This window comes from Woronichinia naegeliana WA131, from assembly GCA_025370055.1.
Classification (GTDB): domain Bacteria; phylum Cyanobacteriota; class Cyanobacteriia; order Cyanobacteriales; family Microcystaceae; genus Woronichinia; species Woronichinia naegeliana.
On the sequence record CP073041.1, the window covers coordinates 173015 to 634387 of the forward strand.

At 41.1% G+C, this 461373-nt stretch carries 412 protein-coding genes, 5 tRNA genes, 77 pseudogenes and 1 CRISPR repeat array (2 of these 495 only partly in view); of the genes and pseudogenes, 227 read left to right on the forward strand and 267 right to left on the reverse strand.

Annotated features, from left to right (window positions below; translation table 11 throughout):
- From KA717_00870 to KA717_00880, 3 genes and pseudogenes are all read left to right on the forward strand, one after another.
- Window positions 1–73 (forward strand): annotated as a pseudogene (locus tag KA717_00870) (IS5 family transposase); it begins 1265 nt to the left of the window's first position.
- A 243-nt stretch (window positions 74–316) separates the two neighbouring features.
- A pseudogene (locus tag KA717_00875) lies at window positions 317–910 on the forward strand (IS630 family transposase).
- A gap of 29 nt (window positions 911–939) precedes the next feature.
- Window positions 940–1470, forward strand: a complete 531-nt coding sequence (locus tag KA717_00880) for an IS1634 family transposase (protein UXE61579.1) — start codon at window positions 940–942, stop codon at window positions 1468–1470.
- A gap of 228 nt (window positions 1471–1698) precedes the next feature.
- Here KA717_00880 and KA717_00885 read toward each other — a convergent pair.
- A pseudogene (locus KA717_00885) lies at window positions 1699–2823 on the reverse strand (IS5 family transposase).
- Window positions 2824–2992: 169 nt separating this feature from the next.
- Window positions 2993–3205, reverse strand: a pseudogene (locus KA717_00890) (IS5/IS1182 family transposase).
- 128 nt (window positions 3206–3333) lie between these two features.
- Between KA717_00890 and KA717_00895 the strand changes: the two are divergent.
- Complete coding sequence (locus KA717_00895; protein UXE61580.1) at window positions 3334–3702, forward strand: transposase; 369 nt, start codon at window positions 3334–3336, stop codon at window positions 3700–3702.
- Between the two features lie 24 nt (window positions 3703–3726).
- Here the strand turns inward: KA717_00895 and KA717_00900 are convergent, their stop codons facing one another.
- The 3 genes from KA717_00900 to KA717_00910 all read right to left on the reverse strand — a co-directional run bounded on the left by KA717_00900 (window position 3727) and on the right by KA717_00910 (window position 4929).
- Entirely contained in the window at window positions 3727–4125 is a 399-nt protein-coding gene (locus KA717_00900; GenBank protein UXE61581.1) for an IS1 family transposase, read from the reverse strand.
- A gap of 74 nt (window positions 4126–4199) precedes the next feature.
- Window positions 4200–4328: an IS1-like element transposase gene (locus KA717_00905; GenBank protein UXE61582.1), complete on the reverse strand. Its 129-nt coding sequence runs from the start codon at window positions 4326–4328 to the stop codon at window positions 4200–4202.
- Window positions 4329–4734: 406 nt separating this feature from the next.
- On the reverse strand, window positions 4735–4929 hold the full coding sequence (locus tag KA717_00910; protein ID UXE61583.1) for a hypothetical protein: 195 nt from the start codon (window positions 4927–4929) through the stop codon (window positions 4735–4737).
- Window positions 4930–5023: 94 nt separating this feature from the next.
- Between KA717_00910 and KA717_00915 the strand changes: the two genes are divergently transcribed.
- The 4 genes from KA717_00915 (at window position 5024) to bioF (ending at window position 9753) form a co-directional block, all read left to right on the forward strand.
- The gene (locus KA717_00915) at window positions 5024–5296 is read left to right on the forward strand and encodes a hypothetical protein (GenBank protein ID UXE61584.1); all 273 of its coding nucleotides are present in this window, start codon (window positions 5024–5026) and stop codon (window positions 5294–5296) included.
- 7 nt (window positions 5297–5303) lie between these two features.
- Window positions 5304–5696 carry a PIN domain-containing protein gene (locus KA717_00920; protein UXE61585.1) on the forward strand — a complete coding sequence of 131 codons (393 nt, stop codon included), beginning with the start codon at window positions 5304–5306 and terminating at the stop codon, window positions 5694–5696.
- A gap of 112 nt (window positions 5697–5808) precedes the next feature.
- Window positions 5809–8427: an ATP-dependent chaperone ClpB gene (gene clpB, locus KA717_00925; protein ID UXE61586.1), complete on the forward strand. Its 2619-nt coding sequence runs from the start codon at window positions 5809–5811 to the stop codon at window positions 8425–8427.
- Between the two features lie 207 nt (window positions 8428–8634).
- On the forward strand, window positions 8635–9753 hold the full coding sequence (bioF, locus tag KA717_00930; protein UXE64514.1) for an 8-amino-7-oxononanoate synthase: 1119 nt from the start codon (window positions 8635–8637) through the stop codon (window positions 9751–9753).
- A 130-nt stretch (window positions 9754–9883) separates the two neighbouring features.
- Here bioF and KA717_00935 read toward each other — a convergent pair whose 3' ends face one another.
- Window positions 9884–11455 (reverse strand): sodium:proton antiporter, encoded by a 1572-nt coding sequence (locus KA717_00935; protein ID UXE61587.1) that lies wholly within the window; start codon window positions 11453–11455, stop codon window positions 9884–9886.
- A 73-nt stretch (window positions 11456–11528) separates the two neighbouring features.
- Here KA717_00935 and KA717_00940 point away from each other — a divergent pair, with 73 nt between their 5' ends.
- The 8 genes and pseudogenes from KA717_00940 (at window position 11529) to KA717_00975 (ending at window position 16178) form a co-directional block, all read left to right on the forward strand.
- Entirely contained in the window at window positions 11529–12131 is a 603-nt protein-coding gene (locus KA717_00940; GenBank protein UXE61588.1) for a DUF3038 domain-containing protein, read from the forward strand.
- Complete coding sequence (locus KA717_00945) at window positions 12115–13551, forward strand: DUF4335 domain-containing protein (protein UXE61589.1); 1437 nt, start codon at window positions 12115–12117, stop codon at window positions 13549–13551. The genes KA717_00940 and KA717_00945 overlap by 17 nt, the downstream gene beginning before the upstream one ends.
- Before the next feature lie 251 nt (window positions 13552–13802).
- Window positions 13803–14096 (forward strand): helix-turn-helix domain-containing protein, encoded by a 294-nt coding sequence (locus KA717_00950; protein UXE61590.1) that lies wholly within the window; start codon window positions 13803–13805, stop codon window positions 14094–14096.
- A 76-nt stretch (window positions 14097–14172) separates the two neighbouring features.
- Window positions 14173–14475 carry a helix-turn-helix domain-containing protein gene (locus KA717_00955; protein ID UXE61591.1) on the forward strand — a complete coding sequence of 101 codons (303 nt, stop codon included), beginning with the start codon at window positions 14173–14175 and terminating at the stop codon, window positions 14473–14475.
- Window positions 14472–14756, forward strand: a complete 285-nt coding sequence (locus tag KA717_00960; protein UXE61592.1) for a hypothetical protein — start codon at window positions 14472–14474, stop codon at window positions 14754–14756. Before KA717_00955 ends, KA717_00960 begins: the two co-directional genes overlap by 4 nt.
- A 102-nt stretch (window positions 14757–14858) precedes the next feature.
- Window positions 14859–15379, forward strand: a pseudogene (locus KA717_00965) (transposase).
- Between the two features lie 130 nt (window positions 15380–15509).
- Window positions 15510–15665: a hypothetical protein gene (locus KA717_00970; protein UXE61593.1), complete on the forward strand. Its 156-nt coding sequence runs from the start codon at window positions 15510–15512 to the stop codon at window positions 15663–15665.
- 129 nt (window positions 15666–15794) lie between these two features.
- A complete protein-coding gene (locus tag KA717_00975; GenBank protein ID UXE61594.1) occupies window positions 15795–16178 on the forward strand; it encodes a hypothetical protein in 384 nt (127 codons plus the stop codon).
- A gap of 155 nt (window positions 16179–16333) precedes the next feature.
- Here KA717_00975 and KA717_00980 read toward each other — a convergent pair.
- Window positions 16334–17671 (reverse strand): annotated as a pseudogene (locus tag KA717_00980) (IS5 family transposase).
- A 109-nt stretch (window positions 17672–17780) separates the two neighbouring features.
- Window positions 17781–19062: pseudogene (locus KA717_00985) on the reverse strand (ISKra4 family transposase).
- 139 nt (window positions 19063–19201) lie between these two features.
- On the opposite strand from KA717_00985, the gene KA717_00990 reads away from it, so the two are divergent.
- The 3 genes and pseudogenes from KA717_00990 (at window position 19202) to KA717_01000 (ending at window position 21635) form a co-directional block, all read left to right on the forward strand.
- The gene (locus tag KA717_00990) at window positions 19202–20029 is read left to right on the forward strand and encodes a hypothetical protein (GenBank protein ID UXE61595.1); all 828 of its coding nucleotides are present in this window, start codon (window positions 19202–19204) and stop codon (window positions 20027–20029) included.
- A 344-nt stretch (window positions 20030–20373) separates the two neighbouring features.
- Window positions 20374–21129 (forward strand): annotated as a pseudogene (locus KA717_00995) (transposase).
- A gap of 269 nt (window positions 21130–21398) precedes the next feature.
- Window positions 21399–21635: pseudogene (locus KA717_01000) on the forward strand (transposase).
- Window positions 21636–21876: 241 nt separating this feature from the next.
- On the opposite strand, the gene KA717_01005 reads toward KA717_01000, so the two are convergent.
- From KA717_01005 to KA717_01020, 4 genes are all read right to left on the reverse strand, one after another.
- Window positions 21877–22548 carry a hypothetical protein gene (locus KA717_01005; protein UXE61596.1) on the reverse strand — a complete coding sequence of 224 codons (672 nt, stop codon included), beginning with the start codon at window positions 22546–22548 and terminating at the stop codon, window positions 21877–21879.
- Between the two features lie 66 nt (window positions 22549–22614).
- Window positions 22615–22737, reverse strand: coding sequence for a XisI protein (locus tag KA717_01010; protein ID UXE61597.1), 123 nt, complete (start codon window positions 22735–22737; stop codon window positions 22615–22617).
- The gene (locus KA717_01015; protein UXE61598.1) at window positions 22725–22886 is read right to left on the reverse strand and encodes a hypothetical protein; all 162 of its coding nucleotides are present in this window, start codon (window positions 22884–22886) and stop codon (window positions 22725–22727) included. The genes KA717_01010 and KA717_01015 overlap by 13 nt, the downstream gene beginning before the upstream one ends.
- The gene (locus KA717_01020) at window positions 22876–23043 is read right to left on the reverse strand and encodes a hypothetical protein (protein ID UXE61599.1); all 168 of its coding nucleotides are present in this window, start codon (window positions 23041–23043) and stop codon (window positions 22876–22878) included. The genes KA717_01015 and KA717_01020 overlap by 11 nt, the downstream gene beginning before the upstream one ends.
- 124 nt (window positions 23044–23167) lie before the next feature.
- Between KA717_01020 and KA717_01025 the strand changes: the two are divergent.
- Window positions 23168–24449 (forward strand): annotated as a pseudogene (locus KA717_01025) (ISKra4 family transposase).
- Window positions 24450–24740: 291 nt separating this feature from the next.
- Here the strand turns inward: KA717_01025 and KA717_01030 are convergent.
- The 7 genes from KA717_01030 to KA717_01060 all read right to left on the reverse strand — a co-directional run bounded on the left by KA717_01030 (window position 24741) and on the right by KA717_01060 (window position 31180).
- Window positions 24741–24995, reverse strand: coding sequence for a hypothetical protein (locus KA717_01030; protein UXE61600.1), 255 nt, complete (start codon window positions 24993–24995; stop codon window positions 24741–24743).
- Between the two features lie 108 nt (window positions 24996–25103).
- A complete protein-coding gene (locus KA717_01035) occupies window positions 25104–25523 on the reverse strand; it encodes a PIN domain-containing protein (GenBank protein ID UXE61601.1) in 420 nt (139 codons plus the stop codon).
- Entirely contained in the window at window positions 25510–25752 is a 243-nt protein-coding gene (locus KA717_01040; protein UXE61602.1) for a CopG family transcriptional regulator, read from the reverse strand. Before KA717_01040 ends, KA717_01035 begins: the two co-directional genes overlap by 14 nt.
- Window positions 25753–26062: 310 nt before the next feature.
- Window positions 26063–26338 carry a type II toxin-antitoxin system RelE/ParE family toxin gene (locus tag KA717_01045; protein UXE61603.1) on the reverse strand — a complete coding sequence of 92 codons (276 nt, stop codon included), beginning with the start codon at window positions 26336–26338 and terminating at the stop codon, window positions 26063–26065.
- Window positions 26319–26714: a DUF433 domain-containing protein gene (locus tag KA717_01050; protein UXE61604.1), complete on the reverse strand. Its 396-nt coding sequence runs from the start codon at window positions 26712–26714 to the stop codon at window positions 26319–26321. Before KA717_01050 ends, KA717_01045 begins: the two co-directional genes overlap by 20 nt.
- A gap of 330 nt (window positions 26715–27044) precedes the next feature.
- Window positions 27045–28121: a caspase family protein gene (locus KA717_01055; protein UXE61605.1), complete on the reverse strand. Its 1077-nt coding sequence runs from the start codon at window positions 28119–28121 to the stop codon at window positions 27045–27047.
- A gap of 17 nt (window positions 28122–28138) precedes the next feature.
- Entirely contained in the window at window positions 28139–31180 is a 3042-nt protein-coding gene (locus KA717_01060; GenBank protein ID UXE61606.1) for a GAF domain-containing protein, read from the reverse strand.
- 107 nt (window positions 31181–31287) lie between these two features.
- On the opposite strand from KA717_01060, the pseudogene KA717_01065 reads away from it, so the two are divergent.
- Window positions 31288–32569, forward strand: a pseudogene (locus KA717_01065) (ISKra4 family transposase).
- A 528-nt stretch (window positions 32570–33097) separates the two neighbouring features.
- Here KA717_01065 and KA717_01070 read toward each other — a convergent pair.
- Window positions 33098–35179 (reverse strand): caspase family protein, encoded by a 2082-nt coding sequence (locus KA717_01070; protein ID UXE61607.1) that lies wholly within the window; start codon window positions 35177–35179, stop codon window positions 33098–33100.
- A 140-nt stretch (window positions 35180–35319) separates the two neighbouring features.
- On the reverse strand, window positions 35320–36054 hold the full coding sequence (locus tag KA717_01075) for a rhodanese-related sulfurtransferase (GenBank protein ID UXE61608.1): 735 nt from the start codon (window positions 36052–36054) through the stop codon (window positions 35320–35322).
- A gap of 92 nt (window positions 36055–36146) precedes the next feature.
- On the opposite strand from KA717_01075, the gene KA717_01080 reads away from it, so the two are divergent.
- A tRNA-Ala gene (locus tag KA717_01080) sits at window positions 36147–36219 on the forward strand.
- Window positions 36220–36504: 285 nt separating this feature from the next.
- Here KA717_01080 and KA717_01085 read toward each other — a convergent pair.
- Window positions 36505–37677: a transposase gene (locus KA717_01085; GenBank protein ID UXE61609.1), complete on the reverse strand. Its 1173-nt coding sequence runs from the start codon at window positions 37675–37677 to the stop codon at window positions 36505–36507.
- Between the two features lie 553 nt (window positions 37678–38230).
- On the opposite strand from KA717_01085, the gene KA717_01090 reads away from it, so the two are divergent.
- The 7 genes from KA717_01090 to KA717_01120 all read left to right on the forward strand — a co-directional run bounded on the left by KA717_01090 (window position 38231) and on the right by KA717_01120 (window position 44130).
- The gene (locus KA717_01090; GenBank protein ID UXE61610.1) at window positions 38231–38542 is read left to right on the forward strand and encodes a carbon dioxide-concentrating mechanism protein CcmK; all 312 of its coding nucleotides are present in this window, start codon (window positions 38231–38233) and stop codon (window positions 38540–38542) included.
- Window positions 38543–38639: 97 nt separating this feature from the next.
- Window positions 38640–38978: a BMC domain-containing protein gene (locus KA717_01095; protein ID UXE61611.1), complete on the forward strand. Its 339-nt coding sequence runs from the start codon at window positions 38640–38642 to the stop codon at window positions 38976–38978.
- Between the two features lie 17 nt (window positions 38979–38995).
- Window positions 38996–39301, forward strand: a complete 306-nt coding sequence (locus KA717_01100; protein ID UXE61612.1) for a EutN/CcmL family microcompartment protein — start codon at window positions 38996–38998, stop codon at window positions 39299–39301.
- Between the two features lie 32 nt (window positions 39302–39333).
- Complete coding sequence (locus tag KA717_01105; GenBank protein ID UXE61613.1) at window positions 39334–41325, forward strand: ribulose bisphosphate carboxylase small subunit; 1992 nt, start codon at window positions 39334–39336, stop codon at window positions 41323–41325.
- 7 nt (window positions 41326–41332) lie between these two features.
- Window positions 41333–41953 (forward strand): hypothetical protein, encoded by a 621-nt coding sequence (locus tag KA717_01110; protein ID UXE61614.1) that lies wholly within the window; start codon window positions 41333–41335, stop codon window positions 41951–41953.
- A 796-nt stretch (window positions 41954–42749) separates the two neighbouring features.
- Entirely contained in the window at window positions 42750–43286 is a 537-nt protein-coding gene (locus tag KA717_01115; GenBank protein UXE64515.1) for an LLM class flavin-dependent oxidoreductase, read from the forward strand.
- 61 nt (window positions 43287–43347) lie between these two features.
- Entirely contained in the window at window positions 43348–44130 is a 783-nt protein-coding gene (locus tag KA717_01120) for a PhnD/SsuA/transferrin family substrate-binding protein (GenBank protein UXE61615.1), read from the forward strand.
- Here KA717_01120 and KA717_01125 read toward each other — a convergent pair.
- Together KA717_01125 and KA717_01130 are read right to left on the reverse strand one after the other, a co-directional pair.
- The gene (locus KA717_01125; protein ID UXE61616.1) at window positions 44097–45407 is read right to left on the reverse strand and encodes a tetratricopeptide repeat protein; all 1311 of its coding nucleotides are present in this window, start codon (window positions 45405–45407) and stop codon (window positions 44097–44099) included. The two genes, KA717_01120 and KA717_01125, sit on opposite strands and share 34 nt — an antisense overlap.
- Before the next feature lie 619 nt (window positions 45408–46026).
- Window positions 46027–46194 carry a hypothetical protein gene (locus tag KA717_01130; GenBank protein UXE61617.1) on the reverse strand — a complete coding sequence of 56 codons (168 nt, stop codon included), beginning with the start codon at window positions 46192–46194 and terminating at the stop codon, window positions 46027–46029.
- Window positions 46195–46362: 168 nt separating this feature from the next.
- Here KA717_01130 and KA717_01135 point away from each other — a divergent pair, with 168 nt between their 5' ends.
- Both KA717_01135 and KA717_01140 read left to right on the forward strand, forming a co-directional pair.
- A complete protein-coding gene (locus KA717_01135) occupies window positions 46363–46557 on the forward strand; it encodes a transposase (protein UXE61618.1) in 195 nt (64 codons plus the stop codon).
- Between the two features lie 17 nt (window positions 46558–46574).
- Window positions 46575–47750 (forward strand): IS4 family transposase, encoded by a 1176-nt coding sequence (locus tag KA717_01140; protein UXE61619.1) that lies wholly within the window; start codon window positions 46575–46577, stop codon window positions 47748–47750.
- Here KA717_01140 and KA717_01145 read toward each other — a convergent pair.
- The 3 genes from KA717_01145 to KA717_01155 form a co-directional block, all read right to left on the reverse strand.
- The gene (locus tag KA717_01145) at window positions 47747–48781 is read right to left on the reverse strand and encodes a transposase (GenBank protein UXE61620.1); all 1035 of its coding nucleotides are present in this window, start codon (window positions 48779–48781) and stop codon (window positions 47747–47749) included. The genes KA717_01140 and KA717_01145 overlap by 4 nt on opposite strands.
- 129 nt (window positions 48782–48910) lie before the next feature.
- Entirely contained in the window at window positions 48911–49066 is a 156-nt protein-coding gene (locus KA717_01150) for a hypothetical protein (protein ID UXE61621.1), read from the reverse strand.
- A gap of 188 nt (window positions 49067–49254) precedes the next feature.
- Window positions 49255–49929, reverse strand: coding sequence for a cadmium resistance transporter (locus tag KA717_01155; GenBank protein ID UXE61622.1), 675 nt, complete (start codon window positions 49927–49929; stop codon window positions 49255–49257).
- Window positions 49930–50090: 161 nt separating this feature from the next.
- Between KA717_01155 and KA717_01160 the strand changes: the two genes are divergently transcribed.
- The 4 genes from KA717_01160 to KA717_01175 all read left to right on the forward strand — a co-directional run bounded on the left by KA717_01160 (window position 50091) and on the right by KA717_01175 (window position 56100).
- Window positions 50091–51245: an ISL3 family transposase gene (locus tag KA717_01160; GenBank protein ID UXE61623.1), complete on the forward strand. Its 1155-nt coding sequence runs from the start codon at window positions 50091–50093 to the stop codon at window positions 51243–51245.
- A 359-nt stretch (window positions 51246–51604) separates the two neighbouring features.
- Window positions 51605–52903: an aliphatic sulfonate ABC transporter substrate-binding protein gene (locus KA717_01165; protein ID UXE61624.1), complete on the forward strand. Its 1299-nt coding sequence runs from the start codon at window positions 51605–51607 to the stop codon at window positions 52901–52903.
- 382 nt (window positions 52904–53285) lie between these two features.
- A complete protein-coding gene (locus tag KA717_01170) occupies window positions 53286–54995 on the forward strand; it encodes a phospholipase D-like domain-containing protein (protein ID UXE61625.1) in 1710 nt (569 codons plus the stop codon).
- A 52-nt stretch (window positions 54996–55047) separates the two neighbouring features.
- Window positions 55048–56100, forward strand: a complete 1053-nt coding sequence (locus KA717_01175; protein ID UXE61626.1) for a DUF2278 family protein — start codon at window positions 55048–55050, stop codon at window positions 56098–56100.
- A gap of 131 nt (window positions 56101–56231) precedes the next feature.
- Here the strand turns inward: KA717_01175 and KA717_01180 are convergent, their stop codons facing one another.
- The gene (locus KA717_01180; GenBank protein UXE64516.1) at window positions 56232–56369 is read right to left on the reverse strand and encodes a type II toxin-antitoxin system HicA family toxin; all 138 of its coding nucleotides are present in this window, start codon (window positions 56367–56369) and stop codon (window positions 56232–56234) included.
- Window positions 56370–56928: 559 nt separating this feature from the next.
- Here KA717_01180 and KA717_01185 point away from each other — a divergent pair.
- Window positions 56929–57201: a hypothetical protein gene (locus KA717_01185; GenBank protein UXE61627.1), complete on the forward strand. Its 273-nt coding sequence runs from the start codon at window positions 56929–56931 to the stop codon at window positions 57199–57201.
- A 47-nt stretch (window positions 57202–57248) separates the two neighbouring features.
- Window positions 57249–57563: a clan AA aspartic protease gene (locus KA717_01190; protein ID UXE61628.1), complete on the forward strand. Its 315-nt coding sequence runs from the start codon at window positions 57249–57251 to the stop codon at window positions 57561–57563.
- A gap of 509 nt (window positions 57564–58072) precedes the next feature.
- On the opposite strand, the pseudogene KA717_01195 reads toward KA717_01190, so the two are convergent.
- From KA717_01195 to KA717_01235, 9 genes and pseudogenes are all read right to left on the reverse strand, one after another.
- Window positions 58073–59409, reverse strand: a pseudogene (locus KA717_01195) (IS5 family transposase).
- Window positions 59410–59521: 112 nt separating this feature from the next.
- Window positions 59522–60316: an IS110 family transposase gene (locus KA717_01200; protein ID UXE61629.1), complete on the reverse strand. Its 795-nt coding sequence runs from the start codon at window positions 60314–60316 to the stop codon at window positions 59522–59524.
- Between the two features lie 356 nt (window positions 60317–60672).
- Window positions 60673–60945, reverse strand: a complete 273-nt coding sequence (locus KA717_01205) for a DUF2442 domain-containing protein (protein UXE61630.1) — start codon at window positions 60943–60945, stop codon at window positions 60673–60675.
- A complete protein-coding gene (locus KA717_01210; GenBank protein UXE61631.1) occupies window positions 60926–61165 on the reverse strand; it encodes a DUF4160 domain-containing protein in 240 nt (79 codons plus the stop codon). Before KA717_01210 ends, KA717_01205 begins: the two co-directional genes overlap by 20 nt.
- Before the next feature lie 146 nt (window positions 61166–61311).
- Window positions 61312–62109, reverse strand: a complete 798-nt coding sequence (gene pstB / locus KA717_01215) for a phosphate ABC transporter ATP-binding protein PstB (protein ID UXE61632.1) — start codon at window positions 62107–62109, stop codon at window positions 61312–61314.
- A gap of 101 nt (window positions 62110–62210) precedes the next feature.
- Entirely contained in the window at window positions 62211–63104 is an 894-nt protein-coding gene (gene pstA, locus KA717_01220) for a phosphate ABC transporter permease PstA (protein UXE61633.1), read from the reverse strand.
- A 27-nt stretch (window positions 63105–63131) separates the two neighbouring features.
- A complete protein-coding gene (locus KA717_01225) occupies window positions 63132–63707 on the reverse strand; it encodes an ABC transporter permease subunit (protein UXE61634.1) in 576 nt (191 codons plus the stop codon).
- A gap of 222 nt (window positions 63708–63929) precedes the next feature.
- Entirely contained in the window at window positions 63930–64295 is a 366-nt protein-coding gene (locus KA717_01230) for a hypothetical protein (GenBank protein UXE61635.1), read from the reverse strand.
- 18 nt (window positions 64296–64313) lie between these two features.
- Complete coding sequence (locus tag KA717_01235) at window positions 64314–64703, reverse strand: hypothetical protein (GenBank protein UXE61636.1); 390 nt, start codon at window positions 64701–64703, stop codon at window positions 64314–64316.
- A gap of 155 nt (window positions 64704–64858) precedes the next feature.
- Here KA717_01235 and KA717_01240 point away from each other — a divergent pair.
- Window positions 64859–66184, forward strand: a pseudogene (locus KA717_01240) (IS4 family transposase).
- A 300-nt stretch (window positions 66185–66484) separates the two neighbouring features.
- Here the strand turns inward: KA717_01240 and KA717_01245 are convergent.
- From KA717_01245 to KA717_01255, 3 genes and pseudogenes are all read right to left on the reverse strand, one after another.
- A pseudogene (locus KA717_01245) lies at window positions 66485–67766 on the reverse strand (ISKra4 family transposase).
- 55 nt (window positions 67767–67821) lie between these two features.
- Window positions 67822–68163 carry a substrate-binding domain-containing protein gene (locus tag KA717_01250; protein UXE61637.1) on the reverse strand — a complete coding sequence of 114 codons (342 nt, stop codon included), beginning with the start codon at window positions 68161–68163 and terminating at the stop codon, window positions 67822–67824.
- Window positions 68164–68201: 38 nt separating this feature from the next.
- On the reverse strand, window positions 68202–69332 hold the full coding sequence (locus KA717_01255; GenBank protein ID UXE61638.1) for a sulfate ABC transporter substrate-binding protein: 1131 nt from the start codon (window positions 69330–69332) through the stop codon (window positions 68202–68204).
- 302 nt (window positions 69333–69634) lie between these two features.
- Here KA717_01255 and KA717_01260 point away from each other — a divergent pair, with 302 nt between their 5' ends.
- Window positions 69635–69970, forward strand: a complete 336-nt coding sequence (locus tag KA717_01260) for a hypothetical protein (GenBank protein UXE61639.1) — start codon at window positions 69635–69637, stop codon at window positions 69968–69970.
- Between the two features lie 15 nt (window positions 69971–69985).
- Here KA717_01260 and KA717_01265 read toward each other — a convergent pair.
- Window positions 69986–71267: pseudogene (locus KA717_01265) on the reverse strand (ISKra4 family transposase).
- 2 nt (window positions 71268–71269) lie between these two features.
- On the opposite strand from KA717_01265, the gene KA717_01270 reads away from it, so the two are divergent.
- The 4 genes and pseudogenes from KA717_01270 (at window position 71270) to KA717_01285 (ending at window position 74368) form a co-directional block, all read left to right on the forward strand.
- A complete protein-coding gene (locus KA717_01270) occupies window positions 71270–72016 on the forward strand; it encodes an aliphatic sulfonate ABC transporter substrate-binding protein (GenBank protein ID UXE64517.1) in 747 nt (248 codons plus the stop codon).
- 249 nt (window positions 72017–72265) lie between these two features.
- Window positions 72266–73323, forward strand: a protein-coding gene (locus KA717_01275) for an ISKra4 family transposase (protein ID UXE64518.1) whose coding sequence is annotated in 2 segments (ribosomal slippage) — window positions 72266–72422 and window positions 72422–73323 — 1059 coding nt in all. Because the reading frame shifts where the segments join, the coding sequence is not laid out codon by codon here.
- 180 nt (window positions 73324–73503) lie between these two features.
- Window positions 73504–73713, forward strand: a complete 210-nt coding sequence (locus KA717_01280; protein UXE61640.1) for a hypothetical protein — start codon at window positions 73504–73506, stop codon at window positions 73711–73713.
- A 457-nt stretch (window positions 73714–74170) separates the two neighbouring features.
- Window positions 74171–74368: pseudogene (locus KA717_01285) on the forward strand (hypothetical protein).
- 47 nt (window positions 74369–74415) lie between these two features.
- On the opposite strand, the gene KA717_01290 reads toward KA717_01285, so the two are convergent.
- Window positions 74416–75741 carry an IS4 family transposase gene (locus tag KA717_01290; protein ID UXE64519.1) on the reverse strand — a complete coding sequence of 442 codons (1326 nt, stop codon included), beginning with the start codon at window positions 75739–75741 and terminating at the stop codon, window positions 74416–74418.
- A gap of 301 nt (window positions 75742–76042) precedes the next feature.
- On the opposite strand from KA717_01290, the pseudogene KA717_01295 reads away from it, so the two are divergent.
- Window positions 76043–77384, forward strand: a pseudogene (locus KA717_01295) (IS5 family transposase).
- A 301-nt stretch (window positions 77385–77685) separates the two neighbouring features.
- On the opposite strand, the gene KA717_01300 reads toward KA717_01295, so the two are convergent.
- Window positions 77686–78777 (reverse strand): transposase, encoded by a 1092-nt coding sequence (locus tag KA717_01300; protein UXE61641.1) that lies wholly within the window; start codon window positions 78775–78777, stop codon window positions 77686–77688.
- Between the two features lie 590 nt (window positions 78778–79367).
- On the opposite strand from KA717_01300, the gene KA717_01305 reads away from it, so the two are divergent.
- The gene (locus KA717_01305) at window positions 79368–79586 is read left to right on the forward strand and encodes a hypothetical protein (protein UXE61642.1); all 219 of its coding nucleotides are present in this window, start codon (window positions 79368–79370) and stop codon (window positions 79584–79586) included.
- Complete coding sequence (locus KA717_01310; protein UXE61643.1) at window positions 79586–79966, forward strand: type II toxin-antitoxin system VapC family toxin; 381 nt, start codon at window positions 79586–79588, stop codon at window positions 79964–79966. The genes KA717_01305 and KA717_01310 overlap by 1 nt, the downstream gene beginning before the upstream one ends.
- Window positions 79967–80074: 108 nt before the next feature.
- On the opposite strand, the gene KA717_01315 is transcribed toward KA717_01310, so the two are convergent.
- From KA717_01315 to KA717_01355, 9 genes are all read right to left on the reverse strand, one after another.
- On the reverse strand, window positions 80075–80329 hold the full coding sequence (locus KA717_01315) for a BrnA antitoxin family protein (protein ID UXE61644.1): 255 nt from the start codon (window positions 80327–80329) through the stop codon (window positions 80075–80077).
- Window positions 80316–80603 (reverse strand): BrnT family toxin, encoded by a 288-nt coding sequence (locus KA717_01320; GenBank protein UXE61645.1) that lies wholly within the window; start codon window positions 80601–80603, stop codon window positions 80316–80318. Before KA717_01320 ends, KA717_01315 begins: the two co-directional genes overlap by 14 nt.
- Before the next feature lie 133 nt (window positions 80604–80736).
- Window positions 80737–81093, reverse strand: coding sequence for a type II toxin-antitoxin system PemK/MazF family toxin (locus tag KA717_01325; protein UXE64520.1), 357 nt, complete (start codon window positions 81091–81093; stop codon window positions 80737–80739).
- Window positions 81065–81304, reverse strand: coding sequence for a hypothetical protein (locus tag KA717_01330; protein UXE61646.1), 240 nt, complete (start codon window positions 81302–81304; stop codon window positions 81065–81067). Before KA717_01330 ends, KA717_01325 begins: the two co-directional genes overlap by 29 nt.
- Before the next feature lie 134 nt (window positions 81305–81438).
- The gene (locus KA717_01335) at window positions 81439–81639 is read right to left on the reverse strand and encodes a DUF2283 domain-containing protein (GenBank protein ID UXE61647.1); all 201 of its coding nucleotides are present in this window, start codon (window positions 81637–81639) and stop codon (window positions 81439–81441) included.
- 2 nt (window positions 81640–81641) lie between these two features.
- Window positions 81642–81890 (reverse strand): DUF4258 domain-containing protein, encoded by a 249-nt coding sequence (locus KA717_01340; GenBank protein ID UXE61648.1) that lies wholly within the window; start codon window positions 81888–81890, stop codon window positions 81642–81644.
- A 214-nt stretch (window positions 81891–82104) separates the two neighbouring features.
- Window positions 82105–82347: a DUF5615 family PIN-like protein gene (locus tag KA717_01345; protein ID UXE61649.1), complete on the reverse strand. Its 243-nt coding sequence runs from the start codon at window positions 82345–82347 to the stop codon at window positions 82105–82107.
- An 11-nt stretch (window positions 82348–82358) separates the two neighbouring features.
- Complete coding sequence (locus KA717_01350) at window positions 82359–82583, reverse strand: DUF433 domain-containing protein (protein ID UXE61650.1); 225 nt, start codon at window positions 82581–82583, stop codon at window positions 82359–82361.
- A 100-nt stretch (window positions 82584–82683) separates the two neighbouring features.
- Window positions 82684–83832 carry a hypothetical protein gene (locus KA717_01355; GenBank protein UXE61651.1) on the reverse strand — a complete coding sequence of 383 codons (1149 nt, stop codon included), beginning with the start codon at window positions 83830–83832 and terminating at the stop codon, window positions 82684–82686.
- Window positions 83833–84431: 599 nt separating this feature from the next.
- Here KA717_01355 and KA717_01360 point away from each other — a divergent pair.
- On the forward strand, window positions 84432–85613 hold the full coding sequence (locus KA717_01360) for an aspartate aminotransferase (GenBank protein ID UXE61652.1): 1182 nt from the start codon (window positions 84432–84434) through the stop codon (window positions 85611–85613).
- Window positions 85614–85668: 55 nt separating this feature from the next.
- Here KA717_01360 and leuC read toward each other — a convergent pair whose 3' ends face one another.
- A complete protein-coding gene (gene leuC / locus KA717_01365; protein UXE61653.1) occupies window positions 85669–87072 on the reverse strand; it encodes a 3-isopropylmalate dehydratase large subunit in 1404 nt (467 codons plus the stop codon).
- A gap of 702 nt (window positions 87073–87774) precedes the next feature.
- Here leuC and KA717_01370 point away from each other — a divergent pair.
- The gene (locus KA717_01370) at window positions 87775–87948 is read left to right on the forward strand and encodes a hypothetical protein (protein ID UXE61654.1); all 174 of its coding nucleotides are present in this window, start codon (window positions 87775–87777) and stop codon (window positions 87946–87948) included.
- Between the two features lie 95 nt (window positions 87949–88043).
- Here KA717_01370 and thrB read toward each other — a convergent pair whose 3' ends face one another.
- Window positions 88044–88970 carry a homoserine kinase gene (gene thrB / locus KA717_01375; protein UXE61655.1) on the reverse strand — a complete coding sequence of 309 codons (927 nt, stop codon included), beginning with the start codon at window positions 88968–88970 and terminating at the stop codon, window positions 88044–88046.
- Window positions 88971–89055: 85 nt separating this feature from the next.
- Window positions 89056–90999: a S9 family peptidase gene (locus KA717_01380; GenBank protein ID UXE61656.1), complete on the reverse strand. Its 1944-nt coding sequence runs from the start codon at window positions 90997–90999 to the stop codon at window positions 89056–89058.
- A 197-nt stretch (window positions 91000–91196) separates the two neighbouring features.
- On the opposite strand from KA717_01380, the gene KA717_01385 reads away from it, so the two are divergent.
- On the forward strand, window positions 91197–92324 hold the full coding sequence (locus KA717_01385) for an ISAs1 family transposase (GenBank protein ID UXE61657.1): 1128 nt from the start codon (window positions 91197–91199) through the stop codon (window positions 92322–92324).
- Window positions 92325–92340: 16 nt separating this feature from the next.
- The gene (locus KA717_01390; protein UXE61658.1) at window positions 92341–92745 is read left to right on the forward strand and encodes an ISAs1 family transposase; all 405 of its coding nucleotides are present in this window, start codon (window positions 92341–92343) and stop codon (window positions 92743–92745) included.
- A gap of 687 nt (window positions 92746–93432) precedes the next feature.
- On the opposite strand, the gene KA717_01395 is transcribed toward KA717_01390, so the two are convergent.
- From KA717_01395 to KA717_01425, 7 genes and pseudogenes are all read right to left on the reverse strand, one after another.
- Window positions 93433–94565, reverse strand: a protein-coding gene (locus KA717_01395) for an IS630 family transposase (protein ID UXE61659.1) whose coding sequence is annotated in 2 segments (ribosomal slippage) — window positions 93433–94145 and window positions 94145–94565 — 1134 coding nt in all. Because the reading frame shifts where the segments join, the coding sequence is not laid out codon by codon here.
- 67 nt (window positions 94566–94632) lie between these two features.
- Window positions 94633–94953, reverse strand: a complete 321-nt coding sequence (locus KA717_01400; GenBank protein ID UXE61660.1) for a hypothetical protein — start codon at window positions 94951–94953, stop codon at window positions 94633–94635.
- A 98-nt stretch (window positions 94954–95051) separates the two neighbouring features.
- Complete coding sequence (locus KA717_01405; GenBank protein UXE61661.1) at window positions 95052–95480, reverse strand: hypothetical protein; 429 nt, start codon at window positions 95478–95480, stop codon at window positions 95052–95054.
- 239 nt (window positions 95481–95719) lie between these two features.
- Window positions 95720–97057: pseudogene (locus KA717_01410) on the reverse strand (IS5 family transposase).
- A gap of 102 nt (window positions 97058–97159) precedes the next feature.
- Window positions 97160–97660, reverse strand: coding sequence for a hypothetical protein (locus KA717_01415; GenBank protein UXE61662.1), 501 nt, complete (start codon window positions 97658–97660; stop codon window positions 97160–97162).
- The gene (locus KA717_01420; GenBank protein UXE61663.1) at window positions 97626–98054 is read right to left on the reverse strand and encodes a hypothetical protein; all 429 of its coding nucleotides are present in this window, start codon (window positions 98052–98054) and stop codon (window positions 97626–97628) included. Before KA717_01420 ends, KA717_01415 begins: the two co-directional genes overlap by 35 nt.
- Window positions 98055–98060: 6 nt before the next feature.
- On the reverse strand, window positions 98061–98231 hold the full coding sequence (locus tag KA717_01425) for a hypothetical protein (protein ID UXE61664.1): 171 nt from the start codon (window positions 98229–98231) through the stop codon (window positions 98061–98063).
- 110 nt (window positions 98232–98341) lie between these two features.
- Here KA717_01425 and KA717_01430 point away from each other — a divergent pair.
- Window positions 98342–99623: pseudogene (locus tag KA717_01430) on the forward strand (ISKra4 family transposase).
- A gap of 15 nt (window positions 99624–99638) precedes the next feature.
- Here KA717_01430 and KA717_01435 read toward each other — a convergent pair.
- Complete coding sequence (locus KA717_01435) at window positions 99639–99812, reverse strand: hypothetical protein (GenBank protein UXE61665.1); 174 nt, start codon at window positions 99810–99812, stop codon at window positions 99639–99641.
- A gap of 78 nt (window positions 99813–99890) precedes the next feature.
- On the opposite strand from KA717_01435, the pseudogene KA717_01440 reads away from it, so the two are divergent.
- Window positions 99891–101172, forward strand: a pseudogene (locus KA717_01440) (ISKra4 family transposase).
- Here KA717_01440 and KA717_01445 read toward each other — a convergent pair.
- Window positions 101145–101633, reverse strand: coding sequence for a hypothetical protein (locus KA717_01445; GenBank protein UXE61666.1), 489 nt, complete (start codon window positions 101631–101633; stop codon window positions 101145–101147). The pseudogene KA717_01440 and the gene KA717_01445 overlap by 28 nt on opposite strands.
- A 223-nt stretch (window positions 101634–101856) precedes the next feature.
- The gene (locus tag KA717_01450) at window positions 101857–102210 is read right to left on the reverse strand and encodes a hypothetical protein (protein UXE61667.1); all 354 of its coding nucleotides are present in this window, start codon (window positions 102208–102210) and stop codon (window positions 101857–101859) included.
- Window positions 102211–102335: 125 nt separating this feature from the next.
- Between KA717_01450 and KA717_01455 the strand changes: the two genes are divergently transcribed.
- A complete protein-coding gene (locus tag KA717_01455) occupies window positions 102336–102617 on the forward strand; it encodes a hypothetical protein (protein ID UXE61668.1) in 282 nt (93 codons plus the stop codon).
- A gap of 143 nt (window positions 102618–102760) precedes the next feature.
- Here the strand turns inward: KA717_01455 and KA717_01460 are convergent, their stop codons facing one another.
- The 9 genes and pseudogenes from KA717_01460 to KA717_01500 all read right to left on the reverse strand — a co-directional run bounded on the left by KA717_01460 (window position 102761) and on the right by KA717_01500 (window position 110322).
- Window positions 102761–102997, reverse strand: coding sequence for a hypothetical protein (locus KA717_01460; GenBank protein ID UXE61669.1), 237 nt, complete (start codon window positions 102995–102997; stop codon window positions 102761–102763).
- Window positions 102987–103457, reverse strand: a pseudogene (locus tag KA717_01465) (IS1634 family transposase). Before KA717_01465 ends, KA717_01460 begins: the two are co-directional and overlap by 11 nt.
- A gap of 70 nt (window positions 103458–103527) precedes the next feature.
- Window positions 103528–104853 (reverse strand): IS4 family transposase, encoded by a 1326-nt coding sequence (locus KA717_01470; GenBank protein UXE64521.1) that lies wholly within the window; start codon window positions 104851–104853, stop codon window positions 103528–103530.
- Between the two features lie 70 nt (window positions 104854–104923).
- Window positions 104924–105511, reverse strand: coding sequence for an IS1634 family transposase (locus KA717_01475; protein ID UXE61670.1), 588 nt, complete (start codon window positions 105509–105511; stop codon window positions 104924–104926).
- 93 nt (window positions 105512–105604) lie between these two features.
- Window positions 105605–106090: a hypothetical protein gene (locus tag KA717_01480; GenBank protein ID UXE61671.1), complete on the reverse strand. Its 486-nt coding sequence runs from the start codon at window positions 106088–106090 to the stop codon at window positions 105605–105607.
- A 293-nt stretch (window positions 106091–106383) separates the two neighbouring features.
- A pseudogene (locus tag KA717_01485) lies at window positions 106384–107721 on the reverse strand (IS5 family transposase).
- Window positions 107722–107846: 125 nt separating this feature from the next.
- Window positions 107847–108823 (reverse strand): annotated as a pseudogene (locus KA717_01490) (IS5 family transposase).
- Between the two features lie 248 nt (window positions 108824–109071).
- On the reverse strand, window positions 109072–109572 hold the full coding sequence (locus KA717_01495) for a helix-turn-helix domain-containing protein (protein UXE61672.1): 501 nt from the start codon (window positions 109570–109572) through the stop codon (window positions 109072–109074).
- Between the two features lie 79 nt (window positions 109573–109651).
- A pseudogene (locus KA717_01500) lies at window positions 109652–110322 on the reverse strand (transposase).
- A 1007-nt stretch (window positions 110323–111329) separates the two neighbouring features.
- Between KA717_01500 and KA717_01505 the strand changes: the two are divergent.
- Both KA717_01505 and KA717_01510 read left to right on the forward strand, forming a co-directional pair.
- On the forward strand, window positions 111330–111842 hold the full coding sequence (locus KA717_01505) for a tetratricopeptide repeat protein (GenBank protein ID UXE61673.1): 513 nt from the start codon (window positions 111330–111332) through the stop codon (window positions 111840–111842).
- A 144-nt stretch (window positions 111843–111986) separates the two neighbouring features.
- Window positions 111987–113150, forward strand: a complete 1164-nt coding sequence (locus KA717_01510; protein UXE61674.1) for a GuaB3 family IMP dehydrogenase-related protein — start codon at window positions 111987–111989, stop codon at window positions 113148–113150.
- A gap of 216 nt (window positions 113151–113366) precedes the next feature.
- Here KA717_01510 and KA717_01515 read toward each other — a convergent pair whose 3' ends face one another.
- Complete coding sequence (locus KA717_01515) at window positions 113367–114368, reverse strand: DMT family transporter (GenBank protein UXE61675.1); 1002 nt, start codon at window positions 114366–114368, stop codon at window positions 113367–113369.
- Between the two features lie 616 nt (window positions 114369–114984).
- Here KA717_01515 and KA717_01520 point away from each other — a divergent pair.
- Entirely contained in the window at window positions 114985–115206 is a 222-nt protein-coding gene (locus tag KA717_01520; GenBank protein UXE64522.1) for a septal ring lytic transglycosylase RlpA family protein, read from the forward strand.
- Between the two features lie 15 nt (window positions 115207–115221).
- Here KA717_01520 and KA717_01525 read toward each other — a convergent pair whose 3' ends face one another.
- The 5 genes from KA717_01525 to KA717_01545 all read right to left on the reverse strand — a co-directional run bounded on the left by KA717_01525 (window position 115222) and on the right by KA717_01545 (window position 120460).
- Entirely contained in the window at window positions 115222–115404 is a 183-nt protein-coding gene (locus KA717_01525; protein UXE61676.1) for a hypothetical protein, read from the reverse strand.
- A gap of 84 nt (window positions 115405–115488) precedes the next feature.
- Complete coding sequence (locus tag KA717_01530; GenBank protein ID UXE61677.1) at window positions 115489–117351, reverse strand: S8 family peptidase; 1863 nt, start codon at window positions 117349–117351, stop codon at window positions 115489–115491.
- Window positions 117352–117740: 389 nt separating this feature from the next.
- The gene (locus KA717_01535) at window positions 117741–118703 is read right to left on the reverse strand and encodes a DUF362 domain-containing protein (GenBank protein UXE61678.1); all 963 of its coding nucleotides are present in this window, start codon (window positions 118701–118703) and stop codon (window positions 117741–117743) included.
- Between the two features lie 34 nt (window positions 118704–118737).
- Window positions 118738–119877 carry a GTP-binding protein gene (locus KA717_01540; protein ID UXE61679.1) on the reverse strand — a complete coding sequence of 380 codons (1140 nt, stop codon included), beginning with the start codon at window positions 119875–119877 and terminating at the stop codon, window positions 118738–118740.
- A gap of 133 nt (window positions 119878–120010) precedes the next feature.
- Window positions 120011–120460, reverse strand: a complete 450-nt coding sequence (locus KA717_01545; GenBank protein ID UXE61680.1) for a DUF3887 domain-containing protein — start codon at window positions 120458–120460, stop codon at window positions 120011–120013.
- A gap of 210 nt (window positions 120461–120670) precedes the next feature.
- On the opposite strand from KA717_01545, the gene KA717_01550 reads away from it, so the two are divergent.
- Entirely contained in the window at window positions 120671–121798 is a 1128-nt protein-coding gene (locus KA717_01550) for an ISAs1 family transposase (GenBank protein ID UXE61681.1), read from the forward strand.
- Here KA717_01550 and KA717_01555 read toward each other — a convergent pair.
- The gene (locus tag KA717_01555) at window positions 121771–122028 is read right to left on the reverse strand and encodes a hypothetical protein (protein ID UXE61682.1); all 258 of its coding nucleotides are present in this window, start codon (window positions 122026–122028) and stop codon (window positions 121771–121773) included. The genes KA717_01550 and KA717_01555 overlap by 28 nt on opposite strands.
- 125 nt (window positions 122029–122153) lie before the next feature.
- Window positions 122154–125138, reverse strand: a complete 2985-nt coding sequence (locus KA717_01560) for a response regulator (protein UXE61683.1) — start codon at window positions 125136–125138, stop codon at window positions 122154–122156.
- Window positions 125139–125652: 514 nt separating this feature from the next.
- On the opposite strand from KA717_01560, the gene KA717_01565 reads away from it, so the two are divergent.
- From KA717_01565 to KA717_01575, 3 genes are all read left to right on the forward strand, one after another.
- Window positions 125653–126933 (forward strand): ISKra4 family transposase, encoded by a 1281-nt coding sequence (locus KA717_01565; protein UXE64523.1) that lies wholly within the window; start codon window positions 125653–125655, stop codon window positions 126931–126933.
- Window positions 126934–127177: 244 nt separating this feature from the next.
- On the forward strand, window positions 127178–129292 hold the full coding sequence (locus KA717_01570) for an NACHT domain-containing NTPase (protein ID UXE61684.1): 2115 nt from the start codon (window positions 127178–127180) through the stop codon (window positions 129290–129292).
- Window positions 129293–129322: 30 nt separating this feature from the next.
- Entirely contained in the window at window positions 129323–129847 is a 525-nt protein-coding gene (locus KA717_01575) for a GNAT family N-acetyltransferase (GenBank protein UXE61685.1), read from the forward strand.
- On the opposite strand, the gene KA717_01580 is transcribed toward KA717_01575, so the two are convergent.
- Both KA717_01580 and map read right to left on the reverse strand, forming a co-directional pair.
- On the reverse strand, window positions 129844–130902 hold the full coding sequence (locus tag KA717_01580; protein UXE61686.1) for a hypothetical protein: 1059 nt from the start codon (window positions 130900–130902) through the stop codon (window positions 129844–129846). The two genes, KA717_01575 and KA717_01580, sit on opposite strands and share 4 nt — an antisense overlap.
- Window positions 130903–130921: 19 nt before the next feature.
- Entirely contained in the window at window positions 130922–131803 is an 882-nt protein-coding gene (map, locus tag KA717_01585) for a type I methionyl aminopeptidase (protein UXE61687.1), read from the reverse strand.
- A gap of 291 nt (window positions 131804–132094) precedes the next feature.
- On the opposite strand from map, the gene KA717_01590 reads away from it, so the two are divergent.
- Both KA717_01590 and KA717_01595 read left to right on the forward strand, forming a co-directional pair.
- Window positions 132095–132337 carry a DUF4327 family protein gene (locus KA717_01590; GenBank protein ID UXE61688.1) on the forward strand — a complete coding sequence of 81 codons (243 nt, stop codon included), beginning with the start codon at window positions 132095–132097 and terminating at the stop codon, window positions 132335–132337.
- A 236-nt stretch (window positions 132338–132573) separates the two neighbouring features.
- Window positions 132574–133890 carry a glycosyltransferase gene (locus tag KA717_01595; protein UXE61689.1) on the forward strand — a complete coding sequence of 439 codons (1317 nt, stop codon included), beginning with the start codon at window positions 132574–132576 and terminating at the stop codon, window positions 133888–133890.
- A gap of 55 nt (window positions 133891–133945) precedes the next feature.
- Here KA717_01595 and KA717_01600 read toward each other — a convergent pair whose 3' ends face one another.
- The 3 genes from KA717_01600 to KA717_01610 form a co-directional block, all read right to left on the reverse strand.
- Window positions 133946–134944, reverse strand: a complete 999-nt coding sequence (locus KA717_01600; GenBank protein ID UXE61690.1) for a glycosyltransferase family 2 protein — start codon at window positions 134942–134944, stop codon at window positions 133946–133948.
- A 416-nt stretch (window positions 134945–135360) separates the two neighbouring features.
- A complete protein-coding gene (lpdA, locus tag KA717_01605; protein ID UXE61691.1) occupies window positions 135361–136797 on the reverse strand; it encodes a dihydrolipoyl dehydrogenase in 1437 nt (478 codons plus the stop codon).
- A gap of 102 nt (window positions 136798–136899) precedes the next feature.
- On the reverse strand, window positions 136900–137115 hold the full coding sequence (locus KA717_01610; protein ID UXE61692.1) for a hypothetical protein: 216 nt from the start codon (window positions 137113–137115) through the stop codon (window positions 136900–136902).
- Window positions 137116–137288: 173 nt separating this feature from the next.
- On the opposite strand from KA717_01610, the pseudogene KA717_01615 reads away from it, so the two are divergent.
- A pseudogene (locus tag KA717_01615) lies at window positions 137289–138614 on the forward strand (IS4 family transposase).
- A 561-nt stretch (window positions 138615–139175) separates the two neighbouring features.
- Here KA717_01615 and KA717_01620 read toward each other — a convergent pair.
- Both KA717_01620 and KA717_01625 read right to left on the reverse strand, forming a co-directional pair.
- Window positions 139176–139580: a hypothetical protein gene (locus KA717_01620; GenBank protein ID UXE61693.1), complete on the reverse strand. Its 405-nt coding sequence runs from the start codon at window positions 139578–139580 to the stop codon at window positions 139176–139178.
- A 69-nt stretch (window positions 139581–139649) separates the two neighbouring features.
- Window positions 139650–140429, reverse strand: coding sequence for a hypothetical protein (locus KA717_01625; GenBank protein ID UXE61694.1), 780 nt, complete (start codon window positions 140427–140429; stop codon window positions 139650–139652).
- Window positions 140430–140579: 150 nt separating this feature from the next.
- Here KA717_01625 and KA717_01630 point away from each other — a divergent pair.
- The 7 genes and pseudogenes from KA717_01630 to KA717_01660 all read left to right on the forward strand — a co-directional run bounded on the left by KA717_01630 (window position 140580) and on the right by KA717_01660 (window position 146333).
- Window positions 140580–141014 (forward strand): annotated as a pseudogene (locus KA717_01630) (IS4 family transposase).
- Window positions 141015–141112: 98 nt separating this feature from the next.
- Window positions 141113–141751 (forward strand): annotated as a pseudogene (locus tag KA717_01635) (ISAs1 family transposase).
- 261 nt (window positions 141752–142012) lie between these two features.
- A complete protein-coding gene (locus KA717_01640) occupies window positions 142013–142207 on the forward strand; it encodes a transposase (protein ID UXE61695.1) in 195 nt (64 codons plus the stop codon).
- Between the two features lie 17 nt (window positions 142208–142224).
- Complete coding sequence (locus KA717_01645; protein ID UXE61696.1) at window positions 142225–143400, forward strand: IS4 family transposase; 1176 nt, start codon at window positions 142225–142227, stop codon at window positions 143398–143400.
- Window positions 143367–143852 (forward strand): ISAs1 family transposase, encoded by a 486-nt coding sequence (locus KA717_01650; GenBank protein UXE61697.1) that lies wholly within the window; start codon window positions 143367–143369, stop codon window positions 143850–143852. Before KA717_01645 ends, KA717_01650 begins: the two co-directional genes overlap by 34 nt.
- Window positions 143853–143894: 42 nt before the next feature.
- A pseudogene (locus tag KA717_01655) lies at window positions 143895–144506 on the forward strand (transposase).
- A gap of 216 nt (window positions 144507–144722) precedes the next feature.
- A complete protein-coding gene (locus tag KA717_01660; protein UXE61698.1) occupies window positions 144723–146333 on the forward strand; it encodes an IS1634 family transposase in 1611 nt (536 codons plus the stop codon).
- 1 nt (window position 146334) lies between these two features.
- On the opposite strand, the gene KA717_01665 is transcribed toward KA717_01660, so the two are convergent.
- The 4 genes and pseudogenes from KA717_01665 to KA717_01680 form a co-directional block, all read right to left on the reverse strand.
- Entirely contained in the window at window positions 146335–146805 is a 471-nt protein-coding gene (locus tag KA717_01665) for a hypothetical protein (GenBank protein ID UXE61699.1), read from the reverse strand.
- A gap of 93 nt (window positions 146806–146898) precedes the next feature.
- Window positions 146899–147084, reverse strand: a pseudogene (locus KA717_01670) (IS630 family transposase).
- Between the two features lie 177 nt (window positions 147085–147261).
- Window positions 147262–147942, reverse strand: a pseudogene (locus KA717_01675) (IS630 family transposase).
- 52 nt (window positions 147943–147994) lie between these two features.
- On the reverse strand, window positions 147995–148600 hold the full coding sequence (locus tag KA717_01680; protein ID UXE61700.1) for a hypothetical protein: 606 nt from the start codon (window positions 148598–148600) through the stop codon (window positions 147995–147997).
- 63 nt (window positions 148601–148663) lie between these two features.
- Between KA717_01680 and KA717_01685 the strand changes: the two genes are divergently transcribed.
- Window positions 148664–149743, forward strand: coding sequence for an IS1 family transposase (locus KA717_01685; protein UXE61701.1), 1080 nt, complete (start codon window positions 148664–148666; stop codon window positions 149741–149743).
- Here the strand turns inward: KA717_01685 and KA717_01690 are convergent.
- Together KA717_01690 and KA717_01695 are read right to left on the reverse strand one after the other, a co-directional pair.
- Window positions 149717–150358, reverse strand: coding sequence for a hypothetical protein (locus tag KA717_01690; GenBank protein UXE61702.1), 642 nt, complete (start codon window positions 150356–150358; stop codon window positions 149717–149719). The two genes, KA717_01685 and KA717_01690, sit on opposite strands and share 27 nt — an antisense overlap.
- A 128-nt stretch (window positions 150359–150486) precedes the next feature.
- Complete coding sequence (locus KA717_01695) at window positions 150487–150771, reverse strand: helix-turn-helix domain-containing protein (protein UXE61703.1); 285 nt, start codon at window positions 150769–150771, stop codon at window positions 150487–150489.
- A gap of 345 nt (window positions 150772–151116) precedes the next feature.
- Between KA717_01695 and KA717_01700 the strand changes: the two genes are divergently transcribed.
- From KA717_01700 to KA717_01715, 4 genes and pseudogenes are all read left to right on the forward strand, one after another.
- Window positions 151117–151653: a hypothetical protein gene (locus KA717_01700; GenBank protein ID UXE61704.1), complete on the forward strand. Its 537-nt coding sequence runs from the start codon at window positions 151117–151119 to the stop codon at window positions 151651–151653.
- Between the two features lie 72 nt (window positions 151654–151725).
- Complete coding sequence (locus tag KA717_01705; protein ID UXE61705.1) at window positions 151726–152916, forward strand: ISAs1 family transposase; 1191 nt, start codon at window positions 151726–151728, stop codon at window positions 152914–152916.
- 391 nt (window positions 152917–153307) lie between these two features.
- On the forward strand, window positions 153308–153757 hold the full coding sequence (locus KA717_01710) for a hypothetical protein (protein UXE61706.1): 450 nt from the start codon (window positions 153308–153310) through the stop codon (window positions 153755–153757).
- 102 nt (window positions 153758–153859) lie between these two features.
- Window positions 153860–154147, forward strand: a pseudogene (locus tag KA717_01715) (transposase).
- Window positions 154148–154201: 54 nt separating this feature from the next.
- Here the strand turns inward: KA717_01715 and KA717_01720 are convergent.
- Window positions 154202–155377: an IS4 family transposase gene (locus KA717_01720; GenBank protein ID UXE61707.1), complete on the reverse strand. Its 1176-nt coding sequence runs from the start codon at window positions 155375–155377 to the stop codon at window positions 154202–154204.
- A 17-nt stretch (window positions 155378–155394) separates the two neighbouring features.
- Window positions 155395–155589, reverse strand: coding sequence for a transposase (locus tag KA717_01725; GenBank protein UXE61708.1), 195 nt, complete (start codon window positions 155587–155589; stop codon window positions 155395–155397).
- Between the two features lie 202 nt (window positions 155590–155791).
- Between KA717_01725 and KA717_01730 the strand changes: the two are divergent.
- Both KA717_01730 and KA717_01735 read left to right on the forward strand, forming a co-directional pair.
- Window positions 155792–156808, forward strand: a pseudogene (locus KA717_01730) (IS5 family transposase).
- 275 nt (window positions 156809–157083) lie between these two features.
- Window positions 157084–157236: a hypothetical protein gene (locus tag KA717_01735; GenBank protein UXE61709.1), complete on the forward strand. Its 153-nt coding sequence runs from the start codon at window positions 157084–157086 to the stop codon at window positions 157234–157236.
- Window positions 157237–157268: 32 nt separating this feature from the next.
- Here the strand turns inward: KA717_01735 and KA717_01740 are convergent, their stop codons facing one another.
- Complete coding sequence (locus KA717_01740; GenBank protein ID UXE61710.1) at window positions 157269–157781, reverse strand: hypothetical protein; 513 nt, start codon at window positions 157779–157781, stop codon at window positions 157269–157271.
- 471 nt (window positions 157782–158252) lie between these two features.
- Between KA717_01740 and KA717_01745 the strand changes: the two are divergent.
- The 7 genes and pseudogenes from KA717_01745 to KA717_01775 all read left to right on the forward strand — a co-directional run bounded on the left by KA717_01745 (window position 158253) and on the right by KA717_01775 (window position 164207).
- Window positions 158253–158504: pseudogene (locus tag KA717_01745) on the forward strand (transposase family protein).
- Window positions 158505–158573: 69 nt separating this feature from the next.
- Window positions 158574–159855: pseudogene (locus KA717_01750) on the forward strand (ISKra4 family transposase).
- Between the two features lie 121 nt (window positions 159856–159976).
- Window positions 159977–160480: a helix-turn-helix domain-containing protein gene (locus tag KA717_01755; GenBank protein UXE61711.1), complete on the forward strand. Its 504-nt coding sequence runs from the start codon at window positions 159977–159979 to the stop codon at window positions 160478–160480.
- Window positions 160481–160550: 70 nt separating this feature from the next.
- The gene (locus KA717_01760; protein ID UXE64524.1) at window positions 160551–161876 is read left to right on the forward strand and encodes an IS4 family transposase; all 1326 of its coding nucleotides are present in this window, start codon (window positions 160551–160553) and stop codon (window positions 161874–161876) included.
- A gap of 79 nt (window positions 161877–161955) precedes the next feature.
- On the forward strand, window positions 161956–162240 hold the full coding sequence (locus KA717_01765; GenBank protein UXE61712.1) for a hypothetical protein: 285 nt from the start codon (window positions 161956–161958) through the stop codon (window positions 162238–162240).
- A gap of 102 nt (window positions 162241–162342) precedes the next feature.
- Window positions 162343–163680, forward strand: a pseudogene (locus KA717_01770) (IS5 family transposase).
- A gap of 290 nt (window positions 163681–163970) precedes the next feature.
- A pseudogene (locus KA717_01775) lies at window positions 163971–164207 on the forward strand (transposase).
- A gap of 1109 nt (window positions 164208–165316) precedes the next feature.
- On the opposite strand, the gene sppA reads toward KA717_01775, so the two are convergent.
- From sppA to panB, 4 genes are all read right to left on the reverse strand, one after another.
- Window positions 165317–167122, reverse strand: coding sequence for a signal peptide peptidase SppA (gene sppA, locus KA717_01780; GenBank protein UXE61713.1), 1806 nt, complete (start codon window positions 167120–167122; stop codon window positions 165317–165319).
- Window positions 167119–167652: a bifunctional pyr operon transcriptional regulator/uracil phosphoribosyltransferase PyrR gene (gene pyrR / locus KA717_01785; protein UXE61714.1), complete on the reverse strand. Its 534-nt coding sequence runs from the start codon at window positions 167650–167652 to the stop codon at window positions 167119–167121. The genes sppA and pyrR overlap by 4 nt, the downstream gene beginning before the upstream one ends.
- Window positions 167653–167732: 80 nt before the next feature.
- Complete coding sequence (locus KA717_01790) at window positions 167733–167993, reverse strand: MoaD/ThiS family protein (GenBank protein ID UXE61715.1); 261 nt, start codon at window positions 167991–167993, stop codon at window positions 167733–167735.
- Between the two features lie 8 nt (window positions 167994–168001).
- Window positions 168002–168778, reverse strand: a complete 777-nt coding sequence (gene panB / locus KA717_01795) for a 3-methyl-2-oxobutanoate hydroxymethyltransferase (GenBank protein ID UXE61716.1) — start codon at window positions 168776–168778, stop codon at window positions 168002–168004.
- A 150-nt stretch (window positions 168779–168928) separates the two neighbouring features.
- Between panB and KA717_01800 the strand changes: the two genes are divergently transcribed.
- Window positions 168929–168999, forward strand: a tRNA-Gly gene (locus tag KA717_01800).
- A gap of 100 nt (window positions 169000–169099) precedes the next feature.
- Here the strand turns inward: KA717_01800 and KA717_01805 are convergent.
- The 9 genes from KA717_01805 to KA717_01845 form a co-directional block, all read right to left on the reverse strand.
- Window positions 169100–169375, reverse strand: coding sequence for a hypothetical protein (locus tag KA717_01805; GenBank protein ID UXE61717.1), 276 nt, complete (start codon window positions 169373–169375; stop codon window positions 169100–169102).
- 149 nt (window positions 169376–169524) lie between these two features.
- Window positions 169525–170469 carry a F0F1 ATP synthase subunit gamma gene (locus KA717_01810; GenBank protein ID UXE61718.1) on the reverse strand — a complete coding sequence of 315 codons (945 nt, stop codon included), beginning with the start codon at window positions 170467–170469 and terminating at the stop codon, window positions 169525–169527.
- Between the two features lie 210 nt (window positions 170470–170679).
- The gene (gene atpA, locus KA717_01815; protein UXE61719.1) at window positions 170680–172188 is read right to left on the reverse strand and encodes a F0F1 ATP synthase subunit alpha; all 1509 of its coding nucleotides are present in this window, start codon (window positions 172186–172188) and stop codon (window positions 170680–170682) included.
- A 59-nt stretch (window positions 172189–172247) separates the two neighbouring features.
- Window positions 172248–172805 (reverse strand): F0F1 ATP synthase subunit delta, encoded by a 558-nt coding sequence (locus KA717_01820; protein UXE61720.1) that lies wholly within the window; start codon window positions 172803–172805, stop codon window positions 172248–172250.
- Window positions 172806–173345 (reverse strand): F0F1 ATP synthase subunit B, encoded by a 540-nt coding sequence (locus KA717_01825; protein UXE61721.1) that lies wholly within the window; start codon window positions 173343–173345, stop codon window positions 172806–172808.
- Window positions 173346–173381: 36 nt separating this feature from the next.
- The gene (locus KA717_01830) at window positions 173382–173813 is read right to left on the reverse strand and encodes a F0F1 ATP synthase subunit B' (protein ID UXE61722.1); all 432 of its coding nucleotides are present in this window, start codon (window positions 173811–173813) and stop codon (window positions 173382–173384) included.
- A gap of 211 nt (window positions 173814–174024) precedes the next feature.
- Window positions 174025–174270, reverse strand: a complete 246-nt coding sequence (gene atpE, locus KA717_01835) for an ATP synthase F0 subunit C (GenBank protein UXE61723.1) — start codon at window positions 174268–174270, stop codon at window positions 174025–174027.
- A 166-nt stretch (window positions 174271–174436) separates the two neighbouring features.
- Window positions 174437–175186 carry a F0F1 ATP synthase subunit A gene (locus KA717_01840; GenBank protein UXE61724.1) on the reverse strand — a complete coding sequence of 250 codons (750 nt, stop codon included), beginning with the start codon at window positions 175184–175186 and terminating at the stop codon, window positions 174437–174439.
- A 39-nt stretch (window positions 175187–175225) separates the two neighbouring features.
- Window positions 175226–175603, reverse strand: coding sequence for an ATP synthase subunit I (locus KA717_01845; protein UXE61725.1), 378 nt, complete (start codon window positions 175601–175603; stop codon window positions 175226–175228).
- A 311-nt stretch (window positions 175604–175914) separates the two neighbouring features.
- On the opposite strand from KA717_01845, the gene KA717_01850 reads away from it, so the two are divergent.
- The 4 genes from KA717_01850 (at window position 175915) to KA717_01865 (ending at window position 178788) form a co-directional block, all read left to right on the forward strand.
- Complete coding sequence (locus KA717_01850; protein ID UXE61726.1) at window positions 175915–176592, forward strand: hypothetical protein; 678 nt, start codon at window positions 175915–175917, stop codon at window positions 176590–176592.
- A 12-nt stretch (window positions 176593–176604) separates the two neighbouring features.
- Window positions 176605–177960 (forward strand): ISNCY family transposase, encoded by a 1356-nt coding sequence (locus KA717_01855; GenBank protein ID UXE61727.1) that lies wholly within the window; start codon window positions 176605–176607, stop codon window positions 177958–177960.
- Between the two features lie 295 nt (window positions 177961–178255).
- On the forward strand, window positions 178256–178537 hold the full coding sequence (locus KA717_01860) for a hypothetical protein (GenBank protein ID UXE61728.1): 282 nt from the start codon (window positions 178256–178258) through the stop codon (window positions 178535–178537).
- Window positions 178522–178788, forward strand: coding sequence for a hypothetical protein (locus tag KA717_01865; protein UXE61729.1), 267 nt, complete (start codon window positions 178522–178524; stop codon window positions 178786–178788). Before KA717_01860 ends, KA717_01865 begins: the two co-directional genes overlap by 16 nt.
- A 330-nt stretch (window positions 178789–179118) precedes the next feature.
- Here the strand turns inward: KA717_01865 and KA717_01870 are convergent.
- From KA717_01870 to KA717_01900, 7 genes and pseudogenes are all read right to left on the reverse strand, one after another.
- Window positions 179119–179514 (reverse strand): annotated as a pseudogene (locus KA717_01870) (transposase).
- Window positions 179515–180266: 752 nt separating this feature from the next.
- Window positions 180267–181548 (reverse strand): annotated as a pseudogene (locus KA717_01875) (ISKra4 family transposase).
- A 132-nt stretch (window positions 181549–181680) separates the two neighbouring features.
- Window positions 181681–182043, reverse strand: a pseudogene (locus KA717_01880) (transposase).
- A 183-nt stretch (window positions 182044–182226) separates the two neighbouring features.
- On the reverse strand, window positions 182227–183501 hold the full coding sequence (locus KA717_01885) for a hypothetical protein (GenBank protein UXE61730.1): 1275 nt from the start codon (window positions 183499–183501) through the stop codon (window positions 182227–182229).
- Window positions 183467–184849, reverse strand: coding sequence for an MATE family efflux transporter (locus KA717_01890; protein UXE61731.1), 1383 nt, complete (start codon window positions 184847–184849; stop codon window positions 183467–183469). Before KA717_01890 ends, KA717_01885 begins: the two co-directional genes overlap by 35 nt.
- Before the next feature lie 60 nt (window positions 184850–184909).
- Window positions 184910–185488: a Uma2 family endonuclease gene (locus KA717_01895; protein ID UXE61732.1), complete on the reverse strand. Its 579-nt coding sequence runs from the start codon at window positions 185486–185488 to the stop codon at window positions 184910–184912.
- A 10-nt stretch (window positions 185489–185498) separates the two neighbouring features.
- On the reverse strand, window positions 185499–185912 hold the full coding sequence (locus tag KA717_01900; GenBank protein ID UXE61733.1) for a hypothetical protein: 414 nt from the start codon (window positions 185910–185912) through the stop codon (window positions 185499–185501).
- 129 nt (window positions 185913–186041) lie between these two features.
- On the opposite strand from KA717_01900, the gene KA717_01905 reads away from it, so the two are divergent.
- Window positions 186042–187334 carry a cytosine deaminase gene (locus KA717_01905; GenBank protein UXE61734.1) on the forward strand — a complete coding sequence of 431 codons (1293 nt, stop codon included), beginning with the start codon at window positions 186042–186044 and terminating at the stop codon, window positions 187332–187334.
- A 63-nt stretch (window positions 187335–187397) separates the two neighbouring features.
- Here the strand turns inward: KA717_01905 and hisIE are convergent, their stop codons facing one another.
- Both hisIE and trxA read right to left on the reverse strand, forming a co-directional pair.
- Window positions 187398–188039 carry a bifunctional phosphoribosyl-AMP cyclohydrolase/phosphoribosyl-ATP diphosphatase HisIE gene (gene hisIE, locus KA717_01910; GenBank protein UXE61735.1) on the reverse strand — a complete coding sequence of 214 codons (642 nt, stop codon included), beginning with the start codon at window positions 188037–188039 and terminating at the stop codon, window positions 187398–187400.
- 172 nt (window positions 188040–188211) lie between these two features.
- Window positions 188212–188535, reverse strand: a complete 324-nt coding sequence (gene trxA, locus KA717_01915; protein ID UXE61736.1) for a thioredoxin — start codon at window positions 188533–188535, stop codon at window positions 188212–188214.
- A 355-nt stretch (window positions 188536–188890) separates the two neighbouring features.
- Between trxA and pcrA the strand changes: the two genes are divergently transcribed.
- A complete protein-coding gene (gene pcrA / locus KA717_01920; GenBank protein ID UXE61737.1) occupies window positions 188891–191257 on the forward strand; it encodes a DNA helicase PcrA in 2367 nt (788 codons plus the stop codon).
- Between the two features lie 63 nt (window positions 191258–191320).
- On the opposite strand, the gene KA717_01925 is transcribed toward pcrA, so the two are convergent.
- Window positions 191321–192235 (reverse strand): ISKra4 family transposase, encoded by a 915-nt coding sequence (locus tag KA717_01925; GenBank protein UXE61738.1) that lies wholly within the window; start codon window positions 192233–192235, stop codon window positions 191321–191323.
- A 300-nt stretch (window positions 192236–192535) separates the two neighbouring features.
- Window positions 192536–192712: pseudogene (locus tag KA717_01930) on the reverse strand (transposase family protein).
- 235 nt (window positions 192713–192947) lie between these two features.
- Here KA717_01930 and KA717_01935 point away from each other — a divergent pair.
- Both KA717_01935 and KA717_01940 read left to right on the forward strand, forming a co-directional pair.
- Window positions 192948–194411, forward strand: a complete 1464-nt coding sequence (locus KA717_01935) for an efflux RND transporter periplasmic adaptor subunit (protein ID UXE61739.1) — start codon at window positions 192948–192950, stop codon at window positions 194409–194411.
- A gap of 54 nt (window positions 194412–194465) precedes the next feature.
- On the forward strand, window positions 194466–195677 hold the full coding sequence (locus tag KA717_01940) for a CemA protein (protein ID UXE61740.1): 1212 nt from the start codon (window positions 194466–194468) through the stop codon (window positions 195675–195677).
- A gap of 96 nt (window positions 195678–195773) precedes the next feature.
- On the opposite strand, the gene KA717_01945 is transcribed toward KA717_01940, so the two are convergent.
- The 8 genes from KA717_01945 to KA717_01980 all read right to left on the reverse strand — a co-directional run bounded on the left by KA717_01945 (window position 195774) and on the right by KA717_01980 (window position 199853).
- Window positions 195774–196445 (reverse strand): DnaJ domain-containing protein, encoded by a 672-nt coding sequence (locus KA717_01945; protein UXE61741.1) that lies wholly within the window; start codon window positions 196443–196445, stop codon window positions 195774–195776.
- An 85-nt stretch (window positions 196446–196530) separates the two neighbouring features.
- Complete coding sequence (locus tag KA717_01950) at window positions 196531–197190, reverse strand: ParA family protein (GenBank protein UXE64525.1); 660 nt, start codon at window positions 197188–197190, stop codon at window positions 196531–196533.
- A 225-nt stretch (window positions 197191–197415) separates the two neighbouring features.
- Entirely contained in the window at window positions 197416–197751 is a 336-nt protein-coding gene (locus tag KA717_01955) for a hypothetical protein (protein UXE61742.1), read from the reverse strand.
- A gap of 334 nt (window positions 197752–198085) precedes the next feature.
- A complete protein-coding gene (locus KA717_01960; GenBank protein UXE61743.1) occupies window positions 198086–198463 on the reverse strand; it encodes a PIN domain-containing protein in 378 nt (125 codons plus the stop codon).
- Window positions 198450–198686: a type II toxin-antitoxin system Phd/YefM family antitoxin gene (locus KA717_01965; GenBank protein ID UXE61744.1), complete on the reverse strand. Its 237-nt coding sequence runs from the start codon at window positions 198684–198686 to the stop codon at window positions 198450–198452. Before KA717_01965 ends, KA717_01960 begins: the two co-directional genes overlap by 14 nt.
- Window positions 198687–198934: 248 nt before the next feature.
- Window positions 198935–199192: a type II toxin-antitoxin system ParD family antitoxin gene (locus tag KA717_01970; GenBank protein ID UXE61745.1), complete on the reverse strand. Its 258-nt coding sequence runs from the start codon at window positions 199190–199192 to the stop codon at window positions 198935–198937.
- A 182-nt stretch (window positions 199193–199374) separates the two neighbouring features.
- Window positions 199375–199617 (reverse strand): Txe/YoeB family addiction module toxin, encoded by a 243-nt coding sequence (locus tag KA717_01975; protein UXE61746.1) that lies wholly within the window; start codon window positions 199615–199617, stop codon window positions 199375–199377.
- Window positions 199618–199634: 17 nt separating this feature from the next.
- Complete coding sequence (locus tag KA717_01980) at window positions 199635–199853, reverse strand: hypothetical protein (GenBank protein ID UXE61747.1); 219 nt, start codon at window positions 199851–199853, stop codon at window positions 199635–199637.
- A 267-nt stretch (window positions 199854–200120) separates the two neighbouring features.
- Between KA717_01980 and KA717_01985 the strand changes: the two genes are divergently transcribed.
- Window positions 200121–200336: a hypothetical protein gene (locus KA717_01985; protein ID UXE61748.1), complete on the forward strand. Its 216-nt coding sequence runs from the start codon at window positions 200121–200123 to the stop codon at window positions 200334–200336.
- 109 nt (window positions 200337–200445) lie between these two features.
- On the opposite strand, the gene KA717_01990 is transcribed toward KA717_01985, so the two are convergent.
- Entirely contained in the window at window positions 200446–200880 is a 435-nt protein-coding gene (locus KA717_01990) for a hypothetical protein (protein ID UXE61749.1), read from the reverse strand.
- A 2-nt stretch (window positions 200881–200882) separates the two neighbouring features.
- The gene (locus KA717_01995) at window positions 200883–201110 is read right to left on the reverse strand and encodes a hypothetical protein (protein ID UXE61750.1); all 228 of its coding nucleotides are present in this window, start codon (window positions 201108–201110) and stop codon (window positions 200883–200885) included.
- Window positions 201111–201558: 448 nt separating this feature from the next.
- On the opposite strand from KA717_01995, the gene KA717_02000 reads away from it, so the two are divergent.
- On the forward strand, window positions 201559–202086 hold the full coding sequence (locus tag KA717_02000) for a hypothetical protein (GenBank protein ID UXE61751.1): 528 nt from the start codon (window positions 201559–201561) through the stop codon (window positions 202084–202086).
- A 15-nt stretch (window positions 202087–202101) separates the two neighbouring features.
- Here KA717_02000 and KA717_02005 read toward each other — a convergent pair.
- Window positions 202102–203383 (reverse strand): annotated as a pseudogene (locus KA717_02005) (ISKra4 family transposase).
- Between the two features lie 122 nt (window positions 203384–203505).
- On the opposite strand from KA717_02005, the gene KA717_02010 reads away from it, so the two are divergent.
- Both KA717_02010 and KA717_02015 read left to right on the forward strand, forming a co-directional pair.
- On the forward strand, window positions 203506–204432 hold the full coding sequence (locus tag KA717_02010; GenBank protein ID UXE61752.1) for a hypothetical protein: 927 nt from the start codon (window positions 203506–203508) through the stop codon (window positions 204430–204432).
- Between the two features lie 131 nt (window positions 204433–204563).
- Window positions 204564–204956: a hypothetical protein gene (locus tag KA717_02015; GenBank protein ID UXE61753.1), complete on the forward strand. Its 393-nt coding sequence runs from the start codon at window positions 204564–204566 to the stop codon at window positions 204954–204956.
- Between the two features lie 311 nt (window positions 204957–205267).
- On the opposite strand, the pseudogene KA717_02020 reads toward KA717_02015, so the two are convergent.
- Window positions 205268–206336 (reverse strand): annotated as a pseudogene (locus KA717_02020) (IS4 family transposase).
- 382 nt (window positions 206337–206718) lie between these two features.
- Here KA717_02020 and KA717_02025 point away from each other — a divergent pair.
- The 5 genes from KA717_02025 to KA717_02045 all read left to right on the forward strand — a co-directional run bounded on the left by KA717_02025 (window position 206719) and on the right by KA717_02045 (window position 214807).
- Window positions 206719–206907, forward strand: coding sequence for a hypothetical protein (locus KA717_02025; GenBank protein ID UXE61754.1), 189 nt, complete (start codon window positions 206719–206721; stop codon window positions 206905–206907).
- A 501-nt stretch (window positions 206908–207408) separates the two neighbouring features.
- Window positions 207409–208854: a hypothetical protein gene (locus tag KA717_02030; GenBank protein UXE61755.1), complete on the forward strand. Its 1446-nt coding sequence runs from the start codon at window positions 207409–207411 to the stop codon at window positions 208852–208854.
- An 83-nt stretch (window positions 208855–208937) separates the two neighbouring features.
- Window positions 208938–209423, forward strand: a complete 486-nt coding sequence (locus KA717_02035) for a hypothetical protein (protein ID UXE61756.1) — start codon at window positions 208938–208940, stop codon at window positions 209421–209423.
- A 209-nt stretch (window positions 209424–209632) separates the two neighbouring features.
- Window positions 209633–210958, forward strand: coding sequence for an IS4 family transposase (locus KA717_02040; protein ID UXE64526.1), 1326 nt, complete (start codon window positions 209633–209635; stop codon window positions 210956–210958).
- A 375-nt stretch (window positions 210959–211333) separates the two neighbouring features.
- Window positions 211334–214807, forward strand: coding sequence for a hypothetical protein (locus KA717_02045; GenBank protein ID UXE61757.1), 3474 nt, complete (start codon window positions 211334–211336; stop codon window positions 214805–214807).
- Between the two features lie 386 nt (window positions 214808–215193).
- Here KA717_02045 and KA717_02050 read toward each other — a convergent pair.
- Window positions 215194–216531 (reverse strand): annotated as a pseudogene (locus KA717_02050) (IS5 family transposase).
- 124 nt (window positions 216532–216655) lie between these two features.
- A pseudogene (locus tag KA717_02055) lies at window positions 216656–216859 on the reverse strand (IS5/IS1182 family transposase).
- A 568-nt stretch (window positions 216860–217427) separates the two neighbouring features.
- Here KA717_02055 and KA717_02060 point away from each other — a divergent pair.
- The 6 genes from KA717_02060 (at window position 217428) to KA717_02085 (ending at window position 219855) form a co-directional block, all read left to right on the forward strand.
- Window positions 217428–217616: a hypothetical protein gene (locus KA717_02060; protein ID UXE61758.1), complete on the forward strand. Its 189-nt coding sequence runs from the start codon at window positions 217428–217430 to the stop codon at window positions 217614–217616.
- A gap of 440 nt (window positions 217617–218056) precedes the next feature.
- The gene (locus KA717_02065) at window positions 218057–218374 is read left to right on the forward strand and encodes a hypothetical protein (protein ID UXE61759.1); all 318 of its coding nucleotides are present in this window, start codon (window positions 218057–218059) and stop codon (window positions 218372–218374) included.
- A 176-nt stretch (window positions 218375–218550) separates the two neighbouring features.
- On the forward strand, window positions 218551–218802 hold the full coding sequence (locus tag KA717_02070) for a type II toxin-antitoxin system HicA family toxin (GenBank protein ID UXE61760.1): 252 nt from the start codon (window positions 218551–218553) through the stop codon (window positions 218800–218802).
- Window positions 218802–219014, forward strand: a complete 213-nt coding sequence (locus KA717_02075) for a type II toxin-antitoxin system HicB family antitoxin (protein UXE61761.1) — start codon at window positions 218802–218804, stop codon at window positions 219012–219014. Before KA717_02070 ends, KA717_02075 begins: the two co-directional genes overlap by 1 nt.
- 339 nt (window positions 219015–219353) lie before the next feature.
- Complete coding sequence (locus tag KA717_02080) at window positions 219354–219557, forward strand: hypothetical protein (protein UXE61762.1); 204 nt, start codon at window positions 219354–219356, stop codon at window positions 219555–219557.
- On the forward strand, window positions 219532–219855 hold the full coding sequence (locus KA717_02085; protein ID UXE61763.1) for a type II toxin-antitoxin system PemK/MazF family toxin: 324 nt from the start codon (window positions 219532–219534) through the stop codon (window positions 219853–219855). The genes KA717_02080 and KA717_02085 overlap by 26 nt, the downstream gene beginning before the upstream one ends.
- Here KA717_02085 and KA717_02090 read toward each other — a convergent pair.
- Complete coding sequence (locus tag KA717_02090; GenBank protein ID UXE61764.1) at window positions 219852–220058, reverse strand: hypothetical protein; 207 nt, start codon at window positions 220056–220058, stop codon at window positions 219852–219854. The genes KA717_02085 and KA717_02090 overlap by 4 nt on opposite strands.
- 366 nt (window positions 220059–220424) lie before the next feature.
- On the opposite strand from KA717_02090, the gene KA717_02095 reads away from it, so the two are divergent.
- Window positions 220425–220667, forward strand: coding sequence for a hypothetical protein (locus KA717_02095; GenBank protein UXE61765.1), 243 nt, complete (start codon window positions 220425–220427; stop codon window positions 220665–220667).
- Window positions 220664–220882: a DUF2283 domain-containing protein gene (locus KA717_02100; protein ID UXE61766.1), complete on the forward strand. Its 219-nt coding sequence runs from the start codon at window positions 220664–220666 to the stop codon at window positions 220880–220882. Before KA717_02095 ends, KA717_02100 begins: the two co-directional genes overlap by 4 nt.
- 57 nt (window positions 220883–220939) lie before the next feature.
- On the opposite strand, the gene KA717_02105 is transcribed toward KA717_02100, so the two are convergent.
- On the reverse strand, window positions 220940–221200 hold the full coding sequence (locus tag KA717_02105) for a hypothetical protein (GenBank protein ID UXE61767.1): 261 nt from the start codon (window positions 221198–221200) through the stop codon (window positions 220940–220942).
- Between the two features lie 340 nt (window positions 221201–221540).
- Between KA717_02105 and KA717_02110 the strand changes: the two genes are divergently transcribed.
- From KA717_02110 to KA717_02140, 7 genes are all read left to right on the forward strand, one after another.
- Window positions 221541–221723, forward strand: a complete 183-nt coding sequence (locus tag KA717_02110; protein ID UXE61768.1) for a BrnT family toxin — start codon at window positions 221541–221543, stop codon at window positions 221721–221723.
- On the forward strand, window positions 221704–221943 hold the full coding sequence (locus tag KA717_02115) for a BrnA antitoxin family protein (protein UXE61769.1): 240 nt from the start codon (window positions 221704–221706) through the stop codon (window positions 221941–221943). Before KA717_02110 ends, KA717_02115 begins: the two co-directional genes overlap by 20 nt.
- A gap of 236 nt (window positions 221944–222179) precedes the next feature.
- On the forward strand, window positions 222180–222983 hold the full coding sequence (gene rpsB / locus KA717_02120) for a 30S ribosomal protein S2 (protein UXE64527.1): 804 nt from the start codon (window positions 222180–222182) through the stop codon (window positions 222981–222983).
- A gap of 94 nt (window positions 222984–223077) precedes the next feature.
- Entirely contained in the window at window positions 223078–223839 is a 762-nt protein-coding gene (gene tsf / locus KA717_02125) for a translation elongation factor Ts (GenBank protein ID UXE61770.1), read from the forward strand.
- A 129-nt stretch (window positions 223840–223968) separates the two neighbouring features.
- Window positions 223969–225147, forward strand: a complete 1179-nt coding sequence (locus KA717_02130; protein UXE61771.1) for a glycosyltransferase — start codon at window positions 223969–223971, stop codon at window positions 225145–225147.
- Between the two features lie 373 nt (window positions 225148–225520).
- Window positions 225521–225763, forward strand: coding sequence for a hypothetical protein (locus KA717_02135; GenBank protein ID UXE61772.1), 243 nt, complete (start codon window positions 225521–225523; stop codon window positions 225761–225763).
- Window positions 225751–226629: an ISKra4 family transposase gene (locus tag KA717_02140; GenBank protein ID UXE64528.1), complete on the forward strand. Its 879-nt coding sequence runs from the start codon at window positions 225751–225753 to the stop codon at window positions 226627–226629. Before KA717_02135 ends, KA717_02140 begins: the two co-directional genes overlap by 13 nt.
- 15 nt (window positions 226630–226644) lie before the next feature.
- Here the strand turns inward: KA717_02140 and KA717_02145 are convergent.
- Window positions 226645–227301, reverse strand: a pseudogene (locus KA717_02145) (transposase).
- A 143-nt stretch (window positions 227302–227444) separates the two neighbouring features.
- Between KA717_02145 and KA717_02150 the strand changes: the two are divergent.
- Window positions 227445–228143 (forward strand): annotated as a pseudogene (locus KA717_02150) (transposase).
- Window positions 228144–228194: 51 nt separating this feature from the next.
- On the opposite strand, the gene KA717_02155 reads toward KA717_02150, so the two are convergent.
- The 4 genes and pseudogenes from KA717_02155 to KA717_02170 all read right to left on the reverse strand — a co-directional run bounded on the left by KA717_02155 (window position 228195) and on the right by KA717_02170 (window position 231020).
- A complete protein-coding gene (locus KA717_02155) occupies window positions 228195–228671 on the reverse strand; it encodes a hypothetical protein (GenBank protein ID UXE61773.1) in 477 nt (158 codons plus the stop codon).
- 36 nt (window positions 228672–228707) lie between these two features.
- Window positions 228708–229989, reverse strand: a pseudogene (locus tag KA717_02160) (ISKra4 family transposase).
- Between the two features lie 59 nt (window positions 229990–230048).
- The gene (locus KA717_02165; protein ID UXE61774.1) at window positions 230049–230735 is read right to left on the reverse strand and encodes a transposase; all 687 of its coding nucleotides are present in this window, start codon (window positions 230733–230735) and stop codon (window positions 230049–230051) included.
- A 129-nt stretch (window positions 230736–230864) separates the two neighbouring features.
- Window positions 230865–231020 carry a hypothetical protein gene (locus KA717_02170; protein UXE61775.1) on the reverse strand — a complete coding sequence of 52 codons (156 nt, stop codon included), beginning with the start codon at window positions 231018–231020 and terminating at the stop codon, window positions 230865–230867.
- 130 nt (window positions 231021–231150) lie between these two features.
- On the opposite strand from KA717_02170, the pseudogene KA717_02175 reads away from it, so the two are divergent.
- The 3 genes and pseudogenes from KA717_02175 to KA717_02185 all read left to right on the forward strand — a co-directional run bounded on the left by KA717_02175 (window position 231151) and on the right by KA717_02185 (window position 235536).
- Window positions 231151–231807 (forward strand): annotated as a pseudogene (locus tag KA717_02175) (transposase).
- A gap of 293 nt (window positions 231808–232100) precedes the next feature.
- Window positions 232101–232967, forward strand: a complete 867-nt coding sequence (locus tag KA717_02180; protein UXE61776.1) for an IS1634 family transposase — start codon at window positions 232101–232103, stop codon at window positions 232965–232967.
- Window positions 232968–233052: 85 nt separating this feature from the next.
- Window positions 233053–235536 carry a phospholipid carrier-dependent glycosyltransferase gene (locus KA717_02185; protein UXE61777.1) on the forward strand — a complete coding sequence of 828 codons (2484 nt, stop codon included), beginning with the start codon at window positions 233053–233055 and terminating at the stop codon, window positions 235534–235536.
- 426 nt (window positions 235537–235962) lie between these two features.
- Here KA717_02185 and KA717_02190 read toward each other — a convergent pair whose 3' ends face one another.
- Window positions 235963–236841: an ISKra4 family transposase gene (locus KA717_02190; GenBank protein UXE64529.1), complete on the reverse strand. Its 879-nt coding sequence runs from the start codon at window positions 236839–236841 to the stop codon at window positions 235963–235965.
- Window positions 236829–237071 carry a hypothetical protein gene (locus KA717_02195; protein ID UXE61778.1) on the reverse strand — a complete coding sequence of 81 codons (243 nt, stop codon included), beginning with the start codon at window positions 237069–237071 and terminating at the stop codon, window positions 236829–236831. The genes KA717_02190 and KA717_02195 overlap by 13 nt, the downstream gene beginning before the upstream one ends.
- 29 nt (window positions 237072–237100) lie before the next feature.
- On the opposite strand from KA717_02195, the gene KA717_02200 reads away from it, so the two are divergent.
- The 3 genes and pseudogenes from KA717_02200 to KA717_02210 all read left to right on the forward strand — a co-directional run bounded on the left by KA717_02200 (window position 237101) and on the right by KA717_02210 (window position 239095).
- The gene (locus tag KA717_02200) at window positions 237101–237328 is read left to right on the forward strand and encodes a hypothetical protein (protein ID UXE61779.1); all 228 of its coding nucleotides are present in this window, start codon (window positions 237101–237103) and stop codon (window positions 237326–237328) included.
- Between the two features lie 182 nt (window positions 237329–237510).
- Window positions 237511–237810, forward strand: a pseudogene (locus KA717_02205) (ISKra4 family transposase).
- Window positions 237811–238037: 227 nt separating this feature from the next.
- Window positions 238038–239095 (forward strand): annotated as a pseudogene (locus KA717_02210) (ISKra4 family transposase).
- A 17-nt stretch (window positions 239096–239112) separates the two neighbouring features.
- Here the strand turns inward: KA717_02210 and KA717_02215 are convergent.
- The 3 genes and pseudogenes from KA717_02215 to KA717_02225 form a co-directional block, all read right to left on the reverse strand.
- Entirely contained in the window at window positions 239113–239646 is a 534-nt protein-coding gene (locus tag KA717_02215; protein ID UXE61780.1) for a DUF6444 domain-containing protein, read from the reverse strand.
- Between the two features lie 54 nt (window positions 239647–239700).
- Window positions 239701–240270 (reverse strand): annotated as a pseudogene (locus tag KA717_02220) (ISAs1 family transposase).
- A 312-nt stretch (window positions 240271–240582) separates the two neighbouring features.
- Window positions 240583–241920 (reverse strand): annotated as a pseudogene (locus KA717_02225) (IS5 family transposase).
- Window positions 241921–242052: 132 nt separating this feature from the next.
- Between KA717_02225 and KA717_02230 the strand changes: the two are divergent.
- Window positions 242053–242496: a helix-turn-helix domain-containing protein gene (locus KA717_02230; protein UXE61781.1), complete on the forward strand. Its 444-nt coding sequence runs from the start codon at window positions 242053–242055 to the stop codon at window positions 242494–242496.
- A gap of 17 nt (window positions 242497–242513) precedes the next feature.
- Window positions 242514–242894 carry a transposase gene (locus KA717_02235; GenBank protein ID UXE61782.1) on the forward strand — a complete coding sequence of 127 codons (381 nt, stop codon included), beginning with the start codon at window positions 242514–242516 and terminating at the stop codon, window positions 242892–242894.
- Window positions 242895–243089: 195 nt separating this feature from the next.
- Here KA717_02235 and KA717_02240 read toward each other — a convergent pair.
- A pseudogene (locus KA717_02240) lies at window positions 243090–243473 on the reverse strand (transposase).
- A gap of 213 nt (window positions 243474–243686) precedes the next feature.
- Window positions 243687–244664 (reverse strand): annotated as a pseudogene (locus tag KA717_02245) (IS5 family transposase).
- 122 nt (window positions 244665–244786) lie between these two features.
- Between KA717_02245 and KA717_02250 the strand changes: the two are divergent.
- Window positions 244787–245095, forward strand: a pseudogene (locus KA717_02250) (transposase).
- A gap of 9 nt (window positions 245096–245104) precedes the next feature.
- Here KA717_02250 and KA717_02255 read toward each other — a convergent pair.
- The 10 genes and pseudogenes from KA717_02255 to aspS all read right to left on the reverse strand — a co-directional run bounded on the left by KA717_02255 (window position 245105) and on the right by aspS (window position 255587).
- Window positions 245105–245350 (reverse strand): annotated as a pseudogene (locus KA717_02255) (transposase family protein).
- Between the two features lie 385 nt (window positions 245351–245735).
- Complete coding sequence (gene infB, locus KA717_02260; GenBank protein ID UXE61783.1) at window positions 245736–248801, reverse strand: translation initiation factor IF-2; 3066 nt, start codon at window positions 248799–248801, stop codon at window positions 245736–245738.
- On the reverse strand, window positions 248782–248922 hold the full coding sequence (locus tag KA717_02265) for a hypothetical protein (GenBank protein UXE61784.1): 141 nt from the start codon (window positions 248920–248922) through the stop codon (window positions 248782–248784). The genes infB and KA717_02265 overlap by 20 nt, the downstream gene beginning before the upstream one ends.
- 121 nt (window positions 248923–249043) lie before the next feature.
- Window positions 249044–249298, reverse strand: a complete 255-nt coding sequence (locus KA717_02270; protein ID UXE61785.1) for a YlxR family protein — start codon at window positions 249296–249298, stop codon at window positions 249044–249046.
- A gap of 21 nt (window positions 249299–249319) precedes the next feature.
- A complete protein-coding gene (gene nusA, locus KA717_02275) occupies window positions 249320–250597 on the reverse strand; it encodes a transcription termination factor NusA (GenBank protein UXE61786.1) in 1278 nt (425 codons plus the stop codon).
- Window positions 250598–250668: 71 nt separating this feature from the next.
- Window positions 250669–251124 carry a ribosome maturation factor RimP gene (gene rimP / locus KA717_02280; protein ID UXE61787.1) on the reverse strand — a complete coding sequence of 152 codons (456 nt, stop codon included), beginning with the start codon at window positions 251122–251124 and terminating at the stop codon, window positions 250669–250671.
- 233 nt (window positions 251125–251357) lie between these two features.
- On the reverse strand, window positions 251358–251798 hold the full coding sequence (locus KA717_02285; GenBank protein UXE61788.1) for a DUF29 domain-containing protein: 441 nt from the start codon (window positions 251796–251798) through the stop codon (window positions 251358–251360).
- Between the two features lie 70 nt (window positions 251799–251868).
- Entirely contained in the window at window positions 251869–252066 is a 198-nt protein-coding gene (locus KA717_02290) for a PCP reductase family protein (GenBank protein UXE61789.1), read from the reverse strand.
- Between the two features lie 33 nt (window positions 252067–252099).
- The gene (locus tag KA717_02295) at window positions 252100–253599 is read right to left on the reverse strand and encodes a hypothetical protein (GenBank protein ID UXE61790.1); all 1500 of its coding nucleotides are present in this window, start codon (window positions 253597–253599) and stop codon (window positions 252100–252102) included.
- Window positions 253600–253793: 194 nt separating this feature from the next.
- Window positions 253794–255587 (reverse strand): aspartate--tRNA ligase, encoded by a 1794-nt coding sequence (gene aspS / locus KA717_02300; GenBank protein UXE61791.1) that lies wholly within the window; start codon window positions 255585–255587, stop codon window positions 253794–253796.
- A gap of 794 nt (window positions 255588–256381) precedes the next feature.
- Here aspS and KA717_02305 point away from each other — a divergent pair.
- Window positions 256382–257122, forward strand: coding sequence for a hypothetical protein (locus KA717_02305; protein UXE61792.1), 741 nt, complete (start codon window positions 256382–256384; stop codon window positions 257120–257122).
- 80 nt (window positions 257123–257202) lie between these two features.
- Here KA717_02305 and KA717_02310 read toward each other — a convergent pair whose 3' ends face one another.
- From KA717_02310 to KA717_02320, 3 genes and pseudogenes are all read right to left on the reverse strand, one after another.
- Window positions 257203–261258 (reverse strand): PAS domain S-box protein, encoded by a 4056-nt coding sequence (locus tag KA717_02310; protein UXE61793.1) that lies wholly within the window; start codon window positions 261256–261258, stop codon window positions 257203–257205.
- A gap of 136 nt (window positions 261259–261394) precedes the next feature.
- Entirely contained in the window at window positions 261395–262132 is a 738-nt protein-coding gene (locus KA717_02315; protein UXE61794.1) for an ABC transporter ATP-binding protein, read from the reverse strand.
- Window positions 262133–262427: 295 nt separating this feature from the next.
- Window positions 262428–262943, reverse strand: a pseudogene (locus KA717_02320) (IS630 family transposase).
- Between the two features lie 170 nt (window positions 262944–263113).
- Between KA717_02320 and KA717_02325 the strand changes: the two are divergent.
- The 3 genes from KA717_02325 to KA717_02335 are packed head-to-tail and all read left to right on the forward strand — an operon-like array spanning window position 263114 to window position 266173.
- Entirely contained in the window at window positions 263114–264241 is a 1128-nt protein-coding gene (locus KA717_02325; protein UXE61795.1) for an ISAs1 family transposase, read from the forward strand.
- 33 nt (window positions 264242–264274) lie between these two features.
- The gene (locus KA717_02330) at window positions 264275–264871 is read left to right on the forward strand and encodes a hypothetical protein (GenBank protein ID UXE61796.1); all 597 of its coding nucleotides are present in this window, start codon (window positions 264275–264277) and stop codon (window positions 264869–264871) included.
- 57 nt (window positions 264872–264928) lie between these two features.
- Window positions 264929–266173 carry a VWA domain-containing protein gene (locus KA717_02335; protein UXE61797.1) on the forward strand — a complete coding sequence of 415 codons (1245 nt, stop codon included), beginning with the start codon at window positions 264929–264931 and terminating at the stop codon, window positions 266171–266173.
- Window positions 266174–266179: 6 nt separating this feature from the next.
- Here KA717_02335 and KA717_02340 read toward each other — a convergent pair whose 3' ends face one another.
- Window positions 266180–266659 (reverse strand): hypothetical protein, encoded by a 480-nt coding sequence (locus tag KA717_02340; protein ID UXE61798.1) that lies wholly within the window; start codon window positions 266657–266659, stop codon window positions 266180–266182.
- A gap of 59 nt (window positions 266660–266718) precedes the next feature.
- Complete coding sequence (gene thrC, locus KA717_02345; protein ID UXE61799.1) at window positions 266719–267846, reverse strand: threonine synthase; 1128 nt, start codon at window positions 267844–267846, stop codon at window positions 266719–266721.
- Between the two features lie 200 nt (window positions 267847–268046).
- On the opposite strand from thrC, the gene KA717_02350 reads away from it, so the two are divergent.
- Window positions 268047–269402, forward strand: coding sequence for an ISNCY family transposase (locus KA717_02350; protein UXE61800.1), 1356 nt, complete (start codon window positions 268047–268049; stop codon window positions 269400–269402).
- A 146-nt stretch (window positions 269403–269548) separates the two neighbouring features.
- On the opposite strand, the gene KA717_02355 is transcribed toward KA717_02350, so the two are convergent.
- The 3 genes from KA717_02355 to KA717_02365 form a co-directional block, all read right to left on the reverse strand.
- Window positions 269549–269806 (reverse strand): hypothetical protein, encoded by a 258-nt coding sequence (locus tag KA717_02355; protein UXE61801.1) that lies wholly within the window; start codon window positions 269804–269806, stop codon window positions 269549–269551.
- A gap of 52 nt (window positions 269807–269858) precedes the next feature.
- Complete coding sequence (locus KA717_02360; GenBank protein UXE64530.1) at window positions 269859–270023, reverse strand: BrnT family toxin; 165 nt, start codon at window positions 270021–270023, stop codon at window positions 269859–269861.
- 156 nt (window positions 270024–270179) lie between these two features.
- Window positions 270180–271808: an ABC transporter ATP-binding protein gene (locus tag KA717_02365; protein UXE61802.1), complete on the reverse strand. Its 1629-nt coding sequence runs from the start codon at window positions 271806–271808 to the stop codon at window positions 270180–270182.
- Between the two features lie 100 nt (window positions 271809–271908).
- On the opposite strand from KA717_02365, the gene KA717_02370 reads away from it, so the two are divergent.
- From KA717_02370 to KA717_02420, 11 genes and pseudogenes are all read left to right on the forward strand, one after another.
- Complete coding sequence (locus KA717_02370) at window positions 271909–272700, forward strand: MBL fold metallo-hydrolase (protein ID UXE61803.1); 792 nt, start codon at window positions 271909–271911, stop codon at window positions 272698–272700.
- A 91-nt stretch (window positions 272701–272791) separates the two neighbouring features.
- Window positions 272792–274309 carry a DUF1800 domain-containing protein gene (locus KA717_02375; protein ID UXE64531.1) on the forward strand — a complete coding sequence of 506 codons (1518 nt, stop codon included), beginning with the start codon at window positions 272792–272794 and terminating at the stop codon, window positions 274307–274309.
- 83 nt (window positions 274310–274392) lie between these two features.
- Complete coding sequence (locus tag KA717_02380) at window positions 274393–275619, forward strand: DUF1501 domain-containing protein (protein ID UXE61804.1); 1227 nt, start codon at window positions 274393–274395, stop codon at window positions 275617–275619.
- Between the two features lie 169 nt (window positions 275620–275788).
- Window positions 275789–276424: an alpha/beta hydrolase gene (locus KA717_02385; GenBank protein ID UXE61805.1), complete on the forward strand. Its 636-nt coding sequence runs from the start codon at window positions 275789–275791 to the stop codon at window positions 276422–276424.
- 215 nt (window positions 276425–276639) lie between these two features.
- Window positions 276640–278241 (forward strand): Re/Si-specific NAD(P)(+) transhydrogenase subunit alpha, encoded by a 1602-nt coding sequence (pntA, locus tag KA717_02390; protein UXE61806.1) that lies wholly within the window; start codon window positions 276640–276642, stop codon window positions 278239–278241.
- A 21-nt stretch (window positions 278242–278262) separates the two neighbouring features.
- Entirely contained in the window at window positions 278263–278793 is a 531-nt protein-coding gene (locus tag KA717_02395; protein ID UXE61807.1) for a hypothetical protein, read from the forward strand.
- A gap of 150 nt (window positions 278794–278943) precedes the next feature.
- Window positions 278944–280386: a Re/Si-specific NAD(P)(+) transhydrogenase subunit beta gene (pntB, locus tag KA717_02400; protein ID UXE61808.1), complete on the forward strand. Its 1443-nt coding sequence runs from the start codon at window positions 278944–278946 to the stop codon at window positions 280384–280386.
- Window positions 280387–280925: 539 nt separating this feature from the next.
- Entirely contained in the window at window positions 280926–282230 is a 1305-nt protein-coding gene (locus KA717_02405) for a DUF839 domain-containing protein (protein UXE61809.1), read from the forward strand.
- A gap of 59 nt (window positions 282231–282289) precedes the next feature.
- Window positions 282290–283571, forward strand: a pseudogene (locus KA717_02410) (ISKra4 family transposase).
- 69 nt (window positions 283572–283640) lie between these two features.
- Window positions 283641–284708: a DUF839 domain-containing protein gene (locus KA717_02415; protein UXE61810.1), complete on the forward strand. Its 1068-nt coding sequence runs from the start codon at window positions 283641–283643 to the stop codon at window positions 284706–284708.
- Window positions 284709–285033: 325 nt separating this feature from the next.
- Window positions 285034–285107, forward strand: a tRNA-Pro gene (locus tag KA717_02420).
- 125 nt (window positions 285108–285232) lie between these two features.
- On the opposite strand, the pseudogene KA717_02425 reads toward KA717_02420, so the two are convergent.
- Window positions 285233–285445, reverse strand: a pseudogene (locus tag KA717_02425) (IS4 family transposase).
- A 733-nt stretch (window positions 285446–286178) separates the two neighbouring features.
- Between KA717_02425 and KA717_02430 the strand changes: the two are divergent.
- Entirely contained in the window at window positions 286179–287243 is a 1065-nt protein-coding gene (locus KA717_02430) for a hypothetical protein (protein UXE61811.1), read from the forward strand.
- Between the two features lie 275 nt (window positions 287244–287518).
- Here KA717_02430 and KA717_02435 read toward each other — a convergent pair whose 3' ends face one another.
- From KA717_02435 to KA717_02450, 4 genes are all read right to left on the reverse strand, one after another.
- Window positions 287519–288694: an IS4 family transposase gene (locus KA717_02435; GenBank protein ID UXE61812.1), complete on the reverse strand. Its 1176-nt coding sequence runs from the start codon at window positions 288692–288694 to the stop codon at window positions 287519–287521.
- 17 nt (window positions 288695–288711) lie between these two features.
- Window positions 288712–288906 carry a transposase gene (locus KA717_02440; protein ID UXE61813.1) on the reverse strand — a complete coding sequence of 65 codons (195 nt, stop codon included), beginning with the start codon at window positions 288904–288906 and terminating at the stop codon, window positions 288712–288714.
- A 240-nt stretch (window positions 288907–289146) separates the two neighbouring features.
- Window positions 289147–289536, reverse strand: coding sequence for a transposase family protein (locus KA717_02445; protein UXE61814.1), 390 nt, complete (start codon window positions 289534–289536; stop codon window positions 289147–289149).
- Window positions 289537–289539: 3 nt separating this feature from the next.
- Window positions 289540–290712: a transposase gene (locus tag KA717_02450; protein ID UXE61815.1), complete on the reverse strand. Its 1173-nt coding sequence runs from the start codon at window positions 290710–290712 to the stop codon at window positions 289540–289542.
- Window positions 290713–291126: 414 nt separating this feature from the next.
- Between KA717_02450 and KA717_02455 the strand changes: the two genes are divergently transcribed.
- Window positions 291127–293709, forward strand: a complete 2583-nt coding sequence (locus KA717_02455) for a M4 family metallopeptidase (protein ID UXE61816.1) — start codon at window positions 291127–291129, stop codon at window positions 293707–293709.
- Window positions 293710–293807: 98 nt separating this feature from the next.
- Window positions 293808–294953, forward strand: a pseudogene (locus KA717_02460) (IS630 family transposase).
- A gap of 7 nt (window positions 294954–294960) precedes the next feature.
- Here KA717_02460 and KA717_02465 read toward each other — a convergent pair.
- Entirely contained in the window at window positions 294961–295134 is a 174-nt protein-coding gene (locus KA717_02465) for a hypothetical protein (GenBank protein ID UXE61817.1), read from the reverse strand.
- 155 nt (window positions 295135–295289) lie between these two features.
- On the opposite strand from KA717_02465, the gene KA717_02470 reads away from it, so the two are divergent.
- The 6 genes from KA717_02470 to KA717_02495 are packed head-to-tail and all read left to right on the forward strand — an operon-like array spanning window position 295290 to window position 299702.
- Window positions 295290–295646, forward strand: coding sequence for a type II toxin-antitoxin system RelE/ParE family toxin (locus KA717_02470; GenBank protein UXE61818.1), 357 nt, complete (start codon window positions 295290–295292; stop codon window positions 295644–295646).
- Window positions 295609–295902, forward strand: a complete 294-nt coding sequence (locus tag KA717_02475; GenBank protein ID UXE61819.1) for a hypothetical protein — start codon at window positions 295609–295611, stop codon at window positions 295900–295902. Before KA717_02470 ends, KA717_02475 begins: the two co-directional genes overlap by 38 nt.
- A gap of 26 nt (window positions 295903–295928) precedes the next feature.
- A complete protein-coding gene (locus tag KA717_02480) occupies window positions 295929–299024 on the forward strand; it encodes a tetratricopeptide repeat protein (protein ID UXE61820.1) in 3096 nt (1031 codons plus the stop codon).
- Window positions 299008–299214 carry a type II toxin-antitoxin system HicA family toxin gene (locus KA717_02485; GenBank protein UXE61821.1) on the forward strand — a complete coding sequence of 69 codons (207 nt, stop codon included), beginning with the start codon at window positions 299008–299010 and terminating at the stop codon, window positions 299212–299214. The genes KA717_02480 and KA717_02485 overlap by 17 nt, the downstream gene beginning before the upstream one ends.
- A gap of 2 nt (window positions 299215–299216) precedes the next feature.
- Window positions 299217–299441: a type II toxin-antitoxin system HicB family antitoxin gene (locus tag KA717_02490; GenBank protein UXE61822.1), complete on the forward strand. Its 225-nt coding sequence runs from the start codon at window positions 299217–299219 to the stop codon at window positions 299439–299441.
- 24 nt (window positions 299442–299465) lie between these two features.
- On the forward strand, window positions 299466–299702 hold the full coding sequence (locus tag KA717_02495) for a hypothetical protein (GenBank protein UXE61823.1): 237 nt from the start codon (window positions 299466–299468) through the stop codon (window positions 299700–299702).
- Between the two features lie 55 nt (window positions 299703–299757).
- Here KA717_02495 and KA717_02500 read toward each other — a convergent pair whose 3' ends face one another.
- The 3 genes from KA717_02500 to KA717_02510 form a co-directional block, all read right to left on the reverse strand.
- Window positions 299758–301131, reverse strand: a complete 1374-nt coding sequence (locus KA717_02500; protein UXE61824.1) for an anthranilate synthase component I — start codon at window positions 301129–301131, stop codon at window positions 299758–299760.
- 2 nt (window positions 301132–301133) lie between these two features.
- Window positions 301134–302009 carry a CbiQ family ECF transporter T component gene (locus KA717_02505; protein ID UXE61825.1) on the reverse strand — a complete coding sequence of 292 codons (876 nt, stop codon included), beginning with the start codon at window positions 302007–302009 and terminating at the stop codon, window positions 301134–301136.
- A gap of 174 nt (window positions 302010–302183) precedes the next feature.
- Window positions 302184–303323, reverse strand: coding sequence for a peptidylprolyl isomerase (locus KA717_02510; protein ID UXE61826.1), 1140 nt, complete (start codon window positions 303321–303323; stop codon window positions 302184–302186).
- Between the two features lie 113 nt (window positions 303324–303436).
- Here KA717_02510 and efp point away from each other — a divergent pair, with 113 nt between their 5' ends.
- From efp to KA717_02525, 3 genes are all read left to right on the forward strand, one after another.
- The gene (gene efp / locus KA717_02515; protein UXE61827.1) at window positions 303437–303994 is read left to right on the forward strand and encodes an elongation factor P; all 558 of its coding nucleotides are present in this window, start codon (window positions 303437–303439) and stop codon (window positions 303992–303994) included.
- A gap of 63 nt (window positions 303995–304057) precedes the next feature.
- Complete coding sequence (gene accB, locus KA717_02520; GenBank protein UXE61828.1) at window positions 304058–304549, forward strand: acetyl-CoA carboxylase biotin carboxyl carrier protein; 492 nt, start codon at window positions 304058–304060, stop codon at window positions 304547–304549.
- Between the two features lie 128 nt (window positions 304550–304677).
- Window positions 304678–305223, forward strand: a complete 546-nt coding sequence (locus KA717_02525) for a hypothetical protein (protein UXE61829.1) — start codon at window positions 304678–304680, stop codon at window positions 305221–305223.
- A 17-nt stretch (window positions 305224–305240) separates the two neighbouring features.
- Here the strand turns inward: KA717_02525 and csaB are convergent, their stop codons facing one another.
- Window positions 305241–306296: a polysaccharide pyruvyl transferase CsaB gene (csaB, locus tag KA717_02530; GenBank protein UXE64532.1), complete on the reverse strand. Its 1056-nt coding sequence runs from the start codon at window positions 306294–306296 to the stop codon at window positions 305241–305243.
- Window positions 306297–306368: 72 nt separating this feature from the next.
- Window positions 306369–307088, reverse strand: a complete 720-nt coding sequence (locus tag KA717_02535) for a peptidylprolyl isomerase (protein UXE61830.1) — start codon at window positions 307086–307088, stop codon at window positions 306369–306371.
- A gap of 185 nt (window positions 307089–307273) precedes the next feature.
- Between KA717_02535 and KA717_02540 the strand changes: the two genes are divergently transcribed.
- The gene (locus KA717_02540; GenBank protein UXE61831.1) at window positions 307274–307852 is read left to right on the forward strand and encodes an NUDIX hydrolase; all 579 of its coding nucleotides are present in this window, start codon (window positions 307274–307276) and stop codon (window positions 307850–307852) included.
- A gap of 18 nt (window positions 307853–307870) precedes the next feature.
- Here the strand turns inward: KA717_02540 and KA717_02545 are convergent, their stop codons facing one another.
- Entirely contained in the window at window positions 307871–308083 is a 213-nt protein-coding gene (locus KA717_02545; protein ID UXE61832.1) for a glycogen debranching protein, read from the reverse strand.
- Between the two features lie 902 nt (window positions 308084–308985).
- Window positions 308986–309246: a CRISPR direct-repeat array (repeat unit 39 nt; unit sequence TCCCTACCGATTGGGTTAAATCGGATTAGTTGGAAACAG).
- Between the two features lie 866 nt (window positions 309247–310112).
- Here KA717_02545 and KA717_02550 point away from each other — a divergent pair.
- Both KA717_02550 and KA717_02555 read left to right on the forward strand, forming a co-directional pair.
- Window positions 310113–310364, forward strand: a complete 252-nt coding sequence (locus KA717_02550; GenBank protein UXE61833.1) for an AbrB/MazE/SpoVT family DNA-binding domain-containing protein — start codon at window positions 310113–310115, stop codon at window positions 310362–310364.
- 14 nt (window positions 310365–310378) lie between these two features.
- The gene (locus KA717_02555; GenBank protein UXE61834.1) at window positions 310379–310729 is read left to right on the forward strand and encodes a type II toxin-antitoxin system PemK/MazF family toxin; all 351 of its coding nucleotides are present in this window, start codon (window positions 310379–310381) and stop codon (window positions 310727–310729) included.
- A gap of 298 nt (window positions 310730–311027) precedes the next feature.
- On the opposite strand, the gene KA717_02560 is transcribed toward KA717_02555, so the two are convergent.
- Window positions 311028–312353, reverse strand: coding sequence for an IS4 family transposase (locus tag KA717_02560; GenBank protein UXE64533.1), 1326 nt, complete (start codon window positions 312351–312353; stop codon window positions 311028–311030).
- A gap of 328 nt (window positions 312354–312681) precedes the next feature.
- On the reverse strand, window positions 312682–313887 hold the full coding sequence (locus KA717_02565) for a glutathione S-transferase family protein (protein UXE61835.1): 1206 nt from the start codon (window positions 313885–313887) through the stop codon (window positions 312682–312684).
- An 861-nt stretch (window positions 313888–314748) separates the two neighbouring features.
- Here KA717_02565 and KA717_02570 point away from each other — a divergent pair.
- The 4 genes from KA717_02570 (at window position 314749) to KA717_02585 (ending at window position 319185) form a co-directional block, all read left to right on the forward strand.
- Window positions 314749–315327 (forward strand): Uma2 family endonuclease, encoded by a 579-nt coding sequence (locus KA717_02570; protein UXE61836.1) that lies wholly within the window; start codon window positions 314749–314751, stop codon window positions 315325–315327.
- Window positions 315328–315492: 165 nt separating this feature from the next.
- Window positions 315493–317715: a dynamin family protein gene (locus KA717_02575; protein ID UXE61837.1), complete on the forward strand. Its 2223-nt coding sequence runs from the start codon at window positions 315493–315495 to the stop codon at window positions 317713–317715.
- Between the two features lie 108 nt (window positions 317716–317823).
- The gene (locus KA717_02580; GenBank protein ID UXE61838.1) at window positions 317824–318840 is read left to right on the forward strand and encodes a YjcZ-like family protein; all 1017 of its coding nucleotides are present in this window, start codon (window positions 317824–317826) and stop codon (window positions 318838–318840) included.
- A 12-nt stretch (window positions 318841–318852) separates the two neighbouring features.
- The gene (locus KA717_02585; GenBank protein ID UXE61839.1) at window positions 318853–319185 is read left to right on the forward strand and encodes a XisI protein; all 333 of its coding nucleotides are present in this window, start codon (window positions 318853–318855) and stop codon (window positions 319183–319185) included.
- A 26-nt stretch (window positions 319186–319211) separates the two neighbouring features.
- Here the strand turns inward: KA717_02585 and KA717_02590 are convergent, their stop codons facing one another.
- Window positions 319212–319553 carry a DUF86 domain-containing protein gene (locus tag KA717_02590; protein ID UXE61840.1) on the reverse strand — a complete coding sequence of 114 codons (342 nt, stop codon included), beginning with the start codon at window positions 319551–319553 and terminating at the stop codon, window positions 319212–319214.
- Window positions 319543–319833, reverse strand: a complete 291-nt coding sequence (locus KA717_02595; protein UXE61841.1) for a nucleotidyltransferase family protein — start codon at window positions 319831–319833, stop codon at window positions 319543–319545. Before KA717_02595 ends, KA717_02590 begins: the two co-directional genes overlap by 11 nt.
- Window positions 319834–319916: 83 nt before the next feature.
- Here KA717_02595 and KA717_02600 point away from each other — a divergent pair, with 83 nt between their 5' ends.
- On the forward strand, window positions 319917–320912 hold the full coding sequence (locus KA717_02600; protein UXE61842.1) for a patatin-like phospholipase family protein: 996 nt from the start codon (window positions 319917–319919) through the stop codon (window positions 320910–320912).
- Window positions 320913–320982: 70 nt separating this feature from the next.
- Here the strand turns inward: KA717_02600 and KA717_02605 are convergent, their stop codons facing one another.
- The 4 genes from KA717_02605 to KA717_02620 form a co-directional block, all read right to left on the reverse strand.
- Entirely contained in the window at window positions 320983–321237 is a 255-nt protein-coding gene (locus KA717_02605) for a type II toxin-antitoxin system HicB family antitoxin (GenBank protein UXE61843.1), read from the reverse strand.
- Window positions 321234–321488 (reverse strand): type II toxin-antitoxin system HicA family toxin, encoded by a 255-nt coding sequence (locus KA717_02610; GenBank protein UXE61844.1) that lies wholly within the window; start codon window positions 321486–321488, stop codon window positions 321234–321236. Before KA717_02610 ends, KA717_02605 begins: the two co-directional genes overlap by 4 nt.
- Before the next feature lie 147 nt (window positions 321489–321635).
- Window positions 321636–321890 (reverse strand): type II toxin-antitoxin system HicB family antitoxin, encoded by a 255-nt coding sequence (locus KA717_02615; protein ID UXE61845.1) that lies wholly within the window; start codon window positions 321888–321890, stop codon window positions 321636–321638.
- Between the two features lie 116 nt (window positions 321891–322006).
- Window positions 322007–323401, reverse strand: coding sequence for a HEPN domain-containing protein (locus tag KA717_02620; protein UXE61846.1), 1395 nt, complete (start codon window positions 323399–323401; stop codon window positions 322007–322009).
- A 587-nt stretch (window positions 323402–323988) separates the two neighbouring features.
- Between KA717_02620 and KA717_02625 the strand changes: the two genes are divergently transcribed.
- On the forward strand, window positions 323989–324315 hold the full coding sequence (locus KA717_02625; GenBank protein UXE61847.1) for a hypothetical protein: 327 nt from the start codon (window positions 323989–323991) through the stop codon (window positions 324313–324315).
- Window positions 324316–324662: 347 nt separating this feature from the next.
- Window positions 324663–325193, forward strand: a complete 531-nt coding sequence (locus tag KA717_02630; GenBank protein UXE61848.1) for a class I SAM-dependent methyltransferase — start codon at window positions 324663–324665, stop codon at window positions 325191–325193.
- Between the two features lie 385 nt (window positions 325194–325578).
- On the opposite strand, the gene KA717_02635 is transcribed toward KA717_02630, so the two are convergent.
- From KA717_02635 to KA717_02660, 6 genes are all read right to left on the reverse strand, one after another.
- Window positions 325579–325770 carry a DNA-binding protein gene (locus KA717_02635; GenBank protein ID UXE61849.1) on the reverse strand — a complete coding sequence of 64 codons (192 nt, stop codon included), beginning with the start codon at window positions 325768–325770 and terminating at the stop codon, window positions 325579–325581.
- A gap of 148 nt (window positions 325771–325918) precedes the next feature.
- Window positions 325919–328354, reverse strand: a complete 2436-nt coding sequence (locus KA717_02640) for a phosphoketolase family protein (protein ID UXE61850.1) — start codon at window positions 328352–328354, stop codon at window positions 325919–325921.
- Between the two features lie 322 nt (window positions 328355–328676).
- Window positions 328677–332717 (reverse strand): hypothetical protein, encoded by a 4041-nt coding sequence (locus tag KA717_02645; GenBank protein UXE61851.1) that lies wholly within the window; start codon window positions 332715–332717, stop codon window positions 328677–328679.
- A gap of 53 nt (window positions 332718–332770) precedes the next feature.
- Window positions 332771–334570 (reverse strand): SIR2 family protein, encoded by a 1800-nt coding sequence (locus KA717_02650; GenBank protein UXE61852.1) that lies wholly within the window; start codon window positions 334568–334570, stop codon window positions 332771–332773.
- Between the two features lie 54 nt (window positions 334571–334624).
- Complete coding sequence (locus KA717_02655) at window positions 334625–334924, reverse strand: hypothetical protein (protein ID UXE61853.1); 300 nt, start codon at window positions 334922–334924, stop codon at window positions 334625–334627.
- 339 nt (window positions 334925–335263) lie between these two features.
- Window positions 335264–336568, reverse strand: a complete 1305-nt coding sequence (locus KA717_02660; GenBank protein ID UXE61854.1) for a hypothetical protein — start codon at window positions 336566–336568, stop codon at window positions 335264–335266.
- A gap of 112 nt (window positions 336569–336680) precedes the next feature.
- On the opposite strand from KA717_02660, the gene KA717_02665 reads away from it, so the two are divergent.
- The gene (locus KA717_02665; protein ID UXE64534.1) at window positions 336681–338006 is read left to right on the forward strand and encodes an IS4 family transposase; all 1326 of its coding nucleotides are present in this window, start codon (window positions 336681–336683) and stop codon (window positions 338004–338006) included.
- On the opposite strand, the gene KA717_02670 is transcribed toward KA717_02665, so the two are convergent.
- Window positions 337973–339157: a transglycosylase domain-containing protein gene (locus KA717_02670; GenBank protein ID UXE61855.1), complete on the reverse strand. Its 1185-nt coding sequence runs from the start codon at window positions 339155–339157 to the stop codon at window positions 337973–337975. The two genes, KA717_02665 and KA717_02670, sit on opposite strands and share 34 nt — an antisense overlap.
- Window positions 339158–339266: 109 nt before the next feature.
- Here KA717_02670 and KA717_02675 point away from each other — a divergent pair, with 109 nt between their 5' ends.
- Window positions 339267–339719 carry a hypothetical protein gene (locus tag KA717_02675; protein ID UXE61856.1) on the forward strand — a complete coding sequence of 151 codons (453 nt, stop codon included), beginning with the start codon at window positions 339267–339269 and terminating at the stop codon, window positions 339717–339719.
- Here the strand turns inward: KA717_02675 and cbiE are convergent.
- The 4 genes from cbiE to KA717_02695 are packed head-to-tail and all read right to left on the reverse strand — an operon-like array spanning window position 339685 to window position 343213.
- Window positions 339685–341031, reverse strand: a complete 1347-nt coding sequence (gene cbiE, locus KA717_02680; GenBank protein ID UXE61857.1) for a precorrin-6y C5,15-methyltransferase (decarboxylating) subunit CbiE — start codon at window positions 341029–341031, stop codon at window positions 339685–339687. The genes KA717_02675 and cbiE overlap by 35 nt on opposite strands.
- 8 nt (window positions 341032–341039) lie before the next feature.
- The gene (locus KA717_02685; protein ID UXE61858.1) at window positions 341040–341747 is read right to left on the reverse strand and encodes a response regulator transcription factor; all 708 of its coding nucleotides are present in this window, start codon (window positions 341745–341747) and stop codon (window positions 341040–341042) included.
- On the reverse strand, window positions 341744–342625 hold the full coding sequence (locus tag KA717_02690) for a sugar kinase (protein UXE61859.1): 882 nt from the start codon (window positions 342623–342625) through the stop codon (window positions 341744–341746). Before KA717_02690 ends, KA717_02685 begins: the two co-directional genes overlap by 4 nt.
- 6 nt (window positions 342626–342631) lie before the next feature.
- Window positions 342632–343213 (reverse strand): thioredoxin family protein, encoded by a 582-nt coding sequence (locus KA717_02695; GenBank protein ID UXE61860.1) that lies wholly within the window; start codon window positions 343211–343213, stop codon window positions 342632–342634.
- 132 nt (window positions 343214–343345) lie between these two features.
- On the opposite strand from KA717_02695, the gene KA717_02700 reads away from it, so the two are divergent.
- Both KA717_02700 and KA717_02705 read left to right on the forward strand, forming a co-directional pair.
- Complete coding sequence (locus KA717_02700) at window positions 343346–343984, forward strand: histidine phosphatase family protein (GenBank protein UXE61861.1); 639 nt, start codon at window positions 343346–343348, stop codon at window positions 343982–343984.
- A gap of 49 nt (window positions 343985–344033) precedes the next feature.
- Window positions 344034–344678, forward strand: coding sequence for a histidine phosphatase family protein (locus KA717_02705; GenBank protein ID UXE61862.1), 645 nt, complete (start codon window positions 344034–344036; stop codon window positions 344676–344678).
- A gap of 13 nt (window positions 344679–344691) precedes the next feature.
- Here KA717_02705 and KA717_02710 read toward each other — a convergent pair whose 3' ends face one another.
- The 6 genes from KA717_02710 to KA717_02735 form a co-directional block, all read right to left on the reverse strand.
- The gene (locus KA717_02710) at window positions 344692–345339 is read right to left on the reverse strand and encodes a 1-acyl-sn-glycerol-3-phosphate acyltransferase (GenBank protein ID UXE61863.1); all 648 of its coding nucleotides are present in this window, start codon (window positions 345337–345339) and stop codon (window positions 344692–344694) included.
- A gap of 40 nt (window positions 345340–345379) precedes the next feature.
- Window positions 345380–346114 (reverse strand): DUF3747 domain-containing protein, encoded by a 735-nt coding sequence (locus tag KA717_02715; protein UXE64535.1) that lies wholly within the window; start codon window positions 346112–346114, stop codon window positions 345380–345382.
- A 214-nt stretch (window positions 346115–346328) separates the two neighbouring features.
- The gene (locus KA717_02720) at window positions 346329–347420 is read right to left on the reverse strand and encodes a hypothetical protein (protein UXE61864.1); all 1092 of its coding nucleotides are present in this window, start codon (window positions 347418–347420) and stop codon (window positions 346329–346331) included.
- 21 nt (window positions 347421–347441) lie between these two features.
- On the reverse strand, window positions 347442–348158 hold the full coding sequence (locus tag KA717_02725; protein UXE61865.1) for a 16S rRNA (uracil(1498)-N(3))-methyltransferase: 717 nt from the start codon (window positions 348156–348158) through the stop codon (window positions 347442–347444).
- A 189-nt stretch (window positions 348159–348347) separates the two neighbouring features.
- Complete coding sequence (locus KA717_02730; protein UXE61866.1) at window positions 348348–349130, reverse strand: hypothetical protein; 783 nt, start codon at window positions 349128–349130, stop codon at window positions 348348–348350.
- Window positions 349131–349204: 74 nt separating this feature from the next.
- On the reverse strand, window positions 349205–350152 hold the full coding sequence (locus KA717_02735; GenBank protein ID UXE61867.1) for a DNA adenine methylase: 948 nt from the start codon (window positions 350150–350152) through the stop codon (window positions 349205–349207).
- 552 nt (window positions 350153–350704) lie between these two features.
- Here KA717_02735 and prfC point away from each other — a divergent pair.
- The 6 genes from prfC (at window position 350705) to KA717_02765 (ending at window position 354008) form a co-directional block, all read left to right on the forward strand.
- Window positions 350705–352315 (forward strand): peptide chain release factor 3, encoded by a 1611-nt coding sequence (gene prfC, locus KA717_02740; GenBank protein UXE61868.1) that lies wholly within the window; start codon window positions 350705–350707, stop codon window positions 352313–352315.
- 23 nt (window positions 352316–352338) lie between these two features.
- On the forward strand, window positions 352339–352551 hold the full coding sequence (locus KA717_02745; GenBank protein UXE61869.1) for a 2-phospho-L-lactate guanylyltransferase: 213 nt from the start codon (window positions 352339–352341) through the stop codon (window positions 352549–352551).
- A complete protein-coding gene (locus KA717_02750; GenBank protein UXE61870.1) occupies window positions 352548–352814 on the forward strand; it encodes a type II toxin-antitoxin system HicA family toxin in 267 nt (88 codons plus the stop codon). The genes KA717_02745 and KA717_02750 overlap by 4 nt, the downstream gene beginning before the upstream one ends.
- A gap of 127 nt (window positions 352815–352941) precedes the next feature.
- Window positions 352942–353391, forward strand: coding sequence for a DUF29 domain-containing protein (locus KA717_02755; GenBank protein ID UXE61871.1), 450 nt, complete (start codon window positions 352942–352944; stop codon window positions 353389–353391).
- Between the two features lie 141 nt (window positions 353392–353532).
- A complete protein-coding gene (locus KA717_02760) occupies window positions 353533–353787 on the forward strand; it encodes a type II toxin-antitoxin system HicB family antitoxin (GenBank protein ID UXE61872.1) in 255 nt (84 codons plus the stop codon).
- A gap of 47 nt (window positions 353788–353834) precedes the next feature.
- A complete protein-coding gene (locus tag KA717_02765) occupies window positions 353835–354008 on the forward strand; it encodes a type II toxin-antitoxin system HicA family toxin (protein UXE61873.1) in 174 nt (57 codons plus the stop codon).
- A 147-nt stretch (window positions 354009–354155) separates the two neighbouring features.
- Here the strand turns inward: KA717_02765 and psbU are convergent, their stop codons facing one another.
- Window positions 354156–354506, reverse strand: a complete 351-nt coding sequence (gene psbU, locus KA717_02770) for a photosystem II complex extrinsic protein PsbU (protein UXE64536.1) — start codon at window positions 354504–354506, stop codon at window positions 354156–354158.
- A gap of 93 nt (window positions 354507–354599) precedes the next feature.
- On the opposite strand from psbU, the gene KA717_02775 reads away from it, so the two are divergent.
- A complete protein-coding gene (locus KA717_02775) occupies window positions 354600–355136 on the forward strand; it encodes a hypothetical protein (protein ID UXE61874.1) in 537 nt (178 codons plus the stop codon).
- Window positions 355137–355358: 222 nt separating this feature from the next.
- Here the strand turns inward: KA717_02775 and KA717_02780 are convergent, their stop codons facing one another.
- On the reverse strand, window positions 355359–355643 hold the full coding sequence (locus KA717_02780) for a DUF3288 family protein (protein UXE61875.1): 285 nt from the start codon (window positions 355641–355643) through the stop codon (window positions 355359–355361).
- Between the two features lie 75 nt (window positions 355644–355718).
- Between KA717_02780 and KA717_02785 the strand changes: the two genes are divergently transcribed.
- Window positions 355719–356603 (forward strand): alpha/beta fold hydrolase, encoded by an 885-nt coding sequence (locus KA717_02785; GenBank protein UXE61876.1) that lies wholly within the window; start codon window positions 355719–355721, stop codon window positions 356601–356603.
- On the opposite strand, the gene KA717_02790 is transcribed toward KA717_02785, so the two are convergent.
- Window positions 356600–357070, reverse strand: a complete 471-nt coding sequence (locus tag KA717_02790; GenBank protein UXE61877.1) for a CRR6 family NdhI maturation factor — start codon at window positions 357068–357070, stop codon at window positions 356600–356602. The two genes, KA717_02785 and KA717_02790, sit on opposite strands and share 4 nt — an antisense overlap.
- 55 nt (window positions 357071–357125) lie before the next feature.
- Entirely contained in the window at window positions 357126–357791 is a 666-nt protein-coding gene (locus KA717_02795) for a response regulator transcription factor (GenBank protein ID UXE61878.1), read from the reverse strand.
- A 254-nt stretch (window positions 357792–358045) separates the two neighbouring features.
- Between KA717_02795 and KA717_02800 the strand changes: the two genes are divergently transcribed.
- Window positions 358046–358624, forward strand: a complete 579-nt coding sequence (locus tag KA717_02800) for a Uma2 family endonuclease (GenBank protein ID UXE61879.1) — start codon at window positions 358046–358048, stop codon at window positions 358622–358624.
- Window positions 358625–358663: 39 nt separating this feature from the next.
- On the opposite strand, the gene KA717_02805 is transcribed toward KA717_02800, so the two are convergent.
- The 4 genes and pseudogenes from KA717_02805 to KA717_02820 form a co-directional block, all read right to left on the reverse strand.
- A complete protein-coding gene (locus tag KA717_02805) occupies window positions 358664–359839 on the reverse strand; it encodes a M20 family metallopeptidase (protein UXE61880.1) in 1176 nt (391 codons plus the stop codon).
- A 175-nt stretch (window positions 359840–360014) separates the two neighbouring features.
- Complete coding sequence (locus KA717_02810) at window positions 360015–360293, reverse strand: HNH endonuclease (protein UXE61881.1); 279 nt, start codon at window positions 360291–360293, stop codon at window positions 360015–360017.
- Between the two features lie 115 nt (window positions 360294–360408).
- Window positions 360409–360510: pseudogene (locus tag KA717_02815) on the reverse strand (IS5/IS1182 family transposase).
- Window positions 360511–360733: 223 nt separating this feature from the next.
- Window positions 360734–361048, reverse strand: a pseudogene (locus KA717_02820) (IS4 family transposase).
- Window positions 361049–361260: 212 nt separating this feature from the next.
- On the opposite strand from KA717_02820, the pseudogene KA717_02825 reads away from it, so the two are divergent.
- Window positions 361261–361890 (forward strand): annotated as a pseudogene (locus tag KA717_02825) (IS630 family transposase).
- A gap of 20 nt (window positions 361891–361910) precedes the next feature.
- On the opposite strand, the gene KA717_02830 reads toward KA717_02825, so the two are convergent.
- Window positions 361911–362183 (reverse strand): hypothetical protein, encoded by a 273-nt coding sequence (locus tag KA717_02830; protein UXE61882.1) that lies wholly within the window; start codon window positions 362181–362183, stop codon window positions 361911–361913.
- Window positions 362184–362992: 809 nt separating this feature from the next.
- Here KA717_02830 and ilvD point away from each other — a divergent pair.
- From ilvD to KA717_02875, 9 genes and pseudogenes are all read left to right on the forward strand, one after another.
- The gene (gene ilvD / locus KA717_02835; protein ID UXE61883.1) at window positions 362993–364678 is read left to right on the forward strand and encodes a dihydroxy-acid dehydratase; all 1686 of its coding nucleotides are present in this window, start codon (window positions 362993–362995) and stop codon (window positions 364676–364678) included.
- A 170-nt stretch (window positions 364679–364848) separates the two neighbouring features.
- Window positions 364849–365109 (forward strand): hypothetical protein, encoded by a 261-nt coding sequence (locus KA717_02840; GenBank protein ID UXE61884.1) that lies wholly within the window; start codon window positions 364849–364851, stop codon window positions 365107–365109.
- 186 nt (window positions 365110–365295) lie between these two features.
- Window positions 365296–365886, forward strand: a complete 591-nt coding sequence (locus KA717_02845; GenBank protein ID UXE61885.1) for an SIR2 family protein — start codon at window positions 365296–365298, stop codon at window positions 365884–365886.
- A gap of 237 nt (window positions 365887–366123) precedes the next feature.
- Window positions 366124–366270 (forward strand): annotated as a pseudogene (locus KA717_02850) (ISAs1 family transposase).
- A 61-nt stretch (window positions 366271–366331) separates the two neighbouring features.
- On the forward strand, window positions 366332–367546 hold the full coding sequence (locus KA717_02855) for a hypothetical protein (GenBank protein UXE61886.1): 1215 nt from the start codon (window positions 366332–366334) through the stop codon (window positions 367544–367546).
- A gap of 13 nt (window positions 367547–367559) precedes the next feature.
- Complete coding sequence (locus tag KA717_02860; GenBank protein UXE64537.1) at window positions 367560–368552, forward strand: pentapeptide repeat-containing protein; 993 nt, start codon at window positions 367560–367562, stop codon at window positions 368550–368552.
- 32 nt (window positions 368553–368584) lie between these two features.
- Window positions 368585–369025, forward strand: a complete 441-nt coding sequence (locus tag KA717_02865; GenBank protein ID UXE61887.1) for a hypothetical protein — start codon at window positions 368585–368587, stop codon at window positions 369023–369025.
- Window positions 369026–369116: 91 nt separating this feature from the next.
- Complete coding sequence (locus KA717_02870; GenBank protein ID UXE61888.1) at window positions 369117–369683, forward strand: Uma2 family endonuclease; 567 nt, start codon at window positions 369117–369119, stop codon at window positions 369681–369683.
- Between the two features lie 153 nt (window positions 369684–369836).
- The gene (locus KA717_02875) at window positions 369837–370247 is read left to right on the forward strand and encodes a hypothetical protein (protein ID UXE61889.1); all 411 of its coding nucleotides are present in this window, start codon (window positions 369837–369839) and stop codon (window positions 370245–370247) included.
- Here the strand turns inward: KA717_02875 and KA717_02880 are convergent, their stop codons facing one another.
- The 7 genes from KA717_02880 to KA717_02910 all read right to left on the reverse strand — a co-directional run bounded on the left by KA717_02880 (window position 370248) and on the right by KA717_02910 (window position 379028).
- Window positions 370248–374129, reverse strand: a complete 3882-nt coding sequence (locus KA717_02880; GenBank protein UXE61890.1) for a CHAT domain-containing protein — start codon at window positions 374127–374129, stop codon at window positions 370248–370250. It abuts the gene before it with no gap.
- Complete coding sequence (locus tag KA717_02885) at window positions 374126–375448, reverse strand: ATP-binding protein (GenBank protein UXE61891.1); 1323 nt, start codon at window positions 375446–375448, stop codon at window positions 374126–374128. Before KA717_02885 ends, KA717_02880 begins: the two co-directional genes overlap by 4 nt.
- Window positions 375449–375567: 119 nt before the next feature.
- Complete coding sequence (locus tag KA717_02890; protein UXE61892.1) at window positions 375568–376029, reverse strand: hypothetical protein; 462 nt, start codon at window positions 376027–376029, stop codon at window positions 375568–375570.
- 248 nt (window positions 376030–376277) lie between these two features.
- Window positions 376278–376691 (reverse strand): retroviral-like aspartic protease, encoded by a 414-nt coding sequence (locus KA717_02895; protein UXE61893.1) that lies wholly within the window; start codon window positions 376689–376691, stop codon window positions 376278–376280.
- Window positions 376684–376824, reverse strand: coding sequence for a hypothetical protein (locus KA717_02900; GenBank protein UXE61894.1), 141 nt, complete (start codon window positions 376822–376824; stop codon window positions 376684–376686). The genes KA717_02895 and KA717_02900 overlap by 8 nt, the downstream gene beginning before the upstream one ends.
- Before the next feature lie 296 nt (window positions 376825–377120).
- A complete protein-coding gene (locus KA717_02905; protein ID UXE61895.1) occupies window positions 377121–377909 on the reverse strand; it encodes an Rpn family recombination-promoting nuclease/putative transposase in 789 nt (262 codons plus the stop codon).
- Between the two features lie 234 nt (window positions 377910–378143).
- Entirely contained in the window at window positions 378144–379028 is an 885-nt protein-coding gene (locus KA717_02910) for an Rpn family recombination-promoting nuclease/putative transposase (protein UXE61896.1), read from the reverse strand.
- Between the two features lie 341 nt (window positions 379029–379369).
- Here KA717_02910 and KA717_02915 point away from each other — a divergent pair, with 341 nt between their 5' ends.
- A complete protein-coding gene (locus tag KA717_02915; GenBank protein UXE61897.1) occupies window positions 379370–380605 on the forward strand; it encodes a DUF4365 domain-containing protein in 1236 nt (411 codons plus the stop codon).
- A gap of 305 nt (window positions 380606–380910) precedes the next feature.
- On the opposite strand, the gene KA717_02920 is transcribed toward KA717_02915, so the two are convergent.
- The 6 genes from KA717_02920 to pgeF all read right to left on the reverse strand — a co-directional run bounded on the left by KA717_02920 (window position 380911) and on the right by pgeF (window position 387693).
- Window positions 380911–381174: a hypothetical protein gene (locus tag KA717_02920; protein UXE61898.1), complete on the reverse strand. Its 264-nt coding sequence runs from the start codon at window positions 381172–381174 to the stop codon at window positions 380911–380913.
- Between the two features lie 39 nt (window positions 381175–381213).
- Window positions 381214–381294: transfer RNA gene (locus KA717_02925), tRNA-Leu, on the reverse strand.
- A gap of 46 nt (window positions 381295–381340) precedes the next feature.
- Entirely contained in the window at window positions 381341–383278 is a 1938-nt protein-coding gene (locus KA717_02930) for an FAD-dependent oxidoreductase (GenBank protein ID UXE61899.1), read from the reverse strand.
- A gap of 691 nt (window positions 383279–383969) precedes the next feature.
- Entirely contained in the window at window positions 383970–385037 is a 1068-nt protein-coding gene (locus KA717_02935) for an undecaprenyl/decaprenyl-phosphate alpha-N-acetylglucosaminyl 1-phosphate transferase (protein ID UXE61900.1), read from the reverse strand.
- 103 nt (window positions 385038–385140) lie between these two features.
- Complete coding sequence (locus tag KA717_02940) at window positions 385141–386424, reverse strand: serine hydroxymethyltransferase (GenBank protein UXE61901.1); 1284 nt, start codon at window positions 386422–386424, stop codon at window positions 385141–385143.
- 456 nt (window positions 386425–386880) lie between these two features.
- Window positions 386881–387693 carry a peptidoglycan editing factor PgeF gene (pgeF, locus tag KA717_02945; protein UXE61902.1) on the reverse strand — a complete coding sequence of 271 codons (813 nt, stop codon included), beginning with the start codon at window positions 387691–387693 and terminating at the stop codon, window positions 386881–386883.
- 47 nt (window positions 387694–387740) lie between these two features.
- Here pgeF and KA717_02950 point away from each other — a divergent pair, with 47 nt between their 5' ends.
- Window positions 387741–388550 (forward strand): biotin--[acetyl-CoA-carboxylase] ligase, encoded by an 810-nt coding sequence (locus KA717_02950; protein ID UXE61903.1) that lies wholly within the window; start codon window positions 387741–387743, stop codon window positions 388548–388550.
- A 4-nt stretch (window positions 388551–388554) separates the two neighbouring features.
- Here KA717_02950 and KA717_02955 read toward each other — a convergent pair whose 3' ends face one another.
- Together KA717_02955 and KA717_02960 are read right to left on the reverse strand one after the other, a co-directional pair.
- Window positions 388555–389094, reverse strand: coding sequence for a hypothetical protein (locus KA717_02955; GenBank protein ID UXE61904.1), 540 nt, complete (start codon window positions 389092–389094; stop codon window positions 388555–388557).
- Window positions 389095–389160: 66 nt separating this feature from the next.
- Window positions 389161–390450, reverse strand: a complete 1290-nt coding sequence (locus KA717_02960; protein UXE61905.1) for an aspartate aminotransferase family protein — start codon at window positions 390448–390450, stop codon at window positions 389161–389163.
- A 166-nt stretch (window positions 390451–390616) separates the two neighbouring features.
- Between KA717_02960 and KA717_02965 the strand changes: the two genes are divergently transcribed.
- On the forward strand, window positions 390617–391684 hold the full coding sequence (locus tag KA717_02965) for a potassium channel protein (GenBank protein ID UXE61906.1): 1068 nt from the start codon (window positions 390617–390619) through the stop codon (window positions 391682–391684).
- 18 nt (window positions 391685–391702) lie between these two features.
- On the opposite strand, the gene KA717_02970 is transcribed toward KA717_02965, so the two are convergent.
- Window positions 391703–391775, reverse strand: a tRNA-Arg gene (locus tag KA717_02970).
- 523 nt (window positions 391776–392298) lie between these two features.
- Between KA717_02970 and KA717_02975 the strand changes: the two genes are divergently transcribed.
- From KA717_02975 to KA717_02995, 5 genes are all read left to right on the forward strand, one after another.
- On the forward strand, window positions 392299–392952 hold the full coding sequence (locus KA717_02975) for a DUF3782 domain-containing protein (protein UXE61907.1): 654 nt from the start codon (window positions 392299–392301) through the stop codon (window positions 392950–392952).
- Window positions 392953–393136: 184 nt separating this feature from the next.
- Complete coding sequence (locus tag KA717_02980) at window positions 393137–393778, forward strand: DUF3782 domain-containing protein (GenBank protein UXE61908.1); 642 nt, start codon at window positions 393137–393139, stop codon at window positions 393776–393778.
- Window positions 393779–393818: 40 nt separating this feature from the next.
- Window positions 393819–393971 carry a hypothetical protein gene (locus tag KA717_02985; protein ID UXE61909.1) on the forward strand — a complete coding sequence of 51 codons (153 nt, stop codon included), beginning with the start codon at window positions 393819–393821 and terminating at the stop codon, window positions 393969–393971.
- Window positions 393961–394278 (forward strand): hypothetical protein, encoded by a 318-nt coding sequence (locus KA717_02990; protein ID UXE61910.1) that lies wholly within the window; start codon window positions 393961–393963, stop codon window positions 394276–394278. Before KA717_02985 ends, KA717_02990 begins: the two co-directional genes overlap by 11 nt.
- A 5-nt stretch (window positions 394279–394283) precedes the next feature.
- A complete protein-coding gene (locus tag KA717_02995; GenBank protein UXE61911.1) occupies window positions 394284–397106 on the forward strand; it encodes a GUN4 domain-containing protein in 2823 nt (940 codons plus the stop codon).
- 221 nt (window positions 397107–397327) lie between these two features.
- Here KA717_02995 and KA717_03000 read toward each other — a convergent pair whose 3' ends face one another.
- Entirely contained in the window at window positions 397328–397804 is a 477-nt protein-coding gene (locus tag KA717_03000) for a hypothetical protein (GenBank protein ID UXE61912.1), read from the reverse strand.
- A 193-nt stretch (window positions 397805–397997) separates the two neighbouring features.
- On the opposite strand from KA717_03000, the gene KA717_03005 reads away from it, so the two are divergent.
- From KA717_03005 to KA717_03030, 6 genes are all read left to right on the forward strand, one after another.
- A complete protein-coding gene (locus KA717_03005; protein ID UXE61913.1) occupies window positions 397998–398288 on the forward strand; it encodes a hypothetical protein in 291 nt (96 codons plus the stop codon).
- Entirely contained in the window at window positions 398272–398700 is a 429-nt protein-coding gene (locus tag KA717_03010; GenBank protein ID UXE61914.1) for a hypothetical protein, read from the forward strand. The genes KA717_03005 and KA717_03010 overlap by 17 nt, the downstream gene beginning before the upstream one ends.
- Window positions 398701–398871: 171 nt before the next feature.
- Entirely contained in the window at window positions 398872–399513 is a 642-nt protein-coding gene (locus KA717_03015; protein ID UXE61915.1) for a DUF3782 domain-containing protein, read from the forward strand.
- A gap of 139 nt (window positions 399514–399652) precedes the next feature.
- Window positions 399653–400276 (forward strand): DUF3782 domain-containing protein, encoded by a 624-nt coding sequence (locus KA717_03020; protein ID UXE61916.1) that lies wholly within the window; start codon window positions 399653–399655, stop codon window positions 400274–400276.
- Between the two features lie 205 nt (window positions 400277–400481).
- Window positions 400482–400772: a hypothetical protein gene (locus KA717_03025; protein UXE61917.1), complete on the forward strand. Its 291-nt coding sequence runs from the start codon at window positions 400482–400484 to the stop codon at window positions 400770–400772.
- Window positions 400756–401184: a hypothetical protein gene (locus KA717_03030; protein UXE61918.1), complete on the forward strand. Its 429-nt coding sequence runs from the start codon at window positions 400756–400758 to the stop codon at window positions 401182–401184. Before KA717_03025 ends, KA717_03030 begins: the two co-directional genes overlap by 17 nt.
- Before the next feature lie 156 nt (window positions 401185–401340).
- Here the strand turns inward: KA717_03030 and KA717_03035 are convergent, their stop codons facing one another.
- The 10 genes from KA717_03035 to KA717_03080 all read right to left on the reverse strand — a co-directional run bounded on the left by KA717_03035 (window position 401341) and on the right by KA717_03080 (window position 413943).
- Entirely contained in the window at window positions 401341–402363 is a 1023-nt protein-coding gene (locus KA717_03035; GenBank protein UXE61919.1) for an IS110 family transposase, read from the reverse strand.
- A gap of 453 nt (window positions 402364–402816) precedes the next feature.
- The gene (locus KA717_03040; protein UXE61920.1) at window positions 402817–408303 is read right to left on the reverse strand and encodes a pre-peptidase C-terminal domain-containing protein; all 5487 of its coding nucleotides are present in this window, start codon (window positions 408301–408303) and stop codon (window positions 402817–402819) included.
- Between the two features lie 851 nt (window positions 408304–409154).
- Window positions 409155–409790 (reverse strand): HAD family hydrolase, encoded by a 636-nt coding sequence (locus tag KA717_03045; protein ID UXE61921.1) that lies wholly within the window; start codon window positions 409788–409790, stop codon window positions 409155–409157.
- A 136-nt stretch (window positions 409791–409926) separates the two neighbouring features.
- Complete coding sequence (yqeK, locus tag KA717_03050; protein UXE61922.1) at window positions 409927–410520, reverse strand: bis(5'-nucleosyl)-tetraphosphatase (symmetrical) YqeK; 594 nt, start codon at window positions 410518–410520, stop codon at window positions 409927–409929.
- A gap of 24 nt (window positions 410521–410544) precedes the next feature.
- Complete coding sequence (locus KA717_03055; protein UXE61923.1) at window positions 410545–410988, reverse strand: protein jag; 444 nt, start codon at window positions 410986–410988, stop codon at window positions 410545–410547.
- A gap of 117 nt (window positions 410989–411105) precedes the next feature.
- Window positions 411106–412260 (reverse strand): membrane protein insertase YidC, encoded by a 1155-nt coding sequence (yidC, locus tag KA717_03060; protein ID UXE61924.1) that lies wholly within the window; start codon window positions 412258–412260, stop codon window positions 411106–411108.
- Window positions 412261–412339: 79 nt separating this feature from the next.
- Window positions 412340–412735, reverse strand: coding sequence for a PH domain-containing protein (locus tag KA717_03065; GenBank protein ID UXE61925.1), 396 nt, complete (start codon window positions 412733–412735; stop codon window positions 412340–412342).
- Window positions 412716–413081 (reverse strand): ribonuclease P protein component, encoded by a 366-nt coding sequence (gene rnpA, locus KA717_03070; protein UXE61926.1) that lies wholly within the window; start codon window positions 413079–413081, stop codon window positions 412716–412718. The genes KA717_03065 and rnpA overlap by 20 nt, the downstream gene beginning before the upstream one ends.
- An 84-nt stretch (window positions 413082–413165) precedes the next feature.
- Window positions 413166–413303: a 50S ribosomal protein L34 gene (gene rpmH / locus KA717_03075; GenBank protein UXE61927.1), complete on the reverse strand. Its 138-nt coding sequence runs from the start codon at window positions 413301–413303 to the stop codon at window positions 413166–413168.
- Window positions 413304–413409: 106 nt separating this feature from the next.
- On the reverse strand, window positions 413410–413943 hold the full coding sequence (locus KA717_03080; protein ID UXE61928.1) for a DUF2808 domain-containing protein: 534 nt from the start codon (window positions 413941–413943) through the stop codon (window positions 413410–413412).
- Window positions 413944–414360: 417 nt separating this feature from the next.
- Between KA717_03080 and KA717_03085 the strand changes: the two are divergent.
- Window positions 414361–415698, forward strand: a pseudogene (locus KA717_03085) (IS5 family transposase).
- A 155-nt stretch (window positions 415699–415853) separates the two neighbouring features.
- Here KA717_03085 and KA717_03090 read toward each other — a convergent pair.
- The 3 genes and pseudogenes from KA717_03090 to KA717_03100 all read right to left on the reverse strand — a co-directional run bounded on the left by KA717_03090 (window position 415854) and on the right by KA717_03100 (window position 417759).
- The gene (locus KA717_03090) at window positions 415854–416216 is read right to left on the reverse strand and encodes a hypothetical protein (GenBank protein UXE61929.1); all 363 of its coding nucleotides are present in this window, start codon (window positions 416214–416216) and stop codon (window positions 415854–415856) included.
- Window positions 416182–416610, reverse strand: a complete 429-nt coding sequence (locus tag KA717_03095) for a hypothetical protein (protein ID UXE61930.1) — start codon at window positions 416608–416610, stop codon at window positions 416182–416184. The genes KA717_03090 and KA717_03095 overlap by 35 nt, the downstream gene beginning before the upstream one ends.
- 48 nt (window positions 416611–416658) lie before the next feature.
- Window positions 416659–417759, reverse strand: a pseudogene (locus KA717_03100) (IS5 family transposase).
- Window positions 417760–417897: 138 nt separating this feature from the next.
- On the opposite strand from KA717_03100, the gene KA717_03105 reads away from it, so the two are divergent.
- The 12 genes and pseudogenes from KA717_03105 (at window position 417898) to KA717_03160 (ending at window position 427255) form a co-directional block, all read left to right on the forward strand.
- Window positions 417898–418296, forward strand: coding sequence for a hypothetical protein (locus KA717_03105; GenBank protein UXE61931.1), 399 nt, complete (start codon window positions 417898–417900; stop codon window positions 418294–418296).
- Window positions 418297–418338: 42 nt separating this feature from the next.
- A pseudogene (locus KA717_03110) lies at window positions 418339–418995 on the forward strand (transposase).
- A 265-nt stretch (window positions 418996–419260) separates the two neighbouring features.
- A complete protein-coding gene (locus KA717_03115) occupies window positions 419261–419590 on the forward strand; it encodes a hypothetical protein (protein ID UXE61932.1) in 330 nt (109 codons plus the stop codon).
- Window positions 419556–420287, forward strand: coding sequence for a hypothetical protein (locus KA717_03120; protein ID UXE61933.1), 732 nt, complete (start codon window positions 419556–419558; stop codon window positions 420285–420287). Before KA717_03115 ends, KA717_03120 begins: the two co-directional genes overlap by 35 nt.
- A 102-nt stretch (window positions 420288–420389) precedes the next feature.
- Window positions 420390–420941, forward strand: a pseudogene (locus KA717_03125) (transposase).
- A 127-nt stretch (window positions 420942–421068) separates the two neighbouring features.
- Window positions 421069–421842, forward strand: a complete 774-nt coding sequence (locus KA717_03130) for a transposase (GenBank protein ID UXE61934.1) — start codon at window positions 421069–421071, stop codon at window positions 421840–421842.
- Window positions 421843–421908: 66 nt separating this feature from the next.
- Window positions 421909–423190: pseudogene (locus tag KA717_03135) on the forward strand (ISKra4 family transposase).
- Window positions 423191–423252: 62 nt separating this feature from the next.
- Complete coding sequence (locus tag KA717_03140) at window positions 423253–423894, forward strand: hypothetical protein (GenBank protein ID UXE61935.1); 642 nt, start codon at window positions 423253–423255, stop codon at window positions 423892–423894.
- A 41-nt stretch (window positions 423895–423935) separates the two neighbouring features.
- Window positions 423936–424754, forward strand: a pseudogene (locus tag KA717_03145) (transposase).
- A gap of 616 nt (window positions 424755–425370) precedes the next feature.
- The gene (fabZ, locus tag KA717_03150) at window positions 425371–425886 is read left to right on the forward strand and encodes a 3-hydroxyacyl-ACP dehydratase FabZ (protein ID UXE61936.1); all 516 of its coding nucleotides are present in this window, start codon (window positions 425371–425373) and stop codon (window positions 425884–425886) included.
- A gap of 102 nt (window positions 425887–425988) precedes the next feature.
- The gene (gene lpxA / locus KA717_03155; GenBank protein ID UXE61937.1) at window positions 425989–426819 is read left to right on the forward strand and encodes an acyl-ACP--UDP-N-acetylglucosamine O-acyltransferase; all 831 of its coding nucleotides are present in this window, start codon (window positions 425989–425991) and stop codon (window positions 426817–426819) included.
- 46 nt (window positions 426820–426865) lie between these two features.
- On the forward strand, window positions 426866–427255 hold the full coding sequence (locus tag KA717_03160) for a hypothetical protein (protein ID UXE61938.1): 390 nt from the start codon (window positions 426866–426868) through the stop codon (window positions 427253–427255).
- Window positions 427256–427296: 41 nt separating this feature from the next.
- On the opposite strand, the gene tnpA is transcribed toward KA717_03160, so the two are convergent.
- Window positions 427297–427686 carry an IS200/IS605 family transposase gene (tnpA, locus tag KA717_03165; GenBank protein ID UXE61939.1) on the reverse strand — a complete coding sequence of 130 codons (390 nt, stop codon included), beginning with the start codon at window positions 427684–427686 and terminating at the stop codon, window positions 427297–427299.
- On the opposite strand from tnpA, the pseudogene KA717_03170 reads away from it, so the two are divergent.
- A pseudogene (locus KA717_03170) lies at window positions 427676–428611 on the forward strand (transposase). The gene tnpA and the pseudogene KA717_03170 sit on opposite strands and share 11 nt — an antisense overlap.
- Here the strand turns inward: KA717_03170 and KA717_03175 are convergent.
- The 7 genes and pseudogenes from KA717_03175 to KA717_03205 all read right to left on the reverse strand — a co-directional run bounded on the left by KA717_03175 (window position 428608) and on the right by KA717_03205 (window position 435837).
- On the reverse strand, window positions 428608–429735 hold the full coding sequence (locus tag KA717_03175; GenBank protein UXE61940.1) for an ISAs1 family transposase: 1128 nt from the start codon (window positions 429733–429735) through the stop codon (window positions 428608–428610). The pseudogene KA717_03170 and the gene KA717_03175 overlap by 4 nt on opposite strands.
- Window positions 429736–429931: 196 nt before the next feature.
- A complete protein-coding gene (locus KA717_03180) occupies window positions 429932–430642 on the reverse strand; it encodes a hypothetical protein (GenBank protein UXE61941.1) in 711 nt (236 codons plus the stop codon).
- Window positions 430643–430886: 244 nt separating this feature from the next.
- A pseudogene (locus KA717_03185) lies at window positions 430887–432224 on the reverse strand (IS5 family transposase).
- 233 nt (window positions 432225–432457) lie between these two features.
- Window positions 432458–433739 (reverse strand): annotated as a pseudogene (locus KA717_03190) (ISKra4 family transposase).
- Window positions 433740–433794: 55 nt separating this feature from the next.
- The gene (locus KA717_03195; protein UXE61942.1) at window positions 433795–434022 is read right to left on the reverse strand and encodes a hypothetical protein; all 228 of its coding nucleotides are present in this window, start codon (window positions 434020–434022) and stop codon (window positions 433795–433797) included.
- A gap of 55 nt (window positions 434023–434077) precedes the next feature.
- Window positions 434078–435403, reverse strand: coding sequence for an IS4 family transposase (locus tag KA717_03200; protein UXE64538.1), 1326 nt, complete (start codon window positions 435401–435403; stop codon window positions 434078–434080).
- Window positions 435404–435501: 98 nt separating this feature from the next.
- Window positions 435502–435837: a hypothetical protein gene (locus KA717_03205; protein ID UXE61943.1), complete on the reverse strand. Its 336-nt coding sequence runs from the start codon at window positions 435835–435837 to the stop codon at window positions 435502–435504.
- Window positions 435838–436099: 262 nt separating this feature from the next.
- Between KA717_03205 and KA717_03210 the strand changes: the two genes are divergently transcribed.
- The gene (locus KA717_03210) at window positions 436100–437011 is read left to right on the forward strand and encodes an IS66 family transposase (GenBank protein ID UXE61944.1); all 912 of its coding nucleotides are present in this window, start codon (window positions 436100–436102) and stop codon (window positions 437009–437011) included.
- Here KA717_03210 and KA717_03215 read toward each other — a convergent pair.
- The gene (locus KA717_03215) at window positions 436999–437145 is read right to left on the reverse strand and encodes a hypothetical protein (protein UXE61945.1); all 147 of its coding nucleotides are present in this window, start codon (window positions 437143–437145) and stop codon (window positions 436999–437001) included. The genes KA717_03210 and KA717_03215 overlap by 13 nt on opposite strands.
- 471 nt (window positions 437146–437616) lie before the next feature.
- Between KA717_03215 and KA717_03220 the strand changes: the two genes are divergently transcribed.
- Together KA717_03220 and KA717_03225 are read left to right on the forward strand one after the other, a co-directional pair.
- Window positions 437617–439020: a hemolysin family protein gene (locus tag KA717_03220; protein UXE61946.1), complete on the forward strand. Its 1404-nt coding sequence runs from the start codon at window positions 437617–437619 to the stop codon at window positions 439018–439020.
- A 31-nt stretch (window positions 439021–439051) separates the two neighbouring features.
- Window positions 439052–439273 (forward strand): DUF167 domain-containing protein, encoded by a 222-nt coding sequence (locus KA717_03225; protein UXE61947.1) that lies wholly within the window; start codon window positions 439052–439054, stop codon window positions 439271–439273.
- A 50-nt stretch (window positions 439274–439323) separates the two neighbouring features.
- On the opposite strand, the gene KA717_03230 is transcribed toward KA717_03225, so the two are convergent.
- Window positions 439324–440814 (reverse strand): carotenoid oxygenase family protein, encoded by a 1491-nt coding sequence (locus KA717_03230; GenBank protein UXE61948.1) that lies wholly within the window; start codon window positions 440812–440814, stop codon window positions 439324–439326.
- Window positions 440815–441531: 717 nt separating this feature from the next.
- On the opposite strand from KA717_03230, the gene KA717_03235 reads away from it, so the two are divergent.
- Entirely contained in the window at window positions 441532–441780 is a 249-nt protein-coding gene (locus tag KA717_03235) for a hypothetical protein (GenBank protein ID UXE61949.1), read from the forward strand.
- A gap of 23 nt (window positions 441781–441803) precedes the next feature.
- On the opposite strand, the gene KA717_03240 is transcribed toward KA717_03235, so the two are convergent.
- Together KA717_03240 and KA717_03245 are read right to left on the reverse strand one after the other, a co-directional pair.
- Window positions 441804–442265, reverse strand: coding sequence for a hypothetical protein (locus KA717_03240; protein ID UXE61950.1), 462 nt, complete (start codon window positions 442263–442265; stop codon window positions 441804–441806).
- 186 nt (window positions 442266–442451) lie between these two features.
- Window positions 442452–443033 (reverse strand): transporter substrate-binding domain-containing protein, encoded by a 582-nt coding sequence (locus KA717_03245; GenBank protein ID UXE64539.1) that lies wholly within the window; start codon window positions 443031–443033, stop codon window positions 442452–442454.
- 91 nt (window positions 443034–443124) lie between these two features.
- On the opposite strand from KA717_03245, the pseudogene KA717_03250 reads away from it, so the two are divergent.
- Window positions 443125–444406, forward strand: a pseudogene (locus KA717_03250) (ISKra4 family transposase).
- Between the two features lie 19 nt (window positions 444407–444425).
- Here the strand turns inward: KA717_03250 and KA717_03255 are convergent.
- On the reverse strand, window positions 444426–444758 hold the full coding sequence (locus KA717_03255) for a transporter substrate-binding domain-containing protein (protein UXE61951.1): 333 nt from the start codon (window positions 444756–444758) through the stop codon (window positions 444426–444428).
- A gap of 258 nt (window positions 444759–445016) precedes the next feature.
- On the opposite strand from KA717_03255, the gene KA717_03260 reads away from it, so the two are divergent.
- Both KA717_03260 and KA717_03265 read left to right on the forward strand, forming a co-directional pair.
- Window positions 445017–445244, forward strand: coding sequence for a photosystem I reaction center subunit IV (locus KA717_03260; GenBank protein ID UXE61952.1), 228 nt, complete (start codon window positions 445017–445019; stop codon window positions 445242–445244).
- A 54-nt stretch (window positions 445245–445298) separates the two neighbouring features.
- Window positions 445299–446165, forward strand: coding sequence for a DNA-formamidopyrimidine glycosylase (locus KA717_03265; protein ID UXE61953.1), 867 nt, complete (start codon window positions 445299–445301; stop codon window positions 446163–446165).
- 185 nt (window positions 446166–446350) lie between these two features.
- Here KA717_03265 and bchN read toward each other — a convergent pair whose 3' ends face one another.
- The 9 genes from bchN to KA717_03310 all read right to left on the reverse strand — a co-directional run bounded on the left by bchN (window position 446351) and on the right by KA717_03310 (window position 456174).
- The gene (bchN, locus tag KA717_03270; protein ID UXE61954.1) at window positions 446351–447766 is read right to left on the reverse strand and encodes a ferredoxin:protochlorophyllide reductase (ATP-dependent) subunit N; all 1416 of its coding nucleotides are present in this window, start codon (window positions 447764–447766) and stop codon (window positions 446351–446353) included.
- 73 nt (window positions 447767–447839) lie between these two features.
- The gene (locus KA717_03275) at window positions 447840–448307 is read right to left on the reverse strand and encodes a DUF5331 domain-containing protein (GenBank protein UXE61955.1); all 468 of its coding nucleotides are present in this window, start codon (window positions 448305–448307) and stop codon (window positions 447840–447842) included.
- A gap of 316 nt (window positions 448308–448623) precedes the next feature.
- On the reverse strand, window positions 448624–448965 hold the full coding sequence (locus KA717_03280; protein UXE61956.1) for a DUF5331 domain-containing protein: 342 nt from the start codon (window positions 448963–448965) through the stop codon (window positions 448624–448626).
- 297 nt (window positions 448966–449262) lie between these two features.
- Complete coding sequence (locus KA717_03285) at window positions 449263–449574, reverse strand: hypothetical protein (GenBank protein UXE61957.1); 312 nt, start codon at window positions 449572–449574, stop codon at window positions 449263–449265.
- A 367-nt stretch (window positions 449575–449941) separates the two neighbouring features.
- On the reverse strand, window positions 449942–450808 hold the full coding sequence (gene bchL / locus KA717_03290; protein UXE61958.1) for a ferredoxin:protochlorophyllide reductase (ATP-dependent) iron-sulfur ATP-binding protein: 867 nt from the start codon (window positions 450806–450808) through the stop codon (window positions 449942–449944).
- Between the two features lie 470 nt (window positions 450809–451278).
- Window positions 451279–451968, reverse strand: a complete 690-nt coding sequence (locus KA717_03295) for a phosphate ABC transporter permease (protein ID UXE61959.1) — start codon at window positions 451966–451968, stop codon at window positions 451279–451281.
- Window positions 451969–452041: 73 nt separating this feature from the next.
- On the reverse strand, window positions 452042–453367 hold the full coding sequence (locus KA717_03300; GenBank protein UXE64540.1) for an IS4 family transposase: 1326 nt from the start codon (window positions 453365–453367) through the stop codon (window positions 452042–452044).
- Between the two features lie 225 nt (window positions 453368–453592).
- Window positions 453593–455284 (reverse strand): ABC transporter ATP-binding protein/permease, encoded by a 1692-nt coding sequence (locus tag KA717_03305; protein UXE61960.1) that lies wholly within the window; start codon window positions 455282–455284, stop codon window positions 453593–453595.
- 65 nt (window positions 455285–455349) lie between these two features.
- The gene (locus tag KA717_03310) at window positions 455350–456174 is read right to left on the reverse strand and encodes a Uma2 family endonuclease (protein UXE61961.1); all 825 of its coding nucleotides are present in this window, start codon (window positions 456172–456174) and stop codon (window positions 455350–455352) included.
- Window positions 456175–456180: 6 nt separating this feature from the next.
- On the opposite strand from KA717_03310, the gene KA717_03315 reads away from it, so the two are divergent.
- From KA717_03315 to KA717_03330, 4 genes and pseudogenes are all read left to right on the forward strand, one after another.
- Window positions 456181–456621, forward strand: a complete 441-nt coding sequence (locus tag KA717_03315; GenBank protein ID UXE61962.1) for a Uma2 family endonuclease — start codon at window positions 456181–456183, stop codon at window positions 456619–456621.
- Window positions 456622–456723: 102 nt separating this feature from the next.
- Window positions 456724–458061, forward strand: a pseudogene (locus KA717_03320) (IS5 family transposase).
- Window positions 458062–458282: 221 nt separating this feature from the next.
- Window positions 458283–458408, forward strand: a pseudogene (locus tag KA717_03325) (Uma2 family endonuclease).
- 124 nt (window positions 458409–458532) lie between these two features.
- Window positions 458533–459870 (forward strand): annotated as a pseudogene (locus tag KA717_03330) (IS5 family transposase).
- A gap of 418 nt (window positions 459871–460288) precedes the next feature.
- Here KA717_03330 and KA717_03335 read toward each other — a convergent pair.
- On the reverse strand, window positions 460289–461373 hold the 3' portion of the coding sequence (locus KA717_03335) for a glucose-6-phosphate isomerase (protein ID UXE61963.1). It continues 511 nt past the right edge of the window; 1085 of the gene's 1596 nt are visible here — the last part of the coding sequence; the start codon falls outside the window, past its right edge; it ends in the stop codon at window positions 460289–460291.

Here is a 461373-nt window from a genome sequence, read left to right on the forward strand (position 1 = left end):
ACTACCTGAGACCTCGGAAACGGTAATTGCGATGAATTTTTTGGTAATGAATCTTTCTACTCTACTTCAGAAGACAAAAAGTAAAAAGTTGTAGAGTCGTTTTTCTTGTGAAAAATGGTGTTAATTTTCCTCTCTTTTGTGAGGAGTGATTTGTGTTGACCTTTTTAGACAGAAAGGAACAATAGATTAAACAAAATCTGTATTTTGATTTGTTTCCATAAGGATAAGTTATCTATGCTTTTTCAGTCCATACTTCCCTAACCCACATTTCTTTCGTTTTTTGACTTTTTCAGCAAGCCCTATTTACAAACGTCCTTATGACCCCAAGCATCCCGTAGTTTGCTTTGACGAAACCAACAAACAATTGGTCAAGGAGAACAAAACGCCCTTAGTTGCCGAACCAGGACAGGTAGAAAGGTATGACTACGAATATGAACGGAATGGGGTGAGCAATTTGTTTATGTTTTCTGAACCCCTAGCTGGATGGCGACACGTAGAAGTAACCGAACGTCGTACTAAAAAAGATTATGCTCATCAACTGAAATCTCTGGTCGATATTTATCATCCAGAAGCCGAAAAGATAACACTTATTCACGACAACCTGAATACTAATGTTTCCTATGCCTTATATGAGACCTTTGAACCCCAAGAAGCCAAGCGTATCCTTGACAAACTGGATATTCATTACACCCCTAAGCATGGTAGTTGGTTCAACATGGCTGAGATTGAGTTGAGCGTTTTATCTCGTCAATGTTTAGCCCGTCGTATTCCTGACAAGGAAACTCTCAACAATGAAATTGCTGCTTGGGAAAAACACCGAAATGAACAATTGCGTACCATTGATTGGCAATTTACCACTGATGATGCTCGCATCAAACTCAAGCGGCTTTATCCATCAGTTCTACCTTGACTGACTACTAGATAGAATCAACAGTAAAAATGAATAACCTAAATATTAAAGACCTCGACCACTTAGGAATCGTAGCGGGAATTATAGATGAAATGGGTTTAGTAGAAATTATCGATGAGGAAGTGGGAACTCATCCTCAAGAAAAGCTCAGTGTAGGTACAATAGTAAAAGCAATGATATTAAACTGCTTAGGATGTATCAATGCTCCGTTATATTTGTTGAGTGAGTTTTTTAAAGGAAAAGCATTAGAACACCTATTAGGAGAAGGAATAAAAGCAGAAGATTTAAATGATGACAAGCTAGGAAGGTCATTGGATAAGGTATTTGGAGTGGGGGTAAAAAACCGGTTCACGAAAATAGTCCTAAAAGCGGCAGCAATCTTTGGAATAGAACAAAAGTCAAAGCATTTAGACTCAACCTCAATGTCTGTACAAGGGAAGTATAAGGAAAGGATAGAAGATGAGGAAGACGAGCAGACAAAAGCCATAAAAATAAAATTTGGTTATTCCAGAGATAAACGACCAGACCTAAAACAGTTTATGTTAAATAGGGCTTGCTGAAAAAGTCAAAAAACGAAAGAAATGTGGGTTAGGGAAGTATGGACTGAAAAAGCATAGATAACTTATCCTTATGGAAACAAATCAAAATACAGATTTTGTTTAATCTATTGTTCCTTTCTGTCTAAAAAGGTCAACACAAATCACTCCTCACAAAAGAGAGGAAAATTAACACCATTTTTCACAAGAAAAACGACTCTACAACTTTTTACTTTTTGTTTTCTTTTTTGTCTTCTGAAGTAGAGTAGAAAGATTCATTACCAAAAAGTTCATCGCAATTACCGTTTCCGAGGTCTCAGGTAGTTTGGCCATCACTCGACCAAGACTAAATTTCCTCTTTCCCTGTCCGAATTTACCCTCAATGGCATTACGCACTCTTTCATCTGAGCGTGCCTCTTTCTTTTTTTCTTTGCTCACCTCTTTCGGCGGTCTTCCCAATCGGGGACCACTCATTCTTATATCCCTTTCTTTACAATAAGCTCGATTCGCTTTTGTTCGATAGATTTTATCCACATGAACCGATTCCGGATAACATCCTGTTTCCCTTTTATATTCTTCTATTCGCGCTTGTAAATCTCCCGATTCGTTGTAATTATCCCAACTTAATTTGTCTAAGAAGACAAAGCCATTCACATTACTTGCCGATATTTTAGCTCCAAACTCTACTGCTTTTCCCGCTTTTCCACGCACTATTGGACGCACGTGAGGTTGGCTTACACTCACAATTCTGTTTTCTACTTTATTTGTCTTTTTTTCATACATTTCTAACTGTTGCTCATACACTTTTCCTATCGTTACAAGCTCTTCTTGCTCTTTTTTCGTTAGTTTTTCTAACTTTGCTCCCTCTTCTATCATTTTTTCTATATGAGACAAGTTTCTTTTTATATATCCTAGTTGTTTTTTTGTTCCTTTTCTTCTTTCTTTTTTTGACACACGACGTTTTTTTGCTATGGCTAAGTACTCTTTTCTTGCCACTTCCCTATAAGTCCTCGGCTTTTCTTTCCTTTTCTCTTTTATTTCTTCATACAGCTTATCTATTATTTTTTCTGTTTTTTCTCTGGCATCATTCAATATTCCTATATCCGTTGGATATTTTATATCTGCTGGTGTACAAGTCGCATCTAACAATAACTTTCCTTCATTTTCTTTTTTTTCTGACGCTACACCCGTCGCTTTTTTTTCTATTTCTTTATTAATTTTATTTATTAATTCCATTCCTATTTTTTTACGAAAATGAACCATCATTGACGCATTAAATGCTTCTTTGCTACTATAGCTTTCCATTCCTATAAAGTACTGTAAATAAGGGTTCTCTTTTATTTGTTCTACTGTTTCTCTGTCACTTTTTCCTGACTGGAGAGTGCGAAGTTCTCTGTCAGACATTTTGACAAAATGCCTAAAAGCCTTGCATTGAAAGCCTTTCAGCGATTGTGAGTCTGGAAGAGGGGTGAAGGACGTTGGGGGCTGAAACCCTAGTAAACTCGTTGATTTTCCTAGAACTTCGCACTGTCCAGTTTCCTGAAATTTCTTTGATAATTAATGCTCCTAATGCCATTCTAAATGATTTGGCTGGGGCTCCTTTTTTTTCTGTGAAGTTTTTTGCATATTCTTCCTCATATTCTTCCCAGGGAATCATTTTTGACATTTCTATCCAACGATTTTCTTCGTCTAACTGCCCGCCGAACAGATTTTTCAAGTTTTCTGGTGTTTCAATTGAGTACTGTTGCTTTCGGTACATCTGCTTTCTCTCTTCTTAATGCAATGGTTTTGAGGCATTCTACCCTATTTTCGTGCATTCTAGCGGTTCTTAATTCGCCTACTATTTTTCTCCGTAAAGGTCTCAGCTTTTTTCAGCAAGCCCTAAATATGATATGTAGTGGAGATGGTGGTGTCCCTCTCTTTATGCAATTAGGAGATGGCAATAAATCGGATAAAAAGGTGTTTCCCCAGATAATCAAAGACTGTCAAGAAACGTTGAATATGGAAGGTTTATCGGTGATTGATGGAGCTTTTTATACGGCGGAAAATGTGGGCATGGCGAGGTCAATTCAATGGTTAAGTCGTGTCCCTCTGAAAGAAGCCACTGAGACTTTGGCAAATATATCAGAAGACCAATGGCAGCAGGGTGAACAGGACGGTTATCGTTGGCAAGTGAGGGCTTCGGAATATGGGGGTGAACAGCAACGATGGCTTGTGGTCGAAAGTGCTCAACGTCTCCAGTCCGATAATAGGTAGTGTTCTGAATCTGTGGAAGCACATCTAAATAAGACATCCAAATTCAAAGCGATTGATAAATAATCCAAGGACAATATCGTGCATCACAATAGATTTGGAGAAACAAATCGTTTTTCTCGCTAATCTCTTTATTCGAGTTCTTAATGTCAAGTGCTTTCGTTCGATTTTTTGAGTATTATACTTACCCACCTCATGCAATGCTGGCTCAATATGTCGTTCGTAAGCCCCCCATCCATCTGTATAATATTGAGTAATACCAAAAGGTTCTAACAACTCTTTTAGCCTTAGAAATGCTTCGTCTTTGTGACCAGACAAAACATAAGCTAATATCTCACCTGTCTTATGAGCAATAGCGTGCCATAACCATCTTTGCTCTTTTTTGCTCTTCACAAAACCCCACATTTCGTCGAGTTCTGCTTCCACGTCATTCCATTGGCAGAGCGTTACAATACTCTGACTGGGTTCCAGTTCTGCTAGTTTTTTTTCGTTGACGAATACTAAACTAGACTCTTTTTTTTTAGTTCACTAATCACTGTTGATGGACTAATCCTCAGCACACGGGCTGTATCCCTTATGCCACTACCATTCATTGCCATTTCGGCAATCTTTTCCTTTACTTCTGGCAAATAACCTTTATAAGTATAGTTTAAGATAAATGTGCAACGCTTACATTCTGTATTACGATATCTGTAACGCTCTTTCCCCTCCCCAGAGGGGCCGTGTTTCACAATATCCGTACTTTGACAACTTGGGCAAACAATTGCTTTGAATAGCATGGCACACCAATTTTAAGATTTACATTTATTTATTATTACTCTTTTCCACAGGTTTAGAACACGACCAAACTATCGTTAATTTGACCTCCAAACACAAACATATTCTTTCCTTTCTTGGCTCTTCATGTCAAAAGTACTACTTTGTCTCTTGACTTACCTGCGGAATGTGGGCTGCAACGCGATCGCCCCTGAGAACAGTATTAAAATAAGGTCTGCGATCGCGTTGGAGAAGGAAACATATTGATCGGTGATCGTATTATTCGTATTTATCCTCCAAATAATCTACATAATCAGCTAAAGACATTTCTGAATCAGGTTGAATAACGCCTATTAAACTTTTCGTCCAGGGATCGAGGTCTGTCAACTGTTTGCGACTCGGCTTGCGATCTTTTCCTCTGGCAATAAAGGTCAGTTGAGTAAAATCATACTCAGGACGTAAATCATCATCCATATCAAAATTTTGATTCATAAGCTCAATCATTTTTGTTCGTAAGGGAGAGAAAAGTTATAATGATTATATCGTAATTGAAAATTAACGGTTTCCCATGAGTCAGCAATTAACCTTAGAACTCAGTGATGAAGTTTACAACACTTTACAACATCAAGCTGATGCGATCGGATTATCTGTCACCGATTGGATAATCACAAAACTCGGCAACTCTGATAGCGTTGAAAAGCAGTCAACTAACACGCAACAAGAACAAGCAAGGCAACGTTTCAAAAGTCATGCGGGCAGTATCAGTCTAGGTTATGCAACTGGTATAGATAATGAATCTATAGATGCAGACCTGGCAAAGATTTATGCAAATGAGAGTTAAATAACCTATGCTTTTGGATACATCGGGCTTGCTTTGTTATCTTCATTTTGATGAACCCAAACATCAAGAAGCGGTTCAATTTCTTGATAATTATGATGGTAAATTATTAACCCATAACTACATTTTAGCTGAATTAGTAGCCCTAGCAATTGCTCGTCGTTTTCCGCGATCACCAGTCTTAGAATTTTTGTCAGATTTACTCAATGATCCTAATATTGAGACGGTTTGGGTTAGTGAAAAGTTACATAAAGAAGCAATGAAACTGTTGCTTAACAGGGCTGATAAAACCTATTCTTTATGTGATGCCGTTAGTTTTGTCCTAATGAAACAACGAAAGATCACTCACGCATTAACAACTGATCGCCATTTTCAACAAGAGGGATTTATACAGCTTTTATAGCGATTTAAAATTTTAAAAACGGGAAAACCCCACTCGCTTATCGGGAAAACCGTCTTCCAACCCCGCAAATTGCCCCTTACAATAAAGACTGTAATCTCCTATACGAAAGCCTATGCAACCCACCAATCCCAACCAATTTACCGAAAAAGCCTGGGAAGCGATCGCCCGGACACCCGATATAGCCAAACAAAATAAACAACAACAGATCGAAAGTGAACATTTATTTAAGTCTCTCCTTGAACAGGAAGGACTCGGCACAAGTATCTTTAATAAAGCCAATATTAGTGTTCCCAGACTCCGCGATCGCACCGATGATTTTATTAAACGGCAACCCCATGTTAATCAACCCAGTGAATCCGTTTATCTAGGGCGGAGTTTAGACAGTTTATTAGACCGTGCGGAAAATTATCGTAAAGAATTTGGGGATGAATTTATCTCCATTGAGCACCTAATTTTAGCCTATGCTAAAGATGACCGTTTTGGTAAGATTCTCTATCAGGAAATGGGACTTACCGAAGGGCGATTAAAAGAAATTATTCAACAAGTCAGAGGCAGTCAAAAAGTGACCGATCAAAATCCCGAAGGTAAATACGAATCTCTCGAAAAATACGGGCGCGATTTAACCCAATTAGCCCGTGAAGGTAAACTCGATCCTGTGATTGGTCGAGACGATGAAGTGCGTCGTACCATTCAAATCCTATCTCGTCGTACCAAAAATAATCCCGTTTTAATTGGTGAGCCTGGAGTCGGTAAAACTGCTATTGCCGAAGGATTAGCCCAACGCATTATTAACCGCGATGTTCCCGATTCTCTCCGCGATCGCAAGTTAATTTCTTTGGATATGGGGTCATTAATTGCGGGGGCAAAATATCGCGGTGAATTTGAAGAACGACTCAAAGCGGTATTAAAAGAAGTTACCGAAAGTCAGGGTAATATTATTCTCTTTATTGATGAAATTCATACCGTTGTCGGTGCTGGGGCAACCCAGGGCGCGATGGATGCGGGTAACTTATTAAAACCGATGTTAGCGCGAGGAGAATTGCGTTGTATTGGCGCGACAACTTTGGATGAATATCGTAAATATATTGAGAAAGATGCGGCTTTGGAACGGCGTTTTCAAGAGGTTTTAGTAGATGAACCCGATGTGGTAGATACTATCTCTATTCTACGCGGTTTAAAAGAGCGTTATGAAGTCCATCATGGCGTTAAAATTGCTGATAGTGCTTTAGTGGCGGCGGCGGTTTTATCGAATCGTTATATCAGCGATCGCTTTTTGCCCGATAAAGCTATTGATTTAATGGACGAATCTGCGGCTAAGTTAAAGATGGAAATTACCTCTAAACCAGAGGAATTAGACGAAGTTGATCGTAAAATTTTGCAGTTAGAAATGGAGCGTTTATCTTTACAACGGGAAAATGATCCTGCGTCTAAGGAACGCTTAGAAAAACTAGAAAAAGAGTTAGCTAATCTCAAGGAAGATCAATCAAAACTTAATGGTCAATGGCAATCAGAAAAAGAAGTCATTGATAAAATTCGCACTGTCAAGGAAAGAATTGATCAAGTTAATCTGGAAGTGCAACAGGCCGAACGGGATTACGATCTCAATAAAGCTGCCGAATTACGCTTTGGACAATTAACGGAATTGCAACGCCAAGTTAAAACCTTTGAAGACCAATTAGCAGAGAAACAAACCTCTGGAAAATCTCTTTTACGCGAGGAAGTTTTAGAGTCCGATATTGCCGAAATTATCTCCAAATGGACTGGTATTCCTATCAGTAAATTAGTGGAATCGGAGAAAGAAAAACTCTTACATTTAGAGGATGAATTGCACGATCGCGTTATTGGTCAAGAGGAAGCTGTCACTGCTGTTGCCGAAGCCATTCAGCGATCGCGGGCGGGGCTTTCTGATCCCAATCGTCCCACTGCCAGTTTTATTTTTCTTGGCCCTACAGGGGTGGGTAAAACTGAATTAGCAAAGGCTTTAGCCCAAAGTTTATTTGATACGGAAGAAGCCATTGTTCGGATTGATATGTCCGAGTACATGGAAAAACATACGGTTTCCCGTTTAATGGGTGCGCCTCCAGGCTATGTGGGTTATGAAGAAGGCGGTCAATTAACGGAAGCAATTCGTCGTCGTCCCTATTCGGTAATTCTCTTTGATGAGATTGAAAAAGCTCATGGTGATGTCTTTAATGTGATGTTACAAATCCTCGATGATGGGCGTTTAACCGATGCTCAGGGTCATGTGGTGGACTTCAAAAATACCATCATTATTATGACCAGTAATTTGGGTTCCCAATACATTTTAGACCTGGCGGGGGATGATTCTAAATACGAAGAAATGCGATCGCGGGTCATGGAAGTGATGCGGGAAAATTTCCGTCCAGAATTTCTCAATCGGGTAGATGAAACCATTATTTTTCATGGTCTCAAAAAATCGGAATTACGCAATATTATTCAGATTCAAGTTAAACGCTTAGAAGCCCGTTTAACGGAGCAAAAAATTGGCTTGAAACTCTCTGAAGCGGCGGTAGATTTTCTAGCTGATATTGGTTACGATCCGGTCTATGGGGCGCGACCCTTAAAACGAGCTATTCAACGCTATTTAGAAACAGCGATCGCCAAGGCTCTTTTACGGAGTGAATATCAAGCGGGGGACACGATTTTGGTAGGTGTAGAATCTGAACGTTTAAGCTTCAAGCCTCTTTCTAAGGAGTTAATTACCGTCTAATTTTTTTTGCAGGGGCTTAATACTATAAGCCCTTTTTATTGCTCTTTTAAGTTAATTTACGCCAATTCAAAAATAAAGTACATAAACTGGGAGCTTGACAGAAAAAGGCCTTTTGATAAGCTTATTGCATAATACCTACCGAAGAACCAGATTTGACAGGTGGAATATACCGTGAGCAATGATCCTTACCAATGGCTTGATCGGGCTATGCAAACTATTCATAAAGCCGCTTGGTATCGTTCTGTAAAACCGCTAGAAAGTCCCCCTGGCCCCACGATCCAAAGAGATGGCCGATCGCTGATTAATTTTGCCAGTAATGATTACCTGGGTTTGGCCAATGATCCTCGTCTCAAACAAGCGGCGATCACGGCCATTCAAGCCTGGGGAACTGGCAGTACAGGGTCGAGACTATTAAGCGGCCATCGTTCTCTCCATAGTCAACTGGAAACAGCGATCGCGGACTGGAAACGAACGGAGGCAGCCTTAGTTTTTAGTTCTGGCTATTTAGCTAACTTGGGAACCATTACTGCTCTAGTCGGACAGCGCGATTTAATTCTTGGCGATCAATATAATCATTCCAGTCTTAAAAATGGGGCCAAACTCAGTGGCGCAGCCTATCGAGAATATCCACACAATAATCTTGAACAGTTAGCCCAATATTTGCACCAAGAGCGACCCCATTATCGACGCTGTTTAATCCTCAGTGACGGTGTGTTTAGTATGGATGGCGACCTTTGTCCTTTACCTGAAATCATTGCCCTAGCCCAGTCCCATAACTGTATGGTCTTAATTGACGAAGCCCATGCCACCGGCGTGATGGGAAAAACTGGTTCGGGTTGTCGAGAATATTTTCACTGTCAAACTGCCCAGATTGTGCAAATGGGAACCCTTAGTAAAGCTCTCGGTAGTTTAGGGGGTTATGTCGCTGGAACCGCTCAGTTAATTGACTTTTTACGTAATCGAGCAGCCAGTTGGATTTATACCACAGCCCTTTCTCCCGCAGATACCGCCGCCGCGATCGCCGCCATTCAGGTCATTCAACAGGAACCGGAACGATTACAAAATCTCTGGTCAAATGTGCAATATTTTCAAACCCATTTAGCCTCAATTGCCCATAAACTGTTGCCCTCCCATTCTCCCATTCTTTGTGTAGAACTAGATAGCCCCGAACAAGCTCTCGCCTTGGCCCAACAGTTACAAAATCAAGGCATTTTTGCCCCCGCCATTCGCCCGCCCACTGTTCCCACCAGCCGCATCCGTTTCACCTTAATGGCCAATCATACTCAGTCTCAGCTACAACAGGCGATCAAGGTCTTGAAACATTAAGGCAATTGTTAACAGCATTTATATCAACAAGTCCCCCAGAATTGGGGGATTTAGGGGGCTTAGAAAGGTTATTTTCTGCCAGAATTAGAGGATTTAAGCAACTGAGAAAGTTTTTAAAAACAGAAATACCCTAAGAAGAAATGGTTTCTTTCTCAATAAAAATCTCTTGCAATACGGGGGGCAAATCCTGATTTAAACGTCCAGAGCGAATAAACTCAGCATAGGTATCGGCCTCGATATTTAAAAGCGTTTCTTCTAACTGTTCCATCATCAAACTTTCCAAATTAGGATGGGCAAGCTGCTGCTTTTTAAGCTCCTCTTCAATCTGTTTTAATTGTTCTTCCACCAATACTCTTTTCGGCTGATAAAGGGGAGTATTCATATCCCCAGCAAAGGCCAATTTATCCAGATAATCCAAGACTCGCCGTAAAGCAGACTGACGGGCTAACAGTGCCGAGTATTCCTGTTTTAAAGCCTGATCGCCAATCAAGTTAAAACGTTCTAACATCCCTTGAATGGTCAAACCCTGCACCAACAGCGTAAACAGTACCACTCCAAAAACCGTATTAATAATCTCCTGACGTTGGGCCAAAGAGGCCGGTACACTGAGAGCCAGTGCCACTGAAACCGATCCCCGTAATCCTCCCCACCAAAGAACCGTTTGCTCCTTGTAACCGATTTGGGATTTGACTAACCAATTACTGAGTCCACTTAAGCCGAAAATAGTAATGAAGCGAGAGACTAAAACGGCTCCAATGCCAACGCAGATCACCGTCACATTGTCGGCCAAACTAGCCAGTCGAACCTGATCGCCAATTAAGAGAAAGACAATGGAATTGACGAAAAAAGCCAGAAAGTCCCAAAATTCCGATACCAATAAACGGGTGCGGGGATTCATCCCATTGCGTGAGCCATAATTCCCCAAAATAATGCCCACTGTCACCACACCGATGACCCCTGATCCGCCCAATTCTTCCGTAATTAGATAGGTCGCATAGGCAGAAACCAAAGTCAAAGATTGTTCAACTAGGGGAAGATCAAAACGTTGGGTTAGATAGGAAATACCAAAACCAATAATGCAGCCAATTCCCACCCCAATGCCCACAAAGCTAAAGAATAGCGGCAGAATAACGGGTAACGATAATAATTCTGAGCCAAAGGGCAGACTAACTAGCAGCACAAAGGCAACAACGGCAACCCCATCGTTAAATAAACTTTCGCCCTCCATGAGAATGCTTAATTTCTTACTGGCTCCCAATTGCCGAAAGAGACTAACGACTGAAACGGGGTCAGTGGTAGAAAGACTGGCTCCGACTAAAAGGGCGGTGGGTAGGGTTAAGTTGGTGAATTGACTTAAACCAAAGGCGATGATGATGATGGAAATAATGACACCAAAAATGGTGAAAAGGGTGACGGGAAACCAATTCGATTTCAAATCTCGCCAGCGCACGTTCCAGGCGGCTTCAAAAAGCAGGGGGGGGAGAAAAATTTCAAGAATCAATTGAGGTGAGAGATTAACTAAGCGCACATCCACGAAGGCTAGACCTAAACCTACAATGACAAGCAGCAGGGTATAGGGAATTTTGCGTAGCCAAGGAACAATCCGTGAAAGAGTTGCGACCGTAAGAGAAACCGATAAAACGACGACAAATTGCTCTAAATTTTGTTGGATAGCTGCGTCCGCCGCCGATTCAAAACTCATTGATTGCTCCTAATTTGGATGTAGTCCCGTCTAGAATATTGTAATCATGTAGTGTCACAGGAGATTCCCTGGGATGTCGTCTTCGGTTCGCGTTGAGTCGGTTTCCTCTAATTGGCAAGATTTGCCCTTGGTGCATTCCCCCAATGAGGAACAACTCTGTCAGATTCAACGGCGTTTAGATGTTTTGTTTTTGGCGTTGATTGCCCTAACGGAGTTGGAGGTGAATTTAGTTGAGCAAAGTGTACAGGAGTTGCATCTGAAGCATTTTTCCCTAGAACTTGGAACAGCCGAGACCCTTTCCCAGCCTCGCCAATGGGGTTCCTGTCTTGATCGCCCCCTTTCCCTCGAAGCAGCGCGATCTTTGGTACTGATTATTTGTCATTTAGCCCAAAAACATCAGGAACTATTGCGGCGGGCGGTGACGTTGATGGAGCAAATGCAGGAACAAGGAAAGGATGCGGCTAAAACGGCTTTATTGGGAGAGTATTTAGGGCGTTTTCGCGGATTTTATCAAGATTATCAGGCGATCGCTGTAGTGGAAACCAGGGATTGGGAACGGTTTGCATTTAAACAGTTAATTGATTTGATGTTCTATGGTGCGATCAATGGTCATCGCCGTTTATGGTTAGTGTTGTTAGAAAAGGTTCAGGGATGGGGTAATGAAACTGCTGGCTGATCGGGTATTACACCGTTATACACCACCGACTTGTACTTTAGAACTTTGGGCAAAACAATCTCTCTTCGGCTGGCATTCCCCGCATTTTCCCCAGGATTTTCGCTTTGAATTACGTTTTGATGATCCGCGTCTCTCGGAAGATCGTCAAGTAACCGTTAAAGGCGATCGCGTTCAGTTAGATCGATTATGTGATGTGGTTAGTGGTTATATTCAGAATTTTTTAGAGCAAACCTGTAGCCATCATCGGTCGACAAATACACCCTCATCGGCTTGTGTCGCCACTGTCGAACCTTTGCTCTATGCACCGTCTGATTCCCTTTCTTTGACACCCCAGGGATTACTCAGCCATCAATTTTGTTTTGGCCTGCTGGAAAGTCCTTCCCATGTTAACCCCTTAGTCTTGCTGACCACTTCTCAACTGCTCGATCTCACCAATGCCCTAGAAGAATATGGTCGTGACCTCGCACCGAAGTCAGAAGAGCGATCGCCCACAGAAGGAAAAAGTTTTTGGGTTTGGACAGGGGCGGCCCTACTGGGACTCATTGCAGTTGGTTTAGCCGGAGCAGGCCTAAAAGTTTTTTCTCCTCGTTCTGTCGAGGTAGGCAATATTACGCCGATGTTACCGGTTCATACCCAGTTCACCTTTACAGAGATCTTACCGCCCATTCCCCCCGCACCGTCTAAAAACCCACCCTCTAACCCCAGCTTACCCACTAGCCTCGCGCTTCGTGATCCCCTACCGCCTCCTACGACTATTGCCGCCGCCAGTCCTCCTCCTCGTAATCCCACCGTTAATTTAGTGGTTCCTCCCGCTAGAGTTTTACCGCCTCCCCCCGCCGTACCGCCAGCCCCTCCCAGTCAAACCATTATGATCGTCCCAGCAACGGGCAACCCCAATCTACCGCCGCCACCACCAGGCAGTGCGATGGCGAATCCCTTCATTCCGCCTGTCAATTCCCAGGCTAATTTACCTATTTTGCCACCCCAGGGCGCACCAATTCCCAATTTTCAGGGTCAAGTTATCCCCTCTGCCCCCCAGCTTCCCCCCTTGGCCATGAATTCCCAGACTCCCAGCCAATCGGCTCTACCCCCAGGTGTCAAACCGTTAGTTGCCCCCACAAACAATAATACAAACTTGTTAGATACAATTCCCCAGGTAGCAGAAATCAGAAATTATTTTCAAGAGAAATGGCAACCCCCTGATAATTTGAGTCAAACCTTGGAATATCGTCTTCGTATTAAATCCGATGGTTCTCTCGATCAATCTATTCCGTTGGGCAAGGCTGCTAGTCTTTATCTATCCCAAGTGCCGATGCCTAATCAAGGACAAAAATTTGTCTCTCCTTTACCAATGCCAGAAGAACAAACAGTGCGTTTGGTATTAAGTCCGAATGGAACCGTGAAAACATTTCTTGAGTAGGTTTTTGATCGCAAAGCGATAGCCCCTTACCGTGAAGATAAAAAGCTTTCAAGACTCAAAATTGAGAGAGTTTAACTGGTCGGCAACCATCCAAACAGTTTAGCCGCACCACCAATGAGAGCAACAATCAGTGCAACTAATACTCCTCGATTAATAAATTCCTGATTATCTAGTAGTCTAAGGCGTAAGTTAAGATACTATTATTAGGCAACCGATAAAAAGATAAATATAGGTATATAGGAGAAAAAGTCATGCCCCGATTAGCCCCCAAAGAGTTAAAGTTGGAAGCAAAAGAACGAGAACATCTAGAAAAACTGATAAATCGTCATACAACAGAGCAGCAAATTGCCTTAAGGGCAAAAATAGTGCTTCTGGCCGATGAGGGAGAAAATAATCGAGAAATTGCTAGAAAATTAAAAATCAGCCGAAAAATGGCAAGTCAATGGAGAGAAAGATGGATAGCAGGACAGAAAAGTGAAATATACTTGGCAGGTCATGGATTGAGATTTTCGCCCCCTGAATCCCCCAATGCTGGGGGACTTTGAAACCGATAAATAGAGAATGGTTCCCCCAAAACTTGGGGGGCTAGGGGGGCTGAACTAAAAAACGCAAATTATCACCGTGCGAGGTATAGAAATAACAGAAAGAATCAAAGATGCTGAACGTAGTGGAGCACCCGCCAAGTTTAAACGCGAACAAATCTTGAAGTTGTTCAAATTAGCCTGTGATGACCCAAAGAATTATGAGCGTCCGATAAGTCACTGGACAGGACGAGAATTAGCCGAGGAATTAGTAAAGCAAGGAATAGTGGAAAGTATATCTCCTCGACAGGTAGGAAGATTATGGGAAGAAGCAGATATTAAACCCCATCAGTCAGGATACTGGCTGAATCCCCCCCTGACCCAAATTTTGGGGAAAAAGTGAATGATATCTGCCAAGCCTATGAGAGTGCAATTTTAGGAGAGGAAAAGGGAGAAAAGACTATTTCTCTAGATGAAATGACGGGAATTCAAGCATTAGAGCGGAAAGCACCAGACCTTCCGATGTCTCAGGGGAAGATTCAAGGTCGAGAATTTGAATATATTCGTCACGGCACTCAAACGTTAATAGCCAGTTTTGATGTGGCCAAGGGTCAAGTAATCTGCTCTACAGTCGGAAATACTCGCACAGAGGCAGACTATTTAGGGCTTGCTGAAAAAAGCTGAAACCTTTACGGAGAAAAATAGTAGGCGAATTAAGAACCGCTAGAATGCACGAAAATAGGGTAGAATGCCTCAAAACCATTGCATTAAGAAGAGAGAAAGCAGATGTACCGAAAGCAACAGTACTCAATTGAAACACCAGAAAACTTGAAAAATCTGTTCGGCGGGCAGTTAGACGAAGAAAATCGTTGGATAGAAATGTCAAAAATGATTCCCTGGGAAGAATATGAGGAAGAATATGCAAAAAACTTCACAGAAAAAAAAGGAGCCCCAGCCAAATCATTTAGAATGGCATTAGGAGCATTAATTATCAAAGAAATTTCAGGAAAAAGTGACAGAGAAACAGTAGAACAAATAAAAGAGAACCCTTATTTACAGTACTTTATAGGAATGGAAAGCTATAGTAGCAAAGAAGCATTTAATGCGTCAATGATGGTTCATTTTCGTAAAAAAATAGGAATGGAATTAATAAATAAAATTAATAAAGAAATAGAAAAAAAGCGACGGGTGTAGCGTCAGAAAAAAAAGAAAATGAAGGAAAGTTATTGTTAGATGCGACTTGTACACCAGCAGATATAAAATATCCAACGGATATAGGAATATTGAATGATGCCAGAGAAAAAACAGCTGGACAGTGGGAAGTTCTCGAGGCGTGTAAGTGGAGAAAAGAAAATCGGACATCCGATACAAAAGAGTGCCGTTATGTCCGAAACTGGCTGATATAAGAAAATCGATAGCCAGTGCTATCTATCAATTATGCAACTATGTCAGCGACTAGAGCAAATCCTCAATAATCTCCGTCCAGCCTTTAGCCGAGAAGCAACGTTCCAATGGTTTATCCTGTTAGTCTGGGGAGTAGTGCTCAACAGCCAACCCAGCGCAATAACTAGCTATGTCAATGCCATTGGCTGAACAGAGAGCTACTACAATCAGGCTCTACATTGGTTTGATTCCAAGGCGTTTAGGGTCGAAGGACTAACTTTACAATGGTCAAAGTGGCTAAGTCAGCATGAAAGTCTATACAGAATTAAAGGGAAACGGGTGTATGTGGGTGATGGCATCAAAGTGGGGAAAGAAGGACGCAAGATGCCAGGTGTAAAACGACTACACCAAGAATCGGAAGATGTGTCCAAGCCAGAGTGGATAAGGGGTCATTACTTCAATGCCTTGAGTATTTTGGTGGGAGTAGGGAAAGCCTGCTTTGCCTTGCCCTTAGTGTTGCGGCTAGACGATGGCATCAAGTCCAAAGCAACCGAGAAGGGGGAGGGAAAAGGCAAAAAAAAGGTGAAGACGAGCCTGGTGACAAAAATGGCTGACCTTTGTGTTACTTACGCAGAGGCAGGGAGTTATGTAGGGCTTGCTGAAAAAGTCAAAAAACGAAAGAAATGTGGGTTAGGGAAGTATGGACTGAAAAAGCATAGATAACTTATCCTTATGGAAACAAATCAAAATACAGATTTTGTTTAATCTATTGTTCCTTTCTGTCTAAAAAGGTCAACACAAATCACTCCTCACAAAAGAGAGGAAAATTAACACCATTTTTCACAAGAAAAACGACTCTACAACTTTTTACTTTTTGTCTTCTGAAGTAGAGTAGAAAGATTCATTACCAAAAAGTTCATCGCAATTACCGTTTCCGAGGTCTCAGGTAGTTTGGCCATCACTCGACCAAGACTAAATTTCCTCTTTCCCTGTCCGAATTTACCCTCAATGGCATTACGCACTCTTTCATCTGAGCGTGCCTCTTTCTTTTTTTCTTTGCTCACCTCTTTCGGCGGTCTTCCCAATCGGGGACCACTCATTCTTATATCCCTTTCTTTACAATAAGCTCGATTCGCTTTTGTTCGATAGATTTTATCCACATGAACCGATTCCGGATAACATCCTGTTTCCCTTTTATATTCTTCTATTCGCGCTTGTAAATCTCCCGATTCGTTGTAATTATCCCAACTTAATTTGTCTAAGAAGACAAAGCCATTCACATTACTTGCCGATATTTTAGCTCCAAACTCTACTGCTTTTCCCGCTTTTCCACGCACTATTGGACGCACGTGAGGTTGGCTTACACTCACAATTCTGTTTTCTACTTTATTTGTCTTTTTTTCATACATTTCTAACTGTTGCTCATACACTTTTCCTATCGTTACAAGCTCTTCTTGCTCTTTTTTCGTTAGTTTTTCTAACTTTGCTCCCTCTTCTATCATTTTTTCTATATGAGACAAGTTTCTTTTTATATATCCTAGTTGTTTTTTTGTTCCTTTTCTTCTTTCTTTTTTTGACACACGACGTTTTTTTGCTATGGCTAAGTACTCTTTTCTTGCCACTTCCCTATAAGTCCTCGGCTTTTCTTTCCTTTTCTCTTTTATTTCTTCATACAGCTTATCTATTATTTTTTCTGTTTTTTCTCTGGCATCATTCAATATTCCTATATCCGTTGGATATTTTATATCTGCTGGTGTACAAGTCGCATCTAACAATAACTTTCCTTCATTTTCTTTTTTTTCTGACGCTACACCCGTCGCTTTTTTTTCTATTTCTTTATTAATTTTATTTATTAATTCCATTCCTATTTTTTTACGAAAATGAACCATCATTGACGCATTAAATGCTTCTTTGCTACTATAGCTTTCCATTCCTATAAAGTACTGTAAATAAGGGTTCTCTTTTATTTGTTCTACTGTTTCTCTGTCACTTTTTCCTGAAATTTCTTTGATAATTAATGCTCCTAATGCCATTCTAAATGATTTGGCTGGGGCTCCTTTTTTTTCTGTGAAGTTTTTTGCATATTCTTCCTCATATTCTTCCCAGGGAATCATTTTTGACATTTCTATCCAACGATTTTCTTCGTCTAACTGCCCGCCGAACAGATTTTTCAAGTTTTCTGGTGTTTCAATTGAGTACTGTTGCTTTCGGTACATCTGCTTTCTCTCTTCTTAATGCAATGGTTTTGAGGCATTCTACCCTATTTTCGTGCATTCTAGCGGTTCTTAATTGGGTGCGACCTTTAGTTGATAAAAGCTGTTGTAATCAGGGTTCTACAGGGAACCCATATTGATCAAGTTTTGCCCAAAATTGACTCCATCGTTCCTTGGTCAATACCAAAGCTCGTAGGCTCAAAATAATTCCTGCTCCTTTTTCCTTCCATCGCATCCCTGAACAACATAATCGTTGTTTGACCAACGTCTTACAAGCTGCTTCCGTAACACCTGAACCAATCGGATACTTTTTCTCTAAGTATTCAGCATAATCCATTTGATGCTGATGATTCTCGTAATAAGTAATCGCCGCTTGTAGTTTCTCGGTAAGATTCTTAGAATGACTTTTTTCTTCTTTGACTTCTTTCATCAGATTTAGCAGTTCTCCTGCTTTTCCTTTTTCATGCTTGAGTTCTCGACAATTTTCAGTCAACCATTCTTTTTGTTTTGACACGGTATTCGGATGCAACGCTTCTGCCAAGGCACCTAAGTAACCAGAGGCATGATAGAAATCTAATATCTGTTCTTCCGTTTGCTTTTCTAAAAACTTCCAATTTGATTCTGCCCCGTCTGCTATCCCGACCAATGTTGCCTCTGGATAACGGTTTTTCGCTCGCTCAATTTCTCTTTCCAATCTTTCTAGAAAACTCTTTTTTCCATACTCTGGTGCCGCACCTAGATAGATTGTATGTTGACGTTCGCCTTCACTATCGTATAGGGAAACGGTTCCCACCATTGCTTCACGGTAGCCATCCTCACACATCAGCATACAGGTTCCATCTAATCCTATTCCCACTGTTGCAATTTGGCTATCCTCCTTGGGCGGGGCATAACTCCACGCTTCTTCTTTTGCTTGTACCACACTTCCTACTGCTTCACTCAATCTTTGGATATAGGATAGCGCTACTTTTCTACCATGATTTTCTAATAAATCATTTTTCACCTCTTTGCCTGCCATCCCTGACATTTTTGAGGATACCTGTTTTGCCAATAATGGCGTTGATGTTATGATTATCCTTGCTTCTCTTTCTAAGGGGCAATACGTTTTTCCTCAAAGGTGAACGCTGATATACATGACGATTCACTATAACCTCACCATAAGGTGTTTGATATTCTTTCGGTTGCTCTCCCTTACTCTTCCAGATTTCTTCACCGATTTTTAAGGGTGAACCATCTGTATCTAAATATTTCAAGGCTTCTTTGCTGGCGATGCAACCTACTTCGTTTAAGCCTTTTTGAATATTTATTTCTGTATCCAACATTGAACGACTTAGTTCTAATGTTAGTTCTATTTTTATCTTTGAACCCTCTACATTAATTAGTTTTGCTGTCATCATTGTTTCCTCTTTGTCACTTTTCATCTCATGTTAACACTTTTCTTTTCCTTCATCAACTAAAGGTCACACCCTCTTAATTCGCCTACTATTTTTCTCCGTAAAGGTCTCAGCTTTTTTCAGCAAGCCCTATGTAATTTTGGATGCTTATTTTGCTTGCGAACCAGTGCTCAAAAGTTTTCGCCAGAACGCCTTGCATCTAATCACAAGAGTGCGTTGCTCCACCGTCGCCTATGCCCCCTTTTGTTCCGTGCCGACGCTGACGGGGAGAGGACGACCACGGATTTGGGGGAGTTCGATAAAACTAGAAAAGCTGTTCGCTCTGGCGGCGGACTTTCCGACAGCTAAAGTCTGGCTCTATGGTCAACAAGTCACGGTTTCTTATCAGTGCTTTGAGTTCCACTGGGATAGTCCCCATCAGCTCGTCAAGTTTGTTCTGACCCAATTGCCTAACGGACGACGACTGATTCTGCTTTCTACTGATCTCTGTTTGACTGGACCTGAGATTATTGCCGCTTACGGTCTCCGATTTAAGATTGAAGTCACTTTTCGTCAATTAGTCCATCTTTTGGGCAGCTTTGCCTATCGTTTTTGGCTTAAGAGTCTTCCTACTTTACCTACCTGGCCCAGCAATCTTATCCTCAGTGACTATCCACAAGCTGTTCAGACTCAGATTTTAAACAAGGTAGAAGCCTTTGAGCGTTTTGTTAACCTTAATGCCATTGCTTTAGGGCTACTTCAAATTTTCGCCTTAGAGTTACCCCAGGGGATTTGGGCTAATTTTCCTCGATGGTTTCGGACATTACCATCCTATGGCTACCCTAGTGAACGGATTGCTCAACTAGCCCTTCAACATCAAGCCCAAATGATTTTTCCTCAAAGTCCACCCAGTCTGCTTTTGCCTAAATTCCTTACCGCTAAACTTGCCTCTTCCTCAAGCCCTGATATGCTTACTTTCGTCGCATAGTCATTACCTTATCTGGCATCCATAAACTTCCCACTGTCCAGAAAACAGAAAAAATAATAGATAAGCTGTATGAAGAAATAAAAGAGAAAAGGAAAGAAAAGCCGAGGACTTATAGGGAAGTGGCAAGAAAAGAGTACTTAGGGTTTGCTGAATAAGGATGAAATCCTTGCTAGACAATACTTTCAGGCATTTTACAAACGACCAGATGCAAGGTTATGGCATTTGGAGGCTCAAAATCCATGCACTTTGCTGGAAAAATGTGAGGTAAAACTGGAAACTGATCTCTGAAGTCACCATTTTTCGCGCCCTGTGGCATCTAGGTTCGTTTTGTGGACTTTTTCAGCAAGCCCTACTTAGCCATAGCAAAAAAACGTCGTGTGTCAAAAAAAGAAAGAAGAAAAGGAACAAAAAAACAACTAGGATATATAAAAAGAAACTTGTCTGATATAGAAAAAATGATAGAAGAGGGAGCAAAGTTAGAAAAACTAACGAAAAAAGAGCAAGAAGAGCTTGTAACGATAGGAAAAGTGTATGAGCAACAGTTAGAAATGTATGAAAAAAAGACAAATAAAGTAGAAAACAGAATTGTGAGTGTAAGCCAACCTCACGTGCGTCCAATAGTGCGTGGAAAAGCGGGAAAAGCAGTAGAGTTTGGAGCTAAAATATCGGCAAGTAATGTGAATGGCTTTGTCTTCTTAGACAAATTAAGTTGGGATAATTACAACGAATCGGGAGATTTACAAGCGCGAATAGAAGAATATAAAAGGGAAACAGGATGTTATCCGGAATCGGTTCATGTGGATAAAATCTATCGAACAAAAGCGAATCGAGCTTATTGTAAAGAAAGGGATATAAGAATGAGTGGTCCCCGATTGGGAAGACCGCCGAAAGAGGTGAGCAAAGAAAAAAAGAAAGAGGCACGCTCAGATGAAAGAGTGCGTAATGCCATTGAGGGTAAATTCGGACAGGGAAAGAGGAAATTTAGTCTTGGTCGAGTGATGGCCAAACTACCTGAGACCTCGGAAACGGTAATTGCGATGAACTTTTTGGTAATGAATCTTTCTACTCTACTTCAGAAGACAAAAAGTAAAAAGTTGTAGAGTCGTTTTTCTTGTGAAAAATGGTGTTAATTTTCCTCTCTTTTGTGAGGAGTGATTTGTGTTGACCTTTTTAGACAGAAAGGAACAATAGATTAAACAAAATCTGTATTTTGATTTGTTTCCATAAGGATAAGTTATCTATGCTTTTTCAGTCCATACTTCCCTAACCCACATTTCTTTCGTTTTTTGACTTTTTCAGCAAGCCCTATTTAAGCCATATCCAAAAAACCATTGCCACCAGCCCTGATGTAGCAAAATGGCACTTGAGCATGGATTGCCTAAATACCCATCAGTCAGAATCTTTGGTTCGCTATGTAGCAGAATTTGAGGGACTTAATCTTGAATTAGGAGAGAAGGGCAAGAGTGGCATCCTTCAATCAATGGCGAGTAGAGCAACTTTTCTCAGTGACCCCAATCATCGAATTGTTTTTCACTTCACACCGAAGCATTGTTCATGGCTCAATCAAATTGAGATTTGGTTTGGTATTTTAATGCGTAAGTTACTGAAACGAGGAAATTTTCTCAGTCAAGATGATTTAAGAACGCAAATTCTTGACTGGAGAGTGCGAAGTTCTCTGTCAGACATTTTGACAAAATGCCTAAAAGCCTTGCATTGAAAGCCTTTCAGCGATTATGAGTCTGGAAGAGGGGTGAAGGACGTTGGGGGCTGAAACCCTAGTAAACTCGTTGATTTTCCTAGAACTTCGCACTGTCCAGTTCTTGAATTCATCGACTATTTTAACCGCACTATGGCGAAGCCCTTTTGATGGACGTATCGGGGGAAGGTTTTGGCTGCTTAAATTTTATAGCACCCAAACTTACGCCTTGGACTACTAGCGATATACGCAATGTCTTTGGGTCTTCATCTGCTTCCCTGTTGATTTTTTCGATTTGTTCAAAAATAGCTTCCGTTTCTGCTATCTTTTTTTTCGGTTTGCTTTTTAATACTCTTTTTAAGCTATACCCCAAATCATTCAATTTTCTTCTGATTGTTTCCGATGATGGTAGTTCTTCCTCTTGATAACCTGATTGTACAATCAGTTGCCTACGCACCTCTTCACTTGTTATTCTCGTATATAATCGCGTACTTTTAAAACTTCGGTCTGTTTGACTTTTCGGCTCCACTATCGACTTTATATCTTCTAAGATATTCGGTAATTTTGTTTCTATTTTTTTGCGCCCACTACGGCTGCGACCATCTATGAATGCTTGACCACTCGTTAATTCTTCTGTTCCTTTGCGGATTGTTCGTCTATTCCACCCTAATTCGCGTTCTGCGAAGGTTTGTCCCCCTATTCCCAAACCTTGTACAACCTGTGCCATGAATTGTCTCCTGTCGCTACCTTTTAGTTTTTTGGCTGTTTCGATGTACAGCGATTTTAGGTCTTCACTGATTTCCGTTACTGATTTTTTCAGCATACAATTTACCTTTTTGTTAAAACTGTCTTTTGCTATTCTATCGGATCATTTATTTTATGGCTATCTCTAACGACTATGATGATCATCAAATACTGGATCAAGATGAATATCGCCGTGAGATGGCCGCAGTTTTGCATAATCACTAATCACTTGTTTAATAATTTCTTGATAAGTTTTTAAGGTATCCATTGAATAATCTCCTGATGCTCAATATTGATAATAAGAAGTTTTAGCGGAATTTCGGCGATCGCCACTTGGCCAATGGGTTCACGAAATATATCATTATAGGTTGTTTCAGAAATTGCTAGATAGAGATCACGGTCTGGATCAACTATCAACTTGATTGAGCAAGATTTTATACAATAAATATTGACCAATAGCTTCCTCTAAATCAGTAACCTGGGATTGACCTTTAAATTGCTTAATTTCAATCGCAATGCGTTGATCGCCGCGACAAATGCCAATAAAGCGGCTTGCACCTAAATCAACAAACAAAAAGCGATCGCCATAGGAAATAACATAGGGATCATCCGTAATTACCCAACGGGTGTGACCTTTAGTTGATGAAGGAAAAGAAAAGTGTTAACATGGGATGAAAAGTGACAAAGAGGAAACAATGATGACAGCAAAACTAATTAATGTAGAGGGTTCAAAGATAAAAATAGAACTAACATTAGAACTCAGTCGTTCAATGTTGGATACAGAAATAAATATTCAAAAAGGCTTAAACGAAGTAGGTTGCATCGCCAGCAAAGAAGCCTTGAAATATTTAGATACAGATGGTTCACCCTTAAAAATCGGTGAAGAAATCTGGAAGAGTAAGGGAGAGCAACCGAAAGAATATCAAACACCTTATGGTGAGGTTATAGTGAATCGTCATGTATATCAGCGTTCACCTTTGAGGAAAAACGTATTGCCCCTTAGAAAGAGAAGCAAGGATAATCATAACATCAACGCCATTATTGGCAAAACAGGTATCCTCAAAAATGTCAGGGATGGCAGGCAAAGAGGTGAAAAATGATTTATTAGAAAATCATGGTAGAAAAGTAGCGCTATCCTATATCCAAAGATTGAGTGAAGCAGTAGGAAGTGTGGTACAGGCAAAAGAAGAAGCGTGGAGTTATGCCCCGCCCAAGGAGGATAGCCAAATTGCAACAGTGGGAATAGGATTAGATGGAACCTGTATGCTGATGTGTGAGGATGGCTACCGTGAAGCAATGGTGGGAACCGTTTCCCTATACGATAGTGAAGGCGAACGTCAACATACAATCTATCTAGGTGCGGCACCAGAGTATGGAAAAAAGAGTTTTCTAGAAAGATTAGAAAGAGAAATTGAGCGAGCGAAAAAACGTTATCCAGAGGCAACATTGGTCGGGATAGCAGACGGGGCAGAATCAAATTGGAAGTTTTTAGAAAAGCAAACGGAAGAACAGATATTAGATTTCTATCATGCCTCTGGTTACTTAGGTGCCTTGGCAGAAGCGTTGCATCCGAATACAGTGTCAAAACAAAAAGAATGGTTGACTGAAAATTGTCGAGAACTCAAGCATGAAAAAGGAAAAGCAGGAGAACTGCTAAATCTGATGAAAGAAGTCAAAGAAGAAAAAAGTCATTCTAAGAATCTTACCGAGAAACTACAAGCGGCGATTACTTATTACGAGAATCATCAGCATCAAATGGATTATGCTGAATACATAGAGAAAAAGTATCCGATTGGTTCAGGTGTTACGGAAGCAGCTTGTAAGACGTTGGTCAAACAACGATTATGTTGTTCAGGGATGCGATGGAAGGAAAAAGGAGCAGGAATTATTTTGAGCCTACGAGCTTTGGTATTGACGAAGGAACGATGGAGTCAATTTTGGGCAAAACTTGATCAATATGGGTTCCCTGTAGAACCCTGATTACAACAGCTTTTATCAACTAAAGGTCGCACCCTACCCAACCATCATTAATGACTGCCTGTTTAACTGCTTCGTGACTGGAATCTCTAGCAGGCAAAGTAATTACTCCCTATGTCTTTTTTTCTAATAATATAGACTAACACACCAGTTCAAAATGATCGCATTTTATAAAAACAGAATTTGGAACCGCGATCGCTGTTTAAAAGGTGAGAACAAGGGGCGATCGCTTTTTAAATCGGATTTGAGAGAGATGATCGCTGTTTGAAATTGGGATTATAGGGCGATCGGTGTTTAGTTGATTCCCGTAATATGTCGTAAAATCGTATCTAATTTTTGATTAATCTCATCACGAAACCCTTCAAAGTCCGATTGAAGACGATCAACTTTATCTTCGAGATGATCAATCTCCTCATAAACCCGATCAAAGCCTCGATTTAGCTCTCTTCCCGTCACTTGTGTATCTTCCAGACGTTCTACACGCCGATTAAGACTCCTCAATTGACGCTCCACTTCATAGTTGTCGTTCGGTTCCTGAGCTTGTGCCATAACTACAATCGTTCAATAAAAATTCCCTAATCCATTATAGATTGTTTAATTAAGGGCGATCGCTTTTTATAAAACTAGAATTAGAACCGCGATCGCACTAATTTATATTCATTCTTGAAAAAGGTTTTGAAATGGTTCCGTATTTTTCCAACGATAGGTATTGAAATCTCGATAATCAACGGAAAGAATTTGACCTGAACCTAATTCTTCTGCCAAAATAACTAAAGATGCGTCGGCGAAATCCATTGGCAAGTCTCTATATTTTTGCATCAGTTCTTCAATGCGTTGGCAATGTTTAATTTTGAGATCGAATACCTGTAGTTTTCCTATAGAGATTTTATGAATAAAGATTTTTGGGGCATCTATTCCCACTCGTTTTTGCAGTAAATAGCAAGTTTCCGTGACGACGCACCAGGTTGTAATAAATTGTTCATTTATTAATTTTTGAAATTGCTTTTTTGCGAGTGGATAAAGTGAGTCTTTTTGATTGGCAAGGGCAAGCCAGAACCCCGTATCAACTATGATCATATTGTTGATTCAGTTCACTCGTTAAATAGGTTTTATAGTTTTGTGAAAGGTCTGGTTCGGCTTCTATACAACCAATAAAGTCAGACCAATCTTCTGTTGTTTGTTCTTTTGTTTCCTGGGGATTGGGAGAATATTGTTTTTTTAGGACATCTACAAGTTCGAGAATGGTCTTTTGTGCGTCGAGGGGAAGAGACGCAATTTCTTGTTGGATTGTCTCTAGATTTACCATTATAGTTATCTGCTTTTTTCTGCCATTATATCTTAGCTTTTGTAGATTCGCTTGGTATATTTTCCTGTTTTTTATTGATTTTTCTCAAAAATTACGTTACAGAAATGATGTTTACTTTGCGATTTAATGTTATTAAAATCTCATAAATCATCGCTTTTTATAAGACCAGAATCAGAAGAGGGATCGCACTAATCCAAAACGATCGCTTTTTATAAAAATTAGGATGGAAACGGCGATCGCTCTAGTTTTTGGGTAATACCAAATCGGACAAGTTTTTATCATATAATTCAGCCTTTATGATGTTGACAAATTAGTAAATATCTCCCCTAAAATCTATCGCATAAATCAATAATTCATCTTGCATAAGGTCAACTGTAAAGATAACTCTAACCTTGCCAATCCTAAGTCTTGAGAAACCTTCCCAATCTCCCTTTAAGGGTTTGACATCCAGTTCTTCATAGATTATGGATTCTGATTTTTCCGATAAACTCAGTAAGAAGGAAATTTTGTTTTTTATTTTTTCACTTTCTTTTACCGAGATTTTTTTAAGAAATTTGATAGCATTTTTACTCAGGACTAACTTCATTTTTCACCCAATCCGTCATATCCACAAAATCTGCTCTATCATAATCTGATGGTGAACCAAAATGTTCCTCAATATCTTTTTGTTCTTCATCACTGACATAGGGTAACTGAGATAAAGACAAAGAAAAATTTTCCTTTCTTGAGATTTTCTGTAGGATTTCTTTATTTTCTCCGTTGTATTGAATAGCCTGAGCCGCGTAATATAAAGCCTCTTGGATGTCTTCTTTTTCTAAGCCAGGAAAGGCATTAAGAATCTCTTGATCTCGCATTCCTTCTGCAAACAGACTAACCACTGTTGCCACAGGTATTTGCAGTTCTCGGATATAAGGTTTCCCGCCTTCTTTTTGGGGATCAAGGGTTATTCTGGTAAGTAGCACGGTTAACTAGGCTCCTGACGATACTTAACAAACATATTAACACCAACTCCTAGCTAAATACCAAAAACATGATGAGTTCTGATCGCTGCGGATTTTTGTGAATATTCCCCCTAAATAAAAAATATAAAGCTTTTGTTTTACCGTTCGGTTGTCTGTAATAGTTGCTTAATTGAGGATTGAAAAGAAACGGCGTTGTCGAAGGCACTGCGAAGCAGACCGCACTAATCCAAAATGATCGCTTTCGCAAACTTCATCGTCTGTGCTAAATAATTCTAACAGTGGGATGTTTAGTTTCCTGTTGTTAACCTAACCTACAGATCAGCGATCGTACTAAGAGTATTGACGAGCCAGAAAAAGATATTGGCGTACCTCCTTTACTAAATCATCATACTTACAATTTTTTTTGCAATTATTAATAAAATAAAGCATTTTTAGCTCAAGATCTTCACCCTCCAAGCTAAGGAGACTCTCGTTAAAATTCTTACATAAAATCTCAAAAGCTTGCCTATCAAAATTAGTTTTCATGGCTTCCCATAATTCATTTATTCCAATTTCAGGAAGTTTTTGTATTAATTGTTTTTTAGGAGGAGACTGAGCAATAATAAAATTCTGAGTTGCAGCATTTATAAATGGATGTTGTGGCGTGGATTTTATAGCTTTCCCATTATGTTGCGTTACATTTTTATAAATATATTCATATAAGCTAATAACCCTAATTTCTCCCTTCTCATTTGCAGCAGCCCCTTTTAGTCCTTCTAATAAATAGTAAGTAAATAAACCATGTTCAAGGAAAGTATTCTCTAAAAAACGGAATTCCGATGATACTTCATCAGGTCCGCAAGAAGTGATAATAACTCTCCCTTCTTTATTAAGCATTTGGTGCTTCGTTTCAGGAGAAAAACCCTTGTAATGCCCTTGTAGTGTTCCAATTCCTGACGAGTGACAGGTATCTAAAAAAATAACTAAATAATCAGCATTAATAGAACCCAAAGCCTCTGTGAAATTTGTATGAGAAACACAAGTTTCATGAACCCTATCGTCTTCAGCATCCACAGGACATAAATATTCCCCAGAATGTAGCCCACCATTTATAGAAACCCCATGTCCAGCAAAAAATATAATTGCTGTGCCTCCTTTTTTGGTAGCGTCGGCTAACCAGCGCAAGCCTCCATCTATATTAGGCTCTGTAGCTCTTTTATCTGTGACTTTCCTTATATTATTACTAGAATAACCATTATCAATTAAAACTTTAAATAATGCCTCAGCATCAGGTTCCGCATAGGAAAGTTTCGTAACATATTTATACTCGTTAATCCCAATTAATAAAGCATACAGGTTATTAACCGATTCAACGCTATCTTCAACAATCAATTTTCTTTCTGAGGAATTAAGCTCTTTTTCTAACATAATTAATCTCCTAGTAATTAGTCGTTAACTGACATTGAATTTGGTTTAATTGGTAAAGTAACAGTAAATTTAGATCCCTTATCTACTTCACTTTTAACACTAATAAAACCTCCTAAACTTTGAACATAAGTCTGGGCAATTGATAATCCAATTCCAATTCCTTTTTTTTCAGAAGTGCTAGGATTTCCAAACTCCTCTTGGACGATGCTACTGTATTCAATACTAAAGACTCGCCTCAGATGCTCTGCTAAAATTCCCTTTCCTGTATCCTTAACCCAAACTTCTACAGAAGTTTCTTTTTGGCCATTAATGCCTACACCATTAATCCGTTGTCCCCCCAGTGATAGAACTCCCCCTTCTGGCATAGCATTAAGAGCATTACGAATTAAAACTTCAAAAACAGCGGTCAATTGCTTGATCCCAGCGTAAACATTTGGTAGATCATCAGGAAGTTGATTTTCCTTAATAATTTCAGGCGGTAAACTGCCGATTTGTAGTAAAATATCGTCTATTATACTACAGACATTGATTAATACCTTATCTTCCTCTTGAATCCACACTTGCATACCTTGTGCTTTTTGAGCAATTCGAGCAGATGAAACGAAAATTTTCCATGCTTTTTCTCTTTCCTCACTATCAGGAGAATTCAAATCATAAAGCTCCCCTGCCAATTTGCGAATTTCGTCCATTTCACTATTAATCTTAAGAATTAAAGAATTAGTGACGTTTGCAAATTCAATCAAAGCTTTAGTTTTAATTAGTTGTTCTTTATTTGTGAAAGTTTGAATAGCAATAACTACTTGATCTGCTAGAGCTTCTAGCATTTGTTCATCTCTTTCATCAAATGCTGCCTTACGATAGCTTTCTAAGTTGATAACACCAAATAGAAGCTTTTGATCTATTAAGGGAACACATAACTCAGAACGAGATTTTTTTTCATAGATAGATTTGTAACGATTATCCGTCTGAACATCAGGGACATTCGCTGTCCTCCGATTTTCAGCAACCCATCCTGTAATTCCTTCTCCTAATTTAGTGTGAATTGAAGACGGATTAGGATCACTTGCTGGATGCCAAACTTTCATTTCTAATTCTTGTTTTTCCTGGTCGAAAATACGTATGTCAGCTAGATCTGCACCAGTACATTCCTGGGATTTCTGCATAATTAATGTTAGCAATCGCCGATCATCCTCTGGCAGGATTTTTAAGCTGAGAGTGGTTTTAATATAGCGATTAATATCACTTAAAGCAGTTAGCCATTTTTGACGATTTTCTAGCCATTTTTGACGATCATTTAGCCATTGCTGATTCGTAATGGTGATTGCAGCTGAAGCAGCCAACGTTTCAAGAATTCCTTTTTCATCAGCTGTAAATTTATGCGGTCTGCGATAATTAACCAAAAGTGTACCGACAATTTGTTCATTGACTTTCAATAGAATTCCAGCCGTTGCCTGAATGCCTTCATTTTGAGTGAAATTAGATTCACCAAATACCTCTTGATAATCCTCATCAGTAGAATAAACATTCTTTGCCCTTCTGACGAGCTTATACGGTACGTCCTTGCTGCTAATATTTTCTTCGTCTTGGTGATCACCTTTTAGCCGTCCTGCCCTAGCTGGTGACGAAAGAAAGAAATCACTAGCTTGAATATATCTATAAATAGTGATAGTGTCAGCCGCTAAAACATTAAGGGTACTCCAGGCAATATGCTCTAATAAATCCTCTTTAGCTAGACTATTTGTTAAAGATTGAGCCACAGAATGAAGCACAATAAACTGAGTTCTGCTATCCCGTTGATGCTCATAGACCATCGCATAATGAATAGCTTGTTCCAAACGATTGCCAAACAATTTTAACCAATCAATTAGCTGGTCTTTCTTAAAAGGATCAGGATACTTAAAATGCTTTTCTTGCTTAAACTTAAAATGCTTTTCTTGCTTAAAATGAATATACAAACAGCCTTGATATTTGTCTTCGCTTGTATATTCTTGCACTATTAAAGGGACAATTACAATTGTTTTAATTCCCTGCCTAAAAGCATTAGGATTATAAATTTCCAGATCTTTAATCTGTTGACCTTGGGAAAAATCTGGTACTATTATTATTTTATTGTCACGAATTGCCTCTAAACCTCGACCATTCTTTCTTGATGTACATTCTCGAATAAAATCACGACCGATATGACCACAAAAAACAGTGTAAGTGTAAGGAATAGAGTCCAGATTAACTTCTAGTAATTTTTCCTGAATATTTCCATGAGAACCAATTTCTAGAACAGAAGATTTAGCTGGCAAGCCTTCCAAAAAATGAAGATTAGTAGCATCAGCTTCAACTGCTTGCATAGCAACTTTAGCGATACTCTCTAAAACCGAAGGAAGTTGGGTTTTACGAATTTCCAAAGCCCATCGCCCCGCCTTCGCAATCAGCTTATTTACTTCATCTAATTCAATCGGCTTTCGCGGATTGTTATATCCAACTTCAATCGTTCCGATCACTTTAACTTCATGACCCTTATAGGATTCTAGTTTCGATACTGGTAGAAAAATCCCTACAACATCTTGCTGACCGTTACCGTTGGGTTCATGTTCTTTCCCTTGATTAAACCAATCTTCATTCACATCACGGGGAGTAGTCCACTTTCCTTCAAATTTATCAAACCATTCTTGATCATTCGCACCTTCATGATTCTGAATTAAAATCAGGGGTGTAAAAATTCGTACCATATTCTGGTGATTATTTTCTTTATAAACCCATTTATCAAACCGACCCTTTTTATCCCAGCCAGCAATAATCTCTGTTTTACACGTTTGACAAATATCAGCTTGAATATCTCTTAAATCAGGGTTGGGTTCTAAATAATGCCTAGCTTTGCCTGCCCAAGCCTCTCCCGTTACAGCTTCGATAATTTGTTCTTCAGGACGAATTAATTGAATTGAGGCAACTGTAAACCCTAGCCTATGGCATTCCTGGATAATCTTTGTGAGACGCTCTTCTTGCCTAAATAACAAGGAGGTTGCTTTCTCTATCTTTTTTTCAATATCAATGATGTTGTCTATCATAAAAGAGTTTTTGTAAAGAAATATAAGTAGTGAGGGTGTGACCTTTAGTTGATGAAGGAAAAGAAAAGTGTTAACATGGGATGAAAAGTGACAAAGAGGAAACAATGATGACAGCAAAACTAATTAATGTAGAGGGTTCAAAGATAAAAATAGAACTAACATTAGAACTCAGTCGTTCAATGTTGGATACAGAAATAAATATTCAAAAAGGCTTAAACGAAGTAGGTTGCATCGCCAGCAAAGAAGCCTTGAAATATTTAGATACAGATGGTTCACCCTTAAAAATCGGTGAAGAAATCTGGAAGAGTAAGGGAGAGCAACCGAAAGAATATCAAACACCTTATGGTGAGGTTATAGTGAATCGTCATGTATATCAGCGTTCACCTTTGAGGAAAAACGTATTGCCCCTTAGAAAGAGAAGCAAGGATAATCATAACATCAACGCCATTATTGGCAAAACAGGTATCCTCAAAAATGTCAGGGATGGCAGGCAAAGAGGTGAAAAATGATTTATTAGAAAATCATGGTAGAAAAGTAGCGCTATCCTATATCCAAAGATTGAGTGAAGCAGTAGGAAGTGTGGTACAGGCAAAAGAAGAAGCGTGGAGTTATGCCCCGCCCAAGGAGGATAGCCAAATTGCAACAGTGGGAATAGGATTAGATGGAACCTGTATGCTGATGTGTGAGGATGGCTACCGTGAAGCAATGGTGGGAACCGTTTCCCTATACGATAGTGAAGGCGAACGTCAACATACAATCTATCTAGGTGCGGCACCAGAGTATGGAAAAAAGAGTTTTCTAGAAAGATTAGAAAGAGAAATTGAGCGAGCGAAAAACCGTTATCCAGAGGCAACATTGGTCGGGATAGCAGACGGGGCAGAATCAAATTGGAAGTTTTTAGAAAAGCAAACGGAAGAACAGATATTAGATTTCTATCATGCCTCTGGTTACTTAGGTGCCTTGGCAGAAGCGTTGCATCCGAATACCGTGTCAAAACAAAAAGAATGGTTGACTGAAAATTGTCGAGAACTCAAGCATGAAAAAGGAAAAGCAGGAGAACTGCTAAATCTGATGAAAGAAGTCAAAGAAGAAAAAAGTCATTCTAAGAATCTTACCGAGAAACTACAAGCGGCGATTACTTATTACGAGAATCATCAGCATCAAATGGATTATGCTGAATACTTAGAGAAAAAGTATCCGATTGGTTCAGGTGTTACGGAAGCAGCTTGTAAGACGTTGGTCAAACAACGATTATGTTGTTCAGGGATGCGATGGAAGGAAAAAGGAGCAGGAATTATTTTGAGCCTACGAGCTTTGGTATTGACCAAGGAACGATGGAGTCAATTTTGGGCAAAACTTGATCAATATGGGTTCCCTGTAGAACCCTGATTACAACAGCTTTTATCAACTAAAGGTCGCACCCAGTAGTGATGTAAAATAAATTACCCTTTAGATAAAGCTAAAAACCTTGCTGTACAAAGATCGCTATGTGTAAATAATTTTGTCTAAGCACTTAAAGCGACAAGTCTGACAAAACTAAAATCAGTATCAAAAAGATAATCCTACACACGATACTTGTAACATAGAATATAGCTATTTAATTCGAGTCATTCACAATATTTAACGTAAAAATACAAAACTTAACATAAAAACACCAAGTTATTTTTTGCATTAGCCAATAATTAGAGTTTGCCCGCCACAAGCGGATGGAGAATGAAGGATGTTTTGCTCACAAACCAACGGTTTCTATTACAAATTTAATATTTTCGCTACAAGCATAAGGAAATTAAACCAAAGAGAGGTTTTAAAATTTTACACGGTAGAGATTTAATGTTTTTCCAAAATTTTCTTAAGGAAAATAACATATAAATGGAATACACACTTAAAACTTTTACAACTTGTAACCAGTCGAATAATTTAAGATCGCACCGTTATTACGATGTCTTTAGTGACCCATTCCGCCTCTGGATCACTCTGAGGAACCATAGCACGAGTTAACGTCGGTGGATTATCCACATCACTCCCGATCGCCGTCAACAAACTATTTAACGGATTAACCGATTGACCGATACTTCGGGTTTGCAAACCATCATTAAGACTCATTCCCCTGGTTGCAGGTTGCTCATCCAAAGACGGCAATATTAACCACTGAAAATTAGCCACACCCTTCGTCGCAAAAACCTTTAAAACCTCCTTTGTTTGTTGATAATTCGCAGGCAATTGTAAACGCAACTTAGTAAAGGTTTCTTGCCCAGCATCTAACGGTAAAAAGGAAGCAATATTTCCTTGCACGGGAACCTGAGAAATTTCCCAGGTCGGCTCTAAATCCAAAACAGCAACATTAAGAGTTCGTGTGTAAGTATTTTTAACCCTTAAATAAGCAACTTCCCCTGGTTTCAGCGAAACATTTTGGGAATCAGGAAAGGGCTTTTTCGTCTTATCACATAACTCAAACTCCAAATAATCCGTCAACTCCGAAGCAGGATTATCCAACTCCTGAACCGATTGATACTTGCCTAAATGCACCAACCGATCCACCACCTTTTGCGGCGCAGTCGGATCATCAATGCTTAAAGTAGGACGCAGATTTTTAATCGGCATTCCCATACAAATTTCATACTCACCTTCCTTCCCAACTGCCACTTGAAAATGAGCTTCTTCCCCCTCTCCAACTTCCACAACCCAACCATTTCCTGCCAAAGCCTGACGAACTTTAGCTAAAGCCTCGACTTGTTTTTCCACTAAATGAATCGGCAAATCTTGTTCCAAATCTCCCGCTTGTTTTTCCGTAAATAAACGCACTTTGCGAATTAAATTAACAGGAGCCGCCACCATCACCGCCGAAGTCCCAGGTTCGATTTTTCCCTTAATAGGAATTCCCCCCTCATCAACCCTTAAAATTTGTGCCGTTGAACTATCCGCTTCAATCTCATCCGTCAATTCCACAATGGCAATTTGTTTCGTTTTATCCGTCAGATCATCGGTCGGATAAAGGGCAAAACGACAGCCTTCTCCCAAACCTGACGACATTCCCGCATCTAGGGTAATTTCCGTTTGATCTTCCGAAACATTAGTAACAACTAATGTATAGGGTTTATACTCCTGTTTATCCCCAAACACCAGGCGATCGCCCTCTCCTAGTAACATCGGTAATTGATTAGGAAACTTACTTTGAATCATCCCCTTCACACGGTTATAAAGGGATTTATAGGTCATCGGGGCTTGATTATTAACCAGTGTATCAATCATCCAATAGGTTAAAGCTCCATTGCGTTCTTTACCATCAAAAGCCGCCTCGTAGGCAAACTCTGTCGGACGACAAGCCCCCAGAAAAACGTAATCCCTCTGATTAGGCAACCAGCTATCTTTTGCTTCATTTTGTGTTAGCTTCAACCAATTATTTGCTAATTCTTGCTGGGAAGCGACTAAACTATCCGTCAGCCTGTCCTGGGTATCGGTTTCCCCATTCCTCGCCCCCCGAATATCACCATCGCCCCTCGTTGCTCCCCCCGAATGACAACTATCAAAAATAACCGTGACTAATAACCCCTTATCCGTCATCCGTTTGAGCAAAGTCGCCATTTCCACATCCCGCAAATGACGACCGCGATCGCCCACATCCATCGGCACTAAACCCTCATCAAACTGCCCCTTTCCCTTCAAATCAGGAAAAATGGTTTTAACCCGTCCCCCATGACCTGAATAGTGAATATAAACCAAATCCTGGGCTTGGGCTGTTTCCGTAATCGTGTTAAAAGCCTCCACAATATTTTCATAGGTAGGCGGCCTTTCCAGACGCAGCGATCGCACATCTGCAAGAGAATTTTTATCAGGTAAAGGAGAGGTTAATCGGATAATTTGTTCAGCTTCAATTTGCAAAGATTTTTCTAAATAACTCGCTACCTTATCAATATCTCGCACCGCCCCCTTAAGACTTTTATAGTAAGGATTTGGCTCATAATAATCAATTCCGATCAATAACGCATGAAAGTTAGCCATAATTGTTTCAGTTCCTAAGAGAATTTTAGAAAAAGGGTTAATTTAAGTCTCCCTTTTTAAGATCGCTAATATCCATCCTCCCAAATCGTGTCAAGAGGCTTATTTTTCAGTGTAACAGTTTACTCGCTAAACGGCGATCGCTAAAACCGCCCCTCATCACCCACTTCGCTTAAACCATGTTTCAAGGCAATGCGTTCATCAAAGACAAAACACTCTCCCTGCCACAGACTTTTTTGGGGAGAGATCGTCGCTAAATAGTTCAGTATTCCCCCTTTGAGATGGTACACTTTTTCAAAGCCTTGGCGTACCATAAAAGCAGAAGCCTTCTCGCAGCGAATTCCCCCCGTACAAAACATCGCAACCTTGGGATAATTTTTAGGATCAAGGTTTTCAGCAACATAGTTAGGAAACTCTCTAAACTCTCTCGTCATCGGATTAGTGGCCCCTTGAAACGTGCCGATCTCCACCTCGTAACCATTGCGAGTATCAATCACAATCACCTCTGGATCTTGCAGGAGGGCATTCCATTCCTGGGGAGAGACATAAATCCCTACTTGATCATTTGGGTTAATATCCGGGCGACCGAGGGTGACAATTTCGGGTTTGAGTTTAACCTTCATGCGCTTAAAGGGCAATGTCTCTGTCCAAGCCTCTTGAGTTTGAAGATCGCTCAAGCCTGGCTCAGAACGTAAAAGAGTTAATATCGCCTCTATTGCTTCAGGGGAACCAGCTAAAGTACCATTAATTCCCTCGGATGCCAATAAAATCGTACCTTTAATTCCCCTCTGTTGACAAAAATTTCGCCAGGTTGTCCGTTTAGCCTCTAGGGCAGTGAGCGCAACAAATTTGTAGAAGGTCGTCACCAGATAGGTCATGGATTTTCAGAAAAAACTTGATTATTTTTAACACCTATGGCTATAATAGCGAAAGTCAGCAATTTTCTAGTGCATTAGATATTGCTTTTGCTGGGGGTATAGCTCAGTTGGTAGAGCGCCTGCTTTGCAAGCAGGATGTCAGCGGTTCGAGTCCGCTTATCTCCATAAGGTGTTTTTGGAATAAGCAATTATGTCTGTTGGTCTTGCAAAACTACCTTCGCCCGAAGTCGATTTTACACTATGGGTGCTAGAACGAACCAAACTAGTGGTCTGTCAAGCTTGAAATGAGGGGTTACAAGAACCCGTAAGTCTATTTTGGCAAGGCTTTGAGAATCTAGCAACCCATCAAAATAAAGTTGACATGCTACTAGGTAAAAATGCTGTTTTAAGAAAAGTTATTAAGAATTTTTGACATCCTCCTCGGCGTGAACGCACGAGGATTCCCAAACCTCACGATTTAGGTTTCTGTTTCATAGCACCTGCCTTAACAGATTTACTCTGTTCTGGTCTTACGGTCGCTCCACAGACTGACACCGCTAGTCCAGCGGCCAAAATATTTTTGCTGGCGTTAATGTCACGCTCATGGTTTACCCCACATTTAGGGCATTGCCATTCACGGACATTAAGAGGCATTTTTTCGACAATATGCCCACAAGAATTACATCGTTTAGAACTGGGAAACCATCGGTCAATGGCAACTAATTTTCTCCCATACCAGCGACACTTGTAGTCCAATTGTCGAATCAACTCACCCCATCCACTGTCGGAGATAGCAAGGGCAAGTTTGTGGTTTTTAACCATATTCTTAACAGCCAACGACTCAACGGCAATCACTTGATTTTCGCGTACCAAACGGGTCGTTGTTTTGTGCAAGAAATCTTTTCGAGAATCAGAGATTTTAAGGTGAATTTTAGCGACCTTAATCCTTGCCTTTTCTCTGTTTTTAGAACCTTTTTGCTTACGAGCAAGGTTCTTTTGAGCTTTCTTTAAGCGTTTACGATGCTTTTTGAAATGCTTGGGGTTTGTGACTTTACCCCCATTACTATCTGCAATTAAGCTTGTTATCCCCAAATCTATCCCTATCGCATTTTCGCTGACAGGTAGAGGCTTGGTTGTTGGATCGTCAAACCTAATCGAGATGTGCCAACGTCCTGAAGGGTGAAGGCTTACTATGATGCTACTGGGGTCGCATCCCTCGGTCAGTTGTCTAGACCACCTGATTGGTAATGGGTCAGAACATTTAGCAAGGTAAACTTCTTTGTTTTTAAGCTTAAAGGCTGCTTTTGTAAACTCTGCACTACCACCATTTCTCTTCTTCTTGAAGTTGGGGTATTTTGCCCTTCCTGCAAAGAAATTAGTGAAAGCGGTTTGGAGGTGTCTAAGTCCCTGTTGCAGTGGGACAGAGCTAACTTCATTAAGGAAGTCAAGGTCTTCTTCCTTCTTCCATTGAGTTAACAAACGAGAGGTATCGGGATACCCGACTCTCTCCTGCTTCTCATACCACGCTTGAGTTCTGATATGGAGAGCTTTATTGTAAATCAGCCTTACGCAGCCCAAGGTGCGCCGCAATAGCGACTCTTGTTCTGGGGTCGGGTAAAATCGAAATCTAAAAGCTTTTTCCATGCTTTACATTCTAGCTATTCGTAGTTAAAAGTGTCAATCCCATATAAAGTCGTCCTCCGCTATCGCTAAAGGAAGAGGTTTTTACCCATTTCTCTGATCTGATAAAAGAATTCTCAATCTGTAAAAAGTTGTTTTCCTGAGCACTCAAAATACGAGTCTTAATTTTCTGTAAGAGTATAGAGAGTAATGCTTGACGGCTGAATCGCGATCGCTGTAATTCGCCTGAATGGTGAGAGTTTGCTGCGTTCCGAGGCAATGATTAACTTTCATTAACCATAAAATTAAAAAATATCATGATCTTTTATATTGTCAAAGGGGCCAAGGTTTCCTATGCTTTTCATAGAGTGAATAAATAAAGCTACTCTTGTAAAATTTCTTCCGCTTGGTTCGCCATTCAGAATCAGGCTCAGTTTGTTGGGAGTTGACAAACCCCCAAAGGGATTTTCCGATCTCTGAGGAACTAGACGTTTGGAGAATTTTACATTCTGCTCTTCAATCGAGCGAAGGCTGTCGTGTTTATTAATCTGGCTTAACGTAAGCAAGGAAATTAACTATGTCAATTGCAGTAGGAATGATTGAAACCCTTGGGTTTCCGGCAGTGGTAGAAGCAGCCGACTCGATGGTAAAAGCGGCTCGTGTAACCCTAGTCGGTTATGAAAAAATTGGTAGTGGACGAGTCACCGTCATTGTTCGGGGGGATGTATCGGAAGTACAAGCTTCTGTCTCTGCGGGTATTGAAGCGGCTAACCGCGTTAATGGGGGTCAAGTCCTTTCTACCCATATTATTGCCCGTCCCCATGAAAACCTGGAATACGTTCTACCAATTCGCTATATCGAAGAAGTCGAACAATTCCGTAATTATTAAGGACTGAATCCTCTTTCTGTCAGCAGTCTGGAGTCTGAATAAACGCCAGAAACTGACTTCCCCCTATCTCAAATGTCTCTAGGAGAGCGAACTGATTATGTCAATTGCTGTTGGAATGGTAGAAACCTTAGGTTTTCCGGCTGTGGTAGAAGCGGCCGATGCTATGGTTAAGGCGGCTCGCGTTACGCTAGTGGGTTACGAAAAAATTGGTAGTGGTCGGGTCACTGTCATTGTGCGGGGTGATGTGTCTGAGGTACAAGCCTCGGTGTCAGCCGGTATTCAAAACGCGCTGCGGGTTAACGGCGGTGAAGTCCTGTCTAACCACATTATTGCCCGTCCCCATGAAAACCTGGAATATGTTCTGCCGATTCGCTATACCGAGGCTGTAGAACAATTTCGCGAAAGTGTTAATCCTCGTCCTCTAAGACGCATTTAATAGGCAATTGTTAAATTATGCAAATTGCCAAAGTGCTTGGCACGGTGGTAAGTACCTATAAAACCCGTAGTCTTACGGGAGTTAAACTTCTGATTGTCCAATTCATTGATGCTCAAGGCCAACCCCTACCTAACTATGAGGTGGCCGCGGACATCGTGGGAGCGGGAATTAACGAATGGGTTTTGGTCACAAAGGGTAGTGCTGCCCGCATTGATAGTGGCAATGAAGATCGTCCTCTTGATGCAATGGTGGTTGGCATTATTGATACCGTCACGGTGGAAAACCGCTCTTTGTATAACAAAAAAGATGAATTTCGACAGTAAATTCAGTGGATAGTAAATAGGGATAGAGTCACATGGCAGCCCGTAAAATGGCGGCTCCAGCCACGCCTTGGTCAAAAAATCTAGCTGAACCTCGTATTGATGAAACAGCCTACGTTCATTCTTTCTCTAATCTGATTGGGGATGTGAGGGTAGGGGCAAAAGTTCTGATCGCGCCTGGGACTTCGATTCGGGCTGATGAAGGAACGCCTTTTGCTATTGGAGATAACGCCAATATTCAGGACGGGGTGGTTATTCATGGGCTAGAACAAGGTCGGGTGATGGGGGACGATGGCCAGGACTATTCAGTTTGGATTGGTCAGAGTGCTTGTATCACTCATTTGGCTCTTATTCATGGCCCCGCTTATATCGGCGATCGCACCTTTATTGGTTTTCGATCAACGGTATTCAATGCCAGGATTGGGGCTGATTGTGTGGTAATGATGCACGCGCTGATCCAAGATGTGGAAATTCCCAGTGGCAAGTTTGTCCCTTCGGGGGCGGTGATTACTAACCAACAACAGGCGGATCAACTGCCTAATGTTCAAGACCGCGATCGCGCCTATGCTCAACACGTCATAGAGATTAATCAAGCTCTCAGGGCAAGTTATCAAGGTGAGGAAGCTGCGGCTTGTATTACGCCCATTCGGGAAACCATTTCTCGTTCTATAGAAGGCGTTAATAAGACTAACTATATAAATTCAGGGGAAACAACAATGAGTGTCAGTTCCGACATCAGAAATCAAGTCCGCGCTCTGCTCTCCCAGGGCTACAGTGTGGGCGGTGAACACGCCAATGAACGGCGGTTCAAAACCAAATCCTGGAACAGTTGCGGCACTGCCGATGGCTATCGAGAAGACCAAGTTCTCAATACCGTTGAAGGCTGGTTAAATAGCTATGCAGGGGAATACGTCCGCTTAATTGGCATTGATAAGGCAGCCAAACGTCGGGTGGTCGAAGTCATTATCCAACGTCCAGGCGATACGCCTGGTTCACCTTCCCGCACCACAAAAACCAGCAGTTACAGTACTAACGGTCATAGCAATAGTAGCCTGGCAGGTCTTAAGCCCGATGCGGCTGGTCAACTGCGAGCCTTAATCCATCAAGGTTGCAAAATTGGCTTAGAACACGCCAATGCCCGTCGTTTTAAAACAGGCTCCTGGTTAGGGGGCGGTACGATTGAAAGTGCCAGGGAAGGGGAAGCTATTCAACGTCTAGAAGCTTTCCTTGCTGAATATCCCCAGGAATATGTCCGCATTATTGGCATTGATCCGGTCGCTAAACGGCGGGTCGCAGAAATCATCGTTCAACGTCCTGGTAACGAAACGGTTGGTCGGGCCAGTGTTGGTAATACCGCTAAGGTCAGTTTAGGCGGAAATGCTGCTCGCGCAACTGGTATCTCCTCAGAAACGATCGCCCAAGTTCGTTCCTTGTTAGCCCAGGGCTACAGCATTCGCACCGAGCATACCGATAAACGCCGTTTTCGCGCTAAATCCTGGGATAGCTGTTCTCCCATCAGTGGTAGTCGAGAAGCAGAGATCATCGCCGGTTTGGAAGCTTGCTTGGCCGAGCATCAAGGGGAATATGTTCGTTTAATTGGGGTGGACACCAAGGCAAAACGTCGGGTATTGGAAACGATCATTCAACGTCCTGATGAGTCCGTCAGTAACGGTAACGGTAGTCGAGCCACCAGTTCACCCGCCCCTACCCCTGCTTACAACGGCAATACCGACCGTAATAGCTATGGCAACGCCTCTAGTAAACCTGAATTAGCAGCCACCGTCATTAACCAAGTGCGATCGCTGTTAGCCCAGGGTTACAAAATTGGTACGGAGCATACGGATCAACGTCGTTTTCGCGCTAAATCCTGGGAAAGCTGTTCTCCCATTACCAGTACCCGTGAAGCAGATGTCCTACGTTCTTTGGAAGCCTGCTTAGCGGATCACCAAGGGGAATATGTACGGCTCCTCGGCATTGATACTAACGCCAAACGTCGGGTTCTCGAAACCATCATCCAACGCCCCTAATTAACCTATGCGCCTACCGCCCGTCCAAATTGTGAGCCAATCGGAATATTTTGTGAGTGGCGATGTGTCCATTCATGAAACGGCGGTAGTGGCCCCCGGTGTTGTGCTGAAAGCGGCTCCCAATAGTCAAATTCTGATCGGTGCCGGTTCCTGTATTGGTATGGGAACGGTGATTAATGCCTATGCGGGCATTGTGGATATCGAATCGGCAGTGACTTTGGGGCCAGGGGTTTTAATTATGGGTCGCTCCACCGTTGGCCAAGGGGCCTGTGTCGGTACAAAAACCACCATTATTAATACTTCCATTGAACCTTTAACGATGATCGCGCCAGGCTCACTGTTGGGGGATACTTCTAGAGCTTGGCAACCAGAAACCGTTTCTCCTGCTGCGAACATTTCTTCCCCCTGGGAAACAGAAGAAGTTATTAATGATTCCCTGCCCATTCCTGAATCACCTGTAGAAACTGAACCTGAGCCTGAATTGCCCTCAGAACCCGCGATCGCCCCTGAATTTGTGATGCCGGTAGATACGGTTCTTAAGGAAAAACAGCCTGTAGTGGGACAGGTTTATATTAATCAATTACTGATTACGCTTTTCCCTGAACGTCAAAGAACGTTAAACGTTTAAAGGGAAAAATCCAGGGTAGAGATTGATGGCATTCAAGCTATCGTTGAATCGCTTCCTTATTTTAGCTAGTTCGATGGGAAGCCCCACGCTCTACCGACAGGTGAGCAATGGGATGAAAGTCGAGTTAATCGAGTGGCTCAATGCCGCGAAGATTAACAAAAAGTGCTATTATTTGGACAAGGCAATAAAGAACCTGATTGCCATAAGGGTTGATTTCCTTCCCGTAAGATGTCTGATAAGCCTCTGATTGTTGGCACTTCTTCAATGAAGAAGATTCGATCAATAACAAGCGACTCCGTTGCATGGTTCAAATAGGATGAAAAAGAAATTTCAAAAAGTGGGGTTGGGCATCGTCTCACTATAAAACGCTCCAGTCCAGTTCCATCGTAGAACGACTTTCTGGTGGGAGAAGCCCACACTGTACCGCCTAAGCGGTTAGTGCTGGGAGTATGTCACGTTAACTAAAAGCAAAGTTTGCCAGGGCAAACGCATCTTATTTTTGAATGATAGGCTAGGTAGGGTCTGCTGAAAAAGTCCACAAAACGAACCTAGATGCCACAGGATGCGAAAAATGGTGACTTCAGAAAGTTGTTTCCAATTTCAACCCCCAGTTTTCCAACGACGTGCATGGGCTTTGAGCCTCCAAAGGCCATAACCTTGCACCTGATCGTTTTTAAAATGCTTGAAAGCATTATCCGGCAAGGGTTCTATACTTATTCAGCAAGCCCTATTTAGTAAGGCTTTTGACTTAAGTTGACACCAATGGGGAGAACCACCCTATCAAGTTGCCCAAAAAATTGCTAAAGTTCGAGAATTAGCGGCAAAAGAAGGCCGAACGGTACGGTTTGGGATTCGTCTCCATGTTATTGTTCGAGATACAGAGTCCCAGGCTTGGGCCGCCGCCGAAGAATTGATTCAATATGTGGATGATAGCGCGATCGCCAAAGCTCAGCAATCCTTTGCTCAAACTGATTCAGAAGGTCAAAAACGCATGAGTCAACTCAATGGGGAAAACCGAGATAATTTAGAAATTAGTCCTAATCTTTGGGCAGGGGTTGGATTAGTCCAAGATGGGGCAGGAACCGCTTTAGTGGGTGATCCTGATACCGTTGTTGCCCGAATGCTGGAATACTATCAATTAGGCATTGAAACCTTTGTTTTGTCGGGTTGCCCTCATCTAGAAGAAGCCTATCGCGTTGCTGAATTGTTATTTCCCCGTTTACCCTTGTATCAACCATCTTCAATCAATTCTAACTACGAATTACAACCCTTTGGGGAAGGTTTTGGGTCAATTTCTCAACCTAAATCTATTATTTCTGCCAGTGGCTCTTAAGTTAGATTATTTCTTATCGAATTGGGATATTTAGGAATCTGAAAAGTAGAAATTTTTAATAATGAAAATGATTTCCTATTTATCGCCAAATTTGTTCTGGTTTTATCAAGCCGTTGCTGATAGTTTATCCCGTCAGTTAAATCAGAAAATTGATTTGAGTCAAGCCACTTGCGATCCCTTGGTTGATCCCATGTTGCAACAGAATCAAGTCGATCTCGCTTTTATTTGCGGTTTACCTTTGCTTAGACATAATCGATCTGCAAAGCAACCGTTACAATTGGTAGTCGCTCCTATCATGCGATCGCGGCGTTATCAAAATCAACCAATTTATTTTGCAGATGTCGTGGTCTCTCGTGCCAGTCAAATTCACACTTTGCAGGACTTAGCAGGAAAAAGCTTTTGCTATAACGATCGCGGATCGAATAGTGGCTACTATTTACTTCGACATCGGCTGATCGAAAAAGGCTATCTCCCTAATTTTTTTGAAAATACTAAAGCGTCAGGCTCTCACCAGCGATCGCTGCAATGGATTATCCAAGGTTTGGCCGATTGTGCGGCGATCGATAGCGTAGTTTTAGAGGAAGAGATTCGTCAATATCCTCAAATTAATCAAAAAATCAGGATAATTGAGTCTATTCCTTCTCCTATTCCGCCCTTAGTCGCATCAGCCAACCTAGATCAAGAATTTATCCAGAAACTACAAAGGATTTTGCTACAACCTGATCCTATTTTGCAAACCGCAATGACCAAAGCCCAAGTCCATTGCTATACTCCTGTGACTGAGAGGGATTACCAAACGATCATCCAACGTTATGATAGAGCGATCGCTTTTGGATACGAATGAATAACTTGAGACTGGCGTTTTGTAAAAGAATAAATTGGTGTCGTTCTTTCTAACCCTTTTTGACAGGCATCGGCATAAATTTTTTGGAAAAGATCCCGTTGAGCATGGCTACCACCAATTTTATATAGGTTAGGAAGAATCGGTTTAAATAATTTTTCGGTTGTTTTCCAATCCCTGATCGCATGGGCGATCGCACCCTTGGCAGCAGGAAGAGCAATTTCTATCCAGGATTTTCTCAGGGTCAGTTTAACTTGAAGGGCATATTCTTCCATACTGGCTAACATTACCTCGGCTAATACTCGTTGGCCAGAGCGGGCTAGGGCATAAATATAATGCAAATCTTGAAAGGGAAGGGCGTGTTCATGCAATCGGGGTCGGAGATAGGCAGAAACTTTCTCCCAGCGATCGCCGACATTGATGCCCAGTAATTCCAAACGTAATAACAGAGAAATTGCCCCCACTTGATCTTTGGGAGATTCTTTCTGAGCCTTTCCCCAAACCTGTCGATCATAGAGCGATAAAACCTTACGGATATTGCCTTTGGCTAAATAAAATAAAGCAATGTGCCACCAATTATGGGTGTAGAGCATGGAATTGCAATTTTCCCAGGTATGGGCCAGACTTTCCAAATAGTGAATGCCTTCTTCGTGACGGTTTTGAGTTTCCATGACATGGGCAACTGCGTGAACAGCCCAGGGATCAGGATTACCGCTTTCTAAACTCATCTCCACCGCTTGTCGAGCAATTTTTTCAGCAGAAGCCAAAAAACGGCACTGTTCCAAGCCAAAAGCCAGCATTCCCAAGAGATAGTGATTATCAGCGTGACTAGATAACGCTTTCTCTCCCACATCGAGTAAGTTCTGCTTATCACCCAAATAAAAATAATGATACTGCGATCGCTGAACGGCAAAAATATCCTGGGGAAAGGCTTCAACAATCTGATCACAATAGCTGACTGCCAGATCGATTTCCTTAAAGGCCCAAGCTTCAGTGGCTAAAAAGTAATGTTTTTCCCGTTCATTCGCTCTCTCAATTTCTTTTTTGGCGATATTCAAATAGGCGATTCCCTGTTGCCAGGTGTCTGCACTTTCTTGGGAAAAATAATAGGCCGCCGCATGGGTGTGGGCTAAAACACTACTGGGATCAGCCGCGATCGCCGCGAGAATAGCAGATTCAGCCCGATGATCATAACTGAGACAATACTCTGTGTAACGGTTAAGCTCCGCAACAGCTTCCATTGAGACAGTGGAGACATCAAGCCCCTGGGCATCCTTCATCATGATCTTGTCCTCAGCAGTACATTCATGACTCTAACATAAACTACTAAAAATAGATAGAGAATATGTAGATTAGGCTACAAAAATGATCAAATTCCATTGTCTCAAGATTTTTCGATTCACAGATCTCACTAGAAAATCGCTTTACGGAATGGATCTAGCCACCTTCTTTCTCTGACCATGCGAAAAACAAATGGTTGTTGAATACATTTTCAATACGTTTTTAATTGAATTTTACGACTATTCAAGTTACAGTAAAACTTAAATGCCCTGAATAACGGCAAGCAATAGTCCATTTGATAACATTTGCTAGTTTTTAGATGGGGAGTTAGGTCATTAACCTAATTTGTCGCATTACCTGAATTCATTCAAAAAAGAACTCCATAATTCAACAGGTTTCTAGGAAAATCAGCAACTTATTAAATTTGCTAGGCAAAAAAGCAAGTAAAATTCAAACTTTTATTTTTTTGCTCTCATTAACAGCAATTAGTTTCGCTTTTCTCAATGTCCCTCTTAACTCAAATGCCGCGAGTCCAGTTACACGGTTGGCTTTGGATTGTTTTTGCTTTGCTCGGAACCTGGACAGTGGGAAGTTTATGGATGCCAGATAAGGTAATGACTATGCGACGAAAGTAAGCATATCAGGGCTTGGGGAAGAGGCAAGTTTAGCGGTAAGGAATTTAGGCAAAAGCAGACTGGGTGGACTTTGAGGAAAAATCATTTGGGCTTGATGTTGAAGGGCTAGTTGAGCAATCTGACTTTTCCCGTTAAGTCCAAAATCCAGCAATGCAAACTTCTAGAGGCTTTATCTGGCAAGGGTTTGAGTAATGATTCTCTTGACAGGAAAAAAATATTCTGAAGCCATCATCCCGCTTATCGTTCAAATTTCAAAAACAAAGGATGAAGGGAGTATGAGACTGTAAAATGGAGAAAATCTTAAAGGGCAGGTCAAAAAATGTTGGAATGGTGGACAAAAAACTTTGCCAGTTGTGAATTGGGAGACGAGAGGCTAAACAATCGTGCCTTCTCGATTGGGAAAAAGTTAAGTGAGGGGTTTGGAAAAGCCTTATCAGAAGTGTTTAAGGGAGGAAACGAGTTAAAGAGGGCCTATGAATTTTTGGGAATCCGAAAACAGACTTTGTCAAGATAATAGAGCCGCACTGTGAAATGACAACTGCCGCCGTAGAAGAATATAAGATAATGCTATCAGTCGGAGATACGACCTTCTTAGATTATCGCAATATCAAGGAAAAAAGGGAAGGGTATGGGCCGACTGGAAAAGGAGGGAATGGATTAATACTGCATAGTGCTTTAGCAATTGAGCCAGAAAAAGGACAAGTATTAGGTTTATTATGGCAAAAACTGTGGAATAGGGAGGTAAAAGAAAAGCCCCCAACAGATGAAACGGCGAAGCAGAAAAAAGAAAGACAGAAAGAACAAAGAAAAGCAGCTCGTCAAAGACCATTTGAGGAAAAAGAATCCTACAAATGGGTAGAGGCTCTAAACACCTGTGAGAAACAGGTAGAAAGTTCAACGAGGGTAATTCATGTATTTGACAGAGAAGGAGATGTTTCAGAAGTCTTTGACTCAGTGCGTCAACTCAAGCATACAGGAGTGCTGGTCAGAGCGTCTCATAATCGTAGTTTAGACAAAAATAGTGAACGACTTTGGCAACATTTGGAATCAGAACCGATTCGTTTTCATCAAGAAATCGAGATTCCGAGTACAGGAAAAAGAAAAGCACGGAAGGTTAAGCTTGCCGTCCGATTTTGCTCAGTTAATCTACGAACTCCCTATCGTTTTGATAATCGTGACCCGTTGAATGTCTATGCTGTTTATGCGACAGAAATCGATTGTCCCGAAGGCGAAACTCCTTTATCTTGGATGCTTCTGACTACAGAAGTTGTTGAGACTATTGAGATGGCTGTCACTATTCTTCGTTGGTACACCTACCGATGGCGGGTTGAAGAATTTCATAAAGTCCTTAAGTCTGGTTGTCAGAGTGAGCGTTATCGACTTGCCTCTGATGGAATGAAAACTCTTTTGGGTTTTTTAAGTGTCATTGCTGTTGAACTTTTACACGTTACTTATCTTCATCGTACCCAGCCCGATGCTCTCGCGATTGAAATTCTTAATCCTCTTCAACTTCAGGTGTTAAAAGCAGCCGCCTCTCAAAAACTTCCCCCTATTTTGACTGTTGCTTGGGCTGTCGAGTCTGTTGCTTTTCTTGGTGGTTATCTTGAACATCGTCGTAAAACTCCTCTCGGTATCCAAGTCCTTTGGCGCGGTTGGTTGAAGTTGCATGACCTTTGCCAAGGCTGGCAGCTTGCAATCCGCACTTAACGGGAAAAGTCAGGTTGAGCAATCCGTTCACTAGGGTAGCCATAGGATGGTAATGTCCGAAACCATCGAGGAAAATTAGCCCAAATCCCCTGGGGTAACTCTAAGGCGAGAATTTGAAGTAGCCCTAAAGCAATGGCATTAAGGTTAACAAAACGCTCAAAGGCTTCTACCTTGTTTAAAATCTGAGTCTGAACAGCTTGTGGATAGTCACTGAGGATAAGATTGCTGGGCCAGGTAGGTAAAGTAGGAAGACTCTTAAGCCAAAAACGATAGGCAAAGCTGCCCAAAAGATGGACTAATTGACGAAAAGTGACTTCAATCTTAAATCGGAGACCGTAAGCGGCAATAATCTCAGGTCCAGTCAAACAGAGATCAGTAGAAAGCAGAATCAGTCGTCGTCCGTTAGGCAATTGGGTCAGAACAAACTTGACGAGCTGATGGGGACTATCCCAGTGGAACTCAAAGCACTGATAAGAAACCGTGACTTGTTGACCATAGAGCCAGACTTTAGCTGTCGGAAAGTCCGCCGCCAGAGCGAACAGCTTTTCTAGTTTTATCGAACTCCCCCAAATCCGTGGTCGTCCTCTCCCCGTCAGCGTCGGCACGGAACAAAAGGGGGCATAGGCGACGGTGGAGCAACGCACTCTTGTGATTAGATGCAAGGCGTTCTGGCGAAAACTTTTGAGCACTGGTTCGCAAGCAAAATAAGCATCCAAAATTACATAACTCCCTGCCTCTGCGTAAGTAACACAAAGGTCAGCCATTTTTGTCACCAGGCTCGTCTTCACCTTTTTTTTGCCTTTTCCCTCCCCCTTCTCGGTTGCTTTGGACTTGATGCCATCGTCTAGCCGCAACACTAAGGGCAAGGCAAAGCAGGCTTTCCCTACTCCCACCAAAATACTCAAGGCATTGAAGTAATGACCCCTTATCCACTCTGGCTTGGACACATCTTCCGATTCTTGGTGTAGTCGTTTTACACCTGGCATCTTGCGTCCTTCTTTCCCCACTTTGATGCCATCACCCACATACACCCGTTTCCCTTTAATTCTGTATAGACTTTCATGCTGACTTAGCCACTTTGACCATTGTAAAGTTAGTCCTTCGACCCTAAACGCCTTGGAATCAAACCAATGTAGAGCCTGATTGTAGTAGCTCTCTGTTCAGCCAATGGCATTGACATAGCTAGTTATTGCGCTGGGTTGGCTGTTGAGCACTACTCCCCAGACTAACAGGATAAACCATTGGAACGTTGCTTCTCGGCTAAAGGCTGGACGGAGATTATTGAGGATTTGCTCTAGTCGCTGACATAGTTGCATAATTGATAGATAGCACTGGCTATCGATTTTCTTATATCAGCCAGTTTCGGACATAACGGCACTCTTTTGTATCGGATGTCCGATTTTCTTTTCTCCACTTACACGCCTCGAGAACTTCCCACTGTCCAGCTCGGAACGAATATCGGCTTAAAATTGCGGTCGCAGTTTCAACTTCCCCTTTAGTAAGATTATTGGGGTAAAAAAAGCTTGTAGGATTGGTTGTCTAGAATGATGCGTAAACCTAACCACATCAACACAAAAGGAAAAAGCTTACTTGCATAACGACTGAGTACGAGAGCAATGCCAGGAGTTCGAGTGAGGTGATAGGACATAAAGAGCCAGGTGCAAACAATCAGATAACAAATGGGAACAATGACCGCCAAACTTTGCAGGCTACTACTGGCAAATAAGGGAATATAAATACCCAAATTATTGCCCCCATTGGAGATAGTGACAGCAGAAACTCTATAGGTTTGGCGGTCTTGGATTACGTCCAAAAGCGATCGCTCACGGGAATCAAAGCCGTGAAATCTGGCATTCTGTTTGAGATTGGTTGATTTATCTTTAGCTGAATCATCTTTTTTATTGACAATTAGAAGGCGTAAATTATTCAAACCAATGAGTATTGGCAGAATTCCCAGTAACCCAATCCAATCTGATGAAATCGCTAAACCAATCAGGAAACCAACTAAGCTAATACTGATGAGAGCGGTAAAACCGATCAGTTCACCGACAACAACGTGCTTAGGGCGAAAAGTACGATTCACTTCACTAAAAAAGCCCGTCAGATAAATGTTGTCATCAAAGGTTGTCGCTACAGCGGCCGCTAACCCGATCTTTATTGTTTCGATTAACCAATCCATAACTGATTCAGCTTTTTTTTATAATCCCAGTAGCGATCGCGAAATTGAGGTGACTTATTTCATTCCATTAAATAACCTAGAATATTGAAGAGAGAAAATGGGTTCTTCTGGCTTTGCGGTAGAAGATGTATAATAAGATACACTATATGAGGACGACATCAATGTTATTTTTTCTGGAAAATCTTCTGAATTTACCAAAAGTAAACATAAGAAATGTGATTCAAGAGGGAAAACAAGCGTTTTTAATACTGAGTTGTCAAGAGGAAGAAGTCAAATGTAATTATTGTGGTAGCTTAACGGATGAATTACATCAGACGAACAGTGTATTAGTAAGGGACTTGTCTATCTCTGGTCAAATGGTATATCTGAAAGTCCCTCGTCGTAAATTTTACTGTAAAGATTGTCAAAGGTTTTTTACAGAAAATCTAGAATTTATGGAAGCCCGTAGGAAATACACAGTGAGGTATGAAGAATATATTTATGGACGAGTAAATGTGAGCAGTGTGGAACAAGTAGGTAGAGAGGAATCTCTATCATGGGATCAAGTGAATGGAATTTACCAACGTCAATGTGAAGCTAAAAAAAAAGATTGGCAAGGAGTAAAACACCTCGGGATGGATGAAATAGCGAAACGAAAAGGTCATCAGAATTTTGTAACAGTGTTAGGAGATATAGAGAAAGGAGAATTAATAGAAGTGATAGATAGTCATCAACAAGATAAAATCATCGAAGTGCTGATGAAGAAAGAATTAGAGGTGAGGGAAGGAGTAGAACAAGTGAGTGTAGATATGTGGGGAGGATTTCCTAAAGTAATAGAAAAAGTATTTCCGAATGCAGTAATTGTAACAGATAGATTTCATGTAATGAAGGCGTTGAATGAAGAATTGAATAAAATCCGTAAACAGACAAAATTGAATGTAAAAATCAAGGGAGAAAAGTGGCTATTATTAAAAAATAAAGAAGACCTAAAAGAGGAAGAGTTAGAAAAACTAGAATTGGTGTTAAAGCAATCTGCTCGTTTGCGTAAAGCGTATGAATATAAAGAGTCATTTAGAGAGATATATGAAAAAGTAAATGATAAGGAAGAAGGAAGATTAAAATTTACAGAATGGTTAGAGAATGCAAAGAGCATTTATACAGATGTAATTAGCACAATTCGTAGGAATTTGGACTCTATTTGTAACTACTTTTTGAGTCGAACGACGAATGGGGCAATGGAAGGCATCAATAATCGTCTTAAACTAATCAAGCGTCAAGCTTATGGATTTATGAACTTTGATAATATGCGAAATCGTTTTTTAGCTTGCTTTTCATGATAAGCTTTAATTATCACTCTTTGTTCAGGAGAACCGAAAATGAGCTTTGTGTATGGGTTATAACTCGTATTCTGACGTGATTAAGCTAGGTTATAAATAGCCCTCGAAGCTTAACACTCTGTCAAGATTTTTACGTGTAACAAATGATTCATTTTAATCATCAATTATTTTTATGGAATGACTTCGATGATCTAGTCGATAGACGGCGTTATACTGAGAGCCAAGCAAATTGGTCATTTAATCGATTTTAACATTTTATCAATCAGTTCTTCAATAAAAAATTAGATCTGTTTAATCTATTTAAATGTATTAAGTGTCTATTCAGAAAATTTTATTTTGTTAATTATTTACTTGTTTTAATGATGATTAAGCATTTAATTGACCGTTTATTTGGACGCACTGATCAAAAAATATTGCGATCACGCAGTGCCGCTTTGCGATCGCTTAAATCAATTATGCGGCGATCGCCTACCCACAAGTTTGCCATTCTATTTTTGATCGGCTTTGTCTCCGTCGGAATCTTGAGTTTGGCATTTAATAGTTCTGCTGAAACTGCTTCTCAAGCAAATGATAACGCCCTTTCTTTACTAGGCTTCAAATTTCCTAAAACTTCAACACCCCGATTATTAGAAACCATCGGATTATTTGTCGGAGGAATCCTTTTTTGTGTTGTGTTAGATCGTTGGTTTTTCAAACGTTCTGCTCCCACAGATAACACCCCCTTAGCGCAACAAGCACGAAAACTCAAGCAACTCAAAATTGGCTATCCAGAAGGAATGACCAATCTAGAAGTTCTTCGTAGTCAAGGTTTTCTGGAACAACGTTTACAGCCCTTTGGACTGACGATTACCTGGTCAAGTTTTTTATCTGCCTCTTCTCTCATCGAAGCACTCAGCAACGGAACGATTGATTTTTGCGGTGGTGGTGGAACAGCCAGTATTTTTTCCCAGGCGGCGGAACATCTGTTTGTACGGGTGGCGAGGGAAAAATATACCGCACCCAAGGGTCAAGCGATCTTGGTTTTAGAAGATTCTCCGATTCAATCATTAGCAGACTTGAAGGGTAAGAAGATCGCGTTTGATCAAGGCTCCAGCGCGCATTATGTCTTGATCCGTGCTTTAGAAAAAGTGGGACTTGAATTTAGTGATATTGAGCCAATTTATCTAACTCAGCCCGATGCCCTGCCTCAATTTCGTCGGGGAGAGGTAGATGCCTGGGTGGTTTGGGTTCCCTATACACCGACGGAAACCCGCAATGCCTATCCAGGACGATTGATTGCAGACCTAGAAAGTATTTTTGGGGATAATGTCTCTTTGGAAGTACCGACTTTGTATTACGCTATTCCAGAGTTAGTCCGTGATTATCCTGAACTACTTAAGGTGATTTTAGAAGAAGTAAACGAGGCGGGAGCTTGGGCGAAGAAACAGGAATTAGAAGCGGCGCAACGATTGACAGAACACCATGAACTCGATCCCCATGTTCTGGCAAATTTACAACAACGTAGCATCGAACGAGCTATTATTCCCATTGATGAGCCTTCACTGACTGCTCTACAGCATCAAGCGAATGTTTTTCGAGATTTAAGGCTGATTCCTAAACGAGTGAATGTGAGAGATGGAACCTATAGCTTGCAGACTAAACAAAACTGGACGTATTAACACAGTTCATAAAAAAGTATGCTAGTTTGTACAATGAGCTTTTTGAGTGATTATAAAGAGATTTCCCTGTAATCGTTCCATTTTAAAGTGGTGATATACGGAAAGATTCTTAAGAAAATCTGTATTTGGAGTAATATATGGAAAGTTTTCGTACGATTATTGTTACGTAGCTCTACCTGAATCAATTGTATTCCGCTCGTCTTTGATTTGAAGATTTGAACAAAAAAATCATTCTCGTGGCTACCAAGTGTAAAAATCTGTTGTATTCCGCTCGTCTTTGATTTGAAGATTTGAACAAAAAAATCATTCTCGTGGCTACCAAGTGTAAAAATCTGTACCAGTCTATGCTGGAAATCTATTACTCACCCTTAGAGAGCATTGTATGGCTAGTGAATTTGAAGTCAGTGGACGAAATACTGAAGCACTTTTCACGTTAAAGCTTCATCGTGGCGATGGTATGCTACTTCTAGCTATGAACTGGAAGAAAGGTGAACCACCATCAGACTTTGTGGGCTTTGCCATCGAGTATAAGGAACCTAATGGGCAAAAGTTTTTTGTATTAAGGAATCGTCTCGGTTTTCCAGATGTTGATGGCCAAGTCAATCCAAATCAGATCTCGACTAGACTTTCACCTATTCAGAAATTCCGTTGGGTACATTTCCCGCGCAATGCTAATAGTCCGGGTGGATTTGTTTATCGAGTTTTTCCGGTATTTATGAATGCCCAAGATGAATTGAGTTATGGCGACTTCCAAGAGGCTGTGATCGAGCTTCGGCGCGAAACCTATCCCGACGTTCTCAATGTCGCATTCACTCGCGGTTTCGTATCGTCGCAAGCATTTGTCGAGCAATATCAGTCGGCGGGAGATATCTCCACCTTGTTGCCTGCAAAGGCAGCCGATGGCTTAAACTTTGAGCCTTCCCATCCCAAAGCGAAAGAGGCTTTAGACTGGATGGGATTTGAGGCGAGAAGTGCGATTCTTGAAGTGCTCGATCAAGCGATTGCTGATCAAAATGCTGAAGTCAAGGTTATTGCCTTCGATTTGAACGAATCTGAAATCGTTAACCGCTTGGAGCAACTTGGATCGCGATTGAGCATCATCATCGACGACAGCAAAGATCACAAAGAGGAAGGCTCTAGTGAGAATCAGGCAGAGGAGCGACTGATTGTCTCAGCAGGTGCAGAGGCAGTGAAACGGCAACACATGTCATCACTCCAGCATAATAAAATCATCATCGTCGATAGTCCTACAATTCAGACTGTTGTCTGTGGCTCGACTAATTTTAGTTGGCGCGGTTTTTTCGTGCAAGCCAATAACGCGGTAGTTTTACAAGGAATTGATGCTGTCAAGGTATTTACAAGCGCGTTTGAAAATTACTGGCAACAGCCTAAAGACTTCGAGGATACTTCATCCGCTGGGTGGAACGATCTGAACTTACCGTCGATTGACGCTCGCGTGGCCTTTTCGCCCCATAGTTCAGCAAACGCACTCCTCCAGACAATCGGTGATGATATTAATCGACACACAACCTCCTGCTTGTTCTTTTCGCTGGCATTCCTATATCAAACCAAAGGCGCGATTAGAGATGCGATTGAGAAGATCCTAAAGGACGAGAATATCTTTGTTTATGGCATCTCCGATAAGAAAATTGGCGGTCTCGATCTCCAAAAGCCAGACGGTAATCTTGCGCCAGTTTTTCCAGCTGCCCTAACAAAAAATATCCCTAAGCCGTTTTCTGCTGAGCCAACGGGTGGCGGCGGCACTCGAATGCATCATAAGTTTGTCGTCATTGATTTCGACAAGCCGACTGCCAGAGTCTACCTCGGCTCCTACAATTTTTCGCCAACAGCAGACACTAAAAATGGTGAAAATTTGTTGTTGATCAAAGACCGCCGCATCGCTGTTTCTTATGTTGTTGAGGCAGTGCGAATCATCGACCACTATCATTTCCGAGTGGTGCAGCAGGAAGCGCAGGATGCTCAAAGAACTCTTCATCTCAAAAAGCCACCGCGTCAGACTGGCGAGAAACCTTGGTGGGATGAGGACTATCGTAATGCTCAAAAGATTCGCGATCGCGAACTCTTTGCTTAAACGAGATTGATTTGCTGTATTGTTATTTACACATACTTAAAGGAGTCCCCTAATGAAAAACTATGGTGTTTTGAAAGGAACAGCCGTTCAATATAAACGAGACGATGACCAAGATCCTCACTCAGAGCTTCTGATGAAAGTCAATGGCGAGAGTTTCCGCATTGCTATTAACGTAAGATCGAGCCGCGGACCGATCGAAAAACGGCTGATTGAATATTTGATATTAAACGATATTAAGCATCCAGTTGTTGATCGCGCACGCGAACTACCTGAAGGTTGGAATGACCTAAAAGATGGGGTTAAGGACGGTGCGGCGATCGACTATATCCGCAGTAACATCTTCCGAGCAACGGATATGAAACCGATCGTGCATACTAAGCCAGGTCCCCACAATGATCTCTTCGAGTTTGTAGAAGATCTCCTCCAACAAGCGATCTCGGAAGATGCGGTTGTTTACGCTTTTGGCGAACGATGGGGTCCTGAAGATGATAAACCAGATCAATACTTTAACTTTGAGCCTGGGAACGGAACTCATCTAATTCACATGAATCAGGGTGGCAAAGGTGATGGCAAAGGTACCTTCCGCGACGGTGCTCTTATTGTTGATTTTCCTAAATCAGGCAGAGCTTCAGCACTTTTCCTGAAATTTCAGAATCAAGTCTGGCACACTGACGAAAAAACTGCGACACCAATCGATGGAGCCCCAAGAGTTCCTGAAATCCCAATTCCCGCCACTGGAACGATCGATCCTTGGCCAGTGGTTGCTCCTGATTCCCCATATCGCTTGGCACGAATCATTGCAGCAATGGTCAATCCACGTAGTGATGACCCTGGACATGAGTTCGTAACGATCCTGAACATTTCCGATAAGACTTTAGATCTAACTAATTGGCAGATCCTCGACCAACAAGATAAAGCCGAAACGATCTCTGGTTTGATCGAACCAGGATCAGCAAGTGTATTTCAACTCAGTGGAGATGGAGCACAACTGTCAAATAAGGGCGGTACGATCACACTGCTCAATGCAGAAGGACTCAAGGTTGATGGTGTTGCCTATACTAAGGGCGACGCGAAAGCTGAGGGTAAACCAGTTGTATTTTCATAAGTGTTGATATGGATGACTTAGTGGTAATAGTCGCTCAGTAGTGTTCTGAATCTGTGGATAAGAAACATCACAACGAATAGACTCGCTGTCTTTCAGAAATGCTGCTCACAGATCTAGAACATTACCTTGCCTTATTTGACCAATAAATCAAAAAACGTTTCTTTATCAAGACCAATATCTTCAATCATTCCCATTAACGTACCTTGTTTAATATCTTTACCAGAATGAAGCGGAATAACCACCCGATTGCCACGACTGTCTTTGTAAATCGCATGACTGCCTTTTTGTCGATCCAGATAAAAACCTAATTTTTTGATAACCTTTAGGAGTTACGCATTGACAGAATAACAAAATTGTGTAGCAACGCAATTGCGCCATTTGAGCCACTTTGAGAAAATCTGTATGAAGTGAAAAAATGTTCAACAAACCCGACCCATCTTACTGAAAACCTCTCATAAGGTAACAGTAGATACCAATTTTCCGTGATGCACAGGGAGCAACTTTTGTCAATGCGTAAGTCCTAACCTTAATAAAATCCTTAGCCTTTACACTCAGAAAATTGCTCATACGAAAATACTTAATCGCTTAACAATTAAATCCTCTTTCGGAATGGGTTGATTATCAGCGAGCAAACTTTCAACGTATAATTCAATCGCCTCTGTAATATTATCAATCGCTTCTTCAAAAGTGCGATCGCGTAGATTAGATTAAGACACGAAACCCAACCTGACACTAGCGATAAAGATCCTGAAGAAGATCAATCCCACTAACCTGTAAGATACGATAGAGAGGTCTAAAAAAGCCGAATTGCGATCGGGGAGTCAGCGTATGCAAACAATCCTTTTAAGCCGCGAAGAAGTTGCGCGTCGGGCAAAGCAACTGTACGAGAACGGAATCCGCCAAAAGGTCGAGGTCGAAGAAAATATCGGCAAGATGGTCATCATCGACATTGGGACAGGTGATTATGAGATTGATAAAACTGGACTACAAGCATCCCGTGACCTCAGCAAGAAGCACCCAAATGCCCGCCTCTTTGGGATTCGGATTGGATACAATGTTGCTGTCTCCTTTGGTGGTGTCATGGAGCGTGTTTACCAGTGATTTCTGGAATTGTGACCAATAGAAACGCAACGGTCGCTCTAACGTTCTTGTTGCCAAATGGATCAACTATCTCCATTGAGTTTGTCATCGATACAGGATTCACAGGGGAATTGTGCCTTCCCTTAGAAGCAGTTTCACTAATGGGTTTAACCTTTAGACACGATACTTTTGCAAATTTGGCAGATAACAGCGAAGTATCACTACCACTTCACGAAGCGACTGTCCTTTGGGATGGTATGGAACGGGATGTCTTGGTCATTGCCACAGGAAGGCGACCTCTGCTTGGAACCGCTTTGCTAGATGAACAAGAGTTGGTGATTCAGTTTACAGAAGGGGGATTGGTGACGATTGATGAATTGTAGTGCGATTAGTGCGATCTCGTAGATACTGTGTTAAGTGTCAAGGGGAAGCAGGCAAAAAATCAGTTTCCTCCTCTAAAACAACGTTAGGAAGAGCCAACTTAGTCTGGTCAAACGGTTTCCCTGACTTGAGAACCCCGTAAACAATCCGAATGAGTTTGTGCATTACAACCCCAACGATCTGCATTTTATTTTTTCCTGCCTCTAAAAACCGTTCTCGCAAGTCCTTGATGGGAGAACAATGACGCATAGAACTCAAGGCAGGAAAATAAAGAGCCTTACGTAGGGCTTGCTGAAAAAGTCAAAAAACGAAAGAAATGTGGGTTAGGGAAGTATGGACTGAAAAAGCATAGATAACTTATCCTTATGGAAACAAATCAAAATACAGATTTTGTTTAATCTATTGTTCCTTTCTGTCTAAAAAGGTCAACACAAATCACTCCTCACAAAAGAGAGGAAAATTAACACCATTTTTCACAAGAAAAACGACTCTACAACTTTTTACTTTTTGTCTTCTGAAGTAGAGTAGAAAGATTCATTACCAAAAAGTTCATCGCAATTACCGTTTCCGAGGTCTCAGGTAGTTTGGCCATCACTCGACCAAGACTAAATTTCCTCTTTCCCTGTCCGAATTTACCCTCAATGGCATTACGCACTCTTTCATCTGAGCGTGCCTCTTTCTTTTTTTCTTTGCTCACCTCTTTCGGCGGTCTTCCCAATCGGGGACCACTCATTCTTATATCCCTTTCTTTACAATAAGCTCGATTCGCTTTTGTTCGATAGATTTTATCCACATGAACCGATTCCGGATAACATCCTGTTTCCCTTTTATATTCTTCTATTCGCGCTTGTAAATCTCCCGATTCGTTGTAATTATCCCAACTTAATTTGTCTAAGAAGACAAAGCCATTCACATTACTTGCCGATATTTTAGCTCCAAACTCTACTGCTTTTCCCGCTTTTCCACGCACTATTGGACGCACGTGAGGTTGGCTTACACTCACAATTCTGTTTTCTACTTTATTTGTCTTTTTTTCATACATTTCTAACTGTTGCTCATACACTTTTCCTATCGTTACAAGCTCTTCTTGCTCTTTTTTCGTTAGTTTTTCTAACTTTGCTCCCTCTTCTATCATTTTTTCTATATGAGACAAGTTTCTTTTTATATATCCTAGTTGTTTTTTTGTTCCTTTTCTTCTTTCTTTTTTTGACACACGACGTTTTTTTGCTATGGCTAAGTACTCTTTTCTTGCCACTTCCCTATAAGTCCTCGGCTTTTCTTTCCTTTTCTCTTTTATTTCTTCATACAGCTTATCTATTATTTTTTCTGTTTTTTCTCTGGCATCATTCAATATTCCTATATCCGTTGGATATTTTATATCTGCTGGTGTACAAGTCGCATCTAACAATAACTTTCCTTCATTTTCTTTTTTTTCTGACGCTACACCCGTCGCTTTTTTTCTATTTCTTTATTAATTTTATTTATTAATTCCATTCCTATTTTTTTACGAAAATGAACCATCATTGACGCATTAAATGCTTCTTTGCTACTATAGCTTTCCATTCCTATAAAGTACTGTAAATAAGGGTTCTCTTTTATTTGTTCTACTGTTTCTCTGTCACTTTTTCCTGAAATTTCTTTGATAATTAATGCTCCTAATGCCATTCTAAATGATTTGGCTGGGGCTCCTTTTTTTTCTGTGAAGTTTTTTGCATATTCTTCCTCATATTCTTCCCAAAGAATCATTTTTGACATTTCTATCCAACGATTTTCTTCGTCTAACTGCCCGCCGAACAGATTTTTCAAGTTTTCTGGTGTTTCAATTGAGTACTGTTGCTTTCGGTACATCTGCTTTCTCTCTTCTTAATGCAATGGTTTTGAGGCATTCTACCCTATTTTCGTGCATTCTAGCGGTTCTTAATTCGCCTACTATTTTTCTCCGTAAAGGTCTCAGCTTTTTTCAGCAAGCCCTACGTAAATGAGGATTACCAATTTTACACAACCGAGTTTTCCCTTTAACAGAGGTTCCCGATTGATGCTCTTGAGGGGTTAAACCCGCAAATGCCGCTAATTGACGAGCAGAAGAAAACTGATTAATATCGCCAATTTCTGCCAGAATGGTCATTGCTGTCGGCTCACCAATTCCTACAATCGAAGTCAATAAATCTGCTTGACTTTTTAGGGAACTATATTCGTTCAACAATTCTTTTTGTCGCTTTTTTACATTGTCAATTTGAGTTTCTAAAAACACAAGATGAGCTTCAATATCTTCTATGAGACTCTCATCAACTGTTGTTTTTAAACGATTTTTTTCTTGAGTTGCCATCTGCTCTAACGCTCTTAATCGACGGCTATAAGACTGTAATTGTGCCATTTCTGGACTTGGAGGTGTCCAAGCTTGTGGTTTAAGGGCTGCACAGAATCGTGCAATCGTTGTGGCATCTGCTTGATCATTTTTTGTTCGACTCAAGCGACTTTGAGCAAATCCCTTAATTCGGGCAGGATTAACAATACTGACAATGTGACCTAAACTGTGTAAATAAGTTGCTACTGAATGGCCGTGCGTACTAGTTGCCTCTAAACAAGCATGAACTCTTTCCAGTTGGTTTTGCTCCAACCATTTTTTGAGTTGCTCGAACCCTTCAAGGTTATTGGCAAATTCTTTAACCTGACTTTTTTTCTCTCCTTTGAGTAAGGCGGCTGAGAATTTTTCTTTACTAATATCTATGCCGAGAATGGCTTCTTTTTCGCTCATGGTTTAACTCCTTGTGAGTCAGAAAAATAGTTGTCACTCTGCCGCGCTATCCTTGCAAATACTAGGTTTTTTGAGAAAAGCCACGTTGATACTGTCCAGTCTGCGGAAGGTGACATTCCGAAGAACAAATAAGAGGCTCTTTATCTACGAAGCAAGCTTTTTGCTTTAGGTTGGGTTCAGAGTCACTCTTTTTCTTGTTCTTCTTGAGGTTAGGATAACTCCTTTCCCTCCACCTTCCAACATACAAGGGTGCGTTACTCAATGCACCTTTTATCATTTAATGCTATACATTTTCATATTATATTGCGTTACGCTACGCTAACACATCCTACGATTGCTTGAACTGTCAAAACGGATTAGAAAGGTGGTAACTGAAAATGACCAGCGATAATCCCAGGAACTGTAATATCCTCATCTAACTCTTCCCACCGTAGAGCATAGCCGTTTACTTCAACCTTAACCGCCGCCAATTGCTCATTCGTTGCTTGTTTCAAGATGCGGAAGCGATCGCCAGGAAAACCGATAATACGTCCATCACTGAGTTCAACGTATATCATGCGTTCTTCTGCCCAAGCTCGAATGGCGGCAGGCTCAATGGTCATCATAGGATTAACGGTTGTGGAAATCACGATAAGCACTCCTTAAAAGGTCTTGATTTTTATAAACTAGCCTCTCTAGTTCACGTAGCTCATGGGAAGGAATACCACGATTGGAAGCTAAAATGATCATCGGTTCAAGCCAAAATTTACATTCGCCATCAGGAGAACGAACATGAATATGTGGCAGTTCGGAACCTTCATCAGAATAGAAGTGAAACCGAAAGTGTCCAATTCTAATTACCGTTGGCATTCAGTGAAATTTGTAATCATTGAGAATTGCTGGTTCTTTATTTTAATACTAACTGTATGGATCGCCATCGCCGTAGGTTGGGTTGACGCAAGTTAGCTGTAGAATGCGTTACTTAACGCGCCTTTTGCCTTTAATAGTAATACTATTTAGCCGAAACGCCCGCTAATATACTCTCCTGCTTCCTGGGTTTGGGGATTATTAAAAATTTGCTCCGTCTGGCCAAATTCTACTAATTTTCCCCGTCGTTTACCCTGAGCATCACTCTCCGTATTAAAAAAAGCTGTCCAATCGGCAATTCTGGTTGCCTGTTGCATATTGTGAGTCACAGTAATAATGGTGTATTGCTCTTTTAGTTGTAAGCACAGTTCTTCCACTTGTCGGGTAGAAATTGGATCAAGGGCAGAGCAGGGTTCATCCATTAATAAAACATCGGGTTTCATCGCGATCGCGCGGGCAATGCAGAGCCGTTGTTGTTGTCCTCCTGATAAAGTCGTGCCTTTGTCTTTTAGCTTGTCTTTAACTTCATTCCAAATCGCTGCCTGACGGAGAGAAGATTCGACTAATTCATTCAAATCGCCTTGATAGCCATTAGTTCTAGGTGCGTAGGCAATATTTTCATAGATAGATTTGGGGAAAGGATTGGGGCGTTGGAAAACCATGCCCACTTGTCGCCGCAATTTAACCGAATTAATTTTGGGATCATAGATATTTTTATCGCGGTAAATTAATTTACCTTCTACTTTTGCTCCTGGAATTAAATCATTCATACGATTAAAGCAACGCAAGAGGGTACTTTTTCCGCAACCAGAAGGGCCAATAAAGGCAATAATTTGTTGGCTGGGAATTTTAATATAAACATCAACTAAAGCTAGAAAACCGTTGTAATAGACCTTAACGCCTTCGGCATCAAAAACACTATTGTCGGTATTAAGATGGGTGGTCATGGTGGTTGCTCCTTAAGCAAATTGGAAATCAAGAAAAATGTTTTTTAGCCGCCTTAAATTTTGAGTTAAAAGTCCCCTAGAATTGGGGGATTTAGGGGGCATTAATGAACAGTAGAATAGCGTTGACGGATCACAATGGCGATCGCATTCAGAAATAAAATTAAGAGAATTAAAACAATAATGGCTGCTGCCGCCGCATTAGCAAAACCAGGTTCGGGACGAGAAACATAACTAAAAATTTGAATTGGCAGAGCCATAAAACGTTGGAACAAACCTGGATTAAAGGTAAGAAAACTCACTGCGCCCACTACCACTAGGGAAGCTGCATCCCCAATGGCACGGGAAACGGAAATAATCACCCCTGTTAAAATACCTGGGATGGCATAGGGCAGGATATGATGCTGTATCGTTTGCCATTTCGTGCTTCCCAGCCCATAGGAAGCCTGTCTGAGAGAATCGGGAACGGCTCGAATTGCTTCCCTGGCGGTCACGATAATGACGGGTAAAGACAGTAATGCCAAGGTTAAAGCCCCTGAAATTAAAGTCGATCCAAAACCCAACAAATAGTTGAAAACCCCCAGGCCGAGCAACCCATAGACAATGGATGGAACTCCCGCGAGGTTGCCGATATTGATCTCAATCAGAGCTGTCCACCAGGCTTTAGGGGCATATTCTTCCAGGTACAAAGCCGCTCCCACACCAATCGGAACCGCTACCACAATTACAATTAGTCCTAGATAGAGACTGCCGATAATCGCTGGCCGAATCCCTCCGCGATCGGGAAAACGAGAAGGCGTTTCCGTGAGAAAACCTGGGGTGAGCAATCGCCCCAAACCATCATGGAGAATATTGAGTATTAACAAAGCAAGAACAAATAAACCAAGGAGTAATCCAATTAAGAAAACATACTCAAAGATTTTTCCGATCCTTTCTCGCCGTTGTAGTTGGTCATCAAAAATAGCCGTATTATTATTTGTGGTCGAAGATTTAACCATAGTAATTAGTCAATAATTAATCAGTAATTAATCGTATTTTTCCTTAAAGCGATTAGAAATCCAGTAACTGCCAATATTCAGAATTAGGGTAATCACAAAAAGCACCGCCCCGACTGCATACATGGATTTAAAATTGAAACTTCCCCTGGGGGCATCTCCCCCCGAAACCTGAGCCATAAAAGCGGTCATAGTGGCGATCGACTCCAGAGGATTGAAAGTTAAGCGGGGTTGCGCCCCTGCCGCAATTAGCACCGTCATAGTTTCCCCCACCGCACGGGAAACCCCTAAAATAATGGAAGCCATAATGCCTGATAAAGCAGCAGGTAAAACTACCTTAAAAATTGTTTCTAGTTTGGTAATCCCCAGGGCATAGGAACCTTCCCTCAGAGAACGGGGGACAGAATTAATCGCATCTAAGCTAATCGAACCGACAGTGGGAGTGATCATAATCCCCATCATTAATCCTGCACTAAGGGCATTAAAAACCTCTACGGGTAGAATATTGCGTAAGGTAGGGGTGAGAAAAATTAAAGCGAAGTAACCATAAACCACCGTTGGAATACCTGCCAATATTTCCACGGCTGGACGAAGAATCGAAGCCAACCTCGGAGACGCATATTCTGCTAGGTAGGGTCTGCTGAAAAAGTCCACAAAACGAACCTAGATGCCACAGGACGCGAAAAATGGTGACTTCAGAGAGTTGTTTCCAATTTCAACCCCCAGTTTTCCAACGACGTGCATGGGCTTTGAGCCTCCAAAGGCCATAACCTTGCACCTGATCGTTTTTAAAATGCTTGAAAGCATTATCCGGCAAAGGTTCTATACTTATTCAGCAAGCCCTAGGTAAATAGCCGAAGATAATCCCAACGGCACAGCCACGCCAATGGCGATCGCCGAAGTTAAAAATGTTCCGTTGATCAAGGGCCAGATACCAAAACGGGGAGTCACAAAGAGAGGAGTCCATTGGGTATCCAAAAAGAACTGGGCTAGGGTCACATCTTTGAAGAAATCCAGAGTTTCCGTAAAGATAATGGCAATAATGCCAAAGGTTGTGGCCACAGACACGAAAGCGCAGATGAACAAAATACTGCCAATAATTTTTTCGGGAATATCGTCACCCGCCTGTTTAACCAGAGAATTATCCCCAGAAAAAAGAGAGTCATCATCAAAGGCACTAGGACTTAGAGTCATGATCTTAAGATTTCCTCCTTAAAGAAAATTGATAATGGGTTGACCAGGCTTGGCATCCTTAAAAGTCGATCCCGTTTTTCGTTTTTCAAATCTTTCCAGCGTTTTCACATAGGCAAGGTCAGGTAACGGTACATAGCCCACGCCATCCACATACTTCCAAGAATTGTCAACAAAGAAACGCACAAAATGATCAACGGAAGGTTTGCTATCTAAGGCCTTTTTGCTGACGTAGATAAACAGAGGGCGAGTCAGGGGGCTATAAATATTGCGCTTGACATTATCCAGGGGTAGAGGTTTAACACACTTTTTTCCCCCTAAATTTTCCAGCCCCACCGCACTTACCCTATCTTGGCTTTGCATAAAGAAAGCAACCCCCGCAAAGCCGAATCCAAAGGTATTCCCAATCACCCCTTGAATGACGGTGTTTTGGTTATAACTGGGCGTATAGCATTGGTGTCAACTTAAGCCAAAATGCCTACTCACAAAAGATTAGCCTAAAAGCAGGCGGAAGTAAGAGTAGGCTGAAAAAAAGGTTAGTATATAAAAAAGTGAGCAAAAAACAAATGGCAAGACAACATCCTCGGAGAAAAGGAAACCCAGACTTACGTCGTAAGACAAATCAGCCAGGGGTAGAAATCCCTGAAATAACAAAAGAGTTGTTTGAATTACTAGAACCCACAATGTTTACACCATTAAAATATTTACAGGGAACTCATGAGAAAATGATGAGAGATAGGGTGCTAAATTTACCAGTAATGGTGGCATTAGTGTTAAGTATAGTGTATCGTCAAATAGCGGGTATAAGTGAAGCGGTAAGACTGCTAGAGGAAGAGGGATTGCTATGGGTAGCATCATTAAAAGCAAGCAAACAGGCAGTATCAAAAAGAATGATGAATGTGCCAGCCGAAATATTTGCAATATTACTAAAAGGAGTGTTAGAAAAAGCAGCCGAAAAAGGGAAGAAGCTCCAAGTAGGAGAAAAATGGGAAAAAATAAGAGAAAAGTTTAGTGCAGTGTGGATAGCAGATGGCTAAACGCTAGAGCAGATAAGGAAAAATATGAAAATAAGTAAAGAAGAAAAGAGTAAATTGGGGGGTAAAATAATGATGGTAGTGGAAGCCTTTACCCAAAGACCCGTTACTTTATGGTACACAGAAAATGATAAATCAAATGATAAAATATGGTGTAAAGAATTGGCAGCTAAATTACCAGAAAATGGTTTAATTCTCGTAGATATGGGATTTTTTAGCTTTGTGTGGTTTGATTTGTTAACAGAAGCTAAAAAGTTTTTTCTAACCAGATTTAGAGCGGGTACATCTTACAAAACCAAACAAGTATTGTCTCAAGGTAGTCATTACAGAGATGAGATTATCATTATGGGAAATTACCGTTCTAATCCTTGCAAGCATCCGGTGAGATTAGTCTCAGTATTATGGGGAACAATCTGGTATCAGTATTTAACAAATGTGTTGTCTCCCGAACAACTGTCCGCCGAAGAGGTCTGTGATTTATATCGAAGACGATGGACAATCGAAGAAGCCTTTTTATTAACGAAAAGACTTTTAGGACTAGCCTATTTATGGGTAGGTAATAAGAATGGTGTCCAAATCCAGATTATTTGCACTTTGATTTTCTATACGGTCTTAAATCAATTGGTAGGGGAAGTGGCGATTGCTCTAAATCAACCGAAAGAAAAAATCTCAGTAGAGATGGTGTTTCGGAGTCTATACTATGTAGCGAAGGCTATTGCTAGAGGAGAAAAGCCTGATACAGTAACCTATCTGGCTGAACGTGCTAAGTTATTTGGTTTGGTCAAAGCTGAGAGAAAGCGACATCGAGAAAAGGCCGCTCTCAATCAACAAATTTGGGAACCCATTCCTTTAAGTTGACACGGATGGGCGTATAGTCGCTCCGAATATTCCCCCTTTTTTTGGTGATGGACTGAGTGAAATAATCCGCCGTTCCTGAATCCACTGGGGGAGCAAACAATAAAATTCTCTCGTTGGGGAAGTCGGGGTTAACCTGGTTCCAGCTAACGATCTTGCCTTCTGCGTCCGTCTCCCAGATTTTCTTTAACTCTTTTCGCATTAAGCATTTAAGAAACTTATTGTTTCGGTTTGCTACCAACGCCAGACCATCAAGAGCCATCGGCAACGGGTGCGACCTTTAGTTGATAAAAGCTGTTGTAATCAGGGTTCTACAGGGAACCCATATTGATCAAGTTTTGCCCAAAATTGACTCCATCGTTCCTTGGTCAATACCAAAGCTCGTAGGCTCAAAATAATTCCTGCTCCTTTTTCCTTCCATCGCATCCCTGAACAACATAATCGTTGTTTGACCAACGTCTTACAAGCTGCTTCCGTAACACCTGAACCAATCGGATACTTTTTCTCTATGTATTCAGCATAATCCATTTGATGCTGATGATTCTCGTAATAAGTAATCGCCGCTTGTAGTTTCTCGGTAAGATTCTTAGAATGACTTTTTTCTTCTTTGACTTCTTTCATCAGATTTAGCAGTTCTCCTGCTTTTCCTTTTTCATGCTTGAGTTCTCGACAATTTTCAGTCAACCATTCTTTTTGTTTTGACACTGTATTCGGATGCAACGCTTCTGCCAAGGCACCTAAGTAACCAGAGGCATGATAGAAATCTAATATCTGTTCTTCCGTTTGCTTTTCTAAAAACTTCCAATTTGATTCTGCCCCGTCTGCTATCCCGACCAATGTTGCCTCTGGATAACGTTTTTTCGCTCGCTCAATTTCTCTTTCTAATCTTTCTAGAAAACTCTTTTTTCCATACTCTGGTGCCGCACCTAGATAGATTGTAGGTTGACGTTCGCCTTCACTATCGTATAGGGAAACGGTTCCCACCATTGCTTCACGGTAGCCATCCTCACACATCAGCATACAGGTTCCATCTAATCCTATTCCCACTGTTGCAATTTGGCTATCCTCCTTGGGCGGGGCATAACTCCACGCTTCTTCTTTTGCCTGTACCACACTTCCTACTGCTTCACTCAATCTTTGGATATAGGATAGCGCTACTTTTCTACCATGATTTTCTAATAAATCATTTTTCACCTCTTTGCCTGCCATCCCTGACATTTTTGAGGATACCTGTTTTGCCAATAATGGCGTTGATGTTATGATTATCCTTGCTTCTCTTTCTAAGGGGCAATACGTTTTTCCTCAAAGGTGAACGCTGATATACATGACGATTCACTATAACCTCACCATAAGGTGTTTGATATTCTTTCGGTTGCTCTCCCTTACTCTTCCAGATTTCTTCACCGATTTTTAAGGGTGAACCATCTGTATCTAAATATTTCAAGGCTTCTTTGCTGGCGATGCAACCTACTTCGTTTAAGCCTTTTTGAATATTTATTTCTGTATCCAACATTGAACGACTGAGTTCTAATGTTAGTTCTATTTTTATCTTTGAACCCTCTACATTAATTAGTTTTGCTGTCATCATTGTTTCCTCTTTGTCACTTTTCATCTCATGTTAACACTTTTCTTTTCCTTCATCAACTAAAGGTCGCACCCATCGGCAACTCCACATATTCAATCCCCCCTTGCTTACAGGCCTTGGATTCCGAGCTTCTGATGACGCGGGAAGCCACCGCGATATCAATACTGCCATTGCAGAGCCGAGCAAATCCACCCCCCGTACCACTAGCAGCTACCCCGACTTTGGCATTGGGATTGACTTTTTGGTATTCTTCGGCAACCGCAAGAGCCAAGGCAAAGCCCACAGCCCCTCCATCCACACTCACCTGCTGATCCCCACCTTCTGACTTGCCACAACCCGTCATCAGTCCAGTGGTCAGCAAGAGAGGAATAAGATAAAAAAGACGGGATAGTTTCATAGACTTAAAAAGGGATTAAGAGAATAGATTATTAGAGTTTAGGCAGGGGAATTTGCCCTGATTTTGTCAAAAATAGCTCCCTTGGCAAAAAACTCTTTTTCAATCAAAGACCAACCGCCCAAATCTTGAGCATTAAACAGGGTTTCAATCGGTGGGAATTTCGACTCAGTCGCAACAGCAACAAAGGGATTAACCGAACGGTAGCCGAACGTAGTAAATTCATCCTGAGCTTCCTGGGAATAGAGGAAATCTACAAAGGCTTCTGCCACTTTGCGATTGCGATGCTTATCCACATTTTTTTCAACGATCGCCACAGGATTATCAATAGAAATATTAACGGGCGGAATAAAGTAACTGGTATTCGGTTGGTTTTTCTCGGCTAAAAATACCTCGTTTTCGTAGGTGACTAGGACATCGCCCTGACCCTGTTTGAAGAAAAGGTCGCTGGCAGTCCGCGCATCTTGAACGAGGTTGGGGCTATTCTGATAGACTTTGGTGACAAATTGCTGGGCTTGCTCTGGTTCACCACCAGTTTGAGTGACAGAACCCCACAGCCCTAAAAACTGCCAGATAGCGATTCCAGAGGTTTGAGGATCGGCTGAAACAAGCTTTATATCGTCGCTAGCTAAATCTGCCCAAGTTTTAATATTTTTGGGGTTATCTTTACGGGTCACAATCGTCGCTACCGACTGACTTACGATGCCTCGTCGGGGAAACCTGATTTGCCAATCTTCGTTCACCAAGCCCGCTTCTGCCAGTCTGATCACATCCAACGGCAGAGCAAGATGGACAACATCTGCTTCTTGTTTGCCGGCAATAACATCATCGGCTTGGGCGACAGAACCGCCATAGCTGGTTTCAATTGTGACGTTTTGGTTGTGTTCTTTTTTCCACTGTTCAACAAATTTTGGGATGATTTCCTTATAAACCGCTTCGGTTACGGAAAAAGAGACTAGGTTAAGTTTGACATCTCCCCCGTAACCCTCGCCATCACAGGCAGCTAGGGTCAGAGTCAACAACAATCCACAGAGAAAAAGACCGCCATAAATTTTAAATTCTTGTCGCCCTGATTGGAATATTTTCAGCAAACGGGAACTCAAATTAATCGCAGCTTGAATTAAATTCAGTATAAAACTGAGAACAATTGTCACAATGGGTTGTTTATTCACACAGAACCATCCTAACCACAGTATCTTGATCGGATTTTCGTAATTAATTCACAATTCACGGATTATAGGGCTATTAAATTGGCTTTGTCAACGAATCGTGTCAGGATTGTGTCAAAAATGTGTCGTAAATATGTCAAAAATGGTTTAGAGATGTTTTAGGACTGGATAACGAAAATAACACGTCAGTTTATCTGCACGCTACCCCAAAAGACAGCAATCCACTAAAATTCAATCAACTTGCTGTTATTTTAGCTTTTGCCCCTATGAATTTTTCGGCGATCGCCCCCAATCTAAGAAAGCTCTTGCCTCGATGGTTCGGCACTTTCCTATTAATTTTCTCCATCACTCTGCTGGGAACAGTTGGATTATTTCAAGGCATGGCCGCCAGTCAAGGAGCCAAGCCAGAGGTCATTCGTATTGATTATGCCTATTACAATCCTGTCAGTCTCGTCTTAAAACAAAAGGGTTGGCTAGAGGAAAGTTTAAAGAAAGACAACATCAAGGTTGAGTGGGTTTTGAGTCAGGGTAGTAATAAAGCTTTGGAATTTCTCAATGCTCGCAGTTTAGATTTTGGATCAACGGCTGGAGCGGTGGCTTTAATTGGTAAAGCGAATGGCAAGGGTGCGACCTTTAGTTGATAAAAGCTGTTGTAATCAGGGTTCTACAGGGAACCCATATTGATCAAGTTTTGCCCAAAATTGACTCCATCGTTCCTTGGTCAATACCAAAGCTCGTAGGCTCAAAATAATTCCTGCTCCTTTTTCCTTCCATCGCATCCCTGAACAACATAATCGTTGTTTGACCAACGTCTTACAAGCTGCTTCCGTAACACCTGAACCAATCGGATACTTTTTCTCTATGTATTCAGCATAATCCATTTGATGCTGATGATTCTCGTAATAAGTAATCGCCGCTTGTAGTTTCTCGGTAAGATTCTTAGAATGACTTTTTTCTTCTTTGACTTCTTTCATCAGATTTAGCAGTTCTCCTGCTTTTCCTTTTTCATGCTTGAGTTCTCGACAATTTTCAGTCAACCATTCTTTTTGTTTTGACACGGTATTCGGATGCAACGCTTCTGCCAAGGCACCTAAGTAACCAGAGGCATGATAGAAATCTAATATCTGTTCTTCCGTTTGCTTTTCTAAAAACTTCCAATTTGATTCTGCCCCGTCTGCTATCCCGACCAATGTTGCCTCTGGATAACGGTTTTTCGCTCGCTCAATTTCTCTTTCTAATCTTTCTAGAAAACTCTTTTTTCCATACTCTGGTGCCGCACCTAGATAGATTGTATGTTGACGTTCGCCTTCACTATCGTATAGGGAAACGGTTCCCACCATTGCTTCACGGTAGCCATCCTCACACATCAGCATACAGGTTCCATCTAATCCTATTCCCACTGTTGCAATTTGGCTATCCTCCTTGGGCGGGGCATAACTCCACGCTTCTTCTTTTGCCTGTACCACACTTCCTACTGCTTCACTCAATCTTTGGATATAGGATAGCGCTACTTTTCTACCATGATTTTCTAATAAATCATTTTTCACCTCTTTGCCTGCCATCCCTGACATTTTTGAGGATACCTGTTTTGCCAATAATGGCGTTGATGTTATGATTATCCTTGCTTCTCTTTCTAAGGGGCAATACGTTTTTCCTCAAAGGTGAACGCTGATATACATGACGATTCACTATAACCTCACCATAAGGTGTTTGATATTCTTTCGGTTGCTCTCCCTTACTCTTCCAGATTTCTTCACCGATTTTTAAGGGTGAACCATCTGTATCTAAATATTTCAAGGCTTCTTTGCTGGCGATGCAACCTACTTCGTTTAAGCCTTTTTGAATATTTATTTCTGTATCCAACATTGAACGACTGAGTTCTAATGTTAGTTCTATTTTTATCTTTGAACCCTCTACATTAATTAGTTTTGCTGTCATCATTGTTTCCTCTTTGTCACTTTTCATCCCATGTTAACACTTTTCTTTTCCTTCATCAACTAAAGGTCACACCCAATGGCAATCCTATCCAGTCTATCTATGTTTTTTCTAAACCTGAATGGGCGGCTTTAGTGGTTAAAAAAGGTTCGCCCATTAAATCGGTTAAAGACCTCAAAGGCAAAAAAATTGCCGCCACCAAGGGAACTGATCCCTATATTTTTCTGCTCAGAGCTTTGGATAAATGTGGCTTAAGTCCTAAAGAGGTGGAAATTGTTTTGTTGCAACACGCAGACGGTCGAGCGGCTCTCGAAAAAGGTGATGTGGATGCCTGGGCGGGACTTGATCCTCACATGGCAAAAACCGAAGTAGAAAATGGTTCTCGTTTATTTTTCCGTGAGCCAAATTTTAACAGTTATGGGGTGTTAAATGTTCGTGAAGAATTTTCTCAAAAATATCCCAATACCGTTAAAAAAGTGCTGATTGCCTATGAAAAAGCTCGAAAATGGTCGGTACAAAATAAAGCTCAATTACAGGATGTTTTAGAGAAAGAATCTAAACTTAGTCCTGCGGTGGCGGCTAAACAATTAGAACGCACGAATTTAAAAGATTCCCGTATTGGTGATGCTCAGAAAAAGGTAATTATTGCTTCGGGTAATGTGCTGAAAAGAAGTGGAGTCATTCCTAATTCAGTAGATGTTCCAAAAACTACTAATAGTCTGATTAATCCCCAATATCGCAATAGTATTTAAATCCAATGGCTAAGACCCTACTTTCTCCAGCAATTCTAAATTTAAGGCGAGGTAAGGGTTGTAGAAAAAAAGGATAATGGGAAAGGACAACGGGAGCATCTCATTTATGCCATAAGTATTAATACTTATGGGGCAGAAAAATAAGACTTTGAACTTTATCGAACTTTATCAAAAAAAGAAATGAGAGTATAATAGTCGAGACCCACTTTCCAAAATCTATCCCAATTGAGGAACAATCTCATGTTATCAGTGTTATCAGAAAATGAAAAAAGGATTCAAGAGTTATGTCAAGAGTTGGGAGAATGTCTCTATCAACAATCTCAAGTTAAAACATTTAATAATTTGGGCGAAATAGAGGAGACTGTCAGAGACTTAATGATTCAGTATGTCAACCCAGAAATAGGTATTTTTTTGTCAAAACAAGTACCGAGGAAACCACAGGTCGGATACGAACAGTAAAAAGTATTTTGGGGGAATTGCCCATTACAGAAAAACAAGCGAAGAAATTAGAACTAAAGCCTCGAACTCAGATGAGTCCAATGTTAGAGAAGAACTGTTTGCTACTGAGTGGCGATGAGTCTTATGAAAAAGCAGCTAAGAAAATCCAATCATTGACGGGAATTGCTGTTTCTCACAGTACGCAACAACGCCTTGTACATCGCTATCATTTTGAAGAATTACCCTCTAACACAGAAGTCGAAGAAATTAGCATAGATGGTGGGAAGGTACGACTCAGAACTCCCAAGGGAGAACCCTTAATTTGGCGTGATTATAAAGGAGTCAGTTTTCATCAATTGGGGGTAGCTGCCTTTTTTCAAGATAACTCGGCTTTATTAGATTTGGTTAATTCTCAAATTTTGGCTAAGCCTTTAATTTGTTTGGGAGATGGACATGATGGTATCTGGAACTTATTTCGTGAGATAGGACAGAAACATGAGCGAATTGAAATTTTGGACTGGTATCACTTAATTGAAAACCTCTATAAAGTTGGGGGGTCATTCCAGCGAATTGAGGAGGTCAAGTCTTTTCTTTGGACGGGTGAAGTGGATGCCGCTATCTCCTGTTTTGAGGGATGGTCAGAGCCTCAAGCTGAGAATTTTATCATTTATTTAAACAAGCATAAACATCGGATTGTCAATTATGGTTATTTGCAGGCAGAGGGCATTTCCATTGGCTCTGGCTCTGTCGAATCTCAAGTTAAACAAATTGGTCATCGTCTTAAAATTACTGGTGCGAGTTGGAATTCTGACAATGTACCACAAGTCCTTCGTCATCGCTGTTCCTATTTAAATGATTACCTTTTTTGACTCTTTCATTTACCTCGTTAAGTATTTCTACTTATTGCAAAGGTGAGATGCTCCCTCGCTTTGCCTACAATGAATCCAGATTAATCACATTAGGCAAATTAGAAGGTCGAGTGGTCGTGATTGTCCATACTCCTCGCCAAAATAAAACTCGTATTATTTCCATGAGAAAGGCAAACCATCGTGAACAAAAAATCTATCAAAAGCGACTTAACCAAAATTGATCTAATGACAGATGAGGATATTGATTACTCAGATATTCCAGAATTGGGAGATGAATTTTTTACCAAAGCTACCGTTCCCTTCCCAACTTCCTATACAAACCGACCTATTTCAGAAAATCCCGACTATTCTCCCCTAAATACAAATAAATCTCTACATCAAGCAAAATGAAAACAGCCAAGCAAACTCAGAACTATTTGAATTTTCAGCTAATATTTTCCTAATCAAAAAATAATTCATCGCCTGGGCAATCAACATTCGATCAAATGGATCGCCATGATGGGAGGGAAGAGCAATATAAGTCTTGGTATCTGCAAACGTGACGGGTAAATTCAAGGTTAATCAAAATCCTCAGACATCCAAACTTTCCCCTTTAAAATTTCGGCGTTGCTGATTTACCGTATGAATCTATCAAGATGCAATTTTTAACACATTGATTCACACTGGTTTCTAGATGTATGCAAAATTCGATTTCATCTCCTGATTAAACAACGTAAAAAAAAGGAACCAGCGAATCAAGGGATTCAGACCAATTCCGACGGACTGTTTTTAAAAAGGTTAGAGATAGCCATAAAATAAATGATCCGATAGAATAGCAAAAGACAGTTTTAACAAAAAGGTAAATTGTATGCTGAAAAAATCAGTAACGGAAATCAGTGAAGACCTAAAATCGCTGTACATCGAAACAGCCAAAAAACTAAAAGGTAGCGACAGGAGACAATTCATGGCACAGGTTGTACAAGGTTTGGGAATAGGGGGACAAACCTTCGCAGAACGCGAATTAGGGTGGAATAGACGAACAATCCGCAAAGGAACAGAAGAATTAACGAGTGGTCAAGCATTCATAGATGGTCGCAGCCGTAGTCATCCGTGTCAACTTAAAGGAATGGGTTCCCAAATTTGTTGATTGAGAGCGGCCTTTTCTCGATGTCGCTTTCTCTCAGCTTTGACCAAACCAAATAACTTAGCACGTTCAGCCAGATAGGTTACTGTATCAGGCTTTTCTCCTCTAGCAATAGCCTTCGCTACATAGTATAGACTCCGAAACACCATCTCTACTGAGATTTTTTCTTTCGGTTGATTTAGAGCAATCGCCACTTCCCCTACCAATTGATTTAAGACCGTATAGAAAATCAAAGTGCAAATAATCTGGATTTGGACACCATTCTTATTACCTACCCATAAATAGGCTAGTCCTAAAAGTCTTTTCGTTAATAAAAAGGCTTCTTCGATTGTCCATCGTCTTCGATATAAATCACAGACCTCTTCGGCGGACAGTTGTTCGGGAGACAACACATTTGTTAAATACTGATACCAGATTGTTCCCCATAATACTGAGACTAATCTCACCGGATGCTTGCAAGGATTAGAACGGTAATTTCCCATAATGATAATCTCATCTCTGTAATGACTACCTTGAGACAATACTTGTTTGGTTTTGTAAGATGTACCCGCTCTAAATCTGGTTAGAAAAAACTTTTTAGCTTCTGTTAACAAATCAAACCACACAAAGCTAAAAAATCCCATATCTACGAGAATTAAACCATTTTCTGGTAATTTAGCTGCCAATTCTTTACACCATATTTTATCATTTGATTTATCATTTTCTGTGTACCATAAAGTAACGGGTCTTTGGGTAAAGGCTTCCACTACCATCATTATTTTACCCCCCAATTTACTCTTTTCTTCTTTACTTATTTTCATATTTTTCCTTATCTGCTCTAGCGTTGAGCCATCTGCTATCCACACTGCACTAAACTTTTCTCTTATTTTTTCCCATTTTTCTCCTACTTGGAGCTTCTTCCCTTTTTCGGCTGCTTTTTCTAACACTCCTTTTAGTAATATTGCAAATATTTCGGCTGGCACATTCATCATTCTTTTTGATACTGCCTGTTTGCTTACTTTTAATGATGCTACCCATAGCAATCCCTCTTCCTCTAACAGTCTTACCGCTTCACTTATACCCGCTATTTGACGATACACTATACTTAACACTAATGCCACCATTACTGGTAAATTTAATACCCTATCTCTCATCATTTTCTCATGAGTTCCCTGTAAATATTTTAATGGTGTAAACATTGTGGGTTCTAGTAATTCAAACAACTCTTTTGTTATTTCAGGGATTTCTACCCCTGGCTGATTTGTCTTACGACGTAAGTCTGGGTTTCCTTTTCTCCGAGGATGTTGTCTTGCCATTTGTTTTTTGCTCACTTTTTTATATACTAACCTTTTTTTCAGCCTACTCTTACTTCCGCCTGCTTTTAGGCTAATCTTTTGTGAGTAGGCATTTTGGCTTAAGTTGACACCAATGGGGTAAAGGCTTCCACTACCATCATTATTTTACCCCCCAATTTACTCTTTTCTTCTTTACTTAGGGCTTGCTGAAAAAAGCTGAAACCTTTACGGAGAAAAATAGTAGGCGAATTAAGAACCGCTAGAATGCACGAAAATAGGGTAGAATGCCTCAAAACCATTGCATTAAGAAGAGAGAAAGCAGATGTACCGAAAGCAACAGTACTCAATTGAAACACCAGAAAACTTGAAAAATCTGTTCGGCGGGCAGTTAGACGAAGAAAATCGTTGGATAGAAATGTCAAAAATGATTCCCTGGGAAGAATATGAGGAAGAATATGCAAAAAACTTCACAGAAAAAAAAGGAGCCCCAGCCAAATCATTTAGAATGGCATTAGGAGCATTAATTATCAAAGAAATTTCAGGAAAAAGTGACAGAGAAACAGTAGAACAAATAAAAGAGAACCCTTATTTACAGTACTTTATAGGAATGGAAAGCTATAGTAGCAAAGAAGCATTTAATGCGTCAATGATGGTTCATTTTCGTAAAAAAATAGGAATGGAATTAATAAATAAATAAAATTAATAAAGAAATAGAAAAAAAAGCGACGGGTGTAGCGTCAGAAAAAAAAGAAAATGAAGGAAAGTTATTGTTAGATGCGACTTGTACACCAGCAGATATAAAATATCCAACGGATATAGGAATATTGAATGATGCCAGAGAAAAAACAGAAAAAATAATAGATAAGCTGTATGAAGAAATAAAAGAGAAAAGGAAAGAAAAGCCGAGGACTTATAGGGAAGTGGCAAGAAAAGAGTACTTAGCCATAGCAAAAAAACGTCGTGTGTCAAAAAAAGAAAGAAGAAAAGGAACAAAAAAACAACTAGGATATATAAAAAGAAACTTGTCTCATATAGAAAAAATGATAGAAGAGGGAGCAAAGTTAGAAAAACTAACGAAAAAAGAGCAAGAAGAGCTTGTAACGATAGGAAAAGTGTATGAGCAACAGTTAGAAATGTATGAAAAAAAGACAAATAAAGTAGAAAACAGAATTGTGAGTGTAAGCCAACCTCACGTGCGTCCAATAGTGCGTGGAAAAGCGGGAAAAGCAGTAGAGTTTGGAGCTAAAATATCGGCAAGTAATGTGAATGGCTTTGTCTTCTTAGACAAATTAAGTTGGGATAATTACAACGAATCGGGAGATTTACAAGCGCGAATAGAAGAATATAAAAGGGAAACAGGATGTTATCCGGAATCGGTTCATGTGGATAAAATCTATCGAACAAAAGCGAATCGAGCTTATTGTAAAGAAAGGGATATAAGAATGAGTGGTCCCCGATTGGGAAGACCGCCGAAAGAGGTGAGCAAAGAAAAAAAGAAAGAGGCACGCTCAGATGAAAGAGTGCGTAATGCCATTGAGGGTAAATTCGGACAGGGAAAGAGGAAATTTAGTCTTGGTCGAGTGATGGCCAAACTACCTGAGACCTCGGAAACGGTAATTGCGATGAACTTTTTGGTAATGAATCTTTCTACTCTACTTCAGAAGACAAAAAGTAAAAAGTTGTAGAGTCGTTTTTCTTGTGAAAAATGGTGTTAATTTTCCTCTCTTTTGTGAGGAGTGATTTGTGTTGACCTTTTTAGACAGAAAGGAACAATAGATTAAACAAAATCTGTATTTTGATTTGTTTCCATAAGGATAAGTTATCTATGCTTTTTCAGTCCATACTTCCCTAACCCACATTTCTTTCGTTTTTTGACTTTTTCAGCAAGCCCTAATTAGTTTTGCTGTCATCATTGTTTCCTCTTTGTCACTTTTCATCTCATGTTAACACTTTTCTTTTCCTTCATCAACTAAAGGTCACGCCCGTAGGAAGAGCCTTAAGCCAAAAACGATAGGCAAAGCCGCCCAAAAGATGGATTAATTGACGAAAAGTGACTTCAATCTTAAATCGGAGACCGTAAGCGGCAATAATCTCAGGTCCAGTCAAACAGAGGTCAGTAGAAAGCAGAATCAGTCTTTGTCCGTTGGGCAATTGGGTGAGGACAAACTTAACGAGCTGATGGGGACTATCCCAGTGGAACTCAAAGCACTGATAAGAAACGGAGACTTGTTGACCATAGAGCCAGACTTTAGCGGTGGGAAAATCCTCCACAAGAGCAAACAGGCTTTCTAGTTTTATTGAACTCCCCCAAAGCCGTGGTCGTCCTTTCCCCCTCAAGGTCGGAACGGAAGAAAAGGGAGCATATGCCACTGTAGAGCAACGCACTCGGGTGATGAGATGCAAGGCATTTTGGCGAAAACTTTTGAGCACTGCTCCACAAGCGAAGTAAGCATCCAAAATCACATAGCTTCCCGCCTCTGCGTAGGTAGTGCAAAGCTCCCCCATTTTCGTGACTAGAGTAGTCTTCTCTTTTTTGCTGCCTTTTTTCCCTTCCTTTGCCGTTGCTTTGGACTTGATGCCATCGTCTAGCCGCAACACTAAGGGCAAGGCAAAGCAGGCTTTTCCTGCTCCCACCAAAACACTCAAGGCATTGAAGTAATGCCCCCTTATCCATTCTGGCTTCGCCACATTTCCGGATTCTTGGTGTAGTCGTTTTACCCCTGGCATCTTGCGCCCTTCTTTCCCCACTTTGATTCCATCCCCCACATACACTCGTTTTTCCTTGATTCGATATAGATTTTCATGCTGACTTACCCACTTCGACCATCCCAAGGTCAGTCCTTTGACGTTAAATGCCTTGGATTCAAACCAATGTAGTGCCTGATGGTAGTAGCTCTCTGTTAACCCTAAGGCATTGACATAGCTTGTTATTGCGCTCGGTTGGCTGTTGAGCACTACTCCCCAGGCTAATAGGATAAACCATTGGTACGTTGCTTCTCGGCTAAAGGCGGGACGGAGATTCTCTAGGATTTGCTCTAGTCGCTGACATAGTTGCATAATTGATAGATAGCACTGGCTATCGATTTTCTATATCAGCCAGTTTCGGACATAACGGCACTCTTGGGTATCGCATGTCCGATTTTCTTTTCTCACTTACCCTGCTCGAGAACTTCCCACTGTCCAGTCCATAAGGATAAGTTATCTATGCTTTTTCAGTCCATACTTCCCTAACCCACATTTCTTTCGTTTTTTGACTTTTTCAGCAAGCCCTACCTATTTTGTCTTTGATAGCTGGCAACACCTTCTTGATTTTATGCTTGAGCCATTTGACTCTCTGCCCGCCACTAATTCCTCCTGATTTTTCAAATTTAGAATTGCTGACAAAAATTTATTGACCCTAACTCGGATAACGTTCGGATTTCTCAATTTAACCTACAGTGAGGGCGATCTGCGTGGCCGTACTTTCAGCGATCGCGTTTTGATGAGAGTTGAGACAGCGATCGCTTTTTGATGAGAGTTGAGACAGCGATCAAGTATGTTGCAGCTTATGATTGAGTGCAATCGCTTTTTGATGAGGTTGTAAAGGGCGATCTGTTAAGTCAGAATTTTCCTATAATGGAGCTAGGCATATTTCCAGTCAACTATTTATGAAACAGCTAATCGTCCAAGTCGTAGATACCGATAAAGCAGAGATGTTATCAAGGCTATTGACTGCTTTAGATTTTGTCAACTCTGTCGAAATCCAAGAACAGAACCAAACAAAAATTGATAATGAGCAAGATTTTTTTGCCCTAGCGGGACTTTGGGACAATCGAACAATTACGGCGGAAACCATTCGTCAAAAGGCTTGGCAGGAAGATAGCTAATGACTTTATGTGATACCAATATTATCATTGAGTTTTATAAAAACAATGGCAAAGTTGTTAATGAGCTTCGTCACATTGGCATTAGTCAGTTAGCAATTAGTGTTATTACTCAAGCTGAATTGTATTATGGTGCTATCAATAAATTAGAATTACGAAAAATCAGAAAGCATCTAGAAATCCTCACCATTTTTCCAGTTGACATTGTTGTATCTACAAAATTTATTGAATTAATGGAGACTTATTCTCTAAGTCATAAATTATCTATTCCCGACGCTTTAATTGCTTCCACTGCATTAGTTTACAATCTTGATTTATACACATTAAATCTTAAAGATTTTCGCTTTATTGAAGGTTTAAATTTGTATTCTGGAAATTTTTAATAGAGCGATCGCTTTTTGATGAGAGTTGAGACGGCGATCAAGTATTTTGCAGTTTATAATTGGGGACAATCGCTTTTTGATGAGAACTGAGACGGCGATCGCCCTCAATTAACCCATCGCTTGTTCAGAAAGCTTTTGTCGTAACCAAAGATTCACCAGGGCTTCAACCTCAACTCCTCTTTGTTGAGCTTGTTTCTCAATTTCACTAAACAAATCGACCTCAAGGGGGACAGAATAAGCGACCTCAAACTCAATATCAGGAGCATCAGTGTCAAAATCAGTAAAATCATGGGTATCCCAAAATTCACCAATTTGTGCATCAGTACTTGACTTGGAAAGACTACTAAATTTATTTGCGTTCATAAGCCTTGCGCTCCTTCCTGCTCATATCACGGGTACTAACAATAATAGCCGTTCTTGCTTCTGGTTTGTAAATAAAGAATACGGATAAATATCGGCCCTCAATTGTTTGTCCAAATGCGACATAGACATTTTCTCCGACCGTATGACCTTTTTCAACAAAGCGAAAGCGAGGAAAATTGTGCAAAACCTGTTCAGCCTCATGGCGTGTAACCCCATGTTTTACCTGAAGTTTCTCTTCAATGTATTCGGGACAGACAATGGACTCAATTTTCATACGGTCAACGAGGTTTCGCTGTCTGTGTCTATTTTAAAACAGAATACTGGAAAAAGAGATTGATGGAAAAAATATGTTAAAGAACGGCGATCGCTCTTGTCAATTACAAATGATAAAACAGCGATCGCACTTTTTAGGAGCGTAGAATATCATATAAAATATTGACAATTAAGGTTCGAGTTTCTAAGGATAATAATCCTAGCTCACGCTGAATAAGTGAGGCTCGAAGTGTTACCAAGTGATCAAGCCTGATGGTTGATGATTTGCGAAGACCACTCATCATAAAATCTGGATTTTCTGGTCTTAGGATAATATCTGTATGGAGGGGGCTTTCGGGAATACGGCTGGTGATTAGAGCAAAGATAATATGTTGATAGACTCCAATTTTATTTGTTAGACAATAAGCAGGACGAACTTTACTGGAAGATAAATCATCAAAGGGAAATTGAATTAAAACGATTTTACCCTTCATTTGCCACAGGTTGTCCATCTTCAAGAGTATAAATATCTTCTTCTGAATCATGCAGAAAAGCAAAGCTAGGGTTATCTGCAACAGCATTTAGCCAGGTTTTTTCATTGAGTTCATCCTCTGGCATCAAAAGAATAACACGCACAAACCTGGCTTTTTCTTGGGGAATGGGATGATCAAGTTGGATTTGTCCTTGGGTATTTAGGATACCAGTAGTTTCAATCGCACGCATAGCAAAACCTAAAAGTAGTTATTTCATTTTAACATTAAAGCAATAATGAGAAGCTGTGATGATTCGCTACAGCGATCGCTCATGTCAATTACAAACAACAAAACTGCGATCTTATTTCTCCAAACAAGATTATCCTAAACACTGGAAATGGAGTATTCTAGTGGACGAGATTGAGTATTGCGTTTAGAGGCATCTAAAATTTCAATACCAACAACATCACCTTGATTATCGTAGTCAAAAATCACACCTGTTTCTACTTCGTCACTTTCTTCAATAGCGGCATCTGTGAGTAAGATTCTAAGAATATCAACGTCTTGGTCATAATGAATTTTCATGGTTATCTCCAATATTTTTTGATTTTTGTTGTTAGATAAAGTGTGATAACTTTTTTTGGGCTTTCGTGATTGACAATAATGCGAAGTAAAAACGGCTTATTATTGATTGTAACGAGAGATTGATAACACTGTCTTTGTTCGCGTTCCTCGGTAATTTGCTGGGGAGTATTTAGAGTTGATTCAATATGTTCTAAGGGAATAAAACGGCGTTCTATTTCTTGTTTAGCATGTTCAGAAAAATAATACTCCACATTTTACCTCAATTTTAACATATCAGGATTTTAATACAAACTCAGAATGACAAGTTATGCGAAATAAAATAACCGTGAAGGGTAGGCGATCGCTCATGTCAATTACAAATGATAAAACAGCGATCGCCCTATCTAAATGCTTCAATTTGATCTAGATAAACGTTAACTAACTTGTGATCGACAATTAATTCTTCAATCTGTGTCCAAATATGAGCTAAAAACTGGTGAAATTCACGTTTTCGCATATTTCCAAAGCGGAGATGAACGACTCTTTAGGCGGGTTGGAATCTAGCATTAGCCTATCTGAAAAATCTACATCTTTAGTGATAATTACTAGATTTTTTTCCTTAGCATATTGCCAAATTTCTGTATCGCTGAAACTTTTGCCTAAAGCTGAAACATGAATAATCGGTAATGATGGCACAAATTGTATTTTAGAAGGCAGATTTTCATCCAATAAAAATCCATTCATGCGACTTTTCGGATTTCATAATGATTGGCCATTAATTTTGTAGCAAATTGGAGACAGGCATAAATATCTTCTCTGGAGAGGGAAGGATATTCTTCTAGGATTTCTTCAATGGAATCTCCTGCTCCCAAAAACTCCATAACGGTTTGTACGGAAATTCTTGTGCCAGCGATAATGGGTTTTCCATTGCAAATATCTGGATCAATTGTGATAGAATTTTTCATGGGTTTTTCTTGATGAAGCTTTGCCATCCCGCAAGCGGCTTAGGTCAATCCGGTGCACCAGGGTTGTTATGCCGTTTGTGTCTAAGGTCGTAGTGTAGAGCTATGACTGAATTTTCAATGTTTCGCCAGGTAGAACTTTAGGCTGTATCTTAGCTGTCGTACTAGGAGAGCTAAGATACCTGATTGCAAGCATACGTATCCCAATTAGTTCCAAAAAGTAGGGTTTTAGCGTAGATTCTGCATATACTTTGCGCCTTACCTCATCCGCATATGTTTCCTTCATATACTTTGAATCATTACTATGAGCAGCACCTATTACACTTCCAGTAAAATCTTTGATCCTTTCTAATTCATAAATTAAAGTTTGATCTCCTGAACTACCATATTTCATCAATAAAATCTCAGATTCGTTACTAATTTTTTCTAGGGCTACAATAAAAAACTCCTTCCAAGAAGCTCTTTCTCCTGAAGATGAAGGCAAGTTAGACGGTTCATCTAGATTCTTCTTTGTAAAGACGCTAATAATAGAGTCAACAGAAGCTGGGTCATAATGCTCAACAACAGTACAAACACTGTTATTAACTAATTCTTCTGCCGCTTCATGACCCAGCTCATCTGCAAGAAAGTAATTCAAGAAAACTCCAAGATAGTTAACACGATCACAAAACTTTTTTGAAATAATCACATTGATTAACTCAATATTTTGAACAGCTTCAAGGCTTCCTATAATATCTATAAGCGCATATTTCAGCGTTCCTACTAATTGACTTTTAATCTCTTCTTTCGATTTGGAAGAATCTGGATAGCGGTAAGCACACATTCGCCTACCACGAATATCAAATGGTAAATCTTCTACTTTGCCTTGAGCAGTATTTACAACACAAATAATTTTGTCCCAACCTAAGCAACTAACAGCAAAACCCAACTCAACCAAAACATTAGGATTAGGGGTTTGTCTCACAATTTTCTTGGTTAAAGATCTTATTATTTTTTCAACTGTGGACGGAGAGTTGATAATCGTGACATCACAGAGAAATATTTGACTATTTGATATCTTCTCAAAGATAGAAGCAGCAATATCTGGAGAACCGGGTAGCGCATCTGTAGCAGTATCTACACGCATCTCAACTTGTATATCTTCACTTCCTTTCTTCAACGATTGAATAGTTTTTTCTAAAGCACTTTTAATAAAATTACGATTTGTTGATGATGGTGAGTCAGACTGCCAAGAGTAAAAAATATTGATCATGTTCAAACTGAATTCTTGTTCTTGTCAACCAATAAAAGCCCATAGCGTATATACAGTAAACGTATATACAGTATTAGTGCATTTAGCCAGATACTTGCTCCCACCCCAATCAAAGACTTACGGCATAACTATGAATTATACGGAAACTTTCCATATATTACCCCAAATAAGGATCTTATTCATAATCTTTCTATATAATACTCCCAAATAGCGTGATCGCAAGAAGTTTTCCGTATAATATTCCAAACAGCGTGCTATACCGACTAGCATACTCTTTTCTCCTGAGAACAGAATTAAAACGAGGTCTGCGATCGCTTTTTGATGAGAGTTGAGACGACGATCGCTGCCTGGATTCAGAGTAGGGTTTTCGGCTGAAGATTCGGCAACGCCCCACTGATGCGAGTTTAAACCATCGTATCTATTTCCGTCTCTTTTATGTCATTCGTTCCTCAGAGACATTGACCTCATACTGTAAATTTCCCAGGACAAAAGCGTCTAAACCCGCGATCGCCGTTTTGGAAAACCTTAAAATTTCCCTGACCAAGAGAGACCTTAAGGTGCGACAATGGTTGATTACCTGTATAAACTGTCACCTGCAAATGAGTTTGAATTGGATTAGCCGTGCAGATCGGTTAAAAGCCCTTCCCCCCTACGTTTTTGCTCGTCTTGATGAATTAAAGGCCATCGCCAGAGAACAAGGCCTAGATTTAATTGATTTAGGGATGGGAAATCCTGATGGGGCAGCCCCTCAACCGGTTATTGATGCGGCGATCGCGGCTCTGGGAGACTCTCAAACCCACGGCTATCCACCCTTTGAAGGCATGGCCAGCTTTCGGGAAAGCATTACCCAGTGGTATTACCGACGTTACCAAGTCGAACTTGATCCCAACAGTGAAGCTTTACCCCTGATCGGCTCCAAGGAAGGTTTAGGCCATTTAGCCCTGACCTATATCAATCCAGGGGATGTGGTCTTAGTTCCGAGTCCTTCCTATCCTGTTCATTTTCGTGGGCCAGTTATTGCCGGTGGAAAAATTTATCCCCTCCTGCTCTCGGCGGAAAAAGATTGGTTAATTGATCTCGCCGCCATTCCTGAAAAGGTAGCCCAACAGGCCAAAATACTCTTTTTTAACTATCCCAATAATCCCACCAGTGCCGTTGCCCCCAAAGCTTTTTTTGAGGAGATTGTCACCTGGGCCCATCATTATCAAATTCTCCTAGTTCATGACCTTTGCTATGCAGAATTAGCCTTCGATGGCTATCAACCCACTAGCCTATTAGAAATTCCCAAAGCCAAGGAAATTAGTGTGGAATTTCATACCTTGTCCAAAACCTATACAATGGCAGGTTGGCGAGTGGGCTTTGTGGTCGGTAATGCTGATATTATTCAAGGCTTACGAACCCTAAAAACCAATTTTGACTATGGTATTTTTCGTGTTGTCCAAAAAGCAGCCGAAACTGCCCTCCAGTTACCAGAAAGTTATATTTTAGAAGCCCAAAATCGCTATCAAAAACGGCGAGATTTTATGGTGAAAGGGTTAGGAGAACTGGGCTGGAATCTGACCCCTTCTAAAGCAACGATGTACCTTTGGATTCCCTGTCCCCCAGGCTTAAGTTCAGCAGATTTTGCCCTCAATGTCTTAGAAAGTACGGGGGTTGTGTTTACGCCAGGGAGTGCCTTTGGGGAAGGGGGCGAAGGGTATGTGCGGATTAGTTTGATTGCAGATTGCGATCGCTTAGGGGAAGCCTTACAACGTTTACAGGAAGCGGGCATTCACTATTAAGAAGTTAGTTATTAACCGACTAAAACTTAATAATCTAGCCCTCAATCTGAATGCGCTAAAGCAGTTCCCGCACATCGGTGACTTGCCCCGTAACCGCAGCAGCCACTACCATCGCCGGACTCATCAGCAAAGTACGACCCGTTGACGAACCTTGACGACCTTTAAAGTTGCGGTTAGAGGACGAGGCACTAATCTGATCGCCTTGCAGTTTATCGGGATTCATGGCTAAACACATGGAGCAACCGGCATCGCGCCATTCAAAACCAGCAGCCACAAAAATCTGATCTAATCCCTGGGCTTCGGCTTCGGCTTTAACCCGTTCGGAACCTGGTACGACAAAGGCTTTGACCCCGTTAGCCACCTGTCGTCCCTTGGCAAATTTGGCCGCTTCTTGGAGATCGCTCAAACGTCCATTGGTGCAACTGCCCACAAAACAGACATCAATTTTTGTGCCTTGAATAGGTGTTCCCGGATTAAGCTGCATATATTGATAGGCTTCAGTCGCTAAAACGCGATCGCTGTCGGGCAGATTTTCGAGACTAGGAATGGTTTCGCTCACCCCTAAGCCCTGACCAGGAGTAATGCCCCAGGTCACAGTCGGCTCAATCTCCTCAGCTTTAAAGGTGACAATATCGTCATAGACCGCATCCTCATCACTGGCGATCGCCTGCCACCATTGAACCGCTTGCTCCCAATTCACATCAGTCGGGGCAAAATCTCGACCCTGTAAATAATCAAAGGTGACTTGATCGGGGTTAATGTAACCGCATCTGGCTCCCCCTTCAATGGACATATTACACACTGTCATGCGCTCTTCCATTGACATAGCGGCAAAGGTCGATCCGGCATACTCGTAGGCATAACCGACTCCACCATTGACCCCTAGTTTACGAATAATGTGCAAAATCACATCTTTGGCATAAACCCCAGGAGCCAAATCACCATTGACTTCGATTTTACGCACCTTCAGTTTGGCTAAGGCCAGGGTTTGGGAGGCCAATACATCTCGTACTTGCGAAGTGCCAATGCCAAAAGCGATCGCGCCAAAGGCTCCGTGAGTAGAAGTGTGGGAATCTCCACAGGCGATCGTCATTCCTGGTTGGGTTAAACCCTGTTCCGGCGCAATAACATGGACAATGCCTTGATTGCCCGACCCAATATTATAAAAACGAATCCCATTTTCCTCAGCATTGCGTTCTAGGGATTGCATCATTTCTTCCGCTAGATCATCCTTAAACGGACGCACCTGACTATCCGTCGGCACAATATGATCCACCGTTGCCACCGTGCGATCGGGATACAACACCTGAAGACTCCGTTCCCGTAACATGGCAAAGGCTTGGGGGCTGGTAACTTCGTGAATCAAATGCAGTCCAATAAAGAGTTGGGTCTGGCCTGATGGCAAAATCTTGACGGTATGTAAGTCCCAGACTTTATCGAATAGGGTTCTCTCGCTCATGGAAGGCTGTGTCACTGTTGAGGGGCATTAAAATTCTATCTGTTGATATCATAGCTTTTTTAGCAGCGATTCCTGCTATCTCTAGGTTAAAGACTAAACCGTGAGAGAAAATTGGTTGACGATTTAAAGTTAAAGTGTCTGGGAGGCACTGGTTCAGCCTAGTTGTTAAATAGCCTGAAAGTCTTGCCCTGTAAGGATTTTAGTGATTCAGGGCAAAAATCGTTGTATCCCTTGCTGCACAGGGGTTTGATGCAATTCCAATAATCAGACTGAACCATTGCCCGCATCGTTCTGATTCTAGAAAATAAACTCAGGTTTGACACTCTCAGGTCTGAAGACACTGAGATTCTTGAATAGCCCAAAGTTTGAGCCTCAAAGGTGTAGTCAAAGCACCTCTATCACTCAAAACAACTACCTCGCGGTGCTGCCATTGTGTTTACCTTTCTTTTTTTGCTTGTTTTCAGAGTCCATCACTCAGCCAGTTTGGTACGCTCCCCCACCTGCCATTGCTTGCCATTGTCTGTGTCACCTCTCAATAGGCTTACTCGATTAGCTGGGATTTCACCACACTAGGAGGGTTCAATGCGTAGATAGTTGTTCCTACTCACACCTAAATTATAGCGCAAGGGGAATAAATTCCCCTGAGTCGTTTTTCCTCTCAGGTCTAAAGACGCTGAGTTTCCAAACTCCCATCCTTTTCTTATGAAAACGACTCAAGCCCAACCTGCCCAACTTTCTAACCCCGTTGATCCCCAAACTCTCGTCAAAAATGGAGAATCACCCACCAGCATTATTTTGGCGATCGCAATTTTACTGGCTATCCTCAGTCAATCACTAACGGGTTTAATCCAAGTTATTTTAAAACAGCAGAAGTAGTTTTTAGATGGGTTAGGACTTTAAAAGTGATCGCTCTGACCCATCCTAATATCAAAGAATCGTTTTAACCAATAAACCTAACCTAACTTGATATCTTAATCAGAATTTAACTCTTTGACTCTTGCACCCCAGAGATCTAATTCCAAAACCTTAGTTTCGGCTTTGATGCCTTCCGTCTGCCAAACCTGTTGGATCGTGGTGGCGACAGTGGGGGCTTTTTCAATAGGCGCGATCGCCAATAGAGTGGGCCCGGCTCCACTGATCACAAGACTATAGGCTCCCGCTTCGAGAGCAGCAGCTTTAACCGCCGCATAGCCAGGAATTAAACTTTGGCGATAGGGTTGATGAATTTTGTCTTCCATCGCGATCGTTAACCAATCTCCTCGACCCAACTTTAATGCTTGTACTAAAAGGGTTAAATGGGAAGCGTTAAAAATGGCATCGGCACGGGAATATTGAAGCGGTAAAACGGCACGGGCGGCTTCCGTGGATAATTCAAAGTTGGGAATGGCCACAATCGGAATCAGTCTTGAATCCCAAGTTAACGGCACAATACGCCAATCTTCATCGCTACCGACAGACAATTGACAACTTCCTAATAGGGCCGGTGCGACATTATCGGGATGGCCTTCCATTGCGATCGCTAAATCCAAAATTTCAGCCTGACGAAGGGGTTTACCCGCAATCACGTTGGCTCCCACTAAGCCCGCAATAATAGCAGTAGCGGAACTGCCTAAGCCTCTAGCCAGGGGAACTCCCAAATTAATCTCGATCTGGATGGGGGGCGGGGTTTGTTCAATAGATTGGTAGAATTTCAGAAAGGCTTGGTAAAGTAAATTACTTTCATCAGTACTAACGCGATCCGCTTCCTCGCCGGTGACGGTAATGACTAGATCGGCGATCGCCTCAGAGGGAATGGTAAAGGTGACTTGGTTATAAAGGTTAAGGGCAGCCCCTAAACAATCAAAACCAGGGCCCAGGTTAGCAGTCGTAGCGGGAACAGTGACAATAAAGGAGGTCATAATTTTCGATGGTCTCTCAGTTGAGAATAGGCGATTCAGTTTATGCAGAGATGAGAAGTTAAGCTGGAATTGGATGGCCCCTAAATTATTGCGACGGGGTAAGATTTAAAATTTCTAAAGGTTCGATCTCGTCTGCTACGGTAAATCCAAAAATCTGTGAATAAAAATAAAATTCACCCTCTAATGCTCGTTTAATATTAGCCGCCATGCGAAAACCATGTTGTTCTTCCGCAAAAGCCACATAGGCAACAGGTAAACCTTTTTGTTTCAACGCTTCAACCATCATTTCTGCTTGATTAGGCGGCACAATTTTATCTTCTAAACCTTGGAAAAAGACCACTGGACAGGCTAACTTATCGGTAAAATGAATGGGCGATCGCGCCTGATAAAGAGCTTGTTCTTCAGGATATTTACCAATTAAACGATCTAGATAACGAGACTCAAACTTGTGGGTATCTTTGGCTAAAGCTTCTAGATCACTGACCCCATAATGACTGGCTCCGGCCTTAAAGGTATCTCGGAAAGTTAAAGCGGCTAAGGTCGTATAACCCCCCGCACTACCACCCGAAATGGCCAACTTTTGCGGATCAACTTTGCCCTGATTGACTAAATATTTAGCCCCATTCACACAGTCATCCACATCCACAATTCCCCATTGGCCATCCAAACGTTGACGATAGGCCCGACCGTAACCCGTACTGCCACCATAATTAACATCTAAATAGGCAAATCCTCGACTCGTCCAATATTGAATTTTTAAACTCAGAGAATTAGAAGATGCGGCGGTGGGGCCACCATGACTTTTAACAACGAGCGGAGGTAATTCTCCTAAAGGAGCTTGATAATCAGGGTTTTTAGGGGCGTAATACCAGGCATAGGCAGTTAAACCTTTTTCGGTTGGAAAACGAATCGCTTCAGGCACGGAAATATAGTTAACATCAATTGTCAAATCACTCGATCTTTTAATGACTCGGTAATCTTGACTGACCACATTAAAAGCAATGATCGCCGCAGAGCTAGTCGGAGAACTACCAATAAAAAATACCGTTTCTCCTTGATGGGTTAATGAGGAAAAATCACTATAGGGAAGCGTAAAGGTTGTTAACTGTCGGCTATCTAGATTCAGTTCTCCCAAATACCAACAACCATTTTGGCTATAGGTGCAAATTATTTGCTGATCATTGAGAAAAAGATAGGTCGATAAACCAAACACCCAATGAGGATAGGCAAATTCGGCTTCAGCTAAATAAACGGCTTCAATTTCTCCGCCATTATAACAATAGAAATTCCACCAACCACCGCGATCGCTGACAAAATAGAGCATCCCATCCGGCGACCATTTGGGTTCAGAAATTGCTTCAATTTCCGTCTGACCAGCTAGACAAACAATATTTTCTAACTGCCCTTCTTCATTCAGATCCGCTAACCATAATTGGGTACTGTCCCAGGGCAAATCAGGATGCTGCCAGGTAATCCAGGTCAGTTGATGACCATCAGGACTTAAGCGAGGAGAAGAATAAAAATCATAGCCTGACGTTAGGGTTTGAACGGTTCCGGTGGCTAGATCGACGGTCGCTAAATAATTACTGGGTTCAGAACCATTATCCCCATGCTCTTCACAGACCACAATTAAACGGTTTCTTGCTTCATCTAAAATAAAATCTGCATAACGTTTATTAGCCTCTCTAGTCAGCGATCGCGGTTCCTGATCTGCCGTTTGCCAATAAATTTGTTGATCTGCAAAATGACTAAAATAAATTGTGCCGTTGACAATTAAGAAAGAACCACCACCGTATTCATGGACACAGGTTCGTACATTAAAGGGGGCTGGCGTAAGATCCGTTTGACTACCATCAGCATAATATTGAACTAAGACACTACGACCCTTTTCCGTCGGTCGGGACTCTAACCCATAGATCCCACCCTGATCCAGTGCAACGGCTCCTAAACCAATACTTCCCGCTAAAATGGCATCAGCATTAATGGGTGATTTCCAGGCACCAAAAGAGGCAGTTTGGATCTCAGTCATGGTTAGGCATTCTCCAGAATTTCCAGCGTTCCCATCATACCGCGATCACTATTATTATACTGACATGACAACCGGAAATTATCCTAGAAGTCAGCGATTCAGTCAGGGCGAACGCATCTAAAAATGATACAGATACAAGAACATTATAGAGGGATGGATAAGGGAAAATAAGGGAAAGTGCATAGAAAACAAAAGCGATGAAACTCCGACCCAAATATAGACTGGTAGAACACTTTGCCGAAATAGATGACCCTCGCATCGAACGAACAAAACGGCATAAACTCATTGATATTCTAACGATTGCCATCTTAGCCGTTATTTGTGGAGCAGAAGGTTGGGTAGCCATGGAAAGTTTCGGCAAGGCTAAACATCAATGGCTAAAAAAAATTTTGGAATTGCCGAATGGCATCCCCTCCCACGATACGTTTGCGCGTGTATTTGCTAGTCTGAATCCAGAGCAATTTCAAGACTGTTTTCTGCATTGGGTCAAAAGTATAGCGGAGGTAAGTGAAGGAGAAGTGATAGCGATTGACGGCAAAACCCTTCGCCACTCCTATGACAATGCCAACGGAAAGGGCGCAATTCAGATGGTAAGTGCATGGGCAACAGCAAATCGTCTAGTACTAGGACAGTGCAAGGTGGAAAGCAAATCGAATGAAATCACGGCGATTCCTAAACTCCTGAAAATGCTAGAGGTCAAAGGTTGTATCGTAACGATTGATGCCATGGGAACTCAGACAAAGATTGCCCAACAGATAGTAGGGCGAGGGGGAGATTATGTTTTGGCATTGAAAGGCAATCAAGGTAATTTATGTGAGGATGTTGAACAATTATTTGCTCATGCTCAATCGGTTAATTTTGTGGGAATTAAGCATGATTTTCATCAAACAATAGACAAGGGACATGGACGGATTGAAATTCGCCGTTGCTGGACGATGGAACAAACAGAATTTTTGCTGGGTGGGGAGAAATGGGCAAAGTTGACGAGCATCTGTATGATTAAAGCGGAGAGACGATTGAAAGACAAAACAGAGTATGAGACTCGCTACTATATCAGTAGCCTGCCGAGTAATGCTCAAAAATTATCCCAATCTGTTCGTAGTCATTGGTTGATAGAAAACTCTTTACATTGGGTTCTAGACTTGGCCTTCAACGAGGATGCTTGTCGCATTCGTAAGGATTTTGCTCCTGAGAATTTAGCCGTCTTACGCCATATCGCTCTTAACTTGCTCACAAAGGAAAATACTCTGAAACTTGGTATCAAGAATAAACGGCTACGCGCTGGTTGGGACGAGGACTATCTCCTTAAGGTTTTACTCGGATAAGATGCGTTTGCCCTGAGTGTCAATCAATCAGCTTTCCGCATTGCATCGCCAAAATCAGTGGGTCGGTTTAGCAACTGTTGTGATGGTTAAAAGTAAAACTCAATTCGGTCATAAAACAACAGAGACGTTTCGCTATTATATTAGCAGTCTTCCTACGGATGCCGAACGTCATAGCCATGTGATTCGTTCTCACTGGAGTATTGAAAATAGTCTGCATTGGGTTTTAGATGTCACTTTTAATGAGGATGCGAGTCGAGTGCGTCAAGGTAATGCGGCTGATAATTTGGGCTTGCTCCGTCGTTTAAGTATTAATTTGCTTAAACATGAGCCATCTCAAAAAAGCTTGAAGATGAAGCGTTATTTGGCGGCGATGGACAACAATTTTCTTCTACAGGTTTTAGCAGCTAGTTCACGGGAGTGATATTCATGAGTATATTTAGCTTCAAATAGGGCTTGCTGAAAAAGTCCACAAAACGAACCTAGATGCCACAGGGCGCGAAAAATGGTGACTTCAGAGCTCAGTTTCCAGTTTTACCTCACATTTTTCCAGCAAAGTGCATGGATTTTGAGCCTCCAAATGCCATAACCTTGCATCTGATCGTTTGTAAAATGCCTGAAAGTATTGTCTAGCAAGGATTTCATCCTTATTCAGCAAGCCCCAAATAGGAGGATTGGCAAAATATTGACACCAACAATTATGAATTAGCGAAATTACTTAACTGGACAGTGGGAAGTTTATGGATGGCAGAGAAGGTAATGACTATGCGGCCAAAGTAAGTCTATCAGGACTTGGAAAAGGGTCAAGTTTAGCGGCAAGGAATTTAGGCAAAAGCAGACTAGGTGGACTTTGAGGAAAAATCATTGGGGCTTGATGTTGGATGGCTAGTTGAGCAATGCGTTCACTAGGATAGCCATGGGAGGGTAGAGTCCGAAACCAGCGAGGGAAATTAGCCCAAATCCCCTGGGGTAACTCTAAGGAAAGAATTTGAAGTAAGCCGAGAACAATGACATGAAGATTAACAAAACGCTCAAAGGCTTCTACTTTGTTTAAAATCTGAGTCTGAACAGTTTGGGGATAGTCAGGGAGGATAAGATTGCTAGTGGTCTGTCAATTTTCTATTTGTGGATAAAGACGCTTGAGACGGATACGAGCCTCAGCCGTCGTGAATTGCCAATCTACCGACTTTTGGGAATGATTGCGCTGAGTGTACCAAGCCGTTGTTTCTTGCTCTAAAGTTTCCCGATCTGGAATTCGACGAGCTAGGCATTGCCGAGTCATTGCGGACAGCTCGTTTTCAGCAATATTAAGCCAACTGCCATGTTTTGGGGTATGGTGAATTTCCAACCGTTCGACTAGACGACGAGCCGTGGAAGGCTCAAATGCTTCATATAGTGAGGCAAGTTTGTGAGTATTTAGCTGATCACATACTAAAATGACTTTGTCGTTATCAGCATAGTCGTTATCGAGTAAATTCTTAATTTCTGTTGCCCAGTCAACCGATGTTCTACGTTCACTGACAACTGTCTTTCGCCACCCAGACAAGGGTTCTGTAAACATAAAGATATTGGCTGTTCCATTGCGTTCATATTCGTAATCATGCGCCTCTGGCTGTCCAGGTTTGGCTGGTAGAGGAAGGCGGGTTTCTTTGACCAATTGTATAGGTTGCTCATCCATGCAAATCACTGGACAATTGGGGTCATAGGGTCGGTGATAAATTTCTAGAACATCTTCCATGTTAGACACAAATTCGGCACTCTTTTCTGGTGGAATCACGTACATCTGTCGCAGATGAGGTTTTAGTTCGTTTTTTTTAACACTTGACGCACGGTTTCGTGACTAATTGCTGGCACAATTTCTAACTCGACCGCCTTGTCGGCTAGTAACCTCAATGTCCAACGGGCTTGACCAGCAGGCGGTTCTCCACAACGTAAGGCGATTAGTTTTGCTTCTACCTCTCCATCAATAATCGGTTGACGAGGCGGCGTTTTGCGGGGCTTGCGGCTTAATGCTGACTCCACACCTTCATTGACCAATCGCTCCCTGAGATTGGCGACTGTGTTACGGTGACAACTAAAGGCGGCGGCAGCTTCCTCATCCGTCCATCCTTGTCCATTCACATCAATGTTTAACAGAATATTGGCGTGCTTAATTTTGTAAGCCGCTCCTTTGCCGATGGATACCAAATCTTTTAGGGTCTGACGTTCTTCTTGACTTAATCGGACAATATAGGTCTTGAGCATGGTTACTTATTACGATATCTGTTGAGGTAATGAATAGCCTCTCCATTTTCCCTCAAATTCACAATCTTTAGCTTGACAGACCACTAGGCCAGGTCGGTAAAGTAGGAAGAGCCTTAAGCCAAAAACGATAGGCAAAGCCGCCCAAAAGATGGATTAATTGACGAAAAGTGACTTCAATCTTAAATCGGAGACCGTAAGCGGCAATAATCTCAGGTCCAGTCAAACAGAGGTCAGTAGAAAGCAGAATCAGTCTTTGTCCGTTGGGCAATTGGGTGAGGACAAACTTAACGAGCTGATGGGGACTATCCCAGTGGAACTCAAAGCACTGATAAGAAACGGAGACTTGTTGACCATAGAGCCAGACTTTAGCGGTGGGAAAATCCTCCACAAGAGCAAACAGGCTTTCTAGTTTTATTGAACTCCCCCAAAGCCGTGGTCGTCCTTTCCCCCTCGGGTGCGACCTTTAGTTGATAAAAGCTGTTGTAATCAGGGTTCTACAGGGAACCCATATTGATCAAGTTTTGCCCAAAATTGACTCCATCGTTCCTTGGTCAATACCAAAGCTCGTAGGCTCAAAATAATTCCTGCTCCTTTTTCCTTCCATCGCATCCCTGAACAACATAATCGTTGTTTGACCAACGTCTTACAAGCTGCTTCCGTAACACCTGAACCAATCGGATACTTTTTCTCTAAGTATTCAGCATAATCCATTTGATGCTGATGATTCTCGTAATAAGTAATCGCCGCTTGTAGTTTCTCGGTAAGATTCTTAGAATGACTTTTTTCTTCTTTGACTTCTTTCATCAGATTTAGCAGTTCTCCTGCTTTTCCTTTTTCATGCTTGAGTTCTCGACAATTTTCAGTCAACCATTCTTTTTGTTTTGACACGGTATTCGGATGCAACGCTTCTGCCAAGGCACCTAAGTAGGGCTTGCTGAAAAAGTCAAAAAACGAAAGAAATGTGGGTTAGGGAAGTATGGACTGAAAAAGCATAGATAACTTATCCTTATGGAAACAAATCAAAATACAGATTTTGTTTAATCTATTGTTCCTTTCTGTCTAAAAAGGTCAACACAAATCACTCCTCACAAAAGAGAGGAAAATTAACACCATTTTTCACAAGAAAAACGACTCTACAACTTTTTACTTTTTGTCTTCTGAAGTAGAGTAGAAAGATTCATTACCAAAAAGTTCATCGCAATTACCGTTTCCGAGGTCTCAGGTAGTTTGGCCATCACTCGACCAAGACTAAATTTCCTCTTTCCCTGTCCGAATTTACCCTCAATGGCATTACGCACTCTTTCATCTGAGCGTGCCTCTTTCTTTTTTTCTTTGCTCACCTCTTTCGGCGGTCTTCCCAATCGGGGACCACTCATTCTTATATCCCTTTCTTTACAATAAGCTCGATTCGCTTTTGTTCGATAGATTTTATCCACATGAACCGATTCCGGATAACATCCTGTTTCCCTTTTATATTCTTCTATTCGCGCTTGTAAATCTCCCGATTCGTTGTAATTATCCCAACTTAATTTGTCTAAGAAGACAAAGCCATTCACATTACTTGCCGATATTTTAGCTCCAAACTCTACTGCTTTTCCCGCTTTTCCACGCACTATTGGACGCACGTGAGGTTGGCTTACACTCACAATTCTGTTTTCTACTTTATTTGTCTTTTTTTCATACATTTCTAACTGTTGCTCATACACTTTTCCTATCGTTACAAGCTCTTCTTGCTCTTTTTTCGTTAGTTTTTCTAACTTTGCTCCCTCTTCTATCATTTTTTCTATATCAGACAAGTTTCTTTTTATATATCCTAGTTGTTTTTTTGTTCCTTTTCTTCTTTCTTTTTTTGACACACGACGTTTTTTTGCTATGGCTAAGTACTCTTTTCTTGCCACTTCCCTATAAGTCCTCGGCTTTTCTTTCCTTTTCTCTTTTATTTCTTCATACAGCTTATCTATTATTTTTTCTGTTTTTTCTCTGGCATCATTCAATATTCCTATATCCGTTGGATATTTTATATCTGCTGGTGTACAAGTCGCATCTAACAATAACTTTCCTTCATTTTCTTTTTTTTCTGACGCTACACCCGTCGCTTTTTTTTCTATTTCTTTATTAATTTTATTTATTAATTCCATTCCTATTTTTTTACGAAAATGAACCATCATTGACGCATTAAATGCTTCTTTGCTACTATAGCTTTCCATTCCTATAAAGTACTGTAAATAAGGGTTCTCTTTTATTTGTTCTACTGTTTCTCTGTCACTTTTTCCTGAAATTTCTTTGATAATTAATGCTCCTAATGCCATTCTAAATGATTTGGCTGGGGCTCCTTTTTTTTCTGTGAAGTTTTTTGCATATTCTTCCTCATATTCTTCCCAAAGAATCATTTTTGACATTTCTATCCAACGATTTTCTTCGTCTAACTGCCCGCCGAACAGATTTTTCAAGTTTTCTGGTGTTTCAATTGAGTACTGTTGCTTTCGGTACATCTGCTTTCTCTCTTCTTAATGCAATGGTTTTGAGGCATTCTACCCTATTTTCGTGCATTCTAGCGGTTCTTAATTCGCCTACTATTTTTCTCCGTAAAGGTTTCAGCTTTTTTCAGCAAGCCCTAAGTAACCAGAGGCATGATAGAAATCTAATATCTGTTCTTCCGTTTGCTTTTCTAAAAACTTCCAATTTGATTCTGCCCCGTCTGCTATCCCGACCAATGTTGCCTCTGGATAACGGTTTTTCGCTCGCTCAATTTCTCTTTCTAATCTTTCTAGAAAACTCTTTTTTCCATACTCTGGTGCCGCACCTAGATAGATTGTAGGTTGACGTTCGCCTTCACTATCGTATAGGGAAACGGTTCCCACCATTGCTTCACGGTAGCCATCCTCACACATCAGCATACAGGTTCCATCTAATCCTATTCCCACTGTTGCAATTTGGCTATCCTCCTTGGGCGGGGCATAACTCCACGCTTCTTCTTTTGCCTGTACCACACTTCCTACTGCTTCACTCAATCTTTGGATATAGGATAGCGCTACTTTTCTACCATGATTTTCTAATAAATCATTTTTCACCTCTTTGCCTGCCATCCCTGACATTTTTGAGGATACCTGTTTTGCCAATAATGGCGTTGATGTTATGATTATCCTTGCTTCTCTTTCTAAGGGGCAATACGTTTTTCCTCAAAGGTGAACGCTGATATACATGACGATTCACTATAACCTCACCATAAGGTGTTTGATATTCTTTCGGTTGCTCTCCCTTACTCTTCCAGATTTCTTCACCGATTTTTAAGGGTGAACCATCTGTATCTAAATATTTCAAGGCTTCTTTGCTGGCGATGCAACCTACTTCGTTTAAGCCTTTTTGAATATTTATTTCTGTATCCAACATTGAACGACTTAGTTCTAATGTTAGTTCTATTTTTATCTTTGAACCCTCTACATTAATTAGTTTTGCTGTCATCATTGTTTCCTCTTTGTCACTTTTCATCTCATGTTAACACTTTTCTTTTCCTTCATCAACTAAAGGTCGCACCCTCCCCCTCAAGGTCGGAACGGAAGAAAAGGGAGCATATGCCACTGTAGAGCAACGCACTCGGGTGATGAGATGCAAGGCATTTTGGCGAAAACTTTTGAGCACTGCTCCACAAGCGAAGTAAGCATCCAAAATCACATAGCTTCCCGCCTCTGCGTAGGCGTAGGTGGGTGTGACCTTTAGTTGATGAAGGAAAAGAAAAGTGTTAACATGAGATGAAAAGTGACAAAGAGGAAACAATGATGACAGCAAAACTAATTAATGTAGAGGGTTCAAAGATAAAAATAGAACTAACATTAGAACTCAGTCGTTCAATGTTGGATACAGAAATAAATATTCAAAAAGGCTTAAACGAAGTAGGTTGCATCGCCAGCAAAGAAGCCTTGAAATATTTAGATACAGATGGTTCACCCTTAAAAATCGGTGAAGAAATCTGGAAGAGTAAGGGAGAGCAACCGAAAGAATATCAAACACCTTATGGTGAGGTTATAGTGAATCGTCATGTATATCAGCGTTCACCTTTGAGGAAAAACGTATTGCCCCTTAGAAAGAGAAGCAAGGATAATCATAACATCAACGCCATTATTGGCAAAACAGGTATCCTCAAAAATGTCAGGGATGGCAGGCAAAGAGGTGAAAAATGATTTATTAGAAAATCATGGTAGAAAAGTAGCGCTATCCTATATCCAAAGATTGAGTGAAGCAGTAGGAAGTGTGGTACAGGCAAAAGAAGAAGCGTGGAGTTATGCCCCGCCCAAGGAGGATAGCCAAATTGCAACAGTGGGAATAGGATTAGATGGAACCTGTATGCTGATGTGTGAGGATGGCTACCGTGAAGCAATGGTGGGAACCGTTTCCCTATACGATAGTGAAGGCGAACGTCAACCTACAATCTATCTAGGTGCGGCACCAGAGTATGGAAAAAAGAGTTTTCTAGAAAGATTAGAAAGAGAAATTGAGCGAGCGAAAAACCGTTATCCAGAGGCAACATTGGTCGGGATAGCAGACGGGGCAGAATCAAATTGGAAGTTTTTAGAAAAGCAAACGGAAGAACAGATATTAGATTTCTATCATGCCTCTGGTTACTTAGGTGCCTTGGCAGAAGCGTTGCATCCGAATACCGTGTCAAAACAAAAAGAATGGTTGACTGAAAATTGTCGAGAACTCAAGCATGAAAAAGGAAAAGCAGGAGAACTGCTAAATCTGATGAAAGAAGTCAAAGAAGAAAAAAGTCATTCTAAGAATCTTACCGAGAAACTACAAGCGGCGATTACTTATTACGAGAATCATCAGCATCAAATGGATTATGCTGAATACTTAGAGAAAAAGTATCCGATTGGTTCAGGTGTTACGGAAGCAGCTTGTAAGACGTTGGTCAAACAACGATTATGTTGTTCAGGAATGCGATGGAAGGAAAAAGGAGCAGGAATTATTTTGAGCCTACGAGCTTTGGTATTGACCAAGGAACGATGGAGTCAATTTTGGGCAAAACTTGATCAATATGGGTTCCCTGTAGAACCCTGATTACAACAGCTTTTATCAACTAAAGGTCGCACCCGCGTAGGTAGTGCAAAGCTCCCCCATTTTCGTGACTAGAGTAGTCTTCTCTTTTTTGCTGCCTTTTTTCCCTTCCTTTGCCGTTGCTTTGGACTTGATGCCATCGTCTAGCCGCAACACTAAGGGCAAGGCAAAGCAGGCTTTTCCTGCTCCCACCAAAGGGTGCGACCTTTAGTTGATGAAGGAAAAGAAAAGTGTTAACATGAGATGAAAAGTGACAAAGAGGAAACAATGATGACAGCAAAACTAATTAATGTAGAGGGTTCAAAGATAAAAATAGAACTAACATTAGAACTAAGTCGTTCAATGTTGGATACAGAAATAAATATTCAAAAAGGCTTAAACGAAGTAGGTTGCATCGCCAGCAAAGAAGCCTTGAAATATTTAGATACAGATGGTTCACCCTTAAAAATCGGTGAAGAAATCTGGAAGAGTAAGGGAGAGCAACCGAAAGAATATCAAACACCTTATGGTGAGGTTATAGTGAATCGTCATGTATATCAGCGTTCACCTTTGAGGAAAAACGTATTGCCCCTTAGAAAGAGAAGCAAGGATAATCATAACATCAACGCCATTATTGGCAAAACAGGTATCCTCAAAAATGTCAGGGATGGCAGGCAAAGAGGTGAAAAATGATTTATTAGAAAATCATGGTAGAAAAGTAGCGCTATCCTATATCCAAAGATTGAGTGAAGCAGTAGGAAGTGTGGTACAGGCAAAAGAAGAAGCGTGGAGTTATGCCCCGCCCAAGGAGGATAGCCAAATTGCAACAGTGGGAATAGGATTAGATGGAACCTGTATGCTGATGTGTGAGGATGGCTACCGTGAAGCAATGGTGGGAACCGTTTCCCTATACGATAGTGAAGGCGAACGTCAACCTACAATCTATCTAGGTGCGGCACCAGAGTATGGAAAAAAGAGTTTTCTAGAAAGATTAGAAAGAGAAATTGAGCGAGCGAAAAACCGTTATCCAGAGGCAACATTGGTCGGGATAGCAGACGGGGCAGAATCAAATTGGAAGTTTTTAGAAAAGCAAACGGAAGAACAGATATTAGATTTCTATCATGCCTCTGGTTACTTAGGTGCCTTGGCAGAAGCGTTGCATCCGAATACCGTGTCAAAACAAAAAGAATGGTTGACTGAAAATTGTCGAGAACTCAAGCATGAAAAAGGAAAAGCAGGAGAACTGCTAAATCTGATGAAAGAAGTCAAAGAAGAAAAAAGTCATTCTAAGAATCTTACCGAGAAACTACAAGCGGCGATTACTTATTACGAGAATCATCAGCATCAAATGGATTATGCTGAATACATAGAGAAAAAGTATCCGATTGGTTCAGGTGTTACGGAAGCAGCTTGTAAGACGTTGGTCAAACAACGATTATGTTGTTCAGGGATGCGATGGAAGGAAAAAGGAGCAGGAATTATTTTGAGCCTACGAGCTTTGGTATTGACCAAGGAACGATGGAGTCAATTTTGGGCAAAACTTGATCAATATGGGTTCCCTGTAGAACCCTGATTACAACAGCTTTTATCAACTAAAGGTCGCACCCCCACCAAAACACTCAAGGCATTGAAGTAATGCCCCCTTATCCATTCTGGCTTCGCCACATTTCCGGATTCTTGGTGTAGTCGTTTTACCCCTGGCATCTTGCGCCCTTCTTTCCCCACTTTGATTCCATCCCCCACATACACTCGTTTTTCCTTGATTCGATATAGATTTTCATGCTGACTTACCCACTTCGACCATCCCAAGGTCAGTCCTTTGACGTTAAATGCCTTGGATTCAAACCAATGTAGTGCCTGATGGTAGTAGCTCTCTGTTAACCCTAAGGCATTGACATAGCTTGTTATTGCGCTCGGTTGGCTGTTGAGCACTACTCCCCAGGCTAATAGGATAAACCATTGGTACGTTGCTTCTCGGCTAAAGGCGGGACGGAGATTCTCTAGGATTTGCTCTAGTCGCTGACATAGTTGCATAATTGATAGATAGCACTGGCTATCGATTTTCTATATCAGCCAGTTTCGGACATAACGGCACTCTTGGGTATCGCATGTCCGATTTTCTTTTCTCACTTACCCTGCTCGAGAACTTCCCACTGTCCAGTTACTTAATCTTTTAGAGTTTAAGTTGATTTTCTTCTCTTTTTAGTTTTTGATATAGTCTATTTTTAAGCTAGATTTCTTTTTTGATTCCACTCTACTAATATGCGATTACCCTGTGGTTCTCATTTTCGGTTTTCCAACGAGAGCGAGCGACACTGACTAACTCAACAATGTTATCGGCTTGGGGAAAAAGGTCGGTAATCCAATCGTTGTGAAAGAGAACCTGACCGTCAGAACGGCGAGTAACAGTGACCTCAAACCAATGAGTATTGAGGGCGGCGGAACCATCTTTTAGGGGCAAGTGATAAGTCCAACGATAATGATAGTCATGCCAATCGCGACCATGACGACGACGCTCATGGAAAGAGTAAACTTCCCCAATCTTCTCGGCATAGTCCAAAAACTCATAGAGAGTAGGGTGAGCAGCAATTCTAAATTTGCGCTGTAGCAAGGGTTTCAGGTTTTAGTTCGCGTAATACGGGGGAAAATTCAACGGGATTAACAAGTTCATTTTACGAGTCTTCAAGCTTTTAGGCACAATAGTACGCCTAGGATTGCCCCAAAAACCCCTTTTAAATGTTCTTTAAATCCCTAAAAGGCTTGCTGTGTCTAAAACTGAGAATTGCTGAACTACTAAAGACCAGAGGAATATTGACTCGGTATGAGGTGTTAGACAAGCAATTACTAATTCCGCTAGATGGCACAGAGTATTTCTCCTCCCAAAATATCCACTGTGAGCAATGTTCCCATCGAACCCATAAAAACGGGACAGTGACTTACTTTCATTCGGCAATTTTACCTGTAATTGTCTCACCTCAGCAAAAAGCAGTGATTAGTCTCAGCAATTCTCAGTTTTAGACACAGCAAGCCTTTTAGGGATTTAAAGAACATTTCAAAGGGGGTTTTTGGGGCAATCCTGTATGTACTATTGCGCCTAAAAGCCTGAAGACTCGTAAAATGAACTTGTTAATCCCGTTGAATTTTACCCCGTATTACGCGAACTAAAACCTGAAACTCTTGCTACAGCGCAAATTTAGAATTGCTGTTAGTAGTTGATAAATGTCACTAAACACCACAAATAACGAATTGGCTTTGATTTTATCCAGAATATTGCGGATTTGATTGTCACTAGGTATTTTGATGGCACCGAATAGAGTTTGAAGATTATCCCTACCGTTGCGACTATGCAGTTGTCTTTGATGTTCTAGCCCACATTCCGCAGGTAAGTCAAGAGACAAAGTAGTACTTTTGACATGAAGAGCCAAGAAAGGAAAGAATATGTTTGTGTTTGGAGGTCAAATTAACGATAGTTTGAATGCCGTCAATCTCTAACCAACGGATAAACAGAAAAGACTGAAAGACCCAAAGCAGAGTGGGAATGGCGGTCGGTTTACCCTTTTGATTAGGAATAGTCTGATGGGCAAGAGCCAAAGCCTGTCGTAGGCGACGTTGTGCCAAAGTATAAACCAATAAAGAGACAACCATAATCATCATCAAAGCCATAATGCGTTGAGGATTCTTGAGAAAAAGAGCAGAGGCAAAAAAGAAAGGGTCTTTGAGAAAGCGAAAGCCGCGCTCGGTGTTTTGTTGAGCCTTATATTCAGCCAACATCTGGTCGGGACTCAAAACCTGAGAATCAAGAACATTAGTAGCTAAAATAAAACGTCCAGCCCGTTTAGATGCGGCTTCCAAGCAAGAGGAATCAAGGCTTAATTGCCCAGTTAAGTGGTAATGAAAACCGAGAGGGGTAGCCCCTTGTTCATCCGTGTCAACTTAAAGGAATGGGTTCCCAAATTTGTTGATTGAGAGCGGCCTTTTCTCGATGTCGCTTTCTCTCAGCTTTGACCAAACCAAATAACTTAGCACGTTCAGCCAGATAGGTTACTGTATCAGGCTTTTCTCCTCTAGCAATAGCCTTCGCTACATAGTATAGACTCCGAAACACCATCTCTACTGAGATTTTTTCTTTCGGTTGATTTAGAGCAATCGCCACTTCCCCTACCAATTGATTTAAGACCGTATAGAAAATCAAAGTGCAAATAATCTGGATTTGGACACCATTCTTATTCCCTACCCATAAATAGGCTAGTCCTAAAAGTCTTTTCGTTAATAAAAAGGCTTCTTCGATTGTCCATCGTCTTCGATATAAATCACAGACCTCTTCGGCGGACAGTTGTTCGGGAGACAACACATTTGTTAAATACTGATACCAGATTGTTCCCCATAATACTGAGACTAATCTCACCGGATGCTTGCAAGGATTAGAACGGTAATTTCCCATAATGATAATCTCATCTCTGTAATGACTACCTTGAGACAATACTTGTTTGGTTTTGTAAGATGTACCCGCTCTAAATCTGGTTAGAAAAAACTTTTTAGCTTCTGTTAACAAATCAAACCACACAAAGCTAAAAAATCCCATATCTACGAGAATTAAACCATTTTCTGGTAATTTAGCTGCCAATTCTTTACACCATATTTTATCATTTGATTTATCATTTTCTGTGTACCATAAAGTAACGGGTCTTTGGGTAAAGGCTTCCACTACCATCATTATTTTACCCCCCAATTTACTCTTTTCTTCTTTACTTATTTTCATATTTTTCCTTATCTGCTCTAGCGTTGAGCCATCTGCTATCCACACTGCACTAAACTTTTCTCTTATTTTTTCCCATTTTTCTCCTACTTGGAGCTTCTTCCCTTTTTCGGCTGCTTTTTCTAACACTTCTTTTAGTAATATTGCAAATATTTCGGCTGGCACATTCATCATTCTTTTTGATACTGCCTGTTTGCTTACTTTTAATGATGCTACCCATAGCAATCCCTCTTCCTCTAACAGTCTTACCGCTTCACTTATACCCGCTATTTGACGATACACTATACTTAACACTAATGCCACCATTACTGGTAAATTTAATACCCTATCTCTCATCATTTTCTCATGAGTTCCCTGTAAATATTTTAATGGTGTAAACATTGTGGGTTCTAGTAATTCAAACAACTCTTTTGTTATTTCAGGGATTTCTACCCCTGGCTGATTTGTCTTACGACGTAAGTCTGGGTTTCCTTTTCTCCGAGGATGTTGTCTTGCCATTTGTTTTTTGCTCACTTTTTTATATACTAACCTTTTTTTCAGCCTACTCTTACTTCCGCCTGCTTTTAGGCTAATCTTTTGTGAGTAGGCATTTTGGCTTAAGTTGACACCAATGACCACCATCTCCACTACATATCATATTTAACATAAACTGTTTTAGGTCTGGTCGTTTATCTCTGGAATAACCAAATTTTATTTTTATGGCTTTTGTCTGCTCGTCTTCCTCATCTTCTATCCTTTCCTTATACTTCCCTTGTACAGACATTGAGGTTGAGTCTAAATGCTTTGACTTTTGTTCTATTCCAAAGATTGCTGCCGCTTTTAGGACTATTTTCGTGAACCGGTTTTTTACCCCCACTCCAAATACCTTATCCAATGACCTTCCTAGCTTGTCATCATTTAAATCTTCTGCTTTTATTCCTTCTCCTAATAGGTGTTCTAATGCTTTTCCTTTAAAAAACTCACTCAACAAATATAACGGAGCATTGATACATCCTAAGCAGTTTAATATCATTGCTTTTACTATTGTACCTACACTGAGCTTTTCTTGAGGATGAGTTCCCACTTCCTCATCGATAATTTCTACTAAACCCATTTCATCTATAATTCCCGCTACGATTCCTAAGTGGTCGAGGTCTTTAATATTTAGGTTATTCATTTTTACTGTTGATTCTATCTAAGACAAGACTCCATTTTAGAACTTTATTGACATTTTTTATCCTTGCCCGAAATCAATGCACAAGTACCGATACTAGCTCGCGTGAACTAGTGCTCCTCTTCGACAACCTGCGGAATGTGGGATCCAGAAAATATCTAGGACTCGCTGTAATCCCACAACAGATTTAGCATAAGTATTTGTACGACGACGAAAGGCGGCTAAATAGCGTCGGATAGCACTATTAAATGCCTCAACGTGGTTGGCATGGACGTCCTTTTCTTCTGGTTTTTCTGTTGTCTCTGGATGTTCTGGTTTCGGAGTTTCTACTTTCTTTAGTTTACCCTCAGAATCTCGACGTTTACTACTCTTATTTTTTAGTCTTACCACAAGACCCTTCGGTAATACTTTGGTGGGACGACCTCGCTTTCCAGTCCTTAATACTTCGTGACAAATATTAAATAGCAGTTGACTATATCGCTTTTCTCCATCTGTAAATAACTGGAGAGATTCTGCACTCCTTTCAAATAATTCCGCTACCGTCATCATTGCTTCTAGAAATAATTTCTGGGAGCATCTCACCTTTGCAATAAGTAGAAATACTTAACGAGGTAAATGAAAGAGTCAAAAAAGGTAATCATTTAAATAGGGCTTGCTGAAAAAGTCAAAAAACGAAAGAAATGTGGGTTAGGGAAGTATGGACTGAAAAAGCATAGATAACTTATCCTTATGGAAACAAATCAAAATACAGATTTTGTTTAATCTATTGTTCCTTTCTGTCTAAAAAGGTCAACACAAATCACTCCTCACAAAAGAGAGGAAAATTAACACCATTTTTCACAAGAAAAACGACTCTACAACTTTTTACTTTTTGTCTTCTGAAGTAGAGTAGAAAGATTCATTACCAAAAAGTTCATCGCAATTACCGTTTCCGAGGTCTCAGGTAGTTTGGCCATCACTCGACCAAGACTAAATTTCCTCTTTCCCTGTCCGAATTTACCCTCAATGGCATTACGCACTCTTTCATCTGAGCGTGCCTCTTTCTTTTTTTCTTTGCTCACCTCTTTCGGCGGTCTTCCCAATCGGGGACCACTCATTCTTATATCCCTTTCTTTACAATAAGCTCGATTCGCTTTTGTTCGATAGATTTTATCCACATGAACCGATTCCGGATAACATCCTGTTTCCCTTTTATATTCTTCTATTCGCGCTTGTAAATCTCCCGATTCGTTGTAATTATCCCAACTTAATTTGTCTAAGAAGACAAAGCCATTCACATTACTTGCCGATATTTTAGCTCCAAACTCTACTGCTTTTCCCGCTTTTCCACGCACTATTGGACGCACGTGAGGTTGGCTTACACTCACAATTCTGTTTTCTACTTTATTTGTCTTTTTTTCATACATTTCTAACTGTTGCTCATACACTTTTCCTATCGTTACAAGCTCTTCTTGCTCTTTTTTCGTTAGTTTTTCTAACTTTGCTCCCTCTTCTATCATTTTTTCTATATGAGACAAGTTTCTTTTTATATATCCTAGTTGTTTTTTTGTTCCTTTTCTTCTTTCTTTTTTTGACACACGACGTTTTTTTGCTATGGCTAAGTACTCTTTTCTTGCCACTTCCCTATAAGTCCTCGGCTTTTCTTTCCTTTTCTCTTTTATTTCTTCATACAGCTTATCTATTATTTTTTCTGTTTTTTCTCTGGCATCATTCAATATTCCTATATCCGTTGGATATTTTATATCTGCTGGTGTACAAGTCGCATCTAACAATAACTTTCCTTCATTTTCTTTTTTTTCTGACGCTACACCCGTCGCTTTTTTTTCTATTTCTTTATTAATTTTATTTATTAATTCCATTCCTATTTTTTTACGAAAATGAACCATCATTGACGCATTAAATGCTTCTTTGCTACTATAGCTTTCCATTCCTATAAAGTACTGTAAATAAGGGTTCTCTTTTATTTGTTCTACTGTTTCTCTGTCACTTTTTCCTGAAATTTCTTTGATAATTAATGCTCCTAATGCCATTCTAAATGATTTGGCTGGGGCTCCTTTTTTTTCTGTGAAGTTTTTTGCATATTCTTCCTCATATTCTTCCCAAAGAATCATTTTTGACATTTCTATCCAACGATTTTCTTCGTCTAACTGCCCGCCGAACAGATTTTTCAAGTTTTCTGGTGTTTCAATTGAGTACTGTTGCTTTCGGTACATCTGCTTTCTCTCTTCTTAATGCAATGGTTTTGAGGCATTCTACCCTATTTTCGTGCATTCTAGCGGTTCTTAATTCGCCTACTATTTTTCTCCGTAAAGGTTTCAGCTTTTTTCAGCAAGCCCTAATTATCCCAACTTAATTTGTCTAAGAAGACAAAGCCATTCACATTACTTGCCGATATTTTAGCTCCAAACTCTACTGCTTTTCCCGCTTTTCCACGCACTATTGGACGCACGTGAGGTTGGCTTACACTCACAATTCTGTTTTCTACTTTATTTGTCTTTTTTTCATACATTTCTAACTGTTGCTCATACACTTTTCCTATCGTTACAAGCTCTTCTTGCTCTTTTTTCGTTAGTTTTTCTAACTTTGCTCCCTCTTCTATCATTTTTTCTATATCAGACAAGTTTCTTTTTATATATCCTAGTTGTTTTTTTGTTCCTTTTCTTCTTTCTTTTTTTGACACACGACGTTTTTTTGCTATGGCTAAGTACTCTTTTCTTGCCACTTCCCTATAAGTCCTCGGCTTTTCTTTCCTTTTCTCTTTTATTTCTTCATACAGCTTATCTATTATTTTTTCTGTTTTTTCTCTGGCATCATTCAATATTCCTATATCCGTTGGATATTTTATATCTGCTGGTGTACAAGTCGCATCTAACAATAACTTTCCTTCATTTTCTTTTTTTTCTGACGCTACACCCGTCGCTTTTTTTCTATTTCTTTATTAATTTTATTTATTAATTCCATTCCTATTTTTTTACGAAAATGAACCATCATTGACGCATTAAATGCTTCTTTGCTACTATAGCTTTCCATTCCTATAAAGTACTGTAAATAAGGGTTCTCTTTTATTTGTTCTACTGTTTCTCTGTCACTTTTTCCTGAAATTTCTTTGATAATTAATGCTCCTAATGCCATTCTAAATGATTTGGCTGGGGCTCCTTTTTTTTCTGTGAAGTTTTTTGCATATTCTTCCTCATATTCTTCCCAAAGAATCATTTTTGACATTTCTATCCAACGATTTTCTTCGTCTAACTGCCCGCCGAACAGATTTTTCAAGTTTTCTGGTGTTTCAATTGAGTACTGTTGCTTTCGGTACATCTGCTTTCTCTCTTCTTAATGCAATGGTTTTGAGGCATTCTACCCTATTTTCGTGCATTCTAGCGGTTCTTAATTCGCCTACTATTTTTCTCCGTAAAGGTTTCAGCTTTTTTCAGCAAGCCCTATGTAGCGAAGGCTATTGCTAGAGGAGAAAAGCCTGATACAGTAACCTATCTGGCTGAACGTGCTAAGTTATTTGGTTTGGTCAAAGCTGAGAGAAAGCGACATCGAGAAAAGGCCGCTCTCAATCAACAAATTTGGGAACCCATTCCTTTAAGTTGACACGGATGAATATCTGCTCCTTCCAATAATCTTCCTACCTGTCGAGGAGATATACTTTCCACTATTCCTTGCTTTACTAATTCCTCGGCTAATTCTCGTCCTGTCCAGTGACTTATCGGACGCTCATAATTCTTTGGGTCATCACAGGCTAATTTGAACAACTTCAAGATTTGTTCGCGTTTAAACTTGGCGGGTGCTCCACTACGTTCAGCATCTTTGATTCTTTCTGTTATTTCTATTTCACTTTTCTGTCCTGCTATCCATCTTTCTCTCCATTGACTTGCCATTTTTCGGCTGATTTTTAATTTTCTAGCAATTTCTCGATTATTTTCTCCCTCATCTGCCAGAAGCACTATTTTTGCCCTTAAGGCAATTTGCTGCTCTGTTGTATGACGATTTATCAGTTTTTCTAGATGTTCTCGTTCTTTTGCTTCCAACTTTAACTCTTTGGGGGCTAATCGGGGCATGACTTTTTCTCCTATATACCTATATTTATCTTTTTATCGGTTGCCTAATAATAGTATCTTAACTTACGCCTTAGACTACTAGTTGTTTTTTTGTTCCTTTTCTTCTTTCTTTTTTTGACACACGACGTTTTTTTACTATGGCTAAGTACTCTTTTCTTGCCACTTCCCTATAAGTCCTCGGCTTTTCTTTTCTTTTATTTCTTCATATCGCTTATCTATTATTTTTTCTGTTTTTTCTCTGGCATCATTCAATATTCCTATATCCGTTGGATATTTTATATCTGCTGGTGTACAAGTTGCATCTAACAATAACTTTCCTTCATTTTCTTTTTTTTCTGACGCTACACCCGTCGCTTTTTTTTCTATTTCTTTATTAATTTTATTTATTAATTCCATTCCTATTTTTTTACGAAAATGAACCATCATTGACGCATTAAATGCTTCTTTGCTACTATAGCTTTCCATTCCTATAAAGTACTGTAAATAAGGGTTCTCTTTTATTTGTTCTACTGTTTCTCTGTCACTTTTTCCTGAAATTTCTTTGATAATTAATGCTCCTAATGCCATTCTAATTGATTTGGCTGGGGCTCCTTTTTTTTCTGTGAAGTTTTTTGCATATTCTTCCTCATATTCTTCCCAGGGAATCATTTTTGACATTTCTATCCAACGATTTTCTTCGTCTAACTGCCCGCCGAACAGATTTTTCAAGTTTTCTGGTGTTTCAATTGAGTACTGTTGCTTTCGGTACATCTGCTTTCTCTCTTCTTAATGCAATGGTTTTGAGGCATTCTACCCTATTTTCGTGCATTCTAGCGGTTCTTAATTCGCCTACTATTTTTCTCCGTAAAGGTTTCAGCTTTTTTCAGCAAGCCCTAGCCAGACGATACCAGTGCCGAGAATTAAGCCCCACTTATTGCTGTGACTAATTACAATAATACGTCTGATGTGAGTTAAAATAACCTAGTAGTCAGCAAGGGTTTTAGCCCCCCCCTTTAATTAGAGAAAGCATCAATTAAACGAGTTTACGCCATTCCATGCTCCAACTCACATCAGGCGTATAATATTAGGATTCTCTCCCTGATATCAGGATGGTCATTATATTTTAGTTCGCTCTGTAGCTTTTCTTTTTCTTCTTTTTTTAGATAGTTTTTTACTGGCATAGCTTTTCTCCTTTTTTATTTTCATTATATGCTATTTAGATGACTAACAGCTTAGCTCAGCATCCCCAGAAAACTCAGTTCTTTGACTTCCATTCCTGCAAAACCCAACAGTCAACTCGTTCACTCTATTGTGAAAGACAGAAGCAAAATCACTTCTGTATCCTACACTACTGTTTGAATTTGGAATTGCTGTCCTAAAGTCGTCTGATTCTGGAGGAGTATCACCGTTATGATTATTCATAATTTATTCGGGGAATTGTTTACCACTATTCTAGCAAGTTTATCGGCTTTTTTTCTTTAAAAAGTGGCTTAATTAGAAGTTCTGGATTTGGGAACCAAACCCCTACCTAATCAGGTTATTTTGTAGGGGCGAATTTGGTCAGTGAGTTTATCAAACTGCGATCGCCTTTTGATGTAATAAATCGCCCTTTAATGTAATAAATTGTTGTTGGATTCAATAAGACGATGGATTTAGAAACCAAAACCCTACAATTTTTTGATGTTTTGCAGATGTAATGTTTTAAGATGATGATGTCGAGGCATAATCCTCCTCGTTGACTTTCTATCCTTAATCCTTAAGACATCTGTTAGCATTCTGTGGCAATCGATTCTCAAACCCTGTTCCATGAAAAACTACAGGCAGGTAAACTGGCTTTTGATCGGGGTCAGTATCGTCTTAGTATTGATGACTTTAAAACGGCATTGAGTTTGGTGAATCTCAGTTCTAAACAGGGGGGAGAAGCTCAACTTTGGCTAGTTATGGCCTATCAAGCAGCTGGTGATTTAGACACGGCCCGATCTCTCTGCCGTAAACTGACCCATCACCCCCAAGCCGAATTACGGAAACAGGGCAAACAGGTTTTGTCCATTCTGGAAGCTCCGCGTCTAGCAAGACCGAAGGAATGGATGACCGAAATTCCTGATTTAGCAAACATGACGGCTTCTCCTCCCTCCTATGTTCAAGGGACTGGCAAAAAACGGACAGCAAAAACGGTTTCCCCGATCCAGTTTGAAGACAGAAGCAAGATGAACACCCAGGATAATGGCTTTATTGTCTTAGCTATTGTGACTGTACTTTTACTGATTGGGGGGGCTGTCTGGTTTAGTTAATCAAACATTTGCATCGATAGTTCATTGGCAGCAGAATAATCTCAAAGGTCAAGATTTTGACAGATTTTTCTGGTCAATTCAAATTCCCAAAAATTCAGAAAATTTGATACTCTAAGCTAAATAGCTTTGGAAAACGAGAAAAGCGTGAATATTACGATTGGACGAGGAAAAACGGCGCGTCAGGCCTATGGTATCGACGAAATTGCACTGGTTCCCGGAGTGCGTACTTTAGATCCTAGTTTGGCGGATACTCATTGGAACATTGGTGGTATTGAGCGAGAAATTCCTATTATTGCCAGCGCGATGGATGGTGTCATTGACACTCGGATGGCCATCCTATTATCGGAGCTAGGTGCTTTAGGCGTGCTGAATTTAGAGGGTATTCAAACTCGCTATGAGGATCCCAACCCAATCCTAGATCGTATTGCGGCGGTCGGAAAATCGGAATTTGTCGGGCTGATGCAGGAACTTTATGCCGAACCGATAAAACCGGAATTAATTCAACAACGGATCATCGAAATTAAGGCTCAAGGTGGTATTGCGGCGGTCAGTTTAACCCCTGCGGGTGCTGCTAAATTTGGTCAAACCGTGGCGGCGGCGAAGGCTGATTTGCTCTTTATTCAAGCGACAGTTGTTTCCACTGCTCACCTTTCCCCCGACTCGACTCCCTTCCTCGATTTGGGAAAATTCTGTCAGGAAATGCCAATTCCAGTCATTTTAGGGAATTGTGTCACTTACGAAGTTTCCCTGAGCCTGATGAAAGCGGGGGCTGCTGCTATTCTGGTCGGCATTGGCCCTGGTGCCGCTTGTACTTCACGAGGTGTATTAGGAGTTGGTGTTCCTCAAGCAACCGCCGTGGCTGATTGTGCAGCGGCCAGAGATGATTACTATGCGGAAACCGGCCGATATGTACCAGTTATTGCCGATGGTGGTATTATTACTGGCGGTGATATCTGCAAATGTATTGCCTGTGGTGCAGATGCCGTCATGATTGGTTCTCCGATCGCACGGGCAAAGGAAGCGCCAGGGCGAGGGTTTCATTGGGGCATGGCCACACCAAGTCCTGTTCTTCCCAGAGGAACTCGTATTAGTGTGGGAACTACTGGCACCATTAAGGAAATTTTGACTGGGCCAGCCAGACTAGATGATGGTACGCACAATCTTCTCGGTGCTTTAAAAACCAGTATGGGAACCCTAGGGGCCAAAAACATGAGGGAAATGCAGCAGGTAGAGGTTGTGATTGCTCCCTCTCTTTTAACAGAAGGGAAAGTCTATCAAAAAGCGCAACAGTTAGGCATGGGTAAGTAACTGATCCGTACTTCTCCCAGTCCCCATGAACAAATTCTTCGGTAGTGTTCTGAATCTGTGGATAAGACCAATCGCAATTAGTGCGCTGACAACGTTCTAGAAAAGCGATCCACCTGTCTAGAACATTACCGTAATAGACTGGCTCGTTCTAGAAATACGATCCATCGGTCTAGAACATTCCCCAATTAACAACACCTTTGAACTTTCTCATTATTGCTAACTGTCACTGCTCACAGGACGACGGATAATCATGATTATATACTTAAATTGATCACCTATCTTTTCCCGTTGATTAATCAAATAGATACTAATCAGGGTTAACATTACCCCGCCCCATTGCAAAAGACTTAAGACTTCTCCTAGCCATAAATTGCCAAAACTGAGGGCAAACACAGGAGTTAAAAAGGTTAAGGCACTCAAACTGGTGAGATTTCCCTTGGCTGCTAAAAAGAAAAAGACTCCATAGGCGATCGCGCTACCAAAAATAGTGGCATAGGACAAATTCAACCAACCATTAAAATCAATATTTTGCCATTGTTGACTTTCTCCCCATAGAGATAACCCCAAAAGCGGTAGTCCTCCCAAAATCATGTGCCATCCCGTCGCAATAACCGGATCCACCTCTCGACAAACAAAACGAATTAGGATCGTTCCCGTTGTCATTGAAAGAGATGCCAACAGCATTAATCCTTCCCCACTGTGAAAAAAGTCCTGCCAATGGCCAGAAATTGCTAACGATTGAGTTTGCCATAACTGATAAAACCATTCATCAGGCAGTCCAATTAAACTAATACCTAAAATCCCAATTCCCAGTCCTAACCATCCCCAAAAACCAATCACTTCTTGGAATAGCCAATGAGACATTAAAGCCACCGCTAAAGGTTGGGAATCAATAATCACGGAACCTAATCCTGCTCCCGTTCTAGCCAAGCCTTCTGCTAAAAAACCTTGAAAAAGTGTCGCATCTACTAGCGCGAAGAGGCTAATCCATAACCAGCCCTTGCCTGATATATGTTGGTTTCGTCCGAGGTAAGCGGCGGCGATCAATACCAAAATTCCGGCTGGTATTAAACGCACGGCTGCCACAAATAAGGGAGTCGTTTGAGGCATTACGCCTTTCATGGCCACCATTGCTGTTCCCCAAAGAAAAAAGGGAGATAGTAGGAGGAGAACCGACCAGACAGAGGGGGTTGTTTTCGGACTGGGAAAAAGGGTCATAGGAAAAATGGGTAGAAACCCCGTCCTTTAACGATAGTGGAGGACGGCTTGACAATCCCTTTCGGGAAGCTGGTTTTTAATCGCCGATAAGGCCAAGAACCAGCAAACTCGTTTAAGTCCCTTCCCACAACACAACTAAGATGGCTTGTCTGACAACGCCTTACCAATAAGGCTTAGAGGGAATCCGAACTAGGGAAGTATTCGGAAGTCTGTACCAAGTTGTGTCTCAATGTGGTAGTCTCTACTTGCGTTGCCCAAACTGGTCCAGGCAAGCCCCGTCCCTTTTAGGGCGGGGTTAGTGACAGGAATGGGCTGTTAGGCGAGATATTTGCCAGCAGTTAGCCTTAAAGTCTTAATCGTATCTTAAATTTTGTCAGATTGTATCGTTTTGTTAACGCTATGACAGCATCACAGTTGCCAACCCTCAAAACTAGAACTTTAGTCCTGAAAACCCCAAAAATTGGAAATGATAGATATAATGACTTAGTAAATATTCGTTAAGGAGACTTCCGATTTGCGATTTCCTGTGTTACTGGCTTTGACTGCTTTACTTTTTCCCTTGCCCGCGCTTTCCCAAACGGCTACCTACTATGGGCATCACTTGTCGGGGCGACGCATGGCCAACGGCCGGGCCTATAACCCAAATCATTTGGTTGCGGCTCATCCCCGTTATCCCATCGGGACTCGTTTAAAAGTGACCAATCGTAAAACCGGAAAATCGGTCATTGTCACTGTCAGCGATCGCTGTTCCTGTTCTTTAGATTTGAGTCGGGCAGCCTTCCGACAAATTGGCAATACCCGCAAAGGTAGGGTTCCCGTTACGGTCAGTCGTCTTTAGACAAGAAGACAGTTTTCAGGATGACAAAATCGTGAAGTGATTGACTTTTAAAACCGGGCCAATCATCGCGATCGTCATAATCTCTTCTTGAACAGTACCTTCGATCAATACTGTTTCCAGGGGGTGACAGAGGTCTGAGGGCGGATTCCATAATTCGTAGGTCTGTCCTTCTTCACTAACTAAGGCCCAAACCCCCATCCCAAATCCTTTGCGCTCAATTTTGCCTTTAATCTGCATGGTGATCCTGTGGAAATTTGAGGAAAAAAGAGAAAAGCTTAAAGCTTAAACTGATCGAGCTTCACTTTTACTGGCTAACCAGGCTAAACCTAGACAGAGTAGAGCATTAATGCCAAGAAAGGTCTGGGCGATCGCACCTCCACCAATTAACCAGAGAACGGGGTGCAAAAGGGCTGCAACGATCAGAAAAGAGCTAACGCCCAAAGTGGCTCCGATCGCAAAACGTTTACCGGCTCGATTACCCAGTAATAAGGCCATTAAACCTAAAGGAATCAACAAACTGGCAAAAAAGGGATTGAGTAAAGAGCTACCCTGTAAACTATTGGCTAATTCGGGGAAAGAACTGCCTAGCAAACGAAAGGGCCACTGGGGCAAGTCAAAAATATAGAATCCTTGCAGAAAAAATAAACCAGAACTTCCCAAAATCAAGCCCCAATGATAGGGAGCCGTCCAACTAAAAGGAAAATAATAGCGCAGTAAAAAGGCCAACAAGTAAGACCCCAACACCATGGCCACTTTGGGTAAAAGAGCGATCGCGCCACCATCGAACCAGAAAATCGGATTAAGATAACCATTGTCTCGTAACCAACGGAAGAAATCTTGAAACGATAACTTACCTTTGAGGGTCAATGTCACCGCTTCCCCCGCATTTAACTGTCCCGCTCCGTAATAGTTAAAAGTATCTTCTGGGACTTTTTGAGCCGATCGCTTGATAATATCGAGAATTTCAGCCGGCTGGGAAATTTGGTTAACCGTCAACTTCTCTGCCTTGCCTTTGGTTTGCGGATTGAGAGCCAATTCCTGTTTTGCCACCTTCAGTTGAGCCGATTGGATCAGAGCCACTGTGCCTGCTACGTGGGGAGCCGCCATACTGGTTCCCTGAAGCCCGATAAAAATAGGTTTACGACTAGTGGGATCAATGGTTTCCTGTAGGATTTTGCCATCTTTGCCCCCATCACTACCGCCTGGAGCCGAAATATCGATACCTGCCCCAAAATTAGAGTAGGGAGCTTTATGACCCGTTGCATCTAAGGCGGCCACACTAATCACCTTGGGATAACGAGCCGGATAGGAAGCCGCATTGCGATTTTCATTGCCCGCCGCCGCCACAATTACCACGCCCTTACTGTAGGCATAATCAATGGCATCCTTAAGGGTTTGACTTTCGCCGCCGCCGCCCAAACTGAGATTAATAACACTAGCTCCGTGATCCGCCGCATATTCAATGGCTTCAGCAATATCGGCCACTGTGCCACCACCACCGTCAGACAAAACCTTGAGGGGCATAATTTTCGCTTTGTAGGCAATGCCGGCTACCCCATATTGATTGTTGGTTGATTGGGCAATCGTGCCGGCAACGTGGGTTCCATGACCATTCTTGTCACTTGTGTCATTATTATCTTCGACAAAGTTATAACCTTCGACAAATTCTGTTTTCCGTAAATCAGGAACGCGACTAACTCCCGTATCAATAATAGCAACGGTAACGCCTTCTCCTTGACTGTGATCCCAGGCTTTATCTACTCCGATACTGCGAAAATTCCACTGTTTACCGTAGTCAGGATCATTAGGGGTTTCTAGGGTTTTATAGATGTAATTGGGTTCGACATAATCGAGATAGTCTTTGCCAATCGATGATCGTAATTTACTTAAGTCCTTTCCTTTGCCTGGGATGGTATAAAGATGATCCTTGATCGAAAAGATACTGTTAAAGTCGGCTGGCCGCTTAATATCCGCCGAGATCGCTTTCATTTGTTCACTCAGCACTGAGGTCGGTAAATCATCCTTAAAATTAACAATAATTGAATTGTATTGACCTCGGCCCGCTAACCCTTGGGTCTGAACAAAATGAGATAGGGCCAGCCAAATAGTACCAATAAATAAAATAATGAATAACAGTTTTTTCATAAATTTTTTCATAAATTTAAGGACAAGTGAGTGAGGAAATTTCGATACATGATGGAGAATTGGCGATTATAGGTTCAAGAGTGCCTATGCTGAGGACTTGTTCCAAATCTGTAACGGTTTTTCTTCTCCCCAGAGGTGCATTGCCTTGAGCGACATAGTACACAGGTCTTGAGATCTATATTGATTATTGCTCATTTCTACGGGTTTAGAACGCGCCTCTCGCACAGGACATCCGGCTCTGAAGTAAATTCCACAAAAGAAAACCGCCATTGAGGGGTTGGCGGCTATCTAGCAATCGGAGGGTGATATTGACTTTATGTCTTACCCTCAGGTTAGTTCCAATGACTGGGAGATTATGTAGCCCAGATAACGGAAAGTCTAATTACTGACTACTTTGCCGCGTAAGCATGTAAGGGTTCCTTGATAAAACGAATATAAAAATGTTTAAAGGTTGATCGCATTACCCTGGGCAGACCAAAATCGATCGGCATTAAGGTTTCGGGTAATTTCCAATCCGTTACCACCAGTTCACGGGGATGGGCTAGGGGAAAGGTAATCTCTTCTAGACTGGCGCATAGTCCTAGACGACGCTGGGCCGCCAGGGTGGGGACATGATCGGGATTGACTTGTAAAATATCAGCGATCGCCCAATCAAGGGCAAAAACATCAGCAGAGGCCGCCAAAACACCCAAGGGGCGAGGTTCCCCATTAATGGGGCCATTACCCTGATGACCAATAATCCCATCCAGAATCGTCAAATCGGGATTAATTGCCCTGGCTGTTTCCACCAACATTTCCCCAAAGCGATCGGCATCTTTCCCAGCCTCCATGTGCCACCAGGCCTTCATTTTACCCGGAACACAACCAAAGAGATTTTTCACCCCCAAGGTCATCGTCAACTGGCTATGGGACTTCACTTTTGGTAAGTTGATAACTACATCGGCAGCCATAGCTTCTTTGGAAAGCCTTAGATGATTAAAATTCTCACTCTCGGTAAAGTAGCGATCGCCGTTAAATTCCACAATGGGAATCTCTAATGCTTTGAGTAAAGGTAAATAACCATTAGCTTCGGCAACCCCGTGAGCGGTTCCAAAGGCGGGACTATCTCCCATAAACGGCTTACCCCCCACCGATTGCACCATCTGAGCTACACAATAAACCAGTTCTGGGCGAGTAATACACTCATTACCTGGACGGCTGGCGGTCAGTAAATTGGGTTTTAGTAAAACGCGATCGCCCTTTTTGATAAAAGCGGCCATTCCCCCCAAGGGTTCAAGCAACACTGTTAAAGCCTGGGAAAGGGTTTCGAGATCGTAGGAATCCGCAGATAGTAAACTAACCGTTGTTGCCATAGTGACTGAATAAAGGGTTTAGTGGTTATGATAACTATTTGCCAAATCCCTTGCCACGATTTGCGGTGGGCAAATTTAGACAAGCTTCAATTTGTTCCCGTAGTTGAGTATGATCTAGGTTTTGACCAATTAACACTAACTGATTTTTAGGTTCTCCTTTCCATTCATCATCTTCGAGGGTAAAACGCTTACCACTGAGATGAAAAACATGACGTTTGGCACTTTCTTTAAACCAGAGAATACCCTTCGCTCGAAAGACATTACTTGGTAACTGATTATCTAGAAAATATTGAAACTTACGAATTGAAAAAGGCTTATCACTTTCAATCGATAAGGAAGTAAAACCATCCATTTCTAAATGATTGGAATGGTGGTGATGGTTGTGGCTGTGATCGTGATGATGATCATGGTGATGATCGTGATCTTCATGGGTGCAATCGGCTGTGCATTCATGGTCATGGTGTTCATGGTGGTCATGATGCTCATGAGGTTTATGGCTTTCGGGTTCTGATGTGAAATATTTATCAGACTCAAACAAGCCCACGCTGAGGATGAGGGGTAAGGGTACCTGGGACTTTTGTGTGCGAATAATACGGGCAGACTCCTTCATGTCACGGATTCTGACTTCTAGAGCATCCACATCCGCTTCATCGACTAAATCAATCTTATTAAGAACAATAATATCGCCGTAGGTAATCTGACTCTGGGCAGCCTGGCTATTAAATAAGTCCAAGCTGAAATTCTCGCAATCAACCAAGGTGACAATCGAATCTAAACGAGTCATATCTCGTAATTCAGTCCCCAGAAAAGTCAGGGCGACTGGCAGTGGATCGGCCAAACCTGTAGTTTCTACGACGAGATAATCTACTTTCTCTGGACGTTCTAAAACCTTATAAACTGCGGCAATCAAATCTTCATTAATGGTACAACAGACACAACCATTACTTAATTCCACCATGTTTTCATCGGTGGTGATAATCAGTTCATTATCAATGCCAATTTCACCAAATTCATTGACAAGAACAGCAGTTTTAAGTCCCTGTTGATTGGTGAGAATATGGTTAAGTAAGGTTGTTTTACCACTTCCCAGGAATCCCGTAATGATCGTCACAGGTAAACCCTGTTTGGGGGGATTCATGGTGAGAATTGGTTCAGGTTTTTCAACGGTCTGCATAGATTTCTGGGTGGTTTGGCGCAACAGGTCACGTTTTTATGGTATCACGGCCCTCCGGCGATCGCCTTAGTCTGGAATCGAGGCTTAGACGGGGAGCAATCTGACGGGTTAGATCGTTGTGATATATCACTCCTTAATTTTCGGGCAAATCAATATTGGTAATAAAGCGATCCTTATCAAAGAAAATAAACACATCCTGAGTACCTTTCGTAAATTTGAGAGTGGCGATCGCCACATCAGGAGAAGCGGGAGAGGGATTAGTCTTGGTTTCAACATCCAGCAATTTTCTAAACTGACCGTTCTTTTCTAACAGACGAGTCCAACCTTTTTGAATGCGGGGGGGAAGGATTTCCACCTTAAGCAAGGGACTTAAATAAGTTCTGGCCTTGGCATAATCTTGACTACGAAGAGCTTCGATAAATTCTTCCACAATCTGATCAATACTTTTGCCCATTGTCCAGTTGGCTGCAATCAGTTGTTGCTGCTTATTAAACGTTAAAAGGATATCCTCTGTTTGCCCAGAAAACTGCACCGTTAGTTTAACAATATCGGCATTAACCACGTCAATAACTTTTGCAGCCAAGATCTTCTGAAAACTGCCAGATCGGGCAATTAACTCTGTTTGCCAAAGTTGTCCTATTTTTTCTGGAGTCCAGATTTTTTGCAGTTCCGGCGAGAGTAGAGCCTGGGCTTTGGCATCAGGGCGAACGCATCTAAAAATGATACAGATACAAGAACATTATAGAGGGATGGATAAGGGAAAATAAGGGAAAGTGCATAGAAAACAAAAGCGATGAAACTCCGACCCAAATATAGACTGGTAGAACACTTTGCCGAAATAGATGACCCTCGCATCGAACGAACAAAACGGCATAAACTCATTGATATTCTAACGATTGCCATCTTAGCCGTCATTTGTGGAGCAGAAGGTTGGGTAGCCATGGAAAGTTTCGGCAAGGCTAAACATCAATGGCTAAAAAAAATTTTGGAATTGCCAAATGGCATCCCCTCCCACGATACGTTTGCGCGTGTATTTGCTAGTCTGAATCCAGAGCAATTTCAAGACTGTTTTCTGCATTGGGTCAAAAGTATAGCGGAGGTAAGTGAAGGGGAAGTGATAGCGATTGACGGCAAAACCCTTCGCCACTCCTATGATAATGCCAACGGAAAGGGCGCAATTCAGATGGTAAGTGCATGGGCAACAGCAAATCGTCTAGTACTAGGACAGTGCAAGGTGGAAAGCAAATCGAATGAAATCACGGCGATACCCAAACTCCTGAAAATGCTAGAGGTCAAAGGTTGTATCGTAACGATTGATGCCATGGGAACTCAGACAAAGATTGCCCAACAGATAGTAGGGCGAGGGGGAGATTATGTTTTGGCATTGAAAGGCAATCAAGGTAATCTATGTGAGGATGTTGAACAATTATTTGCTCATGCTCAATCGGTTAATTTTGCGGGAATTAAGCATGATTTTCATCAAACAATAGACAAGGGACATGGACGGATTGAAATTCGCCGTTGCTGGACGATGGAACAAACAGAATTTTTGCTGGGTGGGGAGAAATGGGCAAAGTTGACGAGCATCTGTATGATTAAAGCGGAGAGACGATTGAAAGACAAAACAGAGTATGAGACCCGCTACTATATCAGTAGCCTGCCGAGTAATGCTCAAAAATTATCCCAATCTGTTCGTAGTCATTGGTTGATAGAAAACTCTTTACATTGGGTTCTAGACTTGGCCTTCAACGAGGATGCTTGTCGCATTCGTAAGGATTTTGCTCCTGAGAATTTAGCCGTCTTACGCCATATCGCTCTTAACTTGCTCACAAAGGAAAATACTCTGAAACTTGGTATCAAGAATAAACGGCTACGCGCTGGTTGGGACGAGGACTATCTCCTTAAGGTTTTACTCGGATAAGATGCGTTTGCCCTGGCTTTGGCATAATCCTGGTTGACAATCAGCATCACATAGTCCTTAGCTTGTTGAATAATGCTTTGCTTCTGACTGTCTGTTAACGCTTGGGCTATGAAGGGAGTTCCCGCGATCGCCTGATTGCTACTAGGCATTTCCCACAAGACACTGGTCAATCCGCAACAGAGGACGGACAGTAAGAGGGTTCGAGGGGCTAGTGATGGAAAAAGGCTCATAATAGGGGCGACTCCTCAACAATCCAAATAAATACGAAGATAAACTTTTCCTAGTTTAGGCTAATTGCGGCGATCGCGGGGCTAAAAGTTTAGGAAACCGATGAGATTTACAGAAAGATTCACCCCTAAAAAGTAACCGCCTCATTTTGACATTGTTCTTGCTTGCGCTTTAGGATCTGAACAACCTGCTCATATTCTTGTTCAAGGCGATTGAAAAGCATCGCTATTTCGGTCAAATTTTTCTCTTGGAGACGAGATTCTATCTCTTTACAGAGTTTGCCTAAATTGGTTGCGCCAATCCTAACACTAGCAGAACCGAGAGATTTTATCGCGTTTTCCAAACCGTCCCACTCTCCAGAGGAAATCACCTGAGCAATCACAATTAAATGCTGAGGCGACTCCTGTAAATAGGAAGAAATTAAGTTATGGATCACCTGATGCGCACGACTGCCAGCCATTTGAGCTAAAACTTCTAAAGGCTTGGGATCAAATACGTTTAAGTTCTCAGAAAGATTAATCAATTCTGTCGCCGATTTTAGCGGGGTTGGGGAAACGCTAACAGCAGTCCGTTCCGGGACAGATGTTGTGGGTAAGCTCGATGGCGGAGCCGTCTTTTCACTGCTTTCTGGAACTGACAAAGGCACGCACCGAGCCAAGGCCTGTTGAAGCAACTCAATATTAATGGGTTTAGAAAGATAATCATCCATACCGGCAGCCAAACAATTTTCCTTATCTCCTGGCATGGCCTCTGCGGTCATGGCAATAATACGAGGACGAGGAAAAATGTCTTGATAGATATGATGGGTTGCGCTCAGACCATCCATATCAGGCATCCGCACATCCATGAGGACAACATCATAGCTCTGATGGTGGAGTGCTTTCAAGGCTTCTAGCCCATTGCTAACGATATCGGCCTGATAGCCCAATTTACCGAGTAACAAACGAATCACAGCCTGATTCACCGTCACATCCTCGGCGACCAAAATTTTAAGGGTGTGCATCGGAGCAGAAAATTCTCCCGGCATCGGTTTAGCTGGAGTCATTTTAATGGGTTTTTCCGAAACAATATGTAGTAAGTTTTTATACAACTCAGACTGCTGAATAGGCTTATTTAAGACTCTTATATAATGTAGGTTTTCAATTTCCTCAAAATCATTAAAATTGGTAATTAAATTAATAATTAAGATAGGTAAATTATGGTAGCCAGATTGTTGCCGAATTTGGCGAATGAGATCTAGAAAATTATGTTGAGAAGATCCAATGTCTAAAATAGCAATATCAAAATGCACCCCCTGTTGAAACCATTCTAGGGCCTTTTCCCATGAGTCAACGGCGCAGGTAAAGATCCCCCAGGATTGTGTTTGCTGGGTAAGAATTTTTTGATTCGTGAGGTTATCGTTAATAATCAGTAAACGTTTACCCATTAATTCCTGTATGGATTGGGTAATATTCAAATTTGCCTTGGATTTTATGGCTTCAACAATAATGGTAAAGTAGAAAGTTGAGCCATAATTTTCTTCACTATGTACCCAAATCTTTCCCCCCATTAATTCGCAAAGACGTTTACTGATCACTAATCCTAAGCCGGTTCCTCCATATTTGCGGGTGGTGGAAGAATCAATCTGACTGAAGGATTTGAATAAACGTTCTAGGCGATCGCGGGGAATACCAATCCCTGTATCTTTGACCGCAAAGCGAATTTCATACTGAGACAATGATGGTTGAGTTTGATCTAGGTTTTCCTTCTCAGCACTATCAGGAGAAGAGAGCAAGGTTGAATTGACATAAACAACCACTTCCCCTTTCTGAGTAAACTTAAGAGCATTACCCACTAAATTCGTTAAAATCTGACGCAGACGGGTAATATCTCCCACAATTGAAATAGGGGTTTGGGATTCAATAAGATAGCCTAATTCCACTGGCTTGTCCGCAGATTGAGACACAAATAGTCTTAAAACATCTTCGATACATTGTCTCAGGTCAAAAGAATGTTGTTCTAACTCTAATTTGCCCGACTCAATTTTAGAAAAATCCAGAATGTTATTAATCATCATCAGAAGCGTGTCGCCACTGTTCCGGATCAAGTGGACAAATTCTTGCTGTTGAGAACTAAGAGGCGTGTCTAACAACAATCGCGTCATACCGGTTACAGCATTAAGAGGAGTTCGCATTTCATGACCAATCATCGCCAGAAATTCATTTTTTTCCTGTTGCATCTTCTCCAGATAAGGGGAAAGCAGGGCTGGATCAGGAACAGTCGGCACAAAGAAAGAGGTATTTTGTTGAGCAGTGAGTAACGATTCAAGAACTTGTATTAAATAAAATAAAGCTTCTTGTTGGGCATTGGCCAGGGCAACGGGAGAATGGTAATGTCCCGGTAAAGTTTGTAGTTGATTGATCAGTTTTCCAAGGGAGGGCTGCAAGGCATCCAATAGCTGTGTCGGCGAGGAAAACTCATCCACATCAGCAGAGACAAGGGCGGAAACGGTATTTGGGAGTGCGGGCGAAGGCAAGACTTCTACTTTTTTGATGGGGGTTTCTAGTTCTGCTTGAACAACTTGTTTAAAATAATAGCTGTAGAGCAAAACCAACAAAATATCAACGATTAAGCATAGCAAGAGAACTTTCAATCCATAGGCAAAAGACTCCATGACCATTTGGGTGCGAGAATAACCAATGGTCAGAACGCCGAGAAACTTGCCGGCGGTCAGAATCGGTCTCCTCAGTTTGATGATATTTCCTCGCTCTTCCAAATCCTGGATAATGTTGGCAATTTGCTTATGTTTTTTCTGGGCATTAGTACGTAGATTTAGTAGGGTCGGATCATTTAATTGGAGAAAACTGGCGACCATAATCTCTTGGTCATCACTAACCACTCCATATAAAGGGGAAGGACTATTTACGGTGGGAGCAACCAGATAATCTAAATTGGCATCACTAATTTTGAGATGGGGGGGAATAGCGGTTTGTCCTAAAAAACGGGTGAGCAATTCTAGACGATCATCTAATCCATTTACTCGGCTGTGATAATGTGACAAACTCAGAATGCCAGCCACTAAAACTTGACCGCTCACCATAAATAAGCTGACAAGTCTCAAAAAATTTGTCATTTTTTTGGGGCTAGTTTTTTGAGATAGCAGAAAACGATTGGCCATACCGAGAGAGTACTTAAAGGTGATGGTTGATCATATAAATTAAAACATAGAAACATAAAATTATTCTTGTCTATAACAATTACAATCGACTTACCTCTCTATTGACTCCTGGCAGAAATTAGGTTCTATTGTTGACCTTTTCTTCTAATACACAATGCAGTGCAAAAAGCGTTATATTCGCTTGAATAATCACTAAGCTCATAAGTACTATGGCAATTATAATGGTACATTGTCGCTATTTGCTAGGTTGATGTAGCGATCGCCTAAAATCGGCTAAAATCCGATCACGCTTCCAAATCACTAACATTAGCATAACAATATGCTCAAACGTAATTTTGCGATCTATTACTATATTAGGTAGGGCAATATTTTATGTCTAGACGTTCCTTTCGAGCGGGTGCGACTTTTAGTTGATGAAGGAAAAGAAAAGTGTTAACATGAGATGAAAAGTGACAAAGAGGAAACAATGATGACAGCAAAACTAATTAATGTAGAGGGTTCAAAGATAAAAATAGAACTAACATTAGAACTCAGTCGTTCAATGTTGGATACAGAAATAAATATTCAAAAAGGCTTAAACGAAGTAGGTTGCATCGCCAGCAAAGAAGCCTTGAAATATTTAGATACAGATGGTTCACCCTTAAAAATCGGTGAAGAAATCTGGAAGAGTAAGGGAGAGCAACCGAAAGAATATCAAACACCTTATGGTGAGGTTATAGTGAATCGTCATGTATATCAGCGTTCAGTAGGAGGAAAAACGTATTGCCCCTTAGAAAGAGAAGCAAGGATAATCATAACATCAACGCCATTATTGGCAAAACAGGTATCCTCAAAAATGTCAGGGATGGCAGGCAAAGAGGTGAAAAATGATTTATTAGAAAATCATGGTAGAAAAGTAGCGCTATCCTATATCCAAAGATTGAGTGAAGCAGTAGGAAGTGTGGTACAGGCAAAAGAAGAAGCGTGGAGTTATGCCCCGCCCAAGGAGGATAGCCAAATTGCAACAGTGGGAATAGGATTAGATGGAACCTGTATGCTGATGTGTGAGGATGGCTACCGTGAAGCAATGGTGGGAACCGTTTCCCTATACGATAGTGAGGGAGAACGTCAACATACAATCTATCTAGGTGCGGCACCAGAGTATGGAAAAAAGAGTTTTCTAGAAAGATTAGAAAGAGAAATTGAGCGAGCGAAAAAACGTTATCCAGAGGCAACATTGGTCGGGATAGCAGACGGGGCAGAATCAAATTGGAAGTTTTTAGAAAAGCAAACGGAAGAACAGATATTAGATTTCTATCATGCCTCTGGTTACTTAGGTGCCTTGGCAGAAGCGTTGCATCCGAATACAGTGTCAAAACAAAAAGAATGGTTGACTGAAAATTGTCGAGAACTCAAGCATGAAAAAGGAAAAGCAGGAGAACTGCTAAATCTGATGAAAGAAGTCAAAGAAGAAAAAAGTCATTCTAAGAATCTTACCGAGAAACTACAAGCGGCGATTACTTATTACGAGAATCATCAGCATCAAATGGATTATGCTGAATACTTAGAGAAAAAGTATCCGATTGGTTCAGGTGTTACGGAAGCAGCTTGTAAGACGTTGGTCAAACAACGATTATGTTGTTCAGGGATGCGATGGAAGGAAAAAGGAGCAGGAATTATTTTGAGCCTACGAGCTTTGGTATTGACCAAGGAACGATGGAGTCAATTTTGGGCAAAACTTGATCAATATGGGTTCCCTGTAGAACCCTGATTACAACAGCTTTTATCAACTAAAGGTCGCACCCTTTCGAGCTTCTACTAGTGGCATTGCTAGAGCCAAGAAAGCCTTCGATAGTAAGGGATGGACTCAGGAATATCTAGCGACTGAGGCCGGTCTCTCCAGTCGGCAATCGGTCTGGAAGTTTTTTACGGGGCGGCCCATTGAACGCTATATCTTTAAAGAAATTTGCTTCCGACTGGATATCGACTGGGAAGAAATTGTCGATTTACCTAAAATGGAGGCCGAACCTGAAATTGTTCAGACAGCGATCGCCTTAGATGCTCAATCTAGCCTTGAAGACTGGGTGAAATTTCTCCGTAGTCAACTCCATGACTTAATTCAGACGACCTGTAATACGTTGCAATCCTCTTTTGATGTAACTCAGCCGGAATTGAGTGATATTTATACCGCGCTTTATATTTTGCCCCAACCTGCCCGTCAGCGGTGGCTAGAAGTTTCTGATTTGAAGGAGGCTCAAGCAACCACAGAACGCCTGAATCTTTCGCCCGATAATCCCCAAATGATTGCCGGGATTGACGTAATTGCTGAATATTCCAAGTTAATGCTCCTAGGTAAACCAGGGGCCGGCAAAACCACTTTTCTACAATATTTAGCCTTGCAATGTAATCAGGGTAATTACCGCGAGGATTTAGTTCCTTTTTTCATTCAACTGCGGAGTTTAATCACGGAGAATTCAGAGGAAGAAGAGTTTAATTTTAGCCATTATTTTAGCCAACTTTTTCTCCCCTATGGTATTCCCCAAGATAAAATCCTCTTACTCTTACAAGAAGGTCGTTTTCTTTTACTCTTAGATGGACTCGATGAAATTTCCCTACAAGAAAGTGAAAAATTATTAAAACAAATCGATAAGTTTGCTCAAGACTATTATAAAAACCAAATTATTATCACCTGTCGTAGTGCCTCTCAAAACTATCACTTTCGGGGTTTTAACTATGTGGAAATTGCCGATTTTAGTTATCCTCAAATTGAGATTTTTGCTCAAAAGTGGTTTATGGCAGTGAATTCTGATCCTAACCAGGGAGTCAAAAAAGCCGAGCAATTTTTAGAACAGCTTAATCGTCCTGAAAATCGTCCCATTCGAGAGCTTGGCATCACGCCCATTTTGCTCAATCTCATTTGTTCTGTCTTCCGAGAACGGGAAAGTTTTCCAACGAAACGCTCAAAACTCTATCAAGCGGGTCTAGATATCCTTCTACAACGCTGGGATCAGGCACGGGGCATTCAACGGGATCAGATCTATCGTCATCTGTCTTTGACGGATAAAATTAAGTTATTGTGTCAGATTGCGGCTACGACCTTTGAACAGGGAAACTATTTTTTTGAAACGCCGGATGTGCTGAGTTTAATTGAGGATTATTTGAGAAATTTATCCCAGAATTCATCCCCCACAACAACGGATCTGGAAACCCTTTGGCTCAATAGCGAGGCCGTTTTAAAGGCGATCGAATTACAGCATGGTCTTTTGGTAGAAAGGGCTAGAGATATCTATTCCTTTTCCCATCTAACATTTCAGGAATACCTCACCGCCCGCAAAATTGTTGCGACTCCAGCAAAGCAACTTACCCTTGAACTGGAAAGGTTAGGTACTAGAATCTATGACAAAAATTGGCGAGAAGTCATTGCTTTAACGGTAAGTATGTTACCGAAAGCGAATTTTCTTTTGCAGCGAATGAAGATGATCCTTGATGACTCGGTTCAGCAAGATCCAGACTTAATTAACTGTTTAGAACAGATAGAAACGAAGGTCAAGGGATTAAAACTGGCCTATCAACCAGCGGCCATCAGGGCCTATTATTTTACCCTCTTTCTCTACCGAGATTTAAACTTAGCGATCGCCTTGGATGTGAAATTTGGCAGTCAACAAACTCTCTCCAAAGAATTAGCCCTAGATTCGGCCCTCGCTAGAATTTATGGAGATGCGACTAAGCTTCAGGAAAATCCCGATGCTAAGAAGTATTTGCATTTTTGTTTTGGACTGGACTTAGAACAAAAATTTTCGCTTGCTCCTGACTTTGCTCAGGCGTTTAAAACGCTCAAGGCAGATTTACCCAGTCTTGAACCATCCCCAACGGCTTGTACAGAAACTCCCTTGAGCATTGCAGATTGGTGGACAGAAAAAGGATCGGATTGGTTAACAAAATTCTGGCAAATGCTGATCCAGTATCGTGGGATTGGACAATATTGGCGGGCTTCCTCTAATAAAATCCATCTTTGGTATCAGTACTATCAAGGTAATCTCTTTTTAGTGGAATGTTTACACAGTGACTGTGCGGTTGATCCTGAAGTTCGTCAATCCTTGGAAGCCAATTTAATGACTGTCCCCCACTAGTTTTTGATAGTAATAGTAATATTAATTTTTATGATTGATTACCGAACTGCTCAGGAATTCCTACCAGGCTTCCAACTTATTCAAGGTGAAAGACGGGATAAACCACTCTTATTAAAATTTCTTCAGCAAACCTATCAGGAATTATTTCCTCAGCAACAGGACTTCAGCCATTTAATTCAAACGGTAGATCAATATTTTTCCTCTCGTTCTCGTCTCTGGCTGGTGACCCTTCAATCTTCTCCTTTAGAACCTTTAGATGCGGATGCAGCGATCGCCGCTCTCTGGCTGGGAAATGCGATCAATCAGGTGACAGGTAAACGCTATACCCACATTTTTATGCTTTATGTTTTGCCTCCCTATCGTCGTCAAGGGATTGCTAAAGCCTTATTAAAAACTGCTCAACAATGGGCCCAACAACGAGGAGATCAACAAATTGGACTTCAAGTTTTTTCCCATAATCAAGCTGCCTTAAACTTGTATAAGCAAATGAATTTTCAGACCCAAGCAGTACTCCTTTTTAAACCGTTGTCTAGCCACCATCAAGCTGATGATTAGAATCCCCTGCCATCGTAGGGCGATAATGGCTCTTTGGCAAAATTGGTTAGGGGTTTCGTTAACCCCCAAATTTGAATAGAATCATTATATTGTTTGCCATTACTGACCTCTGCATTAGCATATAGTCCCCAGTGGGCCCGCAGTAAATGCAAGGTACTATTCTGCAATTGTCGTAAATTCCCACCATTAGCTCGAAAAATAGGTTGACCATCCATCCAAACCACCATGAGCGGTTGCTGATAATCGACATAAACCGTAAATCGCACCCACTGACGCAAGGGCATATAAATGGGATACATAACACCATTGATGGTTTCCCAACCATTCCCATTTTTAAACTGATTAAATTCACCTATATGGGCTAATTCTAAGCGACCTTGAGTCCCAACCATTGACATTGTTACAACTTGCCATTGAGGGTTATTTCCTAGTGTTAAGAAGTGCATCCAATCAGTGTTTTTCGCCTTGCTTCTGTCCCAGTCAACCCAAGTATAAAAACGGTTAACAACCGGAATAGGTCTTTGACTCACATAGTCAGGATTGGCTACATCCAGATGAAGAACAGGATAGGCGCGGTGGTTTTGACCATCGGTTTCGGGTCCCGTAATTAAACCTTTGTAGAGATGGTTTCCTTGAATAGGTCGGATATTTTCTGTTTGCGCTTGCTTTTGATTTAAAATTGTCCAAAAGGATTGGCGATACCCTGTCGGTTTACCATTGCGCGAAAACATTCCTGTATTGTAAGCCGGACTATCCCAGGTAAACCATTCCCCTGGAAACCCTTTTTCAAAACTAGAATACCAAATAGGAATAGCTTTTGGTAATTGAGCAAAAAGGTTATTTTCTAAGATATTAGACTCTGTAAAGCTATTAATGAAATTAGGAATACAAAGAATAATGAAAACAATGCTGATAATTGCCCAAAAAATTCCCACTTGTTTCTTCCAAAATTTTGGGGAAAATAGAGAAGACCATCCCCATTGCGATTCTGGCTCTGAATGGAGCGATCGCCGAAAAGGTTTAGATGGTTTTGGGGAAGACCGATAACGAGACATGGGCAATTATCGCGATTTGCTAGATTTTACTGCGATCCGTTAGAATTTCATAGCCCGTTGCGGTTACTAAAACCGTATGTTCAAATTGGGCAGAAAGGGCATTATCGACAGTGACAACTGTCCAGCGATCGCGGAGGGTACGGGTAAATTTAGAACCAGCATTGACAATTGGTTCAATAGCCAGGGTCATGCCAGCTTTAAGTTGCACATTAGGTAATTGACGGGTTCGGAAATTAAAGACACAGGGATCTTCGTGTAAGTTGCGTCCCACACCATGGCCAGTAAACTCTTCCACCACACTGTAACCATATTTTTTCACACAGTCTTCGATCGCTCCCGCAATATCTAGGAGAAAATGGCCCGCCTTAACCTGTTCAATCCCTTGATACATGGCCTCCTCTGCCACCCGTACCAAGCGATCGGCTTTCTGAGAAACTTTACCAATGGGAATGGTGATGCAAGAATCTCCGTGAAAACCCTGAAAATAGGCTCCTGTATCCACTTTTAAGAGATCGCCCGCCCGAATCACCTTTTTGCGACTGGGAATACCATGCACCACCTCCGAGTTAATACAGGTACAAATTGAGGCCGGAAAGCCGTGATAGCCTTTAAAACTGGGGGTCGCTCCTAACTCTCTAATGCGCTTTTCAGCATAGGCATCCAGTTCTCCTGTGGTCATGCCTGGTTTAGCCTGTTCTGCAATTTCCTTCAACACCGTTGCCACGATCGCTGCGGACTGTCGCATGATGACCAGTTCCTGAGGCGTTTTAAGTTCGGCCCCTCGTTGCTTTTTCCTGTGTTTGGAGGCTTTTGCTGACTTCGCGTTTGAAGGTGAGGAGGTCGTTTTGGCTGGCAGATCCTGGGTTTTGGACGACGAGAAAAGGTTGGAAAGAATGTTCATGGGCGATCGCTAGACAAAGTACTAAAATTTAAAACCACTGATCTTAAAATAACTTAAATTTTGACCCTTGTATCGATGGGTGTCCTCGTCAAAAACCTCACGCCCTAGACTGGTGCGAACAGATAAACTCCGTTAAAAAGCTGAAGAAAACTTTAGGTTTAGTCTAAAAAAGGCACTAGATCAAGGATAATGTAAAAAAGGATACTAAACTTGTAGCAAAATCCTATTCTCGATTGTGACTCTCGACTACTCCATTTAGTTCACTATCCCTAGGATTGGGAAATTAAATTTATGTTCATCACCGCCGCCGAAAAGCCATTCCAATTAAAATATTCCATTAGTGATATTCGAGAAGAAGCTCGGCAACTGGTTTGCAAAGGCTTACTTCACCGCCAACAACCGATCTATACGCTGTGTCAGTACATTCCCGCACGAGAATGGCCTGCGGTAGAATGCGAATTGGAACGCCACGACTATCTCCTCCGCGATCACCTGATTGACCTATTGGCCAAAGAAGTTTGGTTAACTGACTAGATTTTTCTCCTATTTTCTAGCTCTCCTCGGCCCCAACGGCCCAATCTTGTTCAGGGTTTTCTCTAGTTGGCACTTTCCCCCCTGGTCTGTTAAGATTTGTAGGAATTTATTGCTAATTTCCCGCTTTCTCGTGCCTTTGTAGCGATGGATGCTGTGGCCAAGCAGGGAACCTAGTATTAAAATAACTTATCTAAAACCAAGTAACAATTCTATAGTTTGGGGTGTGAGAAAAATTTATGGTAGATTTCAGCCGTCAAGCGATCGCCTTTATTTCCGACTATGCCGATCCCACCGCCGAGATTGGCATGGAGGAAGCTGGAGGACAAAATATTTATGTTCGTCAAATCGGAGAAAGTTTGGCGGAACTAGGCTGGCAAGTTGATATCTTTACCCGTAAAAGCCATCCCCAGGAAGCGGTCATTGTTCAACATTCGCCTCACTGTCGTACTATTCGGCTCAAAGCGGGGCCAGAAACCTTTATTCCAAGGAATGACCTTTTTGAATATATGCCGGCTTTCTTGGATGCTTTTCATGCCTTTCAAACCAAGAATGCCATTCGCTATCCTTTAGTGCATACAAACTACTGGCTGTCTGCTTGGGTTGGACTGCAACTGCAACAAGATAACAATGTTCAACTTATTCATACTTATCATTCTCTAGGGGCTGTTAAATATGAAACCATGCAGTATCGTCCCGCGATCGCCCCGACTCGTCTAGCGGTAGAACAAGAAGTTTTAGAGAAAGCTAGTTGTATTGTGGCGACTAGCCCCCAGGAAAAAGAAGCTCTTCGTAATCTAGTCTCTGAGTCCGGTCAAATTGAAGTTATTCCCTGTGGAACAACGGCCCAATTTCATAGTTTGCCGAAACTAGCCGCCAGGAAAAAGTTAGGTTGGGATAGTCAGGAAAAAATCATTCTCTATGTGGGACGTTTTGCTGCTCGTAAAGGCATTGAAACATTAGTACGAGCCTGCGCCAATTTGAAAGCTCAGGGACATCAAAACCTAAAGTTAGTCTTAGTGGGTGGCAGCACTATCGAACGCTTAGATGGTCAGGAAAGAAAACGTATTGAACAATTAGTCACTGATCTGAATATCAGTCAAGAAACCTTATTTGCGGGACGGGTTGACCATGATTGGTTGCCCTGGTATTACAGCGCGGCAGATGTTTGTGTCATTCCTAGTTACTATGAACCCTTTGGTTTGGTTGCCATTGAGGCGATCGCCTGTGGAACGCCAGTCATTGCCTCTAAAGTAGGGGGTTTGCGTTTTACTGTGCATCCCGAAGAAACTGGTTTGTTAGTGCCACCCAGGGATGTGGAAGCCCTAGCCCAAGGCATTGAGCGAGTAATTGGGGATGAACTCTGGGCGAAAAAGTTAAAAAAACAAGCCAGCTATGATCTCAACCCCCGTTTTAGTTGGCAAAATTCCGCTATGCAACTGAGTGATCTTTATCGTTATATCTTGGCTCGTTCTATCATGCACGACCAACCCTGGAATCCCAAAGTTTCCCGCCTAGCTACATTACCCAGTCTGGTCGAGATTGCAGCTATTTAATCCCTTCTCCTCTCCCCCTCTTCCCAGTCTCCCCAGTCTCCCCAGTCTCCCCCACCTAATCTTCTGCTCTTTCCATCATCCTGACTTTCTCACTATAATCTTGGGGACGTAGCTGACGAAAACAATGAAAGAGTTGTTGACGCAGTTGGGGAGATAAATAGGAGAGCATTAAGCCCAATAGCGATCGCTTTGACCATCCCAAAGAGGCTAGGGAAATTTTTAATAAAGCACGACCTTCCTGAGTTTCTCCTGATTCCAGCAAACGCAGGGCTAAATCTTCTTGAGTTTCGGCAATTTTTTTGAGTCGATGCTGTTCGAGATAGGGGAGCGGAAAAGTATAACTTTCTAAACAGATTAATTTAGCTTCTAAAAAGGTTAAGCTTTGCGCCAAACTACTTTGACCTGTATGAAAACGATATTCCATTAAATATTCTGGTAAAAAATAGCCCACTGCTCCCTGTAATGCTAGACGAATTAAGACATCATAGTCTTCACACATTGTTAAATCAGCACGCATAAAATTAACGGCTTGTAAACAGGAACGACGAAAAAGAGTAGAGCCAATTTGTAAACTTTGCTTTAAAAAAGTTTCCTCTAGAAGATCGGCAATAATCCCTTCTTTTAATTGATCCTTGCCCCATTTAATACAATTTTCTTGAGTTGCTTCTAGCATCCGTTGATTGTCAGCGTTAATCACCCAATGATTCGTACAAACAAAATCAACCTGGGGAAATTTTTCTAAAATAGAAACGGTCTTTCTTAAAAAATCGGAGGTTAAGGCATCATCATCATCAAATTTAATAAAATAGTCACCCTTCGCGATTTCAAAACCTGATCGCATATTACGGCTGCGGCCAATATTTTTAGGATGACGAAGATAACGCAAACGTGGATCTGTCCATTTTTGTATCAATTCCGAGGTAGAATCCGTGGAGCCATCATCACAGATGATTAATTCAAAATCAGTGAAATCTTGATTAAGAACACTTTGCACTGCGTAGGTTAAATAATGAGCGCGATTGTAGGTGGGAATGCAAACGGAGACTAAGACCATAAAGTGAGTTGATAATAAGAACTTTGGTTAAATTAATCAGCAATTCCAAATTCAGAATGTAGTCCAAGATACAAAAGTCTTGAAGTGCTTACGGTCAAGGGGTTTTGTATCAATATGTGGAATCAGCGTAATGCTCTATTTAGTGATTGATCAAGTTTGTTTGCAGGTTGCTGACTCTCCAAGAGGCTAAGATTCGAGGAGGAAGTACGAAAAACGTCAGAAATCAGCGAAATCTCTCTTGACACCATAAACGCGAGATAACGTCTGTATTTTATGTTATCGTTTGAATTTGGAATTGCTGCCGTTGAATTTTGCCCCGCATTACGCAAACTAAAACCTGAAACCCTTGCTAAATCGCAAATTTAGAATTTCTAGATGATGCTCGTATCAAACCCAAGCGGCTTTATCAATCAGTTCTACATTGACTGACTAGTAGCGCGTTTGTAAGCCTCGTCCAGAACTTCTGAGAGGGTGGGGTGAGCGTGAACCTGAAAGGCCAATTCTTTAACGGATTGACGGGCAGCGATCGCATTGGCGGCTTCTTGAATCAAGTCCGAGGCATGAATACCGATGATATGAACACCAAGCAATTCTCCAGTATCTTGACGATAGACGACTTTAGCCATGCCTTCCGTTTCCAGTTCTGCTAAAGCTTTGGAATTCCCCTTATAGTAGGTTTTGGCGGTAGCCACTTTAAAACCCTCGGTTTCTCCTAATTCCTTAGCCTGAGCTTCAGTTAAACCCACATAGCTAATTTCAGGATGGGTAAAGGCCGCTGCCGGAATACAACGATAGTCGATGCTTTTGGGCCGACCACAAATATTTTCGATCGCCACGACTCCCTGACCAGAGGCCGCATGAGCCAACATCATTTTACCCGTTGCATCTCCCACAGCCCAGAGATAGGGAACCGGTTCTCCGTCTTTGAGTACCGCCATTTGGTCATTAACAGCAATAAAACCACGACGATCCACTTCCACGCCCACCGTTTCTAAACCAAGATTTTTGGTTGCGGGAACACGACCTGTTGCGACAAGACAGGCATCCACTTCCAAGGTTTCAACGACTTCTTTGGTTTTGGCATCGGCTAATTCAATGACAACGGGATTACCGGGTTTAACGGTCTTGGCCAAAGTACTCACGTAGGTTTCAATATCGCGGGGTTTAATCAGTACCCGTTCGGCAATTTTGGCAATTTCCGTATCAAAGCCTGGCATTAACACATCTAAGGCTTCGATCATCGTCACTTCACAACCGAGAGCCGTATAAACGTCAGAAAACTCTAAACCAATATAGCCACTGCCGATAATGGCAATCCACTTGGGCAAGGTTTCCAATTTTACGGCTTCATCGCTGGTAAAGACAGTCTGATGATCGATCTCGATACCTGGAGGAACAAAGGGAACCGAACCCGGACAGAGCATAATATTGGCGGCGGTGAGAATTTTTTCCCCACTATCGGTGATCACGCTGACTTTTTGCGGGCCAGCCACTTTTCCCCAGCCTCTAATAGTTTCCACTTTCAAGCGGGTCAAACTATTGGTTAAGTCCCCCCGAATTTTATTGACTAAGTCCGTCGCATGGGCCGCGATCGCCGATCGTTCAAAAGCCACCCCTCCCACTTGAATGCCTAAATGCTTGAGGTGATCACTATCCTGTAGTTCTCTAACCCGACCGGAGGCAGCCAGTAACGCCTTAGACGGGATACAACCCCGATTAACGCAGGTTCCTCCCATATCCTTCGCCTCAATAATGGCGGTTTTTAGTCCACACTTAACAGCGTGTAAGGCAGCCCCATGGCCCCCAACACCAGCCCCAACGATAACGAGATCATAATCAAAGACTTGACTCATGGTTATTTTTCACCTCATTTGCTTCAACTTCTTAGTGTACGAGGAAGGGGAGAACCTGGGAAGGGAGCTTGTCCCCTGGATCGTAAAATCTGAAAATGGGGCTTAGGGACTCAACTGCGGTAGATCCGCCGGTGGTCGGTTGTCCGTTTGAGGATGGTGAATAAGGGCCAATCCCAAAGACAGAAGGGCTAACAAGACTAAACTTTTTCCCAAAGGGTTGAGTGTAAAGGTTTTAAGCGACTTGATGGATCGCTGTGGTTGAAGGTTGCGGTTACGGCGCGATCGCCATTCTTGATATTCTCTTTCTGTGGTCATCAAAAATTTGGGTCTGAAACCCCGTCGTTCTAGGACGGGCTTTATATGGTAGGATACTGGTCATTGGTGTCAACTTAAGCCAAAATGCCTACTCACAAAAGATTAGCCTAAAAGCAGGCGGAAGTAAGAGTAGGCTGAAAAAAAGGTTAGTATATAAAAAAGTGAGCAAAAAACAAATGGCAAGACAACATCCTCGGAGAAAAGGAAACCCAGACTTACGTCGTAAGACAAATCAGCCAGGGGTAGAAATCCCTGAAATAACAAAAGAGTTGTTTGAATTACTAGAACCCACAATGTTTACACCATTAAAATATTTACAGGGAACTCATGAGAAAATGATGAGAGATAGGGTATTAAATTTACCAGTAATGGTGGCATTAGTGTTAAGTATAGTGTATCGTCAAATAGCGGGTATAAGTGAAGCGGTAAGACTGTTAGAGGAAGAGGGATTGCTATGGGTAGCATCATTAAAAGTAAGCAAACAGGCAGTATCAAAAAGAATGATGAATGTGCCAGCCGAAATATTTGCAATATTACTAAAAGGAGTGTTAGAAAAAGCAGCCGAAAAAGGGAAGAAGCTCCAAGTAGGAGAAAAATGGGAAAAAATAAGAGAAAAGTTTAGTGCAGTGTGGATAGCAGATGGCTAAACGCTAGAGCAGATAAGGAAAAATATGAAAATAAGTAAAGAAGAAAAGAGTAAATTGGGGGGTAAAATAATGATGGTAGTGGAAGCCTTTACCCAAAGACCCGTTACTTTATGGTACACAGAAAATGATAAATCAAATGATAAAATATGGTGTGAAGAATTGGCAGCTAAATTACCAGAAAATGGTTTAATTCTCGTAGATATGGGATTTTTTAGCTTTGTGTGGTTTGATTTGTTAACAGAAGCTAAAAAGTTTTTTCTAACCAGATTTAGAGCGGGTACATCTTACAAAACCAAACAAGTATTGTCTCAAGGTAGTCATTACAGAGATGAGATTATCATTATGGGAAATTACCGTTCTAATCCTTGCAAGCATCCGGTGAGATTAGTCTCAGTATTATGGGGAACAATCTGGTATCAGTATTTAACAAATGTGTTGTCTCCCGAACAACTGTCCGCCGAAGAGGTCTGTGATTTATATCGAAGACGATGGACAATCGAAGAAGCCTTTTTATTAACGAAAAGACTTTTAGGACTAGCCTATTTATGGGTAGGTAATAAGAATGGTGTCCAAATCCAGATTATTTGCACTTTGATTTTCTATACGGTCTTAAATCAATTGGTAGGGGAAGTGGCGATTGCTCTAAATCAACCGAAAGAAAAAATCTCAGTAGAGATGGTGTTTCGGAGTCTATACTATGTAGCGAAGGCTATTGCTAGAGGAGAAAAGCCTGATACAGTAACCTATCTGGCTGAACGTGCTAAGTTATTTGGTTTGGTCAAAGCTGAGAGAAAGCGACATCGAGAAAAGGCCGCTCTCAATCAACAAATTTGGGAACCCATTCCTTTAAGTTGACACGGATGAATGGGCAGTCCACCCCTAGAATCAAAACCAAAGACAAGAATTCTCGGTTTGAGGCTTCAATACATAAGAACCGCAGGGCTTGCGGGGATAGTCTGTGGAGCGAACATAAGACCATAAAACTCCTTGGGGGTGGAGGCAGTTGCTATGAAGCAGAAACCTAAATTGTGAGGTTTAGGAATCTTTGCCGTTCTACGGATGTCAATCCCTTATAGATTTTTTTGTTGAATGGATTGGGAGAAGTTAACGGCTTCTTCCTTTCTGCTTTCTAGGGTAATTGATTACGGACTGGGAGCGATCCGCCTTTTGAAAGTCTTGCCGATATTCTTGGCGATGTTTGAGGGCATAGGTTAATTGTTCAGGAACATAGGGAACATTCCCAAACAGAATCTTTTTGTAGGTGCGAGGAGTAGAATCTTCCTTGAGGTCTGGAGGTCTGGCGCACGGAAATAACTGTTTACCAAACGCACCACACAGTTAAGGAAAGAACCTTTGGGCCATAAGATTGCAGAATTTTCCCCTGTAATTATCATTTTTAACCACAAATATTGCTATTTATTTTTTTATCCCACTCTTTTCTCCAAAATAGAATCCTAAAGCAGCCCCTAATAAAGTCGATTCAATCGTTAAAACAAGTACCATGAACTCTTTAATTGGATTAACAACGATAACAAGTTCTTTATCTAAAGTAGAATTTTGATTACTATTGCCTGGCTTAAATGAGAAATATACAGATAAAACTAATAACGGTAAAACTACAAACGAAACCGATATAGTTATTGCAAAGATAACGATTAGCCATGTAGCTAATTTTTCTCTAGTTTTTTCCAAACGACGAGTGCCTTGTTCTAATGAATTACTTGTAGAAATACTAGAAGCATCTATAATTAAAGCAGTTTGTGGTAAAGTCCCAGCAGCAATTGAAGGGTCTTTTTTTGATGGAGTCTCACCCATATACATACTCTCAATACGCCTTATCGACATAATGTTATCCTAACTTATACTTTAAATTTTAACTGTACATAGACATCATTTGAGTTTCAATTCCACAGAAGTATCGCCTTCCTGTAAGAAAAGCTTTTTATTATTATTATTTTCTAATTCATTAATAATAAAAGAATAGGTTCCCGTCGCTTCACCTAGAGCTTCTGAAAGACTATCTATTTTTCTGCTATTCATAATTTCTATTAATCTCTTAAAAATGTCATCAGAGATTAGAACTTGATGTTGCCCATCAGGCAAAGATAATTTTTTAATCGCAACTACTGCTGAGGTCGCCAATATATCAATAATAGTTTTTTCATCTGTAGAAAACTTATGACTTCTCCGATAATTAATAAACATAACCCCGATCACAACCTCCTTTTTGTTGCGCGACTCTTTTTCCATAATTTGCATAATCTCTTTTTGCCAGGTAGATGGCAATTCTGCTGACACTCGACTGATAAGGGTTATGTCCTTACCAGAATAATCACCTTTACATGGATTCAATAAGTTACCAATCCAACCAGAATCAGATTTATCAACCTCTTGTTTTAAGAGTACACCCACCACAGACTTGATTTTTTCCCTTTTTGCAAAGTTTGAATTCCTTAAAATTCTTTCTCCTGATGACTGAGGATTCTCAGGATGTAATTCTTCAACATAAATACTTTTGCCATAATTTACTAATTTATATGGCACTTTGTCTCGTGTAATTTCTTCGTTATCTAGATTTTCTCTCCAGAGTTTTCCCGCAATAGTTGCTTCCAATAGAAAACACTTACGATCATCTTGATACTCATAAATAGTAACGACATCAGCACTCAAAATATTAAGTGTATTCCAAGCGATATTACGTAACAAATCTTTTTTTTCATTAATGGAGGAAAATGATTGAGTTCTAAGTACAGGACAAAAGGCTTGAAAAGTATAAGAGAAAGGGGTTTCATGGAAGATGAACGTAATGTAAGAAAACCCATGAACCAATATAACGCATTGAAACAAGCCCTAAAACCCCATTTGGGATGGCATGGTGCCAGACTCTCCTTCCTAGCCTTGTTCTTACTCGCCCTCCTCAAAGTGAAAACGGTTAACCTTAAAGAATTGGCCCTGGGTTTTGAAGGTCGGGCATTGGTGGATTCTCATTACAAACGCTTACAACGCTTTTTCTCAGGATTTGAGCTGGATTACCATCACATTGCCCGTATTGTAGTCAGTTGGCTGGATATCCCTCAACCTTGGGTATTAAGTATTGACCGCACAACCTGGGAGTTTGGCAGTCATGGTTATAATATCCTCACTGTCGGCATTGTCCATGAAGGAGTAGCCATTCCCATCTTGTGGTGGATGCTTAGCAAGAAAAAGGGCAATTCTAACAATGATGAACGAATGCGTTTTATCGAGGAGATGCTCAAGACAGGGCGAACGCATCTAAAAATGATACAGATACAAGAACATTATAGAGGGATGGATAAGGGAAAATAAGGGAAAGTGCATAGAAAACAAAAGCGATGAAACTCCGACCCAAATATAGACTGGTAGAACACTTTGCCGAAATAGATGACCCTCGCATCGAACGAACAAAACGGCATAAACTCATTGATATTCTAACGATTGCCATCTTAGCCGTCATTTGTGGAGCAGAAGGTTGGGTAGCCATGGAAAGTTTCGGCAAGGCTAAACATCAATGGCTAAAAAAAATTTTGGAATTGCCGAATGGCATCCCCTCCCACGATACGTTTGCGCGTGTATTTGCTAGTCTGAATCCAGAGCAATTTCAAGACTGTTTTCTGCATTGGGTCAAAAGTATAGCGGAGGTAAGTGAAGGAGAAGTGATAGCGATTGACGGCAAAACCCTTCGCCACTCCTATGACAATGCCAACGGAAAGGGCGCAATTCAGATGGTAAGTGCATGGGCAACAGCAAATCGTCTAGTACTAGGACAGTGCAAGGTGGAAAGCAAATCGAATGAAATCACGGCGATTCCTAAACTCCTGAAAATGCTAGAGGTCAAAGGTTGTATCGTAACGATTGATGCCATGGGAACTCAGACAAAGATTGCCCAACAGATAGTAGGGCGAGGGGGAGATTATGTTTTGGCATTGAAAGGCAATCAAGGTAATCTATGTGAGGATGTTGAACAATTATTTGCTCATGCTCAATCGGTTAATTTTGTGGGAATTAAGCATGATTTTCATCAAACAATAGACCTGACTTTTCCCGTTAAGTCCAAAATCCAGCAATGCAAACTTCTAGAGGCTTTATCTGGCAAGGGTTTGAGTAATGATTCTCTTGACAGGAAAAAAATATTCTGAAGCCATCATCCCGCTTATCGTTCAAATTTCAAAAACAAAGGATGAAGGGAGTATGAGACTGTAAAATGGAGAAAATCTTAAAGGGCAGGTCAAAAAATGTTGGAATGGTGGACAAAAAACTTTGCCAGTTGTGAATTGGGAGACGAGAGGCTAAACAATCGTGCCTTCTCGATTGGGAAAAAGTTAAGTGAGGGGTTTGGAAAAGCCTTATCAGAAGTGTTTAAGGGAGGAAACGAGTTAAAGAGGGCCTATGAATTTTTGGGAATCCGAAAACAGACTTTGTCAAGATAATAGAGCCGCACTGTGAAATGACAACTGCCGCCGTAGAAGAATATAAGATAATGCTATCAGTCGGAGATACGACCTTCTTAGATTATCGCAATATCAAGGAAAAAAGGGAAGGGTATGGGCCGACTGGAAAAGGAGGGAATGGATTAATACTGCATAGTGCTTTAGCAATTGAGCCAGAAAAAGGACAAGTATTAGGTTTATTATGGCAAAAACTGTGGAATAGGGAGGTAAAAGAAAAGCCCCCAACAGATGAAACGGCGAAGCAGAAAAAAGAAAGACAGAAAGAACAAAGAAAAGCAGCTCGTCAAAGACCATTTGAGGAAAAAGAATCCTACAAATGGGTAGAGGCTCTAAACACCTGTGAGAAACAGGTAGAAAGTTCAACGAGGGTAATTCATGTATTTGACAGAGAAGGAGATGTTTCAGAAGTCTTTGACTCAGTGCGTCAACTCAAGCATACAGGAGTGCTGGTCAGAGCGTCTCATAATCGTAGTTTAGACAAAAATAGTGAACGACTTTGGCAACATTTGGAATCAGAACCGATTCGTTTTCATCAAGAAATCGAGATTCCGAGTACAGGAAAAAGAAAAGCACGGAAGGTTAAGCTTGCCGTCCGATTTTGCTCAGTTAATCTACGAACTCCCTATCGTTTTGATAATCGTGACCCGTTGAATGTCTATGCTGTTTATGCGACAGAAATCGATTGTCCCGAAGGCGAAACTCCTTTATCTTGGATGCTTCTGACTACAGAAGTTGTTGAGACTATTGAGATGGCTGTCACTATTCTTCGTTGGTACACCTACCGATGGCGGGTTGAAGAATTTCATAAAGTCCTTAAGTCTGGTTGTCAGAGTGAGCGTTATCGACTTGCCTCTGATGGAATGAAAACTCTTTTGGGTTTTTTAAGTGTCATTGCTGTTGAACTTTTACACGTTACTTATCTTCATCGTACCCAGCCCGATGCTCTCGCGATTGAAATTCTTAATCCTCTTCAACTTCAGGTGTTAAAAGCAGCCGCCTCTCAAAAACTTCCCCCTATTTTGACTGTTGCTTGGGCTGTCGAGTCTGTTGCTTTTCTTGGTGGTTATCTTGAACATCGTCGTAAAACTCCTCTCGGTATCCAAGTCCTTTGGCGCGGTTGGTTGAAGTTGCATGACCTTTGCCAAGGCTGGCAGCTTGCAATCCGCACTTAACGGGAAAAGTCAGAACAATAGACAAGGGACATGGACGGATTGAAATTCGCCGTTGCTGGACGATGGAACAAACAGAATTTTTGCTGGGTGCGGAGAAATGGGCAAAGTTGACGAGCATCTGTATGATTCAAGCGGAGAGACGATTGAAAGACAAAACAGAGTATGAGACTCGCTACTATATCAGTAGCCTGCCGAGTAATGCTCAAAAATTATCCCAATCTGTTCGTAGTCATTGGTTGATAGAAAACTCTTTACATTGGGTTCTAGACTTGGCCTTCAACGAGGATGCTTGTCGCATTCGTAAGGATTTTGCTCCTGAGAATTTAGCCGTCTTACGCCATATCGCTCTTAACTTGCTCACAAAGGAAAATACTCTGAAACTTGGTATCAAGAATAAACGGCTACGCGCTGGTTGGGACGAGGACTATCTCCTTAAGGTTTTACTCGGATAAGATGCGTTTGCCCTGATGCTCAAGATTTTTCCCACCGCCCTGATTCGTTGTTTATGTGGCGACCGTGAGTTTATTGGTCAGGCTTGGCTTCGCTATCTTCTGCTCGAACCGCTACTGGCTTTCTGTCTGAGAATTCGGGCTACGGACAAGATTGAGCACAATGGCAAGCTTTTGGCCGCCAAAGTCATTTTTGCCCATCTTGCTATTGGTGAATCTCAACGTCTTCAAGGGAGTTGTCGGGTTTGGGGATATCCTGTTTCTGTAGAGGCTCTTCGCTTGCCTGATAATTCTCTACTCATCGTCATTGGACATCCCGATTCCCAAGGTCTTATTCACGATTATGCCCTGCGTTGGGGCATTGAAACCCTTTTTGGCATCTTTAAGACTCGTGGCTTTTGCTTGGAATCTACTCACTTTACTGACCCCAAGCGTCTTCGTAAGCTTTTGGCTTTACTGACTTTAGCTTTGGCTTGGTCTCTCAAAACTGGTCTAGCAATTCATCATCTTCATCCCATTCCCCTCAAGAAACATGGTCGCCTAGCGCAGAGTCTTTTTCGTCTTGGTTTTGACCATCTTCGTCATCTTGTTCTTAATCCTTCTCTACCCAATTTTTCTCTTTTTCTCGACTCCCTACATTTTTTGTCCTGTACTTAGGATTGAGTTATCAGATTTATCGCCTTAAGTTGACGTGCTTTATCACGCATTTCCTCATATAGCGTGGCATGGAACCCACATTCCGCAGGTTGTCGAAGAGGAGCACTAGTTCACGCGAGCTAGTATCGGTACTTGTGCATTGATTTCGGGCAAGGATAAAAAATGTCAATAAAGTTCTAAAATGGAGTCTTGTCTTAGATAGAATCAACAGTAAAAATGAATAACCTAAATATTAAAGACCTCGACCACTTAGGAATCGTAGCGGGAATTATAGATGAAATGGGTTTAGTAGAAATTATCGATGAGGAAGTGGGAACTCATCCTCAAGAAAAGCTCAGTGTAGGTACAATAGTAAAAGCAATGATATTAAACTGCTTAGGATGTATCAATGCTCCGTTATATTTGTTGAGTGAGTTTTTTAAAGGAAAAGCATTAGAACACCTATTAGGAGAAGGAATAAAAGCAGAAGATTTAAATGATGACAAGCTAGGAAGGTCATTGGATAAGGTATTTGGAGTGGGGGTAAAAAACCGGTTCACGAAAATAGTCCTAAAAGCGGCAGCAATCTTTGGAATAGAACAAAAGTCAAAGCATTTAGACTCAACCTCAATGTCTGTACAAGGGAAGTATAAGGAAAGGATAGAAGATGAGGAAGACGAGCAGACAAAAGCCATAAAAATAAAATTTGGTTATTCCAGAGATAAACGACCAGACCTAAAACAGTTTATGTTAAATATGATATGTAGTGGAGATGGTGGTGTCCCTCTCTTTATGCAATTAGGAGATGGCAATGAATCGGATAAAAAGGTGTTTCCCCAGATAATCAAAGACTGTCAAGAAAGGTTGAATATGGAAGGTTTATCGGTGATGGATGGAGCTTTTTATACGGCGGAAAATGTGGGCATAGCGAGGTCAATTCAATGGTTAAGTCGTGTCCCTCTGAAAGAAGCCACTGAGACTTTGGCAAATATATCAGAAGACCAATGGCAGCAGGGTGAACAGGACGGTTATCGTTGGCAAGTGAGGGCTTCGGAATATGGGGGTGAACAGCAACGATGGCTTGTGGTCGAAAGTGCTCAACGTATCCAGTCCGATAATAAAGCTATAAGTCAAAAAATTGAGAAAGCCGATAAAGTTGTCAAAAAAGAATGGCAGAAACTTTGTGGACAGAATTTTGCTTGTGAGGCCGATGCTCTTACTGAGGCTCAACTCTGGCCAAAAACCTTGACTTATCATCAACTCAGTCAAGTTGAGGTTCAGACTATTCCTTACTATGCCAAGGGAGGAAGACCGAAACAAGGGGCTACCCCTCTCGGTTTTCATTACCGCTTAACTGGGCAATTAAGCCTTGATTCCTCTTGCTTGGAAGCCGCATCTAAACGGGCTGGACGTTTTATTTTAGCTACTAATGTTCTTGATTCTCAGGTTTTGAGTCCCGACCAGATGTTGGCTGAATATAAGGCTCAACAAAACACCGAGCGCGGCTTTCGCTTTCTCAAAGACCCTTTCTTTTTTGCCTCTGCTCTTTTTCTCAAGAATCCTCAACGCATTATGGCTTTGATGATGATTATGGTTGTCTCTTTATTGGTTTATACTTTGGCACAACGTCGCCTACGACAGGCTTTGGCTCTTGCCCATCAGACTATTCCTAATCAAAAGGGTAAACCGACCGCCATTCCCACTCTGCTTTGGGTCTTTCAGTCTTTTCTGTTTATCCGTTGGTTAGAGATTGGCGGCATTCAAACTATCGTTAATTTGACCTCCAAACACAAACATATTCTTTCCTTTCTTGGCTCTTCATGTCAAAAGTACTACTTTGTCTCTTGACTTACCTGCGGAATGTGGGATGGAAAATTTCATTAGCAGCGATCTGAGCAAAAATCGATAACCATTCTTTGATATTTTTAACATCGTCGTCAGAAATGTTTTTAGATGGACGAGTGAAGTGAACGTACAAAACTCCCGTCTGTTCTAAATCTTTATCAGTCTGTTCTGGGATATATTTGCGAACTGGTAAAGGAGCAGCAGCGATCGCTGTTATTCCTACACTCTTCGCTTCTGGATAAAAGGCAGGATCAGTGTCTCTAACAAACTGAGTTTCACTCTTTTCAATTGCTCGAATACCTATTCCGTTTGGACGAGGTGGACAAGCTTGAAGAAATTTTTTACCATCTTTGCCTGCAAACACTTCGGTAAAGTAGTGTATAAACTCTTCATCAGATGACCTTTTTGGGGGACGAAAAAGCAAACTACTTGCAACCGCAATTTTTCTTGCTTCACCAGCAATAACTTCTAACACATGACAAAGATGAGTTTCATAAATTTGTACGGCTTTTTCACTAAAGTCCTTTGCTAGGGCAATGGCTGTCTTTGGTTCTAAGCTGTCATCAGTTTAACTTGCAATAATACTTGAGCCCTTGTTTTTGATTTTACGTCCCCAACATATTGTCAATCCACCTTCATTAAGAAGTTTATGGATGAGAGATTCTAATTCTTCAATTGATTTGAATAATTTATTTGCAATATATTCTTTTGCTGAATGCCATACCAATTCCATTAAATTATAATCGGGACTATAGGGTAGGGCTGATTCATTCTAACAAATCTCAATCAATCAAATCCTTATCTGGCAAGGTTTTAAGGCGATTTCTCAGAATAAATATCTGAAAATTTTTAAAAATACCTTACTTTGCTTACCCCATAAGCGATTGAAGAGAGACAAAAAAGGAATCAAACCAGAGAATGAATCAGCCCTAGGACTATAGGGGGGTAAAAACTCCAAAATAATGTTTGGCATTTCTTCCGTGATCTCGTCTAGAATTTCTTGCTTTTTGTGGAAGCTCGCATTATCTAAAATAATCACAATCTTCGGACCATTCTTTTCAAAGTCTTCTTTTTTATTTCCTTGTTCTATCCATTCTCTTTGTATGTCTTTGTAAAATTTTAATAATACACTCTTGAAGTTCTGAGAGCTACCAGTGGGAATCAAATCAACCCACCGTTTTTTGTCAGTATATCTAATACCACCCATTACATTGACTCTTCCTTTTCTTCTATCTCCCCTCACTTTTTTACGCTTTCCTTTTTTTGTCCAATGTTTTCTCCGTATTACTCTTAAGCTGAAGCCACTTTCATCCCAAAACCATATCTGGATTGATTCTGGCTTTTCTTTCAAAAGCTTCTTGTACTCTTCAACTTTCTTTCTAAATTCCTCTCTTTTTTGCTCATCTTGTTTATCTTCTAGACTATATTTTGCCCAAATATAGACAAATCGCTTTTTTTTAAGCATATTTCTAAGTTGTGTATTTCCTAACAATATACCCGTTTTTTTTTCCATATAAGTTGATAGTCTTGCTACTGTCCAACGTCCAAATTCATATCCAAACTCTTCAGGCTCTTTGATTATTATCTCCGTCAATTTCTCTATGTATTCTTCTGGGCACTGGTATCGTCTAGCTAGAAGCTATAAACGTTGCAATACAAGAGGTTCAACAAATCAGGCGAATTTGGAGTAAGTCCTCCCAAGTTAACCCTTTTTGAATTATACCGAGAGCTACCGCAGGAACTTTTTTCGTCGTAAAATGGCTGCGAACAAAGTTATGAACCATCCAGAAAATATCTAGCACTCGCTGTAATCCCACAACAGATTTAGCATAAGTATTTGTTCGACGACGAAAGGCGGCTAAATAGCGTCGTAGAGAACTATTAAATGCCTCAACGTGGTTGGCATGAACATCCTTGTCTTCTGGTTTTTCTGTTGTCTCAGGATGTTCAGTTTTCGGAGTTTCTACTTTCTCTAGTTTACCCTCAGAATCTCGACGTTTACTACTCTTATTTTTTAATCTTACCACCATACCCTTCGGTAATACTTTGGTGGGACGACCTCGCTTCCCAGTCCTTAATACTTCGTGACAAATATTAAATAGCAGTTGACTATATCGCTTTTCTCCATCTGTAAATAACTGGAGAGATTCTGCACTCCTTTCAAATAATTCCGCTACCGTCATCATTGGTACTGGTATCGTGTGATCAAAGCTAGAAAAAGTTATGGTGTAAGAGTTTGAGAAAATAGAAAATAACTTACGACTGGACATATTCCCGTTTTTGTTATACTATTATTATTGTCATTATATTAAAGAAAGGGAAAACGGAAAGCAATGTCAACATTGAATAAAAGCTCAATTGACCTCCTAAGTGATATTGGCTTACCTCAAGAGAAAGAGGAAGCCTTATTTCAGAAAAACTGCCCTCATTGCTATAGTGAAAAAGTAAAAATACATTCTCATTACCAAACGAAAGGTAACGGGGAACGTAAAATGTTCATCTGTCAAGAATGTGGTTCTTGTTTTGCTGAGACTTATGGTAGCGTAATCGCTGGCTTAGAAACCCCATTAAGTGAAATTGTAAAAGTATTAAAAGCCAGAATGGAAGGAATAGGATTAAATGCAGCAGCCCGAGTATTCGGCTACGCAAAAACAACAATATTGAATTGGGAAAAGAAATTATCAGGATTACAAGAGACATTATTTTTATACGCCTTAGTGAATGAATTTGTTAAATTAGTAATAGAAGGGGATGAACTATACACAAAAGTTGGAAAAAATAAAGAAGCAAGTGCCTCTGAGGGGTGGACAATCGTGCTCATGGACAGGGCTAGCCGCTTTATTTGGCATTTAAAATGTGGTAAAAAAGAGCAGAAATTATTTCTAGAAGCAATGATGACGGTAGCGGAATTATTTGAAAGGAGTGCAGAATCTCTCCAGTTATTTACAGATGGAGAAAAGCGATATAGTCAACTGCTATTTAATATTTGTCACGAAGTATTAAGGACTGGGAAGCGAGGTCGTCCCACCAAAGTATTACCGAAGGGTATGGTGGTAAGATTAAAAAATAAGAGTAGTAAACGTCGAGATTCTGAGGGTAAACTAGAGAAAGTAGAAACTCCGAAAACTGAACATCCTGAGACAACAGAAAAACCAGAAGACAAGGATGTTCATGCCAACCACGTTGAGGCATTTAATAGTTCTCTACGACGCTATTTAGCCGCCTTTCGTCGTCGAACAAATACTTATGCTAAATCTGTTGTGGGATTACAGCGAGTGCTAGATATTTTCTGGATGGTTCATAACTTTGTTCGCAGCCATTTTACGACGAAAAAAGTTCCTGCGGTAGCTCTCGGTATAATTCAAAAAGGGTTAACTTGGGAGGACTTACTCCAAATTCGCCTGATTTGTTGAACCTCTTGTATTGCAACGTTTATAGCTTCTAGCTAGACGATACCAGTGCCTCATCATTGCTTCTAGAAATAATTTCTGCTCTTTTTTACCACATTTTAAATGCCAAATAAAGCGGCTAGCCCTGTCCATGAGCACGATTGTCCACCCCTCAGAGGCACTTGCTTCTTTATTTTTTCCAACTTTTGTGTATAGTTCATCCCCTTCTATTACTAATTTAACAAATTCATTCACTAAGGCGTATAAAAATAATGTCTCTTGTAATCCTGATAATTTCTTTTCCCAATTCAATATTGTTGTTTTTGCGTAGCCGAATACTCGGGCTGCTGCATTTAATCCTATTCCTTCCATTCTGGCTTTTAATACTTTTACAATTTCACTTAATGGGGTTTCTAAGCCAGCGATTACGCTACCATAAGTCTCAGCAAAACAAGAACCACATTCTTGACAGATGAACATTTTACGTTCCCCGTTACCTTTCGTTTGGTAATGAGAATGTATTTTTACTTTTTCACTATAGCAATGAGGGCAGTTTTTCTGAAATAAGGCTTCCTCTTTCTCTTGAGGTAAGCCAATATCACTTAGGAGGTCAATTGAGCTTTTATTCAATGTTGACATTGCTTTCCGTTTTCCCTTTCTTTAATATAATGACAATAATAATAGTATAACAAAAACGGGAATATGTCCAGTCGTAAGTTATTTTCTATTTTCTCAAACTCTTACACCATAACTTTTTCTAGCTTTGATCACACGATACCAGTACCTTCTTCTGTTACTTTTCTGTGATTTCCTTTTTTTCTTTTGTCTCTTAAGCTTTCTATCTCTTTCGGATTTCCATTATTACACCAGTACCACACTTGTCGTTTGCAACATTCTAATAATCCTGATATTTCATCATACGTTTTTCCTTCATTTCTCAGTAACATAATCAATATTCTCTCTCTTGTAACTGCGTGCTCTTCCGTTTTAAGGGCTTTTTGTAGCTCTTTCTTGGTCTTTTGGTCTAAGAAGTTTAACGTCAGCATAGTCATACAAAAAAGTAAGTCTATATATTCTACCTTATATCCACTTAGAGTGATGACAGCTTATTGGACTTTCGGGATTACGATATGCGACCTCTACTGTGCCAATGATTTGTGTCTGGACGTTGGACAGTTGCTTTACTATAGTTAAGATAGTACATCGTGCTTCCTGCTTAGAGTCACTTTTTTTTTCAGATTGAAACCAGTGGCACTGGTATCGTCTGCTCAAAGTTGGAAAAAGTTATGGTGTAAGGCTTTGAGAAAACAGAAAAATAGTTTAAGACTAGACATCGGCTCGTTTTTATTATACTATTATTATTGTCATTATATCAAAGAAGAAGGAAACAGAAAACAATGTCAATATTAAAGAAAAGCTCTATGGAAATCCTGAATGATGTTGGCTTGTGCCAAGAGAAAGAGGATGCCTTATTCAAGAAAAACTGTCCTCATTGCTATAGTGAAAAAGTAAAAATACATTCTCATTATCAAACGAAAGGTAACGGGGAACGTAAAATGTTCATTTGTCAAGAATGTAGTTCTTGTTTTGCTGAGACTTATGGTAGCGTAATCGCTGGCTTAGAAACCCCATTAAGTGAAATTGTAAAAGTATTAAAAGCCAGAATGGAAGGAATAGGATTAAATGCAGCAGCCCGAGTATTCGGCTACGCGAAAACAACAATATTGAATTGGGAAAAGAAATTATCAGGATTACAAGAGACATTATTTTTATACGCCTTAGTGAATGAATTTGTTAAATTAGTAATAGAAGGGGATGAACTATACACAAAAGTTGGAAAAAATAAAGAAGCAAGTGCCTCTGAGGGGTGGACAATCCAGGGTAATCGCATCTTATTTGTTACAAAAAATACAGACAAAAAGAGAGAAATATAGTGTAAAAAAGAAGCAGTCATCTAAGAGAAGAAAAGGCTATTATTTAAAAAAAGTAAGTGAGTGAGGTCAAAGATGGCAAAAGGCTTCGGCGCAAGAGTTCTAACCCCACAACAAGAAAAAGAAGTCAAAATTATCAAAAGAAGCCTACTGAAACATTTTCAGTGCCTAAAAGAACCGAGAACAGGGAGAAGGCAAGACCATAACTTAACAGCAATTGTCACCATAGGAATATTGGCAGTATTGTCAGGGGCAGATGGCTTTGTAGCAATTGAAGCCTATGGCAAAGCCAAACGAGAATGGCTAGAAATGTTTCTAGAGTTACCAAAGGGAATTCCCTCTCACGATACCTTTGGAAGAGTATTTGGAATGTTGGAAACAGAAGAACTAGAAAAAAGTTTTCTGAGCTGGATAAGCAGTCTAACGGAGAAAATGGACATAGAGCTGATACAGATAGATGGAAAAACGAAAAGAGGTTCTTATGATAGGGAAAAAGGACTAAATGCGTTACACAGCATAAGTGCGTGGAGTAGTGAGCGGGGACTGATGTTAGCGCAAAAGAAAGTAGATAGTAAATCTAATGAAATAAAAGCAGTCCCCTTGTTACTGAAGTTACTTAACATCAAGGGGGCAGTAGTAACCCTAGATGCAATGGGAACGCAGACAGAAATCGCAAAACAAATAAAGCAAGGTGAAGGTGACTATGTATTGGCTCTCAAAGGAAATCAGGGCAAACTTAATAAACAAGTTAGGGATTGGTTTAAACAAGCGGTCGCTCAGAACTGGCAAGGAATTGAATACAGTTATCATGAGAAGACAGAAAAAGGACATTACCGTTTAGAAACTCGTCAAGTCTGGACAGTGTCAATCAATCAGCTTTCCGCATTGCATCGCCAAAATCAGTGGGTCGGTTTAGCAACTGCTGTGATGGTTAAAAGTAAAACTCAATTCGGTCATAAAACAACAGAGACGTTTCGCTATTATATTAGCAGTCTTCCTACGGATGCCGAACGTCATAGCCATGTGATTCGTTCTCACTGGAGTATTGAAAATAGTCTGCATTGGGTTTTAGATGTCACTTTTAATGAGGATGCGAGTCGAGTGCGTCAAGGTAATGCGGCTGATAATTTGGGCTTGCTCCGTCGTTTAAGTATTAATTTGCTTAAACATGAGCCATCTCAAAAAAGCTTGAAGATGAAGCGTTATTTGGCGGCGATGGACAACAATTTTCTTCTACAGGTTTTAGCAGCTAGTTCACGGGAGTGATATTCATGAGTATATTTAGCTTCAAATAGGGCTTGCTGAAAAAGTCCACAAAACGAACCTAGATGCCACAGGGCGCGAAAAATGGTGACTTCAGAGCTCAGTTTCCAGTTTTACCTCACATTTTTCCAGCAAAGTGCATGGATTTTGAGCCTCCAAATGCCATAACCTTGCATCTGATCGTTTGTAAAATGCCTGAAAGTATTGTCTAGCAAGGATTTCATCCTTATTCAGCAAGCCCCAAATAGGAGGATTGGCAAAATATTGACACCAACAATTATGAATTAGCGAAATTACTTAATCTTTTAGAGTTTAAGTTGATTTTCTTCTCTTTTTAGTTTTTGATATAGTCTATTTTTAAGCTAGATTTCTTTTTTGATTCCACTCTACTAATATGCGATTACCCTGGTGGACAATCGTTCTCATGGACAGGGCTAGCCGCTTTATTTGGCATTTAAAATGTGGTCGAAAAGAGCAGAAATTATTTCTAGAAGCAATGATGACGGTAGCGGAATTATTTGAAAGGAGTGCAGAATCTCTCCAGTTATTTACAGATGGAGAAAAGCGATATAGTCAACTGCTATTTAATATTTGTCACGAAGTATTAAGGACTGGAAAGCGAGGTCGTCCCACCAAAGTATTACCGAAGGGTCTTGTAGTAAGACTAAAAAATAAGAGTAGTAAACGTCGAGATTCTGAGGGTAAACTAAAGAAAGTAGAAACTTCGAAACCAGAACATCCAGAGACAACAGAAAAACCAGAAGAAAAGGACGTCCATGCCAACCACGTTGAAGCATTTAATAGTGCTATCCGACGCTATTTAGGGCTTGCTGAAAAAAGCTGAAACCTTTACGGAGAAAAATAGTAGGCGAATTAAGAACCGCTAGAATGCACGAAAATAGGGTAGAATGCCTCAAAACCATTGCATTAAGAAGAGAGAAAGCAGATGTACCGAAAGCAACAGTACTCAATTGAAACACCAGAAAACTTGAAAAATCTGTTCGGCGGGCAGTTAGACGAAGAAAATCGTTGGATAGAAATGTCAAAAATGATTCTTTGGGAAGAATATGAGGAAGAATATGCAAAAAACTTCACAGAAAAAAAAGGAGCCCCAGCCAAATCATTTAGAATGGCATTAGGAGCATTAATTATCAAAGAAATTTCAGGAAAAAGTGACAGAGAAACAGTAGAACAAATAAAAGAGAACCCTTATTTACAGTACTTTATAGGAATGGAAAGCTATAGTAGCAAAGAAGCATTTAATGCGTCAATGATCTGACTTTTCCCGTTAAGTGCGGATTGCAAGCTGCCAGCCTTGGCAAAGGTCATGCAACTTCAACCAACCGCGCCAAAGGACTTGGATACCGAGAGGAGTTTTACGACGATGTTCAAGATAACCACCAAGAAAAGCAACAGACTCGACAGCCCAAGCAACAGTCAAAATAGGGGGAAGTTTTTGAGAGGCGGCTGCTTTTAACACCTGAAGTTGAAGAGGATTAAGAATTTCAATCGCGAGAGCATCGGGCTGGGTACGATGAAGATAAGTAACGTGTAAAAGTTCAACAGCAATGACACTTAAAAAACCCAAAAGAGTTTTCATTCCATCAGAGGCAAGTCGATAACGCTCACTCTGACAACCAGACTTAAGGACTTTATGAAATTCTTCAACCCGCCATCGGTAGGTGTACCAACGAAGAATAGTGACAGCCATCTCAATAGTCTCAACAACTTCTGTAGTCAGAAGCATCCAAGATAAAGGAGTTTCGCCTTCGGGACAATCGATTTCTGTCGCATAAACAGCATAGACATTCAACGGGTCACGATTATCAAAACGATAGGGAGTTCGTAGATTAACTGAGCAAAATCGGACGGCAAGCTTAACCTTCCGTGCTTTTCTTTTTCCTGTACTCGGAATCTCGATTTCTTGATGAAAACGAATCGGTTCTGATTCCAAATGTTGCCAAAGTCGTTCACTATTTTTGTCTAAACTACGATTATGAGACGCTCTGACCAGCACTCCTGTATGCTTGAGTTGACGCACTGAGTCAAAGACTTCTGAAACATCTCCTTCTCTGTCAAATACATGAATTACCCTCGTTGAACTTTCTACCTGTTTCTCACAGGTGTTTAGAGCCTCTACCCATTTGTAGGATTCTTTTTCCTCAAATGGTCTTTGACGAGCTGCTTTTCTTTGTTCTTTCTGTCTTTCTTTTTTCTGCTTCGCCGTTTCATCTGTTGGGGGCTTTTCTTTTACCTCCCTATTCCACAGTTTTTGCCATAATAAACCTAATACTTGTCCTTTTTCTGGCTCAATTGCTAAAGCACTATGCAGTATTAATCCATTCCCTCCTTTTCCAGTCGGCCCATACCCTTCCCTTTTTTCCTTGATATTGCGATAATCTAAGAAGGTCGTATCTCCGACTGATAGCATTATCTTATATTCTTCTACGGCGGCAGTTGTCATTTCACAGTGCGGCTCTATTATCTTGACAAAGTCTGTTTTCGGATTCCCAAAAATTCATAGGCCCTCTTTAACTCGTTTCCTCCCTTAAACACTTCTGATAAGGCTTTTCCAAACCCCTCACTTAACTTTTTCCCAATCGAGAAGGCACGATTGTTTAGCCTCTCGTCTCCCAATTCACAACTGGCAAAGTTTTTTGTCCACCATTCCAACATTTTTTGACCTGCCCTTTAAGATTTTCTCCATTTTACAGTCTCATACTCCCTTCATCCTTTGTTTTTGAAATTTGAACGATAAGCGGGATGATGGCTTCAGAATATTTTTTTCCTGTCAAGAGAATCATTACTCAAACCCTTGCCAGATAAAGCCTCTAGAAGTTTGCATTGCTGGATTTTGGACTTAACGGGAAAAGTCAGGTCAATGATGGTTCATTTTCGTAAAAAAATAGGAATGGAATTAATAAATAAAATTAATAAAGAAATAGAAAAAAAAGCGACGGGTGTAGCGTCAGAAAAAAAAGAAAATGAAGGAAAGTTATTGTTAGATGCGACTTGTACACCAGCAGATATAAAATATCCAACGGATATAGGAATATTGAATGATGCCAGAGAAAAAACAGAAAAAATAATAGATAAGCTGTATGAAGAAATAAAAGAGAAAAGGAAAGAAAAGCCGAGGACTTATAGGGAAGTGGCAAGAAAAGAGTACTTAGCCATAGCAAAAAAACGTCGTGTGTCAAAAAAAGAAAGAAGAAAAGGAACAAAAAAACAACTAGGATATATAAAAAGAAACTTGTCTGATATAGAAAAAATGATAGAAGAGGGAGCAAAGTTAGAAAAACTAACGAAAAAAGAGCAAGAAGAGCTTGTAACGATAGGAAAAGTGTATGAGCAACAGTTAGAAATGTATGAAAAAAAGACAAATAAAGTAGAAAACAGAATTGTGAGTGTAAGCCAACCTCACGTGCGTCCAATAGTGCGTGGAAAAGCGGGAAAAGCAGTAGAGTTTGGAGCTAAAATATCGGCAAGTAATGTGAATGGCTTTGTCTTCTTAGACAAATTAAGTTGGGATAATTACAACGAATCGGGAGATTTACAAGCGCGAATAGAAGAATATAAAAGGGAAACAGGATGTTATCCGGAATCGGTTCATGTGGATAAAATCTATCGAACAAAAGCGAATCGAGCTTATTGTAAAGAAAGGGATATAAGAATGAGTGGTCCCCGATTGGGAAGACCGCCGAAAGAGGTGAGCAAAGAAAAAAAGAAAGAGGCACGCTCAGATGAAAGAGTGCGTAATGCCATTGAGGGTAAATTCGGACAGGGAAAGAGGAAATTTAGTCTTGGTCGAGTGATGGCCAAACTACCTGAGACCTCGGAAACGGTAATTGCGATGAACTTTTTGGTAATGAATCTTTCTACTCTACTTCAGAAGACAAAAAGTAAAAAGTTGTAGAGTCGTTTTTCTTGTGAAAAATGGTGTTAATTTTCCTCTCTTTTGTGAGGAGTGATTTGTGTTGACCTTTTTAGACAGAAAGGAACAATAGATTAAACAAAATCTGTATTTTGATTTGTTTCCATAAGGATAAGTTATCTATGCTTTTTCAGTCCATACTTCCCTAACCCACATTTCTTTCGTTTTTTGACTTTTTCAGCAAGCCCTATTTAGCTGCCTTTCGTCGTCGTACAAATACTTATGCTAAATCTGTTGTGGGATTACAGCGAGTCCTAGATATTTTCTGGATGGTTCATAACTTTGTTTGCAGCCATTTTACGACTAGAGAAGTTCCTGCTGTAGCTCTCGGTATAATTGAAAAAGGGTTAACTTGGGAGGACTTACTCCAAATTCGCCTGATTTCTTGAACCTCTCGTATTGCAACCTTTGTAGCTTCTAGCTAGACGATACCAGTGCCAAACCAGTCATAATCAACAAAATCCATCCAATCTTTAGGCTCATCCCAATTTTCAATACTATGAGCATTTTCACTTTCACTGTCTTTGACAATGATGATAGGCATAAAAATACGAGCAAGTCGAAAATGTTCGTATTTCTTGTAGATCCACTCATCAAACCGAGCATCCCAGCCAGCAATGATCTCCATCTGACCAGTTTTGACAATATCTGCTTGAATGTCTCTTAATTTTGGATCAACGTCAAGATAATGTTTTGCGATACCACTCCAGTTAGTGCCGCTAACTGTCCCAATAACATTCTGATCTCGTTGAATCAACTGTATGGCAACGAAATCACAACCTTTTTGTGATTCTGAGTTTTTTATCTCATTACAGATTTCCTGCAAAGTTTCGTCTTGTTTGGCAAGTTTCACTGTAGCCTTTTGAATTTTTTGCACGGCCTTCAAAATATCACCAGCCTTTATTTCTTCTTCACTAGACTGTTTTTCTGACATCATGTTACCTCCTTTATTAGACCATACTATTAATTTAGTTGTCAATGTCTGTAAAATCCAACTAATCAGGACTTACGCAAAAGACCTTTTTTTATTTTTAGGGCAAAAACTCTATAGGTAGAGTCCTTCGATGTATTTAAAACACTATGACTCTAGGCTCTGCGTAAATCATGACTAATAACACTGAGCTATTTTTACCCCCATATTAATGTTCATCAGTCATGATATAACTTTTAACCTAGTAAAGATCGCAATCTTAACAGAAATTATTACAAAATATAAAAAAAATTTAGCACTAGCATAATCCAATTTTAAGTTATAGCAGTTTGCAGTTTAGTGAGGTATGACATAAAGCTTATGGTATAAGCTTTACAGAGCCAGGGCGAACGCGACCAAAATGATACAGATGCAAGAACATTATAGAGGGATGGATAAGGGAAAATAAGGGAAAGTGCATAGAAAACAAAAGCGATGAAACTCCGACCCAAATATAGACTGGTAGAACACTTTGCCGAAATAGATGACCCTCGCATCGAACGAACAAAACGGCATAAACTCATTGATATTCTAACGATTGCCATCTTAGCCGTCATTTGTGGAGCAGAAGGTTGGGTAGCCATGGAAAGTTTCGGCAAGGCTAAACATCAATGGCTAAAAAAAATTTTGGAATTGCCGAATGGCATCCCCTTCCACGATACGTTTGCGCGTGTATTTGCTAGGGTGTGACCTTTAGTTGATGAAGGAAAAGAAAAGTGTTAACATGAGATGAAAAGTGACAAAGAGGAAACAATGATGACAGCAAAACTAATTAATGTAGAGGGTTCAAAGATAAAAATAGAACTAACATTAGAACTCAGTCGTTCAATGTTGGATACAGAAATAAATATTCAAAAAGGCTTAAACGAAGTAGGTTGCATCGCCAGCAAAGAAGCCTTGAAATATTTAGATACAGATGGTTCACCCTTAAAAATCGGTGAAGAAATCTGGAAGAGTAAGGGAGAGCAACCGAAAGAATATCAAACACCTTATGGTGAGGTTATAGTGAATCGTCATGTATATCAGCGTTCACCTTTGAGGAAAAACGTATTGCCCCTTAGAAAGAGAAGCAAGGATAATCATAACATCAACGCCATTATTGGCAAAACAGGTATCCTCAAAAATGTCAGGGATGGCAGGCAAAGAGGTGAAAAATGATTTATTAGAAAATCATGGTAGAAAAGTAGCGCTATCCTATATCCAAAGATTGAGTGAAGCAGTAGGAAGTGTGGTACAGGCAAAAGAAGAAGCGTGGAGTTATGCCCCGCCCAAGGAGGATAGCCAAATTGCAACAGTGGGAATAGGATTAGATGGAACCTGTATGCTGATGTGTGAGGATGGCTACCGTGAAGCAATGGTGGGAACCGTTTCCCTATACGATAGTGAGGGAGAACGTCAACAGACAATCTATCTAGGTGCGGCACCAGAGTACGGAAAAAAGAGTTTTCTAGAAAGATTGGAAAGAGAAATTGAGCGAGCGAAAAACCGTTATCCAGAGGCAAAATTTGTCGGTATAGCAGACGGGGCAGAATCAAATTGGAAGTTTTTAGAAAAGCAGACGGAAGAACAGATATTAGATTTCTATCATGCCTCTGGTTACTTAGGAGCGTTGGCAGAAGCGTTGCATCCGAATACCGTGTCAAAACAAAAAGAATGGTTGACTGAAAATTGTCGAGAACTCAAGCATGAAAAAGGAAAAGCAGGAGAACTGCTAAATCTGATGAAAGAAGTCAAAGAAGAAAAAAGTCATTCTAAGAATCTTACCGAGAAACTACAAGCGGCGATTACTTATTACGAGAATCATCAGCATCAAATGGATTATGCTGAATACTTAGAGAAAAAGTATCCGATTGGTTCAGGTGTTACGGAAGCAGCTTGTAAGACGTTGGTCAAACAACGATTATGTTGTTCAGGAATGCGATGGAAGGAAAAAGGAGCAGGAATTATTTTGAGCCTACGAGCTTTGGTATTGACCAAGGAACGATGGAGTCAATTTTGGGCAAAACTTGATCAATATGGGTTCCCTGTAGAACCCTGATTACAACAGCTTTTATCAACTAAAGGTCGCACCCATTTGCTAGTAGTCTAAGGCGTAAGTTAAGATACTATTATTAGGCAACCGATAAAAAGATAAATATAGGTATATAGGAGAAAAAGTCATGCCCCGATTAGCCCCCAAAGAGTTAAAGTTGGAAGCAAAAGAACGAGAACATCTAGAAAAACTGATAAATCGTCATACAACAGAGCAGCAAATTGCCTTAAGGGCAAAAATAGTGCTTCTGGCAGATGAGGGAGAAAATAATCGAGAAATTGCTAGAAAATTAAAAATCAGCCGAAAAATGGCAAGTCAATGGAGAGAAAGATGGATAGCAGGACAGAAAAGTGAAATAGAAATAACAGAAAGAATCAAAGATGCTGAACGTAGTGGAGCACCCGCCAAGTTTAAACGCGAACAAATTTTGAAGTTGTTCAAATTAGCCTGTGATGACCCAAAGAATTATGAGCGTCCGATAAGTCACTGGACAGGACGAGAATTAGCAGAGGAATTAGTAAAGCAAGGAATAGTGGAAAGTATATCTCCTCGACAGGTAGGAAGATTATGGGAAGAAGCAGATATTCATTGGTGTCAACTTAAGCCAAAATGCCTACTCACAAAAGATTAGCCTAAAAGCAGGCGGAAGTAAGAGTAGGCTGAAAAAAAGGTTAGTATATAAAAAAGTGAGCAAAAAACAAATGGCAAGACAACATCCTCGGAGAAAAGGAAACCCAGACTTACGTCGTAAGACAAATCAGCCAGGGGTAGAAATCCCTGAAATAACAAAAGAGTTGTTTGAATTACTAGAACCCACAATGTTTACACCATTAAAATATTTACAGGGAACTCATGAGAAAATGATGAGAGATAGGGTATTAAATTTACCAGTAATGGTGGCATTAGTGTTAAGTATAGTGTATCGTCAAATAGCGGGTATAAGTGAAGCGGTAAGACTGTTAGAGGAAGAGGGATTGCTATGGGTAGCATCATTAAAAGTAAGCAAACAGGCAGTATCAAAAAGAATGATGAATGTGCCAGCCGAAATATTTGCAATATTACTAAAAGGAGTGTTAGAAAAAGCAGCCGAAAAAGGGAAGAAGCTCCAAGTAGGAGAAAAATGGGAAAAAATAAGAGAAAAGTTTAGTGCAGTGTGGATAGCAGATGGCTCAACGCTAGAGCAGATAAGGAAAAATATGAAAATAAGTAAAGAAGAAAAGAGTAAATTGGGGGGTAAAATAATGATGGTAGTGGAAGCCTTTACCCAAAGACCCGTTACTTTATGGTACACAGAAAATGATAAATCAAATGATAAAATATGGTGTAAAGAATTGGCAGCTAAATTACCAGAAAATGGTTTAATTCTCGTAGATATGGGATTTTTTAGCTTTGTGTGGTTTGATTTGTTAACAGAAGCTAAAAAGTTTTTTCTAACCAGATTTAGAGCGGGTACATCTTACAAAACCAAACAAGTATTGTCTCAAGGTAGTCATTACAGAGATGAGATTATCATTATGGGAAATTACCGTTCTAATCCTTGCAAGCATCCGGTGAGATTAGTCTCAGTATTATGGGGAACAATCTGGTATCAGTATTTAACAAATGTGTTGTCTCCCGAACAACTGTCCGCCGAAGAGGTCTGTGATTTATATCGAAGACGATGGACAATCGAAGAAGCCTTTTTATTAACGAAAAGACTTTTAGGACTAGCCTATTTATGGGTAGGTAATAAGAATGGTGTCCAAATCCAGATTATTTGCACTTTGATTTTCTATACGGTCTTAAATCAATTGGTAGGGGAAGTGGCGATTGCTCTAAATCAACCGAAAGAAAAAATCTCAGTAGAGATGGTGTTTCGGAGTCTATACTATGTAGCGAAGGCTATTGCTAGAGGAGAAAAGCCTGATACAGTAACCTATCTGGCTGAACGTGCTAAGTTATTTGGTTTGGTCAAAGCTGAGAGAAAGCGACATCGAGAAAAGGCCGCTCTCAATCAACAAATTTGGGAACCCATTCCTTTAAGTTGACACGGATGGCAGATATTAAACCCCATCAGTCAGGATACTGGCTGAATCCCCCCCCCCTGACCCAAATTTTTGGGAAAAAGTGAATGATATCTGCCAAGCCTATGAGAGTGCAATTTTAGGAGAGGAAAAGGGAGAAAAGACTATTTCTCTAGATGAAATGACGGGAATTCAAGCATTAGAGCGGAAAGCACCAGACCTTCCGATATCTCAGGGGAAGATTCAAGGTCGAGAATTTGAATATATTCGTCACGGCACTCAAACGTTAATAGCGAGTTTTGATGTGGCCAAGGGTCAAGTAATCTGCTCTACAGTCGGAAATACTCGCACAGAGGTAGACTATTTAGGGCTTGCTGAAAAAAGCTGAAACCTTTACGGAGAAAAATAGTAGGCGAATTAAGAACCGCTAGAATGCACGAAAATAGGGTAGAATGCCTCAAAACCATTGCATTAAGAAGAGAGAAAGCAGATGTACCGAAAGCAACAGTACTCAATTGAAACACCAGAAAACTTGAAAAATCTGTTCGGCGGGCAGTTAGACGAAGAAAATCGTTGGATAGAAATGTCAAAAATGATTCCCTGGGAAGAATATGAGGAAGAATATGCAAAAAACTTCACAGAAAAAAAAGGAGCCCCAGCCAAATCATTTAGAATGGCATTAGGAGCATTAATTATCAAAGAAATTTCAGGAAAAAGTGACAGAGAAACAGTAGAACAAATAAAAGAAAACCCTTATTTACAGTACTTTATAGGAATGGAAAGCTATAGTAGCAAAGAAGCATTTAATGCGTCAATGATGGTTCATTTTCGTAAAAAAATAGGAATGGAATTAATAAATAAAATTAATAAAGAAATAGAAAAAAAAGCGACGGGTGTAGCGTCAGAAAAAAAAGAAAATGAAGGAAAGTTATTGTTAGATGCGACTTGTACACCAGCAGATATAAAATATCCAACGGATATAGGAATATTGAATGATGCAAGAGAAAAAACAGAAAAAATAATAGATAAGCTGTATGAAGAAATAAAAGAGAAAAGGAAAGAAAAGCCGAGGACTTATAGGGAAGTGGCAAGAAAAGAGTACTTAGCCATAGCAAAAAAACGTCGTGTGTCAAAAAAAGAAAGAAGAAAAGGAACAAAAAAACAACTAGGATATATAAAAAGAAACTTGTCTGATATAGAAAAAATGATAGAAGAGGGAGCAAAGTTAGAAAAACTAACGAAAAAAGAGCAAGAAGAGCTTGTAACGATAGGAAAAGTGTATGAGCAACAGTTAGAAATGTATGAAAAAAAGACAAATAAAGTAGAAAACAGAATTGTGAGTGTAAGCCAACCTCACGTGCGTCCAATAGTGCGTGGAAAAGCGGGAAAAGCAGTAGAGTTTGGAGCTAAAATATCGGCAAGTAATGTGAATGGCTTTGTCTTCTTAGACAAATTAAGTTGGGATAATTACAACGAATCGGGAGATTTACAAGCGCGAATAGAAGAATATAAAAGGGAAACAGGATGTTATCCGGAATCGGTTCATGTGGATAAAATCTATCGAACAAAAGCGAATCGAGCTTATTGTAAAGAAAGGGATATAAGAATGAGTGGTCCCCGATTGGGAAGACCGCCGAAAGAGGTGAGCAAAGAAAAAAAGAAAGAGGCACGCTCAGATGAAAGAGTGCGTAATGCCATTGAGGGTAAATTCGGACAGGGAAAGAGGAAATTTAGTCTTGGTCGAGTGATGGCCAAACTACCTGAGACCTCGGAAACGGTAATTGCGATGAACTTTTTGGTAATGAATCTTTCTACTCTACTTCAGAAGACAAAAAGTAAAAAGTTGTAGAGTCGTTTTTCTTGTGAAAAATGGTGTTAATTTTCCTCTCTTTTGTGAGGAGTGATTTGTGTTGACCTTTTTAGACAGAAAGGAACAATAGATTAAACAAAATCTGTATTTTGATTTGTTTCCATAAGGATAAGTTATCTATGCTTTTTCAGTCCATACTTCCCTAACCCACATTTCTTTCGTTTTTTGACTTTTTCAGCAAGCCCTATTTAAGCCATATCCAAAAAACCATTGCCACCAGCCCTGATGTAGCAAAATGGCACTTGAGCATGGATTGCCTAAATACCCATCAGTCAGAATCTTTGGTTCGCTATGTAGCAGAATTTGAGGGACTTAATCTTGAATTAGGAGAGAAGGGCAAGAGTGGCATCCTTCAATCAATGGCGAGTAGAGCAACTTTTCTCAGTGACCCCAATCATCGAATTGTTTTTCACTTCACACCGAAGCATTGTTCATGGCTCAATCAAATTGAGATTTGGTTTGGTATTTTAATGCGTAAGTTACTGAAACGAGGAAATTTTCTCAGTCAAGATGATTTAAGAACGCAAATTCTTGAATTCATCGACTATTTTAACCGCACTATGGCGAAGCCCTTTCGATGGACGTATCGGGGGAAGGTTTTGGCTGCTTAAATTTTATAGCACCCAAACTTACGCCTTGGACTACTAGTTCCACATAAGTTGTCGTATTTTCAAGGTGAAAAGACAGTTTACTTACTTTTGAACTAAACGAATAGCACCCAAGTTGCAGACTCTGCGAATCAATGACTTAATCGATAACCTTTACCAAATTTCACGCCAGTTATTTGTTCCTGTTATTCGCCAGTTTATTCTTGAGCATCATGACAATATGCCTTTCTCTTCGCCGTCTAGCACATTTCTTCTTTTTTGACAATGCGTAACTCCTAAGAACATCTAATGGGGAAAGGAATAAAAGCAGAATATTTAAACCCACATTCCGTACTTGGCAACAAGAATTTTAATTAATACGAACAAGTCTAGTGGCACGTCAACTTTATTTTGATGGGTTGCTAGATTCTCAAAGCCTTGCCAAAATAGACTTACGGGTTTTTGTAGCCCCTCATTTCAAGATTGACAGACCACTAGATTAGGGCTTGCTGAAAAAGTCCACAAAACGAACCTAGATGCCACAGGGCGCGAAAAATGGTGACTTCAGAGATCAGTTTCCAGTTTTACCCCACATTTTTCCAGCAAAGTGCATGGATTTTGAGCCTCCAAATGCCATAACCTTGCATCTGATCGTTTGTAAAATGCCTGAAAGTATTGTCTAGCAAGGATTTCATCCTTATTCAGCAAGCCCTAGATTAGCAGAAGTGCTTCCCCACAAAGGTTTCAGGAATCACAATCTGCTGATCAACAAAAGTACGCCTCTTTATTCAGCACAAAAGCACTGATAAACGCACTACTATAGTCTTTCCTTCTCCGTCTATATCTAGTGTTATGATGGCTAATGATGCCTGTATATAGCGTGTAAATTATTTATTTTCTTCTAATTGGTACGGAATGTGGGTTTTGCTCGGATAAGATGCTTTTGCCCTGACGGCTATTTTACGACGATCGCCGATCAGATAACAGATCAAACAATTGAACGCCATTTAATGCCATTTCCAATTAAAGGGTAGGCGAGCATAAATGCCTTTGGGATCATTGAGTGTTTGTAAACTGGTCAATTCCGCCCGGAAATCCTGCCATTTTTGCGTCAAGGGATCGGTTTGAACCTTAGGGATTTGAGACTGAATTTGTAACTTAAACAGACTTTCTAGGATAGCCGTCTCTAAGCTTTTTTGACGCGGATATTCATCTAGTTCCCAGTTATCTCCGAGATTGGTTTGATTAGCAGCATAGGTAATGGCTTGCTCTAGTCCCCCAAGGTCATCAACTAGACCAATCTTTTTAGCTTCTGCCCCTGTCCAAACTCGTCCTTGAGCAATTTCAGCTACCTTGGCTTTAGATAAACCTCTGGACTGGGAAACCTTATCGAGAAAAAGGTCATAGATCTGATTAACCGCTTGCTGAAAAATCGCTAATTCGGCTGCACTTTTAGGACGAATACCAGAGCCTAGATTGGCCAGTTTTGAAGTTTGGACTTGATCCCAGGTTAAACCAAAACGATTGCCGATGGTTTCAACATTAAAAAGCAAGCTAAAAACCCCAATTGAGCCAGTAATTGTGGTCGGTTCAGCAAAGATATGTTGTCCACCCGTAGCAATCCAATAACCGCCAGAGGCCGCAACATTGCCCATGGAAATGACAACGGGTTTCTTGGCTTTTAATAACTGTACTTCTCGCCAAATTAAATCGGAGGCTGTTGCGCTTCCCCCTGGGCTATTAATCCGTACAACCACTGCTTTAATGTCTTGATCAGCTCGAATTTTACGAATCAGTTTCACAAAGCGATCGCCGCCTACTGAATCCAAGGAACCTGCGCCATTGACAATCGTACCGTCAATATAAAGCACGGCAATTTTTTGATCAGATCGTCTCACTGGAAAGGCTTTGACTGGCACAGAAACATAATCATTAAGGCTAATTTGTCGAAAAGATTTTTCCTCATCTTCATCCACTTTGCTCAGGCTTTTAAGTTGATCAACCACCTGATCCCAATAAACGACTTTATCGATTAATTTCGCTTTTTGGGCCTTTTGGGCTGAGAGCAGACCCTGGTAATCGGCGATCGCCTGGAGGTCAGAAGCAGTGAGAGAACGACTGGTCGCCACCGTTTCTATATAGGTCTGCCAAACCCCACCCAGTAAGGATTCTAACTGTTGTCGATTCTGGGGACTCAGATCTTGACGGGTAAAGGGTTCAACTGCCGATTTAAAATTTCCCACCCGTACTGCTTGAACTCCAATACCATATTTAGCTAAAGCGGCCCCATAAAAGAGTGGTTCGGTTCCCAAACCATTAATTTCCACCGTGCCAATGGGATTCTCTAAAATTTCATCGGCGATCGAGGCTAAAAAGTAATCGGGTTCGCGCCAATCCACACCGTAGGCAATGATTGTTTTCCCCGTTTGTCGGAAACGTTGTAAAGCTTCTCGAATTTCCGTCAGGCTGGCATAACCACTGGCTCCTCCGCCCTGACGACCGTCCAGAAAAATGGCCACAATGCGATCATCTTTGCTGGCTTTCTGAATCGTTTCTAAAACTTGACGTAGGCTAAGAGTGGATTGGGATTCTTGACTGAGAATTTGATTAAAAGACGGAGTGGATTCTGTATCTTGAATTTGGGTGGCTAAATCAAAAATTAAAACGGTTTTTTCTTTGACAACGGGGCTACTATCTTGACTTAACAGTAATAGTAACAAAACTAAGGCACTGGCTCCCACTGTTACGGTCATCAATAGAGCGGCGATCGTGCCAATAAAACTAGCTAGTATTTGTTTGATAAATCGATTCATTTAATTAACTCCACTGCATCCCGACCGTCCAATTCTTGTAGGTAAACTTTAACCTGTTCTTCCGCCGCCGTCGGTAATTTTTTGCCCACAAAATCGGGATGAATCGGTAATTCTCGATGACCTCGATCCACTAACGTTAACAAGCGAATAACTTGAGGTCTGCCATATTCTGTAACCGCATTGAGAGCAGCACGAATTGTTCGTCCTTTGTAAATGACATCATCCACTAAAACGACCCGTTTACCCGTGAGATTAATCGGAATTTTTGTTTTTGCGGGAGTTCGGGTTTTAATGCGATCCAAATCATCTCGATAAAAGGTGACATCGATCGCCCCGACCGGCACTTTAATCTGCTCTAGCATTTCCACCTGTTGAGCAATGAGATGGGCCAGGGGAACACCGCGAGTGTAAATACCCAATAACACTAATTCGGACAAATCCCCCGATTTTTCGATCAATTGGGAGGCTAATCGGGTCAGGGTTCGTCGAATTTCTTCTGCTGAGAGAATTTCGATCACTTGCGTTGCCATAATGTACCCACAACAGGAGCTAGATGTCTAGTGTAGCGATTTACGGTGTTCTCCGGCCAAAACCCTTGGGGGAGTCATCCTTAACCACCACTCACGGGGGGGATCAATACCACTTCATCTCCATCCTTGAGTAACCGATCGCCTTCCACAAATTGGCAATTACAGGCAAAACGGGTGACAGTACGCCATTGTTCCAGTTCGGGTTTTTCCTTAAGAATCTGGTCTAGCACAGCCGAGATCGCCGTTCCCTGGTCAAAAGTGCGGCTCAGTTCAACCTGTCCATAGGCCTCTTGGTAAGCTGCAAATAATTTCAGGGTAATGGTTATCTGGGATTCAGTCATGAAGTGTATTAAGTTGGAAATTGGTGTGAGCGAACATCCTGGCTAAAGTCTTGCACCGTTTTGCCAATCAGTTGCCGTAAGTCTAGATAGGGCTTGGCAAAGGGGGGATTTTTGGCAGACAGCCCTAATAAATCAGCCGTGACTAATACCTGGCCATCACAGTGGGGGCCGGCACCAATGCCAATGGTGGGAATGAATAGACGTTCCGTAATTCTAGCGGCCAAACTTGCCGGAATATGCTCTAAGACAATGGCAAATACCCCTGCCTCAGCTAAGGCGATCGCCTCTGATAAGATACGTTCAGCAGCCAGATCGGTTTTACCCTGTTGTTTATATCCTAACTGATGGACAGACTGAGGCGTTAACCCCACATGACCCATAACGGGAATGCCAATTTCTGTAAGACGATCAACTGTTTCTAATAGGCGAGGATGACCGCCTTCTAATTTCACGGCCTGAGCACCTGTTTCCTTTAAGACTCGACCAGCAGAATGAATGGCTTGACTAATACTTTCTTGGTAGCTCAAAAAAGGAAGGTCACAGACCACCATTGCCTGTTTAACACCTCGCTTAACGGCTGCGGCATGGTGAATCATGGCATCTAGGGTAATGGGTAAGGTCGTTTCATGGCCCAGGGCAACCATCGCCAGAGAATCCCCCACTAGCACAATATCGACTCCCGCCTGATCCAACAATTCGGCGATCGCGTAGTCCCAGGCAGTCAGTACCACAATTGGCAATTGTTGTTTTTTGCGATCTAGGAGATGATTGGGGGTAATGGGCATGGTTAATATAAGAAGATCTGAATTCGCGTTCCAACTGTATGAGGATAGTCCTGTGTACAGTCCAATCGGTTAATCCCGCCTCCAATGTAGCGTAAAAAAGGGGTAGCTTTTTTTTCTTGCCTATGTTATTCTAGTTAAAGCTTATGTGTTGCGGGCGTAGTTTAGTGGTAAAACCTTAGCCTTCCAAGCTAATGATGGGGGTTCGATTCCCCCCGCCCGCTCTTGAATTTCCCTTACCTGTAAATAATTCGTTGATAGATTATCCTGTGAAACGGTACGATAGGGCTTTCGAGCTCGCGTCAGATGTAATCAACGAAAATTTTACAGCAAGAAAATCTCTGAACCTGGGTCAAGCAAATGCCAAATTTCTTCAGTGACGACCGATGATTTTAGATATTCAAAAATTATCTTTTGCTGTGCTTCTTGCAAATCTGCATTTTTGTAAACAAATTCTAGGAAGGCTTTGATAGCAATATCAAGGCATTTTTGAAATTCAGCTTCAATTTTTTCGCTCAGAACATACTTAACATCAATAGAATACTTTTTGCTAAGTTTTCGGAGCGAATTTAGTAGTATATCGGTAGCCAAGGTACCCATTCCACTAAACACAAGCCTTTCTATCATAAGATTTGACTGAATCCTGCATAGCGTTAGCCAACGCGAAACGTATAGGCCTTTACAAAAATAGGGAGCCGCTAACTAAAGCGATACTCCCCTGAATTATAAATCAATAAATTCAAAAACTATTAGAGTGCATTAGAACCCGCTACCACCTCTAACAATTCTTGCGTAATCGCCGCCTGACGAGCCTTGTTATAGGAAAGGGTTAAAGTTCCTACTAACTGACCCGCATTCTCACTCGCATTACTCATAGCCGTCATCCGAGCTGCTAATTCACTAGCCGCAGATTCTTGTAACGCTCTTAGTAATTGGTTAGTATTGTACAAAGGCAACAAAGCATCCAGAATTTGAACAGGATCTTGCTCAAAAATCATATCTTGGGGGAAAGTTGTCACTTCCGCCGCTACTTTTTCCCGTTCCACTTGGAATTTACCGCCTCTGGTGATTAATCGAAATACTTCATCATCTTTAGCTTCCATGCCTTGAGTGCTTAGAGGAAAAAGCGTTTGAATAACAGGTTGAGAACTAATCAGCGACATGAAACGGGTATAGACCAACTCCACTTTATCCACCGATTCCGCTAAAAATAGTGAAACAAGTTCATCCGCAATTTGAGCAGCTTCCGCAGCAGTGGGAATTTGGTTAAGGTTCATGTAAGAGGTCGCAACATTGGCATTGCGACGTTCAAAATATTGAGTGGCTTTACGTCCCACTAAAACCAACTTGGCTTCAATTCCCTGGGCTTGTAATTCCTTGGCTCGTTGTTCGGCTCGACGGATAACATTAGTATTGTAACCACCGCATAAACCCCGATCGCCGGATACGACCAACAAAGCCACGGATTTCACTTCCCGTTGTTCAAACAGGGGAGAAGTGCTTTCACTGAAGGCAAGACGACTTTGCAAGTTATAGAGAACTTCCGCTAAGGCATCAGCAAAGGGACGAGTGGCTAAGACCTGTTCCTGGGCGCGACGTACCTTGGCCGCTGCCACCAGACGCATGGCTTCTGTAATTTTTTTCGTATTTTTGACCGACTGGATGCGATCGCGAATCGCTTTTAAGTTAGGCATAGTTAGTTAATAGTTGATAATGGATAATTGATAGTTGACAATTATTTATTTCCCCATTCTTTAAAATTCTCCCCAGTCTCTAGCCCCCCTTTTTTTACAGAGATAAAACTCCATTCTTAGCCCCCCTTTTTAAGGGGGGTTGGGGGGATCAAACCCTTTTTAAGGGGGGTTGGGGGGATCAAACTTAAAGGGGAAATCAGGAATCAACTATTAAGCAAAAGCCTGGGAAAACTCATTGATACCTTCTTTAAGCAGGGTTTCTGCTTCATCGGTCAGGGACTTATCCTTAACCAGAATTTCCACATACTTGGGTTTGTTGGCTTTCAAATATTCCCGTAAACCTTCCGCAAAAGCATAGGCCTTTTCAACGGGAATCTTATCAATATAACCATTCAAACCAGCGTAGGAAATCGCCACCTGTTCCCATACCCCTAAAGGCGAATTTTGAGGCTGTTTCAAGATTTGACGGAGACGTTGACCACGAGCTAATTGGGCTTGAGTTGCTGCATCCAAATCAGAAGCAAATTGAGAAAAGGCTTCTAATTCAGCGAATTGTGCTAACTCTAACTTCAATTTCCCTGCCACTTTTTTCATCGCTTTGGTTTGAGCGGCAGAACCAACCCGACTTACCGAAATCCCGGCGTTAATCGCAGGACGGAACCCAGAGTTAAACAGATCAGTGGTTAAGAAAATTTGACCGTCGGTAATAGAAATTACGTTGGTAGGAATATAAGCCGAAACGTCACCTGCTTGGGTTTCAATTACGGGTAAAGCGGTCATACTACCGCCACCGAGAGCATCACTCAGTTTAGCTGCCCGTTCTAACAAACGAGAGTGAACGTAGAACACATCTCCAGGATAGGCTTCCCGTCCGGGTGGGCGACGTAGTAACAGGGACATCTGACGATAGGCTTGAGCTTGTTTGGACAAGTCATCGTAAATTACCAGGGTGTGTTTGCCCTGATACATAAAGTACTCAGCTAAGGTCGCGCCAGTATAGGGTGCTAAATATTGCAGAGTCGCAGGAGCGTTAGCATTAGCCGCAACCACAATGGTGTAGTCCATCGCGCCTTTTTCCGTCAGGGTATCAATCACCTGCGCAACGGTAGAGGCTTTTTGACCGATCGCCACATAAACACAGACAACATCTTCAGACTTCTGGTTAATGATGGTATCGATCGCGATCGCGGTTTTACCCGTTTTGCGATCGCCAATGATTAATTCCCGTTGACCCCGACCGATGGGAATCATGGCATCAATAGCAGTAATCCCAGTTTGCATCGGTTCACATACCGATTTACGGGCCACGATACCAGGAGCAGGGGATTCAATTAAACGGGTTTCAGTGGTAGCAATGGGGCCTTTACCGTCAATAGGACGAGCCAAAGCATCCACTACCCGACCAATCATTGCTTGGCCAATAGGAATCTGAGCAATACGGCCAGTGGTTTTAACGGTACTTCCTTCCTGAATCCCAAAACCATCACCCATTAATACAGCCCCGACATTATCTTCTTCGAGGTTAAGGGCAATACCGATGGTTCCATCTTCAAATTCCAGTAATTCCTGGGACATGACCTGTTCTAAACCATAAATACGAGCCGTGCCGTCCCCTACCTGGAGAACTGTACCAACATTAGAAACTTGAACATCCTGGGAATAGGATTCAATTTGTTGGCGAATAATACTACTGATTTCGTCAGGTCTGATGCTTACCATAGTCAATTGTTTCCGTTGAAGTTAGTGCAAAAAAAAGCCGTGATGACGACAGAAAAACTTTAAGCTGCATCCCCTAAACTGAGGCTGATGCGACGGAGTTGTCCTCTTAAGCTAGAGTCAAACACCTGAGAACCCACTTTAATAATGACACCACCAATAATATCGGCGTTAACGGTGGTTTTTAATTCCACATCATTAGCTCCTGTCAATTGTTTCACCTTCTCAGTGAACGTTTGACGTTGAGTGTCCGTTAATTTTAGGGCTGAAACCACTTCGGCTAGAACCGTATTGGTTAACTTCCGTAGTAATTCCAAATAGCTTTGACAAATAGCAGGCAAAAAGAGAATGCGCCGTTTATCTACCAATAACATTAAAAAATTGAGCAAATAGGCGTTGCCATTGTCCCCTAAAATTCGCCGCAAAATAGCTTTTTTATCCTCATCTTTAATAATGGGATTAGCAAGCATTTCTTCTAACTCAGGCGATTCATTTAAAAGAGTCAATAGGTCACGTAAATCATTCCCCAAAACCTCTGTTAAATTTTGATTTTGGGCAACGGACATTAAGGCTTGAGCGTAGGGTTCAGCGATTTCGCTACTATATAATCCGCCTTTCATTTAACGACCTCCTAGCTGGGCAATACTGCGTTCGATTAAGGTGTCTTGATCGCGATCGCTTAACCGACCCCGAAGATCTGCCTCTGCTTTTTCCACAGCCAAAGCGGCAATACGACGTTTGAGTTCTGCAATCACACGATCTTGTTCTGCCCCCAGATCATTAGCCGCAGTGTCCCGTAGGCGTTGAACATCTAATTCAGCTTGGGCAGCAATCTCGGCTTGAGCATTCTGGGCCCGTTCTTCTGATGCCTGACGAATGCGAACAGCTTCGGCTTGAGCCTGGGACAGTTTTTGCTGTTCTTCGGCCAGTTTAGCAGCAGCAGCTTGTTGACGACTTTCAGCCTCTTGAATGGCTTCTGCAATCTTAGAACGACGTTCACTGAGAATTTTTCCCAGGGTTTTGGGCGCGTAGTAAATGACTATTCCTAGCAAAATCGCCAGGTTAAAGAGATTGGCCTCTAGAAAATCTAGATTAATCCCAAATCCCCCTTCCCCCGCCGAATGCGCCTCGGTTGCGAGGATTAAAAAGGTATTCAACATAATGAACAAATCAACCTAATAAATTCGGTAAGGGCGTTATCTGACTAATTCAGGGCCTAACAATTTTTCTAGGATTTGACGACTAAGACCATCCACCTGTTGTTCAAGGGAACTGAGGGCAGACTGCCTTTGTTGCTCAATTTCTTGAGCCGCCGTCTCTTTCTGCTGTTGGGCTTCCCGTTGGGCTTCAGCAATTTTGTCTGCGGCTAGCCGTCTAGCATCGGCCTGAGCAGTGGCAATAACTTCTTGAGACTGCCGACGTGCATCTGCAATTTGCTTTTCGTATTGCTTGGTTAACTCTTGAGCCTTAGCGAGCCGTTGTTTCGCATCTTCTTGATTATTGCGAATGTAGTCAGCCCGTTCGTCTAGTACTTTATTCAGAGGTTTATAGAAAATGGCATTTAGCAAAAAAGCTAAAACAATAAATTGCAATGCCATAAAGAGGAGAGTGGCATCAAAATCAAACATTTTTTTACAAATTCACTTCGAGAGTTTTTTATTGACTAACCCCGCCTAGCTCTAGCATTTTTTCAATGCCAAGATTTCTGGGGGAGAGGCGTGGCCACTCAGAGGCTGTTTTCAGCGATCGCCTTTCAGGGACAAAAATAAATTCTCAATCCCAAAAGATGCCAAAAAACAGATCTAGACAACACCTACGCCTCCGAAAGAAACTCGAAACCTAAGCAAAGGGGTTAGCGAACAGTAAAACTAGCGCGATAACCAGACCGTAAATGGTCAGAGATTCCATGAAAGCGAGGGTCAACAACAAAGTACCCCGAATTTTACCTTCTGCTTCGGGCTGACGAGCAATCCCAGAAACCGCTTGACCAGAGGCATTACCTTGACCGATACCAGGGCCGATCGCGCCTAAACCGACAGCTAAAGCAGCAGCAATAACAGAAGCAGCAGCAACAGTGGGATTCATGATGATTTTTTCCTTTTAGATAAACAAAACAACGTACAAAAATGAAATTTGGAGCGCGTTCCAAGCCAGAAAATCAAACTTAGTTTATAAACAATATTTATAAAGGTTGATCTCTGAAACCTAGACTCCTGAATGAAAACTGAGTAAAGAGGACTAACCCCAAAACTCAATGCTCTTCCTCGTGTTCCGATTCGATCGCCTCATGGATATAGGCGCCCGCTAGGGTGGCAAACACTAAAGCTTGGATGGCACTGGTAAATAATCCTAAGGCCATAAGGGGCAGTGGCACAAATAAAGGCACTAATAGCACCAATACAGCCACCACCAATTCGTCCGCTAAAATGTTGCCGAAAAGACGGAAGCTGAGGGAAAGGGGCTTGGTGAAATCTTCTAAAATCTTAATCGGTAAGAGGACTGGAATCGGTTGCACATAGTTGGCAAAATAGCCGAGACCCTTCTTACTTAAGCCAGCATAAAAGTAGGCTAGAGAAGTGAGCAGCGCGAGAGAAACGGTAGTATTAATATCGTTAGTGGGAGCCGCTAATTCAGCACCTTGAGGGATATGAATCAATTTCCAAGGGAGTAATGCACCAGACCAGTTGGACACAAAAATAAATAAAAATAATGTGCCAATGAAGGGCAACCAGGGACGATATTCTTTTTCACCCAGTTGGTTTCTCGCTAGTTCTCGCAAAAACTCCAGAACGTACTCCATTAAATTTTGGATGCCGCTAGGAATGCGTTGAACATTACGAGTTGCCGCTAACGAAGCAATTACTAACAAACCAATCACAAACCAAGAGGTCGTAAAGGTTTGCCCGTGTAATTTGAGATTACCAATTTCCCAATACCACTGCTTTCCTACTTCTAGGGCAGCGAGGGGAAACAAATTTACAAAACTCAAACTAGCTAACATTGCTATTCGGTGAGATTAAATCGGCTTATCGCCTATTTTCTAGTCTGCTGTGGGTGCAAAAACACTTTGCAGCATATAGATAATGATGGCTACTTTATAGGTTAGGAAACCCAAAAACACAGGAAGAATCTCTAATTCGTGCCACTGAGTAGCGGCAATAATCAATCCGGCAAACAGGGCTAATCCTTTAGCACCCGCTCGTCCTGGCTGGTTTCCAATTCGCTCCACATCCCTAGCCAATAACCGCAAATAAAGTATGCCCGCACTAGCACCAAGCAAATAATTCAGGGCTATATTGAGGGAATAGATCCACCAGACACAGCCAAAAATCACTGCGATCGCCCCCAAGGTCAGCAAAAATAACTGGCGTTGAAGTTGATAGTACTCTTCCATCGAATTCCCTGAAGACGCGGGCATTGTATCCGTTGCTTCAGAAACTTCTGATTGAGGTATAGAGTCAGACGGTGAGTTAGATAGGGTCACGCTTGTGGTTAAAGACAAGTCAGAGAGCGATCGGCTAGGATTCGTCCAAAACCAGTCACCTGGCGGGACTCCCCGAAGCCAGAAGTCATCATATCATGGTGTTGTAACAGAATTTTATCTTTTGTTAAGGATTTTTTGGCTAAAGTAAAGGGGTGTGAGGCTTGCCTTTAATTAGTACGCGACAACTTCAACTATAGAGTTAAAATGATGACAACGGCATTCGGTACTGAGGGAAGGTAGTTAAAATGGCAAAAATTCAAAAAGCAACCTCTTACCCTGGGCATGAAAAGCGAAAAACAACTCCAATACATGACCAAATACAAATTGCTTTAGCCTTGGCTGACCAGAATAGTCTTATAGATTTATTACTAAACTCTCAACCTCCAGCAGTTTGCTTTGATAATAGGGAAACTTGTCAAAAAAAAGCTTTAATAAACGTATCTCATTGGGAATTATATGGAAAGATACCTAGTGAGTGGATCGCAGTTAAAATGGAGACTCAAGAGCCTGTATGGAAAAGCCTTGTTTGTGAAGTTGAAGTACCAATAAAGAAGAAAAGTTATGCTGTTGATGGGATTATTAGCTATGAATATAATCAAACAACGTTGGTCGATCTTGTTCATAAATCGTCTGGCGAAACATTAATTGGAGAAGACCCTAATGAAAAAAAAGGTAGGGTTTTAGTTGAGATTAAAACAGAAATACAAAGTTGGGCTGATACGCTTCGGCAAATCAAGAGATACCAAACTGAACTTGAAATTCCAAAAGCTATTTTGGTATGTGATACTTTAACAGAATTAGAAGCTCAGGGGTTTATGAGCCAAGGAGTTGGTATTTATCCTGCTACTTATTTAACTCCAGCAATTCCAAATTCAAATGGTATAAATAGAGACAGAAAAACTTTGACCTATAGGAAGTTATGAATAAAGAGAAAAGTGTCTACTGATTTTGCAGAGAGAAAGATGGAAGTAAACGACCTAAGTTTTGACGGAATCGTTCACTGTTTAAACGAGGTCATTGGGAAGATAGATGACCCCCGTTCGGTTAGTAATGCAACGAAATATAGTCTAAGAGAGGCGATACTGGGGGCATTTGCCGCCTTTTTTATGCAAAATGAGTCATTTTTAGAGTACCAACGTCAGCTTAACAGCCGTTGTGGGCGAGATAATGCTCAGAGCTTGTTTGGACTAGAAAAAATACCAACAGTAGAACAGATTCGCAACATTGTGGATGGGGTAGCAGCGAGTAGTCTATTCCCTTTGTTTGGGTTAATTTACCAAGCATTGAGGAGCATGGGATTCTTGAAAGCCTATGAAATATTGAGGGGAAATCTTCTAGTAGCAATGGATGGGACAAATTACTACAGTTCGGAAAAAGTAAATTGTCCATGCTGTTCAACCAAAACGTCAAAACAGGGAAAAGTCACCTACTTCCATCAGGCATTATTGCCCGTGATTGTTTCCCCAGACCATGAATCAGTTTTTTCCTTACCCCCTGAATTTATCACCCCTCAAGACGGTTCTGAAAAGCAAGATTGTGAGCAAAATGCGGCGAAACGTTGGATAAGTAACCATGCTAGTTTGTTTGCGGGACAGAAGATAACTCTGCTAGGGGATGACTTGTACAGTCGTCAGCCCACTTGTCAGCACTGTCTCGACCACGATTTCAACTTTATCTTCGTCTGTTTACCGACTTCTCATCCCACACTCTATGAATGGTTAAACTATTTAGAAGCTAATGGAGAAGTCAAAACCACTCAACACCGACGTTGGAATGGGAAGTATTTCGAGATTTGGCACTGCCGTTATCTCAATCAGATTCCCCTGCGAGACCAACAGCCTGCTTTGTTGGTTAACTGGTGTGAGCTAAAAATCCACCGCGAATCCGATGCTCAACTTCTTTATCACAAGAGTTGGATTACCAATCATTTTCTCACCCCTCACATCGTTCTTGATGTCTGTCGTGCTGGACGGACTCGTTGGCGTACTGAGAACGAGAATCACAATATTCTCAAAAATCGAGGCTATCACTTAGAGCATAATTTTGGGCATGGTAAACAACACCTCGCCTCTGTTTTGCTTACCCTGAATTTGCTGGCTTTTCTCTTGCACACGGTTTTAGGTTTGGTTGATGAACGTTACCAGAGAATTCGCGTCCAACGCGGCACTCGTAAGGGATTCTTTCAAGATATTCTCTCTTTGACCAAATATCTGTTCTTTGAAAGCTGGCATCATCTTTTAGATTTTATGCTTGATGACTCAGTTTCTCTCGCTGTCTCGAATTCTTCCTAGTTGATTAATTGGCAATTTTCATAGCAAAACCCTTGCCAGTAAATACATCGAGCCTTTTGTATCTTTGACTACATTCTGAATTTGGAATTGCTGATTTAACTCTTCCTGTCTATGCAAATTGTTCAATTTGTGTTACTGGAAGCTGTCCCATGAGCGGTACACAGAATTCTCCCGTAACAATGTGTCGAGGCTTTGATACTATTGATGAGTGGTTGTCAAATGATAAACAAATAGAGGGAAGTGGGTGATTTTAAATCATTATTTTTTAAACAAAAATGTATCAAAAAAAGAAAAAATGACTAAATTAATTCAAGAAACCTTTGAGCAAATCCTACAACTCTCAGAAGAACAGCAAGATACTCTTGCTACCTATATTCAAAAACATCTAATTGAACTTCTTGAAAAATCAGAAAAGGAAAAACGTATTGTCGAACACAACGATACACTTAATGAAAACATAAACCCTTTACCAAAACGACGAATCCCTCCTGTTTCTATTGCAGGTAAAGGCAAAACATTAGGCGATTTAGTTTCTCCCATTGTTAATACAGAGGATTGGGAATGCCTCAGAGAATAATTCTTGATACTCATATCTGGTTTTGGTTTATTAACCAAGATTTTCAACGCTTTCCAGACTCCTGGCGAGAAAAAATTGAAACTGCCAACCAGGTTAGTGTCTCTGTTATTTCCTGTTATGAAATAGCTCTTGCTCATCAACGCGGCAGATTAGAATTGCCCTGTGCAGCTAATCAATGGTTTCAAGAAGCTCTAGACCCTGTTGGCATCACCCTATTAGCCTTAACTCCTGATAACCTGTCGTGCTGTTAATCTGACCGCTATTCATAAAGACCCATTTGATCGAATTATTATTGCAACAACGCTAGAATATCAAGCGCAATTAGCGAGTATTGATGGTTTGTTTCCTCAATATCCTGAGTTAGACATCTACCTAGGGCTTGCTGAAAAAGTCAAAAAACGAAGGAAATGTGGGTTAGGGAAGTATGGACTGAAAAAGCACAGATAACTTATCCTTATAGAAAGAAGTCAAAATACAGATTTTGTTTAATCTATTGTCCCTTTATTTCTAAAAAGGTCAGCAAAAGTCACTCCTCACAAAAGAGAAAAAAATTAACACCATTTTTCAGAAGAAAAACGACTCTACAACTTTTTACTTTTTGTTTTCTTCTTTGTCTTCTGAAGTAGAGTAGAAAGATTCATTACTAAAAAGTTTATTGCAATCACAGTTTCAGAGGTCTCAGGTAGTTTTGCCATCACTAGACCAAGACTAAATCTCCTCTTTCCCTGTCCGAATTTACCCTCTATGGCATTACGCACTCTTTCATCTGAGACTGCCTCTTTCTTTTTTTCTTTACTCACCTTGTTCGGTGGTCTTCCTAATGGAGGGCCACTCATTCTTATTCCCCTTTCTTTACAATAAGCTCGATTCTCTTTGGTTCGATATATTTTATCCACGTGGACCGATTCTGGATAACATCCTCTCTCCCTTTTGTACTCCTCTATTTGCTCTTTTAAATCTCCCGATTCGTTATAATTAGGGCTTGCTGAAAAAGTCAAAAACCAAAGAAATATAAGTTAGGGAAGTATGAACTGAAAAAATGAAGATAACTTATTCTTATGATAAGAAGCTAAAATACAGGTTTTATTATCCTAAACACGCTAGTCCAAAACTATGCACTTTCAGTGCAAGGCTTTAGCTGCTCAGCAATTCTCAGTTTTAGACACAGCAAGGCTTTTAGGGATTTAAAGAACATTTCAAAGGGGGTTTTGGGGGCAATTCTACACGTACTACTGTGCCTAAAAGCCGGAAGACTCGTAAAATGAACTTGTTAATCCCGTTGAACTTTACCCCATATTACGCGAACTAAAACCTGAAACCCTTGTTACAGCGCAAATTTAGAATTGCTGTTAGCTGCTACACATTTCTGAGGTTAGATATGGCTCGAATTAGAATTTTAGATAAAATGAAGCTGAAGTTGTTCAGTAAGTTATACTTCACACGGCTATAATTAAAGCCTTCATCGTACTCCCCATTATTATAGTTACGAACAATGTAAGTTATGACCGTGCAAAGTATAATAATGAAGCTAAAATATGGGACTTTCAGTCCCCATCAAACCTATGCACTTTCAGTGCATAGTGGTTTAGTTCTTTATATAACTTATCTATTATTTTTTCTGTTTTTTCTCTGGCTTCATTCAATATTCCTACATCCGTTGGATATTTTATATCGGCTGGTGTACAAGTCGCATCTGGGTGCGACCTTTAGTTGATAAAAGCTGTTGTAATCAGGGTTCTACAGGGAACCCATATTGATCAAGTTTTGCCCAAAATTGACTCCATCGTTCCTTGGTCAATACCAAAGCTCGTAGGCTCAAAATAATTCCTGCTCCTTTTTCCTTCCATCGCATCCCTGAACAACATAATCGTTGTTTGACCAACGTCTTACAAGCTGCTTCCGTAACACCTGAACCAATCGGATACTTTTTCTCTATGTATTCAGCATAATCCATTTGATGCTGATGATTCTCGTAATAAGTAATCGCCGCTTGTAGTTTCTCGGTAAGATTCTTAGAATGACTTTTTTCTTCTTTGACTTCTTTCATCAGATTTAGCAGTTCTCCTGCTTTTCCTTTTTCATGCTTGAGTTCTCGACAATTTTCAGTCAACCATTCTTTTTGTTTTGACACGGTATTCGGATGCAACGCTTCTGCCAAGGCACCTAAGTAACCAGAGGCATGATAGAAATCTAATATCTGTTCTTCCGTTTGCTTTTCTAAAAACTTCCAATTTGATTCTGCCCCGTCTGCTATCCCGACCAATGTTGCCTCTGGATAACGGTTTTTCGCTCGCTCAATTTCTCTTTCTAATCTTTCTAGAAAACTCTTTTTTCCATACTCTGGTGCCGCACCTAGATAGATTGTAGGTTGACGTTCGCCTTCACTATCGTATAGGGAAACGGTTCCCACCATTGCTTCACGGTAGCCATCCTCACACATCAGCATACAGGTTCCATCTAATCCTATTCCCACTGTTGCAATTTGGCTATCCTCCTTGGGCGGGGCATAACTCCACGCTTCTTCTTTTGCTTGTACCACACTTCCTACTGCTTCACTCAATCTTTGGATATAGGATAGCGCTACTTTTCTACCATGATTTTCTAATAAATCATTTTTCACCTCTTTGCCTGCCATCCCTGACATTTTTGAGGATACCTGTTTTGCCAATAATGGCGTTGATGTTATGATTATCCTTGCTTCTCTTTCTAAGGGGCAATACGTTTTTCCTCAAAGGTGAACGCTGATATACATGACGATTCACTATAACCTCACCATAAGGTGTTTGATATTCTTTCGGTTGCTCTCCCTTACTCTTCCAGATTTCTTCACCGATTTTTAAGGGTGAACCATCTGTATCTAAATATTTCAAGGCTTCTTTGCTGGCGATGCAACCTACTTCGTTTAAGCCTTTTTGAATATTTATTTCTGTATCCAACATTGAACGACTTAGTTCTAATGTTAGTTCTATTTTTATCTTTGAACCCTCTACATTAATTAGTTTTGCTGTCATCATTGTTTCCTCTTTGTCACTTTTCATCTCATGTTAACACTTTTCTTTTCCTTCATCAACTAAAGGTCACACCCAGTCGCATCTAACAATAACTTACCTTCATTTTCTTCTTTTTTTTTCTACTCCCTCAACCTTCTTTACCATTTCTTTATTGATTTTATTTGTTAATTCCATCCCTATTCTTTTACAAAAATTAACCATCGTTGATGCTTCAAACGGCTCCTCGCTACTGTAGTTCTCTATTCCGATAAAGTATTGTAAATACGGATTTTCTTTTATTTGCTCTACTGTTTCTCTATCACTTATTCCTAACATTTCTTTAATGATTAATGCCCATAATGCTATTCTAAATTACTTCGCTGGTGCTCCTTTTTCTTCTTTGAAATTTTTAGCATATTCTCCTTCAAATTCCTCCCAGGGAATCATTTTTGACATTTTTATCCAACGATTTTCTTCGTCCAATTTTCCCTCAAACAGGTTTTTGAAGTTTTCCAGTGTTTCTTCTGCGTACTATTCCTTGCAATACGTACTATTGAGGGGAGGGATGCAAGGTTTTCGGCTCATTTTAGCTTATTTTCCTACACCTTTGACATTGTTATTATGGCTATACTCTTTTCTCTATAAGGGTTTTAGTCTTTTTCAGTAAGCCCTAACTAGACGAATAAATGAACTTTAAGACTAGGTATTAATCCGGCGACCTCGATATAAAACTTCTTCCTCTGGTAGCATCATCGTGTCATTAAAGTTTTCAAGATCATCCTCTTCTTTGTTGCTTAATAGACTCGTATAGGAAACAAAGATCTCCGAATTTTGATAAATGGCTTGGATTTTTTTAACAATACGCTTAATCTCCACTTCTAATAATCCAGTCAACATTTTCTCCGTTTTAATCAGTAAAAATAGATCATGAAAACATTGAGAGAGAACTAAATGTCCTTCAGGACTATGAATAGCTATACTGTCAAAAGTCGTCCATGCTAACTCGGTTTTAGCAATCCCGATAAAATTGATCATTTTTCCAGTTAATAAAAGAGCAATATTTTCCTCAATTCCGATCGCCTGGGTTAGCAGATTACCTTCCGCAGAAATAAGCACGGCTCCTTCAATCCCAATAAACTCATTAATCACCTCCTCAAAAATTCGTTCTACTGCGGATAAATCAGGGGCAGAAGAGCGATTATCCAGGGTTGATTCGGAAATAACCGTTAATGAACTAGTTATTTGAGACTCATTGAGCTCAGTTTCAGAAGTATAGGAGGAAATCGTTGTATTCTGATCCGTAATTGGTGAAATTTCTGCATAATCAACTACCGTAATCTCTTCTGTCTCAAAGGGTGTTGGGCGAGGGAGAAATTGTAGTTCAATTAATTGCTGCTTTTTCTGTTTATTAAAGAGTTGCTCTTGGAGATGTTTAGGAATAACCAGTCCTGGTCGTGAAGAATGGTACTGTTCGGCTGCTGGCAAAATGACTGGCTCTAAGGATTCGGACAACCTTTCCCTCTCTAGAAAGTAAATCGGGCCAGTTGCTAAACACCCCAAAATTTGCTGAAGTCGATCATCATCCAATTGGCCTGTGAGGTAATAGCCTAAAAAGTAGGGAATATGAGCACGACCCAAATCATCATGGCCATCATTGTATAACCAACCAAAAAGCGTCCGTTTATGAGAAAACTGCTGTAGAAAGACCGCTTGATAGTTGGGGGGAGGAGGATTATAGGCATCCCACATTTGATGGACAATTTCTTGAATAAACTTATCTTGTATCTCTAGGGGGATATGCTGACTTACGAGCAACTTAAAGCCACTTTTAGGTAAATTCGTATAGATTAGTTGACCTACGAGTAAGGGCATGATGACTTCAGCAAGAGTTAAGTTTATTTTAGGATAAATTATCAAAAACAGGCAAAATGAGAGAAGTTTAATTCGTGTCAGCTTTAACGGGATGCTGATCATGACAAACTAACTTCTCAACCGTTAAATTCAGAGTTCTGGGTATTTGACGGCCTAGATAGAGAGTGATCGCCGTCATATAAACAACTAAAGATAACCAAAGGAGATGGTTACTGTGAAGATACCAAGCAATTGCTAAAAGGGGTAGATAGCCAAGGAAAAAAGCCACCAATACCGCATTGCGTAAGGTTTTTCCTTCTTTAAGTCCCGTAAAATATCCCTCTAACATAAAAGCGATCGCTGTAATTTCTAACAAGGGCAATAACCAGAAACTGTAGTTTGTCACGTCATGATTAATTTCTTGATGATTGGTCAGTAAGCCAAAAACCAGATCAGGAAATAGAATAGAAACTAAGGCGATTAGGAGTGCGATCAATAAACTCGTGATCATAGAAACGATCAGTAACGGCACTAGCTTTTCCTTACTCCCTTGACTGTTAAAATTACTGGTTAAAGTTTGGGTCGTTAAGCCCACACCATTAATCGTAAATTGACTCAATAAGGCAATTTGAAGTAATAAACCGTTTTGTGCCAAGGTAACAGTTCCAAAAACAGAACTAATATTTGTAAAAATTGCATAGGTTGAAATTAATATCACAAAGCGCACTAAAATGTTCGTTTTTAAAAGTATCGTTTCCTTAAAAGCCGCCCGATCAAAAATTTCCGACAAGACTTCGGGGATAAATTGCCACTGAATACTGAAAATAACACCAATTAGCCCCACCAAGAGAGATAAATATTGACTTAAGGCGGTTGCAATTCCGGCTCCAGCACCGGCCCAACCCCATTGAAAAATCATGAGGTAATCTAGATAAACATTAGACAAATTGCCTACCAAAGAAATGACTAACACTAACCAATTCATCTCTCGTCCCAAAAACCAACCAATAATCACAAAATTGAGTAAAACGGCTGGTGCGCCCCAAATACGTCCATAGAAATAATCAGCCCCCGAAATCTCTATCTCGGTGGAGCCAGTCAAGAGCGCAAAGCCTAATTTTTGTAACGGATATTGCAGGATTAAAATCATTATCCCAATACCCAAGGCAACTAAGGCACTACGGAGACCTGCCAATAACACGCCTTTATGATCATCTAAACCTGCGGCAGCAGCCGTAATGGCATTGGTGCTAGAGCGCAGGAACTTCAGGACACGGTAGAGATAGTCAAAAAGAATAGAAGCCAGAATAACTCCGGCTAAATGTCGAATATCGGCCAAATGTCCCAAAAAAGCTGTATCCACCAAACCAGCTAGGGGAACCATCATGTTAGAAAGAACGCTGACCGCAGAAAGTCGGTAAAAACGAGGTAGGAATTGGTAAGATTGGGGTAAAGAGAAAGAAAGGGACATTAATCTAGATAAAATAAAGAGAGAAAAAGTTAATATATAGAGTTAGACACAAAAACTTAATTATGACCATAGTTTAGACACCGTGAAAGTGAAACCAGGTAAAATTGTTTCTCCTGTCATGATTTGAGGATGATCGAGCCATTGAGGATCTTGACTTGGACGATAGATAGCAACACAATGGTTTTGAGGATCAATCAACCATCCTAAGCGTAGGCCATTATCAATATATTCCTCCATTTTGAGCTTAAGAATAGCAATAGAATCACTTTCCGATCGCAGTTCTATTAGGAAATCGGGACAAAGCGGTGGGAATGTTTTTTGTTGTTCCCCGGTTAATTGTTGCCAACGAGGTAAGCTGATCCAAGCCACATCAGGAGAGCGATTCCCCCCTAAGGGTAACTTAAAACAAGTGGATGAGCTAAAGACTTTTCCGAGTTGAGTTTGACGATTCCAATAGACGAGATCACCAATTAAATCTGCCTCTCGACTGCCACTTTCTCCTCCCACAGGCGACACAATGACTAACTCTCCTTCGGCTGTTCGTTCAAATTTCAAGCCTTGATGCTCTTGACACAGTTGATAAAATTGCTGATCAGTAAATTCAATAAAGGGTTTGAGATTAAGAACAATAGCTGTCATCGCTATATCCTCATTTTTTAATGGCGGGTTGAATAGATTGCTGTAATTGTTGTAACAGTTGAGGATTTTGCTGTAATAATTGCAGTAATCCTTGACCTTGCTGGGCTACTTGCTGAATGAGTTGAGGATTTTGTTGGATTTGCTGGATCAGATCAGGATATTGCTGTAACGTTTGCTCAATTAACTGTTGAACTAATTCAGGATTTTGCTGTAATAGTTGTTGCGCCTGTTGCAATATTTCTGGATTCTCTTGAATCATGCGTTGAACTTCTTGTAAGTCCACTTGTTGAGCAATTAAATGGTGATTAGGAAGAGTAACTGCTTGGGCATCAACAGCCGTATCTATGTTTTTTTGTATTGTAGGGAATAGTAAATAGGCGATCGCTAACTGAGTAGTAATTGCTAACTTAAGGATAGATTTCATAATGGCGATGCTCCAAAGTAAATAGTTTTTCTTGATATAACAACTAGAGCAATTCTCACCCATTCGGTTTGTTAAGGTGGAGGTATCGACTTCTAGTTTAAACCCATCCGCCCGTTACCGTAAGAAAAAATGATTCCCTCGACTAGCCACTACTGGTTAACCAATGCCCATATTCCCGTCTGTTTAATGCCCGATTGCTGCTTTGAGCCAGAAACAGGGGAAGGCTTGGCTCTGGTGGATCTGGAAATTAGGGCTGGAATCATAACACAGATCATTAAAGCCACCGGTCAAACTCCCTGGCAATCCTACGCTGATCTGCATAAACGTCTGGTTTTTCCTAATTTTGTCGATATTCACACCCATCTCGATAAGGGTCATATCTGGGAGCGCAGTCCCAATCTCTCTGCCACCTTTGACGAGGCACTACAGGTGGTTAGTTCAGATGTCAAGAAATACTATCGGGCCGAAGATGTTTATCGACGCTTTGAATTTGGTCTGCAATGCGCCTATGCTCACGGTACAACCGCCCTGCGAACTCATATTGATTCCTGGGGAGAGCAAGGAAGAATCGGGTTTGAAGTCTTTGAAGCTCTTCAAAAGGTTTGGCAGGATAAACTGACTCTACAGGCAGCTTGCTTGGTCTCGATTGATCATTATCAAACCCAGGAAGGGATTGTTCTAGCGGATCGCATGGCTGAGATGGGAACCATTTTAGGTGGTGTTGCTTACCAAAATCCTGAACTAGATCAGCAATTAGTCCAACTCTTTCGTCTTGCCCAGGAAAGAAATTTAGATTTAGACCTGCATGTGGATGAAACCGGCGATCGCCATTCTCAGGTGTTACATCATGTAGCCGTTATGGCCTTAAAAACAGGATTTAGAGGCAAAATTCTTTGTGGTCATTGTTGCAGTTTAGGGGTTCAACCGTTAACTCAAGTTGCAGAAACTTTAAAGTTAGTTAAAGAAGCTGGCATTGCCATTGTTAGCTTACCCATGTGTAATCTTTATTTACAGGGTCGTTATCAACAGGATCTTCCCGCTTGGCGGGGCATTACTAGAGTGCATCAAATCCGCGATCGCCGTATTCCCTTAGCCTTTGCCAGTGATAATTGTCGTGATCCTTTCTATGGTTTTGGCGATCATGATGGTCTAGAGGTTTTGAGTCAAGCGGTGAAAATTGCTCATTTAGATACACCCTATGCTGATTGGTGTCGTAGCGTGACCCAAACCCCTGCTGATTTAATGGGTTTACCGCATCTGGGACGTATTCACCCTGGTGTAAATGCTGATTTGATTATTTTTAAGGCTAGATATTTCAGTGAACTTTTTTCTCGCCCCCAAAGCGATCGCATTGTTTTAAGAAAAGGGATAGTTAATGAAGCAAAACTACCTGATTATGCAGAACTAGATGATTTAGTTTAAAAAAAAATGATACAAAAATGCACTCATAAAAACGAGATAACATCAGATCGTGTCCATCAGTTTTTAACCCCGTCGTTCTGCCAATTTACGATAAACAGCCCGCAATTCGACTTGATGATGGGCTAGGGCCACCAAGGTATGGTAAAACAAATCCGCAACTTCCCCCGCAATACCATCGGGATCATTATCTTTGCAGGCCATAACCACTTCAGCACCTTCTTCGCCAATTTTTTTAAGAATTTTATTATCACCGCCCGCCAATAATTTACAAGTGTAGGACTGCTCGTTCGGATGATCACGGCGATCGCAGATAACCGCAAAAAGTTCTGAAAGCATATCCGCTGGAGGGGGCGATTTTTGATGATCAACCTGATGAAAACAGCTTCTTTCCCCCGTATGACAAGCAATGTCTCCCTCCTGTTCAATCGTCAGCAACAAAGCGTCACTATCGCAGTCGTAGCGAATACCCTTCAGCTTTTGTAGATGGCCCGATGTTGCCCCCTTATGCCAAAGCTCCTGACGCGATCGACTCCAATACCAAACGTCTCCCGTCTCTAGGGTTTTTTCTAAAGACTCCCGATTCATCCAAGCCAGCATCAAAACCGTTCCGTCCAAATAGTCCTGGGCGATCGCCGGAATCAGACCTTGCTCATTGAACCGAATTTCATCAAACGGAATAGCGTTCTGAAGTGACAAAAAAATCATGAAAAATGCGGATGTTTATCGTTTGAAGGATGTTACGGGAAAGCTAACCCTAGCAAAAATAAAGACAATGGCTTTGTAGATCAATCAAGATCACCACTGTCTTCATCTACAAAATAGGAAGTAATAACGATTCTTACCACTAATTGGCCCCCAATGGGGAAATTCTAACCGCTTAAAGATATTTTTCGAGGGTATTGGCCAACGTTGTCTTCGGTACTGCACCCACCACCATATCAACTCGTTGACCTCCTTTAAAAATCATGAGAGTCGGAATACTCCGAATGCCGTACTGAGTAGCCGTATTCGGGTTTTCATCTGTATTGAGCTTGACAACCTTGATTTGCTCATTATACTGCTCAGCGATTTCGTCCACAACCGGGGCCACCATCCGACAGGGGCCGCACCAGGGTGCCCAAAAGTCAACGAGCACAGGAATTTCGCTTTCTAATACATCCTTTTTAAAGGTTGCGTCTGTAACTGCAAGTGAGGCACTCATACCGAAAATCCTTAATCTTTGATCGCATTTTCTAGAATTCTACCATAACCAAAACCTTGTCCTTGTAACCAAAAACAAAGAGAATCTTAGGAATAGTTTATGTTTTGTTACAGTCCTAAAATTTATACAGAGAGATATTAAGGATTATCTCCCTTAGAATAACCATAAGAAGAAACCGCCCAAACGTCGTTCAGGCGGAGTGTGGTGTGAGGAGTGAACGGAAACTTGTGTCTCCGCCACCTCTATTGTAAGGGAAAAATCCCGTTAGGACGCTTTTTTCGTCAGAGAGTTCCACTTTTTTCGTGTTTTCCTCGTCTATGCTGATCAGTAACCCCGATAGACTTTGTGCTCTACTATGACCGCTCATCTCGATTTTCTGGCTCAATTGAATTCTTCGCAGCGTCGTGCTGTCCAACATTTCTGTGGCCCTCTGCTGGTAGTTGCGGGGGCTGGTTCTGGTAAAACAAGGGCCCTAACCTATCGCATCGCTTATTTGATTCGTCAACATCGTATTGATCCGGAAAATATTTTAGCAGTTACTTTCACTAATAAGGCTGCACGGGAAATGAAGGAGCGCATTGAAGCTGTCTTTGTACAGGAAATGGCCCAGCAACAGTACGGAAAACGGTTTGAGGCCTTGGGAGAATACGAACAAAAACAGTTGTCCTCTAAGGTTTATAAAAATATTACTAAAAAACTCTGGATTGGAACGTTTCATAGTTTATTTTCACGGATATTACGGTTTGATATTAACAAGTACCAAGATGAGCGGGGACGCACCTGGACAAGAGATTTTTCCATTTTTGATGAATCTGATGTTCAAACTCTGATCAAAAATATTGTCACTAAACAATTAGATCTGGATGAGAAAAAATTTGATCCCCGTTCTATTCGTTTCCAAATTAGTAATGCTAAGAATTTAGGCTTCTCTCCCGATCAGTATTTGCGGGAAAATCCGAGCTATAAGGGGCGAGTGACGGCGGAGGTTTATCAAGCCTATCAACTGCAATTGGCTGCTAATAATGCTTTAGATTTTGACGATCTTATCTTAGTGCCAACTCGTCTTTTTCAACAAAATGAGACTATTTTAGGTTACTGGCATCAACAGTTCCATCATATTTTAGTAGATGAATATCAAGACACTAATCGTATTCAGTATGACTTGATTCGGCTCTTGGCTACCAATGGTGAAACCCGTAAATCGGCATGGAATTGGCGCGATCGCTCTATTTTTGTGGTGGGGGATGCGGATCAATCTATTTATAGTTTCCGCATGGCAGATTTTACCATTTTGTTAAATTTCCAATCTGATTTTGGCGATGGGCTACCGGATCTCGATACTCAGACAATGGTGAAACTGGAAGAAAATTATCGTTCCCGCGAAAATATTTTACAGGCGGCTAATCATCTCATTGAAAAGAATAGTCAACGCATTGATAAGGTACTTAAACCCACTAGAGGAATAGGAGAAGATATCTATTGTTACAAAGCTGATGATGAACGACAAGAAGCCGATTTTGTGGTTAATACCATGCGAGATCTGGTTAAAAACAATCCTGAGTTAAATTGGGGGAGTTTTGCTATCCTTTACCGCACTAATGCCCAATCCAGAGTCTTTGAAGATAAACTGATTTATCATAATATTCCCTATAATATTGTTGGTGGTTTTAAATTCTATGATCGTCAGGAAATTAAAGACGCGATCGCCTATTTACGGGTTATTGCCAATCCGGCTGATACCGTTAGCATCCTACGAATTTTGAACACACCGCGACGGGGTATTGGGAAATCCACTATTGAAACCTTTGTGAATGCAACGAAAGAACTGGATATCCCCCTTTGGGAGATTTTGAAAGATGAAACCTCAGTGAATGCAATGGCAGGACGGGCGGCCAAAGCCACCAATCGTTTTGCCCAGATGATTAAAACCTTTCAGGAGCAGAAAGAAACCCATACAGCCGCCGAAATTTTAGATGCAGTCATGCAGGCTTCTGGTTATGTGGAGGATTTAAAACAAAAAGGAACGGAAGAAGCGGATAACCGTTTAGCCAATATTGCTGAACTCTATAATGCAGTGTTGCAATTCCAAGCCGAAAATGAAGAAACCAAGTTAACCGATTTTTTAGCCAATGCCTCTCTTGCTTCTGACCTAGATGATCTACAAGAAGCGGAAGAAAAAGTCGCTTTGTTAACCTTTCATTCAGCTAAAGGTTTGGAATTTCCTGTTGTTTTCTTGGTGGGTATGGAACAGGGAACTTGTCCCCATAGCCGTTCTCTCAATAATCCCCTCGATCTAGAGGAGGAACGCCGTCTTTGTTATGTGGGTGTTACCAGAGCAAAAGAGCAATTATTTTTAACCTATGCCAGAGAACGTTATGTTTGGGGTTCTCTAGAAACGAAAATTCCTTCCCAATTTCTTCAGGAACTACCACCTGATCTGATTCGGAGCAATGTAAAGTCTTCTCGTCGTCAAACGCCTGCGCCTAAACCTCCTAGCCGTTCTGATTCAGCGACGGCCAGCACAACTACCACACCTCAGTTACCCTGGGCGGTCGGCGATCGCATTATACATGACCATTTTGGCGAAGGAACTATTACTCATATTTTAGGAAGTGGCAGAAAGACCAATTTAGCGATCAAATTTCAAGGGATTGGTCAGAAGATTATCGATCCAAAATTTACACCGATTAAAATCAAATCATTGAAAAATCAAAATCATTAAGGGATAACGTTGATCGAATTCTTTGCTAGGGGTGCGACCTTTTCTTTATAAAGGGCGGTGTAATCAGGGTTCTACAGGGAACCCATATTGATCAAGTTTTGCCCAAAATTGACTCCATCGTTCCTTGGTCAATACCAAAGCTCGTAGGCTCAAAATAATTCCTGCTCCTTTTTCCTTCCATCGCATTCCTGAACAACATAATCGTTGTTTGACCAACGTCTTACAAGCTGCTTCCGTAACACCTGAACCAATCGGATACTTTTTCTCTATGTATTCAGCATAATCCATTTGATGCTGATGATTCTCGTAATAAGTAATCGCCGCTTGTAGTTTCTCGGTAAGATTCTTAGAATGACTTTTTTCTTCTTTGACTTCTTTCATCAGATTTAGCAGTTCTCCTGCTTTTCCTTTTTCATGCTTGAGTTCTCGACAATTTTCAGTCAACCATTCTTTTTGTTTTGACACGGTATTCGGATGCAACGCTTCTGCCAAGGCACCTAAGTAACCAGAGGCATGATAGAAATCTAATATCTGTTCTTCCGTTTGCTTTTCTAAAAACTTCCAATTTGATTCTGCCCCGTCTGCTATACCGACCAATGTTGCCTCTGGATAACGGTTTTTCGCTCGCTCAATTTCTCTTTCTAATCTTTCTAGAAAACTCTTTTTTCCATACTCTGGTGCCGCACCTAGATAGATTGTATGTTGACGTTCTCCCTCACTATCGTATAGGGAAACGGTTCCCACCATTGCTTCACGGTAGCCATCCTCACACATCAGCATACAGGTTCCATCTAATCCTATTCCCACTGTTGCAATTTGGCTATCCTCCTTGGGCGGGGCATAACTCCACGCTTCTTCTTTTGCCTGTACCACACTTCCTACTGCTTCACTCAATCTTTGGATATAGGATAGCGCTACTTTTCTACCATGATTTTCTAATAAATCATTTTTCACCTCTTTGCCTGCCATCCCTGACATTTTTGAGGCAGCAATTCCAAATTCAGAATGTAGCTAAAGATACAAAATCCCTGAAGTGCTTACGGTCAAGGGGTTTAATGCCAATATTTAGAATCAATGTAATGCTCTATTTAGTGATTGATCAAGTTTGTTTGCAGGTTACTGACTCTCTAAGAGACCGAGATTCGAGGAGGGAATGCAAAAAACTCAGAGATTAGGTCAATATCTCTTGTATCCATAAAAACAAGATCGTGTCTGTATCCTATGTTACCGTTTGAATTTGGAATTGCTGCACACCCATTCCAAGATTTTTTTTAGCTATTGATGTTTAGCCTTGCCAAAGTTTTCCATGCCTACCCAACCTTCTGCACCACAAATGACGGCTAAGATGGCAATCGTTAGAATATCAATGAGTTTATGCCGTTTTGTTCGTTCGGTGCGAGGGTCATCTATTTCGGCAAAGTGTTCTACCAGTCTATATTTGGGTCGGAGTTTCATCGCTTTTGTTTTTTATGCACTTTCCCTTATTTTCCCTTATCCATCCCTCTATAATGTTCTTGTATCTGTATCATTTTTGGGCGCGTTCGCCCTTTGGAACCTCTGGCCAACTTGCTATGTCCCTAATGATCAAGTAGATTATTGGTGATCCGTTCGGGTTGCTGTTCATCTGCGGCGATAAACCGTTCCAAGAGCCTGTCGGACTCACTCGATTATTCTTGATTTTATTAAGACAATGAGTAAATTGCCTTTTTCTCGTCATTTCTATGGTACACTCTTTCTGTTATCCTGTTTAACCACAGCGTGCAGTGGAGGGGCAAAAAAGGCAGCGGCTCCCCCCGCGATTCCGGTTCGGCTGCAAACCATTGAATCATCTTTGCTGACAGACAGTAGTGAATTTGTGGGGAACCTAGTTGCTCATCAGTTTGTGCAATTGGCTCCTAAAATCGATGGCCGGATTCTGAAAATCTATGCCAGCTATGGTCAAGCGGTGAAAAAGAATGTTCCAATTATGCTTCTCGAACCCACCCAGCAGCAGGAACAGGTCAATGCGTCTGTGGGCAACCTCAATATTCAAAAGGCTAATTTGGATCGCAGTGATGCAGATTTGAAAACGGCAGAAGCTCAACGAGATGCCGCTAAGGCCGAAGTCACTTCCCAAGTCGCTAATGTTGCTAACGCGATCGCCAATTTTGCCAATTCCCAGGAAGTTCTAAAAACCAAAGAAGCCGATCTACAAAGGGCCCAAGCCACCTTAAATCTAGCGGGCATTAATTTTAAACGGGCCAAATTTTTAGTGGAAACAGGAGTACAACCTCAACAGGATTTAGACAACAAAACGACCGACCTCAAAGATTCGGAAGCTAGTACGCAAGCCGCCTCTAAAACCGTACAAGCAGCCAAGGCCAGTGTGAACGCTTCTCAAGCCAGCATTGATGCGGCCAAATCGGCTCTTAAACAGTCCCAGGATAATCTACGAGCGGCTGAACAACGAGTTGCTGCGGCTAGGGCTGATATCAAAAGTCAAAAAGCAGCCATTACCCAATCCAGGGGGGAACTAGGAGTCAATACGCAACAACTGATTTATAATCGCGTGGTGTCTCCGATTGATGGCATTGTGGGCAATATTCCCTATAAAGTGGGAGACTTTATCCAGGTCGGACAAAATTTCACGACGATCACTGACAATTCCGAGATGGAAATGGATATAAACGTTCCTATTGAGCGGCAAGCCGAATTGAGATTAGGCCTGCCCGTTGAGATTATGGAACAGAATAGGACAGGCAGGGTCGTGGGAGAAATTAGTTTTATTGCCCCGACAGTCGATCAAAAGGCTCAATCTGTCTTAGCCAAGGTGATCTTTCGCAATGATGGTAGTTTACGGAATAACCAATACGTTCGCGTCCGGGTTATTTGGAACCGTAGGCCAGGGGTTTTAATCCCTACGACAGCGATCACAATTATTGGTGCTCAGAAATTTGTCTATGTGGCAGCAACCGGCAAAAAACCTCAAGGTACGGCGGCTTTGATCGCTAAACAAAAACCGATTACCGTTGGGAATATTCAGGGTCAGTCTTACCAGGTCTTATCGGGTGTTCAACAGGGAGAACGGGTTGCGATCTCTCGCATTTTGGATTTGCGGGATGGAGTGGTTATTAAGGAAGAAAGCTTAACCGAAAAAAAAGCGGTGGAGCAATAATCTTGTCATGAGTCTCGGTGGTTTTTCGGGCTAGAAAGTAGGAGTCTCTCGGTCATGGCAAACTTTCCCTGGGGTGAACAGGTCAATCGCTGGGTTGGAAAACGGGCTCTGGCTTCCCTTGAACAGGCCTATCAAGCGGCGATCGCCATTAAAGCCATAGAGGACAAACATTTTAATGGTCAAAAAATCACTGCTCAAAATGATCAAGGAATCAGTATTTACAATTATTTCAAAACCGATCTAGACCAGGCGTTACTCAAAACCCGTTGGTATTTGACCCAATTTCAGGCCAGTAATTTTTGGCTATCAAGCCAACAGCAGGCAAAACCGGAAGCGGAAATCCTCAACAAATTAGGAGAAATTGAAGCCATTATTGGGAAATATCGTTCTGAACCAGAGGCGATCGAGACTGAAATTTTCCCTCGTCCTACTGCCAATACTGGCGAATCTCTTCCCGAAAGTAAACTGACCGATCTGGAAGAGGAAAGTCGGGGTAAAAATCGGCTCTTTAAACTCAATCGGGAATTAACCCCAGCTTATGAACAAGAAGTGATCCAACGACTTCGTAATTTACGTCAACAAAAAAAGATTGCCATTCGTTTTCTGATTCTTCTGATTCTTGTTCCTTTGTTAGTACAGGTTGCAACTAAAAATTTGATTTATAGTCCTTTAATAAACTACTTTCGGGTAGAAGTTGCCAAAGGAGAAAAACTTTATATCCAAGATGAGTTAGTTGAGCAATATTTTGAAGAATTTTCTCGCTATAAAGAGATTCTAGAGATCAAAGAATTATTAGGTTTAGGCAAGCCTGAATCCCCAGAAGAAACACGTAAAAAGTTAAAAGCAAAGGCACAGGAATTACTCACAGAAGTTGCCACCAAAAGTCAAGAAGGATTTAAAAATATTCTCGCCGATCTCACCTCCCTAGGAGCTTTTACGCTTCTTATTTATTTATTTCGCCGACAATTTACTATTGCGAGACAGTTTTTAGGACGTTATTTTCTCGGACTGAGTGATGTCACCAAGGTTTTTATCTTTATTTTACTGACCGATACGTTTGTTGGCTTCCATTCTGCTCACGGTTGGGAAGTCATTTTGGAAAGTATTTTTGGCCATCTTGGCTTACCCGAAAATCGTCAATTTATCTTTCTTTTTATCGCCACCGTTCCAGTAATTCTGGATTCAACCTTCAAATTACTTATCTTTAACTATTTCACTCGGCAATCTCCCAGTTCTGTTGCCATTCTAGAGAAAATGCAAAAATAATATTAAGATTCCACCGAAAAACACAAAATAACCCCCAGTAAAATGACCATCTTTTTCATCAGTTTGCAGATAATTTTCAGGAAGTGATTCTGAGCCTTATTGATCTCGATTCTGGCGTTTTAAATTTGCATAGGCCGCATTAATTTTTTGAGTACGTTCTTCTGCTAAGCGTATAAATTCGGGAGCCATCCCCGCCATTTTGTCAGGATGATTTTTTTTAATCGCAGCCAGATAAGCTTGGGTAATTTCATCATGGGAAGCTCCTTTTTTAACCCCTAGAATCCGATGGGAATCTTCAGATATAGATATCAAGGGATCTTTTTCGATCACCACAGTCGCAGCAGGATGAGGAACTTTTGCCTTCATTTTTGGGGCAATGATTTGGGTTTGTTTGAGTAATTGCACCTGTTGAGAAATGGCCCTTTTTACCACCGTAACATTATCGTAGTTATATCTCATGGGTAGCAAAGAAGAGTCTTCACTGCGAATTAAAAGGGAATACTGCAACGGCTTTTTTTCTTGGATTAAGATCGTGATCAATCCATTCCCTAGATGTTTATCCTGTAAAGGACGACCCTGTAAATCTTTTTTGATGAGCAGAATTTTACCTTGTTGATAATCAATCTTTTTAAAAAAAGTCTTAGCCGTTTGTCCATAGCCAGGATCGCACCACTGGGCTTTTCGGACACTTTCCACCACCAGATCAACAATTTTTCTCAGGGGCAAGGGTAGGGAAAAAAGATAAAGGGTTTCATGAAATTGACTCATAGGCAGAAAAATATTCAGGAAAATAAAAAATATTAACGCTTATTCAACAATCTCAATAATCTCAATGATTGGAATTTTACTGAGCTTAATGTTGGCGATCGCTAGTTTTATAATTTATTTCTCTCAACAACTCTTCTGCAACCCGACGGTAATCTGATTGGGCTTCTTTTGCATTTTTTCCCTTCCATTCCGTAATTGCTACGCCATCTAAAACCGATCGCTCATGGGCTTTATAGTTGCGAACAAAGGCATGACAGGCCGGAATTCCGAGTTCTAGTAGGGTATTTTGAGCTTCGAGGGTTTCCTTTAAACTGCGAGAATCCACTTTAGTTAACAAGACACGATGGGCCACCTGAAGCGGCATCACAGCCGTGCGAACCGTTTCAATCAAGGCCGTTAAATCCATCGGGGCGGGAGGAGTGGGCAATACCAAATAATCCGCTAAACCAATGACCGTTCTCAAGGCTTCGGAACGGAGAGCAGGGGGCGTATCCACCACAATTAATTGATATTGGGTAGATTGATGTAAATGCTTTAAAACCTTGGGATCACTTTCTTGGCTAAGATCAAAAGCCATTCCTGCTTCACTTCGCTCTACCCACCAAGTCGCAGAACCCTGGGGATCGGCATCTACTAATAAAACGTCATGTTTTTCCGCTAAAACCGCCGCTAAATTGACTGCTGTTGTGGTTTTACCGACTCCGCCTTTGCCATTGACAACTGCTAGGATTTTCGGGTTATGCACCGCCGCAGGGGTATTAGTTGGGGATTGGGAAGTAGATGGCTGAGATTTCATGCTCTTTACACTACCATAGTTGGGTCTGTTAGGGAGCGATTTTATTGTAGTGGGGAACAAACTTCCCCATCATTTTTGTGTTGATTGACGACCGCGATCGCTAATAGAACAGCCGACAATTTCTCTTGTTTTCTATGAGAAGTTTAGTTAACAAAAATTACGAAATATCACCCATTATGGCTCTTTTAATAGTTCTTTCTTACCCCCCACGTAAAAATTAGCAGTCTTTGTGGGCAAGGGCAAAACTGATAAATAATCTTGACCATCTAAGTCGAGATTAAAGGCAGAAAAACAAGCGTGCAGACTCCGTTTGTCAACAGCAGCAGAGCGACTAAAAATTTTGCTGAGGGTATTGGCAGTAAGTCCTGTTGTTTGACGGAGAGAGTCTAAGGTGCAGCGATTATTTTGTTCTATTTCTTGATTCAGTTTGGCACGGTGGAGCTTTTGATAACCGATCGCAGTCAAGATCACACCACGTTGGCGTGAAATTTTACTATCTGGCCGTTGCATTAGTGACTCTACTTAAAGTAAGTAAAGGTGATTGTTCTCTATAGTAATTAATTTGAGGATAAGAAATTCTTTTTTTAACAAAATTTAAAATTTGAACTAGGAGTCTGTATGTTAGTCCGATTGGTTCACTGGCCACGTCTGTTTGATGGGTTAGCAAGACCTAGACAAAAAAAGCATATAGGTATTTAGTAATTTGTTGGTGCGATCAGGATTTTGTCGTTGTTCCCCTTGCTTGAGTTGGTCGTTTTAGACTGCGCTATGTTTCATAAATTTCTCAACGATGCCCGATTCTAGCGATCGCGGTCAAAACCTTGGGCTAGGCAATAGATTGTGATTAATCCCATGCTGCATTTTTATAATGTTTTAAAATATGATGATCTTTGGTTAGCAAAATATGGTTATCCACCGAAGCGTTACTCACAATTAAGCGATCAAAGGGATCACGAGTCCAGTTGATAATTACGGACTGATTAATAATTAAATTAAAGTCTTTTTGACATATTTTTAAATCAAGGCGATTGACTAAGTCTAGGAGAATGTCATCTGATTTTTCGGTAATCCGCCCAATTTCGTATAAATATTGCAACTCTAGCCTTACCATCGGTGAAATATAGAGTTCATGCTCGTTGATGAGATGTTTGGCGCGATCGCTCAATTTAGTAGTTAATCCTGCATAAAGCCAGACAACAAGATGAGTATCAAGGTAAATCAAGGTTTGTCTCCTGTTCCCAACTGATTTGTACAAGTTCATCGGGATCGCCAATAATAGCTTCGGGACGATGGATTAATTTTTGTAATTTATCTACAGTTTTAACGGGAATAATTCTTAGTCGTTTGCCATTGCGCTCAATTTCTAGGGGTGTTCCTGTGTTAAGGATTTCATCGAGAAGTTGGTCTAGGTTGTTGTATAATTTGCTTGAGGTGACGCTTTTCATTGCTGGTTAAGGGAATGGGATTTCAATCTATTGTAGTTTTTTTGCAAGCTACTTCCCGTAAGAGTTGTTCTTTGGCTGTCATTGGTGGTTTGGGCGAGTGGGGATATTCCAGATTATAGAGATTTACTGGGGCGATCACTGTTATAAACAGTTGGAAAAAATGCAATCGCCCCAATAGCCAAATAATCGAGAATTTGTTCCCTATCTCGAATTGCTTCAGCCGAAATAGTGTATTGATTCATGAATATTTAAGCTTCACAATTTTCATGAAGTCTTGCTTTAAGTTGAGCGATCGCGGTTTCCCCATCAATTCCTTCACCTCGATCTAATTGTTCGGCGGCAATATCAATTTTTTGACCCACTTCTTCTACCCATTGTTGATATTGATCGCGTTTATCAAGTAACTGTAAAGCTTCGGCAATAATTTCGTCAGGATTGGCATAACGTCCTGTGTCTAGTTGGGCCTCGATGAGCTTTTGGTGTTCGGGTTTTAAGGTTAATTTCATGGTTGTTAACGTTTGGCTTTTTTTGATTATAGTTTTGATTTTTGCGATCGCCGTTTTGCCCTTGTCCCCTTTGTCATGGATCGCTGTTTTCGTGGTCTTTAGTCTGAATGAAGAGTTTCGGCAAAAAGCAATCACTCCGTTGCATCTCCTAAAAAGCGATCACTCTCCAGTATCAAAATGCTCTAGTCATAATGACTCCACATTCGATAAATTTTGATCAATTTCTCCGATTCAAAGACTTCATAAACTAGCCGGTGCTGTTTATTAATACGACGACTAATTAACCCTTTCATGTCTCCTTTTAATAACTCATAATCTGGTGGATATTGAAACGGGTCTTCTTCAATTATTTTGATAAGTTGAAGAACTTTGGGCTTCAGTCCACTAGAAGCAATCTTTTTTGCATCTTTTTGAGATTGGGTCATAAAGATTATTTTATACATCACCAATCTAACTCATCTAAGCTTAAGCTCTGTTCAATAGATTCATCACGGGCTGCCTGAATACTTTGAACCATTCCTTCGATTCCCCTTAGATATTCGTCATCACTGACAAAATCTGATTGTTCTAGAATTTTAATTTCGTCTCTAGAGAAGCGATCAAGTAACCATAGAAATTTTTCACTAATGCTATCGTCAATTTGTAAGGTAATTGTTCGCATAAATTAACTCCTCAGCTTTCTGTATAAATCGCTTTCACATTGAAATTTACACTCTGTGTATTCTATCATTATTTTCCACATTATCCAACAAGCGATCGCTGGTTGTATTGTCGGTATAGCTCTAAAAAAATTAAAAGCTTTATCTTCAGCATTATAGGGATTTACTAGATTATAGGGATTTACTAGGGCGATCGCCGTTTCTCCCTCAATGCCTTCTCCTCGATCTAATCACTGCTAAAGTATAATGACAAAAAAGAGATGATGACAATGGTAAACCTAGAAACGATCCAAGAAGACCTTGCGTCCCTTCCTTTGGATGCTCAACAGACCATTCTTGAACTTATAGATATTCTCAAAAAACGCTATTCTGCTGACCAAGAGGAAATGAACGAACTGGCAACACAGGATTGGTCTGACTTTATTGGTTGTATGGAAGCTGAACCAGACCTTTCACAAAATTATAAGAACCTATTTAACCAGTGAACTTAATCAAAAAAGTGATCGCTGTTTTCGTAGCCTTTAGTCTGAATTAAGAGTTTCGGCAAAAAATAGTCTGTATTCTTCTTAAAAACTAGGGTTAGGCGATCAGATTCTAAGTAAGGTTATTAAGATTTGAATCTTGAAATAAAATCCGAAAGTTCTCTTGGCTAAAGTGTTTGTCATGGGTTAATACTTCTGCAATTCCCCTTTGTTTCATCACAATCATAGAAATGCAGTCTGTCAGGCTATAACCCTTATCAGGACGTTCATCAAATAGTTGAAATCCAGCGTGTCTGAGTTGGGGGGTATAAGAAATAATTTCCATGTTCGGCTCTTCACAGATTTTAAGGTAAGTTGCTAAAGCCTTTCGGCGCATAATAGTACCTCTGGTTGCGAAATAGTTGAGTGTTTCATCTATAATTCCATCGGTGGTTATTAGGTAATCATCTGCATATTTCTGGGCATAATCCAAGGCAATGAAGTGCCAAGTATCCCTGGGATTAATCAAAGCAATCCAGTAAAAGGTATCAGCAAAGATGAGTTTCATCGTTAACGTTTGGGTGTGCCATAAAGATAATGATCGTGTTGTTCGGCTCCGTCGGTGGGTAGGGTGTCTAGGACTTCTGGGGGAATATCGGCGATTAGTTCTTCAATAAATTGCCAAAAGGGTTGTTTGGTTTTGGTTGCTTGGGTTTGATGGAGGAAGTCGAGGAGTTGATGAATGGTTTCATCGGAGGCGGTTTCGATTTCCTGTAGGAGTTGTTCTTTGGCTGTCATGGCTGGTTTGGGCGGGTGGGGATATTCCAGATTATAGGGATTTACTAGGGCGATCGCTGATCAAGGTTTTTGCGATCACGGCCTTTGTCGTCTAATCGCAGCTTTTGTAGCTTGATCGCTGATCAAGGCTTTTGTGATCGCGGATTTTGTCGTCTAATCGCGGCTTTTTCGGTCTGAACGCGGAGAGGGGGTAATCAGTCGGGTGGAGAGCGGGAAAATTGTCAGGATATTTTGACAAGGGTTGGGCTTAAGTTGGTAAAGTTGGGGATTTTTCCCAAGTTAAGGATTTTTGCGGGGGAGTTGAGATGCTGGAAGTTTCGCGGGGTAGGGGTTTGGAGAATTTTGCAGATTTTTTCCTTAAGTTGGTAAACTTTGGTTGTTGTATGACTAAGGGGGGATTACGATAAACCAAGTTTGCAAATTCTAAATACTCGATAGTGAAAAAACAATGCCACAGTCTATTCCGTATGATCCGTCCCTAACTCTGGGAAACGTAGTTTCTAATTCAAAGCTGAAAGCCCTTATTGAGCTATCAAAACTCCAACAACCAATTGATGAATTGGAATATGCCATGAATTCAAGCATTGAGTTACTGAGAAGTCTCGATAGAACTAGTGCTGAGTTGACGAATCTCGGCATTGGTAATAGTAGTGAACTTGATGCTGCACGAAAAACCGCTGAAGAGACTGTTAAAAAATCTGCTCAGGAATACGCAACAAAGCGAGCTGAGAACCTACCAGAGATTGCAAAAAGAAGAGGAGCATTGAGCGCGATTTCGACTAGCGTTGAAAGCCCTATTGACTATAACAAAACACAGATTAAGAAGATGCCTCTTTCTTCTGATTCACTGAGAATGAATGCACAGTATTTCGCCTCTGAGCAACAGAAAGATGGTTCTAACACTGGAATTAAACAAGCTAAAGCATTTGTAGGGGCAATGACTAGCTTCCTTGGGACGGGTGCGACCTTTAGTTGATAAAAGCTGTTGTAATCAGGGTTCTACAGGGAACCCATATTGATCAAGTTTTGCCCAAAATTGACTCCATCGTTCCTTGGTCAATACCAAAGCTCGTAGGCTCAAAATAATTCCTGCTCCTTTTTCCTTCCATCGCATCCCTGAACAACATAATCGTTGTTTGACCAACGTCTTACAAGCTGCTTCCGTAACACCTGAACCAATCGGATACTTTTTCTCTAAGTATTCAGCATAATCCATTTGATGCTGATGATTCTCGTAATAAGTAATCGCCGCTTGTAGTTTCTCGGTAAGATTCTTAGAATGACTTTTTTCTTCTTTGACTTCTTTCATCAGATTTAGCAGTTCTCCTGCTTTTCCTTTTTCATGCTTGAGTTCTCGACAATTTTCAGTCAACCATTCTTTTTGTTTTGACACGGTATTCGGATGCAACGCTTCTGCCAAGGCACCTAAGTAACCAGAGGCATGATAGAAATCTAATATCTGTTCTTCCGTTTGCTTTTCTAAAAACTTCCAATTTGATTCTGCCCCGTCTGCTATCCCGACCAATGTTGCCTCTGGATAACGGTTTTTCGCTCGCTCAATTTCTCTTTCTAATCTTTCTAGAAAACTCTTTTTTCCATACTCTGGTGCCGCACCTAGATAGATTGTAGGTTGACGTTCGCCTTCACTATCGTATAGGGAAACGGTTCCCACCATTGCTTCACGGTAGCCATCCTCACACATCAGCATACAGGTTCCATCTAATCCTATTCCCACTGTTGCAATTTGGCTATCCTCCTTGGGCGGGGCATAACTCCACGCTTCTTCTTTTGCTTGTACCACACTTCCTACTGCTTCACTCAATCTTTGGATATAGGATAGCGCTACTTTTCTACCATGATTTTCTAATAAATCATTTTTCACCTCTTTGCCTGCCATCCCTGACATTTTTGAGGATACCTGTTTTGCCAATAATGGCGTTGATGTTATGATTATCCTTGCTTCTCTTTCTAAGGGGCAATACGTTTTTCCTCAAAGGTGAACGCTGATATACATGACGATTCACTATAACCTCACCATAAGGTGTTTGATATTCTTTCGGTTGCTCTCCCTTACTCTTCCAGATTTCTTCACCGATTTTTAAGGGTGAACCATCTGTATCTAAATATTTCAAGGCTTCTTTGCTGGCGATGCAACCTACTTCGTTTAAGCCTTTTTGAATATTTATTTCTGTATCCAACATTGAACGACTGAGTTCTAATGTTAGTTCTATTTTTATCTTTGAACCCTCTACATTAATTAGTTTTGCTGTCATCATTGTTTCCTCTTTGTCACTTTTCATCTCATGTTAACACTTTTCTTTTCCTTCATCAACTAAAGGTCACACCCCTTGGGACAAAGAGATCGGCTGAGTTGACAACCGCTGTGGGTACGCAAATGACAACTCAAGAACAAACAAACGTCCTTGAGGGTACACTTATTATTACGGTAACTTGCACACATAAAGATGCCGTGCTTCTTGCTCCTTTTGTGCTTGATGTTGATAAGGCTATCAGGGTGTGGAATTCTCTTTGCGATGAAGGAGACATTCCCAAAGATAAATATCTTAACATTAATGAGCTTCAGAAGTTCGCAAAAGAAGAAGGAACTAAGGATGAGGAGAAACTAAGTCTTTTGTCGGGTGTTACATACGGTTCCAGCTTCATTGGCATGGTTCATATCCTCAAATCGACAAGTTCTAAATCCAGCCAAAATATCAGCACCGTTGCAGCATCAATGCAGGCACAGATGGAAACTGGAAACTGGTTCTCTAGTGCCTCTGGTGGGTTTGGAATAGACGCATCTTTTGCCAATGATGTAAAAAGCTTACTCAGTTCACAATCGTTAACTTCTACTGTCAGCATTATTACAATGGGATCAATTCCCGTTATCAAATCAAATGAGATCCAGATGGGTGTCCAAAAATTTGCTGACTTTGATCCTGCAAAAATGATGGAGAAATTGGCAGTAGCAGCCAATGCGACTAACAGTGAGCAGGCTTCTGTCGCAGAACAAGCTCAGGCAGCCAGAACTGGGGGACAAATGTTGGCTATTCGAGATGCTGAGATTAAGTCTGTCGTTACTGGACTAGCTCCTATTGATGAAAGGAAAAATAAGGTGCTAGACACAGATACCTTAATGACAGCTTTTGAAGACTATGTGGACAAAGCCCTTGCTGGCAATTTGGGTGTCCCGATTAATTTCTACCTGAAATCCATTACGCGCGTTCAACTTGCACAAATGTGGGTTGCTAAATACTTTCCCAAACGATACTTGGTGCGTCAAGGTGATGATAATCCTGTAGACAATCCAACTCCAGGCTGACGCTAGTGCGATCACCGCTTTTGACTGGGTGCGTTTACAAATCAAGACGTACCCTTCCTAAAATAGCCAAGCTAGGAATTACCAAGTTTTAGACTTGACCTCTCAATAAATTTCAACAATTGTCGATAGCTATGAAGAATTTTTTTAGAGTTTTATTGTGTTTCTTGTTTGTTTTGATTCTATTTCATTCTCAACCAGCCCAAGCTGATAGTAAAATTAAACCTTGTAGCCCAAAGAGTATCCCAGTAGTTGTCAAAGATGACCTCAGAAATATTAAAGCAGGATTAGTAGCAGGTCGCCCCTATGCTAATGCTAGTGGGATGGGAAGCCAACTACTACCAAGTCTTGCTAGAAATCAGGAATATCGAGAATACGATCTAGATGCGAATAACCCAAATCCAGCAAACCGTGGCAAATTTCGTGCTGTTGCATTAGAGTATCAAGAAAGAACAGGTAAAACTATACGTGAACCGATTTATCTTACTTTAGATCATTACAAAACTTTTTGTATCTATAAACAATAAGTGCGATCGCTGTTTTGATTTAGTGCGATCATCTTATAACACAATTCTTAAGAGGGGTTAAAAGCCCCTTTTTTTTTGCAAATCATGAGGACAGAGGTGAAAAGCGATAGGGCGATCTTTGTGATACTCTTCACCTTTAAAATGAAACATTATGATACATTTTCATATTATGTGCGTTACTAACCCATTCTCCCCCTATTCATTGCCTTCTCTTCCCTGCCAAAATGATTGATAACTAGAAACAACCAAACGAATGAAGGGAATTTTGGATTTTTGACTAATCTCCTGAAATATTAACCCCTATTTTTAGCCTAAGTACAGGACAAAAAATGTAGGGAGTCGAGAAAAAGAGAAAAATTGGGTAGAGAAGGATTAAGAACAAGATGACGAAGATGGTCAAAACCAAGACGAAAAAGACTCTGCGCTAGGCGACCATGTTTCTTGAGGGGAATGGGATGAAGATGATGAATTGCTAGACCAGTTTTGAGAGACCAAGCCAAAGCTAAAGTCAGTAAAGCCAAAAGCTTACGAAGACGCTTGGGGTCAGTAAAGTGAGTAGATTCCAAGCAAAAGCCACGAGTCTTAAAGATGCCAAAAAGGGTTTCAATGCCCCAACGCAGGGCATAATCGTGAATAAGACCTTGGGAATCGGGATGTCCAATGACGATGAGTAGAGAATTATCAGGCAAGCGAAGAGCCTCTACAGAAACAGGATATCCCCAAACCCGACAACTCCCTTGAAGACGTTGAGATTCACTCTTTTGCAAGATGGGCAAAAATGACTTTGGCGGCCAAAAGCTTGCCATTGTGCTCAATCTTGTCCGTAGCCCGAATTCTCAGACAGAAAGCCAGTAGCGGTTCGAGCAGAAGATAGCGAAGCCAAGCCTGACCAATAAACTCACGGTCGCCACATAAACAACGAATCAGGGCGGTGGGAAAAATCTTGAGCATCTCCTCGATAAAACGCATTCGTTCATCACTGTTAGAATTGCCCTTTTTCTTGCTAAGCATCCACCACAAGATGGGAATGGCTACTCCTTCATGGACAATGCCGACAGTGAGGATATTATAACCATGACTGCCAAACTCCCAGGTTGTGCGGTCAATACTTAATACCCAAGGTTGAGGGATATCCAGCCAACTGACTACAATACGGGCAATGTGATGGTAATCCAGCTCAAATCCTGAGAAAAAGCGTTGTAAGCGTTTGTAATGAGAATCCACCAATGCCCGACCTTCAAAACCCAGAGCCAATTCTTTAAGGTTAACCGTTTTCACTTTGAGGAGGGCGAGTAAGAACAAGGCTAGGAAGGAGAGTCTGGCACCATGCCATCCCAAATGGGGTTTTAGGGCTTGTTTCAATGCGTTATATTGGTTCATGGGTTTTCTTACATTACGTTCATCTTCCATGAAACCCCTTTCTCGTATACTTTTCAAGCCTTTTGTCCTGTACTTAGATTTTTAGCTTACAACGACGGCTAATAGAACTGATTGCCGAAACAAAAAACACCGAATTTAATCTTTTCGAGCGTCATAGTGAAGCCGACGAGACACTACTAGAATTACAACAAATTGGGAATTGCCTGGAAAGATGAAGCAATCCTTACCCTCGTCTTCATACCTTAACCCTAAGAAACTCTGAATATTATCCAATCGCTCCCTCTGCTATCCCAGAATTGTTGGCGGAAACCATCGAACAAACTCAAATCTCAGCCAATGTCGTGACGGCAAGCTCATCTGAAACCAGAAAAAATTGGAGATTATGATGACCGAGCAATCTTTTATTCCCGATCGACAAACGAGAACTCAAAGTATCGCTAGATGGCGAGAAACTTGCCGAAAATTAGATTTAGTCACCTTGAAATTTGATCAATTAATTGCCATGATCGAAGCGGATTTACGTCATCAAAGCTTGGAACAGCTTCACCATCAAAGTCAGAGCGATCGCTGATCGAGTCTAGGGCGATCGCGGCTTTTGTCGTCTATTCGCGGCTTTTGTAGTTTGATCGCTGATCAAGGTTTTTGCGATCGCGGCTTTTGCGGTCTGATCGCGGAGAGGGGGGAATCTGGCGGGCGGAGTGTGGGGAGATTGTCAGGATATTTTGACAAGGGTTGGGCTTAAGTTGGTAAAGTTGGGGATTTTTCCCAAGTTAAGGATTTTTGCGGGAGGGTTGAGGGGCTGGAAGTTACGCGGGGTAGGGGTTTGGACAATTTTGCGGTTTTTTTCCTTAAGTTGGTAAACTTTGGTTGTATTGGGAACGAAAAGTGATTATATTACGAAGGTATTGTCGCTAGTGTTGAGGATCGGTAAAGTCCTAAAATCTTTTTTATTCAAAAGAAATATCTAGAAATCCTAATTTTTTTATTTGAATAAAAGCTTTTCAAACATACTCCAACACTTTTCAAGCATACTCTAGGCTTCAATATCTCTTATGTAAAGGATAAAGTCAAAATGACAACATTTTCAACGACAGGAAATCCAATTAGGGTTGCATTTAAGGCGAACAACGGAAAATATATAACATCCAACAGTGATGGCAATGTACTGCAAGCCAGCAGTGATGCCATCGGCAGCAACGAGAATTTCCAAATGTACTTCCAGGGGGGAGACAAGGTTGTTGCCCTGATGGCTTCCAATGGCAAATATGTATCCAACCAACAGGATGGAACGGCTCCTCTTGCTGCAATAGCTAATGCCATAAGTCCAACAGAGCAATTCATCGTAGAGGATTGGGATTCCTCCAAAATAGTAGTACTGTTTGCCTCCAACAAAAAATACGTCCAATTGGTAAATCCGACTGCTGCTCTACAAGCAGAAGGGGATCCAGCCGATGCAGCCACTTTTGAAATTGTACTTCTTTCGGAAAGCAGTAGCCCAGTAGAAACTCGTTTGAGTGCCGAAACTCCTCCAGTTGCTTTATTATCTGTAAGAGATGAAACTCCTATAATTATCGACCAAACCAGTGCTTTCACGGTATGTTTTTGCGGAACTGGCTGTACCAGAGATGAAGGAGAAGTATCACGAGATGTAAGTGATAAAAACATTTATGCCCCGGCGGCTGGCTACATTCCTGTGAGAATTCACAAGGAAATTAGCGGAGACCTTCGGGCAACCACACCGAGTGTTACCGTTCGGGGAGTCGGAGAGAACGATTGGGCTGTGCCACGCGATAGCAGCGAACCCCTTGTTTTTGATGCTCCCCTGAATGCGGCTCCAAGCTTGCTTTCTTACGTTCGAGACTATTCAGGTGGCAACCAATATTCCGACCTAACTCAAGCGAGTGGGCAGTCTGCGCCTGCGCTTGCGCTTCATGGAGCCAACCTGGCAACCGCAAGCGGAAAGAATGTGTACAATTTCATTGGGCACAGCAGGGGGGCTGTGGAAGCCATCATGGCCGCATGGTTTATCTATTTCTATGGACCGGACGATGTAAAGCATATCCCGATTAACATATTCGCTATCGACCCTGTACCGGGACCTGGGGAATGGTGGGGAATATTCACTCAGTTACCTCCCAATGTGGTCAATTACGTTGGAGTTTATGCCTGGGATATGTGCGTACAGCTGTCGGAAGACAAGGTGTTCATGGGATTGGTGCCTAGGCCGAGCGGACGGATGACCGGCAAACCCGATGAAGCAACCATCTATAATTCCTGGTGGCAAAATAAATGGAAATACATCGCCGACAATTATGTACTGACTGATCCCTTGAAGGTCGGGACTGACCCGCAACCAACGAATTATGAATTGTATGCCTGTCGCGGAAGACACAGTACCGTTGCTGGAAACTATACAGCAGATGGGAACTATGATGCGGCTAACGTGAGCGAAACCGTTGCTCCTGTTCCAGAACTGATTTATAAAATGGCAAGAGGATACCCATTGGTGTCAACTTAAGCCAAAATGCCTACTCACAAAAGATTAGCCTAAAAGCAGGCGGAAGTAAGAGTAGGCTGAAAAAAAGGTTAGTATATAAAAAAGTGAGCAAAAAACAAATGGCAAGACAACATCCTCGGAGAAAAGGAAACCCAGACTTACGTCGTAAGACAAATCAGCCAGGGGTAGAAATCCCTGAAATAACAAAAGAGTTGTTTGAATTACTAGAACCCACAATGTTTACACCATTAAAATATTTACAGGGAACTCATGAGAAAATGATGAGAGATAGGGTGCTAAATTTACCAGTAATGGTGGCATTAGTGTTAAGTATAGTGTATCGTCAAATAGCGGGTATAAGTGAAGCGGTAAGACTGTTAGAGGAAGAGGGATTGCTATGGGTAGCATCATTAAAAGTAAGCAAACAGGCAGTATCAAAAAGAATGATGAATGTGCCAGCCGAAATATTTGCAATATTACTAAAAGGAGTGTTAGAAAAAGCAGCCGAAAAAGGGAAGAAGCTCCAAGTAGGAGAAAAATGGGAAAAAATAAGAGAAAAGTTTAGTGCAGTGTGGATAGCAGATGGCTAAACGCTAGAGCAGATAAGGAAAAATATGAAAATAAGTAAAGAAGAAAAGAGTAAATTGGGGGGTAAAATAATGATGGTAGTGGAAGCCTTTACCCCATTGGTGTCAACTTAAGCCAAAATGCCTACTCACAAAAGATTAGCCTAAAAGCAGGCGGAAGTAAGAGTAGGCTGAAAAAAAGGTTAGTATATAAAAAAGTGAGCAAAAAACAAATGGCAAGACAACATCCTCGGAGAAAAGGAAACCCAGACTTACGTCGTAAGACAAATCAGCCAGGGGTAGAAATCCCTGAAATAACAAAAGAGTTGTTTGAATTACTAGAACCCACAATGTTTACACCATTAAAATATTTACAGGGAACTCATGAGAAAATGATGAGAGATAGGGTATTAAATTTACCAGTAATGGTGGCATTAGTGTTAAGTATAGTGTATCGTCAAATAGCGGGTATAAGTGAAGCGGTAAGACTGTTAGAGGAAGAGGGATTGCTATGGGTAGCATCATTAAAAGTAAGCAAACAGGCAGTATCAAAAAGAATGATGAATGTGCCAGCCGAAATATTTGCAATATTACTAAAAGGAGTGTTAGAAAAAGCAGCCGAAAAAGGGAAGAAGCTCCAAGTAGGAGAAAAATGGGAAAAAATAAGAGAAAAGTTTAGTGCAGTGTGGATAGCAGATGGCTCAACGCTAGAGCAGATAAGGAAAAATATGAAAATAAGTAAAGAAGAAAAGAGTAAATTGGGGGGTAAAATAATGATGGTAGTGGAAGCCTTTACCCAAAGACCCGTTACTTTATGGTACACAGAAAATGATAAATCAAATGATAAAATATGGTGTGAAGAATTGGCAGCTAAATTACCAGAAAATGGTTTAATTCTCGTAGATATGGGATTTTTTAGCTTTGTGTGGTTTGATTTGTTAACAGAAGCTAAAAAGTTTTTTCTAACCAGATTTAGAGCGGGTACATCTTACAAAACCAAACAAGTATTGTCTCAAGGTAGTCATTACAGAGATGAGATTATCATTATGGGAAATTACCGTTCTAATCCTTGCAAGCATCCGGTGAGATTAGTCTCAGTATTATGGGGAACAATCTGGTATCAGTATTTAACAAATGTGTTGTCTCCCGAACAACTGTCCGCCGAAGAGGTCTGTGATTTATATCGAAGACGATGGACAATCGAAGAAGCCTTTTTATTAACGAAAAGACTTTTAGGACTAGCCTATTTATGGGTAGGTAATAAGAATGGTGTCCAAATCCAGATTATTTGCACTTTGATTTTCTATACGGTCTTAAATCAATTGGTAGGGGAAGTGGCGATTGCTCTAAATCAACCGAAAGAAAAAATCTCAGTAGAGATGGTGTTTCGGAGTCTATACTATGTAGCGAAGGCTATTGCTAGAGGAGAAAAGCCTGATACAGTAACCTATCTGGCTGAACGTGCTAAGTTATTTGGTTTGGTCAAAGCTGAGAGAAAGCGACATCGAGAAAAGGCCGCTCTCAATCAACAAATTTGGGAACCCATTCCTTTAAGTTGACACGGATGGAGGATACCTGACTCAATGGGGAACGACCTTTCAGGCTCCAAGTGCTGTACAACAAAGGGTTCTTGCTCTTAGGAAAAGCATTAACACCTTTCACAGAGATTTTGACATCATGGGCGGCGGGGAGACTCGAACAAGTGCTTTGACCGCACGACCTTATGTACGACGGCTTTCGTCCATATCTGGATCGAACCCGTTCAACAGCTACTACATGGATAATGTGGTGGGGGATCCCCCTTATAAAATGGTCTATCCTGTTACTTCCGAGCGAACGGATGCCGGATGGGTCAAATGGAAATTTTTGTAAGTCAAATAGTACAACGGAGCATTTCAAAGTAATCAGCCATCTATTAAAAAGGACTTTCACTCATGACTAGTTACAACGTAGCGCCGAAACTGTCCAGTGTTTTTGCGATAGAGCAAACAGACAACTGCCCGCATGTATTCGGGATAGGTACAGATAATACCGTGTATCTGAATTGGCGAAACTCATCAGGTCAGTGGAGCGGATGGATCGCGAACTGGGACAATGCGCCGAAACTGTCCAGTGTTTTTGCGATAGAGCAAACAGACAACTGCCCGCATGTATTCGGGATAGGTACAGATAATACCGTGTATCTGAATTGGCGAAACTCATCAGGTCAGTGGAGCGGATGGATCGCGAACTGGGACAATGCGCCGAAACTGTCCAGTGTTTTTGCGATAGAGCAAACAGACAACTGCCCGCATGTATTCGGAATCGGCACAGATAATACCGTGTATCTGAATTGGCGAAACTCATCAGGTCAGTGGAGCGGATGGATCGCGAACTGGGACAATGCGCCGAAACTGTCCAGTGTTTTTGCGATAGAGCAAACAGACAACTGCCCGCATGTATTCGGGATAGGTACAGATAATACCGTGTATCTGAATTGGCGAAACTCATCAGGTCAGTGGAGCGGATGGATCGCGAACTGGGACAATGCGCCGAAACTGTCCAGTGTTTTTGCGATAGAGCAAACAGACAACTGCCCGCATGTATTCGGAATCGGCACAGATAATACCGTGTATCTGAATTGGCGAAACTCATCAGGTCAGTGGAGCGGATGGATCGCGAACTGGGACAATGCGCCGAAACTGTCCAGTGTTTTTGCGATAGAGCAAACAGACAACTGCCCGCATGTATTCGGAATCGGCACAGATAATACCGTGTATCTGAATTGGCGAAACTCATCAGGTCAGTGGAGCGGATGGATCGCGAATTGGGACAATGCGCCGAAACTGTCCAGTGTTTTTGCGATAGAGCAAACAGACAACTGCCCGCATGTATTCGGGATAGGCACAGATAATACCGTGTATCTGAATTGGCGAAACTCATCAGGTCAGTGGAGCGGATGGATCGCGAATTGGGACAATGCGCCGAAACTGTCCAGTGTTTTTGCGATAGAGCAAACAGACAACTGCCCGCATGTATTCGGAATCGGCACAGATAATACCGTGTATCTGAATTGGCGAAACTCATCAGGTCAGTGGAGCGGATGGATCGCGAATTGGGACAATGCGCCGAAACTGTCCAGTGTTTTTGCGATAGAGCAAACAGACAACTGCCCGCATGTATTCGGAATCGGCACAGATAATACCGTGTATCTGAATTGGCGAAACTCATCAGGTCAGTGGAGCGGATGGATCGCGAACTGGGGTGCGGAGAAAAAGACCACTCCAGTCACAAGTACATACATCGATAGTGTCAAGGAAGAAGTAAAGGATTATTTCAATCATCTTAGTGGACTTGCTTATCTCCGAGTACTGGATACGCCTCATGTGTGGGGAATGCCATTTGGTAAAGCGATCATGCCGCAAGCCCTAATCCGCCAGACCGAATTTGAACGGGCAATCGTGGAGATCGTACAAAAAGCGAAATATCGCTGCGATATATCTTCTTTGAATAGTCCTGATCCGGACTGGGCAAGGGTCATCATGGGAGCTATGGATACAGCCTTGACCAAGGTAATGGACAGAAAGCAACCCACCCAATTCCGGTTTTTCTTTGGTCAGACACCAACAGCCTATCTTCCCACTGGAAGGGTGCCGGATGGAGAGACCGCCAATTACGCCGATTTTAAAGCAGCCCTGATTCGGTTGTTCAGGGAACGATCGCAATACTGGGAAATGATGCCCGAAATATGGTTTGGTCGCTTTTATCGATTGCAAGACGGCATCATATCTGCCATTCAGGCAAAAGTATTTGGCAGTGCCGTCATTGGAAGTGATGATACGAAGATGACCTGGAACCACACAAAAATAATCAGTGTAGATGGCACGGAAGCCCTCGTTGGGGGTCATAATCTGAACATGGACCTGTTTAGAAGTTATCCTCCAGTACATGATGTTTCCAACGTGGTACATGGGGAGGCAGCCTATGGCGCACAAATCTTCTTAAATCAAATGTGGGTGTGTGGGACAGATCTATTTACCAAAGAGTTCTTGAACACAGATAATTTGACTTGGGTAAATCGCGATAGTGAGGCAAATAAGCCCAATGATCCGCTCGTCCAGCCGGATGTGGTTGCCTATATGAAGACTAAGCAGGACGCATTGATCGCCATGCACAAATCTGGTGTTCAAACAGGAGTGGATGCACCTTACAATAATGGAGAACAACCCGTACCAGAAGGAATTCGCAACCAAGACTTGCAAACAATTTCAGATTTGAATCTCGAAGTTTTCCCGTATCGCGTTATCTACAATACCTATGAGGGATGGTCAGATTATAAACAAGCTACCCGCATTTTAACTTTGGGTAAATACTGGAATGGGCCAGAACAAACGACTGCCTTCCAGAAAGCATCTGAGATCATGAAAGAATATTTGATCAAGAATGCGAAGCGAACCATCAAGATGTCGCAGATGGACATCGTTAGTGCTTGGAAAAAGAATTGGTCGGATCATCATGTGTGTATTTGGATATTGGAAGCACTGCTGGCTAACCCTGACCTACAGGTTCAGATTGTAGTTTCACCATTGGATGCCGGAGCCGGAGCAGAAGGAGACCAATATTCCTTTGGCTCTGGAGCATCGCGCACATTTGACCTATTAAAATACTACATGACCCACGATGTAGCAACTGATGCGCCATTAGATGATCCAGATGGTAAGCGTGCTAACGCTCTGACAAGGTTGTATGTAGCACCGTTTTATTTCACGGACCAGGTTCCGGCAGGCGACACGATCGAGGGCGATACCTACAAGTGGCCAAACCTCAGCAAGGAAGGATATACTGCTACCCTAAAGCAGAAGCCCCTTGCAGATCAACCGCCTTCTCATGGCGTAATTGGAAGTGCTGCATGGTCTGTGCTGAATGCAAGCGGTTATATCTATGACAAAGTACCGTCTGCACCCGGAAATCATGCCAAGATCACGATCGTGGATGATGAGCTATATATCGTTGGATCGGATAACCTTTATCCCGGTTTTCTTTCGGAGATCGATTATATGGTTGAAGGAGCCGATGCCGTGAATGAGCTGATCACTTCGTACTGGAACCCGCTGTGGCAATATTCCAGTCCGCATGCCATCTCAGGAGCATCGGACACTGCATCCGTCACGGTTGCTTATATCCAAGGCGGCAATACGAAGACCGTTACCTGGACGCTTAACCTCTCCATGTCCCTGCTGGAATTAAAACAGAAGATGAAAAATGAGATTCCCGCAGATGGTCATGCAAACAATGCAGCCGATCTCAATGTGTGGGGACCCGATGGTATGGCCATGAAGCCCGATACTCAAATTTTGCGCAATTTTGGACTGAAGAATGGTGCGCACATCAGTGTAGATTTTCCAAAGGCTGGGGCTGCGTTTGGCTAATAAAATTAGTACGATCATCGATCTTAATAACGCAATTTTTAAGAGGGGTTAAAAGCCCCTTTTTTTGGCCAATCATGAGGACAGAGGTAAAGAGCGACAGGGCGATCCTTGTGATACCCTTGACCGTTAACATGAACATTATTATACATTTTTATATTAGGGCTTGCTGAAAAAGTCAAAAAACGAAAGAAATGTGGGTTAGGGAAGTATGGACTGAAAAAGCATAGATAACTTATCCTTATGGAAACAAATCAAAATACAGATTTTGTTTAATCTATTGTTCCTTTCTGTCTAAAAAGGTCAACACAAATCACTCCTCACAAAAGAGAGGAAAATTAACACCATTTTTCACAAGAAAAACGACTCTACAACTTTTTACTTTTTGTCTTCTGAAGTAGAGTAGAAAGATTCATTACCAAAAAGTTCATCGCAATTACCGTTTCCGAGGTCTCAGGTAGTTTGGCCATCACTCGACCAAGACTAAATTTCCTCTTTCCCTGTCCGAATTTACCCTCAATGGCATTACGCACTCTTTCATCTGAGCGTGCCTCTTTCTTTTTTTCTTTGCTCACCTCTTTCGGCGGTCTTCCCAATCGGGGACCACTCATTCTTATATCCCTTTCTTTACAATAAGCTCGATTCGCTTTTGTTCGATAGATTTTATCCACATGAACCGATTCCGGATAACATCCTGTTTCCCTTTTATATTCTTCTATTCGCGCTTGTAAATCTCCCGATTCGTTGTAATTATCCCAACTTAATTTGTCTAAGAAGACAAAGCCATTCACATTACTTGCCGATATTTTAGCTCCAAACTCTACTGCTTTTCCCGCTTTTCCACGCACTATTGGACGCACGTGAGGTTGGCTTACACTCACAATTCTGTTTTCTACTTTATTTGTCTTTTTTTCATACATTTCTAACTGTTGCTCATACACTTTTCCTATCGTTACAAGCTCTTCTTGCTCTTTTTTCGTTAGTTTTTCTAACTTTGCTCCCTCTTCTATCATTTTTTCTATATCAGACAAGTTTCTTTTTATATATCCTAGTTGTTTTTTTGTTCCTTTTCTTCTTTCTTTTTTTGACACACGACGTTTTTTTGCTATGGCTAAGTACTCTTTTCTTGCCACTTCCCTATAAGTCCTCGGCTTTTCTTTCCTTTTCTCTTTTATTTCTTCATACAGCTTATCTATTATTTTTTCTGTTTTTTCTCTGGCATCATTCAATATTCCTATATCCGTTGGATATTTTATATCTGCTGGTGTACAAGTCGCATCTAACAATAACTTTCCTTCATTTTCTTTTTTTTCTGACGCTACACCCGTCGCTTTTTTTTCTATTTCTTTATTAATTTTATTTATTAATTCCATTCCTATTTTTTTACGAAAATGAACCATCATTGACGCATTAAATGCTTCTTTGCTACTATAGCTTTCCATTCCTATAAAGTACTGTAAATAAGGGTTCTCTTTTATTTGTTCTACTGTTTCTCTGTCACTTTTTCCTGAAATTTCTTTGATAATTAATGCTCCTAATGCCATTCTAAATGATTTGGCTGGGGCTCCTTTTTTTTCTGTGAAGTTTTTTGCATATTCTTCCTCATATTCTTCCCAAAGAATCATTTTTGACATTTCTATCCAACGATTTTCTTCGTCTAACTGCCCGCCGAACAGATTTTTCAAGTTTTCTGGTGTTTCAATTGAGTACTGTTGCTTTCGGTACATCTGCTTTCTCTCTTCTTAATGCAATGGTTTTGAGGCATTCTACCCTATTTTCGTGCATTCTAGCGGTTCTTAATTCGCCTACTATTTTTCTCCGTAAAGGTTTCAGCTTTTTTCAGCAAGCCCTAATTAATGCTCCTAATGCCATTCTAAATGATTTGGCTGGGGCTCCTTTTTTTTCTGTGAAGTTTTTTGCATATTCTTCCTCATATTCTTCCCAGGGAATCATTTTTGACATTTCTATCCAACGATTTTCTTCGTCTAACTGCCCGCCGAACAGATTTTTCAAGTTTTCTGGTGTTTCAATTGAGTACTGTTGCTTTCGGTACATCTGCTTTCTCTCTTCTTAATGCAATGGTTTTGAGGCATTCTACCCTATTTTCGTGCATTCTAGCGGTTCTTAATTCGCCTACTATTTTTCTCCGTAAAGGTTTCAGCTTTTTTCAGCAAGCCCTATATTATGTGAGTTACTAACCCATCCTCCCCCTATTCATCGCCTTCTCTTCCCTGCCAAAATGACTTATAACTAGAAACAACCAAACGAATGAAGAGATTTTTCGATTTTTGGCTAATCTCCTGAAGTATTAACCCCATATTTTTAGCTTACAACGACGGCTTATAGAACTGATTGCCCAAACAAAAAACACCGAATTTAATCTTTTCGAGCGTCATAGTGAAACCGACGAAACACTACCAGAATTAAAACAAATTGAGAATTGTCTGGAAAAATCAAGAAATCCTTACCCTCATCTTCATACCTTAACCCTAAGAAACTCTGAATATTATCCAATCGCTCCCTCTGCTATCCCAGAATTGTTGGAGGAAACCATCGAACAAACTCAAATCTCAGCCGATGTCGTGACAGTAAGCTTATCTGAAACCAGAAAAAATTGGAGATTATGACGACCGAGCAATCTTGTATTCCCGATCTACAAACAAGAACTCAAAGTATGGCTAGATGGCGAGAAGCTTGCCGAAAATTAGATTTAGTCACCTTGAAATTTGATCAATTAATTGCCATGATCGAAGCAGATTTACGTCATCAAAGCTTGGAACAGCTTCACCATCAAAGTCAGAGCGATCGCTGATCGAGTCTAGGGCGATCGCTGTGTTACCCTAGTGGGCAGAAAGTAATCTACAAGCGATCATTTGAAGCCATGAGTGAAGCAGTTGTCACACTTCTTAGACAATTCAAAGAACTTTCAGCCAGAGAAAGATCTGAGTTCCTTTCAGCGAGCCTGAGTCCGAATGGAAACTATGGCGACTGGAATAATGATGATGCAGCCCTTTTTGCCGCTCAATCGTTTGCTCGTCTAGATGCAGAGGAGGAGACAGATGGGGAATCCGCGGCCAGTTCGTAGCTAAATAAATGGTGAACTTGAGGGCGATCACCGATCTTATAACGCAATTTTTAAGAGAGGTTAAAAGCCCCCTTTCTCTTGGGTGAATCAAGGATAACTTTCACGAACCTTTAAAATCGCCCCCTCAAAGCCTTACGCCCCAAATTATTACATAACCAAGTACCTCTTTGATAGAATTAAAGCAGAAACCAACTCAACGGCAAATTATGCTAAAAACCATCGAAGGCATTTATCAGGATGGACAAATTCATTTCACCGAACCTCCGCAAGATATTGGCGATCGCTCCCAAGTTCTCGTCACCTTTCTCGATTCCGACAAAATCAATTCTGTTAAACTACGCCAACTATTAGAGCAATTAGAAACAATTAAGGGGATTCAGCAAGGCTTTGAAGAACTAAACGCGGGTCAAACTCGCCCGATTCGTCACAGTTCCCAAGCACCTCTGACGTTAAATGATGTAGAAGAGCTAGAAGGTAGTATTTAGGGCGATCGCTTTAGAAACACTTTCATCCAGTGCGATCGCCGTCATCTTGTTAATTAAATAAAACTGCGATCGTTTTGGCTTTTGAAAGTGCGATCGCTGTTTTGATTTAGAGTAAAGCAGAGACGATCATTTTTCTTGTTAAAATATTAAGTCAGTAATCAAGCTATAATTAGCGAATGAACAAAAAACAGCGAAAAACCTATGATGCTATTTTTGTTGATCCTATCCGCCGTAACATCGTTTGGGATGATGTCGTTAACTTAATTCAGTCATTGGGAGGTATCATTACTCAAGGCGATGGCTCAAGAGTTCGATTTGACCTAAACAAAATTTCCCTTAATATTCATTCCCCTCACCCTCAAAAAGAACTAAAAAGATACCAAATTAAAGCTCTTCGTGAATTTCTAATTAAAGCAGGAGTAGATTAATGCGATACAAAGACTATGAAGCTGTGATTGAATACGATGAAAGCGATCGCTTATTTTTTGGTCGTGTCATCAACACAGAAGATATTATTGTTTTCGATGGTCTTTCCGTTAATGAACTAGAACAAGCTTTTAAAACCGCCATTGAACAATATTTAATGGATTGTCAAAACCTCAATAAAATGCCTGATCAACCGGGTGCGACCTTCATATGATACCTTCTCGACTCTGGAAAATTCTTGCCTAGCAAAGCTTTCATCGAATCCACTCAAAAATCATGTTGTGAATTAGCAACAACCAGAATCCTTACGCAGCAATAGTTTATCAATCAGAGGTCGCACCCGATCAACCGACCTATTCCTTATCTTCTCATTAGCTCAACGTTGAGGAGCGATCGCGCTTTTAAATGAATAATGATTAACCATAAATTAATTGGCGATCGCCGTCTTCCTATTGATTAAACTTTAAAATTGCGATCATTTTTGTTTTTGAAAGAGCGATCACTGTGTTAACCTAGTGGGCAGAAAGCAATCTACAAGTGATCGGTTGAAGCCATGAGTGAAGCAGTTGTAACACTTCTTAGACAGTTCAAAAAACTTTCAGCCAGAGAAAAATCTGAGTTCCTTTCAGCAAGCCTGAGTCCGCATGGAGACTATGGTGATTGGAGTAATGATGATGCAGTCCTTTTTGCCGCTCAATCATTTGCTCGTCTAGATGCAGAGGAGGAAGCAGATGGGGAATCCGAAGCCAGTTCGTAGTGAGGTTTGGCTCATTAATTTTGGGATAGCCGCGAAAGTACGCCCCGCTCTTGTTGTGAGTGAACCTTATGGAGATGAGGATCGAGCTTTGATTGGTGTGATTCCTCATACAACTAGTATCAGAGGCTCCCAATATGAGATTCAGATCGACCTTCCCTTTCTGAAAAAAAAAGGTGCCTTCCTACTTCAGGGTTTTGTAACCGTTCCCCCACCCTATTTTGTGAAAAAGCTTGGAATGCTATCGGAATCACAGATGAAATTAATTGAAAATGGGCTGAGAGATTGGCTCCGTCTTTAATAATCGTCATATAAACCTTCGTCTTCTGGGGCATAACTATTTAGGAATGAAGAATGAAGGCGATCGCTAACCAAGGTTTTGGGCTGAATGGTGATCACCCACTTCCCTTTACCAATTCCTTGCACAATAGAACTTGGAAGATTGAGTTGCTCCCCTTCTTCAATTTCTACTTCAAAGGCTAATTTTAATAACTGATTTTTCATAAAGCAAAAGCACCCATAATATTGAAGATATTAGCACAGCGCGTAGAAGCATCATCTTTTTTTAGCATTAAAAACAGCGATCATCCTTTCAATTTTAACAACGCGATCGCCCTAAACCTGTAAAAGTGCGATCACCGTCTTCCTATTGATTAAACTTTAAAATTGCGATCATTTTGGTTTTTGAAAGAGCGATCGCCGTGTTACTCTAGTGGACAGAAGGCAATCTAAGGGCGATCAGTTGAAACCATGAGTGAAGCAGTTGTAACACTTCTTAGACAGTTCAAGAAATTTCAGCCAGAGAAAGATCTGAGTTCCTTGCTTTAATTCAAGGATAATAAATCTCCCTTACTGACTACAATCATTTCTATGCCAAAATATACATTTACTAACTATTTTGAAAATGATGTTTTAACAAAACGCCCTTACCTCAAAAAAGAATGGTGTATTTACGTGATCGAAAACCCTATCCGCTGTGAACCTCAAGAAGATAATCGTTTTCGCTTTTGGGCACAGATAGAAGAATTTGGCGATCGATACCTGAGAGTCATTACCCTAGAAGATAAGCTGACTATCCACAACGCCTTTCCAGACCGGAGCTTTATACCATGAAGATTAATTACTACCCAGAAACGGACTCCCTTTATATCCACCTTGCAGACAAATCCAGTTTTGATAGCCAAGAAATTTCAGAAGGAGTCGTTGCCGATTACGATGAATTAGGGAACCTAGTCGGTTTAGACATTGATAATGCCAGCAAAAAAGTGCAACTCGGTGAATTTATTATCAATCAACTCCCTCTCGTCCCCTTGAAAGCATCTGCATAAGTTTAAGTAAATTAGGGAGAAATGAAGCGGCGATCACCGTGTTACTCTAAATGATTTTTAGTAGCCACAACTTTTAACCCATTCCCTTAACTCATCCTCATCAATTTCTTCATCTACTTCAACCCCAGTTATCCATTCCTGCGGATTACCTAAATCTTGTAATCTCTTAATCGCTAAAGCTTCTGCTGATGTAATTTCAGGATCATCTTCCAGAATAACAATAACCTCTGCCTTTCTTCCATGAAAAAGCTTATCTGACTGAATTTCTAGCCGACCATCCGACTGAACAAAAGTTGTTTGACGAATTGCTTGAGTCATTAGTAACCTCTTGGATTTTGCTGATGTTAATGTAAGCTAAAAATTTACGTTCAGAGCGATCGCCGTCTTCTTGTTAATTAAACTTTAAAATTGCGATCAGCGATCATCTAGGGTGCTTTACTTAACGCGCTTTTTGCTTTTTTATTATCGATATCACAACCCCAATAACTTAGAGCGTGGCGGTGACAACAATTTGCAACTACAATGGGTTGTTGTAACAGCAGTTCAGTGATGGAATACCAATGGAATGAAACAAAACGACTTATCAATCTTCGTAAACACGGTATAGATTTTGCCGATGTTCCTGCCCTCTTCTATGGAGACATCTTAACAGTTGAAGATGAGCACAGTTGAAGATGAGCGTCTCGATTATGGAGAGCAGCGTTTTGTCACATTCGGCTTACTAAAAGGGCGAGTTATTGCCGTTGTTCATACCGAACGTAAGGATCACACTCGTATTATTTCTGCAAGAAAGGCAACTAAATATGAACAACTAACCTACTTTGAGCAACTCTCAAACTGATTGGCAACGATTAGACGCAATGAGCGATGAAGATATTGATTTTTCGGACTGCCCAGAAATTCCCCCCGAAATGTTTGCTAGGGCCGTAGTGCGGCGAAATGTCCCCTTAACCAAGGCCAAAGCTCAAGTTACTCTCCCCATTGATAATGATGTATTCGAGTGGTTTAAATCTCAGGGAAAAGGCTATCAGACACAGATCAATCAGATGCGATCGCCATAAAATAAGTAATGAGACGAAATTATTTACACATGACTTTGATGTTATACAAGCTTTTCAGTCTGATTTTTGTGTAATTAATTTTGTACAACTACTTAGCCGTAAAATTGCTAGGAAAAACGGCCCCCCATTCTGCTAGACTGGAAAAGTTGTCAAAATTCGCACATTCAGGATTTCGGGTGTTTCTCAAACAGAAATCCCCCTGAGTGGAGGCTAAACCCGAAAAGGAGAAAAATTTAATGCCCGTTGTCTCTCTCGCAGAATTGCTAGAGTCTGGGGTTCACTTCGGCCACCAAACACGCCGTTGGAATCCCCGTATGGCTCCCTATATTTACACCGCCCGTAATGGTGTTCATATTATTGACTTAGTGCAGACCGCCCAGTTAATTGAAGATGCCTACGAATATGTGCGTCGCTCTTCAGAACAGGGTAAGCGTTTCCTTTTTATCGGCACCAAACGCCAAGCCGCCGGTATCGTTGCCCAGGAAGCCTATCGTTGTGGCGCGAACTTCGTTAACCAACGTTGGTTAGGAGGAATGCTCACGAACTGGGAAACCATCCGTAATCGGGTTGAGCGTCTGAAAGAATTAGAAGCCCTCGAAAGCAGTGGCGCGATCGACCGTCGTCCCAAAAAAGAAGCTTCGGTATTACGTCGGGAACTGGGCAAGCTTCACAAATATCTGGGTGGCATTAAAACCATGCGGAAAATCCCTGATATCGTTATCGTGGTAGATCAACGTCGGGAATATAACGCTATTCAGGAATGCCAAAAGTTAGGAATCCCGATTATATCTTTATTGGATACTAACTGTGATCCCGATGCAGTGGATATTCCCATTCCTGCCAATGATGATGCAATTCGCTCTATTAAACTGATTCTGGGCAAATTGGCCGATGCGATCTATGAAGGTCGTCATGGTCAGTTGAACTCCGATGAAGATTATGAAGAGTTTGAGGAAACATTGGCTGAAGAGGAAGAGGATATGGACGACGCTGATTTAGTTGCTGAGTACGGTGACGAAGATAGCGACGAGGAAGTCTAGCTCTAACCTGGGGTTTGTATAGAAGAATACTTGCAAACCCAGGGGCTAAGACTCCGTGTCATCATAGGAAACTACGAGTAGGAAAATTATTAACATGGCAGAAATTTCGGCAAAACTAGTTAAGGAACTGCGCGATAAAACAGGCGCGGGGATGATGGACTGTAAGAAAGCGTTAAGTGAAAATAACGGGGAGATCGAAAAGTCCATTGAGTGGTTACGTCAAAAGGGGATCTCTTCCGCCGAGAAAAAATCAGGTCGTACTGCTGCTGAGGGTTTAGTTCACAGCTATATCCATTTTGGTGGCCGTATTGGGGTTTTGGTGGAAGTGAATTGTGAAACGGACTTTGTCGCTCGTGGCGATAAGTTTAAAGAGCTAGTCGGTAATGTGGCGATGCAAATTGCGGCTTGTCCGAACGTAGCCTACGTCAAGGTAGAGGATATTCCCGCTACCATTGTCCAGAAGGAAAAAGAGATTGAAATGGGTCGGGATGATCTGGGCAATAAACCTGAAAATATTAAGGAGAAAATTGTCCAAGGTCGTATTGATAAACGTCTGAAAGAGTTATCTTTACTGGATCAGCCCTTTATTAAAGACCAAAATATCACCGTTGAAGAGTTGATTAAAAAGGCGATCGCTGAATTAGGAGAAAATATCCAAATTCGTCGCTTTGTCCGTTTTAATCTGGGTGAAGGTATCGAAAAAGAATCCATGAGCTTTGCGGATGAAGTTGCGGCTCAAACGGCTCAAGCAACTCAAACAGTGGAAGCAACGCCTGAACCAGTAGCAGAAACGGCTCCCGAACCAGTAGCAGAACCGACTCCTGAACCTAAGGGCAAGGGTAAAAAGAAAAAGTAGTGAGTTTCAATGGCTAAAATTAGGCCTTGAATATTGCTAAAAAATCAACTATAAGCAAAAGTTAAATGGGAGTTTTCCATTGCTTTTGCTTTTTTTGTTAATTAGGTTAAAGATAATTGGCGATCGCCTATGAGCATTATTTTAATTTTTGCGTTACTGTCTCTAACCATTTGGTTATTTTTAATCTTTGCCTGGGGCAATTTTTGGAAAGCGGATCAATATCTAAAGCTAGATTCTAACCCATTAGATAATTACCCTGCTGTTTGTGCTATCGTTCCTGCCCGTAATGAAGCTGATGTGATTGAGGTTAGTTTAAGGTCTTTATTAACCCAGGACTATCCTGGACAATTTTCAATTATTTTAGTGGATGATCAAAGCAGCGATCGCACCGGAGAAATCGCTCAAAATTTGGCCCAATCCTTAAATAAAATGAATCAGCTAATTGTCATATTTGGAAAGCCTCTAGCTTCTGGTTGGTCGGGAAAACTTTGGGCTATGGAACAAGGGATTCAAGCGGCCAAAGAGCAGGCCTTAAACCCCCAATATTTTTTGTTTACCGACGCTGATATTCAACATCATTCCAGCAATTTAAAAGAATTAGTGATCAAAACAGAGCAGGAAAACTTAGCATTAACGTCCCTCATGGTGTTATTACGTTGTGAAAGTTTTTGGGAAAAATTCTTGATTCCGGCCTTTGTCTTTTTCTTTCAAAAATTATACCCTTTTCCCTGGGTTAATAATCCCCAATGTAAAATGGCAGCAGCAGCAGGCGGTTGTATTTTGATTCGTCGGGAAGCTTTAGAAAATATAGGCGGAGTTGCCAGTTTAAAAGAGTCTTTGATCGATGATTGTACCCTAGCTCAAAAAGTTAAAGCCTTCTCTAACTCGAATCAATCCACTGCAATTTGGCTCGGTTTAACTCAATCGACGCTCAGTTTACGAGCCTATGATTCCCTCGACACCATTTGGAATATGATTGCTCGTACTGCCTATACTCAACTTTACTATAATCCTGGATTATTGTTGGGAACTTTATTCGGAATGACCCTGGTTTATTTAATGGCTCCGATCGCATTTATCGTCGGTTTAGTAACCAGTAATGGCCCTTTACTCACGGTGGCGATTGTCACCTGGATACTGATGGCGATCGCCTATCTACCCACTTTAAAATTATATCGGCTTTCTCATGGATGGAGTTTAAGTTTACCTCTGATTGCTTTTCTGTATAATTTGATGACCCTAGATTCGGCTTGGCGATATTGGCGAGGACAAGGTGGTGCTTGGAAAAGCCGAGTTTATTCTCAGTAATAGCCTAAAAATACCAATTAAAAATAAAGTGCCTAAGCTGGAAGCTGAAAAGAGAAAGACTTATGAGTTAAATAAAATTTTACGTTTACAACGGCTCTCTGATAACTGAGGTGATAAGTTTATCTTAATATTGTTCAAGGGCGAATTGCGTTCGCCCCTACAGAAGGTTTTTAGGAGATCGTAGGGGCGAAAGCCTTGCCATCCGTGTCAACTTAACGTGTAACTCTTGCTAATTAAGGCTTTGGAACCGTTTGATGACGAGCCGTTGAGCCTTATTTCGGAGGATTAGAAACTATAACGCTTGATTAATCGTTGATGGGTACATCCCGGATAAAGTAGTACATAGAATCTGGGGTAAAATGGAAAAAAACTGATGAGCGAAAAAAGTATGTTACCGATTCCCCCAGAAGAAAAAGCACTGTTAAAACAGCATCTCACCGAATCAGCCCGTATCCTGCGCAAATATACGGAACCAGAGAAACAGAAGGACTTTGGAAGCATCGAAGTAGAAGTCAGAACCCAGATGTTAGAAATTGTGGGGCCAACAATGGGGGAGTTTTTTTTTCAGAAGGGGGAAAAAAACGGTCTGGAAACAAGCGAAAAATCAAAACCCTAGTCGGAGAAGTGGAAATAAGCCAAAAACAAGCCAGAAAACTAAAGGTGTCGCCAAAAATCGTCTTAAGTCCAGGTTTAGAGAAATGCTGTCTAAGAGCCAGTGCGAAAACATCCTACCAACAAGCAGAAGAAGATATAGAGGAGTTGATGGGGATAAAAGTAGGACATAGCAGTTTACATCGCTTGGTAGAACGGACAGAACTGCCCTTAGCTCAAGCTCAGTCAGAGAGTGCGGGGGTCAGTATAGATGGGGGAAAGATTTGTCTGCGGGGCGAGGAGAAGGAAGGGGGACAGTGGCGAGATTATAAACTGGTGAGTCTTCATGGCAATGTCTGTGAAGCCTTTTTCCAAGACCCAGAGGGCTTAAAGAATTGGAGCAATGTTCAACCTTTGTCCCCAATAGTGACCTTTTTGGGAGATGGTCATCCCGCAATCTGGAATGCGGTAGAGAGTTTCGCCACTCAATCGTGGCTGATACGACGAGAGGTGTTGGATTGGTATCATCTCAAGGAGAATCTGTTCAAAGTGGGTGGCTCTCTCAAACGGCTAGAAGCAGTGGAGCATTTACTGTGGCGGGGTTTTGTGAACAAGGCAATAGATGCGTTTGATGGAGTCAAAAGCAAGAGGGCAAAGAATTTTCAAGCCTATTTGACGAAGCATTATCAGCGTATCCCTGATTACCAATACTATCAACAGCTTGGTATTGTGATTGGTTCTGGTGATGTGGAGTCTAAGATTAAACAGGTGGGAGCTAGGGTTAAATTGTCGGGAGCACGTTGGCATCTTCATAATGTTTCTCGTATTCTTCGGCTACGATGTGCTTATCTCAATCACTCTCCTCTTTTGAGTGTCAATGTATTATCTTAAGTGGGATGCACCCAAACTAATCATCGAAAGAAGCAACCAGCGATAAACCCCCAGAAGAGTTTGTTGACCAAAACGATGTAAACCAAAACGATGTTTTACGGTCTTGAAAAAGCCCTCAATACTCCATCTTCGCCGTCCCCACCAGATAATGGTACTGGACTTAAGAGGACGAGTCGATAAGACGAAGCGTTTTTCGAGTTTGCCGTTACGTTTGAGGTAGAACCAAGAGATAGTAACAGGGAAAGATAATCCATCAAGAGTGACCTGTTGTCCTTTTTTGAGCAAATCACGAAGCTGACGACCATCAGCTAATTTACGGTCACAACGCACACCGACGATAACCGCAAGACGGCGTTTTTTCATCGCTTGAAGGAATTGCACACTACTAAAGGCGGTATCGGCTAAAATGACAACCCGAAAAGCACTCAGGAGTTCTTTGGGTAGGCTATCCACTAATCGCACCGCGAGTTGAGCGGGACTTCTTGTTTCTTTACCTCTCCAAACTCGAAATCCCCAGGGGACTCGAAATTCTCCTATCACCAGATAAATCACCAAAAGATGTAAACCCCTCTTCCCGTGAAGAACATGAATTAAATGCTCAAAAGCCTTAAATTTTCCGCATTTCTCCAGTGTCGTTAAGTCCACAATCACCTGCAACCAAGGTCGTCTTCCTCTTGGAGCATAGGTAAGTAGGGCTTGCTGAAAAAAGCTGAGACCTTTACGGAGAAAAATAGTAGGCGAATTAAGAACCGCTAGAATGCACGAAAATAGGGTAGAATGCCTCAAAACCATTGCATTAAGAAGAGAGAAAGCAGATGTACCGAAAGCAACAGTACTCAATTGAAACACCAGAAAACTTGAAAAATCTGTTCGGCGGGCAGTTAGACGAAGAAAATCGTTGGATAGAAATGTCAAAAATGATTCCCTGGGAAGAATATGAGGAAGAATATGCAAAAAACTTCACAGAAAAAAAAGGAGCCCCAGCCAAATCATTTAGAATGGCATTAGGAGCATTAATTATCAAAGAAATTTCAGGAAAAAGTGACAGAGAAACAGTAGAACAAATAAAAGAGAACCCTTATTTACAGTACTTTATAGGAATGGAAAGCTATAGTAGCAAAGAAGCATTTAATGCGTCAATGATGGTTCATTTTCGTAAAAAAATAGGAATGGAATTAATAAATAAAATTAATAAAGAAATAGAAAAAAAAGCGACGGGTGTAGCGTCAGAAAAAAAAGAAAATGAAGGAAAGTTATTGTTAGATGCGACTTGTACACCAGCAGATATAAAATATCCAACGGATATAGGAATATTGAATGATGCCAGAGAAAAAACAGAAAAAATAATAGATAAGCTGTATGAAGAAATAAAAGAGAAAAGGAAAGAAAAGCCGAGGACTTATAGGGAAGTGGCAAGAAAAGAGTACTTAGCCATAGCAAAAAAACGTCGTGTGTCAAAAAAAGAAAGAAGAAAAGGAACAAAAAAACAACTAGGATATATAAAAAGAAACTTGTCTCATATAGCTGGACAGTGGGAAGTTTATGGATGCCAGATAAGGTAATGACTATGCGACGAAAGTAAGCATATCAGGGCTTGAGGAAGAGGCAAGTTTAGCGGTAAGGAATTTAGGCAAAAGCAGACTGGGTGGACTTTGAGGAAAAATCATTTGGGCTTGATGTTGAAGGGCTAGTTGAGCAATCCGTTCACTAGGGTAGCCATGGGATGGTAATGTCCGAAACCATCGAGGAAAATTAGCCCAAATCCCCTGGGGTAACTCTAAGGCGAGAATTTGAAGTAGCCCTAAAGCAATGGCATTAAGGTTAACAAAACGCTCAAAGGCTTCTACCTTGTTTAAAATCTGAGTCTGAACAGCTTGTGGATAGTCACTGAGGATAAGATTGCTGGGCCAGGTAGGTAAAGTAGGAAGACTCTTAAGCCAAAAACGATAGGCAAAGCTGCCCAAAAGATGGACTAATTGACGAAAAGTGACTTCAATCTTAAATCGGAGACCGTAAGCGGCAATAATCTCAGGTCCAGTCAAACGGGTGCGACCTTTAGTTGATAAAAGCTGTTGTAATCAGGGTTCTACAGGGAACCCATATTGATCAAGTTTTGCCCAAAATTGACTCCATCGTTCCTTGGTCAATACCAAAGCTCGTAGGCTCAAAATAATTCCTGCTCCTTTTTCCTTCCATCGCATCCCTGAACAACATAATCGTTGTTTGACCAACGTCTTACAAGCTGCTTCCGTAACACCTGAACCAATCGGATACTTTTTCTCTAAGTATTCAGCATAATCCATTTGATGCTGATGATTCTCGTAATAAGTAATCGCCGCTTGTAGTTTCTCGGTAAGATTCTTAGAATGACTTTTTTCTTCTTTGACTTCTTTCATCAGATTTAGCAGTTCTCCTGCTTTTCCTTTTTCATGCTTGAGTTCTCGACAATTTTCAGTCAACCATTCTTTTTGTTTTGACACTGTATTCGGATGCAACGCTTCTGCCAAGGCACCTAAGTAACCAGAGGCATGATAGAAATCTAATATCTGTTCTTCCGTTTGCTTTTCTAAAAACTTCCAATTTGATTCTGCCCCGTCTGCTATCCCGACCAATGTTGCCTCTGGATAACGTTTTTTCGCTCGCTCAATTTCTCTTTCTAATCTTTCTAGAAAACTCTTTTTTCCATACTCTGGTGCCGCACCTAGATAGATTGTATGTTGACGTTCTCCCTCACTATCGTATAGGGAAACGGTTCCCACCATTGCTTCACGGTAGCCATCCTCACACATCAGCATACAGGTTCCATCTAATCCTATTCCCACTGTTGCAATTTGGCTATCCTCCTTGGGCGGGGCATAACTCCACGCTTCTTCTTTTGCCTGTACCACACTTCCTACTGCTTCACTCAATCTTTGGATATAGGATAGCGCTACTTTTCTACCATGATTTTCTAATAAATCATTTTTCACCTCTTTGCCTGCCATCCCTGACATTTTTGAGGATACCTGTTTTGCCAATAATGGCGTTGATGTTATGATTATCCTTGCTTCTCTTTCTAAGGGGCAATACGTTTTTCCTCAAAGGTGAACGCTGATATACATGACGATTCACTATAACCTCACCATAAGGTGTTTGATATTCTTTCGGTTGCTCTCCCTTACTCTTCCAGATTTCTTCACCGATTTTTAAGGGTGAACCATCTGTATCTAAATATTTCAAGGCTTCTTTGCTGGCGATGCAACCTACTTCGTTTAAGCCTTTTTGAATATTTATTTCTGTATCCAACATTGAACGACTGAGTTCTAATGTTAGTTCTATTTTTATCTTTGAACCCTCTACATTAATTAGTTTTGCTGTCATCATTGTTTCCTCTTTGTCACTTTTCATCTCATGTTAACACTTTTCTTTTCCTTCATCAACTAAAAGTCGCACCCAGTCAAACAGAGATCAGTAGAAAGCAGAATCAGTCGTCGTCCGTTAGGCAATTGGGTCAGAACAAACTTGACGAGCTGATGGGGACTATCCCAGTGGAACTCAAAGCACTGATAAGAAACCGTGACTTGTTGACCATAGAGCCAGACTTTAGCTGTCGGAAAGTCCGCCGCCAGAGCGAACAGCTTTTCTAGTTTTATCGAACTCCCCCAAATCCGTGGTCGTCCTCTCCCCGTCAGCGTCGGCACGGAACAAAAGGGGGCATAGGCGACGGTGGAGCAACGCACTCTTGTGATTAGATGCAAGGCGTTCTGGCGAAAACTTTTGAGCACTGGTTCGCAAGCAAAATAAGCATCCAAAATTACATAACTCCCTGCCTCTGCGTAAGTAACACAAAGGTCAGCCATTTTTGTCACCAGGCTCGTCTTCACCTTTTTTTTGCCTTTTCCCTCCCCCTTCTCGGTTGCTTTGGACTTGATGCCATCGTCTAGCCGCAACACTAAGGGCAAGGCAAAGCAGGCTTTCCCTACTCCCACCAAAATACTCAAGGCATTGAAGTAATGACCCCTTATCCACTCTGGCTTGGACACATCTTCCGATTCTTGGTGTAGTCGTTTTACACCTGGCATCTTGCGTCCTTCTTTCCCCACTTTGATGCCATCACCCACATACACCCGTTTCCCTTTAATTCTGTATAGACTTTCATGCTGACTTAGCCACTTTGACCATTGTAAAGTTAGTCCTTCGACGCTAAACGCCTTGGAATCAAACCAATGTAGAGCCTGATTGTAGTAGCTCTCTGTTCAGCCAATGGCATTGACATAGCTAGTTATTGCGCTGGGTTGGCTGTTGAGCACTACTCCCCAGACTAACAGGATAAACCATTGGAACGTTGCTTCTCGGCTAAAGGCTGGACGGAGATTATTGAGGATTTGCTCTAGTCGCTGACATAGTTGCATAATTGATAGATAGCACTGGCTATCGATTTTCTTATATCAGCCAGTTTCGGACATAACGGCACTCTTTTGTATCGGATGTCCGATTTTCTTTTCTCCACTTACACGCCTCGAGAACTTCCCACTGTCCAGTCATATAGAAAAAATGATAGAAGAGGGAGCAAAGTTAGAAAAACTAACGAAAAAAGAGCAAGAAGAGCTTGTAACGATAGGAAAAGTGTATGAGCAACAGTTAGAAATGTATGAAAAAAAGACAAATAAAGTAGAAAACAGAATTGTGAGTGTAAGCCAACCTCACGTGCGTCCAATAGTGCGTGGAAAAGCGGGAAAAGCAGTAGAGTTTGGAGCTAAAATATCGGCAAGTAATGTGAATGGCTTTGTCTTCTTAGACAAATTAAGTTGGGATAATTACAACGAATCGGGAGATTTACAAGCGCGAATAGAAGAATATAAAAGGGAAACAGGATGTTATCCGGAATCGGTTCATGTGGATAAAATCTATCGAACAAAAGCGAATCGAGCTTATTGTAAAGAAAGGGATATAAGAATGAGTGGTCCCCGATTGGGAAGACCGCCGAAAGAGGTGAGCAAAGAAAAAAAGAAAGAGGCACGCTCAGATGAAAGAGTGCGTAATGCCATTGAGGGTAAATTCGGACAGGGAAAGAGGAAATTTAGTCTTGGTCGAGTGATGGCCAAACTACCTGAGACCTCGGAAACGGTAATTGCGATGAACTTTTTGGTAATGAATCTTTCTACTCTACTTCAGAAGACAAAAAGTAAAAAGTTGTAGAGTCGTTTTTCTTGTGAAAAATGGTGTTAATTTTCCTCTCTTTTGTGAGGAGTGATTTGTGTTGACCTTTTTAGACAGAAAGGAACAATAGATTAAACAAAATCTGTATTTTGATTTGTTTCCATAAGGATAAGTTATCTATGCTTTTTCAGTCCATACTTCCCTAACCCACATTTCTTTCGTTTTTTGACTTTTTCAGCAAGCCCCAATTAGCAAAGGCTTAAGCCGCCACCACTACTATCGAATCACTACCAAGTCGTGTCTCTCTGACTCTGAAAGAAGCCACTGAGACTTTGGCAAATATATCAGAAGACCAATGGCAGCAGGGTGAACAGGACGGTTATCGTTGGCAAGTGAGGGCTTCGGAATATGGGGGTGAACAGCAACGATGGCTTGTGGTCGAAAGTGCTCAACGTCTCCAGTCCGATAATAAAGCTATAAGTCAAAAAATTGAGAAAGCCGATAAAGTTGTCAAAAAAGAATGGCAGAAACTTTGTGGACAGAATTTTGCTTGTGAGGCCGATGCTCTTACTGAGGCTCAACTCTGGCCAAAAACCTTGACTTATCATCAACTCAGTCAAGTTGAGGTTCAGACTATTCCTTACTATGCCAAGGGAGGAAGACCGAAACAAGGGGCTACCCCTCTCGGTTTTCATTACCGCTTAACTGGGCAATTAAGCCTTGATTCCTCTTGCTTGGAAGCCGCATCTAAACGGGCTGGACGTTTTATTTTAGCTACTAATGTTCTTGATTCTCAGGTTTTGAGTCCCGACCAGATGTTGGCTGAATATAAGGCTCAACAAAACACCGAGCGCGGCTTTCGCTTTCTCAAAGACCCTTTCTTTTTTGCCTCTGCTCTTTTTCTCAAGAATCCTCAACGCATTATGGCTTTGATGATGATTATGGTTGTCTCTTTATTGGTTTATACTTTGGCACAACGTCGCCTACGACAGGCTTTGGCTCTTGCCCATCAGACTATTCCTAATCAAAAGGGTAAACCGACCGCCATTCCCACTCTGCTTTGGGTCTTTCAGTCTTTTCTGTTTATCCGTTGGTTAGAGATTGACGGCATTCAAACTATCGTTAATTTGACCTCCAAACACAAACATATTCTTTCCTTTCTTGGCTCTTCATGTCAAAGGTACTACTTTGTCTCTTGACTTACCTGCGGAATGTGGGTTCTACGGCGGAGAGGATGTCAACACAGGAGTGTCATAATAGTCCAGAACTATAGCTCCATTCTCCATGTCCGAATCTAAAATCTCTTTTCCTCAGTGGTCTATCTATACCATTTTGGGATTGATTTGGTTGCTTAGTAATCTCAGCGATCGCCTCTGGCTCAGTTTAAATCAGGCCGTTCCCGCTTGGGATCAAAGTAATCATCTCACCAATTCATTATTGTATTTAAGGGCATTACAAACATCTGACCTGGGCAGTGGAGAATGGTGGCGACAACTGTGGATGTTATCCCCTAAATATCCACCGATTACCTATTTATTAAGTGTTCCTTTTCAAAGCTTATTTGGGAAGGGCAATGACTCAGCCTTGCTAACCAGTTTCCTCTGTAGTGGCATTCTGATTGCTTGTGTTTACACTCTCGGCAAGATTCTTTTTAATCACCAAGTTGGACTCTGGGCCGCAGCTATTACAGTTTTATTACCTCGACTCTATCAAACTCGCCTCCAGTTTTTACTGGATAACCCTTTACTGACTTTTACGATTGCTAGTTTTACCTTTTTAACCATTTGGAAACAGGAGAAAAATCTGGGTCGGCAATGGCTCTGGATTGCTGGCTTTAGCTTAAGTTTAGGAATCGGTTTATTAACAAAGCAAAGTATTTTATTTTATTTATTTTTTCCCTTACTAGGATTAATAATTTATTATTTTTGGCAACGAAAATGGACGCGCATTTTACAATTATTGCTAAGTTTCCTGGGTTCTAGTTTGATTTGGTATCCCTGGTATCGTACCAATTGGATTTATTTATTTAGTACTGCTCAAAATTCTAACGCCATTCCGGCGGCAATGGAAGGTGATCCGGCTGTCAATACCCTCGCAGCTTGGGTCTATTATGGTAAAGATTTACCGTTAGCGGTTTCCTGGGTTTTGTTAATTGTTCCCCTCGTCGGCTTGATACTAGATTTATTGAAACGGTTTCCCAGATCAAAGGAGAATCAGACTCGCTCGCAAGTTTTAGCTAGTTTGGGTTGGTTAGGCTTATATTTTGGTGGTACTTACCTCATTTGTTCCGCTTTATATAACAAAGATAGCCGCTATATTATCCCCTATTTACCTATTTTAGCTATCTTTTTGGCCTATGGTTTAACACGATGGCGGGGCCGTTGGCAATGGGTTCGATGGGGCGCGATCGCCGTAGCCATTTTAGTGACAATAACCAATCTATTTCCCATTCCAGGCAGTGATCAAATATCCCAATTCTTTAGTCCAGAAGTGTTATTTCGTCCTAACTTTAATCAAACACCACCTCATACAGAAATCTTTACAACCGCCCAAAAACTGACCCCAGAGCAGATTATTAATCTAGGTGTGATTCCCAATACTGATGCCGTTAATCCGAATACCCTTAATTACTTTGGTACTTTGGCAAATTATCAAGGTTTTGGTCGAGAATTAGGCAGTAATCAGGAAAAAGTTGCTGAAGATTATCTCGGTTTTGATTGGTTTTTAACTAAGACTGGCGAAAATGGCTATGCTCAACCACCTCAGTTAGCCCTAGCCGAGAAATTATCCACCTATCCTGATTTTCAACAGGTGGGTAGTTGGCCCTTAGCGGATCAAAGTTTGCTGCAACTTTTTCATCGTCAAACCCCCTCGGTGAGTATTAAAAGCCTGGCTCAAAATCCGAGCCAAATAAAATTAGAAAAGGTTATTCTTCCTGAAAAAACTCCCCCTGGTCAACCAGTTCCGATTACCTATCAATGGTCAGCTAGTCGTCATTTATTAGAACGGGGTTTGGTCTTACTAACCTGGCGATCTCGTTCTAATCCGCAACAGTATTGGCTTCAGGATCATCGTCTAGGGCTAGGACAGTTTTTTGTCAATTCTGGTCAAGATCAGGGTTTAGAGATTGTCGAACATACAGCGATGTTACCCACTGATAACTTAACGGATGGCATCTATCAATTAGAGGCAAGCTATCTCAATCTTGAAACAGGTCAAACCCAATTAATTGCTTTGCCTACCACTCAAATTACCCTAGATTCTACGGCTCCTGCCTTGCCCGCTCCTCCCCTGGATTTTGTTACCCAATTACGTCAACTCGCGCTCAATTTACCCAAAGGAGTCAAGGGTTTAGATCCGGTTTTCCAACAGGTAGATCGACTCAATCTTTATGATCCGACTCAAGATTATCTGAAACAGGTTGATGCTTCCCTTTCCTATCGGTTGGCCCATGACCCTAAAGAGGCGGTTAACTGGACTTATGCGGTGGTTTTAGCACGGGTGCTGCAACAAAATCCCCAAACAGCGATCGCGGCTTTGCAATCCTTAGTCAAACTTGATTCTCAAAATCCCTACAGTCATGGCTATCTGGCCTTTGTCTATCTCTATGATTGGCAAGGAAAAGCGGCAGAAAAAGCGTTGCAACCGGCTCTCCAATTGGCTCCGAACAACCCTGATATTCAAGCACTAAAAGCGATTTCGCTCATTATGCAGGGCAATCTCTGGGGCGGTTGGCAAACCCTGGCTCCCATTTTGACAAAAAAATAATAGTCCCCCTCAAGTATCCTTTGATCAAGGCGGCTTTGTACAGACATTTCTTCGCAGCTTACCTTGTTTTGAGGTAGCTTGTATCGAGCGATCATAATTCAAAGAAGAGTGAATCTTTAATTTTGAACTCTCCTCCGAATTGTCATTTTTTTTGTGATTGATCGGATTTTTATCGTGCGAAAAATTTGGCTATTTGTTGGCTATTCCATCCACAGGGCAAACGTATCTAAATTCTAGACTCCTTATCTGATAAGACTTTCAGCGTTTCATAAAAAATCAATCATGCTCTCGGAAACCCTTATCCAGCCTACCTTTCAAAAATAAGATGCGTTCGCCCTGCCACCTAGATACTTCCTTACTCAAAAATGTCCCTTGGGAGAGAACTATTTCATTCAAAAATGAGGAGAAGTAACGGGTGCATCCCACTTAAGATAATACATTGACACTCAAAAGAGGAGAGTGATTGAGATAAGCACATCGTAGCCGAAGAATACGAGAAACATTATGAAGATGCCAACGTGCTCCCGACAATTTAACCCTAGCTCCCACCTGTTTAATCTTAGACTCCACATCACCAGAACCAATCACAATACCAAGCTGTTGATAGTATTGGTAATCAGGGATACGCTGATAATGCTTCGTCAAATAGGCTTGAAAATTCTTTGCCCTCTTGCTTTTGACTCCATCAAACGCATCTATTGCCTTGTTCACAAAACCCCGCCACAGTAAATGCTCCACTGCTTCTAGCCGTTTGAGAGAGCCACCCACTTTGAACAGATTCTCCTTGAGATGATACCAATCCAACACCTCTCGTCGTATCAGCCACGATTGAGTGGCGAAACTCTCTACCGCATTCCAGATTGCGGGATGACCATCTCCCAAAAAGGTCACTATTGGGGACAAAGGTTGAACATTGCTCCAATTCTTTAAGCCCTCTGGGTCTTGGAAAAAGGCTTCACAGACATTGCCATGAAGACTCACCAGTTTATAATCTCGCCACTGTCCCCCTTCCTTCTCCTCGCCCCGCAGACAAATCTTTCCCCCATCTATACTGACCCCCGCACTCTCTGACTGAGCTTGAGCTAAGGGCAGTTCTGTCCGTTCTACCAAGCGATGTAAACTGCTATGTCCTACTTTTATCCCCATCAACTCCTCTATATCTTCTTCTGCTTGTTGGTAGGATGTTTTCGCACTGGCTCTTAGACAGCATTTCTCTAAACCTGGACTTAAGACGATTTTTGGCGACACCTTTAGTTTTCTGGCTTGTTTTTGGCTTATTTCCACTTCTCCGACTAGGGTTTTGATTTTTCGCTTGTTTCCAGACCGTTTTTTTCCCCCTTCTGAAAAAAAAACTCCCCCATTGTTGGCCCCACAATTTCTAACATCTGGGTTCTGACTTCTACTTCGATGCTTCCAAAGTCCTTCTGTTTCTCTGGTTCCGTATATTTGCGCAGGATACGGGCTGATTCGGTGAGATGCTGTTTTAACAGTGCTTTTTCTTCTGGGGGAATCGGTAACATACTTTTTTCGCTCATCAGTTTTTTTCCATTTTACCCCAGATTCTATGTACTACTTTATCCGGGATGTACCCATTAGTTTTCTTCTTGCCCATTGGGTTTATCTTTCTACTGACTCCTCTAAACCACCTGATTGGGGTCAAGCTTCTGCTTCTGCTCTTCAGACACTTTTTCCTGATGTTGCTCTTTGTTCCCTTTTTTCTCAAGTCGAGCGATTACGTCCACTTTTGCAATCTTTTGGACTCCAACTTCAGTTAGTTGCTGTCACAACTTAGAACATGAGTTTTGGTGCAAGATGTAAGTAATCCTATTTTCAATCCAAAATAATCCGACAGGGCTGACACTACCATACGGTGAGAATGACGATACATCCCACTCATCAATGACACTAGGGCTACTACTCTTTCCCCATAACCACTCCTTTCTACTTCTGGGGGTAATATCGCTCTCGTTAGAGATTGAGGAGGTCAAGTCTTTTCTTTGGACGGGTGAAGTGGATGCCGCTATCTCCTGTTTTGAGGGATGGTCAGAGCCTCAAGCTGAGAATTTTATCATTTATTTAAACAAGCATAAACATCGGATTGTCAATTATGGTTATTTGCAGGCAGAGGGCATTTCTATTGGCTCTGGCTCTGTCGAATCTCAAGTTAAACAAATTGGTCATCGTCTTAAAATTACTGGTGCGAGTTGGAATTCTGACAATGTACCACAAGTCCTTCGTCATCGCTGTTCCTATTTAAATGATTACCTTTTTTGACTCTTTCATTTACCTCGTTAAGTATTTCTACTTATTGCAAAGGTGAGATGCTCTCCTCTCCCTTTACCACGGGAGCATCTCACTTATGTCATAAGTATTAATACTTATGGGCAGAAAAATAAGACTTTGAACTTTATCGAACTTTATCAAAAAAAGAAATGAGAGTATAATAGTCGAGACCCACTTTCCAAAATCTATCCCAATTGAGGAACAATCTCATGTTATCAGTGTTATCAGAAAATGAAAAAAGGATTCAAGAGTTATGTCAAGAGTTGGGAGAATGTCTCTATCAACAATCTCAAGTTAAAACATTTAATAATTTGGGCGAAATAGAGGAGACTGTCAGAGACTTAATGATTCAGTATGTCAACCCAGAAATAGGTATTTTTTTGTCAAAACAAGTACCGAGGAAACCACAGGTCGGATACGAACAGTAAAAAGTATTTTGGGGGAATTGCCCATTACAGAAAAACAAGCGAAGAAATTAGAACTAAAGCCTCGAACTCAGATGAGTCCAATGTTAGAGAAGAACTGTTTGCTACTGAGTGGCGATGAGTCTTATGAAAAAGCAGCTAAGAAAATCCAATCATTGACGGGAATTGCTGTTTCTCACAGTACGCAACAACGCCTTGTACATCGCTATCATTTTGAAGAATTACCCTCTAACACAGAAGTCGAAGAAATTAGCATAGATGGTGGGAAGGTACGACTCAGAACTCCCAAGGGAGAACCCTTAATTTGGCGTGATTATAAAGGAGTCAGTTTTCATCAATTGGGGGTAGCTGCCTTTTTTCAAGATAACTCGGCTTTATTAGATTTGGTTAATTCTCAAATTTTGGCTAAGCCTTTAATTTGTTTGGGAGATGGACATGATGGTATCTGGAACTTATTTCGTGAGATAGGACAGAAACATGAGCGAATTGAAATTTTGGACTGGTATCACTTAATTGAAAACCTCTATAAAGTTGGGGGGTCATTCCAGCGAATTGAGGAGGTCAAGTCTTTTCTTTAGACGGGTGAAGTGGATGCCGCTATCTCCTGTTTTGAGGGATGGTCAGAGCCTCAAGCTGAGAATTTTATCATTTATTTAAACAAGCATAAACATCGGATTGTCAATTATGGTTATTTGCAGGCAGAGGGCATTTCTATTGGCTCTGGCTCTGTCGAATCTCAAGTTAAACAAATTGGTCATCGTCTTAAAATTACTGGTGCGAGTTGGAATTCTGACAATGTACCACAAGTCCTTCGTCATCGCTGTTCCTATTTAAATGATTACCTTTTTTGACTCTTTCATTTACCTCGTTAAGTATTTCTACTTATTGCAAAGGTGAGATGCTCCCCTCTCGTTTTTTGTCCACAATTATCACAAACTCTTTCATATAGCCTATGTTCTACTATTTCTAGAACGATGGGCGGTATCTCTACTATTTGATGACGATAGGGGTTTGGGTCTATTCCCCTTAGTTTTTCACCGCAACACTTACAGCTATCAGGATGGTGTTCGATAATTTCCTTACACTTTTCTTCTGAATACAAAAAGCGGCTATGACCTTTATGACCTATTTGCCCTCCTCTCTTTTTTCCACCCAGTTTCTTTTTTTTCTTGGGAATTTCAACATTTAGCGGCTCTGACGTAGGAGGGTTATTTGAGTTTTGAGAATTCTGATTGACTTTTTCGCTAATCTTTTCGTTTGTTTCCTGCAATTCTTTGAGGTGTTTTTCTAGTTGCTCTATCTTATCGAATAATTTTACCACCAGATTTCTGACGCTGACTGGGGTTTGCTCCCAATCATTTTCGTCAATTTCGGCTGTCTCTAGTAGCTGTTTTTCTTCCATGACTTTTAGATTATCAGATTTTGTCCCCCTGAACGATTACGTTTTGTCTTTCAATCGTCTCTCCGCTTGAATCATACAGATGCTCGTCAACTTTGCCCATTTCTCCGCACCCAGCAAAAATTCTGTTTGTTCCATCGTCCAGCAACGGCGAATTTCAATCCGTCCATGTCCCTTGTCTATTGTTTGATGAAAATCATGCTTAATTCCCACAAAATTAACCGATTGAGCATGAGCAAATAATTGTTCAACATCCTCACATAGATTACCTTGATTGCCTTTCAATGCCAAAACATAATCTCCCCCTCGCCCTACTATCTGTTGGGCAATCTTTGTCTGAGTTCCCATGGCATCAATCGTTACGATACAACCTTTGACCTCTAGCATTTTCAGGAGTTTAGGAATCGCCGTGATTTCATTCGATTTGCTTTCCACCTTGCACTGTCCTAGTACTAGACGATTTGCTGTTGCCCATGCACTTACCATCTGAATTGCGCCCTTTCCGTTGGCATTGTCATAGGAGTGGCGAAGGGTTTTGCCGTCAATCGCTATCACTTCTCCTTCACTTACCTCCGCTATACTTTTGACCCAATGCAGAAAACAGTCTTGAAATTGCTCTGGATTCAGACTAGTGGTCTGTCAAGCTAAAGATTGTGAATTTGAGGGAAAATGGAGAGGCTATTCATTACCTCAACAGATATCGTAATAAGTAGGGCTTGCTGAAAAAGTCAAAAAACGAAAGAAATGTGGGTTAGGGAAGTATGGACTGAAAAAGCATAGATAACTTATCCTTATGGAAACAAATCAAAATACAGATTTTGTTTAATCTATTGTTCCTTTCTGTCTAAAAAGGTCAACACAAATCACTCCTCACAAAAGAGAGGAAAATTAACACCATTTTTCACAAGAAAAACGACTCTACAACTTTTTACTTTTTGTCTTCTGAAGTAGAGTAGAAAGATTCATTACCAAAAAGTTCATCGCAATTACCGTTTCCGAGGTCTCAGGTAGTTTGGCCATCACTCGACCAAGACTAAATTTCCTCTTTCCCTGTCCGAATTTACCCTCAATGGCATTACGCACTCTTTCATCTGAGCGTGCCTCTTTCTTTTTTTCTTTGCTCACCTCTTTCGGCGGTCTTCCCAATCGGGGACCACTCATTCTTATATCCCTTTCTTTACAATAAGCTCGATTCGCTTTTGTTCGATAGATTTTATCCACATGAACCGATTCCGGATAACATCCTGTTTCCCTTTTATATTCTTCTATTCGCGCTTGTAAATCTCCCGATTCGTTGTAATTATCCCAACTTAATTTGTCTAAGAAGACAAAGCCATTCACATTACTTGCCGATATTTTAGCTCCAAACTCTACTGCTTTTCCCGCTTTTCCACGCACTATTGGACGCACGTGAGGTTGGCTTACACTCACAATTCTGTTTTCTACTTTATTTGTCTTTTTTTCATACATTTCTAACTGTTGCTCATACACTTTTCCTATCGTTACAAGCTCTTCTTGCTCTTTTTTCGTTAGTTTTTCTAACTTTGCTCCCTCTTCTATCATTTTTTCTATATCAGACAAGTTTCTTTTTATATATCCTAGTTGTTTTTTTGTTCCTTTTCTTCTTTCTTTTTTTGACACACGACGTTTTTTTGCTATGGCTAAGTACTCTTTTCTTGCCACTTCCCTATAAGTCCTCGGCTTTTCTTTCCTTTTCTCTTTTATTTCTTCATACAGCTTATCTATTATTTTTTCTGTTTTTTCTCTGGCATCATTCAATATTCCTATATCCGTTGGATATTTTATATCTGCTGGTGTACAAGTCGCATCTAACAATAACTTTCCTTCATTTTCTTTTTTTTCTGACGCTACACCCGTCGCTTTTTTTTCTATTTCTTTATTAATTTTATTTATTAATTCCATTCCTATTTTTTTACGAAAATGAACCATCATTGACGCATTAAATGCTTCTTTGCTACTATAGCTTTCCATTCCTATAAAGTACTGTAAATAAGGGTTCTCTTTTATTTGTTCTACTGTTTCTCTGTCACTTTTTCCTGAAATTTCTTTGATAATTAATGCTCCTAATGCCATTCTAAATGATTTGGCTGGGGCTCCTTTTTTTTCTGTGAAGTTTTTTGCATATTCTTCCTCATATTCTTCCCAGGGAATCATTTTTGACATTTCTATCCAACGATTTTCTTCGTCTAACTGCCCGCCGAACAGATTTTTCAAGTTTTCTGGTGTTTCAATTGAGTACTGTTGCTTTCGGTACATCTGCTTTCTCTCTTCTTAATGCAATGGTTTTGAGGCATTCTACCCTATTTTCGTGCATTCTAGCGGTTCTTAATTCGCCTACTATTTTTCTCCGTAAAGGTTTCAGCTTTTTTCAGCAAGCCCTAAGTAACCATGCTCAAGACCTATATTGTCCGATTAAGTCAAGAAGAACGTCAGACCCTAAAAGATTTGGTATCCATCGGCAAAGGAGCGGCTTACAAAATTAAGCACGCCAATATTCTGTTAAACATTGATGTGAATGGACAAGGATGGACGGATGAGGAAGCTGCCGCCGCCTTTAGTTGTCACCGTAACACAGTCGCCAATCTCAGGGAGCGATTGGTCAATGAAGGTGTGGAGTCAGCATTAAGCCGCAAGCCCCGCAAAACGCCGCCTCGTCAACCGATTATTGATGGAGAGGTAGAAGCAAAACTAATCGCCTTACGTTGTGGAGAACCGCCTGCTGGTCAAGCCCGTTGGACATTGAGGTTACTAGCCGACAAGGCGGTCGAGTTAGAAATTGTGCCAGCAATTAGTCACGAAACCGTGCGTCAAGTGTTAAAAAAAACGAACTAAAACCTCATCTGCGACAGATGTACGTGATTCCACCAGAAAAGAGTGCCGAATTTGTGTCTAACATGGAAGATGTTCTAGAAATTTATCACCGACCCTATGACCCCAATTGTCCAGTGATTTGCATGGATGAGCAACCTATACAATTGGTCAAAGAAACCCGCCTTCCTCTACCAGCCAAACCTGGACAGCCAGAGGCGCATGATTACGAATATGAACGCAATGGAACAGCCAATATCTTTATGTTTACAGAACCCTTGTCTGGGTGGCGAAAGACAGTTGTCAGTGAACGTAGAACATCGGTTGACTGGGCAACAGAAATTAAGAATTTACTCGATAACGACTATGCTGATAACGACAAAGTCATTTTAGTATGTGATCAGCTAAATAGGGCTTGCTGAAAAAGTCAAAAAACGAAAGAAATGTGGGTTAGGGAAGTATGGACTGAAAAAGCATAGATAACTTATCCTTATGGAAACAAATCAAAATACAGATTTTGTTTAATCTATTGTTCCTTTCTGTCTAAAAAGGTCAACACAAATCACTCCTCACAAAAGAGAGGAAAATTAACACCATTTTTCACAAGAAAAACGACTCTACAACTTTTTACTTTTTGTCTTCTGAAGTAGAGTAGAAAGATTCATTACCAAAAAGTTCATCGCAATTACCGTTTCCGAGGTCTCAGGTAGTTTGGCCATCACTCGACCAAGACTAAATTTCCTCTTTCCCTGTCCGAATTTACCCTCAATGGCATTACGCACTCTTTCATCTGAGCGTGCCTCTTTCTTTTTTTCTTTGCTCACCTCTTTCGGCGGTCTTCCCAATCGGGGACCACTCATTCTTATATCCCTTTCTTTACAATAAGCTCGATTCGCTTTTGTTCGATAGATTTTATCCACATGAACCGATTCCGGATAACATCCTGTTTCCCTTTTATATTCTTCTATTCGCGCTTGTAAATCTCCCGATTCGTTGTAATTAGGGTTTGCCGAATAAAGGCAGAACCTTTATCAGATAAGCTTTTCAGCCATTTTGAACACGATTAGGTGCAAGCTTATGGCATTTGAAGGCTCAAAATCCATGCACTTTGCTAGAAAATTGTGGGTTAAAATCGGAAACTGATTTCTGAAGTCACCATTTTTCGCGCCCTGTGGCATCTAGGTTCGATTTGCAGACTTATTCAGCAAGCCCTAATTATCCCAACTTAATTTGTCTAAGAAGACAAAGCCATTCACATTACTTGCCGATATTTTAGCTCCAAACTCTACTGCTTTTCCCGCTTTTCCACGCACTATTGGACGCACGTGAGGTTGGCTTACACTCACAATTCTGTTTTCTACTTTATTTGTCTTTTTTTCATACATTTCTAACTGTTGCTCATACACTTTTCCTATCGTTACAAGCTCTTCTTGCTCTTTTTTCGTTAGTTTTTCTAACTTTGCTCCCTCTTCTATCATTTTTTCTATATCAGACAAGTTTCTTTTTATATATCCTAGTTGTTTTTTTGTTCCTTTTCTTCTTTCTTTTTTTGACACACGACGTTTTTTTGCTATGGCTAAGTACTCTTTTCTTGCCACTTCCCTATAAGTCCTCGGCTTTTCTTTCCTTTTCTCTTTTATTTCTTCATACAGCTTATCTATTATTTTTTCTGTTTTTTCTCTGGCATCATTCAATATTCCTATATCCGTTGGATATTTTATATCTGCTGGTGTACAAGTCGCATCTAACAATAACTTTCCTTCATTTTCTTTTTTTTCTGACGCTACACCCGTCGCTTTTTTTTCTATTTCTTTATTAATTTTATTTATTAATTCCATTCCTATTTTTTTACGAAAATGAACCATCATTGACGCATTAAATGCTTCTTTGCTACTATAGCTTTCCATTCCTATAAAGTACTGTAAATAAGGGTTCTCTTTTATTTGTTCTACTGTTTCTCTGTCACTTTTTCCTGAAATTTCTTTGATAATTAATGCTCCTAATGCCATTCTAAATGATTTGGCTGGGGCTCCTTTTTTTTCTGTGAAGTTTTTTGCATATTCTTCCTCATATTCTTCCCAGGGAATCATTTTTGACATTTCTATCCAACGATTTTCTTCGTCTAACTGCCCGCCGAACAGATTTTTCAAGTTTTCTGGTGTTTCAATTGAGTACTGTTGCTTTCGGTACATCTGCTTTCTCTCTTCTTAATGCAATGGTTTTGAGGCATTCTACCCTATTTTCGTGCATTCTAGCGGTTCTTAATTCGCCTACTATTTTTCTCCGTAAAGGTTTCAGCTTTTTTCAGCAAGCCCTAAATACTCACAAACTTGCCTCACTATATGAAGCATTTGAGCCTTCCACGGCTCGTCGTCTAGTCGAACGGTTGGAAATTCACCATACCCCAAAACATGGCAGTTGGCTTAATATTGCTGAAAACGAGCTGTCCGCAATGACTCGGCAATGCCTAGCTCGTCGAATTCCAGATCGGGAAACTTTAGAGCAAGAAACAACGGCTTGGTACACTCAGCGCAATCATTCCCAAAAGTCGGTAGATTGGCAATTCACGACGGCTGAGGCTCGTATCCGTCTCAAGCGTCTTTATCCACAAATAGAAAATTGACAGACCACTAGCAAATACACGCGCAAACGTATCGTCGGAGGGGATGCCATTCGGCAATTCCAAAATTTTTTTTAGCCATTGATGTTTAGCCTTGCCGAAACTTTCCATGGCTACCCAACCTTCTGCTCCACAAATAACGGCTAAGATGGCAATCGTTAGAATATCAATGAGTTTATGCCGTTTTGTTCGTTCGATGCGAGGGTCATCTATTTCGGCAAAGTGTTCTACCAGTCTATATTTGGGTCGGAGTTTCATCGCTTTTGTTTTCTATGCACTTTCCCTTATTTTCCCTTATCCATCCCTCTATAATGTTCTTGTATCTGTATCATTTTTAGATGCGTTCGCCCTGATTGATGACACGCCCTAAGATAAAAACTACTGCCTTAGTTCTGTTTTTTTACGTCTGATATACTCTAAATGGCTAAGAAATGGACTTCTCGGAAAAAGGGCTGAAATCCTTATCTGATAAAGATTTTAGGCATTTTCAAAAAGTTAAGCTCCAACCCGTTCAGAGTATAACCTCCCCTCTCAGTTGGATGGCAAACCCCTACTTTTTATCCAAATCCAGTTCCAGAGACAGAAAGGTTGGATGACTCGCAACCCTTCTAACTGACACTCTAATTGAGTGATCGCCAGACTTCTAGCTAGAAAGCGTCCGCCGTTTCATGGTCATTTCGTAGGCTTCGATGATATCCCCTTCTTTCCAGTCATTAAACTTGGAAATGCCGATACCACACTCGTAACCCGCATTGACTTCACGAGCATCTTCCTTCATCCGTTTGAGAGAATCAATGGTGCCTTCGTAAATGACATGATTACCTCGTCGTACCCGTAGATTACGATTACGGATAATTTTACCGGATAGAACATAACAACCAGCCACACTGCCACGACCGACAGGGAAGATAGCGCGGACTTCAGCCTGACCCAGGGAAGACTCAATCTCTTCGGGATCGAGTAACCCTTCCATTGCCCCTTGAATTTCATCCAGAAGCTTATAGATAATGTCGTATTCCCGAATATCGACCCCTTCTTGATCGGCGGCTTGACGAGCACCACTGGCCAAAGTGGTATTAAAGCCTACTACCACTGCACCACTCGCTGCGGCTAGATCCACATCGGTTTCTGTAATTTCTCCTGGGGCTGCCAAAAGGACTCGAATTTGGACTTCGTTTTGGGGAAGTTGTTTTAAGGAGCCTAAAATCGCTTCGACAGACCCTTGAACGTCAGCTTTGAGAATGAGATTGAGTTCCTTGAGTTCTCCTTCCTGGGCTTGGGCCGACAGGGTACTCAGGGTGACACGACGAGAAGATAGGGCCTGTTGTAATCGAGCTTGACGATTACTATCAGAACGTGCTTCGGCGATCGCCCTGGCTTCTTTTTCATTGGCATAGACCTCAAACTCATCTCCGGCTGCCGGAACATCATTGAGACCTAAGACCTCCACCGCAAAGGAAGGACTGGCGGCTTCTACCTTATTGCCCCGATCATCGATCATGGCTCGAATCTTACCCAGGACTGCCCCAGCGACGAAGACATCCCCGACTCGTAAAGTGCCATTTTGAACCAGTAAGGTGGCAACGGGGCCCCTGGTACGGTCTAGATTGGCTTCAATAACGGTTCCCTTAGCGGCACGGTTCGGATTGGCGGACAGTTCTTCCATTTCCGAAACCAGTAAAATCATTTCGAGTAAACCATCCAGGTTTTCTCCCTTGAGAGCACTGACAGGAACCATAATGGTTTGACCGCCCCATTCTTCTGCCAATAGACCTAGATCCGATAATTCCTGTTTAATACGGTCAGGATTGGCTTCCGGCTTATCGACCTTGTTAATGGCCACAATAATCGGGACTTCCGCCGCCCTGGCGTGACTAATGGCTTCACGGGTTTGGGGTTGCACACCATCATCGGCCGCAACCACCAGAATGGCAATATCCGTCACCTTGGCCCCGCGTGCTCGCATGGCGGTAAAGGCTTCGTGGCCAGGAGTATCTAGGAAGACAATCTGTTCGGCTTGATCGTTATGTTCAATATCAACGTGGTAAGCCCCAATATGCTGGGTAATACCGCCCGCTTCTCCCTGGGCCACCTTGGTTTTCCGAATTGAGTCGAGTAGGGTTGTTTTACCATGATCGACGTGACCCATGATGGTGACAACGGGAGGACGACGTACCAGATTTTCCAAGTCGGCCAAATCGAGCATTTCTGAGGTTTTGGTGGCCGCAGACTGGGTTGCTCTGGTTTCAATGAGAACATCAAACTCTTCTGCCACTAAACGGGCCGTTTCCTCTTCCAGGGTTTGGGTGATTTGAACGGCAATCCCTTTTTGGAAAAGCAGTTTAATAATCTCGGTTTCTGGGACTTTGAGTAGATCAGACAGTTCTCGTACCGTTAAGCTACTGGACAGCACAATGCTTTCTGGACGTTGCACCACTTCTTTGCGATCGCGACGTTCATTCCGACCCCGATTACTAGAACCTTCTGATTTCGCCGTTGGTTTCTTGGGTTTATTGGCGGTAGGAGGCGCGTTCACTTTGGCCGACATCGATTTCGGTTTAGGTGGACGGGCGATCGAAATGCTTACTAGAGCAGCACTGACAATGGGATTGCCATCCAATCCCAACTCCTCTTCCTCATCTTCCTCCACCATAAGAGGACGACGTTTCGTTTTAGCCGCCGCTTTGGCTTTATTTTCCCGCTCTTCTTCTTCTTCCTCTTCCCATTTGCTCCGTTTAGCTGGACGGGGTGGGGTAGGACGTTTTAATTTCGGTTTTTGTTTGTCAGTGAGTTCGAGAACCCCTTCTTCTCCCGCCAGATCATCATCAGCGGCCTTATCCGTTGGCTCTAGGGGAAATTCGAGTAATTCTGGTAAATTATCATCCTGTTCTGGTTGAGGAGGCTTGGGACGCTGAAGTTCAATTTTGGGTTTTCCTTTTTCCCCTCCCTTGAGCGGCGCGATCACCTTAACCCCTTTTTCCGGTTTGGGAATGGGATCTTTGAGGGTGACAACAACAGGGCGACTGGGTTTCTGTTCACTACTGCGGCCATTAGGACTCTGATTATTGCCTTTTCCAGCCTTATCCGGTCTATCACCCCGTTGTTCACTGCGATCGCGTTTGGGGGCCGCTGCCATTAAGCGAGAAGGAGGCGTTAATAAAGGACGATCATCCTCTACCGACGGTTTAGCTTTTACAGGGGGAGAATTCACTGCTATGGGAGCTACGGCCAACTCCACCTCATGGGGGTTCGCTCCACTCTCCTTTAAGGGCGAAGTAGGAGCGGCTGGCAAGCTAGGAGTACCTGATTTCTCTGAGACTTTATCCGTTACAGTAGGGCGTTCAGGTGAGAGATTCGGAGGAGACTGGAGTCTAGGGGGAGCAGGGGGGTTGGCAATGGCGGGAGACGGTGTTTTCAAGGCAGTCGCAGGGTTAGGACGGGTTTGCTTATGGTGTATCGCTAAAATCTGTTGTTTGCGCTCCTCTCTAGGGAGAAGTTCCCGACTGGGGGGGGCATCTCGACGTTTGGGGCTGGGATGGGGAGTATATTTTTCCGCACTGGCTCTGATCCGTTCAGCATCGGACTCACTAATAGTGCTGCTATGACTTTTTACCGCAATATTGAGTTTTTCGCAAATATCTAAAATGTCTTTATTTTCCAGATGCAACTCTTTTGATAAATCATAAATTCTAACCTTGGCGTTGTTCATCCACTATCCCCCTAACTAAAAATTGATATTGATGATGATTGAGTAACAAGCTATCCCTGAACAGTTCTACCTTAACGGTTTCCGAGTCCAGTTTGCTAAAAATGATCAGAAAAATTGACAATGGTTTTTGAAAGTTGTATAAATTTGGATTTTGCTCCTATGCTAACGATAAAGTTTGCTTCTAAACAAGGGGGGAGAAGGATATAAGGTCAAAGCCGGGTCTGAGATCCAGACAGTTCCGCTCAGACAGAGTGAACTAAACGGGCCAAGAGTTGCTCATAAACGGCATCTGGAACAGGGGCTTTTAAGGCACGTCCGAGTCGATTTTTTTGACGAGCAGCTTGCAGGCAACTAGCTTGGGGACATAGATAGGCGGAACGGCCCATACCCTGATCTAATTGTATCTGTCGAGAGGGATAGACTCGGACAATGCGCCAAAATTCGTTTTTGGGTGCTACTTTGCGGCAGCTAAGACAGCGTCGATGCTGGGGTTTCATCGTCCAAAGAGTATAAGGGTGTTATCTGTCCTCCTCTTCAAAATTATCTAATTCAAGAGCTTCATTGTCCACTGAGACAGAAATCTTCTGATCAAAAAAACTTGAGGAGGGCAAATCCGCTTCTCTTAGGGCTGCTTTTTCGAGGGCCGCTTTTTCCATGGACTCTTTTTCTTTGGCATAGGTATTGGGATCTTTAATATCTATTTTCCAGCCCGTTAAACGAGCCGCCAGACGAACATTTTGACCTTCTTTACCGATCGCCAAACTCAGTTGATCTTCCGCCACAATCACCAGGGCATGACGTTCCTCGGCATTGATCAGGTAAACTTGATCGACCCGTGCCGGACTGAGGGAATTGGCAATATAGGTAGCGGGATCCGGCGACCAACGAATCACATCAATTTTTTCGCCCCGTAGTTCATTGACAACGGCTTGAATCCGTGACCCTCTTGCGCCAATACAAGCACCCACCGGATCCACATCTCGTTCAAGGGTATCCACCGCAATTTTGGTGCGAGGCCCCACATAACGCGAGGGAGGATTGGCTTCACGGGATACGGCCACAATACGGACCACTTCTTCCTCAATTTCGGGGACTTCAACGGTAAAGAGTTCTACCACTAACCCCGCCGCACTACGGGAGACAATTAATTGGGGGCCACGGTGGGAACCTTCTCGCACTTTTTTGAGATAGACCTTAAAGGTGGCATTGGCCCGATAGTTGTCGTTGGGAAGTTGTTCTCGTTTGGGAAGTTCAGCTTCCACTTCCGGTTGTCCAAAGCCACTTTGTACAGCCATGACGGCTGACTGACGTTCAAAGCGCAGGACTCTGGCATTCAGAACTGTACCTTCAATATCTTGAAATTCTTCTTGAATAATTTTGCGTTGCTGATCCCGCAGTTTTTGCAATAGAACTTGTTTGGTTTGAATGGCAGCCATCCGGCCAAAATCCCTTTGATCGGGGGTAACATCTAGAACGACTTCATCTCCTAAGAGAGCTTCTGGCGCGACTTCCAAAACTTCCTTAAGGGAGATTTGATGATCTTTATTTTCTACGGTTTCCACAATCCGTTTGGTGGAAAGCACCCGAAATCCTTCTTCGTCTGTATCCAGTTCAACTTCAAAGTTGGCAAAATATTCTTCGGCAAACTGCTGGCCAATATTCTGGGAACGGCGAAAACGCTCATAGCCCTTGAGTAAGGCCTCGCGCAGGGCCTCTTGTACGGCAACTTTAGGTAAATTATGACGTTGACTAATTTCTTCTATCATTTCCTGGAGACCAGGCAAACTAACGAGCATTGAGTTTTCCTCCTAACAAATTTTTAAGTATGAAATGTGACCTTTTTAGTTTTCTAGAATGGTGTTGGGGATCAGCCGTCTAATTGCACGGTGACAACTAAATCCCTGGGAATGGCGATCGCCCGTCCTTTGAGATTGAGATAAAGTTGACTATCATCCCGACCTTGAAGACAGCCTTGCCATTGTTGATGGCCAGCAAAGGGAACTGCCGTCGTTACCCTGACCCCAAATCCTTTAAAAGCAATAAAGTCCCGATCCGAGAGTAATTGACGATCAATGCCTGGGCTAGAAACCTCCAAAACGTAGGCACTGGGGATCAAAGCCGTACTCTCTAGTTGGGAATCTAATGCCCGACTCATTTTTTCACAATCGTCTAGACTGGTATCCTGTTGAGGATTCCGAATATCAACCCGTAGGACGGGCGGACGCTTATTGGTCTGGAAAACCACATCTACAACGTCTAACCCTAGATTTTCAGCAATGGGATGAATTAGCTCAAGAATTGGGGGAATCAAAGGGTGCGTCATCGCAATCAGGCAATAAAAAAAGCGGGCAAGTTTTAACCTTCGCTGCTCATGAGAAAACATGGTTACTCACCAGCAGACAACCCGTCATCAGCCATAATACCATAGTTTCAATATCTTTGAAATTATTGGTTTAATCCTTGCCAGTGCTATAGTCTTTTATTACTAGCCTTTTGGGGCGACTTGATCCTATTGCTTAAATATCAATTGGCGATCGCCTCGTTTTTTGTCGTTAATTATTGCCAAAAGTCTGCGGATAATAATTGATCAAGCTCTTCAGGAAAAGGTAGGCAATCAGGAAACATCACATCATATTCCTTACGCATATTTTTTAAGGCATTTTGATAACACTTTTCCATGATCTCCAAAAGATAATTCCGTAAACTAGGAGAATCTCTGAGAATTTGCTCCAATCTTTGCTGAGTGCGAGTCAAAGTTCCTTCCCAACCTCGATAACAGTCTGGCAAAGCTAGATAACGGCGTTTAAGTGCCTGTTCAAACAAGGTAATTAAACGATTTTCTAACTCCCGTTTATCGCTTCGAGTCAAGCCCTCTACCTCCTCAATTAAATGATCCCAATCCACTGCGTCATAATTTTTAGCTTTAAGTAGAGCGATATTTTCTGCTACCCAAAGAGCAAAATCTTGATCATAACGAGTTGTCGATGAAGTTACCATGATCTTTAATAAATGACATAGTTTTTGTTGGAACAGAATCAGTGCTTTTTTTCTCGACCCCAAGCCTGTTCTACTGACCAAACTCCAAGCGAGCCTGTTCTACCATCTCAACCGTAATCGTTTCGGCTCCTGTTTCCCTGGCAATTTGCTCAATACGTTGTCGAGCCTGAGTTCTTACAAAATAGGGAATATTTTTAAGTTTTATTTTGGCTTCCGGTGTCCAATTGAGGAAATCATTTAAGTTAATATCTAAGTTAAAATCGCTCATAATTCTGTGGCAGAAAATTTAATCAGGAAAAATTTAAGGCATCCATTGTGGGGAAAAACCAGCCGTAATCTCCTTTGGCATTATGGCTGTGGGAACTGACCGATTATCGGTGAGCATCAATAACCAAATACGTGCATCGGTAATGGCTTGGCGGGATGGGGTGAGCAGATCTCTAGAACTCATCGCTACAGTTGTTGCCACCTGATCGAAGCTGAGAGCCACTCCATCGGGGGAAACTGTCATTTGCACGTCTCGATAGTTGGGCAGGGCTAACAGAGGACGATCCTGCCAAGTTTCTAGATTAATCGCAGACAGAAAAGGTTCTTCATGCAAGTTGCCATCTTCTCGTTTCACTAAATCAGTCCGCAGGCAATAGAGTATTTTTTCTTGTTTTGGCTCAAATTTGCAGTCTAAAATCGGGTAAATGCCCCGCGATATCTCTTCGACCGTACCATCTGCTTCTCGTAAAATCAGCGATCGCGTATAGTCAGCATTGTTTTGGGTTAATAGTAACTGTTGACTATTCTTGGAAAAGGCGATCGCTTTATCAAATCCCTCTAAAAATTGGGAAGGGCCAGCATCCGCCGTCAAGGGAACTAGGCTAACACCTCGCTGTTGAGCAACGGCTACATATTTACCGTTAGGTGACACGACAAAGTTATCTCCCTGTACTCCCAGAGGACGGGCGGTTGAGGGTGGACTCGTTGAAGCTGTCGAAGCGGTTATGGGAACCATCCAGAGTCCTGAATCGGCCGGATTTTGACGATTACTACGTAAGACAATCAAGGTCTGGCCATTGGCAGAAAGTTTAAAGGCTAGATTGGCGTAATCTTGATTATCTAAAACCCGTTCTAGCTTACCCGGTCTAACTTCGGGAGAGGCAAGGGAAAGGCGAATACCAGTCGTTACCGTAAATAATTGTAAAGTGCCATCGGGTTGACTGGGATCTTGAGCGGAAAACAGAATTTTGTCTCCCCCTGGATAGATCTGAAACTGACGAACGAGTAAATCTTTGGCGGTCAGAATCGTCTTTTTGGGTTGCTTCGGATCGGTAATGTCGTAGAGAATTAACCGTCCCCGTTCTTCTCCACTGACTCCCACATAGACCAAAGCGCGATCGTGGGTGCTAAAAAGACTCACAAAGGGTTCCATCTTTCTCTGGGGATCGGGGCCTGTGGCTTGTTCTAGCTTAATTTGATAATTAGTACCATAAAGAGGAGTATCGGCGAGACTATAGACTAAACGATTGCCCTGCCAACTCATTTTGCCTAACAAAGGTGGCTCGATGATCAGATGATTTTCCACACTTTTCTGATCAACGGGTTGGTTAAAGCTCAGGGTAAAGGCTTGATCCTGAACGCCTATTTTTTCGCCTTGCCAACTGAAACGAGTGACTCGCAATGGAGTTTGTTCGCCTCGCCAAAGGATCACCCCTAAAAGCAGGCTTAAAAGGGCGATCGCACTGAGGGAAACTCGATCAAATGCACTCAGATAGTTGAAAAACTGTTTCGGCTTGGCCAGACGGGAATTCATAAAATTGGTTTTTGATGATCAATATGGATCAATATAAACCACGTCTATTTTGGGAACTGAAGTTTTTGGAGATATATTTTCAGGGGCAAGTCCCCCTTTTTAAGGGGGATTTAGGGGGATCCACTTGAGTGATCAAAAACTATGGGTTTCAAGTGAGACGGGGTTTATATTCAGGCTCTCCTCTACGCTGGAAACTAAACTTTGGCTTTTGGTTTATAGGTCGATGTCACCTGTAACTCCTTCAACTGTTTGGGATCAACCTGGGCGGGGGCAGCCGTTAGTAAACAACTGGCCTGTTGAGTTTTCGGGAAGGCAATCACATCTCGAATGGAATCTTCTTTGGCCAATAACATGACCAAGCGGTCTAGCCCGTAGGCAATACCACCATGAGGCGGGGTTCCATATTCAAAGGCTTCGAGGAGAAAACCAAATTTATTATAGGCTTCTTCCATTGACAGACCAATGGTGGCAAAAACCTGCTCTTGTACTTCCCGTTGGTAAATCCGCAAACTACCACCACCAATTTCAATGCCGTTATAGACTAAATCGTAGGCTTGGGCCCTGGCAGTTTTGAGATCGTCTAAATCATCAGGATGAGGGGCTGTAAAGGGATGGTGTAAGGCTTCTAGACGTTTCTCGTCGTCATTCCATTCAAACATGGGAAATTCCGTCACCCAAAGCAAATTAAGTTGTTCGGGATCAATCAGGCCGAGCCGTTCTCCTAAGACTAAGCGCAGGCGAGAAAGGGATTTATGAACGGTCTCCGTATCTCCCGCACCAAATAGGAGTAAATCACCATCGTTAGCCCCTGTTTTTTGTAAGAGTTCACTGACTTGTTGAGGGGATAAACTGTCTTTGATCGCACCAATGGTGTCAATTTCCTCGTTCTCTCGCACCCGAATATAGGCAATCCCTTTACCGCCTGCATCAGTGACTTCTTTAAAAAGATCGCCGTTAGGTTTAATCTGTACGTTGGAAATTTTTTCATTGCCCCCTGGAACACAAATGGCTTTGACGCTCCCCCCGTTTTTAATCGCGCCTGAAAAGACTTTAAAACTAGACTCTTTTAAGAAATCCGATAAATCTACCAGTTCTAAACCAAAACGGGTATCGGGACGATCGCAGCCGTAACGGGCCATGGATTCAGCGTAGGTGAGGCGAGGAAAGGGACGGGGCAGATCAATATTTTGGACGGTTTTAAAAATATGGCAAACCAGGGCTTCATTAAGGTTAAGAATCTCCTCCTGGGACAGAAAACTCATTTCCATATCCAGTTGGGTAAATTCAGGTTGGCGATCGGCCCGTAAATCTTCGTCCCGGAAACAACGAGCAATTTGGTAATAACGATCAAAACCTGACACCATTAACAATTGCTTAAAGAGTTGGGGGGATTGGGGGAGAGCATACCATTCCCCTGGATTAACCCGTGAAGGAACCAGATAGTCCCGCGCACCTTCGGGGGTAGAACGGGTCAAAATCGGGGTTTCCACTTCAATAAAGTTTTCTTGATCTTCCAAAAAGCGTCGCATGGCTTTAACTACTTGATGACGCAGTTGTAGATTTTTGCTGAGGCGATCGCGGCGTAAATCCAGATAACGATATTTCAAACGCACATCTTCTCGTACCAATTCCGCTTCACTACTCGAAACCATAAAAGGCAACTGTTTGTGAACCCCATTGAGCAATTCAATAGTATCGGCATAAATTTCAATCTCGCCCGTTGGTATTTTGGGATTCAAAGATTCCGGCGGACGTTGACTGACGGCCCCTGTCACCTTAACCACATACTCGCTACGCAACCCTTCAGCGATCGGATAGGCGATCGGGGTTTGGATTGGATTACTGGCTATCTGCACCACTCCAGCGCGATCGCGGAGATCAATAAAAATAACACCCCCATGATCCCGACGACGATCCACCCAACCAAACAGGGTGACAGTTTGACCAATATGGCTTGAGCGCAGATCGCCACAATAATGAGTACGCATAGAAGTTGTTTAGAGAGCCGATTTTCAAAATAACAGTTAGAGACTAGGGAAATAGGGTTGAGCGTAAACCCCTTATTTCGACGCGTTCTCCATTATCCGATATTTTGTTCGCTCTTTGACATCAAATTTATCAGTCAGACCAATAGCCATCAAATCCTGACAGGATTAATTCATTAAAAATCAATAAAAAAGATCGCTTTAGTCCTCTTCAATAAAACCGATTCTGAGTGGATGATCATTAATCGTTTTTTTGAGATAACAATCAACGTATTTTCTGCCACTGTAATCGTACAAATAAACCGTAAATACAAGCATTAAAGCACTACACAAACCAGAACACTAGGTGTAATGGACTATTTATTCCATTGCAAAAATAAAGCAATCCTACATCAAAATTAACGATTAAACAACCGCAATATTATTGATAGTGATTAGCTCAATATTTTTGAACTTCTGTAATGACATCCACTCCGTTAAAAAATGTTACTTTTAGTATCTTAGGACACACCCATTAATTGTAAATTTCTGTAAAAATTGGGGCGTTGTTTTTGGGTCAGGTAAATTTAGTGCAAAAAAATAAGTTTTCATTACCTCAATTTTTCTAAAATTGATAACTGCAAAAATACCTAAAATAATTGGGAAAGTATTATTTTTGTGTATTGTTGACCATAATCAGAATTGAATACTAACTGCCAGAATTGAGGTGCGAAGTTGTTTGACTTAACACCCTGACTTCAGGCATAAATTCATACTTCCCGCGAATCCTAAAAAATTTCCCTGCGAATCCTAAAAAAATGAAAATTAAATCTTTTGCGATGACTGGAATGCTTACCGTCATCTGCTTTGCTCCGTTCGTCTTATCCCAAAAAGCAGTTGCCGAAATTGCTAATGTTGGAACATCAAAAACCTTCAGTTGCTCGGATAGTGAATCGACCATTCGAGATGTTAAACAAGTTTTAGGTATTACTATTGGCAGTGCTAGTTTTTACATTGGCTATCAACAAGTTTCTTCTGCCAATAAAAATCCCATTCTGATTCATTTTGATAGTGGTGTAAAACAGTGGTGTCGTACTGACTATGAAACCACTGGTGATGATGGTACTGGCTATGGATTAGTTTGGGATGGAAGCTCCAATCTTTATGGTGTATTCTCCGCCACAGGCACTCAAACCGGTAATAATTTCAGTCGTTTTGCAACGAATGGCTGGGTAAATAGCTATGGTGCTGGTAATGGCCCAAAAGTGGGGATTTTAGCGAAAATAGATCCCTTGGATGGAGATATTACTAACGCGACCTTTATTATTGCCAAAAAGAATAATGGTACTACTAATTCCCTGGTCATTACAGGCTTAAGTTTGCCGAGTGGAGGGATTAAAATGACTGCTGACTCTTGGTTTAGTCCGCTTCGCTATGACAAATCTAAAATGACCTGTACAGGAACATCGCCTTTTAAATACAATGCCACCTTGAGTGCTGATTTAAGCACTGCCTCAGTCGCCTCTGTGACGGCCACTCCTTCTGGTAGCTGTTATTAGTTTTGTCCGTTGATCTGGTGGGATCGGCTTGGCGGTTTGGCCCCGGTTGATCCCCTTGATCAGAGCAAAGCTTTATTCGGTCAAATTGGAATACGAATCGTAAAACGGCTTCCTTGGCCGAGTTGACTATCCAAAGCAATACTGCCGCCGTGTAAATCCACACATTTTTTCACAATGGTCAGCCCTAATCCCGTCCCCTGAATCGTACCTACATTATGGGCGCGGTGGAATGAGGTAAATAATCTTTCGAGATCTTCGGGGGGGATTCCCATGCCCTGGTCTTGAATGTCAAAGATCACGGCATCGGACAGACGGCTGAGGATAAACTTAATTGGGCCACCTTGGGGAGAATACTTGATGGCATTACTGAGAAGATTGGTGAGGATCTGTCGAATCAGTTTCGGGTCAAAGGCAATTAACCAATCGCTGTCCAGTTCGATGTTAGAGGGGTTATTAATACTTGGGTCAGTGGTTAGGACAATGGAATGATCATTACTACTCAATTGCAGTTCTTCTACGAGCTTGGTGCAGAAAGTCTTTAAATTTTGAACTTCGGGATTAAAGGGCAGTTTTTCTGCTTCCGCCCGACTGACCATGAGCACATCATCCAGTAATTCTGTCATGTGTTTGACACTGGTTTGAATGCGGTGGAGATGCTGGGCTTTTTTCTCTTCTGTCAGACGCTGATGATAGAGTTCTAAAATGCCGGTGGAGGAGGAAATAATCGCTAGAGGTGTACGAAATTCATGGGAAGCCATGGAAATAAAGCGCGATCGCAGTTCACTCAGTTCTCTTTCCTGTTCTAGGGAGGAGAGCATCTTGTTTTCTGCCTGCTTAATATCGGTAATATCCCGCATAATGGCGACTAAATCTTGATTTTTCCCCGTGCGACTATCCTGGATAGCAAAGGCCGTGACTAGTACTGGAATCGCTTGTTGACTGACAAAATGGCGCAGCCTCAGTTCACCTTCCCAATGCCCCACTTGCAAAATCTGGGCAATGACTTCGTTTTCAAGAAAGGGGAGGTCAGCTTCAAAATGGAACTCTTGAATGGTCATTTCCCTAGCCCGTTCTAGGTTTGGTAGTCCCACCAATTCCAGCCCAGCCTGATTGAGAAAGAGAAGCTGGTGTTCTGAGTTAGCGATCGCGATAAATTCTGAGCTTTTCTTAACGACCCGATCGAGTTGTTGCCGTTCCCGCAATTCGATTTGCAGTTGTTCATAGAGTTGAGATTGTTGAATAGCAATGGTCAACTGATTACTTAATTGCCGTAGTAAATGGATCTCCCTTTCCTCCCATTGGCGGGGGCCGGAACATTGATGAGCAATTAATAAACCCCAGAGACTATCTGGTTGAACGATGGGAACCACTAATTTGGCCCTAACCTGAATTTCGGCTAAAAAATCGACTAAACATTCCCGCATTACTCCGGTTTCTGGGGGCTGATTGCGATCATTGAGGACAAAAGTCCTGCCCTCAAAGTAGGATTCATAGCATTCTTCGGGAAAAACTTCTTCGGGAAAGGTAATACTCAAGACCTTTATCCATTTACTACCAACGGATTCGGCGATCGCAGCTCCTGTGCCGTTGGGATAAACTTGATAAATTAAAACCCGATCACAGCGTAAAATTCGACGAATTTCAACGACGGTTGTATTAAGAATTTGCTCCAGTTGCAAAGACTTGCGAATGCGTTGGGTGATATTAGCAATGAGGCGTTCCTGCTCTGTTTGTTGACGACGAATCGCCTCCCCTTGTTTAAGATCATCGATATCTGTACAGGAACCTAGCCAGATTTGACTTTGACTAGACTGATCCCAAGTAGGCAAGGCTTGTACCAGATGCCAACGATAACTGCCATCAGCCCGGCGTAAACGATATTCCGTATGGTAGGGTTGGTTCGTGTGGTTAGCATCCGACCAGAGAGCCATCGCATGGGAACGATCCTGAGGATGGATCAGAGTTTGCCAAGTCTGACCTAGAATTTCTGTTGTGGATAGACCCGTATATTGTTGCGTGCGATCATTACAATCGGTTATCTTGCCATGACTATCCATTAACCAAACCAGGTTAGGCACGGCTTCCATCAGCGTCCGATAGCGTTCTTCACTCTTTCGCAGTTTCTCGGCATCTGCACGACGGAGAGTAATATCACGAATGGCCATCAGATAGCGAGATTCACTATCCCAATTAACCAAAGAGACTTTAACGTCTGCCATCCCTAAACTACCATCACGCCGCACAATTTCCATTTCCCAGTTTTCTTCAATAGATATCGGAATACCAATGGAAAAGTGAAGCAAATCCTTAACTGGAAGATTAAACATATTACCGGCCATTGGATTGGCAAATAGGACTAATCCCTGTTGATCAAGAATAATAATGCCATCAGAAATATTACTAACAATGGTGTTGAGATGCTTTTCACTAAATTGCAACGCTAGTTCAACAGTTTTGCGATCGCTGATATCAATAATAGAACCAATAATTTCCGAGGGTTCCCCCTGCTCGTTACGAATTAAGCGTTGTTCATCCCGTACCCAAAGGTAGTGACCCTGTTTATGCAAAAAACGATATTCACAAATTGCCCGTTCCTGTTGGAGTAGTTGAGAATAGCTAAGACGAAATTGGGGCAGATCATCAAGATGAACCCGTTTCAGCCAAAATTCATACTCGCTAAACAAGTCCCTCGGCAGATAACCCAGGATCTGAGCAACATTTTTACTGACATAGATACTATCCAATTGGGGATTGGCGTGACAGGTATAGATAACAACCGGACTAGACTCTAATAAAAAACGCAGCCTTTCTTCCGTTAACTGTAAAACTTCTTCGATCTGTTTCAGATCATGAATATCCAGGGCTAATCCGATACACTTAAGGACATTACCTTGCTCATCCCGTTCAAAGATGGTTTCCCGCATTAAAAACCATTTGTAATAGCCTTGTTTACTTTTGAGGCGTAATTGACTGCTCCAAATTTCACCATCTCGACGGTGGGCGATCGCTAACCATTGTTGAAAATCAGCTTGACGGTCATCGGGATGAACTAAGGCCGTAATAAAATTGGAACCCAGTTCCCCAATTTCAATATCCGAATAATCCAATAAATTGAGGGCGCGATGGTTATAGTAAATAATTTGATTGGTTTGATAATTAACCAGATAGGTAATGCCTGGAACATTATTGGCAATTCCCTCCAATAATTTTTGACTTTGATCTTGGGTTTGTTGGTAACTTTGCAGCAAAGCCGTCTTGCCTGCGGACATTTGTTCTATTTTTTTACCTAAACGCTCCACCGATCGTAGTAAATAAGGGGGAGTTAGCACTGTTAACAAATCAGCCGGGGCGATCGCACCAAGTATTTCGCCTTGTTTGCTAACCACAATGCCTGGCTCTAGGGGGTGTTGCCGTAATATTTGCTGAACATCTCCCAGGGAATAATGAGAGGGCAATCGAAAAGTGACGGGACGGACAGCCTCACCCAAATGGCAATCCAGAAGATTAGAATTATTTTTAAGATCCTGAAGCAGAGAGGAAAAAGTCAGCCAGCCCCCTGGACAGGAGCTTTTTGGCTCTAGGGTGATCACCACATTCACGACTTGCGTCAACATCCCCTGGATAACCTGCCTCAAAGAAGTGGTCGGCACGATCACCAATGGCTCCTTTTTCATCACCTCTGTTACCAACAAATCCTGAAAAAGATGGGGAGCTTCTAGGGCTAATCCCAAGGCATCTTGATTCAGTAACCCCCACTCCGATGTTTCTTCTTTTTTGATTAGTAAATATCCTTCCTCAACTTGACGAAATTGCTCTAATAGGGTCAGAATATTATCCAATTCTTGTATTTTTAAGGGCAATGGACAGGGACGCATCAGCAATCGCACCTTTTGAGAGAGTCCTTGCTGCTCAGAATGAATACCCGTAATGGCCGCCATCAGCGATCGCTCTGTTAATAAGCCCAGGGGATGCTCTGCGGTTCCAACCAGGCAACAAAATTGGGCTGCCACAGCAGGTTTCCTTGCCTCTCGCCAAATATTAACTGCCGTTTCTAAAGAATCTTCAGGCGAGATAAAAAGCGGATGCCAATCAATCGCAGCGACAATCTGAGTATTTACGCTGTCCATTAGGCTCATGGAAATTACAAGTTAAGACTGGTTTAAGTAGTATAGAGAAACGTTGAGACGTTCTAGGGATGTTGGGTTGATCTCACTATTGTCATTATATTCAGTGAGTCCATACTCTGAAAGGAAAGTGCCAAACTTTCTGCTTTTAGCCTAGGTAGGCTTGGCGCACTCTTTCATTGTTGAGTAATGCCTTCGAGGTTCCTTTTAAAACCAACTTACCAGCCTCTAGTACATAACCCCGTGAGGCACTCTGTAGGGCTAGATTCGCATTTTGTTCAACTAATAAAATGGTCACGCCGGACTCATTCAGTTGAGTAATCACCTTGAAGATTTCTCGTACAATTTGGGGGGCCAGGCCTAAGCTGGGTTCGTCTAACAATAGAAGGTGGGGCCGACTCATCACTGCCCTGGCGATCGCTAACATTTGTTGTTCTCCACCACTGAGGGTTCCGGCTAATTGTTGCCGACGTTCTGCTAATCGGGGAAAAATCAGTAATTGCTGTTCTAAATCGGCTTTAATACCGAGGCGATCGCGGCGAGAATAGGCTCCTAACAATAAATTATCTAAAACACTTTGTCTAGCCAACACTCTCCGACCTTCAGGACTATGGGCAATCCCCAATTTAACCACCTGATCGGGACGAAGCGGGGTAATTTCCTGGCCCTGATAGTGAATTTGGCCCTGTTTAGGCTTAATCAGACGGGAAATACTTTTCAGAATGGTACTTTTTCCGGCTCCATTGGCTCCAATTAACGTGACAATTTCTCCCGCATAAACCGTTAGATCAATATTGACCAGAGCTTGAATCGCACCGTAGTTAACATCTAGATTTTTAATTGCCAACAAGGGTGTGGGTTCCTGTTTAGCAGTTTGCTCGTTCATAGCTATATTCATCTTTAAGGTTAATTAACGGCTAATTAGGGTCTGCTGAAAAAGTCCACAAAACAAACCTAGATGCCACAGGAGGCGAAAAATGGTGACTTCAGAGAGTTGTTTCCAATTTCAACCCCCAGTTTTCCAACGACGTGCATGGGCTTTGAGCCTCCAAAGGCTATAACCTTGCACCTGATCGTTTTTAAAATGCTTGAAAGCATTATCCGGCAAGGGTTCTATACTTATTCAGCAAGCCCTAATTAGGGGCTGCTGAATAAGTCCACAAAACGAACCTAGTAGTCAGTCAAGGTAGAACTGATGGATAAAGCCGCTTGAGTTTGATGCGAGCATCATCAGTGGTAAATTGCCAATCAATGGTACGCAATTGTTCATTTCGGTGTTTTTCCCAAGCAGCAATTTCATTGTTGAGAGTTTCCTTGTCAGGAATACGACGGGCTAAACATTGACGAGATAAAACGCTCAACTCAATCTCAGCCATGTTGAGCCAACTACCATGCTTAGGGGTGTAATGAATATCCAGTTTGTCAAGGATACGCTTGGCTTCTTGGGGTTCAAAGGTCTCATATAAGGCATAGGGAACATGGGTATTCAGGTTGTCGTGAATAAGTGTTATCTTTTCGGCTTCTGGATGATAAATATCGACCAGAGATTTCAGTTGATGAGCATAATCTTTTTTAGTACGACGTTCGGTTACTTCTACGTGTCGCCATCCAGCTAGGGGTTCAGAAAACATAAACAAATTGCTCACCCCATTCCGTTCATATTCGTAGTCATACCTTTCTACCTGTCCTGGTTCGGCAACTAAGCAGCAATTCCAAATTCAAACAGTAGTGTAGGATACAGAAGTGATTTTGCTTCTGTCTTTCACAATAGAGCAGGGCGAACGCATCTAAAAATGATACAGATACAAGAACATTATAGAGGGATGGATAAGGGAAAATAAGGGAAAGTGCATAGAAAACAAAAGCGATGAAACTCCGACCCAAATATAGACTGGTAGAACACTTTGCCGAAATAGATGACCCTCGCATCGAACGAACAAAACGGCATAAACTCATTGATATTCTAACGATTGCCATCTTAGCCGTCATTTGTGGAGCAGAAGGTTGGGTAGCCATGGAAAGTTTCGGCAAGGCTAAACATCAATGGCTAAAAAAAATTTTGGAATTGCCGAATGGCATCCCCTCCGACGATACGTTTGCGCGTGTATTTGCTAGTCTGAATCCAGAGCAATTTCAAGACTGTTTTCTGCATTGGGTCAAAAGTATAGCGGAGGTAAGTGAAGGAGAAGTGATAGCGATTGACGGCAAAACCCTTCGCCACTCCTATGACAATGCCAACGGAAAGGGCGCAATTCAGATGGTAAGTGCATGGGCAACAGCAAATCGTCTAGTACTAGGACAGTGCAAGGTGGAAAGCAAATCGAATGAAATCACGGCGATTCCTAAACTCCTGAAAATGCTAGAGGTCAAAGGTTGTATCGTAACGATTGATGCCATGGGAACTCAGACAAAGATTGCCCAACAGATAGTAGGGCGAGGGGGAGATTATGTTTTGGCATTGAAAGGCAATCAAGGTAATCTATGTGAGGATGTTGAACAATTATTTGCTCATGCTCAATCGGTTAATTTTGTGGGAATTAAGCATGATTTTCATCAAACAATAGACAAGGGACATGGACGGATTGAAATTCGCCGTTGCTGGACGATGGAACAAACAGAATTTTTGCTGGGTGCGGAGAAATGGGCAAAGTTGACGAGCATCTGTATGATTCAAGCGGAGAGACGATTGAAAGACAAAACAGAGTATGAGACTCGCTACTATATCAGTAGCCTGCCGAGTAATGCTCAAAAATTATCCCAATCTGTTCGTAGTCATTGGTTGATAGAAAACTCTTTACATTGGGTTCTAGACTTGGCCTTCAACGAGGATGCTTGTCGCATTCGTAAGGATTTTGCTCCTGAGAATTTAGCCGTCTTACGCCATATCGCTCTTAACTTGCTCACAAAGGAAAATACTCTGAAACTTGGTATCAAGAATAAACGGCTACGCGCTGGTTGGGACGAGGACTATCTCCTTAAGGTTTTACTCGGATAAGATGCGTTTGCCCTGCACAATAGAGTGAACGAGTTGACTGTTGACCTAACTTCGGGCAGGAAAGGAGCTAAATTTGGAAAAGGATTTTCGGCTGTTATGGTCGGTCAAAAATGGGCTATCGAGCAATTATCTAAGATTGCTACGGTTCATACTCGCCTTGGTTGGCAAACTTCTAATCTCAGGAAACACCTCGGATTGGAAAAATCTAAAGACAAGGCAGAACAAACCCCAGAAAGTCATGCTAACGATGGAATTACTCTTGCCTGTTTTCGGTTTTTAGATTACCTGCCATTTCACACTTCTAACTATCATGGACACGACTGGAAAGGTTCTGTTGAGGTAACAGATGCTCCTTTTACCATCATCAAACGTCCTCCCATTAGTCGTCGTCAACTTCACCTTATGGTTCCTTCCAAGGGTGGTAAGCGACGCAAATATGGTGGTTCCACTACGCGACACGAATTCCGTAAAGGAGATTTAGTCTCTTCTCACAAGGGAGTAGGTTATGTCAGTGGAGATACCGAAAAACAGCTATCTGTTAGCGATGCCAATTGGAAACAATTAGGACAGATAGCTGTCAGTAAGATCCAATTAATTCGCCGTTCCAATGGCTTAATTGTTTCTCACTAATCCATATAAAGCCGCCCTCCACTTCGTTAAAGGGCGGGGTTTCTACCCATTTTTCTGATGAAAGTTAATGTCAAAGCGGCATTGAGCGATGCCCACCTAGATGCCAGTCAGAGTTCTAGTCAGCGTCAACTGTGCCTTTCCCTATCTGCTCTTCAAGAAGGTTTAGAACATTCTCTGCCCCTCAATCTTTGCCTGGTTTTGGATCACAGTGGCTCAATGAATGGTAAACCCCTCACCACCGTTAAAGAAGCGGCTCTTGGTTTAATCGATAATCTTCAAGCCAGCGATCGCCTATCCGTGATTGCCTTTGACCATAAAGCTAAGGTGATTGTCCCGAATCAGGCCGTTACCGATGGAGCCGCGATCGCCAAAAACATTCAGTCCTTGAAAGCATTAGGAGGAACCGCCATTGATGAAGGCATGAAGCTCGGCATTCAAGAAGCAGGACAAAGTAAACAGGATCGCGTCTCTCAAATCTTTTTACTAACCGATGGTGAGAATGAACATGGCGATAATGAACGTTGTCTAAAATTGGCCCAAGTAGCAGCAGATTACAATATTACGATTAACAGTCTAGGTTTTGGGGCTCACTGGAATCAGGATATTTTAGAAGCGATCGCTGATACCGCTAACGGTAGTCTGTCCTATATTGAACGTCCTGAACAGGCCCTAGAAACCTTTAGTCAACTCTTGAGCCGAATGCAGACTGTAGGCTTAACCAATCCCTATCTGCGCTTAGAATTTGTTCCCCAGGTGCGGTTAGCGGAATTAAAGCCCATTGCCCAGGTGGAACCAGAAACCGTTGAATTAACCGTACAAGCTGAAAGTAATGGCTACGAGGTCAGATTAGGCGATCTGATGACAGAACAGGCGCGAGTGATTTTAGCCAATCTTTACATTAATCAATTACCGCCAGGGGAACAGGTCATCGGCTCTGTCCAAGTTCGCTATGATGATCCCTCCCAAGGGGCAACGGGTCTTTTGTCAGAGAAAATTCCTTTAACAGTAACAGTTCAAACTCTTTACCAAGCCCAACCCAACGATCAGGCCCAGAAAGCGATTCTTACCCTCGCTAAATATCGTCAAACCCAAATTGCCGAAACAAAACTGAAACAAGGCGATCGCGCTGGGGCTGCTACCATGTTACAAACGGCGGCTAAAACAGCCTTGCAATTAGGCGATCAAAGTGGAGCAACAGTCTTACAAACCAATGCTACTCGCTTACAGTCAGGAGAAGAACTGTCCGAGGCAGAACGGAAAAAAACGCGGATGGTAAGCAAAACAACCTTGCAAAGCGACTAAACAAAATCACGAATTTTCAGCCTGGCTAAGACGGGCGATCGTGTCTTTCAGTTCTGCCAGCAAGGCATTAAAACCTTCGACCTGATGGGCATTAAATTTTGTGTCTGACGGCAGTTGCCAATTATCGCCCAGATCTTTGCCGGCTTGTTGCAGAGCATATTCAACGCGGGTTAACCGTTCATTCAGTTGTCCTAGGCTAACGGTGGTTTGAGGAATGCCGTTTTGCTGCAAGTTGGTGAAAGACATTTCTAGTTGGTTAAGGCGACGAGTACTCAAATCCTCAACCACATCCTGACGATCTAGAACTTCCTGAAACACTTTTAGACCCCGTTCCCGATTAATGAGATTTAACCCCAGGGTGAGGATAAGGGGAGAGGTGGCCCACACAATTTGCTGGGTGATCATAGCGGCTATAGTTCCCCCCACAGAAGCAATTAAAGAAAAATATTCAGTAACGGTTAACCAATGGCGAGAGTTGGTAGTCATGGGGGATCAGTTCAGAAGGGTAATTACTAAAACGCTTTTAGTTCAATTAAGTTTCCGCATTAAAATCCCATCGCTTTAGCTACGGCTGCAATTTGGGGTTTAATGCCGGACTTGACTTGATTATCACTATTATGAACAGCACAATCAGGATCTTTCAAGCCATTACCTGTTAGCACACAAACCACTGTCGCACCATCGGGAACCTGTTCTTTGACTTTTAACAGTCCGGCAACGGAGGCGGCACTGGCTGGTTCACAGAAAATCCCTTCCTTACCGGCTAATAAACGGTAAGCATCTAAAATTTCTTCGTCAGTGACCGCCTGGAATTCACCTTGACTGGCTTTAGAGGCTTCCCAGGCTTTTTCCCAATTAGCAGGATTACCAATACGAATGGCCGTGGCTAAGGTTTCGGGATGAGCTACGGGGCTACCAGCAATAAACGGGGCGGCTCCTGCGGCTTGAAATCCCATCATGCGAGGTAGGCGATCGCTTTTTCCCAAGGCTTTATACTGACAAAAGCCCATCCAATAGGCACTGATATTACCGGCATTACCCACGGGAATACAAAGCCAATCGGGGGCATTTCCTAACACGTCCACCACTTCAAACGCGGCTGTTTTTTGTCCCTCTAAACGATAGGGATTAACGGAATTAACCAGAGTAACAGGATATTTTTCTGAGAGTTCCCGCACTGCGCTGAGGGCTTCATCAAAGTTGCCATCAATGGCGATTACTTCTGCTCCATAGATTAAAGCTTGACCTAATTTCCCCAAAGCTACGTAGCCATCGGGAATTAACACAAAAGCTCGCATTCCGGCCCGTCTAGCATAGGCCGCTGCGGCTGCCGAAGTATTGCCCGTACTGGCACAAATGACCGCCTTGGCTCCCGCTTCCTTAGCCTTAGAAATGGCCATGGTCATGCCCCGATCCTTAAAACTGCCGGTGGGATTTAACCCGTCATATTTAGCAAACACTTTAACGCCTCGATCAATCTCAGCCGCGATCGCCGGCACAGGAATGAGGGGAGTGTTGCCTTCTAGAAGGGTGATAACAGGGGTCTGTTCAGTGACGGGTAAAAAGGCTCGATAGGTTTCAATTAAACCGCGCCAACGACAAGCTGAAGTTTGAGGACAGACAAGGTTCCCCGTTTGCACAGAAGATAAATAATTGGCAGTAGAAAGGGTCATAAACTTGGATTGATAGAAGGTTTCAGCAGGTAGTGTGGGACAACGGGTTTAGGAAAACGCAGGATGCCTAATCCACTATTGTACCGATATTCAGGGACTTTAATTTAGACAACTTTTGCTCAGCAGCAATTCCAAATTCAAATGGTATAAATAGAGACAGAAAAACTTTGACCTATAGGAAGTTATGAATAAAGAGAAAAGTGTCTACTGATTTTGCAGAGAGAAAGATGGAAGTAAACGACCTAAGTTTTGACGGAATCGTTCACTGTTTAAACGAGGTCATTGGGAAGATAGATGACCCCCGTTCGGTTAGTAATGCAACGAAATATAGTCTAAGAGAGGCGATACTGGGGGCATTTGCCGCCTTTTTTATGCAAAATGAGTCATTTTTAGAGTACCAACGTCAGCTTAACAGCCGTTGTGGGCGAGATAATGCTCAGAGCTTGTTTGGACTAGAAAAAATACCAACAGTAGAACAGATTCGCAACATTGTGGATGGGGTAGCAGCGAGTAGTCTATTCCCTTTGTTTGGGTTAATTTACCAAGCATTGAGGAGCATGGGATTCTTGAAAGCCTATGAAATATTGAGGGGAAATCTTCTAGTAGCAATGGATGGGACAAATTACTACAGTTCGGAAAAAGTAAATTGTCCATGCTGTTCAACCAAAACGTCAAAACAGGGAAAAGTCACCTACTTCCATCAGGCATTATTGCCCGTGATTGTTTCCCCAGACCATGAATCAGTTTTTTCCTTACCCCCTGAATTTATTACCCCTCAAGACGGGTCTGAAAAGCAAGATTGCGAGCAAAATGCGGCGAAACGTTGGATAAGTAACCATGCTAGTTTGTTTGCGGGACAGAAGATAACTCTGCTAGGGGATGACTTGTACAGTCGTCAGCCCACTTGTCAGCACTGTCTCGACCACGATTTCAACTTTATCTTCGTCTGTTTACCGACTTCTCATCCCACACTCTATGAATGGTTAAACTATTTAGAAGCTAATGGAGAAGTCAAAACCACTCAACACCGACGTTGGAATGGGAAGTATTTCGAGATTTGGCACTGCCGTTATCTCAATCAGATTCCCCTGCGAGACCAACAGCCTGCTTTGTTGGTTAACTGGTGTGAGCTAAAAATCCACCGCGAATCCGATGCTCAACTTCTTTATCACAATAGTTGGATTACCAATCATTTTCTCACCCCTCACATCGTTCTTGATGTCTGTCGTGCTGGACGGACTCGTTGGCGTACTGAGAACGAGAATCACAATATTCTCAAAAATCGAGGCTATCACTTAGAGCATAATTTTGGGCATGGTAAACAACACCTCGCCTCTGTTTTGCTTACCCTGAATTTGCTGGCTTTTCTCTTGCACACGGTTTTAGGTTTGGTTGATGAACGTTACCAGAGAATTCGCGTCCAACGCGGCACTCGTAAGGGATTCTTTCAAGATATTCTCTCTTTGACCAAATATCTGTTCTTTGAAAGCTGGCATCATCTTTTAGATTTTATGCTTGATGACTCAGTTTCTCTCGCTGTCTCGAATTCTTCCTAGTTGATTAATTGGCAATTTTCATAGCAAAACCCTTGCCAGTAAATACATCGAGCCTTTTGTATCTTTGACTACATTCTGAATTTGGAATTGCTGTTTGCTCAGAGAGGAGCCACTGTTAAAGGAGTATGGGTGACAAGTAAACAGAGCTAAAGATTAACTTGGTGGGCTTCCGCGTAAATTTTTAAGGCCGCTGCCATTTTCTTTTCACAGTCTGCTCCTTGGGATTGAAACCAGGCAAAAGTATTCGCATCGACAGGGACAAGCACATTGAGCAGTTCTACCGGTTGCCACCAGCGAGATTGACTGAAAAATTCTTCTGTTAAGGGAGCAATATCTGAAGTATCAATGTCCTCCTCAGTCAAGGAATCAAGTTTCTCCCAATTCGTTTTTGAGGTATTGTTCATAGCGTTTGCGTTCATAAGGTAGAGCTTTACGAAGGGAAATTATGCGAATAACCTAAGGTTTGGGTTCTGAAAAAACGATCACAACTACTCGACCGTCCATAAGTCCAAGCCCAAGCCAGCGATCTTCGCCATAGTTTTGTTTGGTATCAAGGGAAATCCGCAGGGGAAATCGAAAGACTTTCGGCGCGTCTGCAAAGTCAAGGTTGTGCTTTTCAATATTGGCTAAATTTTTCTGCTCATCTCATTCAAATTTCATGATTTCATTTTACTCGTTTTAGAATGATCCTTGGCAGTTAAAAATACCAAGAAGAATCAGTTTTGGAGGCAAAGGGCAGGGAAGTTACAACGAGTTAAATTCTGTGTTTTTGTATGCTTAGGCAACTTTTGCTAAAAGAGGAGCCGCCTTTAACAGTTTCTGCGTGTATTCATTTTGCGGATGGGTAAAAATCGACTCAGTTTCCCCTATTTCCACAATCTGTCCTCGATTCATCACTGCAATGCGATCGCATAAAAAGCGAGCGACCCAAAGATCGTGGGTAATGAAGAGATAGGTCAAATTGAAAGCGGATTTGAGTTCTAACATCAGGTCAAGCACTTGACTTTGCACACTGGCATCCAACATACTAACTGGTTCATCACAGATAATCAATTTAGGTTTAGTAATTAATGCCCTGGCGATCGCCACTCGTTGTTGTTGGCCCCCCGATAGATCCCTGGGATAACGATGATAATACTCTTCCACAGGGGTTAATCGTACTCGTTCTAACATGGCCTTAACCTCTTGTTCAGCCTCGTCAGGGGTCGCCAATTGATGAATAAAAAGGGGATCGGCGATCGCTTGGCCCACAGTCATCATCGGATTGAGACAGGCATGGGGATCTTGGAAAATCATTTGAATTTGCCGACGTTTTTGGCGCATTTGGGCTTCTGAAAGTTGGGTTAGATCTTCACCATCAAAGATGACTGAGCCAGAGGTCGGTTTAAGTAATTGTAAAATGGTACGTGAAAGGGTGCTTTTACCGCAGCCCGATTCTCCGACCAGTCCTAGGGTTTCGCCAGGATAAAGATTAAAATTAATGTCATCAACGGCTTTAATTAGTTTTTTTTCTTGAGTGAAAAATTGCTGGATTAGATTGCCTTCTAAACTAAAATATTGCTTTAGTTGGCTGACTTGCAAGAGGGGTTCGGGTAACGGTTCTAATGCTTCTGCCGGAGTGCCAATCTCATGAATATGGAGAGCCGCTTCTAACAGAGATTGGGTATAGGGGTGATTCGGTTGATACAAAATCTGGTTAATTTCCCCCATTTCCACAATTTCGCCGCCATTCATCACCGCCAGGCGATCGCAGTATTCCCCCACCATTGCTAAATCATGGGAAATCAACAGCAAACCCATCTGATCTTCGGCACATAAACGGGTTAATTCCTGCAAAATTTCCGCCGCGACGGTGACATCTAAACTGGTTGTTGGTTCATCTGCCACAATCATTTTCGGTTTTAATAACAAAGCCAGAGCCATAGCAACCCGTTGTCGCATACCGCCACTAAATTCGTGAGGATATTGGCCCCAACGATCCGCCGTAATTTTGACCCGTCCCAAGGTTTCCAAGGCGATCGCCTTCGCCTGGGTACGAGATAACTGGGGTTGATGGGACTGTAGGGTTTCTAAACAGTGATCACCGATGGTCATCAAAGGATCTAGGCGTGTCATGGGATCTTGAAACACTAAGGCCACCACTTCCCCCCGAAATTGCCGTAAGGCCGTTGTTTCTAAATCAAAAACCGATTTCCCCTCAAAATAAATGGCCCCTTGATGATGGGAAGACTCTGGTAACAAACGCATGACCGTTCTTCCTAAGGTGGATTTACCACAGCCGGATTCCCCCACCAATCCTAACTTTTCGCCTCGATTGAGGGTAAAGGACACTTCCTTAATTGCCCAATTTTCACTGTGGGGATAGGCAACCGACAGGTTTTCAACGGCAAAAAGGGGTGAGTTCATTGGTTTTGTTTCCTCGGTCTTAGGGCGATCGTTTCAATAACTACCCTGTATTATCGTAGAATTGGGAAGAATTTAAGAAGAATCCACTGCTAAATAACCCATGCAACGCCGACAACTGATTCGCTATACGGGAGCCACTGCCCTTGCCACGTTAGGAACGCTGGGAATGGCTGCCTTTCGTCCCAGTCAAGCCCAGTCAACAAGCGGTTCTTTGTTAGTGGAATGGTTGGGACACAGTGCCTTTCTGTTTACAGGCGGCGGAACTCGAATTTTAGTTAATCCCTTTCGGGCGATCGGCTGCACGGCAGGTTATCGCTTACCCAAGGTCAAAGCAGATCTCGTTTTAATTAGCTCTCAACTCTGGGATGAAGGTGCGGCGGAGAATTTGCCAGGTAATCCCAAAATTCTATTTGAGTCAGGGGTTTATGAAATTAATGGCTTTAAAATTCAGGGTGTGGGGATGCCCCATGATCGAGTTGGCGGTAATCGTTTTGGTAATAATGTGGCTTGGCGTTGGACTCAGGGCGGCATTCGGGTAGCCCATCTTGGCGGAGCCGCTTCTCCCATTACCGATGAACAAAAGATTTTATTGGGAAGCCCTGATGTGGCCATGATTCCCGTTGGCGGTGGCCCCAAAAACTATACCCCTGAAGAAGCAAAGGCCGCCATGTTAGTCCTAAATCCGAGGGTAATGATTCCCACTCAGTATGCCACCGTCGCCTCAGATAAGAGCAAATGCGATTTGCAACCGGTGACGAGTTTTTTGGATTTGGTTAAGGGAATGAATATGACCTATGTCGCCGGTAATCAATTGCTATTAAAACGAAGTGATTTACCCAAAGAGGGAACTTTAATTCGGGTCTTTAATGAGCGCAGTGTTTTGAAAGCTTAAGTTTAAGGCTAAACTCAACTGACCTGAACCAACGGAGAAAAAGCTAAGTCTATATCGGGAGAACTACTTTGTAATCAAGGATGTTTTGCAAATGAGAGCATCGATTCGGTTTAGGACAAAATTATTATGTCTCATTCTCAGTATTGCGTTTTGGTTTGTCTTAATAGTTCCCGTTCAAGCGCAGTCACTCCCTTATTTTGCTGTTCTCTCCCCGCCAGGCGAGCCTTTAGCACTGCATGTTCTTAATAGACTGAGTTTTGGTCCAAAATCTGGTGATTTAGAACATATTCAGGCGATCGGGATAGACGCATATCTTCAGGAGCAACTTTCCCCGAATAATCGGCTTCAGCCGATAGATCTTGAACAAAAACTTGATCGCTTATCTAGTATTTTTCTAACTTCTCCCCAATTATTGCAAATTTTTCCTCAATCTATACAAGGGAAAAAGCTCACCCTCGAAGAACGAAACCAGTTCAGACGACTAATCCGTTCGCAAGCTATTACAGCTCGCCTATTAAGAGCGACAGAAAGCCCGCAACAGTTACAGGAAATAATGACGGCTTTTTGGTTTAATCATTTCAATGCTTCTTTCGATAAAGGCAATAATAGTATACTGATTAGCTCCTATGAAAATCAAGCTCTACGGCCCAATGCACTCGGCAATTTTCGAGATTTATTAGAGGCAACAGCGAAACATCCTGTTATGTTGACCTATCTTGACAATATTCGCAATCAAGCTCCCAATCCTCGTAATCCTAAGGTCGGAATCAATGAAAACTATGCCCGTGAGCTGCTAGAATTACATACCCTTGGTATAGATGGTGGTTACAAACAGTCAGATGTCATTGCTTTAGCACGAATTTTAACAGGGTGGGGAATTGTATCAGGAAAACAGTTAGCCGATGTCGATCTGAAGGGTAATGGTTTTTATTTTGAAAGCAAGCGTCATGATTTTAGCGATAAGGTTTTTCTTGGTCGCACCATTAAGGGAACAGGAGAAGCGGAGGGAGAGCAAGTTTTAGATATTTTAGCCAAACATCCTGCAACAGCGAAACATTTAAGTTATAAATTAGCTCAATATTTTGTCAGCGATCGCCCGCCTCAATCTTTAGTGAATCGTCTTAGCCAAAGCTATTTAAAGAGTGATGGCAATATTAAAGCGGTTTTGGATACCTTGTTTCATAGTCCCGAATTTCGAGATCCCCAATACTTTGGTAAAAAATTTAAAACTCCCTACGAATATGTGGTTTCTAGTATTCGTGCAAGTGATTTAAAAATTACTAATGCAGGCAAGGTTGATGGGATACTAAAGCAAATGTCAATGGGAATTTATGATTGCCTCACTCCTAATGGTTATGCCAATACCGAAGAGGTTTGGTTAAACCCTGATGCTTTATTACGACGTTTAACTTTTGCAACCATCGTAACTAGCAAAAAAGTTGGATTTTTGAAACCCTCTGATCCTACGTCGTCATCTCTCAAAACAGAAGATTTGTACCGTACCTTGGGTGATAGATTTTCTAAGAATACTCAACAAGTGATCGCCAATAGTCCTCCCGATCAAGGGGCAATGTTAATTTTGGGAAGCCCTGAATTTATGTATCACTAACAATTGTGATTCTGTAACTTAAGACTGTTTTATTTGTTAGTTGATTTTTTAGCGCACAAAAAAACTATTTGGTGGACTTACCTATGAAACGACGAGATTTTTTACAATACGGAACCCTCGCAACAGGCAGTCTCTTTCTCAGCTTGGGAGCTAGTCAATGGCTGTTTAAAGCTCAAGCTGCGACTTCTTCCCCCCAAAGACTGATCGTAATTCTTTTACGAGGAGCCGTTGATGGGTTAAATATACTTGTTCCTTATGCCGACCCCACTTATTACGAAGTTCGTCCCCAAATTGCGATCGCCGCTCCCAATAACGCCAACGGTGCATTAGCTTTAGACGACCGATTTGGCTTACATCCCTCCCTATCCTCCCTGCTGCCACTCTGGCAAAACAAGAGCCTAGCTTTTATTCCTGCTTCTGGTTCTCCTGATCCCACTCGTTCTCATTTTGAGGCCCAAGATTATCTGGAAAGCGGTACACCTGGCCAGAAAAAAACTACGACAGGTTGGCTAAATCGCTTACTCGCCGAATTTAATGACCGAAATCCTGTACAAGCTGTGAATGTTGGTAATACAACACCTCGTATTTTAATCGGCCCTCATGCGATCGCCAGTTTAGCCCCTGGCAATGCTGCTAATCGTTCCCTTCCTATTGACCAACCTAAAATTAGCAATGCTTTTGATCGTTTGTATCAAGGACAGGCTAGTATTGATCGAATTTATCGGGAAGCTCGAACCGCTCGGCAGATATTATTAGCAAATTTAAACAAGGAAATGACAGCGGCCAGTCAAGGGGCCCCGTTACCCAATGGTTTTGTTGGAGACGCTCAACGAATCGCCAAAATTATGACCCAAGATCCCAACGTACAAATAGCCTTTATTGATTTGGGCGGATGGGACACCCATGTTGATCAGGGCAGTTCCCAGGGATCATTAGCCAACCGATTGCAGCCCTTAGGAGAAGGTGTAGCTGCCTTAGTTCAAGGATTAGGGAATCTTTACAAAAACACAGTTATCGTCGTGATGTCGGAATTTGGCCGCACAGTACGAGAAAATGGCAGTGGAGGAACGGATCACGGACATGGCAATGTAATGTGGTTAATGGGAGGCAGCCTAAAAGGAGGTCAAATATACGGTAGCTGGCGAGGTCTAGCAACGTCAGAACTTTACGAAGAAAGAGATGTACCTGTCTTGACAGATTTTCGAGATCCTCTCTCAACAATTTTGGCAGGGCATTTCCAATTAAGTTCTGCCCAACTGAAGCGAGTCTTTCCAGACTACGGAATACAGCAACATTTACCGTTTCTTTAGTTTTAATCCAGTGCAATCGTCATCGACCTGAGACAAAATTAGAATATAAGAGGCGGGTTTTCCTTTTCTTATTTTTTGCAGGATGGGATCTTGGCCGTTTGGCTTATTGGCTGTCGGCAAAGGACAGATGGACAGATCCATCGCTAAAATAGAAAATAATTGAGTTACTTTGGGGAGCAAACCTCTGTCTCTTACTTTTGTCTCTGTTCTACCGGAAAACGGACTACCCCCTCAACATCTATTAGTTTTACTACATGGTTGGGGAGCGGATGCCAATGATTTGTCGCCTTTGGCTTCTATCTTAAATTTGCCGACCTATCAAAGTATTTTTCCCAACGCTCCCTTTTCCCATCCTCAGTTTTCTTGGGGGAGGGCTTGGTATGACCTTGAGCGTCAAGATTATCGAGGTTTGGTGGAATGTCGTCAGATGTTACAAGCTTGGTTGTTGTCCTTGGAAGCAGAAACCGGGATTCCTTTAGAGCGCACTATTCTAGGGGGTTTTTCCCAGGGAGCAGCCATGGCTCTGGATGTGGGTCTAAGTTTGCCGGTGGCGGGCCTATGTAGTTTGAGTGGTTATCTGCATTTTCAGCCTCAGCATCTACCCTCTTCCCCACCGCCCATTTTTATGGTTCATGGTCAACAAGATATGGTCGTACCTATTCAGGCAGCCCATCAAGCCCGCAATGAGCTTAAGGCGATCGCGGCCCAGGTGGAATATCACGAATTGGCAATGGGTCATGAGATCCCTCAGTTGGTGTTGCAACTTTTGAAAACGTTTATTGAAAACCATACCGTGCCGGTCTGAGTCTGAAATTCTTAGATATTTTCTGAGGTTAGGATTGCCGTCAATATAAAATATTTTAAAGAAATTGGCTTAAAAACGAGTAAGCATTTTAAGATGCAAAGGATATCCCAAGAAAACGGAAAAAGCGATAATTTTGTCATCCGGTCTGAAAAAAAAGTCCTGGGTTACAAACTAAAGAGCTTACCGTTAGCTTGGCCTCAATCTCAGAAAACGCTATGACCATTGCTGCGCCAAAATCTCTCGAAACCTCAGACGCTGATCTGCCAGCGAAGAAAAAGTCTAAAATCATTGGTGTTCCCTCAGAAACATATCCCAATGAATGTCGGGTAGCTGTAACCCCTGATACTGCTCAGAAACTTCAAAAACTTGGTTTTGAGATTATTGTACAAACGGGAGCCGGAGCCAAGGCCAATTTTGCTGATGCTCTCTATGAGCAGGTGGGTTGTCAGATTGTCCCCGATGCGTCAACCATCTTTTCCACCGCCGATATTATTCTCAAGGTTCGTCAACCTTCTCTCACTGAAGTTGAGAACTTTCCCCTAGGAAAAACTCTGATTAGTTTTATTTGGCCAGCCCAAAATGCTGAATTACTGGAAAAATTAGCCGAAAAACAGGCTACGGTGATTGGAATGGATGCGGTGCCTCGTATTAGTCGTGCCCAAAAGTTAGATGCCCTCAGTTCCATGGCCAATATTGCCGGTTATCGCGCTGTTATTGAGGCTGCTAATAATTTTGGCCGCTTTTTCACTGGACAAATTACTGCTGCCGGTAAGGTTCCCCCTGCTAAAGTGCTGGTCATTGGGGCCGGTGTGGCTGGTTTGGCGGCGATCGGAACCGCCAAGGGATTAGGGGCGATCGTTCGTGCTTTTGATACTCGACCAGTGGTTAAGGAACAGATAGAAAGTCTGGGCGGAGAATTCCTGATGCTGGAATTTAAGGAAGATGGCACTGGGGAAGGTGGTTATGCCAAAACCATGAGTAAGGAATTTATCGATGCGGAAATGGCTCTTTTTGCTGAGCAGGCCAAGGAAGTCGATATTATTATTACGACGGCTTTGATTCCTGGACGACCGGCTCCGAAGTTGATTACGGAAGCGATGGTTGCCAGTATGAAGGCGGGTTCTGTTGTGGTTGACCTGGCCGCAGAACAGGGCGGTAATTGTGAGGTCACGAAGCCTGGAGAAGTTTATCGCTATAACGATGTCACGATTATTGGCTATACCGATTTACCGAGTCGTATGGCGAATCAGTCTAGTCAGCTATATGGTACTAATCTTTGGCATTTGCTCAAGGATATGGGCGGGTCTGAAGAGTATCAGGTGAATTTGGAAGATGAAGTCGTACGAGGAGCTTTGATTCTCCATGAGGGCAAAATTACCTGGCCGCCTCCCAAAATTGCTGCTCCTTCCCCCCAAACGACCAGTCCTACTCCTAAGGTAGAGGTGACAACAGTTAGCACGGAAAAGACTCAAAAAAAATCGAATGGTTTAGTCTGGGTGGTGTTAGCAGCCTTGGCTTTGGTGGGGATTGGTGTCGGTGCGCCGGCTTCTTTCTTATCTCATTTAACGGTATTTGTACTGGCTTGTTTGGTGGGTTGGCAGGTGATTTGGAATGTTTCGCCTGCGTTGCATACGCCTTTGATGAGTGTGACGAATGCGATTAGCGGCATCATTATTATCGGTGGGATGTTACAGATTTCTGGCCCGTTAAATTCTCCAACGACTATCCTTGGCGCGATCGCCATTTTGGTCGGTACAATCAATATTTCAGGTGGTTTTTTAGTAACCCAACGAATGCTAAAAATGTTCAAACGTTAATCTTTTAATGAGGGAACTAAGATGGCCAGAAAATCAAAGGAATTTCGTCAGCTATTCTATCAAGACAGTGTGCAATCTGCCAGGGTTTCGCGTCTCTCCACACAAAGCCAAAGAGAAAGTGAAGCTTTTAGACGTTTTAAAGCAACTCTAGAAGGTCAACCTGAAAATGAAGGGAAGATTTTTATTACGAATCCCCAGGGGTTTGGGAAAATGTCTGAAAAGCTGATGAAATTTATCCGTCCCTATTTGCATACGACGGAAAGCTATGAAGACCGTCTATGTCTTTTTGATATGGCCGTTCTGGCCTGGAATTTAGCGATTCTGCCCTCTGCCAAACGAGAGGAATTTTTGACTAGTTACCTTGCAGAACAAGTTAATCCACTAGACCGAGAAGCCCTAGAAATGTTTGTCGATTTTCGGGATTTACTCACAGAACTCATTCAACGAAAATTAAAACTCTTTGGCAAAGAGAAACGTTTTATTGATGATTTTCAGTTGGTCGAAGATGATGAGGAACTTCGGGTAATGGTAACGTCTTCGTTGTCTCTCTAAGTCTCTTAGGAAAGGGCGATCGCTGATCCTATGCTTGATCCTATTGAGATTAAGTTAATTGCCATTGGGGGCAAACATGACGTGCTAATACAAAACCCTAACTCCCAACGATTCACTTTCAACTATTCACTCTCAACTATTTACTCAATCATGTCCAGCAGTTTACAAACCGTCGCCTATATTGCGGCCAGTGTGCTTTTTATCTTTAGCTTGGGTGGACTGTCTAACCAAGAAACGGCTCGCAAGGGAAATGTTTACGGCATCATCGGAATGTTAATTGCGGTTTTGGCCACCGTTCTCGGTAGTAGTTTTTCGGGATACGCAGCCTTATTCGGGGCGATTATTCCAGCCGTTTTCATTGGAGCCATTTTAGCTTCCCGTGTGGCCATGACCTCCATGCCAGAATTGGTGGCTATTCTCCATAGTTTTGTGGGTTTAGCAGCCGTTTTAGTGGGTGTTGCTAATTATTTAGCCCCCGATCCGGCGATCACTGGCGTAGAAGAAACCATCCACCAAATTGAGATTTACGTCGGCACTTTTATTGGGGCTGTCACCTTTACCGGTTCGATTATTGCTTTTGGTAAGTTGCGAGCCATTATTAGTAGCAAACCCTTGTTATTACCGGCTCGTCATCTGCTCAATATTGGTCTTTTAGTTGGTTCGGTCATTCTCGGTGTTCAGTTTATGGGTCTGGAGGCTCCCCAGGGATTGCAACCGTTACTAATTATGTCTGCTCTAGCGGGTATTCTCGGTTTGCACCTGGTGGCGGCGATCGGGGGTGCGGATATGCCGGTGGTCATTTCCATGCTGAATAGCTATTCGGGCTGGGCGGCGGCGGCGGCGGGTTTTATGCTTTCCAATGATCTGTTAATTATTACTGGGGCTTTGGTGGGCAGTAGTGGCGCGATTCTGAGTTACATTATGTGTCGGGCGATGAACCGTTCTTTTATTAGCGTTATCCTCGGTGGTTTTGGGGAAGGGGTTAGTAAACCGAGTAGTTCAGAAACATCCTCGCCGGTGGGTACGGTGACAGCAACAACGGTGGATGAGGTCGCTGATCTCTTGCTTAGTGCCTCCAGTGTGATTATTACCCCTGGTTATGGTATGGCAGTTGCCCAAGCTCAACACGCGGTTTCTGACATTACCAAGCTACTCCGCGATCGCAAAATTCCGGTGCGTTTTGGTATTCATCCGGTGGCGGGGCGTTTACCCGGTCACATGAATGTGTTATTGGCTGAGGCAAATGTTCCCTACGACATCGTGTTGGAAATGGACGAAATCAATGAAGATTTTCCTGAAACGGATGTAGTCTTAGTGATTGGAGCTAATGATACAGTAAACCCCAGCGCGTTGGAAGATCCTGGTAGCCCGATCGCCGGAATGCCTGTGTTAGAAGTTTGGAAATCCCATCATGTGGTAGCAATGAAACGCAGTATGGCTTCGGGTTATGCGGGCGTGGAAAATCCTTTGTTTTATAAGGAAAATACCCAGATGTTATTTGGCGATGCGAAGAAAAATGTTGATGCGATTCTCAGTAATTTGCGAGAAAAATTAGACAGTGGTAAATTAGAGAAGGTGTTAGTTAAGGCTTAATCTGAATTGAAAGGGAGAGACCAAATCTTTCCCTTTTCCATTTATTTTCTGAAAATTTTCTCATTATCGCGATCACCAAGAATATGATAATCAGCATTGAGCAAATATAAAAAAGATTGCTACTTTCTTAAGCAAAAACCTATTTACAGAAAATAAACCGTGATCGCTTTTTGAAAGTTAAATTAAATACGAATATATTGACAGGGAGGCTTATACGAGGACAGACACAACGGACAGTCATAACGCGATCGCTGTTTTCAAAATTTTATCATCCTTATCTTTTTTGATGGATGAACTTACTGAACGAACTCAAGACGCGATCGCCTTATAGAATCAGTACAGGATGTCGCATTAAGGCTTGGGAAAGAGAAAATACCTTGGACTGCTCATCACATCATTAGACCTTATTGACTTGTTAACCAAAGGATCATCTTCTGATGATTTTTCTTTAATGTCTCAACGTTAGGATTCAAAACTGTTGGGATATACAGCATTTTTAGTTAAAGAAAAATTGAGAACAAAAAATCGAAAAAGTCCTTATGTCTAATGTAAGCCGCAGACAAATTTTGTATTTCTTAGGTGGTAGTGCTGGTGTCGCCGTTCTGGATTCCGTATTAGGAGGTCGCTCAACTTTATTACCGAGCGCATCGGCCCAAACAGCCTCTTTTACGCCAGTTCGTGTTCCCCATCCTCTCGATATTTATCAAGAAAAATCCAGTTGGTTATCCACAGGGGTGGGAACTGGAGAAACGCTTCCTCCCGCAACCAATCCAAACCTGAGCAGTTTCAGTGTTACGGATGATGTCGTTGTTCCGCCAGAATTTGAACGTTATGTGATTGTCCAATGGGGCGATCGCGTTTTCCCTGATGCCGACGACTATTTTGGCTATAACTGTGACTACACAGGCTTTGTCCCCCTCAATGGCGATAATGCTGGTTTGCTTTGGGTGAATCATGAATATGTTTCTTTCCCGATTTCCACTTTAGCCCCTGGAACCCCTAGCGATCTAGCCACCTTTCCCACTTCCTTTGCGGCGGTGATTGGTTTCAATCTGCCTACAGCTACCAGTGTGTCAGCCCTATCTCCTACAGATAGAAGACTTTTATTCGGAGAATTTCTTTACAATCTTGGTGGTTCCGTCGTTCGTATTCAGAAAAATCGCCAAGGACGTTATCAAGTTCAGCGAGATCCTCGAAACCGTCGTCTGACAGGACTTTCTGGATTAGCCATCAATGCTAGTCGTTCTGATGCCTATAAGACGGTTATCTCCTGGGGAGTCACTCCCCACCAACAAGGGAATTACAATTACTTAGTGGGAACGGGCCCAGCCTCTATACAAGTTTTCAATCTTAGTACTGATGGTTTAGGGAATCGAATTATCGGTACAGCCTATAACTGCTCTGGCGGTACAACGCCCTGGGGAACAGTTCTATCAGGAGAAGAAAACTTCCAAGGCGATGCAACCTTCTTTGTGGGAGTAACGGAAGCGGTTCAACCCAATGGAACTCAAACCGCATATATCAGTGGGACGACCGGTGCTGAATTTGGCTTGGTAGGGGAAAAATACGGTTGGATGGTTGAAATTGATCCAGCAACACCCTCTGTTCGAGCGAAAAAACATACAGCCCTAGGTCGTTTCCGCCATGAAAATATTGGCTTACGAGCAGAAGCCGGTAAAAAGCTGATTGCTTACATGGGAGACGATCGCCGAGGTGGTCATACCTACAAATTTGTGAGCAGTGGCACAATCAACTCTAACCTTGCAAATAAAAACAATAGCCAATTATTTGAGAACGGAACTTTGTACGTTGCCAAATACAATGCCGATGGGTGCGACCTTTAGTTGATGAAGGAAAAGAAAAGTGTTAACATGAGATGAAAAGTGACAAAGAGGAAACAATGATGACAGCAAAACTAATTAATGTAGAGGGTTCAAAGATAAAAATAGAACTAACATTAGAACTCAGTCGTTCAATGTTGGATACAGAAATAAATATTCAAAAAGGCTTAAACGAAGTAGGTTGCATCGCCAGCAAAGAAGCCTTGAAATATTTAGATACAGATGGTTCACCCTTAAAAATCGGTGAAGAAATCTGGAAGAGTAAGGGAGAGCAACCGAAAGAATATCAAACACCTTATGGTGAGGTTATAGTGAATCGTCATGTATATCAGCGTTCACCTTTGAGGAAAAACGTATTGCCCCTTAGAAAGAGAAGCAAGGATAATCATAACATCAACGCCATTATTGGCAAAACAGGTATCCTCAAAAATGTCAGGGATGGCAGGCAAAGAGGTGAAAAATGATTTATTAGAAAATCATGGTAGAAAAGTAGCGCTATCCTATATCCAAAGATTGAGTGAAGCAGTAGGAAGTGTGGTACAGGCAAAAGAAGAAGCGTGGAGTTATGCCCCGCCCAAGGAGGATAGCCAAATTGCAACAGTGGGAATAGGATTAGATGGAACCTGTATGCTGATGTGTGAGGATGGCTACCGTGAAGCAATGGTGGGAACCGTTTCCCTATACGATAGTGAAGGCGAACGTCAACATACAATCTATCTAGGTGCGGCACCAGAGTATGGAAAAAAGAGTTTTCTAGAAAGATTAGAAAGAGAAATTGAGCGAGCGAAAAAACGTTATCCAGAGGCAACATTGGTCGGGATAGCAGACGGGGCAGAATCAAATTGGAAGTTTTTAGAAAAGCAAACGGAAGAACAGATATTAGATTTCTATCATGCCTCTGGTTACTTAGGTGCCTTGGCAGAAGCGTTGCATCCGAATACAGTGTCAAAACAAAAAGAATGGTTGACTGAAAATTGTCGAGAACTCAAGCATGAAAAAGGAAAAGCAGGAGAACTGCTAAATCTGATGAAAGAAGTCAAAGAAGAAAAAAGTCATTCTAAGAATCTTACCGAGAAACTACAAGCGGCGATTACTTATTACGAGAATCATCAGCATCAAATGGATTATGCTGAATACATAGAGAAAAAGTATCCGATTGGTTCAGGTGTTACGGAAGCAGCTTGTAAGACGTTGGTCAAACAACGATTATGTTGTTCAGGGATGCGATGGAAGGAAAAAGGAGCAGGAATTATTTTGAGCCTACGAGCTTTGGTATTGACCAAGGAACGATGGAGTCAATTTTGGGCAAAACTTGATCAATATGGGTTCCCTGTAGAACCCTGATTACAACAGCTTTTATCAACTAAAGGTCGCACCCATGCCGATGGCACAGGACAATGGATTCCTCTCTTAATGTCAACCCCCACCAACCCCAATGTACCGAGTGTCCTATCTTCTGTACAGTTGGCCCAGCAGGGAGCGATTAGTAGTAACGGGAATACCTACTTTCCCCGTCGTGCGGGGATTGCCGGTCAAACTGAAAACGGTGGATCTTTTCAGATGACCGTTGCCAATGAAGCCACCTCTTTACCTGGTTATCAAAATAAAACCTTAGCTGATTTCTATACTAGCCAAGGAGCAATTTTGTGTGATACCTATCTGGCCTCTAATTTGGTAGGCGGAACCCCCGGCGGTCGTCCAGAGGATCTCGAAGTTCATCCCCTCACCCAAGAAGTCTTTATTTCCTATACTGATAATCGCCCCTCCGGTGACGGCTATCCTGATTCTCGAATTTTTGTTGTCGCTAAATACAACGCAAATCTAAATACCACCCAACATTTTGGTGGACTCTACAAGATTACCGAAGATAGCAGCGATGGCAGTGGAACCACTTTTCACTGGCAAATTTTTAAACAGGGCGGTGAAGATAACACCACGGGTGGCGGCGGCATCAATGCACCCAACGGGACTGGCTTTGCGATGTCGGATAATTTGGCTTTCGATCCTCAAGGAAATCTGGTCGGCGTTATTGATATGTCAACGGATAAGCATAACGGCTTCTCCACCGGAGCTAATCCGACCCAAACTACCATTGATCACACCGTCGTCGGAAATGCTGAAAACCTACTGGGTTGCTTTGGCAATAACTGGATGTATGTGATTCCAGCTAGTGGAACTGATGCGGGTAAAGTTATTCCTTTGGCCTATGGCCCCGTGCGCTGTGAAATGACTGGCCCCACTTTTGTCGGGAATACCTTGCTGTTATCAGTTCAGCACCCTTCGGAAGATTCCCCCATCGGGAATACCACTTTGCTAAATCGTCAGATTCAAATTCTTGCTTTAGATGGAACGACCTTTAATCAAAATCGGACGGTTCCTCGTGGTAGTAATTGGCCCAGTAACCTAATCGGAGATCCTTCTGGGCCACCTCGTTCAGCAGTTATTGGCATTCAACGACAGGGAGGAGGAGCTTTCTTTTAAGATTTTAAGATCTAGTCAGTTCAATGTATTACAGGGGTCAACCTGGCCCCTGTTTTTCGTTTTAGCCGCAGCCTGGCAAGGCCTGAAAGTTCGACCTTACGTTATAATTACTGCAAAAAGTCATGGTTATGGATACAAAAAATTTAAGCGATCGCGTCCATCTTATTAGTCCATCTTATTAGTCCATCTTAACAAGCGGTTGAACCGTCAGCGATCACGTAGCAAGAAGCTTGACCGTCCTGGGAGCAACGGAGAAAAAACCTGAATTTGATTTTTGTGTAGAGTTGCCAATCAGGTATGCTATACTGTTTAAGCTAATTTTCTACGGGATGTAGCGCAGCTTGGTAGCGCACTTCGTTCGGGACGAAGGGGCCGCAGGTTCAAATCCTGTCATCCCGATGTGGTAAGTAGATGGGTCTTAAAATTTATAAGATCCCCCCGTCCTATGGACACCCCCCTTATCAAGCTGCCGCTGCCGCGTACACACATCTACCTGTCAACCTCGTTTTGCCCCCCCAGCCCCCCTACTGTGTACACACAAGTAGAGTCTGAGCTAGTTTCCATCCGAGCAGAATGGACTCAAACTGTCGCAGCCCGTGTATTAAGGTAGGCATACCAGGGGGACATTGAGAGCGATAGCCAGACCAACCTCCCAGACGAGCGATGAGCCAAGTCGCCCAAGGCAAAGAGAAACACGGGAAAGGATTTTGCTGCTTGGAAGTGCGTCCCTGTAGAGAGTCTGTTGTCTGTTGTCTGTTTACCCACATCCCATCCAGCTCTCTATGATTGGGTCGCTTTCACGGAGGCGAACGGGAGAAGTTAAAACTACTCAACAACGAGTTTGGAATGGGCACTACTTTGAAATTTGGGACTATCGTTATCTCAATCAAGTCCCTCTGCGCGAACAACAACCCGTCTTACTGGTCAATTGGTGTGAGGTGACAGTTAAGCGCCAGTCGGATGGCCAACTGCTCTATCGCAATAGCTGGATTACCAACCACGACCTGACTCCTCAACGGGTCATTCTGCTCTGCTGGACGCAGTCGTTGGCGAACCGAAAATGAGAATCACAATGTTCTTAAAACTCGGGGCTATCATTATAGAACATAATTTTGGGCATGGTCAGCAACATTTGTCCTCTTTTCTGCTGACCCTCAACCTTCTGGCTTTCTTATGACCTACTGTTCTCCATCTGGTCGATGAACGCTATCAACGGGCTCGGATTCAGCGAGGGACTCGCCGGGGCTTTTTTCAAGATGTTATTTGTCTGACCAAGTATCTGTTGTTTGAAAGCTAGCATCACCTTTTAGACTTTATGCTTGATGAGACCATCCCTGTTGCTCGCGTTAATTCCTCTTGATTGTGGATTGGATGTACGCAGCAGAAGCTTCCTATGTTCCGTATCATTTGCCACATTCCTAATTTGGAATTGCTGTCCTATATTCGTTCAAATATTAGGTATTTTGATAAATGGAAAACTCATCTCAAACCAAACTTCCTAATCAGCCATCATCGTCTCCCAAATCACCTTGGTGGAAGCGGGGTTTATTTGGCAAAAATGGCATTATCAGCCAATGGTTTCACAAGTTCCTGAGACGATTTTCTCAAACCCGTGAAACGATCTCTGATAGTACAACCTTCCTTCATCGTCGAGCCATGACCGATATTCGGATTTTAGGTAAAAATGCCGAATTAATTGACAATGAAAAATTTGGACAGGAAGAGTTTTTAATTTTTATTAAGCTTAAATATTTATTGTCTCGTAATATTGGAGACCATGCTGATCTCTATGAAAGTATTCGTCTTTTGCAACTAGCGATCGAGGCCAAGGATAGTTTTATTGCCATTGACCAAACAGAACTCAGCTTTCGCGGTTCTAAACAGCAAGATTTTTACAAATATACAGAAGACTTACTGGGACATTATGAAAATATCGATGTCTTTAGAGAAAATATTCAAGTTAAGTTGTCAGAAGTGATTGCTCAAGTTAAGACCGAGGAAGGTCGGGTCGCACTCCAAGCCTACTCTAAACATTTAAACCGACTCTGTGAGGATGATTTAGGGTTAAAGTTACTTTCCTTATTTAAAACTTTTCAGTTGGCTGACTATTCTGTTTTAAGACAGATTTCAGATCTGATTAAATCTCTGGATAAGCAAGATTTACAGTCCTATAGCACCTTAATTTCCTTAGTAATGGCAAACTTTAATGCCTTTGAAAGCCTACGTAAGATTATTAATGTTTCTGACCGCAATCATAATCCTGATAACTATGCCAGAATGGTTCAGTATATCGCTCTCAATTACCGTCATGGTCTCTCGTTTATCAAGTTTGATGAATTGATGTCTATTTTAAAGCGTTGGTACCGACCCTATCAAACCCTAATTGGTATTCGAGAAGCTCATCCTCCCCACTTATATAAGCAACCTCTTTCTTTCCAAGAACCTATTGCGGGAGAATCAACTTATTTTAAGTATGTTAACTGGTTAACGGATAAAAAAGCGGGCATTACCTACATTGATTTTGGAACAGACTAATTGCTAATGAGAGTTCATCGCCAACCACTTTGAGGCATTTAATAGTGCTATCCGACGCTATTTAGCTGCCTTCCGTCGTCGTACAAATACTTCCTCTAAATCAGTTGTGGGATTACAGCGAGTCCTAGATATTTTTTTTGGATGGTTCATAACTTTGTTCGCAGCCATTTTACGACGAGAAAAGTCTCGGCTGTAGCTCTCGGTATCCTTCAAAAAGGGTTAACTTGGGAGGACTTACTTCAATTCGTGGGCTTTGTTGAACCTGACTTTTCCCGTTAAGTGCGGATTGCAAGCTGCCAGCCTTGGCAAAGGTCATGCAACTTCAACCAACCGCGCCAAAGGACTTGGATACCGAGAGGAGTTTTACGACGATGTTCAAGATAACCACCAAGAAAAGCAACAGACTCGACAGCCCAAGCAACAGTCAAAATAGGGGGAAGTTTTTGAGAGGCGGCTGCTTTTAACACCTGAAGTTGAAGAGGATTAAGAATTTCAATCGCGAGAGCATCGGGCTGGGTACGATGAAGATAAGTAACGTGTAAAAGTTCAACAGCAATGACACTTAAAAAACCCAAAAGAGTTTTCATTCCATCAGAGGCAAGTCGATAACGCTCACTCTGACAACCAGACTTAAGGACTTTATGAAATTCTTCAACCCGCCATCGGTAGGTGTACCAACGAAGAATAGTGACAGCCATCTCAATAGTCTCAACAACTTCTGTAGTCAGAAGCATCCAAGATAAAGGAGTTTCGCCTTCGGGACAATCGATTTCTGTCGCATAAACAGCATAGACATTCAACGGGTCACGATTATCAAAACGATAGGGAGTTCGTAGATTAACTGAGCAAAATCGGACGGCAAGCTTAACCTTCCGTGCTTTTCTTTTTCCTGTACTCGGAATCTCGATTTCTTGATGAAAACGAATCGGTTCTGATTCCAAATGTTGCCAAAGTCGTTCACTATTTTTGTCTAAACTACGATTATGAGACGCTCTGACCAGCACTCCTGTATGCTTGAGTTGACGCACTGAGTCAAAGACTTCTGAAACATCTCCTTCTCTGTCAAATACATGAATTACCCTCGTTGAACTTTCTACCTGTTTCTCACAGGTGTTTAGAGCCTCTACCCATTTGTAGGATTCTTTTTCCTCAAATGGTCTTTGACGAGCTGCTTTTCTTTGTTCTTTCTGTCTTTCTTTTTTCTGCTTCGCCGTTTCATCTGTTGGGGGCTTTTCTTTTACCTCCCTATTCCACAGTTTTTGCCATAATAAACCTAATACTTGTCCTTTTTCTGGCTCAATTGCTAAAGCACTATGCAGTATTAATCCATTCCCTCCTTTTCCAGTCGGCCCATACCCTTCCCTTTTTTCCTTGATATTGCGATAATCTAAGAAGGTCGTATCTCCGACTGATAGCATTATCTTATATTCTTCTACGGCGGCAGTTGTCATTTCACAGTGCGGCTCTATTATCTTGACAAAGTCTGTTTTCGGATTCCCAAAAATTCATAGGCCCTCTTTAACTCGTTTCCTCCCTTAAACACTTCTGATAAGGCTTTTCCAAACCCCTCACTTAACTTTTTCCCAATCGAGAAGGCACGATTGTTTAGCCTCTCGTCTCCCAATTCACAACTGGCAAAGTTTTTTGTCCACCATTCCAACATTTTTTGACCTGCCCTTTAAGATTTTCTCCATTTTACAGTCTCATACTCCCTTCATCCTTTGTTTTTGAAATTTGAACGATAAGCGGGATGATGGCTTCAGAATATTTTTTTCCTGTCAAGAGAATCATTACTCAAACCCTTGCCAGATAAAGCCTCTAGAAGTTTGCATTGCTGGATTTTGGACTTAACGGGAAAAGTCAGTTTGTTGAACCCCTCCAACTGAAGTCTTTTCGTCTCCCGCTAGACAACACGCTCTTTGGAAATTTCTCGGTTGGCCTCTTTTTCTTCGGATGTTAACTCGGCATTGCGCGGCTTCTTCTTCGGTTTATGCGTTGTCACCCCCTCTGGCTCATACCCCTGAAACCCTGTGTCTTTCCACAAATGACTCCCTTGGGTAAAATGGTACTCCTCTTCATCGGCAATCTTTTTGTGGTGCTTCTTTCCAACATAAGTACCGCTTAGATAGAGTACCTTGCTACGCCGGTTACTGATAATGTTGTTTTTAATCGTATGGCGTTTCTTCTTGCCCGAGTAGTGAGTCTTTTTTTCTCCTTGTCTTTCGGTCTCCCAATTGGTCTCTCTGTGCCATCTTTGACATCCTCCTCGGCGTGAACGCACGAGGATTCCCAAACCTCACGATTTGGGTTTCTGTTTCTTCGCACCTGCCTTAACAGATTTACTCTGTTCTGGTCTTACAGTCGCTCCGCAGACTGAAACCGCAAGCCCTGCGGCCAAAATATTTTTACTTGCGTTAATATCTCGATCATGGTTAGTTCCACACTTGGGACACTGCCATTCACGGATATTAAGAGGCATCTTTTCGACAATATGCCCACAAGAATTACATCGTTTTGAACTAGGAAACCATCGGTCAATCTCGACCAATTTTCTTCCATACCAACGACACTTGTAATCCAGTTGTCGAATCAGTTCACTCCACCCACTATCTGAAATAGCAAGAGCGAGTTTGTGGTTTTTAACCATATTCTTAACAGCCAACGACTCAACGGCAATCACTTGATTTTCGCGTACCAAACGAGTCGTCAATTTATGCAAGAAATCTTTTCGAGCATCGGAGATTTCAAGGTGAATTTTAGCTACCTTGATGCTCGCCTTTTCTCTGTTTTTAGAACCTTTTTGCTTACGAGCAAGATTCTTTTGTGCTTTCTTTAAGCGTTTCCGATGCTTTTTGAAATGCTTGGGATTAGTAATCTTTTTCCCGTTGCTATCTGCAATTAGACTTGTTATCCCCAAGTCTATCCCTATCGCATTCTCGTTGACAGGGAGAGGCTTAATTGTTGGATCATCAAATCTGATAGAGATATGCCAACGTCCTGAAGGATGCAGGCTTACTGTAACGGTACTTGGCTCACATCCTTTTGGAATTTGCCTAGACCACCTAATTGGTAATGGTTCAGAACCTTTGGCGAGGTAAATCTCTTTGTCCCTGAACTTGAAGGCTGACTTTGTAAATTCAGCACTGCCGCCATTCCTCTTTTTCTTGAAGGTTGGATATGCTGTTCTTCCTGCGAAGAAATTTGTAAAGGCAGTTTGGAGATGTCGAAGTCCTTGCTGCAAAGGAACACAACTAACTTCATTGAGGAAGTCAAGGTCTTCTTCCTTCTTCCATTGAGTAAGCAGACTAGAAGTTTCGGAATACCCGACTCTTTCCTGCCTCTCATACCATGCCTGAGTTCTTTCGTGGAGAGCCTTATTATAGACCAGTCTTACGCAACCCAAAGTGCGTCGCAATAGCGACTCTTGCTCAGGGGTTGGGTAAAATCTAAGTCGAAAAGCCTTTTCCATGTTTCACATTCTAGCGACTCTTCGTTGAAAGTGTCAACCCACCCCATATAAAGTCGTCCTCCGCTATCGCTAAAGGACGAGGTTTCTACAGCAATTCCAAATTCAAAACTTGATAGCTCTGAAAACCTTACACCAAGAGGACTTTACAATTCTTGACAATTTGGTGAATCGCTGAAACGACGCAAAATCGTTCTGAATTTATTTTTGCTGAGGTTTCTACCCATTTTTCTGATGAAAAACTCTAGGGGTGTAGCCCTGCAAGTCAATTATTACCTACGCTACGATATAGGTGTATTTTGGAGTCGGAGAAAATCCTCGTTTTCCCCGAAATAGCACAGGTCTATATTAATGAACAGCAACACCTTTAGTCTGATCCATGACTCCTTTGGAACTCTTGTCCTGGTTGGAGAGGGATTGAAAGCTTTCAATAACGCCTTAGGAAGTCAAGGAGTTTATACAGCAGAATGGCAAATTAGTAATTTTAGTGATTCTTCCCAGCTTGAGGGAGAAAACGAAAGTACTGTTGGTGGAACTGGATCTTCTGCCCCTAGCAACTCTTCTTTCTCCAATCGTTTGGTGGTTATCTCCACTTCCTTGCCGGTAAATTCTCTCTATCCATCAAGTCTTGGGCAGTTTGTTAGTGAAACGAATACAGGAATAGACTCAGGAAATCAGTCCCAGGGATTGGCCTCTCTATCCAGCGTTACTAAATTAGCGATCGCCGGAACAAATATTGGTAATCAAATCGTTCAGCAAGTTCAAAATTCCCATCCTGGTTTAGCCCAGATTGTCCAGGGAACCCAGGGAAACTATGCCACCTGGTTAAGCTTTGATCCCCATAACGCCCCAGATTTTAACCATCAAGTGGTTTTAGTTAATGCGGCCCAAGGGGTTGGCTATTCTGCTGCCTTCAAAGAGTTATCGAAAGAAAGTGACAGTTTAGGATTTGAACATATTCGCTATCAACAACAGATCAATGGTATCGATGTTGAAAATGCTGTTTATATTGTCCATCTCCGCAACAATAAACTGATTAGTCAAAATGGCAACTGGGTAGAACAAACTCCCGCTAATTTAGCGACCCAGGCAACCTTGAATGAGAAGAATGCCCTAAATTTAGCTTTGTCTTTTGTCGGAGCCAAATCCTATAAATGGCAATCGGCCGAGGAAGAGGCTTTTATTAAAGCAGAATCGGGAGATGCGAAGGCGACCTTTAAACCCCAAGGAGAATTAGTCTATTACTCTGGTGCTGAGAGCTTGAACGGTAGTGGCTTACGGTTAGCCTATAAATTTGACATTTATGCCCAGGAACCTGCTAGTCGTCAGTATGTGTATGTTGATGCCCTAGATGGCAAAATTCTCGGTAAAAACGAAATCTTTAACACGGCCAATAGCTTAGGGCAAGCGGTCTCGAATGGTCAGCTATTGGGGATTAACCGAGGCTCCGGCTCTTTAAATGCGATCGGTACAGCCGCAACGGCCTATAGTGGCACTCAAACCATTACCACAGACAAAGTTTCTAATACCAGTTACCGTCTGCGGGAAACCAGTTCTATCGTTGAGGGCAGTAAGACTTTTACGAAGAAGATTGAAACCTATAATCTTAATCAAACAACCCGTTATGCTCAGGCAAAAGATTTCACTGATTCTGACAATATTTGGAATGCTTCTAGTTCCACTAATCCCAAAGACCAATACGCGCTAGATGCTCACTTTGGGGCGGAAAAAACCTATGACTTTTATAAAAATAATTTCAATCGCGATAGCATTGATAATGCCGGTTTTGCCCTAAAAAGCTACGTTCATTACAGCAAAAATTATTTCAATGCTTTCTGGGATGGCACCCGGATGACCTACGGTGATGGCAATGCCAGTAATGGCAACAAACCGTTAACCTCTCTTGATGTGTGCGGTCACGAAATTACGCATGGTCTGACGGAAAAAACGGCTAATCTCACTTATAGTTATGAATCCGGTGCGCTGAATGAGGGGTTTAGCGATATCTTTGGGACTGCGATTGAAGCCTATGCTCGTCCGACGAATTGGAATTGGACTTTAGGCGAAGATTTTAATTATGTGATACGGGATATGGCTAACCCGAAAACCTATGCTAATCCTGACACCTATAAAGGAACCTACTGGTATTCAGGTTCAGGAGACAGTGGTGGAGTCCATACCAATAGTGGCGTTCTCAATTATTGGTTTGCCTTGTTAACGGAAGGCAGTGGTTCTGGTGTGATGCACCCCACCCTGGATATTGACGGTACGGTGGATACTAATGACAAGGGTTATAAGTTTAGTGTGCAGGGGCTAGGACTGGATAAAGCCCAGGCGATCGCTTACCGAACCCTAACGACTTACCTAGTTCCCACCTCCCAATATGCGGATGCCCGCTTCTATTCTTTGCAAGCGGCGAAAGACTTACAAACCTATAAATATGTGGCTTCAACCCCGACTATCACTGCCAATGATTTAGTGCAACTTAAATATGCTTGGAATGCTGTAGGTGTTGGGGGTGGAACCTCTGCTGGTTATAAAGAAAGTTTTACGGGCACATCGGCCAGTGAGACAGTTCAGGGCGGACAACTTGGCGATATTCTGAGGGGTGTGGATGTTGCAGCCAGCGATCGCGGTACCAACAAAATTGACACCCTTATTGGTAATGGCTCTAGTTTAACGGGTCTGAGCGATGCGGATACTTTCTGTCTAGGAGATAACCTAGGAACCTATTACACTGGCGGCAATAATGCCGATTATGCCCGGTTGATGGACTTTAGTGCGACAACGGATTTACTCAAGCTCAATGCTGCATCCACCTATTTTATGCAAAATGCCCTTACTCCCTCCAAGGTAGAACTGTATTTAGGCAGTAACGCCACCGGCGATCTGGTCGGTATCTTTGAAAATAACAGCTTGTCTAACTTCTTCGCCGGCTCAAATACAGGTATCTCGTTTAGTTCGTCAGCAAACACCCCTAGTTGGGCGACTTTTGCTTAATTGATTGGATTGAATTCAGCAACCTAGTAGTCAGTCATCCTTGATTTGATGGGTAAAAAGTGTGAGAATGGGGAAGACCTAAACATTCAAGAGAAATCATGGCTAAAAAAAAATACATAGTTGCTCTGGAGCAAGAAGAAAGAAAAGAATTGGAAAGTATAACAACCAAAGGAAAATCTCCTGCGTATAGAGTCAACCATGCTCGTATTCTGCTAAAAGCAGACATAAATCAGGAAAAAGGAGGATTAAGAGATAAAGAACTCAGTGAAGCGCTGGATATCAGTGTTAGCACTATAGAAAGAGTACGACAAAAGTTTGTAGAAGAAAGCTTAGAATCAGCTCTATCGCGTCGAACGCCCTTAAAGGCAAGACCACGATTGTTAGAGGGAGAAAAAGAAGCCTGTTTGATTGCAATTGCCTGCACAGAAGCACCAGAAGGGAGAGGGGCATGGACATTGCGGTTGTTAGCAGACAAGATGGTGGAGTTGGGTCATGTAGAAGGCATTTTCCATGAAGCAGTGCGTCAAACTCTAAAAAAAACGAACTAAAGCCTTGGTTAAAGGAATGTTGGGTGATTCCCCCCGAAGCCAATGCAGAATTCGTCTGTTGCATGGAAAATGTGCTGGATATTTACAAACGTCCTTATGACCCCAAGCATCCCGTAGTTTGCTTTGACGAAACCAACAAACAATTGGTCAAGGAGAACAAAACGCCCTTAGTTGCCGAATTAGGACAGGTAGAAAGGTATGACTACGAATATGAACGGAATGGGGTGAGCAATTTGTTTATGTTTTCTGAACCCCTAGCTGGATGGCGACACGTAGAAGTAACCGAACGTCGTACTAAAAAAGATTATGCTCATCAACTGAAATCTCTGGTCGATATTTATCATCCAGAAGCCGAAAAGATAACACTTATTCACGACAACCTGAATACCCATGTTCCCTATGCCTTATATGAGACCTTTGAACCCCAAGAAGCCAAGCGTATCCTTGACAAACTGGATATTCATTACACCCCTAAGCATGGTAGTTGGTTCAACATGGCTGAGATTGAGTTAAGCGTTTTATCTCGTCAATGTTTAGCCCGTCGTATTCCTGACAAGGAAACTCTCAACTCTCAACAATGAAATTGCTGCTTGGGAAAAACACCGAAATGAACAATTGCGTACCATTGATTGGCAATTTACCACTGATGATGCTCGCATCAAACTCAAGCGGCTTTATCCATCAGTTCTACCTTGACTGACTACTACTTCTGCTGTTTTAAAATGACTTGGATTAAACCCGTTAGTGATTGACTGAGGATAGCCAGTAAAATTGCGATCGCCAGAATAATGCTGGTGGGTGATTCTCCATTTTTGATAAGGGTTTGGGGATCAACGAGGTTAGAGATTTGGGCAGGTTGGGCTTGAGTCGTTTTCATGGGTGTTAACCTTGAACTAGGAACACTTTCATCAAACCATTAGCCTATTTGTGTCCGAATCTGAGCAAGCCTGAGTTCGTGACCGAGTTCACAACCGAGTTGATTTTCTGGAATTAGCAGGACGCGATCGCAATTTTACGAGATACAATGGCACAATGGAATCTCGCATTCAAGTTAAACTATTGGAAACCGATGAGGGAAAAATACCTTTTTTAGAGTGGTATGCTTCTCTGCGGGACAAAGTAACTAAGTTGCGAATCAGGGGACGTTTAGACCGATTGGAACTTGGCAACTTTGGTGATACTCAGTCTGTTGGGGACGGGGTGTATGAACTGCGATTACATTTTGGCTCAGGTTATCGAGTTTACTTTACCCGTGTAGAAGATTATCTGGTTATTCTGATTGGTGGTGGTGACAAAAACAGCCAACAACGGGATATTACAAAGGCTCAAGAAATTTGGAAGAGGTACAAAAATGAAACTGATAGATATGCACGAGATTTTAGACAGTGAGTTACAAGATCCAGAGTATGCGGCTCTTTATCTTAATTTTGCCATTCAGGACGGCTCACCAGAAGAGTTTTTGCTGGCTCTGAAGAATGTTATTCGAGCTAATCAGCAAATGAATCAGGTGACAGAGAAAAGTAAGTTAAATGAAGAAAATCTTGCTCAGATTTTATCCGATTCTGATGATCCTCATTTTTTGGCAGTTTATAAAGCTATTTCATCTTTGGGTTTTCAACTCTCTTTTGAGGCATCGGTATCCTGAAAAATTGAATCAGTTAGGAGTTTAAAATGCCTCGTTCTGTTAGTATTCATCCAGATCGCAAGCAAACTGTAGAAGATGCTTTAAAGCGTAATGGCTTTTTAACACAAGGAGATTTTGCGGTTAATATAGAAATTGCATTATCAACGGTTAGCAAATTTTTTAACGGAAAAAGTGTTTATATTTCAAAATTTGAATTGATTTGTGAGGCGTTGGGTTTAGATAAACAAGAAATTCAAAGACCTTTAGAATCTAGTCAGGATAAAGCCGTAAAAGAGACTTTGGAAATTATTCCGACTTTATATAATCCTGAAAAATGGGTAGGCCGATCGCAACTTATTGAGATGTTATTAAATCAATTTCAGCAAAACACTCGTATTGTTTGGTTAACGGGACTTTCGGGTATCGGTAAAACGACATTAGGAGAATGTATAGCAGTTAAGGATTGGGAAAGTGATCCGTCTTTTCAGTGGTTACATATAGAAATTTCGGCCAGTCAATTGCCTGATTTTGCTACAGGAGCGAGAGAAATTCTCAGTCAGTTAGGCGAAAAAGAGTTAGACCCGCAGGAAATGAATGATCCGAAACGGTTAAGCGATCGCTTATTGAAAAAATTACAATCTTCGTTTTATTGGTTCCAAATTGATGCAATTGAAAAGTTAATTGAAGCGAATGAATTTATTGATAGTTATTGGTTAACTTTTTTAGAAAGTTGTTTAAATACAAATCATTTTTCTAGTCGTTTATTATTGACCTCGCAAGTTTTACCCAATAGTCTAATTAATTGGTGCGATCGCTTTTCTAATATTTGGCATCAAGAAACGTTAAAAGGGTTAGCAAATGACGAATCTGAACAATATTTTGCTAAAAATGGCATTGTAATTAGTGAGTTTAATCAAGATATTCTCAATCGCATCGGTCAAACCTACGAAGGTCATCCTCTGGTTTTGCAAGTAATTACAGGGGAAATTTTACAGGTTTATCAGGGAGATGTAACGGCTTATTGGCAAGTTAATCAAACAGAGTTTGAGCAGGTTTCACGGGAGTTAAAGTCATCTCGTTTAACGGAAACTGACTATAATGAGCAATTAGCCCGTCGAGTTAGGGAAAGAGTCAAAAAATCTTTAGAACAATTACCTGAAAAAGCGATCACGTTATTATGTCGCAGTGCGGTTTATCGTCGTCCAGTTCTTAAAAAGTTTTGGTTAGGGTTAATCACGGAATATTCTCCTAAAGAGCAATTAGAAGCTTATCGAGTTTTAGGCGATCGGGCTTTAATTGAAACAGAACGCAATCTAATTCGGTTGCATAATTTGGTGCGGGATATTGCCTATGATTGGTTACGCGAAGATGAGTCTATTTGGAAAGCAGCAGAGGTTAAAGCGGCGGAGTTATGGCTTAATAAATATCCAATGACTGGGAACGGAGATAACTTTGAAAAGGTACAAGCTTATGTTGATGCTGCTTATCATTATTACGCGGTCAAAGACTATCAAAAAATCCGCTCAATGGTTATTGGAGATGGTTGGGGAATACTAATTCAACTGTGGGGCTATTCAAAAGAGATAATCTTAATTTACTCGTTTCTGATTAATAAAGTTAGCGAAGAAACAGATTTAATTTGTTTTAAGGCTTTAGGTAATGCAACTCATGAATTAGGAGATTATGAAATCGCAAAAAACTGGTATCATAAAAGCTTAGACATTGCTTTAAAAATAAACGACAAATTTGAACAAGGAGAAATTCTAAATAATATAGCAAATTGTTGGAAAAATACACGAAACTATGATCAAGCTATTAAAATTTATTTTCATAGTTTGGAGATTGCACGTAAACAAAAAAAGCAGTCATTAATTGCCAGAGTTTTAGGTAATATTGGTAACATTTACAATGAAAATGGTAATCATATTTTAGCTATAAAATTTTACAGACAATCACTAGTTATTCTTGAAAAATTAATAAGCAAAGAACCAATAGCTATACATCAATATAGTATAGAAATGGGAAATTTGGGTAATGCTTATTACTGGAGTGGTGATTACAAAAATGCAATGGAATATCAATTAATCCATTTAGATATGTCTCGTAAACTTGGAGATAAACAAGGTGAAAATCGTTCATTAGGAAGACTAGGACGAATTCATCACTCAATGGGCAATAATTCAAAAGCGATCAAGCATCTTCATGAATCGTTATCTATCTCTCAAGATATTGGTGATCGTAAATCCGAAAAAGAAGCATGGGGAGAGTTGACAAATATTTTTATTTCAGAAGAGAATTATTTACAGGCTTTACGGTGTTCACAGTCCAGATTAAATATTATTAGCGAAATGGGAGATTTGCTAAATGAAGCGGAAAATTTACTACAAATAGGAAGTATTTACGAAATAATGAAAAACTACGAGAGGGCCGAAGAGAATTATCTTTTAGCTCAAAATATTTTTCATATTAAAGAAATTTATGAAGGGCAAATTCTGTCTTTATTTAATTTAGGCAGAACTCAATTTAATAAGGGTAAATACGAAAATGCGATTAATTATTATCAGAAGTGTTTGGCAATATCAAAAAATATTAAATGGCATCTTTATGAATTGACCACACTAGGTTTATTGGGATTATCTAATCAGCATTTAGGTAATATTAATAAAGCAGAAGAATTTTTTTTAGAATATCTATATTTTGCTCAAAAAACTAATGATTATATCGGTCAATCTGGCGGCCATTCTAATTTGGCAAGATTATACACATCTGTATCTAATTATCAAAAAGCTATTTTTCATTTGTCGTGTCAACTCAATATAGCCAAAAATCAAAAAGATAAATCGGGTGAAATGTCAGCTATTTCTGGTTTGGCATTGGTAAACAAAAAAGCTGGTAATTTTTTAGAGGCTTTAAATTTTTTATTCTTATTATTGCAATATAATAATGAAAATAGTGAAAAAAAAGCCATTATTTTATTAGAAATTTCCGAAATTTATTATTCTACAAAAAAACCTAAATTTGCACGACAAAATTGCGAACAAGCTCTACAAATTGCGACAGAATTAGGTATTCCCTTAGCTCAAGAATGCCAAGAATTATTATCAAAAATTGAGGAGGAAGCCATGAATGACCAAGAAAATTAGAGAACTTAAAAGTCTGCTCAAAAAAGCTGGCTTTACCGTTCAACCTGCAAAAGGAAGCCACAGCAAATGGACACATCCTAAACTTTCCCAATCCATCATTATTGCTGGTAAAGATGGCAGCGATGCCCGATCCTATCTAGAAAAACAAGTCATGGATGCCCTAAAGAAACTTAATCAAGAGGATAATTAATCATGAAATATAGCATCACAATCCAATGGTCAGAAGAAGATAACTGTTTTGTTGTCTTTTTGCCTGAATTTGAAGACGTTATGCAACCCGTTACTCATGGTGATACCTACGAAGAAGCCTTAAAAAATGCTCAAGAAGTTTTAGAGCTATTAATTGAATCGGCTTTAAATAATAACGAAAACTTACCCAAGCCGAATATATTTGATCAGTTATTGCAACTTGCCTAATTTCTAATATTGACAACAAAAATAATGGCACAGATAAAAGTTTACTATGAACCCGAAACTGAACTTTTAACCCTTTTCTGGCAAAGTTCTCGGAAAAATCAGATTTGTACCGAACTCGATAATGGTGTAATTCTCATCAAAGACTCCACCACCGATGAACCGATTGGTGTAGAAATTTTATCCTATCAATTAGGAAGTGATCGCCTAGATAGCATAAGTGTCGAAATGGGGCAAATGAACTTTATTGAAAATTTACCATGAGTTAAAAATGAAAATCAAATACGATCAGCAAACCGATATTCTCACCATTATGCAACTACAACGCCGACCATTGAGCCTTGGCTTTTTGTAAAGATTCTTGCCATTCCTGGGTTGGCTCACTATCTGCCACAATGCCTGCGCCCACTTGTCCAATGATTTGGGTATCGGTGAATAACAGCGTCCGAATGAGAATATTGAGATCTAAATTACCTCGTTGATCGAGATAACCACAGGAACCATAGAATAAACTACGTCGTACCGGTTCTAGTTCCTCAATGATTTCCAAACAGCGTACCTTGGGACAGCCTGTAATTGTACCACCAGGAAAAAGAGCGCGGAGCAAATCGACACCATCCTGATTCGGTTGCAAGGTTCCACTGACATTACTAACCAAATGGATCACATGGCTATAGCGTTCAATGGCTAAAAGTTCATCTACCTTCACTGTTCCCCAAACACAGACCCGTCCAAGATCATTGCGTTCTAGATCAACCAACATGATATGCTCTGCCCTTTCTTTCAAATTGCTGCGTAATTCTTGGCAAAGTCTGGCCTCTTCCTGGGGCGACATTCCCCTCGGACGAGTACCGGCGATCGGTCGGGTTTGGGCCTGTTTGCCTGTTAATTGCACTAATCTTTCTGGGGAACAACTGACCACTTCACCCCAGGGCGATCGCCAATAACTGGCAAAAGGAGAAGGATTAATCTGCTGTAGGCGTTGATAAACTTGCCAACTGTCGGCGGTAATTTGGGTATGAAAACGGAGGGAAAGATTGGCTTGAAAAATATCACCTTGACGAATATATTCCTTAGCCCGTAAGACCATTGCTTCGTATTGACTTTGCTCAGTTTCAAAAACTAAAGGAGCCGAAATTTTGGGAGAATCAGTATTTTCTGATGGGGGGGAATTTTGTGTTGAATGAGAAAAATGATTTAATTGCTCAATCAGGCGATCGCCATCCTGAGGATTAGTGGTTGCTAACCAAAGAATTTGTTCTTGATGATCTAGCACCGCAAAATTTTCAGGTTCGTACCAATAGGCAACGGGAAAGGGAAGCTGATCAGCTTTTTGATAGGGGAGAGTCTCAATTTCCCAGGCCGCATCATAACCTAACCAACCTAACCAACCGCCTTGAAAGGGAAGATGGGAGGGGGTGGAAGGATGGAGATTGGGGGCACAGAGAAATTGTTTTAATTGCGGAAAAATGGAGCCAATGGGCGGTGTCCAGAGTTGCAGTTGACCAGCTATGCGTCGAGGTGGCCCAGCACAAAGGGAATACCTGGCTAGATAAGGATAGTCCAGGGGAGTCGGATAGGGACTTTCCAATAAGGTGGCAATGGCATCGCGGCCAAACAGTTGGGCAAAAATTTGGGAGGCTTTGCGCTCTTGTAGGGGAACAGACCGCCAGTGCCAAGGAAACTCCGTCATATTTAGGGACTGCCTCCGATCAGAACCCTAGCGAACCAGAAAGGAAGTAATGCCGCGAGGGCCAACCAATCCCAGCGTAAAAATTTGAGTTGGTGCCACTGGACTCGATGTTGCTCAGGAGTCGTAAAACCTCGCACTTCCATGGCGATCGCAATTTGTTCAGCCCGCAACAGTAAATTTTCCAACAAACGTTCAATCACCAAAATCCAAATCCGAAAACTACGTTTCAGCCCCAATTGTTTCCAGTTAATAGCCCTAGTCCGAATGGAACGGATCAAGTTTTGAATTTCTTCCAACACTAAGGGAATAAACCGCAAAGCCAGGGTTAAGGTCAGGGAAATTTCTGTGATCGGTAAATTAAAACGCTCTAAGGGCTGCATTAATTCTTCTAGAGCGCAGGTGATTTCCTCTGGTGCTGTGGTCAGTAAAAATAAATTAGTACTGTAAATGAGAGTAAAAACCAGGGTGCTAGTGCGAATACCCAATTCCAGCGATCGCCGCGTCACTAAAAATCGGCCCTTTTCAAACAAAACATAGTGGTAATCCGAAACAGGGGGCAAACTAGCCGCATCGGGTAAACGAGCTTGGGAGGTCATCGCAAAACCATCGGGACTAAAGGTGGTTAGGATAAAAACCATGCCACAGATAAAAAATAACCAGCCGATTTGCTGTTTCCAAGCCCGCCAAGGAATACCTGCCGAAAAGTTGATCAGTACCAATAATAAGGTCAGCCCGACTCGCCAGATAGGATTGGCCAACAGGGGTGCGATCAAAAAAGTCATTAACCAAGCTAACTTAACCCTCGGATCTAGACGATGCAACCAGGTAATCGGTTTTTCTAGATAGAGTCCGATCGGCAGCGATCGCAGTAAATCCATAGATTCGACAGGGGATGAAACTAATTTGCATTATAAAACCGATTGAGCCGTCAGGTTAGAGTGGCAACAGTCAAAAAAAGTCAGGGATAAAACCAATCGATTTCGCGCCATTTCCCCTAAAGACAAAAAAAGGCAGGCCTAAACCCACCTTTAACAACACATCAAAGGGCTGAATTAAGCTTGAGGTTGAACTAAGTTTTCCGATCCAGCGATCACTTTGGCGGAAATAACCTTGTCTTTTTCTGACAATTTCTCTAATGTTTCCTTGCCTTTAACCACATAACCAAAAACAGAATAACGACCATCCATGAGGTTAAATCCAGGAGGCGTTAATTCACTATCAAATTTGAAGAAAAAGAACTGGGATGAACCCCCATTGGGATCTTGATCAGGGCGAGCCAGAGCGACTGCACCAAAGGCATTAAAGGGTAGAGCTAATTCTGGTAAATATAAACCCGCGTCTTCTAAGGTCATTTCATAAATGGGTAGGGGTTCGCTTTTCACTAACACTTCTAGAGGAATAGCCCGATAGGCTTTCGTTTGGGGATCAATAAAGCCCACCTCTGGGCCATCAGGATCACCGGTTTGAACGACAAAATTATCTTCTGTTTGGATAAAGGGGAGGCCATCATAAAAGCCTCGTTGAACTAAATCAATAAAATTCCCGCCACTGACTGGCGCACTATAACCATCCACAATAATGGTTAGGGGGCCTTGAGTGGTTTCCATTGCGACGGTGGCTCGACCCTTCAATTGAGGGAGGTTGACATAATCCGCCGGGACTTCGTAGGGAAAGCCCTGTACCATGAGCATTTCCAAGTTACCAATTTCCTCCAGGGCGACATCTCGTAATTTGGCTACCTGCTCTTTATCTTTAGCCGCGACAGCCTCCTGTAATTGCCCGACCTGATCCTTAATACTCGCCAGTAACACTTCGGCCTGGTTGTGACGGTCTGCTGGGATCGAGACCAAAATTTTAGCTGACCGTAAATTTAACTCATAATTGGCATCCTTGATATCTTTGGCGATCGCTGACCAACGTTTACTCCGCAATTGATAGGCAATATCCTCCAAAGAAGCCTGAATCTTACGAACAGTGGGATTTTCAATTGGTAGAGCGTAGCGCAGAATTGCATTGGGGTCGGTAATGGCATTCCCCTGAGCGAGGAAACCCAGAAGCATCGGCGAGGTGAGATCCACGCTCCAAACAGCAGTGGCCAGAGATAATGACCAAACACTGATTAAAACAGTCATAATCCCTATTTTTAGCCAATTCTTAGCCATAATCTCTAAATTTTTCCTTAGCATTTCCATAATTTTATTGTCTCAAAGTCTAAAATGAAGAGAGAATCTTTAAATTTTCCCATTTCTGCGACCCCCATCCCCAGTAAAATATTCTGTGAACTTTAAAGGCTGCATCGCATTTCATGATTTCGAGCAATGATTTTCGGAGTGGTGTAACAATCGTACTAGATGGCTCAGTTTGGCGGGTCATCGAGTTCCTACACGTCAAACCCGGTAAAGGCTCAGCCTTTGTCCGCACCAAACTCAAAAATGCCCAAACTGGGAACGTTATTGAAAAAACTTTCCGAGCAGGGGAGAGCGTTCCCCAGGCCAATATTGAAAAATTAACCATGCAACATACCTATAAAGATGGGGATCAATTCGTCTTTATGGATGTGGAAACCTTTGAAGAAGCCCGTCTTGATGCCAAGCAGATTGGTGATCGCGTTAAATTTCTCAAAGAAGAGATGGAAGTCAATATTTTATTCTGGGACGGTAAAGTTCTAGATGTGGAGCTACCCACCTCCGTTATCCTGGAAATAACCGATACTGATCCAGGGGTTAAAGGGGATACGGCCACAGGTGGTACAAAACCCGCGATCGTCGAAACTGGTGCTCAGGTCATGGTTCCGCTTTTCATCTCCATTGGTGAACGGATTAAAGTTGATACCAGAGATGGTTCTTACCTCGGTCGTGAATAGGCAAACATCGATTCAGGATGGGTTGCTGGCTTTTGTTATGGATAGTCCCTGGAGGGGTGATTCGTGTCAATTAATTTTTCTGAACTCCGTGAACTTTTGAGTGCGATCGCTCAAACTGGCATTACGGAACTAAACCTAAAGACAGATGATTTTGAACTATCTGTGAGAAAAAGTGAACCTACTGTTATGGCAGAAACCTTAACCGTCTCTCACCCTAGTGTGCTTACTCCCCCGCCAGCAGTGACACCGCCGTTAATCTCACCTCCCCCTTCGCCATCTCCAGAAGCCCCTCTACCTTCACCGCTCGATCAAAAATGGACAGCCGTTACCTCGCCGATGGTGGGAACTTTTTATCGCGCCCCCGCTCCTGCCGAATCCCCTTTTGTGGAGTTAGGTGATAATGTTCGTAAAGGTCAGGCAGTCTGTATCATCGAAGCCATGAAGTTAATGAACGAAATTGAGACCGAGATTGCGGGGCAAATTATGGAAATTGCCGTAGCTAATGGCGAACCCGTTGAATATGGTCAACCTTTAATGTGGATTAAAGCATCTTAACGATTAATTGAATAATTGAAAATTGAAAAGGGAAATAATTGCCAAGCTACCCGAATTCTTTACTTTTTCTAGCTAACCTTCAGTGAGGAGGGGAAGGTTTAAATTCTTCTTGAGAGGGGGAAAGGCGTATGAAAAGACTTCTCGCCACTGCTGCCTGGCTATTTTTGTCGGGTGTATCATCCGTTCGAGCCGATGTGGCTACCTATTCTAATCCCACTTTGATGGTGACGGGATGCCCTGGCTGTACGGTGACAGATCCAACCGGACTTAATGCCTATGCTATTGGCCATCAATCCTATGGGACTCCTAATGGTTGGGATGTCTGGGTCAACCCCACCGATCGCCTCACGGTTGCCAACGGATTCGGCGTGGACTTCACTGTGCCACAACAACTCCAACTGGGTAAGACGTTTGATGTCACAGGTTTTAAAATCTTTGGTTTGTCTTCGCGATCGCAAACAACAGTGCCCCTAACCTATAATCTAATTGCCTATCATCCGGATGGCTCAATCCAGACGGTTCCCATTACCATCCGGGCAAGGGTACAAAGTACTGTTAATTTATCGACCTATCCACAACTCAAAAATCTCACTAAGTTAACGGTCTTTTATCCGGCCACTTCCTATATCGGCAAAACCTATTTTATTGAAGTACAATTTACCAAGAATCCCTAACTAAGGCTGGCTGAGACTTAGAGCCGATCATCCAAGCCCTCAAAAACCTGTTTGAGTAGTGCTTGATGTTGTCGGGTTTGCTCCTTCAGAGCGTGACGTTGTTCCGAGCTAAGAGGTTGACTATTCGTATAACAATCTTGCCAGGCTTGACTAATTTGATCGACATCCTGGGGTAAATGCTCTAATTCCCAACCACGAAGATTGACCTCTGCCATTAAGCGACTCACCTTGGGATCATAACTAAGGGCAAAACAACGACTACCTTCAGAGGCAGCCATAATCAGGCTATGTAACCGCATCCCAATGGTTAAACTCACTTCTCGGAAAATGGCTTTTAATTCTCTGGGATCGTCCCGTTGCAGGATTTGATAATTTCCCGTCAGTCGGGCAGCGATCGCGTCTGCAATGGCTAAATCTTGAGAAGTCTGAAAAGGAATCAAGAGCAAATTCGCCTGGGTTATCTGTTGAAAATCAATTAGAGCTTGGGTCAAAAGTTCTAAACGTGCCGGTGTTAATTGGGGATGACGACGCAAATTCACTGCTACTCTCGGCGGAGCAAGTGTGACTAAGTTTTGAGGCAATTGTCCTTGTAATAACCAAACGGGATCAGGAGCCAATAGGGCCGATACTTGCCAGGTCTTTAACAAATCTTGAGAAGCTTGATCCCTGACGCTAACCGCACTGCAACGCCTTAAAACGGTTCGGGTTAACCAACGGGTGAGAGGATGATTGAGGGGGCCAATCCCCTGGGCCCAGGCAACGGTTTTTAAACCCAATAATTGAGCGAGTAACATCAAGCCACCATAGTAGAGCGGACTGCCTAAACTGGTGACATCCTGCATTAAACTACCGCCCCCCCAGATAAAGACATCGGCTTGACGCAGAACTTGAAAAATTTCTGACCAGGAACGGTTGGGGCAACTCTTCACGCCATAATGTTTTTGGGTTTCCTGGGGATTGGCTGAAAGGGCGATCGCTTCAACCTGGGGGGGTAACATTTGCAGCAATGAAACCAACAGAGCTTCATCACCAGCATTACCCTGACCATAGTAACCACAGATAACTGCCCGCATTTTGCTAACTTCCCCGTTTTGATAATTGGTCACTAAACTTGTGGCTATTAGAGCATATCTGGACTCCCCGGATTAATAACTGACCCGTTGTTGTAACTGATTACTCAACCATTTTTGAAAGAGGTCATTGCGTAACCGTTGGCGCAGGGTATCGTCTAACTGACTCGCTAAATATTTTTCTAGCCGTAAAATGATCCACCATTCCCCAATCATGGTCGGAGGTGAGAGTTGACCAGCGGGAAGTGTTGTTAATAATTGCACAATGCGAGGATGAGGTACATTTAATTCCACCGGGCCGATCAGTCCTCCGGTTTGAGCTTCTCCCCCTTCCGAAAATTCCCGCGCTAGATCGGCCAATTGACTTTCCCCTTCCTGAATCCGAAAATAGAGTTCCTGGGCAATTCCGGCTTCTTTGGTACGAATAAGGGAATAAACGACCCGATCCAGTTGGCCTTTACATTCTAGAAAGTAGGATTCTAACTGGTGAGTCCATTTATTTTGTTTAAATTTTTCTAGCTTGATTTCCCTAGTGACAAACTTGTTGAGCTGCTCCTGGGTCATTCCGGCTTGGGTGAGCCAGGCTTGCAGTTGTTCCTCATTCGTAATTTGATATTGTTGATAAAAATGAGCTAGGGATTGTTCCTGTTCCTCCGGTGTACAGTCAATATCAGCGATCGCCTCATCCACAATCATTTCCCTCGCTAATCGGGGCAAGAGTTGATACTGAGCGAGAAGAGGATAAAATTCGTTATCTTGGATAACACGTTCCCCAATTTTTAATACGCCTTGCATAATTTGGAAAGCCTCCGTTGGCTAATAATTGGTTCGTCCAACCGCTAACATAAAGTATGAAAGCTCTAATTTTACAGAGTTCGGTAAACTTAGGGAAGTCAAGGCTCCCATCGGATTCAACCCATTCCCCTGTTCAGATCAGGCAAAAACCAAAATTTTTAAACATTGACATACCAGCAGCCTTTATGATCGAGCATCAAGTACAAAAATGGCAAATTTTGGACTCTACCCTTGTTTTAGATAATCCCTGGTGTCGGGTCAAACAGGATCGAGTTTTGTTACCGAATGGGACGATTATTGAAGATTATTTTGTTAATTTACGTCCTGAGATTGTTCTGGTTTTTCCCCTTACGGTTAATCAAGATGTGATCTTTGTCCGTCAATATCGTCATGGTGTGGAAGAGATTTTACTAGAATTACCGGCTGGTAGTTTTGAGCCTCAAACAGAAACCAGTATAGCTGCTGCCCAACGCGAATTGAGAGAGGAAACGGGTTATGTAGCTTCAGAACTAATTCCCTTAGCCCAGATTTACGATAATCCGGTTAAAGATAAAACCCGACTCCATCTTTTTCTCGCTCCTAATGTGGAGCCAACGGGCCAGCAGGAATGGGATATTACCGAGGCGATCGAGGTTGTCTTAATTCCCTTACCAGAGGTAAAAACTAAAATTCTCACAGGAGAAATTCAGGTAGCAGGAAGCATTGCAGCTTTATTTTTAGGATTAGAAAAATTAGCCCAACCACCTTTTAATAAGCTTTTGTGAGTCAAGAACCGAATCAAGTTAGTAACTTAGTTTCAAGGCATTGACAGGAACTTCATCCCATGAGTCAACTTTTCTTAGATGGGCTGTCCAACCTTGATTTTTCTGATCCTCGGTTAAATTATTAAGCCAAGATTGATGACAATCCTGGGCCGCTCTTTCATCTAGACAAGCAATACAGGAATAGACAATTCCACTGGGGTCAAGTTGCTCATTTACCCAAATTATTGGCATGATTTTTTTGATAGTTCCAAGAGTGAGACAGAAAATTCTGATTAAGATGATCGTCCTGGTTGGGCCAGTGTTAAGCACCAAAAAAAATTCAGGATTTTATCTTATCCTACTTAGCTGAATTATTCCACGATGTGGAGCCATAAACCTAATCCCCAAACCGTACAATCTTGTTTAGGTCGAAGTAGCTCATATTGACGCTATTCTGGGACTAAACCTTGCTGTCTTAAACAGCGATCTGTTATGCAAGGTTGCTGAAACCTTTACGGGGCATTGATCTCCCCCTGTCCCCCTTAAAAAGGCTACTGTGTACACACATCTTGATCTAAACCTCAATTTTGCCACCCAGCCCCCTAAAGTTGGCAGGAAATCGGTGTCTTTCGCCGTTCACATTCCCCCAGCATTGGGGAATTTAGGGACTAGAGAAAGTTAAATAGAAAACCAAAAACTTGTGTGTACGCGACAGCTTAAAAAGGGGAGAGAATGGGTCAGCATTTGAGTGTTTTATGTCGCTTGGATGAGATGCGGGCTTTGTTTCAAAAGGTTAACAAACAGGTCAAACCTCAGGAAGACAGTGTAAGATTCTATTGGATTTCGCAAGAAGCCGTTTCTAGGGTACTGGTGATTGGCAGTCCTCCCCCCGAACCGCCTCCAAATGCCTATATTTTCTAAGGTTGGAGCGTGTTTACTAGGGCTGTTCTTCTCTCTCGTTTCGACGCACCTCGCCTGATCGCTGAAAGCCTTGATCTCTCGTTGAGATGTGTCGAATGCTGACGGTGTAAGGGTTCTGGAACTCACTTTTTTCTGTTTTGACAGATTTTAGGAGGTAAAATGACAGTACAATTGTCACATACGTCGAATTGGCTATCTCTAAGCTGCTCTGGACAGGACTTCTAAGAAGCGACTCCCTACCGATTGGGTTAAATCGGATTAGTTGGAAACAGTGTAATAGCCCAATATACCTGTTCGTGAACAAAGCGACCCCTACCGATTGGGTTAAATCGGATTAGTTGGAAACATCATACAATTTCCCTCCTTATCTTGGTACGCCACCATTCCCTACCGATTGGGTTAAATCGGATTAGTTGGAAACAGAAGTAGCAGAAAGTTACGAACCTGCTCGAGGATTCCCTACCGATTGGGTTAAATCGGATTAGTTGGAAACGCAAGGGGACGGGGTGACTTGGGGACGGGGCGATCAGTGATCAATTATTATTTTCGATCGCTTAACACCCTTTTTAAAATCTCCCAGTCTCCCCCTCTCCCAGTCTCAAAAATCCTTACCGATAGGTTTAAATCGGATTAGTTGGAAACTCGACATTAAATACGACATCTGAGGGTTCAACCTGAACTATTCCTTACCGATAGGTTTAAATCGGATTAGTTGGAAACGCAAGGGGACGGGGTGACTTGGGGACGGGGCGAATGGCGATTAATTATTTTTTGCGATCGCTTAACACCCTTTTTAAAATCTCCCAGTCTCCCCCTCTCCCAGTCTCCAAAATCCCTACCGATTGGGTTAAATCGGATTAGTTGGAAACTCGCTGTCAATCTCAATTTTTTGAATGTCGTTTAATTGACAGTAACCCTACCGATCGCCTTAAATCGGATTAGTTGGAAACGTAAGGGGACGGGGTGACTTGGTGACAGGGCGAATGGCGATTAATTATTTTTTGTGATCCCTTAAAACCCTTTTAAAAATCTCCCAGTCTCCTCTTCCTCCCTCTCCTCTTCTCCAAAAAGCCCTACCGATCGCGTTTCAATTAACTTCTTGGCGCACGCCATGCGCCCCTACCCAAATAATCGGAGATCGCATTTATCGGATTAATTGGAAACCGTTAATTTTTGGGTGTATCCAAATAATCGGTGATCGCGTTTATCGGATTAAATTAAAATAAATTGTAGGGACATAACAGTGTTATGTCCTTTTTTATTAATAGAAAATAAGCGAAAATTAAAAATCACAAAAAAGACGTTGACATCCTCATTCAACAGTGTCATTATACAAAGTATAATTTGGCAAGCGATCGCAATGGATATTCAACTCAAAAAATGGGGCAATAGCTTGGGCTTACGCATCCCCCATCAACTGACTAAAAATTTTGGCTGGGATGAAAACTCTACCCTGGAAATAGAAGAAATGCAAGATGCTCTAATCATCCGTAAAAAAACAAACTCTGTGACCCTAGAACAACTTCTCGCCAGTATTCCTCCCGATTTTACCTATCCTGATGACGTACAAAACTTCACCCATAGTGCGGCGATCGGACAGGAAATTTTGTAAGCGTAGAAAAATAGATGCAACCCCAACGCGGCGAAATTATCCGCATAAACCTCAACCCAACCCAAGGACGAGAACAAACAGGAGAAGCTCGCCCCTGCCTTGTGCTTAGTCGTACCCAATTTAATCAAACAAGAGGAGGAATTGTCATTGTTTCCCCAATTACCCACACCCTAAAACCGGAGATAAAGACCCTAATTCCCATTCCTGAAGGCTTTAAAATTAGTGGCTCCGTCATTGCCGAACAAATTCGTACCCTCGACTTAAATCAACGGTGGTGGATAAGTACAGGAGAAAATTTACCTCAATCTTTTGTTGATCAAGTTGTCGCTACTCTTCAAATTATCATCGGTCAAAACTCTGATTAATTCTACCTGTAAATAATCAGATTAGTGGGAAACGTAGGGGCAAATGGCGATCGCTCTTGTTCACAAAAAGACTTTACTGCGATCGCGTTTATCGGATTAATTGGAAACGTAAGGGGACGGGGTGACTTGATGACAGGGCGAATGGCGATTAATTATTTTTTGCGATCGCTTAATACCCTTTTTAAAATCTCCCAGTCTCCTCTTCCTCCCCCTCTCCTCTTCTCCAAAAATCCCTACCGATCGCGTTTATCGGATTAATTGGAAATAATTAACCTCTGGGCGCACGCCATCATCCGTGTCAACTTAAAGGAATGGGTTCCCAAATTTGTTGATTGAGAGCGGCCTTTTCTCGATGTCGCTTTCTCTCAGCTTTGACCAAACCAAATAACTTAGCACGTTCAGCCAGATAGGTTACTGTATCAGGCTTTTCTCCTCTAGCAATAGCCTTCGCTACATAGTATAGACTCCGAAACACCATCTCTACTGAGATTTTTTCTTTCGGTTGATTTAGAGCAATCGCCACTTCCCCTACCAATTGATTTAAGACCGTATAGAAAATCAAAGTGCAAATAATCTGGATTTGGACACCATTCTTATTCCCTACCCATAAATAGGCTAGTCCTAAAAGTCTTTTCGTTAATAAAAAGGCTTCTTCGATTGTCCATCGTCTTCGATATAAATCACAGACCTCTTCGGCGGACAGTTGTTCGGGAGACAACACATTTGTTAAATACTGATACCAGATTGTTCCCCATAATACTGAGACTAATCTCACCGGATGCTTGCAAGGATTAGAACGGTAATTTCCCATAATGATAATCTCATCTCTGTAATGACTACCTTGAGACAATACTTGTTTGGTTTTGTAAGATGTACCCGCTCTAAATCTGGTTAGAAAAAACTTTTTAGCTTCTGTTAACAAATCAAACCACACAAAGCTAAAAAATCCCATATCTACAAGAATTAAACCATTTTCTGGTAATTTAGCTGCCAATTCTTCACACCATATTTTATCATTTGATTTATCATTTTCTGTGTACCATAAAGTAACGGGTCTTTGGGTAAAGGCTTCCACTACCATCATTATTTTACCCCCCAATTTACTCTTTTCTTCTTTACTTATTTTCATATTTTTCCTTATCTGCTCTAGCGTTGAGCCATCTGCTATCCACACTGCACTAAACTTTTCTCTTATTTTTTCCCATTTTTCTCCTACTTGGAGCTTCTTCCCTTTTTCGGCTGCTTTTTCTAACACTCCTTTTAGTAATATTGCAAATATTTCGGCTGGCACATTCATCATTCTTTTTGATACTGCCTGTTTGCTTACTTTTAATGATGCTACCCATAGCAATCCCTCTTCCTCTAACAGTCTTACCGCTTCACTTATACCCGCTATTTGACGATACACTATACTTAACACTAATGCCACCATTACTGGTAAATTTAATACCCTATCTCTCATCATTTTCTCATGAGTTCCCTGTAAATATTTTAATGGTGTAAACATTGTGGGTTCTAGTAATTCAAACAACTCTTTTGTTATTTCAGGGATTTCTACCCCTGGCTGATTTGTCTTACGACGTAAGTCTGGGTTTCCTTTTCTCCGAGGATGTTGTCTTGCCATTTGTTTTTTGCTCACTTTTTTATATACTAACCTTTTTTTCAGCCTACTCTTACTTCCGCCTGCTTTTAGGCTAATCTTTTGTGAGTAGGCATTTTGGCTTAAGTTGACACCAATGGCACGCCATGCGCCCCTACCAAAATAATTGGCGATCGCGTTTATCGGATTAAATTAAAATAATTTGTAGGGACATAATTGTATTATGTCCTTTTTTATTAATAGAAAATAAGCGAAAAATAAAGGGTTTAACCGTATTTCCCTAGCATAATCACCTAACACATCAGCAACCAAGCTTAGTAACTTGTCCTCACGAACAGACCGATGGAGTGACCTAAACTTTGGCAAAATTGGCTGGATCTTGATCCCGTCGATGTTTTAAGAGAATCGGAGCACCTGGCTCATTGCCGACCAAAGCGGCGGTAAATTCCAGGGATTCTCTCAATCGTTTTGCTGCATAAATCGACATATCCCTAGGGACACAAATGCGATCGCGTAAATAACGAAGGGCGGAATCAGAGCCAGGGGGCGGTAAACAAACTTCTCCAGTGATCAAATGGGTTAAAGCACAGCGCAACGCTTCCTCAAAAAGGCTATCTTCGGCAGGGTTAACGCGAATCAGATTCCGACGGTGTTTAATCACTCGTTGCAAAGCTTCCTGACGGGAATTTTCAGGTTCGGGATAGGTGACATCAGGTAGTCCAAACCAAGGGCCATTATCCACTTTGCTTTGATTAATTAAACGCTGGGGGTTTTCATTGTCGTAACAGCCACCCATTTGAGGCGGTAAATCATGGACATGGGTAGAAAAATCACTCTGAGTGCCGCGATAGGTCGGACGGCTTTCCATTGCGTCAAACCAGGCCGATAGACGGGGATTTTCTTCCCGTAAAGAATAGCCTTTATAGTAAAAAAGACTAGCATTCATCCGTTCGACGTAGGGAGTGAAGATCACATCAACGGTGCTGAACTCTGATAAAAAGTAGGGGCCGGGGGTGGCGGCTAAGGCCGCTTCTACTTGAGCCACGACACTGGTAAATTTTTCCTGATGGAATTGATCATCGCGGGGCGATCGCCGAGGATAACAAAGCCAAGAATACCAGGCGCGAAATAATAGCCGCTCTAGTCGTCGTAGAGGAATCACGGTCGCGTCTTCCATACTCCAAACCAAGGGCTGGAATTCTCGTTCTAGAGCCAATAAAATATCATCGCTTTCGGTAATAATTCGTCCATCTAATTCAAGGGCTGGTAGCATTCCAGACGGGACTTTTCGCTGATACCAACTCTCCTTTTCGCCGTAACAAAACATGGTTACTTTGGCGATTCGGTAAGGAATTTGTTTTTCTTCTAACCAGAGCCAGACTTTTTGGCAATAGGGACACCAGGCATGGTGATCTCGATAGAGTATAACCCGCACGTCTGCTTCCGCATGACCAAATAAACGTAACTGGGCTTGGGCATTGGTGAGTCCATTAATGCGATCAACGGGCCGGTCGGCGAGAGCTTCTAGTTCAGTCCAACTGAGAGGAGAGGTTGTCATACGTTAAAAAATAACAGAACCAAGGCAGTAACTTTTATCTTAATCTCTCTCTCAATATTATTCGCAAAGCAGTCCCAAACGCTTTTGGCAATAGGATAGAGGATGTTGTAGTTCACCCAGTCAGGGTTACACTTGCAAAGTAAGACCTGAGATATTTGTCTATGGTTTTTCTAACTATTCTCGAACCCATTTTACAAATAAGTAGCTGGTTGCAATTAAATATAAAACGTGGGATGGGCATCCTGCCCGTTCACAGGCTAGAAGCCTGTTCCACCATCTAACAATTAATTAAGCCCACTTACTTACTCATCAGCGAGCGATCGCGTCAAGACAGTTTTGCTCGACTCAGGGAAACATCAAAGCGATTAGAAAGATCAAAAAGATTAAGAGACGATCCACCCATTTATTAATGCGATCGCTCCCTATACAAAAGAAAAGCGATCACCCCTTAACTATTAAAACGCTAAGGAATGAAACCAATGGTTAAGCTAATCTGACAGGATAGGCGATCGCCCTGCTAAGGAGGGTCAAAACTCAAATTTTGGTGTATTATAGCTTTATCTTGCAGATAACCAACTAGATAGAGAACAAGACCATGACAAACAGGAAACAAGTCACTGCACGAAAATCATCACTTGATCGTCAAAAGTCTTTAGCCTTTAAGGGTTTTCTACAAAAGACACTCATGGAAAAGGTGCGTTGTGGTTACGGCAAGTGTTCTTATAGTGGTTGTTATTGCCAACAATATCAAGGTAATGCCAGCACTTGTCAAAATTCGGGCTGTGGGCATAGTTATGCTGACCATTGGTAATTGCGATGCCGTGTTATTTTAACTTCATCAAGTTTTAATGTTCTATTACGATGATCCTTACGACCCAAGATATTCCGATAACTACGCTTGATCGTTTTTTGCAGCAGCCAGAAACGAAACCTGCTAATGAATTTATTGATGGTTATATTTATCAGAAACCTATGCCCCAGGGTCAACATTCACGACTGCAGTTGAGGCTCTGTAATGCGGTAAATATTGTGGCGGAAGAGGCTCAGATTGCGTTGGCTTTTCCCGAATTACGCTGTACTTTTGGAAGTCGCTCAATTGTGCCGGATGTGGCGGTGTTTCGATGGGAGAGATTACCAATTAATGTAGAAGGTGAAATTGAGAACGTATTTCTGATCTGTCCAGATTGGGTGATTGAAATTTTGTCGCCTGACCAAGCACCGATGCGGGTGATCAGTAATATTTTGCATTGTCTCAAGCAGGGGACAGAAATAGGATGGTTGCTATTTCCGAAGGAGCGATCGCTATTATTGTTTCAGCGCGATCGCCAACCGATAGAGATAACGATTAACAGTAGTGGTGATGAAATTTTGCTTGTACCTGAGTTTTTAGAAAGTCAGCTTAAGTTAACCGCAAATCAGATTTTTAATTGGCTAAGTTAACAAATCTCAATAATCACTAAGTCAATTTCTCACTCACATCTAATTTCAGTGTTATAATCTCTCAAACCGATCCCCCGTTTGTTTATGTCCAACAGCACTCTCCAACCTGATCTAGATGCCCTACGCGAGTCAGCGATCGCGGTGATTACCTATGTTAGGGATGCGATGAATGAGGGTGTTGCGCTACTGAGGGATCATGATCGGTTGTTGGTTGAAAATCAGAGTGATCATCGGTTGGATGCTGAAATTCAGGCTATTAACGAAAATCTAAGGCTCGTCAATGAGAGTCTGAAAAGGGTAAAGCTCGGCGAATTGACGATGACGATTGTTGCGCCAACTAGTGCGGGTAAATCTACGGTTATTAATGCGATCGCTGGTCAGGATTTACTGCCTAGTCGTAATGATGCGATGACGGTTTTACCCACTGAGATTGTTTTTTCCCATGAGGTAACTTGTCCTAAGCTGATTCTGGATAAGGCTTTGATGACGCTTTTGCGAGAGGCTTGGCGACACTTACATGAAAAATTGCAACGGATTGGTTTAGATGAAGCTATTAAACTGGCTACTAAAAATGATTTTCCCCGCGAGAATGCAATTAAAGAAATTTTGAACAGTAGTTCTGTTTCTTTTCAATCTGAAGTAGTGGAATCAAATGGTATTCAAGTTGAATTAACCAAGATTAATGATCTTCTACGGTTGTGCGGTATTTTTGGTATATCTACAGAATTTTTGTCTTCTTTGTCTCAAATTCCGCGTATTGAAGTTCCTTTTCCGTCATTATTATCACCTTTAAAAGATTCGGGTTTAGGGACTTTGGTGCTAGTGGATACCCCAGGGCCTAGCGAGGATAAGTCTTTAGATTTAGTGAATGTTGTCAAAGATAGACTTAAGGCGAGTTCTCTGGTTTTGGTGGTGGTGGACTATACGAAAATTGGACAAACAGATCCAGCAAAAGTTAAGAAATTGGTGGACGAAATTGCTGTGGTTAAGGGACGCGATCGCATTTATATCATCGTCAATAAAATTGATGCTCGTGATCCTAATAATCCTGAAGATTTAACTACTCAACAAATTTTAAATTTGGTTAAAACTAAATATGAAATTGATGATCCTCAAAATCGAGTTTTTGAAATGTCGGCTATTAAAGGATTTTTAGCTACTAATTTTCAGCGTGAGAAAGAGATTTATCAGTCAACAGAATTACGGAACAGCAAGAGTTTTGAAGTTCTTGGACAAAAGTATTATAACGATTCTTGGGAAGACCGAAAAGAGGATATTTCTTTATCAGAAATGGATAAAGTCGCTAATAAGTATTGGCAAAAGTCTGGATTTGCTGATTTTATGGAGAAGGCTATTACTCCTTTAGTACCTAGTATGATTACTATCAAGAGTACGTTAAATGAAAATAATGATAGATTTACTTCTTTTTCATCTTGTCTCAAGAAGTACAAGGAAATACTTGAGCGAGATATTCAACGTCTAGAGATTGAGATTAATCAATTAGAAATAGAAATTATAGCGATAAATTCACACATTACAAATATTTTTGAATTAAAAAAACATCAAATATTAAGCTTAAGAGAACTAAATGTTATTCTTGAAAAAGAGAGTCATAAATTGCATACAGAAATTTCCTCTCTTGCATATATTTTAATAGCAAAGGCAACACAGATTGCGAATAATCTCAAGAATTGGAGTACTGCGAATGGGATTGCGACTTTTTCACTTATGCCTGTTGGTATTTTGACAGAGTCAATGGTTATAGATCATCACAATAAAGAATTGGATAAGGAGTTATCCGTATTCCAAACTAACTATTCCGCAATTACTGAATGTTATTGCAATCAATTAACAAATAACTTACTTAATATGGTAAAGCAGATTATTGAGCGAATAAATAACAATTACTCAGGGCAAGATGAGTTAGTCCTTAGCGATGTACAAAAAAGATTCCATAATCACAAAATAGTGCGGTGTGATGTAGCTTCAGACACATATGGAAAGAATATTATATCCTATGAAAAATTAACATCACGATTGAAACTGAATCAAGTTCGCTTATATGGTTCAGGTATTGGCACTAAATTCGCGTATGTAAATAACTTGCTCTCGGATTGTAACAATACACTTGAAATTTTTCAGCAAATTGGACAGGATGCAATTAGTACCATAGAACGGAGTTTAACTAAAGATATTGATACTTTTACTCAACAGAGAGTGAGCCTTTTTCAAGAATATGAGATGAGTTTGCAGTCCACAATTCAGACAAACAAAAAAATTCAGAATGACTATACAATCACTGTAAGTCAGTACAAGCGACTTTTAGATAAAATTGCTAATTTGGAAATAGACTTAAAATATCAACAAGAATACATCAAACAACATTAAATTATAGCGTTTTTCATTATGATGAGGTATATTATAAGCTCTGTAATGCTTACACCATAAGCCTTACCTCATACCTCACTAAACTGAAAACTGCTATAAAAAACAAAAATGTCACTTATTTACTTTAACGATTTTCAAAGAAAGGAGCATGAGATTCCTATTATTACTGATAAAATACTCGTAGATTTGGTCAATTCAATCCAAGTCAATGATAATCTAATTAGTTTTCGCCAAAAGCGAGGATTATTTGGACAGTTTTTAGATAACCTTACAGGAGCAGATCGAAAACGTCAAATTGCTACAGATAAAAATGTCAATGTAGCAATGCAATCTCTGTGCAGTTGGGTGTTAGATATTTCTAATAATTTGAACGTTAGTAATAACGCAATTGTCAACATTGAAGAAAGATTAGCAGAGATCGAAGAAGACTTAATAGAGATTGAAGACAAATTAATAGAAACTCGTCAAGTAATCCGTAACCATCGAGAGGAAATTAATTTACTCAAAGAGATGGTCAATCAACTACAATCCAGAGTTGAAAATCACGACCATCGGATTCTGAGTTTAGAGCAACGGGCTGATAGAAAAGACGTTGAAATTAAAATCATTAACGCGATCGCCGCCTGGCACTCAGAACGGACATATAAAGACTTTCATTGGGCGATTCAAGTTGCCTTTGTCACCCGTGAAATAGTAGATTATGCCCTCAGTGATTACGAAAGATTAATCACCAAAGATAAAGACAAACAACTGCGTCAAAGTATCATTGACCAAATACTTGCCGCCGACAAAACAATCCCCGACAACTATTTTTCATTAATCGAACTTCTCAACCTTTCCTATAACAAAACATCCCCAGAAAATCGAGAACTTGCGGGTTATTTGCTAGAAGTTGAATCTATTTTCGAACAAAGAATAGCGAAAACGCCCTATTTATTCACCCTCGGCAAAGCCCTAGAACTAGCCCAACAACAACAGCATCAAGACCCAGCCAAAGCCGCCTTTGAATTATGCCGTAACTCTCCTAATACTAGGATTTATCCCGCCACTAGCAAAAGAGAATTTGTGGAACGCATTGTCAACGAAACGGCCAGCGATAGATTAAACTCGATAACATTAGTGTAATCATAGGAAAATATGGATAACTCACTAAACTATGCTGAAATAATCAAAAAAACAGTGAATGCTGCCACCATTGATCAACCGAGTCTGCAAGCAATCAAACTTTATCCAGTTTGTGATGCTGAGTCTGGACATTTTCTAATTCTTGCCACAGGTCGGGATAAACAGTGTTGGATGGATAGCATCCTGTTTCATGCGCGACTAATCGAAAAAGATAACTGCGATCGCCAAATCATCATCGAAGAAGACAACTTTGAAGAAGGATTAGTTGATGCCCTCATCGAAGCAGGAATCAAAAAAGAAGATATTGTCACCAGTTGGCAACAAGCGATCGCAGTGAATCAATAACCGTTAGTAATTTTTTATTTACCAACTTAAAATTCTTGGGAAATAATAATCAAAATTGCTGATTTCAGAGGACTAATTTTAGTTTGAATAATATCCCAAATAATCTCATCTTCCAAGGAAAAATAAGCATGAACTAAAATATCTCTCAATCCAGCAATTTTGCGCCATTTAATATGTGGATATTCATTTCTTATTTCTGGAGGGATTTGTTTAACCGCTTCCCCAATCACTAATAAATTTCTAATTACCGCATCAAATCTTAATTCATCAGCAAAAAAACTATTATCATCTAATCCTTGAGTATAACGGAGAACTTTACCACAACTCATTAAAATATCATCACAATAAAGTTTTAAGCTACGCGACATAAATAGCGTCCTTTTCTACAGAACTAATAATTTGAGGTTTCAACATTTTTTTAGTAACTAAATCAACAGATAAAGATAAATTATCTTCCAAGAAAAATTTTAAGTCCATATATTGATCAAAAGTGACTTTTCCTTGAAATTCTACCAGTAAATCAAGATCACTATTATTTTTTGCTTCATCTCTTGCATAAGAACCAAATAAAGCTAAGGAAATTACACCATAGCTTTTAATTGTGGTTAAGTTTTTTTTCAGGAAGTTAATTAAATACTCTCTATTCATGATTATTACCTAATGTTTACCGATTTTATACTTGGGATATGTTATATTCACCATAAAATTAATAGATTAATAATTGTTATTACATGAAAGAAACCAAAATCGGATTAGTATTAGCAGGTGGCGGGGCTAAAGGCGCGTACCAATCAGGCGTGGTCAAATATTTAGCAGAAATTGACTTTTCCCCCCATATTATAGCTGGCACGAGCATTGGTGCGCTTAATGGTGCGATCCTTGCCTCTAACACATCATTTAAACAATCAGGCGATCGCCTCTGGCAACTCTGGAAAGAACTCGGTGAAGCCAACATTATCAAGTGGCAGTTAATCAAATATCCACTGCAATCCTTGGCACAATATTTACATCTTTCAGGGGAAGACGCATCATTGTGCGACTCTAAACCACTGGATCAATTTTTACACTATGCAGTCAATGCCGAACAACTGCGAAAAGGAATTGAACTCTGGGTAGCCGCCTTTCCCTCAGCCCACAATTTTCTACCATCCTCACACAAAGCAGGTCAGATCGTCCCCACCATTGGCAATGTCATAACCTCCAATCTTGGGCAATCCGCCGAATATATCCACGTCCAATCAGCCGAAACCGATGAAGAAATTTATCAAACCTTACTCGCCAGTGCCGCGATTCCCTTAGCCTTTAAATCGCGCAAGATTGATAACAAGCATTATGTAGATGGTTGGCTAGGTGATAACGTCCCCCTCAAAGCCCTAGAAAATCGCGGTTGTACCCATGCGATCGTCATTCATTTAGGAAACGGTGAACTTTGGAATCGTCATGATTTCCCAAACCAAACAATAATTGAAATTCGCCCAACGGAAACAATCAATAATTTTGACAACATACCGATTGTCAGAGACCTAACTACGATGCTAGATTTCAGTCCCGAACGCATTCAACTTTTGCAAAAACGAGGTTATCAAGATGCCAAACGTATTCTCGAACCCATTTTACAAACACTCATAATCGAGCGATCGCGTCAAGAAAGTTTTGCGCGGCTCAAAGAAACATCAAAGCGATTAGAAAGATCAAAAAGGTTAAGAGACGATCCACCAATTTATTAATGCGATCGCCTCCTTTAAAAAAGAAAAGCGATCGCCCGTTAATGATTAAAACACTAAGGAACGGGACTCATTATCGATTAATTTGGCTACCTACTCGCCCATTAAAACTATCCTTAAAAGGTTTTTCTGGTTCAATATCTTTCTGCTGACACAGGGATAAATAATCATCAATCGCTTCCTCAAAATTAGCCCTTAAATTAACAACATTTTCACCTTCAAAACTAATCAAACTACGGATATATTCGACTTTACCATAGAAAATTTGATCATCATCACTATAGTGAACAGAGCCGACATAATCTTTGTACTGTATCATGTCATTCATAACAATTCCTCGCCTCGAAGGATTTCAATAATTTGTTCAATTTGATAACGTTTTAAAATATTTTGAGGATGGGGCTTATGCAAGGTAATTACAACTTGAGTCTCATTGATAAAACGTCGTCGAGAACCGCCAGTTTTTCCTGTATTAGCTTCCTGAAAACCAAACCCCATTAATAAGCTAACCAACTCTTCCCAGGTAAAATCTTTCGGACAACTGAGAAAACGTTTGATCAACTTTTCTTTACGACTCACATCTCCTCCTGATAACGGTTGACAAGGCTGAATTCTAAAAAATGCTATTTGCAGTTACAGTATGACATGAAATCACCGATCATCGCCTCTTATAAAAAAGAAAAGCGATCGCCCGTTAACGATTAAAACACGAAGGAATGGAACTCATTACCGATGAATTTGACTACCTACTCGCACATTAAAACTATCCTTAAAAGGTTTTTCAGGTTCAATATCTTTCTGCTGACACAGGGCTAAATAATCATCAATCGCTTCCTCAAAATTAGCCCTTAAATCAACAACATTCTCACCTTCAAAACTAATCAAGCTACGGATATATTCTACTTTACCATAGAAGATTTGATCTTCATCGCTATAGTGAACAGAGCCGATATAATCTTTATACTGCATCATGTCATTCATAACAAGTTCTCGCCTCGAAGAATTTCAATAATTTGTTCAATTTGATAACATTACTCAGTTACAGTATGACATCAAATTACTGATCGCCCTCGATAAAAAAGAACAGCGAGATGATCTTAATAGTCCTTTCTCATCAGTTTTTCCCAACCATACTCGACGAAATAAGGACGTTTTTGACGGTCTATATTTGTTAGCCATAAGACCATGCTTCGATACCAATCTGCTATCAATAAATTTAAGTCTTTTAAATTCGCAAATTCTCGATTTTTAACACTTCTGTCTATCTTAGCATTAAGCGTCTTCAAATTTTTTGTTAAGGATGTTGAATCACCTCCATGCACAATAACTGAACGACAGTCGTAAGCTGTTCTCATGATTTCCATTGTCTCAAAAAAATCACTGGTGGAGTCAATATTTGTGAGGAGGGAGGCACCATTAATTGAAAATCTATATCTTAGTTCCTCTTTAATAGGATTACCATTAACTGTTTGAAGTATTGATTCTAATGCAATTACTAGATCAACTAATTCTTCTTCTGGGCTATCTTCATCTACCGCAATAAAAAATCTCGATAATGAGCGCGACAAAATTTTATCATTAGGAATAATGTTTTTAAGAATTTTATAAATTTCTTGTAGCTTTATCTCGTCGTCACCATTAATTATTAATTGGTTATATGGACTAATGTATTTTTTATTCAATGATGACCTTATCATCTCCTTGGTAAGAGGATAACTTTCTACTCTGGAATCAATAATAAAACTACCTGCCTTATAAAGTTTAAACATTTGAAGAACTAAATTGATTCTTTCTCTTGCGTGTTCTGAGAAACGATTGGTTAAATCAAAGTATGAATTTTTTTCAAAATTGTCAATTTTTCTTAAGCTTATAACAACAACTTCAGTATTAAAGTCTGATAAATCAAGTTGTATCGGGACATCTCTCATCCAGCGAAATACTCCCAAAGGTTGACGCTCATTTATTTCATCTATACTTAACTGTTTCAAATACACTTCGTCATCAAGAACTATTTTGTCAAGTGTGAGTGTTACCCCCTGTAAACGACCACTGACTTTAAATTCGTGAGGATCGCCATTGAATAATCCCATTAACTTATGATAATTTTCGATAAAATGTTGAGAACTAAAACTTTCTGTTTCTTTTCTAAAAGAATCAACAAGTATTCTCTCAGCTGCCGTTTGAGGCTGAGTATGATGACCACCACTGAAGGAAATTGATTGATAGTTATAAGTACTTTCAAAATTATTATAACTATTTTCAATATTTTCTTTGAGCATGAAAAATAAGGGATCTTTTATCAGACTCATTACCACAAAAGAAACAGAGGTATTAAACGTATTGATTTTTATCATTATTTTTTCTCCATTGACTATTTGCCACTTATTGACAACATCAAATTCATAGAATTTTTCTTTTAGATCAGGTAATTTTTGGTTTGCCAAATCACATAACTGTTCAGCAATATTTTTTAATTCAGTAGGATTAAACATAGGTCTTGTTGATCAGTTCTTTTCTATCACATAAAGATTGGGAAGACATTTATTTTGAGTTATCTCAAAATGGCGAAAAGCTTTTGTTATTTTAATCTTAATATATTGGGGGCTTTTACAACGTATTTTTTATTGCGATCGCCTCTTATAAAAAAGAAAAGCGATCGCTGTTCTAATTAATCCTTAAAAAGGTCATTTCCAGTTGATTTTTTTGAGGTCTGTTATTAATGGGTTGCACTACACAAACTCTTGCTGGTGGGAGATCGCCCATTTGTCAAACACAAAGTAAAATTACTAGCGAGCGCTGACCCAGAGAAGAACATCTGAAACGGGGGCAGTCTGTTAAATTAGAGAGGTTGACCTAAATTGCTGTCAATTATGCGCTCAAATGTTGATTCCCAGAAAATCGAACAACTCATGGAAGCATTGGGTAAAGAAGCTCGTAGTTCAGGCTGTATCTACAAGCTAGGCGATTGCTTTGAAGCAATTGTACCCGAAATAATTCGATTTCCCTCCGTTAATTCTGAGGTACTTAGAAGCAGGGTCGAGAACTTCATTGGGCGTTTTAAAGTCCAGGGATTGGAGGGATGATAATGAGTCTTAATGATTTACCAGGAGCCGAGATAATCTTACCCGGACTGAGTGATCTTCACAGTGGTGAATCCCATACCATTGGGGCGTTACTTGTGGCGATCGCGGCAACACGGTTAACCGAAGCCGGTTTAGATGTTCCCAAATATCACTTAGCCCCAGAGCCAGAATTAACTTTGTATGCTCTTCTCCAAAACGAACGAGAGGATGCTTATCACTACTACAATGCTTTACTGAATCGCCTTAATAGTTTTTGTAACGCCCTTGAACTCAGTTATAAATACCCGTCGTCTAATAGCACTGTGGAGCCGACTTCTAAGTGATCTTCAAAGGTTAAAGATTGTCTGCTACGGCTCAATTTTACCGTTAGAGATTGCGATCGCTCTCCATAAACAAGAAAAGCGATCATACTAAAATGTTGACTCGTTTTTCTGCGTATTTAGAAGTTCTTCTGAGTTATTGATAAATCATAGAAATTATTTATCAGATTGTTGTGAATGAGGAGGTTTGAGGTTGTTTTCTGACTTAGAATGCTGGTTAGTTGCATAAACAACCCAGCCACCGACAAGAACTACCATCATAAAAGCGAGAACAAGGCCAACAATTCCCGTGATAGCGACATCATCACTGCGATCGCAAATAATTTTTCAGATCATTCTGTTGGAGGAAAATGATCAAAAAATCTTACAAAGAAGACCTGGCATACATTCATGATGTTGGTTATGGCGATTACGCTCTTAGGTCAGCCCCTGGCATACTGAAAATTTTAGCTCAAAATAACATTCAAGACGGTTTAGTCGTGGATTTGGGCTGTGGAAGTGGATTATCAGCCTTAGAACTGACGAAAGCACATTATCAAATTTTGGGAGTGGATATTTCTGAGTCTATGATTGCGATCGCTCGAACCAGAGTTCCAAATGCTAAGTTTCGAGTTGAGTCATTATTGAAGACTGATATCCCATCTTGCAATGCAGTTATCTCAATCGGTGAATGTCTCAATTACCTATTTGATAGTGATAATAATTATCAAGCATTAATGCAGCTTTTTGAGCGTATTTACAACACCTTAACTACGGGAGGTATTTTTATTTTTGATATTGCAGAACCTGGTCAAGTGATAGAAGGTGAAAAGGTTAAAAGTTTTAATGAGGGAGAGGATTGGATCGTTCTTGTGGAAAAAGAGGAGGATCGGGAAAATTAGTCTTAAGTCGCCGCATTGTTACTTTTCGCAAAGTTGGAGAATATTATCGGCGAGATGACGAGTTACATTATTTACGATTGTATAAAGCCGCAGAGATGACTGAGCAATTGAGACAAGTCGGTTTTACAGTTGAGACTATGAATCATTATGGTGATTACAAATTACCAAAAGCTCACGTTGCCTTTGTTGCACGTAAATCAATGTGACATCGAAACCTAGTTGATCGTAATCTAATAACCGTTAGATACCGCGATCGCCCTCTATAAAAAAGAAAAGCGATCGCCGATCAGTCGGTTTGGTTTAAGGTTATGTTCGCTTGCTGAACACTTCCTTTATTTGACGATGCAAAGCAAGCACTTCGACCAAATTCAGATAACGCATCATGCTAAACGACGATAGAGTTCAGCATTTTTTTGAGTACATAGTCTGCTGCTTGAGCAAATTCTTTGTTCTGACAAGTCAACCAATTTTCTATATTTGCACGCAACAAATCTTCCGGGGAGGTATCAATCTCCTGAGCTAACTGTTGCAGCCTTTGAAGTTGCTCATCGGAAATATTAATAGTGATAGAAGCCATTAATGATCTCGTTTAATACGCTGAATACCCAACATTATAACCTGTGTCACCTCAGACTTGCCTAGTTCTCCAAATGATTGCGTCACTAGATTTCGGAGGGCGATCGCCCCCTATAAACAAGAAAAGCGATCGCGGTTTTAACTAATCCTTAAAAAGGCCATTTCCAAGCAACCGTATCGGGACGATCAATTCCGTATTCATAGGCATAATGACGACAGGAAATTTGTTCATCCTTGAGAAACTCCTTAATATGCGCTCCCGCCACTTGTAATTGAGGCAGTCGGTCAATCACATCAATGGCAATACTAAAGCGATCAATTTGGTTGGCCATTGCTAAATCTAAAGGCGTATTAATATTGCCTTTTTCCTTATAGCCGCGTACATGGAAATTAGGGTGATTGGTGCGACGATAGGTTAAACGATGAATCAGCCAGGGATAACCATGAAAGTTAAAAATAACTGGCTTATCTTTGGTAAATAAACTATCAAAATCGCGATCGCTTAAGCCATGAGGATGTTCTTCCTTGGGTTGCAAACGTAACAGATCAATGACATTGACAAAGCGAATTTTCAAGTCTGGGAAATGTTCACGCAAAATACAAGAAGCCGCTAAGGATTCCTTGGTGGGAATATCTCCCGCCGTTGCTAAAACTACATCTGGGTCTTGACCTGCATCCGTGCTGGCCCATTCCCAAATATCAATGCCTTTCGTGCAGTTTTTGACCGCCGTTTCCATATCGTGATACTGCAAATGGGATTGCTTATCGGAAACAATGACATTGATATAATTCTTACTGCGTAAACAGTGATCGGCAACGGATAACAACGAATTAACATCAGGGGGCATATAAATACGAATCACATCAGGACTTTTGTTCAAAACCACATCTAAAAAGCCTGGGTCTTGGTGGGTAAAACCGTTGTGATCCTGTCGCCAAACCGTTGACGTAATTAACAAATTGAGAGAGGGAACATCCTGCCGCCAACGAATATGATTACAAATTTCCAACCATTTGGCGTGTTGGTTAAACATCGAATCAATAACGTGGGCAAAGGATTCATAGGTAGAGAAAAAGCCGTGTCGTCCGGTTAGTAAATAGCCCTCAAGCCAACCTTCCAGGGTATGCTCACTTAGCATTTCCATGACGCGACCATCAACGGCTAATTCCCCCCCGTCCTCATCTTCGGGTAAATAGTCGGCAATCCAGAATTTTTTGCTAACTTCATACACCGCTTGCAATTTATTCGAGGTATTTTCATCGGGGCCAAAAACGCGGAAGTTAGTCATATTTGACTTCATCACATCGCGCAATAAAACCCCCAAGGGCTTGGTATTTTCGGCTTCAATGGTGCCTGGTTTTTCGACCTTAACGCCGTACTCTCGGAAGTTAGGCATTTTCAAATCCCGACAAAGTAAACCCCCATTGGCGTAGGGAGTGGAACCTAGGCGTTTGTCTCCTGTGGGGGCCGTTGCCTTAATTTCAGGCAAAATCGTACCATTTTTATCAAAGAGTTCTTCGGGTTTATAGCTCCGCATCCAGGCTTCTAGTTGAGTGCGATGTTCGGCGTTCTCGTGCATTCCGCCCATGGGAACTTGGTGCGATCGCCAGAAGCCTTCCACCTTATGACCATCCACAAAATCGGGGCCAGTCCAGCCCTTGGGAGAACGTAACACAATCATCGGCCAAATCGGACGAGTGGCGATCCCTGTACTGCGGGCTTCGTGTTGAATGCTGTGAATTTCGGCGATGCAATGATCGAGGGTTGCTGCCAAAGCCTGGTGCATAGACTCAGGTTCCGAACCCTCCACAAAATAGGGCGTATAACCATAACCCTCAAACAGAGATTTCAGTTCCTTATGGCTAATGCGAGAAAGAATTGTCGGGTTATTAATCTTGTAACCGTTCAAATGCAGTACTGGCAAAACCGCCCCATCTCGAATCGGGTTAATAAATTTATTGGAATGCCAGGAAGTCGCCAAAGGCCCTGTTTCCGCCTCGCCATCGCCAGGCATAGAGACCACAATCAAATTGGGATTATCAAAAGCTGCACCGTAGGCATGGGATAGGCTATAACCGAGTTCTCCTCCTTCGTGGATAGAACCTGGAGTTTCGGGAGTACAGTGACTACCAACGCCTCCAGGAAAGGAAAACTGTTTAAAAAATTGCTTCATTCCCTCCTCATCTTCACTACATTCGGGATAAAAATGGGAATAGCTACCTTCTAGATAACAGGGGCCAAGAAAGCCTGGTGCACCATGACCGGCTCCGACCATGAAGAGTAGGTCTTGATCGTTCTTTTTAATGATGCGGTTGAGGTGGGTATAAAGGAAGCTAATGCCAGGGCTGGAACCCCAGTGGCCTAAAAGACGTTTTTTGATTTGGTCAGGGTTTAACGGTTCTCGCAATAAAGGGTTGTCGCGCAGATAGATCATGCCTGCGGCCAAGTAATTAGAGGCTAGCCAATAGGCATGAAGATTTTTCAATTCATCGGGACTGAGGGGATTGCCAGAAATGGTAGAGCGGGCAGGCCCAAAAGCACTAACGGAGATGTCGTGATGGGGTTTAGCGTGAGTGGCAACCATAAAGAATACAGTAATGGTTAAAAAAAAGGAATTTCCCTGGACTGTTCGCCCAGGTTACTGCTGCTTACTCGAAATTGCTATTAAATTAATATTAAGGTTTGATTAATAAAACTCTATGGCAATAGGGCGATCGCGGTTTACTCCGTTTAATTGCAAGTGGGCGATCGCGGAAGTGTGAAAATCTGTCCTTTAGCAACGCGGTGAGTTTCGTAATGCGCAGGATCAACCCCACGAAAACTTTATTTTCCCTGAAGAAGTCTTACCTCATGGTAATGCTCTCCAGGATTAGGGTTTCATAAAAATTGAGAAGGGTTTTGCTAGACTACCCTTCTTTTTTGGGTTCAATTTCATAAGTTTCATAGGGAATCGTTTGATTGAATAATAAATCCCATTCGTCTTCATTTAATCCCTTGTAATCAGCTTGAGCAGCTACCATTTCTTCTAATTTCTCAGTGTTAACGACCCAAATGTGGATAGTCGTATCGTCGCTACCTGATGCTAAAAATTTACCATCAGAACTAAAGTTGAGACTACGAATATTATGGGTATGTCCTTTAAGAATTAGTGGACGCTGAATTTGAATTTCTTGGATCGACATCGACTGTTTTATTGAGAATAGACGAATAATGCCGCCCCGTCCCCCAATAGCTAGAGTCTCCTCAGATAAAGCAACAGTTGTGCCTAATTTGGAGAATTTGAAGTATTTTTTTTCCTCATTAGCTGTGCTTAAAGGTTTCGCCTCATCCCAATCAACTTGCCAAAGATGAATTTCTTCTTTATCAGTGGCAACCACTAACCATTCTTTGCTACAGACTATTTCAGTAATTTGCTGGCGATAAAGATTTTTCCCTTTGTCCGGCTCAGTATTTATACTATAATCATCGGGGTAATCAGTAATATCTGTTGAGTTTGGATTTTCTGGAGGAAGTTTCCACAGACACACAAGGCTTTGATCGCCTCCTGCAATTAGCCACTTGCCATCAGGACTAAACGCAACTGCTTTAAATTTATTTTCTGATTCATATTCTGCCCTAACATATTGGTAAATCTCTTTCTCTATAGAGAAACAGAAAGAAAATTTGGTGTCGTCGTCCTTAATGCTTGTTGAAACATTGTTCCATTTATCGTACCATTGCCATAATAATACTTTTCCAGGCTTGTCGGAATTTTCACTATTTTGATTCTTGAAATGGGCTTTATTAGAAGTAGCGATCGCCAACCATTTTTGACCATCAGAATTAGTCGTAAAAGCAATACTACAAATTTCAGGATTTTCACTATCTTGTTTTAAAAAAGTAGCAAAATAATTAATAACAGAAACCTCACCAAGCTCTGCAACATGATAAAGCTCAAGTACTCCTTTAACTCCTGCTAAGGCAACAACTTGAGTAATGGAATCATAAGCAATACATCTTATTTCTTGATCGGGCAGAGGCTGGTTCCCCTTATCTTTTCTTTCTGCGGCTGCAATCGTTTCTGGCGAAAAAGGCTTGCTTCTGTTCCATAATTGCAATCTTGCGTCATAACTGGACGAGAGCAAATATTGATTATTCTTGTCAATAAAGGTCGCGCCAATAATAACACCTTTGTCCGAGCTATCATTCTTTCGTAAAATCCGAACAGAGGTATCGAAGTCAGATGGTTTATCGAAGTCAGATGGTTTATGGATTAATTGCCAAACTTGTCCACTCCAGGTTCCAATCATGACCTTGCTGCTTTGATCCTTAGAGTCAGCATGAATCGCTAACGAACTAACTCCTTCATCAAATTCCTTCAAGATGATTGATTTAGGTTGAGGTTGCTCTAAATCCCATATCCGCAGAGTCTGATCGCTACTGCCTGATAGGAGCCATCGTCCAGCCGGACCAAAGGCTAAGGCTTTTACCATATCTTCATGGCCCAATAGCAAAATAGGTTCAAGCTCAGAAAAAGTTTTAAGTGCCTCAAATTTAATTTTCCAGAGACGAATAATGCCATCTCTACCACCACAAGCTAACAATTGTTTATCGGGGCTATAGACTATCGTAAAAATTTCCCTTGCCCGCAAAATATATTTTAAACGATTACTCCAATTTTTATGAATATGGGTAGAAAAAATTACTACATTTTCAGTATTTTTAGACTCCTGAATTATGGATAAAATTTTATCATTTAATTCCCAAAAAATAATAGTACCATTACGATACCCAGCAGCTAGAAAAAACTCACTTTTATTGTGTGGGCAAATCTCAAGCGACCATACCCAATCCTGATGTTCTGACGGATAGTTGATTATCTTTGGTTCTTTTTCAATGTCATTAATATCCCAAACTTTGATTTGAGAGTCTCGTCCACCAGAAAATAGCCATTTTTCATCAGGACTAAAGGCTAAACATTCAATAGCATAACCCCAATCATTATCAACGTTATTGTCAAGAATTTGGTCTTGATCTTGACTTTCCTCCTGACTCTTTAACTGTTCTAAAGAAATCAAATAAATCTTTCCATCGGCACAACCGACCCCTAACTGTTTATCATTTAGTTCTACACAAGTAATTGCTTTATTTTCTTTGTTATGAGTAGTCTTGGAATCCGACAATTCTTTGGCAATTTTTAGAGTATCTAGACTAAAAGTCTTTAGCCTTGGAGAATCTTGGGAATCTTGCCAACAGTAAATTTTGCCATTGTAGTCGCCAGCAACGATCCATTCACCATTAGGAGAAATATCTACTGATGAAATTTTAACTTGATTTCCCATGCTAATGTACTGGGATTCATTCTTTGAGAAAAGACGTTTTTGCTCAAAATTGATTTTCAGTATATTGCGTAAGTCAGAATCAATTTCTGTGATGCCCTGTTCAGCTTTCTCTAGTAACTGACAGGCATGATAAGCCATACGAAAACGCTTACCATAATCTTGTGAAACTGATTGAAAAGAGAGGTTGCAGGCAAGAAGCTTTAAATATTTTTGCTGTGCCTGCTGCTTCTCATCCAGTTCTTTACGGTGTTCTTTTTGCCATTCTGAGATGCTTTGACATAAAACATCATGATAAATTTCATATTGAGAATTTGGCAAAGGACGTAAGATTCTAGCCTTGACTAATTTTTCTAGAATATAAGATAAATATTTTCCATGTAGTTCAGGTAAATTATATTTGCCACATTCGTCATTATAATAACAACGCAAATCTTTTTGATTAAAAAAATGCTTATTTCCCGAAGGGGTAACAAGATGATAGAAAAACAAGGAAGCAGCATCCTCTAATTTCTCGTTGACAAATTTCTGATCGTCTTTGGCACATTTATAATGTTTTGTAATCAAGAATTTTAAATTTTTGGTCTTGGCAATCTCTATTAATTGCCGTTCAAAATATTGAGTTACAAGCTTGGTAATTCCTTCACTCCGTTCTTTTTCTTGATAAATTTTTTCTTGTTTTAAAAGTTGATTAGAAAGGAAAATTTTGTCTGACAAATTATCTTCATAAGGTTTATTAGCTTTATTCCAAAGATAGTCCATTACTAGCTGAAGTAAGGGCGTTTCTACATGACCTTGAGTAGTGATATTACTAATAATTATATCTGCTACACCTTCTTCAATTTCGGCATCAGGTAGTTGGGACTTCTTGAGTTGCTCTGCTTTGTAGAACTTATTAATAGGATCTTCTATAGCAATTTTAGCTGCTTCAATAGATAGTTTTTCAAGAACGATGCGATTCTCAAATAGTTCATCTGAAAAATCATTTCTAATCTTAAAGCGGTCTATTTCAGATACCCGATCCGAACGAATTGAGAACAAAAATTTGACAGCGAGTGTACGATCCTCAATAATAGCTTTAATGTCTTTTTCAAAGCCTTGAAGTTGTTCCTCACAATTTTGATAAAGCAGAAAATAGTCTTCAAATTGATCAAAAATAATAAATATTCTATCAAAACCTGATTCAGATTCAGAATTCTTCAGTTGATGTTTAATCGCTTGAATAAAAATCCCACCTGAATCACTATCAGTATCTTTTGATGCGATTGGCTGACTATTAGTTAATTCCTCAATAGTTCTTTGTAACTTTTCCTCAAAATCAGCATCCTTAAAATCAGAAAAAATAACGACAGCAAATTTGTATTTTCGATAGACAGCATTATTATTAAAAGTTTCCTCTAAATACAAATTGACACCTGCATTTAAAATAGAACTTTTGCCAACACCACTTTCGCCTTGTAAAATAGTTAAGGGTGAAAAAATAAGATTATTGCTAATTTCTTTTATCTCCTGATCCCTGCCATAAAACTGCTTAGAGTCCTCTTTCTGATAAGGATTTAAACCTACATAAACACGAGGAGAAGATTTGCTTTTCTTCCCTTGTTCAATATTAATGTTTGTGTGAGTCATGTGATTCTCCTGAATAAAGATATTAAATACATTTATTTTTTTAATTTAAAAGTTCAAAAGTCCGTAAAATGTTCAAGATCATTAAAAAAAGACTTTAACGTTCTTGGAACTAATTCAAGTTTTTCATCCTCATTCCACAAATGAGTTGTTTTATTGAAACTTAAGATTTGATCATGAACCCAATAAAAATAATTTGTGCGTTTTTCCTGTAAGCCAAAAATGTTGATAAAAAGATTAATATCAGGATCATTTAAAATATATCCAATAAACCATATACTGTACGAATCCAGACCAACTCCGCTTAAGTTAGATAACTGCTTTTTAAATTTATAGAAATTACGATAAGGTGACAGATGATAATATTTTGAAAAATCACTTTCTGTTATTAATAATAAATTATCTTCTACTGTTGATTTATAGCATCCATGAAGTTTAAGAATAATTGGAGCATCAGGACTTCTAGATGACCGAGGATTAAGGCAAATGAGCGGCTTGTTTTCAAGTTTATGTCCATTTTTTAAACCATACACTTTATAGTCTTGTATATCAGCTGGGGAACTCCTAAAAGCGCGTTCCAGTAGGTCATCACAATTTGTCGTTATGATTAGTTTAATTTTTTTATTTTTTACATATTTAGCGATTAATTTATGAGCATCATTTGGCTGAGATTGATCATAAAATTTCCTAATCTCATTTATGAAACTAACTGGGCTGCGGCACAAATCACTATAGTATTGTGAGAGAAACTGAACGTTAACTTGTGCATTCATTAACTGCTCTTCAATTGACAGTTGGTTATTTGTTTGATCTTGGCTGTCATTTTCTAATCTAAACCGACAGTTTTCTGGTCTTTCACTAAGTTCATAAGGACACGATTGACAAGGGCTATGTTGATCAATAGCTCGATCTTTTAACTCAGGAATTTCAACCTGTAAACACTTAATTTGTCCGTTTCTCTTCTTAATTTGCTTCTCCAAAAAATAAGCAAGTTCTATCTCACTTAATGATCTGTTAGACTGATTGTTAAAATCACAGATACGATCAAGTTCTTCTTTGTCTAAATTATCATTCCTATTGTATAAGTTGATCCCAGGTCCAATGAAAAGTATTGATGAGTCTAGCTCTTCAGCAAGAATCTGAATACTTGTTGTGTAATTATCCTTAATATAAGAAGTATCAGGAGGTTCTTCTCGTGTAAATAAAAGATCGCAAAAGTTAGTTTCATTCTGTTCATCATATTCTTTGAGGGAGAGCTTAATTGCATCACTCCGAATCATTTGTCCTATCCCTTTCTCTTGTATCGTCGTATATTGGTTAGCGTTAGTAGTATCTACAATGCCCAAAATCTTACCAGTTTGAATATCTAACACTGGCGAACCACTAAAGCCATCTTGCATTAGGAATCCGGCTGCCATCCCATGAAAAAGATAACAACCATTATTTATTAGTGTACCCAATCTTACTTCTCTTTGGGGAGTCATATAAAAGGATAATCTCGGATTATCTTCGTCTGTATGGCCTGCCAATTGAACAAATAACCCTTCGTTAAGTTCCATCTCTTTCGTATCTGTCAAACACAAACAACTAGCCTTTAAGGGTTTCAATGATAGAGATCCTTCAGTAATTTGTAAAACTGCATAATCTAAACAGTCTTCTTTTACACCCATAACCTTGTTTACTTGCAACAGTTCATGCGTGCTACCGTCAGTTCCCGTAAACTGTACTGTAATTTTGCTGCTGTCATCAACTACATGATTACAAGTCAAAATATATTTTTTGCCAAACAGAAAGCCAGTCCCCATTTTTGAACCAACAACTTTTACTATCGCATTTCTATCTAGCATTTTAAGCATTTTACTGACCTCAAACTTTTTAAAAAATTACAGATTTGAAAAACTATTGCTGATTTAACCCTGTTCTCTGGTGTGTTTTAAGGTTACTTCAAAATTAAATTCACCTCCTAAAGTGACAACGAAGCTTCCACCGACTGCAAGCTTTAAACCAAATTTCACTTCTAACTCATCAACACCTTGAACTTGATCAAATTGACCAATCACAGTTTGTACCAAGGGATGAACTATTTCGAGCGATCTCTTAATAGACTCAATCTCACCATTTGAAATTGTTGCTGCCGACTTATGTAAGTCTCTCCTGTCTGGCACAAAGGCCTCTATAGAAATTTCTGGTGAGTTTTCATCATCAGACAACTTTACTTTAACAATCTCCTTAGACACAGTTATACCTCTTTAATGAAATTAACGCATTAAGTGACGTAAAAATTATCCTCTTATATCAAGGATTTCAGGCAGGCCTGAAGATAAGATGTTTAGGGACTTTAGCGTATTTATGTCTTTTTAACCTCTACATCACATTACCTTATTAAATCTAATAGGTGGCTGTTTGATTTCCTGTATAAATTGATTCAATCTGTATGAATTGATTGAATACTATACAAAGTGTGACATTTTTCCTATTTTTATTACGCCAATTCAAAATTGAAGTGAATAAGCCTTTTAACTTATTAAGTTTGGTAAAACCGAACAAGATTAAGGGCGTTGCAGGGAAAATCCTCGTTTTTTAATGGGCGTGGCCACTTTTACGGTAAAACTTACTTGATCTTGAGGAGCCGTAGAATTTGCCTTTTTGATTATCAATTGCCAAGCTCCTGGTTGTATTTTCCAGAAAAGGGTTGCCTCATTACTTGTCTTAATTTTTGTTCCATTTAACCACCATTCGACGGATTGTTGTTCAGGATTAGCAATTTTAAAAGCTAAGGTTAACAATTTATCTTGCTCAGGAATCAGTAATTGGGCATTTGGTTCAGGAAAAAGAATTTTTAAGGATGGGACATAGCTTTGTAGCTCCGGTTGCTGGGCTAACCACTGATCATATTCGCTGGGTAAATTAAGTTTGTATTTTCCGTGAGCAGAGTTAACTGTTTGATAAAGGCGATCGCGGTTAGTTTCGTAATCGGCTAAATCTACGGGCCAAAAATATTCAGAGACAATCAGGGGACAGGCAGGTGTGGGTTTTAAGCCGGATAAAGCACAAATTGGTTTAGAAATCAGTTGGGCAGGCGGATCAAAAGCTTGTGGCGGTTTTAATTCGTGCAGTTTTAAAAAAATACGATTCCAAAGGGGAGCCGCTCCCATCACCCCGGACACCTGACGCATTGGTTCACCATCAAAATTGCCGACCCAAACCCCAACGGTATAATCTCGACTAAAACCCACTGTCCAGGTATCTCGAAAATTAGAGGAAGTTCCGGTTTTGACGGCGGTGGCAAAGGGCAAATTAAGAATGGATTCTACCCCAAAGGATTTGGCCCTCGCATAGCGATCGCTGAGCATATCGGTTATTAAGCCCCAACTACTGATCTGGCCGAGAATGAGGGGCTGATTAGTATTAGATTGACTAGGTAAAGTCGTGACTAAGGGTGAAACTTGCCCCTGTAAAGCGATCGCCCGATAAGCATTCGCTAATTCCCACAAATTCACCTCTCCACTGCCCAAGGTCAGACCTAAACCATAGTATTCTGGTGGCTGATTGAGATGCTTAAAACCCAATTGTTGTAAGCGAGTTAAGAATTGAGGAACACCGACTTTTTCTAATACTTTCACGGCTGGAATATTGAGAGAATTAGCTAGGGCCAACCGCACTCGTACCGGCCCCGCAAATTGGCTACTGTAATCGCTCGGACTATACAGCTTCGCCCCTGGAATAGCATAGTGAGTGGGAACATCAGCCAAAATGGTATTGGGATGGATAAGACGTTTTTCTAAAGCTAATTCATACAGAAAAGGTTTGAGCGTTGAGCCAGGTTGTCGTAAAGACTGAACACCATCATTCATTGGTGTCAACTTAAGCCAAAATGCCTACTCACAAAAGATTAGCCTAAAAGCAGGCGGAAGTAAGAGTAGGCTGAAAAAAAGGTTAGTATATAAAAAAGTGAGCAAAAAACAAATGGCAAGACAACATCCTCGGAGAAAAGGAAACCCAGACTTACGTCGTAAGACAAATCAGCCAGGGGTAGAAATCCCTGAAATAACAAAAGAGTTGTTTGAATTACTAGAACCCACAATGTTTACACCATTAAAATATTTACAGGGAACTCATGAGAAAATGATGAGAGATAGGGTATTAAATTTACCAGTAATGGTGGCATTAGTGTTAAGTATAGTGTATCGTCAAATAGCGGGTATAAGTGAAGCGGTAAGACTGTTAGAGGAAGAGGGATTGCTATGGGTAGCATCATTAAAAGTAAGCAAACAGGCAGTATCAAAAAGAATGATGAATGTGCCAGCCGAAATATTTGCAATATTACTAAAAGGAGTGTTAGAAAAAGCAGCCGAAAAAGGGAAGAAGCTCCAAGTAGGAGAAAAATGGGAAAAAATAAGAGAAAAGTTTAGTGCAGTGTGGATAGCAGATGGCTCAACGCTAGAGCAGATAAGGAAAAATATGAAAATAAGTAAAGAAGAAAAGAGTAAATTGGGGGGTAAAATAATGATGGTAGTGGAAGCCTTTACCCAAAGACCCGTTACTTTATGGTACACAGAAAATGATAAATCAAATGATAAAATATGGTGTGAAGAATTGGCAGCTAAATTACCAGAAAATGGTTTAATTCTTGTAGATATGGGATTTTTTAGCTTTGTGTGGTTTGATTTGTTAACAGAAGCTAAAAAGTTTTTTCTAACCAGATTTAGAGCGGGTACATCTTACAAAACCAAACAAGTATTGTCTCAAGGTAGTCATTACAGAGATGAGATTATCATTATGGGAAATTACCGTTCTAATCCTTGCAAGCATCCGGTGAGATTAGTCTCAGTATTATGGGGAACAATCTGGTATCAGTATTTAACAAATGTGTTGTCTCCCGAACAACTGTCCGCCGAAGAGGTCTGTGATTTATATCGAAGACGATGGACAATCGAAGAAGCCTTTTTATTAACGAAAAGACTTTTAGGACTAGCCTATTTATGGGTAGGGAATAAGAATGGTGTCCAAATCCAGATTATTTGCACTTTGATTTTCTATACGGTCTTAAATCAATTGGTAGGGGAAGTGGCGATTGCTCTAAATCAACCGAAAGAAAAAATCTCAGTAGAGATGGTGTTTCGGAGTCTATACTATGTAGCGAAGGCTATTGCTAGAGGAGAAAAGCCTGATACAGTAACCTATCTGGCTGAACGTGCTAAGTTATTTGGTTTGGTCAAAGCTGAGAGAAAGCGACATCGAGAAAAGGCCGCTCTCAATCAACAAATTTGGGAACCCATTCCTTTAAGTTGACACGGATGACCATCATTTCCCCCCAACGCTTCGGCATCAAAATAATCTTTAGAGCCAGCATAGGCTAATACTTGGCCACTGTGATTATCGAGGACTAAAACTGCACCCTGATGAACATTATGAATTTTTAAATTGCTAATCACTTTCCGCAGTTGGGTTTCAACAAATTGTTGTAGCGGTAAATCAAGGGTGGTTCGGATTTGATAGGGGTGATCCTTGGGTAATTGGGAAGCCAACCAAAAGAGGAAATGGGGGGCCGCGACAATGTTGGCCGATCGCGGTTGTAGGGTTAAAGGTTCTTGATAGGCGCGATCGCCTTGGGACGCAGTAATTTGGCCCGTTGCAACCAGACGATCCAGAATATAACGTTGACGCTGTTTGAGGGCGGGTAAATGATGGTAAGGATTAAAACGAGAGGGATTATTGGGAATGGCGGCCAAGAGAGTCGCTTGACTCAGACTAAGGGACTGGGCAGAAATGCCAAAATAGGTTTGAGCCGCCGCTTCGATCCCATAGATATTTCCCCCCATCGGTAAACGGTTCACGTAGGCAGTTAAAATTTCCGTGCGGTTCATGCCCGCCGCCAATCGCCAAGCCACCCAAATCTCGGCTAGTTTTGATCCCAGATGACGGGGCCGATCGCCTAACATTCGTGCCAGTTGCATCGTAATAGTGGAAGCACCACTTTCGATCTTCTGGGTTTGAATAGCTTGAAAAATCGCCCTAGCGATCGCAGCCAGGTCAAGCGGGCCATGGTGATAGAAATCCTGGTCTTCTGCTGCTAAAATTGCTTGCGTAAATAGAGTCGAAACCGAACTTAATTTCACCCAGGTATGTTGATCTTGACTGTGACTTAAAAGCTTGCCTAGCAATACCCCATTGCGATCGCGAAATTCGATTGACTGAGCCCGTAGCTGAATATCCTGGGCATGGATCGGGAAAAAGTAGGGCAATAGTCTAATGCCGAGCAATCCTAACCCTAAAAACAGTAAGAGATGACGCAAGGAACGAAAATTTGGCCATCGAAATTGAGCGATTGGGGATTTGCTCCCTGGTTTTTTGACACCTTCTTTGTCCATTACCTCTCCTAATACCAAATCCGCTTGTAAAACACCGTTAATATTTTGTAGGGGTTTGGTTCCCAAATCCATATAGTGTAAGGCTTAGAGACTAAGCCCCTACCTGGAACAAAAAGGAATTTGAAAACAGGATTTGGTATAACTCCCATTTTTAAAATAACGATCCTCTTTTAAGTCAATAATGAACTATTTTAAACGCGCTCAAATAATAGGAAAAACTGGCTCGATACTGATCCTCCTAACATTACCGCTCAGTGTGATGCTCTCTAGCTGTGCCGAAACCAAAACTGCCCAGTGCCAAAAAATTATCCTGATTACCAAAAAGATTGCTGAGGAAAGTGCCAACAATCGAGATTCCACTGATCCTGAAAAAATTCTCACAGTGGCCAAAGCCTTTGAAGAGGCCGGACAACAAGTACAGGCGTTAAACCTGAAAGATAACCAGTTAATAACCTATCAACAGGAACTAGCCAATATTTACGATGGGAATGCAGAAGCCACTCGTAATATTATCAATGCCATTAAAAGCAAGGACATTTTAACCGCTAAATTGGCTCAGGATCAAGTTCGACAAATTGGCAAAAAAGAACAGCTTTTAATTACTCAAATGAATCAGTATTGTCAGGATAATTAAGGGCATCCATTGACTCTGGGGGTAGTTCGATGATGGTGTGATTATTAAGACGCTGGGCAGTAATCAAATTAACGGGATTAATGGGGTTGAGTCGCGTCAGATTGGCAAAGGGAACAGAGCGAGAAATCTGAATATGCTGCAAACTACAATCCCATTGATGTTTTTTAAACCAAGCCAAACAAGTCGCCAAGTTTTCTAGGGTGGCTAAGGCCAAAACCAGTTTTCCGCCTATTGCTAACTTCTCCTGACAACTCATTAAGATATCAATCAAATTGCCACCACTACCACCAATAAAAATGCGATCAGGCTTGGGTAAACTACTTAAAATCTCTGGAGCTTGCCCATGAATGGGATGAACATTTAAGGTGCTAAAACGTTGACAGTTCCGCTCAATTAAAACAATCCCCATAGAGGATTTTTCGATGCCGTAAACCTGAGAGGTAGGGCAAAGACGGGCAATTTCAATGGCAACCGAACCTGTTCCTGAACCGATATCCCAGACGATTTGATTCGGTTGTAGGGCTAATTCAGCCAAGGCCTGTACCCGAACTTCTCGTTTGGTGATTAAGCCAGGGCGATCATCAAAACTGAAAAAGTTAGCATCGGCTAAACCCATCAAGGGTAAGGTCTTGAGATCAAGGTCATTGCCTGTTAAAATTTCCTGACGGACTAAAATAACTAAATTAAGCGGTGAAAAATCTTCCTGGGTGTAAGTATCAATGTCGGCGGGTAAACAAGAATAAACTTTTTCCTTAGCTGAACCGAGATCTTCACAAACCCAGAGATGATAGTGGGTAGGTAAATCTAAATTTCGATAAAAACGGGCGATCGCACCAGGGTGATTATTCTGATCGGTAAAAATGGCTAATTTTTGTACCCCTTTTTGTAATAAGGGGATCAATAAATTCAGGGAGCGACCATGAACACTGACCACATTGGCATCTTGCCAGGTTAATTTCAAGCGATTAAAGGCTAACTGGACAGAACTGAGATAGGGATGGAAGGTTAATTGCTCCGGTGGAAAATTTTCCAGCAGTAAACGACCTAAGCCAAAAAAGAGAGGATCCCCACTGACGATAACAACAATTTTTTCGGATTGAACCACTCGTCTTCGCATAGTTTCAAAGACAACGACCATGTTACCGAGTACCAGTCGTTCGGCGGGATGATGAGGAAAGTAATCTAAATGGCGATCGCTGCCGACCAAAACCGTTGCCCGATCAACCACGGCCAAAGTGTCCGCAGTTAAACCAGCCGCTCCATCTAACCCAATGCCAATCACATTAATCATAGTTACACATGGAAAACTCAAGTATTTAATTAACTATTATCCTCAAATTTGTATCCTATCCCAATTACCGTTTTGATAAAAGTAGGGTTAGCAGGATCGGGTTCAATTTTCTTACGCAGACGACGAATATGGGTATCCACGACCCGATCATCTCCAAAGAAATCATTGCCCCAGAGTTTATCAATTAATTGACTACGACTCCAAACCCGATTGGGATAACTCATAAACGTTGACAATAAGTTAAATTCTAAGGTCGTTAAATCTAACGTTTCTAAGGTCTGATTGGGGAGTTGACGTTGGGCAATATGCTGATCTAAATCCAGTTGAAAATGTTGGGTTCGATGCAGTTGACTACTCACTTCCATCTGCCGTAAACTCCGCCTCAGTAAGGCTCTTACCCTAGCCACTAATTCTCTAGGACTAAAGGGTTTTACTAAATAATCGTCGGCTCCAGTAGAGAGACCAATAATGCGATCAATTTCTTCTCCCTTGGCAGTTAACATCAAAATATAGGGATCTTTAACCACAGCTTTCTGACGAATACGGTTACAGACTTCTAGTCCGTCTAATTTCGGCAACATTAAATCTAAAATAATCACATCTGGTTCCCAGGCTTGAAAGCGATCTAAAGCGGTTAAACCATCCCTAGCAATATCACAGCTAAATGACTCCCGTTCTAGGGTTTCTCGAATTAAGTTAGCAATTTCATATTCATCTTCGACAATCAGAATTTTCATTGATCTTTCATCCATTGATGCGGGCCAAAATATTGACAGGATAACTGAGCAATTCTAACAGCTTGGGAGAGAGATTTGGGAAAAGAATGCTCATCTAGATGATTGTCTAAAAGATAATGACAAAAGGCTCCATGAAAAATATCTCCTGCGCCCAAAGTATCGACTGCTTTGATGGTCGGGACTGGGATTTCCCCTCGTTGGCCAAAACTATGATAGATAATCGGTTTCGCACCTTGAGTAATGGCAAAATGAGGAATTTTATATGTTTGTAAATAACGGCAAACCTGTTCAGAATTTTGACAAGTGGGGGGATAAAAATTGGCAGAACAAATGCCATAGTCAACGTAGGGAAGTACTGTTTCCAAGCCTGGTTTCCAACTGCCGCCGTCTAGCACAACGGGAATGTTCTGTTTTTGAGCCTGTTCAGCGATCGCCGCACTGATGAGCATTTGATGACCGTCAATTAAAACCAGATCAATTTGTTCAAGTAAGTCAATAAGGTTAAAGTTAAGATCGTCAAGATTAGCTTGCAATTTAGTGGCATTAATAGAAACAACAGCCCTTTCTCCTGTCCCTTGAGTAATAATAATCGAAGAGACAGCCGGAGAAGCGGAAAAGGTAGGAGCCAGATCTAATCCTTGGACACCATAATCTCTTAATGTCTGATGAATAATAGTCGTTAAGGAATGATTACCCACCACACTCATTAAGGAGGATTGATGACCAAAATGGGCAAAGGTAATTGCCGCATTGGTGGCTGGCCCTCCCACCGTCAAAAGTTGGTCTATCGCCACTATTTTCTCGTTAGACTGGGGAAAATGAGTGGTTAAATAAAGACAATCTAAGGTCGTTAAACCCACAAATAATCCCTGACCCATGCTTATCTACGCCACCTTCCATTTGATATTGCAGCCAATACTCGGTTTTTGTTCAGCACGAATCGGTTTTCCGGCTAAAACTGCTTCGATCGCGGCCCGTAGATCCTGACCTGTCACCGGCAGAGAATTACTAGGACGACTATCATCTAATTGTCCCCGATAAACTAAACGGCGTGCGCGCAGCGTGCCCTTGGCATCGCCATCAAAAAGGAAAAAGTCGGGGGTACAAGCAGCATCGTAGGCTTTAGCAACTGCTTGCGTTTCGTCATAGACGAAGGGAAAAACAAATCCTAATTCTTCGGCCATGGCCTTGAGGCTTTCCGGCGCATCATCGGGATATTTTTCGGCATCATTAGCACTAATCGCCAGGATACCCAGGGTAGTTAACTGATAATCTCGCCCTAATTGAGCAAGCTGTTCTTGAATATGTTTAACAAAGGGACAATGCCGACAGATAAACATCACTAATAAAGCTGATTTATCCGCAAAGGTGGCTAAAGAAAGCTCTTCTCCAGAAACCACCTCCCTCAACTGAAAGTCAGGAGCGGAGGTTCCCAAGGCTAACATCGTAGAAGGGGTCAATACCATTAACAGACTTCCTATTGTAGTAAGGTTTTAAGCGATAATCCGTCCTAATTTTAGCATTCTCAACCATTTGCCAAGGATCAATCACCATACTATACTTTAGGGCAAGTCCATTGCAAAGCTCCCCATCTTCTCATGACCTTAAAACTCTATTTTCTTCGGCATGGGGAAACCCTTTCGAGTCAAACGGGAACCTTCTGTGGTCGGGTGGATATTGACCTGACAGAGGCGGGTTATCAAATGGCAGAACAATTTGCTGATACCTATCAAGATCTGCCCTGGGCAGCAATTTTTGCCAGTCCCCTACACCGCACGATAGCTACCGCCAAACCGATCAGCGATCGCCTCGGTCTAAAAATTCAGCGTCGAGAAGGCTTAAAGGAAATTGCCTACGGTAAATGGGAAAATAAAACCCCCGCCGAGGTTAACCTAGAATTCCATGATGATTATGTCAGCTGGTTAGCTGATCCTGGCTGGAATGCTCCCACAGGGGGAGAAAAAGGCATTGACATTGCGCGACGTAGCTCTGAAGTACTAGAAGAGCTTGAACAAACCTACGATAGTGGCAATATTTTAGTGGTATCCCACAAATCGACCATTCGGATTATGCTCTGTTCTCTTTTAGGGATTGATATCGGTCGTTACCGCGATCGCATTGGTATGCCGGTTGCTTCTTTGAGTATTGTAGAAATGTCGGAACATGGCCCCTTAATTGAGGTAATGGGCGATCGCGCTCACTTGAGTCCTGATTTACGGGAGCGTCACGGCACTTAAAGAAACTTCCTCGTGATCGGATCACTCAATCTTTGGTTAGTAATGGCTCATGGGTTTAAAGCTCTACTTTTTACGACATGGACAAACCGCTTATAGCAAGACGGGCGGCTATTGTGGTACGCCGGAAAACGATCCTGGCTTAACGCCCGAAGGGATTGAAATGGCGAAAGCCTTTGCTGCATTTTATTGTCATTTGCCCTGGCAAGCCATCTATGTCAGCCCTCTGCAACGAGCCAGACAAACGGCCCAACCGCTCTGTGACAAGTTGGGAATGACGATGAAATTGCGTTCAGGCTTAAAGGAGGTGGCCTACGGAGAATGGGAAGGTTTGCATCCCACCCAGGTCTATGAACGCTTTCATGATCTCTATATGCAGTGGTTAACCGATCCGGCTTGGAATTCACCGCCAGGCGGCGAACGGGGCATTGATATTGCGCGACGTTGTTCCCATGTTCTAGAGGAAATTGAGGATAACTATGATCTCGGTAATGTACTTATTGTTTCCCACAAAGCCACCATTCGCATTATGCTCTGTCATCTGATGGGCATTGATATTGGCCGTTACCGCGATCGCTTTGCCATGCCCGTTGCCGCCGTCAGCATTGTTGAAATGTCCTCACGGGGGCCACTCTTTCATGCCATCAGCGATCGCACTCATTTGAGTCCCTATCTTCGCAGTTTACCCTCCACCTAATCATGCCTCTGGTTTAACGTCCCAAATCATGTAGGTCATGAATGACGGTTTGGCAGGTATGAGTGACGGCTTCTAAACTTTCCTTTTTCACCATTTGCGGCGGAGCAATGGGTTCACCAATGCGAACTGTAATAGGAACAGGCCGGGGGAAAGCCGAACCCGATGGCAAAATCTGTTCCGTCCCCCACAAGCTAACCGGAATTAAAGGAACTTGGGCTTTAGCGGCAATCATCGCTGCTCCTAGTTTAGGGCTATAAATGCGAGCATCAGGAGTACGAGTTCCTTCCAGAAAAACCCCCACCAACCACCCTTCCTCCAGGGCCGTTAAGGCAGCCCGAATAGCACCGCGATCGCCGGAACCCCGTTTAACCGGATAAGCACCATAGAGACGAATGATTGAGCTTAGGAGAGGCACCTGGAACAGTTCTTCTTTAGCCATAAAAGCCACCGGACGGCCCATCCCACTGGCTAATAGAGGCGGATCAAAATAACTAGCATGATTACTAACAATGATCGCAGACCCCTTGGCCGGAATATGCTCCAAACCATAAACTTTTCCCTTGAGATAGCCCAACATAAGGGGATAAATTACCGACCATTTAAGACCACGGTAGAGCAACAAACTGGCTAGGGGTTCTCGGTCACGAGGAGCGATCGTCATGATGAAATTTAAGGCGGTTAAAAATCAATAAGAGTTCAAGTTAGTAGGGTTGACGAAACTTATCCACACTGGGAATCCCTTTTTTGGGCGGCAGTGAGGTATTGGGTTGATTCAACGTGGGTGCAGGTAAACTACTGCTAGGGGTTGGCGGTGGGGTTACGGGCGGCACAATCGGATTAATAGGCTGATCAGGAACAGGAACAACGGGTTCCACACTTGAGCTAGGTGGGGATGAGAGGGATGAAGGGGATGAGAGGGCTGGGGGGGATGAGGAGGATGAGTTAGAAGGCGTGATTGTTATATTAGCCTGGCTACCACTAAAGTAGAAATGACCCAGGGGTTTACCGTTGTAGGTTCGCTTCGTAAATTGCCAGCCAGGATTCAAGATAATTTTCATAAAACCCGCATTCAGCCCTTGCGTTTCACCAATGATTAACTCTGGTAACTTAGGATTACGGGGCGTGCCCACTAACATTAATTCGCTACCACGAGGCACAACCCGCAGCAAATAGTCCAATCCATAATCCGTACCGTCAATTCGTACCGAGTAACCGTTACTATCAGTGGAACGACGACAATGACCTGTAAAGTCAAAATTCAAGAGCAAAGGCGTAACCATGACCGGATTAGAACCACTTTCGCTCCAGCATTGCTTTTTCTTGGGGATTTGCTCAATCACCAACAAGTCATATTTTCCTTCACCGTAGGGTCGGGCGATCGCAATCACCTGAGTTTGATCCAATGCCGTTTCACCAAACTGGCCCGCCTTCGCCATTGGACTCACGAATGAGCTACTACCAATCACGGCGATCAAGGTGAGAAATTTAAAAGGGAAAGTTAATTTCATAAGTACATTAGAAGAAATGCAAAAAGCAACCTGGCTCGGCTAATCAGAATAGGAATTTTTGTGCCTGACTCTATCATGACTCACTGACTATCTGGACGGTTCCAAGGTTAGTCAAGTTTAGATTCCGTCAGCGCAGGAATAATTAATCGTGAAAGAATGCCAGGCTGCTATAAAGATGAAAGGCCTCGTCCCATTCCGTTTTTTCCCGTCGCAGAAAATGAATATGAGGATCGATCAGTTTTAAGAGTTCTTTAAAATCCAAAGCGGTTTCTGCAAAGAACTTAAATTCATTCCAAACCTTGACTGTCGGTAATTGTTCTTGAAAAATAGCCAATAATCGTTGCCATTGATCATAAGTAGTTCCCTCTTCTCGCGGTTTTGAGGATGTGATCAGAGAAATACCTTGATCAAATTCATAGATTTGGTCACAAAAACGTAAGATCATATTTTGTTCAGGTATATGTAGATCGCACATTTTGGCATAGTCTAAAATTTTAGTTTTGCGTTCAACTTTGCCATTTTTACTGACAGCTACACATTCTTCAAAAATGGGTAATAATCCTTCCACCCGTTGACTCACAGCTGACCAAGGAATATCAATCTGACTACGTTGATCTTTGCTCACACGGTAGGTTAAGGCCATATTGGGCGCGATCGCCTCTAGAGAGTAAACCGGCAAAATTCGCAGGGATAAAATACAGGTTAAGGGAACACAAAAGCAGGGAATTCCCTGCCCTTGCAATTCTTGAACATAAAAGTTTAATGCTCCGACACTTCCGGTTCGATAGAGTCGCCAAGCCCGACTGGGTAACTGTAATCTTGCGCTGTAGGCATCTATTTGCATCACCTCACCAAAGATATTTGCGGCTTCTTGTTTCTGTTCAGAGGTAATGGGATCAAGGACAAAAACACCGAGTTCTGGATCTTGACTTTTAGCGACTTCTAACAATTCCTTGCGTTGATCGAGAACCTGTTTTTCAGCCTGTTCTTCCAGCAGTTTGATTCGTTCTAAGCCACGACGAATTTTGGCCAGTAGTTGAGGATTGCTAATCCAGCCGAGTAGTTGACGATAGCCCTGTTGAGCTTCGCTTAAATTGCCCAGACCTTCTGCTAAACGAGCTTGATAAAAAAGAATCCAGGGATTATCTCTTTGATCGGATGACAAATCTTGTAACAGTTCAGCTGTCCGTTGGTATTGTTTATTTTTGATTGCTTCGGCCAGATCTTCTAGCATGAGGAATTATCAAATTAAAAACTATCGCAATTCTGCAAAATTTGCTACTAAACTCATGACAACCGTTGGGGCCGTGATGGCTCTCAAAATGCGTTTTCCTAGAGAAACCGGTTTAAAACCAACGGCGATCGCCTGTTCAATTTCGGTATCTGTCCAACCGCCTTCGGGGCCTGTCGCAATTAGCAAACGGTTAGGGCGTTGAGTTTCTAAACAAGACCAAAGTAGCGGACTTTCTCTACGAGTAACACAGATATAGGCTTCTGAACCCCAATCCTTAAGATTTATTAATGCTTCTTTAAAAGAACAAGGTTCTAGAATGTCTGGAACCCATTGTCTTTCACTTTGTTCTGCCGCTTCTCTTGCAATTTTCTGCCAACGTTCTCCCTTATTGGGACTGGGTTTTAGCAAAGTGCGATCGCTGATCACAGGCATCAAAGTGCTAACCCCCAATTCTGTACAGGGCCGAATAATCTCTTCAAAACCATTGCCTTTGGGCAGAGCCACTAGTAAGGTGACAGCAATATTTAATTCCGTTGATTCCGGCAAAAAATCTAATAAATGGGCTTTTTCGGCTTGTAATTCGGCTAACCAAGCTTTTCCTTGACCATCCATCGCCACAAAGCGATCGCCATTTTTAAGGCGCAGAACCCGTTGCAAATAATGAGATTGTTCCTGGCTTAAAGCAATCCACTGCTGTTGAGGATGTGGTGGTGTAATTACGATCCGATAGAAAGCCATTGATGATTGCCAACAAGATTAAATTGATTTTTGTTTAGAGGTAACGATGAGCATAATCTGTCAAACTTGCATTGGTCAATTTCTATTTGTCGATGGGCAGCAAGTTTTCAGAGGGTAATTACCTTTTATGATGGTACAAGTTATCGAAAAACCGGGGCTAAAACCCCGTCTTCTAGGACGGACTTACGTTTAATTTAACGACATTGGCAAGATAGGCGTAGTTGGCGGTTCTTGATGACCCGCATTACAAGTTGGAATAGTGGTGGGTTGAAGAGGTCGTTGATTATTGAGCGTTCCAGCATTAATACCATAGCGATTAAGACTAGCCTGCAACCAGAGGAGATCAAAGGAAGGAGTCGCCACTGCATTAGCTCCCCAACGCCAACCTAAAAAAGTTGTCTGATTCGTACTTACAATAGCAGCCGGTTTTCCCTGAGATACCCAGATTGCGACCGTTTTTGCGCCTAGTTTGGGCAATAACACGCCACCACTGACCGGAGTAGTTAAACCATCAACACTGAGATTCACGAATTCTGTGTTATCGTTTAACTTGAGGCTGATAGCCTGAGAATTGGGAAATTGCCAACTAGCTCCCAATAAACCTTGCAATTGTTTTTTGACATCAGGGGTTGATAATTCACCAGTTGGCCCTGTGGCAATTACTTTACCGCCTTGAGCCAGCCAATTGGCTAAACTTTCGGATTGATAACCTTGAATTTGGGAGACGTTTGGTAACAATAATACTTGAATGTTTCCAAGGTCATTAACTGTCTGCCAGCGATCGCTGTCGATGAGGCAATAGTCCAATCCAATCGCCGTTAAACGACCGACAATACTTTCCCAAATGCCGGCATTATCACTACTTTTGACAACGCCTAGCCGTGCCATTTGAGCAGAAGCCCATCGGGTGTGATGGGATAGCAGAAATAAAAAGAAAAAAGAAAAAAGCAATTTCTTTGGCATGGTTAACATTATTGTTCGTTCAAGAAATTAATTATATTTGTTTTGGTTAAAAGGGTTTTAGCTAAATAATTAATAATTGGTAATTAATAATTGGTAATCAATAACTCTGAAATAGCTCCTCGCCGATTTGCCTTAGAATTAATCATACGATTAGCCTGAATTTTATTAATGCTAAAATCTTCATAAAGTTTTTCAAAAAAATTATCCTGCGGATCAATGTTATGAGGATCAGAATTACTGAGCATTAACTTTGCCCCTTGCTGATTGAGTTGACGGTAGAATTTTGCCAATCGTTCCTGTTCTTGGTCATTAAAATTAAAACGAGCATAGGCTTTAAAATTAGCCGTTTTGCTGAGAGGGCGATAGGGAGGATCAAAATAGACAAAACTTTGAGAATCAATTTTATTCTGATAGGCAGTAAAATCCTGGTGTTTAATAGTGGCTTTTTGAAGTAGCTGCGAAACGGCTAAAAGATTTTCTTCGTGACAGATCCTTGGATTTTTATAGTCCCCAAATGGCACATTAAATTCTCCTTTTTGGTTTACCCGAAAAAGTCCATTAAAACAGGTGCGATTCAGAAAGACAATGGAAGCAGAACGCTCAATCCAATTGAGATTAAACTCTTCATAGTTAATCCAATGCTGTTGTTTATTATAGTAAAATCGTTTTTCTAGAAAATAATTTTTTCGCTGTTCAATTAATAAAGAGAAATATTCTGTTTCTATTTTCTTTAATGCTTCAATTAATGAATAAATATCATTTTGAATGGTTCGATAGAGTAGAATCAACTCTCGATTAACATCTGATAAATAGAATTCTGAGATATTACAATTCTGGGCAACCCAAAAGAAAACAGCACCACCTCCCACAAATGGTTCTACATAACGGTGAATTTTGCCGTGATAAATTTCTGGTGGTAATGCCTGAATGATTTGCCTTAGTAATTGACCTTTTCCTCCTGCCCATTTTAAAACAGGTTTAGCTATTAAATTGGTGAAAGGTTGGCACAAACTAGAGCATTGAGAAGACATCCAATTATCCCATTTTAATCAAAGCTAAATAACTGAGCATCATACCAATTTTTCTGTCAATTTTAACCTGAATCCTAAACCACATGGTTAATCTAGGACACTTAGCGTTATTATAAAGATGTGGGAGGGAAGTAAAGACTTATTGAAATGTATCCTAGGCTACATTTTGTGCAGAAAGAAAGAGCGAACATTAGTTTTGGGTAGCCGTTGGTTTTGGGTTGGGCTGTTGTTTGACCTAAGATTTGAGAGCGGCGATCAAACTTAGTAAAAATATTTTAAAAGGTAATACAAAAATGAAAAATTGGACATTAGCTTTGGCTATAGGGACTGCTGTAACAACTACCGTGATAGGAACGGCTAACGCTGCTTCAGCTATTACAGTTTCTGGCCATGGAGGGGGCGGATCTGGTGGTCAAATTAATAACATAAAAAGAGCGATCGCCGAGAAAATAACCAGGATTGAAAGTCCTTTAAACGTTAGAATAGAAGGCCGTTTTATTTTTAAGCAAACTTCCCTAAACTTAAATTTTTTCACGAAAACGACCAGCCACAATGATCGCCGCTCCTTCCGAACTTGCCCAATCCGTCCAACAACGGCGCAACTTTGCCATTATTTCCCACCCTGACGCAGGAAAAACGACGCTAACAGAAAAATTATTACTGTACGGGGGAGCCATTCACCAGGCGGGAGCCGTCAAAGCTCGTCAAAGTCAGCGCAAAGCCACTTCCGACTGGATGGAGATGGAGAAACAACGGGGGATTTCCATTACCTCGACAGTGTTGCAATTTAATTATCAAGGTTTTCAGATTAATTTGCTGGATACTCCTGGCCACCAGGACTTTAGTGAAGATACCTATCGTACCCTAGCGGCGGCGGATAATTCCGTCATGTTGATTGATGCGGCCAAGGGCCTAGAACCTCAAACCCGTAAATTATTTGAAGTGTGTCGGTTGCGATCGCTGCCCATTTTTACTTTTGTTAATAAATTAGATCGTCCTGGACGGGAGCCGTTGGAATTATTAGATGAAATCGAACAGGAATTAGGATTACCGACCTATGCAGTGAATTGGCCGATTGGCATGGGCGATCGCTTTCAAGGCGTATTTGATCGCAGAACCCAAAAAATTCACCTATTTGAACGCAAAGAACATGGCAGTAAAGCGGCCCAGGAAAGCATTTTTGACATTGGGGATCCTGAGCTAGAATTACGCTTAGAAACGGAACTTTATCATCAACTAAAAGATGAATTAGAGTTGTTAAATGAAGCCGGTAGCAGCTTTGACTTGGAAGCCTTTCATGCCGGACAAATGACTCCGGTTTTCTTCGGTAGTGCCATGAGCAATTTTGGGGTGCAACTTTTCCTTGAAAGTTTTCTCGACTATGCTTTAGAACCGGGCCCTCGCGCTTCAACTTTAGGCAAATTAGAACCCACCTATCCTGAATTTACCGGCTTTGTGTTTAAACTACAGGCCAATATGGATCCCAAACACCGCGATCGCGTCGCCTTTGTGCGCGTTTGTACAGGCAAGTTTGAAAAAGACATGACTGTGACCCATGCCCGAACTGGAAAAACGGTCAGGTTATCCCGTCCTCAAAAATTATTTGCCCAGGATCGAGAATCCATTGAAGAGGCTTATCCTGGGGATGTCATTGGTCTAAATAATCCTGGCGTATTTGCGATCGGTGACACCATTTATATGGGACAAAAATTAGAATATGAGGGCATTCCTTGTTTTTCGCCAGAATTATTTGCCTACCTGAAAAATCCCAATCCTTCTAAATTTAAACAATTCCAAAAAGGCATTCAGGAATTACGAGAAGAAGGGGCCATTCAAATTATGTATTCCCTGGATGAATTTCGTCGAGAACCGATTTTAGCGGCGGTGGGTCAATTACAATTTGAAGTGGTTCAATTTCGCATGGCTACAGAATACGGAGTTGAAACTAATTTGGAACCCTTGGGCTATAGTTTAGCCCGTTGGGTAGCCGGAGGTTGGCCCTCGATTGAAAAAGCTGGACGAATTTTTAACACTTTAACAGTAAAAGATAACTGGGATAGACCCGTTTTACTCTTTAAAAATACTTGGAATTTACAACAGATTATGGGCGATCATCCTGAGTTAAAATTAACGGCGATCGCACCTATAGGTTCAACTATGTAATTTTTTATCGGAAATCTAAACCTATGAAAGAAACTATTATTATTGAAGTCTCTCAAGAAGAAGATGGAGGCTTCGTTGCCGAAGGATTAACGGAGGATATTTTTACCCAGGGAGATACCTGGGAAGAATTAAAAGTCAATGTATTAGAAGCAGTTACAGGCTACTATTTTGATCAGCCATCAGTTCCCAATATCAAATTACACCTTGTAAAAAATGAACTATTAGTCACTCAATGAAACTTCCCAGAAATCTTAACGGCTCGTCTCTAGCAGATGTTCTTTGTCGTCAGTGGGACTATCGCCTTGTTCATTACCAAGGTAGCCATATTATTCTCGATTACCAAGGTAGCCATATTATTCTCGATACTCAAACCCCAGAACATCAGAGAATTAGTATTCCCAATCATAATCCTCTCAGAATTGGAACTTTAAATAGCATTCTAAAAACCATTTCTGCACATAAAAAAGTGAATAAGCAGGACATTCTTGATTCTCTCTAATTTATTATTAAGATACTAATTGCCCCGATTGGTTCAGGTTTGTAGGGGTTAACAGCGATCGCTTAAATTTGCCATAGAATCTTAGAAGATATGCTAGAATTTTAACGCTAGAATTAGGATAAAAACGATGGCTCCAAGCACTATTATTCTATCTTCCTATGAGCAAGATTATCTTTTATGGATAGAAGAAACGGTTGACCAATTACGCAGTAAAAATTTTGATAGGCTAGATGTAGAAAATTTAATTGAGGAAGTATTAGATTTGGGACGTTCACAGAAACGGGAATTAAAAAGTCGTTTAGGAGAATTATTAGAACATCTTCTCAAGCGTATCTATGTAACGATGCCTGATTGTTATCGCGGTTGGGTGGAATCCATTATCAAACAGAGAAAAGCTCTCAAGGATTTGTTGGCTGATTCTCCTAGTTTAAAGCCCTATTTTCTGGAAGTTTTTGATTCTTCCTATCAATATGCTCTTGATATTGTTCGTAATAGCTATCCTCAATTTTGTTTTCCAGAACAATGGCCATTGGAGCAAGATATTGATGCCTTGTTAACTTTTAGGTTTTGGGAATAAATATTAATTTTTCATCACAGTTTATAATTTAACTAAGAAGATGGCGAGGCGATCGCGCCTTTAGATTCAGGTTCAGAGGCGATCGCTGCTACATTCCAATTTTTACTCTATACTAGACAATATTGATTTAGGAGCAGAAAAATGTTAGCCAGTTACATTGATAAAGCAATGGAAACCGCTATCTATGAACTCATTGAGGACGACAACACCTACTGGGGAGAAATTCCCGAATTACAAGGAGTTTGGGCTAATCAACCAACCTTAGATAGTTGTCGTCAGGACTTACGGGAAGCACTCAGTGATTGGCTGGCTTTACGCCTGAGTTTAGGATTAAGCATTCCCGTTATTGCAGATATTAATCTTAATCTTTATACCCAGCTATTGACAACTGTTTAAAGATGCCAAAATTAACACCCATATCTTGGTCTGCCCTTGTCCAACGGTTGCGTCAATTAGGTTTTGAAGGGCCTTATTCTGGTAGTAAACATCCTCAAATGCGTCGTGATAACCTGACGATAATTATTCCTAATCCCCACCAGGGAGATATTAGTGTAGGACTATTACAGCGAATTTTACGTCAAGCAGGGGTGACAAGAGATGAGTGGTTTGGAGAATAATAAAAAGGCGATCGCTGTTGACTCTAATTACCAAAAAAAAAACCTAGAATTAGGAGTGAATTTTAAATCACAGAATCTAAAGATTTTATCTAAAGCTTGGACAATGAGAACTGCTTAAGATAACCCAAGCAATCCCAATAATGAACTTTAGTAAACATTAGGATTAATACGATCATCCCCTTCTGTTAATTCTGAAGAAGTTGCTGTCACAGTAAATTTATCTAAATTAGCCTGTAAACGAGACTTTTGCTTTTCACTTAAACCAGGAAGATCTAAAACCTCATCTACCTTTTCATAGGGAGCATTTTTGATGATTTTGCTGGCCAAATTGGGGTAAAAACCGCGTAAATTACGAAAATCCCGAATATCACTGTTATTTAAATCAATTTTCTTGCCAAATTCGGTGGATAATTTCGCATCTACCGCATTAACGCGCACATCCGCTAATACTGTTGCAGAAGTCGGTAAATTAAAAGCCTGGGCTGGGGCTTGGCCCAGAAAACCAAGACAACCGCCGCGACAGATGGATTTGACTTCCTCGGTTGGCACTTTAAAGTGCAAAACAACGGAAAGTTTCGTTGTGTCCCCTCAGTGGATAACTTCAAGGCTTTTCGTAAGAAGGTAAAACATATCGTTAATAACTCGAACTATGGAGCCAAAGTAAAAGCTAAGAAATTAGCCCCATTGGTTAGAGGATGGAGACAATACCATAAATTCTGCAAGATGGATGGTGCTAGAAATTCACTCTGGCACATCAATCACAGGGCATGGACGGTATTTAATAAGGAACCGACACTGAGCCGGTCTTCAGTCACCAAACTGATTAAAAAAGCCTTTCCCTCGGTTCCTTACTCTGAAAACAAACACATCAACGTAAAAGGAAATAAATCACCTTATGACGGAGATTTAGTATATTGGAGCGAACGTAACAGTAAACTCTATGACGACATCACCTCTAAAGTCTTAAAAAGGCAAAACCATTCATGTGATTCCTGTGGACTTAAATTCATAGGAGAAGAGAAAGTGCATCTACATCATACTGATGGCAATCACGGAAACTGGAAAATCAAGAATCTTGTAGCAATACACCAATCTTGTCACCAATACTCGCACATGAGCAAGGGCTAATCCCCTAATGTATCGGAAGCTGGGTGCGGTGAAAGTCGCACGCCCAGATTTAACAGAGAGGGGCTTGGGGTTATACCCAACCTCGACTCTACCCATGGATAAATTTTAACATTTTCAGCGATCGCCGATTAGTGAATAGTTGATAGTAAGCCGATTAGTAAATAATTGATCGCCAATAGTTGATAATTATCTATTAAAAAAAATCTCCCCATCTCTCCAGTTCTAACTCCAATCCTGTTCCTCCTCTGTTTTGCGTGGTTTATAGGCCTGTCCTGTGGCGTAAAGTTGACGAGTTTGTGCAAAGAGTTGCTCCTCCGTTAGTTGCCATTGCTGCATAATGTAGTCTAAATCCCGTTGCGTAGCCCTGGCCCCTGGAAAGTTCTTATAGCGAATACGTAGGCGGGCCAAATCAGCTAAATTTAAAGGTTCAGGTGGGGATTGAAGTAAACGATCAATGACTTCGCGATCGCGTTTTTCTTGAGGATGTTTCTGGTCAGTACTAGCCATGCTGATGTTTTAAACTGAAGACCGATGGATTAGGGAATTTCCTAGTCGTAATGACATTTAATTGTGAGCTTAATCATGACTTTTCTGCAAGCGACCCAAACCTGGACTTGGCAAGGCTTTCCGATTACCTATCAACAATGGGGTGAAACGGGGCCAGCGATCGTTTGTGTTCATGGCTTTGGAGCCTCCTGGGGTCATTGGCGCAAAAATTTACCCGTTTTAGGCTCGCAATGTCGCTGTTATGCCCTGGATTTAATTGGCTTTGGTGGCTCGGCCAAACCGAAACCAGGAGCAGAAATTGATTATACCTTTGCTACCTGGGGTCAATTAGTTGCAGATTTTAGTCGAGAGGTAGTGGGCTGTCCAGTTTTTCTGGTGGGTAATTCCATTGGTTGTGTGGTCATTATGCAAACGGCGGTGGATTATCCTGAACAGGTGTTAGGAATTGCGGCCCTGAATTGTTCTCTGCGTTTACTCCATGATCGTAAGCGATCGCAGTTGCCCTGGTATCGACAAATAGGAGCCACCTGGTTACAAAAAGTTTTAAATAATCCGGCGATCGGTCGTTTCTTTTTTCAGCAAATTGCCAACCCCAAGACAGTACGAAAAATTTTATTACAAGCTTATGCCAATCCTGAGGCTGTCACCGATGAATTAGTCAAAATATTGATCAAACCCGCTTTAGATGAAGGGGCTGCTGAGGTTTTTCTGGCTTTTATCAACTATTCTCAAGGCCCTTTACCGGAAGATTTATTACCCCTTTTGTCCTGTCCGCTCATTTTCCTTTGGGGTGAACAAGATCCCTGGGAATCTATCCATTTAGGTCGAGAATTAGCCCATTACCCAAGGGTAGAAAAATTTATTCCTTTAGTGGGAGTTGGCCATTGTCCCCAGGATGAAGCACCGGAATTAGTCAATCCTATTTTATTAGAATGGATCGCCCAAAAAAGTTCCACTTAAATTTGATTTAAAAAACTTTCTTCTAATTCATATCCTAACAATTGAGCCAGGGATTTTAAACGGAAATTACTCGGTATTCCCTGCACTTTTAACCAATCGGATAGGGTAAAGATCTTTTGCATCATAAAAATCTCTAAAGCTTCAGGATTATATTGGATACCTTCAGTACGATGAAATTGATGGGGAACTAACATGGCGGCATAGCGAGCCAGTTCTCCCGCTTTCCAATCTAATAAAAAAGGAAACCAGGGATAAACCGAGTCTAGCCGGACAAACCAAAGACGAACTTCTGGAATTTCCGATAATTCACGGGGATCGGTTTCTTCCCTGGGAAAATTGATCTGGAACTGTATCTGGTTCTCTTGCTCAAGGATGGTCTGGGTAGAATGCCATTGGTCTATAAGCATGGTGACAGGAGATAAATCTAAAGTCTGTAGAGTGTTAACATCCAGAGCGATCGCAATCATAAGGTTTAAAACGGATTGAACGAGATTGACAAGCAAAAATCAAAGGTTGACAGAATTACGAAATCAACTGATGTTTAAGGGCAAAACTAGCTAATTCTACCCGATTATGGGTATCTGTTTTTCTTAATAGATTACTAACATACTTTTCTACGGTTTTAGGACTCAAATGCAAGGCTTCACCGATCGCAATATTAGATAGTCCTGTGGCCAGTAAATTTAGTACTTCCGACTCTCTTGTTGTTAGGGAGAAGGATTGTAGATAAGCGTTGATTGACACTTGGGCCGCTTCCTGAATCTGGGCAGAAGAGGAAAGATCACGGGGATGAAACTGTAACTCATGGTGGATCATCTGCGATCGCTCTAGTAAATTACGAACAATGGCCAATAACTCTGCTAGATCAAAAGGCTTAGGCAAATAGACATCACATCCCACTTCATAGCCTTGAATCCGACTTTCTGAATCATCTAATTCCGTCAGCAAAATAACGGGTAATAGGCGAAATTCAGGTAATTGTCGCAGTTCAGACAGCAGACGATAACCATTCTTTTGAGGCATCTTAATATCACAAATTAGCAGATGGGGATGGTGGAACATCATTAAGCGCATCGCCTCTACCCCATTTCCCGCCGTTAGGACAGCATAGCCTTTGCTTTCTAAATAATCTTTAACGAGCGAACAAATGCTGGGATCATCATCAACCATTAAGATGGGCAAGTACATAACTCTTCCTCAAAGAAGCTCGCCTTTCTAGGCTATCACTCCCAGGGACTGGCATTTTGTTAATTAAGTACTTTTTTAAGAAGGATGGACGGAGGAGGAGAGTTATGATGGGAAGTAAGCTGTTCACTATCTAAAACGCATATAGGCAAGGGGCTTAAGCCCCTTGTTGCAAGACTTTCAGCAAAATCGTTATGCAATTTAAATTCGTAACAGCTTAGGGTTATAACTCTAAGGATAAGGATTAGATATTTAAGATGTTACAAACTTCTGCTATTCGCTTACCCGTTAATTTACAAGTCACTCAAGCTCAATTTAAAGCGATCGTTGCGGCTAACCGAGATTTGAGGCTAGAAAAAACAGCTAAGGGAGAAATTCTAGTCATGTCACCAACGGGGGGAAACACAGGACGACGCAATTTTAATCTGGCGGGTCAACTGTATCTCTGGAATCAACGCTATCAACTCGGAGTTGCTTTTGACTCCTCGACGGCCTTCTGTTTACCTAATGGTGCAACGCGATCGCCTGATTTGGCTTGGATTAATCAAGAAAAATGGAATAGTTTAACAACGGCAGAAAAGGATGATTTTTTGCCACTTTGTCCAGATTTTGTGATTGAATTACGTTCAAAAACCGATAGTCTTAAAACATTGCAGGAAAAAATGCAGGAATATTTAGAGAACGGTTTAAAATTAGGTTGGTTAATTAATCCTCAAAATCAACAAGTTGAGATTTATCGTTGTTATCGTACTGTAGAAATATTACAACAGCCAACGACTTTATGGGGAGAAGAGATTCTGCCACATTTCGAGTTGGATTTAACCCAAATTTTCTAGATTATTTTGATCTCCAGTCTGAAGGGAAATCTATGCTTATTAACTTGACCAATATAGATAGGCGGCATAGGCTAGGGTGACAACCCCCGTCAGAATGGCCGCTTCATCGGCTTCAAATTGGGGATGGTGCAGAGGATAATTGGGTCGATCCTCAAAGCCCACACCGAGACGAAACATCGCACCAGGGGTTTGTTCTAGATACATCGAAAAGTCTTCGGCTCCCAACGATGGCTCAGTAATAATTTGGACGCGATCGCTGCCCCAGGCGGCTCGACCAGCTTCTTCTAACAACTTGCTTAAACCGGGATCATTGTGAACGCAGGGGACACCACGACGATAATGCACCTGATATTTCGCGCCATAGGTTCGGCAAATATTCGAGACAATATCTTCAATCCACTGGGGAAGATTGTCATAGGTTTCAGGATGCAGCGATCGCACTGTGCCAGTCATGTGCACCTGATCAGCAATCACATTAGCAGCCCGGCCACCTTGAATTTTGCCGATAGTCAGCACCAGGGGACGCAACGGGTTTTGGGTACGACTAATGGCCTGTTGTAAAGAAGTAATCACTTGGGCCGCAATCCAGATGGCATCGATCGCCTCATGGGGTCTAGCTCCGTGACCTGATTCCCCCTGAATAATAATCTCCAAATCATCCGCCGCCGCCGTCAAGGCTCCATAACGAATGCCCAGGGATTTGGCCGGAATAGACGGAAAAACATGAACGCCTAAAATGGCATTAACGTCCTGCATGGCTCCCTCTTGAACCATCCAATTGGCCCCCTGAGCAATTTCTTCAGCCGGTTGAAACAGAAAACGCACATTACCCGGTAAAGGTTCATTCAAGCGGGATAAAACCATCGCTGTTCCCAAGCCCAGGGTGGTGTGAATATCATGGCCACAGGCGTGCATCACCCCAGGATAACGGGAAGCAAAATCAAGCTTAGTTTCTTCTTGGATCGGCAGTGCGTCCATATCGGTGCGAATGGCTAATAGACGCGGATCGTCTCCTTTACCAAGCAACTCTGCCAACAATCCAGTTTTGCCCACCGACTCTTGTACGTGCAGACCACAGGAAGATAAGACTCCAGCCGTATAGATGGCGGTTTGATGTTCCAGACCACTCAATTCAGGATGGGCATGGAGATGACGACGGATTTCTACTAAACGCGGTAAAAAAGTTTCAGCCAGGCTTTTAATTTCGGCAAGCATAGGTTATCCGATGAGCAAGGAATAAAAGAGAAGGTATAGCAATTTTCATAAAAATGAGGTACAGGCAAGGGGCTTAAGCCCCTTGTTAGCAAAACTGGTAGAAACCTCACCAAAGTGAAAAATGCTGTAAGGTTGCATCCTAACAGAAATTGAAAAATTAATTGGGTTTTTCAGACTAGGTAAAACGGCGACGAAAACGGGAGTCATGGTTAGAACCTTTACGACGATTACAGGCTTGACAGAGGGTTTGTAGGTTACTCAAATCATTACTGCCACCCTGGGCCAGCGAAATAATATGATCCACTTGCAAGCTAACTTCTCCCTGTTGCCGACCGCAGCTTTGACATTGATAGCGATCGCGTTGAAAAACGTAGTCTCGAACGGAGTCTGGAATTTTAATACGAGGCGTTTTTGTCATGATTTGTTGATTAAAGTAGCGGTTAAATATAACCACTTTATAATGCTAGACCCCATCCACTTTTGAGAAATCAAATTTTTTGCCCCTGGCCCCCAACTTTTGGGGGAAAAGAGTATAAAACGGATTAAGTCCCCCAGTATTGGGGGATTTAACGATTATCTTTAGCCGTTACTCCCACATCTCCCTCTTTTCCAGGCAATAGCTCTTTGATTCTTTCCCATTGGTCATCCCGTAACGCATAACGCCTTGTCATATTCACACCTGGACAGTGCGAAGTTTATGGATGCCAGATAAGGTAATGACTATGAGGACAAAGTAAGCATATCAGGGTTTGGAGAAGAGGCAAGTTTAGCGGCAAGGAATTTAGGCAAAAGCAGACTGGGTGGACTTTGGAGAAAAATCATTTGGGCTTGATGTTGGAGGGCTAGTTGAGCAATTCGTTCACTAGGATAGCCATGGGATGGTAGTCATTGGTGTCAACTTAAAGGAATGGGTTCCCAAATTTGCTGATTGAGAGCGGCCTTTTCTCGATGTCGCTTTCTCTCAGCTTTGACCAAACCAAATAACTTAGCACGTTCAGCCAGATAGGTTACTGTATCAGGCTTTTCTCCTCTAGCAATAGCCTTCGCTACATAGTATAGACTCCGAAACACCATCTCTACTGAGATTTTTTCTTTCGGTTGATTTAGAGCAATCGCCACTTCCCCTACCAATTGATTTAAGACCGTATAGAAAATCAAAGTGCAAATAATCTGGATTTGGACACCATTCTTATTCCCTACCCATAAATAGGGCTTGCTGAATAAGTATAGAACCCTTGCCAGATAATGCTTTCAAGCATTTTAAAAACGATCAGGTGCAAGGTTATGGCCTTTGGAGGCTCAAAGCCCATGCACGTCGTTGGAAAACTGGGGGTTGAAATTGGAAACAACTCTCTGAAGTCACCATTTTTCGCCTCCTGTGGCATCTAGGTTCGTTTTGTGGACTTTTTCAGCAGACCCTATTTAAAGAAAAATTTTATGAATATTTAAAAATAGCAAAAGAGTCACCAGAGCGTCTCCAGATATGGTTTTGGGATGAATCTGGATTTAGTTTGAGGGTGTTAAGACGTAAAAATTGGAGCAAAAAAGGAAAAAGAAAGAAAGTAAAAGGAAACAGAAGAAAAGGGAGAGTAAATGTAATGGGAGCGTTGAGATTCTCAGATAAAAAAACACGAGTAGAATTTCTAGAAAAAGGAACAGGAGAAAATTTTTTCAAGGTGTTGGAGGGATTTTATGAAGACATAAAAATGGAATGGGCAGAGCATGGTAATAAAATAGAGGAATTTGAAATAAAAGGTCCAAAAATAGTAATTATATTAGACAATGCAAGTATTCATAAAAAGAAAGAGTTTCTAGAGAAAATAAAAGAGAAAATGCCAAATTTAATAATAGAGTTTTTACCAGAGTATAGTCCAGACTATAACTTAATAGAGTTAGTATGGCATTCAGCAAAAGAGTTTATTGCCAATCGCCTATTTAAATCAATAGAAGAACTAGAAGAATTGCTTAACCGATTACTAAATCAGGGAGAGCTAGTTATCAATTGGGGGCGGAAGCTAAAAAAAAAAGGTAACGCTGTCAATGCAGTTTAGATGCTCAACAGCTTACGGCATCACAAAGTCGAAATTTGATAGGCTTCTTTATTGCTCTTTAATCTTATTCGTCTTGTTGTCAGCTTCTGACGCTTTGAGTTAACCAAACCTTGTAATTTATAGCCTTTCTCCATTACTTCGGGGAATATTTCTGGATATTTCTCCCTCATTTTATCTAGGTAAGCTCGATACTCCTTCGGACTTCGTACTAGGTCTTCATACTCTACTCCTTCCTCTATCGGGAGACAGATTGTTTTGTCTCCTGCTATACCTCTTTTCTTTCTTGATGACATTCTTTTTTCTCTCCACTTCTCTTTTCCTTTATTTTACCTCAGACACAAACTCTTGCGGAATCAGGAACGAATAATAAATGTGTTTCCACAGATTCAGAACACTACCAGAGAATCGCTTATTTTGCCATTTCTTGGCTCCTCTTCCCACAAATATTATTTTTTGTCTTCATAACCTGCTGAACGTGGGTTAGGATTGGCGATCGCCGAATTTTCCTTGAACAAAGGACAAAAAACGTTTGACAATAGATATAGTCGAATCATCTAATCACGGAATAACGTAGTTTAACGGGGTTAATCAGAGTAAAACAATAAGCCTCAAAAGATTTTTGCTGATAGGCACTTCCCACTTTTTGCTATAATCGTTGTCAATCTTCAATTCGCGTAGGTTGCGCGATTGTTGGGATTAACAAGTGCTTATACGTCACAACTCGGTTCTCAGTTCGGGACTCTTACAGAGGCTCGCCCTGGGGAGCAGTTTATCAAAGATAATGGGGTCGTATTGCACTCAAATACCAATATTGCCGAAAGTGTCCTGCAAGGATGGGGAATATTGAAATCCCCCGTTTTCTTGAGTTTTTAAGAAAGCATTCTGGTAGAACGGACTCGGAAGTTTTTGGATAATTTGGCTCCTTTGCAGGGTCAATTACTAGAAGCGACAACGGACAAAGGCAAGTCCCAGACCCTAGAACCAAGGAAGCGCAAGCCTCCATCGGTCAATCAGGGAGCGAATATAAAGCAGTTGACACTGTTTAACTTCGGTTAACTCCGTTTTCTGTGTGCCTCTAGTTTGCTCTAACAGGGAGAACCCTATGTCAGAAAATTTGAGAAGTCGGGTCGTTACCCAGGGAACTCAACGTAGTCCCAACCGTGCCATGTTACGGGCTGTTGGTTTTGGCGATGATGATTTTACGAAGCCCATTGTCGGGGTTGCCAACGGTTACAGTACCATTACCCCCTGCAACATGGGTATTAACGATCTGGCAAAACGGGCTGAATTGGGTTTAAAGCAGGCGGGAGCCATGCCCCAAATGTTCGGGACAATCACCATTAGCGATGGCATTTCCATGGGAACAGAAGGGATGAAATATTCCCTGGTTTCCCGTGAAGTGATTGCCGACTCCATTGAAACCGCTTGCAATGGGCAAAGTATGGACGGTGTAATTGCGATCGGCGGTTGTGATAAAAATATGCCTGGGGCAATGATTGCGATCGCCCGTATGAATATCCCCGCCATTTTTGTCTATGGAGGCACGATTAAGCCAGGTCACTACGAAGGCAAAGATTTAACCGTTGTCAGTTCATTTGAAGCCGTCGGTCAATTTAGTGCAGGTAAAATTTCGGAAGAAACGCTCTACGGTATCGAGCGTAATGCCTGTCCTGGGGCGGGTTCCTGCGGGGGAATGTTTACCGCCAATACCATGTCTTCCGCCTTTGAAGTGATGGGGATGAGTTTACCCTATTCTTCCACTATGGCTGCCGAAGATGCCGAAAAAGCGGATAGTACGGAAGAGTCGGCAAAAGTGCTGGTAGAAGCGATTCGTAAACAAATTCTGCCCAGTCAAATCCTGACCCGTAAAGCCTTTGAAAATGCGATCGCTGTAATCATGGCGATCGGCGGTTCCACTAACGCTGTATTACATCTATTGGCGATCGCTCAAACGATGGGAGTTGAACTTAATCTGGACGATTTTGAAACCATTCGCCACAAAGTGCCTGTGTTGTGTGATTTGAAACCTTCGGGAAAATATGTCGCAACGAATTTGCATCAGGCGGGCGGTATTCCCCAGGTGATGAAAATGCTGTTAGTCCATGGCTTATTACACGGCGATGCACTCACCATTTCAGGTCAAACAGTGGCAGAGGTATTAAAAGATATTCCTGAAGAACCCCTAGCCAATCAAGATGTCATTCGTCCCTGGAGCAATCCTGTTTATCAAGAAGGTCACTTAGCAGTCCTTAAAGGTAATCTGGCGATCGAGGGTTCTGTTGCCAAAATTAGCGGTGTTAAAAATCCCCAAATCACTGGCCCTGCTAGGGTTTTTGAGTCGGAAGAAGATTGTTTAGCGGCAATTTTAGCGAACAAAATTCAAGCAGGTGATGTAATTGTTGTCCGTTATGAGGGCCCCAAAGGTGGGCCAGGGATGCGCGAAATGTTGGCTCCCACTTCTGCGATTATTGGTGCAGGTTTAGGGGATTCGGTTGGTCTGATTACCGATGGTCGTTTTTCGGGCGGAACCTATGGCATGGTGGTTGGTCACGTTGCCCCAGAAGCCTTTGTTGGTGGCAATATTGCCCTGATTAAGGAAGGGGATTCGATCACCATTGATGCAGCCAAACGGCTTTTGCAGTTGAATATTAGTGAGGGAGAATTAGCCCAACGTCGTGCCAATTGGCAAGCTCCTAACCCCCGTTATACAAAAGGGATTTTAGGCAAGTATGCAAAGTTAGTTTCTTCCAGTAGCTTGGGAGCCGTAACAGATTTAGATTTGTTCTAAGCGATCATTTTAAAGGCTCTCTTTAGGTTAGACTTGTAATGGATAACAACACGAGAGCCTTAGATCATTTGGTATTTCATGTTTAAAAATAACTAAATTGACATAAATATGAACATTAATGAATTTATTTCAAATTACAAAATCATCCCGTACTCTTCATTGGAACGGGGATGTCCTTAAGATACCTCAAAAATTCATATAGGTGGAATGATTTGTTAAGCAAAATCGCTCATGATCTAAAAGGGAATGATAGATATTATTTGGATATAAAATCATCTTGCCAAGAAAATGGAAAGTATAAATTTGAAAAAATAGCATCTCTATTGGAGGAAGATTTTAACAACCAATTAAAAAATAATGAAAGCAATGATGTATTTGAAAAGATTAATACGATTTTTTTTACAAGAACATGGAAAAAGATATTAACATAAGTAGATTTAAAATCTACATATCGGAACTATTATCTTCGATTGATTTCAAGGAAGATATGGTAGAGGAGATCGCTGAACTCAAAAAAATACGCAAGAATATCGGCTCAATCATTACAACAAACTATGACAAATTTATTGAAAGTGTATTTGAATTTAATCCTTTAATTGGTAATTGGGAACAATATTTTGTTAAGTAACCCTTATGGATCCGTCTATAAAATACATGGTTGTGTTTCAGACATTCAAAATATTATTATTACGGAAGAAGACTATGAACGCTTTGACAAAAGATATGAATTGATAAGAGCGCAACTTTTATCTCTATTTATTCATAATCCTATTATATTTATTGGATACAGTATTAGTGATGTAAATATAAAAAATATTCTAAAAACTATTTTTATGTGTATAGAACCTAACTCAAAAAATGCAGAGAGAATTAGAAAAAACTTTCTTCTAGTTGAGCATCAAAAAGACTCTATTTCCGAAGAAATCCGTGAACATGACATTGATATCGAAGGATTTGGAACAATAAGGATTAACAAAAGAAAAACAGATAACTACGAGATTATTTACAAGTCTTTGTCGAATTTACATCTATCTGTTTCTGCTATGGATGTTAGAAAGGTTCAAGATGTTTTTAAAGAAATTAAAACTGGTGGTGAAATAAAAGTGAGTATTACAGACGATTTAGAGACTCTTAAAAATGGCGAAAAGGTGCTTGCGATTGGCTCAATAAACAATAAAAATATGAGTTCAATACTGCATCAGAAATGATGTCAATTTACTTTAAAATAGTAGATGAAGACAATTAACAAATTCTAACGCAAATAAACAAGTATAATATTACAAAAACACAGTATTTTCCTATGCTTGGATTTAGTCTGATTAGTGATAAAATTGAAAAAGAAATGGTTGACAAACTTAAAAAACAGCAAGTAGAAAGGCTAAACAATTCAAAACAATCAACAAATAAAGCTGCAAAAAATAAACACACCACAAGATACTCTTCCTTTAACTGACTTTCAAGCTATTAGTAATTTGTCAATTCTCCAAACTATAGCTCTTAATCTTTTCAGAGGATTAGGCTTTTTATTCATTACAAAGGGGCAAAGATGGCTTGACAAAAGGTGGTTCAGGCTTTGTGATTTGTTAGAATGAAACAGCCCTAACCTGTCCTAGGGAGTTGACTTGATCTGTTTTAGATCTGACCGAGGAAATCATGTCCTTATCACCTGACTTATTAGCCCAAGCGGCTCGCTATTTAGAACAGCACGACGAAACTCAGAGAATCCAGAAGCTAATTTTCTGTCTCTGTAAAAAGTATTGGGAAAATGATCCGAATGTTCTCAACAGTATTCCGCTTCAACAGCTACTTCAGGAGCTAGTGCAAATTAGACCGACGAAGGAACAGTTAACCTTTTCGATGTACAAATTGGTTAAAACCCTTAACCGTCAGGGGATTTATACGGTAGTGGCGAAGGTGATTCTCGATCAAATGGAGCCAATCTATGCAGAAAGACTAACGGAAGGCCAAGTTCCGCCCAATACGATTGATGTTGAGGTTAAAGCGAACAGTTCTGTTACCCAATGTGGTTTATCACCGCCGCTCTCCCCCCAGACGACGGTTCTTGATCCCAACTTTTTAGCGGAACGGATTACTCAAACCTTGGCCCAGCATTCGGAACAAGTGCGGATTAAAAAATTGATGTTTGCAGTGGGTAGAGGTTATTGGGAAAATGACCTGAATACAATTGACAATTATGGGTTTACCCATTTGGTGGCCGATCTGCGTAAGACTTTTCCCACTAAAGGAGAACTGCAATTTGGTTTTAATGCCATTGTCCAGAATATTAATAAAGCGTCTCTTTATCAGGCGATCGCAAATCTGATTTTAAAACAGATGGATTGTCTCTACGAAGAACTGGCTGAAGTAATTGATGAGGAGGAAAATGAAAATGCCTCTACCCTAAGTACCATAATCCGACCGGTGGAGAATTTATCGATCCGTCAATCTTCTCCATCCCATGAAGCAACAGCGATTATTGAATTTCCGCGTTCCAATCCAGATGAATCATCTGTCACTGTTTTAGAATCGTCAAAAGGTGGGCAATCTAAGGACGCGATCGCCATTCCCAAGGACTACAATCTTTTTGAATTGCGTTTAGAGATCATGCAGAATACCAATCCTTTACGGGCTAAGATCCTACTCTTTTCTATCTGTTGTCATCCCTGGGATAATAGTGGTCAGGATTGGTCAACCCTCAGAAGTTATGGGTTAGATGATTTAATAGAACAAGTTATCCTCAGCAGGCAGTCCATTGGTGACATTGACCGAAAACTCCATCGCCAAGTAGCATCTCTCAAGAACTCAGAAGACTATACTCAAAGTGTCGCCGCGCTTCTCCAAACTCTAAAATCCGTTTGTCCATCTTAATCAAGAGGTTGTGATGCAAAACAATGAATTGCTCAAGGCCTACCATCAAGGTGAAAGAAACTTTGGAGGGCTAAAACTTCAGGGTATTAACCTCGGTGGAGCCGATTTAATCGAAATTATTTTTTCGGAATCCAATCTCTACGGGGCGAATTTTCTCTTTGCCTATTTGAATCGAGCTAATTTATCCCAGTCCAATCTGGCCGGAGCCAATTTGAGTGGAGCGAGTTTAAACCAAGCCGATTTGAGTGGAGCCGATTTAAGGAATGCTATGCTTCATGGAGCCTTAATGCAAAATGCGATTCTACGAGATAGTGATGGCACCTTGGCAATATTGACGGATGCTAATTTAATTGGAGCCGATTTGCGGGGAGCCGATTTAAGTGGGGCAATTTTGACCGGAGCTTGTCTGCGTGGGGCCAATATGCGTCAGGAAAAGAAAAGTTACTATACTAATTTGCAGGCCATCAACCTTGTCAAAGCTGATTTACAAGGAGCCAATATGAAAGGTGTGGATCTGAGTCGAGCTAATCTGAGTGGAGCCAATCTGCAAGGGACAAATCTGAGGAGTGCCGATCTTCAAAAAGCAGATTTAACTAATGCCAATCTCAAAGGAGCATTTTTAAACGATGCCAATTTATCGGGCGCAAAATTGGTGGGTGCAAACTTAATTAATGCTACCTTTGTTAGAGTTAGAATGCCCTATGCCGAGTTAATGGGAGTGAATGCTCAAGGGGCAATTATGACCCATGTGGGTTTAAGTCAAGCTAATTTGAGTCAGGCGAATTTTAAGTTAACCCGAATGAACAATGCTGATCTGAGCAGGGCTAATCTATCGGGAGCCAATTTCACAGAAGCAGAGTTGACAGAGGCTTTTCTCGCTAGAGCAAATTTAAACGGAGCAAATTTTACCGAGGCGACACTTTTAAGAGCAGATTTAATGAGTGCAAACTTAATGGGAGCTAATTTTAAAGGAGCAATGATGCCCGATGGTAGAATCCATAACTAGGATAAAATCACTGGCAGGAGATGGGGCCAACCATGCAATTTATCTTTTATCTTTTACTGACAGCGATCGCCTATGTGATCTGTTTAGTGAAATTAAAGGGTCGGACAGAACAGGAACAGATTGGCTCAACACCAGTTTTCTTTAATACGTTGATCTTCTTTGGTATCTTTGAATTTTATTTTCTCAAATCGCTGTTCAGCAATCCTGGATTTCATTTGTTTGGTATTGTCATTTCTTTGACCTTATCTCTCTCTATCTATTTTTATCTAAAAAGTCTGAAAAAAGATGTAGAATCTATTTTCTATAAATTAATTAATCAAGGTGAGGGTAAAGTGAGCATCCTAACTTTTATGCAGCGCACTGAATTATCCCAGGAAGAAGCAACTGCGTTTTTAGAGCAAAAAATAGCACAACACCAGGGAGATAGCTACGAAACTTTAGGCAATATTTACTATGAGTTTTACAATTGGTGAAAGGGCAAAGAATATTTAACAGAAATAATACCTTAATTAACCGCTCCAAATTACCATTTACCATCATTATAAAGTCAGGGGAGTATTACCAATGAAGGCTCTTACTCTAGTGTTAGAACCTCTCTATACACTCAACAATCAAACATTTCAAGAGCTTTGTGCGGTCAATCCAGACCTCAAGTTAGAACGAACTGAGCAAGGAGAGTTAGTGATTATGCCACCGACGGGAGGAGAAACAGGACGGCAAAATAGTCAGTTAAATTTTCAGTTACAACTTTGGAATCAACAATATCAATTAGGCGAAGTTTTTGATTCTTCGACAGGGTTCATTTTACCCAATGGTGCAACTAGATCGCCTGATGTTGCTTGGGTTAAAAAATCTCGATGGGCAGCCCTAACATTAGAACAACAAGAAAAGTTTTTACCGCTTTGTCCTGATTTTGTGATTGAGTTAGTTTCTCCCAGGGATGCTCTCGAAAAAGTTCGTTATAAAATGAGAGAGTATCAAGTCAATGGTTGTCGTTTGGGTTGGTTAATCAATCGTCAGAACAGACAAATTGAGATTTATCGTCCTAATTTTGATGCGGAAGTTTTAGATTTACCAGTAACGATTTCGGGTGAAAATATTTTGGAAAATTTTACAATTGAACTTTTATAGTTTCTCGGTTTTTAGATTCAGCCAAAGCTAGAAGAAGAGAGAGTAAACTATGATCACCGCTCATCCATAAAAAAGCGATCGCTTTTTTATCGTAGTTTGTTATTCTCAAGGGCAATCAATGGGATAATATGAAAAAGGAACTTATCAAAGGTAATGACTATGACAGAGACAATCCAGTTAACATCAGAACAAATTGCTAAGTATCGCGTTGAACTAGCAGATAATTCTGATTTTTTGGCAGCACTTGATGTAATCGAAGAATGGGATGGAGATTTGGCCGATGCGGCTGAATCCATTGCGACTCGTAACAGTATCGAAGGAGTGGAGGATAATGCTGATATGCGTTGGTTTGTTATTGTTCTCCAAAAATGTCGTGGTTACATCTGTCAGCCGAAATATGAAAGGTTGAGAGAAAAATATTTACCTGCTCTTATACCTCCTTTAACAGATTTTATCGCGGGAGCTTTTATGTGTCCTCCAGGGGGCAGGGATTTTATTGGCTCCTATTGCACTTTATACTCAAGAAAAAGGAATGGAGAAGTTTTGCCAAATTTCCACCGATGACTAAACTCCTGTAGCGATAAAACCCGCCCAATAATAGGGGTTGGCGAAAGGATAAGGGTGATCGCGGTAAATTTGTTTAATTGATGTTTTAAAAATCAACCCTTTTCTTCGAGAAAACTGAGATGAAATTTGAGGTTGTAATCTATCTAATTCCTGTTTAAATTCTTCAATTGTTAAATTTCTTAGCCAATTTTGTGCTTTATTCAAAGCAAGTGGTACAGAAATTTGTTGATTTTTATTTAATAAAATCTCATAAAATTTAATCATTAAAAATGTGGTTGCTAAATCATTGACAGTCCATAGGCTACTAATAACACTAGAACTCCCTGCAAAAATACAAGCAGTGGAAATACTAAGACATTCATCACTAGGAGATTGAAAATCAATTAATCCAGTTTCACAAGCTGAAAAAACAATCAATGGATTTTGTTTCAAGTCTAGCTCAAAAATTTCGCCTAATGTTAAAGATTCTCTGTTAGATAATAATAAAGCAGATTCAAATGGATTATTTAGGTTAAATTGACTATGACAAGAGAAATGAATACAATCAATGTCTGAAGATTTTAGGGAAGAAATAACATTGGTTTTAGTAGCATTATCGTGAGAAATAATTTCACTGTGAGAAAAGAAGGTTGAAATAATGTTACCCTCTAGATCCGAAAATATTAAATCATTGGTTAGGTTTTGAATGGATAATAAGCGAGTTAATTTATTAAATCGACGTTGTTTTTGGATTTGTAATAATTGACAACTAGGGGCATATTGAACATTATATTTATCTTGTAAAATGTGGTTATATTCAATAGGGAAGGCATGAATCGGTAAGATATGTAAATAACGATGAGGAATAATAATTAAACAGTTACAAGTATCTGGAATGAGTGCCAGAATATCATTAATGTGAAGGGTATCCGCAAAAGTTTGTAAGAGGTTAGGAAGTTGGTTTATCCATTCTCTTTTGCCATCCTTATAATAGTAGTAAAGCTGAATATAATTATTAACATCATCAATAAATTTATCCATATCATACTCTGATGATTCCCAATATTTAATATCCCCATCAGCAGACACTACAAAAGCTAATATTTTCTCACCTGTAATATACCATTGTAATAAACAAGTTTCAGCGTCGGTTAAAGCCTGAATATTCTCAAAGGGAATAGGTTCAACTATTTGAGTCCGCTTGAAGTTAGGATCAATAGGGGTGATTTTTTGATCAATAAAGTCTTCCCAAGCTTGCCGATATTCTCTGAGATGGCTATTATCAGAGATGTAGGGGGTTAATTTGTCATTAATGCTGATATTCTGGTTAATACTGCGACTTTGTAAGCGGATTTGTTCATTAACCCATAGTTGGCGTAATTCATCGAGTTTTTCAATTATTTCTTGACTAACCCCTTGCGGTTTGACATTTTTCTGCGTCATCAATTCCACAAGGTTTCGCGCTTTACTGTGTTCAATGTATTCTAATGCTTTCTCCGGTTGATTGAGTTTAAGATGCGCCAGTACAATGCGATGAAAAACATCAATAGCATTAGAGAGGGTTTCTTGGCGACTTTGGGGGTTAGTTGCCTCTAGTAGCGTATTTTCTACCGCTTCAATGGCGACATGATAAGCTTCTGTGGCAGGTTGCCACTGCTTTTCACTGTAATGAAGTTTGCCTAAATTGTGAGCAGTTTCTAAACATTTAAGGGGCAAATCCTCTACTGTGTAAATTTTGAGGGCATTATGATAACAATTAATGGCTTTTTCTGAATTCTCAAATCTATCGCCTCTAATTCTGTCAGCGTAAGCATTAGCGAGATTATTTTGTGTTTCTGCCCAATCTTGGGGAAAATCATAAAAAGTTCTCACTTTCAGGGCATTTTTAAAATAAGCGATCGCCATTTCTAAATTTTTAGCTTTATCGCCTCTGATTCTGTATAAGTACACATTAGCGAGATTATTTTGTGTTTCTGCCCAATCTTGGGGAAAATCATAAAAAGTTCTCACTTTCAGGGCATTTTCGCAATAAGCGATCGCCATTTCTAAATTATCAGCTTTATCCCCTCTGATTCTTTCACGATAAGCAGTAGCAAGATTATTTTGTGTTTCTGCCCAATCAACAGAAAATGAGTCAAAAGTCCTCACATGAAGGGCTTGATGGTAACAAGTGATCGCCATTTCTAAATTATCAGCTTTATCCCCTCTGATTCTTTCACGATAAGCAGTAGCAAGATTATTTTGTGTTTCTGCCCAATCAACAGGAAATGAGTCAAAAGTCCTCACATGAAGGGCTTGATGGTAACAAGCGATCGCCATTTCTAAATTATCAGCTTTATCGCCTCTGATTCTGTATGAGTAAGCAAGAGCGATATTATTTTGTGTTTCTGCCCAATCAACAGGAAATGAGTCAAAAGTCCTCACACGAAGGGCTTGATGGTAACAAGCGATCGCAATTTCTAAATTATCAGCTTTATCGCCTCTGATTCTATTACTGTAAGCAGTAGCGAGATTATTCTGTATAGTTGCCCATTGTTCAGGAAAGGCTTCACGGGTATAAACTTCTAATGACAGGTTATAAGCTGCGATGGCTAACTCTAGATTATCTGCCCTTTCACCTCTGATGCGATTCCTATAAGCAGCACCCAGATTATTTTGTGTCCTCGCCCAATCTTGAGGAAAGGCTTCACGGGTATAAACTTCTAATGACAGGTTATAAACTGCGATGGCTAACTCTAGATTATCTGCCCTTTCCCCTCTGATGCGATCACTATAAGCTAACCCCAGATTATTTTGTGTCCTTGCCCATTCATAAGGAAATGCTTCACAAGTATAAACTTCTAATGACAGGTTATAAGCTGCGATGGCTAACTCTAGATTATCTGCCCTTTCCCCTCTGATGCGATATAGATAAGCATTCCCCAGATTATTTTGTAATATTGCCCAATATTCAGAAAAAGCTTCACGGGTATATACTTCTAAAAGGGTTTGATAGCCTGTAATAGCAATTTCCACATTATTAGCCCGACTTCCCAAAGGAAAATTTGTAATATCAATACATAAATTTTGAATCACCCCGGCAATAACTGCCACCTGTTCTGTCTTTCCTTCAGAAAAAAAATTTCTAGCCCATTGTTGCAACAGTTGAGCAAAAGTATTATCTAACAGATGTTGACCCCGTTGCAGGATAGGATAAACTACTTTAGGGTCACTATTACTCTCATATTCAGCCTCTAAAATTTCTTGAAGAAAAGGTAAATAATTTCTAGTAATATCTGGCAATTCTTGAGAATTTACAGAAGATTTATCTGGATTTTTTACTTGATTTTCTTTATTTAGGTAAGATAAGATAATATTATCAGATCGAAGTAAATTAACATATTTATCAACAGGAAATTTAAAAACTCCAGAACGCCAATCGAAAAAATCAGGGGCACGACGAACTAAATATTTTAAAATATACTCTCTTACCAGAAAAACTAAACAGAGATTAAAATCATCTCTAAATCTTTCTCTTTGCCAATTAAGATGACTTAGCAATGGAGGAAAATTAGCTACTTGATAAGATCTTTCCTTTTCCTTAATAATAGCTTTGATATAGGGTTCTAAAGGTTTCTCAAGTCCTGTAATTAATAAAATATCAATAGGTTTTTCTTGGGTTTTTGATTGAATTAGATCATAGAGGTTATAAGTTGATTGATTAATCTCTATAATATCAATACTTTTATCTGATATATCTTGCTTGATTTTTTCAATAATCCAAGATTGTTGAACAGGAGTACATTGAACAAATAAAATACCAAACCCTTCTCTCCAACTTAAATCTAGCTTGAGAGTTAAATAGGTTTCCCGTTCATCTTCTCTGAGTGTTTTATCAAATTGAGTCAGCAGTCTAGTCATGGTCTAATAAATTTTATAGCTTCTTGAAACTCAGAAGTTCCCTCTAGTAAGGGATGCACATCATACCAGCGTACCGGATTACCTTGTTGATTAAAATCTCGGTATTCCAATACACAACGACGGAACAATAAATCACGGTATTCTTCCTCATTAGGAAGATTTTTAGATAGATAAACTTGAGCCAATTTTTCCCATTCCTCTGAATCGACTGAACTGCGATAAGTTGCATCCGTAGCTTCATTAATAGCGCGATTAACCGCCTTTTCTGTAATGGGTAAACCACCCGATTGACGGATTGCAGTTTGCATTAATAGCATCATTTCACGAACATGGCCACCCGTCATTTTACAGAGGTTAATGCGGGTTGCTTCTTTTTCAAAAATTTGGGCATCTATGTTGATTGTTGGATCAATTAAATGCACCCTTTTTTCAATAATTTCTTTCATTTTATTTAAGCCATTTATATATAACTGATTATGACGATCTTTTACCATAATCATCGGTAATATTTGAGGTGTAGCATAAATATTGCGTAATTGTGTAGCCTGACTAGAATAAGCCAAGGCAATAGGAACAGTATAAACAACGTGACAATTTAAAGAGGTTAACTGACTACTATAATTAATAAAAATCTCATCATGGCTAGTTCTTCCATTACCTTTATCTATAGGAATAATTCTATCTAAATTATCAGCAATAACCACTAATTTAGACTTTTCACTTGGTAATTTCTTTTGAGCGACTTCAATAAATTCATTTAAAGCGTCAATTAAAGAAATACTGTATAACTCAACTTGTTTTCTAATAGTTTCGCGGGTGCTTGGAATGCGCCGTAAACTCGCCGTTAATTTGGCAAAAACATTGATTTGAGATTCGATGGAGAGTTGACTAAATTCAACTTCAGATAAAGCTAAATCTTTTAATTCTTCCCACCGAGACTGTAACCATTTTAAGACAGAATTGGGAACAGCATAGTCTTTAAGTTTTTCTAAAATATTACGGGTACAAGCTAAGAGAACATCGGTATATTGAGCATCCAATTCATCAATATCTCCGTCAGTTGCGGGAAAATAGACGACAAAACAACCATTTTTGTTTAAATAGTCTTCAAGACGCAATAATTCCGTTGATTTTCCTACACCCCGATGACCTGTATAAAGTTGACAAGTAGGCTCATCTGATAGCAAAATTGTATTACCAATTTCTTGAAAAATATTTTCATCTCCTCGCACCTCACTACAATTAACATAGGCGCGATCACCCGCAGGTAGAGGTTTAAATGGGTGAAAAGAGTTATAGATTCTGGGAATTAGATTCATAGTATTAATTACTACATAAGATAGACTATCTAATGAGAGGGACTGCCTATCTAATATTTACGATTATAACATACCTATCCTATTATCCCTCTTTCATCATTAGTTTTGTTAATAAGCCATTAAAAACCTAAAGTAAATTTTTGAATTACCTCGGTAGTACCTGCTACTTTTTCTGCCTTTCCTTGAGAAAACACATTTCTACCCCATTGTTGCAACAGTTTGGCAAAGGTATCATCTAACAGATTTTGACGGCGTTCTAGGATGGGATAAACCACCGCAGGATCATTACTCTCTTCTTTTGCTTGTAAGACTTCTAATAAAAACTCCTGATATTTCTTCATACTTCCCGCTTGAGGCTTGAAATATTGCCCCAATTGTTGCGCCATATTCCGTAACCAAGCCGCAGGATTATTATTTCCTTGTTGTTCTAACCATGTTGCATAGTTTTCCATCACCTGCAAAAATTCGGGATCAATCAATTCCTGATTTGCTTGCAGAATATTATTGAGTTCCTCATCATCAGCACAAGCGAGCAACTGTTCAATTAAATTAAGATAAGCTTGTAATCTGGCTTCATCCATAACCGTACTATCTAACCCTAAATAGTTAAGATAAAACTATAGTCAATCAAATAATCACATAAGCAAGTGGGCTTAATTAATTGTCAGATGGGTCACAGGCTTCCATCCAGTGGACGGGCAAGATGCCCATCCCACATTTCATATTTAACTTCAACCAGCTACTTAAATCATAGTCTAGCATGATTGTAGGATAATAACTGATTAATCAGGCTTAGATAAACTCATCCTAAAAACTTCTTAAATTTTTATTACTTTGGACATACTTCAAAAGCTAATTGTGAATTATAAAAACAAACATCAAACTCCTTAAAAAAATTTGTCCTTCCTAAAAGTAGGGGAATATTATCAACTCTCGCCCATGCAAAAACTAAACTAATGGAAGGAAAATGACCAACTTTTGCTAATACTAATAAACCCTTAGCTTCTTGTTGTGATAAATTACCAGCTAAGGGAATAGAAATAGTTTGTTTTTCCCAAATAGCTCCCAATCGTAAACCAATTTGATAGGGTAAAACATTAACACTGGCTCCAGTGTCCAACAATCCCATTACATCCAAATCTTGATTTTGATAAGTTAATCTTAAGGGTAAATAAGGAATATAATCAATCACCCCCAATAAATCAGTTTTGGGTTGAAAATTAAACCTTTGAGAATCAAACATTTTGTAATTCTTTTTCCGATTCTAACAATGTCATTAATTGATGAGCCGCTTGATTAGAATTACGAAGTTGAGCTAAATAAGCTTCTTCATTGATTACCTCTTCATCCTTTCTTAATTCAGTTACTAACAACACCAGAAAGTCAAGTTTTTCTCGATAAGACAAGCTTTGCACTTGAGAAACTAAATTTGAGTCTTTCATAATCCCCGATTTAAACTATGTTAGTATGTAACCATATTTTGTCGAAAAGAGCAAGTCTCTAGCCATTTATTGAGAAATGGTCATAGATTCAATTTTATCTTTGCGTAAAACGCTATATTACAATGGCAGTTACCTCATCTTGTTGAAAGCTAAAACAATAATTTGTAATCAGATGTTTGAGTGAAACCGCGATCGCTGTTTAAGCTCTCAAAATCCAAGGCGATCGCGCCTTATTCCCTAATCCGAAACTCTAACCAATTATCCAAATCTGCAAGCTCACTGAAATCTAGCAGAGCTTCCCCCAAATCATCCAACTGCTCAAGCGTCAAACTATTAATCACTTGAATACGGCGATCGCTAATCTTGCCAAACCGCCGAGATAACTGACGAATCAGCAAACGAATCTCTCCCTCTTGGCGACCCTCTTGACGACCCTCCTGTTTAGCCTCTTGATAGACTCGTGTTTGCTTAATATCACTCAGTAAAAACATTGCTTGAATCTCCTCTCGGCTCAATTGGGCAAATTTGGAAACCAAAACCGTCTCCAATAAATCTATAATATCGTGGGTTACTAAAGGATCAGCAATTTCTGTTTTTGCTCTTTCCAATAATTGTTGGACTAAAACAGGAGCTTGAACATCTTGAGCTAGGATTAACTGAATCAATCCGACTCCAATAGAACCCGATCGCACTTCATCTAAATAGATAGGAATAATTCGACCACTATTAATCAATTCCTGTTGGTAAAGCGTTAAAGCTGTCACCTCAAAACGACGTTGGGCAAAAAGAGCAACAGCCTTCCAATCCTGAACAGGTTTATATTGATTCAAATAGAGATTAATTTCAGCAATTAATTCCCAGTAAAAATCATGTTTATTTTGGAATTGTACCTCGACAAAATAGAGGGGCTTATCCTCTCTATCAGGCATAAAAATTCCATCAAAACGAAAGGCTTTTTCTTTAACTTCAGCAGAAATAAATTTATAATGAGTTGCATCTTCAAGGGGCTGTCCTAACAATTCAAAATAACAAAGAATGAAAAGTCAGAAATAATTGATAAAATATTGTGTCAGTACGCATACTATTTCGTTAGAGCAGACCGTTTTACAAAAAGGGGAATCAACATTTTATTGTACCTTTTCTAATATTAAGTTCTATTATGTGTCGAAAAGCTTCGGCGATAATTTGCGATCAGATTTTTGTGTCAAATCGCGATCGCTGTTTAAGTTCTAAAAATGGAAGGCGATCGCGCCTTATTCCCTAATCCGAAACTCTAACCAATTATCCAAATCCGCAAGCTCACTGAAATCTAGCAGAGCTTCCCCCAAATCCTCCAACTGCTCAACAGTCAAACTATTAATCACTTGAACACGGCGATCATCAATCTTACCAAAACGCTTGGATAAAAGACGCAGAACTAACCGCGCTTCACCTTCTTGGCGGCCTTCCTGACGACCTTCCTGACGGCCTTCCTGACGACCTTCCTGAAGGCCTTCTTGTTTAGCTTCTTGATAGACCCGTGTTTGCTTAATATCACTCAGTAAAAACATCGCTTGAATCTCCTCGCGGCTCAATTGGGCAAATTTGGAAACCAAAACCGTCTCCAATAAATCTATAATATCGTGGGTTACTAAAGGATCAGCAATTTCTGTTTTTGCTCTTTCCAATAATTGTTGGACTAAAACAGGAGCTTGAACATCCTGAGCTAGAATTAACTGAATCAATCCGACTCCAATAGAACCCGATCGCACCTCATCTAAATAGATCGGCAAAATTCGACCACTATTAATCAATTCCTGTTGGTAAAGCGTTAAAGATGTCGCCTCAAAACGACGTTGGGCAAAAAGAGCAACAGCCTTCCAATCCTGAACAGGTTTATATTGATTCAAATAGAGACTAATTTCAGCAATCAGTTCCCAGTAAAAATCAGGCTTATTTTGGAATTGTACCTCGACAAAATAGAGGGGCTTATCTTCTCGATCTGGCATAAAAATCCCATCAAAACGAAAAGCCTTTTCCTTAATTTCAGCAGAGATAAATTGGTAATGAACCGCATCGTCAACAGGTTCTCCCAACAATTCAAAGAGAAGAGAGTTAAAGGTTAGGAATAATTGATAAAAAATAGTATCAGTACGCATAATATCTTTAGATTAGCACGGATCACAACTGGACAATAAGCGATCGCTCTTTAACTCTAAAACTAAACTCAGCACTGCGATCGCTATTATTACTCTTATTGGGACTGACAATGATCGCTCTTTAACTCTGAATCCTAAACCAAAAAGCGATCACTAATTATCTCAGGATCATATGGAAAATCGCTATTATTCCTGTAGAATGGGTTAAGGAACGCAATGAATCGTTAAGCAAACTGATCGCACTTGACTTTCAGACTACTGTTCGCTAAGATTATACTTAGACAAAATTTTTCCGTCTAATACATAATTAGCCCGTCTATTTTCAAATATTGCACTCAATTATGAAAGCTAATTCAAAATCACACACTGGAAGAGTTGGTGTTGCTGGAACACAATTACTTTTTAAGAGATTAGGTTGGATTTTTCGTGAGCAACCCATAGAAGACTATGGTATTGATGCTCATGTTGAAGTAGTTGAGAATAACACAGCAACAGGTAAATTAATTGCACTTCAGATCAAATCTGGAGAGAGTTGGTTCAGAGAGAAAACTAGCGATGGCTTTGTCTTTCGTGGCGACAGAGAGCATTTAGAATACTGGCAGCAACACTCATTGCCTGTCATGATTGTCCTATATCAAGATGATGAACAAATTGCCTATTGGCAGGCAGTTAATAGCAGTAATGTCCAGAAGACTGGTATAGGATGGAAACTTATTATTCCTTTTGCACAGAAGATCGATGCTCTATCGCTTGAAAGAATTCAAGAGTTTAGTAGAAAATTGACTGCAACTAATGGTTATACAATCCTTTCATTTCAGGATGTTAGTCATGGTGGGGCAAAAAGATATTCCGCAAACATTCTTCTGACCAAGGAATACGCAAAACCCGACATTATAGAGATCTCAAAAAAAATTACTGCCGAGTTGAAAGCACGAGAATATCATAGAAATAAGCAGGTAAAATTACACTGGGAAGGAAAGGAGGCTCACGTAATTTGGCTATTTCTGTATCTCTCTTTAGATGATATTAGTTCAGTAAACTGGATTTGTAGAACTGAATGGATTAGTAAGAGATTATCCTCAGAGTTTTCACCTATAAAGTTAGAGGGTGAAAACATTGATGAAGAAACCGTTATTGACTGGAACAAAGGCTATGAAGAGCAGGCAAATATTCTAGATTCTTATAAACTAACAAAAGAAGCTTATCTGGATGCTATGATTTGCATCTTAGATATTACGAAACCTATTGTTGAAAAAGCGATTCAATTCAGAGAAAGATTCATTAATGGTCAATTAATTGAGGCCAATTATATAGATTCCATGTCAAAACTAGAGCCACAGATAACAGATTTGTATTCTCAAGCAACTTGTATTGGTTCAGCCCCAACTGAATGTCGTGATTTGAGTCAACGATTTCAGTGCGTAATGGCTGTCGCTCACAGTATCGTTCTACCTTTCTCAGAGAAAGGGATGGAAATTTGGGAAGGAAGTAATAGAAACTATTTAGTGGATCAAGCTATTAAGGATTATCAAAAAGACCTACTTCGGCTAGAATTTGAACTTGAGAAGATTCATTAATAGTGTGATAGGCGATATGTAGATTGAGTTAGCAAAAGCAAACTCAATATTTCTCTTATCAAGTAATTATCTCACACCCAATTATTATAATTTCGTTAGCCATGACCAACCACATTCCAAACTCTAGTGGGATCGCTAACTTTTATTAAGTTTTGTTATTTGTCGAAAAGCTTCGACGATCATCTGCGATCAGACTTTTGCGTAAAACTTCGATTTCAAATTTGATAATACCATACCTTCCAATTTTAGCAAAAACAACAAATAGCGATCGCCCTTAAAATTTTTAACGGGATAGTCTGCAATAATCATTGTTCAACATCCCAAACTTCATTAATGGGACTAATAATATCTCCTTCATAAATAACACTATTTTTAAGAGGATTATTCATAGACCAGTTCAGTTCTAGAGTTGTCGGAGATTTTAAAGCCATCACAATCTGAGACAGAATACTTAACGTATGATCATCTACTCGATCAATTTCTAACTTGAGTTGTTCGCGGCTAATCATAACCTCTCCTCGCAAAACAGAACTGTCATTGATCGTAACCGACAAATTGTGAATGATCATCAAAAAAGCCAGTCCTGAGAACAAGACTGACTAATTTAATGCGGATGACGAGACTCGAACTCGTAAGGCAAAGCCACACGCCCCTCAAACGTGCGCGTATACCAATTCCGCCACATCCGCGTTTTGAGCAATTTTGAGTCTAACATAGCTCAGAGCCAAAAAACAACTAAATTTTTAAAACTCCTTCGGGCATTACTGTTAATAGTTCCCGTCGCTGTAATCCCTCTTCGTGACAGATCGCATTGGCCGCCAATAAGCCACTACTAACCGCCCGCTCCATCAAGCCACAGGGAAAAGGCATTTTCACCCAGTCCCCCGCCAAAAAGAGATTGCTCACCTCTGTTTCCGTAGAGGGACGATCGCGGTAACTATGGGGCGGAAAACCAGAGAAATTCTTTTGATTGACTAATTCACGGTGCAACATCTGAGCGTCGGTTAAACTGGGGACGATTTCGTATAATTCCTGCTCAAAAGTAGTTAACAAGGCTTCCTGGGTCGGAAATTCCTTTTCTTTGTAACAGTAGGCATGGAGTTCGACCACACTGCCCCCCGTGCGTTGATGCCAGTTAATAAATTGCTCTTGAATACGATGATAAAGGGTAATACTATCGGTTAACTGATAACCCGAAAGAGAGGCAAAATTGCTATGTTCCCAGTCAAAATCTCGATCAAACCAGAAGCGGGCAACGGCAAAGGGATCGGCGATCGCCAGGTTTTTTAATTGAGCTTGACAAGGGGTTGTTTCTCCCGTCATTAAATCGCTAAGATGACGCATTCCCACCACGTCGGCCGCTAAAACATAATAATCTGCTTGCAAGGTTTGATCTTGATTATTACTAGGATTAGCTGTAACTAACTGCACTTCATCGGCTTGGGCTTTCTGCACTTTAAAACGGGCTAAATTGCGTTTGGCAGGGCCTTGTAACACTTTTCCGTTAGCATCATAAACCGCACCATGACAGGGACAAACTAATTTACCATCGGCTTTTTTGGCTACGGTGCAACCTTGATGAGTGCAAGTTAAAGAAATCGCTTCCGTTTGTTGAGAATTAGCTAAAAAAACGCGATCGCCTGCGCCGTAATAATTTTTCTTTTCGTTGCTAATAAGCTCATTTTTTGTCACCCAAAAAGGAACCGCACTTTCCGATTCGCCTTGGTGATAACTGAGAGAATTTATTTTTCCCTGTTCACAATGAATTTTACTAACCTGAGCTTCAGTGATAATTTGGCCACCGTTTTTTTCAATGGCTTTAACCATCGGCATGACTAAACTCGTCACCATATCGTCTTTTGTGCCGTTAAAGGCTAAACCTTCTGGATTACCAAAGAAATAAAAGTGAAAAAATTGCATTAATTCCCCTGCACTGAGAACATCGGGGGCGTTCAAACTGGATTTAGCAAAGGGTAAAAAATAGAGATCATAAAGTCCCTGGGGAAAACCGCCTTCTACCCATTCCGAAACAGAAATTCCATCCAGGCGATCGTAACTTTTGGGAATCTGAAAGCCTGTAATAGCACGAAAAACTTCTAAATGAGAAATTTTAGTTAAATTAATACCCCACTTGAGACGATTAGGGGAGGAAATGGCTAAATCTACAATATTCCAGGGAAAAGCCGAATGGCTGGGACGAAAAACTTCGGGTTGATAAGTATCTCCTTTAAATACCAAGGAATAAAAATCTAAAGACTTAAAATTATCGGCGATCGCCAACTCATTAACAATACTTTTGAGATTGTAATACTGAGGAAAAAAGCCATGAAAACCGTGTTCCATCTGGAAAGTTTCATCGCCGACCTGCACTGTCCAACCCGCAACCTTACCCCCTAAATTTGGGGACTTCTCCAAAAGCGTTACTTTAAAACCCCGTTGACTCAATTCGTAGGCACTAGCTAACCCCGCTAATCCCGCCCCCACGATCACCACTGACTTCTCTTGGCTTAATTGACTAGGCAAGGTTAACCGATCTAATTGGTAGATTGACGGTTGGGGTTTCGTCATTCTGGAATAGCCCAAGGCTCCTCCCACAGTACCAACACTGAGCAATTTTAAAGCAGTACGACGAGACAGGGTTGATGACGGTAAAGGGTTTGATGATTGATTCATGCGATCGCAGAATTGACTGGGGAGAATTGTAAAGATTTGTGACTAATATTCCTTTATAATGTATTTCCGTTCAATTTTCCAAACCGAAAATAAACCTCAACTTTACTTGACTTTGCCCTGGGCTTGTTTGATTAAACGTTGAGCCTCTGGATAAACAGTGGTTCCATGGGGAACTTTTTTGAGTTCATCAATTTCTGTCAGTAAAAGATTTTTGGACTTTGAATTAAGACGCATGATCGAATCTTTCCAGTTTTCCTAGTCCTTTTTATGTATCGTAAACCAAGATCGGGAAAAAAGGCTTAACACACAACAACACCCAAAACCTACTCTCCAGTTACATCCCTTATCTACCACTTCACTACTCAGAGATCCAACTCAACATAGAGTTGCTTAATCTCCCATTTTAACTAACAAAGGGAATATACTGTTTTCGGATTGGGCGTTGTCGGTTGGCACAAGACAGATTTAACAATAAACAGCGCGACTTTACCTCTCTTTATAAACTAACGTTTTTGGCTCTTGAGATTGGCTGTTTGATCTGCCAGCGAAGCTTTATTGCTTCATATTTATAATTTACAGATTCCCTCGGCTTGTGACAAGGCTTTTTGACAAAAGTTAATTAACAATTAATGGCTTACTCTCATAAATATTAAGTTAGGTAAAGAGAAGTCAAAATATTGCCAGAAAAAAACTAATCATCAGCCTTGCGACTATTGCGCCAAACCTGCCAACCTAAATAAATCAACAAAAAGGTGGCACCGATCGCAAATCCCCAACCACTGGGAATATTGGAAAATCCGAGGGCCAAACTACCAGCCCAAAGGGTCAACGCATAGATAAATAAAACGGTGAGACGGTGGGAGATGCCCGCCTTAATCAGACGATGATGGAGATGACCCTTGTCAGCAATAAAAGGGGACTTGCCTTTGCTCAAGCGAGAGAGAATCACCACCGACATATCGAGGATAGGAACCGCTAAAACCAAATAGGGTAAAAGCACGGCTGTCACGGCAACGGTGGTCACGGCAGCAATTTTAACTAATCCAATCACCGCTACCCCTGCCAGGGTAAAACCCATAAAATAGGCCCCGCCATCTCCCATAAAAATCTGAGCCGGATTAAAGTTATAGCGCAGAAACCCCAAGGCCCCCCCAGCCAAGGCAACCGCAATTAAGGCCGCCGCCGATTGTTCCATAAATAGACAGAGAACAAATAAGACGACAGCACAAATGCCACAAACACCCGCCGCCAAGCCATCCAGCCCATCAATCCAGTTAATAGCATTGGCCATGCCGACTAACCAGAGCACCGTAATCGGTAAACTCAACCACTCCAGATGCACCAGACTCATAAAAGGGAGGGTGACAAAATCAATTCGCACCCCCATCGTCCATACCAGAGACGAAACTCCAGTTTGGGCAACTAAGCGGGAAATTGGGCTGAGGCTAAATAAATCGTCAATTAAACCGATACTAAAAAAAGCTAATCCACCGAGAGTCACTCCCCAAACTTCCCATTCTCGATTGGGGGGAAGTACACCAAAACCCCCTAATGACCAAACAACAATTAGGGCTGTCAGGGAACCAGCAAAGATAGAAACTCCTCCCAACCGTACCATCGGTCGCTGGTGCATTTTACGGGCATCGGGTTTATCTACGTAACCAGCCTTGAGACCAACACGCTTGATGATCGGTGTTGACCACCAAACAACCGCAACGGAGAGAAAAAAGGCAATAAAGTAGTATTGTTCTCCTAGCATTGTTCGGGGCTTTCCTAAGGGAGTCTTTGAGACTAGAGTGTACCCTAAAATTGGCTTTTTGGTTACTTTAAAAGTTATCTAGTCTGCAAAACTGATAAATCCCCTAGGCGATAGCCGCCAGAGGAATTTTAAGATGGGGATAAAGGGGGAAACGTTGACAAAGATCTGTCACCCGTTGCAGACAAGCTTTTTTCATGTCTGGATCATCGGGATTGAGCAGCAGATCAGCAATAATATCGCCAATTTCCTGGAAGTCTGCCTCCTTAAGTCCACGAGTTGTCATAGCGGGCGAACCTAAACGGAGACCACTGGTCACAAAGGGAGATTCGGGATCAAAAGGAACGGTATTTTTATTGGCCGTAATATGCACCTGACTGACTAATTGATCTGCCACTTTACCAGTCATACCAATGGAACGCAAATCTAACAACATTAAATGATTGTCCGTTCCACCGGAAACAATTTTGAAGCCGCGTTGGGTTAATTGGCTGGCTAGTGCCTGGGCATTGGCAATGACTTGACCAGAGTAGGTTTTAAAAGCCGGTTTGAGAGCTTCTCCGAAGGCAACGGCTTTAGCGGCGATGACATGTTCTAAAGGGCCACCCTGGGTACCTGGAAAGACGGCTTTATCTAATTTTTTGCCCAGTTCTTCGTCATTGGTCATAATTAATCCCCCCCTGGGGCCGCGCAGGGTTTTATGGGTGGTGGTGGTCACTACATGACAATGGGGTAAAGGATCGGGATGGTGGCCTGTGGCAACTAATCCGGCAATATGGGCAATGTCGGCTAATAAATAAGCTCCTACTTCATCGGCGATCGCCCGAAACTTATCAAAATGAATGGTACGCGGATAGGCAGAATAGCCACAGATCAATAATTTAGGACGCACTTTAAGGGCCAATTCCCGTACTTGCTCATAATCCAATTGTTCCGTTTCTGGACTAACCCCGTAGTGGTGAACCTTAAACCATTTTCCAGAAACATTAACGGGAGAACCATGGGTTAAATGGCCACCATGAGCAAGATCCATGCCCATAATCGTGTCACCGGGTTGCAGGAGTGTTAAAAAGACAGCAAAATTAGCCTGGGCTCCAGAGTGGGGTTGAACATTGGCGTGGGCAGCACGAAATAACTGCTTGACGCGATCAATGGCTAACTGTTCTGCTTGATCAATAAATTCACAGCCGCCGTAGTAGCGTTTTCCAGGCAAACCTTCCGCATATTTATTGGTGAGAACCGACCCTTGAGCAGCTAGAACCGCCGGGGAAGTAAAATTTTCGCTGGCAATCAGTTCAAGGTGAATGCGTTGACGCTGTAATTCCCGATCAATAATCTCAGCGATCGCGGGATCCGTCTCTGCTAGATATTCTAGATTAGTGTCAACCACGTTATAGTTTCTCCCAAATGGATCTAAGGTGTCCAGAGAAAACCATTATAAAAAATTTAGCCATCCTTGCAAAGTCACCTTATTGACATCCAGCAATTCTAAATTTGAAAAACTAGGAAGAGTTGGCAGTGGGAAGAGGGTCAAACCGCTCAAGCATAAAATCAAGGAGGTGTTGCCAGCTATCAAAGAGAAAATACAGCAATTCTCAGTTTTAGACACAGCAAGCCTTTTAGGGATTTAAAGAACATTTTAAAGGGTTTTTTTGAGGCAATTCCGTATGTACTATCACGCCTAAAAGCCGGAAGACTCGTAAAATGAACTTGTTAATCCCGTTAAATTTTACCCCGTATTACGTGAACTAAAACCTGAAACCCTTGCTACAGAACAAATTTAGAATTTCTGTTCTATAATAATTAACCTTGACCCTAACTAACCAACGACAGAATGATGGGAAAGTTATTTTCCTTGCCCACTAATAATGCCAGACCATTGTACTTTTTTTTCATGGGTACGACGATAGGAAAAGAAACGTTCGGGCATTTGATAGGTACAGTAGGGAGCGATCGCAATTTGGTCGGGTTGAAGATCGAGTTGATCGAGTTGTAGGGCGTTAATACGGCGCACATCTAAGCGAACTTTTCCTGCTTCAGGGTCAGATAAAATAGGCGGCTCTGTCAGGTTAGCAAGTATTTCTAAAATTTCTGTAGGGGGTTTGGGAACATCTGGAAATAAACTAGCCCCCACCTCTGCCGCTACGCCTTGATCCACTTGATAAACACTACCGGCGATCGCTGGCCCCATTGCAATCCGTAAATGGGATAACTGGCTACCCAAGGCTAGAAAACGCTGAATAGCTTTAGGAACAATGCTTTGGGCAGTACCACGCCAACCAGCATGAATCGCAGAGACTCGTCCTGTGACCCTATCCCCTACCAAAACTGGAGTACAATCGGCACTGGCTACCCAAACCGCTTGTTGACTGTGATCACTGATGATCCCATCGGCGGCTGGCCAACTCTCCTCATTTTCCCCAGTAGATCTAACCTGCTGAATTTCTGTGGGTGTTAAAAGGCGATCACCATGTACCTGTTTAACGCGAAAAACGGTGGACTGGGGTTGTAAAACAGCGACCAAGGTTTCTGGAACATCAGGATAGAAATCTTGAGTAAAGAAACCATGCTGCCATTCTTGCAGTAAACTACAGGTCAGATAGCTTCGGCCTTGCCATTCTTGCCATTGCCAATCTGAAAGTACAGGGGAATTAGTCATAGAAAATCCTTGCTTGCTAGAGTTTAGTTTAAGACGGAAATCAATCGATGGCCTTGGATCAGGAAAAACTATTAGCTGAAATTGCGGCTCTTCTCAATGCGGATTGGCAAGACTGCTTAAAATTGTTATTGTTTGAATCTATCCCTTCTACCAATCAAGCTCTTTGGGAGGCTATTGCCCAGGGCCAAACCCCTCCGATCGCGGCGATCGCGGTACAACAAACAGCAGGACGGGGGCAGTGGGGGCGTAGTTGGCAATCTGAAAGAGGCGGTTTATATTTATCTTTGGCTTTAGATCTGAACTTAACAGCACAAGCGGCAACGCAAGTCACCCTTTGGAGTGCCTGGGGCATCGCCCATCTGTTACGACAATATGATATTCCCGTCGGTCTAAAATGGCCCAATGATTTAGTTTTAGAGAGTCGTAAATTAGGGGGCATTAAATGTGAAACCAAAATTAGCCAAAACCATCTTTCTCAAGTCGTCATCGGAGTCGGCATTAACTGGGAAAATCCGGTTCCCGATATGGGTATTCAACTAAGCCAATATTTAACCTCCCTCTCCTTCTCAACCCCCTCAATCAACTATTTAGAACAATTAGCAGCGATCGTTTTACAGGGCTTATACATCGGTTTTCAGCGTTATTCCCAGGAAGGTATCACTAGTATTGTTCAAGGTTATCTGGACTATTTTGTGAATCTTAATCAGTCTATTGTATTAGACGGTTCCCCTGGAAAGATTATCGGCATTACTGAGCAGGGTGAACTGCGAGTCAAACTGCAAGCTCCTGGAGCCAGCACAGAAATTACTGTACCGCCAGGCATGATCCGTCTAGGCTATCAAAAACCGGAGTCTTAGGTTCCTAGACTTCTTGCTCACTACTCGGTGGTAGCGTTTCTCGAATGATTTTTGCTGGAATTCCTACCACTGTGGCCTCGGAGGGAATATCACAAACAACAACAGCATTGGCCCCAATACGAGCATGATCGCCGATGGTAACGGGACGAATAATCTTTGCACCTGCACCAATCTGCACATTACCGCCCAGGGTAACGCCCCCAACAATCGTCACCTGGTGCAAAATCGAACAATTAGGGCCAATGATGGTATCACTAGGACTGATAACTATACCATTGGGATGGGGTAAAGCCAAACCTCCTTCTATTCGACAAGTAATGGCAATATCTGAACCGGTAACGACGCTCCAAAACCGATGTTCAAGAACCGTATATTTTTGAATAATCCGCCCAAATACTCCACGATTCTGCCATTTTTGGTATTGACGAATAGACTTAATTAATTGCTTAGAGGGCTGCCACCAAGTAGTTAATTTTTCTCGCTCCCAATCAGGTTCAGAAGCTGATAATTTGTAATAACGGTCAGGTTTGCTAGATAAATTCATTGTAGGACACTAAGAGGGATCGCCTTATCTCCATAGCTTACCCTCTCTTGAGGTGGGACACAAAGGTTAAGAATTGTGCAGATTGGCGATCGCCTTATCTAATTGGGTCATCGCTTGGGTAACTTCCGTTTCCGTTACAATTAGGGGGGGGACAAAGCGCAACACTTTTGGCCCGGCGGGTGCTAATAGCAGCCCCTCTTTAATAGCTGCATTGACAATATCCATTGACGTAATCGGACTTTCGGCATTAATTTCTAGCCCATTAATTAAACCCCAACCCCGCACATCGGTAAATAAAGGGCTATATTTTGTCGCTAAAGATTTTAAATGACCCCGTAACTGTTCACCCCTGGCCTGGACATTTTCAAGAATATGATCTGTTTCAATGGTTTGCAATACCGTTAAAGCGGCTGCTGTTACCAAAGGATTGCCTCCAAAGGTGCTGGCATGATTGCCTGGCTCAAACACATCGCAGAATTTCTTACAAATCATGGCTCCGATAGGAATTCCGCCCGCTAATCCCTTCGCACTGGTGAAAATATCCGGCTCTACTCCTAGATTTTCATAGCCCCACAGTTTTCCCGTTCGACCCACGCCCGACTGTACTTCATCAAAGACGAGGAGAATATCATTTTGGTCACAAATTTCCCGTAATCGCTGGAAATAGGCCACATCGCCTGGACGAACGCCTCCTTCTCCCTGTAATGGCTCTAGCATAATGGCGGCCACTCGCCGATTACCTTCATCTAAATCGGTAATGGCCACTTCGATCGCCTTGATGTCATTGTAGGGAACATAGGCAAAGCCGGGCATCAAGGGTTCAAAATGTTGCTGATATTTAGGCTGTCCTGTGGCGGTAATAGTGGCCAGGGTGCGCCCGTGAAAACTGGCTTTAGCAGTTAAAATAACAGGTTGTTCTAGAAAGTCTAAAACGGTATGGGCATATTTACGAACCAACTTAATGGCGGCTTCGTTGGCCTCGGCTCCCGAATTACAGAAAAAAACGCGATCGCCGCAGGAATGCTCAACTATCCACCGGGCTAAGGCTCCCTGTTCAGGAATGTAATATAGATTAGAAACATGATGCAGTTTTTGCATCTGCTCTGACACCGTTTTAATGAGGGCCGGATGAGCATGACCTAAAGTACAAGTTGCAATACCTGCCACAAAATCTAAGTATTCTTTGCCATCGGTATCCCAGAGACGACAGCCCTTACCTTTGGTTATGGCGATCGGGAAGCGTCCGTAGGTGTTCATTACATAATTATTAAAATCCTCTGGATTAAAATCAGGGGAAACAGTCGATAGGGAGGCGAAGGAAACGTCGGGATTGTCAAGCAGGGTTGGTTGACTCACAATTAACTCCTGAACAAGTGGGTAGGAAGAGCTTTGAGGGATATAGTCTTAGGGGTTAGAGGGTAGCGATTGTATTTGCGCTCCGAAACCTTTTGTTGATCTTAAATCGAGTCTCACCGTTTCGGCCAGGGTTAAGCCGTTGTTTTAGCCAGGAAGTCAAGAAAACGTGTTAAATATCGTAGAACAAAAAAATCGAAGGTTACATCAAGAGCTATTGGGGGGAGGACTGACCTTCGTCGGCTTATTACTGGCAGGAACTTTTTGGTATAGATTTATTGAGCATTGGACTTGGATTGATGCGGCTTATATGACCACCATTACCTTAACCACCGTTGGTTTTGGTGAAACCCACCCTTTAGATCCGAAATCCCGCGTTTTTACGATGTTGTTAGTGTTGGCCGGACTATTTACCATCGGTTATATGGCCAACCGTTTTACAGAAGCCTTCATTCAAGGTTATTTTCAAGCAGGATTGCGACAAAGACAGGAGAGACTAATGATTTCTACGCTAAAAGAGCATTATATTCTCTGTGGTTTTGGACGTACCGGCTGCCAAATTGCGGCGGAATTCCAGACCGAGGGCATTCCTTTTCTGATTATTGAGTCAGATACAGCCCAAATCGAGAGAGCGAAGGCAATGGGCTACCAAGTCTTAACCGGCGATGCCACTTTAGATGAATCCCTATTAGCGGCCAAAATTGATCAGGCAATTTGTATTGTGGCGGCCTTGACCTCCGATGCGGAAAATCTCTATACCGTGCTTTCTGCTAAAACCCTTAATCCTAAGATTCGGGCGATCGCCAGAGCCAGTACAGAAGAGGCGGTACAAAAATTGCAAAGGGCTGGGGCTGATGAGGTGGTATCTCCCTATATCACGGGGGGGAAACGCTTGGCGGCAGCGGCCCTCAGACCCCAGGTGGTCGATTTTGTGGATGGTATTCTCACGGGAGCCGGACGTTCCTTTTATATGGAGGAATTTCGGATTACGGCGGATAGCTCTCCCTATATTGGCCAAAGTTTAAGTGAGGCCAGATTGCGTTCCCAATCGGGTGCATTGGTGTTAGCCATTCGCCGGTTAGATCGAGATCTGATTGTTGGCCCCACAGGAGAAACTTTGTTACTAGAGGAGGATTCTCTGATTTGCTTAGGCACAGTCGAACAACTACGAAAACTGAATCACATTCTCTGTCCTCTCAGTCCTGCAACCCTACGCTTGCCCACCAAACAAAAATAAAGCTCAATATTCAAAATACGGGTGCGGCAGGGATCGAACCTGCGACCGTCCGCTTAGAAGGCGGATGCTCTATCCTCTGAGCTACGCACCCAAGGGGGAGGTTATCTTGGTGATAATTGTCCCATAATTTAATGATTTTTGAGATCCTAATTCAAGCTAGGAAGTCTATTTCTGATTCTAACGCGGGTTGGGTAAAGTCTAAACGTGAAGATATTAGGGCGATCGCATACAAAACTTAATATTTTTTCTCATCAAAGTAAAACTCTTACCCAGCAAAGATTTCAGCAAGATATGATTTGTTGTAATCGTTCAGGGAAACTGTTCTGAACCCATCCGTTAACAGGGCAAAGGATCGATTGTTCTTTAATACGAATATCAGAAAATGATACAATTTTATTAAGCTTAAGTGATCGCGCCTTAAACCTGAAATTTGAACCCAAAGTGTGGCCAAGTTGATAATGGATAATGAATAGTTGATAGTTGTTAATTTAAAATGCGATCGCCAATTAATTGATAGTTGATAATGAATATAGTTAATAATTGTTCGTTGGGAACGCGATCGCAGATAATCCATTAAAATAGAGGAAACCAAAAGTAACAAAGGTAAATAATCTATGGCAACCACAGCAGACGATGTATGGCGACTCCTTGCTGAATTAACGACTAGACAATCTGAATTAACGGCTGCCCAAAAGGAAACTGACCTACAACTTAAGGAAGTGAGTCAGGCACAGAAGGAAACCGATCGCCAACTCAAGGAATTGGGTAAACAAACCGATCGCCAACTCAAGGAATTGGGTAAACAAACTGATCGCCAACTCAAGGAATTAGGTAAACAAATTGGGGGACTCGGTGCAAAATTTGGTAGTTTTACCGAAGGTCTTGCTCTTCCCTCAATGGAAAAGATTCTCAGACAAAGGTTTGGCATGGAAACGACTAGTCCTAGTGTACGAGTTAGTAAAGGTGGACAACACATCGAAATTGATGTCCTTGCCTATGCTAATGGTGAGCTAAATACTGCCTATATTGTCGAGGTCAAAAGTCATGCAAGAGAGGAATCTATTACTCAATTAAAAAGTATTTTGCAACGTTTTCGTGCCTTTTTTCCTGAACATAAAGATAAACAACTCTATGGGATTTTGGCTGCGGTTGATATGTCCCCCGATTTACGAGAAAAAACACTACAAGAGGGATTTTATGTTGCGCGTATTCACGACCAAGTTTTTGAACTGGATATTCCTGAAAATTTTCAACCCCAACGTTATTAGTTTGGTTTTCTTTTATCAAGCCAACTTACAAAGCGGAGATTACCTTTCCAAATTTTTCGAGAAAAATTCGATCGCCGATTAATTGATAGTTAATAATGAATAGTTGATAATTGTCCGTTGGGAACGCGATCGCGGATAATCCATTAAAATAGAGGAAACCAAAAATAACAAAGGTAAGTAATTTATGGCAACCACAGCAGATGACGTATGGCGACTCCTAGCTGAATTAACGACTGCTCAAAAGGAAACTGACCTACAACTTAAGGAAGTTAGTCAGGTACAGAAGGAAACAGGACTACAAATGAAGGAAGTTAGTCAGGCACAGAGGGAGACTGATCGCCAACTCAAGGAATTGGGTAAACAAACTGATCGCCAACTCAAGGAATTAGGTAAACAAATTGGGGGACTCGGTGCAAAATTTGGTAGTTTTACCGAAGGTCTTGCTCTTCCCTCAATGGAAAAGATTCTCAGACAAAGGTTTGGCATGGAAACGACTAGTCCCAGTGTACGAGTTAGTAAAGGTGGACAACACATAGAAATTGATGTCCTTGCCTATGCCAATGGTGAGCTAAATACTGCCTATATTGTCGAGGTCAAAAGTCATGCAAGAGAGGAATCTATTACTCAATTAAAAAGTATTTTACAACGTTTTCGTACCTTTTTTCCTGAACATAAAGATAAACAACTCTATGGGATTTTGGCGGCGGTTGATATGTCTCCCGATTTACGCGAAAAAACACTACAAGAGGGATTTTATGTTGCGCGTATTCACGACCAAGTTTTTGAACTGGATATTCCTGAAAATTTTCAACCTCAAAGCTATTAGTTCGGTTTCCTTTTATCAAGCTAACTTATCAAAGCGGAGATTGCCTTTCCAACTTTTTTCGATAAAAAAGCGATCGCCTCTTAACTATAAAAAAACGCGATCGCTCTGTACAGAAAAAGGAAACCGTCACTATACGTTGATGAATTCTGTTATCCTTTTAGAAAACAATCTGAGAGCCACCGATGAAAATTGAAATTATTGGTACAGATGCGATTCCAGCGACCGAGGAACTTCTAACGATTCAAGGCTTAGAGGGCTGCTACGAAACGGTAAACGAAGTAGAACGAGAAGCAATACTGACCATAATCGCCACTATTGTCGGGATTGTGGGCGGTACAATAACCATAGCCGAGCAACTTCACAAGTGGAGTCAGAAATATCAACAGTCTTCAGGTGGGGCTAAAATTGAGAAAGTTTTGATTGTCGCGCCTAATGGCAAACGCTTATTGCTGAAGGATGCAACAGTTGCCCAAATTCAGGCAATTTTAGAGGAGAAATAAGCTTAATGAAAATCTTACACATTGACCTTAAGCCTGTTGGCAAAGATTATGCTGAATTTCGTTATTTTTGGGATAATCCAAACCAATATCAATCGCGTCAGTTACCCTTAGCCCAGATTGCTAATTTGAATAGGCTTTCGGACACTGACTACTATACTCGGTTGCCAGAGGAGTACGCTAGGACAGGACAGGCTCTTTATAACTGGTTAGATGGTAGCGATCGCTATTTAGCACAGGCGTTAAATCAACACCGACGAGAGGGAATTGTTTTAGCCATAGCAGCCAGTGAGGGATTAGCTCATTTACCCTGGGAAATCCTGCACGATGGCACAAAGTTTCTAGTTGAGACAACACCAGGCATCGTTCCGATTCGATGGGTTACTCAGCCAAATTCTCAGGCTTTAATTCAAGAAAATAAACCTGCTAATCGGGCTTTAAATGTGCTTTTTATGGCAACTTCGCCGTTAGGTGTGGAACCTGTATTGGATTATGAAGCGGAAGAAGGACAAATTTTAGCCGCGACTCGACGTACTCCTGTTAATTTACAAGTCGAAGAAAGTGGTTGTTTGAGTGAGTTGGGTTATTTGGTTCGAGAATACGAGAAAAATTATTTTGATGTTTTTCATTTAACGGGTCATGCAACTTACAATCAAAAGCCTTATTTTTTGACAGAAAATGAGTATGGTAATCGAGTTGATAGCGATACATCGGCAATTATTAACGCGCTGAAATCTTCTGTTCCACCTTTGATTTTTCTGTCGGGTTGTCGGACGGGTCGTGCATCTGATCCTGTCGTTGCTTCGATGGCAGAGGAGCTATTAAATCTGGGAGCAACGGCTGTTTTAGGTTGGGGTGAAACTGTCCGCGATACGGATGCGACGGCGGCGGCGAGTGGTTTGTATTCGGAGTTATCGCAAGGGGGAACGATATTAGAGGCTCTGGCATCAACTTATCAGACGTTAATTAAGAAAAAAGCAAGGGATTGGCATAAATTAAGATTATATGTAGCAGGTATTTTACCAGGGGCTTTAGTGACTACGTTACAGAAACCTGGACGGAAACAATTACCTATACCGATAATGTCTTTGGAGTTTAGAGATGATGAGAAGCGATTAAGGGTGATTAGTCGAGAAAATTTTGTCGGTCGTCGTCGTCAGTTACAAAATTGTTTACGGACTTTGAAAACGGATTGGGAAAAAGTCGGGGTTTTACTTCATGGTATGGGCGGTTTAGGAAAAAGTAGTATCGCTTCTCGTTTGTGGGATCGTTTGCCTGATTTTGAAAAAATTCTTTGGTGGCGACAAATTGATGAACCGAAGCTGATTACAAAGTTATCTTCTAAATTAATTAAGCCTGAATTACGAAAAGTTCGTACAGATTTGAAAACAATAGATGACGGTTTAGAAGTTAAACTTACTAATCTTTTTAGTCAATTAAAAGATTTGGGAGAAGAACCATTTTTATTTATTTTTGATGATTTTGAATGGAATCTGGAACCGAGAGAAGGTCGTTATATTCTAAAGCCTGAAGTTGCTATAATTTTAAAGGCTTTAATTTGGGCAATTCGAGAAACAAGAACTAGACATCGCGTGATTATTACTTGTCGTTATCGCTTTGATTCAGAGTTGTTGGATTCTTTCTATGAACAAGGATTAGAGTCGTTGAAAAAAGCTGAACTAACTAAAAAACTCAATCTTTTAAAGAATTTTAACTCTAATAAAATCTCTGAAGATGTACGAGAAAAGGCGTTAATTTTAGCAGATGGTAATCCTCGATTATTGGAGTTTCTCAATACTGAAGTTTTAGGGAAACAAGATGCAGAAACTAAATTAACGGAATTAGAACAAAGTCCCGAACTATGGAAGGATAGAATTATTTGGGAGGAACTTTATCAGCTTATTGATAAACCTTTACAACAGGTTTTAAGTCATTGTTTAGTTTATGAAATTCCCGTCCCGATGACCGCTTTAGAAGTGGTTTGTGAGTCACTTCCTAATTATAAACAGCAATTACAACGAGGATTAGATTTAGGATTAATTGAGATGAGTCCTGAGCCTAGAGAAGAAGATCGATCTTATCGTGTTTCGCGGATTTTGCCTCATGTTATTGTCAATATTCAAATTCCTAAAGAATCAGAGGTTTATGGTTTATATCGAAAAGCTCATGAGAAATTAAATCAGTTATGGAAAAATGAAACAAATAGAAGTGGGGAACAATGGCAAGAGATTTTCCGTTTATTGTTTGCTGATAAAGGTAATCCAGAACGATTCAGACAGGGATTCTTTGAGATGTTAGCAGTTCAATACAATATAGAGGCAGATAGGGCATTAGAAAATGAACTGAGGAAATTAGAAGGTGAATTATCACAAGATAATTTTTGTGATCAATTAGAGGATTATTTAGATCAAGGTAATTGGAGAAAAGCTGATGAAGAAACTGCTTGGCTTTTCTACTCAGTAATGATACAGAGAGTCTATAAAGACTGGTATCAGCTATGCAGAGAATTGCCTGATACAACCCTCAAAAATATTGACCAACTTTGGGTTGATTATAGCGAAGGAAATTTTGGATTTAGCACTCAAAAGCAGATCTGGAAAAGCTTAGGAGGAAACTCAGACGAAGATTATGACACTTGGAAACAGTTTGAACAACAACTACAATGGGATGCAGAAATTGTCTCTGATTATCCAAAGGGTTATTTTCCTACCCAATATGCTAGGCGAAGTAGTGCAAGGGGTGGTATAGGTTCTGTTTCTTGCCATGAAGGTATTGGGGGTTGGAATGTAGTTTGTTGGGATGGTGTGGTATCTCTCTTATCAAAACTATAAATTAGTGCGATCGCCGATCTCGTATATTGAGTTAAGGAACGCAACCCAACTATGAGAAATGATAACCTGATTGTGGGTTATTGCGAATCAACTTTTTTGATGAAGTAGCGATCGCATTTTCAATGGATAATGGATAATGGATAATTATCAACTATTCACTATCAACTATCAATTAAGAGGCGATCGCTTTTTTATCTAATCGGTAAGGGGCGATCGCTCTTCTACTCACCATATTCCGGCAAAAATACAAGAAAATCCCTCAAGGCTGCTCTGGTGTCTGGTGAACTTTCGAGTTGATGTTGTATTTGGAGAATAATCCATCTATTTTGGATTCGAGTATGGCGAGTTCCTCGTTCTCTTTCCTCGTTTGCAAGATTATCCCGTCTAGCCTCTCGTTCTCTTGCTGCAAGATTTTCATTCTCAATTCGTGTTCTTGCTGCAAGGTTTTCATTCTCAATTCGTGTTCTTGCTGCTGTCGTTTCCCTTCTGCTTTGATTTCCAGCGTGCCACTCAAGGCCGAGATTAGCCACCAGAGACCCTGACCCCAGAACAAAGACCAGAAAGCGACCTTCGATGGTGGTGAAGGGGAAGAATGAGAAGAGGATGGTGTCTGAGTTTCCATAAAATCTTAATAAAGCCGCCACTGCATACAAAAATGTCGTCAGTGACTTTGGTAACAGTTTAAGTAACTCTATCATAAAGGTATTTTATAGGCGATCGCGTTTTTTATTAATTGGGAAGAGGCGATCGCTTTTTCTGAGAGTTGAGATAGCGATCACTTTTCAAAACTATCAATTAATCTGCGATCGCTTTTTAAATTTGAGGTTTAGAGTGCGATCGCGTTCTTGGCTTGTGTGCTAAAATAAACAAAAATAAGGAGATTTTAAAAAAATGACAGCCACTCAATCAGCCGTAAACGTTGTGATGTCTTTATCTCAAACTACCTATGATCAAATCCAAAAAATGGCTACTGCCAATCATCAAAAAACCGAAGAATTACTAACTGATCTAATTACCGAAAGCTTAGATACTCAATCTACTACCCGCCGAATATTAGAAAGAATCTCCCAGGAATACCGCGATCGTTTGTCAAAAGAAGGTACACTCGATCAATCATCAGAAAAAACTATTCAATCATTGCGTGAGCTAAGAGAAAATATCGTCAATGAACTTTATCCATAATCAACTTATAGCCCTAGATACTAACCAATTTATCTTTGCTCTTCGTCAAGATCCAACCTATTCGAGTTGTCAAATCTTGCTGTTTGAAAAACTCCATAAAATTAATGTCTATCTTCCCCTACAGGTTCTCATTGAATTGCAGTGTAACTTAAATGAGAATGAAATACGCGGTGTCATGCTGGCTTTATCCACTGCTCGAAATACAACGTGGGATTATGCTCTAGCTCCATCTCACCTAGTCCAAAAGTGGGAAAAACAAGGTGCAAAGAAAGGAGATGCTGTTATCGCCGCCCATTTAGAAACAAATAATATTCCCTATCTAATTTCAGAGAATCGCCATTTTCTTCATGAAATTGCTGATCTTCCTTTTAAGGTGCTTAGTAGCAAAAAACTTTTAACATATCTCAATTAACGCTAAGGCGATCGCTTTTTTGAATGGATAATGGATAATGGACAATTGACAATAGATAATTATCAACTATTCACTATCAATTAATCGGCGATCGCGGTTTGTATTTAGGATTAGGGGAGCGATCACTTAAAATCCGATAAAATAGTGATTGACAAATTTGAGAGAGAGATTATGGCAACTACAGCAGAAGACGTATGGCAACTCTTAGCCGAATTAACAACAGCTCAAAAAGAGACCGACCGACAACTGAGGGAAACCAACCTACAACTCAAGGAAACCAGCCTACAACAGCAGGAGACTAACCGACAACTCAAGGAACAACAGAAAGAAAGCAAGAGACGGGAAAAGAAGACCGATCAGCAACTTAAAGAATTGGGTAAACAGATTGGGGGACTTGGAGCGAAATTTGGCAGCTTTACCGAAGGTTTAGCCCTGCCTTCCATGACCACCATTCTGGAACAACAATTCGGAATGGAAACTATTAGTCCTAGTGTAAGAGTTAGTAAAAATGGACAACATATAGAAATTGATGTCCTTGCCTATGCGAATGGCAATCTGAATACTGCCTATGTTGTCGAGGTTAAAAGTCATGCAAGAGAAGAATCTATTGCTCAATTAAAAAGTATTTTGCAACGTTTTCGTAGCTCTTTTCCTGAACACAAAGATAAACAACTCTATGGCATTTTAGCGGCGGTTGATTTGTCCAATGGATTACGCGAAAAAATTTTACAAGAAGGATTGTATGTAGCCCGTATTCATGACCAAGTTTTTGAACTTGATATTCCCGATAATTTTCAACCTAAAACTTATTAAAATATTTTATGCGATCGCAGTTTCCCATCCTGTTTTAAAGAGCCTTCCTGTTTGGGGTTCATAATGTAGAGTTAAGGGGCGATCGCCAAGAATATCAGTAAAATGGAGAGTAGAAAATATTGAGGGAGAACAATCCTCTATGACAACCACTGCCGAAGAGGTATGGCAAATCTTAGCCGAGTTAGCAATGGCCCAAAGACAAACTGACCAGCAGTTAAAGGAAACTGATCAGCAGTTAAAGGAAACTGACCGTAAAATCCTTGCTGTTAGTGAGGAAGTTCGTCAAGTCAGCCAGGAAATCAGTGCTGTTAATAAGCAAATCAGTGCTGTTAACAAGCAAATTGGTGATCTGGGGGGCAAATGGGGGCGTTTTGTCGAAAATATGGTGGCCCCTGCCTGTGAAACCATCTTTTTAAAACGAGGGATTCCCGTTCATCAAGTTAGCCAACGAGTCAAAAAAAGATTAGAGGGACAAACCCTCGAAATTGATATTCTCGTGACCAATGAACATCATGTTTTAGTGGTGGAAGTGAAAAGCAGTTTGGGGGTAAGTGATGTCAAAGACTTAAGAGCAGATTTAACACAATTTCGACAATTCTTTCCTGAATATGCCCATAAACAACTCTATGGAGCAGTCGCAGGAATTGAAATTGAAGAAGGAGCCGATAAGTATGCCTATCGCCAAGGATTGTTTGTATTAGCTCAAGCGGGGGAAACCGTTGCCATTCTCAATAATTCTGATTTTCAGCCGAAAAATTGGTAAATGTTAAGTTTAAAATTTAGAAGCGATCGCATTTTCAATGGATAATAGACAATTGACAATGGATAATTATCAACTATTCACTATCAACTATCAATTAATCCGCGATCGCATTTTCAATGGATAATAGGTTTTGGGAATCAGGGAGAGGCGATCGCGTTCTTGGCTTGTGTGCTAAAATGAACAAAAATCAGGAGATTTTAAAAAAATGACAGCCACTCAATCAGTCGTAAACGTTGTGATGTCTTTATCTCAAACTACCTATGATCAAATCCAAAAAATGGCTATTGCCAATCATCAAAAAACCGAAGAATTACTAACTAATCTAATTACGGAAGGCTTAGATGCCCAATCTACTACCCGCCAAATATTAGAAAGAATCTCCAAGGAATACCGCGATCGTTTGTCAAAAGAAGGTACACTCGATCAATCATCAGAAAAAACTATTCAATCATTGCGTGAGCTAAGAGAAAATATCGTCAATGAACTTTATCCATAATCAACTTATAGCCCTAGATACTAACCAATTTATCTTTGCTCTTCGTCAAGATCCAACCTATTCGAGTTGTCAAATCTTGCTGTTTGAAAAACTCCATAAAATTAATGTCTATCTTCTCCTACAGGTTCTCATTGAATTGCAGCGTAACTTAAATGAGAATGAAATACGCGGTGTCATGCTGGCTTTATCCACTGCTCGAAATACAACGTGGGATTATGCTCTAGCTCCATCTCACCTAGTCCAAAAGTGGGAAAAACAAGGTGCAAAGAAAGGAGATGCTGTTATCGCCGCCCATTTAGAAACAAATAATATTCCCTATCTAATTTCAGAGAATCGCCATTTTCTTCATGAAATTGCTGATCTTCCTTTTAAGGTGCTTAGTAGCAAAAAACTTTTAACATATCTCAATTAACGCTAAGGCGATCGCATTTTCAATGTAAACTATCAACTATTCATTATCAACTATCAATTAATCGGCGATCGCATTTTGGGTCAGGGTTAAGAGGCGATCGCGTTTTCAATAGATAGTGGACAGGCGATCTCCGCTTCGTAGATACTGTGTTAAGTGTCAAGGGGAAGCAGGCAAAAAATCAGTTTCCTCCTCTAAAACAACGTTAGGAAGAGCCAACTTAGTCTGGTCAAACGGTTTCCCTGACTTGAGAACCCCGTAAACAATCCGAATGAGTTTGTGCATTACAACCCCAACGATCTGCATTTTATTTTTTCCTGCCTCTAAAAACCGTTCTCGCAAGTCCTTCATGGGAGAACAATGACGCATAGAACTCAATGCAGGAAAATAAAGAGCCTTACGTAAATGAGGATTACCAATTTTACACAACCGAGTTTTGCCTTTAACAGAGGTTCCCGATTGATGCTCTTGAGGGGTTAAACCCGCAAATGCCGCTAATTGACGAGCAGAAGAAAACTGATTAATATCGCCAATTTCTGCCAGAATTGTCATTGCTGTCGGCTCACCAATTCCTACAATCGAAGTCAATAAATCTGCTTGACTTTTTAGAGAACTATATTCGTTCAACAATTCTTTTTGTCGCTTTTTTACATTGTCAATTTGAGTTTCTAAAAACACAAGATGAGCTTCAATATCTTCTATGAGACTCTCATCAACTGTTGTTTTTAAACGATTTTTTTCTTGAGTTGCCATCTGCTCTAAGGCTCTTAATCGACGGCTATAAGACTGTAATTGTGCCATTTCTGGACTTGGGGGTGTCCAAGCTTGTGGTTTAAGGGCTGCACAGAATCGTGCAATCGTTGTCGCATCGGCTTGATCATTTTTTGTTCGACTCAAGCGACTTTGAGCAAATCCTTTAATTCGGGCAGGATTAACAATACTGACAACGTGACCTAAACCGTGTAAATAAGTTGCTACTGAATGTCCGTACGTACTAGTTGCCTCTAAACAAGCATGAACTCTTTCCAGTTGGTTTTGCTCCAACCATTTTTTGAGTTGCTCGAACCCTTCAAGGTTATTGGCAAATTCTTTAACCTGACTTTTTTTCTCTCCTTTGAGTAAGGCGGCTGAGAATTTTTCTTTACTAATATCTATGCCGAGAATGGCTTCTTTTTCGCTCATGGTTTAACTCCTTGTGAGTTAGAAAAATAGTTGTCACTCTGCCGCGCTATCCTTGCAAATACTAGGTTTTTTGAGAAAAGCCACGTTGATACTGTCCAGTCTGCGGAAGGTGACATTCCGAAGAACAAATAAGAGGCTCTTTATCTACGAAGCAAGCTTTTTGCTTTAGGTTGGGTTCAGAGTCACTCTTTTTCTTGTTCTTCTTGAGATTAGGATAGCTCCTATCCTCCATTCCCAACATACAAGGTTGGCTAGACAAAAGGAAACCAAACTAATAACTTTGAGGTTGAAAATTTTACAGCAAGAATTATTTTGAGTCTACGGGCTTTGGTATTGACCAAGGAACGATGGAGTCAATTTTGGGCAAAACTTGATCAATATGGGTTCCCTGTAGAACCCTGATTACACCATCTTTTATCAAGAAAAGGTCGCATTCATTCAAGCCATCCGAAGTTAAGCCGTAACAAAGTTACCGATCGCCAAGGTTCCGGTTAAACCGGTTACTTCTACAATGGAGTCAGTACTGGCATTAAAACCGGCGATCGCATCATTAATCGCGACAAAAGTACGGGTAGTAGTCCCACTGGTAAAGGTAAATTGGGCAGCATAGTTAGCGGCAAAATTTGTAGTGGTTAAGGCAGTTCCAATGCCTGTTGCATCGAGGGTAGCAACCGTTAAGTCAGGGGTAAATCCGGCTCGTGCGGTGGTGACAAGAAACAGATCGTTACCAGTCGTCGCGTTAAAGTCGGTAATCAGGTCATAGTTGGCTAAGAGAGAATCGGTTAGGGTTTTGTAACCAAACTTGTCGATCCCTGCCCCTCCTGTGAGAATATCTTTACCTCCTAATCCTGTGAGAATATCATTTTTTGCTCCGCCGATCAGGGTATCGTTGCTACTAGTTCCCACTAGGTTAAGAGCAACAGGATTACCAACAGAATCATCGCCGTTAGCATCGATTCCAAATATAGTTTCTTGATCGAGAGCTTGAGATGAGCTTAATGCTCCTTTCGCTTCGGAGGATAGCCAATTCCAGTTAGAATCTGTTTTCCAAATGTACAGCGATTGATCTGCTATATTTTTCCAAAGGACTTGGTTTTCACCGTTAATCGTCTCCACGGCTAACGCTTCCCAGCCAGGAAAACTAGATTCAGAAATAGGCTGTCCAAAAGCTTGGAGCGAGATGGGCGTTGTTGTTCTGACTTGAGCGAACAGTTGGTTCGCAAGATCTTTAACAAACGCTGTATTGCCCACTGATTCAATGGGGACAAAGCTGCTAATCACTCCATCACCATTAGCATCAACTTCAAATAGGGCTTCTTGACTAAGGGTTTGAGGAGAGTTTAAGTCCCAGACATCGGATGAGAGCCAGTTCCAGCTAGCGTCTGTCTTCCAAAGACCTATTGTATTCGCAGTGATGTTTTTCCAGAGAACTTGGTTTTCTCCGTTGATCGTCTCAGCAGCTAGGGGGTTCCAGCCTGGGTAGATATTATTATAAGGTTGATTCAGATACTTGAGAGTAATCAAGGGACTATTGCCGTTTTGAGTGTAGAAGTAGGTTGAGGTTTCATTCCACAGCTTGACCACACCTTGATTTTCTATAATCGTATAGTGCTCATTGGTTATGTTTAGACTAAAAATAGCACTAGCATCGGGATTAGTTCCCACGCTTGAGTCATCTACATTGACGACAACTTGATATTGATTGCGTGTTTGGAAGTCAAGGTTTGTGCCGATAAAGAACAGTCCTTTATCACGAATTTCAAAACTAGTAGCATCGATTTCTGTTAAAAATAGGTTATTCGTTCCTTGACCATCATCACTGATCACAATATCTGCAACTTTAATTCCATTTTTTGTATCACTATTTTCTGCAAGTTCATTTACTACATTGTTCAATATTAAGGCTGTTGGCGGTTGGTTATTTGGATTGGGTTGATTGTTATCATTATTAATGACTACCTTAGCTTGGTCATCTTCATTTAAATTATTATTGTTCGGAGTTGAATCAGGATCTGGTTCAGTAACAGCGATAACTTCCGCCATTACAGAAAGACTTTGTGTTGAAGTAACTTTGGCAATAATATTTATAAATGCTTGATTATCCTTCGCTATATTAGCAGCATCCCAAATTCCAGTTGTTGGATCATAAGAGCCTTGTTGGGGAGTGGAGGAAACAAATGTTAATCCCTGGGGTAAAAGTGATTTTACTTGAATTGAGGTTGCAGCTCCTGAGCCTTTATTCGTGAGGGTGATAGTAAAATTAATTAGGTCATCAATGTTGGCCGTTGTTTTATCTGAAGTTAAGGATAGTTCCAAGTCGGCTGGCTGAATTGCGCCAGGGGCAACATTAAATCTTTGAACAACTGAATTATCGTCAGGGCTAAAGTCTGTTTCTGAACTCGAAGCCTCAATTAGGCTACTTAGGAAACCTGAACCAATTAATTCCCCTGATACAACTACAGTGGCAGATTCATTGACATTCAGAGTGCCAATATCGGCATTGATTGCATCACTAAGGACGTTTGCAAGCCCTTTACTCGGAGTAGCAGAAACATTGAGAACGCTTTCAAGCGGGAGGTTATCTGTCAGAACAACCCCTGTGGCAGTGGAAGCCCCAATATTTTTGACGGTGACAGTATAGCTAACGTTATTTCCTAATATTAGAGGAGTTGTTATAGAAGTTACGCTTACTTGGAGGTCAACACCAATTGCTGTTTTGGGAGTTAGAGAGAGATCATAGGTTGTATCGCCTTCATACTGGGACACTTTAACAAAATAATTGCCCGCAGATAATGCAGAAATATCAATACTTTCATCTTGATTTTCAGTCAATTCAGAAACTTGAATAATTTCATCAGAAGAAATTTCACTGTCTCCATTTTTGTCTTGGGATAGTTCTAAGTCAGCATCGGCTGATAAACCGCTCAAACTGAGAGTTAAGCCACTGGGATTTGTAAGGGTAAAGCGATAATAGTCAATAGAATCGACATTACCGACAAAGTCGTTTTGAGTTGAGTTTGCTAAAGTGCCAAGGTTGAAAGCAGTAGCAAGGGTACTTCCTGCTTTGTCGGTGGGAATAACTGACGGAGTAGCAGAAAGATTGAGGTTATAGTTTGTATTGCCACTACTGGGAGAAAGCCAAACGTAGTAATCCCCAACTGCTAATCCATTGATATTAATAACTTCAGATTCGTTCCCTTCAGCATCGGATACAGCAATGGTTTCATCAAAGTCAATCACACCATCATTGTTAGTATCTTGCCCTAAAGTAGCAATTAAATCTCCTTGATCTAATCCATTAACTTCCAGACTAAAATCGCTCACTGTTGTTAAATTAAAGCGATAATAATCATTTGGATCGACTTCACCGATAAAGTCAGTTCGGGTTAAATTGCCACTAAGCGTTCCTAAATCCTGAGCATTACTAGGAGTATTCCCTGCATTATCTGAAGGAACTGGCAGTGGGGGAACGGTTAGAGTAAGGTTGTAGTTGGTATCTCCACTTTTTTGAAAGACACGGACGTAATAAACGTTTGGACTCAGATCAGTTAGCTCTATTGTTTCGTTGCTGTTGCCAATCTCTTCAGAACTAGCAACTACTTCATAATCTTGCCGAATGTTATCCTCATTAAAATCCTGAATTAGCTCTACATCAATATCAGCACTCAGTCCGTTAAGAAGTAAGCTAAAATCTCGATAAGTGAAGAAATATACTTCGTCTTCTTCTATTGGGTTTCCCAAAGTAAAACGATAATAAACGTCTGGATTTGTACTGCCAATAGATCCTGTAAGATTTACATTGCCTTCAAGCTGATTTAGTTCGATGGCATTACTAAGATCGTTAAAAGCTGAAACACTAGCAAGAGGGCTGGGATTAACAAGAAGAAACTCAGGTGAAAAAGCTTCAACACTTAAGCTTTGTAAATTAAAAGTGCTATTAGTGGTTGCTGTAGGAATTCCTATGTCATAGTGTACGTGACCATTATGACCTGAAGAGTAACGTATTACCCCTGTTTGACCATCAGTTGCACTCCAATGACGAGGATCGTTGTGCCAAACCCTTGTAACCAAACCTGTATCGGTAAATGCTTGAATCTGATTCTGTACGTTTGCTGAACTATAGCCAATTGCTGTATTATCTACCAGAAAGTTGCTTATTTGAGATAGCAATTGCCGATTATTAAAGGCTTGATTCCCCCTAACAGCATTTACTAAGTTCTGAGGAGTAGAAGCAGCAGCTTGATAAGTTCCATTAGTGTTTCTAACAATTATTTGGTTATTGGGAGCAGCTACATACCAGACGTTATTAATTCTTGTTTCAAGAAAGAAGTTTCTACCGTCGTCGTACGCTTCTCTTGGACGTGTATCGATGTCGATATCCCGACCAGCTCCATGGGACGCATGAAGAGACCCTGGCGGACCTCCGGGTTTTAAACTTGCGCCATTTAGTGTTAAATCCTGGCCAAACGCTGTTCGGGCATTCTGTAATGTTCGGAAAGCCCAATCAGTCGCCCATCGCTCTGTCTGTAAATTGCCATCTTTAATGTTAACGCCTTGTATTGTTCCGACTTTTATCTCATTCCATTGCGGGGCATTACTTGCATTAATAAAGACCTCGGCATTTTTACTTAAATTTTGAACTGGGACAACTTTACTTTTATCTTCAATAACAGCATCAAATAGGTTGATTGCCCAAGACAGCTCATCGCCGTCATTTTTCCCATTGATAGTTAGAGGTGTACCATTTTTCCCAGGAAATCCTAAATAAGCAAGTCGTTGCTCTTGACTATATTCATCAAGGGTTCCTGCTTGAGCAGTTGTTATTACTGGATTACTTCCATTAGCAACGGAAAACCCATCAGTTACATTAACCTTAACAGTGATAGATTTTTGATCTTGATCTTCTACCGAAAAAGCTACTTCTCCCAAACCAAGATCACCTTGCCGAGCTTGATCATAAGTTAGTATTGTACCCGATACCTTTGGTACATAATACAAGGTATCGTATTGGTTTCCAGGGATTGCATCGTTTCCCTTTTCATCAATTAATTTTCCCTTTGCGTTTAAAGCGGTTAACTCTGCCGAGGTTGGATTAAACTTCATGCTTCCAGCCTGCTTGCCTAGATTGATTTCAATCACATCTCCCAAAAGCCCCTGAACGGTAATTTCCTTCGCTTCAGTAGAAACAGAATAATCCCAAGCCGTACCTGATTGAGGTGCCGTTACAACGATATTAAGAAAGTCCTCTCCCTGAACTTGTTCAAATGTTAAAATACCACTTTTAGTTCCAGAAACTAAGGTTTTTGTGCTAAAAATTGGTTTGCCTGCATACCTTACTTCAAATTGATCGGGAATAGTATAATGTTCGTAAAAATAAGTAAGAGTAACAATTTTTTTAGTTTGTCCTGGTGCTAAAGGATCAAGTTGTAACGTTTTATTGGTTCCGCCTACACCACCACTACCTGATAGACTGGCTTGCTCAATCAGAATGCTTTGACCATCAATAACAATAATTGCGGTATCATCCTCAGTTTTAATCCGACTCAACTCAGCCACACTTAAACTAACCCCTCGCACCAAAGCTGAAAATAACTCCCCCTCATCACCAGGGCTATCCACCGAATTAACCTGAGCATCCACAAAATGCCCAAACTCTTCTAAGATAACTGCCTCCACATCCGACTGACTGGCCGTCGCTACAAACTGATCTGACAAATAAATAATATTGCTACTGCTGGCATAGGCTCCCCGCGCATTGCCCAAAATATCACTACTAATCACCTCAACAGTCGGCAATTGATTAAAATCTCCCGCCAACCATTGCGACTGAAACGTTAAAGCCATTGCGCGGTCATAATTAGTGCCAAAAGCCGTATCAAAACGACCCCAGAAATCATCCAAACCCGCAAAAGCAGTGAGTTGGTTATAGGCAAGGGTCAAGGTAGAGTTGATGCTCATAATAGTAACAAGTTAAGTAATTATCTTGAATGGGGAATGATTTAAAAACCTTAGAGGCGCGAAAAAGAGAATCTCTAATACCAAATTTTGTTGTCATACCTCTTTTTTAGGCAATGTAGGGGCTTAGCCTCTAAGTCCTATACTCTCTGGATTTGGAAACCAAACCCCTACCCAAAATTAAAGTAGCTTTAACCAAGGGATTTCGTATAACAACAAAAGTTATTCCAGCAATATTGAAATTAAATAGGACTCTGAGCAGGCTAACCCTCAGTAGTTTACCAATAAATACAAAAAAAGCAAGCCCTGTTCTCATGGTCAATTACTACAAAGCTAGCAGATGTAAGGGTTAGGGCAAATATTAAATTTTGTTACAAATGCTGATAAGTAGAAAGTGACCTGTTAAACACCACAGACAAAGGCAAAGAAAAACAGCGATCCGTTAAAAACTGTCAAAAAGCCAAACCAGCATTAACCCGACAAACGCTGCTGTAACTCCTGCTCAGAGAAATCCGTCACCTGAGCCATCTGAGACGTTTACAAAGCAAACTAAGGTAGGAACAATCTAATCTAAAAATTCATCAGTTATTCTGACAAATTTGATTAATACTACTCAGCATGAAGCCATTTGCTTGTATATCCATCGTTACAATGAATCGCGATCGCTCTTTTGGGTTTCCAACCAAAATTTAAACATCGTTTAGAACAGAATCCTTGAATGAGTAAAGCAACCTGTCAAAAGGAGATCGCTTTTTAAAGATAGCAAAGTAGGAACTTTGAATTAGGACTTTGATCAAAAAAGTAAAAAAGAGTGATTTTTTACAGATTCTTATCATCTAAGCGGCGATCGCCAATAACTCATTTAAGTGATTAATACGATGATCGGCATCCAAATCTTCCGGTAAACAACCAAAGCCATATTCCGCAAAAATTGTCGTTGCACCACAGGCGTTGCCCATGCGAATCCCCACCTCTGAATCTTCAACATGCAATAGGGTTTGATGATTATAATCCGCTAATAATTCCTGCATATAATTAGGGTCTGGCTTACTAAATTGGGAATCATCCGAGGCTTGCATTTTTTCGATCGCATCCCATAGTCCGATCCCTTTTAAAGCGGCTGTTTGAGTACGGCGATCGCCGGAGGTGCAGGCCAGAATGCGATAGCCCCTTTGGGTTAATTCTTCTAAAACCGTATTTGCTTCAGGCATCGGAGCCGCTAGACGGGGCAGGTGTTCTAGATAAAAGGGTTGTACATATTTGTTAAAGGTCTCTTGTATCTTTTCCTGGGGACATCCCAATTTTTCCAGCATGGTAGTTGCCCTGAAGCCCACTAAATCAATAACCGTTTGGCGGTCAGGTCGCGGCAATCCCACTTGTTCAATACCGTAGGCAAAGGCTTGATAGTTGGCTTCTTCAGAGTCAATTAAAACACCGTCTAGATCAAAAACAATGATTTTAGCAGTGGTCATAAAAAATAATTTGATCAATACTTTATCCAAGGATACGCAGAAAGGTGCAAATTGTCTGCATTAAAATATTGGCCAATTTCTCGGCGATCACCCTAATCTGGGTAAAGGGAAAACCAAGCACAATAGACTGAACTTTTTATTGAAAATTTGAGTGACTCAATTTCAACGCCCAATTGCGGGTCATAATCATACGAGGATGAATCGTTTTCTGGTGTTTTAAAAGATGCTGCAAGACATAATCACAGGTTTTCCGCACACCTTTATGGAGATTTTTCTGGCTTACTCGCCGCATTTTGTCTAAGGCTTCACTATCGCCTCGATTCGGTTCCAGCACATCAGCCACAAAAACAATACAGGATAGAGGACTCATCTCTGGTTTACCAAGGGTATGGTTCCGAATTGCTTCCAAGATCTCCTCATCTTGAATACCAAACTCATCCCTGGCCACGATCGCACTAACATCCGCGTGCAGCAAATGAGGATTGTTTAAGAAGATGTCATCTAGTGCCATTTTCTCATTCTGGGCCAGGGTTAATAAATGTTGCGGTGGGAAAAACTTGGCCAGATCGTGCATCAATCCGGCCTGGGCAGCTTTTTCTGGAGCCACACCATGAACCTGAGCCAATTCCCGACCCATCTGTTCAACCCCTAAAATATGGGTAAGTCGATGGGGAGAAACCTGGGTTTTCAGCCAGGCAATGACAGCTTCTCTAGTGGGGTAAATTGCCATCTTTACCAGATCCCAAACTTATTTTTAGCCAAAATTATAGCGAAAACGAACGACCAACCGGCTATCGGGTTCTTGTCCCTGGCTCTCAGTTTCTAAGTCCGATTCATTTTGGAAAAAAGTATGAATCTGTCGTCTTTCTGCTGAGGATAATTCCGTCATCTCCACAGGTTGCTTGGTTTGACGAACCTTGTCCGCAATTTCCTGACACCAGGCTAACAGTTCAGCTTGGCGGCGCAGACGATAGCCATTCAGTTCAATGGTAAAGGTATGATGATGATCTGTTTCCGCTCCTAGGTTCATCTGAGCGTTAATCAAATACTGCAAAGCATCTAGTCCCTTACCTTTGTAACCAATCAAAATTTCAATCTGTTCGGGATTAAGATGACTGTCATCAATGACGAGCCAAATATTGGGAAGATTGGCATAATCTTTTTTCTCTTCAACTTTAACCGTCGCTGTAAATCCCATTAAAGCCAATAACTCTTCTAACCACGTTTTACTGCGTTGAATATGTTGCTCCATGATCCGATTAACTACCTGATAACATTACTGGAATTGATCGTGGGGTGGCAAACCCCATTTGCCCTAAGACGTTTTCTCTTTTTTCTTGCCTTTTTTCTCAAAGGGCAGAGCTTGCCGTGATTCTGCCTGGGCTGCTTTCTCTTGCTGCTCCATCAGTTTTTGTAAGTTTTCTGGCAAAGGTTCCCGCATTAGAATCACCGTTTGCAAGGTTTGTACCAAATTAGCAACCAGGATATACATCAAAACTCCCGCCGGTAACGGGAAAAAGAGAAACATCGCGCTAAAAATCACTGGTGTAATTTTATTAATGCTTTGTTGCTGTTGGGCTTGAGGACTGGGATTGGGGCCAGAAGAACCGGATAATTCTTGGTTGACATAAACGCTAATCCCAAAAAAGATGATCATGCCGAGAATATCCCAGTTGATCTCACCATTTTCTCCCGTTACGCCCACCTGACCCAAAGCTTTAATAAAGAGGAAACCCGTTTTAGTAGCTAGACCAGGAATCGTAACTTGAACGGTGGCTTCACCAGGGATAACCGCTTCTAAACTGCCATCAGCTTTGACTTGTACCCGATCTTCTCCTTTGATCACACTGTATTGAGGTGTCAGATCAGACGTTTGGGTTTCAGGAATAATTTGACTAAAGGGTTTTCCCTCTGGGGTTTGCAGTTCAACCTTGGCAGTTTCTCCTACCCCTAAACTGTTGCCTCCAGGTAGGAAAGCGGCGATCGGATAGTGAATGCCTTCATCAACGTAGATATTCTGGGATTTGGTAGCATAATTTTGAGGCTCAACCCGTTCGATCTGCTCCTTGGGCAAAATTTGCAAATCGACGGTGTAATTAATATCTGAGAAAGGTGAACCCCGCAACGTTGCAAAAAGAGCGAATAGAATGGGCATTTGTAACAGCAGGGGCAGACAGCCTGCCAGGGGATTCCCAAATTCCTGCATGATCTTAGCCATTTCTTCCTGTTGTTTGGCCGGATCATCCTTATAGCGACGTTGAACTTCCTCTTGTCGCTCTTTCATTAGCGGTTGGGTAATCCGCATTTTTCTCATATTGCGAATCTGGCCCGCACTTAAGGGAAAAAGCCCGAGCCGAATCACTAACGTCAGAGCAATAATTGCAAATCCATAGCTATGAACTATCCTAAAGAAAAAATCTAGGATAGGTAGCATGATATTCGTTGAAATAAATCCAATACCGAAGTCCATTCGTTTAACTCTGAGCCTTTAACGTTGAAAGTTGAAAAGTTTATTTTTCTTTAAATCTATTTATTGATCAGGGAGGAAGTTAGTTACTGGTAATTGCCTCCAGGGAACGGCCAGTCTTAGCCGCCACCCGTTCAGCCATATAATCATAGACTTCTCGAAATTTGGGCATGGCTCGCAGTTCTAAACGGCTTTTGTCATTGAGAACGACGACAATATCTCCCCATAGACCGACTCCCCTGGGAACTTTGATCATTTTACTAATTTCACCATAGACGATATCGGTGCGATCGCGACCCATCCAGCCTCCGGTAACCGAGATTCGTCGATCTGTAATTTTATAGCGCAGCCAAATCGCTCGCACAATGGCACCAACGGTCAAGGGCAGACAGATGACTGTAAACCCCAAGAGGACATTAATAATCAAATCACCGACGTGAGGGCCACCTTCATAAAAGTTAGTTTCTCGAATGCCCATAATTGCTAATTTCAGCCTGGTTAAACAACTGCTCTAATTCTCGCAAAAAATGTTCATATTTGCACATTACCGCATTGGGTAATACCACAATAACAATATTCCAGCCAGGGACAATTTCTGGCAACAAGGCACGGATAGCCGCTCGAATCTGACGCTTAATGCGATTACGAACGACCGCTCTTTTACTGACTTTTTGGCTAACAGCGATCCCAAAACGGCTGGTGAGCAGCGTTTCGTCTTTCCGTACTCTCAGGAGTAGGTGAGTCCCTCGATAACGTTTGCCCTGCTGATAGACAGATTGAAAATCTTTCCAGTGCTTGAGTCGAATAGCTTTCGGTAATCCCACGTTTAATTTAGATTGTTATCCTAAACTGAGGTAATGACCCATCAGAGGTTGGCCACAATCCCTTAAAGACGGAACGAAGATTCCCTAAACCGCTAGTTGATGCCGTCCTTTTTTGCGTCTAGCCTGAATGACTTTTCGGCCATTAACAGTTCGCATCCGTGCTCGAAAGCCAGAGGTTCTTTTTTGTTTGCGATTGGTTCCTTCTAGGGTACGCTTGGTCACGAGTTACTTCCTCCATAAAAGACACAGCTTTTCATCTTAGCATGAATTTTATCTACTTTGGGGAACTTGCTGATTGAGGGAATGAAGATCAACGGTCTGGTCTGATTTAACGATCAATACTGACAATCCAGGTGCCGACATAAAGACGTACCGGAATATCTCCAGAAGCCAGGACATCGCAGACTAAGTAATAGGTTCCGAAATCAGGATTCTTGACATTAGACAGTACAATATCAGCCTTGGTGTTGGGATCAATGGGTTTTTCTAGCGTAATTTCTAAGAAACGGCTTTCCTTGTCCCATACTACTCCCTTGATGGGTACAGTACCGTTCTTGCCCCTGACTTCAATGGAATCCGTGTTAAATTGACCATCGAAATTGGCTGGATAGGAAATATAGAATTTGCTGGCTCCCTGGGAGAGTTTTTTGGCGGGAACGTAGAGTTTATAGCGATCCCATTCCCTGGGACGACCATCATATTGTAGGTTGTAATCCAGAATATCCTTCCGATCTACCCCACTAAAAATGGTCAGACCTGGATTCCCACCGGCCAGGGTTAAGGCTGGCAATCCCACTAGTAACGCACCACTCAGGGCGAACATTGAGAAGATTTGTTTGGCTGATAATTTGGGCAATGGCATAGCGTTTAGGAAGTTGAAAAAAGTAATAGCTTTCGTCAAGCCTAACACAGGCCTTGAGCGTGATTATTACCCTAAGTATCCAGCCTCTAAAGTGTCTATGTTAGTGTCACGAATCTTTCGCGCTGGGTCAAAGATAAAAAATCGAGCCTTACTGTATAAGGGTTTCGGAAAGCCTAAATCTTGAGCGCGAATAAATAAAGACACTAACCGATATTCATTAAATCCCTAAGCATGGTAGTTGGCTGAACATGGCTGAAATTGATTTGAGTATTTTATCTCGTCAATGTTTAGCTAGGGCTTGCTGAAAAAAGCTGAAACCTTTACGGAGAAGAATAGTAGGCGAATTAAGAACCGCTAGAATGCACGAAAATAGGGTAGAATGCCTCAAAACCATTGCATTAAGAAGAGAGAAAGCAGATGTACCGAAAGCAACAGTACTCAATTGAAACACCAGAAAACTTGAAAAATCTGTTCGGCGGGCAGTTAGACGAAGAAAATCGTTGGATAGAAATGTCAAAAATGATTCTCTGGGAAGAATATGAGGAAGAATATGCAAAAAACTTCACAGAAAAAAAAGGAGCCCCAGCCAAATCATTTAGAATGGCATTAGGAGCATTAATTATCAAAGAAATTTCAGGAAAAAGTGACAGAGAAACAGTAGAACAAATAAAAGAGAACCCTTATTTACAGTACTTTATAGGAATGGAAAGCTATAGTAGCAAAGAAGCATTTAATGCGTCAATGATGGTTCATTTTCGTAAAAAAATAGGAATGGAATTAATAAATAAAATTAATAAAGAAATAGAAAAAAAAGCGACGGTTGTAGCGTCAGAAAAAAAAGAAAATGAAGGAAAGTTATTGTTAGATGCGACTTGTACACCAGCAGATATAAAATATCCAACGGATATAGGAATATTGAATGATGCCAGAGAAAAAACAGAAAAAATAATAGATAAGCTGTATGAAGAAATAAAAGAGAAAAGGAAAGAAAAGCCGAGGACTTATAGGGAAGTGGCAAGAAAAGAGTACTTAGCCATAGCAAAAAAACGTCGTGTGTCAAAAAAAGAAAGAAGAAAAGGAACAAAAAAACAACTAGGATATATAAAAAGAAACTTGTCTCATATAGAAAAAATGATAGAAGAGGGAGCAAAGTTAGAAAAACTAACGAAAAAAGAGCAAGAAGAGCTTGTAACGATAGGAAAAGTGTATGAGCAACAGTTAGAAATGTATGAAAAAAAGACAAATAAAGTAGAAAACAGAATTGTGAGTGTAAGCCAACCTCACGTGCGTCCAATAGTGCGTGGAAAAGCGGGAAAAGCAGTAGAGTTTGGAGCTAAAATATCGGCAAGTAATGTGAATGGCTTTGTCTTCTTAGACAAATTAAGTTGGGATAATTACAACGAATCGGGAGATTTACAAGCGCGAATAGAAGAATATAAAAGGGAAACAGGATGTTATCCGGAATCGGTTCATGTGGATAAAATCTATCGAACAAAAGCGAATCGAGCTTATTGTAAAGAAAGGGATATAAGAATGAGTGGTCCCCGATTGGGAAGACCGCCGAAAGAGGTGAGCAAAGAAAAAAAGAAAGAGGCACGCTCAGATGAAAGAGTGCGTAATGCCATTGAGGGTAAATTCGGACAGGGAAAGAGGAAATTTAGTCTTGGTCGAGTGATGGCCAAACTACCTGAGACCTCGGAAACGGTAATTGCGATGAACTTTTTGGTAATGAATCTTTCTACTCTACTTCAGAAGACAAAAAGTAAAAAGTTGTAGAGTCGTTTTTCTTGTGAAAAATGGTGTTAATTTTCCTCTCTTTTGTGAGGAGTGATTTGTGTTGACCTTTTTAGACAGAAAGGAACAATAGATTAAACAAAATCTGTATTTTGATTTGTTTCCATAAGGATAAGTTATCTATGCTTTTTCAGTCCATACTTCCCTAACCCACATTTCTTTCGTTTTTTGACTTTTTCAGCAAGCCCTAGATAGATTGTAGGTTGACGTTCGCCTTCACTATCGTATAGGGAAACGGTTCCCACCATTGCTTCACGGTAGCCATCCTCACACATCAGCATACAGGTTCCATCTAATCCTATTCCCACTGTTGCAATTTGGCTATCCTCCTTGGGCGGGGCATAACTCCACGCTTCTTCTTTTGCCTGTACCACACTTCCTACTGCTTCACTCAATCTTTGGATATAGGATAGCGCTACTTTTCTACCATGATTTTCTAATAAATCATTTTTCACCTCTTTGCCTGCCATCCCTGACATTTTTGAGGATACCTGTTTTGCCAATAATGGCGTTGATGTTATGATTATCCTTGCTTCTCTTTCTAAGGGGCAATACGTTTTTCCTCAAAGGTGAACGCTGATATACATGACGATTCACTATAACCTCACCATAAGGTGTTTGATATTCTTTCGGTTGCTCTCCCTTACTCTTCCAGATTTCTTCACCGATTTTTAAGGGTGAACCATCTGTATCTAAATATTTCAAGGCTTCTTTGCTGGCGATGCAACCTACTTCGTTTAAGCCTTTTTGAATATTTATTTCTGTATCCAACATTGAACGACTGAGTTCTAATGTTAGTTCTATTTTTATCTTTGAACCCTCTACATTAATTAGTTTTGCTGTCATCATTGTTTCCTCTTTGTCACTTTTCATCTCATGTTAACACTTTTCTTTTCCTTCATCAACTAAAGGTCACACCCCTTTACAATAAGCTCGATTCGCTTTTGTTCGATAGATTTTATCCACATGAACCGATTCCGGATAACATCCTGTTTCCCTTTTATATTCTTCTATTCGCGCTTGTAAATCTCCCGATTCGTTGTAATTATCCCAACTTAATTTGTCTAAGAAGACAAAGCCATTCACATTACTTGCCGATATTTTAGCTCCAAACTCTACTGCTTTTCCCGCTTTTCCACGCACTATTGGACGCACGTGAGGTTGGCTTACACTCACAATTCTGTTTTCTACTTTATTTGTCTTTTTTTCATACATTTCTAACTGTTGCTCATACACTTTTCCTATCGTTACAAGCTCTTCTTGCTCTTTTTTCGTTAGTTTTTCTAACTTTGCTCCCTCTTCTATCATTTTTTCTATATGAGACAAGTTTCTTTTTATATATCCTAGTTGTTTTTTTGTTCCTTTTCTTCTTTCTTTTTTTGACACACGACGTTTTTTTGCTATGGCTAAGTACTCTTTTCTTGCCACTTCCCTATAAGTCCTCGGCTTTTCTTTCCTTTTCTCTTTTATTTCTTCATACAGCTTATCTATTATTTTTTCTGTTTTTTCTCTGGCATCATTCAATATTCCTATATCCGTTGGATATTTTATATCTGCTGGTGTACAAGTCGCATCTAACAATAACTTTCCTTCATTTTCTTTTTTTTCTGACGCTACACCCGTCGCTTTTTTTTCTATTTCTTTATTAATTTTATTTATTAATTCCATTCCTATTTTTTTACGAAAATGAACCATCATTGACGCATTAAATGCTTCTTTGCTACTATAGCTTTCCATTCCTATAAAGTACTGTAAATAAGGGTTCTCTTTTATTTGTTCTACTGTTTCTCTGTCACTTTTTCCTGAAATTTCTTTGATAATTAATGCTCCTAATGCCATTCTAAATGATTTGGCTGGGGCTCCTTTTTTTTCTGTGAAGTTTTTTGCATATTCTTCCTCATATTCTTCCCAAAGAATCATTTTTGACATTTCTATCCAACGATTTTCTTCGTCTAACTGCCCGCCGAACAGATTTTTCAAGTTTTCTGGTGTTTCAATTGAGTACTGTTGCTTTCGGTACATCTGCTTTCTCTCTTCTTAATGCAATGGTTTTGAGGCATTCTACCCTATTTTCGTGCATTCTAGCGGTTCTTAATTCGCCTACTATTTTTCTCCGTAAAGGTTTCAGCTTTTTTCAGCAAGCCCCAATTAGTCCATCTTTTGGGCAGCTTTGCCTATCGTTTTTGGCTTAAGAGTCTTCCTACTTTACCTACCTGGCCCAGCAATCTTATCCTCAGTGACTATCCACAAGCTGTTCAGACTCAGATTTTAAACAAGGTAGAAGCCTTTGAGCGTTTTGTTAACCTTAATGCCATTGCTTTAGGGCTACTTCAAATTCTCGCCTTAGAGTTACCCCAGGGGATTTGGGCTAATTTTCCTCGATGGTTTCGGACATTACCATCCCATGGCTACCCTAGTGAACGGATTGCTCAACTAGCCCTTCAACATCAAGCCCAAATGATTTTTCCTCAAAGTCCACCCAGTCTGCTTTTGCCTAAATTCCTTACCGCTAAACTTGCCTCTTCCCCAAGCCCTGATATGCTTACTTTCGTCGCATAGTCATTACCTTATCTGGCATCCATAAACTTCCCACTGTCCAGTCATATAGAAAAAATGATAGAAGAGGGAGCAAAGTTAGAAAAACTAACGAAAAAAGAGCAAGAAGAGCTTGTAACGATAGGAAAAGTGTATGAGCAACAGTTAGAAATGTATGAAAAAAAGACAAATAAAGTAGAAAACAGAATCGTGAGTGTAAGCCAACCTCACGTGCGTCCAATAGTGCGTGGAAAAGCGGGAAAAGCAGTAGAGTTTGGAGCTAAAATATCGGCAAGTAATGTGAATGGCTTTGTCTTCTTAGACAAATTAAGTTGGGGTAATTACAACGAATCGGGAGATTTACAAGCGCGAATAGAAGAATATAAAAGGGAAACAGGATGTTATCCGGAATCGGTTCATGTGGATAAAATCTATCGAACAAAAGCGAATCGAGCTTATTGTAAAGAAAGGGATATAAGAATGAGTGGTCCCCGATTGGGAAGACCGCCGAAAGAGGTGAGCAAAGAAAAAAAGAAAGAGGCACGCTCAGATGAAAGAGTGCGTAATGCCATTGAGGGTAAATTCGGACAGGGAAAGAGGAAATTTAGTCTTGGTCGAGTGATGGCCAAACTACCTGAGACCTCGGAAACGGTAATTGCGATGAACTTTTTGGTAATGAATCTTTCTACTCTACTTCAGAAGACAAAAAGTAAAAAGTTGTAGAGTCGTTTTTCTTGTGAAAAATGGTGTTAATTTTCCTCTCTTTTGTGAGGAGTGATTTGTGTTGACCTTTTTAGACAGAAAGGAACAATAGATTAAACAAAATCTGTATTTTGATTTGTTTCCATAAGGATAAGTTATCTATGCTTTTTCAGTCCATACTTCCCTAACCCACATTTCTTTCGTTTTTTGACTTTTTCAGCAAGCCCTAATTAATGTAGAGGGTTCAAAGATAAAAATAGAACTAACATTAGAACTCAGTCGTTCAATGTTGGATACAGAAATAAATATTCAAAAAGGCTTAAACGAAGTAGGTTGCATCGCCAGCAAAGAAGCCTTGAAATATTTAGATACAGATGGTTCACCCTTAAAAATCGGTGAAGAAATCTGGAAGAGTAAGGGAGAGCAACCGAAAGAATATCAAACACCTTATGGTGAGGTTATAGTGAATCGTCATGTATATCAGCGTTCACCTTTGAGGAAAAACGTATTGCCCCTTAGAAAGAGAAGCAAGGATAATCATAACATCAACGCCATTATTGGCAAAACAGGTATCCTCAAAAATGTCAGGGATGGCAGGCAAAGAGGTGAAAAATGATTTATTAGAAAATCATGGTAGAAAAGTAGCGCTATCCTATATCCAAAGATTGAGTGAAGCAGTAGGAAGTGTGGTACAGGCAAAAGAAGAAGCGTGGAGTTATGCCCCGCCCAAGGAGGATAGCCAAATTGCAACAGTGGGAATAGGATTAGATGGAACCTGTATGCTGATGTGTGAGGATGGCTACCGTGAAGCAATGGTGGGAACCGTTTCCCTATACGATAGTGAAGGCGAACGTCAACCTACAATCTATCTAGGTGCGGCACCAGAGTATGGAAAAAAGAGTTTTCTAGAAAGATTAGAAAGAGAAATTGAGCGAGCGAAAAACCGTTATCCAGAGGCAACATTGGTCGGGATAGCAGACGGGGCAGAATCAAATTGGAAGTTTTTAGAAAAGCAAACGGAAGAACAGATATTAGATTTCTATCATGCCTCTGGTTACTTAGGTGCCTTGGCAGAAGCGTTGCATCCGAATACAGTGTCAAAACAAAAAGAATGGTTGACTGAAAATTGTCGAGAACTCAAGCATGAAAAAGGAAAAGCAGGAGAACTGCTAAATCTGATGAAAGAAGTCAAAGAAGAAAAAAGTCATTCTAAGAATCTTACCGAGAAACTACAAGCGGCGATTACTTATTACGAGAATCATCAGCATCAAATGGATTATGCTGAATACTTAGGGCTTGCTGAAAAAAGCTGAAACCTTTACGGAGAAAAATAGTAGGCGAATTAAGAACCGCTAGAATGCACGAAAATAGGGTAGAATGCCTCAAAACCATTGCATTAAGAAGAGAGAAAGCAGATGTACCGAAAGCAACAGTACTCAATTGAAACACCAGAAAACTTGAAAAATCTGTTCGGCGGGCAGTTAGACGAAGAAAATCGTTGGATAGAAATGTCAAAAATGATTCCCTGGGAAGAATATGAGGAAGAATATGCAAAAAACTTCACAGAAAAAAAAGGAGCCCCAGCCAAATCATTTAGAATGGCATTAGGAGCATTAATTATCAAAGAAATTTCAGGAAAAAGTGACAGAGAAACAGTAGAACAAATAAAAGAGAACCCTTATTTACAGTACTTTATAGGAATGGAAAGCTATAGTAGCAAAGAAGCATTTAATGCGTCAATGATGGTTCATTTTCGTAAAAAAATAGGAATGGAATTAATAAATAAATAAAATTAATAAAGAAATAGAAAAAAAGCGACGGGTGTAGCGTCAGAAAAAAAAGAAAATGAAGGAAAGTTATTGTTAGATGCGACTTGTACACCAGCAGATATAAAATATCCAACGGATATAGGAATATTGAATGATGCCAGAGAAAAAACAGAAAAAATAATAGATAAGCTGTATGAACTGGACAGTGGGAAGTTCTCGAGCAGGGTAAGTGAGAAAAGAAAATCGGACATGCGATACCCAAGAGTGCCGTTATGTCCGAAACTGGCTGATATAGAAAATCGATAGCCAGTGCTATCTATCAATTATGCAACTATGTCAGCGACTAGAGCAAATCCTAGAGAATCTCCGTCCCGCCTTTAGCCGAGAAGCAACGTACCAATGGTTTATCCTATTAGCCTGGGGAGTAGTGCTCAACAGCCAACCGAGCGCAATAACAAGCTATGTCAATGCCTTAGGGTTAACAGAGAGCTACTACCATCAGGCACTACATTGGTTTGAATCCAAGGCATTTAACGTCAAAGGACTGACCTTGGGATGGTCGAAGTGGGTAAGTCAGCATGAAAATCTATATCGAATCAAGGAAAAACGAGTGTATGTGGGGGATGGAATCAAAGTGGGGAAAGAAGGGCGCAAGATGCCAGGGGTAAAACGACTACACCAAGAATCCGGAAATGTGGCGAAGCCAGAATGGATAAGGGGGCATTACTTCAATGCCTTGAGTGTTTTGGTGGGAGCAGGAAAAGCCTGCTTTGCCTTGCCCTTAGTGTTGCGGCTAGACGATGGCATCAAGTCCAAAGCAACGGCAAAGGAAGGGAAAAAAGGCAGCAAAAAAGAGAAGACTACTCTAGTCACGAAAATGGGGGAGCTTTGCACTACCTACGCAGAGGCGGGAAGCTATGTGATTTTGGATGCTTACTTCGCTTGTGGAGCAGTGCTCAAAAGTTTTCGCCAAAATGCCTTGCATCTCATCACCCGAGTGCGTTGCTCTACAGTGGCATATGCTCCCTTTTCTTCCGTTCCGACCTTGAGGGGGAAAGGACGACCACGGCTTTGGGGGAGTTCAATAAAACGGGTGTGACCTTTAGTTGATGAAGGAAAAGAAAAGTGTTAACATGGGATGAAAAGTGACAAAGAGGAAACAATGATGACAGCAAAACTAATTAATGTAGAGGGTTCAAAGATAAAAATAGAACTAACATTAGAACTCAGTCGTTCAATGTTGGATACAGAAATAAATATTCAAAAAGGCTTAAACGAAGTAGGTTGCATCGCCAGCAAAGAAGCCTTGAAATATTTAGATACAGATGGTTCACCCTTAAAAATCGGTGAAGAAATCTGGAAGAGTAAGGGAGAGCAACCGAAAGAATATCAAACACCTTATGGTGAGGTTATAGTGAATCGTCATGTATATCAGCGTTCACCTTTGAGGAAAAACGTATTGCCCCTTAGAAAGAGAAGCAAGGATAATCATAACATCAACGCCATTATTGGCAAAACAGGTATCCTCAAAAATGTCAGGGATGGCAGGCAAAGAGGTGAAAAATGATTTATTAGAAAATCATGGTAGAAAAGTAGCGCTATCCTATATCCAAAGATTGAGTGAAGCAGTAGGAAGTGTGGTACAGGCAAAAGAAGAAGCGTGGAGTTATGCCCCGCCCAAGGAGGATAGCCAAATTGCAACAGTGGGAATAGGATTAGATGGAACCTGTATGCTGATGTGTGAGGATGGCTACCGTGAAGCAATGGTGGGAACCGTTTCCCTATACGATAGTGAAGGCGAACGTCAACCTACAATCTATCTAGGTGCGGCACCAGAGTATGGAAAAAAGAGTTTTCTAGAAAGATTAGAAAGAGAAATTGAGCGAGCGAAAAACCGTTATCCAGAGGCAACATTGGTCGGGATAGCAGACGGGGCAGAATCAAATTGGAAGTTTTTAGAAAAGCAAACGGAAGAACAGATATTAGATTTCTATCATGCCTCTGGTTACTTAGGTGCCTTGGCAGAAGCGTTGCATCCGAATACCGTGTCAAAACAAAAAGAATGGTTGACTGAAAATTGTCGAGAACTCAAGCATGAAAAAGGAAAAGCAGGAGAACTGCTAAATCTGATGAAAGAAGTCAAAGAAGAAAAAAGTCATTCTAAGAATCTTACCGAGAAACTACAAGCGGCGATTACTTATTACGAGAATCATCAGCATCAAATGGATTATGCTGAATACATAGAGAAAAAGTATCCGATTGGTTCAGGTGTTATGGAAGCAGCTTGTAAGACGTTGGTCAAACAACGATTATGTTGTTCAGGGATGCGATGGAAGGAAAAAGGAGCAGGAATTATTTTGAGCCTACGAGCTTTGGTATTGACCAAGGAACGATGGAGTCAATTTTGGGCAAAACTTGATCAATATGGGTTCCCTGTAGAACCCTGATTACAACAGCTTTTATCAACTAAAGGTCGCACCCAATAAAACTAGAAAGCCTGTTTGCTCTTGTGGAGGATTTTCCCACCGCTAAAGTCTGGCTCTATGGTCAACAAGTCTCCGTTTCTTATCAGTGCTTTGAGTTCCACTGGGATAGTCCCCATCAGCTCGTTAAGTTTGTCCTCACCCAATTGCCCAACGGACAAAGACTGATTCTGCTTTCTACTGACCTCTGTTTGACTGGACCTGAGATTATTGCCGCTTACGGTCTCCGATTTAAGATTGAAGTCACTTTTCGTCAATTAATCCATCTTTTGGGCGGCTTTGCCTATCGTTTTTGGCTTAAGGCTCTTCCTACTTTACCGACCTGGCCTAGCAATCTTATCCTCCCTGACTATCCCCAAACTGTTCAGACTCAGATTTTAAACAAAGTAGAAGCCTTTGAGCGTTTTGTTAATCTTCATGTCATTGTTCTCGGCTTACTTCAAATTCTTTCCTTAGAGTTACCCCAGGGGATTTGGGCTAATTTCCCTCGCTGGTTTCGGACTCTACCCTCCCATGGCTATCCTAGTGAACGCATTGCTCAACTAGCCATCCAACATCAAGCCCCAATGATTTTTCCTCAAAGTCCACCTAGTCTGCTTTTGCCTAAATTCCTTGCCGCTAAACTTGACCCTTTTCCAAGTCCTGATAGACTTACTTTGGCCGCATAGTCATTACCTTCTCTGCCATCCATAAACTTCCCACTGTCCAGCTGTATGAAGAAATAAAAGAGAAAAGGAAAGAAAAGCCGAGGACTTATAGGGAAGTGGCAAGAAAAGAGTACTTAGCCATAGCAAAAAAACGTCGTGTGTCAAAAAAAGAAAGAAGAAAAGGAACAAAAAAACAACTAGGATATATAAAAAGAAACTTGTCTGATATAGAAAAAATGATAGAAGAGGGAGCAAAGTTAGAAAAACTAACGAAAAAAGAGCAAGAAGAGCTTGTAACGATAGGAAAAGTGTATGAGCAACAGTTAGAAATGTATGAAAAAAAGACAAATAAAGTAGAAAACAGAATTGTGAGTGTAAGCCAACCTCACGTGCGTCCAATAGTGCGTGGAAAAGCGGGAAAAGCAGTAGAGTTTGGAGCTAAAATATCGGCAAGTAATGTGAATGGCTTTGTCTTCTTAGACAAATTAAGTTGGGATAATTACAACGAATCGGGAGATTTACAAGCGCGAATAGAAGAATATAAAAGGGAAACAGGATGTTATCCGGAATCGGTTCATGTGGATAAAATCTATCGAACAAAAGCGAATCGAGCTTATTGTAAAGAAAGGGATATAAGAATGAGTGGTCCCCGATTGGGGAGACCGCCGAAAGAGGTGAGCAAAGAAAAAAAGAAAGAGGCACGCTCAGATGAAAGAGTGCGTAATGCCATTGAGGGTAAATTCGGACAGGGAAAGAGGAAATTTAGTCTTGGTCGAGTGATGGCCAAACTACCTGAGACCTCGGAAACGGTAATTGCGATGAACTTTTTGGTAATGAATCTTTCTACTCTACTTCAGAAGACAAAAAGTAAAAAGTTGTAGAGTCGTTTTTCTTGTGAAAAATGGTGTTAATTTTCCTCTCTTTTGTGAGGAGTGATTTGTGTTGACCTTTTTAGACAGAAAGGAACAATAGATTAAACAAAATCTGTATTTTGATTTGTTTCCATAAGGATAAGTTATCTATGCTTTTTCAGTCCATACTTCCCTAACCCACATTTCTTTCGTTTTTTGACTTTTTCAGCAAGCCCTAGCTAGTCGTATTCCTGACCAAGAAACTCTCAAAAATGAAATTGCGGCTTGGGAAACACACCGAAATGAACAATCACGTACTATTAATTGGCAATTTGCGACTGATGATGCTCGTATCAAACTTAAGCGACTTTACCCATTATTCTGCCTTGACAGACAACTAATCTGACGATAATCCAATCATTACAACTTAATGATGATTAGTTTAAAAACTCCCTATTTTTTTAAAATATAGTTACTAAGTTTTGTAAGGAGATTCTGAATGGCCAACTTTCCTCGTATTTTGAAAAATGACCTAATCGGTCTAAACTGATAAGCTGAGCGAGATGCGTTGGGACTGAGCGGCAACTGAAGCCATTTCTGACGTTAACGATGAATTTGTCAATTTTGGGTTTCTTTATAACGATCTATGACCACGACTGTTGATGTTAAAAGTGATGTAAAAGGCCAACTTCCTACCCAGACGGATGTTGCTGACCTAACATCTCATCAAACCACCTTTAATATTTTGGAAATTCAAGACCTGCTTCCCCATCGTTATCCTTTTGCCTTGGTTGACCGTATTATTGATTATGTTCCAGCCAAAATGGCCGTGGGCATTAAGAATGTCACTATTAATGAACCCTTTTTTCCCGGTCATATTCCCCAGCGTCCGATTATGCCAGGGGTATTAATTATTGAATCGATGGCCCAGGTGGGTGGTGTCATCTTAACCTTGTTACCTGGCATGAGAGGGAAATTTTTTGCCTTTGCCGGTATTGATGGTGTCCGTTTCCGTCGTCCAGTTGTACCAGGTGATCAATTAGTTATGACCCTAGAATTATTGGCCCTCAAACGTCAACGAATTGCCAAAATGCGGGGACAGGCGATGGTCGATGGCCAACTGGTGTGCGAAGGGGAAATGCTGTTTTCTTTGATTGATTAAGTTCAACCGTTAACTGGCACTGTTACAATGCTTAATCATTTAGCTGGGAACTTTCTATAGGTCTCCCATACCTAATACCTTGTAAGCTAGACACAGAATGTAATGCTGACCTACCAACGCACGGGAGATGCTTCTTTGACGACTCTGATTCATCCGACTGCCGTTATTCATCCCCAGGCGGATCTTCATCCCACTGTTCAAGTGGGGCCCTATACTATTATTGGTGAAAACGTCACGATCGGTGCCAATACAAGGATTGGTTCCCATGTGGTCATTGAAGGGCCAACGGCGATCGGGGTAGGCAATCGTATTTTTTCGGGGGCGATTATTGGCTCAGAACCTCAAGATTTAAAATATAAGGGGGGAGAAAGCTGGGTCAAAATTGGTGACTATAATCAAATTCGAGAGTATGTCACCATTAACCGAGCAACGGAAGAAAAGGCTGTCACCCAGTTGGGAGATTATAACTTGCTAATGGCCTATGCCCATGTGGCCCATAACTGTGTCATTGAAAACGAAGTGATTATTGCTAATTCGGTCGCTCTCGCGGGTCATATTTATATTGAATCAAAGGCTCGTATTAGTGGTGTTTTAGGTGTGCACCAGTTTGTTCATATCGGTCGTTTAGCGATGGTGGGCGGGATGAGTCGAATTGAACGGGATGTCCCTCCTTTTACGATTGTGGAAGGGAATCCTTCCAGGGTGCGATCGCTGAATTTGGTGGGTTTACAGCGATCGGGGGCATCATCAGAAGATCTGTCTGAACTGAAAAAAGCCTTTCGTTTGGTTTATCGTTCTAATATGACTTTTCAAGCTGCTTTAGAACAATTAAAATTAATGACTGAGAATGTTCATGTCCAGCACTTATATCACTTCTTGCAAAATTCTTTGACGGACTCAGACAGACGGGGAACGATTCCAGGCAAGGCATAAAGGTATAATTTGGAAGCATTTAAAGTGAGGATAGAGGTTAACTGAGATGCGAGACATTATTACCGGACTGGATGGCGAACATTATCTACGCTCTGATCTAGATAATCAGTGGGATAAAACGATTAATGTGGGGACGGCCAATCGGGGAGAGAATTTTGTCATTAATGGTTATCTGGGTGGAACTAATCGGAGAGGAGCATGGGATAGTGCTGATCGCCTCCAGTTTAGTACAGAAGGTAATATTCACTTAGAGTTAAATACTGATGCTCAGGTCATTACTGAATTAGTTCGATTTGATCAGGGTATTGCGACAGTTGTTGCCTCCGTTGAATACGGCGATCGCCTTTCGTTAGATTTGACGGCAGGTAATTATGGGTTAAGTTTTTTTGTAGAAGATGATTTAATTGATTATCATGTCAGGGCCAATTTTTTATAGCGAAATGAACTACCCCGCTGCAAGCAGACGGGGTATCAGAATCAAAAAAGAGTAAGCTGTTCATTTCGATGGAGCTTGAGATATTCTTTACCCTGATTTTTCACGTATTTTGCAATCATCCCTTCATCCCCGTGTTTGCCTACTGTACTCGCAAAATAACCATCACTCCAAAACTCTCCGCCCCATAGTTTTTGTTTTACCTGAGGACAGCGTCGAAACACTTCCTTGGCTGTCAAACTCTTGCTCATCTTGACCAACTTCGTCACACTATACGTCGGCACCGATTGCACTAAAAAATGCACATGGTCTTTGTCTACACCGATTTCGATAAACTTACATCTTGCAGCAGAACAAAAGAACGACTGGCGGAAAGGGTCAAGAAAGTGGAAAAAGGAGTAGAAGTGAAAAAACAGCAAAACAATGGAAACCATTCTTATACAAGCCCAGACCCTAGTTTATACATTGCTAGGTTTGATGCCGACCTCCTATCAACGCGATAGTTTGCAGGCAATGTTGGGGCTATTCCTAGAAGCTCAAGGTCATCCTCTACCCCAACATAGTCAAACAAAATCACCCTCGGCCTTAAGCCGATTTTTGAATCAGTATGATTGGGGTACTCGCCAAATTATCCGAGCAGTGCGAAAAGCAATTCTCAAAGAACTACTTACCTATGCTCCAAGAGGAAGACGACCTTGGTTGCAGGTGATTGTGGACTTAACGACACTGGAGAAATGCGGAAAATTTAAGGCTTTTGAGCATTTAATTCATGTTCTTCACGGGAAGAGGGGTTTACATCTTTTGGTGATTTATCTGGTGATAGGAGAATTTCGAGTCCCCTGGGGATTTCGAGTTTGGAGAGGTAAAGAAACAAGAAGTCCCGCTCAACTCGCGGTGCGATTAGTGGATAGCCTACCTAAAGAACTCCTGAGTGCTTTTCGGGTTGTCATTTTAGCCGATACCGCCTTTAGTAGTGTGCAATTCCTTCAAGCGATGAAAAAACGCCGTCTTGCGGTTATCGTCGGTGTGCGTTGTGACCGTAAATTAGCTGATGGTCGTCAGCTTCGTGATTTGCTCAAAAAAGGACAACAGGTCACTCTTGATGGATTATCTTTCCCTGTTACTATCTCTTGGTTCTACCTCAAACGTAACGGCAAACTCGAAAAACGCTTCGTCTTATCGACTCGTCCTCTTAAGTCCAGTACCATTATCTGGTGGGGACGGCGAAGATGGAGTATTGAGGGCTTTTTCAAGACCGTAAAACATCGTTTTGGTTTACATCGTTTTGGTCAACAAACTCTTCTGGGGGTTTATCGCTGGTTGCTTCTTTCGATGATTAGCAGGGCAAACGCATCTTATCCGAGTAAAACCTTAAGGAGATAGTCCTCGTCCCAACCAGCGCGTAGCCGTTTATTCTTGATACCAAGTTTCAGAGTATTTTCCTTTGTGAGCAAGTTAAGAGCGATATGGCGTAAGACGGCTAAATTCTCAGGAGCAAAATCCTTACGAATGCGACAAGCATCCTCGTTGAAGGCCAAGTCTAGAACCCAATGTAAAGAGTTTTCTATCAACCAATGACTACGAACAGATTGGGATAATTTTTGAGCATTACTCGGCAGGCTACTGATATAGTAGCGAGTCTCATACTCTGTTTTGTCTTTCAATCGTCTCTCCGCTTTAATCATACAGATGCTCGTCAACTTTGCCCATTTCTCCCCACCCAGCAAAAATTCTGTTTGTTCCATCGTCCAGCAACGGCGAATTTCAATCCGTCCATGTCCCTTGTCTATTGTTTGATGAAAATCATGCTTAATTCCCACAAAATTAACCGATTGAGCATGAGCAAATAATTGTTCAACATCCTCACATAAATTACCTTGATTGCCTTTCAATGCCAAAACATAATCTCCCCCTCGCCCTACTATCTGTTGGGCAATCTTTGTCTGAGTTCCCATGGCATCAATCGTTACGATACAACCTTTGACCTCTAGCATTTTCAGGAGTTTAGGAATCGCCGTGATTTCATTCGATTTGCTTTCCACCTTGCACTGTCCTAGTACTAGACGATTTGCTGTTGCCCATGCACTTACCATCTGAATTGCGCCCTTTCCGTTGGCATTGTCATAGGAGTGGCGAAGGGTTTTGCCGTCAATCGCTATCACTTCTCCTTCACTTACCTCCGCTATACTTTTGACCCAATGCAGAAAACAGTCTTGAAATTGCTCTGGATTCAGACTAGCAAATACACGCGCAAACGTATCGTCGGAGGGGATGCCATTCGGCAATTCCAAAATTTTTTTTAGCCATTGATGTTTAGCCTTGCCGAAACTTTCCATGGCTACCCAACCTTCTGCTCCACAAATGACGGCTAAGATGGCAATCGTTAGAATATCAATGAGTTTATGCCGTTTTGTTCGTTCGATGCGAGGGTCATCTATTTCGGCAAAGTGTTCTACCAGTCTATATTTGGGTCGGAGTTTCATCGCTTTTGTTTTCTATGCACTTTCCCTTATTTTCCCTTATCCATCCCTCTATAATGTTCTTGTATCTGTATCATTTTTAGATGCGTTCGCCCTGCTCTGGAGTCAGTAATTCCAAATTCAGAATGTAGTCAAAGATACAAAAGGCTCGATGTATTTACTGGCAAGGGTTTTGCTATGAAAATTGCCAATTAATCAACTAGGAAGAATTCGAGACAGCGAGAGAAACTGAGTCATCAAGCATAAAATCTAAAAGATGATGCCAGCTTTCAAAGAACAGATATTTGGTCAAAGAGAGAATATCTTGAAAGAATCCCTTACGAGTGCCGCGTTGGACGCGAATTCTCTGGTAACGTTCATCAACCAAACCTAAAACCGTGTGCAAGAGAAAAGCCAGCAAATTCAGGGTAAGCAAAACAGAGGCGAGGTGTTGTTTACCATGCCCAAAATTATGCTCTAAGTGATAGCCTCGATTTTTGAGAATATTGTGATTCTCGTTCTCAGTGCGCCAACGAGTCCGTCCAGCACGACAGACATCAAGAACGATGTAAGGGGTGAGAAAATGATTGGTAATCCAACTATTGTGATAAAGAAGTTGAGCATCGGATTCGCGGTGGATTTTTAGCTCACACCAGTTAACCAACAAAGCAGGCTGTTGGTCTCGCAGGGGAATCTGATTGAGATAACGGCAGTGCCAAATCTCGAAATACTTCCCATTCCAACGTCGGTGTTGAGTGGTTTTGACTTCTCCATTAGCTTCTAAATAGTTTAACCATTCATAGAGTGTGGGATGAGAAGTCGGTAAACAGACGAAGATAAAGTTGAAATCGTGGTCGAGACAGTGCTGACAAGTGGGCTGACGACTGTACAAGTCATCCCCTAGCAGAGTTATCTTCTGTCCCGCAAACAAACTAGCATGGTTACTTAGGGCTTGCTGAAAAAGTCAAAAAACGAAAGAAATGTGGGTTAGGGAAGTATGGACTGAAAAAGCATAGATAACTTATCCTTATGGAAACAAATCAAAATACAGATTTTGTTTAATCTATTGTTCCTTTCTGTCTAAAAAGGTCAACACAAATCACTCCTCACAAAAGAGAGGAAAATTAACACCATTTTTCACAAGAAAAACGACTCTACAACTTTTTACTTTTTGTCTTCTGAAGTAGAGTAGAAAGATTCATTACCAAAAAGTTCATCGCAATTACCGTTTCCGAGGTCTCAGGTAGTTTGGCCATCACTCGACCAAGACTAAATTTCCTCTTTCCCTGTCCGAATTTACCCTCAATGGCATTACGCACTCTTTCATCTGAGCGTGCCTCTTTCTTTTTTTCTTTGCTCACCTCTTTCGGCGGTCTTCCCAATCGGGGACCACTCATTCTTATATCCCTTTCTTTACAATAAGCTCGATTCGCTTTTGTTCGATAGATTTTATCCACATGAACCGATTCCGGATAACATCCTGTTTCCCTTTTATATTCTTCTATTCGCGCTTGTAAATCTCCCGATTCGTTGTAATTATCCCAACTTAATTTGTCTAAGAAGACAAAGCCATTCACATTACTTGCCGATATTTTAGCTCCAAACTCTACTGCTTTTCCCGCTTTTCCACGCACTATTGGACGCACGTGAGGTTGGCTTACACTCACAATTCTGTTTTCTACTTTATTTGTCTTTTTTTCATACATTTCTAACTGTTGCTCATACACTTTTCCTATCGTTACAAGCTCTTCTTGCTCTTTTTTCGTTAGTTTTTCTAACTTTGCTCCCTCTTCTATCATTTTTTCTATATCAGACAAGTTTCTTTTTATATATCCTAGTTGTTTTTTTGTTCCTTTTCTTCTTTCTTTTTTTGACACACGACGTTTTTTTGCTATGGCTAAGTACTCTTTTCTTGCCACTTCCCTATAAGTCCTCGGCTTTTCTTTCCTTTTCTCTTTTATTTCTTCATACAGCTTATCTATTATTTTTTCTGTTTTTTCTCTGGCATCATTCAATATTCCTATATCCGTTGGATATTTTATATCTGCTGGTGTACAAGTCGCATCTAACAATAACTTTCCTTCATTTTCTTTTTTTTCTGACGCTACACCCGTCGCTTTTTTTTCTATTTCTTTATTAATTTTATTTATTAATTCCATTCCTATTTTTTTACGAAAATGAACCATCATTGACGCATTAAATGCTTCTTTGCTACTATAGCTTTCCATTCCTATAAAGTACTGTAAATAAGGGTTTTCTTTTATTTGTTCTACTGTTTCTCTGTCACTTTTTCCTGAAATTTCTTTGATAATTAATGCTCCTAATGCCATTCTAAATGATTTGGCTGGGGCTCCTTTTTTTTCTGTGAAGTTTTTTGCATATTCTTCCTCATATTCTTCCCAGGGAATCATTTTTGACATTTCTATCCAACGATTTTCTTCGTCTAACTGCCCGCCGAACAGATTTTTCAAGTTTTCTGGTGTTTCAATTGAGTACTGTTGCTTTCGGTACATCTGCTTTCTCTCTTCTTAATGCAATGGTTTTGAGGCATTCTACCCTATTTTCGTGCATTCTAGCGGTTCTTAATTCGCCTACTATTTTTCTCCGTAAAGGTTTCAGCTTTTTTCAGCAAGCCCTACTTATCCAACGTTTCGCCGCATTTTGCTCACAATCTTGCTTTTCAGACCCGTCTTGAGGGGTGATAAATTCAGGGGGTGCGACCTTTAGTTGATAAAAGCTGTTGTAATCAGGGTTCTACAGGGAACCCATATTGATCAAGTTTTGCCCAAAATTGACTCCATCGTTCCTTGGTCAATACCAAAGCTCGTAGGCTCAAAATAATTCCTGCTCCTTTTTCCTTCCATCGCATCCCTGAACAACATAATCGTTGTTTGACCAACGTCTTACAAGCTGCTTCCGTAACACCTGAACCAATCGGATACTTTTTCTCTATGTATTCAGCATAATCCATTTGATGCTGATGATTCTCGTAATAAGTAATCGCCGCTTGTAGTTTCTCGGTAAGATTCTTAGAATGACTTTTTTCTTCTTTGACTTCTTTCATCAGATTTAGCAGTTCTCCTGCTTTTCCTTTTTCATGCTTGAGTTCTCGACAATTTTCAGTCAACCATTCTTTTTGTTTTGACACGGTATTCGGATGCAACGCTTCTGCCAAGGCACCTAAGTAACCAGAGGCATGATAGAAATCTAATATCTGTTCTTCCGTTTGCTTTTCTAAAAACTTCCAATTTGATTCTGCCCCGTCTGCTATCCCGACCAATGTTGCCTCTGGATAACGGTTTTTCGCTCGCTCAATTTCTCTTTCTAATCTTTCTAGAAAACTCTTTTTTCCATACTCTGGTGCCGCACCTAGATAGATTGTATGTTGACGTTCGCCTTCACTATCGTATAGGGAAACGGTTCCCACCATTGCTTCACGGTAGCCATCCTCACACATCAGCATACAGGTTCCATCTAATCCTATTCCCACTGTTGCAATTTGGCTATCCTCCTTGGGCGGGGCATAACTCCACGCTTCTTCTTTTGCCTGTACCACACTTCCTACTGCTTCACTCAATCTTTGGATATAGGATAGCGCTACTTTTCTACCATGATTTTCTAATAAATCATTTTTCACCTCTTTGCCTGCCATCCCTGACATTTTTGAGGATACCTGTTTTGCCAATAATGGCGTTGATGTTATGATTATCCTTGCTTCTCTTTCTAAGGGGCAATACGTTTTTCCTCAAAGGTGAACGCTGATATACATGACGATTCACTATAACCTCACCATAAGGTGTTTGATATTCTTTCGGTTGCTCTCCCTTACTCTTCCAGATTTCTTCACCGATTTTTAAGGGTGAACCATCTGTATCTAAATATTTCAAGGCTTCTTTGCTGGCGATGCAACCTACTTCGTTTAAGCCTTTTTGAATATTTATTTCTGTATCCAACATTGAACGACTGAGTTCTAATGTTAGTTCTATTTTTATCTTTGAACCCTCTACATTAATTAGTTTTGCTGTCATCATTGTTTCCTCTTTGTCACTTTTCATCCCATGTTAACACTTTTCTTTTCCTTCATCAACTAAAGGTCACACCCAATTCAGGGGGTAAGGAAAAAACTAATTCATGGTCTGGGGAAACAATCACGGGCAATAATGCCTGATGGAAGTAGGTGACTTTTCCCTGTTTTGACGTTTTGGTTGAACAGCATGGACAATTTACTTTTTCCGAACTGTAGTAATTTGTCCCATCCATTGCTACTAGAAGATTTCCCCTCAATATTTCATAGGCTTTCAAGAATCCCATGCTCCTCAATGCTTGGTAAATTAACCCAAACAAAGGGAATAGACTACCATCCGTGTCAACTTAAAGGAATGGGTTCCCAAATTTGTTGATTGAGAGCGGCCTTTTCTCGATGTCGCTTTCTCTCAGCTTTGACCAAACCAAATAACTTAGCACGTTCAGCCAGATAGGTTACTGTATCAGGCTTTTCTCCTCTAGCAATAGCCTTCGCTACATAGTATAGACTCCGAAACACCATCTCTACTGAGATTTTTTCTTTCGGTTGATTTAGAGCAATCGCCACTTCCCCTACCAATTGATTTAAGACCGTATAGAAAATCAAAGTGCAAATAATCTGGATTTGGACACCATTCTTATTACCTACCCATAAATAGGCTAGTCCTAAAAGTCTTTTCGTTAATAAAAAGGCTTCTTCGATTGTCCATCGTCTTCGATATAAATCACAGACCTCTTCGGCGGACAGTTGTTCGGGAGACAACACATTTGTTAAATACTGATACCAGATTGTTCCCCATAATACTGAGACTAATCTCACCGGATGCTTGCAAGGATTAGAACGGTAATTTCCCATAATGATAATCTCATCTCTGTAATGACTACCTTGAGACAATACTTGTTTGGTTTTGTAAGATGTACCCGCTCTAAATCTGGTTAGAAAAAACTTTTTAGCTTCTGTTAACAAATCAAAACACACAAAGCTAAAAAATCCCATATCTACGAGAATTAAACCATTTTCTGGTAATTTAGCTGCCAATTCTTCACACCATATTTTATCATTTGATTTATCATTTTCTGTGTACCATAAAGTAACGGGTCTTTGGGTAAAGGCTTCCACTACCATCATTATTTTACCCCCCAATTTACTCTTTTCTTCTTTACTTATTTTCATATTTTTCCTTATCTGCTCTAGCGTTGAGCCATCTGCTATCCACACTGCACTAAACTTTTCTCTTATTTTTTCCCATTTTTCTCCTACTTGGAGCTTCTTCCCTTTTTCGGCTGCTTTTTCTAACACTCCTTTTAGTAATATTGCAAATATTTCGGCTGGCACATTCATCATTCTTTTTGATACTGCCTGTTTGCTTACTTTTAATGATGCTACCCATAGCAATCCCTCTTCCTCTAACAGTCTTACCGCTTCACTTATACCCGCTATTTGACGATACACTATACTTAACACTAATGCCACCATTACTGGTAAATTTAGCACCCTATCTCTCATCATTTTCTCATGAGTTCCCTGTAAATATTTTAATGGTGTAAACATTGTGGGTTCTAGTAATTCAAACAACTCTTTTGTTATTTCAGGGATTTCTACCCCTGGCTGATTTGTCTTACGACGTAAGTCTGGGTTTCCTTTTCTCCGAGGATGTTGTCTTGCCATTTGTTTTTTGCTCACTTTTTTATATACTAACCTTTTTTTCAGCCTACTCTTACTTCCGCCTGCTTTTAGGCTAATCTTTTGTGAGTAGGCATTTTGGCTTAAGTTGACACCAATGATAGACTACTCGCTGCTACCCCATCCACAATGTTGCGAATCTGTTCTACTGTTGGTATTTTTTCTAGTCCAAACAAGCTCTGAGCATTATCTCGCCCACAACGGCTGTTAAGCTGACGTTGGTACTCTAAAAATGACTCATTTTGCATAAAAAAGGCGGCAAATGCCCCCAGTATCGCCTCTCTTAGACTATATTTCGTTGCATTACTAACCGAACGGGGGTCATCTATCTTCCCAATGACCTCGTTTAAACAGTGAACGATTCCGTCAAAACTTAGGTCGTTTACTTCCATCTTTCTCTCTGCAAAATCAGTAGACACTTTTCTCTTTATTCATAACTTCCTATAGGTCAAAGTTTTTCTGTCTCTATTTATACCATTTGAATTTGGAATTGCTGCTCTGGAGTACAGGGCAAACGCATCTAAATTCTAGACTCCTTATCTGATAAGACTTTCAGCGTTTCATGAAAAATCAATCATGATCTCGGAAACCCTTATCCAGCCTACCTTTCAAAAATAAGATGCGTTCGCCCTGTTCTGGAGTAGTGACTATCGCCAAAGTCATAGCCAACTGCAACAACTATTGCAAAGATTGTGGGGAATAAAAATATCAAAAGCCAGCCTCAACCGCCTGCGCCAAGAGATGAGCGAAGCCTTAGCCTCGATAGTGGAAGAAGCCCATGAAAAAGTGAAATCTCTGGAGCAAGTCCATAGTGATGAAACAGGATTTACTCAAGGTAATGGGGACGGTAAAAATCCAACGGCGAAAAAAGGCTGGTTATGGGTATTGGTTAGTAAAGCTATTACGGTATTTAAAGTTGCTTTAAGCCGTTCTCAAGAATCAGCAAAGCAGATGTTGGGAGAAGATTATCAGGGCATTGTGGTATCTGACCGTTACAGTAGCTACAACTGGTTGGATGTCAATCAGCGTCAAGTCTGTTGGGCCCATCTCAAACGAGATTTTACGGCGATGGCAGAAAGGAGTGGGGTTTCACAAGAGATTGGGGAGAACTTATTAAGGTACCAGCAGCGTTTATTTCGCTGGTGGCATCAAGTGAGAGAGGGGACGATGAGCAGAGAACAGTTTCAACTAGCGGTCACGTTCTTGCGTCGAGGCTTTAAGCAGGAGTTAGAAACTGCCGCCGCTCTTCCTATAGAGAATAAGGAGAAATCACCTTTAGCCCACACGATTCGGTCTTGTCGACAAATTCTCAAACTAGAAACCGCCCTTTGGACGTTTGTTGAGCAGATAGGGCTCGAACCCACTAACAATGCCGCAGAGCAAGCTCTTAGACCTGCGGTTATTTGGCGGCGTACTAGTTTTGGCAGTCAGTCCGAGGCTGGTAGTCAATTTGTCGCACGTCTTCTTACAGTCGTTACTTCCCTTAAAGCTCAAAATCGGGATGTTTGGGATTTTCTTTCTTCTGTTTGTCGGGCAGTACGGTTCGATTTACCCTTCCCTTCCTTAATTCCCATTGAACTTCAACCACCTTGAAGGCTTACTTGAATATTTACTTCTGTCTCCAACATTGAGCGACTGAGTTCTAATGTCAGTTCTATTTTTATCTTTGAACCCTCTGTATTAATTAGTTTTGCTGTCATCATTGTTTCCTCTTTGTCACTTTTCATCTCATGTTAACACCTTTCTTTCTTGCTTTCATCAACTAAAGGTCGCACCCGTTAGGGTTTCAAAGGGGGTTTTTGGGGCAACTCCATGTGTACTACTATGCCTGAAAGCCTGAAGACTCGTAAAATGAACTTGTTAATCCCGTTGAATTTTACCCCGTATTACGCGAACTAAAACCTGAAACCCTTGCTACAGCGCAAATTTAGAATTGCTGGTGATCAGGTGGGCTGGCGACAAAATAGCCGCATGATTCCTTATAAAGACCTGAATTTTAGTATTTGGGCTCCGTTGGCCATTTACCAATGTTAGGATTGCAACTTTGGGGTTTTACTGGTTGGTTCTCCACCTTGATGGCTCGTTTAGAAATATGCGGCCTTTAAAATAATCAAAACAGCCCAGCTTATCGTTTGTCTCTGGCTCCGATCGTTATCTAGGAGCAAAATTAGACAGAAAATGTCCGTTAAAATAGAGCTTTGACGACTGTTATCAAACTAATGAATGATCTGGTTGGCCGATTGTTACTAATAATACTATTAATCGCCCTAAATGCGTTTTTTGTGACGGCAGAATTTTCCATAATGGCGGTAGGGCGATCGCGGATTAGCCAACTACGGATTAACCAACGGGGGGAAAAAGGCGATCGGTCAGCCCTGGCAATACAATACTTACAAAAACATTTAGATACTTTACTCTCTACCACGCAATTAGGGATTACTCTGGCCAGTTTAGGATTAGGATGGCTGGGCGAAAATACTGTTTCCCAGGGACTGACTCTAGCTTTAGTTCAATTACCACTACTGCCGAACTCTGCCCATTTTCTGTCCCACTTGATCGCCATTCCCCTCGCTTTTTTACTGATTGCCTATCTACAAATCGTCTTGGGAGAACTCTGTCCCAAAGCCATTGCTTTTCTCTACACTGAAACGGTAGCTCTGTTTTTGGCTCCCCCGATCAAGGCGATCGCCCGTTTAATGAATCCTCTTATCTGGTTCTTAAATCATTCAACCTATTGGTTATTAGAGTTTATCGGGCTAGAAAATATTGAAAAACGCCGCGATCTTGAGCGACTAACACCAGAGGAACTCCAACGCCTGATTGCCACCGAGGAAGAAACGATTGGCTTAGGCAATACAGAACGAGCCATTCTTAATAATGCTTTTGTGCTGAGAAATACAACGGCAGCGGAGATTATGATTCCCCGTTCCCAGTTAGTTGTGCTGAATGCTAACAGTACGGTTGCTGATTTGCTTAAAGCGATTATTGCGCATGGTTATTCGCGTTATCCCATCAAAGGAGAATCCCTAGACGATATTCGTGGCATTATCGATATCAAAGAATTGGCTGTTCCCTTACTACATGGCGATTTGTGCCCAACGGCTAGGCTCGAAGCCTGGATGAAACCGATTCGATTTGTGTCTGAAAATGTCCCCTTAACCGATCTCTTGGCCTCCATGCAACGATCGCTAAAAGTTAACCCAAAGCGATCGCACTTAAAAACAGTTATGGTGGTCGATGAATTTGGAGGAACCTCAGGACTGATCACCATCGAGGATCTAGTCACGGAAATTTTAGGCGCAGGCGAAGCGGAGGAAAATGAAGATCGTTTGCCGTTACAAATGCTAGATCCCCAAACCTTCATTGTGGAAGCTTCTATGAATCTAGAAGAACTCAATGAAATTCTCGGTTTAAGATTACCCCTGGCCGACGATTACCAAACCCTAGGTGGGTTTCTACTCTATGAATGGCAAAAAATTCCCCACCAAGGTGAAAGCCTTCGCTATAAAAATCTGACCTTTACTATTGAAGTGGTTAATGGCCCCAGACTGGAAAAAGTTCGTATCTATCAGCATTTTGCCTCCTTAGTATCTGCTCGCTAACCCCTTGATTGAACTAATATCGCCATCAGCTATGAAAATTTCAGTCAAAGTCAAAGCCAATGCCAAACAACAGAAAATAGAAGCGATCGCCGATGGTAGCTTAAAAATTAGCCTCAAATCCCCTCCTATTGATGGCAAAGCAAATCTGGAGTTAATTAGTTTATTAGCCAAACATTTCCAAGTCTCTAAATCCCAAGTGATGATCAAGTCCGATCAAAATAACAAATCAAAAATTGTTGAAATTCTAGTCTGATAGAAATCAGAATTAGAACGATAGCTGATCGTTATTTTGCTTCCCAATCCCTAAAAACAGTGACTTGTCCAGGAACCATGTAAGCCGTAGGGAATATGGATCGGCAAGGAAATAATTGCTAGGGGGTTTAACTCTTTAGCCTCTAAAATCACCAGTTCAGAACCATGAGTTGCTGCATTATAAACAAGGATTAATAACCAACCATCATCTTCATTAATTCCCTCAGGATTTGCTACAAAGATCGGTTCTCCTGTAAATCCCCTCGGAGCCACAGAATAAGTTTTTTCTGCTCCTGTCTCTAAATCTAGTTTAACCACTGCCTGTAGAGGCGCGTTTCCTGTACCATGATGGGCTGCACCAAGATAAACATATCGATAGGAACGACCCACGCGATCGCCGTTCAAGGAAGGAAATTCACAGCAGCGAGCCAATAAAAGTTGCTGTTCTACGGATTCGGAATTCAAATCAATGCTAAACCGCCAGAATTGACCCGGATCAAGATGCTCGAAATTGACATCTTTATAAAAAGTATCCGGTTGAATTTGGGGTAAAGAGGCGTAACAAATTGAATCTAGATAAATTTTATGATCCGCTTCAAAGGCATTAGCATGATGGAAAACAAAGCCTGCTTCCACTGCCAATATTTTTACCTGATCGTAGGGCGGCTTGCGAGGAATTAAAATTATCCTGGCCGGTTGGCTAGGTTGAAACTGCACACATTCTCCGGCTCCCTTTAAACCGAACAGATAAGGCAAGGGGTTAAAATTCACCTTATTTTGTAGAAAAATGGCGTAGTTAGGAGTAATGGCAAAATCATGAATAAAAGCAAAGCCTGGGATTTTATGACTATGACGGCGCAATAATTCTCCCGTTGGACTTAATTCAAAAAGGGTAATTTGACTAGAAACCCCTGTTTTTAAGGCAAAATTCACCAGGCAAGGTTGACCCTGATCTTGGTCACAATGGAGATCAATCCAGGGATGGGCTGAAAAAGCATCCCCTGTTTGTAAAATTTCGTCCAAATTCTCTAGCCCCAACGTTTCTAGAGTCAGAGGATCTAAACGATAGGGATGGGCCGCTTCCCATAAAGCCAGCAGTTTTTCTCCCCAATAAACGACATTAGTATTAGCAATATTTTTCAGTCTCAAATCAAAGGCGTTTCTCCACCAGCTTCCTGGCGGCTGGGTTCCAAAAACCCCTCGATAGAGCATTTTTTTGGCCGCCTGTTCCTGGACATAACCCTCGGTACGGACAAAGCGATCGCGGAAATGTACACGACCATCCCCAGTAAAGGTAAAAGCAGTGATTAATCCATCTCCATCAAAGGGATGACGAATGGGAACCCCTCCAATTTCAAATAAGCCAGGGCCATTACGAAAGAGTGTTCCCTGTAATTGCCGAGGAATTTCGCCTTCAACGGCAGTTAACCAACAATCGAGTTCCTGGGTTTGGGAACTGTAGCCCTGCTGCCAATCCGTTAGATCATAAGTTTGAGGTTTTGAGGAAATTGGGATGGGGTGCTGACGGATAGGGGATTGCATTAGGACTCGTGGAAATTGCCTTTGTAAATGATGGGATTATGATTGTAACGAAACTTAACAAACCAAAGCAAGTAAGTTTATGTGTATTAAAAATGACTTTTCTTCAAGCGCAGAAAGGCTTACAGGTCGAAAAAAATTGTTAAGTTTTTATAAAAATGAACCATTCTATAAAGATGATGTTAATATTAGGTGAATATATATACTTCCCCTCCTAAAAATAATTACCCTATCAGGGATCTTACGGAAGCATCTTTCCGACTTCTTCCCTGATTTTCTCATACACTCTTTGATTTAGCTAGTTCGATGGGAAGCCCCACGCTCTACCGACAGGTGAGCGATGGGATGAAAGTCGAGTTAATCGAGTGGCTCAATGCCGCGAAGATTAACAAAAAATGCTATTATTTGGACAAGGCAATAAAGAACCTGATTGCCATAAGGGTTGATTTCCTTCCCGTAAGATGTCTGATAAGCCTCTGATTGTTGGCACTTCTTCAATGAAGAAGATTCGATCAATAACAAGCGACTCCGTTGCATGGTTCAAATAGGATGAAAAAGAAATTTCAAAAAGTGGGGTTGGGCATCGTCTCACTATAAAACGCTCCAGTCCAGTTCCATCGTAGAACGACTTTCTGGTGGGAGAAGCCCACACTGTACCGCCTAAGCAGTTAGTGCTGGGAGTATGTCACTAAACTCTATAGACAGAAAAGGTTAATTTCTATGTTGGCTACTACGATGACTCGTTCCCAGAATAATCCTTCTGCCACTCAATTGATGAAATTAGGTGAAATCTTGCTGAGAAAGCGTTGGATCACGGCTCAACAGTTGGAAGAGGCGATCGCCCAACAAACCTATTTTCGTTTAAAATTAGGGGAACTGCTGGTAATGAAAGGGTTACTTGCGCCCCCCCAGGTAGAAGAAGCTCTCCAGGAGCAAATGTGGCGCAAACAGGGCTTTTGGATTATTTAAGCTCGAAGCGTAGTTCCCATTTTTCAGAGCAAAGAAGCCGTATCGGGAGCCACGCTAATTCCCGCCGGTGGTTCTATTAGGTCAGTGAGGGATGCTAAGGATAGGCCAGCTTGCTGAGTGGCCTCCTGTAATGCTGTTTGAAAGGCTTGGGTATCTTCGTTATAGCCGCAGAGTTGAGTCGTTGTCGTTAATCCCTGGGGAGCGTTTGCCCTGGCACAGTCAATGAGTTCAGTTCCCGTTAAGGGATAGTGCCCAGAGAGCAATTGCACTCTTGACTCCCCCCAATAGGCACTATAAGTCCAAACTTCCTCGGTAGGATTGGTTTGTAATGACCAGCGATAGACCGCATCTTGTGGTTCAATCCCAATTTCTAGTAATTTTGCTCCCATATAATAAACTTTTTGCTGTTTGGTTTGCTCTTTGTAGGCATAGGCCAAATTTTTCTTGAGCGTAAAGGTTAAATGGGCGTGGGTTGGTTTGCTCATCAGAGAAATGGGTAGAAGAGGATAAAAGGGAATAAGAATGCGGTTCAACCGTTAATTATCTCAAACCCATACGGGTAAGGGGCTTAAGCCCCTTGTTAAAGAACTTTCAGTAAAATCACCATGCACTTTAACTGCGCGACAGCTTATGCCAGTTTCTATTTTAAATCAAGCCTAGCGAGAGGTAACTTAAACACCCTGATCGGTTGGATTTTTAAAGGCTTCCTTAAGCTTTGCACTCATGGGTAAGTTGAGATTGACATTTTTAGGCGGAATCGGTTTCATAAACCACTTACTATAGATGGTATTAATCGCACCGGATTTCATGGTTGAAGTGAGAGTTTTATCCACGAGTTCCTTAAATTGGGGATCATCCTTACGGAACATGAGTCCATAGGGTTCTACGGATAGGGCCGGCCCGACGATTATAAACTCCTTGGGATTTTTGGATTGGGCAATGAGTCCGGCTAATAAAACATCATCCATCACAAACGCAGCCGCCCGACCGGATTCCAGCATTAAAAAGGATTCGGCATGATCTTTGCCATAGAGATTTTTGACATTGATTTGTTTGCCCTTTTCATTCTGTTTAATATAGCGATCAGAGGTGGTTCCAGTGGTGGTGACAACGGGTTTACCATCGAGATCATCTAGGGTTTTAATGCCAGAGTTGGCCTTCACTGCCATACGGACGGAGGTGACATAATGGGCGACGCTAAAGGCAACCTGTTTCTGGCGTTCTTTGCTGTTAGTCGTAGAACCACATTCTATGTCAATAGTCCCATTGGGGGTGTGACCTTTAGTTGATGAAGGAAAAGAAAAGTGTTAACATGGGATGAAAAGTGACAAAGAGGAAACAATGATGACAGCAAAACTAATTAATGTAGAGGGTTCAAAGATAAAAATAGAACTAACATTAGAACTAAGTCGTTCAATGTTGGATACAGAAATAAATATTCAAAAAGGCTTAAACGAAGTAGGTTGCATCGCCAGCAAAGAAGCCTTGAAATATTTAGATACAGATGGTTCACCCTTAAAAATCGGTGAAGAAATCTGGAAGAGTAAGGGAGAGCAACCGAAAGAATATCAAACACCTTATGGTGAGGTTATAGTGAATCGTCATGTATATCAGCGTTCACCTTTGAGGAAAAACGTATTGCCCCTTAGAAAGAGAAGCAAGGATAATCATAACATCAACGCCATTATTGGCAAAACAGGTATCCTCAAAAATGTCAGGGATGGCAGGCAAAGAGGTGAAAAATGATTTATTAGAAAATCATGGTAGAAAAGTAGCGCTATCCTATATCCAAAGATTGAGTGAAGCAGTAGGAAGTGTGGTACAGGCAAAAGAAGAAGCGTGGAGTTATGCCCCGCCCAAGGAGGATAGCCAAATTGCAACAGTGGGAATAGGATTAGATGGAACCTGTATGCTGATGTGTGAGGATGGCTACCGTGAAGCAATGGTGGGAACCGTTTCCCTATACGATAGTGAAGGCGAACGTCAACATACAATCTATCTAGGTGCGGCACCAGAGTATGGAAAAAAGAGTTTTCTAGAAAGATTAGAAAGAGAAATTGAGCGAGCGAAAAACCGTTATCCAGAGGCAACATTGGTCGGGATAGCAGACGGGGCAGAATCAAATTGGAAGTTTTTAGAAAAGCAAACGGAAGAACAGATATTAGATTTCTATCATGCCTCTGGTTACTTAGGTGCCTTGGCAGAAGCGTTGCATCCGAATACCGTGTCAAAACAAAAAGAATGGTTGACTGAAAATTGTCGAGAACTCAAGCATGAAAAAGGAAAAGCAGGAGAACTGCTAAATCTGATGAAAGAAGTCAAAGAAGAAAAAAGTCATTCTAAGAATCTTACCGAGAAACTACAAGCGGCGATTACTTATTACGAGAATCATCAGCATCAAATGGATTATGCTGAATACTTAGAGAAAAAGTATCCGATTGGTTCAGGTGTTACGGAAGCAGCTTGTAAGACGTTGGTCAAACAACGATTATGTTGTTCAGGGATGCGATGGAAGGAAAAAGGAGCAGGAATTATTTTGAGCCTACGAGCTTTGGTATTGACCAAGGAACGATGGAGTCAATTTTGGGCAAAACTTGATCAATATGGGTTCCCTGTAGAACCCTGATTACAACAGCTTTTATCAACTAAAGGTCGCACCCCCCATTGGTCATCAGGGGAATACGGGTTTGGGAGGTGACGGCATTGGTTTTGACTTGAAGATTGGGCATTTTAAGCTGTTTTTTGACCGCATCTACTACCTTCATACACAAGTCGATGGAGTAACCGATGGTTTTTTCATTATTGTCGAGATAGGAAAACGGAATGGAGGATTCCCTGACTCCTAGCACAATGACACCGGAGTCTTTAATTTTTTTGAGCGTCCCGTTTAACGCTTGTCCTCTGACCTCGCTGACGTTAGCAATGAGCATTACCCCGATCGCCGCGATCGCCCCCATTTGTAACAAAGCTTTAGCCATGACTCAATCTCCTGCGATAAAACTTTAAACAGTCTTAACTATATCAACTGGTATGAGAAAGGATGAGATGGGATGTAAAGATTTGTAAGACTCCTTTAACAGGGGTAGGAGAATGCGAGGAAAAGCTGATAGAATTTTGCGTTAAGTAAGCCTGCTCATCCGGCCAAGACTGTCTCTGCTAGGGATAACTTCTTTCTTGCTTAGGCATTTAAGGCGATCGCAGGTTACTTTAACATACGGAATTATTAAGGAACAACTATGGCCATCAAACGTGGAGACACAGTTAGAATTAAACGTCCTGAATCCTACTGGTATGGTGATGTAGGCACTGTTGCCAGCGTGGAAAAAAGTGGCGTTCTCTATCCCGTTATTGTGCGCTTTGACCGGGTTAACTATACCGGTTTTAGCGGCAGCGCAACGGGAATTAACACCAATAACTTTGCTGAAGGCGAACTAGATGTTGTTAAGGCCGCAGCTGCTAAATAAGCGTTAGGATTGACTAGGATTTTTCCTGTACTTATTCCTGATTTTTAGCAAATTGTGCCAGAACTACCTGAAGTTGAAACTGTCTGTCGAGGTCTTAATCGTTTGACCTTAGGACAAGTTATCCAGGGGGGAGCGGTGTTGCATCGAAGCACGCTGGCTTACCCCTTTTCTGTTGACCAGTTTTGGCAGCAACTTCAAGGGACGACCCTAGAACATTGGCAACGGCGTGGCAAGTATCTCTTGGCCAACCTCAGTAAACAAGGCAAGGCGGCGGGTTACTTAGGGATTCATCTGCGAATGACGGGGCAGTTACTTTGGCAAATGCCAGAAGATGACAAAGAGATCTCGACCAGGGCGATCGCGCCTCATACCCGTCTTTATTTTCAATTTGAACAGGGTCAAGTGCTCGCATTTGTGGATATTCGTACTTTTGGACGCATTTGGGGTCTTGCCGCTTCAGAAACGCCTACAAGTGTTATTTCAGGATTACAAAAGCTTGGGCCAGAACCCTTTGCACCAGAATTTTCGGCGGTTTATCTTCAACAAAAATTGAAAAAAAGTCAACGTCCCATTAAAACGGCTCTCTTAGATCAGTCGTTAGTGGCAGGGTTGGGCAATATCTATGCAGATGAAGTCTTATTTAAGTGCGGTTTGCAACCTACGACCCCCGCTTCTCAAATCTCTCTTGGCCAATGGGAGCAGCTTCATCAGGCGATTATCACGGTGCTAGAAATGGCGATCGCGGCCGGGGGAACGACCTTTAGTGATTTTCGGGATGTGACGGGCATTAACGGGAACTATGGCGGCCTTGCCTGGGTTTATGGCCGAAAGGGGGAACCTTGTCGGGTTTGTGGAACTGTCATTGAACGAATTAAATTAGCGGGACGTTCTAGTCATTTTTGTCCCCATTGTCAGTTGTGATCGCCAAAAGATTCTGGAGCTAAAACCCGACAAATTAAGCCCACGATCAAGCTGGTATCAAGGAGCAGCGATCGCTGGCTAATAGTCTATTCATTTTTGCATTAGCGAAGTCCTCGAATAAGCAAAAAAATTTCCCCCTTTCACAAAAAAGTTAGGGGGAATCGATCTTTAACAGAGAATTAAAACTAAACGATCGCCTCTTCTCTGACTAATTTTTCCCAGCCCAATTCCTTCAAATTGTTATTACGACGCAGGGGACGGGTTGCCAGTTCTAAAATGTCGCGGGCATTAGTAAACCCATGAATTTGGGCAAAGGTAAATTCCACCGACCATTTGGTATTAATACCGCGAGCTTCTAAGGGATTAGCATGGGCCATACCTGTAATTACCAAATCAGGTTTGAGATCATAAATGCGTTGAATTTGATTGTAATTATCAGGTTTCTCGACAATATTAGGTAAAGGAACCCCCATTTCTTGACAGGTTTTTTCTAGTAACGCTAATTCGGCGGCTTGATAGCGTTTATCCATGTAGGGAATGCCAATTTCTTGACAGGTCATCCCGCAACGAATGAGAAAACGAGCCAGAGAAACTTCCAGCAAATTATCCCCCATAAAGAAGACCGATTTACCGCGAATCAATTGAATGTAATCCTCTAAACTGGCCCAAATCTGAGCTTCCCGTTCTGCTAAACCTTTGGGTTCCACACCTAAAACGGAGCAGATTTTCTCAATCCAAGCACGGGTTCCATCGGGGCCAATAGGGAATGGTGCGCCAATTAATTTACATTTGCGGCGACGCATTAAAGTTGTAGCAGTACGACTCAAGAACGGGTTCACCCCTGCCACATAATAGCCTTCATCAATGACAGGTAATTCGGTATAGCGTTTAGCTGGCAACCAACCCGAAACTTGAATCCCTTGTTTTTTCAATTCTAAAGTTAAATTTGTTACCACCGGATCGGGTAAAGAACCAAAGAGAACGAGGGGATGATGATTAACAAATTGATCCTGTTCGGTTTTAATATCTTCTTTTTTGCGGCCAAAATTTAACAGTTTTTGAATGGAATTACGTTCTTCTTTTTCCCCTTCGGCTTTGACTTGGTTAGGGCTAGGACATTTATGCACCATTGAAGCTAAAACCGTATCTTCTCCTTGAGTAAAGGCATAATCTAAACCGTTAGCGCGTGCGGTGACAATAGGAATACCGATTTCTGCTTCTAATTTGGGAGCTAATCCTTCCAAGTCCATTTTGATAATTTCTGTCGTACAAGTGCCGATCCAAACAATCACACTAGGATTGCGATCGCGTTTAATTTGCAGACAGAGGCGTTTCAGTTCTTCGTAATCTTTCAGTTGGGCAGAAATATCCCCTTCTTCAAGTTCAGCCATTGCGTAACGGGGTTCAGCAAAAATCATGACTCCCATCGCATTTTGGAGGAAATAACCACAGGTTTTTGTGCCAATAACGAGAAAGAAACTATCTTCAATTTTTTGATAAAGCCAAGCAACGCAACTAATGGGGCAGAAGGTATGATAATTGCCTGTTTCGCATTCAAAGTTAAGGGCAGAAGGGGCGGTGTTTTCAATAGCAGCAGTCATGTTGAGTTCTCCAATTAGGGTTAAATGATGGTTTTGAAAAGGTGGAATTTAGGAAAGACTTAAAAGTAAGATTTTAAGAGGAGTTTTCCAATTGTTTCATTTGTGCCCTGATCTCTTCTAAACCTTCTTGTACGGCTCGATATTCTGGATCTTCAGATAAAAGACCGATGACATTATTATTTTGAACTAGAGTGGCTTCTTGAGCCAATTTTCTTTCTTCAGCACGTTTTTCTAATTCTGGTCTAGGATCAAAATTAAGACCAATGGTATTCAAAACAGAAAAAAGATCAGAATTGAACTCTAACACTGTTGTTATAAAATTTGTTGCTTCTGGGCATAAAGCAACGATAATTCCCGCTAAGTAGTAACGATTTAAAAAAGCTATCATCTGACCATTATATTGGCTATATTCAATAAGATTAGCTTTCTCCCTTAGTTGTAAAATTTTCTCTAAAACGAGAGGATTATTTTCATAAGCATCAAGAAGTTTTTCCCTGACTAGAGCTTTATAATCAATGTCAAAATTTACTTGGCCAGTCATAATTCTTCAAAATAATAATGATTTTTGTAGGGGTTTGGTTTCCAAATCCAGAATCTATAAGGCTTGGAGACCAAGCCCCTACCTTAGATTCCATAATTTTTGTAGGGTTTTGTTTTCCAAATCCAGAACTTAGTTAATTAATTTCCATAATTTCTTGTTTTAATTCTTGGATGACCTCCGGTGTACCGTGACGTAACAAAACAGAAATAGACTTTTCTGAACTTGAATTAGCTGATTCCTTGATCATAACATTTGCAGCCCAATTTTAAAAATACTAATTTTGCTCTAACATTAAGCAGTTACTGGTTACTAAATATTAGAGTTCCGATTCCGATGAAGAGCCTGATTCTCTTCTTCTTAAAAAAGCTGGTATATTAGATGTTGCCAATGGGTCAAAATCCAATTCTAAAGCCTTTACTACTAGATCGGGGCTATTAAGTTTTAATAAAAGAGTAATAAGCTCAAATGATTCTGGATTAAGACCTGCAATTGTTCCTAATATAAAAAGAGAATTTAAACGCAAACTATCATCTTGCAGTTTAATGACAACACTAGAATTTTCTAGTTCATTTAATTCCTTAATTGAGGCTGCATTTTTTTTGCAAAAACCTAGCCATTGTTCTTTTAGAGTTGTTTTAATGTTGTTGGAGATGTTCATTGGTTAATCAATATAGTTGTTAATTTGAAAGTGAAGAGCGGAACAAAGGTATTTTGCCCCCTAGCCCCCCAATTCTGGAGTTGTCCTGCTTGAATGATTTGGTTGAGAACTTTTGGTGGATCATTGATTACCTCGTCGTTAGTAAACCGCGAAACACGATAACTAAAATTAATTACTTAGAATTTCTTGTTTTAACTGTTGAATAACCTCTGGTGTACCTTGACGCAATAAAACAGAAATAGATTTTTCTGAACCTGAATTAGCTGATTCATTGATCATTACACTTTCAGCCCAATTTTAAAAATACTGATTCCGCTTAACATCTATCACTAGCATTAAAACAGGAATATTGGATTTTTTAAACTTGTCAAGTTCCGACACTTTAAAAGAATAAACCCCCTTAATCTCTTCCTCGGTGGCCTTAACCGTAATGGCGATCGTAACAGGACTTCCATCAGGCTTGAGAAAAAGAGCCATGTAATTAAAGAGAGGTTCAGGATGATCACCCGTATAAATTAAATCATCAGGGGCAAGTTCAAATAAAAATTGTTTGGTAAGCAATTCACCCCTTTTGGTGATATACCAAGGCACTTCAGTTTTGGTCATCATAAAAACAAGAGGTTAGAATTATTCCCCCCTTTTTAAGGCTACCGTGTACACACAAGTTATAGAATCACCCATAGCTCCCCTTTGAAAGCTATCCATTACCCAGAAGTCTCTGAAACCCTTACTGAGTCTCGATCCCCCCCAACCCCCCTTAAAAAGGGGGGAGAAGATGAAAAGCTTGCTGTGTATGGCTTTGAGTTTTTTAATTAGGAGATTTGCGTAACGAACAGCTTTGAAAGAGGGAAGACAAATTAAAGGTTTGAAGTCCCCCTTTTTAAGGGGGATTTAGGGGGATCAAACCTCAAAGCGTGTCTTTTTTTAAGATGTGTGTACACAGTAGCTTTTTAAGGGGGGTTAGGGGGGATCAAACTTAAACCATCATTAAATCTAATTCTCTTTCTGCTTTAACAGGAGCATCCGCATTCAAATAGAAATCAGACAACAACGAGAATAAATCCCGATCCTGAGCATCTTTAGGAACCACCCCTTCCGGTTGCGACAAAATTTGATCCGCAATATTCAAATAATAATCACAAACATAATTCAAAGAAGAATCAGTTTCCGCCATTTCAAATAAGGTTTTACCCTTCACCCGCGAAACCCGAATATCTTCAATTAAGGGCAGAACTTCTAATACTGGCATCGGCACAGCTTCTAAATATTTATCAATTAAATCCCGCTTAGAAGTGCGATTACCAATTAAACCTGCCAACCGTAACGGATGAGTCCGCGCTTTTTCTCGAACCGAAGCCGCAATGCGATTGGCTGCAAACAAAGCATCAAAACCATTGTCCGTCACGATCAAACAATAGTCTGCATAGTTCAAGGGAGCCGCAAAACCGCCACAAACCACATCTCCCAAAACATCAAACAAAATGACATCGTACTCATCAAAAGCATTTAACTCCTTGAGTAGCTTGACCGTTTCACCAACCACATAACCGCCACAACCCGCACCGGCTGGAGGGCCACCCGCTTCCACACAGTCCACACCCGCATAACCCTTGTAGATCACATCTTCGGGCCAAATATCTTCGTAGTGGAAATCCTTTTCCTGAAGGGTGTCAATAATCGTCGGAATCAGAAAACCTGTCAGGGTAAAAGTGCTGTCGTGCTTGGGATCGCAACCAATCTGTAATACTTTTTTGCCCCGTTTAGCCAGAGCGGTGGAGATGTTGCAGCTAGTCGTGGATTTGCCGATGCCGCCTTTTCCGTAAACTGCGAGTGTTAAAGTCAAGGTCTTTCTCCTGTGGTTGTTAAGTCAATCTCAATATCTGCATTATTGACCAAGAACCTCATTAAGCAAAGGGGGAGGATAATCAAATGGCAGTCTAATCAAGCGCAAATAGAAGCTATAAGGCTTTATTTTTACTTTCAAGACCTAAAAATCAATATTTATCTAATTTTTAGCTAAAAAACAAAATTGCTTATTTTATTTACAATAAATAAAAACAAAAAGCAAAAAAATCCATGCAATACATAAAAACGCTTTATTTTTACTCAGGCAAAAATTCTCAAGCAAACGAGGGATCAGGCATTAGAAGCGATCGCCGACCTTTCTCTCGATTGTGCTAATAGACTTAAGACTATGGACTAGGTAGCAAAAGGCAAGGGAAAAACCTGAAGACAGTGGTGATTTAGACCCCTTCAGAAGCATTTGTTAAAAATTATAAACTTTGTCCAAAATCCCTTTTTACTTAACAGAACTTAACGCAAACGGCGACGATTGGGACGGCGAGTAGGGGCATCCTGACGATTTTGGCCGAGCTTGGCACTGATATCCTTGAACAAATCCCGCCGCAGATAGGGATAATCACCCACCCACAGATCAAACTGGGGAAGATAAAGGTCGGTAATCTTATCAATCCGTTCCAGTTCGGGCTGTTTCGACAACACTAATAATTCCGCCACTTGACCAGGCGAGATCGGCTTATACAGGCGTTTGACTGGAGCCTGCACTGTTACTCGAAATCCTTCGCGATCGCCGACTTCAATATTGATGCGCTTTTCAAAATTCTCAATAATTTCTAAACGGCCAAAGCGATCGGCCTGTTGATCTTCTCTGACAACCTTCTCGGTGATGTAAACATCCAAGACTCGACCCCGCCAAAAGCCTGCATAGGGAAAACGCCGATAGGAATTATTTCGCACACTGGCCACATAAATCGGTGACCAAAACCAATACAAACCGCCAATAATAAAGCAAATTAACTGTAAGCCCTCCGCACCACTACCAAAAACCAGCCCAACCAGCCAAATACTAACCACAATCAGCAAAGAAATGAGCAAACGGCTAAGTAAATCCTTCGATTGACCCCAGGCAAATTTATATTGCGCTCCAGTGGCAATCAGAGGAATAACTTGTTCAAAGGTTTCGCGGGTTAGAGGAACGAGCATTTTGAATGAGTGAATAGTTGATAGTGAATAGTTGATAATTAGTTTTGTAGGGGCGTAAGGCTTACCATCCGTGTCAACTTAAAGGAATGGGTTCCCAAATTTGTTGATTGAGAGCGGCCTTTTCTCGATGTCGCTTTCTCTCAGCTTTGACCAAACCAAATAACTTAGCACGTTCAGCCAGATAGGTTACTGTATCAGGCTTTTCTCCTCTAGCAATAGCCTTCGCTACATAGTATAGACTCCGAAACACCATCTCTACTGAGATTTTTTCTTTCGGTTGATTTAGAGCAATCGCCACTTCCCCTACCAATTGATTTAAGACCGTATAGAAAATCAAAGTGCAAATAATCTGGATTTGGACACCATTCTTATTCCCTACCCATAAATAGGCTAGTCCTAAAAGTCTTTTCGTTAATAAAAAGGCTTCTTCGATTGTCCATCGTCTTCGATATAAATCACAGACCTCTTCGGCGGACAGTTGTTCGGGAGACAACACATTTGTTAAATACTGATACCAGATTGTTCCCCATAATACTGAGACTAATCTCACCGGATGCTTGCAAGGATTAGAACGGTAATTTCCCATAATGATAATCTCATCTCTGTAATGACTACCTTGAGACAATACTTGTTTGGTTTTGTAAGATGTACCCGCTCTAAATCTGGTTAGAAAAAACTTTTTAGCTTCTGTTAACAAATCAAACCACACAAAGCTAAAAAATCCCATATCTACGAGAATTAAACCATTTTCTGGTAATTTAGCTGCCAATTCTTCACACCATATTTTATCATTTGATTTATCATTTTCTGTGTACCATAAAGTAACGGGTCTTTGGGTAAAGGCTTCCACTACCATCATTATTTTACCCCCCAATTTACTCTTTTCTTCTTTACTTATTTTCATATTTTTCCTTATCTGCTCTAGCGTTGAGCCATCTGCTATCCACACTGCACTAAACTTTTCTCTTATTTTTTCCCATTTTTCTCCTACTTGGAGCTTCTTCCCTTTTTCGGCTGCTTTTTCTAACACTCCTTTTAGTAATATTGCAAATATTTCGGCTGGCACATTCATCATTCTTTTTGATACTGCCTGTTTGCTTACTTTTAATGATGCTACCCATAGCAATCCCTCTTCCTCTAACAGTCTTACCGCTTCACTTATACCCGCTATTTGACGATACACTATACTTAACACTAATGCCACCATTACTGGTAAATTTAGCACCCTATCTCTCATCATTTTCTCATGAGTTCCCTGTAAATATTTTAATGGTGTAAACATTGTGGGTTCTAGTAATTCAAACAACTCTTTTGTTATTTCAGGGATTTCTACCCCTGGCTGATTTGTCTTACGACGTAAGTCTGGGTTTCCTTTTCTCCGAGGATGTTGTCTTGCCATTTGTTTTTTGCTCACTTTTTTATATACTAACCTTTTTTTCAGCCTACTCTTACTTCCGCCTGCTTTTAGGCTAATCTTTTGTGAGTAGGCATTTTGGCTTAAGTTGACACCAATGAAGGCTTACGCCCAATAGCATATTCAAGGCTTGCACTTATACCCAATTAGGATATTAGTTGATTGGATGATCAGATGTTAGATGAACAATTTGATAAACATAGTATATTGCTATATTGTGTCCGCATTAACAAGCTGCCATTGGCCATGACCTAATAATTTCAAAAGGTAATAGTGATAGGGAATAACGGTGGGACGATGGGCAACACTAATATAGTTGATTTGGGAAGAAACTAAGAGGTCATAAAGTCGTTTTTCATTATCCACATCTAAAGCACTAGTAGCTTCATCTAAAATAGCGTAGCGGGGTTCACTTAACAGTAATCTGGCAAATCCTAAACGTTGCTGTTCACCTAAAGAGAGTACGTCAGCCCAATTTAATTCTGTTTCTAAACCGCCCACTCGTTCAATTAAATCACCTAAATTGACTTTTTCTAAGGTTGCTTGTAAGGTTTCCAGACTCAGATCACGACTAGTATGGGGATATAATAATTGGGCGCGTAAGGAGCCGAGAATCATATAGGGTCGTTGGGGTAAAAACATAATTTCTGCCAACTGGGGACGCAAAATTTCTCCTGAACCCTGATTCCATAATCCGGCGATCGCCCTTAAGAGAGAGCTTTTACCCACCCCAGAAGGCCCCATGATTAATAATCCCTGATCGGTGGGGACATTAAACGAAAGATTCTCAACCAATTCTTTACTTTGATTGGGCGTAATGACGGTGACATCTGCGAGAGCTAAATGATCGGCAGTTTGATAATTGATCCGAGTAAGATCAGATTGTTCTTGTCTTTTTTCCAAGGCTGATTGAAAGGTTCCTAAACGTTTAATAACCGCCGCAAATCCGGTCAAATCTTGAAATGAATTAGCAAACCAAGTAAAGACACTAGATACTGAACCAAAGGCAATTCCGGCTTGGGTAATATCACCGTAGGCAATTTCGCCTTTAAAAAAGAGAGGAGCTAAAACGAGGACAGGTACTAAAGAAGAAATATAGCCTAAAATGAAAGTAAAAGCGGTTAAGCTACTATCCGGTAAAACAATTTTGTGTAAAACCGACATGACTTTTCTGAAGCGATCGCTGACCAAGTTAAATTCCTGTTCTTCACCCTGATAAAAAGCAATAGATTCACTATTATCCCTGATATGAACTAAGCCATAACGAAAATCGGCTTGACGTTGTAAATTTTGAAAGTTTAACGGAGTTAATACTCGTCCTAAAAAGTAACTAATCAAGGTTTGTAGCGCAGCCGAAGCGATCGCCACCCAAACTAAAAAACTGCCTAAAGACCAAAGGACACCAATAAATAAAACTCCCCCTAACAAAGTATCACCAAAATCTAGGGTAAATTTCAGGGTACTTTCCACAAAACTATTAATATCATCGGCAATACGCTGATCAGGATTATCAATGGTTTTATTCGTATTAATTTTATAGAAATTTTGATTACTAAAATAATGTTCTAAAAAATTAAAGGTTAACCAATTACGCCAATACAAAACTAGCTTCTGTTGGGCATAATTGCGGAGCACCAAAACGGTGATGACGATTACCCCCATTTTGGCAATGTTGATAATATCTTGATGAAACTCGGCCGCTTTCTTCTCCGTTAAATGACTTAACAAAGACTTCTGGACTTCACTAAATCCAACAAATAAATTATTACTAGCAATAATACAAACTATTAAAAAAAGTAGAATAGCGATCGCTTGCCACTTTTCCGACGATAACCAGTATCGTTTAGCGACTTGAAAAAACCAAACTAAAAATTGTTGAAACTGTTGCCAGCGTTTTAGCATTCTGAGTCCATACTCCCTGAGATTGATTGAAAACGATTTAAAAACTTACTGGATAACCTTAAAAATCAGGAAAGATGATCAGGATCGATCCCTAATTCCCGTAAACGAGCCGCCAATTTTTCAGATCGTTCTTTTTCTTGTTGAAGTTGTAAGGTTAGCGTTTGAGCGACTAATCTTTCCTGTTCTGCTTTTTCATGGCCCGTTGGTAATAAATTCCCCTGACTATCCCACCAACGCAACCAGGGTAATTCCCAATTTTGGTATAGGCCCTGCCAGATACCCAATTCCACTCCTAATTCTGGAATGGGATAATGACCCCGATCATTCGCTTCTACTAATTGATAGGAATTTTCCTGTAGGTGATAAACTTCAACCCTAGCTAAAGTCACTTCATAAATGGCATAAAAAGCCGGTCGAATCACCGTTTCATAAATCCAAAACTTGCCGCGCCAGGGGGTTCGATCTCGTTCTTCAGAGCCATTACCTGAAACAAATTCAATGGCAATTAAAGGGGGAATAGATTCGCGCCATAAGACATAGGAACGCCGTACCACACCATCTAAATCGGGAGGCACATTCGGCACATAGAACCAATCGGGGGCTTCGGCTCCTTTTTCGGGTGGATCGGTCATTTTCCAATAGATTCCCGAATCCTGGCCAATACAATACTGTCCGTCAGGATGAATTTTTTGCAAAACGGGGGTAATGGTATCGGTGAGTAAAATACCCTGGGGATGTTCTTGAAAATTTTTCACAAAAGTTCCGTCCGATTCAGGCAATTGGGTATGGTCGGGAAAGGGCAGGGGGGGATCTGCGGTAAAGGCGATCGCTTTAGTCATCAGCCAAGTCCTCAAAGTTATGGTCGCATCAATACTGACATTGCCAACCATTGTATCTTGTGTCTCACCAATGGGCTTTTAGCAGGCGATCGCCGTTGGATTTCGCTAAAATCAGGACAAATAGAATTTAAAAACAGAAACCATCCGATGACAGCCCTCTCACCTCCCGTAATTGCACCCACCCCAGTCAAGCTCTGGACAGATGCAGAATTTATGGCCCTTCCCGATGATGGCCATCATTACGAAATTGTGAATGGAGAATTAATTGATATGGGCAATTCAGGGGCATTACATGGCTACATTTGCAGTTTGTTATTAGTCGCTTTAGGGAGTTATATTGTCCCGAAAAAATTGGGCGTTATCCTCGATTCCAGCACGGCTTTTAAAATGAAAAATGGGAATAGACGGTCTCCCGATATTGCTTTTTTTGCTAAAGAACGTTTGCAAGGAATGAAAACACTGCCCTCTGGTTATTTAGGGCTTGCTGAAAAAAGCTGAGACCTTTACGGAGAAAAATAGTAGGCGAATTAAGAACCGCTAGAATGCACGAAAATAGGGTAGAATGCCTCAAAACCATTGCATTAAGAAGAGAGAAAGCAGATGTACCGAAAGCAACAGTACTCAATTGAAACACCAGAAAACTTGAAAAATCTGTTCGGCGGGCAGTTAGACGAAGAAAATCGTTGGATAGAAATGTCAAAAATGATTCCCTGGGAAGAATATGAGGAAGAATATGCAAAAAACTTCACAGGAAAAAAAGGAGCCCCAGCCAAATCATTTAGAATGGCATTAGGAGCATTAATTATCAAAGAAATTTCAGGAAAAAGTGACAGAGAAACAGTAGAACAAATAAAAGAGAACCCTTATTTACAGTACTTTATAGGAATGGAAAGCTATAGTAGCAAAGAAGCATTTAATGCGTCAATGATGGTTCATTTTCGTAAAAAAATAGGAATGGAATTAATAAATAAAATTAATAAAGAAATAGAAAAAAAAGCGACGGGTGTAGCGTCAGAAAAAAAAGAAAATGAAGGAAAGTTATTGTTAGATGCGACTTGTACACCAGCAGATATAAAATATCCAACGGATATAGGAATATTGAATGATGCCAGAGAAAAAACAGAAAAAATAATAGATAAGCTGTATGAAGAAATAAAAGAGAAAAGGAAAGAAAAGCCGAGGACTTATAGGGAAGTGGCAAGAAAAGAGTACTTAGCCATAGCAAAAAAACGTCGTGTGTCAAAAAAAGAAAGAAGAAAAGGAACAAAAAAACAACTAGGATATATAAAAAGAAACTTGTCTCATATAGAAAAAATGATAGAAGAGGGAGCAAAGTTAGAAAAACTAACGAAAAAAGAGCAAGAAGAGCTTGTAACGATAGGAAAAGTGTATGAGCAACAGTTAGAAATGTATGAAAAAAAGACAAATAAAGTAGAAAACAGAATTGTGAGTGTAAGCCAACCTCACGTGCGTCCAATAGTGCGTGGAAAAGCGGGAAAAGCAGTAGAGTTTGGAGCTAAAATATCGGCAAGTAATGTGAATGGCTTTGTCTTCTTAGACAAATTAAGTTGGGATAATTACAACGAATCGGGAGATTTACAAGCGCGAATAGAAGAATATAAAAGGGAAACAGGATGTTATCCGGAATCGGTTCATGTGGATAAAATCTATCGAACAAAAGCGAATCGAGCTTATTGTAAAGAAAGGGATATAAGAATGAGTGGTCCCCGATTGGGAAGACCGCCGAAAGAGGTGAGCAAAGAAAAAAAGAAAGAGGCACGCTCAGATGAAAGAGTGCGTAATGCCATTGAGGGTAAATTCGGACAGGGAAAGAGGAAATTTAGTCTTGGTCGAGTGATGGCCAAACTACCTGAGACCTCGGAAACGGTAATTGCGATGAACTTTTTGGTAATGAATCTTTCTACTCTACTTCAGAAGACAAAAAGTAAAAAGTTGTAGAGTCGTTTTTCTTGTGAAAAATGGTGTTAATTTTCCTCTCTTTTGTGAGGAGTGATTTGTGTTGACCTTTTTAGACAGAAAGGAACAATAGATTAAACAAAATCTGTATTTTGATTTGTTTCCATAAGGATAAGTTATCTATGCTTTTTCAGTCCATACTTCCCTAACCCACATTTCTTTCGTTTTTTGACTTTTTCAGCAAGCCCTATTTAGAAGGTGCACCTGATTTAGCAATAGAAGTTCTTTCTCCTGAAAATACTATTGAAGAGATTGATAACAAGTTAGTAGAATATTTTGAAAATGGCTCTCGTTTAGTTTGGGTAATTAGGGCTTGCTGAAAAAAGCTGAAACCTTTACGGAGAAAAATAGTAGGCGAATTAAGAACCGCTAGAATGCACGAAAATAGGGTAGAATGCCTCAAAACCATTGCATTAAGAAGAGAGAAAGCAGATGTACCGAAAGCAACAGTACTCAATTGAAACACCAGAAAACTTGAAAAATCTGTTCGGCGGGCAGTTAGACGAAGAAAATCGTTGGATAGAAATGTCAAAAATGATTCTTTGGGAAGAATATGAGGAAGAATATGCAAAAAACTTCACAGAAAAAAAAGGAGCCCCAGCCAAATCATTTAGAATGGCATTAGGAGCATTAATTATCAAAGAAATTTCAGGAAAAAGTGACAGAGAAACAGTAGAACAAATAAAAGAGAACCCTTATTTACAGTACTTTATAGGAATGGAAAGCTATAGTAGCAAAGAAGCATTTAATGCGTCAATGATGGTTCATTTTCGTAAAAAAATAGGAATGGAATTAATAAATAAAATTAATAAAGAAATAGAAAAAAAAGCGACGGTTGTAGCGTCAGAAAAAAAAGAAAATGAAGGAAAGTTATTGTTAGATGCGACTTGTACACCAGCAGATATAAAATATCCAACGGATATAGGAATATTGAATGATGCCAGAGAAAAAACAGAAAAAATAATAGATAAGCTGTATGAAGAAATAAAAGAGAAAAGGAAAGAAAAGCCGAGGACTTATAGGGAAGTGGCAAGAAAAGAGTACTTAGCCATAGCAAAAAAACGTCGTGTGTCAAAAAAAGAAAGAAGAAAAGGAACAAAAAAACAACTAGGATATATAAAAAGAAACTTGTCTCATATAGAAAAAATGATAGAAGAGGGAGCAAAGTTAGAAAAACTAACGAAAAAAGAGCAAGAAGAGCTTGTAACGATAGGAAAAGTGTATGAGCAACAGTTAGAAATGTATGAAAAAAAGACAAATAAAGTAGAAAACAGAATCGTGAGTGTAAGCCAACCTCACGTGCGTCCAATAGTGCGTGGAAAAGCGGGAAAAGCAGTAGAGTTTGGAGCTAAAATATCGGCAAGTAATGTGAATGGCTTTGTCTTCTTAGACAAATTAAGTTGGGATAATTACAACGAATCGGGAGATTTACAAGCGCGAATAGAAGAATATAAAAGGGAAACAGGATGTTATCCGGAATCGGTTCATGTGGATAAAATCTATCGAACAAAAGCGAATCGAGCTTATTGTAAAGAAAGGGATATAAGAATGAGTGGTCCCCGATTGGGAAGACCGCCGAAAGAGGTGAGCAAAGAAAAAAAGAAAGAGGCACGCTCAGATGAAAGAGTGCGTAATGCCATTGAGGGTAAATTCGGACAGGGAAAGAGGAAATTTAGTCTTGGTCGAGTGATGGCCAAACTACCTGAGACCTCGGAAACGGTAATTGCGATGAACTTTTTGGTAATGAATCTTTCTACTCTACTTCAGAAGACAAAAAGTAAAAAGTTGTAGAGTCGTTTTTCTTGTGAAAAATGGTGTTAATTTTCCTCTCTTTTGTGAGGAGTGATTTGTGTTGACCTTTTTAGACAGAAAGGAACAATAGATTAAACAAAATCTGTATTTTGATTTGTTTCCATAAGGATAAGTTATCTATGCTTTTTCAGTCCATACTTCCCTAACCCACATTTCTTTCGTTTTTTGACTTTTTCAGCAAGCCCTAATTAGTCCCACGCAACAGTATGTATTAAGCTATCGTTCTGCCCAGGAACCCGATCGCCTCCTCAAAGTTAAGGATTTTTTGGATGGGGAAGAGGTAATTCCTGGCTTTAGTTTAGCGATCGCTGATTTATTTCAGGAACTAGATTTTTAATTGGAAAAAAGAAGGAGCCGTCATGACCCCTTTTTCAATCTATCTATCATTTGATATCGAAACTTTTAAGCGACTCGGAAAAGCGCGATCGCCTTCTAGCATAATGCCTCGGTTATTAACGGCAAGATGACGAATAATTTTATAGACTGATTCCACTTGCTCTGTTGCTCCAGCCCGTTCTGCCAGGGTTGCTAAATCTAAGGGCTGCTCCGCTGCGCGTAAGACCTGAAGCAGAGATTGTTGAAGTTCTAAAATGGTTGCTGCCGCTTTTTTACCCGCTTCTACCCCAGGCTGATGGTAAGCATTAATATTGACTAAAGAAGCATAAAAACTAACAGCCCTTTCATACAAAGCAATTAACGAACCGACACTAAACGCATTTACTTTTTCAATCGTAATGGTGATAGAATCCCGTTGTTTTTCATAAAGAGCTTGACGAGTCCCCTGTAAAAAACCAGAGAGATAATCACCACTAGTAGCATCGGGGTCTAAAAAAATAGATGAGCCAGAACGATCCTGCAAAACTTCAATAAATGTGGCAAAGAAATTAGGCACTCCTTCCCGTAATTGCTGAACATAGGCGTGCTGATCGGTGGAGCCTTTATTGCCATAGACAGCGATGCCTTGATGAACAATTTTTCCCTCTAAATCCCGTTCTTTACCGAGGGATTCCATAATCAATTGTTGAAGATAGCGGCTAAAGAGCAATAGGCTATCTTTATAGGGCAAAATAACCATATCTTTTTCTCCCTTGCCGTTGCCTGCATAGTACCAAGCTAGGGCCAGCAAAGCCGCCGGATTTTGACGCAGACTCGGTTGACGGGTGGCCTCATCCATCATTTTCGCACCATCTAGCAATTCCTGAATATTAATACCCTGAAGGGCTGCGGGTAATAGTCCCACTGCCGATAGTTCAGAAGTGCGGCCACCCACCCAATCCTGCATGGGGAAAGTGGCTAACCAATTTTCTGTCTGGGCTAATTGATGGAGTTTACTACCCGGCATAGTGACCGCGATCGCCTGGGCATTGAATGCTAGACCTTGGGCAGCAAAGGCTGCTTGGGTTTCGAGCATACCATTGCGTGGTTCAGGGGTGCCGCCCGATTTACTGGTGACAATCACCA

Bases quoted from the DNA above. Each gene is read 5' to 3' on its own strand.
- KA717_00880 (UXE61579.1), top strand. From the start codon at position 940: ATGAATAACCTAAATATTAAAGACCTCGACCACTTAGGAATCGTAGCG.
- KA717_00895 (UXE61580.1), top strand. From the start codon at position 3,334: ATGATATGTAGTGGAGATGGTGGTGTCCCTCTCTTTATGCAATTAGGA.
- KA717_00910 (UXE61583.1), bottom strand. From the start codon at position 4,929: ATGGATGATGATTTACGTCCTGAGTATGATTTTACTCAACTGACCTTT.
- KA717_00915 (UXE61584.1), top strand. From the start codon at position 5,024: ATGAGTCAGCAATTAACCTTAGAACTCAGTGATGAAGTTTACAACACT.
- KA717_00920 (UXE61585.1), top strand. From the start codon at position 5,304: ATGCTTTTGGATACATCGGGCTTGCTTTGTTATCTTCATTTTGATGAA.
- clpB (UXE61586.1), top strand. From the start codon at position 5,809: ATGCAACCCACCAATCCCAACCAATTTACCGAAAAAGCCTGGGAAGCG.
- bioF (UXE64514.1), top strand. From the start codon at position 8,635: ATGCAAACTATTCATAAAGCCGCTTGGTATCGTTCTGTAAAACCGCTA.
- KA717_00935 (UXE61587.1), bottom strand. From the start codon at position 11,455: ATGAGTTTTGAATCGGCGGCGGACGCAGCTATCCAACAAAATTTAGAG.
- KA717_00940 (UXE61588.1), top strand. From the start codon at position 11,529: ATGTCGTCTTCGGTTCGCGTTGAGTCGGTTTCCTCTAATTGGCAAGAT.
- KA717_00945 (UXE61589.1), top strand. From the start codon at position 12,115: ATGAAACTGCTGGCTGATCGGGTATTACACCGTTATACACCACCGACT.
- KA717_00950 (UXE61590.1), top strand. From the start codon at position 13,803: ATGCCCCGATTAGCCCCCAAAGAGTTAAAGTTGGAAGCAAAAGAACGA.
- KA717_00970 (UXE61593.1), top strand. From the start codon at position 15,510: ATGCAACTATGTCAGCGACTAGAGCAAATCCTCAATAATCTCCGTCCA.
- KA717_01005 (UXE61596.1), bottom strand. From the start codon at position 22,548: ATGCTGAAAAAATCAGTAACGGAAATCAGTGAAGACCTAAAATCGCTG.
- KA717_01010 (UXE61597.1), bottom strand. From the start codon at position 22,737: ATGGATACCTTAAAAACTTATCAAGAAATTATTAAACAAGTGATTAGT.
- KA717_01030 (UXE61600.1), bottom strand. From the start codon at position 24,995: ATGGCACAAGCTCAGGAACCGAACGACAACTATGAAGTGGAGCGTCAA.
- KA717_01035 (UXE61601.1), bottom strand. From the start codon at position 25,523: ATGATCATAGTTGATACGGGGTTCTGGCTTGCCCTTGCCAATCAAAAA.
- KA717_01040 (UXE61602.1), bottom strand. From the start codon at position 25,752: ATGGTAAATCTAGAGACAATCCAACAAGAAATTGCGTCTCTTCCCCTC.
- KA717_01045 (UXE61603.1), bottom strand. From the start codon at position 26,338: ATGAAGTTAGTCCTGAGTAAAAATGCTATCAAATTTCTTAAAAAAATC.
- KA717_01055 (UXE61605.1), bottom strand. From the start codon at position 28,121: ATGTTAGAAAAAGAGCTTAATTCCTCAGAAAGAAAATTGATTGTTGAA.
- KA717_01060 (UXE61606.1), bottom strand. From the start codon at position 31,180: ATGATAGACAACATCATTGATATTGAAAAAAAGATAGAGAAAGCAACC.
- KA717_01070 (UXE61607.1), bottom strand. From the start codon at position 35,179: ATGGCTAACTTTCATGCGTTATTGATCGGAATTGATTATTATGAGCCA.
- KA717_01075 (UXE61608.1), bottom strand. From the start codon at position 36,054: ATGACCTATCTGGTGACGACCTTCTACAAATTTGTTGCGCTCACTGCC.
- KA717_01085 (UXE61609.1), bottom strand. From the start codon at position 37,677: ATGGAAAAAGCTTTTAGATTTCGATTTTACCCGACCCCAGAACAAGAG.
- KA717_01090 (UXE61610.1), top strand. From the start codon at position 38,231: ATGTCAATTGCAGTAGGAATGATTGAAACCCTTGGGTTTCCGGCAGTG.
- KA717_01095 (UXE61611.1), top strand. From the start codon at position 38,640: ATGTCAATTGCTGTTGGAATGGTAGAAACCTTAGGTTTTCCGGCTGTG.
- KA717_01100 (UXE61612.1), top strand. From the start codon at position 38,996: ATGCAAATTGCCAAAGTGCTTGGCACGGTGGTAAGTACCTATAAAACC.
- KA717_01105 (UXE61613.1), top strand. From the start codon at position 39,334: ATGGCAGCCCGTAAAATGGCGGCTCCAGCCACGCCTTGGTCAAAAAAT.
- KA717_01110 (UXE61614.1), top strand. From the start codon at position 41,333: ATGCGCCTACCGCCCGTCCAAATTGTGAGCCAATCGGAATATTTTGTG.
- KA717_01120 (UXE61615.1), top strand. From the start codon at position 43,348: ATGAAAATGATTTCCTATTTATCGCCAAATTTGTTCTGGTTTTATCAA.
- KA717_01125 (UXE61616.1), bottom strand. From the start codon at position 45,407: ATGAAGGATGCCCAGGGGCTTGATGTCTCCACTGTCTCAATGGAAGCT.
- KA717_01135 (UXE61618.1), top strand. From the start codon at position 46,363: ATGTTGGAATGGTGGACAAAAAACTTTGCCAGTTGTGAATTGGGAGAC.
- KA717_01140 (UXE61619.1), top strand. From the start codon at position 46,575: ATGACAACTGCCGCCGTAGAAGAATATAAGATAATGCTATCAGTCGGA.
- KA717_01150 (UXE61621.1), bottom strand. From the start codon at position 49,066: ATGCAACTATGTCAGCGACTAGAGCAAATCCTCAATAATCTCCGTCCA.
- KA717_01155 (UXE61622.1), bottom strand. From the start codon at position 49,929: ATGGATTGGTTAATCGAAACAATAAAGATCGGGTTAGCGGCCGCTGTA.
- KA717_01160 (UXE61623.1), top strand. From the start codon at position 50,091: ATGTTATTTTTTCTGGAAAATCTTCTGAATTTACCAAAAGTAAACATA.
- KA717_01165 (UXE61624.1), top strand. From the start codon at position 51,605: ATGATGATTAAGCATTTAATTGACCGTTTATTTGGACGCACTGATCAA.
- KA717_01170 (UXE61625.1), top strand. From the start codon at position 53,286: ATGGCTAGTGAATTTGAAGTCAGTGGACGAAATACTGAAGCACTTTTC.
- KA717_01175 (UXE61626.1), top strand. From the start codon at position 55,048: ATGAAAAACTATGGTGTTTTGAAAGGAACAGCCGTTCAATATAAACGA.
- KA717_01185 (UXE61627.1), top strand. From the start codon at position 56,929: ATGCAAACAATCCTTTTAAGCCGCGAAGAAGTTGCGCGTCGGGCAAAG.
- KA717_01200 (UXE61629.1), bottom strand. From the start codon at position 60,316: ATGAGCGAAAAAGAAGCCATTCTCGGCATAGATATTAGTAAAGAAAAA.
- KA717_01210 (UXE61631.1), bottom strand. From the start codon at position 61,165: ATGCCAACGGTAATTAGAATTGGACACTTTCGGTTTCACTTCTATTCT.
- pstB (UXE61632.1), bottom strand. From the start codon at position 62,109: ATGACCACCCATCTTAATACCGACAATAGTGTTTTTGATGCCGAAGGC.
- pstA (UXE61633.1), bottom strand. From the start codon at position 63,104: ATGGTTAAATCTTCGACCACAAATAATAATACGGCTATTTTTGATGAC.
- KA717_01230 (UXE61635.1), bottom strand. From the start codon at position 64,295: ATGACTCTAAGTCCTAGTGCCTTTGATGATGACTCTCTTTTTTCTGGG.
- KA717_01250 (UXE61637.1), bottom strand. From the start codon at position 68,163: ATGAAACTATCCCGTCTTTTTTATCTTATTCCTCTCTTGCTGACCACT.
- KA717_01290 (UXE64519.1), bottom strand. From the start codon at position 75,741: ATGGCAAGACAACATCCTCGGAGAAAAGGAAACCCAGACTTACGTCGT.
- KA717_01300 (UXE61641.1), bottom strand. From the start codon at position 78,777: ATGCAACTATGTCAGCGACTAGAGCAAATCCTAGAGAATCTCCGTCCC.
- KA717_01305 (UXE61642.1), top strand. From the start codon at position 79,368: ATGAAACAGCTAATCGTCCAAGTCGTAGATACCGATAAAGCAGAGATG.
- KA717_01310 (UXE61643.1), top strand. From the start codon at position 79,586: ATGACTTTATGTGATACCAATATTATCATTGAGTTTTATAAAAACAAT.
- KA717_01315 (UXE61644.1), bottom strand. From the start codon at position 80,329: ATGAACGCAAATAAATTTAGTAGTCTTTCCAAGTCAAGTACTGATGCA.
- KA717_01320 (UXE61645.1), bottom strand. From the start codon at position 80,603: ATGAAAATTGAGTCCATTGTCTGTCCCGAATACATTGAAGAGAAACTT.
- KA717_01325 (UXE64520.1), bottom strand. From the start codon at position 81,093: ATGGACAACCTGTGGCAAATGAAGGGTAAAATCGTTTTAATTCAATTT.
- KA717_01330 (UXE61646.1), bottom strand. From the start codon at position 81,304: ATGCGTGCGATTGAAACTACTGGTATCCTAAATACCCAAGGACAAATC.
- KA717_01335 (UXE61647.1), bottom strand. From the start codon at position 81,639: ATGAAAATTCATTATGACCAAGACGTTGATATTCTTAGAATCTTACTC.
- KA717_01350 (UXE61650.1), bottom strand. From the start codon at position 82,583: ATGAAAAATTCTATCACAATTGATCCAGATATTTGCAATGGAAAACCC.
- KA717_01355 (UXE61651.1), bottom strand. From the start codon at position 83,832: ATGATCAATATTTTTTACTCTTGGCAGTCTGACTCACCATCATCAACA.
- KA717_01360 (UXE61652.1), top strand. From the start codon at position 84,432: ATGAGTTTGAATTGGATTAGCCGTGCAGATCGGTTAAAAGCCCTTCCC.
- leuC (UXE61653.1), bottom strand. From the start codon at position 87,072: ATGAGCGAGAGAACCCTATTCGATAAAGTCTGGGACTTACATACCGTC.
- KA717_01370 (UXE61654.1), top strand. From the start codon at position 87,775: ATGAAAACGACTCAAGCCCAACCTGCCCAACTTTCTAACCCCGTTGAT.
- thrB (UXE61655.1), bottom strand. From the start codon at position 88,970: ATGACCTCCTTTATTGTCACTGTTCCCGCTACGACTGCTAACCTGGGC.
- KA717_01380 (UXE61656.1), bottom strand. From the start codon at position 90,999: ATGACTGAGATCCAAACTGCCTCTTTTGGTGCCTGGAAATCACCCATT.
- KA717_01385 (UXE61657.1), top strand. From the start codon at position 91,197: ATGAAACTCCGACCCAAATATAGACTGGTAGAACACTTTGCCGAAATA.
- KA717_01415 (UXE61662.1), bottom strand. From the start codon at position 97,660: ATGTCAGGGATGGCAGGCAAAGAGGTGAAAAATGATTTATTAGAAAAT.
- KA717_01420 (UXE61663.1), bottom strand. From the start codon at position 98,054: ATGAAAAGTGACAAAGAGGAAACAATGATGACAGCAAAACTAATTAAT.
- KA717_01445 (UXE61666.1), bottom strand. From the start codon at position 101,633: ATGCAACTATGTCAGCGACTAGAGCAAATCCTAGAGAATCTCCGTCCC.
- KA717_01455 (UXE61668.1), top strand. From the start codon at position 102,336: ATGTTCTTTAAATCCCTAAAAGGCTTGCTGTGTCTAAAACTGAGAATT.
- KA717_01470 (UXE64521.1), bottom strand. From the start codon at position 104,853: ATGGCAAGACAACATCCTCGGAGAAAAGGAAACCCAGACTTACGTCGT.
- KA717_01475 (UXE61670.1), bottom strand. From the start codon at position 105,511: ATGAATAACCTAAATATTAAAGACCTCGACCACTTAGGAATCGTAGCG.
- KA717_01495 (UXE61672.1), bottom strand. From the start codon at position 109,572: ATGCCCCGATTAGCCCCCAAAGAGTTAAAGTTGGAAGCAAAAGAACGA.
- KA717_01515 (UXE61675.1), bottom strand. From the start codon at position 114,368: ATGACCCTTTTTCCCAGTCCGAAAACAACCCCCTCTGTCTGGTCGGTT.
- KA717_01520 (UXE64522.1), top strand. From the start codon at position 114,985: ATGGCCAACGGCCGGGCCTATAACCCAAATCATTTGGTTGCGGCTCAT.
- KA717_01525 (UXE61676.1), bottom strand. From the start codon at position 115,404: ATGGGGGTTTGGGCCTTAGTTAGTGAAGAAGGACAGACCTACGAATTA.
- KA717_01530 (UXE61677.1), bottom strand. From the start codon at position 117,351: ATGAAAAAACTGTTATTCATTATTTTATTTATTGGTACTATTTGGCTG.
- KA717_01535 (UXE61678.1), bottom strand. From the start codon at position 118,703: ATGGCAACAACGGTTAGTTTACTATCTGCGGATTCCTACGATCTCGAA.
- KA717_01540 (UXE61679.1), bottom strand. From the start codon at position 119,877: ATGCAGACCGTTGAAAAACCTGAACCAATTCTCACCATGAATCCCCCC.
- KA717_01550 (UXE61681.1), top strand. From the start codon at position 120,671: ATGAAACTCCGACCCAAATATAGACTGGTAGAACACTTTGCCGAAATA.
- KA717_01555 (UXE61682.1), bottom strand. From the start codon at position 122,028: ATGAGCCTTTTTCCATCACTAGCCCCTCGAACCCTCTTACTGTCCGTC.
- KA717_01560 (UXE61683.1), bottom strand. From the start codon at position 125,138: ATGACAAATTTTTTGAGACTTGTCAGCTTATTTATGGTGAGCGGTCAA.
- KA717_01565 (UXE64523.1), top strand. From the start codon at position 125,653: ATGACAGCAAAACTAATTAATGTAGAGGGTTCAAAGATAAAAATAGAA.
- KA717_01570 (UXE61684.1), top strand. From the start codon at position 127,178: ATGGAGGCCGAACCTGAAATTGTTCAGACAGCGATCGCCTTAGATGCT.
- KA717_01575 (UXE61685.1), top strand. From the start codon at position 129,323: ATGATTGATTACCGAACTGCTCAGGAATTCCTACCAGGCTTCCAACTT.
- KA717_01580 (UXE61686.1), bottom strand. From the start codon at position 130,902: ATGTCTCGTTATCGGTCTTCCCCAAAACCATCTAAACCTTTTCGGCGA.
- map (UXE61687.1), bottom strand. From the start codon at position 131,803: ATGAACATTCTTTCCAACCTTTTCTCGTCGTCCAAAACCCAGGATCTG.
- KA717_01590 (UXE61688.1), top strand. From the start codon at position 132,095: ATGTTCATCACCGCCGCCGAAAAGCCATTCCAATTAAAATATTCCATT.
- KA717_01595 (UXE61689.1), top strand. From the start codon at position 132,574: ATGGTAGATTTCAGCCGTCAAGCGATCGCCTTTATTTCCGACTATGCC.
- KA717_01600 (UXE61690.1), bottom strand. From the start codon at position 134,944: ATGGTCTTAGTCTCCGTTTGCATTCCCACCTACAATCGCGCTCATTAT.
- lpdA (UXE61691.1), bottom strand. From the start codon at position 136,797: ATGAGTCAAGTCTTTGATTATGATCTCGTTATCGTTGGGGCTGGTGTT.
- KA717_01620 (UXE61693.1), bottom strand. From the start codon at position 139,580: ATGTATATGGGTGAGACTCCATCAAAAAAAGACCCTTCAATTGCTGCT.
- KA717_01640 (UXE61695.1), top strand. From the start codon at position 142,013: ATGTTGGAATGGTGGACAAAAAACTTTGCCAGTTGTGAATTGGGAGAC.
- KA717_01645 (UXE61696.1), top strand. From the start codon at position 142,225: ATGACAACTGCCGCCGTAGAAGAATATAAGATAATGCTATCAGTCGGA.
- KA717_01660 (UXE61698.1), top strand. From the start codon at position 144,723: ATGAATAACCTAAATATTAAAGACCTCGACCACTTAGGAATCGTAGCG.
- KA717_01680 (UXE61700.1), bottom strand. From the start codon at position 148,600: ATGTCCAGTCGTAAGTTATTTTCTATTTTCTCAAACTCTTACACCATA.
- KA717_01685 (UXE61701.1), top strand. From the start codon at position 148,664: ATGTCAACATTGAATAAAAGCTCAATTGACCTCCTAAGTGATATTGGC.
- KA717_01690 (UXE61702.1), bottom strand. From the start codon at position 150,358: ATGTCAACATTGAATAAAAGCTCAATTGACCTCCTAAGTGATATTGGC.
- KA717_01695 (UXE61703.1), bottom strand. From the start codon at position 150,771: ATGACTATGCTGACGTTAAACTTCTTAGACCAAAAGACCAAGAAAGAG.
- KA717_01700 (UXE61704.1), top strand. From the start codon at position 151,117: ATGTCAATATTAAAGAAAAGCTCTATGGAAATCCTGAATGATGTTGGC.
- KA717_01705 (UXE61705.1), top strand. From the start codon at position 151,726: ATGGCAAAAGGCTTCGGCGCAAGAGTTCTAACCCCACAACAAGAAAAA.
- KA717_01710 (UXE61706.1), top strand. From the start codon at position 153,308: ATGCGATTACCCTGGTGGACAATCGTTCTCATGGACAGGGCTAGCCGC.
- KA717_01720 (UXE61707.1), bottom strand. From the start codon at position 155,377: ATGACAACTGCCGCCGTAGAAGAATATAAGATAATGCTATCAGTCGGA.
- KA717_01725 (UXE61708.1), bottom strand. From the start codon at position 155,589: ATGTTGGAATGGTGGACAAAAAACTTTGCCAGTTGTGAATTGGGAGAC.
- KA717_01740 (UXE61710.1), bottom strand. From the start codon at position 157,781: ATGTCAGAAAAACAGTCTAGTGAAGAAGAAATAAAGGCTGGTGATATT.
- KA717_01755 (UXE61711.1), top strand. From the start codon at position 159,977: ATGCCCCGATTAGCCCCCAAAGAGTTAAAGTTGGAAGCAAAAGAACGA.
- KA717_01760 (UXE64524.1), top strand. From the start codon at position 160,551: ATGGCAAGACAACATCCTCGGAGAAAAGGAAACCCAGACTTACGTCGT.
- sppA (UXE61713.1), bottom strand. From the start codon at position 167,122: ATGAATCGATTTATCAAACAAATACTAGCTAGTTTTATTGGCACGATC.
- pyrR (UXE61714.1), bottom strand. From the start codon at position 167,652: ATGGCAACGCAAGTGATCGAAATTCTCTCAGCAGAAGAAATTCGACGA.
- KA717_01790 (UXE61715.1), bottom strand. From the start codon at position 167,993: ATGACTGAATCCCAGATAACCATTACCCTGAAATTATTTGCAGCTTAC.
- panB (UXE61716.1), bottom strand. From the start codon at position 168,778: ATGCCCATTACCCCCAATCATCTCCTAGATCGCAAAAAACAACAATTG.
- KA717_01805 (UXE61717.1), bottom strand. From the start codon at position 169,375: ATGGGTACCTTGGCTACCGATATACTACTAAATTCGCTCCGAAAACTT.
- KA717_01810 (UXE61718.1), bottom strand. From the start codon at position 170,469: ATGCCTAACTTAAAAGCGATTCGCGATCGCATCCAGTCGGTCAAAAAT.
- atpA (UXE61719.1), bottom strand. From the start codon at position 172,188: ATGGTAAGCATCAGACCTGACGAAATCAGTAGTATTATTCGCCAACAA.
- KA717_01820 (UXE61720.1), bottom strand. From the start codon at position 172,805: ATGAAAGGCGGATTATATAGTAGCGAAATCGCTGAACCCTACGCTCAA.
- KA717_01825 (UXE61721.1), bottom strand. From the start codon at position 173,345: ATGTTGAATACCTTTTTAATCCTCGCAACCGAGGCGCATTCGGCGGGG.
- KA717_01830 (UXE61722.1), bottom strand. From the start codon at position 173,813: ATGTTTGATTTTGATGCCACTCTCCTCTTTATGGCATTGCAATTTATT.
- atpE (UXE61723.1), bottom strand. From the start codon at position 174,270: ATGAATCCCACTGTTGCTGCTGCTTCTGTTATTGCTGCTGCTTTAGCT.
- KA717_01840 (UXE61724.1), bottom strand. From the start codon at position 175,186: ATGTTAGCTAGTTTGAGTTTTGTAAATTTGTTTCCCCTCGCTGCCCTA.
- KA717_01845 (UXE61725.1), bottom strand. From the start codon at position 175,603: ATGCCCGCGTCTTCAGGGAATTCGATGGAAGAGTACTATCAACTTCAA.
- KA717_01850 (UXE61726.1), top strand. From the start codon at position 175,915: ATGGCAAAAATTCAAAAAGCAACCTCTTACCCTGGGCATGAAAAGCGA.
- KA717_01860 (UXE61728.1), top strand. From the start codon at position 178,256: ATGACTAAATTAATTCAAGAAACCTTTGAGCAAATCCTACAACTCTCA.
- KA717_01865 (UXE61729.1), top strand. From the start codon at position 178,522: ATGCCTCAGAGAATAATTCTTGATACTCATATCTGGTTTTGGTTTATT.
- KA717_01885 (UXE61730.1), bottom strand. From the start codon at position 183,501: ATGATCAGCATCCCGTTAAAGCTGACACGAATTAAACTTCTCTCATTT.
- KA717_01890 (UXE61731.1), bottom strand. From the start codon at position 184,849: ATGTCCCTTTCTTTCTCTTTACCCCAATCTTACCAATTCCTACCTCGT.
- KA717_01895 (UXE61732.1), bottom strand. From the start codon at position 185,488: ATGACAGCTATTGTTCTTAATCTCAAACCCTTTATTGAATTTACTGAT.
- KA717_01900 (UXE61733.1), bottom strand. From the start codon at position 185,912: ATGAAATCTATCCTTAAGTTAGCAATTACTACTCAGTTAGCGATCGCC.
- KA717_01905 (UXE61734.1), top strand. From the start codon at position 186,042: ATGATTCCCTCGACTAGCCACTACTGGTTAACCAATGCCCATATTCCC.
- hisIE (UXE61735.1), bottom strand. From the start codon at position 188,039: ATGATTTTTTTGTCACTTCAGAACGCTATTCCGTTTGATGAAATTCGG.
- trxA (UXE61736.1), bottom strand. From the start codon at position 188,535: ATGAGTGCCTCACTTGCAGTTACAGACGCAACCTTTAAAAAGGATGTA.
- pcrA (UXE61737.1), top strand. From the start codon at position 188,891: ATGACCGCTCATCTCGATTTTCTGGCTCAATTGAATTCTTCGCAGCGT.
- KA717_01925 (UXE61738.1), bottom strand. From the start codon at position 192,235: ATGTCAGGGATGGCAGGCAAAGAGGTGAAAAATGATTTATTAGAAAAT.
- KA717_01935 (UXE61739.1), top strand. From the start codon at position 192,948: ATGAGTAAATTGCCTTTTTCTCGTCATTTCTATGGTACACTCTTTCTG.
- KA717_01940 (UXE61740.1), top strand. From the start codon at position 194,466: ATGGCAAACTTTCCCTGGGGTGAACAGGTCAATCGCTGGGTTGGAAAA.
- KA717_01945 (UXE61741.1), bottom strand. From the start codon at position 196,445: ATGAGTCAATTTCATGAAACCCTTTATCTTTTTTCCCTACCCTTGCCC.
- KA717_01955 (UXE61742.1), bottom strand. From the start codon at position 197,751: ATGCAACGGCCAGATAGTAAAATTTCACGCCAACGTGGTGTGATCTTG.
- KA717_01965 (UXE61744.1), bottom strand. From the start codon at position 198,686: ATGAAAAGCGTCACCTCAAGCAAATTATACAACAACCTAGACCAACTT.
- KA717_01970 (UXE61745.1), bottom strand. From the start codon at position 199,192: ATGAAATTAACCTTAAAACCCGAACACCAAAAGCTCATCGAGGCCCAA.
- KA717_01975 (UXE61746.1), bottom strand. From the start codon at position 199,617: ATGACCCAATCTCAAAAAGATGCAAAAAAGATTGCTTCTAGTGGACTG.
- KA717_01980 (UXE61747.1), bottom strand. From the start codon at position 199,853: ATGCGAACAATTACCTTACAAATTGACGATAGCATTAGTGAAAAATTT.
- KA717_01985 (UXE61748.1), top strand. From the start codon at position 200,121: ATGGTAAACCTAGAAACGATCCAAGAAGACCTTGCGTCCCTTCCTTTG.
- KA717_01990 (UXE61749.1), bottom strand. From the start codon at position 200,880: ATGAAACTCATCTTTGCTGATACCTTTTACTGGATTGCTTTGATTAAT.
- KA717_01995 (UXE61750.1), bottom strand. From the start codon at position 201,110: ATGACAGCCAAAGAACAACTCCTACAGGAAATCGAAACCGCCTCCGAT.
- KA717_02000 (UXE61751.1), top strand. From the start codon at position 201,559: ATGCCACAGTCTATTCCGTATGATCCGTCCCTAACTCTGGGAAACGTA.
- KA717_02010 (UXE61752.1), top strand. From the start codon at position 203,506: ATGACAACTCAAGAACAAACAAACGTCCTTGAGGGTACACTTATTATT.
- KA717_02015 (UXE61753.1), top strand. From the start codon at position 204,564: ATGAAGAATTTTTTTAGAGTTTTATTGTGTTTCTTGTTTGTTTTGATT.
- KA717_02025 (UXE61754.1), top strand. From the start codon at position 206,719: ATGATGACCGAGCAATCTTTTATTCCCGATCGACAAACGAGAACTCAA.
- KA717_02030 (UXE61755.1), top strand. From the start codon at position 207,409: ATGACAACATTTTCAACGACAGGAAATCCAATTAGGGTTGCATTTAAG.
- KA717_02040 (UXE64526.1), top strand. From the start codon at position 209,633: ATGGCAAGACAACATCCTCGGAGAAAAGGAAACCCAGACTTACGTCGT.
- KA717_02045 (UXE61757.1), top strand. From the start codon at position 211,334: ATGACTAGTTACAACGTAGCGCCGAAACTGTCCAGTGTTTTTGCGATA.
- KA717_02060 (UXE61758.1), top strand. From the start codon at position 217,428: ATGACGACCGAGCAATCTTGTATTCCCGATCTACAAACAAGAACTCAA.
- KA717_02070 (UXE61760.1), top strand. From the start codon at position 218,551: ATGAACAAAAAACAGCGAAAAACCTATGATGCTATTTTTGTTGATCCT.
- KA717_02075 (UXE61761.1), top strand. From the start codon at position 218,802: ATGCGATACAAAGACTATGAAGCTGTGATTGAATACGATGAAAGCGAT.
- KA717_02080 (UXE61762.1), top strand. From the start codon at position 219,354: ATGAGTGAAGCAGTTGTAACACTTCTTAGACAGTTCAAAAAACTTTCA.
- KA717_02085 (UXE61763.1), top strand. From the start codon at position 219,532: ATGGGGAATCCGAAGCCAGTTCGTAGTGAGGTTTGGCTCATTAATTTT.
- KA717_02090 (UXE61764.1), bottom strand. From the start codon at position 220,058: ATGAAAAATCAGTTATTAAAATTAGCCTTTGAAGTAGAAATTGAAGAA.
- KA717_02095 (UXE61765.1), top strand. From the start codon at position 220,425: ATGCCAAAATATACATTTACTAACTATTTTGAAAATGATGTTTTAACA.
- KA717_02100 (UXE61766.1), top strand. From the start codon at position 220,664: ATGAAGATTAATTACTACCCAGAAACGGACTCCCTTTATATCCACCTT.
- KA717_02105 (UXE61767.1), bottom strand. From the start codon at position 221,200: ATGACTCAAGCAATTCGTCAAACAACTTTTGTTCAGTCGGATGGTCGG.
- KA717_02110 (UXE61768.1), top strand. From the start codon at position 221,541: ATGAGCACAGTTGAAGATGAGCGTCTCGATTATGGAGAGCAGCGTTTT.
- rpsB (UXE64527.1), top strand. From the start codon at position 222,180: ATGCCCGTTGTCTCTCTCGCAGAATTGCTAGAGTCTGGGGTTCACTTC.
- tsf (UXE61770.1), top strand. From the start codon at position 223,078: ATGGCAGAAATTTCGGCAAAACTAGTTAAGGAACTGCGCGATAAAACA.
- KA717_02130 (UXE61771.1), top strand. From the start codon at position 223,969: ATGAGCATTATTTTAATTTTTGCGTTACTGTCTCTAACCATTTGGTTA.
- KA717_02135 (UXE61772.1), top strand. From the start codon at position 225,521: ATGAGCGAAAAAAGTATGTTACCGATTCCCCCAGAAGAAAAAGCACTG.
- KA717_02170 (UXE61775.1), bottom strand. From the start codon at position 231,020: ATGCAACTATGTCAGCGACTAGAGCAAATCCTCAATAATCTCCGTCCA.
- KA717_02185 (UXE61777.1), top strand. From the start codon at position 233,053: ATGTCCGAATCTAAAATCTCTTTTCCTCAGTGGTCTATCTATACCATT.
- KA717_02195 (UXE61778.1), bottom strand. From the start codon at position 237,071: ATGAGCGAAAAAAGTATGTTACCGATTCCCCCAGAAGAAAAAGCACTG.
- KA717_02200 (UXE61779.1), top strand. From the start codon at position 237,101: ATGTACTACTTTATCCGGGATGTACCCATTAGTTTTCTTCTTGCCCAT.
- KA717_02215 (UXE61780.1), bottom strand. From the start codon at position 239,646: ATGGAAGAAAAACAGCTACTAGAGACAGCCGAAATTGACGAAAATGAT.
- KA717_02230 (UXE61781.1), top strand. From the start codon at position 242,053: ATGCTCAAGACCTATATTGTCCGATTAAGTCAAGAAGAACGTCAGACC.
- KA717_02235 (UXE61782.1), top strand. From the start codon at position 242,514: ATGTACGTGATTCCACCAGAAAAGAGTGCCGAATTTGTGTCTAACATG.
- infB (UXE61783.1), bottom strand. From the start codon at position 248,801: ATGAACAACGCCAAGGTTAGAATTTATGATTTATCAAAAGAGTTGCAT.
- KA717_02270 (UXE61785.1), bottom strand. From the start codon at position 249,298: ATGAAACCCCAGCATCGACGCTGTCTTAGCTGCCGCAAAGTAGCACCC.
- nusA (UXE61786.1), bottom strand. From the start codon at position 250,597: ATGCTCGTTAGTTTGCCTGGTCTCCAGGAAATGATAGAAGAAATTAGT.
- rimP (UXE61787.1), bottom strand. From the start codon at position 251,124: ATGACGCACCCTTTGATTCCCCCAATTCTTGAGCTAATTCATCCCATT.
- KA717_02285 (UXE61788.1), bottom strand. From the start codon at position 251,798: ATGGTAACTTCATCGACAACTCGTTATGATCAAGATTTTGCTCTTTGG.
- KA717_02290 (UXE61789.1), bottom strand. From the start codon at position 252,066: ATGAGCGATTTTAACTTAGATATTAACTTAAATGATTTCCTCAATTGG.
- KA717_02295 (UXE61790.1), bottom strand. From the start codon at position 253,599: ATGAATTCCCGTCTGGCCAAGCCGAAACAGTTTTTCAACTATCTGAGT.
- aspS (UXE61791.1), bottom strand. From the start codon at position 255,587: ATGCGTACTCATTATTGTGGCGATCTGCGCTCAAGCCATATTGGTCAA.
- KA717_02305 (UXE61792.1), top strand. From the start codon at position 256,382: ATGAAAATTAAATCTTTTGCGATGACTGGAATGCTTACCGTCATCTGC.
- KA717_02310 (UXE61793.1), bottom strand. From the start codon at position 261,258: ATGAGCCTAATGGACAGCGTAAATACTCAGATTGTCGCTGCGATTGAT.
- KA717_02315 (UXE61794.1), bottom strand. From the start codon at position 262,132: ATGAACGAGCAAACTGCTAAACAGGAACCCACACCCTTGTTGGCAATT.
- KA717_02325 (UXE61795.1), top strand. From the start codon at position 263,114: ATGAAACTCCGACCCAAATATAGACTGGTAGAACACTTTGCCGAAATA.
- KA717_02335 (UXE61797.1), top strand. From the start codon at position 264,929: ATGAAAGTTAATGTCAAAGCGGCATTGAGCGATGCCCACCTAGATGCC.
- KA717_02340 (UXE61798.1), bottom strand. From the start codon at position 266,659: ATGACTACCAACTCTCGCCATTGGTTAACCGTTACTGAATATTTTTCT.
- thrC (UXE61799.1), bottom strand. From the start codon at position 267,846: ATGACCCTTTCTACTGCCAATTATTTATCTTCTGTGCAAACGGGGAAC.
- KA717_02355 (UXE61801.1), bottom strand. From the start codon at position 269,806: ATGAACAATACCTCAAAAACGAATTGGGAGAAACTTGATTCCTTGACT.
- KA717_02365 (UXE61802.1), bottom strand. From the start codon at position 271,808: ATGAACTCACCCCTTTTTGCCGTTGAAAACCTGTCGGTTGCCTATCCC.
- KA717_02370 (UXE61803.1), top strand. From the start codon at position 271,909: ATGCAACGCCGACAACTGATTCGCTATACGGGAGCCACTGCCCTTGCC.
- KA717_02375 (UXE64531.1), top strand. From the start codon at position 272,792: ATGAGAGCATCGATTCGGTTTAGGACAAAATTATTATGTCTCATTCTC.
- KA717_02380 (UXE61804.1), top strand. From the start codon at position 274,393: ATGAAACGACGAGATTTTTTACAATACGGAACCCTCGCAACAGGCAGT.
- pntA (UXE61806.1), top strand. From the start codon at position 276,640: ATGACCATTGCTGCGCCAAAATCTCTCGAAACCTCAGACGCTGATCTG.
- KA717_02395 (UXE61807.1), top strand. From the start codon at position 278,263: ATGGCCAGAAAATCAAAGGAATTTCGTCAGCTATTCTATCAAGACAGT.
- pntB (UXE61808.1), top strand. From the start codon at position 278,944: ATGTCCAGCAGTTTACAAACCGTCGCCTATATTGCGGCCAGTGTGCTT.
- KA717_02405 (UXE61809.1), top strand. From the start codon at position 280,926: ATGTCTAATGTAAGCCGCAGACAAATTTTGTATTTCTTAGGTGGTAGT.
- KA717_02415 (UXE61810.1), top strand. From the start codon at position 283,641: ATGTCAACCCCCACCAACCCCAATGTACCGAGTGTCCTATCTTCTGTA.
- KA717_02430 (UXE61811.1), top strand. From the start codon at position 286,179: ATGGAAAACTCATCTCAAACCAAACTTCCTAATCAGCCATCATCGTCT.
- KA717_02435 (UXE61812.1), bottom strand. From the start codon at position 288,694: ATGACAACTGCCGCCGTAGAAGAATATAAGATAATGCTATCAGTCGGA.
- KA717_02440 (UXE61813.1), bottom strand. From the start codon at position 288,906: ATGTTGGAATGGTGGACAAAAAACTTTGCCAGTTGTGAATTGGGAGAC.
- KA717_02450 (UXE61815.1), bottom strand. From the start codon at position 290,712: ATGGAAAAGGCTTTTCGACTTAGATTTTACCCAACCCCTGAGCAAGAG.
- KA717_02465 (UXE61817.1), bottom strand. From the start codon at position 295,134: ATGAAAACGACTCAAGCCCAACCTGCCCAAATCTCTAACCTCGTTGAT.
- KA717_02470 (UXE61818.1), top strand. From the start codon at position 295,290: ATGGAATCTCGCATTCAAGTTAAACTATTGGAAACCGATGAGGGAAAA.
- KA717_02475 (UXE61819.1), top strand. From the start codon at position 295,609: ATGAAACTGATAGATATGCACGAGATTTTAGACAGTGAGTTACAAGAT.
- KA717_02480 (UXE61820.1), top strand. From the start codon at position 295,929: ATGCCTCGTTCTGTTAGTATTCATCCAGATCGCAAGCAAACTGTAGAA.
- KA717_02485 (UXE61821.1), top strand. From the start codon at position 299,008: ATGACCAAGAAAATTAGAGAACTTAAAAGTCTGCTCAAAAAAGCTGGC.
- KA717_02490 (UXE61822.1), top strand. From the start codon at position 299,217: ATGAAATATAGCATCACAATCCAATGGTCAGAAGAAGATAACTGTTTT.
- KA717_02495 (UXE61823.1), top strand. From the start codon at position 299,466: ATGGCACAGATAAAAGTTTACTATGAACCCGAAACTGAACTTTTAACC.
- KA717_02500 (UXE61824.1), bottom strand. From the start codon at position 301,131: ATGACGGAGTTTCCTTGGCACTGGCGGTCTGTTCCCCTACAAGAGCGC.
- KA717_02505 (UXE61825.1), bottom strand. From the start codon at position 302,009: ATGGATTTACTGCGATCGCTGCCGATCGGACTCTATCTAGAAAAACCG.
- KA717_02510 (UXE61826.1), bottom strand. From the start codon at position 303,323: ATGGAAATGCTAAGGAAAAATTTAGAGATTATGGCTAAGAATTGGCTA.
- efp (UXE61827.1), top strand. From the start codon at position 303,437: ATGATTTCGAGCAATGATTTTCGGAGTGGTGTAACAATCGTACTAGAT.
- KA717_02525 (UXE61829.1), top strand. From the start codon at position 304,678: ATGAAAAGACTTCTCGCCACTGCTGCCTGGCTATTTTTGTCGGGTGTA.
- csaB (UXE64532.1), bottom strand. From the start codon at position 306,296: ATGCGGGCAGTTATCTGTGGTTACTATGGTCAGGGTAATGCTGGTGAT.
- KA717_02535 (UXE61830.1), bottom strand. From the start codon at position 307,088: ATGCAAGGCGTATTAAAAATTGGGGAACGTGTTATCCAAGATAACGAA.
- KA717_02540 (UXE61831.1), top strand. From the start codon at position 307,274: ATGATCGAGCATCAAGTACAAAAATGGCAAATTTTGGACTCTACCCTT.
- KA717_02545 (UXE61832.1), bottom strand. From the start codon at position 308,083: ATGCCAATAATTTGGGTAAATGAGCAACTTGACCCCAGTGGAATTGTC.
- KA717_02550 (UXE61833.1), top strand. From the start codon at position 310,113: ATGGATATTCAACTCAAAAAATGGGGCAATAGCTTGGGCTTACGCATC.
- KA717_02555 (UXE61834.1), top strand. From the start codon at position 310,379: ATGCAACCCCAACGCGGCGAAATTATCCGCATAAACCTCAACCCAACC.
- KA717_02560 (UXE64533.1), bottom strand. From the start codon at position 312,353: ATGGCAAGACAACATCCTCGGAGAAAAGGAAACCCAGACTTACGTCGT.
- KA717_02565 (UXE61835.1), bottom strand. From the start codon at position 313,887: ATGACAACCTCTCCTCTCAGTTGGACTGAACTAGAAGCTCTCGCCGAC.
- KA717_02570 (UXE61836.1), top strand. From the start codon at position 314,749: ATGATCCTTACGACCCAAGATATTCCGATAACTACGCTTGATCGTTTT.
- KA717_02575 (UXE61837.1), top strand. From the start codon at position 315,493: ATGAATGAGGGTGTTGCGCTACTGAGGGATCATGATCGGTTGTTGGTT.
- KA717_02580 (UXE61838.1), top strand. From the start codon at position 317,824: ATGTCACTTATTTACTTTAACGATTTTCAAAGAAAGGAGCATGAGATT.
- KA717_02585 (UXE61839.1), top strand. From the start codon at position 318,853: ATGGATAACTCACTAAACTATGCTGAAATAATCAAAAAAACAGTGAAT.
- KA717_02590 (UXE61840.1), bottom strand. From the start codon at position 319,553: ATGTCGCGTAGCTTAAAACTTTATTGTGATGATATTTTAATGAGTTGT.
- KA717_02595 (UXE61841.1), bottom strand. From the start codon at position 319,833: ATGAATAGAGAGTATTTAATTAACTTCCTGAAAAAAAACTTAACCACA.
- KA717_02600 (UXE61842.1), top strand. From the start codon at position 319,917: ATGAAAGAAACCAAAATCGGATTAGTATTAGCAGGTGGCGGGGCTAAA.
- KA717_02605 (UXE61843.1), bottom strand. From the start codon at position 321,237: ATGAATGACATGATACAGTACAAAGATTATGTCGGCTCTGTTCACTAT.
- KA717_02615 (UXE61845.1), bottom strand. From the start codon at position 321,890: ATGAATGACATGATGCAGTATAAAGATTATATCGGCTCTGTTCACTAT.
- KA717_02620 (UXE61846.1), bottom strand. From the start codon at position 323,401: ATGTTTAATCCTACTGAATTAAAAAATATTGCTGAACAGTTATGTGAT.
- KA717_02625 (UXE61847.1), top strand. From the start codon at position 323,989: ATGATAATGAGTCTTAATGATTTACCAGGAGCCGAGATAATCTTACCC.
- KA717_02630 (UXE61848.1), top strand. From the start codon at position 324,663: ATGATCAAAAAATCTTACAAAGAAGACCTGGCATACATTCATGATGTT.
- KA717_02635 (UXE61849.1), bottom strand. From the start codon at position 325,770: ATGGCTTCTATCACTATTAATATTTCCGATGAGCAACTTCAAAGGCTG.
- KA717_02640 (UXE61850.1), bottom strand. From the start codon at position 328,354: ATGGTTGCCACTCACGCTAAACCCCATCACGACATCTCCGTTAGTGCT.
- KA717_02645 (UXE61851.1), bottom strand. From the start codon at position 332,717: ATGACTCACACAAACATTAATATTGAACAAGGGAAGAAAAGCAAATCT.
- KA717_02650 (UXE61852.1), bottom strand. From the start codon at position 334,570: ATGCTTAAAATGCTAGATAGAAATGCGATAGTAAAAGTTGTTGGTTCA.
- KA717_02660 (UXE61854.1), bottom strand. From the start codon at position 336,568: ATGAATGATGGTGTTCAGTCTTTACGACAACCTGGCTCAACGCTCAAA.
- KA717_02665 (UXE64534.1), top strand. From the start codon at position 336,681: ATGGCAAGACAACATCCTCGGAGAAAAGGAAACCCAGACTTACGTCGT.
- KA717_02670 (UXE61855.1), bottom strand. From the start codon at position 339,157: ATGGATTTGGGAACCAAACCCCTACAAAATATTAACGGTGTTTTACAA.
- KA717_02675 (UXE61856.1), top strand. From the start codon at position 339,267: ATGAACTATTTTAAACGCGCTCAAATAATAGGAAAAACTGGCTCGATA.
- KA717_02685 (UXE61858.1), bottom strand. From the start codon at position 341,747: ATGAAAATTCTGATTGTCGAAGATGAATATGAAATTGCTAACTTAATT.
- KA717_02690 (UXE61859.1), bottom strand. From the start codon at position 342,625: ATGGGTCAGGGATTATTTGTGGGTTTAACGACCTTAGATTGTCTTTAT.
- KA717_02695 (UXE61860.1), bottom strand. From the start codon at position 343,213: ATGGTATTGACCCCTTCTACGATGTTAGCCTTGGGAACCTCCGCTCCT.
- KA717_02700 (UXE61861.1), top strand. From the start codon at position 343,346: ATGACCTTAAAACTCTATTTTCTTCGGCATGGGGAAACCCTTTCGAGT.
- KA717_02705 (UXE61862.1), top strand. From the start codon at position 344,034: ATGGGTTTAAAGCTCTACTTTTTACGACATGGACAAACCGCTTATAGC.
- KA717_02710 (UXE61863.1), bottom strand. From the start codon at position 345,339: ATGACGATCGCTCCTCGTGACCGAGAACCCCTAGCCAGTTTGTTGCTC.
- KA717_02715 (UXE64535.1), bottom strand. From the start codon at position 346,114: ATGGCGAAGGCGGGCCAGTTTGGTGAAACGGCATTGGATCAAACTCAG.
- KA717_02720 (UXE61864.1), bottom strand. From the start codon at position 347,420: ATGCTAGAAGATCTGGCCGAAGCAATCAAAAATAAACAATACCAACGG.
- KA717_02725 (UXE61865.1), bottom strand. From the start codon at position 348,158: ATGGCTTTCTATCGGATCGTAATTACACCACCACATCCTCAACAGCAG.
- KA717_02730 (UXE61866.1), bottom strand. From the start codon at position 349,130: ATGTTAACCATGCCAAAGAAATTGCTTTTTTCTTTTTTCTTTTTATTT.
- KA717_02735 (UXE61867.1), bottom strand. From the start codon at position 350,152: ATGTCTTCTCAATGCTCTAGTTTGTGCCAACCTTTCACCAATTTAATA.
- prfC (UXE61868.1), top strand. From the start codon at position 350,705: ATGATCGCCGCTCCTTCCGAACTTGCCCAATCCGTCCAACAACGGCGC.
- KA717_02745 (UXE61869.1), top strand. From the start codon at position 352,339: ATGAAAGAAACTATTATTATTGAAGTCTCTCAAGAAGAAGATGGAGGC.
- KA717_02750 (UXE61870.1), top strand. From the start codon at position 352,548: ATGAAACTTCCCAGAAATCTTAACGGCTCGTCTCTAGCAGATGTTCTT.
- KA717_02755 (UXE61871.1), top strand. From the start codon at position 352,942: ATGGCTCCAAGCACTATTATTCTATCTTCCTATGAGCAAGATTATCTT.
- KA717_02760 (UXE61872.1), top strand. From the start codon at position 353,533: ATGTTAGCCAGTTACATTGATAAAGCAATGGAAACCGCTATCTATGAA.
- KA717_02780 (UXE61875.1), bottom strand. From the start codon at position 355,643: ATGGCTAGTACTGACCAGAAACATCCTCAAGAAAAACGCGATCGCGAA.
- KA717_02785 (UXE61876.1), top strand. From the start codon at position 355,719: ATGACTTTTCTGCAAGCGACCCAAACCTGGACTTGGCAAGGCTTTCCG.
- KA717_02790 (UXE61877.1), bottom strand. From the start codon at position 357,070: ATGATTGCGATCGCTCTGGATGTTAACACTCTACAGACTTTAGATTTA.
- KA717_02795 (UXE61878.1), bottom strand. From the start codon at position 357,791: ATGTACTTGCCCATCTTAATGGTTGATGATGATCCCAGCATTTGTTCG.
- KA717_02800 (UXE61879.1), top strand. From the start codon at position 358,046: ATGTTACAAACTTCTGCTATTCGCTTACCCGTTAATTTACAAGTCACT.
- KA717_02805 (UXE61880.1), bottom strand. From the start codon at position 359,839: ATGCTTGCCGAAATTAAAAGCCTGGCTGAAACTTTTTTACCGCGTTTA.
- KA717_02830 (UXE61882.1), bottom strand. From the start codon at position 362,183: ATGTCATCAAGAAAGAAAAGAGGTATAGCAGGAGACAAAACAATCTGT.
- ilvD (UXE61883.1), top strand. From the start codon at position 362,993: ATGTCAGAAAATTTGAGAAGTCGGGTCGTTACCCAGGGAACTCAACGT.
- KA717_02840 (UXE61884.1), top strand. From the start codon at position 364,849: ATGTCCTTAAGATACCTCAAAAATTCATATAGGTGGAATGATTTGTTA.
- KA717_02855 (UXE61886.1), top strand. From the start codon at position 366,332: ATGTCCTTATCACCTGACTTATTAGCCCAAGCGGCTCGCTATTTAGAA.
- KA717_02860 (UXE64537.1), top strand. From the start codon at position 367,560: ATGCAAAACAATGAATTGCTCAAGGCCTACCATCAAGGTGAAAGAAAC.
- KA717_02865 (UXE61887.1), top strand. From the start codon at position 368,585: ATGCAATTTATCTTTTATCTTTTACTGACAGCGATCGCCTATGTGATC.
- KA717_02870 (UXE61888.1), top strand. From the start codon at position 369,117: ATGAAGGCTCTTACTCTAGTGTTAGAACCTCTCTATACACTCAACAAT.
- KA717_02875 (UXE61889.1), top strand. From the start codon at position 369,837: ATGACTATGACAGAGACAATCCAGTTAACATCAGAACAAATTGCTAAG.
- KA717_02880 (UXE61890.1), bottom strand. From the start codon at position 374,129: ATGACTAGACTGCTGACTCAATTTGATAAAACACTCAGAGAAGATGAA.
- KA717_02885 (UXE61891.1), bottom strand. From the start codon at position 375,448: ATGAATCTAATTCCCAGAATCTATAACTCTTTTCACCCATTTAAACCT.
- KA717_02890 (UXE61892.1), bottom strand. From the start codon at position 376,029: ATGGATGAAGCCAGATTACAAGCTTATCTTAATTTAATTGAACAGTTG.
- KA717_02895 (UXE61893.1), bottom strand. From the start codon at position 376,691: ATGTTTGATTCTCAAAGGTTTAATTTTCAACCCAAAACTGATTTATTG.
- KA717_02910 (UXE61896.1), bottom strand. From the start codon at position 379,028: ATGCGTACTGATACTATTTTTTATCAATTATTCCTAACCTTTAACTCT.
- KA717_02915 (UXE61897.1), top strand. From the start codon at position 379,370: ATGAAAGCTAATTCAAAATCACACACTGGAAGAGTTGGTGTTGCTGGA.
- KA717_02920 (UXE61898.1), bottom strand. From the start codon at position 381,174: ATGATCATTCACAATTTGTCGGTTACGATCAATGACAGTTCTGTTTTG.
- KA717_02930 (UXE61899.1), bottom strand. From the start codon at position 383,278: ATGAATCAATCATCAAACCCTTTACCGTCATCAACCCTGTCTCGTCGT.
- KA717_02935 (UXE61900.1), bottom strand. From the start codon at position 385,037: ATGCTAGGAGAACAATACTACTTTATTGCCTTTTTTCTCTCCGTTGCG.
- pgeF (UXE61902.1), bottom strand. From the start codon at position 387,693: ATGACTAATTCCCCTGTACTTTCAGATTGGCAATGGCAAGAATGGCAA.
- KA717_02950 (UXE61903.1), top strand. From the start codon at position 387,741: ATGGCCTTGGATCAGGAAAAACTATTAGCTGAAATTGCGGCTCTTCTC.
- KA717_02955 (UXE61904.1), bottom strand. From the start codon at position 389,094: ATGAATTTATCTAGCAAACCTGACCGTTATTACAAATTATCAGCTTCT.
- KA717_02975 (UXE61907.1), top strand. From the start codon at position 392,299: ATGGCAACCACAGCAGACGATGTATGGCGACTCCTTGCTGAATTAACG.
- KA717_02980 (UXE61908.1), top strand. From the start codon at position 393,137: ATGGCAACCACAGCAGATGACGTATGGCGACTCCTAGCTGAATTAACG.
- KA717_02990 (UXE61910.1), top strand. From the start codon at position 393,961: ATGAAAATTGAAATTATTGGTACAGATGCGATTCCAGCGACCGAGGAA.
- KA717_02995 (UXE61911.1), top strand. From the start codon at position 394,284: ATGAAAATCTTACACATTGACCTTAAGCCTGTTGGCAAAGATTATGCT.
- KA717_03000 (UXE61912.1), bottom strand. From the start codon at position 397,804: ATGATAGAGTTACTTAAACTGTTACCAAAGTCACTGACGACATTTTTG.
- KA717_03005 (UXE61913.1), top strand. From the start codon at position 397,998: ATGACAGCCACTCAATCAGCCGTAAACGTTGTGATGTCTTTATCTCAA.
- KA717_03010 (UXE61914.1), top strand. From the start codon at position 398,272: ATGAACTTTATCCATAATCAACTTATAGCCCTAGATACTAACCAATTT.
- KA717_03015 (UXE61915.1), top strand. From the start codon at position 398,872: ATGGCAACTACAGCAGAAGACGTATGGCAACTCTTAGCCGAATTAACA.
- KA717_03020 (UXE61916.1), top strand. From the start codon at position 399,653: ATGACAACCACTGCCGAAGAGGTATGGCAAATCTTAGCCGAGTTAGCA.
- KA717_03025 (UXE61917.1), top strand. From the start codon at position 400,482: ATGACAGCCACTCAATCAGTCGTAAACGTTGTGATGTCTTTATCTCAA.
- KA717_03030 (UXE61918.1), top strand. From the start codon at position 400,756: ATGAACTTTATCCATAATCAACTTATAGCCCTAGATACTAACCAATTT.
- KA717_03035 (UXE61919.1), bottom strand. From the start codon at position 402,363: ATGAGCGAAAAAGAAGCCATTCTCGGCATAGATATTAGTAAAGAAAAA.
- KA717_03045 (UXE61921.1), bottom strand. From the start codon at position 409,790: ATGACCACTGCTAAAATCATTGTTTTTGATCTAGACGGTGTTTTAATT.
- yqeK (UXE61922.1), bottom strand. From the start codon at position 410,520: ATGGCAATTTACCCCACTAGAGAAGCTGTCATTGCCTGGCTGAAAACC.
- KA717_03055 (UXE61923.1), bottom strand. From the start codon at position 410,988: ATGGGATTTACAGCGACGGTTAAAGTTGAAGAGAAAAAAGATTATGCC.
- yidC (UXE61924.1), bottom strand. From the start codon at position 412,260: ATGGACTTCGGTATTGGATTTATTTCAACGAATATCATGCTACCTATC.
- KA717_03065 (UXE61925.1), bottom strand. From the start codon at position 412,735: ATGGGCATTCGAGAAACTAACTTTTATGAAGGTGGCCCTCACGTCGGT.
- KA717_03080 (UXE61928.1), bottom strand. From the start codon at position 413,943: ATGCCATTGCCCAAATTATCAGCCAAACAAATCTTCTCAATGTTCGCC.
- KA717_03090 (UXE61929.1), bottom strand. From the start codon at position 416,216: ATGTCAGGGATGGCAGGCAAAGAGGTGAAAAATGATTTATTAGAAAAT.
- KA717_03095 (UXE61930.1), bottom strand. From the start codon at position 416,610: ATGAAAAGTGACAAAGAGGAAACAATGATGACAGCAAAACTAATTAAT.
- KA717_03115 (UXE61932.1), top strand. From the start codon at position 419,261: ATGTTGGATACAGAAATAAATATTCAAAAAGGCTTAAACGAAGTAGGT.
- KA717_03120 (UXE61933.1), top strand. From the start codon at position 419,556: ATGTCAGGGATGGCAGGCAAAGAGGTGAAAAATGATTTATTAGAAAAT.
- KA717_03130 (UXE61934.1), top strand. From the start codon at position 421,069: ATGCAACTATGTCAGCGACTAGAGCAAATCCTAGAGAATCTCCGTCCC.
- fabZ (UXE61936.1), top strand. From the start codon at position 425,371: ATGACCACGACTGTTGATGTTAAAAGTGATGTAAAAGGCCAACTTCCT.
- lpxA (UXE61937.1), top strand. From the start codon at position 425,989: ATGCTGACCTACCAACGCACGGGAGATGCTTCTTTGACGACTCTGATT.
- KA717_03160 (UXE61938.1), top strand. From the start codon at position 426,866: ATGCGAGACATTATTACCGGACTGGATGGCGAACATTATCTACGCTCT.
- tnpA (UXE61939.1), bottom strand. From the start codon at position 427,686: ATGGTTTCCATTGTTTTGCTGTTTTTTCACTTCTACTCCTTTTTCCAC.
- KA717_03175 (UXE61940.1), bottom strand. From the start codon at position 429,735: ATGAAACTCCGACCCAAATATAGACTGGTAGAACACTTTGCCGAAATA.
- KA717_03195 (UXE61942.1), bottom strand. From the start codon at position 434,022: ATGGGATTCTTGAAAGCCTATGAAATATTGAGGGGAAATCTTCTAGTA.
- KA717_03200 (UXE64538.1), bottom strand. From the start codon at position 435,403: ATGGCAAGACAACATCCTCGGAGAAAAGGAAACCCAGACTTACGTCGT.
- KA717_03215 (UXE61945.1), bottom strand. From the start codon at position 437,145: ATGAAAAGTGACAAAGAGGAAACAATGATGACAGCAAAACTAATTAAT.
- KA717_03225 (UXE61947.1), top strand. From the start codon at position 439,052: ATGAAAATTTCAGTCAAAGTCAAAGCCAATGCCAAACAACAGAAAATA.
- KA717_03230 (UXE61948.1), bottom strand. From the start codon at position 440,814: ATGCAATCCCCTATCCGTCAGCACCCCATCCCAATTTCCTCAAAACCT.
- KA717_03235 (UXE61949.1), top strand. From the start codon at position 441,532: ATGTTGGCTACTACGATGACTCGTTCCCAGAATAATCCTTCTGCCACT.
- KA717_03240 (UXE61950.1), bottom strand. From the start codon at position 442,265: ATGAGCAAACCAACCCACGCCCATTTAACCTTTACGCTCAAGAAAAAT.
- KA717_03255 (UXE61951.1), bottom strand. From the start codon at position 444,758: ATGGCTAAAGCTTTGTTACAAATGGGGGCGATCGCGGCGATCGGGGTA.
- KA717_03260 (UXE61952.1), top strand. From the start codon at position 445,017: ATGGCCATCAAACGTGGAGACACAGTTAGAATTAAACGTCCTGAATCC.
- bchN (UXE61954.1), bottom strand. From the start codon at position 447,766: ATGACTGCTGCTATTGAAAACACCGCCCCTTCTGCCCTTAACTTTGAA.
- KA717_03275 (UXE61955.1), bottom strand. From the start codon at position 448,307: ATGACTGGCCAAGTAAATTTTGACATTGATTATAAAGCTCTAGTCAGG.
- KA717_03280 (UXE61956.1), bottom strand. From the start codon at position 448,965: ATGAACATCTCCAACAACATTAAAACAACTCTAAAAGAACAATGGCTA.
- KA717_03285 (UXE61957.1), bottom strand. From the start codon at position 449,574: ATGATGACCAAAACTGAAGTGCCTTGGTATATCACCAAAAGGGGTGAA.
- KA717_03295 (UXE61959.1), bottom strand. From the start codon at position 451,968: ATGCTCGTTCCTCTAACCCGCGAAACCTTTGAACAAGTTATTCCTCTG.
- KA717_03300 (UXE64540.1), bottom strand. From the start codon at position 453,367: ATGGCAAGACAACATCCTCGGAGAAAAGGAAACCCAGACTTACGTCGT.
- KA717_03305 (UXE61960.1), bottom strand. From the start codon at position 455,284: ATGCTAAAACGCTGGCAACAGTTTCAACAATTTTTAGTTTGGTTTTTT.
- KA717_03310 (UXE61961.1), bottom strand. From the start codon at position 456,174: ATGGTTGGCAATGTCAGTATTGATGCGACCATAACTTTGAGGACTTGG.